This is a genomic window from Paraflavitalea sp., assembly GCF_059502485.1.
In genome coordinates this window covers 461374-922746 of the sequence record NZ_JCACET010000010.1, presented here as the reverse complement: position 1 = coordinate 922746, position 461373 = coordinate 461374, and the positions used below count along the sequence as shown (strand labels likewise).

The following is a 461373-nucleotide window of genomic DNA, read 5'->3' as shown; positions in this document are numbered from 1 at the left end:
GTAACAACGGCATTTCAATTCTCAAATTTTCAAATTCGCTAATTTTCAAATTAACTATATATGGCAAAAGCAGCTTCTAAAAACGCGAAAGTTAAGGATGCGAAGGCTTCAGCAGAAGCAAAGAACTGGACCAAAGTGATCCGTGCGGTTCGCAGTCCTAAAACAGGTGCCTACACTTTCAAGGAGCAGATCGTGCACAAAGAGAAAGTGAAAGAATTCCTGGCTCAGAAATAAGTGGGAAGTAAGTACAATATTAAAAGCTGTTCTGTACCGGAACAGCTTTTTGTATTTGCATCAGGCGTACAAAATGTATATTACAGATATTATTAAACCTTTACAGCAGTATGGGCCTGTTCAATAAATTATTCGGCAAGAAAGAGAAGGAAACCCTCGACCAGGGGCTGGAGAAAACCAAGAGTGGCTTTTTGTCCAAGCTCACCAAGGCTATTGCCGGCAAAAGCTCTGTAGATGATGAAGTGCTCGACAACCTGGAAGAAGCGCTCGTAAGTGCCGACGTAGGTATCGAAACGACTGTACAGATCATCGAGCGCATCGAGAAGCGGGTAGCAAAGGACAAATACCTAAACACCAGTGAGCTGAATAATATCCTGCAACAGGAGATGGAGAATATACTCGTCGACGCTCCTGAAGCAGATGCGTATACTTTTAGTTCCAACCTGCCGGCCAAGCCTTTTGTGATCCTCGTAGTTGGGGTAAACGGAGTAGGCAAAACTACTACCATCGGTAAGCTGGCTTATAACTTCAAGAAAGCCGGTAAGTCTGTATTGCTGGGTGCTGCCGATACTTTCCGTGCAGCGGCTGTGGATCAATTGACGATCTGGAGCGAGCGGGTAGGAGTTCCTATTGTAAAGCAAGGTATGGGTGCCGATCCGGCTTCTGTGGCTTTCGATACCGTTCAAAGCGGTGTGTCGAAGGGATCAGATGTAGTGATCATCGATACGGCTGGTCGTTTACACAATAAGGCCCACCTGATGGATGAATTAAGCAAGATCAAACGTGTGATTCAAAAGCATATTCCCGAAGCACCGCATGAAGTGCTGCTGGTGCTGGATGGTTCAACCGGACAGAATGCGCTGGAGCAAGCCAAGCAGTTTACGGCGGCTACCGATGTATCTGCACTGGCTATTACCAAGCTCGATGGTACTGCCAAGGGTGGTGTAGTGCTGGCTATTGCCAACCAGTTCAAGATTCCCGTTAAGTTTATTGGAATGGGAGAGAAGATGGAAGACTTACTGGTGTTTGACAAACATGAGTTTGTGGACAGCTTGTTTAGTCTGGAGAAAAGTTAGAAAAGGCAACAAGGCATAGAGGCAGTAAGGCAACGAGGTTTAATGCAGAGCCTTAATATATAAAACCAAAGGGCGTGTCAATGACACGCCCTTTGGTTTTGTATATCGGATTCTTACTGGTATAAGAAAAGGTTTAAGACTGCTTAGAAGGCAAACCGGAATGCAAAGCCTCCCCAGAAGTGGAAGTCTGTATCAGGTGCCAGCTGGAAGGTAGGGTTCACATCGAACGATACATTGATAGGTGCTCCGGTAAATTTGTAGTCGAGACCCAGGGTGCCGCGTAAGGCAAACCAGGTATCCAGATAATCCTTAGTAGGGAACAGCAGCATACCGCCACCGCCAACATACCATTTCAAGCCTGTTGCGCCGGCAATATCGCCATGCCAGTCGTACAGGCCTTCAATGCCTACATAGCCTCTGTCAAAAAGCAAAGACCCTTCCAGCGCACTATTGCTTTTCAGGAAATGCTTGATGTTGATACCGCCAAGGGTTCCATTACCAAAGTAAACTTTGGCGCCGAGGGCTGTTCTGTAGGTACTGCCGGTTGATTGGGAAGAGGCTGTTTGCGAAAGGGTCAGCAAACAGATCATAGCTACTGCAACAATGGTTACTTTCTTCATGCTTTGTTCATTTATGCCAAGCTTGTTATAAATATTGTGCCAATTGTTCCCCAACCAGGCGGGAGACCGGTAAAATACCCGTTCCCCGCCATTGTAAAGGCTTGTAAATAAGTGTTTAACATATGTGAGGAGTGGCTGATGGTCTATGCCGGGTCAATCGCGGAAATAGCCTGCTGCAGGGGCTCCCGCGTCAACTTAAATACAAAAATCCGCTAACTCCTCAGTACCTTTGCGGGCTTATATTATTATGAAAACGAGGTCGCTAAAAAAAGATAAGGTCAATATCATTACGCTGGGTTGCAGCAAGAATATGGTGGATAGTGAAGTGTTGAGTGGTCAGCTCAGGGCCAATGATATCGATGTTGTGCACGAGAATGCCCGCCTTGACCACAATATTGTGGTGGTGAATACCTGTGGCTTTATCGATAAAGCCAAAGAAGAGTCTATCAATACCATCCTCGACCAGGTAGACCTGAAGCGCAAGGGTAAGCTGGACAAAGTATATGTTACCGGCTGTTTGAGCGAACGTTACCGTAATAACCTCGAGCAGGAGATCCCGGAAGTGGATGCTTATTTCGGCACTATGGAGCTGCCGCTGATCCTGAAGCAATTTGAAGCTGATTATAAAGCAGAGTTATTGGGTGAGCGCCTGCTGGCCACGCCCAAGCATTATGCTTACCTCAAGATATCTGAAGGTTGCAACCGTACCTGTTCTTTTTGCGCTATTCCGCTCATGCGTGGAACGCACGTGAGCAGGCCCATCGAGCAACTGGTGCAGGAAGCTGAGAAGCTGGTAAAAATGGGTGTGAAAGAGATCATGCTTATTGCGCAGGAACTTACCTATTATGGCCTCGACATTTACAAGAAGCGTATGCTGCCCGAGTTGCTGCATAAACTTGCTGACGTAAAAGGTTTGCATTGGATAAGGTTGCATTATGCTTATCCTTCTAAATTCCCATTGGAGATCCTTGATGTGATGCGTGAACGCGATAACATCTGTAAATACCTCGATATGCCTTTGCAGCATGCCAGCGATCCGATGCTGAAGGCTATGCGTCGCCAGATCACTAAAGCCGAGATGGACGAGCTCATCGTTACCATCCGGGAGAAAGTGCCCGGTATTTGTTTGCGTACTACACTCATTACTGGTTTCCCCGGCGAAACACAACAGGATGTGGAAGACCTCAAAGATTTCCTTCGTCAACATCGTTTTGATCGCGTTGGCATCTTCACTTACTCACACGAAGAAAGTACCTCTGCTCACGCATTAGAAGATAATATTCCCCAGGAAGAGAAAGAAAGCCGCGCTCAGGAGATCATGGAAGTGCAGCAGGAGATCAGCTTTGAAAGGAACCAGGAGAAGATCGGTCAGACTTTCAAAGTGCTCATTGATAAAAAAGAATCAGGACGTTATTTAGGTCGTACAGAGTTTGATAGTGTTGAAGTGGATAATGAAGTGATCATTAACAGCACCAAACGGTTAACCCCCGGCGAATTTGTCAATGTGAAGATCACAAAAGCATACGATTACGACCTGGAAGGTGATGTGGTATAATTCATGGGTTTAGTATAGGAAGGCTACTGTACAGATATTGATTGGTTCTTAATGTGTATTGCCCGGGATAGCACAGGATAGGAGTGTTTTAAGGGGAAAACAACCGTTAGGAGAATATTGTACTAAAACTGATTAAATACCGCAAAATAAATCAATCTGTAGCGCCGTAGTTTTGTTATACCAAAATTTTATAAGCCCATGCATTTTGAATGGAAAGGAGTTTTTCCTGCACTAACGACTCAGTTCACAGCGGATGATGAATTGGATATTCCTCTCTTTGAAAAGAACGTGGCTTTCCAACTGGAAGCCGGCGTTGATGGAGTGATCCTCGGCGGTTCACTGGGCGAAGCCAGTGTACTGACCACTGCTGAAAAAGAGATACTCATTAAAACAGCTATACAGAAGACGGCCGGGCAGGTTCCTGTGCTGATCAACATTGCTGAGGGTTCAACCCGCGAAGCGATCCAGCAAGCTACCAACGCCGCTAAATGGGGCGCCCATGGTCTGATGCTGTTGCCTCCTATGCGTTACAAGAGCGACCACCGCGAAACTGTAGAGTTCCTGAAAACCGTAGCTAATTCGACCGATCTGCCGATCATGTTGTACAACAACCCGGTGGATTACAAGATCGAGATCACACTCGATATGTTCGAAGAGCTGGCCGAATGCCAAAACATCGGCGCGGTAAAAGAATCTACCCGCGACGTATCGAATGTAACCCGCATGTTCAACCGTTTCGGTAACCGTTACAAGATCCTGTGCGGTGTAGACCCACTGGCGATGGAAGAGCTGGTGATGGGCGCTGATGGCTGGGTTGCTGGCCTCGTGGATGCCTTCCCCCGCGAAACCGTAGCGATCTACCGCCTGGTAAAAGCTGGTCAACTGGAAGAGGCTGCTGCCATCTACCGTTGGTTCATGCCGCTGCTCGATCTCGATATTCATCCCAAACTGGTACAATACATCAAGCTGGCTGCTACGCAAGCCGGTATTGGTTCTGAATACGTAAGGGCTCCCCGTCTGCGCCTCATCGGCGAAGAGCGTGAGCGCGTGCTGGAGGTCATCAACGAAGGTATCCGCACAAGGCCTACGCTGCCCGACTACATGAACCTGGCCATGGCCAATACTTACCTGTAAAGTTTTTACATATTACTGAGAGGTGATGTCTTTGAAAAAAGGTATCACCTCTCAATGTATGGTAAAGTACCTTTGTGCCTTACCGATTAAAGCCATTTTATATGTTTAAAGACGCTACTGTAGCCGAGATCAATACTATTATGGAAAAGGCCTGGAAGGCCTTTCATGCATATCGCAAATTATCACTGAAGCAGCGCGCCGCTTTTATGCGCGCCATCGCTGCCGGGCTCGACAATGCCCCTGACGAACTGATCCCCACCGTGATGCGGGAGACCAACCTGCCCGAAGCACGTGTACGCAATGAAAAAGGACGTACCGTATTCCAGCTTACCAGCTATGCCGATGCCTGCGAAAGAGGTGAGTGGCTGGAAGCACGTATCGATACTGCCAATCCCGAGCGTACCCCGCTGCCCAAGCCCGACGTCCGCAAGATGCTCGTTCCCCTGGGGCCTGTAGTAGTTTATGGCGCCAGCAACTTTCCGTTTGCCTATTCTACTGCGGGTGGAGACACTGCCTGTGCACTGGCTGCCGGCTGCCCGGTGATCGTAAAAGCTCACCCTGCTCATCCGGAAACCTCTGATATCGTAGCTAAGATCATCCTGAAGGCTGCTGCCGAAACCGGCATGCCCGATGGCATCTTTGCCCACGTTCATGCTACTTCTTTTGAGATCGGGAAGGCGCTCGTGACCCACCCTTATACCAAGGCTGTTGGTTTCACTGGTTCTTATACTGGTGGCCGGGCTTTGTTCGACTGGGCCAACCAGCGCAAAGAACCCATCCCTGTATTCTCAGAAATGGGCAGCATCAATCCGGTTTTCCTGTTGCCAGGCAAGCTGGAACAATCTGCCGCTGACATTGCTAAAATGTATGCCGGTTCTATCACATTGGGCGTAGGTCAATTCTGCACCAATCCCGGCCTTATTATAGGTATTGAAGGTGCACCTCTGCAGGAGTTCATTACTGCTTTGGGTAATGAGATCAAGCAGATTGCCCCGGGTACTATGCTGCACCCCGGCATTGCTAAAACGTATGGCGAGAAGAAGGCTGCCGCTTTGACTCAGCAAGATGTAACTACTGTAGCTGAATCTGCTACGGCGCCTGCTGCTAACCAGGGCGTGCCTGCTATTGCTTCTGCTTCCGGTAAGGCATTCCTCAACAACCCGGTATTGCATCAGGAAGTGTTTGGTCCTTACTCGCTCGTGATCCGTTGCGCAGACGCGGCAGAATTGCTGAAAGTAACGCAGCACTTGGAAGGTCAGCTGACAGCTACGTTGATGGCTACCGAGCAGGATATGCTGGGGCATGATGAGCTGGTAGAAGCGGTAAAGAACATTTGCGGCCGGTTTATCCTCAACAGCGTGCCCACTGGCGTGGAAGTTTGTCTTGCCATGCACCACGGTGGTCCGTTCCCTGCCAGTACCGATTCCCGCTTTACTTCGGTAGGCGCTGATGGTATCAAGCGTTTTGCGCGGCCTGTTTCCTTCCAGGGCTGGCCCGATAGCCTGCTGCCGGAAGAGCTGAAGAACGACAATCCGCTGGGCATCTGGAGAACGGTGAATAACGAAGTAACCAAGAAGAGTATATAAGAATAAACCTGATAGGTTTTATGACTAATAATCCCATTACAAAAACTACGTCAACCCTGGCCAAGCCGCTGAACGGTTCCGTGTACCATTGTGTGGATGCACATACCTGCGGCAACCCCGTACGGTTGGTAGCTGGTGGTGGCCCTGCTTTGACGGGTGCCAACATGAGCGAGAAGCGCCAGCACTTTTTAAAGGAGTACGACTGGATCCGTAAAGGCCTGATGTTCGAGCCAAGGGGCCACGACATGATGAGTGGAAGCATTCTGTACCCACCACATGATCCAAAGAATGATGTAGCCGTGCTGTTCATTGAAACAAGTGGCTGTCTCCCTATGTGTGGTCATGGCACCATCGGTACCATTACCATTGCAGTGGAAGAAGGCCTGATCGTGCCCAAAACGCCTGGCATCATCCGGATGGAAGCGCCGGCAGGGTTGGTGATGATCGAATACAAACAGCAGGGAAATAAGGTAATAAGTGTTAAATTGACAAATGTTCCTGCGTATCTTGCAGCCACCGAATTAACGGTAGAATGTCCGGACCTTGGTGAGTTGGTGATCGATGTATCGTATGGTGGCAACTTCTACGCTATTGTCGATGTGCAGAAGAATTTCAAAGGACTGGAACATTATTCTGCTGATAAGCTCATTGCCTGGGCACGGGAAATGCGCAAGCGCATCAATGAAAAGTATACGTTTGTGCACCCGCAAGACCCCACCATCAATGGCTGTTCACACGTTTTGTGGACTGGCTCTGTACTGGATAAGACCTCTACAGCGCGTAATGCGGTGTTCTATGGCGATAAAGCTATCGATCGTTCGCCTTGTGGTACCGGTACTTCAGCCCGTATGGCGCAGTGGTATACCAAGGGAAAACTAAAAAAAGGCGACGAATTTATACATGAAAGCATTATAGGCTCTAAATTTATCGGCCGGATAGAGGAAGAGATATCGGATGCTTTCGGTACAGGTAAGCCTGCCATCAGGCCCAGCATTGAAGGATGGGCCAGGATCTATGGATATAACAGTATTTCCATTGATCCGGATGACGATCCATACGCGTATGGATTCCAGGTGTTGTAATACCCATGGCTGCTTGTTGGAAAGTGTTCGGTAATAAGATAGGCAAAACGTTCAAACATAAACCAGCTATATGAAATCAATGAAATGGATCTCAGGTTCTCTGTTTAGCATCGGCATGGCTACTGCTATGATCGGTTGCAATGATTCTGCCAGCACATCTACCGACACTAAAAACGATTCAACAACAACAGCTTCCAAAATGAGTATTACACAGGCGCCCTATGGAACTACAGATGGTAAAGAAGTTATTGAGTATACGCTTGCCAATGGAAATGGAGTAAGTGTAAAGATCCTGAACTACGGTGGCACGATCACCCACCTTACTACGCCCGACAAGAGCGGTACTGGTGGTGACGTGGTACTGGGTTACGATTCACTGAGCGGTTACCTGCAAAAGGGCAATCCTTACTTTGGTTCTTTGATCGGCCGTTATGGCAACCGTATCGCCAATGGCAAGTTCACCCTCGATGGTAAAACGTATACACTGGCCCAAAACAACAACGGCAACACATTGCACGGTGGTTTGAAGGGTTTTGATAAAGTGGTTTGGACTGGTGAAAAGCTCAACGACAGCAGCCTGAAGCTTACTTATCACAGTGCAGATGGTGAAGAGGGTTATCCCGGCAACCTGCATACTGAAGTGGTATACACGTTGACTGGCAACAATGAGTTGAAGATCGAGTACAAGGCTACTACTGATAAGGCTACTCCGCTCAACCTTACCAACCATGCTTATTGGAACCTGAGCGCTGGTGCTGATTCCACTGTGTTGGAGCATGAACTGATGCTGAAGGCTGATAAGTATACTGCAGTGAATGCTAAACTGATCCCTACTGGTCAATTGCCTGATGTGAAAGGAACGCCGATGGATTTTACCACTTCCAAAAAGATCGGTAATGACCTGGCTAAAGTGGACGGTGGTTTCGATCACAACTGGGTGCTGAACAAAGGTGCAGGCCTGGAGCTGATCGGTGCTTTGTATCACCCTGCCAGCGGCCGTTACATGGAAGTGTTCACTACTGAACCCGGTGTGCAGTTCTATTCCGGCAACTTCCTCGATGGAACGCTGACCAACACCAAGGGCGGTAAGAAGTATGTGAAGCATGCTGGTCTTTGCCTGGAAACACAACATTTCCCTGATTCTCCGAATCAGCCTTCTTTCCCGAACACTATTTTGAAACCGGGAGAGACGTATACACAGACAACGATCTATAAGTTCTCGACAAAATAAAAGCCGGAAGGCAGTAACATTCTTATTTAAAAAGAATAAAGCCGTCCGGGTAAGCGCTAATATAATTATTAGGCGTCCGGACGGCTTTTCTATTTCATCAACCTCAAAGGGAGTTCTGTATTATGAGCAAGCAAGTTGTTATCGTAGGCGGTGGTGTTATCGGTCTGAGCAGTGCTTATTACCTGCAACGGGCCGGTTACCAGGTTACTGTTATCGAAAAAGGTGATATTACGGATGGTGCTTCTTTCGGCAACGCCGGTTATGTATCGCCCAGCCACTTTATTCCATTGGCTACGCCGGGTATCGTTGCCCAGGGTATGCGATGGATGCTTAGCTCTACCAGCCCCTTTTACATCAAGCCCCGTTTCAGCTGGGACCTTTTGCGCTGGTTGCTGGCCTTCTACAAGAAAGCCAATGCCGCCAATGTGGAACATGGTGCGCCTCATTTGAACAACATTCTTCAAATGAGCCGTGAGTTGACGGTGGATATGCGCGATCACCTGGGCAATAGCTTCCGTATGCAGGAGGTGGGTTGCCTGATGTTGTACAAGAATGCCGACACAGAAAAGCATGAGCTGGAGCTGGCTGAAGAAGCTGCTCACTTCAAGGTTGATACCAAAGTGTTTACTGCACAGGAAATACAGGCCATGGAGCCGGACGTGGAGGTAAATGTGCGGGGTGGTATATTGTACCCGAGCGATTGTCACTTGCACCCAGGTGACTTTATGGCTACACTTAAAAAACATTTGGAGCAGGCTGGTGTGAAGTTGCAGTTAAACACGGCAGTAACTGGTTTTGAAAAGAATGGTGAAAAGGTAACCGCCGTCATTACCGATAAAGGAAAGTTCCCTTGTGAAGAACTGGTGCTGGCCAATGGTTCCTGGCTGCCATTGACTGCCAAACTGCTGGGAGTAGACCTGCTGTTGCAGGCAGGCAAAGGTTACAGTATGACTTATCAAAATGTAGCCCGCAATCTTCGTCATCCTTCCATCCTCGTAGATGACCGCGTTGCTATGACCCCGATGGGCAATGACCTGCGCATGGGTGGCACCATGGAGATCAGCGGACTGGACAGTCCTACGCTTGTTAAAAGAGCACAGGCCATCTTTAAAGCTGTTAAAACTTATTATCCCAATCTGCCGGTAGAGGCTCCCACTGAACAGAGAATATGGAGCGGATTACGTCCTTTAAGCCCTGATGGATTACCTTATATCGGCCGTCACAGCAAGTATGCTAATCTTACCATGGCTGGTGGCCACGCTATGCTCGGCGTAGCCCTGGCTGCCGCAACGGGTAAATTGGTGGAGGAGCTGGTAGGGCACAAAAAGCCTACCGTCGATGTATCGGCTTTTGATGTTGAGCGCTTTAAGTAACCTACAACCTTTTAGCTTAGACTTTGTTAAATATGACCGGCGGGCGGATTTGCCGCCCGCAAGTTGTACTTTTACGATCGTTTAAGCAATTATGAATTGTAACGCTACACAATTACCTTACATAGCTACTGGTTATTTCTCGAAGATCATCACCGATTACCTGCAGCAATCGCCTGCCCTGCGTCCGTTTTATCAGTACGAACCAACGGTGCAAGGCATCGAACAGGCTATCAATACCAGGAAGCAATCACCGTTTCACCGTTCTTTATTGGCCACTACCCTCAAGAAGCAATATGAGGGCGTTACTGCTACTGAAGCAGTGCAGCAGAACATTGAACGCCTTGCCCAGGATAATACCTTCACGGTCACTACGGCGCACCAGCCGGCTATTTTTACCGGTCACCTGTATTTCATTTATAAAATATTACACACCATCCGGCTTACTGAGCAGCTGAAAAAAGACCTGCCTCAGTATCAGTTTGTACCTGTGTTCTGGATCGGCAGTGAAGACGCCGACCTGGATGAACTGGGTAATATATGGCTCAGTGGCGACAAGCTGGTGTGGGACACCAAACAAACAGGGGCGGTAGGCCGTATGAACACCAAAGGGCTGGAAGCGATCGTGCAGCGCATCGAAGGTGAGCTGTCCGTGCAGCCGCATGGCAAGGAACTGGTGCAACTGTTGAAAGACTCATACCTCAATAGTCCCGATATCCAGACGGCTACTTTCAAGTTGCTGAATACGTTGTTTGGCGAATATGGTTTGATCGTGGTGCAGCCAGATCATGCAGAGCTGAAACGTATCATGCTTCCGGTGTTTGAAGACGATCTCTTCAATCAGACTGCTTCGGGTATTGTAGAGAAGACTATTGAACAACTTTCCGAACATTATAAAGTACAAGCGAATCCACGGGCTATCAACCTGTTTTATCTCGAAGGCAATATCCGTGAACGTATCGAGAAGCAAGGCGAGGAGTGGGTAGTGGTGGGCACCAATATCCGTTTCACTGCTGATGCTTTGAAGAAGGAATTACAGGAACATCCGGAACGCTTTAGTCCAAATGTGATCCTGCGGGGTATATACCAGGAAACTTTGCTGCCCAATATCGCCTTTATTGGTGGTGGTGGCGAAACTGCGTACTGGCTGGAGTTGAAAGACCTGTTGCAGCATTATAAGGTTTCTTATCCTGTATTGGTGTTGCGCAACTCATTCCTGATCGTGGAAGAGAAATGGGAGGATAAGATTGCTAAACTGGGTTTCAGTATTGGTGATTTCTTTCAAAGTGAACAGCAGCTTTTAACAGCACTGGTTGCCCGTCATTCCAATGGTCACCTGAAACTGGAAAATGAGTTACAGGCAGCAGAGCAGTTATATAAGCAACTGCGGGAGAAAGCGGGCCAGATCGACGAAACTTTATTGCCACATATTGAAGCGCTGGAAGTAAAGACACTGAAGCCGATCCAGGAACTGGAAAAGAAAATGCTGCGTGCAGAGAAGAAGAAGTATGAGAATGAGCAGCAGCAGATCAATGCTATTAAGGCTGCCTTGTTCCCGGCAGGTGGTTTACAGGAACGTATCGAGAACTTCATGCCTTATTATGCTCAGTGGGGCAAGGCTTTTATCGATTGTGTATATAAGAGTTCTCTCGCGTTGGAGCAGGAGTTTGTGATATTACAGCAGAAGTAGGAAGATAAGCTTTGAGCTCTTGAAAATATAAAAGGTGACACTTTCTTTTTGAAGGTGTCACCTTTAAATTTTATCTGCAAGCTGCATATTATTACTTCAATCGTACTTTAAACAGGCAACTTACGCCATCGTCATTGTCTGCGACAAGCTGTAGCTTCACCCGTCCATTCTTTTCGGATTGAACGCATGCTGATTCAATTTTGTAACCTTTTAGTGACTTCTCTGCTTCGCGGAGGTTGATAAACTCGTTTACCTTCATATCCTTCCGGCCAATTTTGCGGGAAGCGTTCTCGATAACACCGAGGTAGCTATCACCAATAGGACCATCGTCTACTGAATTGTTGGTATCTTCTGTAGAGGCTGTAAAGATCAGCCAGTCGTTAACGGGGGAGTAGGTGAGGCCTGAAATGCCTGCGTTCTTCAATTTGTTTTCTTTGCCGGGAAACTTGATGGGCAGTATATCCAGTTCAGCATCTGCCTGGTGTTTCCAGAAGCTGTTTTTGGTAATGATCAGGTGGTTGTCGGGGTTCTTTTTGTTGCCACGGTTGCCCATGATCACATGGCCTTCTGCGAGGGTTGCTGCCGATTCAATATTCAGATCGGTGATGCCGCCTGCCTTAATACGGTCAAAGAAAACAGTCATGTCAAATTCTTCTTTCCTGTACTCGTCGAGGTCGAGGAGGATTGCTTTATTGCGGTGTTCTTCCCGGGAGCCGGATCCCAGGATCAACAAACGGGGAATGCTGTTGACTACGATCACGGTGGTGGCTTCCAGGTCGGCCTTGACCTTTTTAGGGATGCGCTCTTCTGTAGACTCAAACAGTGGAATGCGTTGGAGCTCTTTCCAGCGCTTGTTCATGACCAGCACTTCTTTGGCGTCATCTCCTATAAGGAAAACCTTTTCATCATAATACTCAATGCCAGAACCGGAAGGGAAGGTACTGAGCTCTTTAAAATCTGTCAGCGTCAATTTCATATAATGTACTTTATACTACCTGCATAAGCATCTGTAGCAACGCTATTATTTAGGGGCTACAGGTTATTGATCGAACTGGTTTTGCCAGCCTTCTTTCTTCAGCTTATCAGCTTTTTTCAATACTTCGGCTTCGAGGTTCTTTTTATAAGCGGCTACTTTTTCACCCACAGCAGTATCAAAAGCGCCTATGATAGAGGCGGCCAGGATACCTGCATTCTTAGCTGCATTGAGGGCTACGGTAGCTACGGGAATACCATTGGGCATTTGGAGAATGGACAAGATGGAATCCCAGCCATCTATGGAATTGGATGATTTTACAGGGACACCGATTACGGGCAGGGGAGTGAGGGAGGCTACCATGCCGGGCAGATGGGCAGCGCCGCCAGCGCCGGCAATGATCACTTTAAGGTTTCTTTCCTTGGCTTTGGTGGCATATTCCACCATCCGCAGGGGGGTGCGGTGAGCAGAAACAACTGTTAGTTCGTATGTTACTCCTAATTCTTTCAACACATCGGCAGCAGCCTGCATCACGTTCAGATCACTATCGCTACCCATTATTATTCCTACCTGCGGATTCATGCAAGGATTGATTTGAACGGCAAAGAAAGGGAAAATTTATAAGTTACCATCATTAAGAAAATGGCCTTCTCATGTATTTATCCACGTGTTGCTGGTACCATTAGCGGATCAGGTCGCCTTTTAGCCTTAATAGTTCTGTTTCAGCTAATTTAGTATTATAACGGGCCGCTATAAGGCGGTTGTAGGCATCCTGCAGGCTGATCTGGGCTTCCCGCAGTTCAAGGAAGGTAGATACACCCTGGCGAAAACGCTCCAGTGCGATCATCACGTTTTCTTTGGCCAACTCGATGTTGTTTTGTTCCAGGTCCAGCAAGCGTTTTTGCAGCTCATAGTTTTTGAAGGAGTTACCCAGGCCCACTTCTATCAGCGAACGCTGGTTGTCGTAGGCCAGCTGTTGGTAGCGTACATCCAACTGGGCTTGCTTGATCAGTCGTTTTGTGTTGAACCCATTCAGGATGGGAATATTCAGGTTGAAGCCGTAGTTAAATCCTTTGTTCTGGTTATAGAAAGGCTGGTTGATGTTTACGGCTACGCTGTTGTCATTTTGCGTAAAGTTATAGGCTGAGTTCAATGATAAGGTAGGAAACAACTCTGCCTTGCGCTCTTTCACAACGATGCGGGCTATGTCGATGTTCTTTTTGGCAAACAGGAGAGCGGGATTGGTGTCTTCAAATTTCTGTGCCAGCTCTCCAAACTGTAAAGTAGTATTCAGCGGAATGCTGTCGCTCACCTGGTAGGAAGCACCCTGACGAAAACCGATCAACTGATTCAACTGATCGCGAAGCTGGGCAATGAGTGTTAACGCTTGTAGTTGAGCTGCTTTCTGCGCATTCAGGTCAACCCTCGCTTGCAACAATTCAGGCTTGCTGCCCAGGCCAACGGACAACTTTTTATCGGCCAGCTTCACACGTTCTTCATTGATGGATATCTGTTCTTCTACTGCCTTCAGTTGTTGTTTCTGGCGCACAATGTTGAAGTAGTTATTGATCACTGCCGCCACTGTGTTGGTCACTTGATTTTTTACACCCAGTTCACCCAGTGTTTCCAATTCTTCCAGCCTGTTGCGGGTCGCAAACATTTTAAGGCCATCAAACAGCGTCCAGTTGAGTGCCAGTGAATATTGGGTATTATGCGTTTTTACCGCATCGCGGGTCACCGTACTATCTCCGCCACCGGAGCGTTTGGTAAACTTTAGTCGCTGGTTGTTCCTGTTCCAGGTAGTACCTGCTGTTCCATTCAGCTGCGGCAGGAAGGCTGCCCATGAATAAGAGTTGTCGAGTGCATAAGACGATGAATCATTACGGGTAAGCTGAATATCATAGTTGTTCTTCAATGCAGCTTCGATAGCCTGTTCGAGGGTAAGGTAATCCTGTGCAGTAGCAGCAGGAACCAGTATGACGAATGAAATAACAAATACAAAGAAACTTCTCATAATGAAATGCATTTATGCATGGTGAACTTCTGGTTGTGGAGTCATTTTTTCCACCTCTTCCATCAGTTCCAGTTCGCTCTTTTTCTTTTTAAAGGACAGGATACTATACATCGCCGGGATGATATACAGGGTAAGAATGAGGGAGAACATGATGCCTCCTACAATTACAATACCCAGGGGGATACGACTCGTAGCAGCTGCTCCCAATGACAGGGCAATGGGGAGAGCGCCCAGCGCCATCGCCAGGCTCGTCATTAAGATCGGACGTAAACGGGCTTGTGCCGCTTCGGTAACCGCCTGCCGTTTCGATAGGCCTGCCAGTTGTTTCTGGTTGGCAAATTCCACGATGAGGATACCGTTCTTCGTCACCAGGCCGATCAACATGATCATACCGATCTGTGAGAAGATATTGAGTGTTTGATCGAATAACCACAGGGAGAATACGGCACCGGCTAATGCCAACGGCACTGTAATGAGGATGATGACAGGGTCGATAAAGCTTTCAAACTGCGCCGCCAATACGAGGAAGATCAATACCAGCGCGAGGATGAAGGCAAAGGCTGTGTTACCAGAGCTTTCTGCAAAGTCCCTGGAGGCGCCTGACAGCGATGTGGAATAAGTATCGTCCAATAAATTTTTAGCAATGTCCTGCATCGCCTGGATCGCTTCTCCGAGGGTTCGGCCATTGGCAGGGCTGCCGGAAATGGTCGCCGATTTATACCGGTTGAAGTGATACAATTGAGGCGGAGTTGTCTCTTCACGAATGCTTACGAGGTTATCCAGTGAAATGATCTCATTGCGGTTATTACGCACATAAATGTTCTTGAGATCGGTTGGGTCGTCACGGTCGTTACGGGCTACCTGACCTATTACCTGGTATTGTTTGCCTTCGCGGTAAAAATAACCCAGTCGTAGGTTACTCAATGCCAACTGAAGGGTTTGTGATACATCGGCAATGCTAACGCCCAGCTGGCTGGCCTTGATGCGGTCGATATCGATGTTAAGCTCAGGCTTGCTAAACTTAAGATCGACGTCGAGGTTCGTCATTACGCCGCTTTTATTGGCCGCTTCGAGAAACTTGGGCAATACTTCTTTCAGCTTGTCGAAGTTGTTGTTCTGGATCACAAACTGCACGGGCTGTCCACCACGGCGGTTTACAGAGATCGTTTGCTCTTGTACAGCAAAGGCGCGGCCTTCGGAATATTTACCAAGGTTGCGGTTGACCATGTTCACAATGTCTTCCTGTGAACGTGTACGGTCTTTAGGGTCTACCAGCGTTACCCGAACGTTACCGCTGTTCACAGAGCCAGCGCCGCTGAAGCCGGGTGCTGTAATCGTGAGTACGATACGGCGTTCTTCAGGTTTGATGGAATCCAGCATGAGTTGCCCCAGCCGGTCCATGTACTTGTCCATGTAATCATAAGAAGTGCCTTCGGGAGCCGTTACCTGCAGGCGGAACTGGCTACGGTCTTCCATGGGCGCCAATTCCGATTTGAGGTTGCCACCAATGAAGAAGATGACGGCAAAACACCCGATGATCATCAACCACGATATATGGCGTACACGCATAAATCCTTTGAGGGAGTTGAAATAGCCTGTTTCCATCCACACGAAGAAGGGTTCTGTTTTGCGGTAGAACCAGCCATGTTTATGCTCCTTACGGGTAAGTTTTACGTTGAGCACGGGTGTCAGTGTCAACGATACCAGGGCAGAGATCAATACCGCACCGGCTACCACGATACCAAACTCGCGGAACAGCCTGCCTACGAAACCTTGCAGGAAGATGATGGGTAAGAAGATAACGGCCAGCGTAATGGAGGTGGCGATTACTGCGAAGTAGATCTCTTTGGAACCTTCTTTGGCAGCCTGGTATTTGTTCATACCCTGCTCCATTTTCTTGAAGATGTTTTCCGTTACCACGATACCGTCATCCACCACCAGACCCGTGGCGAGTACGATACCTAACAGGGAAAGTACGTTGATGGTAAAGCCGCTGAGATACATGATGAAGAAGGCGCCTATCAGTGATACCGGGATATCGATCAACGGACGAACGGAGATGATCCAGTCGCGGAAGAATAGATAGATAATCAACACCACCAGTATAAGGGCGATGATGAGGGTTTCCTCAACTTCCGAAATAGATTGTTTGATGAACCTTGTTTGATCGAGGGCGATATTCAGTTTTACGTCAGCAGGAACTTCTTTCTTCAGTTGCTCGAAGCGTTTGTAGAACTCGTTGGAGATGGCTACATAGTTGGAGCCCGGTTGTGGCACCAGCGCCAGGCCGATCATGGGGATCAGGCTTTCTTTCAAAACGGTCTCTTCGTTCTCGGGTCCCAATACTGCTTCTGCTACATCTTTAAGGCGTATTTCATTACCGTTGACCGTTTTTATGATCACATTGTTGAAGTCATCTTCTGTGAACAGGCGGCCAAAAGTGCGGATCGATAGTTCGGTGCTATTGCCGGATATTTTACCGGAAGGAAGTTCTACGTTCTCACGGGCAAGTGCCGACTGCACATCGCCGGGTGTTAATCCATACGCGCTGAGCTTGGCAGGATTGAACCACACGCGCATAGCCCAGCGTTTTTCGCCCCATACCTGTATGGCGCTTACGCCAGGAATAGTTTGGAGTCTTTCTACCAGTACGTTGTTGGCGTATTCTGTCATCTCCAGCTGGTTGCGGGTATTGCTCTGTACCGTCATGGAGATGATGGCATCTGAGCTGGCGTCTGCTTTGGATACAACCGGAGGAGCAGGAAGGTCATCGGGCAGTGAACGGGAGGCTTGTGATACTTTATCACGTACGTCGTTGGCGGCCGCTTCGAGGTCGATGCTCAGTTCAAACTCTACGTTGATACGGCTGGTTCCCTGACTACTGGTGGAGGTGATATTTTTTACGCCGGCAATACCGTTGATGGCTTTTTCCAGCGGTTCGGTGATCTGTGATTCTACGATCTCTGCATTGGCGCCGGGGTAGGAGGTGCCTACACTCACGTTGGGTGGGTCGATGGCGGGATAATCGCGCACGCCCAGGAACGTAAAGCCGATGACCCCAAACAACACGATCACGATATTCAGCACGGTAGCCAGTACCGGGCGCCGTAAACTCAGCTCAGAAATATTCATGACAAGCGCTTATTGTACTTTAGATAATTTGATTTTGCTCTCGGGGCGGATGCTCAGCAGGCCCGTAGTGATGACGGTGTCGCCCAGTTTTAATCCATCAGTAACCTGTACATAAGAAGAGTCGCGGATGCCGGTAACCACCACTTTGTATTCAACTTTGCCATTGGAATAAACAGCCACCCGTTTGTTGCGGGCTTGTGGCATCACTGCCTGGGTAGGTATGATCAGTGCCTTGTCATTTTCGTCGAGCTTTAGTCCAACCTTGGCAAATGCGCCGGGTACCAGTGCCGGATCGCTTCCTTTTACTACTGTTCTCACACGCAGTGTACGGGTGTTGGCCTCAATCAATGATTCAGTGGCCAACACGGCAGCATTGAAGGTTTTGGTAGTGCCTGCAATGGTAAATGTTACCGGCCTTCCTTTACGCATCAGGTCGCTGTATTTCTCCGGTACAGAAAACTCCATCTTCAATTGCCCTACCTGGCTGATGGTGGTAATAAGGGTAGTGGGGGATATGTAAGCGCCATCGCTGATCGCCTTCAGGCCAATACGGCCATCGAAGGGGGCGTAGATCTCAGTTCTGCTGATGCTTACTTTTACTAAGTCAATATCTGCTTTGAGGTTATTCACCGCCAGTTCACTGAGGTCGTATTCCTGTTGGCTGATACCACCAATGGTCAACAGTTCTTTTTGCCGTTCGGCTGTTTTGGCATTGATCTGTAATTGCACCTGCAGTTTCTTCAACTGAGCCTGTAAGTCCTCGTCAAATAACTTCACCAATAAAGTGCCTTTCTTTACGAAACTTCCTTCGGGGATATTCAGCCTCACAACACGTCCGCTGATCTCGGGTCTGATCTCTGTTTGCTCGAATGGCATCAGGGTGCCGGGAACTTCGAGGTTTTCACTAAGGGCTTGTGTTTTTACGATGAAGGCTTCCACCTGCAGCGGGGGATTATTGCGCGGGCCGGCGGCGGCTGGTCCGTTTTCCTTCTTTTCTTCCTTGCAAGCAATAGCAAATGCGAATAATAATAGTACAGCTAACCGGCTTCTACCTTTCATGTTCGTTTGTTTGGCTTTCAATGACCATGTATTATCTCGCATCCTTGTACGGGAAAAAGTTGGCATGCTACGTCTCATGTGCTTAGGGCGCTTTTGGTTGGGTTTTATAGCGCGGCTAAGTTAGTGTTTTAACAATGCTCCAATGTTAAAAAGGTTATAAGTGGTATGCGTAGCAACCTTATGCAATGACTTTTAATACGTTTTTAATGCGATGAGCTTTATAGGTCAGGTCCGTTTTGTCCTTACTGACGATAGTTATGTGTCCCATCTTGCGGCCAGGTTTGGTTTGTTTTTTCCCATAGATGTGGACAAATACATTATCCATTTGCAATACATCCTGCAGGCCGTCGTATTTGGCCTCTCCGCTGTGTCCGTCGGCGCCCAATAAGTTGACAATTGCCGCGGATATAATATGGTCAGGATTGCCCAGGGGATAATCGAGCATGATGCGCCATAGCATATCGAACTGGGAGCTGTAGTTGGCTTCTATGGTGTGGTGGCCGCTGTTGTGTACGCGGGGGGCAGTTTCGTTGACAAATACATCACCTTGTTTATCTACAAACAACTCTACGGCAAAAAGGCCGGGGCTTTTCAGGCCTTTTACAACGGCCAGGGCCATCGCTTCCACTTTCCACAATGTTTTATCAGGGATGTCGGCAGGACTGATCTGATAATCGAGGAGATTGAGGGAGGGATCAAATACCATGTCGACGGCAGGATACAGGGCTGTTTCGCCTTTGGCATTGATGGCTACGATCATGGCAATCTCTTTGTGGATGAGTACCATTTTTTCCAGCACGGAGGGGGCATCAAAGCCTTTGTCCAGCTGATCTTTTGTTTTGATCACCTGTACGCCGCGTCCGTCATAACCACCTATGCCTACTTTGTGCACAGCGGGCAGGAAATCGGCCTGTGCCTGCAGGTCGGCTTTGTTTTGGGTAATGACGAAAGGAGCAGTGGGTATCTGCTGTTCTTTATAGAATTGTTTCTGCAGGATCTTGTTCTTGATGGTGCGCAGGGCTGAGGGCTTGGGATAGATCTTCACGCCTTCCTGTTCCAGTTTTTCGAGCGCATCTTCATTAACGGCCTCGATTTCGATAGTGAGGGCATCCAACCCCTTTCCAAAATTGTATACGTCGTCGAAGTTCTGGATATCGCCTTTGGTAAAATGATGACACAAATGGGCCGCAGGGCATGCGGGATCATTTTCCATTACATATGTTTCAACGGGATAATTAGCAGCTGCCTGTAATAACATTCTTCCTAACTGTCCGCCGCCGAGAATACCAACTTTTTGCATGCCTGTGGGTTGAGGCGCAAAGATAAGGGGTTGAAAGATTGACGGATTGAAAAGTTGAAAGGGCTAACGGCTCCTGTACCTGGCCAATTAGCAGGTTCTTCAAAAAAAATTATCTTTGTATTGATGCGTCCCGATTACGACCATAAATTATTCAACGACAAGCGAATGGGTTACTGCCTGCTGATGGAGGCGCTGGCCATGGGTTCGCTGTAAGTTTCTGCCCCCGTTTCCCGCTTTCTGTAGTCTTCTATTGACCGCCGATTTTATTTAATGAATTTAAAACCAAATTGATATGCCTACTCAAATGGCTACCAGTGCTACCATTGATACCAAGTCCGATTTTTTACCCCTTCAAGGGACCGATTACGTGGAATTTTATGTGGGTAATGCCAAGCAGGCCGCCCATTTTTATAAAACAGCCTTCGGCTTTCAGTCGCTGGCTTATGCCGGACCTGAAACCGGTGTAAAGGACCGCGCCAGCTATGCCGTGCGCCAGGAGAAACTGACTTTTGTATTTACTACCCCCTTGCGGGCGAATAACGCCATTGCCGATCATGTCTATAAACATGGTGATGGGGTGAAAATGCTGGCCCTTCGGGTGGATGATGCCACCAGCGCCTGGCAGGAAACCACCAAAAGGGGCGCTGAGAGCTACCTGGAGCCCATAAAAATGAGCGATAAAGAAGGTGAAGTGGTGATGAGCGGCATCCATACGTACGGCGAAACTGTGCACTTGTTTATCGAGCGTAAAAACTACAAAGGCACTTTTATGCCCGGGTTCCGTGCCTGGAAATCGGACTATAATCCTGCTCCTACAGGACTGCAATATGTAGATCATTGTGTGGGTAATGTGGGCTGGAACCAGATGAATAAATGGGTAGGCTTCTATGAAGAAGTGATGGGCTTCCGCAATATTCTCAGCTTCGACGATAAAGATATTTCTACCGAATATTCTGCGCTCATGAGTAAGGTAATGAGTAATGGAAATGGTTTTGTGAAGTTCCCCATCAATGAGCCTGCTGAAGGCAAAAAGAAATCGCAGGTAGAAGAGTACCTTGATTTTTATGATGGGGAAGGTTGTCAGCACGTAGCTCTTGCTACCAACAACATCGTTGAAACAGTAACGGCTTTGCGCGATCGTGGTGTGGAATTTCTGAAAGTACCTACTTCTTATTATGATGAATTGCAGGAGCGGGTAGGGAAGATCGATGAAGATATAGAGCCTTTGAAAGAATTGGGTATTCTTGTTGATCGTGATGATGAAGGATACCTGTTGCAGATATTCACCAAACCCGTAGAAGACAGGCCCACACTGTTTTTCGAGATCATACAACGCAAGGGCGCCAAGAGCTTTGGCAAGGGTAATTTCAAAGCCTTGTTTGAAGCGATCGAGCGTGAACAGGAATCGAGGGGCAATTTATAGTTCAGAGTCGAGAGTTCAGAGTCGGGAGTCAATACATTACTCTTGGCTCTGAACTCGCGGCTTATTACTCCTATTTCTACTCTGAACTCACGACTCCAGACGCTGAACTCATCTCTTCTGCATTTACGGTAGTTCTCACGTATTTACTACACGTGTTTCCACTTAGTTTTTCACATTGTTAACAATGTGGGCTGATTTTTGCACTGGCATTTGTGCTAATTTTAATGCCTGGTTTGACCGTTTTTCCGAAATAACCGGTCTTAAATTACGTTATCAATAAGTGGGATTCTACCGGATGAAATATGTACTGATAGTAGCAGTGTGCCTTCTTGCTGGAGGACATGTGCAGTCGCAAACGGCTGCCTCCAGTTTCAATTTCGTTGAATATCAAAAGACTTTTCCCCGTACAAATGATGCCTGGAAGCGCAAGGAAGATACCCTCATGAAGCAATTCATGGAGAAGGGGCTTGCCTGGCCATTCCGGTATATGTATCTCCGTTCCTTCAAATATGATAGTCAGCTGGAAGTGTGGGTGAAGTATGAGCAGAACGAACCTTTCAAATTATTCAAGACTTATAAGGTGTGTGCGCTGGCTGGTACTTTGGGACCCAAGCGTATGAAGGGTGATTTCCAGGTGCCGGAAGGGTTCTACTACATCAACGAGTTCAACCCCAGGAGTCAATATCACCTGTCGCTCGGTCTCAATTATCCCAACGCATCCGACCGCATACTCAGTGATTCACTGCAACCCGGCGGAGATATCTATATTCATGGCAGTTGTGTAACTACCGGCTGTATTCCTATTACCGATCAACAGATTGAAGAGATCTATATCCTGGCGGCTCATGCACGCAGCCAGGGACAGGATTTTATTCCTGTTCATATTTTTCCCATCCATTTTAAGAACCAGCGCAGCAGCGATTACCTGGCCAAGTATATGAAGGATTTTCCGGAATATGCACCCATGGCTGATGAGCTGAAGCATGCTTATACTTATTTTGAAAGGACGAAGTTACTGCCGGTGATCATGGTATCTAAAAAGGGTAGTTATGTAGTAGAAGGGGTTATTCCTCCACTGCCTGCCGAGCAACCCAAGGTAGTGAAGAAGAAACGGGACCCAAGACCCGTGAAGGAGTTTACCGGTGAGATTGTAGCTGTCGTGAATAAGCTACCTGTATTTCCCGGTGGTAATGCCGGGTTCCAGGCTTTTATTGATAAACTGAGCCATGATATGGCCCAATACCTGGATGAGGATCAGAAGAAGGCTTATGTAATGGTAGAGTTTATCGTGGATAAGGATGGTAAGCCTGGTTATGCCAAAGTGATCAAGGGGGGCAATGATGAGCTCAACTATCACCTCATGGATGCTTTTGATAAGATGCCCGACTGGGTGCCTGCTATACGCCTGGAGCAGAACGTGGCGGTGAAGCTGAAGCAATCCATCTACATCGAGCGCTTGGAAACGGGGACTACTGGTAATGGAACGGGACCTTCCGGCGGTAATACTGCCAATGATTAGTTTTCTTCTACAACCTATTCATAATGAGCCACCTTTTGGGTGGCTTTTGTTTTTGCAGGAAACAAAAAAGCCATCCTTGCGGGATGGCTTGCTATAATAAGTTCGAAAGATCTTAGATAATGTCGAGTGCCAGTACGAAATAAGTGCACACAAAAGGAATGATCAGGGTCAGGTATTCCCAACGATAAAAAATTGCCGCTGCCAAAGCTGCTGTAGAGAGCAGGAATAACAGCATGTATAAGCCTTTGGGTCTTTTATTAGCCATGGTACAAAAAGAATTTGCGCAAAAATAGGGTGAAAGCGTTAATTATGAAAGGATAAGCACGATTTTTTTAAGATGTTGGTAAACGCTGGCAATTGCAGGCATTTCGTGAGATTAGGCCTGATTTTCGCTGAAAGGCAGCGCTGGCAAACTTTAGCCGGTTTGCATATACCGCATTTCATTAACATGTTTGTAAAACGCAGCCAGCAGTGTAGCGTAATTCGTACACTTTGTAATAAATTCGCCCATCCTAACCAGCGTGGGAAGGGCTTCTGTTTGGAAAACACCTAATGATGACAATTCACTTTTATGTTCGCTTTCATACCCAATATGGCCAATTGCTGGCGGTTACCGGCAATATCGAGGCATTGGGTAATCATGATGTTGAAAAGGCGTTTACGCTCAATCACCTGAATAATGATTTCTGGCATGGTACCATCGAGACGGATCTACCGGCATCGGGCGCTATCCATTACAATTATATTTTAAAGAATGAAGACGGCTTCCGCGTGTTCGAATGGGGCGAGCGGGTGATCGAGACCGGTAAATCGCGTGGCCCTGCCCTGATACAGGTTGTAGATACCTGGAATCATGCAGGTGAATACGAGAACGTCTTTTATTCCGATCCTTTTCAACAGGTATTGCTCAATGACCATGCGCGTACCAAAGCAAAGGCTGTTAAGAAGTTTACACACCTCTTTAAAGTAAAAGCGCCGCTGCTCAATCGTAATGAAGTGGTTTGCCTGCTGGGCAGTACCACCGAAACGGGCAACTGGGATACAACAGCGCCTGTCCTGCTGAACCGTGAAAACGGCTCGTGGACGGTTAAGCTCACATTGCCGCGGGAAGACTTTCCCCTTACTTATAAGTACGGCGTATACGATACCAAAGAAGAAACTTTTGTACGCTACGAATCAGACGAGAACAGGGTATTGTATGGATTACCGGGCGATGAAGACAATGAGCAAGTGCTCACCATTTTGCACGATGGTTTTGTGCACCTGCCCAACAATACCTGGAAAGGCGCCGGTGTTTCTGTGCCGGTGTTTAGCCTGCGTAGTAAAAACTCTTTTGGTACCGGTGAGTTCACTGATCTTAAACTGCTGGCCGACTGGGCAAAGAAAACCGGTCTGAAGCTAATTCAGATATTACCGGTCAATGACACCATCGCTACGCATACCTGGGTGGATACGTATCCTTATGCTGCTATATCGGCTTTTGCGTTGCATCCGCTGTACCTGAACCTGGAAAAGGTGGCGGGTAAGGAGCATGCAGTGATTATAAAGCCCCTGAAGAAGAAGCAGAAAGAATTGAATGCCTTGCCTGACATGGATTATGAAGCCGTGATGAAGCTGAAGCTGGCGGCTATCCGCGAGTTGTATGCATTGCAAAAAGAAGAGCTGCTGAAGGATAAAGACTTTTACCTGTTCTTCGAGCATAATAAGCACTGGCTGGTTCCGTATGCGGCTTTTTGTTGTCTGCGCGACCGTTACAATACTTCCGATTTCAACCAGTGGAAAACGCATAATAAGTATAGCAAAGAGGCTATCGACAAGTTTGTGTCACCTAAAATGAAACATTATGATGAGATAGCGTTGCACTATTTCACACAATATCATCTGCACCTGCAATTGAAAGAGGCTGCAGAGTATGCCCATAAGAATGATGTTATCCTCAAAGGGGATATTCCTATTGGTGTATACCGCTATGGCTGTGATGCGTGGATGGAACCCGAGCTGTACCATATCGATGTACAATCCGGTGCGCCGCCTGATGACTTCGCTGTACGTGGACAGAACTGGGGCTTTCCTACCTACAATTGGGAGCGCATGGCTGAAGATGGTTTTGAATGGTGGCATCGTCGCTTTGTGCAGATGAGTAATTATTTCGATGCTTTCCGCATTGATCATATCCTTGGATTCTTCCGTATCTGGAGTATTCCGCTGCATGCAGTAGAAGGTATCATGGGACATTTTGTGCCTGCCATATCGGTAAAGCTACATGAGTTTGGCCAGCGTGGTATCTGGTTCGATCATTACCGCTATTGCAAGCCTTGCATCAACGATTCCATTTTGTGGGAGCTGTTTGGCCCCAACAATGAAAAATTCAAACCATTCCTGCATGCGATTGGGGACGGCACGTATGAGCTGAAGCCCGAGTATGCCACGCAGCGGCAGGTAGAACAATATTTCGCTACGCTGGAGCCTTCTGCTGACAACGGGCATATCAAACAGGGGTTGTATGACCTGATCTCCAATGTGATCCTGTTTGAGCAACCGGGCTCCAATGGGCAGGAGTTTCACTTCCGGTTTGGTATTGAAAGCACTACCAGTTTCCGCTACCTCGATGGGCACACGCAGTGGTTGTTGAAGGAGTTGTATGTTGATTACTTCTTCCGCCGCCAGGATGACTTCTGGATGAAGGAAGCGATGAAGAAACTGCCTGCGCTGAAACGCAGTACCAATATGCTGGTATGTGGTGAAGACCTTGGCCTGGTGCCGGGTTGTGTGCCGCATGTGATGAAGCAACTGGGTATCCTGAGCCTCGAGATCCAGCGTATGCCGAAAGATGCTCATCATGAATTCTTCAATCCGACGGCTGCGCCTTACCTGTCGGTAGTGACGCCTTCCACGCACGATATGAGCACCATCCGTGGCTGGTGGGAAGAGGACCGGGAGAAGATCCAACGTTTTTATAATAATGAGTTGCAGCAGTGGGGCGAAGCGCCTTTCTTCTGTGAGTCGTGGATCAATAAGGCCATCGTACTGCAGCACCTGCATTCACCGGCTATGTGGGCCATCTTCCAGTTGCAGGACATATTGGGTACCAGTGATGCTACCCGCCGCGAGAATCCGCAGGAAGAGCGCATCAACGTGCCTGCTACTTCGAAGCATTATTGGAAATACCGGATGCATATCCCGCTGGAACAGCTTATCAAGGAGAAGGAGTTCAATGAGGAGTTGAAAGAACAGGTTGTATCGAGTGGACGATAATTTAGAAAGTTTTAAAGCTATACTTACTACCAATGAAGGTTTCTTATAGGACTTATAATCTCCCTTTCCGTCATCCGTTTACCATTTCCAAGGGTACTAAAACACACCAGCCTTCGCTCGTTGTAGAAGTTGAACACCGTGGGATAGTAGGTTATGGTGAGGCTCCAGCCATTACGTATTACAATATCCCGGTGGAGAAGATGATAGAAGACCTGGAGCGTAAGAAGATGATGGTAGAGAAGTTTGCCTTCACAGAGCCTGAGCGTTACTGGCATTACCTGCACCACCTGTTTCCCCAGAATAACTTCCTGGTGTGTGCATTGGATATAGCGGTGTGGGATATGTGGGGTAAGGCGTACAAGAAGCCTTTATACCAATTGTGGAACCTGGATATCGAAAAAGCCCCGCTCACCGATTATACCATTGGTATCGACACTATCGACAAGATGGTAGAAAAGATGAAAGAAAAGCCCTGGCCCATTTACAAGATCAAATTGGGAACGGCCGAAGATATAGCCATCGTGACCGCTTTGCGCAAGCATACCGATGCCACCCTGCGCATCGATGCCAATGCCGGCTGGACGGTGGAAGAAGCGTTGGAAAAGATACCCCAACTTGCAGCGTTGGGCGTTGAGTTTATCGAGCAGCCGCTGGCAAAAGATAACTGGGAAGGGATGAAGATACTGTATGAAAAGTCTCCCTTGCCGCTGATTGCCGATGAAGCCTGTGTGGTGCAAGGCGATGTAGAAAAGTGCTACCAGCATTTTCATGGTATCAATATCAAGCTCACCAAGTGCAGTGGTATTACGCCCGCCCGCTTTATGATCGAAAAGGCCCGCTCCTTGGGCATGAAAGTGATGGTGGGTAGTATGAATGAAAGCTCCATCGGTACGGCTGCTATTGCGCATTTAACGCCGCTGCTGGATTATGTGGATATGGATGGCCCCTTGTTGTTGAAAGAAGATATTGCCAAAGGGTTGGAGTTCGACAATGGAAAAGCTATATTCTCCGGTTTGCCCGGGCTGGGCGTGGAGGTTACGGATGTGTACGAGAAGTAGGATATAGGTGGTAAGAAGTAAGAAGTAGGAAAGCCACTAAGATTTTAACTTCTTGTTTTGAGCCTTGAATCCTGCCTCTTACCTCTTACTTCAGGTTAATAAACGTATTCCGGTGGTTCTATTCCTTGTACACGTAAATGCAACACCGCCTGTCCGCGATGATGTGTAATATGATCGATCGTGGCATGGAAACCCTGCACTGCCTCTGCTGACAGTTTCCCTTCATTGACTGTTTGTTCCAGAGCATCGTATGCTTCGTTGAGGTAAGCGATCACCTCTTTCTTATTCTTTTTCGTGGTAGGAGGCGCCCAGTCGGTTTTGTCACCTTTAATATAATTCACTTCCCACCACTGTATGCCGTACGCAACATGGTGCATTTGTTCCCGGAAGTTCCACCCTGCGCCGGCAGGTTTGGAATCGTATGATTTGTCGGGCATGGCTTCCGCAACACTTAGCGTGTAACTCCTGGAGTTGGCTAATGTCTTTTTCAATTGTGCTTGCATAACATTTTGTTTCGGACAAAGCTAACTGACGCCCTTCCGGATGACTTAAGGAATCTTGCTATTTTCTTTGCTTGCTCTTACTGTATAGTAGTCGTTTGTGCGCGGTATTTCGTGGGTGGGTATTTATATTTCTGTTTGAAGGCCGCGATGAAGTGCTCGATGCTGTTAAAGCCGGAAGTAAAAGCAATATCAGCTACGGGTATGGAAGAATCTCTTAACTGCATCTCAGCATGTTTGAGGCGTATATTGAGCAGAAACTGGTGTGGAGAGCACTGGGTGAACGTTTTGAACAAACGGCTGAAATGAAAGGGGCTTACGTGGCAGTGAGTGGCTATTTCCTGCAGGGAAATGTCATCTGTATAATGTTCTGTGATGTAATGTTTTGCCAGTTCAATAGTCGTAAGGTGTTGCTGTTTGAGGCGTGTATGAATATTGGGATCGGGCGAATAATCGGTAATGCTGCCCAACACTTTGTGCATTACTTCCATCACCAGGTTATCGATCTGCAACTTGCTGCCGGTACGGGCGAGGACCAGGCGGGCAATATAATAATGCAGGAATTCCGTTTCGGGTGTTGTTTTATACAGGGTAGAATGGAGGTCATTGTCGGAAAAGAACTTCGTTTTACCGTACTGTTGTAAAATACCTTTATAAAACGGCTTGGTAAATTCAAAGATCGTACATTCATCAGGCACACTGTGGGCATGCGTTACCGTACGTTCGTAGCCCGGTTTGGTAATTAGCACGCAACCTGTATAAGAATCCAATGAGCGGCGGAAAACGTTGAACAGGAAATTACCTTTGCGCACAAAGCTGATGCAGAACGTTTCATTGTACTCTGGTTTGGATGTACGACAATCTACGCACCGGCATTTAAAATCCATAATGCGATAAAAGTCTGACTGGTATAAGGTATGAATGTCTGCATTCATGCTACTAATGTACAAAATAGGCTGGCGAAAAGTACGTTAATGGAGAATATGACCCCAAAAACGCTTACAATGAATAAATTGTTGATTGCCACTCTTGCCATCTTATTGGTATTGGGCGGGAGTGCTTGCTCTACTAACTGTCAAAAGAAGTCTTTACGTCCGGATCAGCGCGCGTGGGTCGATCCGTTTAAAGAGGGGACCGAATACCTTTATGTCAACTATAAAGGACAAATAGATACCCTTGGAGTGATGGAAGTACGTAATTATTATACTCCCTGCGATAAGGTAGAATTGTCGGATTTTCAGTTTGAAGAATATGATGCAGCCTTCGTGATTAAGTCTGCCAGCTTCTATAATAATAGTACAGCTTATATAGGTATCAGCGCATCTGGTGACAGCACACAGGCAGGGCCTGTTATTGTTTTTGGTAATGTAGGAACTTATACGGCAACGGCAAAAGAACCATCTGTGGCGCTGATCGATACCTTGCTCGAAGGGCGATACTTATCAAATGTATATTTTCATGCTGTTGTACCGGATACAGGGGTGCATGCTGAGAAGCAGTTCTTCAGGAATTTTTTCTGGAGCAAAGATTCCGGACTCGTAGCCTATACGACAATCAATGAAGTAGTCTTCCACAGGGCCATTGCACAAGAAGGGATAAAGATGGAAGTGACTGGGTATGCTGAAAATAGGAAAGGTGGGGGCGTGGTATTATCGGTCATTGATAGTGCCAGTTATTTTGTAGAAGGGATCGACTCCTGGGATGAAAAGATGGTTGGAAAGAAAATAAAAGTCACCGGAACATTGCACATACAACACTTTGATCCGCTAAAGCCAGGTGAAGAAGAAAGACAAATGATAGTGGGTACTGTGAGAACTTTGCTTAAGCCCAAGTGGGAGCTGGTAAAATAAAAGCTGCATAACTGATCACAACAAGTGTGGAGCTATGCAGCTTTTGTATGCGTGGCAGGAAGTACTTACCAAATTCTCACGCGCAGGCTATCGGGCCTATATAATTTATCGCCTGGCTGAATATTGAATGTTTGATAGAATGCATCTACATCAGCCATGGGGCCATTTACACGGTATTGTGCCGGTGAATGGACATCTGTCAATAATTGATTGGCCAGTGATTCCTTTCGGGTATGTCCCAGCCAGCCCAACGCATAACCAAAGAAGTAGCGCTGTGATGGCGTGTAACCAGCCAGTTTTTCTCCTTTCTTATATTGCTCTGTTTTTTGGAAAGCATCCCATCCCAGCAGGATTCCACCCAGATCGGCAATGTTTTCTCCAAGGGTAGCTTTACCATTAATGCGCAGCGTATCCACCACTACATATCCATTGAACTGATCGATCATTACCTGTGCTCTCTTCTTGAACTTCTCTTCATCTTCTTTCGTCCACCAGCTTACGAGGTTGCCGTTGGCATCGAACTGGCGGCCTTCATCGTCGAAGCCATGCGTGATCTCATGGCCGATGGTGGAAGCGGCTGCATAACCATATACTACGGCATCGTCCAGCTCTTCATCGCGGTAGCCCGGTACGGTAAAGATGCCTGCGGGCAATACGATCTCGTTGTTGGAGGGGTTATAATAAGCATTGTATTCCTGTGGGGCCATGTCCCAATCTGTACGGTCTACCGGTTTACCCAGTTTGTTTACATTGTACTGGTGCCACCAGGCGTTGGCTTGCTGCATGTTGAGTACATAAGCGCTGCGGCTGACCTGCATGCCGGAGAAGTCTTTCCATTTATCAGGGTAACCTACTTTCTTTTTCATGGTGGCCAGCTTGTGCAGGGCTTTCTGGCGCGTGCTGTCGCTCATCCAATCCAGCTTGTTGATGCGGTCTTTCAGGGCTGTGCGGATGGCTTCTACCATATCTGAGTACCGCTTTTTAGCTGTTTCGTTGAAGTACTCTTTTACAAACAACTGACCTACCAGTTCACCCATTACACCTTTCTGCGTGTCCAGCACTCTTTTCCAGCGGGGCCGTTGTTTCTTGACTCCTCTGATGGTTTTAGAGTAAAACTCAAAGTCCTGGTTGGCAAACGGTGTGCTCAGATACTGGGCTGATTCGTTTACCAGGTTCCAGCGCAGGTAAGTTTTCCAATCGTTCAGGGGAACGGTGGTGAGCACTGCCTGCAGCTCTTTGTAGAACTCCGGTTGTCCTACAATGACAGAATCCACTTTGCCAGCGCCGATATTGGTCATCCAGGCTTTCCAGTCTACCGCAGGTGTTAACTTTTTAAGGTCTGTAACGGCAAACTTGTTGTAGTTGGCATAGGGATCGCGCAGGGCTTCCAGTTTGCGGGAGACCTTTGCCAGCCTTGTTTCCAGCTTCATAACGGTAGTTGCATTGTTGGCGGCAGTGGTGGTATCATCGCCCAGCAACTGGAACATCTTTGCGAGGTGCTTTACATATTCAGTACGGATGTTGGTAGTCCTTGCATCAGTGTTGAAGTAATAATCACGGTTGGGCAGGCCGAGACCACCCTGGTAGAGGTAGAGCGCCATTTGCTCACTGTTCTTGGCATCCTGGAATATGAAAGCACTGAAAGCAGGGGAGATGCCTTTCACTTCCCAATCGGCAATCAGTTGCATGAGGGAAGGGATATCCTGGAGGGCGTTGATCTTATCCAGCTCTGGTTGCAGTGGTTTAATGCCGGTTTGTTCAATGAACGTGGTATCCATGGCGCTGAGCCAGAAATCGGACAGTTTTTTGGAATTGCCACCGGTAGCAGAATCAGCCACGGCTTTTTCATTGATGGTGAGCACCCGTTTGTACAATTCTTCATTCACCATATTGCCGATGCCCCAGCGGCTTTCTTCGTCAGGAATGGGATTGTTTTTGATCCATCCGCCATTGGTGTACAGGAAGAAGTCATCGCCGGGCTTTACGGTAGTGTCCATATTGGCCGCTACCACATCCGGTCGCGGTGGCTTGGTATCGTTGTTTTGACAAGCAGCGAGGCTGCCGAGCAAAGCAGCCGTAAGCAACACATGGATTTTCATATTTGACAGTTGTAGTTTTTGATGCTTCTAAAGGTACCGTTTACCCCAATAGGGTAAAAGGGTATAATAGATGAGTGAAAGGAATCCGGGATGAACAGTTGTACTTCATCTTTGAGAATTATTCTTTATTTTAAGCCCGGAAAACTGTCATCATGGACAAGCGAGGATTATTACTTATTGCTACAAATCTGCTTTTACTGGCAATTTTCATATACCGTATAAGAAGGAAAAAAAGAATCCCCAACCTGGTATTGATGATGGTGGTTATCTTTTTCTTCCTGTCCATTATCGAGTTTTCATACCGGTTATTTTTTAGTGGAGCAGCTTATGAAACAGGCGATTGCAGTAAAGATTTTTTCAGGTACGACAGCAGCCTGGGTTATGTGATGAATAAAACCGGTAGTTGTATCGCCCGTAAAATTACCAGGAAAGGGGATACTGTTTACCAGGCTACTTACACCATATTGCCGGGAGTCGATACTGGCAAACGACCTGTTAACCGCCGTATCAGTTTTATGGATACCGGGCATGCACGGAAAGTGGTATTTCTCGGTTGTAGTTTCACTTTTGGTCAGGGATTGGATGATAGCGCCAGTCTTCCCTGGCAACTGGGTAAAATGAATAATATGCATACTGTAAACCTGGGTACTACAGGATATGGTATTCACCAGGTATACCAGTTGTTCAAAGAACAATTTGATACTACCAGCAACCATCAGCAGATTTTTGTCTATTCTTTTTTATATGATCATATTTTACGGGCGAATGGCTTGTACGATTGGAACCTGCAGGGGCCCTTATTCAGGATGTCAGGAGATTCCCTGGTGAATACCGGACCAATGATCAATCAGGTCGATATTGCAAAGCAGCGGTATATTCATTACGCCTCGTTATTGGGCACTTTTAGCTTTCTGAAGGATATGCTGGGCAGGGTAGAAGTGAATGCACGGGTGCGTAAGTTGACTCAAGCTGATTACGACAAATGCTTTCAAATGATCCGAAAGATGGCGGAAGCCATTCGGCGTACTGGTGGGCAACTGATAGTGGTCAATTGGGACAATGATAACTGGGCCAACCTGGAAATAAAAGGGTTGCCTGTTGATATGATCAATAAGAAGTTAAACGATCTGGCTGCTGCGGATGTGCAATTGGTGAATGTATCTTCAATTCTTGACTATAATGATAGCCGTAATTTTATTGCCCGGGACGGACATCCTGCTGCTATAGCCAACATAGCTATCGCGCGGCATATCGCACGTATTATAAACCAGCAGCAGTGATCAATTCTGTGCGTCATGAAAAATGATCCCCAGCGTGTGGCGGCGGCCAGTATGTACTTCACTTACGCCATGTTTCATATTGACGCGGTAGTAACCTTTGCTGCCTTTCACAGGGCGAAAATTGGTAGTGAATACCAGGAAATCGCCTTTGCGCGGCTTTAATACAATGGCTTTGGATTGTGCCCGGGGCACTTGCTGGGTAAGCACAAACTCGCCACCGGTATAATCTTCTCCCGGTTCGTTCAGGAAAAGCACCAATTGAATGGGGAAGAACAGCTCCCCATATAAATCCTGGTGCAAGGTATTGTGTCCGCCTTTGCCATATTGGAGTATCAATACGGTAGGATGAATTTGTCCTTCCTTACGACAGAGCGCCTGCATAGCCGCATGGGTGGGCGGGTATTGACGATCGATACCCAGTGCTTTCATCCAGGTATTGGCTACGTTGACCAGTTTTGCGTAGACCGTTTGCCGGATATCCTGCAGCAGACCGGGGAGGGGATATTTGAAGTATTTGTATTCGCCCAGGCCAAAACGATACCGCTCCATGACGATCGTCTTACGGTAGTGGGTGGCTTCGTTGTATTGTTCAATGAGTTGATTGCATTCCGTTTCTTTCAATACGCCGGGCAGTAGGGCATAACCAGTATTGTGAAGTTGTTCTTCGGCTGCTGTCCAGTCCTGTGCATCGATCCTGTTGATAATGTTTTCCATGTTTGCAAAGCTATCAGCGGTCGATAGCCCGGCAAACCTGATTCTTGCGGAATCATCAGTTACATCTTATCAACCTATTAACCCATCAACTTTTTTTCTTTTTGGAAGCTTTGGCCGTTTTGTTGAAGCTCAGTGCCAGTTTTATCCACCAGCCGAGTTGCTTGTTGGTAGTCAATACATCCTTATCTACAAACACGTATCCTTTCATGACCTTGCCGGTAAAGTCCATCGGTGTACAGCCCTCTTTTTCAAGGGCTTCTTCGTACACATCGGGGCCAATGCGCAGCATAAGTCTTTCCTGCTCTACGCCCACGCACATTTTATCGTTGACCATAAAGCAGAGCCCGCCAAACATTTTCTTTTCTTCCACTTTTTTTTCAGTGGCGGCGATCATTTCCCGTACGCGGTCGGCCAGTAGTTCGTCGAATGCCATATGAGCGGATTAGCGTTTTAAGTAGATGGTTGAGACACTAAAAGTAAGTAATTAAGTGGACGGTAGGGGTAGCAGGGGTGTAGCAAAGGGCTATGTCTTTGATGTAGCGTTCATTGGAATTGTTTAACCATAACAGTTCCAGCGTTTGTGCCATCACTTTTCCATAATCCAACATTGTTTGCACGGTCAGTGGCTGTAAAAAATAATGTATTACCTATGACTTTAAACTGTCCAGGGTTTGAGCTTGCTCCGGCATTTGTGTTAATATCTTTGACCATAACCGTTCCTGCGTAAGTGCCATCGCTTTTCCATAATTCAGTGCCATTCCTTCCGTCATTGGCAGTAAAAAATAATGTATTCCCTACAAATGTAAATTGGCTGGGATTTGAGCTTGTTCCGGCAGTTGTATTAATATCTTTGACCATAACAGTTCCCTTGTAAGTGCCATCACTTTTCCATAGTTCAACTCCGTGTGTGCGATCTTCGGCTGTTAAGAAAAAGCTTTGTGAATTTGCAGTGCTAGTAAAAAGCATACTGCCCAATAAAAATAGTATTGTTTTCATTTTATTGCCGTCAGTGATTATAAGTGCTGACTCCGCACTGGTTTTGTTTGTCTACGTTGTGTTGAATTTTCTGCTTACTCCGGACTTGTTTTTGCAAGCTATCTTTCTTTGATAATCGGCGTCACCGTTTTTTCACCCATTCTGAAACATGCCCATAAACTATTGAAGTTTATAAGATGTAAATCTCCGGGCCCGGTAATAGCTGCGGTGGCAATTGTGAATAATCGTGTTTTCACGAAATATCGTGAAAGATTGCTGTGTCTTTGGGGCGGGTAGCGGTCTGCATATACGCGAAAACAGCTCCATATTAATTTCTTCAAACGCTTTACGGTAGTCATTTTTAAGGGAATAAGCTAATTCAAATCCCTGCATTCGCTGCGTTCCTTTTGGACTGGGTACACCTTTTGGACTACTCCTGGGCTATTATCAATCGCTTTTATCTATCAGGCCTGTAAAAGGCTGTAATTTTTAAACTCAGTATTATGAAAAAGGTTGTTTTTAGTCTCGTGTTATTGACTGCATTCGGATTTGGTACAAAAGCTCAACATCAGGAACATGCTGATAAGGAAGTCACAGCTCATCCTCCTAAAGTCCTTTTTACAAAGCAACTCCCTGCCAACCTCCGTAAAGATCAGGTCGAGGTAGTTTTCGTGCGGTATGCTCCGGGTGAAGTATCTAAGGCGCACAGACATCCGATGGCCACTGTTGGATACGTGCTGGAAGGCTCCATAGAGTCCACATTTGAGGGTGTAAAAAGGGTCTATAAACAGGGGGAAGTTTTCTGGGAAGAACCAGGAGGCCTTCACAATCAGACCAGGAATCTGAGCAAGACAAAGGAAGCGGTGTTGGTGGTTTTCTTCGTGGGAGCTACAGGAAGCCCTGTGCTCATTCCGGAGAAGGCCAAAGAGTAGATCCTGCAGGCTAACCTGTGATAACGCTTCTTAAGAAAGTACCTTAAATCAACCAACATGAAACGGCTTATAGGGGCGACGGCTGCCGCCTTATTTTTCTTCACGGGTTACGGCCAGTACGTTCCCGGGGGAAAGATCGTAGCCCCGGATAAGATATCCGGATTGCTCGACCGCTTGTCGTTGAATCTTTCCAGCAATGAGCGGGCGGCTACGTTACTGGACCTGGGTTATGGATACCTGTATAAGCGGGGGGAAACCCCAAACGATCTGGACAGCGGTATGGTATTTTCCACGCAACTGACCGAACTGGCTGCTCGTACAGGAAATACCTTCTATAAGCAGGAGGGGCTATTGCTGACGGTGCTGTTGCGCATGGAGCAGAAAGATTTTGCCGCTTCCGAAAAGCTACTGCTTGCTATGAATGATACTACCCGGCAAAGAGCGCTTCTTAGTCTGGCCGGCTTTTGTAGTTTAGCTGCTTCATTAGCCAATCCGGAAGAACGGGGTATGCTCGACACGGCAGCGCACTACGCAGAAGCTGCTTTATCGTTGGCGATAAAAACCAGGTATTATATAAAGTGGACAGTGGTCGCGGTGGAAATTATTGCTAACCACTACAGGGCCCGCCATCTTATTCCCATTGCAGAAAAATATTACCTGCTGACGCTACAATGCACCGATGTAAATGGCTACCCTTCTATAGCTCAGGTGTATAGCAGATTGAGTATCGTATATACCACAGAAGGCAACTTTTACAAAGCCATGGATTATGGTATACGGGCCGAAAAAGCGTTAACGCCGAAAAGTACAGACGCTGATGTGGCGCATGTTTATAATTGTTTGGGAGGTCTCAATGCGGTGCAGGAGCGGCCTGAAAAAGTGTTATTCTATTACGGCAAGCTATTGAAGGAGCCTTTGCGATACAGGGATTTGCTACAGTTTTACGGAGTGGTGGCCACGTACTGTGCGAATCTGCAGAAGCTTAACCGGTTGCATGAAGTGTTGCCGTATATGAGCAAGATGCAAGCCGTAGTTCCGCCGACAAGCAATATGGATCATTATTTTGCGAACCTTGCTTTGGGGCGTTGTTACCGGGAATTGAGGGACTTTGCCGCTTCGGAAAAATGTTTCCTGGAGGGCATAAAATACGCGGAAGCAGGCCGTATATCAACCGGCGCCATCAACTATCACCTGGGATTGCTATACTACCAGTTTGATCAATTTGAGAAAGCCGTTATCGTGTTTAAGGTGGCGGAAAAGAAAATGAGTGTTGAAAATAGTCCATTGATCGCTATGAATAGCCTGGCGCTGGCAAAGGCAGAAGCAGCGTTTGGTAATCATGAAAATGCCTACAGATCGCTACTGAATAGTAAAAGATTATCTGATTCGATTTTTACGGTGGGTAAGGCGCGGCTGACAGACGAACTGGAAACACAATACCAAACGAGTAAAAAAGAGGCAGAGCTCCGCTCAAAAGAGGAGAATATATTCGTGCTGAATAACAATGCCGAACGGATGGAACAGGAGGCGACAATCCGGGAAGCAAAGCTGAAAGAAGCATCGCTGATCGGTCAGCGGAATGAAATAGCCTTGCAACTGAAAGCGAAAGAGTTTGAGATACTTCAGAAAAATTCGTTGGAACAACAGGCAGCCATTGATCAGGCTAAAGCGAGGAAAAAGCTTACTTTTCTCATTATAGGGTTGCTATCGGCCATCGTGGCATTGTTGTGCTGGTTGTTCTGGTCCAAACTCAGGTCAAACAAAGTGATCTCCGATAAAAATAGTTTGCTGCAACAGCTCGTGAAAGACAAAAGCTGGCTATTGAAGGAGATGCACCACCGGGTGAAGAACAACCTGCATACGATCGTGAGCCTGCTCGAAACGCAATCCATCTATTTGCAGGATGATGCGCTGCAGGCGATCCAGCATTCGCAGTCGCGTATATTTTCCATGTCGCTGATCCATCAGCAACTTTACCAGTCGGATGATTGCAAGACGATCGATATGGCAACCTACGTGCCTGAGCTGGTCGGTTCCCTGAAAGAGAGCTTTAGCCTGTATAGGACTTTCCAAATGCAACTGGACATCGATTCTATGGCATTCAATGTAGATGAAGCCGTGTGTCTGGGGCTCATCATTAACGAAGCAGTGACCAATTCCATGAAATATGCTTTCGATGCTGGTCAACGGGGGGAGATCTATATCCGGCTCAAAGCAACCCGGTATGATGAGTTCGAGCTGGTATTGGCTGATAATGGGAGAGGGCTGCAAAAGGATTTCGACCATGAAAAAACTGGTTCACTGGGCTTCCAGCTCATCAGGGGATTGAGTGAACAATTGCAGGCTTCTCTCGCTATCGTCAATGATAATGGATTAAAGATCATCGTTTCCGGCATCTCCGCTTACCGAACCAATAGGGTAAAGGAGATGGAAAATGAGTTGAAGCAGCATTGGGCGATGTGACATTCAACAGATCATCAACAACCTGTTCTGTCCGGATTTTTCCTTTGGTGCACGGTGAAGGCAAGGAGGGACCTGGCTTTCAGGATGGTCAACCGCCAGCCTCCATAGGTGACCAAGGCCCAGACTTACTGGACGTGCATCAGGTTCAGCCTGATAGTGCAAATCAAAGAAATGTTCACTTAAGAAAGATTCAAAACCTTCATCTGCTCCACGATATAGTTTTTTGAGTTCCTCACGTATTTCCGGAATAAGTACTTTCTTTTTGCCTTTTGAATTGGGCAATATTTCACTCGAATCGCCATAGTAGGTGCATAAAAAGGTATCGGTTGGTATAGGAGATCGATCTACATGAAAAGAATAAACATCGGTTGGGAAAAACGGGTAGGTATCATCCTGGTCATAGTGTTTGATCACATTAAGGATTGGCGACGCGCCATGCGCTTCCAATAGCTTAAAGTCATTTAAAAGAATTTCACGGGCAAGTTGTCCTTGTTCACTCAACTGAAGTGCACAAAGCTCTTCTTTTTCAATGGTCGTTATATTTCCGCTTAGTTCTACCTTTTTAACGATCTCAGAAAAATCACCTGTTAGTCTACGCGTCCAACAAATGGCATTAACTATTCCATTAAATGATATAGAAACAAGGTCTTGAAAATTCGTGACACAGTGAATTTGATGCTCAGCATTCGATAGATCTATCATAACCGCTAATATAAGATCAAATATTGCCCGATTCCAGATTTGTTTTACAGATCTTCATCGCCTGTTCAAGCATGCCCTGAAAATCAGGCAACACATGTGCCTCGATAATTTGCTTTGCTTCTTCGTTCCTGGGCGTAATTACGTATTTCCAGCCAATCGTTACTTTCCCATCTTCAATGGGTATAAAGACCCAGGCTCCTTCTACTTTCTCTATCAGGTTGCTGAGACCTTCTGCCGTAAAGTTTTCTATTCTGTATGAGAAATAATTGGGATAATCAACATGCAGCATGCTTTCCAGGGCTGAATTGCCATCTGCAAATGTTACTGTACGGGAAAGACCTGCTTTGATCCAATACTCCTGTTCGTTTGTTTTTACAATCGACGGGATGTTGCTATATCCTGGGAAAATGGTTGGCAATGATACCGGTTGGATGTAATCAAACGCACTCTTGATGGGTACATGTATGGTTTCAATTACGCTGGCGGTTGGCATTGAGAGCTGACTTCTTTGAGATTGTTTATTTATGTTCATGATTGCTGATTATATAGTTATAAAAATTACCCTATTGGCAGATTCATAAGCTTTGAAAAGGTGATAGGATTTGCATACTCGAATATGCTTACTATACTCCTGTCTTCAATGTCAAACCTAAATACATAAACATTTTCATAGGGTGCATTGCCATCAGCCTTGATCAGGTTGCCATGTGTTTCCAAAAAAATGCGTTTACCATCTGCACTAACGGTGAAAACAGGTTCTTTCCACTTAATCTGGGAAAACAGGGCGCATGCTCCCTTAAAATATTCCGTTACTTTTTCTTTGCTATCAAATAAATACCATGGAGTGGGATCTCCTGTTGGTGACAAAGGAATTTTGACCTGGGTCTTATCATTAAATAATGCTGCAACGGCAGCAATGTCTCTTTGCTCAAGTGCGGCCAGGAACTTTTTTACGATGCTTAAACTTTCTTCCTGAAGACTTTTTTCCATTTCATTGTTTTTTATCTACTCCTTCATTAGAGTAGAATACAAAGTTGATGGATAGTATTTTCATATTATTTGCCATTTGGCAAAAAGTAAATTGGTATAAGAAATCTTCAGGAAAAGAGCCAGGAATGGAAGGGCGGTTCAGGATCACAGGTCTGGAGAATTTTGCCTATCTTTCAATATAGCAGCAAGTGCAAAGAATAATTGTGTGTTTTTTGCCAAATGGCAAATTTTAATAGCATTTTTTAAAAGACCTTGCAGCAATGAAAGAGTTAATAGACTATCTGCTTTTGTTCGGGCAGTTGAATCAGCAGCAAATTGAATTGATACAAAACAAGGCAAAAGAAGTTGAACTAAAAAAGAACGATTATTTTTCGGAGGCGGGAAAAATCGCTAAACAATGGGCTTTCATTGTTGAAGGTATTTTCAGGGTTTGCTATTACAATAACAAAGGGGAAGAAATTACAAGGTATTTTATTGATGAAAATAACTTTGCTGTTGACCTGAATAGCTATAATAATAAAATACCCTCTTCAGAATATGTTCAGGCAATTACAGACTGTAGACTGGTGATTTTTTCGGCAGAAGCCATGAACGAGCTTTCTTTGACAATTGTTGGCTGGGATAAAATAATTAACCAGATTACATCTAAGGCATTAATTGAAAAGGTCAACCGCATAAGTCCCATGATGGCGGAAGATGCAAAATCCCGTTATCTTGGTTTCCTTGAAAAGTTTCCACAGCTTGCCAACAGGATACCGCTGGCATTGCTTGCTTCTTATTTAGGTGTAACACAATCTTCATTAAGCAGGATCAGAAAAGATATCAGGTAATAACAATCATACAACCCTTCAGAACCAACGCTCCGAAAGGTTGTATATTATAATAATCACTACTTACGGGTTATTTCTACAGCGCCATATTGCCCTTTGTCGCCGTATTTTTTAGTGGCTTCTTTGCTATCTAAAGTGGCCAGTTTGTAATCGCTGTCAGCGAGTTTTACTTTTTGTCCTACGGTAATCTGTTGCCCATCCACAATGAGTAACTGTACTTTGCCCAGTAATGTGAAGGAGCCATTTCCGTGAAAACGCTGATCCTTGAAATTAACGCGGACTTGTCCTTCAAAATATACTTCTTTGTTTTTGTCCGACCAATTAAGGGAGGAAGCGCGAAAGGTGCCACTTGTTTGTCGAACGGTATGGGGTGCTTCTGTTACATTCGATGGGGGATTGACAACTGGGGTATCTGCCGAAGGCTTTGCCTCCACCTGACTGTATGTTTCAATGGGAGGTTTCATTGAATCGTTCGCAGTAACCTCGTTTGATAGGCCCACTGATAACAGTAATGCCAGGGCCAGGGAATCTAATGTCTTCATTGGCTTTTGTTTTAAGTTTGTTTGTACAATGACGCTATCTTCCCGGATGGTGGCAATTGCAGGTTGAAAAGGAGTAATATTTTTTTCAGCAGTGTCTGAGACGGTATTTTTTACTACCGGTGTCTTTTGTGCAAGCTTTTCTGTTTTATTGGCAACCAATGCAATGATGAGCATGATCGATAGGACGGACGATATAGCTATGATATTGGCGGTAGATCTTAAAAATGAATGGTGTCTAAATATAGGCTGATTACTGAATTGGATCGACTCCAGCGATAAGGGCTTTTGGGAATGAAGTGAAAAATCGCTAAAAGTATCGCGAAACATTGAGTCCATGTTTTCATTTGGACCACCAATCAGCAGGAGGATCAGGGCTTTTCTTTGCGCTGGTTCGTTAGGATCTTCCTTTATCTTTTGGGTAAGTAATTGTTGTAGCTTCCTGCGGGCTCTTGCAAGGTGTGACTTTGATGTACCCTCACTTATTCCGAGCGTTGATCCAATTTGTGCATGGGTCAATTCCTCAAACACATATAGGTTAAAAACCAATCGATGGTGTTCAGGCAATTGGTCAATAACCTCCATCAATTCGGCGGCAGTAAATCTTTCCGCTTTGATGGCGGGCATATTTTCTTCTATTGGATGCAGTGACATAAGATCTGGCATCACATCCACTACGTGTGGATCTTTTTTTCGATCTCTTAAATGTTGCAGCGTATGGTTTACAACGATACGCCGTAACCATGCTTCAAACTGGCCCTCGCCCTTAAATGTCCCCGACTTGTCTATAGCTTTCAGAAATGCATCATGTACCAGATCTTCCGAAAGCTGGTGGTTCCTGGTGTAGCGGTAGCAAATACCAATCAACCTGCCAATATTGCTTTGATAGGCCTTTTCCCAAAACTCTTTTGTTGATGCTGTCAATTTCTGTTTTGTTTTTACAATGAAGCAAAAGATCATATGATCTTACCAGCATATGACGCATTATGGGTAAATGGTGGCAGTTATTTAAAGATGAAATTTTAGATCATTTCTAAGTCCCTGAATATCATTTATAATCAGTTCCATACTTCTTCAGGTTTATTATTCCCCATATAGCAAGAACCAGCTCTAACACCAGCCCTGTTAGAAAATATTTGCCTGGAACGCCGTCTGAAGCCAGGCTAACTAACCTGCCAAGCGCCAGCCCTCCCATAAAAGTAATATTGGTAATGGTGGCCGTGGTCCATAACCGGGGTTTAACAATGCCCATAATCCAAACCGCGGACATGGTCAGGTATAAACCCATCATAGCCCTGAAAATATTTGCCAGGTTGATATTGTCTACTTTAAAGTCAAACAGCCAGGGCAGCATCCTTTGCGGGTATACACCATACGCCAGTGCAACGGGAATGATAACAAGTATGGAGACGGTCAAATGCAGGTTCTTTGAAGCGGGGCGTGTCAATGATTGTTCTTTTTGATATTAAAATAATGGAGAGATAATACAGTTATCCTGCGGTATTGTGTCCCAGTTTCTTCCGGGCAGTTTCAACTTTGATCTCCACCATCACCGAATCTGCTACGTACACACGCACCTTCCCCAATGTGCGGTACAAAGTATCTATAGTTACCTCATCGCCTGCCTTCACCGCCACCAGCAAACTATCGACCCGTCCGGCAATGACCCGGTATGCCCGGAATGATTCTGTTGCCTTTGTGTTCCAGCCGATATATTGTTTAACGGGCCGGATGTTTTTAACCTCAAACGTTTCCGTATCGATCTCTACCGGGTAGTCAAATTCCAGGTTTTCTACTACTTCATCACGGCCAGCTATATTACCCCTTAGTTTTGAATCTTCCCGATGAAGCTCAATGCCCTCTTCCCGGGTATCATCAATCGAAAAAAAATGCTGGAACTTGCCGTTCCGGAATCCAACAAACGAATTGGTGTAGTAGATATCTGTTGATGGCGTAACGATTTGTACAATGAGATCTTCTGACTGAAAGTGTTCAGTCATGTCCCGGAGAATGTATTTGCATCTTGAACAGCCTCCAAGGCTTTCAAGTTCAGCCTCGAGTGTATCAGATGTTCCAGTCTTTTCATTCACGTATATGAAATAATTCGAGGAAGCATGATATTGACATTCCTCATCTACCTTTCCATTCACTACAGCAAACCGGGAGGTCAGTAAGATTACCTGATCTTTTATTTTTAGCCGTGCGTGTTCGACGTATTTCACTGGATAGCCAGGCTCATCTACATAATTGGCTGTATCTTTTGAAGTAATTTTGGTCGTATCTTCCTGTGTCGTAACAGAAGTACTGTTTTTGCAAGAAAAAATGAGAAGGATAATAATAGGGAAAGCTAACTGGCAGGGTTTCATAGATTACCAAAGTACGATATGTTTCCAGAATTTCAAACAAGCATTAAGTGGGCGCTAACGAACCAACCATTACAAGACTGTCTATGCCTAAAATACTTCACTTTTTATATCTCTTTTATATTACGAGTAGTATTTATGCTTGTGCTACAGTGCGAGGTAATGTAAAGAATACAAGCGATGCAGACAAGTTTACCACTGCTGCGCCTCAGGTAGAAACCAGTCTGGTCGATGTAGATCTGCCAACGCCTCAGTTGATGACTATATACAGGGACTCCCTGTTGCTGGTGGTAAATAACCTGAACCGTAACCCACACCATGTACGGGTATTCGATATTGGTCAAAAAAAAGCAGTTAATAATATCCTGCCTGCAAGCCAAAGGAGAGGAGGGACCCTGGCATTTATGTCCTTTGGTATTTCCGACAGTTTGGTATGGGTATTCGATGTAGGCAAAAATGGCTTCATTGTAGCCAATATAGATACGGTATTAAAAGGTAATGCAGGTATAGACTACTATTCGGAATATCGTATCACTCCGCAGGTTTTTTATTATGATGCTATGCTTTTAAATCGAAACGAGGCATTGCTCAGTGGTAATTATGATACAGATGGAAAGCTCGTGTATATTAATTTTTTAGATAGTACACGTAATAAGCAACTCCTGTCTTACGAGCAGGATACCAATATTGGTTCGTCGAGGGTCAATAAAATGTCATATGAGAGCTTTATGCTGTTAAAGCCGGATAAGACAAAACTCTTGCTGGCTTGCCGGTATTCCGATCAATTAGAGCTGTTGGATATTGGCAATGGAAAGCATAAGAAGATCAAGGGACCGGTAGGTTTTTTGCCGAAACTCGCACCTTTCGAAAATAACGCAGGGGTAACGGAAGCCACACCAGGCCGGGAAACGCAGTACGGTTTCCTGAAGGGGCACGTTACCACCAACTATTTCTACTTGCTGTTTTCCGGTTATTCCTTTCAATCGTTCCACCGGTTTTACGGCAATAGAATATTCGTGTATGATTGGGAAGGGAATCCTGTCAAAGAAATTAACTTAAAGAATGACATCGTCGATTTTTCGGTTTCATCTGACGATAAGACCCTTTATACGCTAAACCCCCAGACAAAAGTGATCAGCTCTTCTGCATTGAAGTGGTGACCGCTTCTACAACTTTTGCTACAACCAGCCTGAAGGTTTACTTTCGCGCAGTATGGATATTTATACTACCCCCGGGGCTGTTACCATTACCTGTCATAAGCGAACGATGCCTTACCTCGAACAGGAGGTAAAGGAGCTTGGCTTTGACATCATAGAAACTTTTGTTACCGGCGTAAAGCTAAAAGCAACCGTCAATGAGTGTATCAGGCTCAACCTGAACCTCCGTTGCGCCAGCCAGGTGTTGTATAGTCTTCAATCATTTGAGGCCCGTAATGCTGACGAGGTCTACAAGACTTTGCTTCACTATCCCTGGGAAGACATCTTGCCCGATGGCGGTTATTTTTCCATTACCAGCAATGTCAGCAACGACAGCATCAATAATAACATGTATGCCAACCTGCGTGTAAAAGACGCCATCGTCGACAGGCTGCGCGACAAAAAAGGAATACGCCCCTCCACCGGCTCTGCTTTGACTGGCGCTGTGATACATTTATTTTGGAAAGAGGATAAGGCCGAAGTGTTTGTCGATACCTCGGGCGATTCACTGGCCCGTCATGGATACCGCAAAATACCCGGTCAGGCGCCAATGCTGGAATCGCTGGCAGCCTGCACCATTTATGCTACCCGTTGGGACAGGGTAAGCCCTTTCGTAAATCCTATGTGTGGTTCCGGTACTATTGCGATCGAAGCAGCCATGATCGCGACCAACCGCAGGCCGGGCCTGTTCAGGACCAACTATGCTTTTATGCACCTGCAGGGCTATGATGAGCAGGTATATTTTCAAGAGGATGCCCGGCTGGAAGAGCAGATCAAAGAAGTGCCCGGTCTTCGTATCATCGCTACCGATTACAGCGCCAGGGCCATCGAGAATGCCCGTAAGAATGCAGTGGCTGCCGGTGTTGCCAACCTGATAGAATTTGACGTTTGTGATTTTGCTGCCACAGAAGTGCCGCAAAATGTGCCCGGTATCTTTTATGTGAATCCTGAATACGGAGAGCGGCTGGGTGAAATAGCGGAGCTGGAAAAAACATACAGCCGTATTGGCGACTTCATGAAACAAAAATGTGGCGGTTATTTCGGCTATGTATTTACCGGAAACCTTGACCTTGCCAAGAAGATTGGCCTGAAAGCTACAAGGCGTATAGAGTTTTATACCAGTATTATCGACTGCCGCCTGTTAGAATATGAATTGTACAGCGGCACCCGCTCGGAATCAAAAGTAGTGACTTCTTAAGGGCGTTCACAACTTCCTATAGCCTCCCTTATATAATTGTTCCTTAGAAAGAGACCTTACAATTCGGCAGGGCTTGCCTGATCCGTTCCTGTTCCGCTGCACCAATACGATTGCCTGCCAATCCTAATTGTTTAAGATTTACCAGGTTGTCAATGTCGGCAGGCAGTACCTGCAGGTCACAGCCATATAAATACAGGTTTTCGAGGTTTACCAGTTTAGTGACAGGGTTCACATTCGTCAGCGCAGGATTGTCTGAAAGATCAAGTGTCTTCAGCTTCGACAGATAGGCCAGTTCCTGGGGAATGGTACGCAGGTCGTTGGCTTTTAGTTCCAGTAATTGTAGTTGTTGCAGATTCGATATTTCGGCAGGAATTTCACGGATCATCCAACAGTTGGCATTGTTATTTCCCGCACTGCGATTACAGCCACCGCCGTTCACGGTAAGCCTGCGTAGGGTGGGGATCTGGAAAATGCTGTCCGGGATCTTGTCGCTTTTGAGTTGCCTGGTAGAGGTCACGTAAGCCGTTGTAGATAGGGACGTTTCTTCGTTACTTACTTTACTGGCAGGATTACAGGCCGCTGCTATCAGTAATGCCGCCATCAAAAAATGCCGCATAGGTGTCGGAGTTTTCATTTGTATAATGCTGTTTGGGCTGCCAAATGTACCACTTGTATTTGTCAGGCTGTTATATATCTTTATGTCCGAATCCATATATATGAAAAACATCGCCTATCTGTCCCTGATACTATGCTCGCTGAAAAGTACTGCACAGTCTCCTATTTATCCCTATTCTGATGGTCATCGTTGGGGATTGACCAATGCCAATCTTGAAATAATTGCCAAACCGCAATTCGACACTACGGTGTTTTTTGACAAAGAATCTTATGGCATCGCCATTAAAGATAAAAGATATGGTGCCATTGGCCGCGATGGGAAGATCCTGACCAATTTTACATACGATAAATTGTATGCCTACCGGGAAGGGTTTGGCCAGGGATATGCAAAAAGCAATGGATTTACCAAAGAAGGGTACACCAAATTCGTTATACTCGATCTCAAGACCGGCAAGGTAATATCACAAGAACCCTATAACCAACTCTGGCATTATTGTGGCTGCCCTGAAAAGATATTCATTGTTCAAAAAGATACACAGACGATTTTCATTAGTGGCATTACCGGCAAACAAATAGGAAAAGGCATTTACCAGGGTATTGCCGAGTTTCTGCCGCAACAGTACGAAGGATACACGACCAAGGCAGTGGTAAAAACAAATGGCAAATTTGGCGTGCTCGACGCAAAAACCAACACCTGGGTCGTTCCTGCCCAATACGATGAGATCGTGCAAACCTTTCGCTACAATAAAATAGCTATTGCTTTAACGGCTAAGGGAGTAAAGACATATCTCGACTATAATGGCAAACCCATACCCCCACCAAAGGCCCAGGCAGGTAGTAAAGAACAAGCAGGAGCTGGTATCGCCAACGTAGAGGCGACAAATGACCGGGATCAGGGGTTGAATCCGAAAGACCTGTATGTGTATAACATGGGAGGTGGCAACTGGAAGCTGAGCATTGAGACCCGTGGTTCCGGAGGCACCAAAGTGCACCAGACTTTTGAAGTGAAAGGCTATGCAGACGTCGAAAAGGTATCGTTCTACGATGAGGTGAATAAGATACCCGCTCTTATAAAAGCGGTAAAAGATGGGAAGGCCGGTATCATTGGTCTTAAAGGAGAAGTGCTGGTCCCGTTTATATACGATAATATCGGAGAGTTAAATGTTCATTCCTTTTTCCTGGAAACAACGCTGAACAATAAGATAGGCGTTTTGCGAAGGGATCTTACAGAGCTCAGTAAGCCGGTACTGAAGCAGGTATTGGCCGAAGAGCAGCGTCTTAAAGCATGGTACGTAGAAATGCCCAATGGCTATCGTGGATATATGGACAAAGAAACGGGTAAGATCTTTATTCCCGGAGCCGAATAATTGTATTGGCGTTTTTATCTGGTTCCCGAAAAACAAGGCAGTACATCTTCTTTGAAATAGGGTTCCTGATCTACCCAAAACATATACTTTACCCTTAGAAAGTCTTTTGCAAACCCATGCAATAAGGGGACGATGTTTTTCCGTGATTTGCCTCCTTTGACGCCGTCTTCCTCGTAATCTGCGTCGGCGCCGGTTTTACCGATATAATTGCCGTCTTGTACGGCAATACCAATGGGAACGGTATAGCGTCCTTCATGCATCATAGCCAGCGCGTGGTTGAGTTGTGCCTTTCTTGTCACCATCAAGTCCGGGCCACCAAGCCCCACACCAATTTCTTCACCATATTGGTATATGCTGCGCAGGTATCCTTTGTCTTCCCAGGGAAGCCATTCTCCGGGTATAAAATTGGCGTATATCATAGTGGCAGAAGACGGAAAAGCCTTTTTCAGGGCAAGCATGTTTTCTTTTAATCCATTGAGGTAACCTTGTTCAGAAAAGCTCGCGTCTGTCTTAGGATTTACGCCAATGGCTGTTTCCTGCAGGTTGATGCCTTCTATTTTTCCATCAAATGCTGCCCCCAACGCCTGGAGCAACAAGGCAAATCGTTCTCTTACTTTTTTATTCCAACGTTTTGCTACCCATCCTTCGGCTTTTCCTTTATCGTTGTATTGTAATGTAGCGCCGCCATTATATTCATCCGTTAATAAATAGTCGGGTATTGCTTTGTATGTTGGATTGAAGGTGACGTCTTGTAACTGGATGAATATTCTTTTGCCGTATTTTTTAAGGTATTCGTAATCCTGCTTTAAAATGGAAAAGTCATATTCGCCTTTTTGTAGCTCAAAGTCTCTCCAGGAATACATGATCTGAGCACCTTTAAACATGGGATGCAAAAGCAATGGGTGATCAATGATCTTTTCTCTATCCCGTGAGAAATAAACAAAGTGTTGAATGCTGTCTTGGGGGATTGGGCAAGTAGCGCTTAGGTATTTTTTATAGGCGTCCGCGTATCTTTCACTTTTGTTTTGTGCTTTCTGTGCAGTGAGGGATGTCCATAATCCAATGAATAAAAAGATGACAATTGCTTCTTTAGTGGTGGTTGATTTTCGAAACATGTATATATTTATGTTTTCCTTTCAAAGAAAAGCGCTGGTAAGATAATCCTTATTTCTTGTGTAGCTCCTTCTTTCAACCAATAGATAATGAAGTTCACCCTGGCACTCTTTAATGTATAATTTTTTGTTTTCAAATCTTCAATTTGTGTAATGAATGATTTTGAAAATTTTAGAACCGGTTGCCCTTTCGAATTCAAGCATTCGTCTCCTTCCAAAATCAAGGTGTCCCCACTCGAAAGCTGAGTAATGAGATGCTGCTTGTTGATGAAGTAATCCAGCCAGACATCTCCATGACTTGGGTGCATCGCGATTTCGTTGGGTGGCTGATACAATTCCCAATCCTCCGTTCGATCCAGGTTTTCTACTGAGAACTCATCGAAATAGCCTGCATTTGAATGAATTGTCAAATTCTGTTTTGCTCTCGTCATGGCAACATATAAAAGACGCTTTTCTTCATCGGTAGCAGTATTGACATTTTCAAGCATTAGAAAGACATTGTCAAACTCTTTTCCTTTAGCTTTATGGATTGTTGAAACGAAAATAGTTTCTCCGTTCTCATTAAAAAAGTCTTCCAGCCTGGATTCACGGATGAAAACCTCTAAATCTGATTTGTATTTTTTCTTCGTATTGGTAGATTCAAAATCTCTGATCAGGTTCATGCAAATTTCTAAATTGGTGCTGGCCTGAAACCTGTTTATTAACGCTCGCTTTGCATTTTCCCAAACTTCATCACTGATTACAAAGACATCCTCGGCCCCGTTCAATAGGCTTAAAAAGTATCTGACTTCCAGTAGATTAAAGAGGCTGAATCCATCATTTGTTTGAATCAATTTTGCCTGGATACCATTTTTCAATAGAAGACCTGTAATGCGAAGAGCTTCTGTATTCGTCTTCGTGAGCACACAAGTTGTTCCGATAAGGTCGGTTGTGATAATGTCGTTCACCAATGGTGTAATAAGATTATTGCTTTGATAACGGACCAGCCTGATATATCCATTGCTTGTTTGATGGGAAATGATTGGGGTCTCTTTCAGCCGGTTGCTAATACGTGCTACAAACTGGTTGGTAAAATTAACGAGGTTGCTCTTGCTCCTGTAGTTTTCAACCAATTCATGTTTGGTAGCTTTGTTCGCTTGGATAAACTGTTCAAGGTATTTTGAGCTTGCTCCTCTGAATTCATAAATATTCTGATCATCATCTCCAACTGCAATCACTCTCATTTCCTCATTCTGTTCCATTAGCGCATTTATTAAGGCAAATTCATCTTCATCCATGTCCTGCGCCTCATCTATTACCAACACAGTTTTTGTGATCCGGCTTGCTTCCACCTCCTTGTTTTTAATCTTTTCTATTGTCTTTTTTAGTATTGCATCTGATTTGTCGATGCTTCCAACTTTCCCAAGCAAATCAAAGCAATAGGAGTGAAAAGTTTTTATCTCGATGTAGTTGGCGGCGTTCCCAATAAGCTTTAATAAGCGTTTCTTAAACTCTGTCGCTGCTGCTCTTGAAAAAGTGACCATGAGTAGTTGCTCATGTTTTACGTCTTCCATCAAGAGCAGTGAAGCGAGTTTGTGGACCAGTACCCTTGTTTTACCACTTCCAGGGCCTGCTGCAACCACGATGTATTTTGATTCGTTGTCTTTGATTATTTTTAGTTGTGTTGGAGAAAGTTCTCCGAAAAGTTGTCTGAACTTAGCGGGGGTCAGGTTTTGTTTTATCTCATTTTGGCGGGCCCCTTTGAAGTATTTGTTAAGAAATGATGTATAATTAAGTTGAAAGTAATCTTCAGCAAACTGCAACGCATCCTGGTAGTCTGTAATCATCTTTTTGGCGTACTCTCCGACAATGTGGATTTGCTGAACCTTATTTTCGTAGAATTGATTTAACTTTTGGTAATCTTCCACTTTGTACCGTTTCTTATTGTCCTGTTCGAGCCGTTCGATAGTCAGCCGGTTATAGGAAACAAGAAATCCCCCTTCAATTTTTATTGCTTCGATCCTCGATAAGTAAAATAGCGCATCTTCAATATCATCGATGCTTACGTTCGATTTGAATAGGTTTGGGCTCTGTTCATATGATTCTTTTAATTCGTGTACTGAAAACTCAACCAGGACTTCTTCTTTCGTGGCGTCGTTCTCAGAAGGGTTTGAATTACTCTTCTTGTAAAGAAGTTCGACTATAAACTTTGCCAACTCGTGTCGTCTTTCTAACCTTTTTTTCAGTATTTCTCTCGGATGCAGACAAATGACTGCGAGGTGGTTCTTAGAGTATTCCAGGTTCTGCCGTTTGATCCAGTTTTTTATAGACCAGAAGTTGATGGTGGTTTTAATCTTCTTAATATCTACCTCTTCGCAACCTTTAATTTCTGCGTCTTCGTTCAGCTCCTTGATGTGAAATGTTTTTTCCTGTTCTTCAAATATAGTAAGCAGGTAATTTTCAATCTTGCTGAAAATTTCAACGATATTAAGAGAACGGTTTTTGTTTTCTCCTTTTTTTATAAAGGCAGTAAGATCCTTGGCATCCGCAAGAATTTTTTCCTCACGCAGGAGGTTTACTATGTTTATCACTTCCCCTTTCACAATTCCTAAATGATCACTAATGTAATCGATCCTTGACTCAGCAGTCTCATCTTCTGACTGCTTCCTGCTTTTACTGGAAAAAAGTTTCTTAATGATCCTGATCCCTTTTTCTTTTTGCTTTTCTTCAAACCTTGACGAGGCATTTATTTTGTCAATAGCTTCCTGTGCATTTCTGGATAGAATGCTGTTTGCAAAAATGTTGGGCATGTTTTGTCCACGTCTCAAATATCCGGCTTCTTCTAAAGCTGCAATGGCTGTTGTTACTCTTGTTTCAATTTCTACCACATTGTCATCCCAGCCAGCCTTTCTCGCAATTTCCAAGGCTGAGTTCGAAACAGTTGAACGAAATCTTGTAATTTCTTTTATCGCTTTCCAAACCTGTTGAATTTCTTTGATGGAAAGCTTAGTTTGATTCAGTAATATGAAATGTTTGCTAAGATCTTCTTCGTTGAATAGTACAAAACAGTCAGCCATCATATTTTCATCTCGCCCGGCTCTGCCTGCTTCCTGAATATAGTTTTCGAGGGAATCTGATATCTCATAGTGGATCACCATCCCAATATCCTTTTTGTCAACTCCCATCCCAAAAGCAGAAGTGGCAACCATAATCGGAATTTCTCCTTTTATAAAAGCATTTTGGTTGGCAATTTTTTCTTTTGCCTCCATTTTTCCATGATATGGATTTGCTATAAAGCCATCTTTTGTTAACCTGTCTGCCAGCGAGAAGGCTTTTTTCGTTCTTGATACATAGATAATAGTCGGGCAATCTTTTTCTTCAATCAAGTCTCTTACTGCCTGATATTTTTCATCTTCATTTCCTTTTTCATAAACTTTATAGCGAAGGTTTGTTCTTGATGATTTTGAGGCCAATACTTCAAGGTCCAGCGATAATTTTTCCTTGAAATAGTCCCGGATATCTTCTATTACTTTTTGCTTTGCTGTTGCAGTAAAGCATGAGACTGGAATTCCATCTTCCAGATTTTTCTTTTTCTGGATCGATTTAATAAAATCGCCGATGTACAAATAATCGACCCTGAAATCCTGGCCCCAGGAGGAAAAACAGTGGGCCTCGTCGATTACGAAACGAGCGATTTTCCTTCCTAAGAGTAACCGTTCAATAGTTCTTGAGCGCAATGCTTCCGGCGAGATATAGAGAATGGTTGCCGATCCATCTTCCACCCTTTCAAAGGATTTGGCTCTTTCAATTGGATCAAGTAATCCATTTATGGTCACAGCTTCGGTGATCCCATTATTTTCAAGGTTGTCTACCTGGTCTTTCATCAATGATTGGAGTGGGGAGATGACTACCGTCAATGCTTTTGAGCTTTCGCCACTCATTAAAGCAGGCACCTGAAAAGTGATTGACTTACCACCACCTGTCGGAAAAACTGCGAGTATTGATTTATTGTGAACAGCGGCCCTAACTGCTTTTTCTTGCAGTGCTTCGGATCCATAAGTTCTGAATTTGTCGAATCCAAAAAAACGCTTCAATCCTTTGTGCACGTCCAACGCATCGTTGCAATATACACAGCCAGTTATACAAGGATTATTCCTCAGCCGGAACAGTATGCGTTCAACTTCAGGATAGTTTTTCAACACCCAGCGTGGAGTGATGGAATGTATTTTGTTGTGTTGGATAAAGGAATTAATGAGGGATAAACAATATGCCAATTCCACCGGTTGCTCCGTGATTATTTTCGAAATGTCGACTTGTTCACATATTTCATTTTTGAAGTTCGTTCGAATCAGGCTTTCAAGTTCAATGCTCTGTCCAGTGTATTCAATAAAACGAAAAAAGGCATTAAACTCCTTTTTGTTGTTTAATAACGAATAAAAAATTTGTTGAATCGTTTCATCTTGTTGTTTGAAAGCAGCTACTTCATCATAGAATAGATCCTTTGCCTTGATTGAATCATTCAATGGATTATTAGCTTCTTCTGATTGAAGTTTATCGTCCTTTAATAAAGCGTGATATGGCTTGGTGGGGAATAGGAGCGGGGAAAGAAATAACGTATCAATGATATTGGCAGAATCGATCCCTGCGTCATTAAATACCTTACCAATATACTTTATGTCGTGGTTGAAAATATTATGTCCGCAGATAAATTGCGTTCCATTAAGAAACTGAACAAATTCGATTAGTGAATTTTTGTGAAAAGAACTTCCACTATCCTTAACACTTCCAATGTCAAGAATCGTTCGGCTTTTTGGCTCAATCTCGGTATCAACAAAAGCAATCGAATTCATTTTTGAATAGCTGGCCGCCAATTCTCTAATATACACAAGTTGTTGAATACCAAAATGGTTTAATTAACAGGCTTCGTCATTGATAGAGTTTAAAGTGATATAAGTTGCTGATTTTCAATTAAATTACTTGATCGATGAGAAGCCATGTTCTTTGTTTTCACTTACTGGCTTCCGTTCAAATATACCCGAATCGGTTTACTGCTTTACTTCAGGCACTTTATAAGTTGCCATGGCATTGATGTCGGTAGGGCGGGTTGTTTTTAATTGTTTGAGAAATGCAGTACCGGCATCTCCGTAGGCTCGTTTGCTGTAGCTTATTAGCTGCACGCCTTTGGCGCCTGCTTTATCTTTCAATTTTACATAGCGGTATACGTTCCATTCCACAATGCCGACGGCTCCTGTGCCCTGGCTGATCACGAAGTCCAGCATGTACTCGCCTGTAGTAGGGTTTTGAATCACTGAATAGTTGGTGGTCTGATCTGTTTTCTTTCGCTGGTCCAGTTCTGCTGTTTTGGATTTGACGAGGTCGGCCAGGGTAAAGTCGCCGGTAGCCACTTCCAGTAAGATCATGCTGGTGTATTTATCACTTGTTTGGCCGGCCGGCAGGTATTCCTGCTTATAATAGGTGGCACTGGGATGTGAGCTCCAGGAAAGGCTATAAGAACCTTTGTTGAATGCGAGCGGACCGGGCACACTGAGATAATCTTTGACCTTTGGGCTATCGCCGGTTGTAAATGCTGCTAACAGAGTGATGGACATGGCACTGAAGAGAGTTAATGATTTCATGGTGATGCTATTGAGACTCAAAAGTGCATCAAATGATGCCTGTAGGCAAGAATGAGTTAGTAAATGGGAGGATTTATTGGGCGAATTGCGGGTTACTGCTTTTTTTCTACACTTTATTAGGTATTGTCTACCATTTACTATGTTTCATTATGCCGGCCGCTGTTTAGTTATCATATTTGTTTCCTCAATAACTATTTAAACCCTTGTATGAAAAAGACTATTATCCTTTTGCAGCAGAAAATAGCCGCCAAAGCCGGTAAACTGATCCTTGCTGTCTATAATCTTTACACTGCTGTGTTTGTCAGAAAAGATGATTTTGTGCCGCCTCACACACCGGTACAGCAACGGGAAATCATCCTGGTGAGGAAAACCGGTAAGGGATACAGGGCGCTGACCGATGCTGTTGTATTGAGCTAAGTCAAATAGTCCTTCTTTTTTACCTGTATACATCCTTTAAACTCCTCATCATTTATACAACTTTGTCAGGCCGGTTTTTTTGGTTAAATTTCATAAAACAATAGGTGAAGGTCAGGTTTTACACGCCCCATATGCTATTACAGGAATTTATTAACTGTATTATGATCGTGCATGTAGAAGCGGACAAGCATAGTGCTCCCATCCTTTGTCCTTATCCGCCAACACCGCAGAACTCTTTATTCTTTTATATCAATGACCCCATCAGTGTTCAAAAAGAAGGAGGCACTCACTTTTTATTGCAGCCACGGAGCGTCATTGTGGGGCCGCAACTGACCAAGGTTACCCTCGACATCAATAAAAACCATAAAGCCGTCCGGGTAGGCTTTCATCCGGGAGGTCTGTACCGGCTGTTGGGAATACCCATGATTGAAATGGTGGATGAAAGCTATGATGCAACCGATATTTTTGGTAATGAATTGAAGGAGGTAAATGACAGGTTGCAGGAAGCCCAATCTTTTGATGAAATTCATGGCGTCATTGAAACTTTCCTACTCCAAAAAATGAAGGTGTTGAAAAAGGCTTTGCCTTTCGATATGGCCATGCTGGAATTGTTACGCTTAGATGGCAATGTGGCGATTGAACGGATAGCTTCCATGGCCTGTCTTAGCCTCCGGCAATTTGAGCGGGTATGTAAAGACCGGATCGGCTTGCCGCCTAAATTGTATGCCCGGCTCACCCGTTTCTCAAAAGCCTACCGGTTACGGGAAAATCTTCCTGCTATCAGTTGGACCAGCATCGCTTATGAATGCGGTTATTTTGACCAGATGCATATGATCCGCGACTTTAAAACGTTTGCGGGCGTGGCGCCAGGTATTATTGAAAAAGAGCTGGAGAAAACGCCGGTCCGTTTTCAGGCCGATCTGCGTTTATAATGTCGTTTTTGTACTATTTGACTTTAGCATATGCGGCGAGCTTTGTGTTATAAATCAAAGCTATGCTAAAGTCGATTCTTCAACTGTTATTAATTGCCGGGAGCCTGATTCAACAGGCAAGGGCCCAGTCTTTCGAACAACTTCCCAACTTAAAAGATCATACTGCCAGGGTTTATTACAGCGCTGGCCATGAACAGCGCGCTAATTTTATTGCCCGGCATATAGATAAAGCGATGGCGTATTATACAGGAATGCTGGAGTTCAAACCTGTAGTGACAGTACTTATCTTAGATACCGCAGATTGGAGAAAGTATACCACTATGGGCGCAGTGTATGGCATGCCGCATTACAATAATGCCAGCAAAACACTGTTTGTGGCCAGTCAGGATAATCCATTCTGGAAAAGCTTCCTGCCTCCGTTGGACCAATTGCCGCAACCATTACGCGATAAAATCCAGGCAGTGTATAAAAACAGTAAAGGAGAGTTGAGCATGCAGCCTTTTTTCGACTTGCTGGCTGTTCATGAGCTGGGACATGCTTTTCATAATCAGGCTGGGATTATTATGCAGCGCCCATGGATGGGAGAGTTGTTTGTCAATCTATTATTGCATACCTACATCGCAGAAAATGAGCCGGCATTACTGCCTGCGCTAACCATTTTTCCGCAGATGGTTATAGCTGCCGGGGCCAGGGAATTTAAATATACCAGCTTGCGGGATATTGAAGAACGATATGAAGAGATTGCCCGGTTCCATCCCAAAAACTACGGGTGGTATCAATGTCGCTGGCATTCCGCTGCTGCTGATATCTATAATGCAGGAGGAAAGCAGGTGGGCGGCATTTTATGGAATGCGCTTAAAAGCAAGAAAGAAAAGCTTACCGATGAGGAATTTGCAACCTTTCTTTCTTCGTTGGCAGATAAAAGTGTGCTCGATATGATGAAAAACTGGGATAAGCGTACCATTAATCCTTAGGGTGTTTGTTTGTCAGCGGTTAAGTTCTAAATACTGCCTGGCACTATCCGAAGCGGCAATTAATCCACCTGCCAGCATGATCACATCTTTGATAACCAGTCTGCCGGACCCGGACAGGTAAGGAAATCCGTGGTTGGGGCCACCAAGGTTGGGTACGTACGTCTCGGGGGTAGTGATCAGGAAAGAGAGCGTCACCAAAGACATGATGGCAGTAAGCAATCCTCCTACCATACCAACGGAAGCAAACCATATTCCGGCGAGGGTCAATAGGCCTATTACAAAAATAACTGCTCCGAGGGCATAGGCAAACACATAAGTGCCATTATGTTTATGGTATTCAATATTAGCGGGTACCACTTCGCCTTCCTTATTCATATGCTTTTTATAATCTGCCGGGTCACGGTAGAAGAAACGCATCAAAGGGCTATTTGCCACAAAAGGGACGATGCCATCTGCTTCATATTGAAAAGCCTTCAACGCTCCGATCCAGGTCATCACAATAAAAATAGCGATGCGCAGGAAGTTCACCAGCGTTACTTCACTGCCTGCCAAAAACGCTGCAATAGGTTTCATAATTATGCTCCTTTATAAACTAACCGTGTAAAGAATTTACCATCGATCACGAATCCACCATACTTTGCATCATAAGGGGCTGTTGGTTTGGCCGCCAATACTTCCTCAAGCGATTTACCCTGCTTTTTTAAAGCTGCTATTGTAGCGTGTATTGCAGACAGCATTTCATGGAATTCAATCAGTTGCTGCCTGTTTCCGATCGGGCCGTGTCCCGGGATCACGATGGTTTCGTTCGTTGTACTGTCCATATTCATTTTTGCCGCCTTGATCATACCGGTGATGCTCCCGCCGGTTGAGTAGTCAATGAAAGGGTAGTATCCATTCCAGAATGTATCGGCTACGTGCAGGATATTCGCATGGGGGAAGAAGATGGAGCTGTCTCCGTCTGTGTGAGCAGGTGAGTAAGCTTTTACTGCAATCTTTTCTCCGTTGAAATAGTGTGTATGTTCAGTCTTGAAAAGGGTGGTGGGCAGCCCTCCTGCTGCAAGTGGCGGGAACGTATAGTTCCAATCATCCACTCTGGTGGTTGTTGAAAGGTGTTTGCGGGTAATGTCCTGGGCGATGATCTTTGCACCCGCCTTGTGCAGCCACTCGTTCCCGCTTGTATGGTCGAAATGCCAGTGACTGTTGATGAGGTATTTGACCGGCTCCTTACTTACACTGTTAAGTGCTTCCAATACGTTCGGCCTGGAGACGCCAATACCTGCATCGACCAGCAGTTTACCTTCAGCCCCGGTAAGAACGGCTATATTGCCTCCCGATCCTTCCAGCATGCTGATGTTGCCGCGCAGTTTGGTAACATTGATCCTGGCTGTCTTTGCAGCATTGGTGATGGTGATTACCGGGCTCTCCGCCTGTGCAAAGATCCGCTTTGGAGATACGCAGCACCCTGCAGCCAATATTCCCATAGAACTTATAAAACGACGACGGCTGATCTCGTTTGATTGTTGACCTTCCATAATTTACTACTTTTTTTGTCGTAGTAAATTTCAGGAAGGAGAGTGGGAAAGTAAAATCATCCAAATGATAACTGCTATTAGTATTCTTATTATGTAGATGACACCTTCAGAGAGCTTATCCGCCGTTTTCTATATTCTTTTAAAGAGGCTGACGATTTCCTTGAACCTGTCAAAGTTTTTTGGGTAAGTTGTGGTTGTGGCTGTAAAGTCAATCCAGATGTAAGCAGTACTTGTCTGCGTTATTATGTAGCAGCAGTCATAAATCTTGCCTCCTTTTAATAACTGGGTTTTATAGGATTTGCCCAGTTCTTTAAATGTTGTCAATTCTTTTTTCAGGAGCATTCTATGCTGGCTCTGATTGCTCCACTTGGGAGATTCACCTATACTATAATCTTTAATAACCCAGTTCTCAAAATCGTCTATGCTTTTGAATTCAGTTTTGTTGAAACATTTAAAGACCAATGCATTCTCAATTGAGTCTACGGGAGGGAACGTTCCGCCAAACAAATTAGGTGGTGTCTCTCTTATATGCCACCATTTGGGTATAGTTATTTGAAAGCCATACGTTGAATCTATGTGAACAATGGAGTCCCGGCCTGAGATCTGTTCCAATTCGATTAAATAAACTGGCAGATTTATATGCTTTGTTTTGTCTATGGGTTGGGTCTGTGCAAAACAGCAATGTGTTACTAAAAGAAGAGTTGCAAAGAATAAATGTCGCTTCATGATGAGGGCTTTGATAAGATGATGCAGTAAAACGAGGTTTTGCATAAGATTACATTCAATCTGCTTAAAATGTGTGAAAATTGCCATGCTTATACCATCCAAGTCTTGATTGTTCCATCATAGGAAGCACTGATTATTTTGCCGGCATCCAATTGCTCAATGGCTTGTACAAAGTTCTGATGTTCTAATTCGGCACGGAGTTGTCCGTCAAAACGCCAAAGCTTTACTTTGTTGTCTTCTCCACCAGTTGCTATGGTAGCAGCATCGATGAGTTTTATTGTTCTTATAATGCCACTATGCGCTCTAAAAGTTGCCAGGTGTTGCTGTTGATAATCCTGTCCCAATGTGCGTATGGCGATCTCGCCTTTCAAATTGCCACTGATCAGCCGTTTGTTAACAGGATCGAAGGCCAGGCTTATTACCGGATCGATATCCGTAAATGTGGCAAGCAACTGGCCACTTTCAATATTCCATATTTTAATAGAGCAGTCTTCAGAACAGGAAGCAAGTGTATGTTCATCCAGTTTTATCACTTGCCAAACCCAGTTGGTGTGTCCGGTAAGAGTTCGTAGAATGGTTCCTTCGAGGTTTGCAATGTGGATCATATTATCGCCGCTGCCTGATGCAAAAGCCTCGTCGGAAATGCGACACAAGGAAAGGACAATGGCCGTATGGATCTTTATTTTTCGTACTGCCTGGTAATGTTTCCAGACAATAATGTATTGATCTCTTGAGCCTGAAATAAAGGTGTCGTCAGCCATTTTCTCAATACAGAGAATGGAATTCTGATGGCCGCTAAGAGAATGCTTTTGTTCCCCTTTAGTGGTCCATGCTTTAATGCTGGTATCCCTGCCGCCGCTTAAGATGGTATCATCGTCAAATTTTAGTAATGACCATATATAGCCCAGATGGCCGGCAAAAGGCTCCTTGTTTCGCGGAATGCCGGAAATTCTTGCATACAGGATGTCGCTTCTCAATACAAATTTTTCACCTGCTGACAGTACTTCGCCTTCATGCCACACATTGTGATCGAAAACGATGAGATCGCCTTGTTGCGGGATATAAGTTGCCCATACCTCACTATCTTCTTTTGTTTTGTAAAAGAGTGTCCTGCCTCCCTTGAATTCCGAAGCGCCATTCAGGTAGATCATAAAGGTGAGCTTGGACTGTACGATATCACTCCGGTAATGAATGCCATCAAGATGCCGGTGGAAATACTGGTTAGCGGCATACTTGCAAAACCTGAGCCTGGTATTCAATGCTTGTAGCTGCCAGGTGCCGGTTTCGGACTGAATAGCGGAGTCGGTTTCAATCGTCTCTGGCAGGTAAGGTTTAACCTTTTGAAATAGTTGATCTGCCAATGCTTCATTATCGATCACGAGCCGGTCGTTATTTCTGTAATAGGTAGGGTAGTTCGAATTGGCTTTCTGAAATGAGTTTTTGATGTCGGGCCTTAATAAAGCTTCGCACTCCGCTTGTGTGAACAAGGAAGATATTACAAAGCAGGTAAAGGTCGAATCGGGCAGGATATGGTTTACGGATATTCCGGGGTTCATAACTGAGAATTTTGTTACACGCTAGTAAAGTTAACAGGTTGCAACAATTGCGCAAACTTCCTGTAATTGGTCGCATTTACCCCTTGTTCAGTTGATCTTATTATTCCATTTTCGCAATTATGAAGCTTCTTCTTACTGCCGCTGGCATCAGCAACACCAGCATTCACAACGCGCTGGTTGACCTCTTGGGAAAGCCGGTTTCCGAGGCGAGCGCTCTTTTTGTTCCTTCCGCGATTTACGGCATACCCAACGGCGCCAACATTATACGGGGAGTGATTGATGGCTCGTTAGGCGATCCTTTTTGTAAAATGGGTTGGAAATCGTTGGGGATACTCGAGCTCACCGCACTACCCAGCATTAAGCAGGAGCTATGGGTGCCCATGCTGCTGGAGACCGACGCCTTGCTCGTTGGAGGCGGCGACTGTCAGTATTTGACCTACTGGATGCAGCAATCCTCTCTGTCAGACATCTTGCCGTGGCTGGTAGACAAGATCGTGTACGTGGGTTTAAGTGCAGGCAGTATGGTTGTGACGAGTTTCGGAACAACCTACGGCAGGCATATGCTGCCAGTGGAAAGCGCTAAATCATTGGGCATTTTTAATTTTGCTATACATCCCCATTTAGATCACGAATGGTTTCCGGAGAATTCTATGGTCAACCTGGAAAAGCTGGCTGCTACATTACCCATGCCGTCCTACCTGATAGATGATCAGACTGCCATTAAATTAACCGACGACGGTATCGAGGTCATTTCCGAAGGAAACTGGAAGCTGATTATGCCTGATAACTCAGGAAGGTAGTATTGTAATTTGAAGAGTTTTTGATTGCTAAGAAGTAACTTCAGTCCTCATTAACGATCGAATATATGAAAAGAATTGGATGTCTAATGATAGCGTGTGCAATGGTGTGTAATAGCATAGCACAGCGGCAGAAGCCCAATATCATCGTTGTACTGGCAGATGATATGGCTTTTTCTGATATCGGCTCCTATGGCGGCGAAGTAGGTACGCCGAACCTGGATGCGCTGGCAAAAAATGGTATTCGTTATAAACAATTCTACAATGCGGCGCGCTGTTGTCCTACACGTGCATCGTTAATGACCGGTTTGTATCCCCACCAGGCCGGGATGGGTTGGATGGCGGCAGCCGATCTGGAAACCACGCCTGCGTACCAGGATAACCTCAACAATCAATGCGTTACCATTGCCGAGGTATTGAAAACGGCCGGGTACAGCACGTACATGACAGGAAAATGGCACCTTACCAATGAACGTAAGATCGATGGAGAGGTCATCGAAAGCTGGCCACGCCAACGTGGCTTCGATCGTTACTTTGGCATTATACCCGGCGGCGCCAATTACTATACCCCTGTACTCTACAGCAATAATGAAAGCTGGAAAGCACCCGATAACTTTTATCTCACCAACGCTATATCCGATACAAGCGTGCGTTATATAGAAGAGCACGTGAATAGCAGCAACAATCCTTTTTTCATGTATGTGGCCTATACAGCGCCGCATTGGCCATTACACGCTTTGCAAAAGGATATCGACAAGTATAAGGACAAATACAGGATCGGCTATGATAAACTGCGTCAGCAGCGTCTTGCCCGGCAAAAGCAGATCGGACTGTTTGCTCCCGGCGTGCCACTGTCGCCCCGCGACAGCACAGTGCCGGCGTGGGATGATCTGCCGCCTGCCAAACAACAAGAGATGGCCATGCGCATGGCCATTTATGCCGCGCAGATAGATGCCATGGATCAGGGCATCGGGAAGATCGTTGCCAAGCTGAAAGAGAAAAACCAATGGCAGAACACACTCATCTTCTTTATGAGCGATAACGGCGCCTGTGCCGAATTCATCAGTAGCGGCAAAAGCAAGGAAGTGGATGGCACGGAAGAAACGTTTGAAAGTTACCGTATTCACTGGGCCAATGCAGGCAGCACGCCTTTTCAGCAATACAAGCACTATACACACGAAGGAGGCATTGCCACACCGCTGATCGTACATTGGCCAGCCGGCATCAGCCGCTCGCTCAACAATACTTTTATAAGTGGGTACGGACATGTGTCGGATATCATGGCCACCTGTGTAGAGGTCGCCAATACCACTTATCCGGCAATCTATAAAGGCAATAAGATCGTGCCTTTGCAGGGCAAAAGCCTGGCGCCTCATTTTGCTGGCAAGTCAAACAACCGCGGCGCCATTTATTGGGAACACGAAGCCAATATCGCTATGCGAAATGGCCAATGGAAACTGGTGGCCAAAACGCCTGAGAATACGTCATTCAAAAAAGAAAGCCTCGAATTGTACGATATGCGGGCCGATCCGAATGAACAACGAAACCTGGCCACGCAATACCCCGGGCGTGTAGACAGCATGTATACTGCCTGGACAAAATGGGCTACAGACATACAGGCTTTTCCTTTGGACACCCGTGGTTATGGAATGCGCATGAGTGCATACAGGCGTACGGTGAATGGTAGCTTCGATGACAACCTGGGTGGCTGGAATATCAGGAAAGCCCCTGATATGAAAGGAACCATTACCATTGACACGACAAGCGCTGTTACCGGAAAGAGAGCTGCACGGGTCGATATTACCAGTCCCGGCGCCAGGCCGGCAACGCTATCGTTGAACTGGCCTTTCCAGGCAGTGAAAGGAGAGGAGTTTATCGTTAAGTTAAAAGCGCGGGCCAGCGGCCAGGCCTCCTTTATTGTGCGGCTGGAAAAAGCCGATGAAGGAGCTGACAAGGTGATCGACCAGGTGATGAATGTCTCTACACAGATAAATGAAGGGAATTACCAATCTTTGCAGATACCCGAAAATGGGACCTACCGCATTGCGCTGTACTTTGGAACAACGACTGCCAACACCCGTATATGGATAGATGATGTAGAACTGGTGGCAATGAAAAAATGAACAATCTCATCCCTCATTGCCCCCTATCATTTCAATTATAACGTTACAGATGAAGTACGCTTTTGCCGGATGCCTTGCGCTTCCAGCATTTCACCGATCCGGTTCACCATATAAATAGAAGCTTCGATCTCATCCTTCCTGATGGCAACACTTTCAACATTGAAACCAAAAGGAATAGACCGTGCAGAGCAAAATGCAATAAGTTCAGCAGCGATGTCCAGGCAAATGCCGACAGACCGTCCCAGCATATCCTCAGCCTTGGTCAGATCCTCCTTCACATAGTCGGGCAGATGAATGCCCAGCCAGTCCATAAAATCCATGGTCCTCGCCGAGCCGCAGGCAGTAAGCGTGAAAATGATCGTAGGCGTTGCAGCACCCTGCGCTTTACAGGTATCTTCCAGGTCCTCAATCATTTTCTTGGCATACGCCAAATTAAATACACATTGAGAAATGAAATAAGTAACGCCACAGCCCGCCTTTTCAAGTACCCGCTTATCTTCATCCTTCAGCACCGCATGCCTTTCCGGAATAGTAACGGCGCCCACGGCAGATGAATCCTTATGCTTGCTCCATAGCTCGTAAGCTTCCGTCAGCGTTGTTTTTACGGCAAATCCAGGTGTTGGAACGCCCACAAACACAGGGTAGAACCCATGCTTGTGAAGACCATCCAGCCAATCCGATAACTCATCCTTTGAAAACTTTCCCGCAGGACGGTAAATGATCTTGGGAATGCGCAGGTCCTGAAGATAACCGCTGGCAAAGGCAAAAGGGTCCATAGCAGACATATACGGGAATGGCCTTTCCACTGCAGTACGCGCAGATTCGTCCTGCACGTCATAAACGATAAGCGCATCGATGTCCAGCGGCATCAACCTGGCAATCGTCCTTCCTGCGATCTCCGCGATCCGCTGAGGGTCAGTTTCGGTTATCTTGGGCGGCGTAATGCCGTAAGTTAAAATACCGGATTGACCGGCCTTGATCTTGTGTAGGAACATATCTTATTGTACGAATTATCGGTATAACTGATTAACCTCCATTCACGGCCCACAAATGCCTCCGCCATCACAACCGCATGGCTTTTGCCTTAGTCGCGTGCTAAGATATTCGTTCGGGAGCGCTTCTCCAAACGCAACTTGCTGATAAAGAATGGCGGGCAAAGCCTTTGTTTCAGCCACTTATTAGGGAACAAATGTATATTTAAAGATTTATTTTCTTTAGTTAAGTTAATATTTGGGATAAAAAACGCTAAAAAGCTAATTTAGCAGCAAAATTTGCTGTTACAAGCACAAAATCGATACCTGCTAAGAAAATTATTCTATGGACACACCTTTAGACGATATAGACATGCGCCTGTTGAAAATGCTCGGCGAGAACTCCAACGTGACAATGAAGGAGTTGGCAGCAAGCGTAAACCTGTCTCAATCACCCATCTTCGAAAGAGTAAAAAGATTGGAAGCAGAGGGCTATATAAAAAAATACATTGCGCTGATAGATGCGGAGAAGTTGAACTATGGCCTCATCGTGTTTTGCAACATCAAGCTCAAACAGCACAATAAAAGCATTGGCCGTAATTTTGTAACAGATATCATGAAACTGAAAGAAGTGGTGGAATGCTATAACATATCAGGCGACTTCGACTTCCTGTTGAAAGTGCTTGCCAAAGACATGAGACACTACCAGGATTTTGTATTCAATAAATTAGGAATGGTAAAAAGCATCGGAAGCACACACAGCACATTTGTGATGAGCGAGAATAAACATTCCTATAATATAAATCTATAGGCCATCATACGCTTACGTTTCCATATACCTCCTTAACCGGCTCTTCTTCTCAAACGAAGGCTTACTTTGCTCTGCGAGGCTTGCAGCCTCGAAGTTTTATTTTGTGGCTTTCAGCCACCTCTTCTTACCTAACCACGCCTTAAGACTTCGCCCATCTGAAGCCCCGACAGCCCCTCGTAAAGGTGTTCCCATTGCATCCATAATGCCCACAATAAAGTCATCTGTTTCAGCCGGCACATCAACCATTATCTCATCAACAACACGATCCACATCATTCATTACAATTTCACGCACAACTCTTTCTTCCACCACTGCAATCGTAATGTCTCTTACTGTTTCAGACAACATCTCAGGCAATAAACAAGGAGCGCAAGTCCTCTTCTTCGCCACCACCAGCTGCACAATAGGTGTGTCGTCCTCAACACAAACAAGGGCGCAAGCCTGCTGCTTAACCTGTCGTACAGACATCCGTGCGCTATTCTTGTCAATACCGCTGATATTCCTTTTCTCAACAACACGCGAACCAGCCGCAACTCTCGTCACCTCCACAACCTTTAACACCCCGCCACGCAGCATACGTTCCTTCCCATCAACTACTTCGTAAAACACGATCCCTGCGGTGTGCAGCATCACTTCTCCCGGCTTACCAGCCAGCTGATGCTTCAGTTGAAAAGCGGCCATCTTCTTGCCCAGTGGCAGTAATTCACTCTCAGCTATATGAAACGAACAACGCTTCTTATCGAAGTTCACAGACCCGGCACACGACACGATCCGGAAATGCGTCGCCTCCTTGGGAAATACCCGCTTGTGCCGTACCATGCAACCCGGCACCGACAATTGCACCTGCCCGGTAGCCATATCTAACGCATGCGAAAGCTTCACCGGCAACGCAATATCCAGGCTCAAATTTTGATTGTAATCGAACCCTTCCAGCAACTGCAGATCACCTTTGTTCACACAACGTTCTCCCCAGCCACTTTCGGTATCCGACATCGCCACTTCGTGCAGCTGCTTGTTCATATAGCTTACCAGCTTCGAATGCTTCACAGCTTTGACCGTGTAGCCCAGCACCCGCCGCAGCAGGGTAGAGGCCGCCACCGCACCGCCAAATTCAGCCGCATTACGCCGTGTATTGATAAATTTTTTGTGCTTGAGTACCTGCTTCCGGGTGGGACCGGTTTTGCGTTGCAGGATATCACCATCTTCAGTCTTGCGCCCGCAGACATCATCGAGGAGGCCGCGAAATTTGATAGGTCCAAGTTGTTTTGGCATAGTATATGGATTTTATATAAACTTACGTCATTGTACAGCCCAAAACAACAGTGCCGGCAGAGCAGGGTACGATCCACCGCATAAAGTCTCATATCACGTCACAATTTTTTTAATTTCTTGACTTTAATCATGCACGCAATGGTGCAACATGGATCATCACAACAACTACCGCAAAGACACAAGCCACCTACATCGATGCGCAGGACAACCATATCCGGTGCATAACGGGGCCATCAGGTTCCCATAGAGCTCCTATGGTACAGCCATAGCTCAGGCATAGTACTCTCCCGGCAGAAGCATGGTAGAAGTATGGTAATCGTAGGCTGATAGTAGGGTAATAGTAGGCTAATAGTACGCGGAGAAGGCTCAAATGCAGGCTGGACGCGGGAAAATGCCCCAAAGGCCGGAAATGGCCGGTTGTGAAAGCAGGTATAATAGATTGAAAGACATTCCTTAATAAGACCAGATAACAAAGTAAAATGCTGCATGTCCGCAGGGAGAATAAGCTGTTTACTTCCTCGGCAGCGAATTGAAATACTCCATAGGCGACACATTGAAGTACTTCTGAAAATTACGGCTGAATAGGCTTTGAGAGCTGTAGCCCACCATTTTGGAGATCTCGAATAAGGAATATTCGTTCTCAGCGATCAGGCCGGCGGCTGTTTTCAGCCGGGTGATGTCGATCAACTCTTTGGGTGATAAGGAAGAGAGCGATTTTATTTTGCGGTAAAAGGTAGTACGGCTCATAAACATATGGTCCGCAAGCATGTCTACCTCGATATTGGGTTCTTTGATATTGGCCTTTATATACTCGTCGAGTTTGCGCAGAAAGGCCTCATCCGTTTTGGAATGCGCCATTACAGCCACATCGTCGAAAGGCGAACTGGCAAAATGTTCTTTTATTTTACGGCGGTTCTTCAGCAGGTTCACAATTTGCACCTGCAATAATTCCGTAGAGAAAGGTTTTTGAATGTAGGCATCTGCCCCAACTTCCAGCCCCTCTATATGTGCTTTATTGGTGTTCTTGGAGGTCAGCAGGATGATCGGAATATGGCAATACTCCACATTCGATTTGATCCGCCGGCACAGTTCAAACCCATCGATCCCCGGCATCATGATGTCCGAAATGATCAGGTTGATCACTTCGTTATCCAAAATGGTCTGGGCAATTTCCCCATTGGCGGCAAGATGCAGTTTATAAGTACTGCCCAAAACCACAGATAAGAAATCCAGGATATCTTCATTGTCGTCGATAATAAGGATACTGTCAGTCATACTACTCTATTTTTTTCCAGCTGCTTAATTGAAATTCAAATTGCTGATGCACCGGCATCCGCAGTTCGAAAATAATGGAATCCTTTTCTGCAGAAACCAGTTGCAGGGTCCCGCTATGCAGTTCAGTAAGCGATCGGGCCAGCGACAGGCCAATGCCGGTTCCAGGTTTGTTATTACCACGCACCCGCACGAACGGCTCGAACAATTGTTGCCTGTATTCTTCCGGAATAGCTTTCCCGTCATTGATAAAATGGATCGTAAAATATTCGTCGGAGCTTTCTACGGCAGGTATGCGTACCACAGCGCTGGAGGCCGCATATTTTACAGCATTCGATACCAGGTTGGTGCTGATCTTAATGAAAGCCTCCCGGTCCACAAAAGCAAAGAAAGGGTGGGCGGGCAATTCGGTTTCCAATGCAATACTATTGGCCGCAGCCTGTTCTTTAAAACCGGTCACGATGTCGCTGATGACGGCCACAATATCTGTTTTTACAAAGCTTAAACTAAACTGGCTCGCTTCAGTCTTCCTGAAATCCAGTAGCTGGTTCGTCAGCTCCACCAGCCGCCTCGTATTCTTTTCGGCGATCGTCAGGCTTTTATTCGTTTCTGCATCCTCCTTCCCCAGTTTCTTGCGCAGCCACTCTATAGGCCCCGCAATAAGCGTAACAGGCGTTTGTATCTCGTGGGTGATATTGGTGAAGAAATCGATCTTCGCCTGGTACATCTCCTTTTCCTTTTCGTATTCAAAAAGTTGTAGCTTCCGGAGGTTCTTTCTTTCCAGGGACTGACGATACAAACGGGTGGCAAAATAAACACCCGTAGCAAGTAGCAGCACATACAAAATATAGGCTGCGTCACTTTTCCAGAAAGGAGGATTAATGATGATCACCAGCTTTCGTTCCTGACCCACCCAGCTGCCAATATTGCTTTCAGCCTGCACGATGAATTCATAACTACCATGCGAAAGATCGGTGAAGTAGGCCTTGCGGTTCGTGTTGAGATAAGTCCAGGACCTGTCCAGCCCTTTCATTAAAAATTTATAGCGCGTCACTTCGGGCGAGGAAAAGTTGAGTGCCGCAAACTCGATACTGAAATTGTTTTGGTGGTAGTCCAGCACCATGGTATCCGTGTACAGGATAGAAGTGTTGAGCGGGCTGTTGGCGGCGCCGGGTGTCACTTCCTTATTGTTGATCTGGAAACCGGTAATGTAAGTGGGAGGGCTTGCTTCCTGCTGGTCGAAGGAAGCAGGATCGAACGCGATCATGCCTTTCACCGAACCAAAATACATTCTACCATCCTTGTGTTTATAAGCCGAGTTATAATTGAATTGATCGGTGATGAGTCCGTTTGCCTGTGTATATACTTTTATTTCATCAGTGGCGATATTCAGCCGTATAAGCCCCTGGAGCGAACTGATCCATAAATGTCCGGCATTGTCCTCCAGCATGCCATATAATACATTCGTGGGTAGTCCGTTTTTTGTAGTATACCGCGTCTTGTTTTTCCAGTCGGCACTTAATTTGATCAATCCGCCGCCGGTAGTGGCGAACCACAACGCGTGATGACTGTCTTCAAAAATATTATAGACAGCAAATTCATTGATGTATTGCTTGTTCACCGTATCTCCAAACCGGAAGCTGCCGTGCGCGCCCGTTTTGGGATTATAATAGAAGGCCCCCTTGTTCACGCTTCCTGTCCAGATATTACCTTTGGAGTCTTCGAATATGTCAAAAACATAAGAGTTGTAAGGTATCTCTGGAATAGGGCTGAATGTTTTGTGTTGTCGGTCATACTCCAATAAGCTCGAACCGTGATAAGCAGCGCCCACCAATAACCGGTCTTCTCTTGTACGGTAGATATTAATGACAAAATCACTGCTCTGATCATTCTTGTTGCCGATCAGCTTAAACCGGTCTGTAATGGCCCCGGTGCGCGTGTCCATGATTTCCATGCCATGAAAAAAGGGGCCAATGAATAGCTGATTGTCCCATGCCAGTAACCCGTGTATATTAGGATACGAGATAGCGCCCTTTTTGCCGGAAGCAGCATAATGGGTAAACTGACCGGTTGCCAGATTCAGCTTGTTCAGGCCGGCATCTTCTGTTCCGATCCAGAGATTATTGTTGCTGTCTGCACATATTTCCCGCACAGCCTCGCCGGAGATGGAGTTGACGCCCGGTATAGGATAGAATTTTTCAAATCGGGCATTTTCCCTGGAGCAATAGTTGATCCCGCCAAAAAAAGTGCCGGCCCACATACCACCACGATTATCCTTGCGAAGAATGTAAACAGCATTGTCTGTAATAGCGTAAGGAGTTCCATACTGTTTTTGAAAATTCTTGCTAACGTTATGCTCCAGATCGTAAATGTAGAGTCCGGATTCTGTAGCCACCCAGTAAAGCCCATCATTGTCTACAGCAATATCGCGAACGTAGATAGCACTCTTGTCAGCGCGAAGAGATAATGACCTCACTTCACCGGTTTTCGTGTCGTAACTTTTTAGCCCCTGCGTAAAGCAGCCTATCAGTAGCTTGTTGTTGTTGATCGGGTATATTTTAAAGATCGACCGGGCATTGACTGGAAGTTTTTTATCGACGATCGTGATCTTAGGGCCGTTTTCTTTTTTTTCGGAGTTGTATAGGCTGATGTTTCCATCATTATCTCCTACCCATATGTTCATTTCTGCATCAAAGGCAATGCAGGAGGCCGGCATGTTGAGGTTCTCGACCTTGTTTTGAGAAGGGGTATATTTGTAAAGCGTGAAATTGATCTGGAACCACAAATTGTTATTGCTGTCTATGAGCAGGTTGTTGGTAAATTCTTTAGGTACTGCTTCAATTTCAAAGACAAGTTCTTTATAAGGATCATATTTGAAAAGACCTTTGCCCGTTCCAATCCATATCATCCCGTTTTTATCCTCAGCAATGGTATTGATGATATTATTACCTATGCGACCAAATTGATCTTTGGAATAGGTACATGTCTTAAAAGTATATCCATCAAAACGGTTGAGGCCATTGCGTGTGCCGATCCACATCAGCCCCTTGCTATCCTGCAGGATAGCAGTTACGGCATTGTGCGTCAGTCCATCGCCCACCTGGTATTGTTTAAAATAATATTGGCCCAGGCAGGTCGATGCAGCAAGCAGCAGTAATAATCCGGCAGTGACGATTTTATACAACAAGCGCATATTCCTTCAGTCAAATATATATAAATCGTAGTTACGATACTTACCCGCAATTTTTGACACGATTCTGCTAAATATTGAACAACCGGTTTGAGACGGGTTTATTTATTTTGGCCTGTGTGGCTATACATGCTGCCACGGATGCTCAATACTAATAAAGTAACATGATACGATTGTTTTTGTCACTGACATTTTGCTTGCTTGTCTTCTGTAGTAATGCTCAGCAATTGATTCTTCCCGGAGATCACCCCGATCCATCGGCCGTTAAAATAGGCAATGAATACTGGGTGGCAGGTACCACCTCCAACTGGTTTCCCGCTTTTCCCTTATACCGCTCCAACGATCTTGTAAACTGGAAGCCGTCAGGCCATGTGTTTACAAAAATGCCCGACTGGGCCGATTATTACCTGTGGGCCCCCGAGATCACGTACGATAATGGTAAAGTATACCTCTATTATGCAGGACATAAAAAAGGCGGTAATCTTTGTATTGCAGCAGCTGTAGCAGATAAGCCCGAAGGCCCTTACACAGATCTTGGCCCGCTGATGTGCGAGGCGGCTGGTTCCATAGACGCTTTCCCCATGCGCGATGAGAAAGGAAAGCTATACATGATATGGAAAGAGGATGGCAATAGTGTGGGCAAGCCTACACCTATCTGGGCGATGGAAATGAAAGAAGACAGAACCGCGTTGATAGGAGAGAAGAAAGAGCTTTTCCGGGCTGATGCGGCCTGGGAAAATAACCTGGTAGAAGGCGTTTCGATCATAAAGCGAAACGATTATTTCTATGCGTTCTATGCGGCAGCCGCCTGCTGCGGTAAAAAATGTAATTACGGAACAGGTATTGCAAGAGCAAAAAGCCTGCTGGGCCCTTGGGAAAAATATCCGGGCAACCCGGTGTTGGCTGAAACTGCCGAGTGGAAATGCCCCGGCCACGGAACACCCGTTGAAAAGGACGGTAAGTTTTATTTCATTTATCATGCCTATAGCACCGGTAGTAGTGCCTACGGTGGAAGACAGGGCTTGCTCAACGAGTTTGAATTTACCAATGATGGATGGATCCGTTTCACCAACAACAGTAACTATGGTAAATCGAAAAAGGCCGGAAAAATAGTTGATCAGTTCACCAGTCCACAACTTGCCGGCGGCTGGCATTGGAGTGTTTTCCAGAACGTACAATACACGATCGCCAACAAAACCTTACAGCTACAGGCGCTTCCTTCCATTTCCGGCGCTTACCTCGGACAGTCTATTCTGGCAGAGAATTATTATGCGACCGTAACCGTACAAAAAAGCTCCACATCGCAGGCAGGACTTGCTTTGATTGGGGATGATAAGAACATTATATACGCCGCAGTTGATAGCTCCATCATTCGTTTAATACAGGTGAAAAAAGGAGAAGCATCCGTCATTGCGGAAGTGAAGATCGATAAACCTTCGAATGTGAGCATAAGAGCAGTTGTAAAAAACAATACCCAGGCCACGTTTGCATACAGTACAGATGGCAAACGGTTTATTGAACTCAATAGCAATGCTGCCGATATCTCTTACCTGCCACCATGGGACAGGGCCGTTCGTGTAGGACTGGTGTCAAAAGGCTCCGCAGAAAAAACAGCCATCTTCAAAAACTTCACCCTGGCCAATTGATGAGCTACCAAATAAACCTTGCATATGAAACGATTGCTTTACCTATCTATCCTGGGCGGTGCCTTGCTGAGCATTGCCTGCAAAAAAACGAAATCACCTGACGAAAAAAAAGAAGAGCCTGGCGAAAACCAGTCAGTCTTTATCATTGACAGCACCTTTACAAACCCGGTATTGACAGGCGGCGCCGATCCCTGGATCATACAAAAGAACGGCACCTATTACTGCACCTATACGCAAGGAAGCAAACTGGTGCTACTGGCTGCAAAGAACGTATCGGAACTCGCTTCTGCTACCCGCTACGAAGTGTGGACACCACCTGCCGGCACCATGTATTCAAAAAATGTTTGGGCGCCCGAGCTCCATGAAATAAACGGTAAATGGTATTTCTATTTCGCAGCCGATGATGGGCCCAATGCAAACCACCGGATGTATGTGGTGGAGAATACTTCATCAAATCCCACAGAAGGTACCTGGGAATTTAAAGGGCAGGTAGCAGATGCCACCAACCAGTGGGCTATTGATGGCACTATATTGAACTACAAGGGAAAGCTATACATGTTGTGGTCAGGCGCCCATACCGGAACAGCACCACAAAATATTTACATCGCCGAAATGAGCAACCCCTGGACCATTTCCAGTCAAAGGGTCATGATCGCTGCACCAACCTATGATTGGGAAAAGAAAGGCAATGCGATCAACGAAGGGCCGCAGGCGCTCCTCAATCCGCAGGGACGTTTATTTGTTATTTACTCCGGTAGTGGATTTTGGGAAGATGGATATTGTCTGGGCCAGCTTACGCTAAAAGAAAACGGTGATCCCATGAATGCGGCCGACTGGACAAAAAAAGCCACCCCTGTGTTTTCCATGAGGGCAGGAAGCAGCGCTTATGGTCCGGGCCACAACGGTTTCTTTAAATCGCCCGATGGCAAAGAAGATTGGATCATTTACCATGCCCGCGGTGTTCCCAATGGAGGAGATGCAGTGGCAAGGACGCCAAGGATACAGCGCTTCACCTGGAATGCAGATGGATCGCCCAATTTCGGCGAACCCGAACCCCTCGAACTGACACTAAGGCGGCCTTCCGGAGAACCCATTCGCCTCATCTATACGAAAACGAAATGGTCCATTCCCGGGTTCAGCTCAGAAGAGATCAACAACAGTCGCCTCGCCACCCGCCTGATCGATAATTCCCTGTCCACTTATTGGATCACCCGGTATTCAACCGATCCCACAGACTATCCCAGCCATTGGATCTCGGTAGATATGGACACCACGGCCAGCGTCGATGGATTCATCATTTCGCAGAAAGCAGGCGACCGCAAAATAAAAGAACTGGAAATACAGATCAGCACAAACAATAATACCTGGGAAAGTGTGGGCGTGTATACGCTCAATAATATCGATCTGTTGAAACAGTATGTCAGCCTGCCACAACAAAAACAATGCAGGTACTTTAAGCTTATTCCCGTTTCAGGTCATGATGCCCAAAAACAACCTGGTTTGGCAGAAGTATCGGCCTTCAGGTTTAAAAATTGATTGCCATGTATAAAAAGTTATTGATAGCGCTGTTATTGCTTCCTGCCCAGTTGTTGGTTGCTCAAAAGAACAGCCTCACTAAATTCCCTAAAGGTTATACGCCCGAAGAAGTCGGTAAGCGGATAGCTTACCGTTTTATAAATGCCAAACATGCGCTGCATGCCGGTAAATGGATCAGCTATCCCGAAACATTTTATTGGAGGGGTTCGCTGCAGTATGCAGCATTGACCAGCGATGCAGCATTGCTCGATTCGCTGGAGAAAAAGTTTCAGCCACTGTTCACAACAGAAAGCGCCTTGCTGCCCATTAAAAACCATGTGGACCTGAATATGTTTGGCAGCCTGCCGTTGCTGCTTCACCAGATAACGAAAGATAATAAATACCGGGAGCTGGGAATGCCCTATGCCGATACGCAGTGGGAAGTGCCTGAAAATGCGAAACCACAGGAAAAGGCATGGGCTGAAAAAGGCTACTCCTGGCAAACCCGTCTTTGGATCGATGACATGTACATGATCACCATTGTACAAACACAGGCATATAAAGTGACAGGCGATGTAAAATACATCGATCGTGCAGCTAAAGAAATGGTGTTATATTTAGATACCCTGCAACGTCCAAACGGCTTGTTCTACCATGCACCCGATGTGCCATTCTATTGGGGGCGTGGCAATGGCTGGATGGCTGCAGGCATGGCCGAATTATTGCGGTATTTGCCTGCCAATAATCAGTACCGCCCGCGAATCATGGAAGGCTACCAAAAGATGATGAAAAGTCTGAAAGATTTTCAGGCGCCGGGAGGCATATGGAATCAACTGATCGACGAAAAAGATAGCTGGGCAGAAACCTCTGGTTCTGCTATGTTTACCTACGCATTGATCACAGGTGTAAAACAAAAATGGCTCAAAGAGAAGGAATATGCGCCTGTAGCCCGCAAAGCCTGGATGGCATTGGTACCATATGTAGATGAAAAAGGCGCTGTTTCAGAAGTATGCGTAGGCACCAACAAAAAGAACGATAAACAATATTATTATGATCGGCCGCGCAGCAAAGGCGATTACCATGGGCAGGCAGCTTACACCTGGTGCATTGCAGCGCTACTGGAAAAATAAAATCGTATAGGGAATGGGGCATCTGAAAGACAGAAAATGGATCATTGTTGTTGCCTTGCTGCTATATAGCGTTGGGGCTGCCCCCGTTTTGTATGCACAGGAGAAGCCCAACATCATCATATTTCTGGCCGATGACCTAAATCAGCAGGATATAGGCGCGTATGGCAACAAACAGGTGAAAACGCCCAATATGGACCTGCTGGCTGCAGAGGGTATGCGTTTTACAAAAGCCTATGCCGCCTCACCCATGTGCACGCCTTCGCGCAGTGCCATGTTCACAGGTTTGTATCCTTTCCGTAACGGTGCACAGATGAACCACTTCACCGTCCATGCCGGCACTAAAAGTTTACCACATTATTTGCAGGCAGCAGGCTATCGCGTAGTGATCTCCGGCAAGATTCACATGGCGCCATTGGCTAACTTCCCCTTTGAGCACATCGGAAAAGAATTTGGTCAGTACGAACCCGTCGAAAACAGGCTCGACCGTAAAAAGGAAACCGTCAATGCTATCGAATCACATTTCAAATCAGCTGCTGCACAGCCACTTTGCCTCGTGGTAGCGCCTTGGGTGCCCCATGTACCCTGGTTTCCCAACAAAGACTTTGATCCTGCTAAACTGGACCTGCCGGAATACCTGGCCGATACCAAAGAAACCCGCCAGGCGTTGGCTGCCTATTACCAAAGTATTGGCGAGGCCGATAAAATGCTGGGAGAGGTAATGAACGCCGTAGACAGGTCCGGCAAAAAGAACAATACGGTGTTTATATTTCTCTCCGACCAGGGAGCACAGTTTCCCGGTGCCAAATGGACGGTCTATGATCAAGGCTTAAGAGTGCCTTTGATCGTGCGCTGGCCCGGCAAAACAAAACAAGGTTCAGTGTCCGATGCGTTGGTGTCGTTAGTGGATATTACCCCCACACTGATTGACATGGCAGGCGGCCCTAAAGTAGATAGCCTCGATGGCCGCTCTTTCAAGGGAGTATTATCAGGCAAAACGACAAAGCACAGCGACTATGTTTTTGCCGAGACGTCTATGGAGCCTCACTTCTGGTACAATTATGTTCCTGCCAGATCGGTGATCACGGCCGACGGATTCCATTACATTAAAAACTATCACCCGGGTCTGCGTTTCATTACCCATATCGACAAAGTAGAGTGCAATGAATTCTATTTCGACTCATGGGTGGAAAAGGCTACGGCTGACGCTAAAGCAAAGTTTTTGATCGATCGCTATAGTTATCGTCCTCCGTTGGAATTATATAACCTCAATACCGACAGGGTTTCGTTCAGGAACCTGGCGGATAGCCCTTCTTACCAAAGCAAGTTGAAAGCCATGCAAACATTGCTGGAAAAAGAACTGGCACGACAGGGTGAAACGCAGGCCAGTATATTGGAAGGAACCTTGCCAAAGTTCTCCTATAGGAGCTATACCATTGCTCAGTACGGCAGCGCTATGGACCTGTCGTTCAACAGAAAGATGTGGAATCCAGACACCTTGCACATTACAGGTTACCTGGAAAATATCAATGAAGGTGGTATTGTTTGCGACTACTTAAACAACTTCCGGTTGTTTGCCTATCATAATCGAATAGGTATCAGGCTGGCAGATGGAACGATAAAGGAAAGTGAACTTTTAAATACTACAGCAGGTCCTGTCTGGCTCACGCTTTCAGCCAGTGGGGATGTAACGCTACGGTTCAATAACAACATCATTTTAAATACAACCATCAAAGGTGATCTTACAAAGATCAAAGGTGGGTTCGTGACCTGTGGTAAACTACAGGGACAGGAACTTACCGGGCGCATGCAAACCTATCACGGCAAAATAAGTGACCTTAGGTTTAGCATGAATACACTACTGAATACTCCCTAAATGACTGGTTTTCTTACCGGTCTTTTTATTCTCCTCTTTCGAAAACGTTTTCGAAGCCGGCATGCTATGCCGCAATCCCAAACTTGGCACGAATCGACAAAAGGTTGAAAAGAATGTCTGATGGATGTTCTTTTCTTTTACAATCAGGAAAAAGTGTTCAAACGATTGCATCTGCATAGCCTGTGAAACTGAACTGGACTGACTGCTATTAATGATCCTTCCGTTTGCTACATCTCCTTATTTAATTTTCTTCTACCTATAACACTGCTATGCGAACATCTAAAAACGATTGACTATTATGAAGAGGAATCCCCAACAAATCAGGGAAGGCCACGCCTTTCCGTTGTACATGTCTCGAATGCTACCGAAACTATGTACGTTTCTTTTTTTAGCACTGCTTTCATTGGGCGTTAACGCACAGGAGAGAACCGTCACCGGAAAGATTACCGACTCGCTCGGTATCGGCGTGCCGGATGTTACCGTTGCCGTTAAGGGTTCAAAAACGACGGTAAGGACCGATGCACAAGGCGCCTTCAGTATAATGGCGTCTACAGGTGCTACTTTAGTCTTGTCACACGTGAGTTACGTTGGCAGGAATGTAGTAGTACTGAGCAACGATCCCCTGTCCATTACTATGCAGCAGGCTGCTACCGCTTACGATGATGTGGTGGTGGTAGGTTATGGCAGCATGAAGAAAAAGGATCTTACCGGCGCTATCACCCAGATCAAGCCTGATAAGATCGCCAACGAAAATCCCAAGACAGTACAGGACATCCTGCGTGGTACACCCGGTGTGCGCGTAGGCTTCGATCCTTCCGCCAAAGGTGGCGGTGGCATCGAGATCCGCGGACGCCGTTCTGTGTACAATGATGGCGGGCACAACAACCCCCTGATCGTATTGGATGGAATGCTTTTCTATGGAGAGCTTTCTGAGATCAACCCCGATGACATCGAGCAACTCGATATCTTAAAAGATGCCTCTGCCACGGCTGTTTACGGTTCTAAGGCCGCGAGTGGTGTGATCCTCATACAGACTAAAAAAGGAAAATCGGGCAAACCTGTCATTACCTCTACAATGAACTTTGGCGCTACGCAAAAAAGTATTATACGGGAACGCTTTACGCCCGATGAATATCTGCAACACCGCCAGGATTGGTTTACCAAAAATACCTACGGTGTTAACCCTACAACGGGTGCTTACGAAGCATACCAGTCTGGAGTATATACCAACAGACCAGGCTATTTTTCAAGGCCCGATCAGCTGAAAGGTGTTTCCATCGATCAGTGGCGTGGTTATACCACCAATACGGCCAATGAATCTGACCAGAGCATCTGGGCCCGCCGTTTGGGTTTTGCCGGCAACGTCTTGCAAAACCTGCTGGATGGAAAAACGACCGATTGGACTGATAAAACATTCCGTACCGGCCTCAATTACGACCTCAATACCAGCGTCAGTGGTGGTGGCGACAGAGTAAACTACTACTTCTCCATGGGCTACCTCAAAAATGAAGGCGCTGTAGTAAGTGACAATTACCGGGCCGTGCGCTCCAACTTTAAAATTGACGCCAAGGTCACCAAATGGTTTGAAGTAGGCGCCAACATCAACTTCCAGGACCGTTCCGATGGTAACATCGATATCGATATGGACCAGATGATGCGCAACAGTCCGTATGCCGATTATACAGATGCAATCGGTGGCCCTATACAATTTCCGCTGAGCGGCGAATTCAGCCAGCGTGGCTACAACTACGATTTCCAGAAAAAATACCTGGAGCTGGAAAAAGGATATACAGTACTGAATACGATCGTGAATGCCAAAATAAAACTGCCATTCAACATCACGTATTCATTCAACGCCTCTCCACGCCTGCAGTTCTTCTACGACCGTTACTTCATGTCGGCCGACCTGCCTGGTTCCGACCCCAAGACGAGGGGAGCCAACCGGGAGCAATCCAAACGCTTCAACTGGTCGCTCAACAATACCATCAATTGGGACCAGCACTTCGGCGATCACCACGTGATGGTCACCCTGGTACAGGAAGCAGAAGAACTTAAATCCTGGACCGACCGCATCGAGGCACGCAACATCCTGCCTTCTGATGCCCTCGGCTTCCACAATAGCAAAAACGGTAGTAAAGAGAACAGCTCTTATTCCAGCACCGATTCCCGCCAAACGGCTGATGGTATGCTGGCCAGATTGTTCTACTCATACGATAACCGCTACATGATCACCACCTCTTTCCGTCGTGATGGTTATTCAGCGTTCGGTACGTCCAACCCATACGCCTATTTCCCTTCTGCCGCGGTGGCTTGGACCTTTACCAACGAAAAGTTTTTCCCCCAGAGCAGTGTGCTGAGCATGGGTAAACTGCGTTTCTCTTATGGAGAGAACGGCAACCGGTCACTGGCCGATCCGTATGTAGCACTGTCTAACCTTAGCGAAGGCGCTGGCAAAATGCAGGGATATCTGAACGCAGCCGGTCAACAGCAATTATACCGCTACCTGTATGCCGACCGCCTGGCAAACCCCAACCTCCAGTGGGAAACCACCACGTCGTACAACATCGGTCTTGACTTCGGTCTCTTCAAAGATCGCGTCACCGGTAGCCTGGAGTACTACAACATGAAGACCAACGACATGATCATGCTGCAGCGTATCCTCAATGTTACCGGCTTCAAGGAAATTATCACCAACCTCGGTCAGGTCGATAACAGCGGGGTGGAACTGACGCTCAGCACCGTAAACATGCGTAAGAAAAATTTCCAGTGGAATACCACCCTGGGCATATCCTACAATAAGAACCAGATCACGCACCTATATTATGACCAGGAGAATGTACTGGACGCCAATGGCAACGTGATCGGCACCAAAGAAAGAGATGATATCAGCAATGGCTGGTTCATTGGTCAGTCCATCGGCGCCATCTGGAACTATCGCGTTACAGGCATCTGGCAGGCGAATGAAGTAGATGAGGCTAAGAAGTATGGTCAGGTACCTGGTGATCCCAAAGTTGCAAATAACTATACAGCCGATGATGTCAAGAATGCCAATGGTACCGTGACGCCGGTCTATAACGACAGAGATAAGGAATTCCTCGGTTCTACCATCGCACCCTGGCAGTGGTCTATGCGCAACGAATTCATCTTATGGAATAACCTGAATATATCCTTCAACATTTACTCCTACATGGGCCATAAGAGCCTCGCTGGTGAATACCTGAATAATGACGATGATGGTGGTCGTATGGCCTACGGCATGGCCAATCTGCCTGCCAAGACATACTGGACGCCGGAAAATCCGACCAACGAATTCGGACGTATCGAAGCCAAGGGGCCTACTGGAGCAGCAGGAGCCAATAAGCTCTATGACCGTTCCTTTATCCGCATGGATAATATTGCTGTAGGCTACACCCTGCCAGACCAATGGACCAAACGTTTTACCGTAAACAAAGTCAAAGTGTTTGCTACTGTGCGCAATGCCGCTGTGTGGGCCAGTGACTGGAAAAACTACGGTGATCCTGAAACAGGCGGATGGGCCTCAAGGGTATACAACCTCGGTGTCAACTTAATTTTTTAATGAATTAGCGTGAATGATATGCAACATATGAATAAAAAGCTGAAGCGTGCCTCCAAAGGCGTAACCCTGCTGCTGAGTGGAATGGTATTGTTGAGCGGGTGCTCCAAGAAATTTCTGCAACCTGATCCGTTATCGTTCTACGAACCAGGAACAACATTCAATACTGAAAATGGATTGGTAGCTGCCATGGCCATTTGCGACCGCCATTTGAAGGCCTACTGGGCCACTGACCACAACGAAATGTTGACCCTGGGAACGGAGTATCTCTTCTCCGAAATGATGGTAGCCGCTGCCACGGATAAGCGTAACATGTTGTGCGATGTAGCCAACATGCTGACGCCTACCAGCGAAACCGTTTACCAGAATCTCGACAGGACCAACAGCATCTGGTACCTCTGGGAAGAGACGTACAAAGGAGTTATGTACGCCAACACCATCCTGCAATATGTAGATGGTGTACAGAGCCTGAGCGAAGCCACCAAAAATGCGTACAAGGGCAGGGCTTATTTTCACCGCGCCTATCGTTATATGTGCCTCACGATGGAGTTTGGCGACATCCCGCTGGTGACCACGCTCGTGAGCGTACCCAAGCAAAACTACCGTGCCACCAAGAAAGATGCTATTCTCCAAATGCTCACCGCCGATATGGAGAAAGCTGTAGAATGGGTGCCCGATCAAAAAGACATGCCCCTTGTCGGTATGATCAACAAAGGCGCCTGCCGCATGTTGCTCGCTAAATGTTACCTGGCAACCGGTCAGTATCAAAAGGCAAAAGAGCAAATGGATATCCTGATCAACCAGTCAGGCTATTCCCTGATGCAAAACAACTTCGGCACCTTCAACACAGGTGGCGAAGCGAATACATGGACCATTACCCGTAACGTGATCTGGGACCTGCACCGTCCTGAGAACAAACTGATCGCTACCAACAAGGAAGTGATCCTCGGTATGCCCAACAGGGGCGCAGATGCGGAAGCGTTCATTCAAATGCTCACCATGCGTATCCTGTATCCATTTGTATTCGACACCCGGATACAGACCAGGGATGGCAAACAGGCCCTGTTGAACATTCGCCGCAATGATGCTGCCAACTACAACAATAAGTACGATTACATGCGTGCATTTGGACGGGGCATTGCTACTTTCCGTCCCTCCAGCTTCTCCACCAAAGACATGTGGGTTGTAAACGGAGTGATGGATGCGGACGACCTGCGCCATAGTTCAGCGACAGGCAACTGGATCCGCATGGAAGACTATAAGGTCAACAACAAAGCTTCCACAGAATTCGGCAAACCCCTCACCTTGTACAATCCTGGCAATGGTGCCTTGCTTTGCAGCGACACCATTCGCCGCTGGTTTGATGTGCCCCATTATAAGTTTTTTCTCAACGACCCCGTCAATGAAGCCAATATCGCGGGCTCTGATGGTTTGCGTGGCGCTACCAATGGCGGTAATGCTGATTGGTACTTATATCGCCTCGCAGAAGCTTATCTGCTGAGGGCCGAGGCCAAGTATTACCTCAACCCGGGCGATGGATCGATCAAGGATGACCTCAATGCCGTAAGACAAAGAGCGAAATGCGCCCAACTGTACCAGGGAGCTGTGACCATCGGCGATATCATGAACGAGCGCGGCCGTGAATTGTATTGGGAAGAATGGCGCAATGTCGAACTGAAACGTGTTTCACTTTGCCTGGCCCGTAGCGGCAAGCCTGATGAGTGGGGTAATACTTATTCACTGGAGAATTATGACAAGCAAGCTGGAACAGACAATGCAGGTGGTAGCTACTGGTACCAGCGTATCGTGCACTACAGCATGTACAACAAAGGCCCGATCCAGATCAATGCCACTGGTAATAGCAATCCCAACTATACCATGGATAAAAAGAACATGTACTGGCCCATCCCTTATGCCGCCATTACGGCTAACATCAAAGAGAAGTTGTGGCAAAACTTTGGCTATGATGGTTATGATGCCAGTGCTCCCAAATGGGATAAGTGGGAAGACGCCGTTGCAGATGAAAAAACAAAATAGTTAGAGTTAGCATAGCAAAACACCCTGGCAGGTGGGAGGGAGCACAGCAATGTGTTCCCTTTTTTATACAAATACTTTTAAGGGTGCCTCATAATGTTCTTTTTAAAAATTCTTACAGTTAATATTTTTCTTTCATGTAAGCTTCCATCTCTGCTGCTATTTGGATCATCTCTTCTTCTTCAAGTATCGTTTTGTCTACTATTTTTAGCGCTTCTACGATATTTCTCGCATAATGCATTTTGACAGAATCCAATAAAGGTTTCAAGTCATAATGGATAATTTTATAATTGTCTTTACTTGAAAAGTCTTTTTTATTATAGCTTACAAATATTGAGTTAGGGTATTGTGTAGGAAGGTCGAATATTTTTACACCGTTTGCCTTAACAAACTCTATAGCAGAGAACAGGATGCAGGCGTCTGCGGTATTGTTTCTGTTATTTATGAATGGAGCTCTGCCGGCCAACGACCAAGTTGTAACATTTTTACGCACATTGTCTGATATATCAAATTTTATTGCCTTGTTCAGCAGTTCCTCAACGTCCATTATGTGTTTTCGGTTTTCTTCAATCTCATCCTCTATTTTACTCTCGAGATTTGATTCCAAAGATGAGAGTTCTTGGATGTGCTCTTTGTCTAGATATTTAGACATTTCTTTGAGCTGCTTAACAAATTCATCTCTTTTTGCTCTTAATTTGTTTATATAACTGAATGCTACATCTTTATTGCGCTTCCATTCCGCATAAATGATGTGATTAGCCAATAAAATAATCTTATTCTTTTCGATAAGTTGATGCAACTTTTTTAGCAAAACAATATGCTGACTGTGAAATGTTTGGTTTTCGGGATCTTGGCTGTTTGCTAGATAAATCCATTGATTCGTGTCTAGTATCAAGATTGTCTTTTCAAATAGCATAGTATCAATTTTGTGCCTGACGATGCTGCTGCTACGGGTTAATGTTTAACTTGTCAAACAATACCTTATTTCTTTGTTTTGAATCTTTTATAATTTTTTTAAACGGGACTACTTCAATGTATGCTTTATAATTAGCAGTATCGTAAAAATTGAAGTGTCCGATTCCATCGGGTGTAGGTGTAAAGCGTTCTTCTTGGAGAATGTACAGTAATGTTGGTGTAATATCTGCTATAATATAGCAATAGAATGGTGTATTTATTTTCGCTTCAATAGTTCTTCCGCTCATTTTAGCATTCCCATCGATTACGTTTCGAATATATCTTCTTACTTGGTATATGGGATCCAATTTTTCGTCCCCATATTTATAGTCGTTTCTATTGGGCTTCTTAAATTCTATAATAGTAAAGGATTCGAATGGATATTTATTTTCTGAATACAATGTTGCATAGTCATAAACATCTTCCTTTTTGATTACTAGATCCATTCGATCGCTGGAGGAAGAATTTAGCTCCTTAATAGACTTGAATTGTTTGTCTGAAGCAAGGAATGTATTGAATGTTAACCTTTCATCCAATAGCCATAAATTCTGTTTCTCAAATTCAATAGTGTTCATTTTTTCTCTTACAGGGAAAAAAATACTATGTATGAGTTCTTCGTCCTCAAATTTTCCTTGTGTATTCAGTTCTATTAATTTATCAAGCAAGTCAATTATCGTTCTTCTGTGTACAATATACCTTGCAAGGTCTGATTTTCCGACATCGTTGAATTCTTCCATAAATTCTTCATATATCTTTTTGTATTGTGGGAGAGTCGTTGCATCTTTCTTTTTTTTCAGAATTTCAATGCCCTTTTTCTTGACATCTAGTTTCCATTCACTTTCAATTTCAAACAGCTTGAGATTAAGTTCCTCCTTGGGCAAGTTTGCGGGTAATCTTGATACTTTATCCCGATTATAATTTACAACAATGGAGTAATTAGGAAACTCTTGCTTGATAATCGGAATGTATTGTTGCATTTTTTCTGTTCTTAATACTGTCAAGAAATTGGATAATAATGCCTCTATTTTCACTAGACTTTCTCTCCTTATTTTGGCAAGTGTGATTTCTGAAAATTCAAGTTCAGAATCATCGTCATCCAGTGCAAAGTGAAATCCAGTTCGCTCTTCATTTACGGTCTTATTCAAATATTCGCTGACAACATACACTTGATAGTAGTAGGTTGATTGGTCTGAAGAGTCTTTGAATCCTATATTTAGGTCTGTTATGTATTGCGATAACCCCTCGTCCTTAACAACTCTTTCGTGAGCACAGTAAAGTATCTTATTGCTCTTGGCATTGTGTGACTTGGTGATATATACCTCGAATTGGCTGCTGCTCAATGTGAAGTTGGACGTTTCTACTTCTTTCTTAAACTCTCTTTCGTATAGACCAGTTAAGTCTATAATGTCTCCGTTTTGATTCATAATAGTAATTTCAGGCTGTCTTTTTTTTATAAAATACAGCTGAAAATGACTCACTATCTCTCGGGCAATTTCGATGATGGCGCGGGGGACTTTTTTACCATACTCATCATCATATTTATAAAGGGTTATTTTAGTTCCGGTGCTATTCTTGGGTTCGATCGCTTTTTCTTCATAGTTCTCGAATCCATCCTTTGTCTTCTTATATTCAAAGGATCGAAGCTTCCATTGATCCCCATTCCGATATACACTATTTATGTTAATGGAATGAAATGCTTTAAGGCATACCAATCTGCCAACTCCTTTACCTCCAATGTCCAGTTTGTATTCAGAATCAAATTCCTGGAATGATAGATAATTTTCTTCATTTAAACCGATTCCATTGTCGGTTATTTCAAATGAATGAATTGGATAGGAGTCGTTATCAGGGAGTTTTTTATAAGTTGCATCGTCACCATTTCGAATTATTCTTATCCTGATTATGCCGCTTCTTTTATCTTCACTGTAGTTCTTTCTTTCATTTATGGCATGTATTGCATTGCTTATTACTTCAAACAGAGGGAGTAATGGTTTCGTTTTCGGAAGAAAAAGTTTATTAACCCTGTTTCTTAGATTGGTTGATGAGTTGGGTGCAGCCTTCGAAGAGCTTTTTGCCATGTTAATTTATGTATTTAACTGTTTATGGCTGCTATACAAATAGCACGAAGCAGCAATTTCTATAAATATAGTGTTTTTAAATAAATTAACAGTCGTGTATCAGAGTATACGTTGAGCAGCATCAACACTTTATATAAATACCCTTATGTGGGATTAATCAAACTAATATTTATAGGATATTGGGTTTGCTTAACGATTTGTATTGGTCATAGCATGATTCACAGTATTGCTCTCCTTCACACCAATATTTACTTGAGGCTGATGGCGTTCATTAGAGAGAGTATCTCATATCTGATACATATGATGGATTTCAAAGGAATTCTTCAATAAGACGTTAGGATATGACAGAGTACTTCAGTAGTCAAAGCCTGTTCGTCTTTCGATGACAGCGTAATCGTAGTTGTATAAGGAGGTCTTAAATATATGCTGGTTGACCTATTTATCTTCTTTTGGATACAGTATTCTATTTTTCAGAAAGACATTTATCTATGAGGTCCTAATTCCATATCCCGTTCATGGCTGTCAGCACAATCGGTTTGTCGTCGGTGATCACGATCGTGTGTTCGTGTTGCGCCATAAAGCCCCCTTTATTGCCTACCATCGTCCAACCATCCGAAAGGGTAGTGGCAAGGGTAGAGGTGGTGGTAATGAAGGTTTCAATGGCTACTACAGAGTTCTTTTTGAATCGCCTCGTGTCAAACCGGTTTTTATAGTTAAGCAGATCGCCTGGTTCTTCGTGCAAACCTCTCCCTATGCCATGACCGCCGAGGTTTTTAATTACTTTAAAGCCCCTCTTTTTAGCTTCTGTTTCCATCAGGTAACCAATGTCAGCAATTCTCACTCCTCCACTGATGGTGTTAATAGCTTTCTGCAATATTTCCCTGGATGCATCCACCAGTTTTTGATGTTGACCGATGTCATTACCAAGCACAAATGAACCACCGTTATCAGCCCAAAAGCCGTCCAGCTCTGCCGAAACATCTATATTGATAAGGTCGCCTTCTTGAAGGACAGTTTTGTGCGAAGGGATACCGTGGCAAAACTCGTTGTTGACGCTGATGCATGTCCAGCCGGGAAATCCATATGTCAGGTAAGGGGCTGACTTCGCACCCAGTGAGTTCAATAGCTGTGCGCCATATTCATCCAGTTGTTTGGTCGTCATGCCAGGAGCAGCATACCGGGTCATCTCCTTCAGGGTGAGGGCAACGGCTTCGCTGGCTTTTTTCATACCGATCAGCTCAGATTCTTTATTGATAGACATAGGTGCGTTATTATTATAAATTATTCAAATAAGGGCAGGGCAAAGATACTACCTCATGCTGCACAGCACATCGAAAGTGCCATTGACCTGGGTCGTTTTTCCTACAATGAGCCAATTGTTGTCTTGCTGTCGCTCTACACAGGCCAGCGTGCCGCTAAATTGCCCTTTAACCCTTTTGGTCTTGAATGGATTGCCCGCCTGTTGTTCATCGGCTACAGATGTGATCACCAACATCAAGGGGGTAAGCCCAAGCTTAGGCGCATGATAGGCTGTCCGGGACAAGTTTATCGGTGGCATGGGGTCTTTAGGATAAGGCCCAAATAGCGCTATTTGGTTATTGTCAGGTACCTTGTCGTCACATTCAGCAGCTGAGGTGCATTCATATACCTGGTAAGTGCCGGGTTTCAGGTCCTGCATATAGGTAGATAGGGTAAATTGAATATCGTCTTTCTCACTCAGGTAGCCCAGCATGAAGTGAGCGCTTGAGAAAGCCGGTGAAATAAGCGGCGCCGGGTCGGTTGTTTTATTGTTACCATCGATCTCCAACGCCATCTTTTGAGCGGTGTCGCTACCGGATTGATCGGCCTTTGGAGTCGGTCCTGTACAACTAAACAATGATAAGGTTAATAACAGCAATAATGATTGGTTGAATAGCTTTTTCATGATGCCGGGAGAACGTTTTTTAAGGCCAATATATAACAATAACTGTTCCTGAATGGGGGCTTTGGGCGGGTTGAGGCTATGTATAACTTTGGTTATCAGGCAGGAGACCTGTTAATATCATGTCATTATTAGTTAAAATAGACTTATAGAGACACGCAGGTTCTTCATAGTTTTATTGATTAAATTGATAGATTTAAATATGAAAATGTACAAATTATCCCGTGCCATCCTCTTATTTGTCATTTTGACACGATTTGTTAACGCCACTCAGGCGCAGGACCAGATATTGGATGGGATCGGTGAAACGGGAATGATTGCTCGCTATGTGTTTAACGGAGACCTCAAAGATTGGTCCCGTAATACTTTGCACGCCAAATTCCAGGGCGGCGAAGCGCAGTTTGTCAACGACAACCGGTTTGGAAAGGTGCTGTCGCTTTCCGGCGAAAACAATGCTTTCCTTACGATTCCGGGAGAAGCCTTGACAGATCTGGAATCGCTCAGCATATCAGGATGGATATTCCTGCGCTCGGAGCAGCCTGGTCAGCGCCTTTTTGATTTTGGAAAGGATGCTTCCAAACATTTCTCCGCAGCCCCTGTAGGTACAGCTGCCCAGAAAGGCTACCTGGCTTCAATAACAGGGAGTAGCAACGGAGCAATTGCCCCGGCTATAGAAATGAACAAATGGGTCCACCTGGCCATCGTAATAGATATTCCTGCAAAAACCATGTTTACGTATGTTGATAGTAAACCTGCAGGAGAAGCGAAGGATATTCCAAAGGAATTGACAGAGGTGTTCGGTCAGCAACCAGGAGAAAAAGTGCTTTACATTGGAAAGTCATTGCAGTCCGGCGATCCTAACCTCAATGCCCTGCTCCGCGATTTCCGTATCTACCGTGTTCCTTTGAGCAGCACCCAGGTGGCCGGTATTTTTAACAATTCCCGCAGGGGTATCAACCAGGGTTCGGTAAATACAACAGGCAGACGCGCTGAAGATACCCTTCCCCGCTTTTCTCCCACCGAGGCGCAGCTGTATAATACTTACTTAGTGGGTGTATCTGATGTGAAGGTGGAAACAGCAGTAGGAGAGTTGCCACGTTTCCCAAGTTATGTAGATGGAAATTATCAGAATAAAAAAGGCCCTAAAGTGCGTGTGCTGTGGCCTGCTGCTATAGATAATACGACGGTACTTAAACCCGGAAGCTATACCGTTACGGGACGTGTTGCCGGTACAAGTTTTCAACCCAAGGCAACTGTCACGGTAAAAGATCCCAAAAAATCGATTACACCGGTGTTGAAGTTGCAGCCGTTCCAATTAAGCCAGGTTACCCTGAAGAACGATGCGCATGGCCACGAATCCAAGTTCGTACAGAACCGCGATAAGTTCGTATTGACATTGGCTAAGACCGATCCCAATTCCTTCCTTTATATGTTCCGCCATGCTTTTGGCCAGCCACAACCGGAAGGCGCAAAACCTTTAGGTACCTGGGACAGCAAGGACACCAAATTAAGAGGTCATGGTACAGGTCACTACCTGACGGCTATTGCACAAGCCTATGCCGGTACAGGATATGACAAGACGCTGCAGGCCAACTTCGCCCAGAAGATGGATGTGATGGTAAATACCCTCTACGAATTATCACAATTATCCGGAAAGGCAAAAACAGCAGGCGGCGCACATGTGACTGATCCTGCGGTAGTGCCATTTGGTCCCGGAAAAACAGGTTATGATTCAGACCTTAGTGATGCAGGCATCCGTACTGATTATGAGAACTGGGGAACAGGGTTCATCAGCGCTTACCCTCCCGATCAGTTTATCATGCTGGAAAAAGGAGCCAAGTATGGTGGACAGAAGAACCAGATCTGGGCACCCTATTACACCTTGCACAAGATCCTGGCTGGTTTGATGGATATATATGAAGTAAGTGGTAACAAAAAAGCCCTTGACATAGCTTCCGGTATGGGCGATTGGGTATATGCACGTTTGAGCAAGGTGCCAACAGACACGCTGATCAAAATGTGGAATACCTACATCGCCGGTGAGTTTGGTGGTATGAATGAGGCCATGGCCCGCATGTACCGTATCACCGGCAAACCAAATCACCTGAAAACAGCACAGCTGTTTGATAACATCAGGGTATTCTTTGGTGATACACAGCACTCACATGGACTGGCCAAGAATGTCGATCTTTTCCGTGGCCTGCATGCCAACCAGCATATACCGCAAGTGGTAGGAAGTGTTGAAACATACCGGGCTACCAATAATCCGGAGTATTACAAGATCGCCGATAACTTCTGGTATAAGATGGTCAATGATTATATGTATAGTATTGGTGGTGTTGCGGGCGCCCGTAATCCCAACAACGCGGAATGTTTTATCAGTGAGCCGGGAACCTTGTATGAGAACGGTTTCTCTTCTGGCGGACAGAACGAAACCTGCGCCACGTACAATATGCTGAAATTGACCACCGACCTGTTTATGTTCGATCAGCGTGGTGAGTTGATGGATTACTACGAGCGCGGGCTGTACAACCATATCCTGGCTTCTGTAGCCGAGAATACACCTGCCAATACTTATCACGTGCCGCTGAGGCCAGGCGCTACCAAGCAATTTGGTAACCCGAATATGACAGGCTTTACCTGCTGCAACGGTACAGCCATAGAAAGTAGCACCAAGCTGCAAAACTCTATTTACTTTAAAAGCAAGGACGACCAGGCGCTGTATGTAAACCTGTACGTTCCTTCTACATTGGAATGGACTGAAAAGAAAATAACGATAGAGCAGTCTACAAACTTCCCCAGCGAAGACAATACCCGCTTGACAATTAAGGGCAGCGGAAAATTTGATGTTAACGTGCGTGTGCCGGGCTGGGCTACCAAAGGATTCTTTGTAAAGATCAATGGCAAAGAACAAAAGGTTAAAGCTACACCAGGCAGCTACCTGAAAATAAGCCGCAGCTGGAAAGATGGTGATGTGATAGAATTGAAAATGCCTTTCCAGTTTCACCTGGACCCCGTTATGGACCAGCAGAACATAGCAAGCTTGTTCTACGGACCGATCTTGCTGGCAGCCCAGGAGCCGGAAGCAAGAAAAGAATGGCGTAAAGTAACCCTCGATGCTGAAGACATCAGCAAGTCGATCAAAGGTGATCCCCAGCAATTGCAATTCACCATTGACGATGTTGTCTTCAAACCATTTTATGAATCTTACGGCCGTCACTCCGTTTACCTGGATGTTAAGTTGAAATAAGCCTGCAATCGAATTAGCCCAACCGTCCCAATAAATCGCAAAACCCTTCAGTTCATTAGAGCTGAAGGGTTTTGCATTTTTGCTGATATCTTTCCTGGAGTTGGACATAGGACAAAGCTATGTCGGCCCTGCTTGGTTCTTTCCCAAAATGTGACGGCCTTCCCGGAAACCTGCCACGGACTAAGGCAAAACCTGGGACGGTTGGCACTTTGTTCCCGAAAATCGCCTGATTCCTGTGACGGACTGAGAAAAAGCCTGTGACGAACGGAGCAAAAACTTGTGATGGTTGGGACATTCTTCCCGGGTTCTCCTCATTGCTTCCTCTTTGCTTCCTCGGATTCTCCTCTTTGCCTCCTCGGAATCCGGGGAGCCAAAGAGAAGGAATCGAGATATCATCAGGAAGGAAGAGGTACGCTTGCGACTGATTTCTATAAATCGCCTGGACGTTTTTTTGCATGCTGCTGCCTCACGCGGCTGAGCGTTTCCCGCGATAAGCCGAGGAAAGAGGCCACCATGTGGAGCGGTATGCGCTCGTAGATCTGCGGGTATGTCTTGATAAAGTTGTCGTACTTTTCTTCTGCGGTCTCGCTGATATTGCTAAGTATCCTGTTTTGGTGGGCCTCGTAATTTTTAGCGGTTAGTTTCTCTATCAGCTTTTTGAAATGGGGGATCGTTTCTTTCAGGGCTTCAAACTTTTCCTTTCTGAGTATTAGCAATTCACCATCTTCCAACGCATCGATATTGTATTTGGAAGGAAGACCCGATTGAAAACTGTCGAAGTCACTGATCCACCAATTCTCGATGGCAAACCTCATGCTATACTCTTCGCCATTTTTACCTACGCCGTATAACCGAAAGCATCCTTTCACGACAAAGCCAATGTTATGGCTGACATCGCCTTCCTGCAACAAATACTGGCGCTTGCGAATTTTCTTCGGAACAGCCACTTCTTCAACCTGCCTTAGTTCGTCATCAGTCAGGCCGCCTTTTTCAACGAGGTACGTCGCTAAAGCAGAAAACATTTTAGATAATTTTCAATAAAGTTATCTAAAATGTTCTTTCGCCTGAATGGGCGAAGCCGAAACCACGCAACGCTCCAAATAGTCAGGCCGCTCAAAGCGGCCAGACTAAACAACGGGTAGACGACGTGAAACGGAACAGTTGACGTACACGAAGCCGAGGAAGTGAATTTCTTAGCCTTATTTCATTTGGATAATATTCGTCAACCCGCCATCGGCAAGTATTTCAGTGGCAAGTATGAAAGAGGAGTCGTCAGACGCCAGGAACACGGCAGCTTTCCCCATGTCAGACGGCAAACCCTGTCTTCCTGCAGGTGTCAGGCCTACCCAGATTTGCTTCACCTGATCTACCTGCTTCTCTGGTACTATTTTGCCAAATACAGGCGTATCCGTTGAGCCGGGAGAAAGGGCATTGACCCTGATCTTTCTGGCCAGCAGATCCAGCGATAGTCCTTTGGCTAAGGATACAACAGCGGCTTTGGCAGCACTATATACTGTCATGCCCGGTGCTGCACGGTGCGCGGCGCTCGATCCGATGAGGATAATGGAGGCGCCATCATTCAAATAGGGAAGTGCTTTTTGAACCGTAAAGTAGGCGCTCTTTAAATTCAGGTCCATGTACTGATCGTAGTTGCTTTCCGTGACCTCGGTGATGGCCGCCATCGGTTGGCCATCTACAATGCCGCCGGCATTGACTACCAGCGTATCGATGTGGCCAAATCGATCAAACGTATCTATGAATATGCGTTCCAGGTCACTCATGTTCGTTACATCGGCTTTGATGCCTATGAAGCCTGCTCCCAGCGCTTTAACCGATTGGTCGAGCGTTGCCTGGTTTCTGCCTGTGATAGTGCCGATAGCCCCTTCGTCTTTTAATGCTTCCGCGATGCCAAATCCTATGCCGCTGTTACCTCCGGTAACTACGGCTACCTTGTTTTTCAGTTTCATTTTTTATGATTGTATTACAAGGCAAAGGTGAGACACTGCAGGGGCTGGCAACAAGGAGATTTGACAGAAAATAGTAGTGATAAATGTCACATAGATACTTGGAGCTGTACTAACAATCGCTTAACTATTTTGAATAAATTGTTGTCGAAAGGAATAGAAGTATGCCGTTATTTTGTAGCAGGATCTATTTCCTTTCAGCTAATATGAACGATCGTCAACCCACCTTTCTCGAATTCTTTCCTGTCAGCCTGTTTGGGGCTGTTATGGGCTGCTGCGGCCTCTCATTCGCCTGGCGCTTTGCCGCCAAACTCTGGGGGCTTCCCACTGTCATTGGAGAAGTGATCGGTATCGTTGCCATCGTTCTATTCATAATATTGTCCGTAGCCTACCTGGTAAAGCTGAAGCGATATCCTCAGCTGGTCAAAGCGGATTTCAAACACCCTGTGCTGATCAGTTTCTTTGGCACTATTATCATCTCCCTGCTACTCCTCCCCGGTATTATATTACCGTATCATGCCTCCACGGCCATCGTCATCTGGAGCATCGGTACTGTATTGATATTGTTGTTTGCCTTGAAAGTACTGCGTAAGTGGCTCGACCACCAGCAGGAACCTGCCAGCGCTGTGCCTGCCTGGATCATACCGGTGGTAGGTACGCTGGATGTACCCATCATAGGTGCTCAGTTGCCCGTCGAAGGTATTAAAGAAGTGTGCCTTTTCTTCTTTGCGATCGGTATCCTTTTCGCCATCATCCTGATGACCATCATAATCGCTCGCCTGTTGTTTCAGCCAGCCTTACCGGAAGCTGCACAGCCTACGCTGCTGATCCTCGTTGGTCCCTTTGCGCTTGCGTTTTCAGGATATATACTTATTACGGGCGGGCAGGATACCATGTCCTCCGTATTCTTTTATTTCGACTTGTTTTTGTTGTTGCTTTTCGGTAGCAAGATTGCTTTGTTGCCCCGGTGCTGTCCTTTCCGGGTTAGCTGGTGGGCGGTGGGTTTCCCACTGGCAGCTATTACGATTGCATCATTACGGTTTGCCAGTAATAAGGATGGGATCATATTCAAGGGAATTGCTGCGGTATTGCTGGTCTTGACCAGCTTCGTTATTGTCTATCTGTTGGTGCAGTCACTATCCCGGTTGATTACCGGAAAGTTCAACCAATAGGTCAGCGACAACAAAGCTACGAGGTGCGCAGGATCTTCTCCATCTTCTTGCCCTTGGCCAGTTCGTCTATGAGCTTATCCAGGTACCTGGCCTTTTTTGTCAAAGGAGTCGTTATTTCCTCTATACGATAGCCACAGATCATGCCTGTGATGAGATGCGCATTGGGGTTTAGCTTGGCACGTTCGAAGAATTCTTCAAACGTCACTTTCTCTTTTATCAGCTCCTGCAGCTTTTTATTATTGAAACCAGTTAACCACTCTATCACCTGGTGTAATTCTTCTTTCGTCCTGCCTTTCGTCTCCACTTTTGTGACATAGTGCGGATACACCGATGCAAAAATCATTTTGGCAATACGTTGATCATGGGTGGCAGAAGTGCTCATGTCCTTAATATTTTAATGGTAAGTTACGTAGAAATTGCTTTCAGGATAGACCCATACGCCTGTTGACGATACATTACCTATATTTAGACTTTTAACAGTCCCATCGCTCAATGCCAATGAAAGTTTTAGCCGGCCTATTCTTTTCTACACTCATAGTTACGGTATCCTACGCTCAGGGTAAAAAAGCGCCATCCTTGCTCAGAGTCGATCTCTTACAAAATGCTGAATGGGTATACGATCAGGGCCAAAGAACCAATGTTTCATTAGAGCAAGCAGCCGCTGCTGATGCTAAATGGCAATTCAGTCGGGTAAACAGTCGGTTTCCGACATTCTCCTGGGTAGTTGCAGAGGGCCATCAGGCTGCCTTTCAGCTATTGGTAGCCAGCCGGAAAGAACTATTGATGAAAGATTCCGCAGATGTGTGGAACTCCGGGCGAAAGAATGACAACAACAGTATTGCTGCTTCATACAAAGGTGCTGCTTTGAAACCATCTACAATCTATTATTGGAAAGTGCGCACATGGGGTGCGGATGGCAAAGCCAGCAGCTATTCCGCTGTTCAGTCATTTTGCACGGGAAAAACGTTGGAAGACTTTAGCCTGCCTTCCTTTGTATTGATCAAAACGCCTCAATTGCCACAGCAGGTCCGCCAGCTTGACGCCAACAATAAACTATACGACTTTGGTAAAGATGGTTTCAGTCAGCTGAAATTGTCCGTGCATGCGCAACAGGCAAACGACACGCTGGTGATTCATCTTGGTGAAGCACTTGCAGCCGATGGACATGTCAATAGAAATCCCCCCGGCACGGTGCGCTATAAAATGATCAAGGTGTCTCTTACTCAGGGGCATCATTCCTATCAACCACTGATACCGCCTGACAAAAGGAATACTGGCAGCAATGCGGTATTGATGCCTGCGGATATAGGAGAAGTGCTTCCTTTCCGGTATGCTGAGATAACTGATGCATCAGGTCGATATAAGGTCGATAGTGTTTCCCGCTATCTGGTCACCAATATATTTGAGGATAACGCCACTACTTTTACCAGTTCTGATACAGGGTTGAATAAGATATGGGACTTGTGTAAATACACGATCAAAGCCACATCTTTCGCAGGCTATTATGTAGATGGAGACAGAGAACGTATTCCCTACGAGGCCGACGCGCTGATCAACCAGCTTTCCCATTATGCGACCGATGCAGAGTTCACCATGACGAAGAGAACACTCGATTACGTGATCTACCATCCCACATGGCCTACAGAATGGTCCTTGCAAAACGTGTTGATTGCCTGGAACGATTACCTGCATTCCGGCGACCTGCGGCAAGTGAAAAAGCTATATCCTGACCTGAAAGCAAAGTTGCTCACGAGCCTTGCCAGGGAAGATGGATTGATTAGCACACGTACCGGAAAGCAAACACCTGAATTTCTAAACACCATCCATTATAAAACATTTAATGCCAACACAGGCTTAAAAGATATTGTCGATTGGCCACCGGCAGGAGGCATAGGAGGCGGACAATCGGGCGTAATGGGCGAAACCGATGGTTTTGTGTTTACCGATTACAACGCCGTTGTCAACGCCTGGTATTATGCCGGGCTCGAAGCAATGGCTAAACTGTCGATAGCTGTAGGCAACAAAGCAGACGCAGATTACTACACACGTGAAGCACAAAAAGTGCGGGCATCCTTCCAACGTACATTTCTCGATGCGCAAACAAATATCGTACTGGACGGAGAGGGCACAAAGCACAGCTCTATACATGCCAATTTCTTTGCGTTGGCGTTTGGCTTAGTGCCCAAAGAAAAAATAGCACCGGTGGTCAGCTTTATCCATTCCCGTGGCATGGCCTGCAGTGTATACGGTGCCCAGTTCCTGCTGGATGGATTGTACAAGGTCAATGAACAGGAATATGCGTTACAACTCATGACCTCAACGGAAAAAAGAAGCTGGTTCAACATGCTGCGCGAAGGCGCTACCATGACGATGGAAGCATGGGGACAGGAGTACAAGCCTAATCAGGACTGGAACCATGCATGGGGCACAGCGCCGGCAAACGCTATGGTGAGATATGTGGCAGGTGTGCAGCCATTGACACCGGGCTATAGAGAAATACAAATTAAACCACAACCGGGCAGTGTTGAACAGATTGATTTGAAGCTCCGCACAATACGAGGTGATATAGAAGTGAGCTTTGAAAACAAAAAAGACAGGTTCAACCTGCAGGTGAGTTTACCGGGCAATACTACTGGCCGGGTATACCTGCCCTTCGCAAACAATAAAGCGATAGTAAAAATGAATGGAAAAGTGGTTAAAGCCACTTTTGCAGAAGGGTATTACCAGGTGCTAAACGTGAAGCCGGGAAAACACAATTTCGAAGTTTACGCCGGCAACCGTTAATAGACTGTAATGTCCTGATATTTTATTATCTTCCGAATAGATTGCTTGCTATCCAACCAAATCAGTCTGCATTATGCCGATACGGGTAGCAATTAACCACAGGACCACCTACAAGTACGACCGGGCAGTTTCACTGTCGCCCCATGTCTTCCGGCTGAGACCGGCAGTACATTCACGCACGCCCATCGAAGCTTATTCTTTCAAAATTTCCCCGCAGGACCATTTTATCAATTGGCAGCAGGACCCCTTTGGCAACTTTCAGGCGAGGGTAGTGTTTCCGGAAAAAACGACGGAACTGGATATCCAGGTTGAAGTGATTGCCGATATGGTGGTCATTAATCCCTTCGATTTTTTTGTCGAAGAGTACGCGCAACATTTCCCCTTTACCTATCAGCCCCACCTGGCGGCAGAATTGGCGCCTTACCTCGAAAAAGCAGAAAGCGGTCCCTTGCTGAAACAATGGTTAGAAGGTATTGATAAAGACCCCAAAGGCATCATCGACTTCCTGGTATACATCAATCAAAAATTGAACAAGGACATCGGGTATACCGTGCGACTGGAAACAGGCGTACAGACCTGTGAAGAAACATTGTCCAAAGCATTAGGATCATGTCGTGACTCGGGATGGCTGTTGGTACAAATCCTTCGGCACCTGGGGCTGGCGGCCCGGTTCGTTTCGGGATACCTGGTGCAATTGACTGCTGATATAGCCTCGCTGGATGGCCCTTCAGGCCCGGCCAACGACTTTACAGACCTGCACGCCTGGACAGAAGTATATATCCCCGGTGCAGGATGGGTAGGTATGGACCCCACGTCCGGATTATTTGCCAGCGAAGGCCATATACCGCTGGCCTGCGCACCCCACTATGTGAGCGCGGCCCCGGTAGTAGGCGCTACAGACAAATGCGAAACGGAGTTTTTCTTTGCCAATACGGTGACGCGAATCCATGAAGATCCCCGCGTCACGAAGCCCTATTCGGCTGAGCAATGGGCGGTCATCGATGCCACTGGCTACAAAGTAGATGAAGACCTGCTGGCTGGCGATGTGCGGCTGACGATGGGAGGAGAGCCCACCTTTGTTTCCATCGACGATATGGAATCGGCCCAATGGAACACGGAAGCTGATGGCAAACAGAAAAGAGTATTGGCCCACGACCTCATCTTCCGGCTGCGAGATCAATTCGGCCCTGAAGGAATGATCCATTATGGACAGGGAAAATGGTATCCCGGTGAGCCATTGCCGCGTTGGCAATACGGATTGTATTGGCGCAAGGACAAGGTACCGATGTGGAAGAACAGTCGGCTGATCGCACATGAAAAAACATCCGGAACATATACCACTGCCGATGCAGAGCGGTTTATGGCAACACTGTCCCGCCACCTCGGCGTAGGAGAAGAAAATGCGAGCGCTGTATATGAAGACCCCTTTTATCTTTTATGGACTGAAGGGAAGATGCCCGTCAATGTAGATCCTTCTAAATTGAATTGGAAAGACCCATTGGAACGCAGAACACTTTATCGCACGCTGGATGAAGGTGCAGGCGGTCCTGTTGGTTATACGCTGCCATTACAATGGGATTATTACAACAGCAAATGGAAGAGTTCGAAATGGATACTGGCGAGGGAATCTGTTTTCCTGATGCCCGGTAATTCACCGATAGGGTTGCGTCTTCCGTTGGAATCCTTGCCGCTTGTTGCTAAAGAACATGCACCGCAACAAGTAGAGCGCAGTCTGTTTGAAGAGCTGCCGCCATTGACCGACTACGCAACTACTGCAACCGCCCGCTTTGATATACCGTATGAACCTGCCGTGCAAAGAATCGCTGAGCAAAAGACCAATGAACCCGCAGCTTCATCAGAACAATTTTCATCAACCATCAAAACGGCATTGTGCGTAGAAGCGCGGGAAGGCATCATCTATATTTTCATGCCGCCCACGGATTACCTCGAGCATTACCTCGATGTGTTGGCAAGTATTGAAGCTACTGCCGAAAAACTGAATATCCCTGTGCGCATCGAAGGATATGAACCACCACGCGATTATCGGATCGAACGCTTGGTAGTTTCGCCCGACCCAGGTGTGATCGAGGTAAATATTCATCCTGCCAATAGCTGGAAGGATTTATCATCGACCATCGATACGTTGTACGAACAGGCATTCCTGTCGCGCCTGGGTACGGAGAAGTTCATGCTGGATGGCAGACATACCGGCACAGGTGGTGGCAATCATATCACCATCGGAGGCGCAAAGCCGGCTGATAGCCCCTTGTTAAGAAGGCCCGATCTGCTGAGAAGTTTCGTTACTTACTGGCAGCATCATCCCGGACTTTCCTATTTATTCTCCAGCGCTTTCATTGGCGCCACCAGCCAGGCGCCACGCTTGGATGAAGGGTTGCACGAGAAGCTATATGAAATGGAGATCGCATTTAGTCAGGTGCCGGAGAGTGGTTTCATTCCTTTCTATCTCGTAGACCGTATCTTCAGGCATCTACTGACCGATATAACAGGCAATACTCACCGCAGCGAATTTTGTATCGACAAACTCTATTCTCCCGACAGCTCATCCGGACGATTGGGCATTCTTGAGTTCCGTGCTTTTGATATGCCGCCCCACCGGCAGATGAGCCTGGTGCAAATGTTGCTCATACGCGCATTGATCGCCAAATTCTGGAAGAAGCCCTATAAGAAAACCCTGGTACGATGGGGTACAGAACTGCACGATAAATTCCTGTTGCCCCACTATGTGAAGGAAGATTTGCAGGAAGTAGTTAATGATCTTAATGAAGCCGGCTATCCTTTCCACATCAGTTGGTTTGATCCCTTCCTTGAGTTTCGTTTTCCCCGCTATGGAACCATTACACTACAGGGCATCGAAATGGAAATACGGATGGGCATCGAACCCTGGAATGTATTGGGAGAGGAGATGACGGGTTCCGGCACATCGCGTTATGTGGATTCTTCACTCGAGAAGTTGCAGGTAAAACTCTCAGGCTTGAATGGTGATCGCTATGCGCTCCTCTGCAATGGTCGCCGCATTCCGCTCACCGCCACAGGCGTTAAAGAAGAGTATGTATGCGGCGTTCGCTACCGTGCCTGGCAGCCTTACTCTGCCCTCCATCCAACAATAGGTATCGATGCACCGATCACTTTCGATATCATCGACACTTGGAATGGTCGTAGCATCGGTGGTTGCACCTACTATGTATCTCACCCCGGCGGCCGTAGCTACGATGTATTTCCGGTGAATAGTTATGAAGCGGAATCGAGAAGAGGCAATCGGTTTGCAGTCACAGCTTTCAATCAGGAGGTATTGCAGCCTACGCCCGATCTGCGGGGATTGAGTCGCTACATAAAACAAGACAGACTTCCTTTTATATGCGATCCACCTCCCGAAGAGATCAACAAAGAGTATCCTCATACGTTAGACCTCCGGCGCTTCCGCAAGAACCGTTGGTTAGGAGAATAGTGCTTTAGGCACGCAGGAGGGGCTGACAAAGCTTATGGATGAATTGTAGTTTTTCTATAGCAGGAGGAGAGATCACAAAGGGATAAAAGTCTGGATGCCCCATGCTGCGGTTGAGGCTGTTGACGGCGAAGCACAGTGGCAACCACCGGTTTACCAGTTTGTTGAAATCAGTAATACCATAAGGCTCTTTCAGGATGCTGGCCCGGATGCCCGAGGTTTTATCAAGCTCCACCGGATCGATCTTAATGCCAAAAGACCAGGCCGTTTCCAGTGTATCCATCATGTGCAGGTAGTGCGCCCAGGTTTCTGCCCAGTCTTCCCAAGGATGGGCGGTGGCGTAGGGACTAATAAAACGTTGGTTCCAATCGGCCGGCGCTCCATTTTCATAGTAGGTAGCCAGGGCTGCTGAATAATCCTGTCGCTCATCGCCAAACAGTTGCCGGTATTTTTTGAGGACGGGCTTATCCCTGATCAGCATATCCCAATAGAAATGGCCCGATTCATGGCGGAAATGCCCCAGTAGTGTCCGGTACCGTTCGCCAAGATCATACTTATTCTTTGCCCGCTCCGCTTCGTCGGCCTCGGCAACATTGATCGTGATGATGCCATTGTCGTGTCCGGTCATTACCTTGTCGCCGGTAGGGGTATCAGCCATAAAATGGAAGAGCAGTGATTCCGTTCTTTCTTCAGCTGCTATTTCAAAAGGAAGCTTCAGCCGCAGCAGAGAATAGATGAGGCGGTGCTTGGCCACCTCTGTGTTTTTCCACCTCAGTAGGTTAATGTCATTATCCAGGTCCGGGATCACCCGGTTCATGGCGCAAGCCACACAAAAGCTCGAAGCATCTTCCGCAGGCAGCAGCCAGTTGCAAACGCCATGCGCCGCATTGCTGCAATACTTATATACTTTGCTGTCGTCTGATGAATGGGTAAAGAGAGCAGGATCAGTGCCTTGCGGTTTCAACGTGATCATGGTCAACGTGACGGGGTCGAAGCCCACGGGGTGATCGCAATGGAGGCATTTCGAATTCTCGAAATACAAAGTGTTGCTACAATTGGTGCAGGTATATACTCTCATGATGGTTTGTGCGCATCGTGCATTGCAACAACCATACCACGGCCAACCGGTGTTGCGCTCAGCGGACCCGGCTCACATCTACCGACACCGACAACGTGTGCGTGCCGCTGCTGAGCAGGATGCCCCGCATAGGTGCGATGTCTGCATAGTCCCGTCCCCAGCCAATGGTAATGTGTTGATCTCCCGGCATGATGTTATTGGTAGGATCGAAATCGACCCAGCCCAGGTGGGGGATGTACACGCTGAACCACGCGTGTGAAGCATCTACGCCAAAGAGTTTTTCCACGCCGGGCGGAGGTACAGTTTCTATATAGCCACTCACATACCGTGCAGGCAGTCCTACCGACCGGATGCACGCAATAGCGAGGTGGGCAAAGTCCTGGCACACACCCTTGTGTTCACGCATCACTACTTCGAGGGGCGTACTCACCGTAGTAAAGCCGGGCGTAAACTTGAAATCAGTATAGATGCGTCGCATGAGATCGATGGTGGCTTCCAGCACTGCCCGGCCAGGTTGAAAGGATTGGCGTGCATAAGCAGCGATCTCCATATTGGAAGCCGTCATGGGCGTTTCGAAAATATATTGGCCGATGTCTGCTGCCTCCTGCTTGTTCTCCTGTAGCAGTTGTTTTACTTTCTCTATAGTGGCATTGCCATACAGACCGATCTCCCTGGCAGCCGCTACCCGTTTCTCGATCAACGAAGACACTTTTACCGACAGCTGCGCATGTTCCTTTTCAATAGAGAAATAAGTCACCTTATTGCCGAAAAAATCTTCATACTCCTGTATGTTGTCCGGCTCAGGATGAATTTTCACGACCACGGAGTTGCAGACCTGCGAATAGGTATGCCGCGGCGTGAGCCGGAGCACGTTGTAGCATAAGCTCACCGGCTCATTATAGGTATAGGTGGTATGATGGGTGATCTTGTATTTCATAGCACATCAAAACTCCGGGAAGTCGATTCGTGTTTAAAATAAGTTTTGGAGATCACGTCGGGTATGGTGGCCAGCAGTCCGTACATCCGGGTTAAGAACTCATCCAGTTGCGTATAAGTATCTTCTGTGCCCGGTGTCGACAGCGAATCCTTATCCGATAATTTCAGCAACGTGTCTGCTTCGAGGATCAATCTTTCATAGCCGGTTAATGAATGTCCTGCCTGATCTTTAGGCAGGTGTTTAAGATGAACAGTGAGCCGGTTGATCAGGTGTGTCAGCGACCGCGGGTTGTTGGGATCGAACAACATAAAATCCAGCACCAGTCGCTTGTCGATCGGCTGCCGGTATTTGTACCGGTAATTTACAAGACACTCATGGCTCATCAGCACACTTTGCTGGAGGTGATAATCCACCTGGTCGTTGGTTTTGTTGACGAGTGTGGTGCGCAGCATGGTAAGCAACAGCAGGCTTTGCTCGATTTTCCGGCCTGTATCGAGTACACGCCAGCCCTGTTCACGGGAAATACTTTCCCTGTTCAACCCGATGAAGGCGATGATAAAAGTGATGAGGTTATCGAGCGTATGCAACATGCGGATATGACCGTGGTGCGAAAGCGGAATATCCTGCGCCAGTTCCTCCTCCATCGTACGCAATACCCGCCAAGTGTCTGTAGACCAGTGATCCCTTACTTCATGAATGGCGCGTTGAAAATGCAGAAAATTATACTTGATGCCACCGGTTCTTTTGGCATTCAGTAGCACATCCTTCAATTCTTCCCAGGGTTGCGCTAATTGTTCTGCGCTATCTGGTCCTGTGAAGCCCGGATAGGTAAAGGTATTTTGCGTCAATGCTTCCAGCAGGTATTTCTCAGTGAGCTGCGTACTGTCGGTAGCCAGCTTATTGCCTTCTGCAAGGAACTGCATCACCGTGCGCAGAAAGCGGGCATTGCCGAGCACACGCTCCGTGTAGCGGCCCACCCAGAACAAATTCTCAGCAGCATGACTGGTGAGGTTGTCTTCTTCCGGAGCATTGTAGCCGGCCACTTCCTTCAGCACATTGAAATTGCGGGAAGCTTCCGGCGAAAGGATCCAGGCATCTTTACTGAATCCGCCCGATTGATTGGAGATGATGAAATTGCCCTGATCGGAAGAAGTGCGGCAGAGCCCGCCTTCCATGGCCACATAATTTTCTCCGCTGCTCACGAGGAAGCTGCGGAATAATACCTGCCGTGGTTCTATATGTCCGTCGATCAGCGATGGGGTAGTAGAGATAGCAACCTTCTCCTGGCCTACATAAAGCGCCGGATTGGCGAGGATACGCGCTTTCAATTGTTGCAATTGCGCAGCGCTGAGTGATGCGCCATCTATCGATGAGCTACCGCTGGGATGGCGATAGATAGTCTTAATGACGAGCGAGGGTAAATGATTCAGTACATACTTCAATTCTTTGGGTTGTCCGCACCACCAGGAGGCAATCGTGGGGATCAGCAGATCCTCCGACAAAAAGAAGCGCGCCATCGACTGAAGGAAAGGCATCAGTCCGGGGTTTTCCAGGATACTGCTGCCGATGGGATTGGCAATAGTCACATGGCCGCTCCGTACGGCCTGTAGCAGTCCGGGAACACCCAATTGCGAATCGGCTTTGAGTTCCAGCGGGTCACAATAGTTATCATCTACCCGGCGGAGAATAACATCTACACGTTCAAGGCCTCCCATGGTTTTCAACCACACGAAGTTGTCCTTTACAACGAGGTCATTGCCCTGCACAAGGGTAAAACCGAGGTAGGAAGAAAGATAAGCATGTTCAAAATAAGTCTCATTGCTGGAGCCCGGTGTCAAGATCACGATCCGCGGCGAAGAGGGTTGACGTAATCGGCCTCGTTGCTGCGGCGCCAGTTCAGTAAGACTCTGCTGCAGCGTATTGAAATAAGGAGAGAGGTGACGCACTTTCAATCCATCGAAAAGCTCAGGCACCACGCGCGTCATTGCTGTCCTGTTTTCCAGTGCATAGCCTGAACCGGAAGGCGCTTGTGTCCGGTCGTTTACCACCCACACACGTCCGTCCCTGCTTCGGGCAAGATCGGCGGAATACATGACGAGGTGATGGCGTCCGGGCAGCTTTATACCACAACATTGACGTAGAAAACCGGGATGATTATACAACAGTTCAAAAGGAAGTATGCCATGGCGGATCAGCTTTCTGTCGCCATAAATATCTTCAAGGATGGCGTTGAGCAGTTGAGCCCTTTGCTGCAGGCCGGCTTCGATAGACGTCCACTCTTCCTTGCTCATGAGAAAGGGGATCATATCCAGCTTCCAGGGACGGTTCAGGCCCGATGGATCACCATAAATATTATAGGTAACGCCATTCTCTCTCATCAGGCGTGTCAGGTCTTCATTGCGGGTCGCTATTTCATCATTGCCCAGCCGGGAGTAAGATTGGAAAAATGTTTCCCAATGCGGAGGCATTTTCTCTTCCACGCCAGTCGTACCGGGTAGCTTAGCTTGGTCGGCAGTTTGATCCATGGCCCTAAAAATAGCAATTTTAGAGTGACTGAATGGCCTGCATATTTAGTATATTCAGCTTTTTAGCCCAACCAGTACACTTATGAGACAACACCTTGCATTCCTTTTACTGCTGACCATCCATTTTTCGCTGAGTGCCCAGGTTGGTGAAAGAACTTCCCGCTACGATCCAAAGGATATTTTCCCGGCACTACCGTTCCTGCCAGCCGGCAATAGCTACCGTACAGCCAGCGGTGAGCCCGGTCCGGCCTACTGGCAAAACCGTTGCAGTTATACCATCGACGTGGCGTTGGATGATGAACGCAATACGATCCAGGGTACTGAGCTGATCACGTATACCAACAATAGCCCCCGTCCGCTGTCGTATCTGTGGCTGCAACTGGACCAGCAGGCATTCAAGGCGCATTCAAAAGGATTGGACGCAAAACTTTTCCTCGATAGCAATCAGGCAAAGCTGCAGAAAACTTTCGAAGGAGGCTTTGCCATCAGGTCCATTCAATTGATCACTAAAAAAGCGAATAAGACAGATACAGTAAAAGCCGACTACCTGATTGATGACACCCGTATGCAATTGCGTTTATCGCAACCCTTGGCTGCTGGCGCCACCATCAATATCAGGATCATTTACAGCTATCACATACCCCGGTTTTTCTATAACGCTGATTTCAATGTCAACAGAACGGACATTATGCCTACGGCAAACGGCAATATTTATTCCATGGCACAGTGGTATCCACGGTTGTGTGTGTTGGATGATGTGGAAGGATGGAATACCCTGCCTTACCTTGGTAATGGAGAGTTTTACCTCGAGTATGGTGACTTCAACGTGAATATTACCGTGCCATCCGCTTATATCGTATCGGCGTCCGGTGAATTAGTAAACCCGACAGAAGTATTGCCCCCGCTACAGTTGAAGCGGTGGCAGCAGGCGCAGAACAGCGATACCAAAGTCTTTATCCGCACACCGGAAGAAGTGACGGACAAGGCTTCAAGACCTGCCAAACCAAACTGTACCTGGAAATTCAGGATCAATAATGCCCGTGATTTTGCCTGGACAGCTTCGAAGTCGTTTGTATGGGAAGGCATCCGCATCAACCTGCCGGGCGGTAAAAAAGCATTCGGTATTTCCCTGTATCCGGTAGCTTCCAAATTGCCCCAAAGCTGGGACAGGTCAAGCGAATACATCAAATACTCCATCGAATACTTTTCGAAAAAATGGTACCCTTATCCCTACCCATGTGCGGTAAATGTAGCTTCCAACCTCGATGGTATGGAGTATCCCGGTATTGTATTTTGTTCGGCAAGAGATATTGGCAACGATTACTGGCGCGTGGTAAACCATGAACTGGGCCACACCTGGTTTCCCATGATCGTCGGAAACAACGAACGCAAATATGCCTGGATGGATGAAGGCCTGAATATGTTTATAGACTACCTCGCCTGTGAGGATTTTAACCAGGGAGAGTTCAAAGGATATGCACCTTTAGAGCCGCCAGCAGCTGCTTACTTTGCCGATAGCGCAGTGTCGATACTCACAAGGCCCGATGCGATCAAAGGAGATCAGGTATTGCCGTCACAATACTTAAAAGTAGCTTATCTGATGGGCTTGCTGCGCAACCATATTGTAGGGCCCGACCGGTTCGATTATGCGTTTCGTCATTACATCAGCCAATGGGCCTTTAAGCATCCAACGCCGTGGGACTTTTTCCGTTGTATGAACAGTGCAACCGGCGAAGACCTTACCTGGTTCTGGAAAGCCACATTTATAGAAAATTACAAACTCGATCAGGCAATAGCCACTGTAAATTATAGTGCTGCCAAAGGAGTAGAGGTGACCATTGACAACCTGGAGAAAGCCGCTATGCCATTGATCCTTGAAATTACCACCACCAGCGGTAAAAAAACGAAACATACTTTGCCGGTAGAGATTTGGCACTATGATCACCGCTATGTATTTAAAACAGGCATTATGGAACCTGTTGCCAGTGTGGTCATAGATCCTGACAATATATTCCCGGACATTAACAGAGGCAACAATGTCAAATAACGAAGGAGCATTTTTGCCATTACAGCTATGATCCAATAGCTTTACAGCGAATACATTCAACCAATTCCGAAAAATGCTACACGATCCGCTATTTGCATACATTGAATCTAAATCATCCTCGAAGCTGAACGATGAAGAAAGACAGCTTGTGCAGCAGGCGTTCAAAGCGAAGCATTTACGGAAGCGACAATATCTTTTGCAGGAAGGCGACGTATGTAAGTATATGGCTTTTGTGACAAAAGGAGCCGGAAGAATGTATTCTGTAAATGAAAGCGGACAGGAAATAATCATCCGTTTTGCCATTGAGTCGTGGTGGCTGGGAGATTATGAAAGCTACAACGTACACGCGCCTTCGCTGTACAATATTGACATGATCGAAGATGCAGACCTGCTCCTGATCAGCTACGAACAGCTGCAGCAGTTGCTGAAAACAGTTCCTGCTATCGATCTGATGATCAGAGAAATTGACCGCAAAGGAGCCATTGCCACACAAAAACGTATTCACTCCGCTATTAGCCTTGGTGCCGAAGAACGGTACAACCAGCTTGTGAAAACCTATCCGGAATTATTGCTGCGGTTTCCACAAGGTATGATCGCTTCCTACCTGGGCATCTCTCCCGAAACCCTGAGCCGGATCAGGAAAAATGCCATGCACAAGTAAGAACATTTATCTACTTATCACTTTTGCGGTGCATCTAAAAAAAGATGCAGTGACTTGATCTTATTGTCTTCAATAATAGCTATATCCATTCCTGTAGCCACAGGCGTTTGACCCGGTATACCAAGGTTCCAGGAAATATGCTGGATCTGGTGGTTTACTTTCGATGGTTGGTTCAATTCGAATTGAAATTCCAAAGGCCATTTCGATTGCAAGGCGGTGATCAACTCATTGATGGCCTGATAGCCTTGAATAGCAGGACCTTCGTTTGTTTCATAAAAAGCGATGTCCGCAGCGTAAATCGATTTCATGGCTTCCAGTCTCTTCTCCGCATTCCTGTCATTCCAGATAACCAATAAGCTGTCTTCCAATAATCTTGCCTTGTTTTCCATATACTTTGTTGTTTGATAGGTCAAAGCTATGGAGATGTAAAGCCTTTCATCTTGAGGTAGGTCAAAAAAAGGAAATGACAAATGTCAAGAGATCGTTACTGGCTAACCTTTCGATCTAAAAAGTCTCTTATGACTGCAACTATTTCATCCCCCTGACTTTCGAGCGCAAAGTGCCCCGCATCAAACAGGTGGTACTCGAGATTCTTGACATCTCTTTTATAAGCCTCGGCGCCACCCACCGGAAATATATAATCATTTTTTCCATACACGATCAGCATCTCGGGGTTATGATCACGAAAATACTGTTGCCAGGCAGGGTACTTAGGCGGGTTCGTTCCATAATCATAAAACATGTCCAATTGGATCTGGTCGTTTTCTGGTCGCTCCAAATGACGTAGATCGATTTCCCAGTTATCAGGGCTAACCACAGAAGTGTCAGGAACACCATGCGTATATTGCCACTTTAAACCATCAGGGTTGTGGAAGGTGCGTAAGGTATTTTCGGCCACCTTATCGTTCCGGTCTTTCCAGTAAGCCTTGATAGGATCCCAAAAAGTTTGCAGCCCCTCTTCGTAAGCACAGCCATTTTGCACAATTAAAGTCTCGATGTTTTCCGGCCGCTTCGAAGCAATCCGCCATCCAACCGGTGCGCCATAATCCATCAGGTAAAGACTGTACTTCGTAATATTCAACTTCGCAAGCAGAGTTTCAATAATAAGCGCATAATTGTCAAACGTGTAAGAAAATTCAGCTATGGGAGGTTGCTCGCTCCTGCCATATCCGGGATAATCGGCTGCGATCAGGCGATACTTGTCCGATAGATCATGCATCAGATTCCTGAACATGTAGGACGACGCAGGATATCCATGCAAAAGGACGAGCGTGGGTGCGTCTTTAGGCCCCGCTTCGCGGTAAAAAATGTTGACCCCATTGATGTCGATAAAGTGATAGGTAGTTTTATTTTTCATTTGTTCTGAGATTTAGTTGATGCATTCAAAAGTAGAATGGTTACACCGATTCTTACTATCAGAACAATGATAGCGGAGACCCAAAAAAATAATAAGGTGTATCAATATTGAAATTCCGGTCAGCTTCCATGTACAAAATATCTGCCAGCATCGGATTGCTTTGCTATATTGCACCTGTTCATGCAAGCAGTAAGCAATAAACGCCGTGGTTTACCCGTCCAGGAATTGCTGGATGGGCAGTTCGTTCGTGTCACCAGGCTGCATAAAGACCTCAATCATCTCTCCATAACGCCCCATCGCCATGATCACTACGAATTGTTGCTGATCACTGACGGCACAGGCTCCCACGCCATCAATTTCAAAGAATACGATATAAAACCTAAGCGCCTTTATTTCCTGCACCCCGGACAAGTACACCTCATCAAAGAGTTTGATCGCGACGGATGGCTGATCATGTTTGGGGAAGAACTGCTAAAGAGATATGTAAACATTCATCCACAGGAAGAGGGTAGAGGGTTGTTGGATGCATATGCCTCAAAGCCCTATATCGATCTGAACGACCAATTGCTGACGGTTACCCATTTTATCATCATGCAATTGCGTGCTGAACAGGTGGCACCGCAAACGAACGTCAACATGATACTGCACTATGTCTCGTTACTGTTGTTGCAATACAATCATGAGCACAACCTGCAGCATCCCCTGCAAAATACTAACCTGGCGCAGCGTGAATTGCTTCACCGCCTCAAACAACTGATCGAAAAATATTTCCGGCAGGAACACCAGGCCGCCTTTTATGCCCAAACACTGCGTACAGATATCAAAAAGCTGAACAATATTTGCCGCGCTTCCACAGGACTCACGGTTTTTGAACTGCTACAGGAACGGCTTATCACAGAAAGTAAGATATTGCTGCAAACAACCGTACAGTCGGTTAAAGAGATCAGTTACGATCTGGGATTCAACGACCCCGCTTTCTTCGGCCGCTTCTTTAAAAAACATACCGGCGTAACCCCCGCCGACTTCCGCCTTGCCCGTCCGATATAGGCCATAGATCACCCGAAATGTACCAGATCAGGGTTGGTCGCCTGTATAATTTTGCAGCATGTCAGAACAAAGAAAAGTCGTGAAGGCCATCATATGGGGAGTAATGGCATCGCTGTTTTTATCATCTACATTCATTATCAACAGCCTCATTACAGGTTCCGGAGGTCACTGGGCCTGGACCGCTGCATTGCGCAGTATCTTCCTCATTCCCATCCTTGGCATAGTAGTATTCCTGGCGGGACAATTAAAAACAACAATAGCAGCAATAAAACAGGCACCCCTTATTTTCATAAAGTGGGGGCTCATAGGGTTCGGATGCCTGTACACTTTGCTGTCCATCGCTTCGTTATGGTCGCCCGGCTGGATGGTAGCTGCAACATTCCAGGTCAATATCCTCGCAGGCATCCTGTTGGCGCCCCTCATTTATCCTGACCATCGCAAGATCATACCCAAAAAAGCATTGATCATTTCCGTGGTCATCCTGTCGGGCGTATTTATCATGCAATTGGAGAAACTTAGGGAGTTACAGTCCATAGGCTATACGATCCTGAGCTTTTGTCTGGTGATAGTCGGAGCAGTCGTTTGGCCACTGGGCAATCGCCGCCTGATGGTAGACCTCGAACAAAAAGGCCTTCAGCTGAACGCATTGCAACGTGTGTTGGGAATGAGCATTGGATGCCTGCCGTTATTGATCATATTGAGTGTGATCGGCTATATAAAAAGCGGCCCCCCAACAATGGTGCAGTTTGAGGCGTCTATTCTTTCAGCATTGTTTTCCGGTTTCCTCGGAGGAGTAGGCTTCTACCAGGCCACCCAGATCGTGAGTAAAAATACAGTAGCCCTTGCGGCTATAGAAGCCACACAAGCCTTTGAAATATTATTTACACTGATTGGTGAAATGATCCTGACAGGAGCGCAGTTCCCCGGCGTGTATGCACAGATTGGGTTCTGTGTGGTGTTGATTGGTATTAGTATTCATTTTTGGAATACCTGGCGGCATGCAGGGGCATCAGTTAAACGATTGCCTGAATTGTAAAGGAGAGATCTTCGCCTTTACCTTGAAAAACCGGCTAAAGGATTGCGAATGTTCAAAGCCAAGTTGATAAGCGACTTCCGAAATGGTTAGGCTGGTAGTAGACAATAGTTCCTTGGCTTTCTCGAAGAGTTTCTCATGAATAAATTGCTGGGCATTCTGTCCAACGAGTGAACGAAGCATATCGCTCAGGTAGCTGGGAGAAAGGTGCAATTGTTCCGACAGGTACTGAACAGTAGGTAGCCCCTGGTTGGAAGAAGAGTCATCATTAAAGTAGTTATCCAGCAATGCTTCCAGCTTTACCAGTAGATCGTTGTTTACTACTTTCCGGGTAATGAACTGACGCTTATAAAACCGGTTCGAATAATTGAGCAGTGACTCGATATGAGAGATCATTACATCCTGGCTGAAATCATCGATCCGGCTGTTCAACTCTTTTTCGATCATGCCGAAAATGGACATGATCGTTTCCTTTTCCTCTCCGGAAAGGTGCAATGCCTCGTCAGCCGAGTAAGAAAAGAAGCCATACTGTTTGATCTTTTTGGCCAAAGGGTAATGCAACAGAAAATCCGGGTGTATCAGTAAAGTATAGTGCGAACAATCGATGGTTTGATAATCGTTGTCATGGCTGCCAATAAGCTGGCCTGGAGCAGCAAACAATAACCCACCTTCGGAGAAATCATAATAGCGCTGACCATATTTTAGCTTCGCACTTTGTTTGGGCTTATACGATATCTTATAAAAACGCAGCACATGCGAGCCGGGAGGCATCGTAAGTTCGGTGCGAGCCCCGTTGAGGAGGCTGATCAACGGATGTTGGGGATTGGGTAGCCCCATAATCCGGTGAGCTTCAGACAGTGAGTCGAACTGGAGAGGTCCCTGTACTTCTTTTTTCATCTTCATCCTTATATAACATGATAACCGATAAAAAGATCGGTTATCATGCTGAATTGCTTATTTGGTTTCACCCTGAGCCGAGGCGGACACGGTGTCCCAGGCTTCCCAGGTAGCCAGTCGTTCTGCATACACCGCCCGTAAGCCAGGCAGATTGTTGCTGCCCAGGTTGAACCTAAGTGGGGGATTGTCAGCATCCACCATTTTGAAGAGCGCGCCTGGAGTAGCATTCGGGTCACCCCTTTCAAGCGTGCTCAACCCGCTAAAGAATTGTGTTTTGAAATCCGTGTAGATGTCCAGCCCCGCTGAAAACTTCAAAGACTCCTGGCTGCCAAACTCGGTAGCATAAGCGCCAGGCTCTACCAGCGTTACCTGGATACCGAATGGCTTAACCTCGGCCGCCAGACTTTCATGGAGTGCCTCGAACGCCCATTTGGAAGAACAATAATAGCCGATGACTGGGTACACGATATGCCCAACATTGCTTGAAACGCCAATGATATGCCCATACCCTTGCTTTCTCAGCAGCGGCAAGGCTGCCTGGATCACCGCCAGCGGACCGAAAATATTCGTCTCATAAAGCGCCCGTACATCATCAGCCTTGGTTTCTTCGATCGTGCCCACCAGGGCATACCCGGCATTGTTGAGTATAATATCCAGCTTTCCAAAATAAGCGTGTGCTTGTGCCACGGTGGCTTTCACTTGTTCCGGGTTCGTTACATCGAGCTCTAGCGTCAGCACGTTATCGCCATATTTTTCTTTGAGGTCTGCAATGCTCGACAGCTTGCGGGCAGTAGCCGCTACCTTGTCGCCCCGCTTAAGCGCGGCTTCAGCCCAAACACGTCCAAAGCCCCGCGAAGTTCCTGTCATAAACCAGATTTTGCCTGCCATATACTTGTGTTTTTAAGATTGAACACAAAGCTCGGCAGATGCTTTTCAACACTTGTAGCTTAATCGGGGGACTTTGTAACCAATCCCCTTTTTCTACCAACTTGGCTACAACTTACACCAGGATGGCAACATTTTCCTGCACTTTCATCGGCAGCTTTGTAGTACAATTAAAACACCGTTATGGACATCAAAGCATTTATACAGGATTGGTTGGCTACCGGCAATGCCTACGACACCGATAGCTACCTGAAGAAATACCATAAAGATGCTACACTCGATGATCCGTCTGTAGGCAGCAGCTTTGTCGGTCATGCAGGCATCCGGAGATATTTTGAAGACTACTTCATTGGCTATAAAACCCAAACCCGGCTGGTTAAACTGGACATCATCGATAAGAATTCGGCGCACATTGAAGTGGAGTTTACAGGTGAATTTCCGGGAAAAGTGCTCGGGGGGCTATTCGAGCTCACGTTCCGTGGCGAAAAGATTGCGTACGCAAAAGCTGAATTGATTTGATCCGCCCACTTCAATCTTTGATTTTCATAAGCCGGCCTTTGATTTTACTATACCGGTAATTCGGCTATCAAAGCAGCTTTGATTATGGCACCCGAAATACAACTATTCAGGAATTTGCAGGAAACCTTCCGGGCAATGGGGTTGGATGATACACTGCTGCCCGGCGCCGGTGATTTCACGATCATCGACCTCAAAAAGGCATTACCGCAGCTGCCTTTTAAATCCCCTGGCTTTCGTCCCAATTACTTCTCCTTTCTGTTTGTAAAAGATGCCCGCGCCACCTATAAGATGGATGAGAGCAGCTTCGACCTCGGACCCGGCACGGTATTCTTTACAAACCCCGGACATTTCCGCTCCTTTGAATGGTACTCGATAGAAGAAGTATACCTGGTAGCCTTTTCAGAAGCATTCCTGAAAAAGAATACCCATTCCGATGTATTTGTAGATTTCCCGTTCCTGATCTCCGAAACAGTCGATCCACAAACATTGACCCAGTCAGCCTTTGCTTCCTTTGAACTGCTGTACCGGCAACTGGAAGAAGAGTTTAAGGTCGAATCGAAATACAAATACAAGATAGTGGCTCACCTGCTGGTGGTGCTCTTACTAAAGATCAAAGAAGCATTTTGGAACGATTACAATCCGGTGCAGGAAGGCAACAAAAGTTCCCGTATTGTAAAACAGTTCAAATCCAACCTCGAAATACACTTCCGTGAATTGGTCAATGGAAAGGCAGACAGGCAAATGCGTATCCGTGATTATGCCGACCAATTGAACCTCCACGAGAGCTACCTGGCCGCAGTGATCAAGACCAAAACAGGCAAGCCGATCCGTCAATGGATATCGGAAAAGATGATCACGGAAGCCAAACTACTGCTGCAACATTCTGAATCCTCCGTCAAGGAAATAGCCTTTCAATTAGGATTTCTGGAAACCACCCATTTCAGCAATTACTTCAAGAAACATGCGGCCGTTTCCCCGGTCGACTTCCGCAAGACCAATACATAACCCAGGATTCTTGACTTTTTGTATCACCTCCTCGGGATTTTGTACGTCGGAAGGGGCGTTGGGATAGCAAATTTGTAGGGTCAGATCAACCTAACAAACTATCCCACAGATTATGCAAACCAACAACACACAAATACCACTGGTGAGCGATCGTCACACAACATGGCTGATAAAACTATATGTCGATGAACCCTACGACCCCGGGCAATACGACCGGCCCAATAGGCGCGACTATTACAAAATTATATTGGTTACGCAGGGGAGTGGTGTGCTGTTGGCAGGCCCGATGCAATACAACATCACAGCTCCTGCCGTAATCTGTCTGCATCCACGCGATATCATTTCATGGAAACTGTACGACGAAGAACCCATTGTTGCAAAGGCAGTCTATCTCAGACAGGAAGCCTTGCGAAACGTTTCGGTGAGGTCCACGATAGAGCAATGCAGGTTATTCGATCAATCAGTACAACGGGTAGGCGGGGTACCGTCATCAAATGATCTTACCGTTCTGATGCAATACCTTATACTGATGCAGGAAACCGCGAATAAAAAAGAGTACCCGGTTGAATTCATGTGCGGCTACCTGCAGCTACTGTTTATTGAGATCAGACAACGTTGCTTTGCTGCACCTGTTGCAAGTGTTGCCAGTTTACCGGCACAGGTAAAACAGTTTTTCGAATTGCTGGACAGCGAAACGGCACAGTTGAGCGGAGTCAATCCGCTACGGCTGAAAACAGCCACGGAATACGCCACGCAGCTCGCTGTGCATCCCAACTACCTCAATGCGATCATAAAAAAGCACACAGGGCAGAATGTAAGCACCCACATAAAGACCAGGCTGGTAGAAGAAGCTAAATCCCTGTTATTACAAACAGATTGGACGATCAAAGAGATCAGCTATTTAATAGGATTCTCCGATCCGCCCAACTTCAGCATGTTCTTTAAAAGTAATACAGGACAAACACCTGCCGATTTTCGTAGCCGCTCGCTCCATATTTGATTTTCATAAAAACAGCTTTACTACTGATAATAAGATGGCCCCTTTTGAGGGCCATCTTTGTTATGTCAATGAGGCAATAAAACACTAACAATAAAAACTTTGATCATGACAATCACCACGCAACAAGCAGTCGAAGCCATCAACAAAGCGATGGCTAAAGGCCAGGAAATAGGAGTGCCAGCCAACATCGTTGTGCTCGACACAGCCGGCTACCTCAAATCATTTCAACGTATGGACGATGCCTACCTCGGCTCTATCGACATCGCGATAGGTAAAGCTAAAACAGCCATGCTCTTCAGGATGAATTCAGAAGAAGTAGGCGCCTTCCTCGATCCTGCACAAAAAACATTCGGCATGGTAGCTACCAATGGCGGCCTGGTAGGATTCAAAGGAGGAATGCCCATTCGTAGCGGAAACGAAATACTGGCCTACATCGGCGTATCCGGCGGATCACCCGATCAGGATTTTGAAATAGCCACCGCAGGAAGCACACTCGCATAACTCGATCGAAAACTTAAAACATAAACATTAATTACTAAAAAACTCAATCATGAAAACAATTCTTATTACCGGTGCAGGTACCGGTTTCGGTGAAGGCACAGCAATCGGTCTGGCCAAACAAGGTTACAATATTATCGCAGGCGTACACATCTCTGCCCAGGTAACTCCATTGCGCGAAAAAGCCCAGGCACTTGGTCTGGAGAAAAACCTTCGTGTAGAAAAGCTGGACATCAACAGTCCCTACGATGTAAAGTATGCATTGACATGGGATATCGACGTGCTGTTTAGTAACGCAGGCATTGGCGAAGCTGGTCCCGTTTTTGAAATTCCAATGGACCTGGTACGCGAAAATTATCAAACCAATGTATTCGCACCCTTGTCCTTTGCACAACAGTGGATCGACAAATGGATCAGGGCCAAAAAGCCAGGTAAGATCGTATTCACATCTTCTATGGGCGGCCTGTTTACCCCTGCTGGTTTTGGTATCTATGTATCTACCAAGCATGCACTGGAAGCAATTGCCGAAGCATTGCAGCAGGAGCTGAAAGCCTATAACATCAAAATACAAACCATTAACCCCGGCCCATACCTCACAGGTTTCAACGAAACGATGGCCGAAACACCATTCCGTTGGTTGGATGACAGCAAGAACTTTACGAAAAAGGCGGATCTGCGCGCCACATTCGACAATATGTTAGGAAAGCCCGAAGGACGCCTCGATGCCAACGAAATGATCGACGCCATGATCAAAATAGTGCCGGCCGATACCGGTAAATTCAGGAATGTCGTGCCTAAGGCAATTGAAGACATGCTGAAAGAAAGCCAGCAGAAGGCATGGGAGAACACGATATAATAGTGCGGCGGAGCCTTCGAAAGAGCGGGACAATGTCCTGCTCTTTTTTTAGCCGTCATCTTTGAAATTCATAAGAGGTACTTTGATGCGCATAGGAATGATCCTGGCGGTTGACAGACCTTTACCCTGAAAAAGAGCGAACATGGAAAAGCAAAAGGTTTGGGTGGTATGTGGAGCAGGTGAGAGTATCGGGCCGGCCACCGTACAGTACTTGTTGCTGAGAGGACAAAAAGTAGTAGCCATACCATCGTCATATACAGATCGGGAGAAAGACTTGAAGATATACCAGGCAAAATTCCCAATGGCAGATATACGCCTCACGAATATTTTTCATTCACCGGATACAGAAAAAGCGGTCCGCCAGATAATAGAACAATACGGAAGAATCGACAGGCTGGTCAACATAGGCGACGGCGGACTGCTGAGTCTGTACGTATTATCGGCCATGCAAAAAGCCGGGAAAGGCCACATCATTCAATTCCTGGATAACGAAAGTGACAACAACGTCGGGTTGAAGCAACCCATTCTTAATCTGTCTCCCGTTAACGCAGAAACAGGAGGGGTACTCTACAGTGTTATCGAACCCGGCCTGTTTTTTCAATCCATGCTCTACCATCAATCAAATGACAAAACTTAAAAACGATCATGAAAAAGATATTCCACCAGCTATCGATGATAATAGTGGTATTTAGCACAACAATGACTTTAGTGCCTTTCGCAACGTCGGCGCAGCAGCCCACAACTGAAAATAATAAGAAAGTAATAAGAGAAGGATTCGACAAATGGGCCAGCGGAACAGGCAGTTTCTTCGATCTGCTGGCAGATGACATGCAATGGCAGATAACAGGTAGTACGGTATTATCTAAATCTTACACCGGCAAAAAGCAGTTTATAGAGGAAGTAATTGTCCCGTTGAATCAACGTCTTACAAAGAAGATTGTTCCCGCGGTAAAATACCTGTTTGCAGAAGGAGATTGGGTCGTTGCTTTATGGGATGGGCAGGCAACCGCTGCTGATGGAAAGCCGTACAACATGTCGTATGCCTGGTTTATGCAGCTGAAAGAAGGGAAGATCACGAATGTCATCGCCTTTTTGGATGGCATTAAGTTCGATGATATTCTCAGGCGCATTCCGCTGCAGTGATAGGGCAACCGGCCTGGGTTGAGCGGTTAAAGCAGTAATACCGGTTTGGGTAATAATTCTTATTTTTAAATAACGGTTAGAAAGCATGACAACGCTGGACAAAAAGAAGATCGATCACCTGCGCGATTTGCCGGAAATGATCCCGGTAATGCGGGATTTCTATGAACCCTGGGTGGTACGCGTGTTCGATCGTGAACAACATGAATGCCGCAATTACCTGTCTCCCAACCGGCGCGATTTTTTCAAGATATTGATAGTGACCAAAGGGATTGGTCTCTTCACCACCGGTCTCAACACATATTACATCGACAAGCCAACCATTCTGTTCATTCATCCGGCAGACATTATCACCTGGAAAAACCTCACGCCGGGCGAAGTGGGTGGCTATTATGTACTCTTCCGTAAAAAATTGGCCGATGAACAGGCACTGCTAAAAGCCGCTATTGATAAGTATGGTTTGTTCAGCGATAACAAGCGAAAAGTGATCCGCCTCACGGAAGAGCGCACCGCAACCATCTGCGCATTGTTCCAAAAAATGAAGGCCGAAGAATTGGCAGGGCAGCGATACAACGAAGATGCCATCCAGATGTATATACAGCTGTTGATGTTGGAGGCAAGCCGCGACGCTAGTTTTCCGGAGCCCGATTCCGTGAGTGAAGAATACCGCCACGTACATGCCTTTTTTAACCTGCTCGAACAGGAAACGGCCCAGATCAATTACGATCACCCCATCCGTTTGCGCACAGCCAAAGAATTTGCCTCCTCACTGGCCATCCATCCCAATCACCTCAATGCACTCCTTAAAAAACATACAGGTGAAAATGTAAGCACCCATATTAAGAACAGGCTGCTGGAAGAGTCGAAGGTGTTGCTCCTGCATACCGACTGGACATTGCAGGATGTTGCTATGAGCATTGGCTTTGCCGATCAACCCAACTTCAACCAGTTCTTTAAAAAGCATACTGGTCTCACGCCAAGCTCCTTCCGCAAAGGCTACCAGGAATAGTACTTACTATACTCTTCTCTATACATGCGCAGGCCCGCTTCCATCCAACGAAACGGGCCTGCGCTTTTTCTTTTTTACTGGCGCAAGTATGTATCAGGGTGGGTCGCCCTCCAAAGGGCGGCTCACCCTGATACAAGAACTGGCTGCGTCGTTACTGGCTCGTTACTGGCGCAAGTATGCAGCCAGGCCACTGCGCGTGGCGTACTTGTGCCCAAGCTGGAAGGCGTACTTGTACCAAACGAAGACACCTCCCTTTGATTTTAATAAAAACACGTTTGAATACACTATCGGCCTGGGCTCCTGTTTGAACCATCTTTGAGTTATCAAAATCAACAACAAAATAGTCAATTATGAAACAGATGATTAAAACAGCGATCGCCGCCATGGCGCTGATCCTGGTAGTAAACACTACAAATGCACAACACAAAGACGAATCAACCGGCTTCAATATGCCGAAACTGAACCCTTCCAGCCCATTGGCGGATGTATCTGGTAACCATGTAGGCCTTAGGGTGCCCGATTACGAAGCAGCCAAAAAATGGTGGACAGAGAAGCTGGATTTCCGCGTGATTCACGAATGGCCCTATGCCGATGAAAAGCTGGCTTACCTGGCGCCCGCTAATGACAACAGCTTTTGGGTAGAGATACTGGCAGGCGGAAAATTGAAGCCGCAACCCACCTATAAAGACCTTGCCGAGAGCCTCGAAACACCAGGCCTGCACCACATTTGTATCCACGTAAAGAATATCGAGAAAACAGTGGCCGAACTGAAGAAAAGAGGTGTAACAATGGTGGGTGATATTTTCTACCTGAAAGACATTACCCGTAAGCTGGCCTTTATTGCCGATCCCTGGGGCAATTTGATCGAACTGTCAGAGGTAGTACTGGAAAAACCTAAAGCTTCCGCTGCTACAGCACCCACCACGTCGAAAACAGACGTGGTGACGATGCTGGTGAAGGTAGCGGCGAAACCCGGCAGTATTGCCAATGCAACAAAAGCCCTGCAGGAAGATGTACAGGGCGCCTGGACCGAAGACGGTAATTATAAAATGGAATTGTACAGCGATAAAAAAGCACCGGCAGACTTCTACCTGTACGAACGCTGGCAAAATCGCGAACAGTTGGAAGCACACTTCGCCAAAGACTACACAAAAGCAGCCTTTGCTTTGGCAAACGGTGACCTTACAGCACCCATCCAGTTAAATTACTTAACCGAACTGTGGCCCGATAACAGGCAACAAATAAAAGAAGCACACCAGCCACTGGTAACACTGATCATACGCTTCCGCGTAAAACCAGGCAAAGAAGCTGCAATGATCAAATCCTTTGAGCCCTTTGTTTCACGCGTAAGAAAAGAGACAGGTAATATAGATTTTCACTTCCACACTGTTAACGACAATAAAAACGAGTTTGTATTGTACGAACGTTGGGAGAATCAGGCGGCCTTTGATGCACACAATGCACTGGCGTCCACCAAAGCAATGGTAAGCCAGCTAGGCAATATCCTCGAGGGCCCCATTCAAAACATGATTGTTTTTGCAAGCGATATCAGCAAGTAATTATAAAAAACAGGTTAAAACAAAATAAAATGAAAAAGAAAGTTTGGTTGATTACAGGATGCTCCACAGGCTTTGGCCGTTCCATCGCACTGACTGTTTTGAAGTCCGGCGCACGGGTAGGAGTGGGAGCGCGCAAGTATGAAGATGTAAAAGATATCGTCAGTGCTTTCCCGGAAACAGCAATGGCTTTGAAGCTCGATGTGACCAATGAAGCAGAAGTGAAGACAGCCGTGGCAGATCTGGTAGATCAGTTTGGCGCCATCGATGTATTGGTAAATAATGCGGGTATTGGATATTTCGGTTCCATTGAAGAAAGCGACGAAGCAGAAGTGCGTCGAATGTTCGAGATCAATTTCTGGGGACTTTCTAATGTAACACGTGAAGCGCTGCCCTGGATGCGCAAACAACAATCCGGACATATCATCAACATTGCATCGATCGGTGGTTTAACGTCTTTCCCCGCGTTGGGATATTACCATGCTACCAAATATGCAGTAGACGGATTTTCAGAAGCGCTGTTTAAAGAAGTATCCCCGCTGGGCATTCAGGTAACAATAGTGGCGCCCGGTGCATTTCGCACAGATTGGGCAGGCCGCTCAGCCAATGAAGCCCCGGCAAACATTGCAGCCTATGCAGCAACAGCAGGCGCCACGATGCAATGGTTACGCTCCATCAACGGAACACAGCCCGGCGATCCTAACCGCGCTGCAGAAGCAATATTGAAAGTAACAGAAACAGTTAACCCGCCATTACGGCTGCTCCTCGGACAGGATGCTGTAGATGCTGCCTATGAAAAACTGGAGCTGTTGAAAAACGACTTCGACACTTGGAAGGCGACAAGCCTTGATGTCAATTACGGCTTACGCTGAAGCCACTCAAACGACTTTCCATCCGCTTCCAGTACATCCTCTCCGCCCTTTACGGTCTTAAACTTCAAACCCACGACCGCCGTTGCCCGGGGAGCCACACGATCATCCGAATAGTGCGTATGTACTACGTAATACATACGTCCTTGTTTATCGGTATATACGTCACCATGGCCGGAACCATTGTGACCAACCGTTTGCCGGCTGATGATAGGGTTGCCGGTATATTTCTTCCAGGGGCCGATAGGAGAGGAAGAAGTAGCATAACCTACGGCGTAATCCTTATTCCGGAAATCGTTGGATGAATAGATGAGGTAGTAAACATTTTTATGTTTCAACACAGTGGGGCCTTCTGCTACCGGCCACTCGGATTTTGCCGTGTTTTCCCAGCCTTCGATACTGGCAATGCATTCCTTTTCAGTACCGGGGATGATGTCCGACAGATCAGGTTTCATTTCAGTCACAAAGATCCGGTTACCATTTTGCAGCTTCACATGATAGAGATAAACCTTGCCATTGTCGAAGAATATAAACGGGTCTATCTGTTTACCTGTCCCGCTTAAGGGAACAAGTGAGTCTTGTTTGAATGGGCCAGCAGGACTGGAAGCCCGGGCGATGGCTATCTGTTCATTGGCAGTATATGCCATATAGTAGTTGCCCTTATAAGTAAAAATTTGAGGTGCCCAAAAACCTTTGTTGCCAAATGCTTCACCACGCCTTAACGCAAAGCTGTCTTTTGGGTGTTGCCAGGTTTGCAGGTCGGCAGACTCATATACCAGGAACCCCTGGTTGCTGCTGGTACCATACAAATAGTATTTCCCTTTGTCTGCAAAGATGGTCGGATCAGCCAAAAATATAGAAGCTTGTTGAGCCACACTTGTTGTGCCCAATAATATGCTTGTTCCGGTAATAACTGCCTTGAGAATACCTTTTAAATCTCCCATGCGATAAATATAGAGAAATATCGCTTTGAAATTCATAAAAGAAGCTTTGATATCGCTCCGGCGAAAAGGAAGCACTTGAGCAAACTTTGTATTCAGTAAAAACGACACGAATCGTAAAAATAAAAACCATTATCAAAAAGCCGCCGCGCCTGTAGATGCCACTGCCTGATCCTGTTCTACAGCACCACCGGAGACACCAATGGCGCCAACGATTTTTCCCGAGCTGTCTTTGATCACCACACCGCCGGGAAAAGATACCAGTCCACCATTGGTCTCTTCGATATTATAAAGCGGTCCGCCCGGTTGCGATAATTTGCCCACCTCTCCGGAGTTCATATCGAAAAGACGGGCAGTCCTCGCTTTCTTGATGGCAATATCGGCAGAGCCTAAGAACGCATTATCCATTCGGATGAACAGCTTCATATTGGCCCCTTCGTCTACGATAGCGATGTTCATGGCAACGCCAATAGCGATGGCTTTTTCCCTGGCAGCCTCGGCAATTTGCTGCGCTTGAAGAAGAGTAATACTCATGGTAAAAAGTATAGAATGATTAAAACGTCTGAATCGTTGTCCTTAAGATGATCTCATTGATATCCACATCGGCTGGTTGCTCGATGGCAAAAGCAATGGCCCGTGCAATGGTGTCGGCAGGAATGGCCTGCTTATAAAACTCGGTGATATCCTGAGCACTTGCTGTGTGCGCTGTGCTGAACTTTAATTCACTATCCACAGCGCCGGGTTCTATTACAGTAGTACGGATATGCGGCTTCACTTCCTGCCGCAAGCCTTCACTGATGGCGCGCACAGCATACTTGGTGCCACTATACACGGTGCCGCCGGGGCTGAATACTTTAACACCGGCAACAGAACCTACATTGATAATGTGACCCGATTGCTGCTGCTGGAAAATAGGCAACGCAGCAGCAATGCCATACAGCACCCCTTTGATGTTGATGTCGATCATACTGTCCCATTCGTCTGTTCTTACTTCCGACATAGGAGCGATGGGCATGATGCCGGCGTTGTTGATCATAACGTCGATGCGCCCATAAGTAGCAACAGCTTTGTCAACCAATGCCTGTACCTCTTTTTTCTTCGTTACGTCCGTAACTTGGTAAATAGCTTTTCCTCCGGCTGTGGTGATAGAAGAAACGATTGCCTGTAGGTTATCTGCACGCCTGGCGCCCAACACAAGCAGCCCGCCCCTTGCTGCGAGATACTTGGCTGTAGCTGCTCCCAAACCACTGCTGGCGCCGGTAATAACGATCACCTTGTTGTTGATTAAATTTTCCATTGCATCATTTTTAGTCACCTCAAAGCTCAAATGAATACGCTGATATTTAAAATCATAAATATAAGAGCAGCTATTACTCAGCTTATTTGTGTGCGCTTGCATTACTCGTGAACTTTGTATACAACAACAAACACTTTTTATACGTAGAATATGCTCGTCAAAAAAACACTTTCCCTGCGATCGATATATGAATTCACTGGCTATCATCTGTGGTGGCTGGCAGGTTGGATGGCTTTGGTCACTTCCATCTATTATTTCACAGGTTGGAAGTTGATGACATTTCCCTGGCTGCCCCTTTCATTGATAGGCACAGCCGTAGCATTTTATGTAGGCTTTAAGAACAGCCATGCCTACGACAGATTGTGGGGAGCTATACAGATATGGAGCTCGATCACCAAAAACAGCAGGCAGTTGGCTACGATGGTCAGGAATTACCGGTCAGACGAAGCCCCCGCAGATGATGCTACAGCCATCAGGAGACAAATGATTTTCCGCCACATCGCATACCTCTACCAACTGCGCGAACAGTTGTTGGAGCCTATGCAATGGGAACATGTGAGCATAGAAAGATCATGGATAACAGGGCGCTGCAATCACCGAAGACGCGCTAAGATCAATAACCTGTATAAGACAGAGTTGGAGGAGGTGGCCAACAATAACTACCTCTCTGCAGAGGAACGCATCAGTTTGCAGGCATACCGCAACAAAGCGGCGCAGATACTGGACATCCAGGCACAAGTGATCCAACGGCTCTATGAAAGCAAAATCATCAATATGATCCAGCAAATAGAGATCCAGGGAGCTATCAATCGTATTAATGATGATCAGGCAAACGTTGAGCGGATAAAACAGATACCATTCCCGCGCAAATACGCCAGCTTCAGCTTTGTGTTCGTTTGCATCTTCGTTTTCCTCCTGCCATTTGGTATCATAGGTGAGTTTAGTAAGATAGGCGGTGCAGGCATTTGGTTGAGCATTCCGGTCGGCGCCATCGTTGGTTGGATATACGTAGCCATGGAAATGATTGGCGACTATTCAGAAAATCCATTCGAAGGATTGTTCAATGATGCACCGATGCTTTCCATGTGCAGAGCTATAGAGATCGATATGCTCCAGACGATCGGCGAAAAAAACATCCCCAGGCCCATACAGCCGAAAGGGCAGGTACTACTTTGATTTTAATAACAAATTTAAATACCAGCATTATGAGTATTGTCTCCATCAATCCCGCCAATGGCAAACAGCTCAATACCTACGACACGCTGAGCATGGATGAAGTAAGAGAAAAAATAGAACAGACGCAGCAAGCCTGGATGAATTGGAAAAAGTCTGATCATCAAACACGCAGTAAACTACTGGTGAATATGGCCGGCGTTTTAAGAAAGCGCAAACAGGAGCTGGCTACCCTTATGGCCAACGAAATGGGTAAGCCTGTTACACAAGGCATTGCAGAAGTGGAGAAATGCGCAGACTGCTGCGATTACTATGCCGCAAATGGAGCAGCACATCTGGCAGATCGGCCGATAGAGACCGAAGCTGCTAAGAGCTATGCCACCTTCCAGCCGCTGGGAGTGGTGCTTGCAGTGATGCCTTGGAACTTCCCGCTGTGGCAGGTATTCCGTTTCCTCGCGCCTGCACTGGCCGCCGGCAATTGCGGTGTACTCAAACATGCATCCAACGTACCCGGTTGCGCATTGGTCATTGAAGAGGTAGTAAGAGGAGCCGGCTTTCCGCCAAATGTGTTTCAAACATTATTGATAGGAAGCAGTATGGTGAGCAAAGTCATAGAACATCCCCACATCAAAGCAGTCACAATAACGGGCAGTAACAAAGCTGGAATAGAAGTAGCGACGAAGGCAGGTTCAGTTCTTAAGAAAGTCGTATTGGAGTTAGGGGGAAGCGATGCCTACGTGATTCTACCCGATGCAGACCTTGAATTGGCAGTAGAGGCATGTGTGAATAGCCGGCTGATCAACAGCGGGCAAAGCTGTATAGCAGCCAAAAGGTTTGTTGTGGTAGAATCCGTGGCACCGCAGTTCACAAAAGTATACCTAAGCAAGATGCAGGCGAAGACGATGGGCGATCCACTTGTACAATCTACGGATGTGGGACCACAGGCACGCAAAGACCTGCGGGATGAATTACATGCCCAGGTATTGAAGTCCATTGAGAAAGGAGCCACCTGTATATTGGGCGGAACAGTAACACCGGGAGATCATGCATACTACCCACCCACCATACTCACCAACGTAAAACCAGGCATGCCAGCTTATGATGAAGAACTGTTTGGGCCAGTTGCCGCCATTATAGTGGCAAAAGATGAAGCCGATGCCCTGCGTATTGCAAATGATAGTGAATTTGGATTAGGGTCAGCTGTCTTCACGAGCGATGTGGAAAAAGGAGAACACATAGCAAGATATGAATTGGAAGCAGGTTCCAGCTATGTAAATGCCAGGGTAATGTCGGATCCACGTCTGCCATTCGGCGGCACCAAACATTCAGGGTACGGTCGTGAACTGAGCTCCTTTGGTATCCTCGAATTCGTCAACATCAAAACCATATACATCAAATAATTCTGAGAGTATCTATTACTTAGGTTATTTGTTCTGGCACATTCTTCTCGTCAATTTTGATTGTCATACCAACACCAATTAATCACCTTAAATTTTTTAGTATGAAAAAGAAGATCCTCTTTATGGTCTCCAGTGCCGGTATCATCGGTCCCAAAAAACGCAAGACGGGCAACCTGCTCACTGAAGTAGCCCATCCCTACGAGATCTTTAAAAAAGAAGGGTACGACATCGACGTATACAGCGTAAAAGGCGGCGACGCGCCAATCGATATGGTCGAACTGGAAGATCCGATCAATATCCAATTTCTCAAAGGTGATGGACCGGGGAAGATGAAAAACTCCAAACCCATCGAAGAGGTGTCGGTAGATCAGTACGACGCCGTTTTTGTGCCAGGTGGGTTAGGCCCCGTTGTCGACATGCCGGAAAATCAGACTGTTCAAAAGATTCTCGCTGCCATGTATGAAAAAGGAAAAGTGGTGAGTGCGGTTTGCCATGGACCTGTATGCCTCATAAATGTTAAGTTGAAAGACGGTACATACCTGGTCGACGGCAAGAAAGTAACAGGCTTCAGCATTACCGAAGAATTTGACTATGCGAGAGAAGACGTCTCCTTTGAGCTGGAAAACGCTTTAACCGCACATGGAGCAATCTATAGCTCCACAACTAATTGGCAGCCTTACACCATCACCGATGGCAGATTGGTGACCGGTCAAAATCCGGCTTCAGCCAGTGGAGTAGCCCAAAGAGTCATCACCATTTTAGCGGCTGAAGCGTAACAGATTTCCTCACTTCGTCATTTCAAAGAGAACCCGCCCTCCTGTCATTTCAAACGGAGCTCACCCTTCTTTGTCATTTCGAAAGGAGCTTCCCATTTTTTGTCATTTCGAACGAAGCGATAGCGTAGTGAGAAATCTGCTTGCGAAGCAAAAGGCCGGTAGCTCACAACTCGAAGCAAACGGAGGTTTCTAACAACAATAATTTAAAGATCATGAAAGTAAACATATTAACATACATCGCGGCGGCAATAATGATAAGCCTTTCAGCTATTTCATTTACAAGCGCTCCGCAACAAACCATAACATCTATGCAAAAAGATAAACCGACAATCGTACTCGTTCACGGCGCTTTTGCCGATGGTTCTTCCTGGAACAAAGTAATCCCCATCTTGCAGAAAAAAGGATACCAGACGATCGCCGTGCAAAACCCACTTACTTCTCTCGACGACGATGTGAAATTTACAGAACGGGCCTTTAACGAAGTAGAGGGCGACATAATATTGGTAGGGCATTCCTGGGGAGGCGTGGTCATTACTCAGGCGGGCAATAATGATAAAGTAAAAGCACTGGTCTACGTTGCCGCATTCGCGCCCGACGAAGGACAAAGCATTGAAAGCATTAACAAAGATGCATTCGAAGTTAGAAAAATACCCAATACGCCGGGATTGGCAAATCCGATCATTACCGATGGATTTATCCGGATGAGAGAAGAAGACGTCATCAACCATTTCGCACAGGACCTTCCAAAAGAAGAAGCCAAACTAATCGCCGCAGGGCAGGGGCGCTTTCACACAAGCACCCTCACAGCTAAAGTGTCCAACCCGGCATGGAAAAACAAACCAAGCTATTTTATAGTATCCGATAATGACCACATCATTTCTCCGGTAATAGAAGCCGAGATGGCAAAGAATATTAAAGCCATTACTTACCATCTTCCCACAAGCCATGTGGCCATGCTGGCAAAACCGGAAATAGTAGCCGAAGTGATCCTTCGCGCAGCAGCAGAAAAATCAGAAGGAAAATAAAAAAGAAAGTTCATGGGGCCCCTGTAAAGGGTGAGGAGTTGTCGGTATGGGGAGGACGGAAGGTAACTACTTACCCCGTCCTCCATCCCTTTAGATGCAAAGCCTCTCTAAGCAAAGGGAATTGCCCGCTCTGCGAGGCTTGTAGCCTCGCAGCCTTATTCCAGGGCCTGTGGCCCTATCGAAGCAAAGGGGAATTGCCCGGCCCTTTAGGGCCGGGTTACAAGATCAAACATTATCTTGGGCTTTAGCCCAAAAAATACAAACACCATGTCAACGCCTATTCACGTATTTGCCCGCTGGAAAGTCAAAGAAGGCAACATGCCAGTTGTTTTAGAACTACTAAAAGTCGTAAAAACAAGGACCCGACTCGAAAAAGGCAACCTGTTCTATAAGATACACCAAAGCCTGGCAGACGCCAATACCTTGATCCTCTTCGAAGGGTACGAAGACGAAGCAGCACAGAAAGAACACATGAATGCAGAACATTTTAAGAAAGTAGTGGTAGAACAGATCGTTCCTTTATTGGCAGAAAGAGAAGTAACTTTGACCACACCTATATGATGCCGCCTGCCCGACGGATATTACTTATTGTACTATTACTGATGCTGCAATATGTAGTCTATGCACAGAAACGTACACCCACTGCTGCCTGGTGGTTTCCGGGCGTGAGTTGGCATGCGTCGAAAAATGTCCGGCTGCAGGCACAGTTGGGATACAATCACTACCTGAGGATGGGCATCCTTTATCCCCAGGTCTTCATCACGGTTCATAAAAACATCATACTGAACCCCGCTTATATTTATGCACTGCAAAAAAGAGACGATGCTCCTACAGTACAGGAACATTGGCTGTTTAACGCGATCATATTCCAGGTGGCACGTAAGCAATTACTGATAGACGATAGGAATATGCTTTGGAACAGGTTTACAGTGGATGCGCCCGCCCGGCATTATTACCGCAACCGCCTGCGGGTGGCGCAATCCTTCAAAGCCTGGGGAACCACCACCAGGCTATATGCATACGATGAGATCTTTTACCTGTTCAACGATAAAAAGCTGTCAAGGAATCGTGTCGCCTTGGGTGTCAGCAGTGAGCTTACTTCGCATACCTATGTAGACGTAACCTATATCCGCCAGTGGGACAGATACGCCGGCCACCTCAACCTGTTTTTCATTACCGGTACCTGGCAGTTGTAGCAACGTTACAGCGGAGCAAATTGAATAAGATGATGATAGCCCTTCTCAAAAGGAGGTTCTTTGATGGAAGTTTGCAGGAATTTCATTATCGGCTCAAGCGCAGGATCTTTCAAATGATATTGGAAAGTGTCCCAACTGCGGAATTGCTTGTACACGATGAATTTCGTTTTATGATCAACTACCTGACTAAATTGAAATGCCAGTACCCCTGGCTCGTGTTGCAGCGTAGCCATCACTTCATGGTTGAGCGATCTGAAAAGAGCTTCTGTACCATTCTTCACGTCTACCAGTAGCATCACGGTTATTGCATGGTGGTCAGGTTCTTTGGAAAGCATTTCCAGGTCATTCATAAAAATGACCTCTACCGGAGAGGCTAGCTCGGCTTTTGTTAAGGCGCCGATCTTTTTTGCTGTGGCGCTTTCCTGGTTATTTTTATAATAAGCATGGTTTTGCCATCGTTCGATCGTCCATAAGATGCAGGCATCCCCTTGCTCATAATACGCAGACGCCATGATGTTCCCGGGTGACCCCAATGAATCAATAATATACCCACTCAAAATGGCAAGGAATTTATCCTGAAAGGAAGCTTTTACATGATATTGCGTTAAAACAGCAGTAATAGAACTATGGGAGGGTAACCTCCATGGTAGGCGGATCTTCATGTTGACAGATATTTAGCAAGACAACCGGTTGCTCTCGCAAATTTGATAAGAAGCGAGGCAACCCAAAAATAAGCTGACTGATAGCTCCTCAAATTATTCTGATAGGTCCCCAAAGGAGCCTTGTGTTGCAGATTTTCGCTAACTTAAGCGCCTTATGGTCAGGGCAACTGCTGCTTATATACTATTGGGCCTGTTGATGCCCCTCGTCGGGCTATCGCAATCTCCTGCATCTTCCAATATTCCCACCTATTCATTCTATCCACCCCAACAGGACAAAGCATCTTGGCAAAGACTCTATATGTTGCAGGGCGCCACTTTTGTGGTGGTCGCCAAGGAAGGACAAGTCGATCTGGACAGTTGTACGATGGCCGCCAGCCGCTCCAGGGGATTAAGCCGGTTTTCGCTGTTGGCGGAAGGCATCGACGATCCGGGCTTGTTGGAACAATCGAAATGGATCGATGAGCAGGCGCCTGCAAAAGGCATTCGTTTGCTGTCACAAGCCACTGGTGTAAAACATGTACAGCAATTGCTGTTGCTGGGAGCGTATTATGCTTTTCAACCTGATAATTATAACAGGTATAGGGATAGCGTCGAATATTTTCTGACCAAAGCAATCGATGAAAGCAGATCATTGAAGGAAAATAAATTGAGCAGGCTGGCGCTTTGCCTCCTCGTAAAGTTATATGCCCGGGGCAATGACGATAAAGCCAATACAGTATGCCAAACGTTGATCGCGCAATGCAGGCAGGCGGGAGACAAAGAAACCGAAGCGAGGGCATTGGCCTGGAGAAGCAAGTACACGCCGCCCATGGCCACCACGTTGGAAAGAAAGATCAATGATGCACAGCAGGCTGCGTTGCTCTTCGACAGCGTGGGCAACGTAGAAGGTGAGATCGATGCATTGGTTGATCTCGGTTATTTGCAAATGATTATCGGGCAGATACAGCCAGCCTACGAAAACCACCTGAAGGCGCTCAGGTTGGCTGACACAATTCGTTTTCCTTACACCCAGTATATTACCCAGGCCCTCATTACAGTCACCCTTTTTCAGGGCAAATATGGCGAACCCTTGCGGTATGCATATCAAACAGTCAGGGTTGCCGAAGACACCCGCGATAGCCTTGCCTGGGGCTACCTGTATACCAACCTGGCCCATTTGTATTCGTGGGAGGGCAGGTCCAAAGAGAGCTTCGAATGGGCAAAAAGATCCGTCAATCGGTTCGTGGCAGAACGCAATACATCGGTATACCGTATGTTGGATCAGGTGGTGCTCTACATGGGTGATCAGGGACGCGCGCAGGAAGCGCTGGATCTTGCACTCGATATCTATAGCAAGGTAGGCATGCCCACTACTTTTTCAGATCAATTCGCCTGTCACTATGTGTTTTCCGACTGTTATATAAATCTCCGGTTGTTCGACAAGGCCGAATGGCATATCAAAAAACTGGATGAGCTGGAAACCCAGGCCGAGGCCATCAGGGGGGCGATGAGGAGGTCTGAGGTAGATGGCCAATATGCCTATTTTTATATGGCGCAGAAACAGTATAGAAAAGCGAGAGATTATTATAATAGACGATTCGCTGCTCCTGGAATTATGGACAACCAGTTGGCTGGTGTCCTCGAGACATACCGCCAGATGATCATTATAGATTCTGCGCTGGGGGACCATACCGCCTCAATAGCACATTATAAAAAATATATCCAATTGCGCGATTCCGGTTTTCAGGTAGCTAAAATAAGACAGGCAGAAGAACTTCAGGTAATCTACCAAATGCACGAGAAGGAGAACAAGATCACCTCCTTGACCCAGCAGGCAGCATTGGAAAAAGCCAACTCGGACAAAGCAGCCGTGGTAAGGAATTTGACAATAGCGGGCATTGTTGCCGTACTGATCATCGCGGCTTTACTATACCGGCAGAGCCGGTTAAGGAAGATGAATAATAAAGTGATCACCGGAAAGAACGAACAGCTGCAACAATTAGTGGCCGATAAAGAATGGCTGTTGAAGGAGGTACACCATCGTGTTAAGAACAACCTCCAGATCATCATGAGCCTGCTCGATTCGCAGTCGGAATATATTGATAATGATGCTGCCCTTGCTGCTATCGAAGATAATTTGCGGAGGGTGCATGCCATGGCGCTGATACACCAAAAATTGTATCAGTCCGACGATATTGCCACCATCTCCATGCCCGAGTATATCCATGAGTTGGTACGCTACGCCCACGATAGCTTTGATACCGGTGAGCAGATAAAATTTGAACAGGCTGTCGGGTCCCTGGACCTCGATGTATCACAGGCCATCCCCATGGGGCTCATCATCAATGAATGCATTGTCAATGCCATCAAATATGCATTTCCCAATGGGCGGAAGGGTATCGTACGCATCAGCTTTTGCCAGGAAGGGGCACACCATTTAGTGCTCAATATTTCCGATAATGGCGCCGGCCTGCCGGCAGGATTCAATATAAAGGGACATACTTCTCTGGGGTTCGATCTGATGCAGGGACTCGCTAAGCAATTGAATGGCACCTTTCATGTGGAGAACAATAACGGCTTTCACATTACAATAAGGTTTCCCATGCTTAGTAACTATCTTTCCCACAAACCTTTGGTCAACTCTTAAGTAACTTCGTGCTATGAAGAAAAAAGTGCTGATTGTGGAAGATGAATTTATTGTAGCCAATAACCTGCGGCAGGTATTGCAGCGCTTTGGCTATGAGGTAAGCGGTATTGCAGCCACCGCCGATGAAGCAGATGAACTCCTCCAAAAAAATAAACCGGATATGGCCCTGTTGGACATCCGGTTGCCGGGAGAGCGTTCCGGTATCGACATTGCCAGGAAATTAAAAGCAGAGAACATTGCCTTCATCTATTTGTCGGCCAATTCAAACCAAAAAGTACTGGAAGAAGCAAAGACCACAGAGCCATATGGTTTTCTGGTGAAGCCATTCAGGAAAAAAGACCTGATGGTCATGTTGGATATTGCATGGTATCGCCATATGCACTACCTCGAAACGAAACACAACCAGGAAAGCCTTTTACAACAGCAAATAACGGCCATAAGCCAGGAAAATACAGATAGTCGGCAACTGCTGCTGGAGATGACCAGGGTGATACAACCTTACCTGCCATTCGATCTCATCACGTCCGGGCTCAGGCCGCTCAATACAGCCCAATTCAACGACAAAGCCTATTTGCGCATCGGGTTCGATGAATACCAGTTTATCGGTGAAAAAGAACTGCTGACAATTACAAATATCAGGCGAACGGCCCTGCCTGTAATCCTTGCCAATAGCAATACGGATATCAATACCACCATCTACAATAATGAAACAACCAGCGAAAAATCAAATATTCCGTCACTGCAAAAAACATTGATCGAAACATTTCAGATACGATCATACCTGGTCTTCCCTGTAGTCCTAAGCAATGGACTTTCATTTCACTATTTTTTTTACAGCCGTCAGCAAAACACCTACACCAGTAACCACATTGCCTTATTAAACCGTTTAAAGGGATGCCTGACAGCGGCAGCTGAAAAAATGATCTACGGAGAAGGTGCGGCCGCTGCAGCGCCGGTACCGGAGGCGGCGCCCCGGAAGCTGCAGGGAGCAACGGATAGTCCCCCGGAATTCAGGAACATCATTGGCAACCACCCGCTGCTGTTGGCAGCGTTGGACCTTACCGCACAGGTTGCACCTTACAATACATCAGTGTTGATATTGGGAGAAAGCGGCACCGGTAAAGAAAAACTGGCGCAATCCATTCACTTATTGTCACCCAGGAAGAACGGGCCTTTTGTAAAAATAAATTGCGCGGCCATTCCTCCAACACTCATAGAGTCGGAATTGTTTGGCCATGAAAAAGGAGCCTTTACGGGCGCCACGGAAAAAAGAAAAGGTAAGTTTGAGCAGGCCGACGGAGGAACTGTTTTTTTAGATGAGATCGGTGAGCTGCCATTGGATATGCAGGTGAAAATGTTGCGCTTTCTGCAGGAAAAAGAAATACAATATGTAGGAGGTAGTTCAACACTTAAAGTAGATGTGCGTGTGGTCGCTGCCACCAACCGCAACCTCGAAAAAGAAGTAGCCGCAGGAAACTTCCGGCTCGATCTCTACTATCGCCTCAATGTTTTCCCCATTACTTTACCGGCCTTGCGTGAACGTAGAAGTGATATAGATGGATTGGTAACTTACTTTGCGGAGAAGTTCTGCCGGGAATTCAATAAACCCTTCACGGGTATTGCCATTGCCATGATGGATGAAATGATGGCCTATGATTGGCCGGGTAACATTCGTGAGCTGGAAAATATTCTGGAGCAGTCTGCTATTCTCAACGATGGAAAGTCGAGATTGGAATTGAAACGGAGCCTTGGCGGCAAAGCTACCGGATACGCCACCAGGGAGGCTAAAACCCTCGAAGATGTAAAACGCATCCACGAAGAAACAGAAAAGGAATACATCATTGCCATGCTCAAGAAAACCGAAGGCCGTATCCGTGGTGCGAATGGAGCAGCTGAACTATTAAAAATTAAGCCTACCACCCTCGAATCGAAAATGGCCAAACTCCACATCAGGCGCGAAGACTTTATCAATACCGCCGGAACCCAGTAGCCTGCTCCGAAAAATCGGAGCCCCGAAGCAATCAACTCCGATCTTTCGGAGTAGGGTGTTGTGTTTTTTGCAGCCGCTCCTCATGACCATATGAGCGAACTGCTTACGTCTCAAATTATTATGCATGACGATTTCATTGTTTGATCATTCAACAGCAAATGGCACCTAAATCGCTTGATGAGGATCATCAAAACGAATGCATATGTTGAACCTCGAATGGTTTAGGACCTTTAAGGCCATTTATGAGACAGGCAACCTGTCTTCAGCAGCACAGGTGCTCTTTATTTCCCAGCCAGGCGTTAGCCTTCACCTCAACTCGCTCGAAACCTATACAGGATACCGGCTGTTCGAACGCGAAACCAGAAAGATGATACCAACCGACAGAGGCATCATCCTCTACAATTGCATCATAGATTCTATGAATAAACTGGTAGAAGCAGAGCAATCCTTCTGCAGGAACTCCAAAGCAGAGAAGCCTACCGTCAGCATAGGAATGGGCTTTGAAGCCTTTGAGCACACCCTCGAAGAACACATTGCACAATTACCCTTCAACCTCATCCTGAGATTTGGGGAACATCCCCAGATGCTGCACGACCTCGATTCAGGAGCACTCGACCTCGTCGTCACATCGCAGAAAGGAAAGCAGCCCAATGTGGAATACACGCCCTTTACCAAAGAACGGATCGTACTGATCTGTGGCAGTGATACCAATACGGCGCCCTTTGATAAATGGGTCACAGACAATGATCGCACAGCCCTGAAGCAATGGCTTAAAGAACAGGTATGGTACACGACGGCCGCAGACATGGAGCACCTGAAGAATTTCTGGGTCACCAATTTCGAATGCCTGCCCGATTTTAAACCCAACTATGTGGTGCCCAATTTCAGTTCCATCCTGCGTTGTTTGCGCAATGGCAAAGGATTTGCCGTCATGCCTGATTTCCTGTGCAAAAAAGAGATCGCACAAAACACCGTCAGGCTCGCCTGGGAAGGAAGCCCCCATCTCGAGAATATGATTCATTTTGGCAAACGCAAAAAGTCGATCTACGCCAAAGAGATCCGGCAGTTGGAACAACTATTGACGAAGAACTGGCTTTGATATAACCGTTAAATTTCATGGGTATGGCTTCCTATAATTACAGGCAACAGGCATTTTTCAATATACAGCGGCTGAAAGAAGTAGCCGAAGCAGGCGCTGAAGATAGCTGCGGCGAAATAACCGAAATATTCCTCGTGATGAATGGCGCAGTAGCATTGGAAAGCAGGAGAGAGAACGTACTGCTCACCGGCAACAACCTGTATTTTACGGGTCGCGATGAGTACAACAATACAGCGATCAAAAAAGACACTGAAGGATATATTATACGCTTTAGCAAGACCTTGTTGTACTATGGCGACCAGGAATTCTATTGCTCCCACTTTGCCACCTTCCACACGTGGGTACTCAAAGGCGCAGTGGTAGAAGTGGCCCCTTCATTTTGGGAAGAAGGTAAAAAGCTGTGCGAGATGATATACCAGGAACTCGAAAGCAACAGCGAATACAAGATGCAGGTCTTAAGTGGCATGCTGGGTATACTGCTGCTACACTTGATGCGAAAGTCCAACGCCGGCGTAGGCAATGCCGGTAATGGCAGCAGGAATGTATTGGTACATCGATTCAATGCACTCATAGAACAAAAGTTCAGGACCAATAAGAAAGTATCCGAGTATGCAAACATGCTGTTGGTAACCCCCAACTATTTAAACGAGATCATTAAGCAGGTCACGGGCAAGTCTGCCGGCTTTCACATCAGGCAAAGAGTAGCCCTCGAAGCCATCCGCCAAGTCAAACTAACGGGAGCCAGTATGAAAGAAGTTGCCTGGCAACTGGGCTTCAACGACAATGCTCATTTCAGCAAATTCTTCAAGAAAGTGGCTGGCAGAAATTTTTCCGATATCGCTAAATGATAAACTACCCGCCAGCCACATAGTATACAACTATTTTTTATTGAATGCGTCGAAATTAGCCGGTTTGAATTTATCGAAACCATCAGTCCTGGCTGGCGATAACTGAAGCTGTTGGGCAGCAGTTTTTACACCACCCTTGGGCACATCGATGCCGGCTGTCCATACAATAGCGTTCAATACAAACCGTAGATAATTTTCATTCAGCAACGCAGCATGATAATCCATACCACCCCATAAAAGACCACGGGCATTGCCTTTTTCATAAGCCGATGCAATACCATTGGGTGCAATAACCCCCTGGTTCGTTTGAGGTGATTCGCCCGATAAAAGGTCCGTTCTGTAAGGATCACCTGGTTTCACCACTAAGTTGGAAAAGATTTCATCCTTATACATCCAGGGTTTCACACCACTTAAAACAGGGTGCTTTTGAGCGGCTGGTAGGGGAGTCACCGTCCAGTAACCTAAAGGATTCCGGGTGTAGCCGGATAGCGCCACTTGGCCAAACCACTTTAAGTAATGCGCCTGCACCGATGGAGCAGCGCCATCCGTGGCAATGCCCCAATGGATGATCATGATACCCATGCCCGCCTCCTGCAAACTATCTATCCTATTGAAATAAGCCAGCGTGTCCTTGCCATATTCTTTTTGACCAGGCGGCAGCGGTGGCAAAAGTGGATGCGTGCGTTTGGCGGAGCTGGTCACAGAACTACATTCAACAACAATAGCAGCCGCATCCTTCATATCATCCACACTGATGCCGTCCCTTTCATAAAGGAACTTCGTTTTTATTTTTATCCCTTTGATATTAGTAGCACTATCGATACAGCGCTGCAACACCAATAGATCGCGGCGCGTTTCATGCCGGCCGCTACCTTCACCACCAACATGGTCTTTAGGCCCCGCAAGAAAATAGATCACCTTCTCCTTTTCCTGAGCCAGCGAAGATGTACTCAGGCTGGCAACAAGGAGCAGCGATACAGCAAATTTGATCATGATGATATAAGTTAATGTTAGTTACTTTTTTTCGGAAGCGCAAAGATGAGGTAGCCTCTGGGCACATCTTCTTCTTTGAGATTTTTGTCGCGCAGCGGGCCACAGGAAACGACCACCAGATATTGACGGCCATCTTTTTCAAACATAGCAGGCACACCGTTAGGATTGTCACGTTGTAGATCATACACCCACAACTTGTTACCACTGTCCGCATCATAACAATACAAATGACCGTCACGGCTGGTGGCAAACAACAGCCCCGAAGCCGTTACGACCATGCCTTTGCCCGACGAACCTCCCGGATAACCCAGCCCATCGATACCCACTTTGGGATCGGTGCCATGGCCGATAGTCCATTTTAAAATGCCCTGGTTAAGGTCGTAACACGCTATGCCACACCAGGGCGGTGTAAGCAGGTTGGCAACGCTGATGCCGTTACCCTTCACTTCGGCATACGCTGCCCGCGGGCCGGTATAGCCGGCAGGATAATCTTTCATACCGGCAGTATAGTCCGTAGGTTTTATCGGTGCAGGACCATCAGCCACAACAGGACCGCTAACAGGGATCGGCGCAATATTCACATTGCTGCCACGCGTAGGAGGCGCCAGAAATGAATAAATAGCCGATATGGTAGCCTCATCCAGGTGCGGTTGCGCAGGCATGCGGCCCTTTCCTTGTGACACCAGCAGCTTAAACTCATTCGCGTTCACACGGCTGCCCAGGTTCAGTAGCGAAGGACCATTACCAGGCACACCGGCCTGGTCCGCGCCATGACAAGCCTGGCAACTGATCGCATAGTAATTCTTGCCCGCTGCTGCTTGCGCAGCCCGCGCGGCCATGCCATTACCACGTGCCGTATGATCTACTTTCTTTAATTGGTACACACAAGGCTCGTTGGAAAACAGTACATATACGATTCCCTTATCAGGGTTGGAAGCTGTATTCTCAAAATTGGCTCCGCCGAAAGCCCCCGGTATACTCACCGTCTCATATTGATCCGAAAGCGGTTGAAAAGGCGCTGACTTGGCAGCCGCCAAACGCTTGCCCCACGTTGCTTTTTCTTCCGGGGTAAAGTAAGGGTTGAGGTCAGATAGCAAAGCCACATGTTTGGTAAAAGGAGGAATAACCGTTGGTATGGGTTGTGTTGGCCATGCTTTCTCATTGGGCATATCACTGGCCGGTACGGGTGTTTCTACAATGGGCCAGATGGGTTTGCCGGTTTCGCGATCGAGCACATACAGATAGATCTCTTTGCCGGTAGCAGGATCGAGCGCCACCAGCGAATTGTTTTTGGCAAGCACATACATGATGCCATCCACAATAATCGGATTGAATTTATAATATTCTTTGTCGCCCGAAGCATACACATGATCAAGCTGCAGTTGCCCGATATTCTGTTTGTTGATCTGTGTAAGATCAACAAACTTCGATTGATCAGGCCCGCCACCATAGTCACTCCATTCGGTATGCGGCTTTTTCTTCGCAGGCCGCGGATCGATGATCGCGGCAGCAGAAACAATGCACGCAACCCCGGCTATAATGATAACCGCAATTTTACTGTTCATTGTTGTTTTACTTGTTTTTGGGTGAATCGATATCTGACCCGTATATCTTGCCTGCCTGCGCGTTGTTTTCACTAAACCCGGAGATGTAATAGTTATTCGTTAGCTCCATGGAAATATTGGCGGCATGCAGCTTCGCATACACATTATCACCGGTAGCTTCCCCGGCCATTTTCTGTGCGAAATAAGAAGAATACACATGCGCTTTGCCACCTCTGGTATCTATACCCGGAGCGCCGGAACGCTGGAAATTCGCCTGCTGAAAACGTACCGTACCATTATTGATAATAGCCCCGATGGTAGGGCTGCCCCAGAAGGCAGTATTATACAAAGTAAGCCGCGCATCAGGGTGCACCTTGGTGGTATTAGCCTCTCGGCCCATCAGCACATACGACCTCACAGGCTCCGCTGTGCGCGTACAAACCAGCTCGGAGTTGATCGCGATTATTTTGGTGTTTTGGTCGGCGTCCTCTACAAATAAAGAAAACGAACAGCCATCCGATCCATGACCTACCACCGTCATTTCGCCGGGATATTTCCCGGTGATGGCATCCTTCAGGAAATGCAAACCATAAAAAGATCCATACACGAAGTTGTTGAAGATCGTCTGGTTTTTAATGTCGGCGAATTTAAGCGCACTGCAATTCGATTGCAGGAAACGCGACAAACCTACATTCGGATAACCCTGGCCACCTTGTGGAAGGCGTGATCCGTAATGCGGATTAAGCTGCATATTCCGGATAAAGCCACCCTTGGCGCCGCCGCCAACCCAAATGCCGGCCCTGGCCAGCACACCGCCAAAATAGTCTACATAATGTCCGCTGCTGTTATACGAAGCAAGGTCCAGACCTTTATCACCGATTGATGTCACATTCACAATGTATACATTGGGGCCTTGTCCTTGCACCAGGAACGGCGTCTTCCTCGGGTTCGCAGCGCTGAAACCATCACTGGCTATGTTAAGCTGCGCAATAGTTACACCCCGGATGCCCGCGCCTTCCGCCAACTGTATCAGCGAAGCTCCTTTTTCTCCGGCCTGGCCACCGTCATAAGTGGTGAATATCCCGGCGCCGCCATTCTGCGTATGATGCTGCACATCCCACGTTCCCCGCAGTTCAACACCCGATGGAACTTTGATGGGACTGTTCACCAGGTATCTTCCACCCGGCAGGTACAGCGTTCCGCCGCCGGCAGCCTTCAGGTCGTTAAGCGCTTGTTGCAACAGAGCCGATACATCCGTGGTTGGTTGTTCATTATTAAAGCCGGTTGCCCGCGGCAGATCGGCTTTCAACACCTTGCCCGAAGTGGGGCGCGGGTGCACTTTGATATCCGTTACTACATTTTTAGGAATGGGAGTAAAAGCATAAGCTGTGCCATTGTTGATCGTTACTTTGGCAGATAGGCTGTTATTGCTAATGGCCAGTTTACCTTGGTAGCCTGAGTTCACCGATTTGATGGTATTCACGTCTGGTCCCAACACCACATGACCGGTAGGTTTTTTAAAGGTAGTCTGGCTGAGCAGCACATTGCCCTTGTTTATTTTGAGCGCATAATCGTCATAGTTGCTGAACGTACAGTTTTCAAACGATACAACCCCGTCACTGCCATCACTAACCACAGGTCCGGTAAAATCCACACCGTTGAACTGCACGGAAGTTTTAAAATCATTATAGAAGTATACAGCCTTGCCACCCTTGGCTGCTCCGAAGGTGGAGTTGGAGATCAGCAAACCATAAGGGTTCACAGCCTGCACATAGATGCCGGTATCGCAATTGGTGATATGGATTTCGTAAAACTGTGCATTGGGCGTATCGAAGAAACCCGGTTCCCTGCCCACCCACATGCCGGTCTTATAATCCGATACATACAGGTTGGAAACATATTCCCAATCCGAACGGTGCATATTGAACCCGGTGCCATGCGCTTTGGTATACGCGGCCACCTTCGCAAGAGTAGGGGAGCCCGGCAGCTCGGAATTGGCCCAATACTTCGGGTCTACTTTTACATTCTCGATGCGCCCTATATCTGTACAAATATGCACTTCGATGCCGGTATGAAGCGCAGTGATATAGCTGTTCAAAACATAATGCAGTTCACTGGGAGCAGAATAAAAACCATTGTAAGAGTTTACAAGCGTTACATGCTCCATAGTAGCGCAATCACCATTGGGCTGATACAACGTCCAGGGATAAGGCTTCACATCGTTGATGTCCTGTTCGGGATACCAGATAGACAGGTTGGTAACGCCGGTGCCCGGATTCATATTGATAAACCGGTCGGCGATGCTGGTATGCGTAGTGCGGAGAGCATTGGCAGCCTGCGCGTCGTTCCACCAGCTTTCAACAATGCCGTCATAATTAGGCGCGTTTTTACCAACACGCACTTCCAGGATGGTACCCAGCACCTTGCCCTGGTGTAAGGCAGGATCGGCCCAGTCGCCGCGCAGCTGCACGCTTGGTGGCAGGTTTAGCACATATTGATATTCGAAGTCTTTCGTTACTTCCTCAGTACCCTTGCGCACCCGCACACTTTTGGTGCCGGTTTGCGTACTGCGAAACTCATAATTGCCGGCCGGAACGTATACCACACCACCGCCATTGTTATAAGCAGCATCGACGGCAGCCTGGAAAGCCGCCCTGTTGTCGAAACCCGGTTTGGCTTTGGCGCCAAACTTTGGGTCAGTTACCACAAAGTCCGAGATAACCCAATCCTTCGTGGGATAAATAGTTTTGATACCTGGTTGGATCGTTGCCTGTCTGTTTGCCCCTGCCTGTGCAATAGCAGTGTTGGTAATAAACGTTACCATAATGGCCATCATAGACACGCTGAAATTTACCCTGTTCATAGTTATACGATTTAAACTGGTCCGCTATACGGTCGATAAAAGCAATAAAAGGGAGAAAGGGTGCCCCATAAACAGGGGACACCCTTTTATGTTACTTACAATGTCAATGCTTAAAACTTACGGTACTTTAACCTCTTTGATCTCTGAATAATTATACTTTCTGAAAGCGTCATTCACGTTAGCGCCTACACGTACATTATAAGTGTAACCCGACTTTACCGGCAAGGGCCCGATGGTATACAACTTGCTCGTCTCAACATCCCCGTTCTCAGCGATCCACGATTTATTGATCTGGATTCTCTTACTGTTATATTCATTGATGTTGATATAGTTCGACTCGCCAACAAATTCAGTGAGACTTAAGTAAGGTTTCACCTCTACGAGGTTGGGAAGTCCCGTACGCCTGGGAGCCTTCAACCGGCAGGTGATCGTAAGGTTTGTGCCCGATACGGAAGTCGTGAGGTCCACCACCTGCAAATAAGGAGTCACAGTGAAGTCCTGCTGCTTCTCGCCACTGAATGCTACATTTTTCGCTGTATCCGTTACGGGCCAGAAAGGACCGCCATACGGCAACATATCGTACGTGCCTGCAAACTGCTTGTTGTTGTTATAAGTCCCATCCTGTTTCACAGGCAGGTCCCTGGGCTGGGCAACAGATTCCTTCCACGACCTTTCCCAGTAACGGATCGACCAGTCGGCCTGAGAAGACAACAGCGGTTTTTGCGTGTAAAAATCAATGACATTACCGTAGATCCGCGCAGTAGGCTCGTCCCAGTTGTCCTTCTTATAACAGGATGAAAGCGCCAGGAGCGTCATCCCCAAAACGATATAAGTTATCTGCTTCATAATGTTAATACTGATTAATTAATACAGAGGATTATTAGGCAAAAGCTTGCTGTTCTTGCCGATTTCACCGCCAGGGATAGGTTCATAAAAACAAGTCTTGCTGGCGGTCCATGTTCTGTTAAGCCGGTTCGCCTCATCCAGGTAAATGTATTTTCCTTCGTTGGCAACATAATAAGCACAAAGCATCCTCGGACGGAACTGGTTCAACACCTGGTCGGCAACCCGCCACCGGCGAAGATCCCACCACCAATGATTCTCTCCGTACAACTCACGTGCACGTTCATCGCGGATAAATTGCAGAGACCTTTCGATCTGGTACGGATAATTTGCTTTGTTGATAGTGCCAATGTTAGTAGTTGACGCATCGATAGCAGGGTTGGTTACCTTACAGCCAGCACGGTCGCGAAGCTTTTCGATATACACGAACGCCTCATCCCTTTTGCCCAATTCATAAAGCGCCTCAGCGATATTCAGGTACACCTCACCCAGGCGAAATGCGATCCAGGGCGTACCGCTGTTCCATAACCTTACTTCAGCAGTCGGCATATTGGGATTGATATACTTGCGCACGAAGGCAGAGCCAAAGCAATTATTCTCTCCACCCTGGTCATCGAAATTCCCATGAGCCCCTGTAATATTCAGGGTAACACCGTTGATCGAAGTAGTCCAGCCCCTGCCACCTAAGATCCGGTTGCCACCACTGTTGATAGGAGCATTATTACTGCCAGCTTGTGCATCGGCGGCTGTGCCGGTATATGTCCGGTAAATACCCTTTTGAAGACTGAACGCTTTAGTCCTTAAGATATCACCATCAAAATACATGGTGCCCTTCATACGAGGCTCCATATCGGTCTTGATATCACTCCTGCTGTTAAACCTCACCGGCGTGCCATCGGGATTCACATAAGCTGTTATGTCATACAACTCCATAAAATCCAGCGAAGGAAAACTTTCAGCGCCTACGTCTACAGACATATCCGGCGCAGGACTCATCAGCGCATCATAGTTGTGTTGCAAACGTGTATTGCGCGGAGCGGTCAGGTCGAAGTCTTTAACAAAGATGTTCTCCGTTGAGCTGGCATCTAAAAAAATGTTGGCAAAGTTTAAAGCCTTATCAGGATAATTCTTCGTGTACAACTGATAAGGACCGGTCTCCACCAACTTGCCCGCATCCACCGCATATTGGAAAAATTCATTCGCTTTGCTCGGATCGATACCGGCCAAACCAGCCGTGTAAGCCTTCTCCGCACCATAATTTAAATACGTAGTATACTTGGCAATAGAACCTGCATACAACATCGTGCGCGACATCAGCGCAGCAGCTACATACTTATTCGCACGTCCAAACTCACTGCTGGTCGGCAAATTGTCCATCGCAAATTTGAGATCGGTATAAATAAACTTCCACGTGTCATACTCTGTATTGCGCGGAATTTGCAGCGAGTCCAAAGGTGCAAACGGGTTTTGCACAGTGGTTACGATAGGAACACCACCATAACGCTTGGCCAGTCCAAAATAAAAGTAAGCACGCAGGAAAGAAGCTTCAGCCAGCAAAGCATTATACGCCGTAGTCGAAAAATTAGACTGATAAGTAGGATAATCCCGGAAAAAAATGTTCAGGTCGCGGATGCGGTCATAAGGCCAGTAACCAAAGCCGCCATTGTTAACCCCTGCCCACGTATTGAAGAACTCTCCACTGGCATTACCCAGGCTGAACTTGCCCGCTTCCCAGTGCCCGTCCGGGCGGTAAGCATTATTACTGTTCGTACCATAATAATTGAAATCCTCGATCGGTAGATAGTTATAGATCGCGGTAAAGTATTTCTTTACCCCAAACTCGGTACCGAAAAGCTCAGGTTGACCCAATATGCCTTTCGGCTGCAGGTCCAGCTTTTGACAAGCAGAAAAGACCATTGACAAAAGCACCAGGTACATTAAAATAGATCGTTTCATAATATACTTGTTCATAACGTTATTAGAATTTAAGTCTCACACCGCCTGTATACGTCTTGGTGATCGGGTCGTTATAAAAATCAATGAAGTTGGTAGAAGAGCTACCGGCAGAGCCAGGACGCTCAGGATCTACATTTTTAAGCGGTGTAAAAGTCAGCAGATTATAGCCGCTCACGTATACCCTGAAGTCTTTGATGCCGGCTTTAGATAACAATCGCGAGTTGATCGTATAACCCAGCTCAGCAGTTTTCAAACGTATGTAAGAAGCATTCATAACCCCGTTGGTGCCTGTTCTCCGTCCATCGTGACCGGTAGCCGGATAATAACCAGACACCCACTTCGTGTTCGGGTTAAACAAGTCGGCATTCGGATCTTCCGGACGCCAGCGGTCCATAAACCACGACAACGTATTCTGTCCGCCAAAAGGCAATGCTTCAGTAAGCACTTCTGCATATTGAACATACACACCATGCGCACCCTGCCAATCCAGCGCCAGGTCAAAATTCCTCCAGCTGCCACCAATGGAAATACCGTAGTTGAATACAGGAAGACCCATCGTAGCGATCGGATGCTCGTCGCCCGAATTGATCACACCATCACCATTCCAGTCGGTCAGGTACCAGTCGCCGGGTAAGGCGCCCTGTCCCACAGGCACATAAGTAAAGTTTCGGATCTGATCATACGAAGTGAACATACCGCCCGACTCCTGACCCCACCAGATATTCTGGTAACGGCCGGCTGTGCGGTTCCTCCACTTGTCGAGTGAGTTATTGGCAGGCGTTTCAAGCCAGTTGGTCCGCATGTATTTGGTAGCAGAGATCTGCCCCATTACATAAAAATTGAGGTCTTGGTACCGGCTTCTGTAAGTAGCCGACAACTCATAACCGAAATTGCGGTCCCCGTTGAGGTTTTCCTGCGGCAGGTTGGCGCCCACTGTTCCTGGGATCACCGCAGAGCTCGTTGCCAATATGCCCGTACGGTCCCTTCTGAACACTTCAATAGTACCGGTGATCTTATTATTCAGGAAGCCGAAATCCAGCGCGGCATCATAATGCTTAACAGTATACCAGGTCAGGTTGGGGTTGGGAATGGCTGAAGCCGTAACGCCGCCATTCAACACAGGCGGATTGCCAAAATACCAACCCACGTTGTTGGGGTTGAGCGTATAACCTGGCACCGGGGGATAGTTACCCGCTGCACCATCATCACCCACTTCTCCATAAGAACCCCGCAGTTTCAATTCGGAAATGAAATCCAAATTGTCTTTGATGAAGTTTTCTTCACCTATACGCCAGCCAACGCCAACAGTCGGGAAGAAACCAAAACGCTTGCTATCCGGAAAGCGCGAAGAACCATCATAACGGAACTTGAAATCCAACAGGTATTTTTTGTCGAAATCATAAGTAAAAGAACCGATGATAGACCGGCTGGCACGGTCCGAAGGCGTTTGACCACTGGCACGCTGGCGCGCATCCTCACCGGCAAACAGATATTGAGAATTCACCAGGATCTCGCGATAAGCGCTGAAACCATCGAACTGGTTGTAAGTAGCTTCATAAACAACGGAGGCATTCACATTATGCCTGTCAAAAGCGTTGACATAATATACACCACCCTGCAAGGTCCTGTCATAATAGATAGTAGTCCCTTTCTCTACGGTCGATGGAGTGCCCCGTGCGATGTTGTTATAAGTATTGTTGTTCTGGTTATAGCTATACAAAGTATAAGCACGGTGATAATTATTATAGTCGGGAAGGCGCATGGCATAATCATACAACCCCTTTACTGAAAGACCTTTGATCCCGGGCACCTCATACTCCAGTCGCAGCGTTCCATTGTACCTTTTATCCCTGTCCACGTTCAGGCCAACATAATCGGCGTCGGTTTGGATGATCATATTGTTTCCGTCCGAGCCCAACTGATCAGTACTGCCATTGGGATACGCCGGATTATCATTCGCATAGAATTGTGCGTCCGGGCGCAGCAGCCAGGTAGCCTTATAAGTAGGCCAGCCTGTACCATTCGGTTCCTGTCTGGTCGTCAGCAAGGCGCCTACTTGGATTTTTGCTTTCAGCCTTTTGGAGATCTGCGCATCGAGGTTGCTCCGCAGTGCCCAACGCTCCGATTTCAGATCCCGGCTTTTATAAGAACCGACCTGCTTCTGGTAGTCCAGGTTAAAGTAATAACGGATCTTATCGCTGCCGCCGCTTACACTCAGGTTGCTGCTATACATCGGCGCATTTTTATCAAACACCGCATCCATCCAGTTGTACGACTGTTTGGTCCCGTTCTTATAAGGGTCTATTTGTGCATCTGTAAAAATGGGGTTCCGGCGAACCAGGTAATTACCATTGAAATCCTGCCAGTTCGCTTCATTCCGCAAAGTCATATACTCCTGCGTGTTCACACTTTGCGGCACATACAGGAATTGCTGCACGGAATAACTGGCGTTATAAGTAATATCCACTTTGCCACCTTGCGCTTTACCGGTTTTGGTAGTCACCAGCACTACGCCGTTACCGGCACGCAAACCATACACCGCGGCAGACCCATCCTTCAGAATAGTGACATTTTCAATTTCATCCGAGCTCATCCGCGCGAAGTAATCCTTATCGCGAACGATCCCGTCGATCACAAAAAGCGGTGGAGTCGGAGGGTTCCCGGCGCCCATCCCGCGAATATCGATCGTGGCATCATAAGCCCCCGGTCGCGCACTCTTCTGTACAACACGCACTCCGGGCACTTTACCTGTCAACATGTTGAGCGTGTTCTCATTGCGCGTCCGTTCCATATCCGCCCCCTTGATGGTCGAGATAGCCCCGGTAAGCGTTTCCTTCTTCTGAGAGGTGTAGCCCACCACCACTACATCTCCAAGATTTAGCGCACTTGGCGCCAGGTTAATATTAATAGTATTACGGCCATTGAGCAGTTCATCCACAGTGGCCATACCTGTGTGAGAAAAAACGATCCTTGTAGCAGTTGCAGTCGACTGAAGTGTGTACTCACCATTCTTATTGGTGATAGCCTCAGCAATTTTCCCATTCGTGTTCCTAAGTTCTACTGTAACACCGCTGAGAGGCGTTCCGGTAGCTGAGTCTCTTACGACACCGCGTACTTCGGTGGTTTGTGCGAAAAGACCCGGCGGCAGTAAGAAAAGTAAGAAAAGCAGATAGTTGATTTTATTCATATGTGTGTTTTTTGCAAGATCATCGTGAATTTGCAAGGTCAAAGCAGAAAGAATAATTACAATGGAGGAGGTTGGGCGCTCAGGGGGGATAGAAGCGGCGCCCAGACTTTTTTTCTGGCAGCATAATCGTTAGTTTAAGGAGTAAATAAGTTATTCAGGCATCACGGGCAATAGCAATAGGTAAGGTGGAAGTGATGCTACAAGCGAAGGTTGAAAATAGCCTTGGGAGATTAATTTTGTGCTTAAGATTGTACTAATTGGCGCATTAATTTTCTCATTTTCAAATATATTTTTCGAAAACGAGCCTAATCCTGCCTTTCTGCCTGCCCGGTCTGCGTGTCTGTCCCGCTCTGCGAGGCTTGCAGCCTCGCAGCTCTATTCCTGGGCCTTTGGCCCATACCTCCTCAACTGGCCTAGGCCAGGCTAAAAGGGAGTCATTAGGAAAGAAGTCCCCTCAACTGGCGCAAGTATGCAGCCCGGCATGGTGAGTTGGCGTACTTGTGCCTTTATGGATCACTATGTTATGTTCATATGCTCTTTCAGGAATTGATCTAAAAGCTCAAAGAAGTTATCAAAAGCAGCTTCTTCGTTTCCCTTACATTCCTTGAGCAACACATTTGTATATGGATTCCCTACACCTCGGGATTCTTTATCTCTGCTCAATATCAGGGATGCAAAATTATGGATATCGGGTTCTCCTGAATGGTAAATGTCATCGGCATATCCTAATAGCTGATACCCATTTAAAAAATTTTGAAGAGCTGTAATTGATTTTGAAGTCAGAAAAAGGTAAGGCTTTCTTCTTATGAGGTTTAAAATTTCATAGATCTTGCGGGCTGATATTATTTTTATTTCTCCTTCCATTTTTTATATCATAATAGATCTGAAGTCAATATTGGTATCAAGCCGCCTCCACGCGACGTAAAACATCATTAGTCTTAATCATAAACTCAAGCCAGCCTGTATGTTCCAGCAACGCAGGAACGTCAGGCATTTGTTCTTTAAATTCAATGCGTATTTCCTGGTGGATCTTAACGAAGTAGGCCAGTGCTTCTAATTGGTCCGTTGTCCAGATTTCTCTAAACCACGGCGTGCCAGTCAATCTTTCAATCTCGTCACTTTGAGCCAGCAATTCATATCCAATATGAACAAAAGGCACCTCTGCTTTATACCTGATCAGTGCTTCTTTAGATGCAATATATTGTAAGATCCGGATCGTATTGAACCTTGCATTCTCTTGTAAGGCTTGCATAGTGCTGGTGATAGATTAACGGTTTATGCCATGCCTGCAACAGCTCCCGACATCGAAGCTATAAAATAGTTGCAGGCATAAACGCCCAGTAAGACAAATAAAATATCCTGCGGCTTTTCGTCGTAGGAGATATGGTAGTTATAATTGAACTTGCTCCAGCTAAACTGCGGGTCAAATTGAAATAGCTTCTCTGCATCCTTGTTTTCAATGATGAACTTGTTGGAGAACGTACCCTTGGCTTTTAACACAAAAGCCTGCCCATCTTGAAATTCAAATACAATTTGCCCCCGCCAGTTCATCTTTAAATTGGCTATTGGTGCGCCATCCTTGGTTATGGTAATGCTCGTTCCGAAAATGCCAACAGGCTTAATGGCATAAAGAGCAGAATTGGCCAGCCTGATCTCAGCAGTAAGAAGAAATAAATTCTCATAGATCAGCTCACCCAACAGCTGACCGCCATCGGTAAGCTGAAAAGTCCTTTTATCGGTCGATTTGGCTTCCATTTTTTAGGCTATTTCCCCATAAGTTAGCCAAAATAAACAAGCCCCGCATAGAAATGCGGGGCTTCACTAATCAAAAAATTAACCATTAAACCTTATCCTATATAGTGATAACGATCAAACTACCCGTTTGTCCCGGTCTGTAAGGAGGTTTTTTAGAAAAATATCGCTTGATGGGTACTTATCCGGCGCTTTCCATCCCATCCTCGCCTCCTTACTCATCAACACCTCTTTACTATAAAACTGGTAAATATATTCTCTCAAAATGAACGGCTGATCCAGAAAAGCCGTTAATGCCTCCTCCGTCACAGCATGTACTCCATTTTTTATAATATATTCAGCCACCGCATTTACATAAAACAAGGTAATCGTCTCATGATAGCCGGAATCCTCCGTATTCTGTCCACCCACACTCACATTATAAGCCTTGATCCCAGCTCTGATTTTCTGCACCGCCTCCGGCAAAGGAAAATGCAGGCAGTACCACAGTGCCACAACAAAGTGATTCGTATGTGTCCACTCGCTTTTCGGCAGCGTACAACACTCGAATTGCTCGATCAGTTTCATATCAAAATGCTTTGGAATTAATTTCTTCTTTATAACTACTCAAAATAATGGTCGTGCTGGTCCTGGTCACTCCTTTAATTGTTTTTAGCTTATTCGCCAGCAATGCTTCCAGGGCTGCCGTATCGGCCACCAGTACCTTCAATAGTAGATCACAATCCCCGGCCACATGATGGCATTCCAGCACCTCATCCATGGCCGTTACCTGTTCCTTTACATTCGTGCTTTTAGTGTGATCGATCCATACACTAATAAAAGCCAGTAATCGCAGGGATAATTTTTCTCGGTTGATCCGGATAGTGTAACGATCGATGATGCCTGCCTTTCCAAGCTTCCGGAGCCGGTCTGTAACAGCTGGCAGGGAGAGGTTGAGCTTTCGTGCAATATCTGCACCGGTAACGCGTGAGTTTTCTATCAGCAACCGCAATATTTTGCTATCAAACTTGTCCATAATATGGCAAATTTAATAAGACCCCTTATTTAATTAATAAGGTCACATAAAAACAAAGCGAATATTAGGCAGTAAGTAGATAATTGTTAATTATTGCTTGTGACAAAAGAATTATACACACATCCTCCAACAGATGAGTAAAAAAATCTACATAAAAAGCAGGTGCTACAGCTTTTTTAGGTACGCTGGGTAAGGCCATGATTTTGAATACCTTCTTGTCTTACTCAACAATCGATCAATCAACAGTCTATGCAGAACGGAACAATGTTTCAATACTTTCATTGGTACATACCCAATGATGGCAGCCTGTGGAATACAATAGCCGCCGATGCGGAACACCTGGCCCAACTTGGCATTAACGCAGTATGGCTGCCCCCGGCCTACAAAGGCAAAGAAGGGCCCAATGCCAGCGGCTACGACGTCTATGACCTGTTCGACCTGGGCGAGTTCGACCAGAAAGGAGGTGTAAGAACGAAATATGGCACCAAAGAAGAATTACAGCAGGCAATCAAGGCCCTGCACGATAAAGGAATACAGGTCTATGCCGACATTGTGCTCAACCACAAAGGCGGAGCCGATGAAACGGAAAAAGTATGGGTAAGAAGAGTCGATCCCGACGACAGAACGAAATTTACAAGCGACCCCTTCGAGATCGAAGCCTTCACGAAGTTCACCTTTCCTGGCAGAAATGGTCAGTATTCCAACTTCGTCTGGGACCACACCTGCTTCACGGGCATCGACTATGCCCACGACTTGCAGGAGACAGCCATCTTTTCCATAATGAACGAATACGGCGAAGACTGGGAAGAAGTGATCGACACGGAAAAAGGCAACTACGATTACCTCATGTTTGCTGATATAGAGTTTCGCAACAAGGCCGTGCGCGAAGAATTGAAATATTGGGGCACCTGGTTGCTGGAACAAACAGGTATCGATGGCGTCCGCATTGATGCTGTCAAACATATTTCTCCCAATTTCTATAATGAATGGCTCGATCACGTGCGCAGCGTCAAGCCCGACCTTTTTGCAGTAGGCGAATATTGGGCGCCGGGCGAATTACCGTTACTCCTTCGTTACATCGATGCCACCAATGGCCGCATGACATTATTCGATGCCTCCCTGCACCACAACCTCTACCACGCTTCACTAAAAGGAAAAGATTTCGACCTCACAACCATCTTCAACGATAGCCTCGTATCGGCAAAGCCTGAATTGGCGGTTACCGTGGTCGACAACCACGATACCCAACCCCTGCAGGCATTGGAAGCACCCGTTGAGAACTGGTTCAAACCCCATGCATACGCATTGATCCTCCTGCGCGCAGGAGGATACCCCTGTATATTTTATCCCGACCTGTATGGAGCCCATTATGTCGACAAAGGAAAAGATGGCAACGACCATGAAATATTCCTCGACACCTGCAAACACCTCGAACAACTCCTCGATGCACGCAAGCGCTTTGCCTATGGACAACAACGCGACTACTTCGACCATCCCAACTGCATTGGGTGGACGCGCGAAGGCACCGACGAAAATGAAGGCTCAGGCTGTGCAGTCATCCTCTCCAACAGTGAAGACGGTTTTAAAGACATGGAAATAGGAGCCAGGCACAAAGGCAAAACCTTTATCGATATGCTCGGCGTCCACAAAGCCGAAGTCATCATCAATGACCAGGGTTGGGGACAGTTTCCGGTACCCGCAGGTTCTATTGCTGTATGGATTGAAAAGAAGTAAACACTCTATCAGCATGCGTGAATTCATCAGAAAAAACAGCCTTTCTATTACTTTTCTGGCGCTTTTTGTATGCAGTATGGCAGGACAATTCTTTACAGGCTATTCACATTATAACGAACAACGGGCAGAAGATGGTCAGCAGGCAGTAGGATATACCACCTATTTTCAATCCGGTCATTTTATTCAGGCCACTTTTGAAAACTGGGAAAGTGAGTTTTTGCAAATGGCACTCTTTGTCCTGCTCACCATTTGGTTACGCCAAAAAGGATCATCTGAATCAAAGAAATGTGATGGCCCCGAAGAGGTAGATCGTGAGCCGGATCCCAATAGGCCCGGCGCTCCCTGGCCCGTACGCAAAGGAGGATTAGTACTAAGGATTTATAAGCATTCCCTCACGATTGCATTACTCACGCTTTTTGTCGCCAGTATGATCGCCCATTTTTACGGCAGCCTTAAAGACACCAACGAGGAGCGTGTAAGAAAAGGAATGACACCAGTGAGCAGTAAGCAATATGTCGGCGAAAGCCGCTTCTGGTTTGAATCATTCCAGAACTGGCAAAGTGAGTTTTTGTCTGTCTTTGCAATCATTGCCCTTTCCATTTTTTTGCGTCAGCAGGGCTCTCCGCAATCAAAACCTGTGGATGCTCCTGATGATGAAACAGGAGAATAATTCGTATAAGAACAAATAAAAAACAGGCGAAACGAATAGTAACGCCTGTTTTTATTTGCTTTTAAATGAAGACCTGGCGCAAGTATGCAGCCCTGTATTTGTGCATTGGCGTACTTGTGCCCTTAAGATTTAGGCCGGTATCTCTTTCGAAGATTCTCTTTCCCAAAAACGATGTTCACCAATAGCCTGGATAAACTTGCTGGCAAGCCTTTTAGTGTTGGCTTCCACTACCACACCATCACTGTCACGTACATCTTCTGATGGGTTAACACGCAATACTTTCTTTCCAAAATAAGTGCTTTCCAGCACAGGCTGAGCAGCCGCATCAAAAGCAATAGCCTTACAATGACGATACGCTTCATTCAGGAAATGAATGGCATCCGGATTGTCTGCGATGGTTGCCACACTGTTGGTTCCTCCCGGCACATACACCGCATCGTACAATACTGAAGCAACCGTAAGTAAACTCTTGTCTGCTTTAATGGCTAAATCATTTTCAGCTATAAGACTGCCCAGTCGTGGTGCTATCACTTCTGGCACTGCACCCTGCGCCAGCAGCGCATTTTTTACAACGTTTAGCGAAGCCTCGTCTACACCGTCAGCCGCCAGTATAGCCACCTTGCGCGTCTTGATATTCCCTTTTACAGTGTTGGCCATGCTGAGGGCAGGGGAGCGCTCGATCGAACCCTCCACTTTCACAGGCTGGAATTTTTTGGGATTCCCATCCGCAGGAATACTATGATTCATGGGCTGTTCCGGTTTGCGCGGCACTTCAAGCCCAAGGTTATATGCCACTTCCGTTGCAAGACCTTTGTCCACCTGCGATAGTATACCCAGCATTCGTTCGCGGATAGCCACAGTTTCCACTTTCCCCAGTTCAAAACTAAACGCCTTTGCGATATGCGCTTTTTCAGCGTCTGACTGACTATTATAAAATAAGGTAGCCTGACTGAAGTGATCGAAAAAGCTGCGGCTCCTTTCCCTTACTTTCCTGGCGTCGATCTTTTCAGTATAAGAAGCAAAACCACCCTCGGCCATCTTCGCCTGGTAGGGACAGCCGCCACCGAGTGAGTTAGGATGATAACTCGTCTTACCTTGATTGATGGTTTGACGCATATAACCATCCCGTTGATTATTGTGCACTGGAACGACAGGCCTGTTGATAGGAACTTCCTGGAAGTTGGGACCACCAAGACGAATCAGCTGCGTATCGGTATACGAAAACAAACGACCCTGCAACAACGGATCATTGGTAAAGTCGATGCCCGGCACAACATGCCCCACATGGAAGGCAACCTGCTCGGTCTCCGCAAAGAAATTATCCGGATTACGGTTCAGTGTTAGTTTGCCGATGCGCATCACAGGCACCAACTCTTCCGGGATCAGCTTGGTAGGGTCCAGCAGATCGAAGTCAAAAGACATTTCATCCTTTTCCGCCACAATTTGTACCCCCAGTTCCCATTCAGGAAAATTACCGCTCTCGATCGCTTCCCACAAGTCACGCCGGTGAAAGTCAGGATCTTTACCCGATATCTTCTGCGCTTCATCCCACGCCACAGAATGAACACCCAACAAAGGTTTCCAGTGGAATTTCACAAAACACGCCTTGCCCTGATCATTCACGAACCGGAAAGTATGTACCCCGAAACCCTCCATCATGCGATAGCTTCGTGGAAGAGCACGGTCACTCATAGCCCACATGATCATGTGCGTAGACTCAGGCATCAGCGAAATGAAGTCCCAGAACGTATCATGCGCAGAAGCAGCCTGCGGTATCTCGTTATGTGGCTCAGGCTTCACAGCATGGATCAGATCAGGGAACTTTATAGCATCCTGGATAAAAAACACAGGCATATTATTACCCACCAGGTCGAAGTTACCCTCCTGCGTGTAAAATTTTACCGCAAACCCGCGTACATCCCTCGCCAGATCAGTTGATCCACGGGAGCCCGCTACCGTCGAAAAGCGCACGAATACAGGCGTTTCAAGCGAGGTGTCATTTAAGAAAGCAGCCCTGGTATACTTCGCCATAGGTTCATAAACTTTGAAAACACCATGAGCGGCAGCACCGCGCGCATGTACGATCCGTTCAGGAATACGCTCATGATCAAAGTGGGTCATTTTCTCCCGGAAAATAAAATCCTCCATCAAAGTGGGGCCCCTGTCACCGGCCTTCAGGGAGTTTTGATCATCATTCACTTTCACGCCGGTGTTGGTGGTCATGAATTGATCGGTGCTGTTGGAGGTATCAGGAGCAAGCTCATTGATCTTGTCATTAGTGGTGCCCGAAGCGGCAGCTTTATTCTTTTTGGAAGGCATGGTAATCGTTTTGGTTTGGTAAGGCAATGCAAACCACAATTCCTATGCCTGTCCACATTTACTACAGTCACCCTTTCCACAAGCCTGCGCCGTTTGTCAACAGGCACAGCCTTTGTGAAAAATAAAACATACCACCCTTAAGCACAGAAAGAACCCAAAATGCAAAACACCAAAGCAACAAAGCGCCAATGGCTGGCCGAAATTATACCCACGCAAAACACGGGTGCAGCAGCAGCCAGCAAAAGCCATATCAAATGCCGCAGCGGCCACGAAGCCCGGGAGAAATATGCGAAAGCTGCCGCACGGTTACTCGATATTAACCACTGGCACGACATAGCTGGTCCCGCCACTGCCACCTTCCGCCTCATAGACCAGCAGGGAGAGATATTGAACCGCGAAGCGAGAGAACACGATTACATCCGAATAGATATCCCCGGCCCAGGCAATCCCGATGGCAATGGAGATGATTGGGTACAGATACTCAAAGTGGGGAATAAAAGCCAGGACGAACTACAACTGACCTGGATCACGGTCAAAGTAACGACCGATCCTACCAATACAACAACAGCCACAGCCCACTTCTTCAGCCAACCGGCCACTTCCACCTTTGTTGTTTACCGGGATAAACTAACGGTCGGTGCAGAAGTACATGGAAGAAATGAAAAACCCAACCTCAAAACCGGTAATTGGTTTGCCCGTCTTAGGAACTGGATCATATACATAGGTGCCCGATTGCTCTTCTCAAATGCACAGTGGAAAAGCCTCACACGCGGATTGCTAAGATTTGAGTAACGATACATTCCACACATCCACACTTCCACAACCCTAAACCAATTACATCCCATGGCATATACTTTGAACACAACCCATATATAAATAACCATTCTAAAAATATTCATATGGCAAACACGAAAGCTCCCGCGCGGAAAGCTAAAAAAGCAGCCCCCGCGGCCCCTGCAAAAGGCAACACACAACTCGAAAAGTATTTCATCGATGCATTGAAAGACATCTACTGGGCAGAGAAGCACCTCACCAAAGCCCTGCCTAAAATGAAAAAAGCAGCCACTACCGAAGAGCTGCAACAAGCCATCGATCACCACATCGATCAAACAAAAGAACAGATAGCAAGGCTCGAAGAAGTATTCCAGCTGATGGGCAAAAAAGCACAGGCTAAGAAATGCGATGCCATGGAAGGACTGGTAAAAGAAGGCGAATCCATCATCGAAGAAACAGAAGATGGTAGCATGACCCGCGACGTAGGCATCATCATGGCCGCTCAAAAAGTAGAACACTATGAAATTGCTACCTATGGTGGTCTGGTGCAGCTGGCTATCACGATGGGCAACCAGGAAGTGGCCGACATCCTCAGCGAAACCCTCGAAGAAGAAAAACAAACCGACCTCGACCTCTCAGCCATTGCCGAAGAGAACATCAACTGGCAGGCCGAACAGGAAGGTGAGGAAGGCGAAGAAGAGGAAGAATAGAATACACTTGAGATCAAAATAACAGGGATCTGACAGGCAGTTAACAACCTTATTGGGTAACATCAGCTTTGATATCCCTGCCCAGAAGGGCCGGCCACAAGCCGGCCTTTTTGTTTTCAAGCCTCGCACACTTTTGTCATTTCGAACGAAGCCATCTGCAACTATAAAGACCAGGTCGTTACGGCGCAGTGAGAAATCTGCTTGCGAAGTAAAAGGCTCGAAGCAAACGGCTCGAAGCAAACGGCTCTTCGAGGCTTGTAGCCTCGAAGTACTATTCCAGGGCCTTTGGCCCTATCGAAGCAAGCGCCTCGTAGCTCGACGCTCGCAATTCGAAGCTTTCTCAACTGGCACAAAAATTATAAATATTTTTTTTAAAAAAAGGGAGCTATGCAGCAACAAGCCGTATGGATTATCGATAGCGATAATGATGATCAGTACATGGTAAGAGAGATATGGCGCGAACTGGAATTGACAAATGAATTGGTCTTCGTAAAGTCAGCAGAAGAAGCGATGACGATGTTAGCTGACATCAACATAACCCCATTCATTATCCTTTGCTCGGTCAACTTACCGGGCACAGACGGATTTGAATTGAGAGAAAAAATGCTGGCCACAGGATCACCCCAGTTCAGAAGCGTACCCTTTATATTTTGGTCCACGGCAGCATCCGAACAACAAATATTCAAGGCTTATGAACTATCCGTACATGGCTTCTTTATCAAAGACACCAGTTTCAGTGAGCTCAAAGCCACCTTCACGAATATTATTAACTACTGGAAGACAAGCAAAATGCCCTCCAAGCAAATGAGTTAACTACCAGTCACCAACGCAGCCGGAAACTTCCTGAACAATCCTTCCACCGGAAGCCGGTCGCTGATGGCAAACACTTCACCTGTCAATACATTACGACCGGTACCAGCTATACCATCCGGCAGCAATAAATACACATCCTTCCACAAAGATTGCGGAGAAGACAATACATCCCGGTGAAGCAGCGGCACAGCCACCAGCACCCACGAAGCAGAATACCAGCGCAGGAAGGCAACCACCGGCGCAGGTCGGCTGGGATAAACAGGTATATAGTCCCCATCCAGAAACAAAAATGGATTATTGCGCCTGAGCTGCAGCCCCTTCCAGGTAGCCAATAGCTTGCCGGCACCCGCAGCATCATGGTTATGTACCCATGGCAGCAGCACGTCGTTACCTTGCTGTTCAAGCGCTATCAGTTCATTCAGGTACTCCTTCCGCAAAGCGTAATCCACAGGCCGCCGGTTATCGGGATCCACATAGCTGAAGTCCCACAGCTCACAGCCCTGGTAAATGTCCGGAATGCCCGGCGCAGTGATCTTCAGCAAAGTTTGTACAACCGAATAAATAGGAAGATAAGCATCCACCCGCGACATAAAAGGCCGGAAACTCCGCAAAAATGATGACCCATCATCCAGCAGCCGGTGTATAAGATCGGTACACCGCTTTTCATACGCCTCATCAGGATCAATCCAGTTCGACCGCACCTTGGCCTCATGCAGCGCTTTCACCACATAATCGCACAACCGCTGCCGGTATTCATCAGTTACAACACCATCGATAGGAAACCCCGATACGAGCGATTGATAAATAAAATATTGATCATTGAGGTCAGGCGCATCATCACCGCCATACGTCACCCGCCAGCTGTCCACCAGCTCCTGCCACTCCGCAGCAAATAGACTGAGCAGGTTGAGCCGCAGCCGCCCGTCTTCACCCCGCTTGGTATCGTGTGTGCTGGTGCCGTTCAATGACAAAGGCGTCTTCAATAAACGCTCTCGCATCAACCCATGAAACCCTTCCGCATCCAGTACAGGCGCAGAAGGATCATCACCCACCTCGTTGTGCGAAAGCAAAGCATTGAACACATAAAACGTAGTATCCTCTACGCCCTTCGCCGTTAGCGGTCCGGTAAACTGCATCAGCCTTTGCAAACACGCAATGCGTTGCGAACCATTCGTCAGCAATCCCGGTTTATTATTCCATAAACCCTGTAAAAATTGTAAAGCCCCTGCCAGATCAGGATGCAGCTGCAAAGCTTTATCGAAAGTTGCATCGATGATACGCTGCTCATGATCCGGTAGGGTAGCACCATGCGGATAAAGCCGGTATACCGGAAGCAATACCATGAATACTCCGATGGCTTCCCGGAGCGCTCTCCGGCCCACATCATCCGGGCGGTCCGGCAAACCATAGAACAAGGCCGTAAGATTCTCCCATTCACCCTGCATATATTCTTCGAGGATCAGCCGCTTCTTTGCAGGCACCATCGAAGCATAACCAGGCGCCTCCGGCAACAACTGCGCATAATAGGTATGCAATGCCTTATAGCCAGCCTTATCCGTAAACAACCGGTTGGTAAAAGAAAGAAATTCATAACCACTGGTGCCGGCAAGTCCCCAATCATCCGGAAGCCCTTCACCCACTTCAAGGATTTTCTCGGCAATCAGGTAACAATCACTGCCCGCCATGCCGCGCAATCGTTGAATATAACCGGCAGGGTCACGCAACCCATCGATGTGGTCAATGCGCAAGCCCTGAACAAGGCCATGCAAATACAGGTCTGCAATAAAACGGTGATATTCATTAAAAACATCCCCATCCTCCATACGCAGACAGATCAGTTCGTTCACGGTAAAAAAGCGCCGGTAATTCATCCGCTCCGATGCCTCCCGGAAATATGCCAGCCGGTAATATTGCTCCTGCAGCAATGCAGTTAATAACGATGCATGATCATTAACCACATCACACACCACAGCTGGAACTTCTTCCCATCCATTTTCACGCAACAGCAATTCATAGCGCTCAGCCTTATACCGTTGCCAGTCGGCAATATCCTTATGAGAAGTAGACACATTAAGCAATGCCTGCAGGTAAGCCGCAACAGCCCGTCCTGCAGCAGCGTCATCCAACGATTGGATCAATAAAGCATAAGCACCAACAGATAAGGGAAACCACTGCTCCCCGTAAGCAAAGCCCGGCCCACGCTCAGAAAACACAAGCTTTATTTGTTGCTCTTTCACACAATCCTCCAACGGCATCCCCAGAAAGGGCACGATCACCTTTCCATGCAACGAAGGATCCGGGTGCTCCCAGTCGATATCGAAATACCGGTAATACAAAGAAGCAGCCCCACGTTCCAGCACATCCATGAGTCGCCCGTTGTTGGCATGAAACGACATATGATTAGGCACAATATCCTGCAGCCAGTTCATGCCCCTTTCCTTCAATTGTGCAGCGATTGACTCCAGTTCCTCGCGCGTACCGATTTCCGGATTCAGCACATGCGGGTCAGTCACATCATACCCATGCAGGCTGCCCGGCACAGCCTGAAATAGGGGAGAAGCATACACCGTCGAAACACCCAGCTGATGCAGGTAATCGATCAAACCTGCAAGGTCACCCAAAGTAAAACCCTGGTGCAGTTGCACACGATAGGTGCCAGTAATTATAGTAGGTAATGATGAAGTCATAAAGTAGAAATTTCATAAACAGCCACCGAATGCCCGGGCACCGTAACGATGCCGTTTGGCTCCGCAGTCACAGGCGAATCATCAACAGAAGAACAGAACAGTCGCTGCAGCGAAGAAGTCCCGGTATGATGCACATCGGCAACTTTATCATCGAAGTTGAACCACATGGCAAGCCGGTCACCATTACCCTGCCGCTCCACATACAACAATTTTTCACCGGCCACCTCAGCCCTGGTGCCGCCACGCTCATAATGCTGCATAGCCGGCCTCGTTTTACGAAAGTGGATAAGATGCTTATACCAGGCCAGTAGTGCAGCGCCTTGCTCGCTGTCCGTTTGCCAGCTCAGCATACTTTGTTCAAAAACTTCCTCCGATTGCGGATCAGGCACATCCCCTTCCCAGTTGAAATAAGAAAACTCTTTCTTGCGCCCTTCGCGCAACGAAGCGATCAGCTCAGGATCCGAATGATCCGTGAAAAATTGAAAAGAATTTGTTTCACCATATTCTTCGCCCATGAACAACAGGGGTATATGAGGAGACAACAAGACGGTGGCCGCCGCCAGTTTCAATTGATCGAAAGAAAGCGAAGCCGTAAGCCGGTCACCCGCCAGCCGGTTACCGATCTGGTCATGATTCTGTGCAAACACCACAAACCGATCATAACCATGCTCACCCGGCAAAGCTCCGAAATGCTTCTTGCGGTGAACAGAGTACTCACCGGTATATACATAGGAACTGTTGAATGATTTCGCAAGATGCGCCAGCTCCCCAAAATCCTCATAATAACCATTCACCTCACCGGTGATCACCGCATGCAACGCATGATGAAACTCATCGATCCACTGCATGTCCAAACCAAATCCCCCTTTATAGGGTGGGTCAATATATCTTGGATCATTATAATCAAGTTCAGCAATGAGGATCTTCCGTTTGCCGGTCCGCTTTTCCAGCTCCCGCACCGCATTCGACAACTGTCGCAAGAAAGGACGCGCACTCACATCCCAGATGGCATGCACGGCATCCAGCCTCAAACCATCCACATGAAACTCCTCCAGCCACATCAGCGCATTCTGCAGAAAAAAATGACGCACCCCGTCACACCACGCATCATCCATATTGATTGCCTTGCCCCACGGCGTCTTATACTTCTCGGAGAAATAAGGACCATAATCGGGAAAACAATTCCCTTCCGGCCCCAGGTGATTATACACCACATCCAGGATCACCGCAATGCCATGTGCATGCGCCGCATTCACCAGCTCTTTCAGATCATCGGCACTGCCATAACTGTTTTGCACGGCAAAAGGAAATACCCCATCATAGCCCCAGTTACGTTGGCCGGGAACCTGTGCCACCGGCATCAGCTCGATGGCCGTAAAGCCCAGTGATTGCAAATAAGGTAAGCGGGAAATAATACCTTGAAAATTACGCGTAGCAGAAAAAGTACCGGTATGAAGTTCATACAGGATCAGTTCCTTTGATTCAAGACCGGTCCAGATTTCATCGGTCCAGGCAAATTGCCGCCCGTCTACAACAGCTGAGGGGCCATGTACCCCCATGGGCTGACTCCGCGAAGCAGGGTCAGGGCGGACCAGCCCGGCTTCCGGCTCAAAATAATAGTAACAACCAGCATCGATATTAGGCAATCGGACGCTCCAGTAGCCGGCCTCATCCCGCTCCATCGCATGCCGCATTACATCGGTACCGGTAATTTGAAGGAAAACCTGTTCACGCAAAGGAGCCCACACAGTAAATACACAATCACCATTAGGTTGAAGCAAAGCGCCGGGAGTAGGGTAGATAGTATTCAAGATACCTTTTTAGAAGCAATGACTTTAAATCACATGCCAGCGCTCACCATTCAAAAAAAAATTAAGCAGGCGTTGCTACATTTTGGTATTTTTTTTAAAATTGCAGTAACCAAAATTACCATGAGCTTAAGTATACCATCCCGTATTCTTATTGCGGACGATGATGCCGATGACATAGAACTGATAGAGCAGGCAATCCATGATATAGATCCTGCTGCTGAGCTGCTCAAGTTCAGTAATGGACGTTTGGTACAGCAATATTTCGAGCGCGAAGAAACAGGCACCCTGCCCGGACTGGTGGTGCTCGATTACAATATGCCCGAATTGACCGGTGCCGAAGTACTCTTGTATATGAAGCAACAACACAGGTTACACACCATACCCCGGGTCGTTCTTAGCACTTCCAGTTCTCCCCTGAATATAAACGAGTGCCTGGCCAATGGCGCCGACGAATACATCGTCAAGCCCATCAGTTGGCCGGAGCTGCGCAACCTCGCCCAAAAATTGGTAAGCCTGAGTAAACAAGAACGCAACTAATAAGATAATTACACCGGAAGATACATAGTGAACGTAGCGCCAACACCCGGCATGCCTTCAGCCAGGATAGTACCCTTATGATTTTGCACGATCTTCTTACAGATCGCCAGGCCGATCCCGGAACCCGGTTGCGCTGCAGTAGACTTTAAACGGTGGAAAAGTTTGAAGATTTTGGAGGCATTGTCAGGCTCGAAGCCCATCCCGTTGTCCGCAACCTGGATCTTATGATAAAAGCCGGCAGCCACCTGGTCACCATCACCATGCACAAGCTCACTGTTTAGCTCGATGCGGCATTCCCGCTCAGGGTGCCTGTATTTGATGGCGTTGTGCACCAGGTTATGCAAAAGCTGTTTTATCTGGAAAGGAATGACTTCCACTACAGGCAGCGGATTTTTTACAAGCAGCACAACCTGGTGAGTGGCTGTTTCCTCGGTCAGCCCATGCATCACTTCGCCCAGCAGCACATTCATATCCACTTTGCTTAATACCTCCGCCTGCGAAGTATTCAAAGAATAGGTCAGCAGGTCATCGATCAGACGTTTCATACGCATGGCTGCATCTGACGAACGTTGGAAGTAAGTTTGCGATTTTTCGTCGAGCGCAGCAAGCGAGTGCTCAGCGATCATGGAATGATAAAAAAGGATTTTTCGCAAAGGCTCTTTGATATCATGCGAGCAGGCATAAACAAACTGCTCCAGCTCCTTATTCTGAAACTCCAGCTCACGCAGGTATTCCTGCAGCTTATCCTCGGAAAGCTTGCGTTCCGTAAGATCGCGGGTCACCTTCGAAAAGCCGATTACTTCCTGATGATCATTATGCAGGGCCGTCAGCAGCACGCTGCCCCAGAAAGCACTGCCATCACTACGCCGCCGCCAGCCCTCATGAGCTGCTTTGCCGGTGAGGCGTGCTTGTTCCAGCAGTTGTAGCGGAAGCCCGTTGGCACGGTCCTCTGGCAGGTAAAATTCCTGGAAACTCTTTCCCACAATATCCGCTTCCCGGTACCCCTTTATTTTTTCAGCGCCCCGGTTCCAGTTCCGGATAACGCCATCCCGGTTCAATAAGATGATGGCATAATCCTCTACCTCTTCTACCATCTTATAATACAACTCTTCAGTTTGCTTTAGTTGACCCGTGGTAGACTGAAGATCGAGCGATTGTTCAGAGAACAGTTTTTCCAGCCGCACAGTTTGGCTACGGTAGTCCGAAGCACGTTCCTGCAAAACATGCTTGGTATTCGTTGAATCACTGATGTCCTGGAAAATATTGATGGCGCCTACTACCTCCTTGTGCTCATTGAAGAGCGCGTTGATATTTACGCTGGCATAAAAAGTAGAACCATCAGGCCGCTCAACGACTGCTTCCACATTACGGAAAGACTGGCCCGTTTGCAACGCCATCGCCATCGGAGTTTGCTCCGGAACGATCAGGTTGCCATCCACGAAAACCTTATGACACGCACAATATTTCAACAGCGGGTTATTGATCGCCGGCCGGTATCCCCACAGTTCAACAGCCGCTTCATTAAAGAAAGTAATACGACCCGTTTGATCACACGCATAAGCAGCCAATGGCAAATTGGCCAGCAGCGATTGATAATACTTTTCACGTTCGAGAGCAATCGACAACAACTCCTGTGATACCATTCCACAATTTACTCGATCCCAAGCGTTGCACATATTAAAAAACGAGTGTAGAAATAAATGCACAGGCAGTTGTTTTATAAATACCCACCACGATGAATCAGCCAGACACAGACCTCCTGCTAAAAATAGACGCTTACTGGCGTGCAGCCAATTACCTGTCCGTAGGACAGATCTACCTGCGCGATAACCCCCTCATGAAAGAACCGCTGAAGATTGACCACATCAAGCAAATGCTGCTGGGCCATTGGGGCACCACACCCGGACAGAACTTTATCTATGCCCACCTCAACCGCGCCATCACGAAATATCACCTGGATATGCTATACATCTCAGGTCCGGGACACGGTGGCCCTGCCATGGTGGCAAACACGTACCTCGAAGGCACCTACACAGAAATATACCCCGACATCACCCGCGATGAAGAAGGCATGAAAAAACTGTTCAAACAGTTCTCCTTTCCCGGCGGCATCCCAAGCCATGTGTCCCCGGAATGCCCCGGTTCCATGCATGAGGGCGGCGAACTGGGATATTCATTAAGCCACGCCTTCGGTGCCGTCTTCGACAATCCCGGCCTCATCGCAGCCTGTGTGGTAGGAGATGGTGAAGCAGAAACAGGTCCCCTGGCCACCGCATGGCATTCCAATAAATTTCTCAACCCCGTAACAGATGGGGTAGTGTTGCCTATCCTTCACCTCAATGGATACAAGATTGCTAATCCCACCATATTTGCCCGCATTAGTGAGGATGAACTGACCAGTCTGTTTAAAGGTTACGGTTGGAAACCATACCTGCTGGCCGGAGACGATCCGATGACCATGCATGCAAAGATGATGCAGGTACTGGATGAAGTGATAGAAGAGATACAACACATCCGGGAGCAGGCAGCAAATGATAAACAGATGAAACGTCCTTCCTGGCCCATGATCATTTTAAAAACACCCAAAGGATGGACAGGCCCCAAAGAAGTAGACGGCCTGCCGGTAGAAGGCACCTTCCGCTCACACCAGGTACCGTTGAATGAACCAGGTAAAAAGCCGGAACACCTGCAGCAGCTCGAAGCCTGGCTGCGCAGCTATAAACCCGCAGAATTGTTTGATGACAACGGAGCCCTGTTGCCCGCACTAACAGCCCTCGCCCCGTCGGGTACAAAAAGAATGGGCGCCAATGTACATGCACACGGAGGTATCCTCCGCGAGCTGCGCATGCCCGATTTTAAAGAATACGCCCTCGAAGTGAAGAAACGCAGCCAACAAGGTCCAGGCGATACAAGGATACTGGGCACATTCATCCGCGATGTGATCAAACTCAATCAAGACCATCGCAACTTCCGGGTCTTTGGTCCAGACGAAACACTGTCCAACCGCCTCAACGCAGTATTTGAAGCCACCAACCGCCAATGGTGGGGCGAAACCATCGATACCGATGAGTTCCAGCAAAAAGATGGCCGCGTCCTCGAAATGCTGAGCGAGCACCAGTGCGAAGGCTGGTTGGAAGGATACTTACTTACTGGCCGTCATGGCTTGTTCAGTTGCTACGAAGCATTTATCCATATTGTAGACTCCATGTTCAACCAGCACGCAAAGTGGTTGAAGATGACAGCCCACCTCAACTGGCGCAGGAAACTACCTTCACTCAATATTTTATTGGCCTCCCACGTATGGCGGCAGGACCACAACGGATTCACCCACCAGGACCCTGGCTTCATTGACCATGTAGTAAACAAAAAAGCATCGGTCGTGCGCGTATACTTACCACCGGATGCCAACTGCCTGCTATCAGTCATGGATCATTGTCTCCAGAGCAGACATTATGTAAACGTAGTAGTGGCTGGTAAACACCCATCACCACAATGGCTGTCGATGGATGAAACCGTAGTGCATTGTACAAAAGGAATTGGTATCTGGACATGGGCCAGCAACGACGAGGACGCCGATCCCGATGTAGTAATGGTGTGCGCAGGTGATGTGCCCACCCTCGAAACCCTTGCAGCAGTATCCATCCTGAGAGAAGAGTTGCCCAACCTGAAAATACGTGTGGTAAATGTGGTAGACCTCATGAAGCTGCAGCCCGATACCGAACATCCACACGGCTTGAACGATAAAGACTTCGATACCCTGTTTACCAAAGACAAACCGGTCATCTTTGCTTTTCACGGTTATCCCTGGCTAATACACCGCCTTACCTATAAACGCACCAACCACGACAACATCCATGTACGTGGCTACAAAGAAGAAGGCACCATCACCACGCCATTTGATATGACGGTGTTGAACGACATGGACCGCTTCCATCTCGTGCAGGATGTCATCGACCGCCTGCCGCAATTGGGAAGCCACGCTTCCTACGTTAAGCAAGCCATGCAGGACAAACTCATACAACACCGCAACTACATCAACGCAAACGGAATGGATATGCCCGAAGTAAAAGACTGGACATGGAAATATTAATATACAACAAATGAAGGTCCTCGTCATCAACGCAGGCAGCAGCTCCCTGAAGTTCCGGCTATTCGATATGCCGGAAGAAAAAGTACTATGCTCAGGCATCGCCGAAAGGATCGGGGAAGAAAAAGCATCCATACAAGGAACGTATACGGTAAACGGTACAGAAAAGAAAATAGAACACCAGGGGGCTGTTGCCGATCATGCAGAAGCAGTGCGGCAGATAGTAAAGCTGTTGAGTAGCCCCGGACATGCGGTAATAAAAAACGTTGAAGAAGTGGAGATCATTGGGCATCGTGTGGTGCATGGCGGTGATTATGCAAAAGCCATGCAGATCACACCAGCCGTGAAGGAAAAGATCAAACAACTCATTCCGTTTGCACCATTACACAATCCGGTTAGTCTTCGATGCATCGAAGTAACCGCCGCCTTTTTTCCGGCCGCCCGCCAGGTAGCAGTTTTCGATACGGCCTTCCACCACGATTTGCCACAAACTGCTGCACAATATGCCTTACCCCATAACTATTTCCGCAACGATAAAATACGTGCATACGGCTTTCATGGCATCAGCCACAAGTACGTCACGGAACAGGCAAGAAACTATTTGAACAACCCCGATGCGCGCATGATCAGCCTGCACCTCGGCAACGGATGCAGTGCAGCAGCCGTTCAGGGAGCCCGCTCCCTCGATACGAGCATGGGCTTTAGCCCCGTGAGTGGATTGGTAATGGGCACCCGCAGTGGTGACATCGATCCTTCGGTAGTACTACACCTCATGACCCAACATGGCTTGAGCGTGGAGTATGTAAACAACTTATTGAACAAACAGGCAGGATTATTGGGCCTTACAGGCCATAGCGATATGCGCGATGTAGCCAAAGCAGCAAAGGAAGGAGATAATGCAGCTCGCTTTGCCCGTGAGCTTTACGCCTACCGCATTAAAAAATACATTGGGGCTTATACAGCCATATTGAACGGACTCGATGCATTGATCTTTACCGCCGGAGTAGGAGAGCACGACAGCGATATGCGTGCGATGATCACCAACGACCTTTCCTGGTTGCAGATCGCGATCGACTCATCACTGAACGAACAATCCACTACAACCCTTCGGGCTATACACGATCAAAAAATGAAAGTAAAAATATTGGTCATTCCAACCAATGAAGAATTGGAGATCGCACGCCAAAGCATGAATGCATAAAGCATTACTTTTTACCCGCATCCATTTTCTTGGGACCTTCCTGCTGATCACCGGCAATGTTGGCTTCCTCCTCCCCAAACGGCTTTTCACCCCGCAGCACACCATCATTGGTGATCTGCCGGTCTACAGGTAGGTCAGTATCCGCATCGTGCCCGATGAATTCATCCGGCGCAGTATCATTGTCTTTAACGGTAGTTTTCTTGAGGGTAACAGCATTGTCAGTATTGCCGGTCGTAGGTTCCTCCGGCTCTTGGCCCTTTAAAGGCTCCTCATCTTTGCTGTTCATAAAAAGGATTTAGTTTTTTTACACCACTTTGCTTTCTCCGCTTAAGAAGGCAACAATATTATTGAACTGGCGCAAGTATGCAGCCCGGCACTGGTGAGTTGGCGTACTTGTGCCCAGATGTTTCTTAAACTTCGTTACTTTCCCCACTTAAAAACGCAACAATATCCTTCCGGATCGGCCCTTTCGCCTGGATCGCCTGCTTGATCTCTTCATGACTTTTATTGGGAAATTGCCGGTGCAGGTATTCCACCTCATTGGGGTCATTACTGTCAACCCGGATATCATCTTGCTTGCCGGTATTTAGTTTATTATCTGCCATAACAATCGTTTTCAAAAATGCTGCAACACACATGCCCTCACTATTTGCATTACAATCTGTTGCCAATTGTGTAGGTACAAGAAAGCTAAACATGGTAGTAGACTAAAAAGTGTGGAAAAGCTTGCGCAGTTCTTGGTAGGATGATGAAATAAGGTGCGTTTTCTCGTAGATTTCCTATTGACATTTTAAACCATGACGAGTAGCTTTATAATCGTTGATACATGCTATCGTTCTGATTGCACCCACAGTCCAAAATGTCCAATGTCCCTTGAAAATGGCCCGTTAACTGATTCGTACCCTAACAGTACATACATGCTATCAACAGCTTAAAAATCCAAATCCGCATCCGGTATCCTGGAAAACCAGGTTAAGAGAACGTCCTGAACATTTTATTAGCCCCCGACTGGGGGCTTTTTTATGCAGAAACGATGGTATGGTTTTCGTGTCAGCGATCTTATGAAAAAGATTACCACCATTGGATGTATTGTGCTGCTTTTATATGCCTGCACTAATAATGATAGCAAACCTTCAGAACAAAACAATACTCAATCAGCACCTGTGAATACCGACTCCGGCACAACAAAAGGTGATACCGCTATGTACCAAAGGATGCCTAACAAGACAAATGATTCAATGCCTGAATAGTATGAAAACATCCATTCACCAAAAGACAATCGTAGTAACGGGAGCCAGCAGTGGAGTAGGCAAAGCCATTGCCCTTGAGCTGGCAGCTGCTGGTGCCACCCTTGTATTGGCAGCACGTCGCGAAGCCGCTTTACAAGAGACTGCGCAGGCCTGCCTGAAGGCTGGGGGAAAGGTATTGATCGTACCGACCAATATGCAAGACGTGGAAGAGATCAGGGTGCTGGCCGAAAAAGCGTACCAGTTTGGTGGTGCCATCGATGTATGGATCAATAACGCAGGCGTCCTGGCCGCCGGTCCTATTGAAGAGGTTCCCACAGACGTGAGCGAGGCAGTGATCAAAACTAACCTGTTGGGCTATCTCCACAGTGCACATGTAATAATTCCCTATTTCAAAAAACAAACACACGGCATACTGATCAATAATATTTCAGTAGGAGGATGGTTTCCTACACCTTATGCCACGGCATACACGGCCAGCAAGTTTGGTCTTCGGGGTTTCTCCGAAGCACTAAAAGGAGAGTTGATAGGGTGGAAAGATATCCATATATGCGATCTGTATCCGGGCTTCCTCGATACGCCGGGCATGCAGCACGCTGCCAATTACACAGGAAAGGCATTGAAGCCGGCCCCTCCAGTGTATGCTCCGCAAAAAGTAGCACGCGCCGTATTGCGGGTAGTTCAATCGCCGGTTGACAGTAAAACGATTGGTTTAGGAGCTGCACTCCTGCGGCTTGCCTGGAATTTCTTTCCGGCCATTAGCCGCCTGGCTACGGTAACACTAATGCGCACCTACCTGAAAAAAGCGCCGCAATTGCCGGTTACCAGCGGCAATGTAAAAGAACCGGTGCATTTTGGCACCAGCATCGACGGAGGCTGGCAACCCGGTCCGGCCACGAAGAAACGGGCCACGGTGATCGCGCTCGCCGGCATAGCCGGTATAATGGCTGGTTTGATTATTGCAAGAAGATCTTGATCGGTACCCATACAGATTCATATATCCCGTGCTATACGCCTTGCACGGGATATTTTTTTGTTGGCATTATACTGCCTGGAGAAAAAAGGCCCTGCAGGTGCGCAGGGCCTAAGCATGAAAAATCAACCAAAAACTATTTCCCCGAGTTCCTTTCAACAGGTTCCTGTTTTTTGCGAAGCGTGTTCGCCGCGGTGCTGTCAGACATCAAATTGCTCATGGCAACAGTCACCTTGTTCTTAAAACCAGATACCACCATATCCTTGCCCTCCATAAGCGCTTCGTAACCATCTTTCGCTACCTTGGTAGCATCATCCAGTTTTCCCTCCTGAACAACTTTGGAGGCATTCATGCCCGCCTTGTTGAAGAAGTCCGTATCGGTGGCGCCGGGCAATAGGGCAGTTACCGTTACGCCGGTTTCCCTTACCTCATTGTTAACTGCCTCTGTAAAAGATTGAACAAATGCCTTCGTGCCATGATACACAGATTGATAAGGCCCGGGAGCTTTACTGGCAATGGAAGATAAGTTCAGTATCTTGCCTTCCCCCCGTACAACCATATCCTTTATAAATTGCTTCGTCAGCACCACCAGGCTGGAAATATTGAGCTGAATGATAGCAAGCTCACGCTGAATATCGGTGTCCACAAATTCTCCATAAAGACCTTGACCAGCATCATTCACCAGTATGTCGATTTGAATACCACGAGCCTTCACCTCATCATACAATTCAAAGGCACTATTGGGCTCAAACAAGTCTTTGGCAATAGTGATTACCTCCACGCCACGTTGGCTGAGCTCGCTGGCCGTTAGTTGAAGGTCCGATTCATGACGCGCAACGATAACCAGGTTGAAGCCATCAGCAGCAAAAAGCTTGGCCAGCTCATAGCCAATCCCGCTGGTGGCCCCGGTTATCAACACAAAAGCCCCTGTATTTTCCATAATGATGTTTTATTGTGAATAAGGATAGAGGCAGCTATAATTATGCCTCGCTTATTATCAGTGACATGTCCCCACATCTCTACGTTAGTTGAAAAACAAGGCTGGTATAGTTTTTCTGCAACATAGTACATGAGAACAATACTACTCGCCACTTGCCTTAGCCTCACAGCCACAGCAGTTGCACAAAAAGGACATCCGGCCAAACAACCGGTCAGCGCCAACGTCAATACTTATTTTGCAGCCCACGAAGATTTTCAGCCATCATTCATCAGCCGCCTCAAAGTGCCGGCCGGCTTCAAAGTAACCATTGCTGCCAGCGGACTGGGAAAGCCACGGATGATGGCAGTGGGCGCAAACAACAACCTCTACATTACGCGCCGCGATGTAGGCGATGTACTCTTACTGCAAAACAGGGATGCCAATGGAAAATATACATCCCTCAAAACAATAGTAGCCCAGTTCAATGGCGTACACGGCATCACCATCCACGAAGGCTGGCTATACCTCTGCGCCACCAAAAAAATGGCCCGCGGAAAACTGAATGCCGACGGCACGGTAGGCAAGCTGGATACCCTCATCAACGACCTGCCCGACGGCGGACAACACGACAACCGTACCATCGCATTCGGACCGGATGGCAAACTGTACCTCACCGTTGGCTCCGACTGCAACGATTGCAAAGAAACCAATCCCGAACATGCCACCATGCTCCAGATGAACGCCGATGGCACAGAACGTAAAGTATACGCAAGAGGATTGCGCAACACATTAGGCTTCGATTGGCATCCACAAACAAAAGAATTATGGGGCATGGACCATGGCACCGACTGGCGCGGCGATGAAATACCGCCCGAAGAATTGAATAAGATCATCAAAGACGGCGATTACGGTTGGCCATTGGTGTATGGAAAACAAACACCCGACCCAACCCGCGAAGATCCGGTCGGCTCCACCAAAGAAGCCTACGCCAAAACAACACAGCCCGCAGTCATGATGTTTCCGGCCCATGCAGCACCCATCGATTTTAAATTTTTAGGCAAAGCCGACAAGGCCGACTTTCCCGCAGCCTACCATGAAGATGCTTTGGTCACCTGGCATGGCTCCTGGAACCGCCAGGATCCGCAAGGCTTCAAAGTGCAACGCATCCGTTTTGTCAATGGACAACCAACAGAAGCGATCGATTTTCTCACTGGCTTTTACAATCCAGCCGCTAAAACCCGCTTTGGCCGTCCGGCAGGATTAGCGATCGCCTCCGACGGCACCATCTTTATTTCCGATGATGCAGGCGGCGCCATCTATGCCGTACAACCAGCCACCTCCACTGCCAAAAATTAATACCATGAAGTACTTCTTGATATTACTCACAGCCATCACCACAGCCACCTTTGCGCAAACACCACGTATTAATTTCAAAGCACCCAAGTTTTATCCCGAAGGCGTTGCCTGGGATGAAACAGGCAAACACTTCTTCGTTGGCTCCGTCAAAACCGGTACGATAGCTACGGTGAATGAGGCAGGGGTATTCAAACCCTTCTACGAAGACAGCACCCTCAAATCAAGCTTTGGCATGAAGGTCGATCCGAAGAAAAACAAATTGTGGATATGCACCGGCGATCCCACCTACAGCAAGTACAAAGATTCAACAACCCATAAGAAAATGATCCGGCTCATTGCGCTGGACCTGAAGACCGCCAGCAAAACAGATGACATTGACCTGTCCGCCGTTATTCCCGGAAAGCATTTTGCCAACGACCTGGCGATAGATGCCACCGGAACAGTCTACATCACCGACAGCTATTCACCGGTCATTTACCGTGTAGCAGGAGGGAAGCCTTCAGTGTTGGCCCAAACGCCTTTATTCGCAGGAACAGATGTAGGGCTCAACGGCATTGTCTGGCACAAAGAAGGATATTTACTGGTGGTCAACAGCAGCCAGGGACAATTGTACAAGATCGATCTCAGCAATCCTGCAAACATTACCAAAGTACAACAACCTGCTTTCTTTCCGGGAGGCGATGGCCTCCTGTGGGATGAACAGGGCAACCTCGTACTCGTACAAAACGAAGGTTCCCATAAAATATTCAGGCTGCGCTCGGCCAACAACTGGCAGTCCTGCGAACTGGTAGCAGCCACTTCATTCGAAGACCGCTTTTCACAACCATCCACAGCCACGCTGAAAGGAAATACCGTCTTTGTGCTCAATTCAAAACTCAATGAATTAACCGATCCCATGGCCAAACCATCAGAAGAGTTCTCCCTTCAGCAGGCAATATTCCGGTCGGTGAAATAATGCTTCAAAATGGATATTTTCAATAAACAGGATCTTCAAAAGATCGGAAAGCATTTACTGGCAAAGAAGCAGACCATCGCTGTGGCAGAAAGCGTAACATCCGGGCTGTTACAATACGCCTTTGCCAATATACCGGATGCAGCAGGCTTCTATCAGGGAGGCTTGACCGCCTACAACATAGCGCAGAAGTTCAGGCATTTAAAAGTAGAACCAATACATGCATCAGCCGTTAACTGCGTTTCAGAAAAAGTGGCCCGCGAAATGGCCTTGAACGTTTGCAACGCCTTTGGCAGTCACTGGGGAATAGGGATCACAGGCTATGCAACAGCTACACCGGAAGCCGGAGGAAAGATATTTGCCTTTTATGCAATTACTGGCGCAGGTAAGCTGAAGGCAGCTGGCAGATTGAAGCCGCCGGGCACAGAACCGTCGGCGATCCAGCTTTATTATGCCAATGCAGTCCTTCATAAGTTAGCGCAACTGCTATGATAAGTAGTAGGTCAATAGTCAAGAACAAATTGATCCCTGCTGGGTTGAAAAGCTTCCTGCTCCCAGTCGATCGACAGCACCCGCTCAATAGCATTCTTTAATTTCGGAAAGCTGTCCGGCTTGCGCATGTAGTAATTGGCGCCACCTTCAAACACACGGTTGATATGTTCCTGATGAGAAGTAGTAGAGAAGATCACAACGGGAATATCCTTCAGCTTGTTGGTTTTCCTGATTTCGGATAGACAAACAAACCCATTCTTCAGCGGCATATTTAAGTCCAGGAAGATCACTTCAGGAGGTGGGGGCACAGTAAGCTCCAGTATGTTCATCAATTCTTTACCATTATGGGCCATCACAAGCTGCGCCTCATCGGTTACCTCCTTGAACGCCGTCTCAAAAAGAAAACGGTCATCCTCGTCATCGTCGGCCAGGAATACGGAAGGAAGAGTGTGTCGTTGGTTCATAATGTGTTGGGGTGCGCAAAGATATACCGAAGACGGATATCAATAAGAGCTGGTTGCACGAATTAACCGGAAAAATGTACTGAGCTAAGTGGTTGTTACTATGAATTGCTTTCAAATCGAAAAAAATCTTAAAAAGAGGAACAAAAAATTGGATTATTGAACACTGTTCATTAATTTTACATCATTCAATTATGAGCATAGCAGAAAGAAAGGCAAAAGAAAAAGAGGAATTGCGCGACCTGATCCTGCAGGCAGCCAAAGCGCTTTTCGTGGAAAAGGGTGTCGAGAAAACGACCATACGCAACATTGCCGATAAGATCAATTACAGTATCGGCACGGTGTACGTCTATTTCCGCGATAAAAATGAGATACTGCATGCCCTGCACTCTATGGGATTTAAGCAATACTCGGAGACCCAGCTAAACTTGCAACACATTGCAGATCCGATGGAAAGGTTAATAGCACGGGGGAGGGCATATATCCTGTTCGCTATGCAGAATCCGGACATGTATGATTTGATGTACAACCTGAAGGCGCCTATCGATTTCCTCAATGAGAACGATTCCGAATGGATTGAAGGAAAGACGGTCATTAAGAGATTGAAAACGACTGTTGATGAATGCATTGAGCTGGGCTATTTCAGTGGTATGGACCGCGATTCGGTCAGTTACCTGGTCTGGTCCACGGCACATGGCCTTTGCTCCCTGTACCTCAATGGCCGGGTGAAGGCGGTGGATTTTGCCGACCCCGACAACCTGCTGCTGAAAGGCTTTGAGGATTTCGCAAAGTTCCTGCGCAGCAGCAAGACCTCCGCCAGGTAAGGCATTAATCCGTGAATGTTATCTATCGACGTATCAATACGTCGTTTTTTCGGCCCAAATAATGAACATTGTTCAATATTATAACTTAGTTCATAATATACATCACCAAGCTAAATTTTAATGAAATGAAAAAGACAATCTTAATTACAGGAGCCAGCAGTGGTATCGGCAGAGCTGCGGCGATGCTGTTCCACCAAAAAGGCTGGAACGTAGTAGCCACCATGCGCAATCCGGCAGCGGAATCGGAGCTGATGGACTTTCCCAATGCACTGGTTACCCGGCTGGATGTAACCGATTCGCTGTCGATCCGTACAGCAGTCGCTACCGCCATTGACAAGTTTGGCAGGATCGACGTATTGCTCAACAATGCAGGCTATGGTGCCTATGGCCCGCTCGAAGCCACCACCGTTGAGAAGATAGAACGGCAGTTCGACACCAACGTTATTGGACTGCTGCAAACCACCAAAGCAGTGATCCCCCATTTCCGCGAGCGTAAAGAGGGTATGATCATCAACATCTCATCGATGGGTGGCCAGATTACCTTTCCACTCGGCACCCTGTATCACGGGACAAAGTTTGCGGTCGAAGGCATTTCAGAAGCCCTGAGTTATGAGATGCACGCCATCGGTGTACGCGTGAAGATCATTCAACCTGGTATGGTAGCCACGGACTTTGGCGGTCGCTCTTTTGATTTCAGCAATGATGAACGCCTGGCTGCATACCAGGGCTTGGTGCAGAGTGTATTTGTAGGTTTTGGGGCTGCAGAGCAAAATGCCTCCACTGCAAATGATATCGCCGCGGTCATTTACCGCGCTGCTACCGATGGCAGCCAGCAACTGCGTTACCCCGCTGGTGCCGATGCGGAGTCTTTATTGCACATGCGGAAAGTTGAAGACGACGCAACCTTCCTGAACAGTATACAACAGCAGTTCAAACCACAACCTGCACTGGCCTGATAGCCCGCAGGCTTTTTATTCATCACTTTAAAATAGTACCATGTCAAAAAGATTTAATGATCGCACCGTCATCATTACGGGTGCGGTAGGCGCGCTTGGCGAAACGCTCGTCAAACAATTTGCTGCCGAAGGCGCCAACGTAGTGATCGCCGCCCGAAGAAAAAAAGAAGGCGCTCAGTTGGCAGAAGAGACAGGAGAGAAAGCCCTCTTCGTTACACTGGATGTAACAGACGAAGTCAGTTGGTCAGCGGCAATTGCTGCCACCGAAGCACGCTTTGGGGCAGTATCCGTCCTGATCAATAACGCCGCATACCTCGCGGTAGGTTCGGTAGAACAAGTGCCGTTGGAGGAGTGGAAGAAGGTAATAGATACCAACCTCACCGGATCACTGCTCGGCATACGGGCCGTTGCGCCCTCTATGCGTAAAGCAGGCGGTGGCTCCATCGTTAATGTTTCCTCCATCGCAGGCTTGCATGCCACCCCACACCTTGCTGCCTATGGCGCCAGCAAATGGGCCCTCCGGGGATTGACGAAAACAGCCGCTTATGAACTCGCACATGACAGGATCCGCGTAAATGCGGTGCATCCGGGAATCATTGAAACCCCATTGGCATATGATCCGGTGTCAGGACAGGCATTGGTGCCAGTCGACAAATTTGCGATCCCCAGGAACGCATCCACAGAAGAAATTGCGAAGTACATCCTATTCGTAGCCTCCGAAGATGCAGCCTTCTCCACCGCATCCGAATTTGTGGCAGACGGTGGATTTGCATTGGGACCGATCGCAGTATAGATGTCAAAACTCACTTATTAAATCAAAAAACAAGCACAATGAAAACAACAATTATTATTTCAGGTTTAGTTACATTATTCGCAACTACCTGGCACAGGCAAACAGAACCTGTTACAGCAACAATCAGTGATGTTTCAACAACGGTTCAACACAACACATCCGAAGAGCCCATCGAAACCATCAATCGCTGGTTTGCGAGATTTAAGGCGGGAGCTTCAGCCGAAGAATTGGCAGGATTCTACGCCGAAGATGCCGTGATGACGATCCCCGGTGATGTCAAAAATATCCCATGGATAGGCATCAGAACAGGAAGAAAAGAAATTGCAGACCACTACAAATTGTTACGGAAAGACATCAGGTCCGAAAAGCTCACGATAACCGACATGCTCACGAAGGGCAACAGGGTCGTCGTGCTGGGTAAACTCGAATCACGCTACCTCGTAAACAATCAGCTCATGAAATCAGACTTCTGTATGGATATCATCGTTGAGAACGGTCAGATCAAAAGCTACAACTTTCTGGAAGACTCCTGGGAGGTCGCCCAAAAAGTGAAGGGGAAGACGCCGGTAAGGTAAAAACAGAACCATGATTACAAAAAAGCTTCACTCATCAGGGTGAAGTTTTTGGCTTGATAACAAAAGCCTTTAAAGCTGCCATTTTTCCCTCATGAAACCGCCAGACGTCGCAATAAGCGTGATCAGCCGCTTGCCCGTTTTCATCCTCCAGGGTAATAGTGCCCACCGCTGTAACAAAATCCCCCTCGGCAATCAGGTATTCAACGACAAATACGGGAGGTTTTTGATAAGCCGTTTTCATCCATTGACGAACAGCCTCCTTCCCGCGCAGCGTTCTTTCACCTACAAATTCCCATTCCGTGTCCTCCGTGCACAACGCCAGGAATCCCTCATGGTCGCCGCCAGTGATAGCAGCATTAGCCCTTTTCAATACTTCTTTATTATTGTCAGACATAAATGAATTTTACTACTTAAAAAATTCAAGCAGCACAGGCCCGCCTGCATCCGCAGAAAGGTTGTGCGTTTGGCCTTTGATGGTTTTACGCTGGGCGCCGGGAATAGTTTTTCCAACAGTGTCTGCAGTAGCATGCATAAAAGGAAAGCTTTTCTCACCATCCATCACCAGCGTAGGAATAGCTATACGCTTTGCAACGTCGAAGGGTACTGTTCCATCTCCTAAAATGGCAAGATCATACATAAGGGTAGGAGCCATACTTACCATGTCCTTCCATTCCGGAGATTGCTTCATGGCTTCCATTTTATCGGAAGGTATACCCCTTTTTTCCAGAAAGAAGGTGACGGCTTCAGCTGGCTCATCATCACTTAAAAATTTGTTCACTGCACGCTTTTCACTTGCAACGGCCTCTTTCGAAGCTGATCCGTAAGGAGGTTCATAAAGCGCCAGTTTCGTTATTTTGGTGGGCCCAAGCTTTTCAGCAGTAAGCAGCGCCAGAGCCGCACCACTGGAAGTGCCATACAAATACACGCTGCCACCGGCCTTATCGATGAGCGCTTCGATATCTTCGATTTCCCTATCCACAGCATAAGGTTTTGTATCCTTGCTTTCACCCCGGCCACGTCTGTCGTAAGAAATAACAGTAAAATGGCTGGCAAGCTTGGCTGAAAGCTCCCGGGTATAGGCATTCCGGTGAGACAATGCGCCGCCCACCACGATGAGGCTGGGGCCTTGACCATTCTTTTCGTAAGCGATGACGGTGCCATCTTTTGAAAGGGCTGTTGCGGCAGCGGTAGCCGTAGTAGTATCAGTAACCGCGTCTTTTACCTCATCTTTCATAACAGGCTGTTGTTGATCGTTATTACATCCAATTGCAACAAAAAGCAGGAGTGCAATAGGTATATAGATAATGTTTCTCATGACGTCTTTATAGAAAAACGAACAAAACCATGCCATCCAGCCTGCACAGCAGTTTCCACAAGAACACCAGCCTGGCATGAGTATTTTAACCAATTGGGCAAAAAAGGGAGTATGGACAACATGCGATTTAAAATATTGGCAGTCGATGATGACGGCGACGACCGCTTCCTGTTAGACCAGGCATTTATACAAATAGGATATGAAGCAGAACTTAAAAAGTTCATCGATGCAGAATATTTGATGGCCTATCTGAGCAAGATTGAAAAAGCACAATACCCTTCCCTGATAGTGCTGGACAATTCGCTTCCAAAAAAAAGCGCTACGGAGGTTCTTATTGAGTTGAAAGAAAATAACAACACCAGACATATTCCCGTAATTATCTTATCTACAATGATCTCTCCACAAAAGAAGAAGGATTTGATAGCACTGGGTGCTTTGGCCTGTGTTCAGAAAGGAACTGCCATGAGTGAACTGGTAGAAATAGCCAGCGTATTCAAAGCCATAGCAGAAGGTAACTTACCGGATAATGAATTGATAAAACTAACCGCATGACAAAAGGACCAATAATAATTATCGAAGATGATAAAGATGACCGGGATATCTATGCGGAAATCATAACTGACTTACAGATTCCAAACCCCTTGAGATTTTTCCCCAACGGACTCGATGCACTGAACTATTTGTTGATGACACCCGAACAACCCTTTATTATTCTATGCGACATCAATATGCCGATCATGAATGGTCTTGAACTAAAAGAAAAGATACAGGCCGATGATTTTCTGAAGCAAAAAGGCATCCCGTTTGTTTTTATCTCAACCAATGCTACGCCGGCCGCAGTACGAAAAGCCCATTTATTAAGCGTACAGGGATACTTTGCGAAGCCAAACTCCTACAGCGCAGTCCAGGCAATGCTTACCAAAATTTTTGATTACTGGGAACTCTGCAAACATATTAACAACATAGGATAGCCATGATCAGGATAGTTTCTCTTACCCTTCACATCCGTCCTGCACCCGCACTGTATCGGTACCCGTGATCACCGTATGTTGAATGTTGATGCTACCTTCTATGGCAATACCCTTCACCTGCAGGCCCGTCCGCTCATTAGCTTCCACCGGCAATGAAATAAAGTAAGGCAGGGTAGGTTTCTCTACAGTCACAGGACCGTCGCCGGTGTGATAGATAAGTGTTTGTAAGTAGGCCGATCCGGTAATATGCACCTCAAAAGTGACGATGCCGGCTGCTGGCGAAGTTTGATAACCGGTAGTCAGCTCGCAGGATTTTGTATAAGAACCTTTCATGCACGAAAAACAAAGAACAAGAAGAGAAAGTACCAGTAAACGTAATTTTATCATGTTGGCGGGTTATAAAATAAAATGTACATATTTCATGCCCGGCGCGCATTATAGCCTTAATGCCCCCACATCTCTACGTAAAAGATACAAAAGGCCTGGTATATTTTTTCCTGCTGCACATCACCTATGGCCCTCATTAAATTATCCATCAATCAGAAACTATATGAGTTGGAGATACTTCCCTGGGTGTCCCTGCTCGATATGCTGCGGGAGCGCTTGCAACTCACCGGCACCAGGAAAGGCTGCGACCATGGCCAATGCGGTGCCTGCACCATTTTGTGTGATGGTAAACGTATCCTCAGTTGCATGACATTGGCCGTCATGAAGGATGGTGCGGAGATTACAACCATTGAGGGTATTGCCAATGGCGAAGACCTGCACCCGCTCCAGCAGGCATTCATTGACCACGATGCTTTTCAATGCGGCTATTGTACTCCCGGACAAATTTGCAGCGCCATCGGCATGCTCAAAGAAGGAAAAGCCCACACACGTGCCGAAGTAAAAGAGGGGATGAGCGGAAACCTCTGCCGCTGTGGAGCCAATACTGGTATCATCGATGCCATCATGCAGGTAAAAGATCAAAGCCCCTATGAATAATTTTGAATACATACAACCCCTCACTACAGACGATGCCACAAACGCCATAAATAACCGGAAAGAAGCGATGTATATTGCCGGTGGCACCAACCTCCTGGACCTCTGGAAATATGATCTGCTGCATCCAACGCTGCTGGTCGACATCAACAATTTAACCGCGCTAAAAAGAATTGAAGAAAAAGAAGAGGGTGGACTGCGGCTCGGCGCATTGGTCACCAATGCCGACACGGCCTACCATCCGCTCATTGAAGAACGCTACCCCTTATTATCAAAAGCAATCCTCGCAGGCGCCTCCGCGCAGATAAGAAATATGGCTACCAATGGTGGCAACCTGTTGCAACGCACCCGTTGCTATTATTTCTATGATGCCCATGTTCCGTGCAACAAACGCAACCCGGGCTCAGGGTGTTCGGCCATCGATGGCTACAACCGCATGCACGCCATCCTCGGAGCCAGCCAGCAATGCATCGCCGTTTTTCCCTCCGACATGAGTGTAGCCCTGGCTGCACTGGACGCCGTTATCAATGTCACCGGCAGTCACGGGGAACGGACGATACCCTTTGCGGATTTCCACCGGCTGCCGGGCAACACACCGCAGCAGGACAACAACCTGCAGCCCGGAGAGTTGATCACTTCGATCGACCTGCCTGCAACAGGTTTTGCAAAAAACTACTCCTACCTCAAACTACGCGATCGCCATTCCTATGCCTTCGCATTGGTGTCAGTAGCTACCGCATTCGAGCTGGAGGGTGACACCATCACCAATGCCCGCATGGCATTGGGAGGTGTAGCCCACAAGCCCTGGCGTTTACCGGCAGCTGAAGAAATGATGAAAGGGAAACCGGCCAACGAAGAAACCTTTGCTGCTGCGGCAGATATACTGTTGCAGGGCGCACAGGGATTTAAGTACAACAACTTTAAAATAACACTCGCCAGACAGGCGATCATACGCAATGGCATGATGGCATTGCACCCGGAAACACAATTGCCCGGTGCCCAGCCTTCAGCATAACAATAGGAACACATGCAAAAAGCAACAGTAGGCCAACCCCTCAACAGGTTGGAAGGAAAACTGAAAGTGACAGGAGCCGCCCAATACGCCGCAGATTACCAGGTCCCGGATCTGCTCTATGCCTATGTGGTCAACAGCACCATTACCAAAGGAAAGATAACCCACATCGACCTGTCGGCAGCAAAGGCATTGCCGGGCGTGATAGAAATATTTACCCATGAGAACAGGCCACGGCTTGCCTGGTTTGATCTCCAGCACGCCGACATGGATGCGCCGCCAGGCATCGTGTTCAAGCCTTTGCATGACGCCGAAATAAAATACAATGGACAGCCGGTAGCATTGGTCGTGGCCAATGATTTTGAAACAGCCCGTTACGCCGCCTCATTGGTCAATATCCAATATGAATACGCGCCATTTGATACCTGCCTCAACGATAACCTCGGCCATGCACACAAACCTAAAAAAGGAATGGCCTCTTTGATGAAACCACCACCGCCTAAACCCACAGGCGATTTTGAAAAAGCTTTGAAGGAGGCGGCGGCAAAAGTAGAAGCAGTGTTCAGGCACAGTACCGAACACCACAACCCGATGGAACTCTTTGCCACTACTACCATTTACGAAGGCGATGGCAAACTCACCATTTACGATAAAACGCAGGGCACGATCAACAATCAGTTGTACGTCGCCAATGTGTTTGGCCTGCACTATAAAGATGTGCGCGTCCTGGCGCCCTTTGTCGGCGGGGCATTTGGAGCCGGCCTCCGGCCACAGTACCAGCTTTTTCTATGCGTATTGGCAGCTTTGCAGCTGAAACGCAACGTCCGTCTTACGCTCGACCGCCAACAGATGTTTTCCTTTGGCCATAGGCCGCAGAATGTACAATGGCTGCGCTTCGGAGCAGATACGAACGGCAAACTGACCGCCGCCAGCCACCTCGCCATTTCCGAAACATCCCGGTTCGAAGATTATACCGAGATCGTGTCCGATTGGAGTCACAAACTATATCCCATTCCCAATACCTTCTTCGATTATAAACTGGTTTCCCTCGACCTCTATACGCCCCTCGACATGCGGGCCCCCGGAGGCAGCACCGCCCTGCATGCCATCGAGTGCACCATGGATGAACTGGCTTATAAACTCGATATCGACCCCCTGGAATTTCGGTTGCGTAACTACGCGGAAACCGACCCGTCGACAGGCAAGCCATTTACCAGCAAAGCATTGAGAGAATGCTATCTGCAGGCCGCCCAAAAATTTGGATGGAGCGATCGAAACCCGCAGCCAGCCAGCATGAAGCGCGGCAACAAGCTCGTAGGTTATGGCATGGCCAGCGGCATCTGGGATGCATACCAGTTTCCTGCGCGCGTCGAAGCCATCATCACCGCAGAAGGAAAACTCATCATCAGCAATGCCGTCACCGATATCGGCACCGGCACCCTCACCGTCATGACGCAGATTGCTGCCGATGAACTGGGACTGCCCATCGAAGATGTTACTTTCCAGTACGGCGACAGCAAAAATCCTTTTTCCATGTTCCAGGGAGGTTCGGCCAGCACGGCTTCCACAGGTTCTGCGATTGTGATGGCTGCCAAAGAGCTGAAGAAAAAATTATGGAAGAAGGCAAAAAGCATGAAAAACTCACCCTTGGCCCATGCAGCCGAAGAAGATATCCTGTTCAGCAAGGGAAACATATGTTTAAAGAATGACCCCGAAGTAGCTGTTTCCATGGCGGCCATTGTTGCTGCAAACAAAGGTCGTCCTATCAAAGTCAACAAAATGGGTAGGCCGCATTTGCTGAAACTGAGAAAATATGCCAAAGCTACCCACAGCGCTGCCTTCGTGGAAGTGGAAGTAGATGAGCAATTGAAAACGATCACCGTCACCCGCGCTGTCACAGCCGTGGCAGCCGGTACGATCATCAATCCCAAAACAGCACGCAGCCAGATCACCGGCTCCATGGTATGGGGCATTAGCAAAGCCTTGCACGAAGAAACAATACTCGATGAAACCTTGGGTAAATACATCAATACCAACCTGGCAGAATACCATATACCTGTCCATGCAGACATCAACGAGCTGGAGGTCATCTTTGCAAACGAGCCCGACAAGCTCATCAATGAATTGGGTGTAAAAGGAGTAGGAGAGATAGGATTAGTGGCGATGCCTGCTGCCATTGCAAATGCAGTCTTTCATGCCACCGGTAAACGCATCTATAAACTACCCATCCACTTTGATGAACTTTTATAGACATTCATGACCTATGATAAACAAGAAACGTAATTAAGATTGCTGTACAGGAAGAGTGATAATAATGACAGCCCCTTCATTTTCCACCCCATTGGCCTCGATGAACCCTTTATGCCTTTCAACGATTTGCTTGGACAGGGAAAGCCCTAAGCCAGTACCTTCATATTTACTTTTAGCATTAAGGCGCGTAAAAGTGTCGAATATTTTATCCTTGTAAGCCGCAGGAAACCCAATCCCATTATCCGATACCTTGATGGCTAAATAAGCTGTTTCATGAATCAAAACGGGGGTGGAGCTTATGGTAATGACAGGCGGCTCAGATGCCTTGGAGAACTTAAGAGAATTATTGATCACATTATAAAATAGCTGGTGAATCAGAACCTGGTCTCCTTCAATGACCGGCAATTGATCACAGTGAATAATGGCGCCCTTATCCTCGATCAGCACTTCCAGGTCATGCTTGATATCAGACAAAATTTTAGTTAGGTCTAATAGCTCCATTTTCTGCTCGATGCCGTTCAGCGAGGAATAATTCAAAACACCATCGATCATGGTCGACATCCGGCTGGCCGATTCTAAGATCTTTTCAGTAAATAACCTGGAATTATCATTTAAAGTATCGCTTAACTCATTTTTCAACCGGAGCCCAAAAGTCCTGATCTTTCTCACGGGTTCTTTCAGATCGTGACTGGCAACATGTGCAAACTGTTGAAGGTCTTCATTGGAGCGCTTAAGTTCTTTCGTCCTTTCCTCAACCATCGTTTCAAGTTGCAGTAAAAGCGCATTTTTTTCTTCTTCACTTGCTCTCAACGCTTCAGCATTGTTGGTGCGTTCGATAAGATCGGCTGCCTGGCGTGAAAGGATATCCAGTAGATCAAGGTGACGTTGAGGTGGATCATAAGGGTGATTCCAATGGGTCGATATCATGCCGAGGAGTTGCCCCGTTCTCGAATAAAGCGGCGTACTTTGAGCCGCCAATATCCCACCTTCCAGGAAAACAGCCAATGTGGGATGGCCCTGCATAAATGCACAGGTCCGGTAATCCGGAATTACTTCGCGTTTACCCGTTCTTAATACCTCTCCGCACGAGCTGCCTGTATAAGCATATACCCATTCCCAGTACTTTTCGGCTTCCGGCGTAAACCCGCTACAGGCAAGTATACGAAGCTTGCCGATGCTTCCCTTTTCAGGATAAAGCATCTGGATAGTGGCATATTGCGAACGCATGATGGCCACAGCGGCTTCTACAATTTTTTTATACAACCCCGCTATTCCATCTTCCTGGATCAGCTCGATACTTAGCCTGTGTAAAAGCCGGGCATCGGCCAGTTCTATTTCCAGTTGTTCTTTGCTCGTAGATGACGTGCTATCAACTTCCTCCACATAGTGAGCAGCTTGGGTGATACCTAAGACGGCTGTTTCATTCATAATGCACAATTTTATAGCTAAACCTTTACCACATGCTTAAACCCTTTAAGTTGGCTTAAAAGGGAATCTGGCGGGCTGGTGGCCACGATCTCAAGAATATTGGATAACTCTCTGATGTCTTCAGGTTTTGTCAGGAACAGGTGCGCACCTAAATGGTAGGCCATATCGATGTCCTTCCTGGCTGCAGACGTTGAGTACATAATAACGGGAATACTGGCATATTCAGTACTGTTCTTTAAGTTTTTCAGGCAATGCCAGCCATCTATCATAGGCATATTGATATCCAGAAAAATGACGTCCGAGCTGTTGATATGATGCGTTGATAATAAGTCGAATAACTCCAACCCATTTTCGATGGTGATACATTCAACCCATGCTATTTGCTTCATTGCTTCGCAAAAGATATAGGCATCATCCGTATCATCATCTACCAGTACAAATCTTTTAGTCAAAAGGGGCAATATTAGTAATCTGCATTAAATGTAGGTAATTTATGCATTTTACTGACATTAAAGTAATTAGAGCGCTAAACTGGCTATTTCACCGGCAAAGGAGGCCCAACCACTTTCATTTCATTGTCGGCAAAAATTTTTGCCACCTCTTCAGGCGTGGGCTCATGATCCATGTTGGCCATGGTAACAAAGAAGTTTTCCAGCTTACCGGCTGGCTGAAGCATCACCAGCATTTTACCGGTAGGTGATACCTGCGTCCAGGCATGCGGTACGGCGCGGGGTAGGAATATAGTTTCGCCAACCGTAAGATCAAACAATTCTTCACCTACTTTGAAGCGGTAACTACCTTCCAGCACATAGAAGATCTCATCCTGCGAAGGGTGCACATGAAAGGGAGTTCCCCGTCCCTGTGAAAGCGAAGTTTGCTCAAATACAGCCAGGGCGCCTTCTGTGTCAGACCCTGACACTTTCACATCCAGTACGTTGGAGTTCACACCCTTTAGCTTTAAATGGCCATGCAATCTGCCCTCTCCGGCTTTTGCTTTAAAAACCTTGCCTTTCGCAGGTAGTAAATGCCGAAAGTGGGCGGAGGACTTTTTGGGAAAGCTTATTACAGCCAGCAGAGAGGCGAGGAAGGTGCTTCGTTTCATATTGGTTGATTTATAGGTAAATTACCAAACCAGCCATTACCGGATTATGATGCTGAGTAATCGGTATAGATTATTGAGCAGATGCAAGTTTAAAGCTGCCTAAGGGCGTCAGAAAATGTACGCACATGATACCAGTTAGGGTGTGCGGCCAGGTAGGCAAGAAAAGCCCGGTGGGTGGCAGCGTCCACCCTGAAAAACTCAGCCCCGATGCCGTGGAACTGATAAACCGCAAGCCCGCCCGCCGCCCTCGCTTTCTCGGCAAATCGGATCAGCTGCTCCAGCGTGGTTCCCTCTTCTACCAACCAGCTGGGCACTTTCATCAGTGGAACTTTTTTGATATCGGTAACCACACTATTACTGTCGCCGCCTGCCCGTGCAAAGCGGAAGAGCTTTCGTTGCTGCAATACAGCAGCATAGTCCTTACCAGCCACCACCGTATTATTGCAGGGATAGGCATAAGAACGCTGCTTGCGCGTCGTATCGAAGGCGCGAAGCAAGGCATTTTGCGTAGTGATTTCCTGGATAAGCTGATCAAGAGAGTAACGTTCGATCGATAACGCTGGCGCCCAACCCAATTGCTCCGGGCAGGGATGAAAAAGCGTATGATTAGCCAGCTCGTGGCCATGGAGAGCTGCATTTCGCCAACCGGTAAGCACAGGAGAAGCTTCTCCGATCTGGGTAGAGGCACCGGTAAAGGAAGGAAGAAAAAAGGTGGCTTTGAAGTTAAAAGAGTCAAGCTGTGGGATCACCGTCGTTTGGTGAGAGGGGAGACCATCGTCATACGTCAGGCAGATGGTAGCTGTTTGCGTGAACACGGACACGGCAGGAAAAAAGGACAGGAAAAAAAGCCATACTGATTTCGAAAAGATCATAATGAGCGTTTCTCTGAAGATAAATACCTGCCTGCAAAACCAACATTAAGTTTTAGCGAGTCGTTGTATTCAGATGACTGACTGCTTGGTTTTTGAGCAGATATCTCTACAGAACGGTTGCTTTGGCTGGTATAATTTTTCTGCTCATCGGTAAATATGGATACCACACAAGTTATAGGCATTGCAGCCAGCGTTGGCACAGGCCTGGCGCTGCTGCCCCAGCTAATTAAACTGATAAACGAGAAAAAGGCAGAAAATGTCTCCACAGCCATGATGTTGGTGTTACTCACTGGCTTGGTATTGTGGGTCATTTATGGCATCCGCAAAGAAGATTGGATCATCATCATCTCCAATGGCTTTTCCATCCTGTTAAATGTAACCATCCTTATACTTAGCCGTATTTATAAAAACAAGGCTTAAACATAAACATAATTAAGAGGCCGCCTCTGATTAGAGACGGCCTCCTCATGATAAAAGAACCATTGAAAAACACCTATGTAACCTATAAAAATGGTAATGATGTCATTTATTCATCATTCAGCCTTTTTTCCAGAATAGCAATATATTGTTTGGCGTCCTGGTAGGCCTTGTACGCTTCGTTTCCATTCGAAAGCCTGCGATAAGCATTGCCACGCATAATGTTGAGATCAGCCCTGCCTGCTCTATCATGGCGCCTTCCGCCAGCAATAGATGGCCATAAGCAACTTTATACCACGCATTTTGCTTCACCGGTTCCGGCGCAAGCAATAAACTATCTTTGATAGCTGCTGTTTCATGCGATCCCAGATAGGCTTGTATCAACTGATTATACACATAGCTATATGCGGTTAATAAATTGATTTCTTTTGAATGCCTTAAAATTACACCCGTGCTATTAGCAGCCTGTTAGCCTCATATTAGAATTACATTAGAGCTGGCTTTAACATATTTTTGGCACGGCTTTCTCTGATTGTTGTACAATCGATAACAATTATTTTAGATTATGGAAGAGCGAAAAGTTTTGATTGTAGAAGATGAACACAAGATCGCGGATACATTGAAAACTGGTCTCATGGAACATGGATACCATGTAGAAGTAGCTTATGATGGAAAGATCGGTGAGCGATTATATTTTGCACATTCGTTTAACCTGGTTGTTTTGGACATCAACCTGCCAGGTATCAATGGCTATGAGCTTTGTCGCATTATCCGCAATCACAATGCCCAAATGCCGGTCATTATGCTAACAGCACTGGGCAGACTCAATGATAAAATAGAAGGATACGATTCAGGAGCAGATGATTACCTCGTAAAACCTTTTGAATTTCAGGAACTGTTAGTAAAGATCAGGGTATTGCTGAAGCGCACCATGTCTCAGCACCTGCCGGTAGGCAATCTCTTGCAGGCTGATGACCTTATCATGAACCTCGATACCAAAGAAGTAAGAAGGGGTGACGATAGTATTACGCTCACAGTTAAAGAATTTCAGTTGCTGGAATTTCTTATTCGTAACCGCAACAGGGTCGTATCGCGGGCCGATATTGCGGTCAATGTCTGGGATATTGACTTCGATACCAATTCTAATGTCATTGATGTGTACATTAATTACCTTCGCAATAAGGTTGATAAGAAGTATGAAAAAAAACTGATCCTCACACAAACCGGTATGGGATATATGTTGAAAGCTACATGAAATTAGGAATTAAACAGAAGGCTATATGAAAGATCAAAGCATCAATAAGGAACGACCCAAACTGATCTTGCTCGATGTGTATGAGACTTTGTTGGATATGGGCGAAGTACAAAAAAAGATAAATGCCATATACAACAACAGGCATGCCTATACCATCTGGATGGGCCAGTTTATGCAATACTGCTTTGTCGACAACTGCATAGAACAATTCAATGACTTTCCGGCCATTGCCGCAGCCACGATGCGCATGACAGGACAAATACTCTCAAAAGATGTTACAGCAGCTGATATCAATAGGATTTTGGAGCTGCTGAAACACTTACCCCTTAACCAGGGTGTACAGGAAGGGCTTTCTGTACTCAATGATGAAGGGTTTTTAATGGCCGCACTCACCAATTCACCACAAAAAACGGTGGTTGACCGCATGGAGCGCACCGGGTTGATCTCCTATTTCAGCAAAGTAATGAGTGCAGAACACGTTGGTAAATACAAACCCTATATGGGTGTATATACCTGGGCACTCGAACAAATGAAGGTCCGTCCGGAAGAAACACTCCTCGTCTCAGCACATGGATGGGACATTGCAGGTGCAGTAAACGCTGGAATGCAAACAGCGTATCTTCTTCAGTCCGAACAAATTCTATATCCGTTAGCGCCCAAGCCGGATTACACCTGTGGTAATCTGTTAGAGCTCGCCAACATTTTTTCTACATCCAAAAAAACGTGGATGGACTGATATGTTAATGTAGTAACCCAAAATTGTAGCTATACCAATATTATTAACCACAGTCCAGGCTACTTTCTAATCTCATTCTAATACAACTCTAATTCACTCCTATGATCGCGGGCGTAGTTTGTGAACATGGAGAAACGATTATTCATTGTATCCAACCGGTTGCCCGTAATTATCGATGAAGAAAAAGGCATCCGGCCAGTGTCAGGTGGATTGGTGAGTTCCCTGGGCAATTGCGTGCAAAACGTAAAAGATAGCACCTATAAAGAAGTATATTGGGCGGGTGTGCCGGGCTGTCAGGTCAATACATGGTTTGCACACAGTAAACAACTTACTCCGGGTTCCTTTACCTATTTGCCTGTTTTTGTCCCCCCCGTTGAGTACGAAGATTATTACAGTGGTCTTTCAAATGCTGTCATCTGGCCCTTGTTTCATTATTTTCCGTCCTTCGCAGAATACAATGCAGAGTCTTATTCGGCCTATGAGCAGGTCAATCAACGGTTTGCAGAAACACTGATCAAGCATTTGAGGCCGGGCGACAAAGTATGGATACATGATTACCATCTGTTGCCCCTGGCCGGTATGCTGCGCAGCGCCATACCGGAACTCACAATCGGGTTCTTTTTACATATACCTTTCCCTTCCTTTGAATTGTTCCGTTTGCTACCCAGGAAATGGCAGGCAGACCTGTTAAAAGGTATGCTCGGTGCAGACTTGATCGGGTTCCACACCATTGACTATGCATCCCATTTCCTGCAAAGCATCCTCACCGTACTGGGCCTCGATCACGAGCGGCATATCATTAACTATGAGAACAGGCTCGTCAAAGTAGATGTATTCCCCATCGGCATCGATTATACAAAATACAACAAAGCATACCAGGATGTTGGCATTGCTGCCCACCGCGATAGGTTGCTGGAGCAAATGAACAACCGTAAAATTATTTTTTCAGTAGACCGGCTCGATTATACCAAAGGCGTGCACAACCGCCTGAGAGCATTCGAATATTTTCTTCAGCGATATCCTGAGTACCACAACAAAGTAGTCTTTATACTGGTTATTGTCCCTTCCAGAGATAACATACCCAAATATATAGAGCGGAAAAGATTGATTGATGAGCTCATCAGCAATATCAACAGCAAAACAGGAAACATCAATTGGATTCCTGTCATTTATCAGTACAATCACCTGGAGTTTGAAGAAATGATGGCTCTCTACAGCGCTTGCGACCTTGCTTTGATCACACCCCTGCGCGATGGAATGAACCTCGTAGCCAAAGAATTTGTGGCCAGCCGGCAGGATAAAAGAGGCGTGCTGGTACTGAGCGAAATGGCAGGTGCTGCACGTGAGCTGACAGATGCACTCCTTATCAATCCTAATGACGTGGTGGAAATAGCCGTAAAGATTAAGGAAGGACTTGAAATGCCGGTGCGGGAACAGGCCATGCGCATAGAAACGATGCAAAAGCGTATCGCCACGTATGATATACACGCCTGGGCAGAAGATTTTATGAATGAACTGGAGCACATCAGGCAAAAACAACAATCCTTCCAGATAAAGTTTATGGATGAGTACACGCGGCGGGACATGTACGATAGTTACAGACATGCCAGTAGCAGGCTGTTGCTCCTCGACTATGATGGCACGCTTGCTCCCTTTACAGCCAACCCCGATGATGCCATTCCCAATCCCGGCCTGCTGGGATTGTTACAGTCACTGGCAGAAACCCCTGGTACAACAGTTTGCATCATCAGTGGACGAAGCAGCGCCTGGCTCGAAAAACATTTGGGCATGATTGACGTAAACCTCGTAGCAGAACATGGCGCCCGTTATAAACGAAACGGCGAATGGATCACGGAAGTGCAAACAAACCAGGATTGGAAAGAACGCGTGCAGCACATCATGGAAATGTACGAGCGGAGGTGCGCCAACACATTTATTGAAGAAAAAGACTTCTCGATGGTTTGGCACTACAGGAATGCCAATATTGACCAGGGAAAGCTGAAAGCATCCGAATTAGCCAACGACCTCAACGACTATATTCACCACCGCAACCTGCAGGTACTGATGGGCAATAAGATCGTCGAGGTTAGACAGAGCGGTTTCAACAAAGGCAGCTTTATAAAAAACATCCTTCATCAAAACGCATATGATTTTGTTTTAACGATCGGTGATGATAAAACCGATGAAGATATGTTCAAAGTGTTAGTGAACCGTAAAGGAAGCTTTACCATAAAAGTGGGCATGGATGCATCCTATGCACAGTATAACCTCCACACGCCACAGATGGTTATATCAATGTTGGAAGGAATGAGCTATCTGCCTGCCAATACCGCTATTCAATAACCATTTTAACAGTATCCGCTTTGATACGTTCCTTCACCCATTGTTGAAGCTTGAGCCGGTTACTGGCTGATAACCTGTTTTTAAACCGGGCCACCAGCAGGGTAACCGTATCGGCTTTAGCAGAATCTGCTTGTAAAAAAATCGAAGGTCCAATGGAATAACTGATCAGATCCGGGTATAGCGCTTTTAATTCCGTACGCAGATCAGGTAACGCAACGTTTTTGCTTCGGGAGTCAAGACTGTCATTGCCCTTGGCTTGCTGGTTGTTGATGACATCCTGTAAGATGCTCGCTCTGATTTGTGCAAAATCGATATCCTGCCGGTCATTAAGCCCCTGGTGAACGATGAGGCGCGCATCATTCAAGCCATAATAAGGCATTTTACATTGCAGAGAATCGATCGTATCAGCTTCCAGTTCTTCCCCCAGCAATAACACTTCTATCCGGTTGGGACTGCCCAAAATAAAGTTCCTGTTGATCACTTGCGTGCGGGTAAAATGAAATTCTTGTTGGATGAATTGTTTGGCATTACTTTCAAAAATACTACGTTGAACAATACGATAAGCAAGCCAGATGCTGGGAACAGTAGTAAGTATCACGGTTATCCATATATAACGGATCACTTTCTTTTCCAGTTCCTTCGTCGTAAATTCCTTCTTCCGGAACTTAAGATGTTTTACAATTAAAAAAGTAGCCAGGCAAATGAAAGAACTATTGATGAAGAACAGGTAAAGCGCACCAAGCAGATACATCCATTGTCCGGTTGCCAGCCCAAACCCCGCTGTACAAAGCGGTGGCATTAAAGCAGTAGCAATAGCAACGCCGGGAATCACATTACTTTTCTGCCTCCTGGTGCCAGCCACGATACCAGCCAGCCCACCAAAAAATGCAATGAAAACATCCCATAGCGATGGGTTGGTCCTTGCCAGCAACTCAGAGTTGGCATCATGCAAGGGAGTAACGGTAAAATAAATGAACGAAGTTATGATGCTCATGACAGCAGCAATAGCAAGATTCTTCATGCCCTTTTTCATCAACTCGAAATCATTGGTGGCTATCCCCAGGCCAATCCCCATGATGGGGCCCATGATAGGGGAGATGAGCATCGCGCCAATGATCACAGCAGTTGAATTGACATTGAGTCCGATAGACGCGATCAGGATAGCAAAGATCAGTGTCCACAAGTTGGTGCCCTTGAAGTTTACCTCCTTTTGAATGGACTCGACAATTGCTTCCTCTTCAGCTTTGTCTTCATTGAGATTGAACCTGTCTTTGAAAAATGCCCGTAACGCTGCCAGTACTTCTTTCATATATTGGAAAATAGTAATAAAGATAAGCCAATAAAAAAAACGGGGAACGATAATTCCCCGGTTACAATCTTGTTTCTCTATTGTTATGTTAAGCGGCAGTGGCAGCCATCTGACGGCATTCTTCCGCACATTGATGACATATGCGGGCGCATTCCTGACAGTGTTCGGTATGATGCTTCTTACATTCGTCACCGCAGGCCTGACAAATATCAGCACAAATGAGACACACATCTGCGGCCTTCGCACTACCCAGACTCATCAACTGGGCTGCGGCATAACAGATAGCAGCGCATTCCATATCCAGTTGAATACAACGCGCCATCATTTTCACATCAGCTTCCTGGGTGCACGACGAAGCACAATGATTACAAATGGACGCACAACTCAAACACGCATCTATACAGCTTTGATAGTCATGATAATTGTTCATAATAAAAGTTTAGTAAAAAGGCAGCAATTATCCTGCCTGCTCAGCAAACCATAATTGTCATTGAGGAACAATGCACTCAAGAGGTAGGAGGTGGTGCTTCGGTTGTATTATGGCGGTTTAAGAACAACAACCAACAGCATCCGGCAATCGCGGAAGTTGCAGAAGCGACCAATACGGCAAACTTCGCATTGGAACGGATACTTTCATCTGAAAAGGACAATAAAGCAATGAAGATCGACATGGTAAAGCCGATCCCGCCCAGCAAACCGATGCCCCCGATATGTTCCCATCTCGCTTTGGAAGGAAGCTTGGCCAGTTTTAATTGCACAACCAGCCAGGATGAAAACAATATACCTATAGGTTTGCCTATAATTAGGCCCGCTAATATACCCAGGCCCAACGGCTTCACCAGGCCAGCTTCAATGTTTGGTCCAAAATAAACATTGGTATTGGCAAGCGCAAACAAAGGCATGATTAAAAAATTGACAGGATGCGACAGGAAATGCTCCAGCTTCTCCAGCGGAGATACGCTCGAATCGGGAGTCGTAGGTATAGTGAACGCCGTTAATACGCCGGCTATCGTTGCATGAATGCCCGAATGATGTACGAAATACCACAAAGGAAGAGCAGGTAATAGATAAGCATAAAGTTGCTTTACACCAAGGCGGTTCATCAATACCATAACACCCCATATTCCACCGGCGTATAATAAGTTGGTTAGATGAAGTTGCGGAGAATAAAAGATCGCAATAACTATAATGGCAATAAGATCATCGGCGATGGCCAGCGCAGCCAGAAATATACGCAGTGAGGCCGGAACCCTGTTGCCAAGCAGCGACAGAATGCCAATGGCAAAAGCTATATCAGTGGCCATGGGAATGCCCCATCCGTTGGAAGTGATTGTACCGGCGTTGATCAGAGAATAAATGATGGCCGGGATCACAGCCCCGCCGATAGCAGCAACAACGGGCAGTGTTGCCCGCTTGGGAGAAGAAAGCTCCCCTTCGATCAATGAACGCTTGATCTCAAGGCCCACCAGCAGAAAGAATATGGCCATCAGTCCGTCATTGATCCAGGAAAGCAAAGACATGCGCAAATGAAGCGAATCCCACCCCAACTCTTTTCCAAGGAAGGCATTAAAGCCAGCTCCGGCCGCTGAATTCGCAATCGCCAGAGATACAATAACACTCAGAAGCAAAAAAATACCACCAATTGATCCGGATTGGATGAACCTTTTAAAAAAGGCAGGATTTATTCTCAACATCATTCATTATACATTACTACCTGAAATATACTACTGTTGAATACAGTAATGTAGATTGTTGCAAAAATGGGCTATTTTAGCAAACATCCAAAACAACTTAGCCGCAAAAGTGCTATCACCCTTAAAACTTGTTCCCCTGTATGATTATTGATCTCATCATATTTGTAATTGCGCTGGCTGTACTCATCCTTGCTGCCAGGTTTTTCACCAATGCTGCGGAACAGATCGGTAAATGGCTTTCCCTTCCTTCATTTGTAATTGGCATCTTCATTGTAGGCATTGGCACTTCATTACCCGAACTGATCTCCGGCATCTTGTCGGTTCAACAGGGAGCCACGGAGATCGTTCCTGGAAACATCATTGGTGCCAACATTTCAAACCTGTTGCTGGTTACTGGCTTTGCTGTAGCAATGGGCAGAAAACCCATAGCCCTCGGCAGCACGTACATATTTATCGATTTGAATTTCCTCATCGGAAGTGTACTGATGTTTTACATCATTGCTTATGATGGCACCATCCATGCCGGTGAAGCTTTTCCGGCAGTGATGGTCTTTATTATTTACAGTATCTATTTGATCAAAAGCGGTACGCCGGCGTCGGAGGGTCAGCCTGTAGCCAAACCACCTTTTCCGGTAAAAGCATTGTTGATCCTTATCATTGCAGCCGTTGGCATTTATTATGGAGCAGCTTATACAGTTGAGTCTATTCAAAACCTGGCAAGGGCCATGAGCATCCCCGAATCCATTATTGCACTTACGGCATTGTCTCTTGGTACTACGCTGCCCGAGCTGGCCGTAAACGTCACGGCCATAAAACAGGGTAAAGCTGAAATGGCCATCGGAAATGTGCTGGGCTCCTGCATATTCAATACACTGGTTATACCTGGTGTTGCATCGGCATTGGGACCTATCCACGTCCCGGGCGATCTGCTTACCTTTTCATTGCCCGTAATGGCAGGCACAGCAGTACTATTCTATTTACTCGCGCAGGATAAAAGAATTTCAGTGTATGAAGGATTGTTGTTTGTAGTAATATACCTGCTGTTCATCCTGAAGATTGCCGGTATTTGATTACATAGACCAAACAATGAATGCCAATGGATAGAAAAATTGATACTTCAATTAGCAAGAGAAAAAAGAAAAAACTAATAATGATTATCGTTATTAGTTTCATATCTTTTATATTGATATTTCTGTCTTTTATTTTTATAAATAGACCCAATTCTTATCATTCAGAAGAAGTAAAATTTATCAACTCCACCGACCATTTATCATTGGCTGGCACACTGACATTGCCTGCGAAAAAAGGAGTATTCCCGGTAGTGATTTTGATTTCCGGTAGCGGTCCGCAAACCCGCGATGGAGAATTCGCCGGCCATAAACTTTTCCTGGTGTTGGCAGATTATTTAACAAGACAAGGCATTGGAGTTTTGAGATATGATGACCGGGGATTTGGTCAGTCAACTGGAAATTTTTCGACTGGCACTTCTCTCGATTTTTCTTACGATGTCCAAAGCGCTATTGAATATCTCAAGACACGCAAAGATGTTGATAAAACAAAAATCGGTCTTATCGGCCACAGCGATGGAGCTATGATAGCGCCAATGGTAGCCGCCCGGTCCAGCGACGTAAGTTTTATCGTCCTATTGGCTGGCCCTGGTGTTCCTGGAGATAAGTTATTATTGGATCGGCAGGAATTGATTGAAAAAAAGGTGGGATTGGCTGATTCATTAATAAAAAAGTCCCGGAACCATTCAGAACAAGTTTTTAAAATAATTATCAATGCCAGCAACACAGAAACGGCCAAAGCTGATTTAATGAAATTTAGTCGGGAGCATTACAATGATATTCCCGGTTATGCAATTCCCCACGGAGTTTCAAAAGATGAGTTTATCGCCAGGCAAATTGAAATGTTTTCATCTCCCTGGTTTAAATACCTGCTGGCATACGATCCGGCGCCGGTATTACAAAAAGTTACATGTCCCGTCTTGGCATTAAATGGAGATAAAGACGTTCAGGTGCTAGCCAAAGCAAATCTGGAAGGAATAAAAAAGGCTTTGGAAGCTGGCGGAAATACCAAAACAACCATTAAAGAATTAATCGGTATGAATCATGCTTTCCAGGAGTGTGAAACAGGTATGCCCGATGAGTACAGCAAAATAAGCCAGACTTTATCAACAAAAGCCATGTTGGAAATGCAACAATGGATTTCCATACAGTGCAATCGTTAGTATATAATGATGAAACCCAAAAGTTGCATGCTATTGCTTGGCAGGAAGTATAATCGTAAGGACAGCTCGCCCTGTATCACTACCCTCGGCAGTAATAATGCCACCATGAATGGTTACGATCTTGCGACACATCGCAAGGCCGATGCCGGTACCTTCATAATCCGTCCTTTGGTGCAGCCTTTGAAAGATTAGAAAGATCCTCTCAGCAAACCTCGGTTCGATGCCGATGCCATTGTCGGTAATGGTGATACGCAGGTATTCCTTGTCGGCAGATAGACCATGTTTCACCAATTCTTCAGGAGATGTATCATGACAGGTGATACGGATAACAGGATTTTCATGTTGCTTTCTGAATTTCAGGGCATTTCCAATGAGATTGAGAAAAAGTTGATACATCTGCAACGGAATGGCTTCGATCACAGGCAGTTTGTCCGCAAGTACGGTACCGCCGGTTTGTTCGATCAAAAGATCATAGTTCGTAAGCACATCGTGCAACGTTGCATCGAGGTCTACCCCTTCAAACACTTCCTCGTCATTGGCAAGCTTTGAAAAATCGAGCACGTCACGGATTAGCTTTAGCATTCGGTTGCCCGAGCTTTGAATCCTGTCGAGGTAATTTTTGCTGGTAGCGCTGATCTCAGGTCCCAAAGATCGGGTGAGTAATTCCAGGAAAGTGGTGATCTTGCGCAAAGGTTCCTGCAGATCGTGCGAAGCGATATAGGCAAACTGCGCCAGGTCCGCGTTCGACCTTTGAAGATCGATATTCAGTAGATCGAGTTCACGGGTGCGTTCAGCCACCAGCTCTTCTATACGCTTTAGTTGATTCACCTGGTCCGTAATATCTAATACCGATCCGATAAAACGGATAGGTTTATCGGCAGCATCAAAATACACTTTACCCTTCGCCTTCACCCAACGCACACGCTTATCGTCAAAACCCACCGTACGGTATTCTACATCATAATTACCATCGGTTTTCGATTTGATAAAAACATCGTCTATAATGCGCAGGATTCTTTGCCGGTCATCAGCATGCAATCCCATGGTAAAGTCATGCTCATAAGTAACAGGATTATCATGACCAATACCAAACAATATCCTGCACCGTTTATCCCAGATCAAAGTGCCGGCTTCAAGGTCCATATCGAAAGTACCAAGATCCGCCGCTTCCTTCGACAGCCGCACCTGTTCCAGGGCACGCTCCAGTTCGGCGCTGGCTCTTTCAGTTTCAGTTTCGATGCGCTTGCGGTCGGTAATATCCACACAGGCGCTGATATACCCGGCAAAACTGCTGTCCCGGTTGAAACGTGGAGCCACATGAGCCAGGAGCCACCGGTATTCACCACTACCATTAAGCACCCTGAATTCCCCGGAAAAAGCTTTGCGCTCCCCGAATGCGGCCAGATACTTGTTTACATACGGCTCCCTTTCAGCAGGATGCAACAAGTTGGCCCAATCGAAAGACAGCATTTCATCCATCGTTTTACCACTCAGTTCACACCAGGCCTTGTTGAAATAGACAGCGCCGCCTGAAGCATCCGCCACAGCTATGTAGATAGGACTGCTTTCTGCCATCGCACGAAACCTTTCTTCACTTTCCTGTAAGATTGTTTCTATATTCTTGCGCCCTGTTATTTCCTGCGAAATACCCAGTAATTCCAGCGGTTGTCCATCCTCATCACGTCGCAGCCGGCCGCGGATATTGACCCAGTGAATAGATTGATCCGGCCAGATTACCCGGTATTCGATATTATAATCAATACCCTTTTCTATAACCTGTTGTACGGCCGATTGCATACGCGCCCGATCATCCGGATAAACACAAGAGAGAAGATCCTGATAGGTAAAAGATTGGTTGATAGGCTGCCCAAAGTTTTGTTTACAGATGGAGGAGGCTACCAGTGTCAGTGTGGGGATATGTAATGTCCAGGAGCCAAGATTACCGGCAGTCAAAGAAAAACGCAGGCTTTCTTCATTCTTTTTGAGGTTAGCCGCCGTAACCACCTTGTCCGTAGTTTCGGTACAGGTCACCAGCACACCTGCAGCACGTGAATGTTCATCACTCACCCGGCTGTAACAGAAAGTCCAGTATACATTTTCCATCCGCCCATTCCGGAAAATAGGCACAAGCTGATCTTCAAACCAAACCGCCTCTTCGCCGGCAAGTACCTGATCGATGAGCGGTTTGATAAAGTCCCAGATTTCTGGCCAGGCATCCACAGCCTTCATACCCAGTATCTGCGGATGCTTTCCATCCATGCCCAGACTGGGCCTGTAAGCGTCATTATAGAAACAAATCAGTTCAGGCCCCCACCACAAAAACATCGGAAAACGGGCATTTAAGATAATGCTGATCGTAGTACGCAAACTCTGTGGCCATGTTGCAGGATCACCCAAATGCGTCGTTGACCAATTGAACCCCCTCGTTATTTCACCCATCTCACCACCCCCTTCGAGGAAATGCAAACTGGTAGCAGTATTGTTCGCTGATCTCAACATATCCACTTACAGGTTAATTAATGCGGTTTTAATGTCAAATGTAAAGAAATAATCGGGTGGAGATGTCAACTTGTCCGCTTTGCGCGAAGTAGGTTCGTAGTTTTCCTATTGTTTTTGTAAATTGTAAGTCATAGCTTTAGAGTAGTTGATACAAGCGGCTAATTATGATTGCACCTTTAGCCCTAAAGCGTCCAATATCCACGAAAAGCGATCCATTTTAATCCGTATCCTGTCAATACAAGGTATTGACCGCTTAAAATCCAGATCCGATCCAATGTCCCCGAAAACCAGGTTAAGAGAGCTCGTCCGAAAATTTTGAAGGCCCCCGGTTGGGGGCCTTTGTGCATAATGAACTTTTATTTAAAAGCTATTGCTGTAGAAAGTTCCCCTGCTGTTACATCAGCTTCAGTCCTTGTTCAATGGTGATGAATGTCTTGTAACCAAGCTCTTGCCTTGCTCTGATGTCGTTCGTGATAAACTCCAAACCCAATGTATTGACAAGCCCTTTGTAAAGAGGTGGGTGTCCCCTTAATCTGAACGTTTTCCAAACAAACTCCATTACTGATGCCACTCTTTTGGCCATAGCCAATGAAACTGCTTTGTCGGGAACAGTTACCCCTTGTGTGGCTACATATCTTTTGATGAAGTCTTTGAAAACAGGCGTTTCGCCATCTGTTAAAAAATAAGCTTTTCCGTTTTGAGCTGCCTGGTCTGCCAAAATTAAAGCGTGGCAAACATTGGTAACGTGGCAGGTTACAAAACGATGTTTGCCACCCTCAATGAATTGCATACGCCCTTTTTTTACCGCGTCAATGATGGCAGGCAAGGTGTTGGGATCGCCTTTTCCCCAAATTAAGGGCGGTCTCAACGAAACAGTTTGAAAGCTATTACTGTTGGCGCCCAAAACCAATTGCTCAGCCTGAAGTTTGGTCCTTGAATAGCCGTCAATAATATGGTCGGAAACAAATGTTTCGTCTGCATGCGCAATAGGCTTTCCGTTCATTATGACCGAAGCAGCTCCGAGATATACAAACTTATGGACGTTGGCATTTTTGGCAATGGTCAAAAGCAGTTTCGTTGCATCAACGTGCAGTGCTTTCAATGCCTTTTCAGATGCAAAAAAATCCACTGAGGCGGCCAAATGAAATAAAGTGCCACAATCTTTAACACCTGATGCTAAAGCCCGTTCGTCATTCAAATCACCTTTTATGGCAGTTGCTCCTAATTTTTCCACTTTTTGAATAGCTTGTGCAGAGCGTGCCAATGCTTTTACCTGGTAGCCTTGCCCTATGAGCATCGGGATTAAGTTTTGACCCACAAAACCAGACCCCCCTGTTACAAATACTTGTTTCATTGGTTTGATTTGTTGTAGTTAATTGACTTTTGTCCAGATATTCGTTTGGCCCAATAAGGAGATGCCCCAATAACCCCTTACTTTCAGCGTTTTGTCTGCCTGTAATTTTAGGTAACAGGAATAGGTCTTACCACTTCGGGCATCATAGAGGGTGCCATCTTCCCAGGTTGATTTACCGTCAAAGGCAAAATCTTTCAACATCACCAACCCTATAATCGGGTCATTATGCCTTGCTTTATCGGGATTTTTATTGTCGGTTTTGGGTTTACCGTTTTCGGTAGGTTCTTTGAGCCAAATGATTTTGCCGGAAAATTTTTCTCCCTGTTGGTAAATTTCAATTTTGGCAGCTTTTTCCTGGTTGAGCCAGGTGCCAACAATAGCGGTCTTGGTAGTTTGAGCAAAACTTGTCAGACTCAGCAGTAGTAAGCCTGTGAGGAGTGTGGTGAGCTTGCCTGTATTCGGGCTGCTACACCTTGAAATAAGGTGATCCATACTTTGAATTGTTTAAAAATTACAAGGCAAAGTTGGATGTGGAAGCAGGTAAAAAACGTTTACAAAAGACAAGAAACGCTATGCCTTCTCAAAAATTCTTTTTCTGATGCGGCTTAATGAAGTGGCGGTAATACCCAAATAGGTAGCAAGCATATGTTGAGGCACACGTTGCAGGATTTCAGGATGTTGAGTGAGTAACCTGGTATATCGTTCTTCGGGATTATCCAAGATAAATGATGCCAAAGCATGTTGAAACTGAATCAGGGTCTGCTCTAAGATCTTTCTTACAAATTCATTCATCAGGGGAATTTTTTTGTACAGTTGGTCCAGGTCTGCCCTTTTCAATGTGAGCAACTCGCAAGGTTCAAGACATTCAATAGTTTCTTTACTTTTTGCACCTGTAATGAAACTGTCCATCGCCCCGATGAAATTATTCTCAGTCATTATATAAATAGTGATTTGCTCACCGTCTTTCGTATAGTATTTTCTGATGCAGCCTTTGAGCAAAAAAAATAATTCATCTGTTCGCTTGTCATAGGATACCAATTCTGTTTTGGCGGCCACTTTTTTAAAAGTCAATACAGAACCAAGCAGGTCCCTGTCTGCGGGTGAGAAATTTACAAACCTGTCAGTATAGGTGAAAAATGCTGTTGTCATTGTTGAGCACGTGTTTTTGATTAATATTTCATGCAATACCTGTTTTTATACTCCAGAGGTAAAATTGTCGTAATTTTTTTAAATGCAGTTCTGAAGGCATTCGCATTCACATAACCCACATCATACATTACATCATTGACATTCTTATCTCTACTTTCCAGGCCCTTCTTTGCTGCCTCTATCCGTACCCGCTGAATATATTCAAGTATCGAGTTATGAGTGGCAGTTCGGAATCTTCTTTCCAAATTCCTTCTGCCAACCTTAAATTGACTGGCCAGTTCATCAATGATAAGGCGCCCGGCATAGTTGCTCTCGATATATTCTTGCACTTTAAGTACAATACTGTCAGAATGGTTTTTCTGGCCATTGAAAATCGAAAAAGGCGATTGACTGGTCCTTTTGACGTCCAGGGCGAAATATTTAGATACCCAGACTGCTGTTTCTTTGTCGGTATACTTTTCAACCAAATGTAATAGCAGATTCCAGTAGGAAGTAGCACCTCCGCTTGTGTAAAGCCCGTTTCGTTCTGTAATTACCCTGTCATCGACCATTTGTATATCACCGAAAAAGTTCCTGAATTCATTGGCATAGTGCCAGTGCGTTGAACAGATGCTGTTTTTTAACAACCCCGTGGTAGCGAGCATAAAAGATCCGGTACAAAGACTTGCGATCTCGGTTCCTTGATTGTAAAAGCGAACCAAATATTGATTAAAGTTAAGATTTAGCGATAAAGGCGTGATCATATCACCGTTAAGCGAAGGGATAATGATCAGATCCGGCGCAGAAATGTTGCTAATGATATCATCCACCACTATAGCATAAAGACCGTTTTCCAGGCGCACTGAGGGAGTTAGCCCAACCAACTTTATATTGAATACGCTAAAGTTGCCTCTTGACTTCAAATGTTCGTTGACTTTTACAAACATATAGCGGGCATCCTCAACAGAAGACATGGACGCTTTATGTGGTACCAGTACTACTATATTCTTCATGTTCTAAATCTAACCCATTTGTCGCAAAACTGCGTAAAGTTGACGTTAGTGCATATCATCAAGCGTTACGCACCTGATTATCTTTGGCTTATAAAATGAAACACCATGACGAAAATTAATGTGTACCTGAATTTTATGGGCTTTACAGAAGAAGCCATGAACTTTTATAAGTCAGTCTTTGGCGGTAATTACAGCAATTTTCAGCGATTCAGGGACATCCCGGGCGGCGAGAAAATGGAAGAGGAGGAGCAGGAAAAAATCATGAATGCAGCGCTTCAGATCGGTCACGACACACTAATGGCCTCCGATGCATTGAAATCAATGGGGCAGACCCTGACTGTCGGTAATAACTTCTATCTAAGCGCCAGCCCCTCTTCCATGACCGAAGCAGATCGCCTCTTCGGAGCGCTATCCAGTGGAGGACAGGTCATCATGGCCATGAATAAAGCGTTCTGGGGAGCCTACTTCGGGATGCTGACAGACAAATTCGGAATTCAATGGATGATTAATTACCAACCAAAATAACAGTCAGTATGAATATTACAAATACTCCTCGGATAGTGTCCGGGCTGACGCTGCTTTGTCTGCTGATTACTCAGCTAACGCTTGCCCAAAAAAGTATTAAACACACAAGCAAATTTGCATCACTTAAAACTGCTGGAATCGCACCTGTCAATGGCCTTAAGATGTATTACGAAGTGCATGGCGCAGGCGCTCCGGTCGTCTTGCTCCACGGCAGCTACATGACTATTGATTTGAATTGGGCAGAACTAATTCCGGAATTGGCAAAAAAACACCAGGTAATCGCTATTGAAATGCAAGGACATGGGCGCACGTCCGATATTGCACGCAAACCCTCTTATACAAATCTTGCCAATGATCTGTTCGAACTACTCAAATATTTAAAAATAGATAAAGCCAGTCTTATCGGATACAGCATGGGTGGTACAGTCGCTATGCAGTTTGCTATTTTGCATCCCGCGCAACTGGATAAATTGATAATACTGTCAACAGTATCAAAGCATAACGGGTGGAGCAAGGCTACGCGCGACGTGCTGGCATCTATGAAACCCGAATTCCTGCATGAAACGCCCCTTAAGACAGAATATGATCGGCTGGCGCCCAGGGCCGCGGACTGGGACCAAACTGTTAGAAAGTATATTGCATTTGACAACGAAAATTTTGACCTCGGAAACGATAACATACGCGGTATTCATGCACCGGTGCTGTTGATCATGGGTGATAATGATGGAGTAACCTTAGCCCATAAAATGGAGCTATATAAATTACTCGGTGGCGACGTCTTTGCTGATATCGCACCCATGCCCCGATCCCTGTTGGCCATTTTTCCGGGATCGGGTCACGTGGGATTGATGATGCAGACTGAGAAAATACTGAATACAATGCTGCCGTTTCTCAGCAACCAGCCTTTTATACCAGCTTCTGATCACTAATACATCTCACACCTCAAAATTGAAATGATTATGAAAGCTCCCACCATTCGGATCAATCTTTTAGAAAAAGGACAGAGCGCCTTAAAACCACTTTTTGGATTGGGCAACTATATTCATAAAGCATCTATTGATAAGCAACTGCAGGAGTTGATTAGCTTCCGCATCTCCCAATTAAACGGCTGTGCTTTCTGTATTGACATGCATACAAAGGAGCTCAGGGACCTTGGTGAAACTGAACAACGACTTTTCGGCCTTAGCTGCTGGCATGAGACGCCCTACTATTCAGATAAGGAAAGAGCAGCATTAGCTTGGGCGGACGGAGTAAATGGTTGCAAAGTTACCGATGAGCTATTCGGTCAGGCTAAGCAATATTTTTCTGAGCAGGAACTTGTAGATCTGACCTTATTAATTGCAACCACAAATACCTGGAACCGCCTTAACATTGCCTTTGCTACTCCAGCCGGTGGTTATGTGGTCGGCCAGATGGGATGACTAATTCCTTGCTTGCGGCTTTTTCTTTAATTTAGCCTTGCATGCAATAAAATACTCACCCATATGCTTGAAGAGCTAAGAAATATCACATCTACAGAGCCATACAGATCTAACGGTTGAATGAGCATTATTCCGCCCACGGGTCAAGCACTACTTTCACGCAATTGTCTTCTTTCTTCTTGAACATAGAATAGCCATCTGCAATCTTGGAAAGCGGAAGCCGGTGCGTGATGATATCATCCAGCACAACCTTTCCGGCTACCACATATTCCAATAACTTATCGATATGCTTTTGCGCAGGAGCCTGTCCACCTTTGATGGTAATACCCTTATCAAAAAATTGTCCTATCGGAAAATTGTCATACGTGGTCGGATAAACCCCCAGCACAGAAACAATGCCGCCCCGCCTCACCGCACTCATGCAGGCTTCCAGCACCTTCACACTTCCCTTTTCCAGGTTGACCACCGACTTGGCCCGGTCCAGCAGGTTCCTGTCAGGTTCAAACCCCACTGCGTCGATGCAGGCATCAGCACCCCGGCCACCGGTCATAGCTCTTATCTGCTCGATTACATCCTTACCATTCCCTTCCCACAGGATGGTCTCGCAGCTGGCCACCTGGGCAGCTTTATCCAAACGGTAACGAAGCGTATCTATGATGATCACCCGGCCCGCGCCCCGCAACCACGCACTCTTGGCACTCATGATCCCGACAGGACCCGCGCCAAAAATGGCCACAGTTTCCCCGCCTTGGATGGCTGCCCAATCGATGCCACTGTATCCGGTAGGAAAAATATCAGTGAGAAAAAGTACTTGCTCATCGGTAAGATGGCCAGGTACCTCGCGCGGACCAATATCTGCATAAGGCACCCGCACGTACTGCGCCTGACCGCCATCATAACCGCCATATAGATCGGTATAGCCAAACAATGCGCCGCCCTTTTCTGTGAGCAGTCCACCTTCCGGACCATAATGTTCCGGATTGCTGTTTTCGCAATGCCCCGGCAGGTGATGTTCACAGAAAAAACAATGACCACACGCTATGGGAAAAGGAACAACAACACGGTCACCCTTTTTCAGGTGCTTTATACCTCGTCCCGTTTCTTCTACAATACCCATGAATTCATGACCCAGTACCATGGGCCTGGGCTGGGGGATACCCCCTGAGTAAATATGAAGATCCGAGCCACAGATAGCCGTGGCAGTTACTTTAAGAATAATATCCCGCTCATCTTTAATGATCGGGTCATCCACCGTATCGCAGGTGATCTTGCCCGGTCCATGAATTACTGCCGCTTTCATAAATAATATTTAAAAGGTGAAACGATTCGGTAAAAAGGCCCTGCAATTGCGCAGGGCCTAAGCATAAAAAATCAACCATTACACATGAATACTTATAAGCAGCGATTATTATGCCGCTCGACTTGACCCATTTAATCTACATCATGTAAAACCAATACAACCATGGCATTCAATATGCTGTTAGTTGGGAAATACATAAGTTATACTTTGTCAATAAGTGAAATAAATGCAGACCGGAAAAGATCAGGATTATGGCAACAATAGCTTATCACTGTTCGCATGAACAATTCTCACCTGCCCATTTGATACAACTGGCCATCAGCGCCGAACACGCAGGCTTTGGAGCAATACATTCTTCGGAACATTTTTATCCCTGGAGCAAACGGCAGGGACAAAGTGGGTTTACTTTCAGTTGGATAGGCGCAGCTATGCAGGCAACAAAGATTCCATTTAGTATGGTATGCGCCCCTGGCCAACGGTACCATCCCGCAATAGTGGCGCAGGCCATTGCTACCCTCGCAGAAATGTTCCCAGGCAGGTTTGGTATCGAGTTGGGAAGTGGGGAAGCCCTCAATGAGGCGATTACAGGACATAATTGGCCGGCCAAACGGGAGCGTAATGAACGGTTGTTGGAATGCGCTCATATTATTCGTGAACTCCTCGCAGGGCGCGAAGTTACCTTTTCCGGTCACGTTCATGTTCGGGAAGCTCAGCTCTATACGTTACCTGCCGTCAAGCCACTCCTGTTTGGTTGTGCCCTCAGTAATAATACAGCCCGGTGGTTGGGCGATTGGGCCGATGGGCTCCTGACTACTGTTGGCGATATGACAGGCACCGAGATCCGGGTTGAGCAATTTCGCTCACACGGAGGAAGCGGTAAACCGGTTTACCTGCAGTTTTCGTTTTCCTATGCCAGAAATTTTGATGAAGCCGTTATGAGTGCCTGGGATCAGTGGCGCTCCAATCTGGTGTCGCCTCAGCAATTGGCAGATTTCCGGAAGCCGGAACAGTTTGATGCAGCTACCCATAATATTAGCCCGGATGAAGTCGCAGCCAAAGTACCGATCTATACTTCCATCAGACAATTGCAGGAAAAGATTAGGGAATTGGAAAATAGAATTGGCCCGGATCGCATCATCCTGCACAATGTAAACCGCTCGCAGGAAATATTTATTGAAGATTTTTATAAGCAATAAAATTGGATCATCTCCAATGCAAAAGCTGGACGACCTTGTACATGTTCAATTTGATACTTTAAAAAAGTAAAAACAATTCAACATAAACAGCAAGTTTACACACTCGGATTAACTTACAGACAACCAACCTTATTCTGATAAAAATCGTATTAAAAGTAAAATTGGTTATGGCGATGGTTCAGGGGCAGCTCCAGCCGGTGCACAACATTTTGTTGGTAGATGACGACAAAGACGAATTACTCATATTCGACCTGGCGATTAAAGAGGCAGGTGTACAGGCTGCTATAAAACAAGTTACGGATGGAGTACAGATGTTGAAACAATTAGAGCAGGAACTGCCGGATGTCATCTTTCTGGATGTACGACTCCCGGCAGATGACGGCATTACCTGGCTGCAGCAATTACGTCAGCATACAACCTTCAGTAAAATTCCTATAATTATTTATTCGTCATTACTCACGCCGGAAGAAGTAGAGATGGCTTTTCAGTCCGGGGCAAGCTATTGCCTGCCTAAATGCACAGCTATAGGCGAATTGGCCGCCCACCTCCAAAAGATCTTCTTGAACGGTGCAATAAAAACGGATTACGAAGCAGGTAGCCGGATGATGAATTGAGCACCTTCACCTTCCTTGCCAATGGCAGAGATCGATCCATGATGCATATCGATAATTTTTTTAACGATGGCCAGTCCAATACCGGTGCCCTCATATTTTTCCTTGCTATGCAGCCTTTCAAAAACCTTGAAGATCTTATCCGCATATTCAGGCCGGAAACCAATGCCATTGTCTTCGTACACAATTACAAACTGTTCCTCCTCCCGTTCAGCTTTAATAGTAATACGCAAAGGTCTTCCGGGAAAGGAAAACTTCAGGGAGTTGTGGAGCAGGTTTTGGAATACCTGTTGTAGCTGATGAGCAACACCCTGCACATGCGGCAGCCTTTCTACCTCGATGGTTGCCTGCTTTTCTTCAATGGCCAGTTCCAGGTCATCGGTAATTTGATGGATGCAACCGTTCAGATCAACGGACGAAGTGTTGACAGCAGCATGCGACAACCTTGAAAATTCCAGCAGTTCATCGATAAGCCGCACGATTCGTTGCGATGAATGTATGATATTGTCGAGATACTGATTAAAGACGGCGTCATCCACAAGACCCATTTCTTTAAGCCGGCTGCTGAAAATGGATACCTTACGCACCGGTTCTTTGAGGTCATGACTGGCTATAGAAGTAAACTGCAGCAATTCATCATTCATAGTCTCCAGTTCAGCGGTACGCTCCTTTACCTTTTCCTCCAGGTAAGCCATAGCTTTCTCCTGCTGCACTTGGACTTCCTGTTGCAACCGCTTTTCCTCCGTAATGTCGCGGCTTTCCAGTAAGGTGCCTGTCACAATACCATTCCTGGTGATAGGACTGGCAATAAATGCCACAGGGAAGAAATCTCCGTTTTTTCTGATAAATACACCTTCACCCTTGATCTGCTTTTGAGTAACAAAAGCACTGTCGATATCCGATTCTTCTATCGGAAAATGCCTGCCATCCGGATAGGTATGTCGTATATAGTAATGTAGCGGTTTTTCACGCAATGACGCCAGGCTATAACCAGTCATCACCTCGGCAGCTGGATTTATATAAGTACAATACTGACGTTCATCTAAAAGGAAGATAGCCTGCTGTGTATTGTTGGTGATCGTGTTGACAAGCGCGTTTTGGCTGGCAAGGGCTTCTTCTGCCTGCTTTCTTTCCGTAATATCTGTTAACGAACCCGCAAATCCACCAAAACTGCTGTCCGGTGAAAAATAAGGGGTTCCATAAGTCGAACACCAGCGTACTTCGCCCGTTCTGCGGATGATCCTGAAGTCCTGGGTAAACACTTTCCTCTTCTCAAAAGTATCCTGAAAACGCGCAACAACCAAGCTGCGGTCCTCTGGGTGTACGGCCTGTAACCAACCGTCTCCGGTATGGTCTGCCAGCGTACCACCTATCCAATCCAGCCAGGTTTGGTTCACATAAATGTTTTGCCCGGTTGCATCAGTCATCCAAAGAGCTGTAGGCGAAACAGTTGTCATCAGCTGGGCAAATTCTTCACTACGCTTCAAGGCATCCTCCATTTGCAAGGAACTTTTTTCCCTGACCATGGATAATACATGCGGTTTTCCCCGATAGATAAATTGGTAACCTAAGAAATGAGCAGTAAAAACAGTGCCGTCCTTTTTTATTCTTTCGTTGGTACCTTGATACTGTCGGCCCGAAAACGCTATTTCTTTAAGCACGGTAAAGTCTTCCGGGTTCTTAAAGAGCATGCCGGCATGCATCCGCAATAATTCTTCATGGCTATATCCATGTATGGTGGAAGCCGCCGGATTAGCCTCTTGAATATATCCGTTTTCGTCGTAGATGATAATAGAATCTGAAGCAGCCCGGAAAATACTTTCATACTGCTCGGACAACTCTTTTTGGCGGGCTTCTGCTACCTTCTTTTCTTCAAACAATTTCGCATTGCCCATAGCGATGGCCGCCTGCGCAGCAATACCTTCCAGCAATCGCTCACTTCTTTCAGTAAAAACGCCCACTTCCGGATGCCCGAAAAATAAACCGCCGATAACTTCCCCGGTACCGGGTGCAACAACGGGGGCAGCCAGGTAAGAACGGACTGGTAAGTGTCCTTTAGGCATCCCGTGATAGGGGGCACTTTGGCCATAATGAGGTTGACTGGTTACATCATCGTACCGCACGGTACCGTGGCCCTGAAAAGTGGGATCGAATATTTTGGTATTCCTGGGCATCGGGAATTTGGAAAAAGCTTCCCGCGGAACACCGGAGATAGTATAAAGAACATACTTTTCGCCGGAACTATTTACCACATTGTAAAAAAAAGCGCCAAATTTAGCACCGGTGATCTCGGTAGCAATGTCAGTGATCTTTTGTACAAGATTTTCAAGGTCGATCTCCGACGCAATTGCCTTGCCGCTTTCCAGCAGCACTTCGAATATGTTGGTTCGATCAATGGAAGTACCATTATTTTCCACGTAGCAAGGTTTAATCGTTTAGTTTTTTATATAGGTCAACAGCTTTTGAACACTTTGCTTCAGTTCCCCGAAAGTTAAAGGCTTGGTATGCATATCCACGCCATACAGGGCACATTCCTGGCGGTCTGAAGTGCTGCCGGAGGTGGTAAATACAACAGTTGGTACATCGGCCAGACGCGTATCTGTTTTTAGCGATCGAATCAGTTCCAGGCCGCCCATGCCGGGCATGTTGAGGTCCACGATAAGCAGAGAGGGGAGGGTAGCGCCTGAGTTCTTGAGCACGCTCAGCGCATCCATGCCGTCCGATGCCATTTGAAGCCGGTATTCGCCATCGATTGCTTTCACTGCGTCGGCAAATAACATCCGGTCCTCTGCATCGTCATCCACGTACATTACCGTTGAAAGTGTGGCCATAGCTATTGGTATACCTTTGCAAAGCTAAAATAGTACCATTTAAAATCCTCTGTGGAATATTTTGTACACAGATAGTGAAATTTCGTATTGCATTCGTAAATATCCTATTGTTTTTTAATACTCCAATAAGTAGCTTTAGAAAAGTGATACTGGTTATAGCGCTCGCAACATCCATATCCTGAAGAACTACCAATATCCCTGAAGGCCCGTTAAGATCCGTATCCGGTGCAGCCTATACTTGCTATCGCAATTAAAATCCAGATCCGCATCCAATGTCCATGAAACCAGGTTAAGAGAACTCGTCCGAAAATTGTTGAGCCCCCGTCTTCGGGGGCTCTTTTTATGCCTTGAAATGATCTACCAGTGATGCTGCTGCGCTTTTATACTTTACGCTACTTACAGGTATGATTTTTATGCAGTAATCCATAGCTAAAAGGTCGATATGAAGATAACTACACGTCCGGGTAAACCGTATCCGTTAGGAGCAGCATGGGATGGAACAGGGACCAACTTTACATTTTACGCAACAAATGCTTCAGCGGTCGAGCTTTGCTTGTTCGATTCCGCAGAAGCCGAAGCAGAGTCCGTGTGTATCAGCATACCCGATCGCTTCGATGGCGTCTGGCATATTTACCTCGAAGGCATTAAGGCTGGACAATTATACGGTTTCCGCGTACATGGAGAATACAATCCGGAAAAAGGCCATCGCCACAATCCTGCCAAGCTCCTCATCGATCCATACGCACGCGCCATCGCCGGCAGCTTCAATTGGCACAACGACCTCTTTGGATATGAAATAGGGCATGAGAATGGCGATCTGCAGCTTTCAGAAACCGATAGCGCACCCTACATACCCAAATCCGTCGTCATAGATGCATCATTCAACTGGGGCAGGGATAAACAACTTAACATACCCTATCACAAATCCGTTATCTATGAGTTGCATGTAAAAGGCTTTACCCATTTACATCCTGAATTGCCGGAAGAGATCCGCGGTACCTATGCCGCCCTTGCACACCCGGTAATCATTAAATACCTTAAACAATTAGGCGTTACGGCCGTTGAGCTGATGCCCGTCCATCATTTTGTGGCAGACAGGCATTTGATTGAGCGCGGCCTTACCAACTATTGGGGTTACAATACCATTGGCTTCTTTGCACCCGATGTACGTTATTCATCCGGTGGCGTAAATGGAGAACAAGTAAAAGAGTTCAAGACGATGGTCAAACAACTCCACAAAGCGGGCATAGAAGTCATCCTTGATGTAGTCTATAACCACACGGCCGAGGGCAATCACCATGGACCTACACTATCTTTCCGTGGAGCAGATAACCTGTCATACTATCGGCTCACAGAAGAAAACAAAAGATACTACGATGACTACACAGGTACAGGCAATACATTCAACGCCGGAAACCCCAATGTACTGCGGTTGATCATGGACAGCCTGCGCTACTGGATCACCGAAATGCACGTCGATGGATTCCGGTTCGATCTGGCCCCTGCACTCGTACGCGAGCTGCGCGATGCTGACAGGCTCAATGCCTTTTTCGACATCATCCACCAGGACCCCGTTATCTCCCAGGTAAAACTCATTGCTGAGCCTTGGGATATTACCCAAACAGGATACCTGCTGGGCAAGTTCCCGCCCGAATGGGCAGAATGGAACGACAAATACCGCGACTGCATGCGCGATTACTGGCGCGGCGCCGATAGTAAGCTCGGTGAATTTGCCGCCCGCTTTGCCGGCAGCGCCGATCTCTACGAAAACACCAACCGCCAGCCTACCTCCAGCATCAACTTCATCACGGCACACGATGGGTTCACCCTGCGCGACCTCGTTTCTTATAATGAAAAACACAACGAAGCCAATGGTGACAATAACAAAGACGGCAATGAGGAGAATCGTTCCTGGAACTGTGGCGCCGAAGGACCAACAGACGATCCCGGCATCAATGAACTACGTAGCAGGCAGCAACGCAATTTCTTTGCGACTTTATTATTATCACAAGGCGTTCCAATGATTTCGGCAGGAGATGAATTAGGACGCACACAGCAAGGCAACAACAACGCCTATTGCCAGGATAATGAAATATCCTGGCTCAATTGGCAGGAGGGCGATTCCAACCTGATGCAATTTGTTCGATATTTGATCCGGCTGCGCAAACAACACCCGGCCTTCAGCCGCAAACGCTGGTTCCGCGGCCATCCGCTTACAGGAGGTGGTATGGAAGAAATTGCCTGGTTCCTCCCCGAAGGCGAATCCATGAAAGAAGAACATTGGAAAACAGGCTATGCAAAAAGCCTGGGCGTATACCTGCAGGAACTGGAAAGCCAGAACAACGATCCCCTCGATGAAATGGTGACCCGGGAAAACTTCTACTGCATCTTCAATGCACACCATGAGGAAGTGCCATTCAAACTGCCCGGTCAGCAATACGGACAACTTTGGAAAAAACTGATCGATACCGCAGTTGGTGTAATAAAGCAGGATAATAAACGCTATCATTCCGGCGAAGCCATCATGGCCGCCGGCCGGTCCATGATATTATTAATGAGTACCGAAAAAAGAATGCTGGCAAAAAGTGTATAAGCCCTTCAACGAATAGCAAATAACAACGCCTGCCACGGCAGTAACACCACTGTGTTGCCCTCCAGTTGCAGCGAAGTCTCATTATTCATCAAAGGCTCCGCCTGTTTCAATGGAAGGCCTCGTTAAAGAAGGAGAATCCATCATTGAAGAAACAGAAAATGGTTCCATGACCAGGGATGTAGGCATCATCATGGCGGCTCAGAAAGTAGAACACTATGAGATCGCAACTTATGGTGGCTTGGTACAGTTCGCCATTACGATGGGCAACGAAGAGATTGCAGACATATTGAACATGACATTGGACGAAGAGAAACAAACAGATGTAGACCTGACGACCATTGCAGAAAACGATATTAATTGGCAAGCAGAACAGGAAGAAGGAGAACAAAAAGAAGAAACCGAAGAATAGGTTATAGGTTGTAAGCATAGGGGAGCTTGGGTACGCTCTGGCTCCTCTTTCTTTTCTGTACCCCTTATCCATGACCTTTACCGCATTAAAGCAACAGTCGATTGCGGCTCATCTTCAAAAGCAAAACTTCATACATCAGGATTGCTCATGATTCAAACGCAACAGGCAACATTACAGTAAATAATGCGCCTTCGCCCAAACGGCTTTCTGCAGTTATTTTTCCATGATGACGTTCAACGATTCGCTTGCATAACGCAAGCCCCAGGCCGGTGCCTTCATATTCACTTGTCTTGTGAAGCCGGGTATAATTTTCAAATATTTTGTCGGCATACTTTTGGTCGAAACCGATACCATTATCTTTAAAGCAAAGACGAATATACGCATGGCCGGCCAGCAAATGTTGTTCATCAACTTCTGCAATTTCCATAACCGAAGAGGATATTTCGATAGCCGGTGAATTGCCATTTTTCGAAAATTTAAGGGCATTCCCGATCAGGTTATACAACAGTTGATGAAATAGGGTAGCAGACCCCTCTATAGTTGGTAATTCATTCTTGATAACCACCATCGCCTGCTTCTGCAAAATTACCATTTCGAGGTCTGCAAGCACGCCCTCCAACGTTTTATTGAGATTTACTTGGCTCTTACTGTGTTCTTCATTATTAACAGTCGACAACCTGAGAATACCTTCAATTAAATTGGTCATGCGCAAGGTAGCTTCTTCTATCTTTGACAGATAAGCAGGCACATTATCATTAGCATTTGTTCCTAATTCATCATTGATCCGGCTGAGGTAAAGGCGAACTTTGCGCAGGGGTTCTTTCAGATCGTGACTGGCCACATGGGCAAATTGAGCCAATTGCTCATTGGACTTTTGCAGTGACTTATTGCTTTCATCAAGCTCGCTCGTCCTTATTTTCACTTGTTGTTCCAGCAGCTCAGCCGAATTCTTTTGCTCATCGATATCTGTCAATGTCCCTATCCATTCCAGTATATTCCCCTGTTTGTCCAGGATGGGCGTCGCCCGCGACAGAAACCATTTATACAGGCCATCCTTCCCCCGCATCGGATGCGTCACTTCGAATGGCTCATTTTTAAGCCAGGCTTCTTTCACAAACTCCGTCAACCTGTCGATATGGTCGGGGTGGTGAAGTTTCGACCAACCCCAGCCAGTCATCTCCTCCATCGTTAGCCCACTATATTCCATCCAACGGTCATTATACCAGTAAACATCGCCATTGGCATGCGCCATCCACGCCATGTTAGGGATCGTATTGGCCAGCGTTTTGAACCGCTGTTCACTGATCAGCTCAAGTTTGGCTTCCTTCTCTTTGGCCGATCGCTCGGCTATTTTATATTGCGTAATATCTTTAGTTAAGGCAAACTGTACACATTCACCGGTTGATAGCACCAGCGGAGTCGCATAAGTTTCCAGGTACCGCCGCGTGCCCTTTTGTCCCACTACTTCATATTGCCACACCATCGGTTTGCCGGAACAAACCACCGCATGATTGCTTTTCCAGCTGTCCTGGTATTCAAGGGGTATGAAGTCAAAGACGGATGCTCCAACCACAATGTCAACAGTTGGTACCTCGATGAGATCCAGGCCGGCACGATTAATATATTCTACTGTTCCTTGCGAATTGATAATTTTTACGCACTCTGGCGACGCATCCATCACGGAGTAAGCCGAAAGATCGGCTACCTGAACCTTGCTCATAGATTTGGATCAATTTGTGTTGAGTAATACTGCGTTGCTATAATTACATAGGAAAGGTGTGGAAATGAATACCCACTTACGAATGAAACGAATAGGTAAGTACAGGAGGAGGGTTACAACTTACACATATTTGAGTAATCGTGGGCATACAATCAGGGTTTATAAACAGATTTATAGAAGAAGTAGCTACGTTTAATAAATATGATGCCAGGATTAAACATTGGCCACCTACTGAAAGCCAAAAAACTGCTTTCACAACTAAGTAAATCTACTTAGTCATCCTGCATTTAAGCAGTTTATAATCACTTAAAATGTTGAGTTGTAGTTTAACCCGTAGCGCAACCTTACATTTGCGCCGATGATGAAACCTTGCACACTGCTTGTTGTCGACGACGACGTGGATGATCATGAATTGATCAGTCAGGTCGTTGCGACCATTCACACGAACTGTAGAATAATTTTTGCGATCAACGGATTACAGGCGTTGTCCTTATTGGCCGACAAAACCATAGCCATAGATATCATTCTGCTCGATTTGAATATGCCCGTCATGAATGGGGTGGAGTTTCTGCAAATACGAAAAGAGCAGGCCCTGCAGCAACAATTACCGGTTTTCGTTCATTCCACCACCATCGATCCATTTATGGAAAGCATGTTGAAAGACCTCGGTGTGTGTGAAATACTGTCCAAAGGAATTTCCATTGAAGAGCTCAAAGCAAATCTCCAAAAGGTATTTGACGCCTGCGTACAGCAAAGTTAAGCTGTCATTCGACCCCGGAAGAGTGTAACGCAGAAGCGGGGCCAGAAACCTGCCCTATAAGTATTTCAATAGATCATGCGGAGACTGCAACAAATGAGTAGCGGGATCATAATGCAATGAAGAGGTAACGTCAGTACTGCCGGCAACCAGTAATGGGAAGTCGCGGGCAAGCCCCATGGCACTCCGGATGTGAAGTAGATTATCCTCTCCCGGACGGGCAATGAAAAACAACAACACATGAGAGATATCCGTTTTCCCCAGCACGGCAGCCACCTGCTCATAAGGCACATTCTGGCCAAGATAGATCGTCTCGATATCTTTGGAACGGATAATATAATTGGCAAAAAGCAAACCGATCTCATGCCATTCGCCGGGAGGCAGCATCAGCAGGAATTTCTTGCGGCGCTTCCTTTTGAGCACCAGTGAATCGGTGGCGGCGATCAACTTGCGGCGTACCACTGCCGACGCAAAATGTTCCTGCACCGGCATGGCGTCATCTGTAGACCACATGATGCCGATCTTTTCCATCAATGGGTAAAACACTTGTAACATCGCATCGAAAACGCCATAGCGCATTACCGCCGCAGCATAAGTTTTTTCAAAGTTTACCTCATCGAAAGCAAGCATGGCCACCACCAGGTCATTGATATAAGCCACAGCCACGTCATCCCCTTCATGCGTATTGCCTTGCAAGCCCAGCACCATGGCATGCATATCATCCTCGTCCAGTGCGGCGATCTTCGATATTTTATACCCGTTCGACAACAAAGTAGCCACGTTCAACAGCTTGCGCACCTGCCGGTCGTCATACATACGGATATTGGTATCCGTCCGCCCCGGCTCGATGAGGTTATACCGCCGTTCCCACACACGGATCGTCGGAGCTTTAATGCCCGAAAGTTGTTCCAGCTCGGATATATGATATAGCTTCATACGCACCACAAAGTTAATAAACAGTTGTCATGCTCACATAACGCAGGAACTCTTCTTTTACAGCGCTATGGCCAAACTTGCCCCCGTAAAAAGAGGTCACTGTGGCGGAATGCGTATCCCGGATACCCCGCGAAGCTACACAAAGATGCTTCGCATCGATCACAACCGCCACATTCTCCGTATCCAGCACCTGTTGCAAAGCATGCCCGATCTGCATGGTCAGCCGCTCCTGCACCTGCGGACGACGCGCATAATAGTCCACCAGCCGGTTCAGCTTCGAAAGACCGATCACTTTACCAGATGAAATATACCCCACATGCGCCTTGCCATATATAGGTACAAAGTGATGCTCGCAATGACTATAAACAGTAATATCCTTTTCCACCAGCATCTGGTTATAATGATACTTGTTGTCAAACAAAGTGATAGCCGGCTTATGCTCTGGGTCCAGGCCGCGGAACGTTTCTTCTACATACATCTTCGCCACACGCAGCGGCGTGCCACGCAAGCTGTCATCATTCAGATCGAGCCCCAGCGTTTCCATTACCTGCCTGAATAAACCTTCTATCTTCTTTACCTTCTCTTCGCTGCTCATATCGAATGCATCGGGCCGCAAAGGCGTATCATCCGATGTGCACAAATGATTGTCGCCCATTTCCAGTACCAGTTCGTTTAATGTAAATCCATTCACCGCACAAAGCCCGGTCGCTTTTTTGCCATTTTGCATGAGATTAATTTTTATTAACAACATAAAGATAGCGGATATTTTGTTCAACTTTTCATTAAATTTGTTGAACAAAATAAAATTCATCATTTCACCCTTACATATATATAAATGAAAAAGGTACGGCTCATACTGGGTGATCAGCTCAATTACCGGCACAGCTGGTACAAGACTGTTGATGACAACACCACGTACCTGATCATGGAAATGAAGCAGGAGACAGGCTATGTATTGCACCATGCGCAAAAACTCATAGCTTTCTTTGCCGCCATGTACAACTTTGCCACCTGGCTGCGCCGCAAAGGCCACCGCGTCATCCACTTCAAGATCAACGATCCCGAAAACCGGCAAAGCCTGGCAGAGAACATAACTTATGTAATCAACGTTTGCGGCGCCACACAGTTCGAATACCAGTTGCCCGATGAATACAGGCTCGATCAACAATTGTTACAATGGTGTAAGCACAATGCCATTGATTATAAAGTCTACGATACAGAACATTTCTTAAGCAGGCGCGAACAGCTGGCCGATTTCTTTGGCAAACGGCAGCCCCTCATGGAAACCTTTTACCGTGATCTGCGTCGCCGCTATGGTATCCTTATGGCAGGCGATCAGCCCGAAGAAGGCCGCTGGAATTTCGATACAGAGAATCGTGCTGCCTGGAAAGAACAGCAACCCGTGCCACCCGCATTGCAGCAGCGCCACGACTACCGGACCATTTGGCGGGAAATAGAAAACGCAGGAATAAAAAGCTTTGGAGAAAACAAGGCAGCCGATTTTCCCTGGCCCACCGGCAGACGGCAATCCTTGATCGTCCTCGACTATTTTATACAAAAGCTCCTGCCTGCCTTTGGCAAATACCAGGATGCCATGCACACACAGCAACGATATTTCTTCCATAGCAGGCTCTCCTTTGCGCTAAACACGAAAATGCTGTCGCCGATGGAAGTCATACAAAAAGCAGAACAGGCATATCGCACAGGCAAAGCGCCGGTTACATCAGTAGAAGGCTTCATAAGACAAATACTCGGATGGCGTGAATACATGCGTGGCCTCTATTGGGCTCACATGCCAGGCTTCAGCCAAAAGAACTTTTTCAGCCACGCCAATCCACTGCCCGGCTGGTATTGGACCGGACAAACACGCATGAACTGCCTGCACCATTGCATCACGCAAAGCCTTGAAGATGCCTATGCACACCACATACAGCGCCTCATGATCACGGGCAACTTCGCACTCCTCGCAGGAATAGACCCTGCAGCAGTAGATGCCTGGTACCTCGGTATATACATCGATGCCATAGAGTGGGTGGAGATCACCAATACACGCGGCATGAGCCAGTATGCAGATGGTGGCATCACGGGGACCAAGCCCTATGTATCATCGGCAGCCTACATACACCGCATGAGCAACTACTGCAGCAAATGCCATTACAACTATAAACTCAAAACAGGTAAACAAGCCTGCCCGTTCAACAGCTTGTACTGGGATTTTTTTGATCGCCACCGTCCCTTGCTGGAAAACAATCCACGCATTGGCATGGTATATAAAACATGGGATAAGATGCAACCCGCAGCAAAAGCAGCACTGCTGCAGCAGGCAGCAACTTATCAGGAACAGATAGAAGAACTATAACAGTGACAGGGATACGGTGACAGCTTTACACAATACCTGTCAAACTGTAGACAACGATAAACAAAATGACAGCTCTTTATTTAGGGATTTACTGACAAAAAATAAACGATGAACACAATCGACGGTTCGCTCCCGATTTGTGATGATTCACTCCGGCACACGATCTGTCGGCAAGGTTTAAGCTACAATAACAACGGTATACACCGTTAAAACACGCTTAAAAAAAACATGTATGAAATCTCCACGTTTATTCAGCAAACTTTTATTGGTAACACTATCGGCAGGTACATTGGCTATGACAGGATGCGACAAAGATGATGACGACAAACCCGTTCAAAGGAACATCACCGAAACAGTTGTAAACGATCCCCAGCTAACACTGCTGGAAGCAGCTGTGGTAAAAGCCGGACTTGCCAACACGTTGGCAACAACAGCTAATCTCACCGTGTTTGCACCCGATGATGCTGCCTTCAAAATGGTAGACCTCAATGGCGACGGTACGCCCGACCTGGATACCGAAGCGAAGATCAATGCCCTCGACGCCAATGGCGTGGCATTACTGACAACAGTACTGCAATACCATGTATTAGGTTCTAAAGTAATGGCAGCAGATGTACCCGCTGGTCCCAATGCAGCCATCGCCACACTGGGTGGCAAACAGGCATTCGCCACCCGCAACAGTGCAGGCGTATTCATCAATGGCGTGAAAGTGAAGAAAGCAGATGTTAGTGCAACCAATGGCGTCATACACATTATAGACCGCGTATTGATGCCGCCATCAGGCAACATCGTACAAACAGCAGCCGCCAATCCCAATTTCACCTACCTCGTAGCTGCCGTACAGCGCGCAGGTACTGATATTGTCAATGCATTGACAGCTGCAGGGCCGCTAACTGTATTTGCGCCCACCAACCAGGCATTTATCAATGCAGGCTTTCCGACGATTGCTTCTATCCAGGCAGCAGATCCAAATACGCTGAAACCGATACTTCTGTACCATGTAGTAGGAGCCCGCGTATTTTCATCTGACCTTACCGAAGGAGCGCAGCCCACCACCGCAGGTGGCGGCAAAGTGACAATAACCCTGAGTGGAGGAGCTAAAGTAAAAGGAAATGGCAATCCGTCCGCATCCAATATCGTAGCAACAGACATTGTCACCACCAATGGAGTGATCCATGTCATTGACAGGGTTTTGTTGCCCTAAGACAATGAATAATCCCTATAGTTAAAAACCAGGGAGGCAACTACCCACACGGTAGTTGTCTCCCCTTTGTACAATACCAATTGGAAGACAGCATGTTTACACATCCATACAGGTACCTGTTTATAGTATTATTGTCGGCCTACGCCTACATGAATACCGTTCTGTGCGAAGTGTACCGCTACTTCAATATCCAGGTGGCATGGTACCACGCCCTGCTGACCATTATATTGATCACATGGCTTACCTGGGAAGGCAACCGCCTCATAGAAAAGGCAGTAATGAAACGCTTTCCCCCACAGCAAAAACGCATACCTTACCTCGTAGTATTTTTTATAGCAGGCATCGGAATAGCTTGCACAGTAGCCACGCTGGTAGTTTATGCAATGGGAGCCCTCGTATACACCTATTCCTTCGAACAATATGAAATGCCCCTGAAGTTGAACCTGATCTACGCAGGCCTTATCAACCTCTTCTTCCACCTTCTCAACACGATCCTGTTCTTCTTCAAAGAATACCGGATCAAATACACCGAAGCCGAAGAATTAAAACGCGTCAGCACACAGGCTCAGCTACAGGCCATCAAAAGCCAGGTCAACCCTCATTTCCTATTCAATAACCTGAACGTACTCTCGGGTATGGTCATCAAAGACAACCCCCGGGCCAACAGGTTTATAGAAGAGTTTTCAAAAGTATATCGCTACATACTCAACAGCCAGGATAAAGAACTCGTAGAGCTGGAAATAGAACTGGCATTCATCAAGCCCTATGTTTACCTGTTGCAACAGCGCTATCCGGATGGACTGAAAGTGGACATTGGCATTTCCGAGCAGTATTACAACCGTTACATCATACCCGTAGCCCTGCAAATGCTAATAGAGAATGCCATCAAACACAATGTCATCTCCCGCAGCAGCCCCCTGCACATAGAAGTGATGGCAAATGGCGCAGGAACACTCACGGTGCGCAACAACCGGCAGCCACGGCGCTCCGTTGAGCACTCCAATAGGATTGGACTCAACAACATCGCCAAAAGATATGAACTGGTATGTGGCAGACAAATAGAGATACACACAACGCAGGAAGTATTTGAAGTGCAATTGCCCTTGCTCCAATTAAATTGACTATATGAAAGTACTCATTGTAGAAGACGAATTGCTGGCCGCCAAACGCCTGCACCTGATGATCGGGCAATACGACCCGGCTATCACTGACGTACAATATACCGAAAGCGTGGGAGAAACGATTGCCTGGCTTGAAAACAACCCGGCGCCAGACCTCATCTTGTCCGACATACAGTTGTCCGATGGCCACAGCTTCGAAATATTCCGCCGCGTGGCCTACAAAGGCCCTGTCGTATTCACGACCGCTTACGACCAGTACGCCATGGAGGCATTCCGGCTGTTCAGCATCGATTATATCCTCAAACCGGTAACCGCAGAAGCATTGGCCAAAGCGTTCGACAAATACAAACAGATCGTCACAACCTATATAGACTATCAGCAGGTATTGCCAAGAGTACAGCAGGTGGTGGGAGATCGGTATAAGACCCGTTTCCTGGGCCGTATCGGGCAAAGGCTTCAGTTTGTGAATGCAGAAGATGTCTCATTCTTCCAGGCAGATAATAAGATCGTTTACCTCACCGACAAGCAAGGTGTACGCTTCCTGATCGATTACACACTCGAAAAGCTGGAACAGATGCTCAACCCGCAGTTGTTCTTCCGGCTTAATCGCCGGTACATAGTACGATACTCTGCCATTGAATACATAAAGCCCCACCTGAATAGCCGCCTCAAGCTCATGATAAAAGGCGCTGGATCACAGGATGAATTTATCATTAGCCGTGAACGTGTAGCCGAGTTCAGGGCATGGGCAGAAGCATAATATAAACAACCCCATTATGCACACAAATAAAATTGCCCTCGTCACTGGCGTAAGCCGCGAAACAGGGTTGGGACTCGAAACCGCCCGGCAATTGGAAAAGCAGGGATACTTAGTCATCATTACCAGCCGTAACCTCGAGACAGTGGTGCAGCTGGCTGAGAACAGCTCATTGCTGCCCATGGACCTCGATATTACCAGCGAGCCAGGCATGCAATTGGTTGCAGACACGATCGGGAAAGTTTACGGCAGGCTCGACGTATTGATCAACAACGCTGCCGGCTATTTCGATCAACAGGGTGCGCTCTTGTCCACAGAAATACGCTACATGCAGGAGGCATTCAACACCAATGTACTGGGAGCCATGCGAACCATAAAGACATTCATGCCCTTGTTGATGAAAAGCCCGCAAGGCCGCATCGTCAATGTGAGCAGCAGCGCAGGATCGTTCTCCGATCCGGTATTCGGTATGCCCCATCACCCTGCCAATGTACCGGTTTACAGCATCACCAAGCTGGCCCTCAATGGGCTCACGGTAGAACTGGCAGGAGAACTGAAAGAAACAAACATCAAGATCAATGCCGTGTGTCCTGGCTTTGTGGCCACCTGGCCCGGCACGGCCCAACTCGGTGCAAGGCCGGTGAGCGAAGGAGCAAAAGGGATCGTATGGGCAGCTACCCTTGGTCCCGATGGGCCAAGCGGAGGCTTTTTCCGGGATGGACAACCAATACCTTGGTAAACCGGCATACATAAAACGCAGCGTAGGGAACAATAAAATAAAATGAAGAGAAAAATAGCAATAATAGGAGCAGGGCTATCTGGATTATCAGCTGCAGCATATGCGGCTAAGGCAGGCAATGAAGTACACGTGTTTGAAAAGAACAGTACGCCCGGCGGCCGCGCCAGGCAGTTTAAAACAAACAACGGATATATCTTCGACATGGGGCCAAGCTGGTATTGGATGCCCGATATCATTGAAGACTTCTTTAAGGATTTTGGATATCAGACAAAAGACTTTTACAAATTAGTACAGCTCGACCCCCAGTTTGAAATGATATTTGCCGATGGCAAACTAACCATCCCCAAAGACTACCTCGAACTGAAAAAGCTCTTCGAACAAACAGAGCCCGGCGCGGGAACAAAGCTCGACGCATTCATGAAAGCAGCCCGCTATAAATACGAAGTGGGCATGCAGCAATTCGTACACAAGCCCTGCCACTCCTGGTGGGAATTCGTTACGCCCAAAATAGCCGCCAGCGCATTCAAATTAGACCTGCTGTCAAATTTTCGCAGCTATGTAAAGAAATACTTTACCCATCCCCAACTGGTAGCCCTGATGGAGTTTCCGGTAATATTCCTGGGCGCTGCTCCGCAGAAGATTCCTGCCCTCTATAGCCTTATGAACTATGGGGGATATGCCTTGGGCACCGCCTATCCAATGGGCGGCTTTTATGAGTTGGTGCTGGCAATGAAAAAAATAGGAGAGGAGCAGGGCGTACGCTTCCATTTCAACCAGCCGGTAGAACAGATTTGTGCGGAAGGCGGTAAAGCCAGCTCCCTGATCGTCAATGGAGAAGAACTGTATTTCGATGCCATCATCGCATCGTCCGACTACCACCATACTGAAACGCTGTTGGATATACCCAACCGCAATTACAATGAAAGCTATTGGCAAACCAGGACCTTCGCGCCGTCCTCACTCATCTATTACCTCGGCTTCAAAGAGCGCATACCCAACCTCCAGCACCATACCCTGTTCTTTGAACATGACCTCGACGGTCACATCGATGATATCTACAAAGACAAACGATGGCCACTGCAACCACTCTTCTACGCCTGCTGCCCTTCAAAAACAGACACCGGTGTAGCGCCCGTAGGCCATGAGAATGTATTCCTCCTGATGCCACTTGCCACAGGGCTCGAAGACCAGGATGCGGTCCGCGAACAATACTTCCGGCAAATGATCACCAGAATGGAGAAGGCTACAGGCGTAAAAGACCTCATAGAAAAGATCGACTATAAACTGAGCTATTGTGTACGCGATTTTATAAAAGACTACAATGCCTGGCAGGGCAATGCCTACGGCCTTGCCAATACTTTATCCCAAACAGCTGTTCTTAAACCAGCCATCAGAAATAAAAAACTCGTGAATCTCTTTTACGCCGGGCAACTCACAGTTCCCGGACCTGGCGTTCCGCCATCGATCATTTCAGGAAAAATTGCTGCAAAAGAAGTCAATAACCTTAAAAGTTTTCGGTTTGAAAGCGCTATTTGATGAATTGTCCAGGCAGGTTAGCAAAGCCGTTACCCAAAAGTACAGCACCAGCTTTTCTCTTGGAATATTGGCATTGAGTACCTCTATTAGGCCAGCCATTTATGCAATATATGGATATGTAAGGCTTGCAGATGAAATCGTGGATAGTTTTCACGGTTACAACAAGCAGCTATTGCTGGAAAGATTAAAAGAACAAACCTGGCAGGCACTCGATGAAGGCATTTCACTCAATCCGGTCCTCCAATCTTTTCAGGAAACCGTTAACCAGTTTAAAATCGAAAAAAGCCTGATTGAAAGGTTCCTCCATAGTATGCAAATGGACCTTATGCCGATCGAGTACAATACAGAAAGCTACCAGGAGTACATCCTTGGCTCGGCAGAAGTTGTAGGTCTCATGTGTTTGAGGGTATTTGTTGAGGGAGATGCACAGACTTATGAAATGTTGAAGCCCTACGCCATGAAGTTAGGATCGGCTTTCCAGAAAGTGAATTTCCTGCGGGATATCAAAGATGATTACCAAATACTTGGTCGTACCTATTTCCCCAATATAGAAATGAGCGTGTTCGACAATCGTATCAAAATGTCTATTGAAGAAGACATAGAAAGCGAATTCGAAGAAGCCCTGATAGGAATTAAGAAACTGCCTGCTTGTTCAAAGTTCGGTGTATACCTCGCTTACAAGTACTACCTGTCCTTATTTAAAAAGATCAAACGAACCCCGGCACAGTGCATTATGAAAGAGCGCATCAGAATACCCAATAGCAAAAAATTATCCCTCATGATGAGCAGTTACGTGCAGTATAAAATAGCAGCCCTATGAACGCACTGATCACCATTACTACATTTATATTGATGGAAGCAGTAACCTGGTGCATCCACAAATTCGTCATGCATGGCTTTCTTTGGGCACTCCACAAAGACCACCACGACCACAGTCACGGAGGAGAATTTGAACGCAATGATCTGTTCTTTGTCATCTTTGCGTTGCCTACAATCGTATTATTCTACATAGGCGCAAAACAAGGCTTTAACTACCTTTTTTACATTGGTCTCGGCATATTGCTTTACGGCCTTGCCTATTTCTTTGTACATGACATTTTCATCCACCAGCGGGTCAGCTTTTTACGCAATACCAAAAATCCCTACCTCCTCGCCATCCGCAGGGCACACAAGCAGCATCATAAGCATGTAAAGAAAGAACACGGAGAATGCTTCGGGTTTCTCTTTGTGCCCATTAAATTCTTCAAAATGTATTTTAGAAGAAAACAACCTCGTGCTTTTCCTGATTCAGAGACGTCCAAATTGTAGTTTCATTAGTCGCCAATAATGCAAGCGATATTCTATTTTTATGGATAATAACAACCCATGCAAAGGCCCTGGAATATTCCCAATCTACCGGTATACAGTTTAGCTACCTACAACGACGATAGCGTCAATATGAATATCTGCACCTATGTATCTGCAGTAAGCATGCAACCAAAACTGTATATGGTGGCAGTATATGAAAATACCCGTACACTCGAAAATATCACTGCCGGACAAATAGCCGTCCTGCAATTATTGCACAAAAGTCAGCATTCATTGATCAGGAAATTAGGACAAACATCCGGCTGGAGCTACAACAAACAAGGGTACCTCCAAAAAAAATCATTGCTCGAAATATGGCAGGGATATAACGTTTTGAAAGGAACCAGCGCACTCATGCTATTGCAAAAACAATGGACCAGGCCGGCAGGTGACCACCACATCTTTGTATTTAGCGTTGTAAAAAGCACCGCCCGCAATAACGACTGCCTCACCTTGCAAACACTGCGCGACAGAAAGTTGATCAGGGGATAAAAAGGCAACAGAAAAGCGAAGGGCAAACAAGATCAATCCTTTTTTAAGGAACTGAATACAAGATGCTGTAAAAACTGGACCACACCCGTATCATCCTTATCAGTTGCAAAATCAGTCAACGACGGCAGGTTTTTTTTGAAAAAGAACTGGTAATGCGCCATTTCGAGTAGTGTGCTCGAAAGCGACCTTGGAAATTTATAAGAAGCATTATATTCCTTGAAGATGTCGGCGATCCTGCCACAAAGATCTTTATAGGGTTTGAAAAAACGGTCCTTGTTATCTTGCGTCACATGCTTCGTTAGATATGACTTGCTGCCCTCGGTAATAGCGATCTGATACAGCTGATTCCGGTCGATATGATTGAAGGTAAACTGGTCCGCCAGTTGAAAGGTCAGCAATTTGATCACCACCATGATTTTCTCCTTCGGCGATTTCACATTATTGGTATGATACAAAAGTTGGTACTCCAGCCAGGTCCACAGCCAGGAAATGATATAAGTCAGCAACTTGTGCTTATTCTCGAAATAACGGTAAATACTCGCTTCGGTCGTCCCGATATCCGCAGCCAGCTTTTTGAAAGTAAAATCCTCAAATCCGATCTTATAGATCATCCGGATGCTATGCTGGATAATGTTGCGGCCAAGCGGAGATTGCTCCGGGTCACGCAAATACAGCTTGGGGTTCATTTTGATCTGCAACTGGAATTCCATACGGCAAAAGTAAAATTCTAATCGAAATCTAATGTTGGGTACAGTATATTTTTACAATCTTTTATGATAGTATTACTATCATATATAAAAGTGATGTATTTATATTTGCGCAAAATATACGCTCAGTCTTAACCCCATCGGCAATGGCAGAAAAACCGCTTTCATTAGTACAATCCGTGTTGAAACTCAACAGGATACTCATGCTCGAACGAAAAGATTTCGCGGCAGCATGCGTATTCGCCCTGCTGGCAGGGTTGGTTCAGCTATCCCTTCCCCTCGGTATCCAGTCCATTATCAGCTTTGTGTTGGCAGGCACCATTTCCACCTCTATTATTGTACTCATTGGCATGGTGGTTTTCGGCGTATTCATCAATGGCTTCCTACAGGTAAGACAGTTGCAGATCATCGAAAAAGTAAAGCAGAAACTCTTCGTCAGGTATTCCCTCGAATACAGCGACCGCCTGCCCAAACTCAATATTGAAAAACTTGACCACGAATACCTGCCCGAAGTGGTCAACAGGTATTTCGACAGCGTTTCATTGCAAAAAGGCATCGACAAGCTCATGATAGACCTCCCCGCAGCAGTGATACAGGTAGTGCTTGGATTACTCCTCCTTTCTTTCTATCATCCCATCTTTATCGCTTTCGGATTGGTGCTTATCACAATTGTGTTCACCATCATACGGTTTACTTCTACCAAAGGCCTTCACACAGCCTACAGGGCAAGCACCTATAAATATGCAGTAGCTGCCTGGCTCCAGGAAATCGCCCGCTCCATCAAATCCTTTAAGTACACCAAAGGTACTTCCCTCCACATGAACAAAACAGATGCATTGGTCAGCGATTACCTCGCCTCACGGACCAGCTATTTCAGCATCCTCCTTACCCAGTTCTGGAGCCTGATCTCTTTCAAAGTACTCATCACCGCAGCCATGCTCATCATTGGCGCCTATCTTCTGGTAGATCAACAGATCAACGTAGGGCAGTTCATTGCTGCAGACATCGTGATCATAGCCATCATAGCTTCCATCGAAAAATTGATCATCAACCTCGATACCGTCTACGACTCCATCGTTTCAGTCGAAAAATTGAGCGCCATTACTGACGCAGAGACCGAAAAAAGCGGCCACCTCGAATTACCGGTAATCGATGAAGGCGTATCGATAGAATTCGACCACGTAACCTTTGCGTATGCCAACAAAAAACCAGTGTTGAAGAACATAACCTTTTCCATCGGTGCAGGGAAAATGGTGCAGATCAAAGGCATTTCCGGAGCAGGCAAATCCACCGTACTCAGGCTGCTCACCGGCGCCTTTAAAAATTACACAGGCAATATTTTGCTCAACAATGCCCCCGTAGGCAACTACCAGGTAGCCAATCTTCGCAGGAACACGGGTATCCTGCTCGGCAGCCAGGATATCTTCCAGGGTAGCCTGTGGGAAAACCTGACGATGGGCAATGATGCAATTACTATTCAACAGGTAAATGAGCTCTGCCAGATATCAGGACTTACCCACTTTGTAAAATCCTTGCCCCATGGCTACGATACACACATGTTGCCTGTCGGCAATAAACTCGCTGAAAATGTGCGCAGGAACATCCTCCTCATAAGAGCCATTCTTGCCGAACACAGGTTGATGCTCCTCGAAGATCCCTTTGCCCATTTGCCACCGGAAAACAAAAGCAATATGATCAGCTATATCAGGAAAAATACGGCATCCACCATATTGATAGCCTCGCATGATGAAACACTTGGCCGGTACTGCGACCAGGTAATTGAACTGAGCCCCGATGGAGAGGTGTTGACAATAAAAAACAACGCATAAGATGAATACGTATTTACAATCCGATATACATACCATTGCTGCGAAAAGCAACCTCCGTTCCTTTTCAAACATCTACCTGTTTTACAGGAGCAGCCGCATGAAAAAATGGTTATGGGGAATGTTCATACTGCTGGTAGCCGTACTCTTTTTGCCCTGGACACAAAACATCAGGGCAAGAGGTACTGTCACAACCCTGCGGCAGGAACAACGCCCCCAACAGGTAAACACGCTGATCGCCGGCAGCATCGTCAAATGGCATATCAAAGAAGGCGATGTTGTAAACGCAGGCGATACCCTCTTGCAATTAGGCGAAGTAAAAGTCGAGTATTTCGACCCCCAATTGCTCAAAAGAACTCAGGAACAGATCACAGCCAAACAACAAACCATGGAAAGCTACCGCAACAAAGCGGCAGCCACCACCGTGCAGTCGCAGGCCCTCCAACAAAGCCGGGAACTGAAATTACAATCCCTCGACAACAAGATTGCACAGCAGCAATTGAAGATAAAGACCGATGAAGCAGACCTCACCGCAGCAACCAACGAGCTCGAAGCATACAAAAGACAAATAGAGGCAGCACGCATCATGCTCGACAGCGGCGCGATATCGCTGACGGATTTCGAAAAAAGAAAGATCAACTACCAGAACGGGCTTGCCAAATGGAACAGCGCAGGCAATAAACTCCAGCAGAGCAAACAGGAATTGACCAATCTCCGTATCGAGCAACAGGCCACCCTGCAGGATTACACCGATAAAATCGCAAAAGTGAGTGGCGACAGGTTCTCCTCCCTGTCCGACGCAGCCAGTACGGAGGCCGAACTCCTCAAGCTCCAAAACCAATTGGCCAACTATGATGCACGCAGCAAACTATACTACATCATAGCGCCCCAAAGTGGACAGATCACCAAAGCCAGAAAAGCAGGCATAGGAGAGTTCCTCAAAGAAGGCGATATGATCGTGGAGATCGTTCCCGACAAAATACAATATGCGATAGAGCTTTTTGTAAAACCGATGGATCTCCCACTCGTCAACAGAGAACAAAAAGTACGGTTTGTATTCGATGGTTTCCCCGCAATAGTTTTCAGTGGTTGGCCCGGTGGCAGTTACGGTACGTTTGGAGGCAAGGTTATCGCCGTAGAGAACTCCGTCAGTGCAAATGGAAAATTCCGGGTGCTGGTCGTGGAGGATAGTACCGATAGGAAATGGCCCGCGCAACTGCGCATAGGCGGGGGGGCAGAAGGCATTATGCTCTTGAAAGATGTACCGGTTTATTACGAATTGTGGAGAAACATTAATGGCTTTCCACCCGAATATTACCAGGCAGAAACATCAGCGCCAAAAGAGAAGAAACTATGATACGTATCCTGTTTAAAAACATATCAGTTACGCTCCTCGCATTATGCACCTGTCGTAGCCTTGCCTCCGCACAGGATAAACTGACATTGACAGAAGAAACATTTGTTCAACAGGTAAAACAATACCACCCCGTAGTAAAACAGGCAGACCTGCTCACACAAAAAGCGGAAGCCGATTTGCTCACTGCGCGCGGCGCCTTTGATCCGGTATTCGATGCAACTACCAGCGCTAAAACACTCGATGGCGTCAACTATTACCAATATACAAACCCGGAACTTAAAATTCCCACAGGCACCCCTGTCAACCTGAAAGCGGGATATGAAAAAACCGATGGACAATACATCAATCCAGAACGCACCAAAGGAGTAGCCAGCTACCTTGGCATCGAAATACCGTTGCTGAATGGTTTGCTTACCGATAAAAAGAGAACTACCCTGCGCCAGGCAGGAATATATAGACAGCTCAACACACAGGAGCGCCTCTTGATGATCAACGACCTCCTGTTCGATGCAAGGTCTGCCTATTGGGAATGGGCAGGCGCCTGGTACCTATACCGGGTTTATACCAATTATATAGAAGTCGCTGACAAAAGGACCAGGCTTATCAGTTTGTCATTCAAAAATGGTGACCGCGCCATGGCCGATACTATGGAAGCATGGGCGCAGCTTCAAAACGTCAAACTCATGCAGGCAGGCGCACTGGCCGAGTTGAATAAAAAAATAGTGGACCTGTCGGCCTTCCTCTGGACGGCAGACGAAACCCCTTATCTGCTACCGGAATCATTTGTACCGGATACTGTGGCATTGGCGGCACTACAGCCACTGCCCGATACAGCGTTCCTGGTAGCCCGTGTCGGCAACACCCACCCGGCTTTACAGGCAGCCCGTTATAAACTCGGCATCCTCGAAGCAGAACGCAGACTGAAGCGCCAAAACTTTCTGCCGGTCATAAACCTGCAGGCCAACCTGCTTAGCAAAGACTACTATCAATACAAAAATGTTTCCTGGCCCTACCTCGAAAACAACTATAAGATTGGCTTCAACGTAAAATTACCACTGTTATGGCGCCAGGAACGGGGCGAATACAAAAATGTGCTGATTAAGATTAGAGACAACAACATAGAATTACAAAAGAAACAATGGGACCTGCAGAATAAAATAAGAAAATATTACAACGAAACAGTTCAATTGCAACAACAGCTGCAGGCCGCCCGCGAAATGAACAGAACATATACCTTCCTGCTGAAAAATGAAGAACTCAAATTCTCACAAGGAGAAAGTTCACTTTTCCTGATCAATGCCAGAGAGAATAAAATACTGGAAACACAACAGAAAGTAATAGAGCTTCAGGTAAAGTATCGCAAAGCATCATACGCTATACAATGGGCAGCAGGATCGCTGGCAGCACAATAAATCTATTGAAAGCTGCCAACGATTCCCGGCCGGATGACAAAATACGACAACGGTCAACTGCGTAATTCACGTCGCATAAACCAATAATATGTAAGCGCAAAACAAACAGCTATCGCTGCAACAAGACCACAAACCTGTGGCCACACGATCAGCAGGCTTTCCCGAAAGGGGAGAGGCTTCGGAATAGCGCCGGACATTTGCTCAACCGTTAGCGGTCCCAGGCTGCGTACCGATGGCATCAGCAAAGTGGTGGTAGCATCAGTATACAACTGGCTCGGAGCAAGACGCAGCAGGTCCAGCAACAGGTTATTGTACCACAGCACATCCGCTTCTGAAAGATAGACCGGGTCTGGGAAAAAACCTTTCACCACCATACTGATAACAATCCGGTAAAAGATCGTAAAGAACAACCAAACCCCGATGGCCGTCAGCGCGGAAGTAGTCGCCTGCCGGAACTTCACGGAAAACAGGATCGATAGTGCAAGCCAGAAACCGACATACAGCACACTAAGCAACACAAAACTCATGATCCGGAAAAATTCCTCCGGCTCAAGTGGCACGCCGGTCATCAGCAGCCCGGCCCCGATCATCAGCAGCGCCAAAGACAGAAACAAAACAAACACGATCGCAAGGGCTCCCAGGAACTTGCTCAACAGCAAATGGTCCCGGTAAACAGGTTGCGCCATAAGCCGGGTCAACGTACCATTATTCTGCTCTGCATTGATAGCATCAAAACCAAGACTGATGCCCAGCAGCGCACCCAGAAAGCTGACGAAAATATGGAACGTCGGTAATGAGCCATCTGAAGTGGTAAGCAATTTAAGATAGAGATATAAACGGTCTGGATCGTTTTCATTAGCCACAGCAGCTTGCAGGTTTGTCAGCGACACATACATCGTCGCTACGAAGGTTAGCAGCAGCAATACCAATAGTACGATAAAACGCCAACTACGGATATGATCTGCTATTTCCTTCCGCACCATAATGCCAAGCGCGCTTGGCCGCTTGGCGGCTGCATTAACAATACTTTTAAGCCAGCCGCTATTGTTTAACCTTCCGGAAAAAAGTCCGTTGAAATAAACCGCTGGATTTGCCATCCTTTTCATATTCGGTTATATTATTGTCAAAATAACGTTGATAGATTTCTTCGAGACCATATTCCTTTTTGTGCACACCCATGATATCCATTTCTTTGCCCACAAAAAAGCGCACAAGGTCCGGTGTCATATTGCGCGAGCAGCTTACCTCGATGGTACGACCATCGACGGCAACTTCTTTTACGCCTGCTATAGATTGCAGCGCAGACAGCACATCCCACTCTGCAGGTGGCGATGCTGCCAGTGTGATACTGGTAACAAAGTGATCACCCGAAAACAGCTGCCCCGAGAGCGTGGCTACATCGCCGTCCGCCAGCAATTTGCCGCCAACAAAGATGCCAACCCGGTCACACACCTGTTGCACCTGGTAGAGATGGTGCGAAGACAATAGAACGGTAATCCCCTGCTCACGGCTAAGTTGCCTGATAAGCCCGAGGAAATCCTTTACCCCGCTTGGATCGATCCCCAGCGTTGGCTCGTCCAGTATAATGACGGCAGGTTGCCGGATCAATACATCCGCCAGGCCAAGCCGTTGTTTCATACCACGCGAATAAGCCCCGGTTTTTTTGTGCATCACATCACCAAGCCCTACCAGCTCCATCATATCCCGGGTACGGTTCTTCACTTCGCCTTCAGGCAAACCACTAAGCCGTGCGATGTATTGCAGGTTGTCGATAGCCGTCATGCTGTCATAAAAGCCAACATTGTCGGGCATATAACCAACTTTACGCTTCACAGCGATCGGATGGGTAGTAGCATTGATGCCACATACCTTGGCAACACCTGCAGTAGGTTCCGTAAGACCGAGCATCATCAGGATGGTGGTAGTCTTACCGGCCCCGTTTGGTCCAAGCAGGCCATAGATCTCGCCCGGCCTGATCTGCAGGTCAAGCTGATCCACAGCCTTCAATGAACCGTAGCATTTTGTCAATCCTGCCAGTTCAATGATAGGTTGTTCCATAAATTGAGGTAAATTATCTTCTTCCGTATTTTCTGATCAATGTATAAATAACACCCACAGCTGCCAGAATAACCAGTACGCCCATCCAGCCGGCCAGCCATGAAGTCGTTACGGTCGTGCGAAATAAAGCCGTAGCATTGATATTGTTGTTGCGCGCCGAAAAAGTCGTGGCATAATCACCGGCAATCGTTTTGTCCGGCACCTTCAGGTGGGCAACAACATCGATGCTTTTGCCCGGCTCGAGTCTTTCTACCCTGGCAGGTTCGAAAATTGCGTCCCATTTGGCTGGCGCCTGCGCAGCAAGCTCCAACCCTTCAAGCGGAAGCGTACCCGTGTTCTTTAGCGTTAGATGAATGGATTCACGGTTTCCCTCGGTGATCTCCCCGCTCAGTAAACCGGTAGGAGTGGTTAGCTCCATACCATAAGCCCCCTTTACCACCGCTTCCAGTTTCAGCGAAAGCGTATCCCATTCGGCACTCGCCGTCACAGGAATCGTGTACGTCCCCGGTTTAGCATCCGGTGTCGGCGTCAGTTCGATCGAAACGTCCTGCGTTCGGCCCGAATCCGCCCTGAAAGAAGTGACTGGCATTCCGTCAACACGGAATGCAACATTCCACCCGGCAGGAATATCAGCGCGGAACGAGTAAATGATAGCCCGCGCAGTAGCATTGTGCAGCGAGGCGTTGAACCGGAATGTCTCTTTCGCGGTTCCCTCCAGGTTGATTAACCGGGCCGTCAAGGTTGATGGATTACTGGATGAGATCTTGCCACGCGATGGCGGAATGAATGAAAAAAGAGAAAAAAGAATGACCGGAACAAGCAAGGAGCGTACATGCTGGCGGCCTTGCATTCGTTTTGGTGTAGGATGAAGCGCTAACATAAAAATTAATAAATAGAGGTTAAGTATTCATTAATGATGATAAAAGCTACTTTCACAAAAAAGCGCAGTAAAATTAATGAGTGCATTTTTTTTCACCAAATCCTGCCATAATTTTTTTTACTTCAACAAGCCGCACGCTGTGAAAAAATGACAACCCGTCTGCGTTCATTTCGCTGCCAAAATTTCTTACTTCTGCCATTTTTTTACATAAAAAAACGACGCTTTCAATTGGCACACCCGTTGATGGCGCTATTATAAAGCCATAAAAGCCGCTATAAGTCCAGACATGCATGGCTTTGTTTTAAACAATTCAAAATCATCAATTATGGCAAACAATTTAAAGGCAGTTCCATTACACGACCGCGTTATCATTAAACCTGCCAAAGCAGAAGACAAAACAGCAGGTGGCATTATCATTCCCGACACAGCGAAAGAAAAACCCCTCACAGGCATTGTACTCGCTGCAGGCCCGGGCAAAAAAGATGAACCCGTAACCGTGAAAGCAGGCGACCGCGTGCTCTTCGGTAAGTATGCAGGAACAGAGTTCCGCTATGAGAACGAAGAACTGCTGATCATGCGGGAAAGTGATATTCTTGCAATTGTATAAACACATTTTTTTCCAATTGACTCAAATTAAAGTGTATGGCAAAACAACTTTTCTTTGACCTCAACGCCCGCAACAAAATGAAAAATGGCGTTGACATTTTGGCGAATGCAGTAAAAGTAACGTTAGGACCCAAAGGCCGCAACGTAGTTCTCGGCAAAAAATTCGGCGCACCCGCTGTCACCAAAGATGGTGTGAGTGTCGCAAAAGAGATCGAACTCGAAGACCCCATCGAGAACATGGGCGCACAAATGGTAAAAGAAGTAGCGTCCAAAACGGCCGACATAGCCGGTGACGGAACAACCACCGCCACCGTATTAGCCCAATCTATCATTGCAGAGGGGCTAAAGAATGTTGCCGCAGGCGCCAACCCGATGGATTTGAAAAGAGGGATCGACAAAGCAGTGGCAGCAGTAGTGGAAAACCTGCGCCGGCAGTCGCAGACCATCGGCAATGACAATGCAAGGATCAGGCAGGTAGCGACCATTTCTGCCAACAACGATGAAACAATAGGTACACTCATTGCCGAAGCATTCGGCAAGGTGGGCAATGAAGGCGTGATCACTGTCGAAGAAGCAAAAGGTACCGATACTACCGTAGAAGTAGTCGAAGGTATGCAGTTCGATCGCGGTTATATATCACCCTACTTTGTCACCAATACAGAAAAAATGCAGGCTGTCCTCGAAAATCCATATATCCTGCTATCCGATCGTAAAATATCCTCCATGAAAGACTTACTGCCTGTGTTGGAAAAAACAGCCCAGTCAGGCCGGCCGCTGCTCATTGTGGCCGAAGATCTGGAAGGTGAAGCATTGGCCACCCTGGTCGTAAACAAGATACGCGGCACGTTGAAAATAGCGGCTGTCAAAGCCCCCGGCTTCGGCGATCGCCGCAAAGAAATGCTGCAGGACATTGCCATCCTCACAGGCGGCACAGTACTGAGCGAAGAACAGGGATACAAACTCGACACTGCCGATCTCAACCTCCTCGGTGCCGCCGAATCGATCACGGTCGATAAGGACAATACGGTGATTGTCGGAGGCAAAGGTGACAAGGAAGCTATCCAGGCACGGATCAAACAGATCAAAGCACAGATAGCAAACACCACATCTGAATACGATCGCGAAAAACTACAGGAAAGATTAGCTAAGCTTAGCGGGGGAGTGGCAGTACTCTACGTCGGCGCGGCTACGGAAGTAGAAATGAAAGAGAAAAAAGACCGCGTAGACGATGCCCTGCACGCAACCCGGGCCGCGATACAGGAAGGCATTGTGCCGGGAGGTGGTACAGCCTATATAAGGGCAATAACATCGCTCACCTCCTTGAAAGCAACCAGCGAGGATGAACAAACGGGCGTTGCCATCATAAAAAGGGCACTGGAAGAACCATTGCGCCAGATTGTACAAAATAGCGGGCAGGAAGGCAGCATCGTAGTGCAAAAAGTAAAAGAAGGAGAGAAAGATTTCGGCTTCAATGCCCGCACTGGCATTTATGAACCCCTGCTGCAGGCCGGCGTAATTGATCCCACTAAAGTATCCCGGATAGCAATAGAAAACGCAGCATCCATCGCCGCATTGTTACTCACTACAGAATGTGTAGTTTCCGACAAGCCCAAAAAAGAAGTGGCGGCAAGCCCCGCTTCAGGAATGATGGACATGGACTATTAGAAAAGTAAACAAAGTCTAATACCGTCACATGGCCTGTACCAATGCAATGGTACAGGCCACTTTGTTAAAAGACACCGGCGTTCTGACCAACTCAACTAAGTAAATGATCGATTGGAATGGTTTCGAGGTACGGGTTCAACAGCGTGATATGGTCGAAAGCCCGGTACTCTTCAATAGCCTTGTTGGCAGGATTGCAATAAGCCTCCACATAATAATTTCCCAGCCGGAAAAGGAACACCATGAAGTCTTCATTAGTTCGCTTCGCAACAAGTACCCCTTCGTGAAGTACAGTACTTTTCTTTTCGTCCGCGTTCAATAAGATAAAATCTGATAGCTGCATAGTTAAAAATTTTAAACACTTGATGTTTTAAAAAATTTCTAATAACCTTAAGCTGAACAGATAACGTTGTCCTGGCCTTTAATATATCAGCCAGCAGAAAAAATGAGATGAAACTTTGACTTGAACTACAACAGCTGAAAAAATACAAGAGACAGTATATACGCCGTAGTAGTTATTGCGAGGCTTAATAAAGATAGAGATAAAAATCTTCCGGTTATCATGCCAGCAAAGTATTTGTTCTAATAGTTGGTCGTTGACTATAAATACGGTATATTTGATATCAATTTGAGTCTTGCATCAGTAATCGTTAATTATCTGCTAAGTAACCTGCATTCTTAATTAGTTATTTACTCCTTGCTCCCTCAGTTTTTTTTTAACTTAAATCATTTTTAGTAATGAACATCTATGTTTCAAACTTAAGCTTCAACGTACAAGATGAAGACTTACAGGAATTTTTTGCTCCTTATGGAGAAATTACTTCGGCTAAAATCATCAATGACAGGGAAACTGGCAAGTCCCGTGGTTTTGGATTCGTGGAAATGGCTGATGACTCGGCAGCAAAAAAAGCTATTGCAGAACTGGACGGAGCTACGGTAGAAGGTAGAACCATTAAAGTGACAGAAGCCAAGCCAAAAGAAGACAGGCCCCGTGGCGGCGGCTCTTTCCGCAACAACAGTGGCGGCGATGGCGGTTTCAACAACAGCAGAAGCTACAATAAGAACAGGTATTAATATATTTGTCTTTTGAGAAACGCGAAGCCGGCCCGAAAGAGCCGGCTTCTTTTATTATTGCCTTTGATTCCAGACCTATTTTTACTTTTGAAATCGCTATCGGTTCGCTGAAAAAGGATGGTGGCACAATTTTTTATCCATGCATTTGGTCAGTAACACTAATTATCATAAACATGAAATGGATCGGTAACCGGGAAAGCTCAAATGTTGAAGACCGCCGTAGCGCTACAGGCGGACGCATTGCCGTCGGGGGAGGCCTGGCAGGCGTTATCATTTACCTGCTTTATATGTTTTTGGGTGGAAGTAACGCTGATCCTTCGCAAGGGGATCAACCATTGCCCGGCCAACCTGGGCAGGTGGCCCAATCGACGCCTGAGCAGCAGGCCGCCGATAATGAGCGGGCAAAGTTCGTGAAAGTGGTATTAGCAGAAACAGAAGATGTGTGGAACAAGCTATTCCAACAGCAAGGGCTAAAATATGAAGAGCCGGTGTTGATCTTGTATCGTGACGAGGTAGCATCTGCCTGCGGCTTTGCCAGTGCGGCTTCCGGACCATTCTATTGCCCCGGCGATTCGAAATTATATATCGACCTGTCTTTTTACGAAGACCTTCAAAACAAGTTGAACGCGCCGGGAGATTTCCCAATGGCCTATGTGGTGGCTCATGAGATCGGGCATCACATTCAAAAGTTAAATGGAAAAGCCGCCGAGCTAACCCGACTCCGTAAGCGCCTCAGTGAAGCAGAGTATAACCGATATTCAGTTATGATGGAATTGCAGGCGGATTTTTTAGCCGGGGTTTGGGCACATCATGCTCAAAAGACAAAACGTATATTAGAGCCAGGCGATATTGAAGAAGCTTTAACAGCAGCCAATGCTATTGGTGATGACAGGTTGCAAAAACAAGCAACTGGTCGGGTGGTGCCGGATGCTTTCACACATGGTACTTCACAACAAAGGATGTATTGGTTTAAAAAAGGCTACGAATCGGGAGACCTCAAACAGGGAGATACATTTAGTGACCCTTCGTTGAATTAATAGCCATCGCCATGGTTCAATAGAAAGAAGCATGTATCAAAAGAGCTCATAAAGCCTGCAAATTCCTGGTTTGCAGGCTTTATTGTTTCTGTGACAATATACGGTAATAAGACTATACAACTCCCCAAATGCTGCATGGTAGCGCGATGGAAAAAGTATTGCTGATAGTTAAGAAGCAACAACCTGCCAGTCTGTCCCGATCTTCTCAACATCCATATAGCGTTTGTGGCGCTCACGTGTAATGCTACTTTCATAATATCGGACAGTTCCGATGTCCATTAAATTAACGCTAACACTGCTATTATGAATGATGCTCTTTTCCCTTTCCGGCAGCACAAAGGCCGGTTTCATCGCTTGCGCTTGCAAAAGCTTGCTGTTCCCATATTATTACTATTAAGTTTGTTATCAACCCTGCCCACCCCGGCGCAAAACACCCTGCAGATCACGGGGCGCGTTACCGGCGAAAACGGGCAACCTCTCGCAAGAGCCTCCGTAGGCGTGCGCGGCTCCACAGGCGGTGTCACCGCCGACGATAATGGAAGGTACACCATTACTGCGCCACCCAATGGCGTTCTCGTAGTGTCTGCAGTCGGTCATGCCAGCCTGGACATCAACATCAACAACAGGTCCACTATCGATATCGTACTCGTATCCGTCAACAGGATGGAAAATGAGGTCGTGGTCATCGGTTACGGCGCGCAACGGAAAAAAGACGTTACGGGCTCCACGGTGTCCGTAAAAGGAGAAACCCTCAGCGAGATCAAAGCTCCCAATATACTCAACCAATTGCAGGGACGCGCAGCAGGCGTTGACATTGTCAACAACAGCTCCCAGATCGGTACAGGCGGACAGATCCGCATCCGCGGCAACCGCTCCATTACAGGTAATAACGATCCCCTCATCGTGGTAGATGGAATGGCCTACGGCGGAAGTTTGAACGATATTACGTCCGACAACATCGCCAGCCTCGATGTGTTGAAAGATGCCTCCGCCACCGCCATCTACGGTTCCCGAGGGGCTAATGGCGTTATTATCATCACCACCAAGCGCGGCACTGCCCAAAAGGCTGTCACAACCCTCAACAGTTATGTGGGCATTTCAAAGGCCATTGACACCTACAGACTTTTCAATGGACAGGAATACGCACAGTTCAAAGCCGATGCAGCAGTCGGTAACTCCAACAGTGCCAACACCAATCTCTATGCCCTTACCAATACAGAAAAAACAAACCTGCAGCAAGGCGTCAGCACCGATTGGCAGTCCCCGTTGCTCACTACTGGTATCAGGACCGGCCACGACCTCGGCGTAAGAGGAGGCAATGAACGCACACAATATGCTTTCGGAATCGGCTATTACAGGGAAACCGGCATCATCACCGACCAGGAGCTCGATCGTTATTCATTCAATGTGAACATCGATCACAAAATGTCGGAGCGCATTAAAGTAGGCTTTACCAGTTTTAATACCATGATCCGCTCCAACAGGCTTGGCACCAACGCCTACGGGTCTGCCACAAGATTGAGCCCGCTGTTCAAAGCCTACAATGACGACGGCACCATCAACTTCAAACCCGCGGCCGATCAGGGCGTTGACGCACAACAGATCAATCCCCTCACTTCCATAGGCAACGATGATCTTATAAAAGCTTTCCAGAGAAGGTACCAGTTCCAGCACAACTTCTATGCAGAGCTGAAGATCCTGCAAGACCTTAAATTCAAGACCACATTTGGCTATGGCTGGTCACAAACCTTCAACAGCAACTATACGGGTCCCAACACAGTATTCAATTCCAATCCCACCACCGCTGGGTCAAGTCTCAACCAGTCCAATGCCGAAGGCTGGCAATACACCATCAACAACTCGTTGGAATACAACAAAACCTTTAACACAAAACACAGGTTGCAGGTACAGGCCTTGCAGGAAATACAAAAAAATCACTTCCAGTCACAAAGAGTAAATGGCGTGGGCGTACCGGCAGATTTCATACAGGATTACAACCTCAACCTGGCCTATACGCTGGTAGCCGAATCCAATTCTGCCGGTTACAGCGAATCGGCACTCATTGGTTATATGGGACGAGCCATTTATTCCTTCGACGATAAATATTTACTCACAGCCACGGTGAGGACCGATGGCGCATCTGTATTGGCCCCCGGCAAGCAATGGGTTACCTATCCGGCCGTTTCCGCCGGTTGGAATCTTGATAGGGAAAATTTTCTGGCCAATTCCCAATTCATCAACAGCCTGAAGCTGCGTGCAGGATGGGGCATCAGTTCCAACGCAGGTATCGGACCTTACTCTACCCTGGGAAGCCTGGGTAGCAACTTCTATAACTTTGGCGCCGGCACGGTCGTGGGGACAAACTTCGTAAACGGTTACCTCATCAATACCAGCCCCAACCCCGAGCTCACCTGGGAAAAAACACGCGGATGGAACGTGGGTGTTGATTTCGCCTTATTCCAAAACCGCCTTTCCGGCTCCGTGGAATATTACAACACCAAAACCAGCGACATCCTGTTGCAGAGAAACCTGCCCCGCAGTAATGGCACCAACTCTATCTTGACCAATGTGGGCAAAACAGCTTCCTACGGAATGGAACTCTCACTTAGCAGTGTAAACGTTAAAACTACTGGCGGGTTTACCTGGCGCACCGATGTCAATGCCTTCTTCAACCGCGAAAAAATAACGGCCTTGCAGCTTGGTTTGCAAAAAGATGTCAACAACGGATGGTTTGTCGGTTCTCCCATCACCACCATCTATGATGTCAAAAAGATTGGTATCTGGCAAACGGACGAAGCTACACAGGCCGCCGTATACGGTGTCAAACCCGGCGATATCAAATTGGAAGACCTCAGCAAGAACAATGCGATCGGCCAGGAAGACCGCCAGGTCGTCGGCAATTTCCAACCCGATTTCGTAGCAGGTATGACCAATCATTTCGAATACAAAAACTTCGACTTGAACATTGTGCTGTTTGGACGGTTCGGGCAAACCGTGGTCGTCAACTACCTCGCAGCGGATGGGGGAGGGGCAGGCTATCCCTTTTTCCTCAACAGCCGCGTAAACCAACTCAAAGTAGACTACTGGACGCCCACCAACCCTACCAATGAATTTCCACAACCCGATGCAGGCGTCGATGGTTTGCGGTTCACCTCTACATTGACCTACCGCGATGGTTCCTTTATTAAGATCAGGGCCATCGACCTTGGCTACAATATTCCTTCTAAAATATTTGGCAACAGCGGCATTCAATCCATAAGAGCCTACGTATCCGCACAGAATCCCTTCATTCTGTGGTCACCGCTCGTGAGAGATGGTTTGGGTATCGATCCCGAAGGAAACGGCACCGGCAATTCAGTCGGCACCACAGCAGGAGGGGGCGCGCCTGTACAAGGCCGCGCTATCACAGTTGGCATGGGAGTTCCGCCAACCCGTCAATTTATTGTAGGCATAAACATGAAGTTCTAATAATTAAAAGATTGATTTTATGAATCGATATACATCCAGGTTTACCATTTTATTGGCATTACTGCTCGTGATGGCGGCAGGATGCACAAAACTGCTGGAAGAACAACCCAGGCTGGGTTTTGCGCCCACCTTCTTTACCACGTCCGATGGCATACAGGGAGGCATTGCAGGCATCTATTCCAGCTTCAGGAGCCAATGGGGTACCCAGATCTTTACCCAGTTGTATAACTCCGGCACCGATGAAAGCATCAGGGGCGCCGCAGCCGATGTACAACATTGGTTCACCTACAATCAGCCATTGATCAAAAGCAGTTCAGGCGATTACGAAGGCTTTTGGAACACGCTGTTCATCGATATCAATACCGCCAACGGCGTGCTCCAATATGGAGCCAACGTAGATATACCAGCTACCACCAAAACGCAGCTCCTCGCACAGGCCAAATTCCTGCGCGGCTTCTGCTACTTCTATTTGGTCACCACCTTTGGACAGGTACCCCTGCACACTACTTTCAATACTTCACCCTCGGCGGCAGATGCGCCGGCCCCGTTGGCAGAGCTCTATGCACAGATCATTAAAGACCTTACCGAGTCCGCTGCCGACCTTCCCAATACACCAGCCTCCGGCACAGGCAAGCCGGCCACCAGGCCAACCGCCTTGTACCTACTGGCCAAAACCTACCTGTGGAGAGGATGGTCTGCAGCCGCACAGTCATCCGATTTTCAACAGGCCTTCACCATTGCCAAAAGCATCATCGACAACAAAGCCACCTATGGCCTCGACCTCCTTCCTTTCTTCAACAACGTCTTTAGAGAAGGCAATGAATACAGTTCAGAAATACTGATGGTCGTTGATCATACCAAAGACCTGAAATTCGGGCAAAACAACCAGCCCGGCACCGGAGGCGGTGGCGCAGGCGCCAACCAGTCCAACTTCTTCTGGCGCGCAGGGTACGACCTCATCAAATCCGACTACCCCGGCTCCAGCGGCGTAAACGTGGTAGGAAGAGATGTCCAAAATGGACGGCCCTACCGCCGCATCAGGCCCAATATGAAATACGTATTGGAAACAGCTTTTGCCAACCGCGCCACTGATCAACGCTACGATGGCACATTCCAAACCATCTGGCTGTCCAATGGCGGTCCTTACCCGTCAGGGGCCACCACCACAACACCCGGCTCCAATGGCGCAACCGTCAACGGAAAAGTCCTGATCAATAAAGTCGATACCGCCATCTGGCTGCGCGACAGGGTAGTGACACCAGCCGAAAGAGCCGCCTTCAAAGGCATCATATTCGAACCCGACTTTTTGCCCGGGGCCACCATTAAGTTCACCGACCAGATGTTCCCCACAGTAAGGAAATTCGATGATTCCACCAGAGGCGATCAAAACGACTATTCCGACAGACCCTACATTTTGTTCCGCTTTTCCGACGTATACCTCATCGCAGCAGAAGCAGCCATTAAAGGCGGCGCCACTTTGCAGGATGCTGCCAACCTCATCAATGTATTGAGAACACGCGCCGCATTGAAACCCAATCAATCACCGGCCGAATACGCCGCCGCAGTCGCCGCCCAGCAAATTACATCCGCCCAGGTTACACTCGATTTCCTCCTCGAAGAGCGTAGCCGGGAACTGTTTGCTGAAGATACCCGCTGGTGGGACCTTGCACGCACCAGGAAACTGGTAGACCGCGTCAAGTTGTTCAACCCCGAAGCCGGACCAACAGTGCAGACCTTCAATATGCTCAGACCCATTCCCCAGGCCCAGATAGACTTGGTCACCGAAGGACCAAAATATCCACAAAACCCTGGTTACGAATAGACACCATAAAGTCAGAAGGCGGTTATCACAACCGCCTTTTGACATTTGTGCCAGTGATTTTGACACCTGTCACCCGTCCACCTGCCGGGGTGCTGGTAGCTTTGCGTGTAGATAATCTAACGAATACCAAAAGCTACCTGCCATGCAGTTTACTATTCTGATAATATCCCCGACTAAAGAAGCCCACCACGCATTATCCGGTAAATTGAGTCCTGACTATCAGGTATACGCTGCCAGTGAATCGACCACAGCCTTTGTCCTCATTGACAGGCGACCCATACAGTTGATCATCTGCATCGCCGGCATCAGCCCCACACCGGCATTATTATGTTGCCGCCAGCTCAAGTCCAACCCGGTAACCGCCCACATACCCGTCATACTGCTCACGGAACAGGAAAACCTGCAGGTACGGATAAAGTCCCTCGAAGCAGGCGCCGATGTCCACATAGGCGGCGTCATATTTCGTGAACACCTCGACGTCCAGATCCGCAGCCTCATCGGCAACAGGAATAAAGTCCGTAAGTACCTCACAAAGAAAACAGTTGACGCAGATGCACAGCCCGGTCTCACAAAAGACCAGATAATCACCCAATTGAGCAATTGCCTCTTTAGCCTCGGCGCCAACGACAATCCCGGCATCGACCAGCTGGCCAGGATGATGCACATGAGCAAGCCCACCCTCTACCGCAAAATGAAACTCATCACCAACCTCACCCCCAACGAGCTCATCAATGAAGCACGCCTGCGTAAAGCAGCTGAATTATTGGCAGCCGGAGAACACAGGGTTGCCGAAGTAGCCCGGTTGGTAGGATATGGCTCGCCAAGCAGTTTCGGCAAATCCTTTCTGAAGCAGTTTAAAGTCACCCCGGCCACCTACCAGCGCATGAGAAAGATTATGGACGCAGCATGATACACCATTGAAAATGGTCAACGAAAACGATTCCGGTTTCTCTTGCACATCATGCCCCTATATATCGTAGATTAGTGATGTTGCTTCCGTTAAAATGCATGCTTTGCCAATGATTGCCTGTCGTTTAATAATCCTTCTCCACTTCACCGTTGCAGCCTGTATCCTACAAGCGCAATCCGGTCAATTGCACTTTATCAACTTCAACAGCAACGATGGCCTTTCCTCCAATACCATCAATGTCATCCTGAAAGACCGCCTGGGGTACATGTGGTTTGGCTCCGAAGAAGGCCTCAGCAAATTCGATGGCAGCCGTTTCACCGTTTACAACCACAATGCTGCCGATACCGCCACCATCCGCTCCAACTATGTGATGGCAATTTATGAAGACCGGCAGGGACGGCTTTGGATAGGCACCAACAAAGGCCTTTCCCTGTACGACAGGGACCGCGGCACTTTCCGCAATATCGATGCTACCTTGGGCAATGCTGCACGCTCCCTATGCGCCGACCATCATGGCAACCTCTGGATAGGCAGCTATTCCGGTTTATACTGCTACGATCCCGCCACAGGCACATCCACCCATTATGCCAAAGACGAAAGCAGGAAAAACCACCTCGCGTCCAACATGATCATCAGCATATTTGAAGACAGCCGGCAACGCCTGTGGATTGGTTCCACAGCCGGCTTGCACCTGTACCAGCCCGCTACCGGTGATTTCCTTCTGTTCAATGGTAACAGTCCCGACTCCACGATCAGCGATCTGTCCATCAAAACCATGTATGAAGATCCCACCGGCAACCTCTGGGTAGGGACCTCAGATGGCGGGCTCAACAAATTGCCCCGCGGTGGCAAGGGATTCCATGCCTACCGGCAAGGCCCGCAGAGCCAGCATACGTTGAGCAGCAACCGTGTTTACTCCATTGCCGGGGAAGAGAATGGGAAATTATGGGTCGGCACCGAAAAAGGACTCAATATACTGGACCCCCAAACCGGCAAAGTCCAGGTAGTTTCCACCAACGAGCGCGACAAATACAGCCTGAAAGGAAGTTCTATCAGGAGCATTTACATTGACTGCAAAGGCATTTACTGGATAGGCACCTATCACAACGGCGTTAATAAATACGATAAAAACCTTTCCTCCTTCCACCTCGTCCAAAGCAACCCCTACGACCCAAAAGGATTGAGCGCGCCCAAAGTGACCTCCTTTGCAGCAGCGGCCGGCAACAGCCTCTATGTAGGTACCGATGGTGGTGGATTGAACCTCTATCATCCTGCTACCGGTTTGTTCGACCGCGTTCCCGTAGGCCGCCAGCCGATGACCATACTCGCTTTGGAAAGGGCAGGAGACGAGTTGTGGATCGGCACCTTTCTACAGGGTATCTATGTAAAGAACCTGTCCACCGGCGCCATCAGGCATTACTATAAAGACGATGGCGTGTCAGGACTACTTAGTGACGAGATATTTTGCCTGCGCAGGGACAGGCGTGGCAACATCTGGGTAGGCACCAATGGCAAAGGCGTCCAGGTCTTTACACCCAAAGGAAACACCTTTCAGAAAATGGAAGATTTCGTGGCCGGCGCTTCCGGCGATAAAGTACCCTCACTAGGATTTATCAGGTCCATCGAAGAAGATAAAAATGGAACAATATGGATTGCAGCACCGGGCCGTGGCATCGATATGTATGATCCCGTCGCCAAAAGCTTCCGCGTGTATGGGCGTGCATTCACGGGAGTACCTGTAGATGAAATAGTGACACTATTGGTCGGCAGCGATAATACAATGTGGGGAGGCACCGGCGGCAGAGGTTTTTACCACCTCGACTTTTACCACACAGATTTTAAAAGCTACAGCTCGGCCGGGGGATTGGCCAATGATGTCATCTGGAAAATGCTCGAAGACAGTACAGGCAATCTCTGGCTCGCTACCAGTAAAGGCATCAGCTGCTTTAATCCCACCACCCGAACATTCAAAAACTTCAGCCATGAAAACGGATTACAGCGCAGCGCATTCTCCCTCGGCGCAGGACTCAAACTGCCAAATGGAGAAATGTATTTCGGAGGGCTCGAAGGCTTCAACCATTTCGTGCCCCACGAGCTGCATTACAATAAAAACATTCCGCAGATAATATTCACAGCGCTCACGGTCAACAACACAGAAGTCATGCCGGGTAAGGAAGCAGCCATCGACAAACAGATCTCCCTGGCCCGCGAAATAAAGCTCGATTACAAACAGAACTTCTCACTACAGTTCGGCATGCTCGATTTCACCAGCCCCCATGAATGCCGGTACATGTACAAGCTGGAAGGCTTCGACAAAACATGGAACAGCATTGGAAAAGCCAATTCAGCCGTGTTCACCAACCTCGATCCCGGACATTATACATTACAGGTAAAAGCCCATAATCCCAATAGCGGCTGGACCACACCCGCTGCTTCCATAAGCATCTACATAAAACCACCATTCTGGCGAACGGGCTATGCCTACGCGTGCTATGTTCTCCTCGTCGCATTCATCCTGTGGGGTGTCCGTTACCGGGGTATCCGCCGGCTCAAACAGAAGTTTGCAGCAGAGCAGGAAAAACTCCAGATCAGGCAGCTCATCGAAGAAGAAAGAAAAGAAGCCGAGCGCCAACGCGCCTTCGATGAAGTAAAAATAAAATTCCTTACCAATTTGAGCCATGAATTCAGGACACCCATCTCCCTCATTGCTGGTCCTGTACAGTCCTTGCTCGAAGTGGAAGCAGACCAGGAGAAAAAAGTACAGCTCTCCATGGTCAAGCGCAATACACGACGCCTCCTCAACCTCGTCAACCAGTTGCTCGACTTCCGCAAACTCGAAGAACAGGAACTGCGCATGAATCCATCGCCCGGTGATTTTATCACCTTTGTACGCGAAGTGGCAGAGTCGTTTAAAGACCTGGCCGACCGGCGCCACATACAATTCCTTTTCCACAGCACCCTCAATAACTATTACACCGATTTTGATAAAGATAAGATCGAAAGAGTCCTGTTCAACCTGTTGAGCAACGCCTTCAAATTTACCGGCCGCGATGGACAGGTTTCCCTCGAAGTACGCAAACAGCTGGATTCCGGCGATATTGTCATCCTGGTAGCCGACAATGGTATTGGTATGTCACAGGATGAACAGGCACACATCTTCGATCGCTTCTTCCAGGGCAAAACACATCCCGACGTCATGAACCAGGGCAGCGGCATTGGCCTGTCCATAGCCAGGGAATTCGTCAGGCTGCATGGCGGCGCCATAGCAGTCAACAGCCACTATGGCAAAGGCAGCACCTTCACCATCAGGCTGCCACTCGAAGAGCTTCGTAACCCTGCCGTTGCGGAACTGCAGCACGATGATGATAAGGCCACGCTACAAGATGAACAGCATAATGATCCGGAAAATAGTAGCCTCACAGTGCTGCTTATTGAAGACAATGACGATTTCAGGACCTATCTCAGGAACCAGCTCAAACCCATGTACAAAGTAATAGAAGCTGTGGACGGCAAAGAAGGCTGGCAAAAAGCACTGTCGGCGCATCCCCATGTCATCGTGAGCGACATCAGCATGCCCCACATGGATGGCATCACCCTCAGTAAAAAGTTGAAAGCCGATAAACGCACCGCCCATATTCCGGTGATATTACTCACCGCCCTCACCAGCGATGCCTGGCAGCTCAACGGACTGAGAACAGGCGCCAGCGATTACCTCACCAAGCCCTTTAGCGCAGAAATACTGAAAATAAAGATCGGGAACCTCGCTTCACTCAACCAAACACTGAAGACAACATACACCAGGCGGTTCGAGGTAGTTACTCAGCAACCGGCAGTGACCTCCGAAAATGAAAAACTGCTGCTAAGCATCACCCGGTTTATCGAAGACAATATAGACGATGAAAGACTCTCTGTAGAGCAACTGGCAAAACACCTGTACATGAGTCGTGCTACTTTATACAATAAGCTCATAGACCTTACCGGGGAAACACCCGTGGAGTTTATCCGTTCCGTAAGGCTCAATAAAGCAGCCGAACTACTGGAAACAAGCACCCTGCGCATGAGCGAGATCGGCTATGCCGTTGGCTTTCTCACACCCAACTATTTTGCACGCGCCTTCAAAGCCAAATTCAACATGTCACCCTCCGAATACGCAGTCGCGAAAAAAAGATCAACTGGGTGAAGGCAGAGAAGGACACCATAGCCGCCAACTAAACACCCCCTGCTATTTTAAATACCGCAGCTATTTCCGTTGGCTTGGTTGCAGGAGCCTTGATCAGCAGGCCGTGGTCGCTATTACTGAATTCAAGCGCACCCGCATGCCCCAGCAGCTCCACCCGGGTCACCGGCTTGCCCTTCAACGTCCTGATCAGCACCTCCGTGCCCGGCACCCCCATAGTCGTAGCATACAACATATTGCCCTTTTGCGTAAAACGAATGTCTTCAGGCGTAAAAGGCTTGCCCTTGCCTTCATTGAAGCCTTGAGCGGTAAGCGCAGGCGTGTCCAGCATAGCAGGCCCTTCCCCATACACCACATAAGGCCGCGTATCGTAAATAGATTCACTGTTCACCTTCATCCAGGCGGTAATGCCTTGTACAATTTCCCGTTCATCAGCATCGATCGTACCATTACCCTTTACCGGAATACTCAACAATAAATTCCCGTTCTTACTCACCACGTCCACCAGCGTGTGAACAACAGTTTTGGCACTCTTATAGCGATGACGTTCAAATACACGCTGGTCATAATGCCAGTTGCCTATACACGTATCCGTTTGCCAATAGTAGGGGAGGATCTCATGACTCTGCCCCCGTTCGATATCCCACACCATACATTTTCGCTGCTGCTCATCCAGTATTTTACCATTCAAAACAGCCTGTAGCGAGCCATGCCGTTTGATATTGCTGTTGTAGAAATGCGCCGCGATCCGTAACCCCGCATCACTCACCGGCCACAGCGGCAAAGCCGTATCATCAAAATAAAGCAGGTCAGGATGATATTTGTCGATCAGTTCAATAGTTCGCTTATAAAACAGCTCACAATATTTTTTAGAAGGAGCAGTCACCCCATTGCTCCAGTTCCATTGCTGGTGGATCATGCCATTGTCCGCACTGTTTTGACTCAGCGGATGATTTTGAGCATACAGGTCCTGCGGATCGTATCCATTCCACCACGTGTTCTTACCATCCGCTTTACTCAGCTTACCGTCATACGGAATGCCGGCCAGCGTCCCTTTGAGGTCATGCCGTTGCGCCACTTCCAGCCAGCTCCACGCATGAGCAGCGTGAACACTCACTCCAAAATGTAAACCATTCGCTTTAGCCGCTTTAGCCCAACCCGCCATCAGGTCCTTTTTAGGTCCAAGCCTTACCGAATTCCAGCGCTGGTGCGAACTGTCATACAGATCAAAATTGTCGTGGTGGTTCGCAAGCGCCACAAAATACCTGGCGCCTGCTTCCTTATACAGCCCAACCAGCTCGTCAGGGTTCCATTGATCAGCCTTCCATTCGTTGATCACATCTTTGAAACCAAATTTCGAAGGGTGACCATACTTCTTTACATGATAATTGTATTGATCACTGCCCTCCTGGTACATGCCACGCGCATACCAGTCGCCATACTCGGGTTCACATTGAGGGCCCCAGTGCGCCCATATACCAAACTTGGCATTCTTGTACCACGCAGGCGTTTGATACTGCTCCAGCGAGCCCCAGTCGGCACGGAAAGGGCCCTTGGCAATAACAGGCCCGTCAAAAGCAAGGCTGGCCAATGGGGAGTTCACCAGATAAGCAGCCGGCGCAAGGCTAAGCATATTTTTTAAAAGCGATCTTCTATCCATGATTCATTCGGTATGTGGTAGTTAAGGTGTAAGCAGCAATGACCGCAGAAAAACCTAAAGTTATTCATTTACTTGTTTTTCGCAGGCAGAATTGTATCCTTAGCTCCTTTTTGATAGCCGCGTGGCAAAATGGCAACAAAAAAGGGGAGGCAAAACCTCCCCGTAGTAAAACCATCCATATACAACACAACTAAGCTATCTGGATAGTTTTGGAAATGTCAGACATGCTATCCTCCTTTGTTAATTGGTTAACAATGAGAATTAAAATATAGCGTACGGATGATTAAAAATGTCATCATTATTGTTGTCCTTTCGGTTGCGTTTACTCAGGGCGCCCCTCCACTTTTTCAAAGGCGCCCAAACACGGGAATAGATAGCTCGCAGTATATTCATAAGTCCCTCCTTTGGTTTAAAATAGATCGGTGCTATATTTTCAGCCCATCAAGGCATATGCCAATTGGAAAACAGGCAGTTCAATCTTACAGTATGTCATTATCAATTGAAAAATTGACAGCAGTTCTCAGTCCGGATGACAAATTTTCAATTCCTTCCAAATCTGGCGGATGACATGCTAACCCCTCTTGAAAAACTTTCAGCATAGTTAAATTGGCATTCCGATTGATTAGCTGTTTTAAAAAAGATGAACACTACATTCTATATACTGCTGAGCATTAAGACAGCCGAAGGTGTGGAAAATTATGGCAGTTTTCACATAGGCAACGATCGTCGGAAACGATCAACAATCTGCCAGCCAATATAAAAATGAAAAGTTGTAACCTGCAGGAATTAGGAGACAACTGCGCTATTATTACTAAAGAAGTGTTTAAATCAAGCTGCGATCATTACCACCACCAGCGAGCAGGAAATCCGTAAATAGAGTAACCCTCCTTGTTAAGGGAGGGTTAATTGCATAGGTAATATCTTTAGCTTAGTGAGAACGGCGCTTATGGGTGATTGTACCACCACCTTCAGCATCGAGATTGACATCAAAGAAAGCGAGTTCGCTTAGGTTATCATCAGCCTCATACTCTTCGTTTAATGTTTCAGTCAACAGATGCTCGACTTCCGATAACCCCAATTGCATAGCAAATGCACGCGCAGTACCATATCCGCAAATTTCATAGTGCTCAATCTTTTGGGCCGCGGCAATGATGGCAGCATCCTTCACCTCGGGTGCCATTTCTTGTTTCATGATATGTTCGCCTTCCTTGATCAAACCTTCGGTTCCCTTGCATTTCGTACTGCCGAATATTCTTTCCAGGAAACCCGGTTCTTTTTTCTCAGTGCCGTCAGAAAGGATTTTTTTAACCTTTTCCAGCCTGTCTTTTTGTTTCCGGGTTACGGCAAGGTGGTCTGTCAATGCTGCTTTTAAACGTGGATTTGCCGCTTTTTCTATCATCTTCGGCAATGCATCAATTATTTGTTCTTCTGCCGAATACAGGTCATCAACCTCATGCTGCAATAGATCATGTAAATTAAGTAGCTGCTCCATAGTAAAAGGGTTTTGCAGGAGCTATTTAAAAAAGCATGCCATCAAAATTAGGCTCGACCTATATACTGCCCGCGAGTTTCTTTCGTCGGCAGGGCAATAAAAAAGGGGAGGCAAAACCTCCCCGTCTTCCAGTATGTCATCATCAAATTGAAAAATTGGCAGCAGCTGTCAGTCTGGGTGACAAATTTTCTATCCTTCATTAGCCAGTATCATAAAAAAAGCCCGGAAATATTTCCGGGCCTGTAGATAGGCGCAATGCTAAAACACAAAATCGTTTAAAGCCCCACATAGAAATGCGGGGCGACACTAATCAAATTCGTTAACCATTAAACCTTATCCTTTTTATTATAACAGATAAAATGCCCTCTTGTACTAAACAAATCAAAAATTTATTTATGGTGATCAACATAGATAAGCAAAGATGGCTTTTCAGCATTCAAACCTCCTTTCTAAAACGATACTTGCCTTTAAAAGGTCAAATTGGCATTTAGCTTGATTAGCACAATTAAAAAAAACATGAATACTACATTCTATATTTTGTTGAGCTTAAAAACAACAGAAGGGTTGGAAAACTATGGACGTTTTTTCATAGGCAATGATCGCCAGGCAGCGTATGATCTATTTGGAAAACTGAAGGGCAATGATGAGGTCAGTGAGAGCAATATGCTCTACCTCGAATTGATGGAAACTGTCAATAACTTACCTGTTAATATGAAATTAAAAAGCTGTAGCCTACGGGAGTTAGGCGAAAATTGCGCCATAATTACCAAGGAAGTGTTTAAATCAAGGATACAGGTAATATAACAACCGTATGGTGCACACAGTAGCCACCTCCTCAAACTGGCGCATGTATGCGGCTCTGGCACTTGTGAGTGGTGTACTTGTGCCACTTAGGGGTTACCTAATGATCTATTCAGAATTGCCTTGCGACCCTCAATTTTATCCGGTTACTTTTAAAGAATCGATGAGATCGTACTTCAGTACCATTAAATAGTCGGTACCGTTCCGCCGTCGATGACGAAATTTGTTCCTGTTAAGTAATTGGCTCTTGGTGAAACTAAAAAGCCAACCAATTCGGCTACTTCTTCCGGTTCGGCGGGTCTGCCGTAAGGTATTCCACCCAATGCATCCATGACACCTTGCTGCGCTTCTTCTACAGTACTATTTGAATTTCTTGCAATCTCGCCCAACCAGGCTATCGATGCAGTTGTATTTATCCAGCCTGGCGAAACAGTCAGCACACGGACACCCTTTGGCGTAACTTCATTTGATAAACTTTTACTGTAATTGATTAATCCGGCTTTTGAAGCAGCATACGGCAAGGTAGAATCGTATAGCGGCAATTTGCCCTGGATGGAAGCGATGTGAATAATAACACCGCTTTTCCGATCGATCATTTGCGGCAAAAATCCCCTGTCAAGCCTCACAGGAGCAAGTAAATTAGCTTGTAGGGTTGATATCCAATCCTCATCATTCAATGCTGAAAAACCACCGGCGGGTGTTGATGAAGCACCAAGGTTGTTTACGAGAATATCCAGCCTGCCATAAGTTGACAGAACTTCGCTTATTACTTTTTGCGCATCATCTCCCTTGCTAAGGTCAGCAGGAATAAAATAAAGGTCTGCAGCTGGCTGTTCGGATTTGTTCCTCGCGGTAATGACTACTGTTGCACCAGCGGCCTTTAAGCGTTCTGCGATTGCTTTTCCCGCACCCTTTGTGCCTCCTGTTACTAAAGCTATCTTACCGGATAATTCGTTGCTGTAATTGAATGGCTGTTCCATATTTTTTGTTTGTAGCACAAATCTCGATAGTACGCGGATAGCAAACAATTACGGGCTTACGAATCAAATAGGGATAAATTTATCCCTATTGATCCTTTATTGGGTTTGCCTTATATTCGTATTTATGTACATAAAAAAGACTACTCCGACGCTCAATTGTGGGCTTGACCTTGTTGGTGAAGTATTGTATGGTAAATGGAAGATCCGTATTCTTTGGTTCATTCATATAGGCAACTTGCGGCCAAGTGAACTTCAGCGGAAAATTCCGGATGTTACGAGACGGGTACTGAATGTGCAACTGAAGGAACTTGAAGATCATGAATTGATTACTAAAACGATCTTTCCGGTATTGCCTCCAAAGGTGGAATACCGTCTTACAGGCTTCGGTGAATCGCTCATCCCCTTGATTCAATCCATTGGCCTTTGGGGCGATGAGCACCAGGAGCAGCTACGCAGGGTTATTTTGAAGCACAATGGGCAATCATCAGCTGAACTTGATAACGCTTGTGAGGAAGATACGCCGGTTCGCGTGGCTTTGTCTCGTTAACAAGCTAATATGACCTCTCATGCATATGAAAGATGTCAGTCGTATGTCCTAATATCTCCCTTCATGAATTGATCAAAAAACCAACTTAAAACAAGGGAATTAAATACTGTAATTTATTCCTGCTTAAATAATTAATTATCATACCAATAACTTGGCCATTATATTTATTTTCTTTGAATCAACCTTCCGAAATTCTGGCAAGAATAGTCGAAAACATATTTCTCGGACTCAGAGTGAACAAAACGGTTTTTATTGGCGTCATTATCCAGATTGAAAATCTCCACAATATTGTGGCTATAAATTAGTGCATCGTTGCTTAAGGGTATTTCGTATTCATATTTTCGTAATATTGATTTATAATTTAGTTCGTAAGAAAATATAATTTTAATCTTGGTAACTTCCTTTGCTAATTGCTCTGTATTGTACTTTCTTTCTAAAACAAGCCTTCCGGGAATATAGTTAGCATCTAAAGTGTCAGACATTGAAACCCTGTAAAGAACAAGCTTGCAATCAATAGGTTTGCTGATAACAGAGTCGTCAATTGAAATAATTAAATTAACTGAATGATTTGATTGACACAATGCAATGTTAGATCGTGAAATAAACAAGAATACAAATAATGTCAATGTTCTCATTTTAGGAATTTTAATACTCTTTTTTTAGATTTTACGACGTTTAGCTAACCTGGCACCGCCAGGGTACCGATAATTAAAAACATACTTATCCTGTTTAGCATGAGCAAAGTTTAACCGATAGTATTTGCCGTCAAGATTATAAATTTCAACGATATTAAATTCATTATACAAGGCTTCGCCAGGCAATCGCAATTGGTACGTATACTTCTTGAAACTTCTGTCCGCATTGCGTACATTGTAATCATCATAGTAAAATTTAAGAACAATAAAATCGAGATCATTTTTGGTTTTTTGTAAATCAACTTCTTCCTGCACAATCTCTAATCGTCCGGGCTGATAAATTGCTTTTAATGTATCCATAGAACCCTTACGTGTTTGACGAATTATTTTGCAATCTTGAAGATGATGTACAAAGCTTTCGTTTATAGTAACAATCAGATACATCTGCGGCTTCTTCTGTGCAACGGATGTCTTTTGCTGAAAATGAAATAAAACAAAAAGTATTAGTAAAAACCTCATTTTAAAATTCTTTTTAGTGCTTTTTCAGTTAAGATTATGGGCGCATCATTTTTAACACCCATATAGATGACTATTCCATTATCTTCTGGGTATTTTCTTTCCATTTTGCCAGTCTGTACATTCCTGCTTTCAGTAACTGAACCTAATGGACCTACGATAATGTTTATCGAAAATTGAGCAAAGGTTTGTATATCAAGAGGAGTAGGTAAGAGTGCATCATGAAAATAGACCTTTCCATTTTCTTCTAAAGTCCCAGTAACATGAGAATGTATGCTAACCTCTACATCTGCTACAGTTTTTCCTTTAGGAATATCAGGTAATGTTTCATCTGCTTGAAATGCATCTTGGGCATTTATAAAGGCTTTCGCTCCTGGTGCACCTCTTATAACTGTACCATTCCTCATAACAAGAGACGATTCTCCATGATATCCTCCATCAGGATCAGATTCAGTAGTTGCTTGCGTTCGATCCAGTACATTGATTGATTCTTTCAAAGCTGCATCACTTGGCAACAACACGGCAGAAGTTAATTCGTCAACTTGGGTTGTCCCTTTCTTTTTGTTCTTCTCCTTTACTTTCTTCGCCTCCTCTGAATTTTTAACTATATATTTCTTCTTGTCATCATTGCCATCATTACCGAGATAATTACCATTTTCATCATAAAAATCACCCGGCCACATGCCGAATAAATCAATAAACCGAATCGGATTATCAAATGCATAATTATACGGGCTCCACCTTGTCATTTCACTGGTCATCGGATCGATCACATGCCATCTCCCAATCTGCGCATCATACATCCTCGCTCCATAATCAATCCAATCCAGTCCGGCGCCATCGCCGAACTCCTGCCGCTGTTCCTCCTTACCATTGTATTTATACCGATTTTGTAGCTTATTAGCTGCATGTGAGCTAATACCAGTCATTGTGAGGCCAAAAGGATAATAGTGAGTTTCTTCGAGCAGTGCGCTGGGGGAATGCGACACCGTTAGGTTATCGAAGTAAACAGGGAAATTACTTTCATTACTTACGTAAATGAATATATAACCAGATTTACTAATATTGACAGGATTTGAAATAAAATAGTTGTGCAATCGGTACCCACCGCCAGGAGCTACCGGATCGGCACCACCGCCAAGATACTTTAATTGTTCATCAAACACTAAATAATTCAAAAACGATTTTGCATTGTTCGCACCCGGGTCATTGTTAGTAATAAAATTGCCAATAGCAGCATTGTTATTACCAATCCCGCTAATATCTCCCGTAGCTAACAACCCTTTGTTAGCGATGATCGCACTGCTTCCTGTCATGGCAGTTAATAACTCAGTCAGGCCCAGCGTAAGCGGTGATCCCGCGCCTCCACCAGGCATCGTATAAAACGATTCGGCCATGAACCGTACCTGATCACCCGCCATCACTTTTAAAACGATACCCATTCCCGTCTTCTCGTTCGTCAGCCCGCCATGTACCCGGTAAAGTTTATCTTCAAAACTGCTTTGCGTAGCCCCGGTAGTAGCCTTACTCACACGACGCCCATTATCGATCACATAAAAATCATCCTCCGCCTGGTAGCGACTGTCCTCCACAGAAGCAGCAGGGTAGCAGATAGTATCCTTCTGCTCGGTCAGCACAGAGCGCACACTACCTAAATGGTCTTTGAGAAAATAATCATACAAAAAACGGTTAGGTTTCACAGTACAGGCAGCGCTGTCCGCCCCCACAAAACGAATTCTGCCTTCTTCATGACCAATAAATTGAAGCGTATCATTTTTATACACTCCACCACCGAGGTATAGCGTGGTAGTGGTATCCACACCGGGCTCGTATACCGTCTTCTTAAGCTTACTGCCAACCCCATCATACACATACTCGATAAAGCCCCTGTTGCTGCTGCCATCCTTTTTCAATGTCACCTTCACAGGCAGGTTCAGGTAATTGTATTCCACACCATCACCACCGGAAGAAGTCACCAGGTCTTTATTCAGGTCCTTCACCATATTGCCATTACCATCATATACATAATCCACCGTGCTGCCGTTCTTGCTTTCCCCATAAGGATGCAGGCTCGATGTCCGGAAGTCTCCCAACGTTGTCTGCGCATTATTTTGTCCGTCAATCACGTTCAGCAGCTTATTGCTGTTCGCGATATAATGATAGGAGAGGCTATCGATAGTGGCAGAGCCGCTCAACTTCCAGCCACGTACCTTTTGAGTGAGGATATTACCATTGGCGTCATAGGAGAGGCCACTCACACTGAAATCCATACCGGCGCTCTTGTTAAAAACGGCACTGCCGCCGCTGCCACTGGCATACTGGTTAAAGTCGGCCCCCGTAAGGCGGTTCACCGCATCATAACTAAAGTCATATTTACGCCGTTGCTGATCTCCTTCACTCTTCCACAATACCCCGCTGATATTACCAGTATACTGAGCGGTAAAAGCACCGAGGCTGGCATTTTTATCATATCCCAGCTCCAGGGCAAAGTATTGATCACTGTTGGCATTACTGGTATACCCCTTATTGATACCCAGCAGCCAGCCACGGATATTGTAGTCGAAGTCCAGTTTGGCCAGCTCAGTACCCACGCCCGGTTTGGTGCCCAGTTTCTTTTTCGTCAACTGCCCAAGTGCGTTATACGACATGGCTGCCACCGGCTTGTAGCTGCTCATGGCATTACTGTTCACATGCGTATTACTCAGCTTCTTGTCGATGCTCGCTATCCTGCCCAGGCTGTCATAAGTCAGTTTAGACACCATGACTGTTGTCTGCGCATGAGTACCAGCTTTTTCTGTTTTATGGATCTGTACCAGGGGCAAACCGGTAAAACTATATTGAATCGTAGCAATGTCAGTTCCGTTGGTATGGTTGCGGCTCTTCACCTGGATCACGTGCCCTTTATCATCATAGATATTCAGGGAAGCCATAAAATCTTCCATACCCATGATCCGGGTCAGACTGCCAGTCGGTAGCCCTTTCACCTTGGTAGATTGAGTCACAGCTTGCGCATAAGGCCAGGTACTGCCGGAGGGGCTCGATAACTCACCGTCCCACGTAGTGACGCGATTGCTATCTGGCACAGATACATATTGCGTCCAGCCATAGTCATCATAAAAAGTAATAGCACACACGCTGTGCCATCCCTGGTAAGGGTACGATTGATCGAGTGTGTAGCCGATGGCCGAACCATTACGCGATTCATAACGGATCTGCCAGCTCTCATTACCAGCCACATTGGTGATGATGGAATCCAAAGTAGTACTGTAAGGATCGTGATGAAGACCGGAGATCACCGGCCGGTTCAGTACATCATATTTGGTATATACCCAAAAATGACCAATGCGCAGGTTCGCGTCCTGCCGCAGCACCAACCGGTCCCAGCGGTCATACACCAGGTATTCCACACCGGCCCCCGGCACTTTCTTCATTTGCAATAAGCGCCGGCCATTGTATTCATACCGGAAACATTGCTCGTTGAGGATCACACTGCTGTTCCACGTAATGTTCCAGCTATTGGCTTGCAGCAGTTCTACCCCTTTGGGCTGCACCACACAACGCAACAGCCCATACACATCATAGATATAGTAGGTGCAAAGCCAGCCATAATGCCCCTTGCCCGTTCCCGTATCATTGGCAGCAGTAAGCTGTACTTTTTTAAGCACCGTTTTCCCTTCCCGGTCCATGAACTCGATCACCTGCTTATTGTTTTCATCGATCGTCACTTTTTTATTGAGCTCCCCCGGCTTATACAGACTGTCACAGCTGTAACTGGCAAACACACCGACCGTACCACTGTTCGTCACCTTCCAGATGCGTACACTGTCCGTGGAAATGTTCACCCAATATTTATAACCGATGCCCCGGCCATCATGCACCCAGCTATTGCCCGCCGCATATACACGCGCCGGGCGGTGTAAAGGAGAAGCCTCGAACTCCGTTTTGCCATAATAATAAGTTTCCCCCTGGTTATAGATAGGGCTGGCGGAGTTACTATTGCTGTAAAACCAATTTTGCTGTGCAAATGGATTTACCTTAAAGCCACCATCATGGATAGAAGTATTGCCCCCGTTATTGTTGGCCGCAAAAGGAAGATATTGTCGCTGGATTCTGCCATAGTCATCGTAAACAGTGCTGCTCACGAGGTCTGCCGCAGCGCCGCCGGTAGGGTAGGCCCCCTGTTTCACCACCGTTTGCACAAGCCGCCCCAGGCCATCAAAATACTGGGTGGTCATGCGGGAATGTAGCAAAGGACTGCTGCTGGTAAAGTTGGCATTCGTGGTATCAGGCTTCACAGCATCCCAGCTGCGGATATAATTATGCAAGGTAGTGGGGTAGCTGGCAGGCGTCACCACAGAAGCGTCTTGCCCTTTTCCGGCATGCCAGGCAATAATCATTATAGACAATAAGAATAGCTTTCCCATCGGAAGCAGTTTTAGCAATGAGGTAATATTATGGACGCACGGTAGCAGTGTCAGGGCGGTTCTTGCCCACCTGCTGCGCTTTGATTTTTTCCAGCTTTTCACGCTGCAGCATTTCTTTAAAGAACCTGAACTTTTGTTCTCCCAATACTGCTTCATAAGCTGAATCTTTCACAAAGACAGCTTTCTTCATCTCCTGCAGAAAAGCTTTCGTTTTCCAGTATCGTTTAAATACCATTCGTTTGGCTTCTTCAGATCGGATTCCGGCCGACAGTAGCGTAGAGGTCTGTTCTGCGGATAAAGAAAACTGTTGCTGTGCCTTTTGAGCATGGCTGAAAGCCACGGCAGAATCTTTCGCCGAATAGTGCGTTCGCTGCCCCGCTGCGTTTAGATGCAGCAAGCTGTAAAGCGCCAGCAACAGAAAAATTTTTATAGACATAAATTGCTTTTAGGGGTTATGAACCTTATAATCATACTTCTTGATGATGTTCCCATCCTGGTCCCGCAAACGGACCAGCCGGCCCATAGCATCATATTCATAGAAGATAATTTTGCCCGATGGATCGGTAATGGAAGTAACTCCTTTGCCAGGAGCATAAGTGTAGGTAGTTACCTGTGCCTGGCTGCTGGTTAATGCGGTACGTAGGTTATTGAGTTCTGTACGCAGCGCGGCATCGGTCGATGGGTTTTGCAACACAGCATTATTGACCAGCCCCGATACAGTTGCATAACTGCTGCCGGTTACCCTGGCCACCACATACGCGCCATTGTATCCCCACAGCACCACTTCATACACGCCATTGTTGTTGTATTGTTCAGTAATGTTGCCATAGCTATCGTAGCGGGAGAAATAGAGACTGGATGAATCGGCCGGAGTAGTAAAATACCTGACCTCGGAAGGATATTTTTTATTCCCATTATACGAGCCGAAGATCCTTTTCTGGCCGCTGGTGAATACCGAGTCATTCCCACGCTTAATATAAGTCCTTACCTCCAGCGGCAACAGGTAATTCAGCGCCAGCAAAGAATCCTTCATCAGCAATTGTGCAGCGTTTAATCCCAGCTTAAAATCACCCGCCGCATTAAATGCATACACATAATGTGTTTCTCTTTTGGTAAAACTGTTCAAGTGTATCGATTGCTTTTTAAGCAATGGCCGGCCGGCGCTGGTATAATAGCTGTTTTCAGTGAGCGTTTCATTGTTGCCGCCGTTAGTTGAATAAACAGTTTCTTTGGCCGCCTTGATGGCAGGAAAATGTGACTCGAAAAGCACCTCACCCCAGCATACGCCACAGGGAGGCAGTTCAGGATAAGCCGTAGCGTCGCAATAATAAGTCTTCCAGTAGCCGATAGATTTAAACCCCTGTTGAGAATGCGCCATCAGGTGAACGGCATCGGCCCAGGGATCAGTAGGCGTCCATTCTGCATTGTGAAACCCAAAACCAAGCGCAGATGTTTTGTGCAAAAGCTGCCCACCGTTATTGTATTGTTTTTCAAGCAATAGTTTATTCCGCTTCCATCCCTTGTCAGGCCAGGGCACTGTCGGAAAATCACTGGTAGAAACAGCCGTAGTAACCCCGTCGAAGTCAAAACTATATTCCCGGTCATTGTATCCGTTATCCGTCTCGTAAGTGCGCACTTCAGGATAAGCTACAAAAGAGCTGGCTTCGGTAGACAGCGGGTAATGACTGCCCGTACTGAGCTTTTGGACCTGGCAGGCCCGTATTTCATAATTACAAATACCCGCGTGCGACACGATCACGGGACTAATGAGCAACCCACTCGTAAGCGTGGGATCATCAAAAAGCTGGTATTTATAGTGCGTAATACTGGTTGTAGCTGTCAGCGGGTCATAATCCCTTACCTCTTTTACACGGATGCCACCGGCAGGATTGTTGCTACCGTAAAAAGAATGACCATAGCGTGATACGGTCGATGTCCAGTCGAAAGACTGCTCCTCCCACCACGCATAAAAAGAGGTGAACTCCACATCGATAGGGTCATACTCGATTTCAATACGGTAGTTGCCATTCACCAGGTCAAACTGGCCACCTACATCATCGTAAAAAGTAAAGACGGTATAAGAAGGATAACCGCCCGACATCCTGATCAGTTTTACCGTGAAAGAGCCATAGATATAATTCCAGTCGAGCCCAAAGTTGAAAGCAGCCCCGCCACTGGTGCTATTGACAGCAAAGTCCTGCCTGCATTGCGGCTCCCAGGGATCGGTAGTATTAAATTCGCTGGCATCGAATGTTTGAAGACCATAGAAAGAAGCATCAGGAAGCACCTGTGTTTGAGCATCCAGCAATACGGAATGACTTTCATAAACAAATTCACGGTATCCGCCGGTAGGCCAGTTGATCTTCTTAAGCGTATTGGCCTGCGCGTAGTAAGCATTGGCCCGCCGGTCGGCCATATCACTTACAAAAAGCGTATCATTGCCCGGATCGAGGCTAAACATATTACGGTAAGTGCCATTGGGAAAAAGGATCCAGTTGTAATCCTGGCCATTGTAATACCCCCAATAATCGATACCCCTGGAGAATCGGGAAGGTAAATTGACATCCTCGATGTAGTCGAATCGGAAGGAAGTACTATCGTTGCCACTACTGCCAAACTCACTGACATTTTTTAGTTTCAATCGCCAGTAATAAGCAGTAGGAGAGCCGCTGCCAAAATAACTGTAATTAAGATGAAGCCGGTTGATCAGTCCCTTTCCATTACGGGCATAACGCCGGATGGAATCCAGCTTCACACCACCCAGGTAATCCCACCTTCCCGATGAGTAGAAAATAAGCGAGTCGATGCCCGTTTCTATTTTTTTCAGGTACTTTTCATTCGCTTCAACAGTGGCCATTTGAATATCCGAGTAAATTTCCGCAGGCTGGCAATCAAAATTATTCCAGGTACTTAAAGCTTTACCACCAGACGATAAAGTTGAAAACTCAGTATACGATTGGTCATAAGTAAGCCGCACTGCAGATAAGCCATTCATATCCGTTATTTCCACCAGGTGCCAGGTAAGCGTATAGAAAGAAGAAGGAGGAGGAGTCGCATGATCGTTGCTATAGCTCACAGTAGAATAATCTACAGCAGTGCTTCCAAGGCTTTGATCTACCCCAAAGTAATAGCGTTCTCCGTTTTGCGTGCGCAATACCCAGCCAATGATATGATACCCCTCACTGATGTCACTCCCCCATATAGCTTCAATTTTTATAGGAGCTTGTTCCACCAGCCTGATATTGTTTTGCTCATCGAAGTAAAACTTACCACTTACGCTGCCGCAATTGAAAAAAAACATATCAGGCTCAGCATCCTTCCGGCCCCGCAAAATCTGATTCACATTTTGTACGCCCGCCAAAGCACTCGAAGGCCAGTCGGGAGCCGGAAATTGCGACGGCTTGATGGTCATATGAATATAGCCGGAGTCGCCGCCTATACGGCGATCATCAGCTATTCCATTCATCACACGCGTAATACGCCCGCCCGCCGATAAATTCCAGCCAAGCCCAACACTGCTGGCTATTTCTTCAACCCGTATGCCTCCGTTATGATAACTTAAACCTACCGGCACGGTAATATTTCCCGAACCCAGCGCATACAAAGGAATATTGATAGGAGTGGTTCCGGTGAAGCTGCCTACGGGCCGCTCCATTACTTTAAACAAAGCAGCTGAATTGGGAGTCACCGGGGCCAGCTTGGGAAGCGTTCCGGTATAAGGTTCCTGCCCCACAGAAGGCATACACAGCACAAGCAGGACCGAAATAGCGAACAGGCGCATAATAAACAGTTTTATACGGTTTACGATTAAGGCTTTCTAAAAACAGTTGGTAGATCATAACCTACCCTGAATACAATAGGCTGTGAACGGGGTATTTGTTGGTAGCTGAGAAAATCCCATAACAATTGAGCTTTTCCGGTAAACTTTTTACCAGCCTGGTATTTTTTGCTGACACCAACGAGGCCACTTTGTTGCCACACGGTATGGGTACTTGTGTTTCGGTTGTTCAGCACAGCCCGGTAGTTCATTTCAAAGCCGCCGCTGCACCAAAAACTATTTTTTATCTTCCAGTCGATAAAACTCCTGATGCCGGCCCCTTGATGAGTGATCTTTATATCATTCCATCCTTGACCGAGGCCAATTTTATAAGAAGCGCCAACGCCTGCTATAGATTGGTCATTGAGTTTATAGCCAAGAGAAAAACCGATATCTGTTGTTACGGGGAAATAGTGGGAAGCCTTTTGCGATTGCAGGTTGGTACCCAGCTCCAGTCGCTGTTTGAAGCTTTTTGTCTTTTGATGGTTGGGCGCAAAGCTGGGCATATCATCCGCCTGGCCCCCTCCGGTGGAAGAGGAGCGAAGCAGTTTATCCTGCAGCTTGCCCAGTTCCGCTTGTGCCGTTTGCAATTGTTGCCGAAACTGTTGTTGCGCATTAGGGCCACTGGCGGCAAGTTGCTGTTGTAGGATACCTTTCACTTGCTCACGTGTTTGTAAACTGGCGTAACCAACGCCGGAAAACGCATGTTCATCATTACCGGGCAGCCGGAATAACCCAGCGAGCTGGCTATGGCGGCGCATAAACGCCTGAAAAACGGTCGACTTGCTTAACAGGTTGATGGCCTTTCGTTCAATGTTTCCTGGGTGCTTCAGCAGATCTTTATATTCATTGACCTGTTGACGATAATAATATACTTGCCTGTTGAGCCTGTTGAGTGCTTTGGTAAATCCAAAACCCTGAAGTTGATCCCGTAAGTACTGCTCTCGTTCACGAAGCAGTTGATGGATCGCATCGGCCCTTTGCAATCGATCTTCCAACGCTTGTAAATGTGCAATGCCTGCTGCTGCTTGCGAGGCCGTTGCGGGAGCATTGGAGAATAACGCAGGATATTGTTGGAGAAATTGCAGGCTGCTACGCAGTGTGTCCAGGTAAGGTATATAAGGTGTATTCCCCTGCACATCATTCACTATTGAGTCTATTGGCCACATGTGCAAAGATGCTTCGCTAAACAGGCGCCTGGCAGCGGCTGAATCTTTCTTCATCAGGCGGCGTTTGAGCTGTTGCTCTCCCCGCACTATTTTATTGATATACCGGGCACGCTGCCGTTCCAGTTGCAGTTGCATGGCAACCGAAGTCTTATGGATCTGTCCGAATAGTTGATCCGGTAGTGAGATCACACAATCAGTGCAGGGCTGCTGAGCAAAGGCAGCAGCAGGCAGCACCATTATGCAGACGATAATGGCATAGGAGTGTCGCATAAGCAACAGGCTTAAAAAGTGAAAAAGATAATAATAGGGGTGATACAGCGGCTATCGCTGCTACTAATCAGTTGGATACAGTAATAATGCTTTTCTTTTGAAGCGCACTAACGTGCTGGCAGGTACAAAAAAGTTGGTATGCAAAACTGCAATAGCAGCATTTGGCAATACTACAAAGTTGTACAAGAGGTACCAAAATAAACTTGTACCAGTACATTAGGCAATCAAAAGTGATAATCAAAACGTACGGAGTTGAAGTACTAAATCATTGCGGGATTTATAAAGAAGAATAATCGCAATACAACGTTACGATAGTTTTATGATAACAGTCAGGCATAGCAGATTAAAATTGCGACCAGACATAACGTTTCTGATTAAAGTCAAAATGATGTTCCTATTTATGATTCAATCAGTGCAACTTATTTGATCATTATCCAAGCAGGCGCATGATCACTGGCCTTCGGCCATCCGCGCACATGCTTGTCTACACCACCTCGTTGCAGGCGCCCGGCCAGTTGATCATTCAATAAAAAATGATCCAGCCGCAAACCGGCATCCCGTTCCCAGGCATGGCGCAGGTAATCCCAAAAAGTATAGATCCGTTTATCAGGATGCAAATGGCGTAAGGCATCAGTCCAGCCCTGTCCCAGCAACCGCTGATAGGCTGCCCGCACTTCCTTACGAAATAAAGCATTGTCAAAATACTTCTCAGGCTTATATACATCCAGTTCCGTAGGCATCACGTTAAAGTCGCCCACCAGCATCACGGGCACTTCATGCGCCAGCAATGTCCTGGCATGAGTAGCCAATCGCCGGAACCATTTTAGTTTATAGTCAAACTTTACACCAGGATAAGGATTGCCATTCGGAAGGTATATACAGGCAATCACCATCTTACCTACGATCGCCTCAAGATACCGGCTATGATCATCATGCTTGTCACCGGGAAGTGCACGCCGTAGTTCCTGTATCGGCAGCTTACGCGAAAGGATGGCCACGCCGTTCCAGCCCTTTTGACCATGCCACAGCGCCTGGTAGCCTGCCTCCTGAATAGCTGTTAAAGGAAATCGGTTATCAGGCGCCTTAAGCTCCTGCAGGCATACCACATCGGGTTTTGCTTCCTTAAGCCATTGCAGCAACAAAGGCAGTCGCCCATTAATACCATTGATATTGTAAGTAGCTATCTTCATCACCCAATCTTACATCAAAAATTGCACCTTCCTTAAGACCTGCTGTCTAAGCAATCACCAAACAAAAAACCATCCTCGTGGATGGCTTTTGATTGTACTCCCCAATCAATGGTCTTTCAGGATTTTAATAAGAAGGAAAGGTCTAATGGAGCAAAACGTTTAAATATGTTGAATGACTGCTTTATTTTTTTCCAGGTCAGCACTTTTTTGAGCAAGAAATTGTTGCTTGATGATCTTGTACATTAAATCCATATCCACATCGAATTCTCTGCTGAAGGCAAATACTTCATCGAAATTAATTAGGTTGGGCATTCTTTGTATCCTTGACAGATGTCTGGTACTGGTTTTAAGATCAGCCGCTACGATCTTCTTTTTAAAATGTTTAAAGATCTGGCTGAACTCTGTAATCTCCCCGGACTCGATCAAAAACTTTAACTCTTTATAATTTTCATCCATAGGCATAAGTAGAGCAAAGTAAAGTATTGTTTCATCGGTTTAGGGTGACAGACCGTCCTATTTAGGAGTCAGTGCGTCACTTTAATAATACAGTCTGTCATTCTGAATAGACACACTGTACTTTTTAGAGGTCAGGCTGTCACTTTAATACTTTAGATCGTCACTATAGAAGTACATAGTGTATTACGGGTATTGCTTTCCATAATAATTATAATTACGGGTCATTACTGTAAAAGGATAATACATAATTATTGGAGCGATAGGGCGTAACGTGGAAAGTGATAAACTGTACTATTATAATGATGAAACATAATGAAGAAAAGTTATAAAGCATTCATTCATACTACATTTTATCATTTCAAGACTGCTAATAGAAAATAGCATAGTAACATAGTTGTAGCCTTGCCTCATTACTGCACGTAGCGGTCCCGACGCATATGCTAAAAATATTAGTAGGTTTGTGTTGTCAAATAATCAATCAACATTTCGGCAAAATAAAGGGCTGGTAGCCATCCTTAAACGGCTACAGGCACCGTATTGCCCGGACTGAAAGAGATAACACGAACTACGCACATGTACCTCAACTGCAAAACATATTTCAGTCTTAAGTACGGCACTTATAGTGCAGAAGGATTAGTGAAGGAAGCTGCAGAAAAGAAAGTGTCGGCACTCGCGCTCACCAATATCAACAGCACAGCCGATGCCTGGCCATTCTATAAAGCATGTACGGAAGCCAATATAAAACCTATCCTGGGCGCAGAGATACGCAATGGAGATACACTGTTATACATCTTGCTGGCCGCTAACAGCAGAGGCTTTGAATGGATCAATACATTTATATCCGTTCATCTGCGGGAGAATAAACCATTTCCAACGCCTGCGCCGATCACTTCATTTTTTAAAGAGGCAAACGATGGATACATAATCTATCCGTTAGGCGCTAAACTGCCCGATGCGCTACAGCAAAATGAATTGATCGGGATACAACCGGTCGAAGTAAATAAGATATTCTGTATTCCGGTTGCGCACCGCGACAAACTGGTGATCCGGCAGCCGGTCACGGTTCAAAACAACGATTACTATTATGTCCACAAGCTGCTCCGGTCAGTTGAGCACAATGTAGTTGAATCCAAACTACCACCGGATGCCGTCTGTGGAGCAAATGAACGCTTGCTGTCACCGGATGAAATAGCCCGTACGTTCATTGATCACCCGGCTATCATCGACAATACGTTGAAGGTGCTCGACAGTTGCAGCATAAAAATGGATATAAAAGCGCCAAAGAACCGGAAATACTATACCACGTGCAAAGAAGACGATATACAATTGTTGCGCAAGCTGACGCTCGACGGCTTACAGGAACGATATGGCAAAAACAATGAGGCTGCAAAGCGCGTGAATAATGAGTTGGAAGTGATAGACAGGTTAGGCTTTACGGCTTACTTTCTGATAACCTGGGATATTATTCGTTATGCCAAAAGCCGGGGATTCTACCACGTAGGGCGGGGGAGTGGCGCCAATAGTATAGTGGCTTACTGCCTTAAAATAACAGAAGTAGATCCTTTGGAGCTTAATCTTTATTTCGAACGTTTCCTCAATCCCGAACGCACTTCTCCGCCTGATTTCGATATTGATTTCTCCTGGCTCGATCGGGATGATGTTATTGAATACGTGTTCCGGCGCTATGGAGAAAAGTATGTAGCCCTCATGGGTGCCTATGTCACCTTTCAGCCGCGTGCTGTTGTCAGGGAGTTAGCGAAGGTGTTTGGCTTACCTGCCCCTGAAATAGAAGGATTGGCTAAGATGCCATTCGTTTCACGGCAGGCATGGAATGCGCGAAAGAAACTCCTCGCAAAGCCGGCCAGCATGGATGATTATCAGAAAGGCGTCGCATACTACCATGCAAAAAAAGAAGCTGTTGACTATGCGGCCATCATAAAAAGGCTAAGCTTGAAATACCAGCTGGAACAAGAGGAAGGAGCAGCTTTATTACAATCTCCTTTTATGTACGGCGTAATAGATGAGATCACATGGAAAATACTTTATTATAGCAAATACTTACACAACTTCCCCAATCACATCAGCATCCATGCAGGCGGCATGCTGATAGCGGAAGAACCAATACATACATATACAGCTACTTTTTTTCCGCCCAAAGGTTTTCCTACTACGCAAATTGATATGCACATAGCGGAGGATATTGGGTTGGACAAATTGGATATACTCAGTCAGCGTGGCCTGGGTCATATCAAGGAAGCAGTAAACCTCATCTATGAGAACCAGGGAATCCGGGTAAATATTGATAATGTAGAAGCATTCAAAAAAGATCCGCGTGTAAGAGAGCAGCTAAAGCAGGTAAATACTATCGGATGTTTTTACATCGAAAGCCCGGCCATGCGGCAGCTGCTGAGCAAAATGCGTTGCGACACCTTCCCGGCATTGGTCGTAGCCAGTTCCATTATACGTCCGGGCGTCGCCAGTAGTGGCATGATGCGGGAATACATCACACGCTTTCGCAATCCTGAAAAAACAGTCTACCTGCATCCTGTAATGGAAGAGATATTGGGCGAGACTTTCGGCGTAATGGTATTCCAGGAAGATGTCATGAAAGTCGGTCACCACTTTGGTGGCCTTTCGCTTGCCCAGGCCGATAGACTGCGCCGGGCCATGAGCGGCAAATCCCGCGGGGCAAATCATTTTGCCCTGCTGAAAGACGAGTTCTTCCGCAACTGCGCCGAAAAAGGATACACGCCCGAACTAACGACCGAAGTATGGCGGCAGATGGAGTCCTTCGCGGGCTACAGCTTTTGTAAAGCGCATTCAGCTTCCTTCGCCGTCGAAAGTTTCGAAGACCTCTACCTCAAAACCTATTTCCCTATTGAGTTTATGGTAGGTGTCATCAACAACTTTGGTGGTTTCTATAGCACAGAGCTTTACTTCATGGAGCTGTGCAAAGCTGGCGGTATACCACATTTGCCTTGTGTCAATACGAGCCACTGCAAAACGACCATAAAAGGTAAAGATGTATACACGGGTTTCGTACATGTTTATGGTCTTGAAGCAAAAATGCAGCAGCTGATCCCGGAAGAGCGTGAAAGAAACGGCCCTTACCTGGATATGACTGACTTCATAAAACGGACAGGTATACAGCCAGAACAACTCAATATCCTTATATCCGCAGGCGCCTTTCGCTTTACCGGCAAAAGCAAGAAGTCCTTGCTGTGGGAAGCCAACCTGCTCCAAAAGCGACGAAAAGCGCTCGTACCAGCTTATTCCCTTTTCGTCGCAGAAAAGCCGGTAGAGTATAAACTGCCTGAACTGAAAGATCATCCCATCGATGATATGTATGATGAACTTGAAAGCCTAAACTTCCGGCTCGGCAACCCGTTCGACCTGATGCAGGAGCAGAAGATAAGCAGGGTTAAAGCCGCCGAACTTCCCCAATACCTGGGTAAGCAGATAAACATGATTCTTTATTTCATAGATCATAAAGTGGTGCCTACTGTCAATGATAACCACATGTCTTTCGGCGCTTTCTTAGACGAGAACATGGATTGGGTAGACAGTGTGCACTTCCCCCCGGCCTTCAACAAATACCCGCTGAAAGGAAGAGGCTTTTACCACATCCGTGGAAAGGTAGTCGAGGATTTTGGCTTCCACAGTGTGGAAGTAGCCAGCCTGGAAAAAATAGGGTACAAAGAACGAACCTACGCAAACCTGTAATCAATATGATACTCACTAATCAAAGACATATAGCCCATTTCGACCTCGATACCTTTTTTGTATCGGTAGAATGCCTGAAAGACGACCGCCTCAAAGGAAAGCCGGTGATCATTGGTGGCAGCAGCGATCGGGGAGTAGTGGCCTCCTGTAGCTATGAAGCGCGGCGCTTTGGTATCCATTCCGCCATGCCCATGAAGCTGGCCCGCCAGCTCTGCCCACAGGTGATCATTCGCCAGGGCGATATGGAAGAGTATAGTAAATACTCCCGGCTGGTGACAGATGTTATTTCCGATACGGTACCGCTTTTTGAGAAAGCGTCCATTGATGAGTTCTATGTTGATCTGACCGGTATGGACAAATACTTCGGCAGTCAGCTCTTTACGGCCAATCTTACAAAGAAAGTAACAAAAGAAAGCGGGCTACCTATATCCTATGCACTGGCAGGCAATAAACTCATCAGCAAGGTAGCTACCAACGAAGGGAAGCCCAATGCACAAATGCAGGTGCCGTTAGGCCGGGAAAAAGACTTCCTGGCGCCACTCAGCATCGCCAAAATGCCAGGCGTCGGCAAGGAAACAGCTTTCCTGCTCCTGAAGATGGGCGTGGAAACCATCAAAGTCCTCAGTGAAATACCCATGGAAATGCTGGGCAACCTGCTGGGCAAAAACGGGCTATCACTTTGGCGTAAAGCCCAGGGCATTGATGAAACGCCGGTGATCCCGTACCATGAACAGAAATCCATATCCACCGAAAACACCTTCCAGCAGGATACCATCGATATCGATTTCCTGCACAGCGAGCTGGCCCGGATGACGGAACAGATCGCCTTCCAGCTGCGGTCAGAGAACAAGCTGACCGGGTGCGTTACCGTAAAGCTCAGGTACAGCAACTTCGATACAGTCACGAAGCAAAAGACCATTGCCTTTACCGCTGCCGACCACAAGCTGCAGAAGGTAGTAAAAGAACTGTTCAATAAACTGTTCGAGCGCCGCATGTTGGTGCGCCTCGTCGGTGTACGCTTCTCTCATTTGGTCCCCGGCAATGATCAGATCAACATGTTCGAAGACACCCAGCACATGATCCAGCTCTACCAGGCGGTCGATAGCATCAAAAAGCAATTCGGAGAAGACATGCTCATGCGCGGAAGCAGCCTGAAAAGTATAAGGATGTGCGAAAGTGTACTTTAAAAATGATGACACAAATCAATATGTACCCCAAATGGGTATAAAACATACCCTTAAAGGGTACAAAAAATACCCACTGGGGGTATAAAAAATGGACACTATGGGAGACAATACCAATAACGCATATCCTAATTTTAACCCGATGAAGAATCAGGACGGAAGGTATGCTGCCGTTAAATTATTTGTGGAAAATGGCACAATAAAAACATTCGAAGAAATATTCCCAACTCATTTTCCCAAAACAAAATTCGCCAACGAATTAGGAAAGCATCCGGATCGAATGGAAGCATTTGTTGAGCGGGTGGATATAATAAAGGTGGAAACGATCGATAAGATTGCTGACATGTTTGGCCTTGATCCTGGATTGGTATTTAAGATCATTTATACGCAGTATGTTCAAAAAATAAAGAACGCAACGCAGGCATCCACTAAAACGCACAAGGCTGCCAGGCGAAAAAAATAAAAAATCAATAAAACATTGCTTCATGTTCCATTAGCCTATCCTGTAAAATTAAAATCCGCGTCTGAAAGTTTCTGGGGAGAGAAAACTTTTCTTAAATGGGTTTTAAGAATTTCACTAATCGAAAGCCACCTGTAAGGGTGGTTTTTTATTGCCCTGGCTTATCCACCTCCTTCATGATCGCTTCATAGATCTTTCCCAAAACATAAGGACTTAAATTATGCGACTCCACCGCCTTCCAGATCGGCGGCTTGCGCTTAAGTCCTCTGTTGCGCAACATAGGCCGGTTCGATTCAACAATCACATGCCCATTCCTGGCCTGCACCTTATACCGTTCTACCTGCTTATCAATAAAGACCTGCTCTACCACAAATCGCAATGATTTGCCATCATGCCCTATCGAAATCGGAAACGCCATGCCCGCAAAATTAGATCAAAGTTCAAATACCATCTATTTGCGACATATTATTGCCCAATGGTATGTGCTGATTTTTTTGTGATAAAGAACAGCATATTGTTTAATAAAATCCATGAATTCATTCGAATTCAGTTTGAATTTGTTTATGGAGAGATCATACGTTATATCATCAAAATCTTCCTGTGATTTTAAATCAAAATCTTCATTTGGAATACAAAAAGCGATTAGGCCATGATAATTCAATATTTTATCAAAATCGGAAATCAGAAATCGGGCTTTTTCTTTAGTAAACAAACTTAAAATGCAAAAACAAACAATTAAATCATACTTTTCAGTAGTAGAACTTACAAAATTTTCAATCTTTGTTTTTTCAAAAAAAGCAAAGTCGACTGGGCAAGCGTCTTGGTTTTCCTTGAGTTGTTTCAAAAATTCAATGAAATTATTTTCTAAAAATATATTTTGTTCAGATTCAATATCAACACCGGTCCATTTTTTAATTTTGAATTTTAAATAAACTGACTTCCAATAATTCGCTGCTCCACATCCAATATCTAATATTGAAATACACTTAGTTTCGCCAATTGATTCGATAATTTTACATACTTCATTTAATATATTGCTCTGGCTCATTAATCAAGAAAGTTAACCAAACGGGGACATAAGTCAATATGTCTTTTGTAAACTTAAATAGGGCAACAAAAAGAATAGTAATTTCTTTACTTTAATTGATTTTCAATACCGGATAAATAATCATCTACAAGTTTTCGATCATCTAGAATGTTAGCAATAGATGCAGCATTGAAGTCGAATAAGAATGTTGCATCCTTAAATTTTGCATAAAAGTAATTGAAACATTTTTTAGAGAACTCACGCAGTTCTTTTACATCTTCAAGAGCTTCGGGTTCAACAGTTTTCGTAGAGTCATGATGCGCATAGAACGCGTGCCGTCTTTCTATGAATTTACTTATTAGTCCCCATTTTTCTTTAATTAAATTATCTAATTCTACCGCCAATGCTTTAAACTCACTCTTATTTTTAATAAAATTTTCATTCTCCTCTTTGGTCGAATTTATTTTTAAAAAATTAGTCAATTCATTATCGTATGAAAAGTTATTGATCTTATTAATTAACTTCTGAAAGCTTCTTTTCTCATCTTTATGGAATATTTTAAATGCATTTATCGCACAGTGAGAATAACATAAGTAAACATAATGTCCCAGGAATCCTTTAATCGGAAATAGATTTATGCCTTGATTTTGCATATCCAAAATTTGTTCAATATTGTCCGAACATATTTGAATATCATAAATAAAAGCTATTAAAAGTTTCTCAAAATCCTCAATTTCTCTCAAAGTTAAAATTTCACGCATGATCCTTAATTTAAATTATAGCTACACTAAACTAATAAACTGTGGAAGTGTTTTAAGTTCCAAGCGACAGTTGAGGGTGCAAATCAATGATGTACAGATTAATCTCCAATCTTTTCGAGTTCTCTGAATGCAGTAATATCGTTTTCAAAATGAAATTTGTCTGAAACGAAGGCAATAAAATGTACAACTGAGTTCTTATTTCTCTAAGTCGAACCAGTCCCTATAAGTTTTAATAATTGCTTTGTAGTTAGATGTTATTGGGTCAAAATATCGAAATTTTAAGTTTTTGTTTTCAACTAACTGTCTTAATTCATTGCTGTAATCTTTCCTAAATCTTTCTTTATCAATTTTCGCGTCCCAATATAGGCCACAAGCTTTTTCATATGCATTTAGGTTATCTTCAACGGCAGAATACCAAGCGTTTTCTCTTAGAGTGAAATCCTGGTGAGGGTTGGTAATTTTAAAATCATGTAAATTAATTGCAGCTTGAACTGAAGTCACTTTCGTAGCCCCTATGATTTCTCTTAGACTTAGCTCCAAGCTTCCCTGAGCAATCATATTTGAATCTTTCGAAATCTTATTTGCTTCATCAGCAGAACGCTTCGCATCGGATGATTTTCGATTTGCAATACCCGCATAAATAGCACTAGCAATGGCGGCAATTGCTGCAACACCGGCAATTATGTTTGCAGTTAAATCACTCATAATTTCTATTTTTCTAGCTGCGCAAAAATATAATCAATGATGTCAAGATAGCCTCTTATCTCTGCCTTTGTAATTAGGTCTTGATTACTTCTGAGTTGTTGCAGAGTTGCCTTGCGCTCGTAATCACTTTGGGATTTTTTTACAAAATTGATAATTTCGCTTGCTACTTCGCGCTTATTATCAGAATAATGAAGTTTATCAAAAAGACTTTGTAGTTTTTGATCCATATTATATATTTTATAATTTCCAAAATATTAAAGAATAATGCGGTATTACTCTGTGATCTTTCTTCCTACTGCTGTCACTAATTTATTATTCTGTCATTCTTCGATAATCGTCTCCCTAAATTGAAATCGATTGCCCAAAAGCGGATAGTAATTTTGCCCTCCCCGACTTGGCGCAAGTATGCAACTTAGCTCTTCAGCCTGGCGTACTTGCGCCACTTAGCATCTAATGACGCTTGATCATTCCCTTAAGTTACTCAAAACAAACAAGCCCCGCATAAAAATGCAGGGCTTCACTAATCAAAAATTTAACCATTAAACCTTATCCTTTGCAGTGATAACGATCAAATCGAAAATTGTCCCGGTCTGTTTTGAAAATTTTCCGAAGAAAATTATATTCTTTGATTTTTATCAATCCGTTCATGGACTAAGGGTACCCGATAGCCCCACCCAACCGGAAGACCCACCCCAGACAGCCCTCTCAACTCCAAAAGCGGCCGAAAGCCAACAAACCCCGCCACCCCTCAGCCTCCAGTTACAATCAACCGCAGCAACAATACTTCATACTAAAAAAAACAGCAAATCGCTGCTCCTCAAAGATATGGCAGCATGCCAGCCCACCCAGCGCACAAGCGAATTAATCTACTATTGAATATATTGTTATCGAAGCGAGGCATTGCCGATAGAAGACTAATGACCTTCATCCCTCGTCCAAAATGCCGCCAAAAGGTTCGGCCGAAAGCAGTAGTGCTAATTTTCATCTTCAATACCCGCACCAGCACCATCAAACAATTGATCAGAAGCAATCCGCGCATTTGCGGCCGCGTTCCTTTTGGCCTTGCGCGAATGCCGCCATACCGCTGTACCGCAGCGTTTTTGCTGTCATTTATATTTTTTAGTATGAAGTTTTGTCTTGTTGCTCGTTCCGCTTGTTGCCTGGTAGGCATTGAGCAGTGCCGCGGTTTTATCGTTGGCCCTTTCTTCCGCGCCGCTTTTGAAAAGGAGTTCGCGGGCCGCGTGCTCCTGGTGTCTGAGGAGCGCTTCTCGTTTCCCGGTGTTTCTTTCGTCATCTATCAGGGGGCTTCTTAGCCCCTTTTCTTCTATAGTAAATGATTGACCAGTCACCAGTATAAAAGCCGGAATTATTCCGGGCTTGTAGATAGACGCAATGCTAAAACACAAATCACGCAAAAAATATCCAGGGTCGTTTTAATCAATACATCAGCCCTGCGCCATCATTAAAAGAAGGATTGAGCCACTTTCAATTCAACTTGTATAAACCCTACTAACCAGTGAAATGCAGAAAAATCAAAAAAAGTATAACTACTGATCGAATTAATATCTTTTTTTTAAATTTGATTATCTGCATAAATTATTAATTATAACCTTATACCAAACCTATTATGCCACTTATTGTAAAAGTTTATATATCTGCCTTATTGAATCTGTTTATCATATGATACTGTTTTAGAATTGTATGATTTATAAGTTATTGTGAGTTCTCCTGCTATTAAAATTTTCCTCAACACAGAATTATTCTGTCATTCGGTATGACTAAAAGAATCCCCCATTTCTTCTGGATATTGTTTTTGATAAGCTTTTCATTGCTCTTTTTCCAGAACTCAGCTTTCAGCCAATCTTCGAATGGTGTAATCATAGGAAAAGTACAGGATTCAACCACTAAAAAGAATATTCCGTTCGCGACGATTACAGTTTTCAACGCTATTGATACAGCTATAATAACTTATAGGATAAGCGAGCCCTCTGGGGTGTTTAGAATTCCAGGCTTACCGATAAATACCCAATTGCGGGTTTTGATTTCTCATACAGGATATCGTGTAGAAAGATTTGACATCAAACTTGATGAAAGTAAACCAGAATTAAACATGGGGACTTTAAAGCTGCTGTATGATTCGAAAAATCTGGATGAAGTGCTGGTATTGGCCGAACGACCACCTGTTATAGTTAGAAATGATACGATAGAATTCAATGCCAGTTCCTTTAAAACTCTACCGAACGCATTGGTCGAAGACTTGCTAAAAAAACTTCCGGGTGTCCATGTTGACCGTAACGGTAATATCACCTATAATGGTGTAATTGTCAATCGTATTCAGGTTGATGGGAAAAGCTTTTTCGGAAACGATCCCAAGATAGCAAGCCGCAATCTTCCGGCAAATATAATTGACAAAGTACAAGTTGTCGATGACGCTGAACAGCTGGAGAAAAATGTGTTCCTTGATAGAGCAAGGATAGGAAAAGTAATCAACCTGAAGCTTAAAAAGTGGGTTAAAAAAGGTTCATTCGGAAAGCTCTATGCGGGAATTGGCACTGATGATCGATATGAAGGTGGGGGTATTTACAATGTCTTTAGAGATACTTTACAAGTTAGCCTTATCGGGTTTTCCAATAATATTAATAGGGCAGGTTTTGGTATAGATGATGTCAGGAGTATTGGTGGGTTTGCACGCGGCGGCTATTCAAGTTCTATGATGATGGAAAATGGCAGCTTCGAACTCGATGGTATTTCATTTGGTGCGACATCGGAAGGTGTGCAAAAATCCACCGGTGCGGGGATCAATATCAATACCGAATTTGGCAAAAAGGTAAGCGTAAACTGGCGATACTTTTTTAGCCAGTTAGATGCTAATTATGAACAACTTAGTAACTCGCTGCAATACCTTAATGATTCAATTATTGCAAGTAAAAGCAACAGTGTTCAGGATTCACGGCAAATCAATCACTCGATTGGAGGAACACTTAAATATCAAATAAACAAGTCCTCCTATTTTACTGTTAAGCCATCTGTGGGTTTTATTGATAAGCGTTCTTCTTTAAACTCGTTTGCAGTATCTGAGCATAATGAAAAAGGATTATTGAACGAAAGCAAAAGGGGGCAGAATGACAAGAGTGACATAAATTCAGTACGAAATGATATAAGCTACTACAAAAACTTTAGCAAGCGCGGGCGTTCACTGTCATTGTCCAATTCTATTTCCTTTACAAGAAATGTTAGGAATCAAATTACCGAAGCCGATAATGTATTTTATAATAACCCGCCATTAGAAACCAGCCTTTCTCAACTCCGGATAAACAGCACCCCGGCATTTCGGTTGTCACTTTCTGGCGGTTTCTCTGAGCCGTTAAGCTCTGCCGTTTCCTTAAGAATTATTAACAATGCCTATATAGCAAGGCATGAGAATGACATTCGAACTTTTGATAAAAACACAACCTCTTCCGGATTTACCATTCCTAACGAAGGTCTGACAGATGGTATAAGACGTTGGGTATACTCAAACTTAAGCACAGTAGACGTTAATTGGCGAATAAAGAAACTGACGATATATCCTGGATTGTCATTTCGTATGCTCGCATTCACGAATACACTCCTTAAAGGCCAACCACAAAAGAAATCATACGATTATATCTTGCCTTCGTTTGGCTTAAGTATGCCTAATCTATATCTCAGCTACTCTTCAGATGTAATGGAACCTAATATTCTCGACATGCAACCAGTTGTCGATAATACTAACCCGCTCTATATATATTCAGGCAACCCTTATTTGTTACCTACAAGGAACCACTCAATTTATGCAACGTTTGATAAATACAATTCTCCGAAGCTGATGAGTTACCGTTTATTATTCAATTCTATAATTGAAAAAGACGGTGCTATAATAGAGAGAACACTTGACGCTGCAGGAGTTCAAAGAAGTAAGCCGGTAAATACATCAGGACTTTGGAGTTTTAGAGTTAATGGAAGTGTAACGAAAAATTTTAAGAAGATGAACAAATGGAATATATCACTTACCGGAGGTATCTATGCAGATTATAAAAAGAGGAAAGTTTTATTGAACAAAAATATCAGCAACACATATACTTGGAATTTTAAGCCCTCTTTTAGTGCGAATTTCAACTTAAATGATAAGTTTGAATTGAACCAGGAATTTTCGATGCAATACTCTCGAAGTATTTATGATAACTCCTTTTTTAGAAATATAAATATTCTGGTATATAATACAAGTTCCGAAGTTGTGATTAGGCCCGCAAAACGCTTTATAATCGAAGGCTCATTAGATTATTATTATAATCCAGATATCGATTTGAGTATTGCAAGTAATGCTGTATTGCTAAATGCTGCACTAACGATGTTGTTTCTAAAAAATGACCAGGCAAGCCTGAAATTGTCTTCGTTCGACTTATTGGATCAGAATAGAAATATTACACAAACCATTAGCGAAAATTATAAAGCTGATATTAGAAGAACAACACTACAACGTTTTTTTATGTTAAGCCTGATCTATAATATCAGAAATTTTAAGCCAATAAAGGTTGGAGGAAGAGAAAAGCTGTTTTTTTTCTAAGGTTTAAGTTATTCCGATTTTGGAATGCAACAATAAAATCAAAACAAATGAAAAAAAATGTTCTAAAACATGCGCTCATTTTTACCATTTTATTGAATGGGCTTTTCTTGGGTATCACTAATTTGGCTTTTTCTCAACCTGATCCGGGAGATGGTGGCGATGGTTACGGAGTAATAAATAGCACTATTTGCTGTAGAGGTGGGGTCAAAACAGGTAATTCAAATGATTGTGGACAGGGAGAGGGTAATTGTGTAAACCATCACTGCGCTTCAGGTGAAACAGAAACACAAAATTTACTTTGTCCTTAATCTATGCCCGGGCATTTTGCCCGGGTATTTAATTGTTTATGAGATACACAACTAGCAACATCATTATTCTCATTATCTTCCTCGGAACAATTGGTTGTAACGACCAAATGCCCATTTTGACTGAGACTACAAATCCTCAAATTAAAAATATTAATAGCCAGGCTGTAAATGATACCACACAAAAGGCAAACAACCTGGTGTCAAGAAGAAAAATCATTCCTGTAAGATCCAACGATAGCATTTTTATCTCCGGAAAAAATAAGATTATTTTATTGGATGATAATATTCTGTTTGGTGACTGTAAAATTGGATTACTTCTACTGCTTGATAAAAATGGAAAAGAAATGGCAACGGTTGGAAGGCTCGGAAGCGGTGCCGGGCAATATCATTCCATTGAAGGATTCAATGTCGACAATTATCATAAGCAAATAATAGTTTACTCAAATGAAACTATGTCTTTGCTGAAATTCGATTTCGAAGGTAAATTTATAAATAAAAGAAAATTGCCTTTTTATGGTTGGGATTTCGCGGTTCTTGATTCTAGTCATTTAGTCTTCTTTCTTAATCAGAATACGAACAGGAAATCAGGGATGTATAATTTGCTTGTGACAGATCATGAGGGCCAAATTGAGCAAAAGCTTTTCCCTATTGAAAGCCTGCCTCATATGGTATTTACATATACTGGCTTTATTCGTCAGGGACAAAGTTCAATACTATTCTCAGAACCATTCTCTGATTCAATCTATGTAATTAAGGACGGGACTTATACGCCAGAGTATACTATTGATTTTGGAAATAAGAAATTCCCGGCTGCATTGAAGAATAATAGTCAAACATTACTTGAAAATAATTTGAACTATGATTGGGTAGAAAACGGGGTATATGAATCTAATTCTTTTCTGGTAGTAAAGTATAATGAAGACCGTAAGAATAATTATCTGATTTATAATAAAAAAAATGGTAAAGTTATACTGTCTCGCTCGATAAAAGATGACTTCATGGATATCTTGATCCAAAGTATCGCCGGTGTACAAGGCGATACATTTTATTCAATTATTGACCCTATTCTTTTTCGGGTTGCATTGCAGAAGCACGCCGCCATGCAGCAGTCCGTAGAAAGCTTTGATCCGGAATTATTGTCCCTTATAACGACAAACCCTTATGGAAACCCTATTATATATTCTTTTGATTTTAAATTTTAGATAATTGCCTTATGAAATCATCCATAAAATATATCAATCTACTGTATGCCCTTTTAGTGTTGGCAACTCTTGTTGTTTGGGGGGTATACTTTTTAAATAAACCTGAAACTAAATCCGTTCAGTCAATTGCTCTAACAAAAGTTTCGATTCAAAAGAATATTATAAATGTTGGAGAAATACCACATCACAAAAGTGTTGAAGTAATATTTGAGATAATAAATGAAGGCTACCACCCACTGATTATTAAAGATGTAAAGACAGATTGTAATTGTACTTCGCCAGATTGGCAAAAAGAACCAATTCCGCCAAAAGGGGTAACAAAGATTAAGATTCTATATAATTCTCATACACCAGGATATTTTCAGAAAAAAGCGCTAGTCACTTGTAATGTTGATGAAAGCCCAATTGTCTTAGTGATGCGCGGTATTGTTATTACATAGTCGTATTGCCAGGCTACGCCAATTGTATCTTTAACCTTTTTTGATCGACTGGTAACTTGCTAAAACTCATTATGGCAGCGGAGCAGCAATTTTATACCCTCTCTCATTACGACACCGCAAACTTTATTTTTGATCATCAATAACAATGATCAATTCTTCCAATTAATGCTGCACAAAACAAAGCCCCTCCCGGTACGGGTGAGGCATACATGTTTAAACCCAGAAACAAATCCTATATCAATAAATGAATGTAGTAAGCCAACCAATGGATTTATTGCTTCAACAAGGGCTTCACCATCCGCCATCCTCCGCCGCTCAGCTCCAGTTGGTACACACCGCGTACCTGCCTGCCCAGCGGGATCGTCAGCGTATGTACCCCCGCGGCAAGCGACCACTGGCGCCTCAGCACAACCTTCCCGGAGTTGTCCAGCACCCTGCATTGCACCATCGTCGCAGTGCGCAGTGTCAGCGACACCTGCACATCGCGCACAACCGGGTTTGGATACACCCGCGTGATCGACCGGTCTTTGTCGAGCGGCAAAATTACCGTTGGCGAATAATCAACATCGCCATCTATATCGGTTTGCCGCAGCCGGTAGTACACCTCATTCGCGGAAAGCTTATTCACATGTGCATCCGTAAAGTAATATACATGCGAGCCAGTCACATTCTTAGCCGTCACCTGGCCGATAGGTTGGTAGCTGCGTCCGTCCACGCTGCGCTCTATTATAAAGTAGCCAGTATTCTCTTCGTTCGCCGTGCGCCACTCCAGCAAAGCATCTTCACCGATCAGCCGGCCTTTGAACGATAGCAGGCGCAGCGGCAGGCTCAAAGCGCTTGTGCGCATATATAGTTGCGTCTCAAGGCCAGAATTCGCCGCAATAACATATAAATTTCCGCCTATCAGTTTAAGGCTGTTGGGATTGCCATTGAATATTCCCGCATTGAAATCCTGCACCAGCACGGTGCCCGCAGCTGTTCCATCGGTGCGCCACAGTTCGGTGCCGTTCGTGCCATCATAGGCGCGGAAAAAGATCGTATCATTGATGTTCACTAGGTTCGCGGGGTTGCTGTTCCCGGCGGCAATGTCGCGCACAAGTACCGTACCCGCGTCTGTACCATCCGATTTCCACAGCTCGATACCATAACCTGTAGCATTGGCGCTGAAGTAGACAGTGTTGCCAACTGCAGCGAAATTTGCTGGGCTGCTGCTCCCGGAGCCTGCTTCGATATCCTTGACAAGCACCGTGCCTGCATCCGTGCCATCGCTCTTCCACAACTCCGCGCCGGCACTCGTGGTGGCCTGGAAATACAGTAAGTTGTTGATCACAGTAAGTTGGGCAGGTACACTGTTCGAGGTACCTGGGTTGATGTCTTTCACCAGCACCGTACCCGCCGCCGTGCCATCGCTTTTCCAAAGCTCATTGCCATTGGTGGCATCCATAGCCCGGAAATACAGCATACCATTCATCACCGTCAGGTGGAAAGGAGAAGAGCCCGCGCTGCCGGAACGGATGTCCTTCACCAGCACCGTGCCTGCTGAAGTACCATCACTTTTCCAGAGTTCCACACCATTGACGCCATCATTGGCCGTAAAGAACAACTGGCCGTTATAGGCCACCCCATTGCTGATGCTGCTGCTGTTGAGGCCGGGGTAAATATCTTTCACCAGCACCGTACCCGGCGTCGTGCCGTCGCTCTTCCAAAGCTCACTGCCATTCACGCCATCGTTGGCAGCAAAGAATAAAGTGTTGCCTACAGCCACCAATGATCCGGGGAAACTGCCGGTGCTTCCGGGATAGATGTCTTTCACCAGTACGGTGCCCGTCGCCGTGCCGTCGCTTTTCCAAAGCTCCGTGCCGTCAGTAGTATTGTTGGCGCTCAGGAATAAGGTGCCGTTTACCGCCGTGCCATTGCTACATTGACAGGAATAAGGACCAGCATTGATGTCTTTGATCAGGGCTGTACCAGCCGCCGTACCATCGGTTTTATAAAGTTCGTAGCCACCATTCGTGGGATCGTTCGCAAAGAAATAAAGCGTGCCATTTACATCAGTTAAACCGCCAAGGCTGCTGCCAGCCGGAATCGTCGCAATGTCTTTTACCAGTACAGTGCCCCCACTGGTGCCGTCACTGGCCCATAGTTCATTGCCGGTGCTGGCATCGGTTGCCATAAACATTACCGAACTCCCTAAGCTTACCAACTCATACGGGGAGGAAGCCATAATGCCCGCATATATATCTTTTACCTGCACCGTGCCCGCCACCGTGCCATCTGTTTTCCAGAGTTCTGTACCGGTGGTGCCGTCGTCTGCTTTGAAATAAAGCGTGTTGCCCACACTGGCAAACGGCCAGTTGGCGGCAGCGAAAATATCACCGGCAGGATGGATGTTTTTCAACAGGCTGGTACCTGCCGCCGTACCGTCGGTTTTCCAGAGCTCCACGCCGTTCACTCCGTCGTTGGCCGAAAAGTAGACCACACTGCCCGCCTGGTAAAATCCCGTGGAGGACACAGAGCCTGCGCTGGTGCCATTGATGTCCTTCAACAGGTTCGTGCCAACGGGCGTACCGTCGCTGGTCCACACCTCCTTTCCGTTCGCGGCGGTTACCGCTACAAAATAAAGCGTATTACCGATCGCTGTCAGGTCTGCCGGGGAGGCAGAACCGCCGCCCCCTTCAATATCTTTTACGAGCAAGGTGCCGGCTGCGGTGCCGTCGCTTTTCCATAGCTCCTGCCCGTTCGTATCGTCCGTTGCCGAAAAGAAAAGGGTGTTGTTGACGTTGGTGAGCGCCATAGGCTGTGAAGGCGTACTGCCGGCGTAAATATCTTTCACCAGCACAGTGCCGGCTGCCGTACCGTCGCTCTTCCACAATTCAGTGCCATTCGTGCCGTCATCGGCCGTGAAATACAGCGAGCCGTTCATGGCTGTCAGGTACATCGGGTCACTCCCCAGGCCACCGGGGTTGATGTCTTTTACCAGCACGGTGCCCGCAGCAGTGCCATCACTTTTCCAAAGCTCCAGGCCCTGGCCGTTATCGCTGGCTGCAAAATATATAGTCCCGTTCACTGCCGTGAGGTACATCAGATAGTAGCCATCTGTATTCGCAAACTGCTTCACCAACACGGTGCCGGCCGCGGTTCCATCGCTTTTCCACAGCTCGTCCGTACTGCCAGTGCCACGTGCCCGGAAGAAGAGCGTACCATTCACGTTCACCAGGTTGGAAGGAATACTGCCCGCGTAGCCCGGCTCGATGTCTTTGACCAGCATCGTACCGGCATTCGTCCCGTTCGTCTTCCAGAGTTCAATACCGTTCACTTTATCATTGGCGGTAAAGAACACCGTGGTGCCCACCAGGGTCAGCGACGATGGATCGGAAGACGCTGTTCCGGGATTGATAGGTTTGAGAACAGAAAAGGTTTGTGCAGAAGCAGAGAAGGCTGTGCTAAGCAGCAGGGTATAGGCACAGAGTAGCAATTTGTTCATGTACGGTTGGGTTGTAGATTTTCTGGGATGCTGGCTATAAGAGCCCTAATATAATAGAGAAATCTGTAAAATAAAAGCCCTGCGTAAGAATTTGACGCACAGCGGAAGGTCTGCCCGGAAAGAACTAACACATTCCAGACTGCTGCTTTTGTTTTCCTGCTAAATAAAGAAAAGGCCCGGATATATCCGGGCCTGTTTAAACCCCTAAGCCTGAGTGAAAATGCAGGTTGCCCTGCTTGCTGCGATGCATAGCTGAAAAACCACAAGTACTATGGAACTAACCGACGTAACCGAAACAATATCAAAGACTCAATCACTATAATGGCATGTTATACATAAATTCCCTTAGGCTACATGGTATACAGGCGCAAATAGGCTCCAGGGCGCTTAGGCGTTGGCATACCATGCCGCATATAAATAAAATGTATGTCGTGTCAAAACAGTAATGAGAGCGGAGCTACTAATGCAGATAAAACTGTTGAGTCAGTAAAGTTAAAATGAAAAAATATTTGAACAAAAAAAATTGTCTCAATGATTTTAATTATTTAATGAGGGAACAATTTTGTAGAAAAGCAACCACAGAGTGCCGTTATAATGTCTAAAAAATTTAGAATTCGTTTAGAATTGATTCAGATTCGTGAATATCAATAAAACAGCCCTCCTGTTTAGGAGGGCTGATTGCTGTTTCATATACCTATACCTTACTCAAAAGAATTTCAACGGTTCGGGCGGGTTGGAGTTAACCCTTTTCACTTATAGTGAGCCGGACGTTTTTCACGTAGGACATGGACAGCTTTCATTGGGTACGGATCATTTTTTTCTTAGGTATTGGACGGTATCATATCGGACGGTCTGGTTGCAGCTTTATGGCTTGCCTGCGTTGCTCATGTAAAATTGCTACGCAAAGTCGGTTGCTCCAAACAATTCCACCGGCAATCTGCGCTTTCCGGTACTTTACCCTAAACCAGGTAATACATACCACTTAATACATTATTACTCCCGGCATGGCCAATGGAACTCTCGTTATATACTTACCGTATGCGCACATGGCTGTGGGTGTTCTCTCTTTATCTCACTTCATATTATTCGACATCGACAGATGTATCTTCAAGGGACATAAAAAAGCCCGGAATTCCTTCCAGGCGTATATCGAAAACGCAATGATGAATTAACAGTTTAAAAGCCCCGCATAGAAATGCAGCGCGATGCTAATCAAATTCGTTAACCATTAAACCTTATCCTTTTTATTATAACAGATAAAACGTCCTCCTGTACCAAACAAATCCAAAATTTATTTGTGGTGATCAACACAGATACTCATTAATGCCCCGTACCCGTCCACAAATAAACTTTCCTCCCAATCCATAAAATCAAAGAAATCCCGGTTCAGACAAATAATCCTCCCGAACATTATTACACATCCGGGAGGCGGTTTTACAGGACATTGGTTATCGCATGCACTACATTTCCTGGTTAGGCTCAGTCACGGCTTGGCTCACAGCGCTGGCCACACCGGCAGCTACCGCTAAATAACCCGCAACTTTTACCACAATAGCTGGTAGCGCGATCGGAGTGGTAAGCACTGCACCGCTCACGGCGGCCAGTATCAAACTCCAGTTACGCAACTTCGCAAAAAAGGGTGGAGTAGGACTGCTCATTCTTTCCTGTATACTCATAAAAGATCAAAATTTAAAAGTTAAAAAATGGTTTACACGCCAGGTCATCGGAAAAGCAGTAGGACAAAACCCGGGTTTCATCCATCCCGCCTTTCCGTCTTCCCGGCCAATCGTCTTCCGGACTTTGCTGTCCTTCCGACTTTCGGTCTTCTTCCCAACCGGCAACGGAGTTCCTGCTGAAACGATAACCCCGGCAAAGCCTTCCACTAAGACAGCAGGAAGCGTCCTGAGTGGCTGGTGGCTGGCGTTCACCAAAACCCATAAGGTCAGGGAAGAACGTTTGCCGGGGTGAGAGCGAGGGAGCAGTGTACTGCCGTTGCCGGAGCTGCTGGTCATCGCTAAGAGAAGAAGGCCAGGTTTTTTAAACTGGCGCAAGTAGGCAGCCTGGCCTTTAGCTTGGCGTACTTATGCCCACATTGGCTAATTGTTGACGGCCGTTGGCAACAATTGGTCCGTGTGCACTACGCGCAGTGCAAGCGGTCCGCCACCATACATCAGAAGATATTGATCATTTACCTTCTTATAGAATTCAATACCCAGTAGCAACACAATAGGCTGTGCCTGTTGGGCCGGCAGCTGCACGCGCAGCGCCAACGCCAGATGTTTGCCCTGGGTAAAGTATTCACTCGTTTGTATATCCGTGAAGTAGATTTCCTTTTCAAAATCCAAAGCCCCGCCTGCCAGTGTCAGCCGGCAATAACATTTCCCTTTCGGAAACTTGATATTCGCTTCAGGTAAAAACGAAGGAAATGTCAGCGTGCAACAACCGGTTGTCCTGTCCACAGCTGCGGCATACGAGGCAAAGCATATTTTACGCACTTCCTTGCGTTTATTGAATTCAAAGCCTTCCAGCATACCCAGTCCGCCGGTGTTGGCAGATTTTTTTCCGAAATCGTTCACTTGGTCCGTTTGCACCACTTTAAGCATGGTCGAAGTCAAACGTCCTGTGGTTTGCGTATCTACGATATTGAATAGCAGCCGCGCAAATGCGGTACGAAGGAGCTTCCCTGCTTTTGTTGCCTTTGAAAAATGAGCGCGGGTACAATCCACAATACTCATCTTTTTCTTTCTGGATGTTTTTGTTGTAGGCATATAAAAAGTTTAGTTGAATTAATGAAGGTGGGTTGGTCATGACTAACAGCGCAAAGCAAACGTACTACTTGCCGATACCCGTTTCCAAATTTATTTATCCTGGTTTCGGATAGAATGGGATGGAATGGGATAAAGTGATTCCTATTTTATCCCATTCTATCCGAAAGTCTCCCAAACTGCGCCAAAAAAATTTGGAAACCCCTGCGCAGATATAGTACGTTTGTCAGGTGCTGTTGGCGTAAAAGAAAATGGATTCAAAAAAGATTGTGAAGAATTGGAAAGAGAGATAGACTATGGATAGTATATGGATGGTACATAGATAGTACATAGATCAGCCGTAGATAGTACATACTAATAGCACGAAACCCAAAAACAGGTGCCTTATGCAAAAAAGGGCAGGGTAGCTGGCGCCCCTGTCTCAAAACAGAAGCACAGGTATAAAGTTGCACCGCGGGCAACACAGACAACAAACAATTCTCTAACTAAAAAAGACAAAGTATGGCTCAACAGATAAGTCCCATAGTAAAATTGAAGGGTAAAATAGACGACCTGAGTTTTTACAAAAGCCAGGACGGATTTATGGCCCGCACAAAAGGAGGCGTAAGCGCCGAACGGTTGAGAACAGATCCGAAGTTCGATCAAACACGCCGCGCACAAAGTGAATTCGCCGCCGGAGGCAAAGCAGGTAAACTATTCCGGCAGGGCTGGAATAATGAGCTGGCCAAAGCTTCGGATAACCGCGTCGCAAGCCGCGTTACACGGACTATGGTCAGTGTCCTCAAAACTGATACCGTTAGCGACTTTGGTTTCAGGCGTGTAGAGGGTGGCAACCTCAAACTCCTCGAAGGATTTGAGTTCAACAACAAAGTGCCATTCTCCGCCACAGTCAAAGTTCCCTTCGCGTCCACCATCACAAGGGCTACCGGTGCCGTGTCGATAGACCTTGTATCGCACATTCCAAAGCGCGACATTGCGGCGCCCGAAAATGCAACACACTACGTGTTCTTTGCAGCAGCGGCTGTTGTCAATTTTGTTACCGGTGAAATGACGGTGGTACGGCAGGTAGCTACGCCGATCCTGTGGGATACTACGGCCTCCGACCCCGACGCAATAGCATTGTCATTGCCAGCCGCCAGTACGTTACCCATTTTCGTATTGCTCGGCGTGGAGTTTGTTTCCCTCATCAACGGCAAGCAATATCCCGTCAGTAAAGGCTTGAGCAGTCTGTCTGTATTAAAGGTAGACCAGCCACCAGCTGAGGAGATTTAGCAAAACCCAAAGAAACCGGGCATCGCCCGGTTTCTTTTCTCATTTTAAAAGGAGCCCAACCTTCTTTGTCATTTCGAACGGAGCCATTCGCAACTACAAAATGTAAGTTGTGACGGCGAAGTGAGAAATCTGCTATCGAAGCAAAAGGCTCGAAACAAAAAAATAACTCATGCTATATAAAACCAAAAAATCACGCTCTGCAATTCCGGGCTACACGCTCATTCCCGAAGGTGACCATTATAAAGTAAGGAAAATAAGCCTCACCGGCGAGCGGGTTAAAACAGATCCCGCCTTTAAGCTGACGCGACTCAACAACGAAGCTTTTAAAAAAGCAGCCAGCCTCGGTAGCACCTTACGCTTTTACCTGATAAGGGGAACAGGTATCAAAAATAAAACTGCACCTTTAACAGCTGCCTTGATAAAAGCACTGACCGCTAATAATGCACCGATGCACGAACGCAGTTTTACAGCGGCTGATTTTACCACCATGGACAACTTCAACCTCAACGAAGAAGCGCCATGGAATGATTACGCCAACCTGAATATCGATACGTTGTATACGCCAATCTACAAAAGGGTCACCGTTTTTCTGCCAGGCTTCCAGCCCTCCCAGGCATTTAAAGCGCCGGAAGGAATCACCCATGCCCGGCTCATCACACGTGTACTCTTTATAAACTTGGAGGAAGAATTGAGGTCATCACATGAAGAAAAAACAACCATTTTACCATTGAAAGATGTAAAGGTGAGGGCCCAAACCATTGTAGCCAAAGCAGAAGAGAAGGATGTCGGCATTTGGGTGGTGGCCATGAGCATTGAATGGTATTTGCCAGCTAAAAAGAATGGTCAACTAACGGTTAGTAAAACACGGGGTCCATTGATTATAGTCAAGATGGGGAGTGTTTAAAGCAAATTTTCGAATAAAAAGTTGTTTTAATATAAAATCTTTATTAACTTAGGCTTCGTGTAATTGTTCCCCCTGAACCACATCCTTTTCGTTGCATTATTAGAATACGTTTGCGAATCCCTGCTTTTTTCCTGCACATGTAATTTTTATAAGTGATTATAACTTATGCGAAGCCGTCTTTGCATTAGGATCGCTTTATACTTATACGAAACCATCAATAAAAGAAAAAATATGAACAATCCTTCTCGTATGATAGGAGGGTGGCCGCACGCCCCGCCTCGTCTCGTCTCGTCTTTCAATTCCACTCTTCTCCTCTCCTCAATACAGTGTTTTAATGGTATGGTTCGTATTCCCTACAAAGAACACAATACACTTACCAATCATATCATTATGCCATCGAAATACCATTTTAAAAAAGTCACAAATGCCGATATTCAAAAGATTTTTAAGGTAAATGCAAAACAGGCAACTTACATGCTCAATAAGATTAGGGATGCTGTTGGAAAAACAAGTGACGAGTATGTACGGATGTTTGAATTGTGTAGTCACCAAAAGCTTGATATAAATGATGTCTGTTTGATACTGGAATTAAAGGAGTAACGCAATACCTGATTATCAGTAAAGGCAAGTCAATATACAAGCTGGCAATTTTTGAATAGCAGGTAAAAGGTGAAAAAAGGCCCCGCGTTTCCGGGGCCTTTTGTTATATATCCCAGGTAAAAGGGCGCGTCACAATCCTCTTACCAGATGCAAAAGTTATTAGCCAGGTTTTCAGAACGGCTCGTAGGTTGCTGCTGTCCGCCCGTGATCTCCTTTACCGTCATTTGAAGATATTCCTGCAATTCCGATAGATAGATCTTGCCGTCTTTGTCCATGTCAGCCTTCTTATCCTTGAGCCCCGACAGCAAAGTATAAGTAAATACACCGTTGGTCCATTGTTCACCCTCCACGGCATATTCGGTGGCGCCGGCTGCCGAGATCACCGAGGCGCCCGACGAACGCCGCAGGTCGGGAAACAGCGAACGCATCAGTTGAAAAGAATTCGCAAGCCCCACAGAGACCTCCTTGTAAGAACGGATACCGTCATTGCGAAACACCTTGGTCCCCACCGTGGTCCGTGCCTGCGTGTTTTCTGCCACCAGCTCTTTATCCACTTCCCCGCTATGACAGGCGTCGATCAGCAACAATTTATTACGCGCAGGGATTGAGTCCAGCAGGTCTTCCAGTTCTTCATACCCGATGCCCAGCTTCGAAGGATTGGCAAAATCCATATTATAAGTACCCAGATAATAATTCAGCTGTTGGTCCAGTACCCCATGCCCTGCATAAAACAATACCACAACATCGTTGGGCTTCGACTTACGCAACTGATCCTTCAACTTCAGCACGGCCGTCCGCGTCACCTTCTCGTTCACCAGCGATTGCTGAACAACAGCGCCAAACTCACTGCGCCGCTCCGCGAAAAGACGTTGAATATCCGCAGCATCTTTGGCGGCATACTTCAGGTTCTTGTTCTTCTCCATGTAAGTGGCCGCACCAATAGACACCAGGTATAGATCAGGCTTGTAAGCCTCTTCCTTGCGCGTGATCGTGATGAACTCCCGTATACTCTCTATACCCTGGCTATTGGCTACTGAAACCGACAGTTGATTCTTACCATACGAGAGCGGCACCTTCACGGGCAGCGTAATAGAGCCCGGACTGCTTTGTTTGATGGCCAGCCCCTTCATGCCATACAAAGGCACGCCATTCACCGACACATGCAGGCGGCTCAGCGCAAGCTGTTTGTCCGATCCTGTTACCGAAAAAGACAGGTCCGCCGCTGTGGTCACATTACTTTGAGCAGGCATGCCTTTCACACTGATCTCTGGTACCGATATAGCGTTGCTGCCTTCTGCCTGCGCCAAAGTATAGCCCATTTTCTTGATCCGCTTTTCATACGCCTTGCGGTAATACCCGATCTGATCAGCAGGCACATAACCCAGTTGCTCCAGCACCTTGTCTGGCCGGTTCAGCCGCACATCGAATTGAGAAAAGTCATAAGCCCGCCCGTTATACAGGAAGTTGAAGTTGCTCGTCGACTTTTTATTTGCCATGTAATAACCGTCCTTCGTTAGCAGTGCATAATTTTCGAAATTGAAAGCCGAGAACGTCAGGTCCAGTTGCCCGGTCTCGAGATTGATGAACCGGATATTCTTGGTAATATCGGCTCCCGCCAGGTAGTGTTTGTCTGGCGATACTGTCAGCCCATATAGCATCAGCCCATGCGGCAGTGGCAAAACCCGTTCTGGCTTTTCGTTATTCACCGACCATAAAATGACCTTGAAATCATTGCCTGCCGTCACGAAATGATCGTTGTCGATAAAGCAAGCAGATAAAGCATAGAAATTGAAGTGCCTGCCCGAAATATCCATTGACCATTTTTCCCCATGAGCCATCGTTCGGATCATTTTCATCCCTTTGATGTCAAACAACCCTATCAGCCCATCCTGCAGGCAGAATAACAAACGGTTGCCGTCCGGCGATATTTGAGATTCGTACACGTAGGTCTGAAACTCCGATTCGCTTTTCTTACGCGCGTGCCGCACCGATTTCAACAACTTGCCATCCAGCGAAAATTGCGCAAAGATCAGGTCTGGCTCTCCTGGTTTAGTCCGCGTGCTCATGATCGAAAAGATCGACTGTTGAGAAGGCAGGTATACCGGGTTCGTGGCAAAAAAAGTATCCTTTTTATTGATGATCTTCAACTCGGTGATCACCGGTGCCCCGCCACGACTGAAGTCCACCAGCTTGTAATTCACCAGGAATTTCTTGTCTTCACCAGCTATCATATTTAGGTGATAAGTGAACTCCCTGTCAGGATATTTATAGTCGCCTATCTTGGCCAGCGTTTCCGAATGATATACTTCAATGGTTTTATTGTCGCCCGTTTCACACAGGCTATTGGGCATGAATTGGCTGATCGCCATTTTCTTGTCGGCAGCAGATGCGGTGGCGCTTTGCAGGCCGATAGCAGCAGTATTGTCGTAATTGAAATAAACATTCGCCCCGTTGCGTGCTGTATCCTGGCAATCGATCGTACGTTTTAGTCTGTCTATATTACCATTTTGGAAGTTCAGTACAAACCCATCATTATAACTTTTTGGAATAAACACCCGGTGGTTGTCCAGGAATACAGGCTGGTTCAGCTTCAGTTGCCCACGGATACCGGAAAACAGACCTTTGATCGACTTGGCCGCAAGATCATGGATAACGATCTCCCGGCTGTTTTCCGCTACCAGCATTCCGTCACGTGAAATGGCCACAATAAGCCCTCCATTAATGGCCGCAGGCTGATAATCCGTTTTTGTATACCAGAACATGGGCGCTGCAGACGGCATCGAGAAATAAGTTTGCCCCGAATTTACCGACCGGGCCGTCAGTTGCGCCTTCCCCGCAGCATCTTTGTCTGTATCGAGATAAATAGTGCCGGTGCTGTTGAGCGTAACCGCCTTGCTGGTAAGGCCGTTCGAGCGCTGCTCATCCGTCATGGCTGGATAGCGGCCGGTGATCGTATTTTTCAGTCGCATCGACATACGGTCAAAAATGAACAACGTATCTATAAAAAGGTCGCCCCCTTGTTGGCGTAGCCGGAATTGTTCCCTTTTCGCCAGCAGGTCGTTACCGCTTACATACAGCTTATCGAGAGTAGGCATGCCCGGTAATTTCACTTCCTTAAGATTTTTATCCGACAGCGTACTGTTATTGGCAGCATTGCTGAGGTTCAGATGATAAAGCTTCTGCGCAGGCGTAAAGAAATAAACATCTTCCAGGTTGGGTGAAACTGCGGTAGCGAATATTTTCGGCGCTTTATTGAGCATACGCATGGCCTTCCCCACGATCAGCTTTGTGAGCACCTTTACCCCAAGCCCATAATCATCCAATACCCCCGGAAGCGTTATTTGACATGTTTTCCGGAGTGTACCGTCGATCGAAAAGATCTTAAAGACCGAAGGTGTATTCTTGCCAGGCGTATGAGAGATCAGCAGGATGGATTGACCATCTGCTGCAAACTTCCCGTGAGTATACCGTTCCCCGTTATCGATATTGGGTGGTGTGAATGTATATACTACCGAATCGAGCAACACATTATAAAGGAAATAATTACCCTGTGGCATGTCCTGGATCAATACATATTGTTCATCCTCCGAAAAATCGAAATCCGGCAGGTAAAATAATTCCGGATTTTCTGTTTGCTTGGGAAAAATGTGCTTGATCTCCCGCGAAGAGCGGATGTCCCAAAGCAACAGCTCGGCATTGTCATTGAAGCCGATCAGGTAATTGTTCTTGGGAGAAAATTCGAAACTGCTCTCGAATACCGGGTTGGAAAAACCTGTTTGGAAAGCCGCTTTAGGCCTGCCGGATTGGGCAACTGATATACTGGTCCAAAAGAGGCATACGGAGAATGCCAATAACTGCACGTATCTCATAAAAGTTGAGAATGGGTTTAAGAATGAAGACCGTGATACTGAGGTAAAGAAAAGTTAGGTTTGACCAGGAGGTTAGGTTCGTAAATATAGAGAATAAATTAATTTATGATCAAAATAGTTTTACTATTTTAGCCCACAACTACAAACCAATTCTAAACCCTGCCGCTTTGCAGCCTGCTACTGTTAAATCCCCGCGACTTTGGCCCCGAAGATTATTTTTATGTTTCCTCCATGCCATAGCACTACTCTGCCTGTGCTGGTGGTGGCAAGGCACCGGTTACACCCTCGGGATAGAGACCAGTCTGGCCGAAAAATCCATACTCCTCAAACGAAAATGGATCAAACAGCAGGAAGATACCACTGCCCGTTTCCTTTTCCTGGATGTAAGTGGTGTTAAAAAATTAGTCCCTCGCGAAGGAAGGACCGGCCAGCAAATGATCACCGACAGGCAGAAGATAGCCGACCTGCTCAAAATAATAGCAAAAGTTTCAAACGATCAATACCAGTACATTATCTGTGATGTACTGTTCGATAAACCCGGAGCAGACGATGCCTCCTTGCGCGAAGCCCTTGCAGTCACCAATAAAGTGATCATTCCTTATACAATTGAGGACGGCGAATTGAAGCCACCCGTATTTTCAGGTATCCCTGCCGGATATGTAGGATACCAGGAATCAGCAGGATTGTATGCCAGCGACGTATTGATCAAACAGGCGCTCATCACCGCCGATGGGCAGAAAAGTCTGCCAACCCTGGTGTTTGAGAAGACACAAAACAAAACAGTGGAACAATTCTTGGGCCTTGCGGCCGTGGATGAAGCGTTGACCTTCAATAACCGCATCATCGACTTTCCCCTCCGCCAGCGACACCTCATCGACTCCATCGGCAACAACAAAGTCATCCCCCTCGATGATATGCTCAACCTCCTTAAGGTCAAAGCAAAAGACACATTTTTCTTTCAACGGTTCATGGCCGGTAAACTCATAGTGATCGGCGACTTCGAACACGATGTGCATAAAACAGTGGTGGGGCCAATGCCTGGATCCCTCATCCTCGCCAATCAATACCTGTCTTTGGTTACAGATAAACAATACATTACCTGGTATTTCGTCGCCTACCTGTTGATCATGCTGACCATATTATCCTGGTTGTTGATCTATCCCCCGAAGTTTGTTAAAACCTTTCATGAATGGTGCGACAATTACCAGGTAGGTTTGATCCTAGGCGATCTCATTGCCTATAGTCTGCTGCTATGGATCATCGTATTCGTAGCATTCCTGTTTTCTGATATACTTGTCAATGCAGGTATTGTATCCTGTTATATAGTCATACTCACTGGCGTCAGGTCCTTCCTCCAGCATAAAAAACATTCAAAACAACCTGCATGAAATATGTACTATTGATCTGTTTATGGTGGCCGGCATCCCTGATGGCCGAAGACGTGTATTATATTTCCCACATACAGGGAGTGGTGAAGAAGAAAGGCCAGAAAAAAGCCCTGCAGGTAGGAGAGGAAGTGTACCTCAACGATTCCCTGTCCTACGATAAACCCGACAGCTATTTGTCAGTTTGTAGCCCCGAAAAAGGCAATTTCATTCTGAAGCGCGATAAAACAGCGCCTGCTTCGAAGAAAAATGAATTCCTCGTAGCAGTGAAAGACATACTCGTACCCGCTACCAAAACGGGTACCCTTGGAGTGCGCGGTGGTCTGCTCAACAACCTCTTCGATCTTGAAAACTACCTGCGTACCTTTTCCCCACAGGCACCCATGCTGGTATGCGATGTGCGCAGAATAGCGTTGAATAACACCTCGTTTGTCAACCCGGCAGATCGGTTCTTTTACATTACGTACAGGTACAAACAGCAGGACATCGACAAAAAGTTATCCTTTAGCAAACCCGTTTCCTCAAAAGATACACTGTTCCTGCTGCTCGATAACACCCTATACCAGGTGGATGGAAAACCAATTGATCCGGCAGAACCAGATTCATTGAATTTGTATTATCGCATCCATACCGAAAATAAGAATAGCCTTGTGTCTCAGGTATATATTCGCTATTGTACCAGTGTAGAACTATTGCCCGAACTGAAAGTGCTATACAATGTATGGGAGAAAGCCTTTACGGGTAAGCCTGATAAAGAACAGTTGATAACCCGTGAACTGCGCGACCACCTCGTTGCCCATTGGGGCAGGTTGGACGAAGATACCTTCCGGAAATTATATGGGCAGGTACTGCGCAAATAAGCAGCTGATGTAATTAGAACTGTAGAGGTGAAACGGCAAGAGGTCCCTTCGGCTGAAATCGCACTTGTACCGAAGCACCCTGGTGCGAAACGATCACCACCTCGCCGCCCATATTTTCCGCCAGCCCTTTCACCAGGTTCAACCCCTGTCCAAAATGGCTTTCATCGGCGTTGGCAAAGCCCACCCCGTTGTCTTCGACCATAAGATGAGCCACACCCTCCACAATAGTAAACCTGATGGTGATGGATGGACGCACGATCGTTGCATCGAAAGCATATTTGAAGCAATTCGTGATGAGCTCATTCACCATCAGGCCCACAGGCACTCCTTGCGACACATCGAGCTCAACAGCTTCCACATGCAGCTCCATAGCCACACGGGCAGCGCCGCTGAGCGCATCCTCCAGGTGCTCCACAAGCTCCGTGAGATACACCTTCATATTTACACTCGATACATTATCTGTCCGGTAAAGCTTCTGGTAAAGCAGTGAAGTCGCATAGATCCGGTTTTGGCTCGTTTGCAGCGCCGCCTGCGCATCATCACTCAGCGAGTCCGACTGCATTTCAAGCAGACTCACCACCGTCTGCAGGTTGTTCTTCACCCGGTGGTTCACCTCCTGCAGCAACCACTCTTTTTCGTTAACGAGATGTTCCAGGCGTTCGTTTTTAACCGCCATCAGTTGATTGTTCTGCAGCTTCAATTGGTATTGCCGGTACAGCAGGCCCAGCACGGCCAGCGCCAGCACAATGCCGGCAATGGTAATGTTGCGGATAAGGTTCGCCTGACGAAGGTTGGCAGTCTGCAGACGATCCTTTTGCGTCAGCAAAGAAATGGAGTCCGCTTTCTTGGAAGTTTCATACTCCACATCCAACTGCTGCAATTGCCGCCTGTTTACTTCTCCCGACAAAGAATCGGCAAACCACTTGTAAATACGTAGATCATTAAAGGCCGCCGGGTAATTCCCTTCAGCAGAATCGATCCGGTAGATCATTTCGAGACGTGGCCTGTACAGCGAGGTGGAAGGCGACAAAGGAATGGCCAGGCTCTGGTTGATATAAAAACGCGCTTTATCGATAGCGTGCGTTTCCAGGTGATACCAGGCCAGCCACACGTAAACCACAATAACAAAATCAGGATCCGCCTCCAGCCGTTCAAGCAGCCTTTCAAGCATCAACGAATAAGTGTAAGCATTCCTGAATTGCTTATCCATAAAATAGCTGCGCATATACAACATCCCCAGCCGGGCATTGATGATCACATTGGAAGTGTCTGGCAGGCCGGGAGGAAGCCCCTTCAGTACGTCCAGCGCTTTGCGCGGTTCGTTCATGTCGAGGTAATTCTGGCACAGCGAATAAGCCATCAGCACGGCATTCCCGCGATCCTTATGCCGCACCGCGATGGCCAGCCCCTCTGCGAAATGCCCGGTGCTGGGTTCCAGCCGGCCGGCTTTGCGGTAGAGCGTGCCAAGCTGTAGATCCACCGTCACCAGTTGCATGCTCGAATCGTGCGTAGCGTGCGCAGCCTTGAGCGCCAGTAAAGCATACTCAAACGAACACCGGTAGTCATGCTGGCTATAACAATTCCTGCCAAGCAGCTCATACACACCCTGCAGCTTTGGATACCCGATTGAAGTATACAGCGCCAGCGCCCGTTCCAGATAGCCATTCGATGTGGCATATTCATTCAAAATACAGTGCAGGTCACCCTGCATGGTCAGCGCTTGCCCTTCCAGCAGGTTGTCCCCGGCTTCATGAAAAGCCTTCACCGCGAGGTCGGTCATCGATATGCGTTTCCGGCATTGCGCCGTGTCCCAATAATCATAATAACCCTGCAGCTCGAAATAAGCCATGCCCAGCACGCGCTGGCTGTTGCTTCTTTGCAGCAAAGGGATCGATTGCTCCACGGCAACCTTGCCTTCCTTAAGATTACCCTTTTCTTTGAGCAAAAAACCTTTCATGAGCAGGTGATGACCTGCCAGTGCAGTCGATTGTAATGTGTTGTTCAGCTGCTCGGCGCCTGTGAGATAGGCGGCGGCGCTGTCGAGGTCACTTTTAATTTCACCGGTCTTCCGGATATGATATTCCGCAAGGTATAGAAGCGTCTCGGCCCGTGTACGGCCGTCAGTAGTTGTAGCCAGCACCTGTTTGAGCGAATCTGCCTGCCGCTGGTCGAACGATTGGGCAGAAGCTGGAACAGCCAAAGAGAAGATAACAAAAAGCAACAGGAGCCGCATCAATAGCAAGTTAAGCAATACCTACGATGCCACCACCTGCTGCATGTCCGATACAAGCGCACCCTTCGGGTGGAATTGTATTTCCACAGAAGACCCCATGGAGGAAACGATCATCACCTTGCCCCCGATATTTTCTGCCAGCCCTTTCACCAGCCGCAGCCCATGCCCAAAGCTGTTATCATCCGGCCCGGCAAAGCCCACCCCGTTGTCTTTGATCACAAGATGAGCCACATCATCCACCACAGTAAAGCGCACAACGATTTCCGGGCGTGCGATCGTTTCATTAAAAGCATATTTGAAGCAATTGGTGATCAGTTCATTCACCATCAGGCCCACAGGCACGCCCTGCGTCACGTCCAGCTCAACGGGCTCCACATGCTGCACGATAGCCACAGCTGCAGAACTTCCCAACGCATCCTGCAGATGCTCCACAAGTTCCGAGAGATACACCTTCATATTCACGCTCGACACGTTGTCGTTCCGGTAAAGCTTTTGATAAAGCAGCGAAGTAGCATACACACGGTTTTGGCTCGTTTGCAGCGCAAGCTGCGCATCTTCACTCAGCGAGTCCGACTGCAATTCGAGCAGGCTCACCACCGTCTGCAGATTATTCTTCACCCGGTGATTCACCTCCTGCAGCAGCCATTCCTTTTCATTCACCAGATGCTCCAGCCGGTCATTCTTCACAGCCATCGCCCGGTTGTTGTGCAGCTTCACCATGTATTGCCGGTACAGCAGGCCAAGCACGGCAAGCGCCAGCACGATGCCCGCAATCGTAATATTGCCGATAAGATTGGCCTGGTGAAGATTGGCAGTCTGTAGAAGATCCTTTTGCGTCAGCAGGGAAATGGAATCCGCTTTTTTGGAAGTTTCATACTCGATGTCCAGCTGCTGAAATTGCCGCGTTTTTGTTTCCGTAAATAAAGAATCGATGTAGGTTTTGTAAGTAAGCAAATGATAGAAGGCAGCTTTATAATCCCTTTCCGCAGAGTCGATCTTGTAATTGATTTCAAGGCGCGAGCCGAATCCGCCGCCGCCGCCCGGAGGTAAAGGCAGGTGCAGGCTTTTGTTCAGATACAAGCGTGCTTTCTCAGTCACATGCACTTCCAGGTAATACCGTGCGAGTTCAGTATACACGATATGGATCCAGTCGTCGGTCAGCGTCTTTTGTTCAGGTAGCCTTTCAAGGATCACCGCATGGGTATAGGCATCGTTCAACTGCTGATCCATTAAATGACAGCGCAGGCGCACAATGCTGAAGATGGCGGTGGCATAGCCTTGGGAAGTGTTGGCATAGCCCGGAGGAAGACGATCCAATACGCTGAGCGCCTCGTGAGGTTGTTTGATGAAGAGATAGCTCCAGCACAACATATAAGTCAGTATAAGCGCATTGGAAGTATCGTTGTTGCGTAAGCAAACGGTCAGCCCGGCCTTGTACTGCTCGATGGCGAGCTCCGTTCGGCCGGCCCGGCGGTAATGGATCCCAAGCAAGTTGTGGATAGGAGCAAGCTGAGTACTCGAATCGTTCGTGGCCCTGGCGGTTTTTAGCGCCAGCAATGCATACTGAAACGAACAATGATAGTCGCTGGCTATAAAGCAATTTCTCCCAAGCAGCTCATACACTGCTTGCAACCGCTGATAACCGATGGCACGATACACGGCCAGTGCCTGATGAAGACAGGCATTCGAAGCCGCAAATTCATCCAGCAAACCATGCAGATCGCCTTGCATCTTGAGCGCATTCCCTTCCAGCAGGTTGTCCCCGGCTGCGTGGAAAGCCTTCACGGCAAGCGCCGTGAGCAATATGCGTTTGCGGCATTGCGCCGTGTCGTTACAATCATAATACCACTGCAGCTCAAAATAAGCCTGGCCCAGTAGCCGCTGGTCATTGTTTTTTTGTAGCAAAGAAATAGATTGCTCCGCGGCTGCCTGGCCCGCCTGCCATTTGCCATCCTTTCGGAGCATATAAGCTTTCATGAGCAGGAGGTGGCCGGCCAGAACCGTCGATCCCACTGTTTTATTCAGTTGCTCGGCGGCAGCGAGGCATACACCGCCACTGTCCCGATTGGGTTCAAGTTCATCACCCTTCAGAATATGATAGTCTGCAAGATGTACCAACGTTTCAACCCGTGTGCGGTCATCAGGATGCTTGGCCAGCACCTGCCTGAGAGAATCCGCTTGTCGCCGGTCGAATCGTTGGGCAGAAACAGGAATAACCGCAAGGATAGCAATAACAGACAATAGGGAACGCATGAAAGGTCGTTTAAGGGGGAGGAAGGTAATGCCGTTTCCCGCGCAGTTACTATCAGAAAAATGATACCAGCTATCAGAAGAATTATACGGCCATACCTTTCCCCGTTTCAATCAATGGCAACAACCGGTTCTCCAGGTAAGCAGCCCACGAAGGCGCGCAGGAATCATAACATTCTACTTCCGGCGTCAACCCTTCATGCGTAAACACAAGCTGCGTTTTGCCACCCTTCGTAGAGATGTCGAAGATCACCTTCGTGCCTGTCCACTCGTCCGGCTGGTCAAGAAAACTAAGATTACTCTCCGTAACCAGCCACACCACTTTTTGATCTGGTATTACTTCTATTAATTTTTGTTTGGTCACATGAATGCCATCCGCCGCGCTGAAGAGAAACTCATCATGGAGCTTTTCCGTACCACCCTTGATAATCTCTGCATGATATCCCGTCCACCAGCCGCGAACATTGGTCACAGCCTTAAATACGACCTGCGGCGTCTTGTTGGTCGTTAACGTAAACGAAAAATTTTCTGTTTTCATGATTATAAAATATTTACGTAAAAGTAGGAGGGCCGCCCCGCTTGCGCAGGGTGTAAAATAGACATTGTAACGTGCCGGTTTGGACAAAAAGAACGATAATCATATGGGCAGGGCGACACACAAATAACAAGTGTAAAACAAACACTTGTTAGGCTTATTAGTGACCAACTTGTGCAAAAAGGGGCCACAAGTATCGAAAGAATGGGATATTTTTAGAGCTATGATCTCACTAACCATTGCTTTTAAAGCCCGGCACCCCAAAGCATTACTGTTTATTATTGGTTGTACAACCCTGCTCTTCTCCTGTAAGCAGGAACCGGCAGCACCCGTCGATAAACGCATCAAAAAATTGGAGCCCGCAGTCGCTGCCCGCATGGCCGCCTCGGTAGATTCTGTATTCAAACCGATCATTACAGATACCAACCTAACCCTGAAACTCTGGGGAGTCGATTCATTGGTCATCTCACCCATAGCCATCGACATCGATGATGATGGCAGCCTCTATTATACCACCACCAACCGCCAGAAGAACTCCGAGTTCGACATTCGCGGCCACCAGGATTGGGAAATACCCTCTATACAATTACAAACCATTGAGGAAAAACGTGCCTTCCTCCACAAATACCTCGCACCCGAAAACAGCAAACAGAACACCTGGCTCGCCGATATGAACGGCGATAGCTCCCACGACTGGCGCGATATGACAATAGAAAAAGACAACGTATACCACCTGAAAGATACCGATGGCGATGGCGTAGCCGATCAGTCACAACTGGTCGTAGATGATTTTAACGACGAAGTAACCGATGTGGCAGGAGGTGTATTGAAAACACCCGATGCACTTTACGTAGCAATAGGCCCGGATATGTGGAGAATGAAAGACAAGAACGGTGATGGCATTGCCGATGAAAAGACTTCCATCTCTCATGGATACGGCATTCACATTGGCTTCAGCGGTCACGGCATGTCAGGCGTTGAAATGGGCCCCGATGGACGTATCTACTGGCAGATTGGTGATATCGGTTTCAATGGTGTAGACCAGACAGGCAAGAAATGGGAATATCCCAACTGCGGCGTCATCGCCAGGAGCAATCCCGACGGCAGCGACTTCGAAATATTTGCCCATGGCCTCCGCAACACCCACGAGTTTGTATTTGATGACTACGGCAACCTCATCAGCGAAGACAACGACGGCGACCATGCCGGCGAAGAAGAAAGACTGGTCTATGTGGTCAACGGATCAGATGCAGGCTGGAGAGCCAACTGGCAATACGGCAAATACCGCGATCCCCTCAACAATACCTACAAAGTATGGATGGACGAGAAGATGTGGAAGCCCCGCTACGAAGGACAGGCAGCCTACATCGTTCCCTGCATTGCCAACTATGTAAGCGGCCCTTCAGGCATGGTCTACAATCCCGGTACGGCATTGAGCCCTGCTTATAAGAACACCTTCTTCATTGGCAAGTTCGTAGGCAACCCGGCACAGTCAGGCGTATATGGTTTTAAACTCAATCCCAAAGGCGCCGGCTTTTCACTGGGAGATGACACGCTGGTAATAGGCGGCCTGTTACCCACCGGCCTCGACTTTGGTCCCGATGGCGCCCTCTACATTGCCGATTGGATCGATGGATGGGGCACCCACAACTATGGACGCATCTGGAAGCTGGACGATAAGCGCGGTGCAAACCTGGCAGAACGTCAACAAACCAAAACCCTGTTGACCGCCGACTTCTCAGAGAAGAAAACCGACGAACTGGAAGCCCTGCTCAAAAATGCCGACCAGCAGGTAAGACGCAAAGCTCAATTTGAATTGGTGAGCCGTGGTAGTGCTGGCGAACAGGCATTTAAAAAAGCACTCGGGCAAACAGAAAACCAACTGGCACGTATACATGCAATTTGGGGCCTCAGCCAGCTGGCAAGAAAAGATAAAAAATACGCACAGACACTGCTGCCCCTCTTGCAGGACAAAGACCCCGAAATAAGAGCACAGGCAGCAAGATGGCTGGGCGATATGAAATACAAAGAAGCAGCTGATAAACTGCTGCCCTTATTAAAAGATACCTACAGCCGTGCACGCTTCTTTGCAGCAGAAGCGCTGGGAAGAATAGTGTATGAACCGGCCATCAATCCGGTCATTGAACTGTTGCGCAGCAACAACGACGAAGATGTATACATCCGTCACGCAGCCAGCCTCGCATTGGCACGCATAGGCAAAGCGGATCCGGTAATCAACCTGTCGAAAGACACTTCACGTGCCGTAAGAATTGCAGCCGTAGTAGCCTTGCGCAGAATGGAACATCCGGGTATCGCCGTTTTCCTGAACGATGCCGATGAGTTTATCGTCACAGAAGCAGCACGCGCCATCAACGACGACCTGTCCATTAAAGACGCATTGCCAGCCCTGGGCAACATACTCACCACCACCAAATTCACCAACGAAGCACTCCTGAGGCGCAGCATCAATGCCAACCTGCGCGTAGGTTCGCCACAGGCAATGCAATTGCTGGTAGACTTCGCAGGCAAAGAAGAGGCACCGGCTAAAATGCGCGCAGAAGCCATCGATGCACTGGGCACTTGGGTGAAGCCTTCAGTAGTAGACAGGGTAGATGGAAGATACCGCGGCGTAATAGAAAGAGACCCCAACGAAGCAAGAAACAAAACAGGAGAAGCACTCACGAAGCTGTTGAACAATAAAGAAGTCATGGTAAGATTGAGTGCCGGAAATGCCATAAGCAGATTGGGAATTGCCCAGGCTGCACCGGTATTGATGACCCTCTTGAAAAGCGATAAAGAAGCACCGGTACGAGTGCAGGCCCTCAAAGCATTGGCGGCATTGGAATATCCACAAATAGGAGAGGCCATTAAAGTAGCCATTGCCGACAAAGAGAAAAATGTGCGCGTAGCCGGCATCGACCTCATCGCCAAAATGAATATGTCGAAAGAGCTGATGGTGGCATTACTCACAGAAGTGATCAATACCAAAACGACCGAAGAACAACAGGCGGCTTTGCTCACCCTGGGCAACCTGCCGGTGCAATATGCGCAAAAGCCACTCGATGACCTGCTGCAGAAAATGGCGGCAGGCAAGCTGTCCCCCAATGTTTACCTCGAACTATCAGAAGCCATCGACAGCAGCCGGTCCACAGAACTGGCCGCCAAATACAAGAAGATCAGCATGGCGTCCACAACCGACACCCTCAAAGCCGCTTACGCAGGCAGCTTGAACGGTGGTGATCCCAACAAAGGCAGAAGGATATTCTACTCCAACCAGTCGGCACAATGTATCCGTTGCCATTCATACGATGATTACGGCGGCAATGCAGGCCCCCGCTTGAATGGCGTGGCCGACAGGCTCACAAGAGAACAACTCCTCGAAGCATTGGTAAAACCAAGCGCAAGACTGGCGCCGGGCTTCGGAACAGTCATATTGAAAATGAAAGACGGAAAGACAATATCCGGTATCCTGAACGGCGAGAACAGCACAAGCATCACCCTGAAGATCGGCGACAAACCCAACGAAGTCATAAAGAAAGCAGACGTGGCCAGCCGCACAGATGCCCCCTCCAGCATGCCCGAAATGCGCTACATCCTCACCAAAAAAGAGATCAGAGATGTAGTCAGCTTCCTGGCAGAACTAAAGGGGGATAAGTAATATCAGGTTTTTCCTTTTCAACCTATCAACATTTCAACTTATCAACTAAAAAACGTCACTGCATAGAATGTAAACCAAAAGTATTTCCCTCCGAATCGAGGCAGATAGCGCAAAATCCAAATTCACCGATGGGAAACTTGGGCTTATGCAACGTGCCACCGGCGGCTTCTACACGGCTGGCTTCCACACTGCAATCTTCACAGGGGAAGTAGACCATGGTAGAGGTGGAAGGAACACCTTTGCCCCGCGCGCCTTCCATGTGTACAAGCGCACCGCCCACACGCATCGCTGCTGGATCGGGATCGCAAGGGAAGAAAGACATTTGGAGATCGTTCGATCCATCGGGCGCAGGCACATCCTGGAAAGAGATACCCAATACGGTACTATAGAATTGCTTGGCCCTGGCAAGATCATCCACATAGATCTCAAACCAGGCAATAGCGTTGGGATAAGTAGACACAGTAGGTAGTTTTTGTTATTAATGATTTGAAAGATCAAAACTATGCTGACCTTCCCGGATCGACGAAGGCAGATTGCGTCAATAAAAGGGTGGTTTACGACAAGCCCCTATCCGCGAAAGAGGCGATATTTTGAGATGATTTGAACATAAAATGAACTGAACAGGGGCTATGCCGGAAGAGCAATGATCTATCTTGAGGCGCAAACCACCTTACACGCAACAAGAAGGCTGCCAACACCGGCAGCGCTATACAATTGAAAACAGTTCCGTGAGGTTAAAAACAAATAAGCGAACAATGAAACGACACTTGCCAGTGAAAAAAGCGATAGCAATATCGCTCCTGACCATTTGGATGACAACCGGCGTATACGCCCAACAGGAAAAATGGACCGCAGAAAAAGCCAACCAGTGGTACGCAAAACAAGGTTGGCTGCGGGGCAGCAATTTTCAACCTTCAACAGCCATCAACCAGTTGGAAATGTTCCAGGCAGAAAGCTTCGATGCTGCAACCATTGATAAAGAATTAGGTTGGGCCGAAGAACTGGGCTTCAACGTCATGAGAGTATACCTGCACCACCTCCTCTGGGTGGCCGACAAAGAAGGTTTCAAAAAAAGACTCGATACTTACCTCGCCATCTCAACAAAGCACAAGATCAAAACCCTGTTCGTTTTCTTCGACGACTGCTGGAACGATACAGCCTGGATCGGCAAACAACCGGCGCCTAAAACAGGCGTTCACAATTCGGGCTGGGTACGCGACCCCGGCACTATGGTATACAACCACCAGGACACCCTCCGCACATTGGAAGCATATGTAAAAGATGTGATGACCACCTTCAAGAACGACCAGCGCATATTGTTATGGGACCTGTACAATGAGCCCGGCAACAACGGACAGTTTATGAAGAGCATGCCCCTGCTGCAAAAAGTGTTTCAATGGGCAAGAGCTGTCAATCCATCACAACCCATTAGCGCAGGCGTATGGTCAGATGGTCGCAACTTCAAAGAGTTGAACAAGTTTCAACTGGAAAACTCTGACGTCATCACTTACCACAACTATTCATACATCGACAATCACCGCAACGCGATCGATACCCTGCGCAAATACGGCCGTCCCCTCATTTGTACCGAATACATGGCAAGGCGCAACGGCAGCCTGTTCCAGCTCATCATGCCCTTGTTGAAACAGGAAAATGTCGGAGCCATCAACTGGGGATTCGTAAGCGGTAAGACCAATACCATTTATGCCTGGGATACACCTATGAGAGATGGAAAAGAACCACCCCTCTGGTTCCACGATATCTATCGCACAGACAAATCACCCTTCAGCAAATACGAAGTGGAGTTTATTAAAAAGATAACTGGTTCGGCTAAATAGGTTATCTGTAAGCAGATAAAAGCCGTTGAACACATTTCATGTGCTGAACATGCCATAAATCGGTATGTTCAGTATATGAAACCTATCCAGCTTTGGCCAATCCGGCATGGCTTTTTGCTACTGGCCCTTTTTGCGGCCCTTACCGCACAATCACAGGGACTCTTCAACGATTACCAACAGTTCAATACAGCTTATAATGAAAAAAAGTATGAACAGTGCGCGCAGTTAGGCGTACCGCTGGCAAAAGCAACCAACCATCCGGGTATTCAATACAAATTGGCAGAGTGTTATTGCCAGGCGGGCCAGCTTCCCCAAAGCCTGGCACTATTGGGCATACTGGCCGAAAGAGGACTGCCTTACCCGGTAGAAGAAAATAGCAACTTTTCCAAGCTATACAATGATACGCAGTTTGTTGAATACACAGCGGCCTTCAGGAAAAACCGTACAGTAATAGACAAAAGTAAGGTCTCCTTTGTGATCGAAGATTCCCTGTTGATACCCGAAGGGATTGCCGCTCATAGCCAGCACCAAACCTTCTATGTAGGCAGCTTGGCAAAACATAAAGTGTTGAAGTGCGCTGGTAATGGAAACTGCTCAGACTTTGCAGTAGGAAGTCAGCACGGTTTCTGGATGGCGCTGGGCATGAAAGTAAGCCCTGATTTGAAGAGCTTATGGTTATGTAGCGCTGCAGAACATGATACGTTAAATGGTTATTCCGGCCTGCTACAATTTGATATCGCTTCAGGAAAACTGCTTCGCAAGATCATAATGGATAATAAACAAGGCCCGCATTTATTCAATGACCTTGTTATAACCGCCAGTGGAGATGTTTTCTTCACAGATAGTAAAGCAGGGAAACTGTGGAGGTATACTCCGGGAAGTGATAGACTGATAGAATTTGCTACGGACTTTGTTTATCCGAATGGCATTGCAATGGATGAAAAGAATAAAGTATTATTCGTAGCTGATTTTATGGGGCTGCATGTAATTGATATGACAACCGGAAAACATACACAGCTCGATCACCAAAACAAGACTTACCTCAACGGCATCGACGGCCTCTATTATTACAAAGGAACATTACTGGGCATACAGGATTCCGGCAACCAGGACGATAGAATTGTCAGATTTTACTACGACCTGAAAACAAATACGATCACAAAAACAGAAATCCTGCAAACCTTCCGCAAAGACTTTATCATTCCCACTACAGGCACTATTGTAAACGGCGAGTTCCACTACATTGCCAACGCCCAGCTACGAAGCCTGCAGCCCGATGGCACCATCACCAACCCCGAAAAATTAGTGAAGCCAGTAATTCTTAAGCTAAAGATTGAATAACAGGCCAGGCTGATCCTACCAGAATTTCCACCATGGTTTAGCCTGCAGCTGAGCTTGAGTACTGGCTCTTTTCTGTGATGCATGCCAGGGATTGGTAAGTTGTACAGCTTTTGTTACCAACTGTCTGAATTCAGTGGGTACGCCCGTTGAATGCTCACCATATATGAATTCGATCCCGGTTTCAATGCTATCAGTTTTGAAGCCAATTTTGAGACTACAGGTCCGGCCTTTTTTCTCTGATGCATCATAAGTCCCATGGAGAAAGGTGATCATCTCCGGGCTGATAGATGCTTTGAGTTCCTCTATGATAGGAGCAGTGTCTGTTCGTCCGATATACAGATCATGGTCTTTGCAATCCGGACTGCCATCGCCCTTTCTGTTGATGGTCCCATCCGAAGCCAGCAGGATAAACAGCACTTGGTTGTTGGCAACCTGCAACATGATAAAGATATCTTTGATCTCATGGGCAGCTATCGATATGGGTTGTTGGGACATGCAAAATGTATAAGAGAGTCTCAATATAAGTTATAACCTCCGTCTTTCAATCATACTTTTTTTCCGAAACTGGCGCAAGCATGCAGGGCAGATCAGATCAGTGAGGCGGGGTGCTTGTGCCTCACACGCTTGTGCCACCAATGATAGCTTTGCCTAAAACCATTTTTCACTTACCTTGGAAGAGTGAAAAAACATCTTTATTTAGTCGTAATCTATGTAATACTGCTACAGAGCCTACCGCGCCAGAATGCCGTCGGGCAAGCAAAAGTAGCAACACCCTCTATCCAATGGGATTCTACCTCCCTCACAAGAGTCTCAGCGCCCGGCGCCCGCTACAGCGGCTATGCCCGCATGATCCAGCTCCACGATCGTTCCCTGTTCACCATTTACGAACAGGACGGTGCTACAGTAGGAGTCACCAGCAATGATCTGGGTAAAACCTGGTCGGCGCCCATCGTCATTGCTCCGAGAGAGCAAGGCATCAACATGGCGGTGCCCGACATGCTGCAACTGAAAGACCATACCTTGCTGGCTTTCTACAATCCCCGTCCTTTCCAAAAAGATACAGCCCGCCGGTTTGCGATCCGTGTAAAAAGAAGCACAGACCACGGCAAGACCTGGAGTAACGAACAAACTCTCTACCGTGCTGGCCACGAATTCGAGAACGGTTGCTGGGAGCCTGCAGCGATACAATTACCTTCCGGAGAAATACAACTCTTCTTTGCCAACGAAGGACCATATACCCACAGCAACGAACAAAACATTTCCCTCCTGCGCTCTCGCGACAATGGCCACACCTGGACCAAAGAGCCGGAAATTGTCAGCTTCCGCCCACGCAGTCGTGATGGCATGCCGGTACCATTGCTGCTCAACAATGGAAAGGATGTGGTGTTTGCGATAGAAGACAATGGTATAGTAAACTTCAAGCCCTACATCATCACCAATGCACTAAAAGAAAACTGGAGCCAGACGGTTGATGCAGATGATAACCACCGCCAATACGCCCTGAAAGAAAAGATTGCAGACAGCATTTATGCCGGCGCCCCCTTCATCCGTCAATTAAAGAGCGGCGAAACCATCTTGTCATACCAGGGCGCTGAAGGACGAACCAACAGCATGGAAAGATTTGCAGAAATGAAAGTAGTGATAGGAGATAAGCAAGCCAGGAACTTCACCAGCAAGTCGGTTCCCTTTACCATCCCTGCCAACAAACGGGGACTTTGGAACAGCCTGTGCATTCTTGATGATGATACCATCATAGCACTTACGAGTACCAACGCTTATGGTAACAGTACAGAAGTCTGGATGATAAAAGGTAAACTGCGCCGCAAATAACCCATCATTTTGATACGATCTGTATAATTATTGAGAAAATGTGCGGACAGTAAAGCAACCTGGAGGCCTACATTTACAGTGGTCGCATCTTGCTCGGACCACAAACGAATTGTTGAACCAGCCATTTGAAATAAAATAACGAATGAGACAGCTTTTTATAAAAATTATTGCCGTGTTGCTGTTGGGCGCCGCTACATCAGCTACCGCACAATTACGGCAAAATCCTTACCATGAATTACCACTCGGAGCTATTAAGCCACAAGGCTGGCTCCGGGAAATGCTCCTCCGACAGGCTGCTGGCGCCACTGGCAATCTCGACCAGCTATATCCCCTCGTGATGGGGCCGCGCAATGGTTGGTTGGGTGGAGATGGCGACCAGTGGGAGCGTGGACCCTACTGGATCGACGGTCTGCTGCCCCTGGCCTATATCCTGCAAGACAAAGCCCTCATCGCAAAAGTAAAACCCTGGGTAGAATGGGCCATCAACAGCCAAACACCCGACGGGCACTTTGGTCCCACAAAAGATTATCCCGGCGAACGCGGCGTTCAGCGCGACAATGCCCGCGATTGGTGGCCAAAGATGGTCATGCTAAAAATTCTCAAACAGTATTACTCCGCCACCGGCGACAAACGCGTCATAAAACTCATGACGAATTATTTCCAATACCAGCTGAAAGAGTTGCCACAAAGGAAGCTGGATCATTGGACCTTCTGGGCGCGCTACCGCGGCGGCGACAACCTCCAGATGGTGTATTGGTTGTACAACATTACGGGCGATAACTTCCTGCTCGAACTGGGCGACTTATTACACAAACAAACCTTCGACTTCACCAACGGATTTCTGCAAACCGATATGTTGAGCCGCATGAACAGCATTCATACGGTCAACCTCGCACAAGGGATGAAAGAACCGGTCATATATTACCAGCATCACCCCGAACAACAATACCTCGATGCGATGAAGAAAGGCTTTGCCGACCTACGCAAGTACAACGGCATGGCCCATGGCCTCTATGGTGGCGACGAAGCCCTGCATGGCAATAATCCTACACAAGGATCGGAACTCTGCACAGCGGTTGAAATGATGTACACCCTCGAAGCGGCGCTGGAGATCACCGGCGATGTGGATTATGCAGATAAGTTAGAGAAGATCGCCTTCAATGCCCTGCCAACACAGATATCTGATGATTTCCAAACCCACCAATACTTCCAGCAGGCAAACCAGGTAATGCTCACCCGGCAGATGCGCAACTTCGGCGACAACCACGGAGGCACAGACCTTTGCTTTGGCCTGCTCACAGGCTATCCCTGCTGCACATCCAATATGCACCAGGGGTGGCCCAAGTTCACCCAGAACCTGTGGTATACCACTGCCGACAAAGGCATCGCTGCGTTGGTATATGCACCCAGCGAAGTCACGACAAAAGTGGCCGGCGATGTACAGGTCACCTGGAAAGAGGAAACTGGTTATCCTTTCGGCGAAAGCATCCGGTTCACGTTACAGAGCGGTAAAAAGGCTTCTTATCCCTTTCACCTGCGCATCCCCGAATGGTGCACCAAAGCAACGATTAAGATCAATGGACAACTGCACCAGGAAGCCAATGGCAATCGTGTTATAGCAATCGTCAGAGAATGGAAACCGGGCGATGTGATAGAGCTGAGCCTGCCCATGCACTTGTACAGGAATAAATGGTACGAAAATTCTGTTTCAATAGAGCGTGGACCAATTACATATGCCTTGAAAATAGGGGAGGATTTCAGGAAGATCACCAATGAGAAAGATCCTAAAGAATTCGGCGACTACTATTACGAAGTACATCCCACCACACCCTGGAATTATGGCCTCTTTGATATGCCCAACGAGAAACTGGCTCAGCATTTCAAAGTAGAGATCACCGGCAAGGAAACCAACTATCCCTGGAACCTTGAAAACGCACCCATTCAGATAAGGACAATAGGCAGGAAAATACCCTCCTGGCAATTGTACAATCAAATGGCCGGACCTATCCCTTACAGCCATATATACGGCCTCGAATCCGAGCGAACAGAAGAAGAAATAATACTGGTGCCCTATGGCTGTACCACACTGCGTATTGCCCAGTTCCCAATGGTAGGCAGGAAATAATTACGCAGGCTTGCGTAGGTAATTAGTAGTCCTTTCTTGAGATCTCTTTACCCTGCGCATATAGAATCTCTGATTTGAGCTGGCCGTTATCATCATATGTCCTCGTAACACCATGTTCCTTGTCGTTTTCCATTTCCTGGTAAATGGTGAGAACACCATTCGAATAAGTAAGCTGTTTGCCGTGTCTTTTATAGTCTTTGTACTCCTGTTCATAGTGAGTCAGATGTCCTGGCCAACCGCTATAATCGAAAACATATAAACCGGTGCCGTCTTTGAGCGTTTGCACACCCTGTTCGTCCCAGCAATTATGGATGAGGAAATCTCCATTGACGAATTCCGCTTCAAATTTTTTACTCCCATCCCTGTGGTATTTTAACCACCATCCTTCTCTTTCTATCTTGGATATGAATACGGCGGTTTCTGCAAGCTGCCCATTGTCGTGATAAGATGAATGCCTGAAGCCGTTGGGGTTTGCCTCCTTTTGAATAGAAAGTTTCATATGACCATTCTCGTAGTATTCTTCCCGCTCTCCGGTCTGTTTACCATTTAGATAATATATTACCTCTTTGGGATTCCCATTTTCATAGAAGGTCTTGAAAGGACCACTTTTAATACCCTTTTCAATATTGAATTCCCGGCCTTCTTCATCCACGCAAAACTCTGCAGGATGTTTACGGATATAGTTTTCTAAGTTCTCCATGGTTTCCTCGTGGAGCTTGTAATACTCGTCGTCAAGCTCCTCAAAGCCTTCCAATTGATCATACAAGCCACTTAAACCTTCAAGCCCTGCTGCTCTTGCCTGCTTCAATTTCTTAGTGTCCCTTAAATAAAGCTCATACGAACGGTTCACAAGCTCAGCCATGGTAAGGTCTCCAATATGTTTCAGGGACTTTATGATAGTCGGTGTATACTTTCCGTAGTCGTTGAAATAATATTGGATAAACCCGCCATTGGTTACCTGCATATCAAGGAGAAACCAATAAAAAGCAGCTTTTTGACCATAGGAAAACGCCTTGCAGCGCTCTTTTTCATATTTTATTTCCCCAATGTATTCAGCCAATGGATCAAAAATAAACGAGCCAAAATCAAACCCGGTAAACTTATAGAAATCATCTTTGTTCAGAGAAGGGCGATAATGGTTAGCTTTATCAAATTCCCAATAAGGATCGTTTTCGGGATTGGATGACCTGAATAAATTGAATATACCCATTGAAAGCAAGCGTTTTAGAATGATTATACAGGGAAATTAAGCATAACATTTTACAATCACCACAGTCTGGATTAATACCTTCACATGAATATGTGATAAAAGAAGATGCAACATAGAGGTAAGTTTGCTGTCGTTATGCTATGATCCGTAAAAGCTTATCCCTAAAGGCTGATAACTAAACTATTTACACTAATTCACTTGAAATGAACCGGGTCCAAACACTGCTGTTCCTACTGCTTTTGTCAATCGCTGGCAGGTCACAGGATTTCAAACTATTTGTACACCTCGATACTGCGGCCAAACAACCCCTCACAGGCCGCTTATATGTATTTTCGGCCACAGATACCAGCAAGAGCGTTCAGGACCCCGATCCCTTTGAGCCAACCCCCACCTTTTATAAAGATGTACGTAACTGGCAGAGTGGCACTACCCAGCTATTCGATGCCAACGCTAAAGCTTACCCCATAGCCTTTAGCCAGCTCAAGCCCGGCTTCTACAAGTTTGCCGCTGTACTGGATGTCGACACGATCGAACGCGTCAATACACATACGCCCGGCAACTGGTATTCCCGCGACGTAAAAGTAGAAGTGAAACCAGGCAACGAAGCCCATATTTACCTGATAAGGAAGTTCAATGCCCGTCCCTTTGCAGAGCGGGATTCCATTAAACTACTGTCTTTAAAAAGCACGATGCTGTCACGCTTCCATAAAATGGATGTCTTCGTGAAGGCGGGCGTCATATTGCCCGCTAATTATGGAAAAGACACCAGCATTCGCTACCCGCTGGTGTTTATCATCCCGGGTTGGGGAGGCGTTCACTATGATGCGTTAGGCGCTGGGCCAGCCACACGTTATGGAACAAGAACCGGAAAAGATAAAATATATGTATACCTCAACCCCGAAACACAAACCCGCTACGGCCTCCACGCCTTTGTCGATTCACGGGTCAACGGCCCTTGGGGTAAATCATTGGTGGAAGAAGTAGTACCCTACCTCTGCAGTCAATACCGTGCAAATCCAGACCCCGGTCAGCACTTTGTAATGGGGCAAAGCTCCGGTGGGTATGGTGCCTTGTGGCTGCAGCTCAACTATCCAAAAGCCTTCGGCGGCTGTTGGGCAGTCTCGCCCGATCCGGTAGACTTCAGCGATTTCACCAGCGCCAATATCTACGATAAAGACGCCAACCTGTATTATGATAAAGCCGGGCAGCTGCGCCCTTTCTTCCTGATGGATGGCAAATACATGTCAAGCATCAAACGATTTGCAGAAGTGGAAGACTTTTTGGGAGATGGTGGGCAGATGCAATCCTTCGAAGCAGAGTTCGGACAGCCGGATAAACAGGGGAGGCCCCGTATATTGTTTGACCGCGTAACCGGGCGCATCGACCCCAAAGTGGCTTTGTCCTGGAAACCTTACGATCTTGGTAATTTGTTATTGACGAACTATAAAAAGCTGGCAAAAGACATCGACCAGAAGGTACATGTGTACGCCGGTGCTGAAGATAATTTTTACCTCGACCGATCGGTGAAACTATTCAAGGAAAAAGCAACACAGGTTAAAGCAAATATTACGGTAGAGCTCATTCCCAAAGCCAATCACTGGTCTATCTGGAACGAGGCATTTACACAGCGCATACAGCGGGAACTGGACGAGCGCATTAGATAGACAATTGCTTTATTGCTTCTTCATAGATGCAGCAATGTCGACGAAAGGAGCCACCCATACCTGCGACTCATTTTGCTTCAGGAACTGAAGTAGTTCCCTATGCGCTTCTGCGGATACATTAATGGAGTGATCACCACCTACACCATGGAAGACAAAAATAACGAGGGCATTGCTCTCCATCGCCCTTTTAACGGCGTCTATTAGTTGGGCGCCTGTATGGTTGGAGGGCGACATCCACTGAATCGTCCTGCGGCCAAAACCATTCACTTCATCGGCATCAGGAGTGCCATCACGCATGGCTACAAAATCATCCTTTACTTTATAAAGAAAAGAAGAGTCTGCAACTTTCGAATCACCACAGGGACAGGCCAGTGTTCTTCTCTTTTTGCCATCAGTGGCCTCCAGTAGCGCACTATTCATCTTTATCTCATTGACAGCACGCAGCATCGTATAATTATTCAGGTCATAATCCGGTCGTACCCATTCGCGGCCGGGCCGTTTGCCGTAGCAGGGATGAAACAGCGTATGATTACCCAGCTCATGCCCGTTGGCGGCTGCCTTTCTCCATTCAGGAATACGTTTCGTAAAAGCGTCGGAAGAGCCGATCAGGTAGAAGGTGGCTTTAAACCCCATGGAATCGAGGGCAGGTATCACTTTGTCGAGGTGGATATTCAGGGCATCGTCATAGGTGAGGGCAACCGCGCACTTCTTATTATTCCAGTTGGAGCGGTTTTGTGCACAACCCACAATACCATGGAGCAATAACAGTAAGGCTAAACAGGCTTTGGCAATCTGCATACAGGGGATGGTTAAGGTTAAACCAAATATAAGTTTTTCCTCACTCAACCCTTGGGCTATTAGACGAACGACCTGAAAAACGAGACAACCGCTACAAATGGTCTATCCGTATCCACTGCATACCCGCAGCTTCAGCTGCTTTCACGCCGGGCACGCCGTCCTCAAAAACAAGACACCTGGTGGGGGCCACGCTGAGCTGTTTGGCGGCCAGCAAAAAAGGATCGGGGAAGGGCTTGCCATTGGGCGTTTCGCCCGCGCATACGAGTACTTCTACAAGCTGGCTGATGCCGAGCAGCCGGAGCGTTTTGGACACGGAGGCACGGGTACCACCGGATACTACACCGATACGAACCTTACCGGCATGCGCCTTTAAGTGTTCTACCACAAATTCGATAGGTTTGGTCTCGGTGATATAAGAACTTTCGTACAGGATATTCTTTTGTTGTGCAAAAACTACCGGATCGAAATTCGCGTGGTACCGCTTCCTGATCTCATCAGCCACTTGTATAATAGGCCAGCCAGCCAGTTCATCGATAATGGCATCATCCAGTTCAAAACCATACATGTTGGCTACAGCACGGTAAGAGGCCTTATGAGCGCCCATGTTATCGGCCAACGTACCGTCACAATCATACAGAAAGGCGTCGAAGTTTCCGTTACTTAACCGCGTAAGGATCGCTTGTTTGTCAGGTGAAAGGGAAGTACCGCTCATAATTACTTAACCAATTTTATATAAATAAGAATTGTAGAATCTCGAAAACCATCCCGGCCGGGAAACGCCCCGTTCCACCAGGAAAATACCTGTCGCCGCACAACAAATACCCGCCAGCACATCCAATATATAATGATGACTGGTGTATACAGCCGCCCACCAGATGCCCCCCATGATCACGGCAAAAACAATACTGCCATATCGGAAACGTCCTTTAATACCATAAAACAACACGATCACGGGATAAGAAGAATGCAAAGAAGGCATAGCCGCAAATACATTAGAGCCCTTGGCATACAGCGATTGAAAGATGGTAACACCCAACAAGTCATCAAACCGCTTCAGGCCGGCAGTATTGCCAGGCGTGCCGGCAATAAGATCAAACCCATGCTCCTGCACATACCACGGTGGTGCCGCCGGGTAAATATAATACACCACAAACCCCAGCATATTGACCACGAAGAAGGCAAGCAAAAAGCGCAGGAATAAAGCCCTGTTCCTGAAAAACAGAAAAGCGGCAAACAGTAAAGGGACTGGCACCCAGCATAAATAAAACAACCCACTCAAAAAGTCGCCAGCCGTAGTATGATGTTGTAGGAAATATTCATTGGGCGTAACCACGCCTGCCACAGTACTAATGCCAAATACGCTCTTTTCGGCATTGTACAGTTCCCCGATATGCACGTCGTTGAATGCATAATTGGGAAAAGCCTTCATGTAATCGTAAATGATCCAGTAAACGATAAAGATGGAAAACCCGGTAATGAATTTCCGTGTAATGCCGGAGCCATAATACAGCCCATTAAAAATAGCAATCAGCACCAGTTGATCCGTTTTGAACCCCACGAGCCATATCGAAAGCAGCAGGTACAAAGCAGAAATAAGCGTTGTGATCACAACCGTTCGCGGAGCAAAAAAAACAGCGGGAGCGGATTTCAGCATATTACTTTTTCTTCTTGGGAAAACCTGATCGTAAAATAACATCCCACAGCGAGGAACTTACGCCATACCCCTTGGTGGGGTCGGAGTAATGATGCAACATATGATGTTGCTTCACCCGCTTCATCAGTTCACTTTTGAAATTATAATGGTGCATGGCATAATGCATCATGTCATAGACGAGGTAACCCGCAATAAAACCGGCATAAAAAGGATACAGATAAACCTTATTGGAGAAGAACAGGGAAAACAAAAAGTAAAAACCGATAGCCAAAGGAATACTGGCAGATGGAGGCATCACGAGACGTTTGGCATCCTTGGGATAATCATGATGAACACCATGAAAGATAAAATGGATACGCTTGCCCCATTCGGAAGAAGGTTCAAAATGGAATACGAAACGGTGCAATACATATTCTGTGGCTGTCCAAACAGCGACGCCTGCAACCAGGAATAAAAAATAATAGCCTATAGCAATGCCTTTATCAAAGGCCAGCCAGGTCATTACCCCGATCACCGGAATATAAATAAACAACGGTATGGAGAAGTGCACTTTGGAAAGCGCTTCCATCCAGTTGGTCTTGAACATCCTCACCGATTCTGTGGAGTTGGATATATACAACTTTTTCATCGCACGAATATTTTAGATCGATCACTCTTTAATCTCGCTGGCCAATACTTTTCTTCGTTCAACAACAGGTTTGCCGGTAGCCGGGTCTGTTCCGCTTAACTCGAAGTACTCGATATCCGGCGACCACATAGATCCACCGGTAATCTTCACAAAAATACGGTTGAGTAGCATCATTTGTCCGTTGATGGGCGCGTACAGCCTGTGCTTCCCGTCTGCTCCTTTTCTCAAATACATGGAATACCCTGCATAAGAAACCAGCCTTATCCGGTAGCTGCCATCTTGCTGCTGTTTCACCTTCACCCCATAGGCAAACGTACGCTGGATCCAGCTTAGCTCGGCCCGTTGACTTTGCTCGGTATACCTTATCCAAAATGGGTGAACAGGGCTGCGTGTATCGAGTGCCCCATCTTTATAATTCAGTTCGTATACGATCGTGTTGGTATTGGAAGTCCGCTGTAGGTAAAACAACTGCTTGGCATCAGCCGGCGGAACCGGGAACCCCTCTTGTGCTGTTCCATGCAAAACAGCTAAGCAACCCACCAATACAAGAAATAAAATACGTTTCATAATCTATTAGTCGAGCGCCTTTTTAGCGTCCATTAATCTTTTAATTGCAGTAACGTTGGTCAATACAGCCATCACGGTAATAGGGATGGTAAACACCGACATGGTTTCAAACACATGGAAAGGAATACCTGGTATCGACAACTTATAATTGCCACCGATCACAGAAGCCGTAATGCCACAGGCAATGGCCGATACGGCAGTGAGCACCACTCGTTCTGGCCGCTGCATCAAACCACCTTTATTCTGAATGCCCAGTCCTTCACTGCGCGCACGTGTATAACTCACCATCATAGAACCGATCAGCGCGATGAACGCAAACAGGGAACTCAGAAAATAGTGATGCGCCACGAGGTAATAACAAATACCGAGGAACATAAACAGCTCACTGTACCTGTCCAGCACTGAATCATACAACGCTCCAAAGCGTGAACTCATATTACCCACCCGTGCCACCTGACCATCCAGCATATCAAACAAGCCGGCAAACAGGATCAGCCCGCCTGCCCAGCCCACATAAGAAAAGTCACCCCGGTTGCCCTCTTCAGCACCCAGGATAAATACAATGGCCACACCGATATTCAGCACCAGGCCAGTGGTGGTAATGAAATTAGGCGTCACACCTATCTTCACCAATCCACGCACCACAGGATCTATTATACTGTAAATGCCCTTTTGTAAACGGTCACGCATTGCGATCTGGCTCATAACAGAATAGTTTAAAAATCAAACTTTACCCTGGCACGTATGCCCCAGTTAGGCGCATCCGGATTTTCCAGGTATGTAAGACGCTTCACGAGATCTACACGCAACACTTTGAATATATTACCGATGCCCACATTGGCCTCCATATATGGCTTGTTCCCCAGCGAAAAAGTAGTGGTGGTACCATCCTCATCCGTAGGGAATAAAAAGGTATTCTTATTGTAGGCAGGATTGTTTTCCTTGCGCACACCGCCATACAGTAGCTTAAAGCCGGCCACCTCACGCAGCTTCAGCTTTTTAATAAGCGGCAGCTTATTAAAGATGAAACCATTGAAATAATAGTCTGTGCTTACCGATACATAATGATCACTGACAAACTCCATAAAGTTCATCATGTTGAAAGAGTTCAATTGGTAAGCATACGATTGGTTGGCCCGGTGAATGGTGAGCAAGGGGTAGGGGAGTTGCCCGAAAGTATAACCACCTTCAGTCACCACGTCCGCGTAACCGAACTGCGATAAATAGAACCGTTTGAAAATATTCAGCGTCAGCTGCTGATAATCATAATCACCCTTCACTAATCCTTTGAAGCCTTGCGCATAGCGAAGGCGGAAAATAGGATACTTATTATAGATGGGAATACGGTAGGCTTTACCCTGATAAAATTGCTCATTGGGGGCCCAACGCAATTCAGCCGAAAGCTCAGTAGTGGTAATGTCAGGAATAGTCGTTATGTCGCTGCCATTGGGCTTTTGATAAATGATACTGCCGGCTGCCTGTTGCTTCCAGTTCTTGAAGCCGAAAGTATAGCGGAAGTTCTTGCCAAACTCCCGTACATACTCGGCAGTAAAAATGTCGTTATACAACCACCTGTTATTGTCGCCCCGTTTGAAAGACAGCAGGAAGTTGTCTTCCTGTACAAACTGCAGTTCCTGTCCAGGTATCTTTGTGTCATGCTGGAAACCCAGCCGTATAAAGTTGAGCGGATACGAATAAATTGATTTGCCATTGAAAGAGTAAGCGCCGGATAAAAAGTACTTCACCTTTTCATCCTTGAAGCCATACGCTACATAGTTTTCAAAATACAGCCGTTTGCTGAACTTAGGCGTAGTACGTCCGCCAAAGCGTAACCGGAAACCTTCCACAGGGTTGAAACTATAAAAAGCATTCACAGGACCTATCTCATAAGGGCCGGCAGCTTTATAACCTGCCAGCAGGAACGTAGCCCAGTCCATCAGCCTGCGATACGACTTCATATTTTGCAAACTGTCCATATTGGTATAAGCCTTGGCTTCCGTAGAGGAAAGAGCGGTATGCCGGTTGGCTGTCCAAAAACTATCAGTGGTAGAAGCTGGTGCTTCAACGATCACTTCCGGTTTGCCTGCATATACGGAATCAGGCCCCGGCTGATTCACCACGTAATCCTTGTAGGAGACAGATCGTTCACCCACCAAACCGCCGGAAGCATTTTTAGACAAAGCAAACTCTGAAAGGATGTCGCTCATGATCACATGATACCGCCCATCGGTACCGCGTTCGAAATCCTGTTTAATGCGCAGTTGCCTTGTCCAGTTGAGGTTGGCATGCTTTGTCAGCTCCATTTGTATCTTCTGCACGGCATAGTTACTGTCGAGCGTTACGTACATCATACCCCTGAACAAAAGATCATTGGGGTTGCGGGGAGCAAAATTCAAACGCACCAGCTTGATACCGTCTAACTCAATAGTATCCCGCAGGTAAAACCGGTAAAAAGTAGGAGCGAGGTCCGAGATGGGACTTAACAATTGATTCGACAGCAAAGTAATATTAGGCTCGTAAATATCGATAGGCATATACATGCTGTTGAGATAGCGTGTAATGCCGTCATTGTCTACAAACTCACCAAGATTTACTTTCTTCTTGGCCAGCACGTAAGTCTTTTCTTTACGGGGATCTTTACGATAATACTTGTTGGAGATAGTTTCTTCAATGTAAACAGGCACAAGGCTCTTGCCTTCGATCTTCGAAGTATCCTGGTTCTCTACTAAGAACTTGTAATTCTTCAAAAGCCTGCTGTTCATCAGCTTTTCCGGTTTGTTCGTAAGAGAAAGCTCCATTTTCTCATACTGCTGATATTGGAGATAATCAGCAGCACTCATTCTGTTACGGTCCCTGTTATCGACTACTTTCCTGATCAGGTCTACTGCCGGATTATTCTTGTTGCTGTATTTGGTCCTTCTTCTCTTATTTACTACCACAGCCTCCATCTCTTCCAGCTCCATCGCCACATCGAGGTCTTGCGTAGTGCCGGCAACGATCGTTTTCGACAATACCTTGTAGCCGGCAAAGGAAAACTGCAACGTCACATTCTTGGGGTTGACGGTGGATATGGAATACCTGCCATCTTCGTCGCTCACGACGCCTTTGTTGCCTTTGAAATAAACACTCACAAACGCAAGAGGCTGGCGGGTTTGGGCGTCTCTTATAACACCCCTCACCACAGTTTGTCCCTGCGCAAATACAAAAGAGCAGGCTACTAAGAAGAATAAGGCCAGTCCTTTCTTGATGTCAATCAAACTAATCATCATCTACCAATTATTGCTAAACACGAAATTCTTTTGCAAGGGATAATTATACAGGAAAGCAACCAGTAGAGAAGTAACCACTTTCGATACCACATAATGGACCCCGGCACACGAAGCAAGCAGGTATACACCGCCTGTATTCAACAACAAATTGCCGGTCCATACCAGCGCATATTTCCAAAGTTGCCTTACTGCCCTTTCATCACCTGCCCGGAAAACCCAATGCCTGCCTATTAAAAAATTAACAATACCACCCGTTATCGTTCCTGCCACTGCTGCCAGCACCACATCCGCCCTGCACAATTGCACCAACAGTACAGTCATCAAAAAATCACTCAGCGAAGCCACCAGCGATGCCATATTGGCCTTCAGAAAAGTGATCATGATCAAAAGAGTTTAGCCGCCACAATTGCCCGCAGGATCAATTGCGAATAAATACCCGCCAGTACATCATCCGCCATCACACCCATCCCACGCGGCAGCAATTCTGCCCGCCCGATGCCCAGCGGCTTTACAATGTCGAAAAACCGGAACAGCACACAGCCAATCAGAATATACACAACGTCATGAGGCAGAAAGGCTAAAGTGATCATCATGCCTGCCACCTCGTCAATAACAATTTTGTTGCTGTCATGTTCCCAAACAGTCTCCATTTTTGTTGCACTCCAGGTTCCCACGGCCAGCAGAATGACCAGCAGTAAAGCCTGGTAAACGTATCCCATTGGAAAACAATACCATACAATGCAAAAAGCAACTGCGGCGGCAGTGCCTCCTCCCTTCCGGAGAAAACCTATACCGCCCGCAGTTGCAATAATGCTGGCAACGCCCATCATATAGCTGGTTCTGTTTCTTTTGTCAGGTCCAGCGCAGGCAGTTCCTGCGTATCCTGTTGCTTGATGGTACGCAATACCTGCTTCAGCGTATTCAGTTGTTTGAAAACATCATTCTCAGCCTGCTCGCCATTTTGCGTTTGCGGCGATTTAAGGTAAAATGACAGCCACTCTTGTACACCATACATGCCCGAACGTTGAGCCAGGTCGGCAAACAATGCCAGGTCAAGTACGATAGGAGCGGCCAGGATAGAATCACGGCACAGGAAGTTGATCTTGATCTGCATGGGATAGTTCAGCCATCCGAAGATGTCGATATTGTCCCAACTCTCCTTATTATCACCATGAGGAGGATAATAGTTGATACGGATCTTATGATACAGATCTCCGTAAAGATCAGGATGCAGGTCTGGGCGCAGAATATCTTCCAGCACACCCAGCTTGGATACTTCCTTCGTTTTAAAGTTCTCTTCGTCATCCAGCACCAGGCCATCACGGTTGCCCAGGATGTTGGTAGAGTACCAGCCGGTCACACCCAGTGAACGGGCGGCCAAGCCAGGCGCTACGATCGTTTTCATCAACGTTTGACCCGTTTTGAAATCCTTACCGCCAATAGGCGTTTTGGTTTTGCGGGCCAGTTGCACGATCGCAGGAATATCAGTAGTTAAGTTAGGAGCACCATTGATGAAAGGAATGCCTTGGCTCACGGCTGCATACGCATACACCATGCTGGGAGCAATATTCACATCATTGTTCTTCAGTCCGGCTTCGAAAGTAGCGATCGTTTCGTGTACAGCTGATTGCTCGAGGTACTTCTCGGTAGAACCAGTCCACACGATCACTACGCGGCTTACATTATTAGCTTTCTTGAACGTCTCGATATCTTTGATCAGTTCCTGGGCAGCATCCCACTTCGTAGCAGATTGCTTGATGAACTTGCCATCCAGGTTCCTTACATAGTCCCTGTCGAAAACTGCCTTCATCGGCTTGATCACTTCCAGCTCGGGCCTGATGGAATCCAGCAAGCGCTGGTCGAGCACCCGTGCATGCGTAGCTGCCTGGTATATATTGTCCTCATAAATGTCCCATCCACCAAACACTACATCCTCCAACGCAGCCAATGGCACATAATCCTTAATAAGGGCATAACTGTCTCTGCTTCCTTCTTCCAGCTCGATATGGCCGGTTTGGGTAAGTGATCCGATCGGTTTGGACAAGCCCTTCCTGGTGGCAATAACACCCGCGATCATAGTCGAGGCCACTGCGCCCAAACCTGGGAGCAGGATGCCTAATTTTCCTTCTGCCGGCAATATTTGTTCTTGCATAATCCTTATTTTTTTCTTGTATAAATTATAACCACTTATTTTGATGATACCAGTGCAACGTCTCTTTCAGTCCTTGTTCCAGTGAATACTGCGGACAAAAGCCCAGTTGCGTTTTAGCCTTCTCGATACTACACTGCCAGTTTACAGCTGTCAGCTCATGCAGCTTCTCCCGGTTCAGCACAGGCGCTTTGCCACGCCATCCATACAGCCGCTCCATGGCAAAAGCAAGTCCTTTGATCATTCCGTAAGGCAGGTGCAATCGTACTGTTTTCCGGTGTAGCAATTGTTTCGACAGATTGGCCAGTTCATATTGACCATAACTCCTGCCATCTGAAATATTGAACACTTCATTCGATAGCCCGGAGAACAGGGAGTTGATGATCACCGAAGCCAGATCCTTTACATATATAAAGCTCAATTGTTGTTCAATCCGTCCTATGTATGCTTCAATGCCACGATTGATGGAGCGAAGCATGATGAAAATATCCCGTTCACGTGGGCCATACACTGCCGTAGGACGCAATACTACCAGCGGAAGCGATGGCAAAGCCTGCAGCTTTTGTTCTCCCAGCAACTTACTCCTGCCGTAAGCAGTTACAGGCGCTGGTTTTACGGCCTCTGTGATCACTGCGTCATTACTGTTCAAAGGTCCCATAGCTGCCAGACTGCTCACATACACAAACTTGTTGAGTCGATCGCCAAGGCTTGTTAAAGCAGCATTGGCCAGGTTAACACCATAGTCTGCGTTGATCTTGTCATACGCCTGCTGAGTCACTGCCCGGGTTGCGCCGGCTGCGTGCACGATATAGTTACATCCTGTAGCGGCCAGTTGTTTCGTCAGCAGTTCCGGGTTGGTATAATCCAGCTCACAATACCCGATATCATAACCCTTCAGGTGGCTTACATCACTGCCAGCCCGTATGCCGGCATATACCGAAAGCCCATTACGCAGGGCCGCTTCGATAAGATGAAAGCCAATGAACCCGCTGGCGCCCGTTATCAGTACCCTTTCCTTCATAACGGTTTTTCGTAAATGCGATAGCGTTTATATACTTTGCCGTTGATGTTCTCCAGGCCCTTATTCATGAGCTCATTGTGCTCCAATATCCACGATGCCTCGCCACCTTTCATCCGGCGGGCGCCGGCCCGGCGGATAATAGCAGCATAAAAGCAGGCCTCGATACCCAGCTTACGGTATTCTTTCTTCACGCCCAGCGCCAACACACGCAGGCGATTCACTTTCTTCATGCCTAAGAGCAACTTGAAGATGCCGGTAGGCAATAACCTGCCGCGCCTCACTTTGATCAGTATCTGGTTGATGTCCGGTATTGCCAGTGCAAAACCGATCTGTTTGCCATTGTGCTCAGCGATCAGGCACAACTGTTCATCCAGTACCATCTTCAGGTCCTTCGCCAGGTAGTTGAATTCATTAGTGGTCATGGGCACAAATCCAAGATTCTCATCCCATGCATCATTGTATATTTCCAAAACCTTTTTCGCTTCATTCGCCAGGTCCTTCTTCTTCACCGTGCGGATCGTGATCTGCTTTTGTTTAAGCCGGGTTAGTAAGCGTTCTTCCAGCAATACTGGGCGGTCGCCAACTGCCTCGATAGGCAAATCATAAGCCAACAGATCTACCTTTTTGTGCAGTGACACCTGCTCCATCAATGACGTATAATAAGGCTTATTATAAGTCATCATGGCAAGCGGCGGCTGATCGAAGCCATCGATCAGCAGACCACAAGGTTCATTGGTCGATGGGTTCACCGGGCCAATGATCGTAGTGGCGCCTTGCTCTTGCAACCACTGCTCTGCAGAGTCGAATAAGGCAAGGGCTATTGTTGGGTCATTGACACATTCAAAAAAGCCAAAGAACCCATCAGTAGTTTTATTAAAACGATTGTGATTATTATTCAGGATGGCGGCAATCCTTCCGCTGATCACATTATCCTTATAGTACAGAAATAGCTGCACTTTCGAATGCTCATGGAAAGGATGTTTACCAGGCGTTAGCAGATCGCGTTGAGCAATAAAAAGCTCAGGCACATAATTCGCATCCCCTGCATACAGATCATGGGGGAAGTCGATGAAAGCCTTCAACTGCTTCGCAGAATGTACAATTACAATACCGGTCATGCACTTTCTTTTTTCAGTTCCAGACCAATACCCAGCATAAGGGCAGTTTCTTTCATTTTCTCTACAGCCTCTTCGATCTGGCTGAAAGAGTGAGTGGCCATTAGAGATAACCGTATCAGCGATGATTCAGAAGGTACGGCAGGTGATACCACCGGGTTCACAAAAATGCCTTTATCCTGCAGGGCCTTGGTGAATAAGAAAGTCTTATGATTATCACCAATGCGCACAGGGATGATGGGGCTTTGCGTTTCGCCGGTGTTGAAACCTTGTTCTTTCAACAATAGCAGCATGTGGTTGGTATTATCCCACAGCTTATTGATACGTTCAGGTTCTTCTTCGATAATGTCCAATGCTGCAATTACACTGGCAGTAGAAGCAGGCGTCATACTGGCGCTGAAAATAAGCGCCCGCGCTTTATGCTTTAGGTAATCGATCACAGCCCTGTCACCAGCCACAAAACCTCCCAGCGAAGCCAGCGACTTGCTGAAAGTGCCCATGATCAGGTCCGTTTCATTGGTAAGGTTGAAGTGAGAAGCTGTGCCTGCACCATTCACACCAATAACGCCCAGTGCATGAGCGTCATCTACCAACACGGCTGCACCATACCTTTCAGCCAGCGTGGTAATTGCAGGCAGGTGGGCTATATCGCCTTCCATACTAAAAATGCCATCTGTAACGATCAGCTTGAATGCATCAGCAGGCAGGTTCTTCAGCCGCTGCTCAAGATCGGTCATATCATTGTGCCGATACTTGATTACCCTCGAAAACGAAAGCCTGCTGCCATCGATGATGGAAGCATGATCGTATTCGTCCAGCAACAACACATCGGCGCGGCCAGCCAGTGCCGACAGCACACCCAGGTTGGCCTGGAAACCTGTACTGAAAAGAATAGCATCCTCCTTGCCGGTGTAAGCGGCCAGTCTGCTTTCGAGCTCTACATGTAGATCCAGTGTGCCATTCAAAAAGCGGGAACCCGCACAGCCACTGCCATATTTTGAAATAGCGGCGCTGGCAGCTTCTGCTATCCTCGGGTGGTTCGTCAGGCCGAGATAAGAATTAGAGCCAAACATCAACACACGCTTGCCGTTGAGCACCACTTCGGTCTCCTGCCCCGATTCAATCACCCGGAAATAAGGATACATATTTTGCTCTCTGATCAAATCCGCGTCTCTGAATGCAGAGACTTTTTGCTGTAGTATATTTCGCATGAATCAACTTTCCAACTTATAGATATTCCGGTCAACGATTGCAAAGTTGGAGAGCGGCTGACATAGCTGCAATGTCAAAAAGTCTCCGGTATATGTCTAAAATTCTCCTCCTTTCAATGTCCACCTCCGTGTTGAAAAATAGACATATTATGCGTGAACAATCCCGCCACAAGGCTTGTTTTGCGATTGTATAACGATCACCTATAGACACGAAAATAGGCATGCCTGCAGGGCAGTTGCACCGGTGAGTCTGAACATGACAATAATATTAGGCGCTTCTACGGTAACTGGAAGGGGTAATGCCAGTATAACGTTTAAAAAACTTGCTGAAGAAAAACTGATCACTGAAGTCAAGACGGTCTGCTACCTGGGCAATACTCAACGTATGATCACGGAGCAGATTCTTGGCCTCCACGATCACCTGATCATCGATATACTTTCCCGCTGTTTTGCCCGATAACTTCTTCACTGTTTGCGTTAGGTACTTCGGGGTCACATAAAGCCTGTTGGCATAGAATTGCAAGCCACGTTCCGTCTTTACATGTTCTGGTAGTAAGGCCAGGAAACGCCACAACAGTTCCTCTTTTCGGTCATGCACGGCTTTCTTCTGGTTCGTATACCTATAGAAAATACCCGCCAGTTCAAACTGGAACACGTTAAAGAAGTTGCGCACCACTTCGGCGGCAAAAGGATTGTCGTCTCCGGCAACGTTCTTTTCCTGCAATAACTTGATCACCGTCATTAACTGAGAGGCGTCATGCTGGGTCAGGTGAAGATGCGTGCAGGGACTGGTAGATAAGTACTCGAATGAGTCTATATGTCTTTGGGAAAGGCCGGTATCCAACAGGAAAAAGGGCGTAAAAGCTACACAGGCTATATTACTGCAGTCTTCGGCCCCGCCTGAATAACGTATGGCGTAAGGGGGAATGATCATAAGGTCATTCTCACGGACCACGTACTCCTCTTCGTTCAGTTGTAACGTTAGAGAACCATGCGTAACCAGTATAACCCAATAAGAATCAGAGCGAAAGGGGTGCTGAAAGGAAGGCTTTTTACGCTCAGTTTTACTGAGCATGATCTGAAGATCGTCCGGATACCAGGAATGTCCGGCATAGTCGGTCAGGTCCCTGATTGTATGGAGGCGTACAGGATTTTCCCTCATACAAAAAGATTTAAATTGTATGAAGAACCCCAATATCGTCCCCCCGGTATATTGTATAATATACGACAGATCAGCTTCAAAATCATAGCAGTATAATTTCCCGCTGCCTCTCGGCTTGGTTTAACAAAGTTGAGAAGTCAGGGCTAATGTTGAGGGAAAAACATACAAACTGTATGGATTGTTCGACGAAGCTGGAAAAAAATTATAGAAAAATTAATCTGTCACCCTGGATCGCTGTCATCTTGAGCCTGTCGAAGGGTTGGTCGCCTTGCAGCACTGCCCATGTTGTGTGGCAAGGCGGCTCACCCTGATCTAAAGGAATTTGTCGAAGGGGTGTTTTAGAGCTTTTAAGGTAACCAACATCTTTATAGATTTTCCCGCTTCCAGTCAGCAAAGCGCTGGTCGAGCACCTGCTTCAGCTTGTCATAATTCTCCCAGGTGTCGGCAACATGATAAATTGAGGGGAGGCCCTGACCAAGGGTCATTTCATAGTCGGCCAGATATTGGCCCTTTTCGAAATCAAAGTAGGCCGAAGCAAACCGGTTGCCCGGCTCATTAATGTCCTCGTCCAACAACGTGCCATCGCAGCAGCGTTGAAAGATTTGCGTGCCGGTAACTTCTTTTTTCCTGAACTCGGCTATTTCATCTTCAAGATCACTCTTGAAATCATCACTCATCAGATCATTGTCGAGCAGCCATCCTACGAACATACCTGTATGAACATATGCCTGATAGCTGTCCAGTCCTTCAGGGAAATCACCTTCATAATGCCATTTTGCCTTGTCGTATACCATAAGGTCCTAAGTTCGGATTTTCTGCTATCTTACCGCCATGAATTGCTCGAAAGTTGGCCAGTTTTACGGAACCACCAATGAAACCATCCACCTCGATGGTGTTACGCTCACGGACACAGTGTATTCACTGGGCAGGGTGCCCTGGCATTTTCATGAATACAATTACTTCACGTTTATCCTTGAAGGAGGAATGACAGAAGGCAATAAAAAGCATGTGTACGAGTGCTGCACGGGCGACCTGTTGTTTCACAACTGGCAGGATGCACATTACAACATTGCATCAGGCAGGTTTACCCGGGGCGTTCATGTGGAGGTCAGTTCCCAATGGTTCGATTGCTTTGATAAAGTCAACAGCATAACAGAAGGGAGCATCCGTATTACCGATCCCCGCGTAAAAATGTTGATGTACCAAATTGTTAAAGAGATGAAGCTGGCGGGCAATGCCGGCCAGTTGAGTATCGATACCTTGGTATTGGAAATATTCGGACTGCTCACGAATACAGCACTTGTTGCTGGAGAAAGAAAGCCACAATGGGTAAGCAAAGTAAGAGAGATACTCCATGAATCTGAAGACGACTGGAAGCTGGCCGACCTGGCAAGGTCGGTAAATATTCACCCGGTCCATTTATCCCGCCATTTCTCTAAACACTTCGGCATGTCACTCGGTGACTATGTAAGAGCGATCAAGGTACAGCGGGCACTGACCTTGCTGCCCAATGATGAACTCTCCCTCACTGATATTTCTTTCGAATGCGGTTTCGCCGACCAGAGCCATTTCATCCGCTCCTTCAAATCCTTTTACCAGGTTACGCCGCTGCACTACCGGAAGTTCCTGTTAAAAAAGTAAGGCGTTACTTTTTAAAGTAGGTGAAGGTCTTTCCATCATAACGATGCACCCCATTCTGAAGACCTGCAGCTCCATACCAGATACTTCCATCGTTAGCTTCCAATATCCCCAAAAACTCCATTCTTCCTCCTGACTTGATTTCCGTTACAGTGGGTGTTTTATCGTACAGCGACTTGGCTTCATAACGTGAAAGAGCCCAGACTTCCTGATTCACTTCACCAGTAGTCCAGATGTTTCCTTTTTTATCCTGGATTATTGCAAAAGCCCCCCGCTGCGATACCTTGGTAAAGGTGCTGCCGTCATAGCGCCAAAGACCACGGTTAGCAGGGTCATGGCCTTGGCCATAGCCATTGTCGCCAAACCAGATGTTTCCTTTTTGATCTTCGATAATCGACCAAACGTTGTTAAACGCTTTGCCATCTTCGTTTTTTAAAACGGTAAACGTTTTTCCATCATAAACAAACATATTTTCTCCTTGTGCACCAAACCAAAGCTTGCCGCTTTTGTCTTCAAGAAGCAAACGGATACTGTTACTGGGAAATCCATCTTTTGTAGTAAAATTTCGAAAAGATGTCCCATCATAACGGCTTGCTCCGAACCAGAGATTACCGGCTCTGTCTTCATAAATATGCATAACACCATTGCTGGCAAGCCCATCCTTTGTTGTAAAATGCTGAAAGGATTTCCCGTCGTAACAATAAACACCCGAATCCCTAGTGCCGAACCAAAGATTTCCTTTTCGATCTTCCAGCACATCCCAGAAGCTGGAGAACCTGGGCGAAATTACTTTGCCTGTCAGATTGGTAAAAGATGTTCCATCGTATCGAAACACGCCTAAGTAAGAAGCAACCAAAATGTCTCCGTTCCTGGCATGCCTTACATGCCGCGTCATACCCATAGGAAACCTGGTGGTTTCCGCCTCTTTGAGTTGAGCCTCAGTGTATCCTACGCTGGTATTGTCTTTTGGTGCTTTTGTTTGGGTTTGTCCACAGGAGGTCTGAAAAACAAACACCAGGAACAAAGCATATACATGTGTGTATTTCATGTTTTATTTTAATTGGTGGTGAGGCCTCAATTGCTGATTCTCTTTTGTTCTAAAATCCGTGAGGGTCTTCCCATCATAACGATGTACCCCACCTCCGGATCCAAACCAAAGACTTCCATCGTTAGCTTCCAGTATTCCCAAAAAATCCATTGTTTCCCCTGAAATGATTTCTTTTACAGTGGGCACTTTATTGTATAGGGACTTGGCATCATAACGGGAAAGCGCCCAGCCCTGGCCAACGGAAGGATTTACGTCACCGGTAGTCCAGATGTTTCCTTTTTTATCCTGGATGATCGCATAAGCGCCTCTCTCCGATACCTTGGTGAAGGTGCTGCCGTCATAACGCCAAAAACCATCAGCGTCACCAAACCAAATGCTTCCCTTTTTATCTTCCATTATTGACCAAACGTTTTTAAACGAGCTGCCATCTTTGTTTTTTAAAATGGTAAATGTTTTTCCGTCATAAACACACGGCCCGTCCCCGGTGGCAAACCATAATTTCCCGGTTTTGTCTTCCATGATACTGTTACCGCCATTATTGGTAAAATTTTGAAAAGATTTCCCATCGTAACGGCTTACTCCACCTCCGGTGCCGAACCAAATATTGCCGGCTCTATCTTCATAAATAGAAAAAACCACATTATTGACAAGCCCCTCCTTAGTTGTGAAATGCTTAAATGTTTTCCCATTGTAATGATAAACGCCGGAATCAGTAGAAGCGAACCAAAGGTTTCCATGGCGATCTTCCAGCACATTCCAGTATCTGCGCGAACCTATTTTGCTGGCGATATTGGTAAACGATTTGCCATCGTATCGGAAAACCCCACCCCATGATGCAGCAAACAAAATGTTTCCGTTTCTATCTTGCCTAACATGCCGGACCATTGTGTTAGGCCCGTAGGAAGTAACTGTGTCTTTGATATTGTAATTGATATTATCTTGATGTGGTTCAGTTGGCTTTTGTCCACAGGCGGTGTGAGAAACAAATAGTAAGAACAAAATATAGATGAGCCCGTATTTCATGTTTTTCTATTTACAGCGAAACTACTTTGATCCTTTCAGCTTCAAGGGGCAGGATTGTAAATTAAAGTGTAAACTGTGTAAATTATTGCAAATAGTCCCTCCCCGCAGAGCTTGCCCCGCTTGCGGAGAGGGGCCCTTTAAAGGAGGTGTTAATATCGTTCTATTTTAAGAACGTACCCTGCTATAGTTTTGGCCTATGAACCAACCCAATAAGTATAGCTATTTACGCCTGTCGATCCTCTCTTTTTTATTATCAGGCAGCCTCATCGCTACAGCCCAGGAGGTGGTAAAAGACCAGGGTATTACATCAGCCTTGCACAAAGCCAATACCGGCAGGATCATCTTTACCGGTAAACAGATCGCCGCAGCCAGCCTTACACCCGGTGATATGTTGCAGAGCTATGAGCTCACGAATAAAAGCAACCTGTTCATCACGGCATTTATGGCCCGTTCTCTCACCAATTATATGCACCAGCTGGCGCCCGGGCTTGCTGCAGACAGCCTCCATAAACTAAGCGGTTATCGTTTCTCTTTACTGATCGACGATCGCCTCATCTACCAAAGCGATATCCAGGGGGCGCCACTGCCACCGGTTCGCGATACGGAGACGGTCATCAGTAAGCCCCTTATTGACAATGAGCACGAAGGCGCCTGGTGGAGCCAATACTTCTGGAACCGTTTCATGTACAATGGCGGCGACAGCGCCTTGACGGAAGGCCAACACCTGTTGAGGATGGAGATCCGCCCCCATGTGCTGGAAACAGCTGGGGACATTATTGCCGCCGGCGAACTGAGCCTGGTGGTAAAAAGAAAGCCGGTCATCGACCTTTCGAAAGTGCAATTAAGTCCCGTTAAACCATATACTGATTTCGCCGTTTCTACCGAAACATTCGACCGTAATAAGATAAAGGAACTGAAAGGCAGGATCGAGGCAGCAGAGTTTAAGAAGATCAATGGTGTTGTAGTGATAAAGAATGGCAAAATATTGATAGAGGAATACTTCAATGGAGAAAACAGAAACTCCCTGCACGATACAAGGTCAGTAGGCAAATCATTTGCGTCCACCATGGCAGGCATTGCTATAGGTGATGGCTATTTAAAAGGTGAAGACCAGACGCTCAGTGAGTTTTATCCGTTACAAACATTTGCGAATTACTCGCCCGATAAGGATCGTGTTACGTTGAAAGACCTGCTTACGATGCGTTCGGCTTTCGATGGGAATGATGAAGATGGCAACTCGCCGGGAAATGAAGAGAATATGTACCCCACGGATAACTGGGTAAAGTGGGCGCTCGACTTACCTGTAAGCGCAACCAGGCCCCGTGAGCAATGGCATTATTTCACAGCTGGGGTGGTATTGCTGGGAGACGTACTCAATAAAACAGTACCCGGCGGACTGAAACAATATGCCGGTAAAAAACTGTTTGCCCCGTTGGGCCTCAAATACGAGTGGCAGTATACACCACAGCACGTGCCCAATACGGCGGGCGGCATCCGCCTCAATGCACTGGACCTTGCCAAATATGGTCAGTTGTATAAGAATGGCGGCACCTGGAAAGGCAAACAGGTATTGCCGGCATCGTGGGTGGCCAAAAGCTTCAGCAGGCAATTACCTATCCATGGCAGGCCGGGTGAGTATTATGGCTACCTGTTCTGGAATAAGGAGTACAAAGTGGGAGGAAAGAGTTATGAAACATACTATTGTTCGGGCAATGGCGGCAACAAGATATTTGTATTCAAAGACCAGCCCCTGGTGATCGTAATAACGGCGAGCGCTTATGGACAAGGCTACGCCCACAGGCAGGTAGACCGTATAATGACTGATTTTATTTTACCAGCTGTGCTGTCCAAATAGAGCCCTATTCTGATCGCAGGCGCTTCACCGGATTGGCCGAAATGGCTTTTACGGTATGGAAACCCACTGTTAACAATGTTATGAGGACGGCCATACCACCTGCTGCGGACAATATCCACCAGCCAGCCTGAATACGATAAGCAAAACCTTCCAGCCAGGCATGCATAGCCCACCAGGCTATGGGAAATGCGACTATGGCCGCTATGAGGATGAGCAGCAAAAACTCTTTTGACAACAAGGTAAATAAGGAGCCCGCCGATGCGCCCAGTACCTTTCGGATACTCACTTCTTTGCCACGTGCTTCTGTAGTAAAGACAGATAACCCGAATAATCCCAACGCCGCTATAAGAATAGCGAGCACGGTTACCGAAGAGAAAAGATTTTTAAAACGTACATCATATTGATATTGCCTGGCAAACTGCTCATCGAGGAAAGAGAAATTGAAAGGCTTGTCAGGGTTGTAATGCGTCCATGCTTGCTGAACAGCGGCGATATCTTTTGAAAGGTCTTGCGAGCGAAGTTTTATAAAAAACGTGCTTCCACTATCTTCCGATAAAAAGCCAAAAGGCTTGATGGGCTCATGCAGCGAAGTAAAGTGAAAATCTTTGGTAATACCTACGATGGTAACAGTATGCGTCTTCCCGGGTGCATCATCCCACTCGAGCTGTTGACCCACGTAAGGCTTTTTCAGCCCCAGTTGTGCTGCTGCTTTTTCATTTAAGATGATAGACGTACTGTCGCTTCTTGAATGGAAGAAATTCCTCCCTGCTACCAATTCAAGCTGCAGTGCGGGCAGAAAAGAATGGTCGATGCGTATGAAGTTGAGCGATATATTATTCCCGGTTGCACCGGAGCTCACACCGTTCACGGCATTCATACCTCCCAAAACACCATTGGCCCTCGCCACGTCCGTTACAGCAGGTAGACGCTTCAGTTCATCCAGCCAGGAACCTTTGGCGCCAGCTGCTTCCCGGCCTGTAGCACTTACATTGGGTACCAGCAATACATTGTCTTTATTGAATCCCGGGTCCTTTTGAGTGATATAATCAACCTGGCGGTAGATGGTGATAAAGCCGGCTATAAGCACGATGGATATGGTGAATTGAAAAACTACCATACTCTTACGGAAGTAAACCCCACGCAGCGAAGTAATAAATTTTCCCTTGAGCGCTTTCACGGGTTCGAAGGCTGCATAGTAAAGCGCCGGATATAAACCAGCTACCAGGCCAATGGCCAGTGCGATGCCCGTTAATGCCAGCCATAGTTGCCAGTTGCCCGACAGGATCAGCGACAAGTCGCTGTTCATAAGCTGGTTCAGGAAGGGCAATAACAGGAAGAAGGCCACCAGCGCAATGATGAACGAGATCAGCGCAGTACTCACTGCTTCAACAAGGAATTGCATCACAAGCAGTCGTTTTGAAGCCCCCACTATTTTACGGATGCCTGCCTCTTTGGCTCTTTTTAGCGATTGCGCAGTGATCAGGTTCACATAATTGATGCCGGCTATGATGATCACCAGTATGGCGATGACAGTCAATATCCTGATATAAGAAAGATCGCCATTAGCGCCCAGTTCCCATTTCAGGTTCGATCGCAGGTGAATGTCTGTAAGCGATTGAGCATAATATACATTCTTGCTTTTAGGTTGGTATTTATTGAACAGCGGTTGCAGCTTTTCTTTAAAAGAAGCAGCATTGGCATTCGGCTTCAGCAATACATACGTATAAAACCTATAACCATTCCAGTCTGCATTGGTGGCAGAGTCACGCCCGGCGGTAAAAGGTATTAAAAAATCGAAAGTGAAGTGAGAGCTTTTAGGTACGTCCTTTACAATACCTGTTACTATATAGTCCTGGCCGTTGTTGATATTGATCCTGACTGTTTTGCCGATAGGGTCTTGATTGTTAAAGTATTTCCGGGCCGATGATTGTGTCAGTACAATTGACCGGACGGTCTGGAAGGTATTGGCTTTGTTGCCGTGTGTAAAAGGGAAGTCGAATACATCGAAGAAGTTGCTGTCGATGCGGAGCAGGTTGTTTTCATAAAAACCTTTGTCCTGGTAGAGAATGAGGAACTGTCGTCCCCATGCAGGAAACACACGGGTAGCGGTGGCCACTTCGGGTAGATCGTTGCGCAAGGCATTGGCCAGGGCAGATGGGGTAGTGGCATCAGGAATGCGAGTCCCATCATCATTCCTGAAGTCTTTTACCACCCGGTAGATATGAGCTGCGTTTTTATGATAACTGTCGAAACCAAGCTCGGTCTTTACATACAGCAGGATAACTATAAAACACAATAGGCCGGTGCTAAGCCCCACAATATTGACAAAAGAAGAAACCCTCGTTTTCCAAAGATTTCTCCAGGCAATCAGAAAATAACTTTTGAGCATACTGAGGAGTTTTGGTGTGACGGGACGGCTCCGGAAGGTGACACCTTTCGCTCACGTAGCAAAAGAAGGTGTTACCTTCCGGAACTTTACTCACCATAAAGATGCCATTTTGTTATTTTATTGAATGCCAAACAAGTATTACAGCTGCAACTTGCTGAAGGTGTACGCTTTTGGCACAACGTGCGTCCGTTAATAACCTCAAATAGTCTTGTCTATAACAAGGCCGGTTAATCTATTATTAAGCCTTCATTAATCCCCCGACTCTACATTTAGCCCCTAACGTTTGCATTCTTCCATTTAAACAAAGTCATATGAAAAAACAATTCATTCAAAAAGCTGCTTTTATTGTGCTGACAGGTGCCATCGCTTTAATGCCCCACTGCTCCAAACCAATAGTGGCAGATGGTAAAACGCCACCACAACCCGATGCCATTACCGACCTCGCATCGCCACCCGGCGATGTAGTAGGTAAACTCACAGTCGGCTACCAGGGCTGGTTTGCCGCCGCAGGCGATGGATCGCCCTACAACAGCTGGCAACACCAGAACCTGGAAATGTGGCCCGACTGCTCGGAGTACACGAATGGCTATGCAGGCATGCCCTTCCTGCAGGATGGCATCGCACAGCCTCCTTATAATGGTAACCTGGGCAATGGCCAGCCGGCCAAAATGTTCTCTTCCTACGATCAGCAGGTAGCCAACGTACATTGTAAATGGATGCAGCAAAGCGGCATCGATTGCATCGCCCTCCAAAGATTTGGCAGCGCCATCGTGGTAGGAAGTGTAAAGAAGGCGCAGTTTGATGGCATTGCCACCATGATGAAAAATGGCGCACAAACGTATGGCCGCAAGTTCTACATCATGTACGATTGCAGCGCTACCGATCCGATCGACGTAGACTGGACCAACACGATCACGGGCACCCTGAACCTGACAGCTTCTTCCGCTTATGCAATGCAGAACGGCAAGCCGGTAGTATGCCTTTGGGGAGTAGGCAAATCGGGCCGTGGCACTACAGCCGACTGGTTAACGAAGATCAACTGGTTCAAAGCACAAGGCTGTTATGTGATCGGGGCGCCGCTGGCCAACTTTGCTACCGATACGCCCAACCAACCCGCCTACAATGCCTGCCACATGATCATGCCCTGGTGGGTAGGCAAGCAGTCCAACTTTCAAACATCCTACACTAGCGACCTTGCTTATTGCAACGCCAACGGACTCGATTACCAGGGTTGCTCTTATCCCGGTACGGCCTTCGCCAATACAAATGGTCAGGCCACCTCACCGCGCAATCAGATCAAACGTATGTATGGCAACTTCATATGGTCGCAGTTTGCAGGCATGCGCAACGCTGGCGTACAAAGCATGTACGTGGCCATGTTCGATGAAGCGCAGGAAGCCACTTCCATTTTTAAATGTGCGGAAAATGCTTCCCAGATACCGGCCGGCAAGTACTTCCTCACGCTCGATGCAGATGGGGTAGTGTGCTCCAAAGACTTTTACCTGCGCCTCGTAAACAACGGCCAGAAGATGGTGAAAGGCTTGATCCCTTATCAGGCTACACATACCACCCCTTATACAAACTACCTCGATGTTTGTGATGCCAGTACGGGCTGGGCGGGTGGCAATCCTTTGTCGGTGAATACGACGGATAAGCAGGAAGGCACAGGCAGCCTGCAATCCGTTGGCAGCGGTACCGATGAGTTTAAGAAAATATTTACCCCTTTCAATTCCGGCGCTACTGCTGCCAGCGGCACCATCCGGTTTTGGTACTATGTGTCAGACATTACGAAGTTGGGACCTGCCAACCAGATCGAAATAGGCAGTGGCGGCGCTGCTGACGTAAGCGAATACAACTGGAACATCGGTACGCTGGTCAATGGCTGGAACCTGATCACCAAGTCATTTAGTACAGCCGGCACCACAGGTGGCACGCCCAACCTCAGCGCCATCAACTGGTTCAGGATCTACCATGCCAAGACAGGCAGCGTCACCACAAGGGTCGATGGCATTCAGATATTTCCTTAGCATTTAGCATCGCATTTTATACGGCCTGCTGTCTAAGATGACAGCAGGTCTCACTTTTTATTCATTCCTCAAACTGGTTGTAGGATTAGCCAATGCAGCTTTAATGGTGAGCCACGCCGTGGTAAGCAAGGCGATCAATACCAGCACAGCCACCGGCAACGCAAACTGCCACCACGTGAGCGGTGCCCTGAATGCATAACCATCGAGCCATTGCGTGGTGAGGAATAAAGCAATAGGTATGGCCACGACACTGCACCAGAGTATTAGCTTCACGGTATTCCAGCTAAGCAGCGCAACGATGTGTTGCACGGAAGCGCCTACTACTTTGCGTATACCGATCTCTTTGGTGCGTCGTGTTGTTGAGTAAGCAGTCAGGCCAAACAAGCCCATGCAGGCAATGAAGATGGCCACCAGCGAGAATACGATGAAGTTGTTGCCAAACTGTATATCCTGTTGATACTGGCGATGGTAAAAGTCATCGAGGAAGAAGTAATCGAAAGACGATTCCGGGAAGAACTCCTGCCACACCTTCTGCAAATGCGCTACACTGCCAGTCATGTCTTTGGCAGCCACCTTCACGGAGAAATAATCGGCCGGTATCCATCTGAGTGCCCGGTCCATAAACAAGATCACCGGAGTGTAGGCTTCGTGTAATGATTGTTGGTGATAGTTTTTGATCACACCAATGATCTTGTTGGGCTTTTGCGTAAGCGTCTCTATCCAGATCTGCTGGTTGAGCGCTGCTTCCGGAGAAGCAAATCCGAATTGCCGGATGGCCGCTTCATTCATCACAAGGCCGGTAGAATCGTCAGGACGGTTTTTATCGAATGCCCTGCCTGCTATCACTTCAAGGCCATAGGCATGTATAAAATCATGGTCTACGCTCAACATTTCATACAACCGTTCTTCTGTTGTGGAAGCACCATAAGGCCTGTTGGCGAGGAACTTGCCAACCTTCTTGCCGGGTACGGCGCCCGATGCTGTTGTCTGAGTCACGCCAGGTACAGCTTTGAAAGCGCTCTTTATACTCTGTATTTTCTGTGCATAGTCTTTCGTCTTTGACGGTGCCTTGATCACAATAGTCTGGTCAATGCTGGTGCCAATTTTTTGTGTGTACATGAAATGCAGCTGGCGATAAACGGCAATAGTACCAGCTATGAGCAGGAGAGAGGCGGTAAACTGAAAAGCTACCATCGATTTGCGCAAGAGCGTGCCACCGGGCGAAAAAGTGAACCGTCCTTTCAACATGGTAATCGGTTTCAGCCTCACCAATATCATGGCTGGGTAAATGCCGGATACGATCATGCCTGTTAGTAACACGATCGCTGTGCGCGTATACAAAGCCGCGTTGAACAGCAGACCATGAGCCCCTATATTATTCAGGAATCCAGGCAGCCACTGCGATGCAGTCGTCACCAATATAATGGCCAGCACCAGCGCAGCCAGGTTAATAATAAAAGATTCCAGCAGGAATTGAAAGATGAGCTGAGGCGCCCTTGCACCGTTTATTTTACGGATACCCACTTCACGTGCTCGGTCAAGCGATTTGGTGGTGGTAAGATTGATGTAATTGATAAAAGCAATGATCAGGATCACAAATGCCATGATGTTTAGCAATTGCACAGCCTGCCGGCTACCCTTTACTTCCAGTTCATATTGCTTGGCGGCGTTGAGGTGGATGTCTTGCAAGGGTACCAGTTGTATGCCCCATTTCTGGTCTTTCATAGATGGCCCTGTTTTATACTTTTCAGCAAGAGCAGGGAATTGCGCTTCGATACTGGCGGGAGCAACGCCGGGCCGCAGCTTTACAAACGTATAGCTTTCGTGCATGTACCAGAAGTCCCTCACCCGGGGGTGCGTAGTAGCCCAGGATATGAGCATGCTGAGCTGCAACGATGAGTTGGCAGGCAGGTCTTTGAATACACCGGTCACCATACAATGCAGTTCGTTATTCTGCGTGCTCATATCGAGAAACTTACCTACGGGGTTCTCTTTGCCAAAATATCTTTGCGCCGCGCTTTCGGATATCACTACCGTGTTGGCTTCTTTCAATACGGTGAGCGGATCGCCACTCAGTAGCGGATAGGAAAAGAAAGTGAAGAAATTGCTATCCACAAGACAGGCATGCTCTTCCCGGTACTTGATATCATTGTAACGTACCATGCGCTCTGCCTGGTGCCAGTTGATACGGACATAAGTTTCAATGCCGGGCAGGTTGTCGTGCATAGCACGGGCATAGCCATTGGTGCTGGTGGCCCAGTCGTCGGTAAGGTCTTCACCTTTGTAAAACTGGCTTTCCACGCGATAGATGCGTTCTCCACCGGCATGTATCCGGTCGTAGCTATTTTCGAAGTTGTTATAAGCGTTGATGAGTAAGAAGGCTGCCATTCCAAGCGCAAGGCCAACGATGTTGATGATGGTGTACACTTTGTTCCTGGTAAGGTTGCGCCAGGTCACCAGCAGTATGTTTCGTATCATACCCAATAATATTGAAAAATAGTGGGAATTGAGTATGTTTGGGCATGAAGAAATACTGCGTTTATTTGCTGGTATTATGCCTCGTCCAGGCTTGTTCCAAGAAGGGTGAAAAGGGTACAGCTACCGAAGCCATTTTGATCCCGTCAAGCTGGCAGACCTATAAGTATTTTCTCAACGGTGTGGAAGACCCCAACATGGAAAACCGGGTACCCATCTTTACTTTCCGCAAGGATAGCTTATATATGCGGTTGATCAATCCACTCCAACTGGATACATTCCTGACCGATTTCCGTAACGAGCAAAACCTGCAGCTCAAACCGGTGAATAACCCTTTTCAGCGGCCGCTTAATTTAAAGATTGATTCGCTGGAGGGTGGGCATTTCAATTTTACGCTCACCGATGGCGTCACCGGCAGTCATTTATATAAGACGGTAAAGTTGTAAATTTAATTTTATATCTCTCCAATATGGTATTGAATTATCTATGGATCTCTTTTTTCCTGATCGCTTTTGTGGTGGCTGCAATCAAGCTGATTTTCCTCGGTGATGTAGTAGTATTTAAAGCTATTGTCGACGGAGTGTTCGAGACAGCGAAGACTGGGGTAGATATTTCCCTGGGGTTGATCGGCGTGATGGCGCTATTCCTTGGTTTTATGACGATCGGGGAAAGGGCAGGGGCCATCAATGTATTATCCCGGATCGTGGGGCCATTCTTTAGTAAACTGTTCCCCGGCGTACCCCGCAACCACCCGGCGATGGGGCATATGATGATGAACTTTTCGGCCAACCTGCTCCAGCTCGACAATGCAGCCACCCCCTTTGGCTTAAAGGCTATGGAAAGCCTGCAGGAGTTAAACAAGGATAAAGAAACAGCCTCCGATGCACAGGTAATGTTTATGGTGCTGCATGCTTCCGGCTTAAGCATTATCCCGGTAAGCGTCATTGCACAGCGGGTGATCGTAGGCTCGAAGAATGCGACAGATATTTTCATTCCCTGTGTCATCTGCACCTTTGTGGCTACCATGGTCGCCATGATCATTACGGCCTTCAAACAGCGCTTCAGCAGCCGGCAGTGGGTAGCTATCCTCATCTTCAGCCTGGTAGGTTCGGCCTGTTTGGCCGGACTGGCGGTATTCTTGCGGCACCTGACGCCCACCAATGCCAGTATCTTTTCCAATGTGCTGAGTACGGGATTAATCATGCTCCTTTTTGTGGTGTTTATTCTTGGCGGTATGTATAAAAAGATCGCTGTATATGATGCCTTCATCGATGGCGCTAAACAAGGTTTCGAGGTAGCAGTAAAGATCATTCCTTACCTGGTAGGGATGTTGGTCGCCATCAGCGTATTGCGTAACAGTGGCGTGTTTGATTACATTATAAAAGGAGCCCAATGGTTTTTCTCACAATTGGGATTCAATACCGATTTCGTGCCCGCTTTGCCCACTGCTTTGATGCGCCCCTTCAGTGGCAGCGCTTCAAGAGCTATGATGATCGATGCCATGACCAATCCGGCATATGGAGGCCCTGATTCGTTCGTGGGGCGTCTGAGCTGCATGTTCCAGGGATCATCAGATACTACTTTTTATGTAGTGGCTTTGTATTTTGGCTCTGTAGGCATCAAGCGCACACGCTATGCCATCCCGGTTTCACTGCTGGCCGACCTGGCGGGTATTACTACAGCCATCATTGTGGCCTACAACTGGCCTTGGACAGGACCGGTCCTCGAAGTAGCAGTTCCTAAGTAAAACAACTATCATACAACGTAAAGAGGTGACATCTTTTCGAAAGGTGTCACCTCTTTACGTTTGAGACTAAACAATGTCTTGTCACCCTGAGCCTGTCGAAGGGTGGGTCGCCCTCAAAACTTGTCCCGCTTTGCGGGAGGGCGGCTCACCCTGGTCTAAAGGAGCCTGTCGAAGGGCTGTCCAGGGATCCAAATCCCCTAAAATACATTACTCCAATATCTGCTCCTGATAAATAAAACGACCGTCAGCATCTAAACCCTGTATCAGCACTTTCACCTTGGTAGACTTATCGTTGTTGAAGAATTTAATATTGGCCTTGCCATCTTTGTTAGTCACTATGCGTGGGCTCCACAACAATGTGATCCTGTTGTCGGGCATGCTTTGCAGCGCGGGGTTGAGGCTGTAATCGGGTGTAAAGTATTCACGTACCGGTGAGTAGCCACCCAATTGTGATTTGGCAAAGGTTTTATCATAAATGCTCTTGCCCACTGTAACACCTTTGTGCGTATATACGAGGATAGCCCCATTGAAAGGCCCTACTGCAAAGGTCTCTGCACCCACATAGGTTTTTACGAAAGCCACATCCGTCATCACAAGGTTGTCCAGCACTTCCCGGCTCACAGGCACTTCATTCAGGTAAAAGGCGATACCATTCTGCACATAATCAGGAGCACTGGCCACAGGGCCTGAACCTTCGCCATCCGTGAAAGTAACGCCGCCGGTGGCAGGGCCGTTATCGCTGAATACATTTAAACCTGCTGTACGGGAAAGCGTAACGGTAGGGCTTTTCATATCCCCCTCCACCACAAAGCCCGGTACGGTACGGATCATTTGCCATAAACTGAAATAACCCTGTTTGCCCGGCGCCAGTTTGCGGCCGCCAAACATGTATTGACCGGTAGTATAAGCATTGTTGAGAGAATCGGTGGGAGATAACTTGCGGCCCGTAACAGTTACACTCTTCAGGTATTCGGGACCCTTCATAAAAGTATCTACGGTATGCACCTGAGCCAACAGGCTTTCATTCAGCTTATCGTTGCCCTTTACCGGATCGTAGTCGAAAATACCTGCAGAGGCCAGTGCCTTTTTCACGGTATCATAATAATTGGGGTAGAGCGTAACATCGATGACCATGGCCTGTCTTTTATCATTCGTTGCCTGGTAGGAAACGGTAGCATCTCCTCTGAACTCCAGATTGTCTACTATAAATTCTCCTTTATCGGTCAATTTCGCTTCCGACAGTAGCTTTGTGGAATCCGCAGCTTTCAGCATAAGATTCACACGTCCCTCCTTAATGATATTGTTGGTGCCGGGCCGGGTAGCTTTTCCTTTGATGGCAATAGATGACTCGACCGGGAATTTGAGTTCGGGATATTTGCTGGCCAGCACATCCTTCCATACAAACCTGCGCCATCCATGCGTCATCATCAGCACATCGAGGTGTTTGTTCGTGCTGGTATCATTGGCGGCAAAATAATAGTTGGGGTTGTTGATGTTCCCTTTCAGATCTGAGGCAAGCAGAGAAGAAGCGATGATGTTTACCGGCGATGAGAGATTGTCGGTAGATACATCGGTAATACATACAGATATGTTGGGACGCTTGATATCCTTCAGGTTCAGGCTGAGCGTATTCTTAGCCTTGCGTGTCAGGGAAATAGTTTCTTTTACCAGTTCAGGTGTCAGCGCATTCGTGTTTTTGATGAATGCGAGACGTTCAGCGAGCGGATTGCCAAGACTGTCGAAAACCGTTACCTGGATGATACCAGGCGGTAAAGCCTTTTTAGGAATAGATGCTGCCGAGGCGCCTTCTGCAAAGTTCACTTCACCCTGGAATACGGTAGTATTGTGCATCTGCGCTACAATGAGCAGCCTGTTGAATTGCGATTCCTGCGCTGCTTTCCTTTGCAGGATCACGGTGAGGCGGGCTGCCGCGTTGTTGTTGATCCGCATCACAATCCCTTCTGCTTTGGCGGCTGGCAGTTGTACTTTGGTGCTGCGGCCATTAGCGGTGGTAATGTTGGCGGTGTAGCTTTTGCCCGCTGCCGGGGTAAGCCTGAAAGAACCCATACCATCATGATCACTTTTGAAAGAAGCAACAGTGGCTCCTGCTGCATCGGTAACCGTGCCGGTAATATCCAGCGCAGTGCCATATTGATCATACGCTTTATAAGCCACTACCGATTCGAGATCGTTTACAAGGTCACCACCTTCGGGGAAGAAGTTGACGTTTACCTGCGGGGTTATTTTGGATGCATTAGTCACCTTCCTGTCCATCCCCAATATGTATATTTCAGAATTGAAAATATAATCCCGGAAATTGAGCATCCACAATGTGTAGGCCCTTAGTGTATAGTTTCCTGTGATGAGGTCGGGCTTCAACTGCAGCTCGCAGGCAGTGGAGCCGGCGCTGTCCAGCTGGTACATCTTTTTATGCACTACCTGTCCGTCGCTATTGATGAGGTCTACATACACGATGCGGCTCAGATAAGTTGGTTTACCATCCAATGTGGCCCAGGCTTTCATCCAGATCGTTTCGCCTACGGCATAGTAGTTCCTGTCTGTTTGCAGGAACACTTTTTCCTGTGGATAGCTTTCGTGGAATTTTGACAACCCCTGCTCTGTTTTTGCAGTGAGGTCAGCAAGTGCAGCGACTTGCGCATGCGCTGCGGGAATGAAAAAAAATAGTAATACAAGGGGGCTAAAGTATTTGTTTTTCATGGCAGTAATTTAATAAAAAAACACCTTGCGGATACAAGGTGTTTTTTTAATTAACTATAGTTTTTAACTATTTATTAAAGATGAGGGAGATGCTCGGTCCCCAGATACCTGTTTTTCCGACGTGGCCGCGGGCTACAACGGTAAAACAGCGTTTATTGGTAACGGAACTGGTGCCATAAGTGGTGCCAAGCGTAGCGGTGGTACCATTCTTCCTTAATTTAAAGGTATTGGTACCTGTTACCAGCGGTATCGTAATAAAACCGGAAGACTCTTTGTACTGAATATTAGAAGCCAGTACAATATCCGTTCTGGAAGTGTTGGTCACCAGGAAGTCTACCCCGCCGCCTACATTGGGGATCGCATTGGTAAAGTTCAGGCGAACAAAACCGGAGTCGGCATAGGTAGTGTTATCGTCCAGCACGTAGGAAGTTACGTTGGGGAATGAATCGGTCACCATCAGCGTATTATATTTACCGCGGCCAATTTGCATGGTCGTGGAATATACCTTCAGCGAGTCTTCATTGGTACCCACTTTAGGGATCGACAATTCAATCTGGAGGTTGGTGGTATCTACAGCAAGATAATCGTTCTTGTTATTGCCACCTGTATTGAGGCCGCCGCCAGGGAAAGGCATCACATACTGGGTAGTAGAGGTAAACCGGAATCCCAGCTGGTTACTCACCCGCTGACCATTTATTTTCAGTTGAACACCTTGCGTATTCATGCCCGGACTCACCCAACCCAGCTTGAAGTAGCCGCCGTTGGAGGGGTCAATGTTATCACTGAGACTTAATTTATTCTTTTCACAACCCATCAGCAGCACGCTTCCGCAGATGATGGCTGAGCAAAGCTTAATGATATTGTTATATTTCATGATCTCTGATTATTAAGGTTATAAAAAACTATCAGGGCTCGCTGAACCACATAGGTTTGGTATGATAGTTATTGGAAAGAGCGCCGATGCGCAGCAGTTCCGATATGTTCCAAACGTACTCTGAGTTGAAACGGGGGCGTACACGCTGTACAGGCAATCCGCCGTTGGTAGTAGAGAAGCTGGCCGGGAAGATGAAATTCTTGTATACCGGCAGGCCTGTTGCTGCATCGAGGTCCACATTGTAGTGGAAACGACGCAGGTCACACCAGGTTTCAACAAATCCCCATCCCCACAGCGCGATGTATTTCTGGAGCATGATATCAGTCATGTTAAGCGTTGCAGTGGTTGTTTTCACTGCGCCAGACGTGTTCATGTAATAGTTTATTTCAGCATCAGTGATCTTGGTGCCGTTGAACAGCGCTACGTTCTGCAGCGGATATACGTCGCGGTTGATCATGCGCATGTGCCCGGTTACACCATTGCGGTAAGCTTGCAGCGCGATGGTCTTGTCGCCTTTTCTGAAGGCTGCTTCCGCTTTGATAAACTGGATCTCGGAGTAAGTCATTACCGGGTGAACCACTTTATCCCTGAACAGGAACTTACCTACGTTGGTAGTGAAGTTGCCTGAGCTGGGGTTGGCATACGTGCTATCGCCCCAGAGGCTGGCGATACGTCTGCGGGCTGCTGCACCGGTAGTGCTGCCCGAGTTGGGATCACCTACGCCGGGGTCGGCACCGCGATAACCACCATTGCCGGTCACGGTATCCGCAGAAGCGCTCAACATATGGCGTAAACGTGGGTCACGGGAAGTGCCAAGCGTGTTGCCCAGGAAAGTAGTGCCATCCAGCAGCTTCACGATGAAGTTACTCTGGCGCATGGGGTGTGCCACCGAAGAAACAGTTTCGGTCATATTGTTCCGGTAAGTACCGAAGAAGTTCGCGTCGTCGTTCTTGCTGGCGGTGAAAGGGATCACGAAGTCATCGAGACCAGCCTGGTCAGCCAAAGACAGGTCGCAGAACTTGATTACTGAATCTGCATTATAGCTGGCTTTGTTGCTGAGGTGGCTATAGTTGCGGGCAAGTACACCATAAGCCATCTTTTTCCACTTAACTACATCACCGCTGTAAACAAAGTCACCACGTGAAAGAGCAGGCTTGCCAGTTGCTTCCAGGTTGCGGCTCAGGTAGTCGATCGCTTTGCGGCAAATAGAATCTACGCCTTTGTACACGGTATCTTGACTGGTGTATTTATAAAACACCTTGTCGTCCTGGAACAGGCCATAGAAACCAATATCACCATGATAGTCGGTAGTCATTTGGAACATCAGCGCTTGCAAAGCAAGACCTGCACCTGCTACATCCCAGCGTTGATCCTTTTCACTTTCCTCGATGATGTATACAAGGTTTTTACCCAGGCCATAATAACATTGGCGCCAGATATCACCAGCTGCATCCGATCCGGAAGCGTATCCGTGTTGGTCCCAGGTGTTGAGGTTGGCGTTGTTGCCGGTCAGCCAGTTTTGGATATAGCGTGACAGGTAGCGGGCATCATATTGCGTACCGCGTGGAATACCCGCCAGCTGCGTAGGAAATACGCTGGTAGGATCCGGGTTTTGAGGCGTATCCTCATCCGTATTGATATCCAGGTATTTTTTACAACTGATGGCAGAAGCCAACGCTGTAAAAAGAACTGTATATAAAAATATCTTTTTCATAATTCGCTAAGTTTTTAAAATGGTTAGAGTTGGAAACGGACTCCAAAGTTGAACCTGCGTGGATTTGACAACGCTCCGTAGTCGATACCCGCTCCACCAAAACCACGGCTGGAGGAGTTAAGACTGTTTACGTTGGGATCGGCGCCGGTGTAATTGGTGATCATAAACAAGTCCTGTGCAGATGCAGTGATCTGGAATGACTTGAATATGCGCATCCTTTTCAACATATTAGCAGGTAAACGGTAGGACAGCGTGATGTCACGCATTCTTAACCAGTTTACATCTTCTATAAAGTCTGCTTCAGATGTGGAAGCATTATAGAAACCTTGCGTATAGTAAGGAATTACTGCGATGTTGTTAGGCGTTGGATTGGCAGTGTTTTCCAGTCCGTCTTTCAGGATGCCCTTGATCACGCGCGGTTGTTCGCGGTCCAGTGTCCTTTTGCTCAAACCATTTACATAGAGATACATTTCGTTGGCGTTGAATACGTCACCACCTTTACGAATATCTATGTTGAAGTTGAGGTTGAAACCCTTGTAAGAGAAGTTATTGATGATACCGAGTTTGAAATCAGGCTGACGGTCAGCGATGTTCTCGAAAGTGTTCTGGTTGATCGGATAGCCGGTAGCAGGATCGATCAGCAGTTCACCCTTGTCACTCTTTTGGAAAGTGTAACCAGCGAGGTTACCCGTGAACGCGCCTTTGTAAGCCTGTGAACGTACGTTGCCATACAGCCAGGTATCAGAATCATAATAGAAAGGCAGGTCTTTCGGCATTTCCTTGATCTCACCCACGTTGCGGTCGAAGTTGAGCGTGATATCCCAGTTGAAATCCTTGGTCTGGATAGGTGTACCGGTCAATTGTATTTCCAGACCGCTGTTCTGTACCAGACCCCCGTTGATGAACTTGAGGATGTACCCGGTGAGGTAGCTACTTCTTGCAGACAGGATCTGATCACTACTTCTGAGCGTGTAATAAGTGAAGTCGATACCCAGCCTGTTTTTCAGGAACTTCATTTCCAGACCCATATCCTGTTGTTTGGTCAGCTCAGGACGCAGGTTTTGGTTACCACCCGTTACGCCCAGTGCATAACCACCGCCAGAGGAGATCTGTGATACGAAAGCGTAGTCGATAGCGTATGCAGTATACACACTCTTACCGGTGGTAGCGTAGTTGTAACGCAGTTTTGCGAAACTCAGCCAGGGCAAGGCATCTGCCACTGCCGGGATATCGGTAGGTACTAAGCTAACACCCACAGAACCGTAGTTGAACCAGGGATCTTTATCGGGATAGAACTTGGAAGTGAGTTTGGAATCACCCTCACGTGTTCCACCCAAAGACAGGTTGGCAAATTTATAATTCAGGTTATAGCTCGCATAGAAACGTACGTTGCGGGAACGGAACAGACCTGTGCGGGCATCCCTTGTTTCGGGCTTGGTATTGTTGATGTTGAGGAAGTCCTGCTCGAAGAACTGCTCCCCCTTGAAGGCGTCGATCTTCGTTCTGTAGTCGTCGATATTCACACCAGTTACGAGGGTATTGTTGAAATCGCCCCATTTTTTGCGGAAAGTGGCGCGGCCCTGGTAGTTCAGGTTGGTAGTGATCTGGTCATACAGAGACACGAAACCATTGGTATAAGAGCCATATACCGATTGCGGGTGAGAAGCGAAGATACCTTCCGTGCTGTAACCATCATAACCGGCGATACCGTTGATGGTAAGCCATTTTACAGGCTCATAAGAAAGGTTAACGCTACCCTGCAACCTGTTTACTTTATCTTCTCCATTATTCTTGTTCACATCCCAGAAAGGGTTGTCTGATTCGCTGGTATAGCTACCGCCACGCAGTGTTTTACGTGATCCGTTGGGCAGCAGGTAATCCTGTACATCGCTGTCCTTGGGCCAGTACATCAGCGTCACGAAATAACTGCCGGCTCCTTTCGATACCTTATCCGTCAATGAACCGGTATAAGTTCCGGAAGCTTGTACGTTCAGCTTATTAGAGATCTTGGTATTGCTCGACAACCGCACGGTAGTACGCTGGAAAGATGAAGAAGGTACCACACCCTGGTTCTTGAGATAGCTGCCCGACAAGCGGAAAGTCGTCGACTGATTGCCACCTTCAAAACTGAGCGAGTGTTGTTGTTGGAGACCGGTACGGAAGAAAGCGTCGAAGTTGTCGTAGAACTTGGTTCCTTCAGGATACCTTTCGCCGAAGAAAGTACCTACGTTGTTGTCCTTAACACCATTCGTACCACGTCCATAAGTAGTTTGCACTTCGGGGAAGCGGTACAGCTTGGCAAAACCAAAGTTATTATCGTAAGTGATGCTTCCGGTACCTGCTTTACCACGTTTGGTAGTGATCAACACCACACCGGCAGCACCCTGTGAGCCATAAAGCGCTGTTGCTTCAGGTCCTTTCAGGATGGTCACTGTTTCAATATCTTCGGGGTTGATATCCATGGCGCGGTTGCCGTAGTCACCGTTACGGTTGGCAAATCCGATACCGCTGGGGTTGGAAGCAGCTATGAGGTTCTCCTGGTTCAGCGTCTGGTTGTCGTAAGGCACACCATCCACCACAAACAGAGGCTGGTTGTTACCCCCAATAGAGGTAGCACCACGCAACACGATGGTAGAGGAGGCTCCGGGCAATCCTGACGTTGAAGTGATGGTAGCACCGGGAACACGACCTGCAAGCGCATTGAGGAAGTTGTCCCTTCTTGTTTGTGCGATCTCTTCACCGGCTACTTCCGTAACAGAGTAGGGGAGTTGTTTTCTTTCACGCTTCACACCATAAGCAGTAACCACCACGTCCTGCATGGTTCCTTTGGCCGCTTTCAGTTTTACTGAAATAGTGCTCGCGTCGCCCACAGTTTCCTGCGCTTTGTTGTAGCCTACATAAGTAAATACGATCACATCGCCTTTTTGAGCCAGCAGTATGAACGTTCCGTTGGCTCCTGTAGTAATTTGTTTTTTGGTACGTTGGTTGGCCACAGTAACGCCTTCCAGGGGTGAGTCGTCATCATCGGCAAGGACGGTGCCGGAGATGTTCTTTTCCTGAGCCAATAGCCACGTGCTTTGAAGTAGCAACAGGCCTGCCAGGAGCAGTCGAAGCGTCTTTCTCATAAGCTGATTTTGTTTTTAGCTTTTAAGTTATAAACAGTCGTTATAAACAGGATTCACTCAAGGATAAGGTGTCTGGTATAATGAAACTGTTTTTCAAAGGGGACCTTAGGATCTTGCTACTGTTTACAAAACCTCAATTCCTGCATCCCGGTAGGGTTTGAGCATCGGATCGTCCGGTGGCAGTTCAGTGATCAGCGTATGGATTTTATTGACTTCAGAGATATGGATAGGTTGTAGAGAATTGATCTTTTCGGCAATGGACAGACACACAACTTTGCGGGATGATTCGATCATAGCTTTCTTGAGATGTACTACATCCCAATCACTATCGGTAATACCATCTTTGATGCTGATGGCATTGACACCGAGGAAACACACATCGGCCCGGATACGTTTGATCTGTGCAATCGCTTCACTGCCTACTGTTATTTTGGAGTTCTTCGATACTTTGTCGCCAATGAGGATCACCTCGATGGTAGGGTGATACATATATTCCAGCACGGCTGGTATACTGCCCGAAATGAACGTAGCCCTCAACTGAGGAGGTAAGGCGCGGGCCAGTTCAATAATAGTGGTGCCGCCGGTAGTGAGCACAAACATGCCGTCTTCTACCAGGGAGGCAGCCTTTTGCGCAATAATCTTTTTATGATCGAGTGAATAGACGTTGTTGGAGGGATAATAAACCTGGTTGAAGGAATGAGACAGGGCGCCGCCATGTACTTTGATGATCTTGCCCTCATCGGCGAGCTCCTGCAGGTCGCGCCGGATGGTATCTTCTGATACGCTAATTTCCTGACTAAGGCTGGAGGACAACACTTTATTGTGAAGGTTGACCTGGTGCAGTATGTATGCCTGACGTTCCTTCTTAAGCATCGGTTGTTAGTGGTTACCCGCACAAATTAGGTAAATTCCGGCATAAAGTCGCAGCATGCGGAAATTAAATTCGCAGAATTTTGTAGAAATTCCCGCACAAAAGTGATATTAGGGGCCTTTGTTATGTAAGCTGCAACAAATTTGCAGGATTGTGCAGGATGTGAGGTGGTGAATTTGCAGAACGAACGAGTAACAACTTATTTACACGCGAATGTGATGGATGAAGGAGAGAAATAAGAGAAGGAGAGAAGGGTATAAAATAATTACTCGCTCGCCTTCCCGCTAATTGTGGGATGAGGCTCTCTTCACTCGCTCGCCTCCGGCGAGCGAGGCTATTGTGGGGCCTCTGGCCCCATCGAAGCAAACGGGTTTTCGCTATGCGAGGCTTGCAGCCTCGCATCACTATTCCAGGGCCTTCGGCCCTTCGCACCAACAAAGCAGGAACTGCTTTGTCTCCCTGCTCCAAAACTTTTTCTCTCTCTGAATTGCCCGGCCCTTTAGGGCCGGGGTAAAAATTACGATCACCCTCTTGGGCTTTAGCCCAATGTTCAACACAGCCCTGCGCCACACGCAGCTTTTCTTCCGCCAGTAGCTGCTCTTCCGCCAATCTCCGATACTTCTCCATCGTCCGTTCGTAGCACGCCCTATTCATCGCTTTGTGTTGCCGTTTTCTTTCCTCTTCTTCGAAGTCTATGTACCTGGGCCTGCCATGCTTGTCTTTTCGCTTCAGTAAACGTTTAATAGATTCCTCACTGTACTTCCTCCGCTTCCTGATCTTTTTAGGCTTGGGTTGGAAGATTAAATTATCAGGATCAATGAGCTTACGTTGTTCCCAGTACTCGACATAACATTGCCACAACAATTGTTTTACTTCCTCATCCGTATACGGATTGTCTTGTAGTAAGATAAATGCTTCACCCGTGAAAGAACGGTACATCCAGAATTGCCGCCAGCCGGGTGGGAGAGCATTGTAGACGGCTGCACCAATCTTTGAAGCACGCTTCAAGAGGTCGGCATGGACCATAGTTCGCCTGAATTCGGGGCTTGTTTTGACACGCTCGCTGGAGAGTGTACTTTTCTTACGGGCGTAATATTCGTCGCCCAATTTGTAGAAAACGAGGTCGTCGATAGTCTTGACGAGCGGATAACAGAGACCGCCAATTTGTTTCATCGGATTTGGATTTTTATCTACCTGAATTTACGAAAAGCCTGGATCAGAAAAAAAAGATTCTATTAGACATAAGTCAATACTGGCGCGGTTTGGCTCGTTTGGCGCATATTGGCCTGTACGACAGTCAGGCCGCTCAAAGCGGCCAGACCAGCAACAACGCTGGCAAGCAATCCCACTTGTTCAAAAGGGGGGTACTTGGGATAATTCAAAAAGAGGGATACTCCCGGGATGCTAAATGGATGATGTAGGGATACTCCATACCAACCCCATCCTAAAGGCGCACTTTACTAAAACATAAATCGTCGGCCATTTGACCAAAATCAACCGACCTGATTAGTCAGTTGTTCAACACGGTCAGGCTGCCGAATTAATAATACCATTCCGATCAGTGCTGCGGCGCCTAAGATTGCAAATGCTATGGCGCCTCCCGGTGCTGCATAGTTTGCCTGGTAGGGAGCAACTATTGGTTGTTGATAAGAGCTGGTGCTTACTTCTCCGAATGAATTTTTGCTCTTTTCGTAGACAGTTATTTCAATTTCTTTATTGTAAGTATAGAGCCCCTTGTTGGAATAGATAATAGATAAGGTAGTGAAAACGATAAATAAAATCCCTAAGGTGATTTTCCAGTTCATGGGTTGGTTTTGAGTTGTTTGGTATATGGCCCTTTGTTTGAATGGCTTTAATGAATGTTGACAGCATAGCCAAATAGCTCCCAGGGCAGTTTCGCCATAGGGTGATTGAGATTGGTAACAATTTCCTTTTCGATGATTTTATAAGCTACAATACTATCTTTTAAATTGAAAATGAAATAATGATCAAAGTCGTATGAGCCATCTCGTCCAGGTGGATTAAGCGGTCCGGCTGTCCTGATGCTAAGCAATTCCTGTAAGCTTACATATTTATCTATCGAATCCTTTTCCGTTTTTGTAAGGGCGAACCCTTCCTCATAGTGATCCTGCATGGGCGTGTAAGTTGCTCTGTATACTACGGTATGATTGGCGTTTTCCTTTCTCCACCATACGACCAGCGATTTACTCCCGTAGTTGTTAAACAAGTAGGTGAATATCGTATCAGATTGATTGTCGAGTGCAAAATTGAGACTGTCGATTAGTTTCCTCACCGTCGAATCTTTCGTGTCGAAAGTGCTGGCAGTCGTAGCCGCAAACCGTTGCTGACGGATGCGGGAATGCTGTTGCTGGCACGCCATGGCATGACAGCCGATAATAGCACAGAAGATCAATAATTGTTTAGTCATCTTTGTTCAACCCTGTTGAGGTGCCCCAAATAAGGTATAAGTTGCCAAATAAGCAAGTTCAAACCGATAAACGTGCAGATTTGCCCCGAAAGCGTGCAACAAAAAAGGGATGCCGTCTCCGACATCCCTTCCGGTACAATTAATTCCGTTTTATTAATGTTCCGATGGAGTGTGCATGTTATTGCTCCCAGCCTGGGTTCTGCTTCAGCATGCCTGCAGGGTAGAGCGATATTTGTCCCGTAGGTATGGCAGTGAGGTAATGGCGGGGATCGATGAAAGGCCTGTTGGTAGCGGCTGTATAAGTCATGATATAACCAGCTCCATTACGCAGCACCTTGCCATTGTCGGGCACTTTAGCACCAAGGAAGATGTCAGGATTCTTTACATTATCCATATACGTGCCTTTCTTCCAACGCATGAGGTCCTGGTAGCGGAAGCCATCCATCATCAGTTCTACACGCCTTTCGCGGCGTATCTCCCAGATGAGCGGGGTAACGTCTGCATCCTTCTTGGTATCTACAAAAGTGTTTCCATTCACAGCCACATTCTGTCCACCGGTAGTTTGCAACCTGGCGATACCGGCGCGGTCCCGCAACAGGTTCACCGATTTATTCAGGTCGGCATTCGTCACAGTGTATTTGCCAAGCTGGTCCAGCTCCACAACCGCTTCTGCATAGTTCAGCAATATTTCACCGAGGTAGAAGAGCGGCGCATCAGTCTCATTGTTAGGCGCCAGCTGGTTCGAAGCCGGGTTCAGGAACTTGGAAGGCCGGTAGCCGGTGCTGGAACTGAGACCGCCAACGAGCGTACCATTATAAGCCAGAAAAGTATCTACAGTTTGCAGCAGGCGTTTATCGCGGTTGGTGCGTAAGGTCTTCAGATCTGCATCTCCCTGGTACAGCGGCGATAGGCTGATAGGAAGACCATCAGTTGCTGCATACGACTCCACAGCCGATTTGGTAAGGCCGCTCATCTGCGTAGTACTGTTGGTGTAGCCAATCACCGAGTGCGTCATACCCCCCGCCACATACACCTTATACAGAATGACCTCTTTATTGCCGGTAAGGCTCATCGAGCTATAGATGTCTTTGTAGTTAGCACCAAGCACATAGCCTGCCGCCATCACCTTTTCAGAAGCGTCCTTGCAAGCCGCCAGCCACACATCGGCATCGCTGAGGCCCACCTCTGTATGGTATTTGCGATAGGTGCCTTCAAATAAACAAACCCTTGATTTGAACGCGAGCGCCACGTTTTTAGTCACTGTATTATCGAGATCAGTAGCACGCAGGTTGTCGATGGCAAAGTTGATATCAGCCAGCACACTATCCATCACCAGCTTCCTGGGATCACGCGGTTTGTAGATGGCAGCCGTATCGCTGATGTCGAGTGGCGTACCAATCCAGGGCACATCACCAAACAGCTTCACTTTACCGAAATAATCGAAAGCCCGGAAGAAACGCGCCACAGCTGTCCAGTGCTTCTTAGCCTCGTCGCTCATAGGCACAGTTTCCACCCGCTTGATCATGATATTGGCTTTGCGGATCAGCGTCCAGTCCCAGTTACCATTCGTGGCAGCTGCCGAAGCGGGATACACGCTCAGGCCGGTAGTTGCCTGGTCATCGGAAAAAGTAGAGAAATAAAAGTCGCCCGAAGTGCCGGTGCCAAATCCGGTAAATAAATTGTAGAACTCCCAGTTGTAGGCCCTCACGTTGGCTTCACTGCTCCAGTACACGTCATCCGTAAACCGGTCGGGCGTTTTTGTTTCAAGGTATTTTGAACATCCTGCCAGCGACAGTGCCGCAGCGGATAGAACGTATAAACTATGTTTCAGTTTCATTTTTTCAAGTTTTAATGCTGCACAAATCGGTTAAAGAGTTACCTGCAATCCAAAGGAGAAATTCCGCTCGAAAGGGAAAGTCCGTCCCAGGAAGTTGAAGTCGCCACCATCCGTGATCTCCGGATCGAGGGGCAGACCAACATTCGATATCTCTGCCAGGTTTTGACCGCTTACATAGATGCGCAGTTTTTGAACTTTATATTTTGAAGTCAGCGCTGCTGGTAAGGTATAACCCAGTGTCACGTTCTTCAACCGGCAATAAGCCAGGTTTTGCAGGTACTTCGTCTGCGGGTAAAAGTTGTTACCGCTGGTGGGCAGGCCGGCCAGTTTGGTGGCATTGTTGCCAATATAAGGACGCGGATACTCAGCATTCGTATTAGTAGGTGTCCAGTAATCCAACTGGTGGGCATACAGGATATCTGCACCCTGATATAATGGTATTGCGATGTTGCCCGTTCCCCAGTAATCGCGTTTGCCTACGCCCTGCAGGAAGATATCGAGGTCGAAACCCTTGTAGGTGCCGCCCATCCTGAAGCTGTATTGGTAGCGCGGTGTGCTGTTGCCGATCACTTTCAGGTCACCGGAATTATTGGCGCTCATGCCGCCGCCATTGATGAGATTGTTGCCATCCTGGTCCTTGTATTTCACATCGCCCACACCATACACGAAGTTGCCATTGGCCATCGCCACCTGGCTGGCATGCTTGGTTACGTCTTCCGCTGAAGTAAAATAACCTTCCGTTTCAAAGCCCCAGATCTCGCCCCACACTTTACCTTGGTAGTTTTGGCTGATGAGCTTGGAGGGATTGTCCCATTTGGTGATCACAGCTTTGTTATCAGCCAGCGTGAACAAGCCATACAGGTTGAGGTCTTTGGTTACATTGATATTTCCGTCGATGCTCAGTTCCCATCCACGGTTACGCATCGAGCCGCCGTTCACGCGGGGACCTGTGGCGCCGAATGTAGCAGGTACAGCGGTATTGATGAGCATACCTTCTGTAGTGCGCTCATAATAGTCGAAAGTGATGCCCAGCTTATTGTCGAGTAATTTGATATCCGTTCCGAAGTCGAGCGTTTTCACGGTTTCCCAGGTGAGCGATTGTGCTACGGCAATAGGAGCGCCGATCGTTTGCACGCGGGTAGCGGCGCCAGGTACGATCCAGCTGGCAGCTGAGTTACTCATAGTAGGTAGGTAATAATTGCCGCCCACATCCTGGTTGCCCACTGAACCATACGACACCCTGAATTTCATATCAGACAGTAGGGGCTTGAGTGGGTCCATGAACTTCTCTTCGCTGATACGGTAGCCGGCAGAGAAAGAAGAGAACCATGCCCAGCGGTCCTGCTGCGAAAATTGTGATGATCCGTCGTAGCGGCCATTCAGCTCCAGCAGGTATTTGCCCATGTAGTCGTAGTTCACACGGCCAAAGTAGCCTGCGTAAGAATTCTTCGCATGTGAGCCTGTTGCAAACTGGTCGCCGGTAGCGAGGCCCAGTTCACCTTTATCGGGATCGAGCAGCGCCCTGCGCTCAGCAGTGAAGTTGAGGTTTTCGTTCTGCTCTGCATTGGCGCCTACAGTTACTTTCAGGTTATGGTCGTTGAAGAAAGTCTTGTTGTAAGTAGCATACGCGTTGAGCGTATTCACCAGGTACCTGCCGCTGCCATAAGTTGCTCTGTCTTGTGCAACCGTAGCCACGTTCACGAGTTTGGGATAACCTGCCGACCAGAAGTCGAGCACGTTTACAGGACCACCTACTTCGTGACGCATCACGTTGTCGCGGCCAATGGTGTAGTCTACACGCACGTTCAGGTTTTTAGCCAGCTTGAAAGTGGCGCCCAGATCGATACGGTTATAGTTATCCACTACATCGTTGGTGTTGGCCTGTGCAAGATACGCAGGCGTATGGCGGAAGTAGTTGCCATTCGAAGTACCATAAGGGAAGTAAGAACCCCAACGCCAGAAATAATACCAGTAGTCATAATACTGGAAGGGATATTCATATTTAAAGTTGCGGTACAGCATTTTTACATCAGCATCCATCCAGGGAGTAACAGCTGCACTCACAGAAGCAGTGATGTTGTACTTCTTTACATCATCTGGATTCATTTTCAGGATACCATCCTCATGGCTATAACCGAATGACATGTAGTAACCAATTTTATCACTGCCGCCCTGTATGCGGATGTTCTGTTGCTGCTCATGCGTATAGTCTTTCAGCATCATGCCCTTGGCATCCCACACGCGGTAGAAATACATGCGGTTTTCGGTAGGGTCGAATTCAAAGTCTTCGCCATCCACCATTTCATTGCCTTTCCGGTTATTCGCATACTTCTGCTGCCAGTTGGCGATGCCGTCGCGCAGTTTAGCCAGGCGCATACCAAAGAGTTCCGGGTTGGTAACGTTGGAACGCTGAGATGCTTCCTGCAAGGCTGTCAACTCAGGTACAGGATTGGAGAAATCAGGAAGGGTAGTGGGCTTATTCCAGGAAAAGTTGTTGGAGTAAACGATGGAGCTTTTCTGATTCTTCCTGCCTGATTTTGTTTTGATCAGGATCACACCAAAGGCTGCGCGCGCTCCATAGATCGAGGTAGAGGCCGCGTCTTTCAATACAGACACACTTTCGATATCGTTGGGGTTGATGATAGAAAGGTCGGGCGTTTCCACGTTATCAACCATAATGAGCGGACGGCTGGAGCCGCTTACAGAACCGATACCACGAATATTGATGCCGGGACCTGCGGTCAGGCCGCCATTGCTGTAAGTGATTGTTAAGCCAGGCACCACGCCCTGCAAGGCTTTGGCAGGATCATTGACGGGACGGCTTTGCATAGTTTTCGATACATCTACGGTGGTCACGGCGCCGGTAAGGTTGCCTTTTTTCTGCGATCCGTAAGCTACCACCACCACCTGGTCAAGCGAAGAGTTGGAAGCTTCCAGTTCGATAATATAATTGAGCGCTGAAGTAATGCCGATTGTTTGCGTGGTGTATCCTACATAAGATACTTCAAGACTCTTGTCGCCACTGAGTTCAAGGGTAAACTTTCCATTAAGATCTGATACAGCTGATTTTTTGCTTTTGTTACCAGTGATCGTAGCCGCTGATATCGGCGAGCGGGTCGATTTGTCAATGATCTCCCCGGTAATCGTTTGCCCATACGCAATGCCGGTGAGGCAAAGCAATACAAGCAGGATTAGTGGTTTTGTAATTCTCATAATTGTTTATTTAAAGTGTATGGAGCCAGTTGATGGTAGGGGACTGGGAAAAAGGGGGTACGGATATGATAGCTGCTTATATGTGAACGTCCTTGCTTAAAGCACTTCAATGCCTGCGTTGGTGTAGTGTTGCAGAGCTGGGTCGCCAGGTGGCAATTCGGTAATGAGTGTATGTATACTGCCAACGGGACAAACGTGAACGGGCTTGATGGTGCTGGTCTTTTCGGCGATGCTGAGACACACCACTTTTTGCGATGATTCGATCATCGCCTTTTTGAGTTGTACTACGTCCCAGTCGCTATCACTTACACCATGATGCACATGGATGGCATCCACGCCCAGGAAGCAGAGGTCGGCACGGATATGGCCGATCTTGGAAATGGCGTCACCTCCTACGGTGATGCGGCTGTTCTTGGAGATCTTATCACCAATCACGATGACCTCGATGTTGGGATGCTGGAGATACTCTACTATAGCAGGCAGGCTGCCCGACACGAAAGTGGCTTTCAGGTCGGGAGGCAGCATCCTCGCCAATTCCAGGATAGTAGTGCCACCACTCGTGAGCACATACATGCCATCCTCGATAAGAGAAGCAGCTTTCGCAGCTATGATCTTCTTATGATCATGCAGGTAAATATTGCTCAATGGATTGTAGAGATCGTGAAAAGAGTGGGAAAGTGCGCCCCCGTGTACCTTGATGATCCTGCCATCTTCTGCCAGTTCATGCAGGTCTCTGCGAATTGTATCCTCAGATACATTGATTTCGTTGCTCAGACTGGAAGACAACACTTTGTTATGCAGGTTTACCTGCCGGAGTATGTAAGCTTGTCGTTCTTTTTTAAGCATTGTTAGCCGGTTAATGCTCCAAATTAGGGAGATTCTTGCATAAATTGGCAAAAAGTGGATGAAATGTGGGTGAAATCTTGTTAATGGGTCGTAAAAGCCGCATAAATCGACACATATCTGCAATTGCAATCGTTTGACTAAAGGTTGATAAGTTGACTGGTTAACAAGTTGATAGGAGGGGGACCAGTCAGGCCGCTCAAAGCGGCCAGACCTATGCAAGGATATACTAACGTATCGAGGTGACACCTTTTCAAAAGGTGTCACCTCGATACGTTTAGAAAGCTGCAATAAATAAAAAAGGTTAAAAAGGAGGCACAGTCCCTCCTTTTCAACCTTTCAACATATTAACTTATCAACTACCTGATCACCTCAACGTAAATCGAACCGACAAAGCAAAAGCATCAGGAACAAAATTGATATCAGGAATAATGTCGAGTTCAGGTTTCCAGTCGAGCGACAGGTTAACGGGCGCATTGGCAAATTTGTAGTCGAGGCCCAGAATGCCGGTTGGACCAAGATAGGTCTCTTTGTCCTGCCAGCCTACATAGGCGCCTGCACCGTAAAACCAGCGCAGTCCGGGCGCCGATGCAAAAGGCTGATGTATCTCCAGTAAAGCACCCACTCCAAAGCGGCTGCCAAAAGACACCAGGCCTTCTACTGCACTGCGATCGGTGATAAAGTATTTTCCACTGAATGAACTGTTGAGCGTTGGTGTGGAGTTGCTGAGACGTACACCAAGGCCAAGGCGGTAATCAGGAGCTGCATCCTGTGCAGATGCCTGCTGTGTAATAATAGTAATGAGTAGTGTTAAGGTAAAGAGCTGTGTGATGCGTTTCATAATCCGTCCGGTTTGTTTGTTAAGAACGAAAAATGATGCCGGAGTAATAGGAGGGTGCTGTTAACGTTAAGGTAAAGAAGCTGCACATCCTCCTTTGTCATTTCGAACGGAGCCATCAGGGACTGTAAAACTTTACCAGCAGTGGCGGAGTGAGAAATCTGCTATCGAAGCAAGCGCTCGTAGCTAAAGCCTCGAAGCTTAGTTCCCAAAGAGCTCGAACTTAGTCTTAGGCCTGCGTGCCTCAAGCCATTTGAAGTTGCGAAGCACCTTATCTTGTTCGGTAGCTTGACTGGCAGGGAACATGGTGCCGGATGGTTCGCTGATGATCACTACTTTATTGAGCTCTTTATTTACAAACCGAAGGTCAATGATATCACCCTGTGCTTTATTGATACCAACCAATGCACTGTCTTCATCCATCACATAAAATACGCTCTCTGCATTCCCCTTGGAGCGCATGTAGTCTATATTGCCATCTATGAAATAGCCATTCATGCGATTACCCCGAAGCTGGTTAAACATATCCTTGCCCGCTTTATTGATAGCAAAACTGTTCTCAAACACATACAGCCTTTCCGGCTTCTTATTTTTCGTGTAGAGATACATGGTATCCCCCGATATCTGGCTGTTGTTGGCCCAGGCTATCGGGTCTTTATACAACCGGAATATGGAGTCGATGCCGGAGTAGAACATACTGTCTGCTACGGCCTGCAATGAATCGGAAAATATACGCACATGGTGATAGCCCTGGAAATACCGGTCGGCACTATCATTCTTGGGTTTCTCTTTCGCATCGATAGTGAGAGCGCCCCTGATAGTATCAGTTTTGCCTGTTGAATCCGTTCTGGTAAGTATGAGCCTGCTTAATCTGCCGGAGAAGAGCGTATCCGCCGTTACATAAATAGAATCATTCTCCTGCTTGATGATCATGAGTGGGCTCTGCGTGGCAAAGAGCGTTTCCTCTTTCTTATTAGTGATGATCTTGTTGGCCAGTAGTGATACCCCCTGTGCACTATCTATATGTACTGCCCGGCCGGTAAGCGTTGTAATACCTGTGCTGTCGTCAGTATCTATGATGTCGGCGATCGTCTTTGTTCTTGCCTTGGTATCTTCAATGATGGGACGCTTGCCAAAGCTGGCTACTCGATTCTTCAGATCATAAAAACCTTCTTTCGTCGTGATCTTCCGCTTGGCGCTGTCCTCGATGATCGTTGTGGTAATGAACGTGGTTATTTCCGTTTGTGTATTATAGAGTAGCGAGTCGGATTTCAGGTTGTAGGAGGGATCGACAAGCACTACATCTCTTTTGAAGTATACGTCCTTCAATTCCCCGTAATAGGTGGCCTCCTTACTGGTGAGTACCGTTTTATTATTGAGTACGCGGCCGCCATTATAGTATTCACCTATTTTCTGGTTCACATCGTAGCGTAGTTCATTGGTGGTCAGGGTAGACTTACCGTCCGTGAGCTTCGCATTGTTCTTCAGCGTAGCCAGCTTGGTGCTCATGTAATAGATGAGGTAATCACTATAGGTATGTATGCTGTCGGCATCGTTGATGTGCACGTGCCCGAATGCCTCTACGATCTTGGTGAATTTATTGATGATGGCGCTGTCGCAGTAGAACTGTGTTTTACCTTGTATAAGATGCACCTTTCCCGCCAGTATCTGTATCTCAGTGACCGAATCTTTTTGTTCTGTACGTACACGGTCAGCATATACCAGCTGCACCACACGCCCTGAATCTTCTGATGGACGTTGTGTAACGGTAACCTGTGCAGTAGCTCCTGTAAAAGCCAATGCAAGAATAGCTACCAGGCTAAAGAACCGTAACATTTTACTAAGGTTTCTGTGTAGATGTGGAGTCATATATAGGCGACATCAGCGGACCTTTTTTGTCTTTTCTGCCAAACACAGATATGTTAACATATCGTTTGGGGTGCATCCGCAAGTCGTCGAGCAAGGTAGTCAAACTGCGATTCGTTTGTAATATCTGATCATACAATTTGCGATCATTTAACAGCGCGCCCAGTGAGCTTTGGCTGCTGTTGATCTTATCGACTGCGCTTTCCAGTTTGGTCAATGTACCCTGCAAACTGTTGACTGCTTCATCGAATTTTGCATTGGCCAGTTTGCTCGTAGCCTTCTCAAGATTGTCAACAGTTGCGTTGATCTTATCATTGTTCTTGGCCAGGTTGCCGGTGATGGATTCTGTATTGCCAAGCGTTTTAGCCAGCATACCTGTTTGTGCATCCAACAACTTTTCCAGTGATTTGGAAGAAGTGGTAAGATTGCCAATGATGGTTTGCAGATTGTTTTTTGTGTTGGGGTCCAGTACGCTGTTCAGGTTTTGTAATACCAGATCAAGCGAAGCCAGTGTTTTGTTGACGCTCGCAAGGGTAGGGTCGAGGCTGCTTTGCAGTTTATCGGCCAGACCCAGCGTTTTGGCAGTTGTCAAGGTATCGCCATCTTTCACGAATTCCGGACTATTGCCCAGCCTGATCTTGATGGAAGAGGTACCCAGCAGTTCACTACCGATAGTAGCAACAGAGTTGTTGGGAATATTGATGTCTTTGTTGAGACTGATGGTAACGATGACGGCCGTGAGGTTCTTATCCTTTTCCTGCATCTGGTAAACCTTACCTACCTGCAGGCCATTAATGAATACAGGGTTTGAAACCTGCAGCCCCTCCACGGTGGGGAATTGCGCAAAGATCTTATCACTCCGGTCGGCCAGGTTTTTTCCTTTCAAAAAATTAAAGCCCAATATTAATATGACGATTGCTATTGCAGTCAGTGCTCCTACCTTGGTTTCATTCGAAATTTTCATTTACCGGCGCTGTTTGGTGGAAAATGATACTTTTTTCAGGTAGCCCGTTGCAATTTACCTGCCCGGCCCTTAAAAAATATATTATCAACAAAAATAGGAAGGAGAATCCAGAATCCAGTATATAGAATCCAGAATCTCGGCTTCTAAACCGTTGATAAATGATTGATTGCGTGCTTTTGAGGCTTCTGTATACTGGATTCTGAATGCTGTATACTGTTTTTTCCCCTCAGAACCCTTGTTTGGCGTCGGAGCTGCCTTCTGTGGTTGCTTTGTAGCGCTTGATGGCATTCAACACATGGGAGGCTATTTCTTCCTGCCCTTTATTACTGTTGAGGTAGTCCTCGTCGGGCCGGTGCGTAATGAACCCGGTTTCTACCAGGATGCTGGGCATAGCTGTAGCCTGCAGCACCCAGATGCCTTTTTCATTCCGTTGTTTTACACCCCGGCTTACCCTGCCGCCATTCACAAACTCTTCCTCAACCATAGTGGCCAGTGCAAGGCTTTTGTCGAAGAAGCGCTTGGTCCAGAGCAGTGATTTGGCCTTGAACTCGGGATCGTTGATATCAGGCGCATATTCGGTAGAGTCATTCACTTCTTCCGTCATACGCTCCGATACAAATTCACCTTTGGCATCTGCGCGGTCTGCCGCCCAGATATACGTCTCGGTACCATTAGAGGGATTGTCGGTATAATAAACATTGTATTTAGGCACACGGCGGGTGCGCTTTTTACGGCTTTTGCCCTTGCCGGTATAGTAAGTCTCGTTCCTGTAGCCTGCGAAAGTGGAGTGCTTGATTTTAGGGCCTGCGTTCACGTGTATCGACACGAACAGGTCGCCTTTATTGGCATTGGCAAAGTCGGCCCTTGCTTTAATAGAAGGATATTGATCCTTGGTCCGTGTATATAATATCTTGATTTCGGGGAATTCCTGCTCCAGTTTCTTACCCAGTTTGAGCGCTACACCAAGACAGATGTCTTTTTCAAACGAGTAATCACCCCGGGCGCCATTGTCGGAGCCGCCATGCCCTGCATCTATGATTATCGTCTTGATCACGGGCTTTTGAGGCACCACGGTCGGTTCTGTGTAGAAGGCCGTGATGGCTATAAAAGCCGTAAGGATCAACCCGTAACAAGCTATTTTCTTCATCATATTCGCTAAAAGATGCAAAAATAACGGATGTAGATGCTTATTAATACGTTAAATGTGTCTGAACCAGGATTTTTTGGATTTGAAGGATTGGAGGAAATTGAAGGCGGAGGTTACAAGATACAGGTTGCAGGGCCTTGTAACTTGCAACCTGTAACCTGAAACAGGTTACTCAAGCGCAGCCTTGTATTTTTTTAGGGCGGTGATAATAGCGGCAACAACATCATTCTGGCCCTTTTCGCTGTTGAGGTATTTTTCTTCTTCCGTATTTGACAGGAATCCGCTTTCTACCAATATGCTGGGCATCCCTGTGGCCTGCAGTACCCAAATGCCTTCTTCATTGCGTTGCTTAACACCATAGCTCCTACGGCCCCCTTTCTCAAGCGCTTCTTCCACGTAATTGGCCAGTGTAAGACTTTTGGCAAAGTACTTCTTGGCATACAATTGAGCCCTGATGCGGGCTTCGGGTGAGTTCATGTCGAAACTGATGGCGCTGTCTGTTTTCTCTCCACTTTCTTCCTGCCGCTGGTTGATCGCATCACCTTTGGCTTCTACGCGGTCTGCCGCCCACACGTAGGTCTCTGTTCCTTTGTGGGTATTTTTTACGTAGTAGGATTTATAGACAGGCACCTTCTTTGTTTTTTTCTTTTTACCCTTGCCCGTAGTGACATTCTTATAGGATACCACCTTTTTTTCGTACCAGCCCCCCGGCTTTTTGCCAATAGCATTGCAATGAATACTGATGAAGAGATCACCATTGGACTGATTGGCGAAGTCGGACCTATAATAGTATGACTCTTTCAGCGTTCTTACGTTTCCCGGTAAAATGTCGGTGGTGCGCGTATACAAGACCTTGGTTTCGGGGAAGGCTGCTTTGATAGCTTTGCCCAGTTTGAGTGAGATGGCGAGTGCGACCCTTGATTCACGGGAGTAGGAGCCAAGTGTACCAGGGTCCATGCCACCATGACCGGGGTCGATGATGATGATGCCGAGGACTGGCTTCTGTTTATGCACAACCGGTTTTTTACCGGTAAATGCAATGAGCATGATCAGAGAAGTTGCTATACTTATTGTTCCTATAATCCTTTTCAACATATTTTGTTATGATTTTTGGGCCCCTTGAATCTTCACATAATCTTAATGCATTTCTGACTATTTTTGCCCACCACTGCATATGAACGGACGCAAAAATAGCCTAAAACAACCTTCGTTGCCGATAATACTCGTAGCATTGTTTTTATTAACGATGAATGTGCTGGGTAATTATTCTGCTACTACTGGTTTTGACAATACATTAACGGCTTTACAGGATACCACGCCTGTAAAGAAAGATACCATCCCCACTGTACGTGGTACAGACTCTTTAAAGAAAGGAGATTCTGCTATCGTTAAAAATGACACGTTCGATATAAAGCTGTCCAAAGATTCCCTGGATGCACCTGTTCAGTACAAGGCTTCCGACTCCATCGTGATGGAAGTGACCACCAAAAAGATCATCCTCTATAGCAAAGGCAATATCAAGTATAAGGACATGGACCTTACGGCCGACAGTATAGAAATGGACAATCAGAAGAATGAGGTCATCGCTACTTTCCGGCGCGATTCGGCGGGCAATATGATTGGCCGGCCCGTGATGTTGCAGGCCGATACGAAGATGGAGTCCAATTTCATGCGCTTCAATACGAAGACACAGAAAGGTATTACCCAGTCCACCATCACTGCACAGGGTGAGATGTATGTACAGGGATTAAAGATCAAAAAGATATCGCCTACTGAATATTTTGCTGCACGTGGTATCATTACTACGTGTAACCTCGATACACCCCACTTCGATTTCCGTACGCCCAGGATGAAGATGGTGAGCCAGAAGTTGGCTGTCACCGGGCCTATCCACCCGGAGTTTGAAGGCGTTCCTGTACCTGTTTATCTTCCCTTTGGCTTCTTCCCCCTTTCGCAAGGCCGCCATTCGGGCCTGCTGCCACCACAGTTTACGGCCAGCGACCAGTTTGGTCTTGGGTTGGAAGGATTGGGTTATTATAAAGTGTTGAACGATTATTTCGATGTGACGCTGCGCACCAATATCTATTCTTATGGCGGCTGGGCTGCTTTTGTAACGCCTACTTACCGCAAGCGTTATCGTTACAGCGGCTCCATGAACCTGTCATACCAAAGCACCCGCCTGCTGAGTGAAAGCGCCAAAGAAGAGTTTACCACAGCACAAACTTTCAATATCGCGTGGAGCCATACGGTTGACAGCCGCGCACGGCCGGGACAAACATTCTCGGCCAACGTGAATGCCGGTTCATCCAAGTACAACCAGTATGTGACCAACAACCCCATGCGTAATTTCCAGAACAACCTGAACTCGTCTATTACGTATTCCAAAACCTGGGGCACCCGTTTCAACCTTACAGCCAGCGCCAACCACAACCAGAACAATACCACCGAGCTGATCAACCTGAACCTGCCCAACGTGGCGTTTACGGTAAATACCTTTTATCCCTTTCAGCGTAAAGAGCTGATCGGAGAATCCAAATGGTACGAGAAACTGGGTATCGGTTTGAATACCAACCTGGCCAACCAGATCAGTATTTATGAAAAAGATTTCAGCTTCAGCAAACTGATCGATACGATGCAGTGGGGCGCTCAACACAATATTCCCATTCAGCTTTCTCTGCCTCCATTAGGACCTTTACAAATATCTCCGGGTATCAGCTATTCAGAGAAATGGTATTCCCGCAGGTTTGAGCGTTACTGGGATACTGCGGGTATGGATGTTGATACAATTACACATAGAGGCTTTTTTACTTCACGCGATATCTCGTTCAGTCTGGGTCTTAGCACTGCCTTGTTTGGAACGTTTACCAACTTTGGTAAGAACAGTCCGATCACGGCACTCCGCCACGTAGTGCGGCCTACGTTCTCTATCAGCTACAAGCCCAACCTGGCTAAAAAGGATTATTATCAGACAAGAGTTGATTCTGCTGGTAATGAGTACCGGTTCTCTTATTATGATGGAACCACGTTTGGTCCTTTTGGCGAAGGAGAGTTTGGTGGTATCAGCTTTGGTATCGATAATAACCTCGAAGCAAAAGCACGTAACAGGAAAGATACCTCCGGTGCTGAAGGGGGCATTAAAAAGATCCGCCTGATCGATGGTTTTGGTTTCAATGGTGGCTACAACTTCCTGGCTGATTCTTTCAAGCTGTCCAACATCAGCCTGTACTTCCGCAGTACGTTGTTTGAAAAGATCAATATCACTGCCGGCGCCAACCTCGACCCGTATAAGGTAAATGAAAGAGGCTATCGCGTCAATGAATATGCCTGGAAGGGTGGTCGGTTCTCATTAGGCCGCATCACCAGTGGTAATATCGCCATCTCTACTTCTTTCCAGAGCAAGCCCAAGGATGATAAAAAGGCACCGAAAGAAGACGACCAGTTCAGCAATCCCAACCTGCCGCCTATGACACCCGAAGAGCAGATGGAACAACTGGCCTTTGCACGGCAGAACCCTGCCGAGTTTGCCGACTTCAATATTCCCTGGTCATTGAATACATCGTTCTCCTTTAGCTTCTCCCGTAATTTCAAAGCCGATTACTCCGGTTGGGAAACGAGGACGAATGCCAACCTCAGCCTCAATGGCGATTTCAACCTTACGCCCAAGTGGAAGATGGGCATGAATACCTATTATGATTTCCAGTCTTCTTCTATCCAAACACTGACGATGTTTATTTCGCGTGAGATGCACTGCTGGCAGCTTTCAATCAACGTAACGCCGGTTGGGCCTATCCGCACATTCAACATCACCATCAACCCCAAATCAGGCATCCTGCGCGATCTGCGCATCAACCGTACACGGTATTTCTATGGACAATAATTGAGTGTAGAACTTATTTCTTGTGAGCTTCGTAGTATGCGGACATTACTTCGTGCGTTCTGTTCTTTAAGCTTTCAACCGTGTCATTAGCTTCCACTGGTATGGGCGCAAGAAAATGCATATCCAGCGGGCGCGGCATAAGATAGAAAGGCTTGCTGGCGGGTAATACTTTGCGCGTATTGAAAATAACAGCCGGCACAATGGCCTTGCGTGTATCTATTGCCAGCCGGAAAGCGCCATCATGAAACGATTTGAGCGGCTGGTCTGTTTTATTGCGGGTGCCTTCGGGATAGATACACATATGCAACCCCATACCAAGCACTTTCTTCATACTGGTGAAGCTATCCTTACGGCTCTTCTCACTCTTTCTGTCCACCAATACACTTCCCGTTTTATAGATCATACCAAACAAAGGTATTTTGGCCATCTCTATCTTGGCGATGGTCTTGTTGCCACCGGGAATAAAAGGCGTAGAGATGGGTACGTCCATCAGGGAGTTGTGGTTGCACACTACGATGTAGTTCTGCGCCGGATCAAAATGCCCTTTGCCCCGCACCCTGATCGGGCATCCGATCAGCGGCAGGAAGACGCTCATCCATATTCGGGAAGCTACATTGAAGCGGTGTGATTTCTTTGGATCAACCAGAAAATAAACAAACAGCAGAAAGGGCACCATGAACAACAACAGCGTAATAATGAATACGATGATGGCCCAAACAGCAAAGAGACGACCCAATATTTCTTTGATGAACTTCATAAGGAGGCAAAATAATGAATTACAGCGACCAATCGATAGGATCGAGGCCCTCCTTCATGAGGTACTCATTCGTCTTGGAGAAATGCTTACAGCCAAAGAAACCCGCATCTGCGGAATAAGGAGAAGGGTGGGCTGCCTTTAGTACGCGGTGTTTGGTTTCGTCTACCAGCTCCTGTTTGGCCTGCGCAAACTTGCCCCAGAGCAGGAATACCACGCCTTTCTTTTGCTCCGATACTTTGCGGATGACCGAATCGGTGAAGTCGGCCCAGCCGATCTTCGCATGGCTCATGGGCTCTCCCTGGCGTACGGTGAGCGATGCGTTGAGCATTAGCACACCCTGCTGCGCCCAGCGGGTAAGGTTACCATGCTTAGGAATAGGCAGGCCTATATCCGTATGTATTTCTTTGTAGATGTTGACGAGTGAAGGCGGTGGCTTGATGCCATCCTGTACGGAGAAGCAAAGACCATGCGCCTGGTTGGGACCATGATAAGGGTCCTGTCCGAGCAACACTACTTTTACATTATCGAAAGGGGTAAGGTTGAATGCATTGAAGATGAGTCCACCGGGCGGATAGATGGTTTTGCCGGCAGCCCTTTCCATTTTGAGAAATCCAACGATCTCTCCAAAATACGGCTTGCTGAATTCATCTTTGAGTACGGCCTTCCAGCTATCGTCTATTTTAACATCCATGCCTTTTTTTGGCGGTAAATGTAGGGAAAAGAGGCGAGCATAAAGCGCAAGAGGTGGCTCCTTTTCGAAAGGAGCCACCTCTTGCGCCTGAGTGTGTCTATTTTGCACTTGACTTTGTTAGAACCCTTTTTTGCCGTCATCGCCACCTGTTTTGGCAAGTTCGATCATGGCGGTGATCTCATCCACCACACCTTCAGCCGTGCCGCCAAAGCCTACTTTCTTGAAACGCACCATACTGTTCTTGTCGATGATGAACTTAGTGGGGATACCATCTACTTTATACTGTTCGATCACTTTACTGTCATAGTCCATCAGTACATGGAATGGATAAGCGTTCTTTTCTATCAGCGCGGTCACATCTTTCTTTATCTTTTCACGGTCGCCCGATTCGCGGGTATCGATGAATACGAATTTCACATCGGGGTCATTCTTGTACTTTTCTACGGCCATCTTCATGCCCGGGAAGGAAGCGAGGCAGGGACCACACCAGGTAGCCCAGAAGTCGACGATAACTATCTTACCTTTCAGCGATGCAAGGGAGATATCATTACCGGTAAGGTCTTTCAGCGCAAAAGCAGGCGCTGGATCATTCAGCATTTCTTTGGCCAGTTTGGCGCGGTCTTTTGCCTTGAACTCTTTTTCCAATCCTTCCACATAGGCCATCCATTGATTCTCTGTATTGCTGCCTGCGAGGTATAGCCTTTTGAATTGTTCTTTCATTTTAGGCGTGGCTTTACCTGCTTTTACGAAGCTTTCCAGCTCTTTCTGTGCGGCAGCCGGTCCTTTTACTTTTTCTGTATACAAAGCAAATGCCTCATTCATGGATACATCGTTACGCTTATTGCCGGCTACTGCTTTTTCCTGGTAGGCATACGCGTTTTTATAATCACCGAGGTGATACAGCAGCAAAGCATAGGTGTCGGCAAACATGTCGTGGGTGCGCTGCAGCTGTTCTTTAAACTGGCTGTTGGTATAATAAACAGGCTTATTCCCGGGGTTCTTCATCTCTTCCTGCATCAATTGCAAGCTCATAGCAGAGAATTCCTTGCCTGTTTTAGCATCTAAGGGTTTTGCATATACGCTTTCGCCAGACAGCTTCCAGGCAACAGAATTATATATATTGGCCCGCATACTCTTAATGCCGATCATGGCGGCAAATTGTTTTACTTTATCATAGTTCTCTTCACGCAAGTATACACTGGCTACCCCGGCTGCATAGTTGGAGAAAGCTGCCGAATCTTCTTTGGTAACGGGCGGATAATCAGCTTTCAGCTTGTTAAACATTTCTTCTTTTTGTGCACCCTGACTAATGGGATAGAAAGCCATGATCTTCTCATTCTTCACCCAGGCGCCCTGGGGGTATCTTGCTTTGATCAATGAGTCGGCGCGGCCAACTTTGGCATTATCCTTTAACCGGGTGTATAGGCTTTTTGCTGCCTGAAGATCTGATTCTTTAGCATCTGCCTGGGCCAGTATTTTGTCCAATGTTTCCAGCAGCAAAGCTTTGTCGGCTTCGTCTTTTGATCGTGCCAGTGTACTTAAATAATCAAGTTTGTCTTTCTCTATGAGTGCGGGATGTAAGGTATAATCTTCCCTCGTCAGTTTCGTCAGGGTGGGTATGTCTACATTCAGTCCCCACAGGCCGCCATACGATAAACCTATTTGACCAATGGCTTTACGGGCGCCGGGTACTGGCTTGCCATCGGCAGTATACAGATAGGAATAATAGCCCAATTCTTTTGTGTTGTCTTTGGTGCCATCTTTATCGAAGCTGAGGAAAAAAGCAACAGTGGTATCAGTAGTGCTGATCTCGCCTTTGTATGAGGAGCCTGTTTTGGTGAGCTTGATCTCCTGTACTACCGGAATGGGACCTTGCAACAAATAAGCGAAAGCTTTGATGCCCTCTTTGCCTGCCAATGCTGTAGTGGCCGGATCGTAGGTGAAGCTGATCGTTGAGCCTGGCTTTGGCTTTTCCGGCGTGAAAGTTACAGGTGATTGTGCTGACAGGTTATTGGTAAACAGGCAGGCCACAATTAGCAGCCCCATGAATAAGGTCCTCATAACGCGGGAATTGTTGGTTAGGTAATTGGTGTACTCCCTGAATTTACAACTTTTGAGAGGTATAACCTGCGCCTATGACCCTTACCGAATGTATTTAAGATATTTTTATATTTATTTGACTACTATTACTTTTTCCCGGAACGGCTCACCGGGGCCAAAAGCATCGGGTATGCTCACAATGTAGGTGTCGGCGCTCAATCCGTACACATTGACTGGTGTGTTTTCGTAAATGGATAACTGCTGTACCGTTTTTCCATTCATATCGGTAATGAAAGCAGGTAATCGTTTGGTATTGCCATCTATACGAATGCTGAATTGCCCTTTGTTGGGATTGGGCCACATCAGTACGGTGACGCCGGCTTCGCCTGTTCCTTTTACCGCTTTGATAAGCGTGTAGCTGCTCCTGTTATCGAGGTCTGTTTGCTTCAGGCGATAGTAAGTAATTCCTGCATAGTTGTTGGCATCGCTGTAACGATAACGGAGCGGTTGCGTACTATTGCCGCCTGCTGCCAGCGAGGCAACAAATCCTATAGCCCGGAATTGAACTTCCGATTGCCATCTTCTTTCCACATCAAAACCTTTGTTGTTTTGCTCGGAGGCTGTTTCCCAGTCAAGTTGCACCATCGCGGTGCTGAGCCGCAATGCGCGGAAGTCGGTCAGGGTAACCGGTAGTGCTGCCAAGGTGAGGCCAATACCAAACTGACCCAGCGTGGTGATGCCATACCGCGCGGCGTATCCGCCGGCCACTGTTTTGCCCGCTGTGTTATTGGCGGGTAAGGTACTGCCTGCCGGGCGTGCCCATGCTGCGCCATTGGTGTTGCCCACGGGGCGTTGTAATATGCCAAATGAATTATCGGTGAGTCCTGAAATGCCATTGATGTAGAGTTGCAGATCGTATTTGCCGCCCGTTGGCGCTGCATTGGCAGAAAGGTTCCATACTGCTTCAGGCGCTACGCTTACATAGGTAGTGCCTTCTTCTGCAACCAGTAAACCTGCATCACTACCAACTTTGGGTGTGCTGTTGATGTCGATATAGATAAGCCCGGTAAGCGGTGCTGCCGTGAGGTTGTTCAATACAGCTACGCGCGATTGTGTGGCAGAGCCTACCGGGAATTGATAGCTGTTCACAGTTGCCGTTGTAATGCGTCTACGCAAGGTACCATTGATCCAGCCCTGGCTGAAGTTGGGATTGGCGGCATCGGCTTCAACGGACGATGCCGCGCCATCGGTGGCAATGGCTAAAAAAGAACTCGTGGTTACAGTTCCTTTTTGCAGGTACCATTTCTGTGCGAGGATATTACTTTGCAGTTCGAGGTTATTACCATTCACTTCCAGCCGGGAGAATAGCTGTGGTGACTTAATAGTTTGTGCACCAGTCCCATTAAATATGAACCTGCCACTACCGTAACTGCCACCCCCTGTAGCTGAAAGATCTGCGAAGTTGCCGGGCGCACCATTGCCAATATAAACCATGCCCTGGTTGGCGAGCGTACTGCCGTTTTCCAAGGTTAGGTTTCCTTTCACAGTGATCACTGCTCCGCTCTGTACGGTGATGGTTGCCCCGTTTTTGAGCACGAGCGCATCTTGTGAACTGGCGGCTATGCACAGGAGCAAGAGGCTATTGAGTATGATGATGCGTTTCATATAATGCTGGTATTCGGTTAGACCTTCAGATCTGTTTTATTGCACTTTGGCGCAGATGGCATATATACGTATCGCCCTGGAACTACCGGAAGTGTTTTGGAGCATCACCCGCCAGACATTCAGGTTCTCGGAATGTGGCCCCGAATAAGCTATTTCAATATCTCTTACAGCACCGTTCCAATCACGGTGACCACCTCCGCCGCCAATCAGTTTTGTTCCAGCCGGGCAGCCACAGTTGTAATCACCAATAGTATTGCCGCCAACGCTTAGATCTTTGCTTACGTATTGTACGCCCATCATTAAGTTGCCGGAATAGGTAATGTTTCCATTTACATCCAGCGCCTGCGTGGGTTGTACTTTTTGAATGCCAATTTTGCCGAATTGGTCAATAGCTAAGGCTGGGGTGCTGGAACCGCTGGTATGGAAGCGGAATCCATTGAGAAACCGCATCATCATCTGGTTGGTGTTAGTGTTTTCGAATGGCCCATTATAAGTGCCATCTCCAAAAATAAAGGCGCCGCCCTGTTGATTAGTGCTTACATTGGAACCTATTGCCACTGATCTGTTCGCCGAAGCTGTTGCTGAAGCGCCGAGCGCAATGCTTGCATCTCCGGATGCCATGGTATTTATTCCCATAGCGATCGAATAGCGTCCAAGGTATGTATCATTCCACAGTTCATCGTTTATGAAACCTGCGCGGAAAGCTGCTTTGTGGGGTGCCCAGATCATGTGAGAGCCTGCTGGGAATTTTCTATACATGTTGGAGTTGCCCGTGAAGGTGCCGGTCCCCGACAGCAATCCATCATATTGTACCTGAATGCCGGCATTGGAACCATCGCCGGAAATGTATTTCCCATTGGTGTTGATGTTTTGTTGCAGCGTATAGGCACTCAGGTTAAGCCAGTTGGGTGCAGCCGGTGTACCTGCATTGTAATAGAAACCAGCTGTGCCATCGGTTTGTATCACCAGCAGCCCGGTGGCGGGGTTGGTGATAGCTGCCCGTTGCGCAGCCGTCATTTGCGGAATCAATAATCCTTTGTTGTTAGACGTAATGTCCACAGCCGCACTGGGATCGGGGGTTTGTGTACCGATGCCTACCTGGGCACGGCTCACCGGCACGAGGACCGCCAACAAGCAGGCGGTAATTATTAATCTTCTCATAACAGCGTCCTGATTTTACATCAAAAGTATTGACGGGCTGTGCGCAGCCGGAGGACGTTGTATGTGAACGACGGGAGTTTGTATGTGAATACTATTCCGTTCGCAGACTTTTTACCGGGTTGGCGGTGGCTGCCCGGATGGCCTGGAAACTAACGGTGATCAGTGCAATCGCTATAGTAACTATTGCTGCGGCCACAAATATCCATACGCCGATCGTGGTGCGATAAGCAAAGTCCTGCAACCATTGATGCATGAAATACCAGGCTATCGGTGATGCAATAAGGAAAGCAATGGCCACAAGTTTTATAAAGTCTTTCGAAAGCAATAGTACTACGCCTTGTACACTGGCGCCTAATACTTTCCTGATCCCCACTTCTTTTCTTCTTCGCTCTGCACTGTAAGCAGCGAGGCCAAACAAACCCAGGCAACCTACAAAAAGCGCCACAGCTGTAAAGAGCGTAATGAGGATCTTCAATTTGTCTTCTGCGATGTACATCTGTTCAAAGCTATCGTCGAGGAACCTGTATTCGATGGGCATATCGGGCGTGAACCTGTTCCACACCTGTTGTACACCGGATATAGTATTATCAATGCCGGCCGTTTTCATTTTTATGGCTACTTTCCATACGGCGCCGGGGAATATTTGCAATATGGCGATCTCTAATGGGTCGTACAGGCTTTTGTAGTGAAAGTCTTTTACCACGCCGATGATCTTTCCTCTCTTCAGCGAATCCGGTTTGGCGCCCCAGGGATTCCAGGCGAGCGGCTGTCCCAATGCTTGTTGGGGTGTTCCGAAGCCTAACTCTTTTACTGCTTTTTCATTGATGATAAATGCTTCATCCACATCTGTACGCATCTCTTTGGAGAAATCTCTTCCTGCCACCAGTTGCAGGCCCAGGGTTTTGATGTAGTCTTCATCTACCATAAGCTGGGTGGCAGGATAGGTTTTGGGTTCACCATTGCGTGGCACGATCACTTCGTCGCCTGCTACCGCATCACCCGGAAATCCGTACCCGATGGAGACGGATTCGATACCGGGTACTTGTTGCAGCTGTTGTTTGAAGGAGGTGTAGTTTTTCGTCATGTTATCACCCCGCATAGGAAAGAACATGATCTGCTCCTTGTTGAATCCAAGGTCTTTGTTGTGCATGAAGCTTACCTGTTTATGCACGATGGCGGCGCTGATGATGAGCAGTACGGAAAGGGAAAACTGCAACACTACAAGGCCATGCCGTAACCATTGCACGTTGCCCGACACTGCATTTTGCGGCAATATGCCTTTCAATACTTTTACCGGCCTGAAACCTGATATGACAAAGGCAGGGTAGAAGCCTGCCAGTATTCCCACCACCAATGCCAGTACAAGCAGTAGTGATAACATCACGGGATTGATGAACAGGCTGTAACTGATGTGCTTATTGGTAAAGTCGTTGAGCCAGGGCAGGCACAGGCAGGTAAGCCCCACTGCTATCAATACACTGATCAATGCCAGCAATACAGTTTCGCCGATGAACTGGAAGAAGAGGTCTTTGCGTTCTGCTCCGATGGCTTTGCGTACGCCTACTTCTTTGGCCCTGCGTAATGACCTTGCTGTTGCAAGGTTCACAAAATTGAAACAGGCAATGAGGATAATGAATGCGGCGATGATGGTTAAAACTTTCACATAGGTACTATTACCTCTTTGCGCCTTGTCGAATTTGAAGTTGGCTGAATAGAGGTGTATATCCTGTAAAGATTGCAGATGTGGCGTGTATTTGTATTCTTTTTCGTCAGGAGTAGGGGTAGCTATTTTTTGTACGGCTTGACGGAATTTCGCGTCAAGTGCTGTAGCCTCTGTACCAGCTTTCAGTTTGGCATACGTATAGAATTGCTGCCAGCCCCAGCTCTCCATACGTTTTTCGGGTAACCACAGGGCTGCTACCGGTACCAGGAAATTGAATTGCAGGTGAAACTTCGGGTCTTGCTTAAATACGGCTTTTACGAGGTAGGGGCCTTTGTTCATGATCAGTTCCTTGCCCACTGGATTTTCCCGGCCAAAGAACCGGGCAGCCATCGTCTCCGATATAACGATCGAGTTCCGGCCATCGAGTGCATTTTTCCAGGAGCCTTGCTTAAGTTCCAAAGGAAAGACCTCAGGGAAGGTCGAGTCTACAAAAAATCCCTGTTCTTCATAAAGTTTTACTGCTCCATTTTCAAACAGGTGTTTGTAGTCTGATGTCATCATCACCCTGGTTGCCTGTTCTACTTCCGGAAAATCCTTTTTAAGTGTCGTGGCGTACATGGGAGCGGTGACTGCCATGTTCTGATTTCCGTTCTTATTCTTGTGCTCGTTATAAACGCGGTAAACATTTTCTCCTCCCGGCACCTGCTTATCATATTGTTTTTCATCCCATACGAATAGCCCTATCAGCAGGCAGGCAGTGAGCCCTAAGGTGAGTCCGGCAATATTGATAATGGTAAAGCCTTTATACCTGGCGAGGCCCCTGAAGGCTACCTTGAGAAAGTTCCGTATCATATCCAGTGTTTTGGTGGGTGATGGTAACTGTTCTCTATGAATGTACGAAAATATTCGTTTATTTGGTGGGTAAATACTTGACGACCCTGTTTGGAATGGAGTCAGGAAAAGTTTATTAAATGATCTCCATCTTTTGCATGAGGAAAGAGGCATTCCTGTTCTTTGCTACACCACGCTGTAAAGTGTAGTCGAAGATCAGCTCGCCATCACGGATAATGCTCTCAAAACAATAGTTATTGAGCTGGCCCGGCAATTCTTTTTCCAACACACTCAGTGACAAGTCGTGGGTAGCGAACATAGTGAGGCTGTTATACTGCAACAGTTTCTTGATGAACATTTCAGAGCCATGTGTTTTATCCTCCGAGTTGGTACCGCGCAGGATCTCATCGATGAGCACCAGTGAGGGCGTTTCATGCTGCTGTATATGCCGGATGATCTGTTTGAGGCGTTTGAGCTCGGCCATGAAGTAGGAGGTGTGCTCCTGCAGTGAATCACTCACCCTTATAGACGAAAGAATATTCATGGGCGTAAACGTAAAGCTGGCAGCGCATACGGGGGCGCCGCATTGCGCGAGTAATAGGTTCACACCAACTGTGCGTAAGAAAGTGGTTTTGCCACTCATGTTGGAGCCGGTCACCAGTACCAGGCGCTCTTCCGCACCCATGGTAAAATCGTTGGCCACGCATTCCTTTGATGGGATCAGCGGATGGGCCAGGCTTTTACCAGAGATGGATACGCCGGTTGTTTGCAGCACAGGCCAGTAATAGGAAGGATTGTTGTAGGCAAACGTAGCGAAGGAGTTGAGCGTTTCAATGGCCCCCACACAGTCGATCCATTTGGCAAACCGGTCTTTGTTGGTAGCCTTCCATTTTTCCAGGCTATACATACATTGCAGGTCGTACAGGAAATAGCCATTGAGGAACAGCAGCACCAACATATTGATACGCTGATCAAAAAGACCCGACAGGCGGCTCAGTTTCTTGATGGCCTGATGAGCTTCGGTGGCTGTGGCTTGTTCACGCTGTAGTAATGCTGAGTTGCCTTTGTCTACCTGCGTAAAAAGCTTCAGGATCGTAGCATACTGATCGAGGATAGATTGCTTTTTGCCCAGCATAGCATGCTGCTTATTGATCTGTTTGGCAAAAGCACCAATAACACACCAGCCAATGAAATAGCCAAGCAACATCAGCAGGTAGTTGCCTGTCGCGATGTAGAAGATGATGGCGCCGATGTTGAACGCTGGCACCAGCAGTCGCAATAGGTTAGGGCCTTTCTTACCGAGTAAAACAGGAGGCCATTGCAACCAGGCAGATACATCGTGCAGGTTACCTTCTTTTTCTTCATGCAGCAGTCCATGCGCGGTAATGAGCTGGCGCAATTCTTTTTGGCTGCTCAGGGTTTTCACTGCCTGTTGTTGCTCTTCGATGGCTTGCGGTTTCAACAGCGATTGCCGCAGTAAACCTGCCAACGCTTGTGTGCCGTGATGCGTGGTCGTTCTGTTCAATAAATGAAATACCGAGTTGGGGCCAAAGATGTCGAGGTCACCGGTGTAATCATCATTGCCGGTAAAAGAGACGCCATTGTTGAACTGGCTGGGTTTGTATTTGAGTATGTCGAGCTCATTGCTGCACAGGTATACCAGTTTCTCAGCAAGTTTTTTCTTATCACTTAAAGTAAGTGCAATACGGATGAACACGATAAAGAGCACGGCAAAGCCGGCCGTAAAGATGGGGTAGAGGGTGCCACCCTGTTGTATCCACTGCCAGGTGCTCCATGCCAGGGCTACAAAGCTGGCAAGACGGGCAATGGATACCAGCAGACTGCGGTCTTTCAGTTTCTCCAGCTCGGTACTGTATTTCTTAAGGTTCTCTTCGTAAAAGGCGGTTGGTGTTTGCATGGCTTTAGACAGTGGGTAACATTAATACCTGAACGGTTTCGGGCGATTGCTGACGCAGCTCGATGCTGTGGCCGGCAATCATTTTTTGCAGGATGTCTTCATTGTAATGGCGGATGGTAAGCAGCGTGAGCCCTTTCTCTACCTGTACTTCAAAGAACTCCGATGCTGCCAGCGCCAGCTTTTCTATTTTGTCGGGCCGGTCGTCAAGGCACACCTGTATCGACACGGCACCTGTTTGCATGAGGTTGGGCTTTACCCTGATATCTGCCAGCAGTTCATATAGATCAGCCATCGGCTTTTCACCCACGAAAGAGAAGTCTTTCGAATGCAGGTGGATCAGCGCTTGTCCGGACTTTACTACAATAATGGGCGGCAGGCCCTTTACCGGCTTTTTGTGTATCTCCGTTCCCGGCAGGGTTTTATCGAGGAAGCATTTCACGAGTAGTGGTATGCCTTTATTCTGTAAGGGCTTGATGGTTTTAGGATGGATGACTTGTGCCCCATAATATGCCATCTCGATCACCTCATCATAATTGAGGATGTCGATGAGCTTTGCATCAGGAAAAGCTTTGGGGTCGGCATTCATCACCCCTTCCACATCTTTCCAGATGGTTTGGCTATCGGCATCGAGCATATTGGCAAATACGGCGGCGGTATAATCACTGCCTTCGCGGCCGAGCGTAGTGCTTTCATTATCGTCCGTAGCACCAATGAACCCTTGCGTAATGACCAGGTTGGTGTCTTCAAACATTGGTAGTATTTCACTGGTCACTTTTTGCTGGGTGAATGCCCAGTCGATATTGGCATCGCGGAAGTTATTATCGGTACGCACAATATCACGCACATCTATCCATTGATTGGCAATACCCACCTCATTGAGGTAGGCGCTTACGATGCCAGTGGAAAGCAATTCGCCCGAGCACACGATCTGATCATAGTAATAATCGTATTCACGCACAGGCTTGTCGTGCAGCAGCCATTCCACTTCAGTAAAGAAGTTGACCAGTTGCTCCAACGCCTCATTATAATGGGTTACCAACAGGTATTTGGCAGTAGTAAGGTGACTTTGCTTGACGGCTTCAAAGAGTTGCAGGGCTTCCTCCTGCTGGTTGTTGAAAAAGGCGGTGGCTACCTTTTCCAGGGCATTGGTGGTTTTGCCCATGGCTGAGATCACGACCAGTATCTTTTCATTGGGATAGCTCCGCAGGATATCGGCTACCATTTGTATCCTTTCTATGCTCTGTACACTGGCGCCCCCGAATTTGAAAACCTTCATTGGTAAGTTGATATGTTTGATAGGCAGCAAAAGTCGTTAAAATAATGATAGCTTGATAGTTAGTTGGTTGGCGAGTTGAAAAGCCGGGGAATAAAAAAAATATACTGTTTTTGTCTCAAGCTATACCGTTTTTGCACGTCGGGCGCGGGTTTGGGAACGTTGCCATGCTTTGACTTTCAGGGCTTTCACCTTACTTTTGGCTCACTTTAACAAAAATCTTAAAACGAGCTACATGAGTACGATCAACCGGCAAGTAATGACCCTGGACGAGTTCACCATCCAACAGCTACGGGATTTTCCCCATGCTACGGGTGAGCTGAGCGGTCTGCTGCGGGATATGGGGCGGGCGGCCAAAAGGGTCAACGTGGAAGTGAACAAAGCCGGGCTGGTTGATATTCTTGGTGATGCCGGGGCAGTGAATGTGCAAGGGGAGGACGTAAAGAAACTGGACATTTTTGCCAATAACCAGTTTACCGGTGTGTTGCAGCACGGTATGAGCTGTGCGGGCATTGCCAGTGAAGAGCTGGACGACTTTTTAGCTTTCGATGATGCAGTCAGCTGCAATTCCAAATACGTGTGTTTGTTTGACCCGCTGGACGGGAGTGGTAATATCGACGTGAATATTTCTATCGGTACGATCTTTAGTGTGTACCGCCGCATTAGCCCGATCGGTACGCCGGTGGTGCTGGAAGACTTTCTGCAGCCCGGCCGCAAGCAGGTAGCAGCAGGCTATATGGTATACGGATCTTCCACCATGCTGGTGTATGGCACCCGTCGTGGCGTGAATGGTTTTACACTCGACCCTTCTATTGGTGAATTCTGCCTGAGCCATCCCAATATACAATGCCCTGAGTTTGGTAAAATATACTCCGTGAACCACGGCAATTTCTTTCAGTATGCGCCTGGCGTGCAGAAGTACATCGATTTGTGTCAGAAGAAAAACAAAAATAACGGCGGCCCTTATACTCAGCGTTATATCGGTAGCATGGTGGCCGACGTACACCGCAACCTGATCAAGGGCGGCATCTTCATGTATCCCGGTACTACGGACAAACCTAAAGGCAAACTGCGTTTATTATACGAGTGTAATCCTTTTGCATTCATTGCTGAAGTAGCGGGTGGCAAGGCTACTAATGGCACACAACGTGTACTGGACGTAGAGCCTACGGAACTGCACCAGCGTTCTCCCTTCTTTATTGGCAGCAAGGGTATGATGGCTGAGTTGGAGAGCTGTATGTAATTAACATCATCAGTTATTAGCTTTCTCTGTAAATGCCGCCAGATTTTGCAAGCTGGAAGCAATCCCTTGCTCATGATCTTCGGCTTTTATACCGGTAGGCACGTCTTCGCAGGTAAAAGTGACTTTAGTACCTGCTGCTACCGGCTCCAGACTGGTTATAACCCGCATGGTACCTGCGAAAGCGGGATCGTCTGATTCAAATTCTACTTCCTCCACGATGCGTACGTTGGGTGTCAGTTCGCGAAAATGCCCTTCAAATACATCTTCGTTGCCGGTAGTTTTACCTGCATTGTTCGTATCTGTGTAACTGAACGACATACGAAACACACCTCCTTCCCAGGGTTCGAATTTAAATATTTGTGCTTTCATGCCTGCAGGTGGGCGCCACGATGCTACCGCTTCAGGATCGAGGAACGCCTGGTAAATGGATTGTGGCGATGCTTTGATGACCCGTGACCCGCTGTCGGTTCTTTTACTGTTACTATTGGTTTTATTAGTCATGGTAGATTCCGCTTAATGGTATAAATTTACATTTCCAACATTTTCAGGACTCCATTCTCTTTTATAACACAACTCTCATGCCCTGATTGGGTGATCTTTTGTACCTGTCAGGTTGTTAATTTTACGCCCCCAAATTTGTTCACACACAAACAATAGCCATGATAACAATCAAATTGTATGAGGACAAGTATGCCGCCGACTTCAGGCGGATAAACCTGGAATGGTTGGACAAGTACAACCTTACCGAATCGCACGACCTGATGGTATTGGATGACCCGCGAGGCACCATCATCGACCGTGGTGGTATTATTTACCTCGCTTTAGCGGGTGATGAAGTGGTAGGCTCGGCAGCGCTGATGAAAGAGGAGGAAGGCGTGTATGAGTTTGCCAAGATGACCGTGACGCCTGCCTGGCAGGGCAAAGGTATCAGCCGGTTGCTGATCGATGCCTGTATGCAAACCGCCCGGGACTGGAAAGCAAAGAAATTAACCCTATTTTCGAACAGCCAGCTTACCACCGCCATCAGTCTGTACCAGAAGTACGGTTTTCAGCATGTGAAAGTGGAGCATTCGCCGTTTGCCACGGCAGATGTGAAAATGGAGATGAGTCTGGAGTAGAGATTCGTGAGTTCAGAGTCGGATTCCTGACTCAAGCCTCAGAACTCGCGACTCTGAACTGATTTCTCACTTCCTTCACTAAAGCTGGTATAAAATTAGTATGCGGGTATAGTTAAATTTTGAGATTCATGCATAGAGGTATTTCGTACACAGTTGTATTGTATATCAGCACGTTCATCATTGCCATTTCTTCCTGTTCCAGCAGCAAGAAGGCTCCCTCTTCATCCAAATCGGCCAGCGGCAGCACGACTGCCTCCAAACCGGCCTTGCCCAAGCCTTCTTCGGCCACCCTGGCGCCCGGTCTGGAAGACCAGATATTGGCGTTGATCAACCAGCACCGCAAGTCCAAAGGATTGGCAGCCCTGGAGAATAACCCGGTGATTGAAGCGGAAGCCCGGCGGCATACGGTGGCCATGGCTTCGCACAGATCGCCTTTTGGCCATGATGGTTTCTCCTACCGCAGCAAGGTGATCACTTCTAAGGTCCAGGGCATTACTGCTACCGCTGAAAATGTAGCATATGGTAGTCAAACTGCGCAGGAAGTAGTGGAAGGCTGGCTTAAGAGCCCCGGTCACAAGAAGAATATTGAAGGCAAGTTCCGCCTCACCGGTATCGGCGTAGCGCGTGATGAAAAGAGCGTACTATACTTCACGCAGATATTTGCGAATTAGGATACAGATTAAATAATAAGAAAAACAGGCTACTTCGGGAGATGTAGCCTGTTTTTTAATTTTGACTTCTCCTCCTGATTATGCTGTTGCTTTATACTTAGTTTAGTAATTTTAAAGGATGCCTAATCTATACATAATTGCAGGATGCAACGGCGCAGGAAAGACGACGGCCAGTTACAAAATTTTACCCAAAATATTCGACTGTAAAGAGTTTGTAAATGCTGATAGTATTGCTGCAGGGCTTTCGCCTCTCAATGCGGAAAATGTAGCTATAGAGGCCGGGAGAATAATGCTACACCGAATTAATCAACTAATGGAGGAAAAAGTAGATTTCGCTTTCGAAACTACCCTGTCTACCAGAAGTTATGTATCGTTAGTCAAAAAGGCGCAGGAGTCAGGCTATCAGATAACTTTGCTTTACTTCTGGTTGCCTTCTCCGCAAATGGCAATAGAAAGAGTTGCCAAAAGAGTAAGTCAGGGCGGTCACAATATACCTGAAGAAGTAGTTATTCGAAGATACTACCGGGGACTTCAAAATCTCATGAACCTGTATATCAATATTTGTAATGTTTGGATGGTCATTAACAACGTGAATGCATTTCCCGATATGGTAGCTGAGGGTGGGTTAGAGGTTGATACTATCATAGAAAACACCGATATTTGGGATGTTATTTTAATACAAAGCAGAGAATATGGCAAATAAGCCTACATACAATAGAGAGTTGACTAAAAAGGTATTGCAAGGTATCAGGGATGCTGTGCGAGAGCTTGTAGAAAAAAGTGCAGCTAATAATGAGTCTCTGGTTATTGGGGATAATGATGGAACTATAAAAATTGTTCCTGCTAAAGAACTATTAGAGTCTCTCAAAGAAAAAGTAAATCAGTAGTATATTTTAAATATTACCTTCTAAAAGCAAGAGGCGACATTTTATGTCGCCTCTTGCTTTTAGAAATGAAGATATTAAGTCTTTTTAGGTTTGGCTCTCATTATGATCAATTTGCTATATTGCTCTCCTTATGAAAAGGCGAAGCAGGTGCTTTTAATTTCGCACGTACCAGTTTGGCTACTGCTCCTGTGATGATGATCTCTGCATTGTACTCGCTGAGGGCGCCGGCAATGTGGTTGGCATTGGTGAGGTACTCCATATCATTCATAACTTCTTCTACAGCCTCGTCCAACTGGCGGGCAGTAGGCGTTTCGGTTTTCAGGTTGATGCCTGCTTTGAAATAACCTACCCGCGCACATATTTCAGATTTGCCTTCATGCACACCTGCCACTACCAGTGGCACACCTACACTCAAACTTTGTAACACGCCGCCATAGCCTCCATTGGTGATAAATACTTTGCAATAGGGCAACACATCTTTGAAAGGAATATAGTCTTCTATGATAATGTTGTCATACAGGTACTTTCTGCGCAGTTCCTGTGTTTGTACACCACCGGTTGTTACGATCAATAATATGTCCGTATTCTTGAATGCTTCGAGGGTAGGGACCAGTAGCTTGGTGACATCTTTCTCTACAGTTCCCTGTGTTACCAATACGATCTTCCTGTACACTTTTAGCTTGGGGTGTGTCCAGGCCGGTTGATTGCTTTGCCTTGCCAGCGGACGTAAGGCGCCGATGAAAGTAATGTTCTTGCCAATCCTGCTGCGCTTATATTCAAATTCCTGCACACCTATTTGCATCACTGCATCCGCACGTCTGATAAGCGTATCTACCAGGTCCGACTTTGTGCCGTGCAGCCCATTGCTGATGAGTATTTTGTCAAAGGCGGTGATGCTCTTCTTCAATAATATATTACGGGCTGCAAAATGCATGAAGTGGCGTTTTACCGTGTCTATGATCCCACTGCCCGGAGGCATGCCCAGTCCATAAGGATATACATTTGTTGAAGCTTCTCCCAACGGGATAACGCCAATAGCGATAACCGGGATATTCAGCCGCTCTTTCACGAACGGGATCGCGGTAAACATGCTGTCGCAGATCATGATGTGAAAAGGGAAATCCTGCGCAATGTCCCTGATATCATGGTAGTATTCCACGGAACGGGCAGCAAAACCTTCGATCATATCGAAGTTCAGCCGGGCTATCTTTCCTTTGATGTTCTTTCTTTCGGGTATTACCTCATCAACATTTTGGGCATTGATGTCTTTGGCTTTTACAAATGGCCAATGCCTGATCTGCAAGGCTTTGAGCTTGTCGGCGAAGATGTTGGAAGTGTACCATTGTACTTCGGCGCCCTGGTTCTGCAGGTATTTGGCAAGAGGGAGTAAGGGATTGAAATGTCCATCGGCCGGAACATTGGCCATAAGGATCTTGATGCCGGTGAGTGCCCGGCCACTGTATTCGTTCATGGCTATTTACTTTTTAAAGCGTGACTTATGTTGCTATCCTTACAAAAGTCATTGTTGTGACAATGGCGTACAATCACCATATTCGGGGGGAAGGGGTAGTGGTGAGTCGTGAATACTGAGTTGTGAGTGCGTTTGCTTCGCGGTTAGGTACTTCAAGCGTTTGAATAATAAGTTGTTGTAGATGTTTGAGCCTTTTGCCGGCCTTGCTCCATCCTTGTGCGAGCCATGCATGAAGTGCGCTTTAACTTGCAAGGATGACACATGGTTGAAGCATCCCTGCTTGTTCTGAGAACGAAATCCTCCACAGAAAGTAGCGGATCTCCAGGTATTTAAACTTGATGAGGTGTTTTAGCTCAACAGGTTGTTGGCTTCGTTGTCTTTGAGGGATACGCCGGAGAGTTGCAACCTGAACGATTCGCGGATGAGATAGAACAGTTTGGTAGCAGCAGCCTGGTAGCTCAGACCTTCCGGGCGGATGTTGGAGATGCAGTTGCGGGCTTCATCAGTAAGGCCCGGTTGAGGGCGGTAAGTGAGGTACACGCCGAGGCTGTCAGGTGAGCTTAGTCCCGGCCGCTCTCCAATCAATACTACTACCAGCTCTGCCTTGAGCAGACTGCCGATCTCATCACCAATGGCCACGCGTGCCTGCTGTACAATACTTAAAGGAGCGAGTGGGATAGTGGCCTGCTGGAGCATGGGTAATAATAGTTCCAGCAAGGGGAGGGCGTTGTTGTTGATGGCAGTGGCACTCAGACCATCCGCCAGTACAATGGAAACTGATTGTTGTATAGGGCTGTCAGCTAATGAAGTGAGTAAGCCGATTGAATCGGTATGGAGTTTTCTTCCTTTATCTGGTCTTTGCAGGTATTCGTACCTGTCAGCTGCCTGGCTGTGCAGCAGGTTTACCGGTAGTTGCAGGCTTTGCAATTGTGCAATGAGTGTATCTGTATTCAATAGGGAATACACCGCATCGCGCGCATGGGCATGCGCCATGCGGAATTGTAATACCTCCTGCAAGGGAATAGCCGTGCCTGTTCTTCCCAAAGCAATACGTGCGGGTGTGAAGGCTTTCAATGATGCCCATGGATCGGGCTGAATTACTGTATGTCGGATGCTCTTATCGTTCATGCTTATATTCGAATGCAGGTGACTTTTGAATGGTGAGCCGTGAGTAAAACGGACTTGGCACTCACTACTGACCACTCACCACTGACTTTGTATTAACTTATGTGATCCACTTACTTTCAACAGATTCCCCGCTTCATTCATAATGCCTTGTTTCACCAGCCACTGCTCAAACTCTGGTGCGGGACGCAGGCCCAGCACTTTACGCACGTATAATGCATCATGGAAAGAGGTGGACTGATAATTAAGCATGATATCATCCGCGCCGGGAATGCCCATGATGTAATTGCAGCCCGCCACGCCCAGCAGCGTGAGCAGGTTGTCCATATCATCCTGGTCGGCCTCGGCATGGTTGGTATAGCAAACATCTACGCCCATGGGCAGACCCAGTATCTTGCCACAGAAATGATCTTCCAGCGCTGCACGGATGATCTGTTTACCATCGTATAAATATTCAGGGCCAATAAAACCGACCACCGTATTTACCAGCAGTGGGTTGAACTTGCGTGCCACTGCATAAGCACGTGCTTCACAGGTTTGCTGATCTACACCGCCATGCGCGTTCGCTGATAAGGAGCTGCCTTGTCCCGTTTCGAAGTACATGACATTGTTGCCAATAGTGCCGCGTTGTAAAGAAAAGGCTGCTTCGTATGCTTCCTGCAGAATGGAAAGGTTGACGCCAAAACTGCTATTGGTTTGTTCCGTACCACCAATGGATTGGAATACGAGGTCTACCGGTGCCTGCGGCATGATGGTGAGTGCTGTGGTAACATGGCACAATACGCACGACTGTGTAGGTATATCGTATTGCTGGCGCAACTCGTCGATCAGTTGTAACAACTGCACGGTGGTGGCCGGACTGTCAGTTGCCGGGTTGATGCCGATCACCGCATCACCACTGCCATAGAGCAATCCGTCGACGATACTCGCTGCAATGCCTTTGGGATCATCGGTGGTATGGTTGGGTTGCAACCGTACCGCTAAATGTCCTTTGAGGCCGAGGGTATTTCTGAATTTGGTGATCACTTCACATTTGCGCGCCACGCTGATGAGGTCCTGGTTGCGCATGAGCTTGGACACGGCGGCTACCATTTCAGGGGTAAGGCCGGGCGCCAGGCTTTGAAGGGTGGGTGTGTCGGCTGCATCACTCAGCAACCAGTCGCGCAACTGGCCTACAGTGAAATGACTAACCGGTGCGAAAGCCTGGGCATCGTGGGTGTCGATGATGAGCCTTGTTATCTCGTCACTTTCATAGGGAATGATGGCCTGCTGCAGAAAATCCTTGAGTGGAATATCCGCCAAGGCCATTTGTGCTGCCACCCGTTCTTCATAACTTCCTGCTGTAAGCCCTGCCAATGCATCGCCGGAGCGATAAGGAGAAGCTTTGGCCAATACGGTTTTGAGGTCGTCAAACCGGTATGTATGATTTCCTATGGTTGTTTTATAAGGCATGGAAGGCGACGCAGGTGAATTTTTTATATATCAATCCCGGGTATAAATCTAAGCCTGTTTTGTTACATTTATCAGATGAAAAATCGTGCATTTTCACTCATCGGACTGCTTTGTATGGGCGTGCTGCTATTGCAGGCGCAGGATATTACGCTTAACAAAAAAGTAAAGCAGGTACTGCAGCAGGTAGATTCCAATAATATCAAAAGAGATATTACTTACCTGGCCGATGACCGGTTGAAAGGCCGCCAACCCGGCCAGCCCGGTTACCAGACTGCGGTTGATTATGTTACCGAACAGTTTAAGCAAGCAGGTGTGGCGCCAGGTGGCGATAACAGCACCTATCTGCAAAAGCTGGTATTGCGCAGGGCGAGTACAGATGCTAAATCGGTCATCGCTGTTTTGAAAGATGGTGCCGGTAATTTTGATAGCCTCGTCAGCGGAAAAGATATTGCGGTGCTCCCGCATGGCACAGAAGCGGCTGTTAGCGCCGAAGGTTCACTGGTGTTTGTTGGTTATGGGCTGGATATTCCCGGAAAGTATTCCGATTACCAGGGACTGGATGTAAAAGGTAAGATCGTCGTGATGCTGATGAGTGCGCCTGCTTCGCTCAACCTGCCTTCTACGCTGAGTGCGCACTTTGCCAACCCCGGTTCTAAAATAGCCATCGCTCTTGCAAAAGGCGCTAAAGGTGTCATTATGGTACAGCCATCTTTGCCGGCAAGTAATCCCAGCATAACAATGGCGATGGACCCTGCCAAAACAACGGCTTACAGCCGCACGACTTATAAAAAATTACTGGTGATGGCCCGCATATCGCAATCTGTACTGCAGCGCTTGTTTATGCAGTCGGGTAAAAACCTGAAGCAGGTGCTGACCAGTCTTGAACAGGGCAAGCCTGCTTCGGTGGTATTGCCGCTCAGTGCTTCTTTTCAATACAAGAGCATCTACAACGATATTGAAAGTTATAATGTAATAGGTAAAATAGAAGGCAGCGATGCGCAATTGAAAAATGAGTATGTGGTGCACACGGCCCACCTGGATCACGTGGGCATTGGCACACCGGTGAAAGGTGACTCTATTTATAACGGAGCGCATGACAATGCATCTGGTGTGGCTTCACTGCTGGAGATTGCCCGTACGTATAAGCGCCTGCCTGCCAAACCGCGCCGGTCGATATTGATCGTGATGGTAACAGCGGAAGAAATGGGCCTGTTGGGATCGGCTTACTTTGCGGCGAATCCTACTGTTCCGAAAACGCAAATTGTAGCCGACGTAAACACTGATATGCCTACGCTGATTGCGCCACTGCTATCGGTAGCGCCACTGGGGGCTGAGCATTCGAGCCTGGAAAAGAATGTAGCTTTCGCCTGTAAAGAATTGGGTGTCGAAATGCAAAAAGACCCGATGCCAGAGGAAGTACGTTTCGTTCGCAGTGATCAATACAGCTTCGTATGGCAGGGCATTCCTGCACTCCATATCAAATATGGTATCAAGACCGCCGATCCTGCTTTCGATCTGGTGAAGTTTACGAAAGAGTGGCGCGATGCTAATTACCACAAACCTTCTGACGAGATCACCAATGGATTTGACTTCACTGCCGGACGTAAGTATGTACAGCTGAATTTCCTCATCAGTTATTCAATAGCACAGACTACTGCGAGGCCGACCTGGAACAAAGGAGATTTCTTTGAGAAGAGCGTGCAGTAAGAATCCGGCGGCGAGCGAGTAGATACTTTACGCAGTAGCTTCCATCTGTTTGTGCTTGCCCATGGCAACAAAGATGAGCATCACGATGGCCAGTCCGCCAAAGAACAGGAGGCTGAGCCAGCGGTTGTAGTACATGATCGCTATTAATGCCACTACTGATAATACCAGCGCGATGGCCGGGAACCAGGGGTAGAGCGGTACTTTAAAAGGCCGCTGTAGCTGTGGTTCTTTTTTGCGCAGTACAAAAAAGCTGATCATGCTCATGATGTACATAACTACGGCGCCAAGCACAGAAAGAATAACCAGCTGATCAGTTTTACCCAGTGCCAATGCCACAACGCCAAACAAGCCGCCTGCAATAAGCGACCAGTGTGGCGTCTGGAATTTTTTATTCACCCCTGATAATATACCGGGCAGGTAGCCGCTACGGGCTAATGCGAACATCTGGCGCGAATAACCAATGATGATACTGTGGAAGGAAGCGATAAGTCCGAACAAACCGATGCCGGCAAACAACCTTGTGATGCTGTTGTCTTTTCCCAACACGATGCCAATGGATTCCGGCAGCGGATAATCGATAGCTGTCAGCCGTTGCCAGTCGGTAATACCACCAGTGAATACCATCACGGCGATGGCCAATAACATCAGGGTGAGAATGCCGGTGATGTATCCGATAGGTATGGTGCGCGCCGGATCTTTTACTTCTTCGGCCACCATTGCCACACCTTCGATGCACACGTATAACCACATGGCGAAAGGCAGTGCCGCAAATACGCCACCCCATCCGGCAGGCATGCTATTATGGAAAAAGTTGCTGGCGCTGAACGAAGGGGCTACGATGCCTATGTAGATCAGCAATTCTCCAACTGCCAGTAATGTTACAATGAGTGTAAATACTGCCGACTCTTTAATGCCCAGCAGATTGATGGCAGTGAATATTACATAACAGCCGACGGCTGTCCACAATACCGGCAGCGAAGGATAAAGAAAATGTATATAGTTGCCCAGCGCAAAAGCAATAGCCGGTGTTGCCAGCAGAAACTCAGCGAGTGTAGCATATCCGGCGACAAGCGCACCCAGTGGTCCGAATGCTTTGTAGGAATAGGCAAAGGGGCCGCCTGCATGCGGTATGGAAGTAGTGAGTTCGGTAAAGCTGAAAATAAAAGTGATGTACAGTACAGTGATGATGAGAGTGGCAAGCAGAAACCCAACCGTTCCGGCTACGCCCCATCCATAGTTCCAGCCGAAGTATTCACCCGAGATCACGAGGCCTACGGCGATGGCCCAAAGATGGATAGGACGTATGACTTTTTTCAGTCCGGTAGCGGATTGACTCATAAGCTGCTTGGTTTCCCTAAAAATAAGCTAATATGGCTTATCTGCGCGTAACTGTAACTTTTAAGAAAGTAGCCGGGATGAATGTCGTGCCGTTGCCACTTTTATTTTGTTTGTTGAACAAGTCTTCCAACTCCCGCTGCAGCTCTGCTGCCTTACCATTTTTTTCAGCTGCTTCGAATGCATTCATCGTGGGGCCATAATATTGCTTGAATGTTCCCAGCAATACGGAGGGCGCACCAGGAATTTCGAAACTGAAAGTGTCCCTGACAAATGATATGTCTTCTTTGGCTACCCCGGCAGCAGCAAAGCGTTCGGTAACATGATCTTCCTTGCCCCACAACATTGGACTGATAAAACCTTCGGGTGGTGGCGGTGTGTAAGAGGAGCTTATTTTTAATATCTGTGCCACGAGGGTGGGGTCTCCCGGGATCCAGTTGCCCATTACGATCCTTCCGCCAGGACGGGTAACCCGCACCAGTTCTTTGGCTACATCCATCGGCTTTGGTGCGAACATGGCGCCAAACATGGTAACCAGGAGGTCGAAGCGTTGATCGCCCAATTCATGCAGATCAGTTGCATCTCCTTCCTGGAAGGTGCAATTCGTAAGTCCTTCTGACTGTGCTCTGCGATTGCCTGCTATGACGAGATTGCTGGCTATGTCGACGCCCAGCACATGGGCTCCCAGCTTGGCCGCGGGAATAGCAGTGGTGCCGTCTCCGCAACCAAGGTCCAATACTTCCATTCCTTTTGTAATGCCCAGCTGGGCAACGAGTGCGGTACCGCTATTCCGCATACTGTCTGCGATCTTCGTGAAATCACCCTTCTCCCACAATGCTTTGTTAGGATTCATTGCTTAATATTTTTATTGTTATATAATTTATGCAATGATAGCTGTTTAATGCAGCCAGGGCATGCTCTACGAATTCAATAGTATGACTTTAAAGTCCAACTGTTCTTAGTCCAATTAGTGCTTCCCAACATTTTTAACAAATGGTTGTTAGTCTAACATAGAAACGCAGTAGTTGATCATTCATCGCAAGCCGTTCTAAGTAAAATAGGCGTTGGAATATTGTATCATTAAATAAACCTATTTCTATGGTAAGTAAAACCATTACCTGCTTATTGGTGATTGCTGTTTTGGGTAGCCATATTGGTTATTCGCAGTCTACGAAAGTAACTCTTACAACTACAGGAGATAAAAGCCCTGCTATCATTGCCCGAAAAGCCCACGTTAATTATGGTATCAATGCACCTGTCATAAAAAAACTTCTCTCTTTATTCGATAATAAAAAAATGTCACCCAAATCGATCAATGATTCGATTGCAGGGTTGATTCGTAGCTATTTAAAGAATAAGGAAAGTTTTACCTGCGACGATTACCAGATAAGAAGCGCACTCACCTGGATAAACATCCAAACAACGGGAGATAATAGCCCGGCTGTATTTTCTTACGGGGATGTGGGGATTGAGTACGGAATACCGTATGGCCTGTTTAAGGAAATATGCACAATGCTGATGAAGTATGAAAGCAATGAAAGGATTATGCGTGAAGAAGTTAAATGGAAGTCCAGTCAGCTTTCGGGTGCTTTAAAGGAGCTTTACGCCCACACTAAGATATCAAAAGCAGCTTCCATTGTTTGGGAGGGTATCATGAAAAATGGGGCTGGTATTGACGAATATGTAACGGTAATGAAGGAGGAATACGGCAAAAGAAAAGAATTGCAGGCCTCTTATGCTTATATATTAGGTGTGTTTTACGAGTTGTCTTTTAATTATGCTGAAGCGGCGCAGTATTTTAAGGATGCTGCCTATAATGGGGCAACGAACTGTACTTATCAGTTGGCCTATGCCGAAAATCTCAGGAAGCGGGGTAAACTCGATGATTGTCTTTACTACTATGGAGAGGTGAAAAGGTTGTGTGTTGCGCCGGGTAAGATGTTGCCTGATACTTTGTTCTACGCGTATATCGGTACAGGAAAAACCTACCAGCGAATAGGTCGGTTTAATGATGCGCTCAGGAATTTTGATTCTGCACGTTGGTGTATGCAATATAGCAAACAGTATACTTCAATCAGTGCCAGTTACTTTTTTGACGCAGTGACGAATTATCGTATAGAATTGGGGCAGTTTGGCAAAGCTCATCAGGAGGCGCAAAAGCTTGCAGACCTGATCAATAAAGATTCTGTTTCCCTGCTATTGCCTTCGGCCAACGTACCTATAACGTTGGGATCATTATATCATACTAAAGGAATGTATGAATCTTCTCTAAACTTTTTTAGGCTTGGTTTGCCAAAAGGAAAGAATCCTGCAGGTTTAAATAATCCCTTAACTGCCGAAGCTTATAGTGGTATTGCCAGTAATCATTTAGCATTGAAAAAGTTTGATTCTGCTATTTATTTTTTTAAAATGGCTCACCAGATCAATGCCGGTATTTTCGATGCCCAAAGCGTAACAATTGCTTCTGGCTTTATTAACCTGGGTGTAGCCTTCGTTCGGAAGGGAGATGATAGTCTGGTGCAGGAGTATTACGATTCTGCTGAAGTGTATTATGTAAAAGCCTGGAAAATAGATAGTGCTATTTTCAGCGATGGTATGCATGCAGAACTGGCCATCATATTGGGTAATCTTGGCGAACTACATACAAAGAAAAAAGAGTTTATGCAAGCTATTGCTTGTCATGAGCGGGCAAGGAATATTTATAAAGAGTATTATAAAAATGATCATGTCCTGATGGCTTTGGCATTGAATAACCTTGGATCGGCCCGGTTGGAGTGGTTCAAGGATTGCTTTAATAATTCCCAGCAACCACAACATGTTGATTCATTGGAGATATGTTTGAGGTTATTAAGACAATCCGGGACAATGATGCTTACCTTTTTTGATAGCTCGCATAATACTTCCAAGGTGGTCTTTAACAATATTGCTACTGCCTTATTGTACAAAGGTCTTAATTGGGGAAAGCCTGCCAATGTTAATGATGTTTTGAGTATATACAGGGAAAGTATCAGCTATGCGCTTGCTGGTACTGACACTACTACTGCACTTTTTACCTATGGAAGAATCGGTATTTTATGTAAGGAACGTCAACAATGGGATACTGCACTTTTTTATTTGAAACAAAGTATAAGATTAATTGCTCCACAGGAACTTCCGATAAATGTAGATAGTATCAGTAAAATACTGATTGAATTAAAGGATGACTTACGCGCCAGTATACTTGCTCATAATTATCGCAATATGGGAAAGTGCCTTACCAGCACTGGTAATTCAGCAGGCGAACAGGAAATTATAAAAGCACTGAAGGCGTATGCTTTGAAAAGGAATGATCCTGATATGCTTGAATTGCTGCGTAAAGATGGACTTATTAATTAACTACCTCAAAATTAACTGCTATGGACTTGTATACATTTATTTCTTCTTACTATAAAGTTGAGACAGTAATTGGTTTGCTGGCATTTGTTGCAGCACTCGTGTTTGCATATTTTTCGAACCAGACTAAGACAAAGCGAAAGAACATCGGTCAGATTATATCCCAGGCCGATACGTCCGGCAAAGCAGCTCTGGCAGCAGCGCTGGCTGAAGTATTTCCTCCTTATAAAATACCGGACCTGACTTCCAGGCAAGGTTTTCAGCTTGTTAAGATGCATCTGACGCAGAAAGCTGAGGAGTTTAAAATCCGCGCCAGGTTATTCGGTATTGGTATAGGTTTATTCTGTTTGATTGTTTTTGGGGTACTGGTCAATGGATATATTAAATTATCTAAAGTAAAAGAAGGAATAAGGTTGGAAACACATGGAGACAAAAGCCCGGCTATCCATGCCAATGAGGCCACTGTGAACTATTGACAAAAGCCCGGCACAAAGGCCGGGCTCAGAAAGGTTTGATGGTAATGGTTACTATTTTTTATCGAGATAGATCAATTGTCCCAGGTGATAAGACTGGTGATTGGTCCTGTTGATCAGGATATTCAGTTTGTTCCTGTGTGGTTCTTTGGCAAAGTCTTCGGGTGAAATAGAGTTGTGGCGGGTGAACCATTCTTCAGCAGGCAGCTCTGTAAAATATTGGGTGAGCTTTGCATTGAGCTGCGCCCAGTTTTCTTTCAGCGTAGCGATAGGAGGTGTTTCTACGCCAGGTTTATTGGCTTCTCCCACAAAAGGCGCTTCCAGCTCTGGAAACAGTTTTTCTCCCAATCCCAGCAATGGTATCATACCATCATTTACTGCTATCAGGTGGCCCAGTACCCAAACGCCATTGTTTCTTCCGGGCGCTGTGGGTGTAGCCAATTCTTCGTCTGTCAGTTTGTTGATGAGTTTAGTTACACGGGCATTCTGCAATTCCCAGTTGGAAATGACCATTTTAATGAAGAGTTCTTTTTCTGCAGTCGGTTTCGTTGATGTTTGTGCTTCCATAATTGAATGTTTTACAAAACAGTAAAGGATAACATCCCGGGGAGCCGGATTGTTTACGTATTTTTAGATCTGTAAACTTTAACCTTATCTGATTATGAAACCTCCACAGAAAAGCCGCTGGTCAAAGGCTGGTCGGGCGGGATGGGTTATCTTTTTATTATTAATTATTGCTTTCGGGTACATACGCCTGCGTTCTATTTATACGGTCGCTACGCCACCTCCCTCTCCCAAAAGCTCCCCAATGCCTGCGTTGGGGGATAAGTCTATTCATGATTTTCTGAGTGGTGTCAGTTTACAAACTGCCACCGGTAATGTAACCGATCCCTTTCCTGTTGGTAAAATATATCTGCTGGAGTTTTATTTCTATCGCTGCCCTCCTTGCCGGGCGAAGCATCCTGCTTTGCAGGAAATCGATGCCATGATGAAAGACAGTGATGTGGAGATCATTTATATCGATAATGGGAAGATAGATGATGTCGCTGATTTTCATTACCGGGTTTCCAAAACGGAAAAGCAATATTATGATAGCGCAGCCCTGCTGATTAAGCAGCTACAGATAAAGAGTTTTCCTTTTGAAATGATCATTGATAAAAAAGGAATGATCAGGTATGTATCGAAGGGCTATAATAAGGATAAAAAAGAGGAGTATATCCGCAAAACAATTGCCAGGATCACATCTTTACAATAAAGATACCCGGGTTGAACAGGGGCGTATCCCTGCCACCCGGGCATCATGGTTTTCATGGCTATTACCGCGCTGCCAGGTACTGTTTTAACCCCTTCGACTGGAGGAATGCCATTAAGCCTACCCATCCAGCTACAGCCCCGATCAGCAAGTATCCCATGAAAGACAGTCCAAATAATTGTGGTACTACGATGATGAGGCTTTCAATGACCCATACGATATCCAGCGCAATAATGAATTTAACCCATCCTTTCTGAGGCACCTGTTTACGGCTTTGTAAAAATACCAGTGCTGCAAAGGCAACCAGGAAAATACCGGCTACCATAAAGGGCCATGCTTCGGTAGCTCCACAGAGGTTGGCCATCATACCCGGAAAAATAGCAAGCAGCATTCCTGTAGCGCCTGAAGTAAGTGCGTTGATGAACAATACATTTTTTAGCATATTAATTGTTTTAATTGTTTTGTATGACACAAATGTAGATTGGCCAACCGGCGGGGAATTGATAAATTGCGACAAAATGAACGTTCTCGCTTTACATCTCTATCACTTTATGGATTATGCCCGGGTAAGGGGCATTGCCTGGTCTGCGATGGCAGAGTTGATTGGAGGCAATGAGGCATTGAGGCAGCAAGGCAACGAGGGCGAATTGAGTAAATGGGCGGCAGGCAGTTCACTGGACGAAACGGCTGTAGTGAACGTGGAAGATATGTATGGGGTGCTCGCGTTCATCGATAACCACTTCAAGGATAAAGCCTGGGGCATTCAGTGTGGCCAGTTTATTTCCATGAAGTTGCTGGGACTTATTTTCAGACTTTCTTTACAAGCCACTACTATACAGGAGGCGCTGCATTACCTTCAATCTTACCTGGCGGCTGCCATGCCGCTGATCAAAGCGGAGATAGCTATTACGGATGATCATGTAACGATCACGTTTTCTATCGACAAGAAAGAGGATGCTATCAACCGCATCCTATTGGAATATACATTGGCTGTAGTAGGGCGGGAGGTGAAGATGATGGCCGGTGATGATGTTGCTCTTTGGATAAAATCTCCGTTTTACGATGAAAATTATCCTGCCGACTGGCAATCGGGTGATTCATTTATGGTGCGGTTTGAACCGGTAATACTGAAAGCTGCTTTGCGCAATAAAAGTCACCTGCATGTTGATGTGCTGGTGCCTGAATACCTGAAGCAGATAGAACAATTAAAAACAGATGACAGCTTTGCAGCTAAAGTAAAGGAAACACTGCTGTCCATGTCAGACCCGCAGTTGCCAGATATTCAAGCTGTGTCCGGTGCGTTGCACCTTACTCCCCGCACGTTACAAAGGCGGCTGGGTGCTGAAGGGGTTACTTTCCGGGAGTTACTGGAAGATATCAAGAAACAACTATGCTCTTTCCTCCTGCGTCACGACCGGTATACCATTGCAGGCATTGCCGATATCTTAGGCTATGCCGAGCCGGCTTCTTTTATTCATTCTTTCCGGAAGTGGTATGGCGATTCGCCTGAGCGGATGCGGAAACTGTTGTAAACTTCTGTATACGATTCTTGAGAATATCACACGCATAAATATTCCCTTCTTTGTCGATGGCTATATCATGAAGCCGGGTAACAGGTCCGGTGTAATGGCCGCTTCTGCCAAACTGCTGCAGGCGGTTGCCGGTCGAATCAATTAATATAATATCTGATCCCTTTGGCGTGACATAATTGGTGATGTAGTCGGCTGCTATCAGCTGTTCATTGATTTTGTCCACCGTTACCGAATATACTTTCCCGCCTTTGTGGTTATCATATTGTACAATGAACTTGCCGGTACTATCGAAGACCTGCACGCGGCTGTTCTCCCTGTCTGCTACATATACATGGCCCTTGTTGTCGAGATCGATGGCATGAGGAATATCAAACTCTCCCGGGCCATTGCCTGCTTTGCCCCATTCAAAGAGGTATTGCCCGGCTGCATTGAATTTTACCACGCGGCTGTTGCGATAGCCGTCACTCACGTAGAAGGAGCCATCCGGCGCTACGGCTATATCCGTAGGCCGGTTAAAGTGCAGGGAGTCATTGCCGGGCCTTTGGGCAATACCCAGTTTCAGGAGTAGCTGGCCTTCATGAGTGAACTTGAATACCTGGTGCAGCCCTACGTCGGTAACCCAAATGTTGTTTTGATGATCTACCGTCAGTCCATGTGGCATGATGAAAAGACTGTCGCCCCAACTGTGCAATAATTTACCGGTTTGCTTATCCAGTACGATAATGGTTTTCTTAGTAATGAAGGAGGTTGGCATTGATCCCAGCAACGGCCATTCTCTGTCTGCGCGGTGAAAGACAACTATGTTTTGTGCAGTGTCGATGCCAATGCCAACAGGGTTACCCAGAATGTAGTCTGCAGGGAGGGAAGGCCATGCCTGTACAAGCTGATAACTGTTTGTGGATGAAGCGACGGAAATCATTTCTCCCTGTTGTGTGCCTTTGCAGGCATACAGACAGATGATCAATATGGTTATCAGGCTATTCGGGTGCTTCATGGGGAACAGTCATTTCTCCTTTTAGCAAGGTAACTGTTTTTCCTCCCAGTTCTACTGTAGAATCGAATACTGTAAGGAATACTTCTCCACCACGTTCAGAGCATTGGTAAGCGGTTAGTTGCTGTTTGTGCAGTTTCTGTTGCCAGAATGGGGCGAGTGCTGAATGTACGGAGCCGGTAACCGGGTCTTCATCAATGCCGATCCAGGGGCAAAAGGAGCGAAGTAAGAAATCGTATTTGTCAGTGTCTGAAACCGATGTGGTCACCACTTCTTTTATATCCGGTGCGCTTGCTACCATTTGTGCATAATCGGGCTGTATGCTTCTTAATACTTCCGGGCTTTCCAGTTCAATGAACAGCGTGTCCAATTCTTTACAGAAACCTGCTGATAGAATGTTAGTGATCGATAAGCTGCTTAGCAATGCGCTATTTACGGAAACTGCTTCTAATTGATACCGTGGATAAGCCATGATGATGGCATCTTCTTCGAGGCGTGCGTTAACCTTGATCTCTCTGGAGAGATAAAAAGTGACATCGTTTTTTTCAAACATATCAAAAAGGAGCCTCGCTGCGGCCAGGGTAGCGTGGCCACAGGTATCTATTTTTGTGACCGGTGTATAATAACTGATGGCAAATTCACTGGCAGAGTTGACTGCTCCCATAAAGGCGGTCACGGGAAAGTTTAATTCCCGGGCCACAGATTGCATAGTCGCTGGAGTTATCCATCCATGGCACCAGCATACGGCTGTAGGGCTGCCACGGAAAGGCAACGTAGTAAATGTGTCGATGATATGAACCGTTATCTGCATACAGAGATTGTGCCGGATGAAGATAACGTTTTTGAATAATTGTCGGGCATCCCCACAAGCGGTGAGTGATGCAGACGATCAGTCTGTCGGTTTTATTTTACTGAGTATTTTCCGGTCGATGTAAAAAGTGCCAAAGGGAATCATGCAGGCTACCAACACTTTCCAGGTAGTTGTTTTGAATTGCCAGCGTTGTTCAACACCCACGCTTAGTGCGTTGAATATAAATAGCAGGAACAGTAGTCCATGTATTGGTCCTATTGTCTTTACCCATGCGGGATTGTTATACAGGTACTTTGCGGGTACGGCAATTCCTATCAATACTAATAGCGAAATTCCTTCGAGGAGGCCAAGGATGCGCAGGCGTCCTGTTTTTGTATTTAATAATTGTTTCATGGCTATAGTGTTCTGATATATGGCCTTCCCGAAAATGGCGAGAAGGGCCACGGTATGGCGAGGAAAATGAGTAACAGGGCTAACGAATAATACCGGAGGATAGTGAGGAACTTTTCCCGGTCGGTTGCTTTCCGTTTGGCCATGGCCGACCCGATGGTGATGATCACAATAGCTACGAGCATCAGTGCTATATGAGCAATGCCAAAGAAGGCCATTTCGGGATGACGCACACCTCCTTTAAAGCGGGCAAACAGGCTTTTGATCAATGGACTCTTGAGGTATAGCGTAAAGCCAATCATCAATTGGATATGGGCAATGGTAGCTGTCCAATGCCTGAAGGCGTTGTCGGATTTTGTAAAAGGTTTATTGTTTCTGTAACCTGTCCAGGCCCGGTACAATGTATAGAGCAATGTGATGAGTACCAGCCAGCGGAAAAGAGAATGTAAGAAAAGGAGAACGGAATACATGCTGTTTTACTTTGTGTTTCGGGAAGCAAAGTTCTTCAGCAGTGGTGAGGAGGATTAGGACGTAAGATGGTGTTTTTAGGACTTTTCAATCTTTTTACGAAATACCAGTGGGGTGATATGTTCGTACTTTTTAAAGAGGCGTGTGAAATAGGATTGGTCATCGAAGCCCAGTTCGGCAGCTATCTGGTTAACGGAGAGGTCGCTTTGATACAGCAGTACTTTAGCCTCCAGTACAATGGTTTCATCGATCCATTTGCCGGGCGATTTGCCGGTGATGGCCTTCACTGATTTATTGAGGTGGTTGGGCGTAATGTTCAGACGAGCCGCATAATCCGATACGAGGTGGATGGTCTTTATATGCGTGTAGAGCTGCTGCTTAAATTGTTTGGTGATGATGGCGGCATTGCTGGCTGCATTATCTGTAGTGGGTTGACTGGCTTTATTCAGCTCACTCAGCAGGGCAATGAAATAGGGTTGTATAATATCTGGATTGCTGAGGCCATTGGTGGTATAATCGAGTAGCAGCCTTTTAAAGAGTGTGGTTACAAAGCCTGCTGTTTGTTTATCCAGCGCAATGCGTGGATTGCTCCATACGTGCAGGAAGTCGAAGTCTTTGAGTAATTCCGGTCTGCCGAATTTGCTACTGATCATATCGTTCTGGAAATGGCAGAGAAATCCTTTGTTGATATCGAGGTTGGTGAAAGAGTAGACCTGTCCGGCAGGTACGATGAGGCATTCGTTTTTGTAGATGGTATAGGTCTCACTGCCAATCGTCATGATGGCTTCGCCTGCTGTAAGATAAAGGATGGAGTGTCCGGTGGCGCGGGTAGGTGGCACGGGCAGTTTGATCTGGCGGATCATGTCTTCTACGGGTGCGATGAAGAACTTGCCAAAGCCCGGCTTTAGTAGTTGGTCCAATTGCTTTCCGGGATACATATATTTCTCCCGGAAAGCAATGGTATTGTGTGTCTTTATAGTGCTTTTTGCCACTGTCAGGTATCGTCTTTATAGCTCCTTCCTGTTTGGACGGAAGATAAAGCGCATGCCCACATCCCTGGTAAACCAAACAAAGGCCCAGTTGAAGAATGTCTTCACCTTGTTGCGGTAGTTGATCAATGACCAGATGTGGATGAAACCCCAGATGAGCGCGGCAATAATGCCTTTGAAATGCAGTTTGCCAATATCGGCCACGGCTTTTGTTTTTCCGATAATGGCCATGGTGCCTTTATCCCAATATTTAAAAGGCTTCAATGGTTTATTGTCGGCCATATTCCGCAGGTTCTTAGCCAGGTTTTGTCCTTGCTGTATGGCCGGCTGTGCCAGCTGCGGATGTCCATTGGGGAAGGCCGGGTCGGTGGTCATGATGCAGCTATCACCCAAGGCGTATACGTTATCGAGGCCCTGTACTTTATTGTAGGCATCAACCATCACCCTGCGACCGCGTGTAATGCTTTCTTTAGGCAGGCCAGGTAATTCTGTTGCGATAACGCCTGCTGTCCAGATAAGGGTATCTGTCGGTATCTTCTCTCCATCGGCCAGTACTACACTGCCATCGACATAATCCTTCACTTGTTTATTCAACAGCACTTTGATGCCCAATTCCTGCAGGGCATTGTAGGTATAGTCCTGTGATTTTTGGCTCATGGGTGCTAATACCTTGGCGTTGGAATCGATCAGGTAGATGGCGCCGGGCTGACCTATCAGTTCCGGGTAGTCTTTTTTGTAGATGCCGTTTTTCATTTCGGCCAGGATGCCGGATATCTCTACACCACTGGGACCGGCGCCGGTCACTACGATGGTGAGTAGCTTTTTACGCTCCTCCGGATCGGTGGTGATGGTCGCTTTCTCGACGGTTTGTAAGATGTAGTTGCGTAGTTCTATGGCATCGTTGATGGTCTTCATGGGCACTGCCTTCTTTTGCACGTTCTCGAGGCCAAAGAAGTTACTTTGTGTGCCGGTGGCAAAGACGAGATAGTCGTAGTCTAATTCTCCGGTAGACAGCACCACCTTATTTTGCTCGGGGATCACCTTTATAAACTCCGCCATGCGGAAGTTGATATTCTTTTTGTGGTGGTATAGTTTTCGGAAGGGATAGCTGATATTGGAAGGTTCAAGAAAGCCTGCGGATACCTGGTAGATAAGTGGAGGAAAGAAGTTGTAGTTGTTCCTGTCTACCAGTGTAATAAAGAAACGATTGTCTTTAGCTAACTGTTGTATCAGGTGGACGCCGGCGAAGCCTCCGCCGATGACTACCACCTTTTTTTGATGTCCGTCCATAAAATAATGCCGTTTTGAAGGTCAAAATTAAACCTATTTGCAAAAAGCGGGCCCCTGGACTATTTGCGAAATGCGGTATTCTGTTGTATAACGCATGGCGATTCTTTTTTGTTTACAGTTCAAGCAGTAAATCTGTCACTGCATACCCAACACACGTCAATACAAGGCCGTTTTGTATGTCTTTTTCTGTCAATACTTCGTTGAGGTTCATTTTTACGGTGCCGCTGAGGCAACGGGCTGTACAGGCAGAACAACGTCCGCCCCGGCAGCTGTAAGGCAGTTTGATGTGTTGGTTGAGGGCTGCCTGTAAAATAGTATTAGGGTAGGAGACGGTGAACTCGTGGTAGCGTTCTCCCTGCTTTACCCGCACCGTGCGTGGTGCTGTGTCAATACTGAAAGCTGGCGGCGGTACGGTATCGACCGTAAAATTTTCTTTACGGATCTGGTCTTCTGCTATGCCCATCACCCGCAGGGTGAACTGTACCATGCGCATGAATGAGGGTGGGCCGCAGGTATAGAAGAGGGTATTGGTGTGATGTTGTTGATAGTGTTTGTTGATGATGATCTCGAACAGGCCATTGTTAAGGCGGTGATGAGGAAGCTCCTGTAGTATGGGCGAGCTGAGCAGATCGATGCGGGTGAAGCGATCTGTATAATGCTCTTTCAGTTGTTGTATGGCTCCGTTGTAAATAATGTTGTTCTCATCGTGGTTTTGATATAGCAGGATGGCCTTGCTGCGGGGTTCATCACGTAGCAACTTTTTGAGCAATGCAAACACTGGGGTGATGCCACTGCCGGCGGCTATGAAGAATACCTGTCTGCTGTTGGCGGGATCGGTAGCAAGGGTAAACCGGCCACTGGGTGGCAGGCTGTTGACGATGGTGCCCTCAGACCAATGTTCCAGTATATGGCGGGAGACAGCACCATTCTCTTTTTTCTTTACTGTGATAAATACCTGTGGGTCGATGCCGGGTGTGGAACCAAGGGAATAAGAGCGCCTTATTTCCTGCCCGTGGTAATCGACGAGAAAGGTGAGGAATTGCCCAGCTTCATATTGTACTGGCTGCCCACTCATCGTTTCCAGTACATAACTAATGGTGTGTTGGGCTTCAGGAATTACCCTGACCACTTTCCATTGCAACAGGTCCATATTATTTCTCCGCAATTTTTACCACGATCCTGCCCATGATCTTTCCTTGCAGGATGGAGTCGATATACGTGAGGTTGAGCTCGTCGAGCGTTACTTCTTTAACAACAGCGTTGAGTTTATCCTTGATGTTCCATACATCTTTCAGCTTGTCCCACACCAGCAGGCGCGTGGACATAGGTGTTTCTGCAGAACCTACACCCAGCAGGCTAACGCCGTTGAGAATAAACGGATATACAGTAGCATCGAGTTTGGGTGAGGATACCAGGCCGGTGCTGACTACCGATCCTTCGGGTTTGCAACCTTTCAACAAGGTGAGCAGGGTGTTGCCGCCCACCGTATCGATAGCGCCTGCCCATTGAGGGCGCAGCAACGCTTTGCCGGAGGTGTCGTTGACAAAATCGCGGCTTTCTACTTTATGAGCGCCGAGATGTACGAGATAATCATGCGCGTGGCTTTTACCCGTTACGGCAATGACCTCATAGCCGGCTTTGCCTAATAAGGATACAGCTACGCTGCCCACGCCACCCGTAGAGCCAGTTACTACGATGGGACCTTGTGATGGGGTAAGGCCCAGCAGTTCCATTTTATGGAGGCCCAGGGCGGCGGTGATGCCGGCTGTTCCTAATATCATACATTCTCTGAGGGTATATCCTTCGGGCCTGCGTATTACCCAGGAGGCAGGCACACGGATGAACTCTCCATAGCCGCCGGCGGTGTTCATGCCCAGGTCGTGACCGGTAATGATCACTTCGTCGCCGGTAGCAAATTGCTCATTGCGGCTGATCTCTACAATGCCGGCTGCGTCGATACCAGGCGTATGCGGATATTTACGGGTAATGCCCTTATTGCCGGTGGCAGAGAGGGCATCTTTATAATTGAGGGAAGAATACAAAACCCTGATCACTACCTCGCCAGGAGGCAGGTCGTCAATAACCCTTTCTACGATGTTGCGTTCAAATTTCCCGTCGGCGGTTTCTGTAACCCAGAGTGCTTTAAATGGCATGATTGGCTTTCTCTTTTGGTGCTATTATGATTGTAAAATACGTCAAGTTGATTATATGATCTGTCTGTTATGATTTTTGCAATAATTGTTCATAAAGCCGGTAATTCTCTTCATCAAAACAAACGAAGGTGATCGTTTCCACTTTACCGGGGTGAGCTGCAATGAATTCCTGCACAGTAGCAACCGCCACTGCAGCCGCTGCTGCTTTGGGAAACCGGTATATGCCGGTACTGATGTTGGGAAAGGCCAGGGTTTTGATGCCATACTCGATTGCGATAGTTAATGTGTTCCGGTAGCAGTTTGATAGCAATTCTCGTTCCCGGTTGTTGCCGCCCTGCCAGACAGGGCCTACGGTATGGATCACATAGCGGGCAGGCAGGTTGCCGCCGGTGGTAATAACTGCTTCCCCGGTAGGACAGCTTCCCTGTCTGTTCCTGATCTTGACACAGTCTTCGAGAATGGCAGGACCGCCGGCGCGGTGAATAGCGCCGTCTACGCCGCCACCGCCCAAGAGGGAGCTATTGGCTGCATTGACAATGGCGTCGGCCTGTACCTTGGTAATGTCACCCTGAAGGAGAGCAAGTTTTGTCATTGAGCAATTGGATTTGAACCAGTATTAAAAGTAGGTTCAAAAAGGATGGCATCCAATGCTGCAGCTCAAAATTAATGCAATATGGCTTCCGGGGTCCGGAAAAAGCGCAGCTGGTGGTTGATAGTGCCGGTTGCCGCCTCATGGATTAGTAAACTTCCAATGACATGGCTGAAGATGGCTGCACCCTGGTTGTTGAGGTGAACACCGTCGATGGTTAGTTGCAGGTTTCTTTGCTTGCTCAATAGGCGTGGGCCGCACGCTAATTTGGATACCAGTCGGTCGATAATGGTCACCGCAAATAAGCTCTCGATAAAATAAGACCGTTGTGGGCTTCTTTGTAGGCGTATGTCGAAAAGCTTACCGCAGTCTGCCAGCAGGAGAGATTCTTTGTGGGCTATTTCACGAATGCAGTTATTATATGTTGACCGTTGTTCGTTGAGCGGAGAAGACAGCGACTCGCTAATACATCCCATCGTTACCAAAATGATCTTTGCGGCGCTTTGTGCTTTGACTATTTGGATGGTTTGCTTCAGGTGCGTAGCGAAGTGCTGTGCGTCTGTGAGCGGGATGATTCCTTTCTTCAACTGGATACGATGAGCAAGCCGGAACAACCGGTTGCCTTGTTGAAAGTGGGGCAGGATGATATCGTTATAACCTCCCTGCAGGATGATGTAATCGTAGTTGCTGTTTACTTTGAGTGCTGCGAGCAAACGATGGGTAATTAACTGGATGGTCTCGCCATTGGTTGCCAGGTTGGTAATACGCAAGTGAGGAAACAACTTCTTAAGCGGCGCAATATAGCTTGCGCCGATGTTTCCTCTCGTAATGCTGTCGCCCACAACTAATATGTTCATATACCCTGGTATTTCAAGGCAAAATTAACTGTCAGCTTTTGGGTAGTATTGAATATTTACGACAATCTTAAAAGAGGGTCTGTACACCGTGCGCCACTTTGTTCTCATGGTTGAGCAGCCATTTTTTGCGGGGCAGTCCGCCGCCATATCCAACCAGTTCGCCTTTGGCGCCTATTACCCGGTGGCAGGGTACAATAATGGCAAGGTTGTTTTTTCCGTTGGCCGAGCTGGCAGCGCGGATGGCCTTGGGGTCACCCAGGCGGCGGGAAAGCTCGATGTAGCTGATGGTTTTACCAAAAGGTATGTTCATGAGTTCATTCCACACTTTTTCCTGGAATTCGGTCCCTTTCTGATAAAGGGGCAGTTCAAATACCCGGCGGTCGCCATGAAAGTATTGTATCAGCTGTTCGGTGACCTGTATGGCGAGGGGAGGAAGGTTAGGTGAAGATGGGGGAGCGGTAGCTACTTCTTCCGATTTCATAAAATGCACTTCACTCACGTATTGATCAGTGCCGGAAATACGTAGTAATCCTACGGGCGAATGATAGTATGTGGTGAATGTAGTTGACATGAGCTTTACCCAATTTTCCAGCCATTCTCCACTTTTCGTTCGGGTTGCAATAAAACTACGTCTTTTTTATCAGTATACACGCCCAGCACCAGGCATTCGCTGAAGAAATTGGCAATCTGTTTGGGCGGAAAATTTACGATGGCTACAACCTGTTTGCCGATTAATTCATCTTTGCTGTACATAGCAGTGATCTGTGCTGATGATTTTTTAACCCCCGACTCACCGAAATCGATAGTAATTTGGTATGCAGGCTTTTTAGCTTTTGGAAAATCGGTAACTTCCAGAATTGTTCCGACGCGAATGTCGATCTTTTCGAAGTCGTCCCAGGTAATCGTCATGTATTAAAAGTGTTTAATCAAAAATAACAAATAAGCTATCTAATTCATCCAACCAAACCATTCCATTGCAATATGAAAAAGAACCAATCATCGTCCCGCCGAAAATTTATCCGTAACACTTCTTTAGCTGCTGCCGGTTTTTTCATTGTGCCCCGCCATGTATTGGGCAGAGGGTACAAGGCCCCGAGTGACAAACTGAACATTGCTGCTGTTGGGGCAGGAGGCAAGGGCATTGTAAACATTGAGCTGGCTTATAATAAAGGTGCGGAAAACATTGTAGCGTTGTGCGACGTAGATGATCGTCAGGCCGCAGATTCCCGCAAGAAGCATCCTCAGGCTACTTATTACCGCGATTTCAGGGAGATGCTGGACAAGCAAGGCAAATCCATTGATGCGGTGATGGTAAGCACACCCGATCACATGCATGCAGTGATTGCATTGCCTTGTATGCAATTGGGTAAGCACGTATATGTAGAGAAACCACTTACACATGATATTTATGAAGCCCGCATTTTAACGCAGGCCGCAGAGAAATACAAGGTCGTTACCCAAATGGGCAACCAGGGCAGTAGCAGTGATGGTACACGCAATGTAGAATCGTGGGTGCAAAATGGTGTCATTGGTGATGTGCACACGGTGCATGTATGGACCAACAGGCCTACCTGGCCACAAGGTATCGCTACGCCTAAAGGCCAATTTGCCGTGCCTGCTGAAGTAGATTGGGAACTCTGGCTGGGTACTGCTCCCTATCGCGATTTCAATCCTTCTTATATCCCGGCTATCTGGCGCGGATGGGTTGATTTTGGAACCGGTTCATTGGGTGATATGGGTTGCCATTTCATCGATGTTCCTTACCGTGCCCTAAAGCTGCGTTATCCCATTTCTGTGGAATCAAGTGTAACAAGAGTATGGAGTGGCTTCTTCCAGGAAGTATTTAATACAGATAGTTATCCGCCTTCTTCCAAATCGCATATCATGTTCCCGGCCAGGGGTAAAATGGTGCCGGTGGAAATGATCTGGTACGATGGTGGCATCATGCCCCGCCGTCCGGAGGAATTATCGGCCGATGAAGCCTTTGGCGAAGACAGTGGCGGTATCCTCTTCGAAGGAACCAAGGGCAAGATCCTCGCCGGCATCTTTGGTGAAAATGCCCGGTTGCTGCCAGACAATAAGTTCAAGGGCGCTAAGTTGCCCAAGCCTGACCGTCCTTATGTGGTGCGTGGCCCTGAAGGACACCAGACGCAATGGACGGATGCCTGCAAAAAAGGTCATGGAGCCTACACCAGCTCACCTTTTGAGATGGCAGGCCCGCTTACAGAAACGGTGTTGATGGGCAATCTGGGTATACGTAGCTTCTATTACAGTGAAACCGACAGCAAAGGCAATAAGAAATTTACCGGCCGCAAAAAACTGCTCTGGGATGGTGCAAATATGAAGGTCACCAACTTTGAGCCGGCCAACCAGTTTATCAAACGTCAATACCGGGGTAGCTGGAAACTGGAGCTCTAATTTTTATTTCGGGGAATGGAAGGAAGGGCGTAAATTGGCTGCTAAATCGTTATATCACTGCTCTTGTTTAACTTATAAAACTAAAACCAAGTTTGTCGTTATGAAAAAGAAGCAAACGACCCAACCCACGCGCCGCGCTTTTATCCGTAACTCTTCGCTGGCGGCTGCTGGTTTCTTCATCGTTCCACGTCACGTATTAGGTAAAGGCTTTATCGCGCCCAGTGATAAGCTGAATATTGCCGGTATTGGCGCTGGTGGTAAAGGCGAAAGCGATCTGGCTGAGTTTGCAAAAAGCCCCAATGCCAACATTGTAGCATTGGTGGATGTAGACGATACCCGGGCAAAGAAATCACGCGAACGTTTCCCCAAGGCTACTTATTACAGGGACTTCCGGGAAATGCTGGCAAAAGAAGGTAAGAACATAGATGCGGTTTCTGTATCTACACCTGATAACACCCACGCAGTGGCTGCACTGGCTGCCATGCAAATGGGTAAGCACGTGTATTGCCAGAAACCCATGACGCATGATATTTACGAAGCACGTATCCTCACGGAGGCTGCCAAGAAATACAAAGTAGTTACCCAGATGGGTAACCAGGGTGGTTCCGGCGACGGTGTTCGTAAGATGAAAGAAATGGTTGACGCCGGTATGATCGGTGAAGTGCATACTGTTCAGTGCTGGACCAATCGTCCGGTATGGCCACAAGGTGTACCTACACCATCAGGTCAGTTTGAAGTTCCTTCTACACTGGATTGGGACCTCTGGCTCGGCCCTGCCAAGAAAATCGATTACAACCCTGCCTACCTGCCTTTCAACTGGCGCGGATGGTGGAATTTCGGTACCGGTTCCCTCGGTGATATGGCGTGCCACATCATGGACCCTGTATACCGCATTCTGCCGATCGACTATCCTTCCAGCGTAGAAGCCAGCGTAGCTACTATCTGGAAAGAAATGTGGAACGATACGACTAATCCTGAAAGCTGTCCTCCTTCTTCTATTGTACACCTGGTATACCCCCGTAAAGACGGTAAAGGAAACATCCGCGTGTCCTGGCATGATGGTGGCTTGCTGCCTGAGCGTCCGGAAGAACTCGGACCAGATGAGCCAATGGGCAACTGGGACGGTGGTACTATCTTCATCGGAACAAAAGGTAAGATCATGTGCGATTGTTATGGTGCCAAACCTCGTTTGCTGCCTACGCGCCTGATGCAGGAAAAGACCATGCCGAAGGAAACGATCAAGCGTGTTCCCGAAGGTCACTACGTACAGTGGGTGAACGCCTGTATCGCAGGTTATGGTAAAGGCGAAACCAGCTCACCATTCTCATTTGCTGGTCCGTTCACTGAAAGTATCCTGATCTCTAACCTTGCTATCCGCAGCTACCTGCTGAGGAATCCGAAAGGCAAAGGTTGGGACGACAAATACCTCGGCCGTAAGAAGCTGTTGTGGGATGCAAAGAACATGAAGATTACCAACTTCGACGAAGCCAACCAGTTTGTAAAGCGCGAATACCGCGACGGCTGGAGCTTGTCTTTGTAATCATATTCAAGCTAAATGAAAAAGGAGATGCTGACGGGGCATCTCCTTTTTTATTATTTCAATGTCAGGTTGAGCTTGTCGAAACCTCATTTGGTGACTCTTCGACAAGCTCAGGGTGACATGTACTTACTTCAGATATGAACGCAGCATCCAGGCCATTTTTTCGTGTTTTTCCATCAGGCCGGTGAGGAAGTCGGCAGTGCCGGCGTCCTTCAATTTGTCCTGCATGATGTCTACCTGCTGGCGCAACTGGCGGATCACTGTTTCATGGTCATCGAGCAGGTTGCGCACCTGCTTTTGCTGATCGGGGGTAGGCGCTGGTTCTTCCAGGTCGGTGAGCTTCAGGTATTCCTTCAACCGGCCTTCGGCAAAATGACCGATCATGCGGATACGCTCTGCTACCTCATCAATCATTTCAGCCAGTTCTTCATACTGCCCTTCGTAAAACTTGTGCATCTCCATGAAGTTGTCGCCTATATAATTCCAATGGTAATTGTGCGTCTTGGCATACAGAATGTGCTCATTGGCCAGAATTTTATTCAGGGTGGCTGCTATCTGCTGCGCGTTCTTGTCTGTAAGTCCAATATTGGCTTTCATACACTATGATTTGGTTTGTTAAATACGTAATGATTATATGCTAAATAAATATAGGATGATTTTAGCTACCGGATGCAGCACTGCAAACCAGATGCCCGCGAAAAGCGGGTTGCTACAAATGAATCCATGATTTGTACAAGCGATTGAATGAAGCACAATGCTTACCGAAGGTCGTGTAAATCACACTGCATTGTCAGGGATAACAAGTAAATAACAAAAGCGTAAGGAGTATGTTTATTCTGCAGGAGGCGGCGGTGTCTCTTCGCCGGGTTGTTCATCGGGCTCGTCCACGATCATTTCTGAAAGGGTGATCAGCTCCTGTTGCTTGTAACGGGTTTTGTCCGTGTCGAAACATTTACTGAACTCTTCCAGCAGCGATTGTATGATGCGCTTGTTGGAGAGTGGCTTGAAGTAGGAGGGAACCGGCGGAACGTTGATGCGTTTGAAATAGTTCTCTACGTCCTTATGGGTAAAGACCTGCCCACTCATGGGGTCAATGAAAAACTCTGCTTTATACAGGAAGTCGGCAGTATGACGGTTGAAGTCGTAATCCGACTTGAAATAAGCTAATACAAACTGACGGGGTATGTTGATGGCACGTACGGGTACGTCCAGCAGTTCGCTCAGGATGAGATATAGAATACCGTTGGCGATGGCATTGCCGCGCTTGGTTTCCAGTTGTTTGTTGATCAGGAATTCTTCCGGATGCTGATAACCAACTTCAGCGCCACGCAGGCTGTAATAGTTATACAGGATGCTGGTGAGCACGTTCACCTGTTCCAATGGAGTGAGGTAGTTGTTTAGCTCCAGCCAGATGTTGCGGCGTAGCTTTTCGATCTCCTGGTATACCTGAGCGGTAGCGAGATCGGGATATTGAAAACGCGATACCAGCAATGCGCCGGTGAGAAGGTCCTGGTGTGTATTTTTGTTCCAGGCCACTACTTCTTCAGACAGATCACGGAGGTGAAGACGATGTATCAGCACTTCTATCTTTTCCTGTATCTCTTCGCTGATGGTGTTCTCCCACAGATTCTCCAGGTTGGGTATAATGCCTTTGCCGTAGTCGATAATGCGCGTCGACACTGCGTCATATACCTCTGCATCGGGGTCGTCCAACAAATGAAACAGGGCTGATATTTCTTTATTTTCTTCCATGGTTTACAGCTTCACAACTATCACACTTTCAATATGAAGGTCAAGTTCGGGCAAACTGGTTTATAAAAAATGAAAATGTTTTCCACAAATCCACAAATAGCAGCTATACAAAATTAATCCTCTCCACTGAACTCAGAGGTCAGTGACAGGTGCTGGTTCAATAACCGCTCCAGCTCCTTTTTTTCTTCGGCATTGCGAACGGCCCGCTTGGGTATAACGATGGCATGATGGGAGTTCGTATATAAGTAGTAACAGAAAGGTGTTTCTGCTTTGCGCACGATGGCGTCCCAGTTGTATTTGGTTTCGGAGGCTTCGTCTTTGTCGATGATCCCGGTGTCCATCAGGATCACTTCTGCTTCGCTCAATACGTGCTGGTTCTCGGGTTGTTTCAGGATATCTTTTACCCGCCGGCCGATCGATCTTTTGATGAGCCAGGGAACCAGCAGGAAGTAAACAATAGCAATAGCGCCAAAGATGATGAAGTCAACTACCTTTTGCCGGCTATGGCTGCCCAGGATGAAGAGGACGGCCACTGCTGCATACAGCAGGAATACCCGCAGGTAATAGCGGATGCGATAGCCTTTCTTCTCCGGTGCAGACCAGGCTGTGTAGTAATTGTAATCGAAGTATTCTTCTTCGGTAAGATGGTATTTGAGTACCAGCATCCGTAATTATTTCTTCTTGGGAGCCGCCTTTTTAGTGGCTGTTTTCTTGGCAGCTGCTTTTTTGGCTGGTGCCTTCGTCTTTTTAGCAAAGGCATTAGGCACCTGGGCTTCGATCATTTTCTTTATGTCGTCCAGGCTTACCTGCGCCATCTCTTCAGCCGTGTATTTGGAGTCGTCGGCCTTCCTGCCCAGCTTCAGCATTTTCTTGCCAAAGCGGATGAAGGGACCCCAGCGGCCATTTTCAACGGCGATCTTCTCTTCCGGCCAGTGTTGGATATAGCGGTTGGCCTCTTTGCTGATCTTGGCTTCGATCAGTTCTTTGATATCGGAAGCGCTGAGGGCGTCGAAGTTATAACGGCGGGGTACATTGATAAACATTTCGTTCCATTTGATAAAGGGACCGAAGCGGCCTTTACCCTTGGTAACGGGCTTGTTATCATAAGTGCTAATTGGAGCATCTGCGGTTTGTTTTTCCTTGATGAGCTCGATAGCGCGGTCCAGCGTTACTTCCATAGGGTCTTCACCACGCGGAATGGAGATGAACTGCTCACCCAGCTTTACATAAGGACCAAAACGACCTATATTTACTATCACTTCCTGCCCTTCGAATTCACCCACCGTACGGGGCAGCTGAAACAGTTTCATGGCCTCTTCGAGCGTAATAGTCTCGATGCTCTGGTCTTTCCTGAGCGCGGCAAAGCGTGGTTTGTTTTCGTCACTTGCATCATCACCAACGTTGGCTTCGCCTATCTGTACCATGGGGCCATAACGTCCCATGCGGGCCACGATCTTCTTGCCGGATTCAGGATCAACACCCAGCTCACGTTCACCTTTGATGCGTTCAGCATTTACGATCGTATTCTCTACATCTTTTTTGAAGGGCACGTAAAACTCGTCGATCATGCGGTTCCACTTCAGCTTGCCGGCAGCCACATCGTCAAACTCTTCTTCCACGCGGGCAGTGAATCCATAATCCATGATATCATCGAAGTACTGCTTCAGAAAGTCGGTCACCACCAACCCAAGATCGGTAGGGAATAGCTTCGATTTCTCGGCGCCGGTATTTTCCTGCTCCACCACCTTGCTAATCGAATTATCTGCAAGGCGCAACACGCGGAAGTCACGTTTTACTCCGTCTTTATCTCTTTTCTCTACATAGGTCCTTTTCTGGATCGTAGAAATGGTAGGCGCGTAAGTAGAGGGGCGCCCGATACCGAGTTCTTCCAGTTTCTTTACCAGCGATGCTTCCGTATAGCGGGGCAGTGGCCTGGTAAAACGCTCGATGGCTTTCATTTCCTTTAAAGGCAGTTGTTGTTGCACACTCAAAGGAGGCAGCATGCCTTCGGCCTGCTCATCTTCCGTTATGTCTTCATCGTCGCGGTCTTCGCGGTATACTTTGAGGAACCCTTCGAATTTCAGCACCTCTCCGCTGGACGTCAACTCTTCCTTATTGGTTGATACCTGTATTTTGGCGATGGTCTTTTCCAGCTCTGCATCGGCCATCTGGCTGGCCATGGTGCGCTTCCAGATCAGCTCGTACAGGCGCTTGGTATCCGGATCATCTACTGTGGAGTTCTCCATATAAGTAGGGCGGATCGCTTCGTGCGCTTCCTGGGCCGATTCATTTTTGTTCTTGTATTTGCGGGGCTGGTAGTAGCGTTCACCATACTGGCCGGTCACCTGCTTGCGGATGCCATCCATAGCGGTATCACTCAGGCTCACACTGTCGGTACGCATATAAGTGATATTACCGCTTTCATACAGCGTCTGAGCCAGCCGCATCGTGCGGCTTACGGAGTAGCCAAACTTACGGGAGGCTTCCTGCTGTAACGTAGAAGTAGTGAAAGGGGCAGAAGGTGATTTCTTGGCCGGTTTTACCTGAATGTCGGTCACGACATAATTGGCGCCAATACAGCTTTGGAGAAACTTTTCGGCATCCTCGGCCTGACTGATCTTCTTGCCTTCAGCGCTAAAGGTCACCTGTTTACCGGTCGTATCTTTTGCAGTGAACTGTGCTTCTATTTTAAAGGAACTGACGGGCGTAAAAGCATTGATCTCCCTTTCACGCTCGGCAATAAGGCGTACCGCCACACTCTGTACCCGGCCCGCGCTCAGGTTGTTCTTCATGCTCATTTTGCGCCAGAGCACGGGGCTCAGTTCAAAACCCACGATGCGGTCCAATACCCGGCGTGCCTGCTGGGCATTCACGAGGTTCATGTTCACGGTGCGTGGAGCATCTACTGCCTTTACGATAGCAGGTTTCGTAATTTCATGAAATACAATGCGTTTGGTGGTAGAGGGGTCCAATCCCAATACCTCACATAAATGCCAGCTGATAGCTTCCCCTTCGCGGTCCTCATCCGTTGCCAGCCATACTTCTTCAGATTTCTTGGCCAGTGTACGTAACTCCTTTACTACCTTCTCTTTATCTTCTGATATGGTATAACGCGGTTGGTAACCGTTCTTAATATCAATACCCATCTCGTCCTTCTCCAGATCACGGATATGGCCATAACAGCTCTTTACCTCGAAATCTTTGCCCAGGAACTTCTCAATAGTCTTCGCTTTTGCAGGGGACTCTACGATCAATAAATTCTTCGCCATACGTTATTTGAACGGTTTAAAATAGGCCTGTTGGCGTGCAAGTTTAGTGTATAAGCATGAAAGCAACAAATTGATGCCACCCCTTGGACGCCTAAAAAAAGGAAAGCCAGTGCCCTGAATACCTTTTTTGATTTGCCTGGTACCGGCTGCACTATCTATTATAAGAATCAATATCTTTAGTGGGTAAGGATATCCCTGCGCCTGTCATTGAACCAATTGCCCGTCATATTTTCAGTGGGTGATGGGGCCGCCACCATCGACCTGGGTAACCACCTCAGCGAATCGCTGAATGGCAAAGTACTGGCCATGCACCAATGGCTGCAGCAGCATCCCTTCGACGGCCTGAAAGACATTATTACCGCTTACTCCTCGCTTACCATTTTATATGATACCGCATTTATCAGGAACTACTACCAGCCTTCCGCTCCGGTGTTCGAATGGATCAAACAAAGGCTGATCACCGCTTACCAGCAGTCTGGCGACTTTGCCGATGGCGACCCCATCAGGCACCGCATCCCTGTTCATTACGGCGGGGAGAACGGTATGGACCTCGATGCCCTGGCCCGCCAGAAGCAGCTTACCCCCCAGGAAGTAATACGTATCCACACGTCAAAGGTTTACCGGGTGTATATGATTGGTTTCCTGCCCGGGTTTTCTTACATGGCGGCCGTGGATGATCAGATTGCCCAGCCACGAAAAGATAAGCCGGTGACCGTGCCAGCCGGCAGCATAGGCATAGCAGGCTCACAAACAGGCATTTACCCTTTTAATGGCCCGGGAGGATGGAACATTATCGGCCGTACGCCCGTGCAATTGTTCAACGCTCAGGCCGAAAATCCCGTACTATTAAAAGCTGGAGACGAAGTGGTATTTTATGAAGCGTAAGTAGCGAAAGCAGCCCCTGTGAACCCAACAAACCCAACAGATCCGGGAATTACCTGACCTGGTCGATTCCCGATTGTGAACTCAAAACCGAAAGGCTCCTATGTCTTTAACAATCATCAAGCCCGGCTTGCTGGATACGATCCAGGACCTGGGCCGGTTTGGCTACAGCAGCTGGGGTATCAATCCCGGGGGAGTGATGGATAGTTATGCGGCCCGCATTGCCAATATGCTGGTGGGCAATGAGCCCGGAGAGGCTGTGATGGAGATCCATTTTCCCGGGGCGCAGATCTTGTTCGAGCAGAATGCCCTCATCAGTATTACCGGGGCTGATTTTACGCCCACCCTCAATGATGATGAGCGGGTAAGTACCTGGCGGCCCATCGTGGTACGAAGAAATACACTCCTGCATTTTCCCAAATGGCAATACGGCAGCCGTTGCTACCTCGCGGTGCATGGCGGCTTTTGTGTACCGCGCTGGCTCAACAGCTACAGCACCAACCTGAAAGCAGGCGCCGGCGGCTTCGAAGGGCGCAAACTGGATAAAGGCGATGAATTACCTTTTAAAGAGAACTCCATCTACTTTGCCGGGCTGCTGAAAGATAGCCGGGAATACCAGCCGCTCAACTGGCGGGTAGATACCGGCAAGACCTATCAGCTACCCCATGAAATATTATTCACCATCGGTCATGAGTGGAGCCAGTTGACACATACCTCCCAACAGGATATGATGGAGAACAACTTTACGATCCATCCCTTCTCCGACAGGATGGGGTACCAGTTGCGTGGCGTGCCTTTGAAACGTCAGCAAACAACAGAGCTGGTATCTTCCGGCGTCAGCTTCGGCACCATCCAATTGTTGCCCGATGGCCAGTTGATCCTGCTGATGGCCGATCACCAGACTACCGGTGGTTATCCCCGCATCGGTCATGTAATATCCTCCCAGCTACCCAAGCTGGCGCAGTTGCGACCCAGCGATAGCATACATTTTAGTATGGTTGACATTCCTACTGCCGAGGAATTACTATTTTCACAGGAGCATGAGCTGAGTATTATTCAGCGGGCATGTTATGATCACCTGAACCAACTTGTATGTTAGCAATAGATATTAACTGTGATATGGGGGAGAGTACCCACCTTTGGCCTTATGATATTGAAAAAGACATTGCTTTATTTCCTTACCTCAGCTCCATCAATATAGCTTGTGGTTTCCATGCCGGTGATCCATTCACCATGCATGAACTGGTAGCAGCTGCCTCGGAGGCAGAGATCGCTATTGGGGCGCATGTTTCTTTTATGGACCGGGAAAACTTTGGCCGCACCAATATAAATCTGTCTCCTGAGCAGGTATATGACCTGGTCGTGTACCAGATAGGCGCTTTGCAGGCTTTCCTGAAATTATATGATGTAACCCTGCACCATGTAAAACCACATGGAGCTTTGTACAACATGGCTGCAACTGATCCTGCTCTGGCAAATACTATTTGCCGGGCGATAAAGAATACAGACAACAATATGATCCTGTATGGCCTTGCCGGCAGTGAACTGGTCAAACAGGCACATGCTGCAAAGCTCATAACATACAGTGAAGTATTTGCCGATAGAACTTACCGCGATGACGGAAGTCTTACTCCACGTTCCGAACCCAATGCATTGATCGAGGATGAAGCTGTTTGCGTCAGGCACGTATTGCAGATGGTAAAGGACGATGTTGTAACTACTACCAGCGGGAAAAAGATACCACTTGATGCCGAAACGGTTTGTATTCACAGCGACGGCCCGCATGCACTGACATTTGCACAACGTATTCACCAGGCATTAAAAAAACAAGGTATTGAAATTACAGCTGTTTAAAAGATCCCGCACTTCTTCCAATAGTAAACGTGTTGTATTTGGTGGCGGTGGCGCTGTATTGGGCGCTGCCTTCCTGATGGCCAACTCTTCTATCGGTCCTGGTTTTCTGACCCAAACGACTGTCTTCACAAGGGAATTACTGGCTGGCATGGGCTTCGTGATCCTGGTGTCGGTATTGCTCGACATTGGTGCGCAGCTGAACACCTGGCGTGTATTAACGGTGAGTGAGCTGCGTGCACAAGATGTAGCCAATCAACTGTTGCCGGGGCTGGGATATTTTCTCGCTGTATTGGTGATCCTCGGTGGCTTTGCTTTTAACATCGGCAATATTGCAGGTTGTGGCCTGGGTATGAACGTGCTTACGGGTATGTCGTTTGAAAAAGGAGCTATCATCAGTTGTATAGTGGCATTGGCGTTATTCTGGCTCAGCGAGATCGGTAAGATGCTGGATGGCTTCACGAAAACCCTGGGCGTAGTCAAGATACTGCTTACTTTATTTATTGCGTTTAGCGCACATCCGCCGTTGGGAGAAGCGCTGCGGCAGACCATCATGCCGGAAAAGATAAGCTCAGTAGCCATCGTGGCGTTGGTAGGAGGGACGGTAGGCGGCTACATCACATTCTCTGGCGCGCACCGCCTGCTGGATGCCGGTATAAAAGGCCGGGAGCATTTGGCCCAGGTAGATCGCAGCGCTATGAGCGGCATCGTTATCTCCAGCATCATGCGTTATGTACTGTTTCTGGCGGTGCTTGGCGTGGTGGTGCAGGGTGTGGTATTGGATATAAATAACCCGCCTGCGAGCGTGTTTAAACATGCAGCAGGAGAAATAGGCTTCCGCATCTTTGGTGTCGTATTGTGGAGCGCGGCTATCTCGTCAGTAGTAGGTGCAGCTTATACTTCTGTTTCTTTCTTCAAAACCTTTCATCCCGTGTTTGCCCGCTATGAACGATTGTGTATTTCAATATTCATCATACTTTCTACGATCATCTTTGTATGGATTGGTAAGCCTACACAATTGCTGATTGCTGCTGGTGTAGTCAATGGATTGATCCTGCCGATTGGGCTGGCCATCATCCTGATTGCTGCTATGAACACGAAGCTGATGAAAGGATATCGTCACCCATTATGGATGCAACTGGCCGGCTGGGCCGTGGTAGCGGTAATGGGCTATATGAGTGTAGCAGCTGTGGTAAGTGACCTGCCGAAACTGTGGAAGTAGACAGTTTATGTAATTCCTCTCTTCCCTGCATCCTGTAGGAAAGACTTACACGATGAGGTACTTAAAATTAGCGGTACTGGTAGTTTTGTTTTCGTGGGCAGGTAAAGCCAGCGCCTGCAAATGTGCGGGTAACTCCGATAAAATAGATAAACCAACAGACCTTAAGCCATACGAGTTTATAGCATTGGTCAAGGTGGGAAAACTTGATACACTGACATCAGGTAATGGCGGACATAGTACAATGAAGTGGAATTTCAACATCATTGAGAAGTTTAAGGGGCAGGATATAACGGCTATTGTCGATAGACCGTACTTTACTTCTTGTAATATAGGATTGCAAACAGGAGATGAGTGGCTTATTTTCGGAAAGATAGTGGACGGCCAGCTCAGTATTGTCGCCTGCGACCGGAATACTCCCTATAAGCGTGTAAATAGGGCATATCATTGGCGGGCAGAATATGGTGAGTCTATGCTCGACCGCCTGCGGAGTTTATATCCTCCTGAAAAGGCAACCTTGCCACCTCCACGCCGGGAGCGTAAAAATTCAGCACTGGTAGATACTGTAGCTGTCATGGACGATCGACCGGGGAAGCATAAGTGATTTTTATACCTGGCAGGACTTTGATTATGAAAACCGGCAAATTGGTTATAATTTGTAGCCCTATATAACCCTAACCAATCCATGAAGAAGTTCGAGGCTATCAAAACCCAATACCTGAGCCAGGGTGTAAAGGAAGATAACATACTTTATGCCATGGATGCCGTAAAAGAAGGCACACCACGAGAGCACGTCTTAGAAAACCTCACGGCCGATTACCGCGGCATGGACTACATAGAAGCCACGCAAATGCTGGAGGAACTCTATACTGCCAACGGCGGCGAGTTCAAAAAAGAAAACAGGTACGGATACCTGTATGGTGCTTTTTTCCTGCTAATGGGGTTCGCAGCTGCTTTTTACATTTTCTATGTCTACACGTATGGTGGTATTCTGTACAGGCCCATACTGGTATGGGCGGTTGCCATCTTCGGAATATTTGGCGGTCTCGGTTACGTCATTAAATCCATGTCCGGCAAATTCCGCGAAACCGATGAACCTTTTAAAGACTAAGCACCTATGAAAAAGTATGTAGTACCTGCCCTGCTTATGTTGATATTGGCAGGGTGTGGCAATAAGCCTGAAAATGGAACAACCCCTCCCAAAGATTCTACAACTACTGTGTCGTCCAATGACTCATTGAAGCCCGGCACTGCTGTTAGTGAAGACCAATCAACAAAAACTCCGATTGTTGCCACGGTAAGGCAGGTACTTACCCATATTCCCGATGGCTACTTCATTATCGACACCTGCAGTGGCGACCTGAACCTTGATAATGACGTTGATTTCCTGATATTACTCGGAAAGAAAGGCGAGGATTCATTATCAAGCTTGGGCGACGAACCGGTAAAAAGACGTTTACTGATATTGACCGGTGAGAATGGGGAACATTATAACCTGGCTGCTCAAAGTGATAACGCCGTATACTGTTATTCCTGTGGTGGTGTATTGGGCGATCCTTATCAAAAGTTGGCGATCAAAAACGGCTACTTTTCCGTTGAGCATTATGGCGGCAGCAGGCATCGCTGGACACGCATCGTGACGTTCAAATATTCACCGGCCGACAGCACCTGGCTGCTGCACAAGGATGGGCACGAGACCGAGGATACGATGGGGGAGGAAAAGCCCACTAAAAAGACTTACACTACAAAGGACTTCGGAAAGGTGATTTTTGCTGATTTTGATATTTACAAAGACTAATACTGTTGCCGGTTAACCGGTAATCCCTCCATACTACACCGATTAATTGATGCAACTGGCCTGATTCGTGCTCCGTTTTCACTTTTCATTTGCAATTAATCCGTTTATTTGCCGTTGTATTCTCGTTCCACTTCAACCGCTATCGCTTAATTATTACACTTCAACTATTAAAGCATTCTTATGGCTGCCAAAGAACCTGTGCAGGGCAATGACCTGTACGCGTATGACTCCTTTAGCGGAGATAGTGGTAAACGTTCCGACAACAACTTCCTGTGGTGGTGCTCCGGCGCCCACCAGCAATTGCTGAAACAATTCCCTTCCGAGCACAGTAAATACAGCGGTCTGGGTGGTGTGATCCTGGCTACATTCGTGCTGGCCGCCATCTCATCGGGCTATGCTATTTACAGCATATTCAATAACATAGGATGGACGCTGCTGTTTGCCGTCATCTGGGGGCTGATCATTTTCAATTTCGACCGGTTCCTGGTATCCACCATGCGCAAGTATGGCGTAAGCAAGCGTAAACAGCTTTGGATGGCGGTGCCGCGCCTTGCGCTGGCCCTGCTGATCGGTGTTACCATCGCCCGGCCATTGGAACTCAAGATCTTTGAAAAGGAGATCGACACAAAAGTGGTGGAGAATATCCACAAGAAAATTCAACTCAACGACAGCCTGCTGCAGGCAGAGAATACGGCCCTGATGCAAACCACGGAAGCAGAACGCAACCGCCTGATGGGCCGCAAACTGTCTATTGAAGATACCCTGCACCGCTTGCAGCAATCTTATGTGCAGGAAGCCGATGGCACCGGTGGCTCAGGACAACGGGGTGTGCAGGAGCTGACAAGGCTGAAGATGAATGCTTTTAGCGCTGCCCGTGAACAATATGGTCCTGAGTTATTACAGTTGCAAACTGATATCGCCCGGCAGGACAGCATTCTGGCAGGGGCTAAGACATCCTTGCAAGACAAGCGCAAACAATACGAGGCTGCTGCCAAAGCCAATGTAGGTTTTCTCGAACGCAATAAGGCCCTCACTGATCTGGCGGGTGAAGAAAGTAGTGTGTTCTGGACAAGTCTGTTGCTATCCATGCTGATCATTCTGATAGAAGTGGGCCCTATTTTGTCCAAACTCATTATGCCTGTTGGCCCATATGATATTGCATTGGCTAAAGAAGAATTGACTCTGATGGCTGCTTCTGAAAACGATATGCGGAAGGACAAGGAACTAACCTCCGAAAAGAAGAAGGCCTTTTACCGCAAGCAGAAAGAAGTGTCGGACCAGTTGGCCGATAAACTCACTGCTTTGCAACAAAAGCATATTGATGAGGAGCTGGACAAGTGGGAGCGGGGAGAGTGGAATCCCAAAGACCACCGCGCTTCCATGGATGAGGTGATGCGCAAGATCAAAGAGCGCTACCAGATAGACGAAGGCGACTTATTGTAAGAAAAAATAGAGTACAGCCAGGATCAATATCAACACAAGAGTGGGTAAGTAAGTGCGCTTGCCCACTTTGTATTTTAGCCGGGCTGATGGCAGCAGTAAAAAGATCAGCGCCAGCAACAGCAGGAAAACTACTGCACCTCCTGATATTTTACTAACCGTATCTGCAATTGAATAACCGGCTACCATGATGCCTGAAGCAATGATCAGTAGCAGGAATAAAAGCGCTACGCCGATCACCCAGCCAGCCCTTTTCCTGTTTAAAAGCAGGAGACCGCCGGTAAGGGCAAGTATGATGGAAATAATGGACCGTATATGATTGAAGAGTTCACTCTTATTGATATTGAGGCTGCCATCGTTCACTGCATAAGCGCCGGATTTGGAAGACAGAAAATCAATTACCTGCCATGCGAGGTACACGAGACCAATGAATAATACCAGGATGCCGGCATACTTCTCTCTCCAGCTTAATTTAAGGACAGGGGGCTGTTGTGCTATCGGAGAATTTGATGGTTGTTGCGTTTCCATGAGGCCGCAATTTAACAGGAAATGCGTAAAATGGCAATAACTGCCTTCCCCTTTCAACTTCTCAACTTATTAACATATCAACCCTTCTTCACTGCATTCGCCAGCTTCTCCGCCCAGCGGCTATATTCCTTGCCGGAAGGGTGCAGATGGTCTGTAGTAACGAGTGAGGCATCAGTGGCCGCTTCCCGCGTGCCGGGTGTAATATCGATATAATGCACGCCATATTTTTGGGTAATGGCTTTGTTGATGGCATTGTATTCATCGATCTCCCGGGCTATCTGCGCGCGGTCCCTGCCTTCTGCAAAAGGCGTAGCACCCCAGTCGGGGATAGACAATACAAACACATGTTGAGGTTGCTGGCCGGCGAAACCGATAGCCTGTTGTAGCAACGATTCAAACTCTTCGGCATATTCCGTACTGCTGCGGCCACGGTACTGGTTGTTGACACCAATGAGCAGCGACACCATATCATAATGGTTGCCGGGGCCGGCCTTGGTAATGGCCTGTTGCAGCTCATCCGTCGTCCATCCTGTTTTGGCAATGATGGTAGGATCACCAAACGGATAGCCTGTCTGGTTCAACAATTGTACTGCCTGGTGAGGGAAGTTGGCGGTGTCGGGAACACCTTCGCCAATAGTGTAAGAGTCGCCTAAGGCGAGATACGATCGTTTGGTTGGGTTCATATCCTGTGCTGTTAAAGGGGATAGCATATACAGGCAAAGGTATATGAACAATGACATTTTGTTCATAATCAGAAGCCTTTGATATCATATACGTAAATAATATCCTTTTGTATTTAGGCAGCAGGGATAATACAGAAATAACATGCTATACTTCTCATTGCCAATACCTTTGCGGCTTCATTTTATTGGTTAATCTTCCCGAATCTTTACTTATATGAAAAAGCTGGTTCTTTTTACGCTCTTGTTAGTAGCTGTAAGCCGTGTTATTGCCCAAACTGCCGAACACGTGGTCGTGGTGACCATAGATGGCTTCCGCCCCGATTTCTACCTGCAACCCTCCTGGAACACGCCCAACCTTCGTCAGCTGATGCAGCAGGGCACACATGCCAAAGGCGTGAACAGTGTGTTTCCTTCCATGACCTATCCTTCACATACGACCATCGTAACAGGCGTATGGCCCGCAAAGCATGGAGTTTATTATAATGGCATGTTCGAACCCACGGGCTCCACTGGCAAAAGCTATTGGAACAATGACAGCTCTATCAAAGTGCCCACACTCTGGAAAGCGGCACAGGAAAAAGGAATGATCACTGCCGCGCTGTGCTGGCCTGTATCTGCCGATGCACCGGTGAAATACAATATTCCCGACATTGGCGGCATGGGCGAAGCTATTCGTGAAAAATATTCAAAACCCGAAGGCTTCATTGCCGATCTGAAGAAAAACGTGTTCAATGATGCTACTAAGATCGAATATGGCAAAGATCATAACGTAGCTGCCATTGCCGCCTACGTGATCAAAAAAGACAAGCCCGGTCTGATGACGATCCACTTCTTCTCAGTAGACCACTACGAGCATGAGCAAGGCCGTCAGGGCAACCTGGTAGAGGCTGCCGTAGCTGATGCAGATAGCAGCGTAGGTATTATTATAGGTGCTTTGAAGGAGGCTGGCATCTGGGAAAAGACTGTGTTGATCGTAACAGGTGATCATGGTTTTATGGATGTGAAGAAGAACGTACACCCCAATATATGGCTGGCAAAAGCGGGCATCATCACCGACATCAAAAAAGATGAATGGAAAGCGCAGTTTTATTCAACAGGTGGCTCCAGCTATTTATACCTCAAAGACCCTAACGACAAGCAAACACTGGCACAGGTAAAAGAGATATTGGCCAACCTGCCTGCTGAAGAAAAGAAACTGTTCCGCATTATCGACCGCAGACAACTGGATAAAGTAGGTGGTAATCCTGAAGTGGCTTTTGCGCTCAGTGGCGAAGACGGCACTACTTTCGGTAATACAGTAACCGGTGAACCCATCCGGAATGGCAAGGGTGGTGCGCATGGGTTCTTTCCCGATTTCCAGGAAATACGCACCGGCTTTGTAGCTGCCGGCCCTGGTATCAAAAAAGGCAGCGAGATCAAAGAAATGAACCTGCGTGATATAGCTCCACTTATTGCTAAGTTGTTAAACATTCCTTTCCCGACAACAGAAGGGAAGATACCCGGTGGATTGCTGGCGAAGTAATGGTGTAAGTAATTTTATTTACGTGCGTTATGGCATTCAGGTGATTAGTATAAAACGAAATTAAATAATATGCCATTGGTCTCGTTAATGGAGTGAATAACGCCGGTATGACCAGTAGCTTCCAAATCATTAATCAGAATGGGAGAGGGATGACGCCAGATTCCTCCCCATTCTTTTTTTATACCATAGTTAAGAAAGAGCACTTGCGATGAAGACAACCTGCTAAGAAGATCTTTGTCGGCATTATGCCTTGAGCCATGATGAGGTATCTGAAAAAGCCAGTATTTGTCCCAGTAATTTTGATACCTTTTATAAAATGCTTCGACGTCTGCTTTGGCTAACAGGAACGAATCGGAAGTTAATAGCGCATTAGGAATACTATAAGTATGAGGTCTGTTGTAGTAATCAACTTTATCTATGTTATTCTTATTGTATGCTCTTTTTATTCTGGTTTTTGAGCAACCATCGAATTGCTGAATAGTATCTGTGAATGATAAAACTCCAGTATCTTTTTGTTCTTTTTTAATATGATAAACAAATGAAGGTAGGTTATAATGCAATAGACATAAGGCTGTAGTATTCATATTGATGATATCGTCTTCTGGTAAATCGATACCCTTTACTTCTTTTAGTGCTTTGGCGAAAAACTTTTTTATAATGGTAGCAGAAGCTATATTCCTTACAGCTTTAATGATTTCATCCATTGTTGGTGCTGAAGGGATAGTAAATTGATCCTCAAATTTTTTTATAAAAAGCTCATACACTATTTTGAAAAACTCGTTATCGTCATCCCCAATGCTTTTTCGATAGAAAAGGAATTCCATTACCTGTCTTTGCCACTTTAATAAATAACCTTTGCTGGAGTCCTTGGCCACTTTAGTTTTTGAGAAATCGGTTGATTTAAATGCGTCGTCTTGCAGGGCCATCAGTGGAAAAAGTGGCTCAATACTAAAAGCGAGATTGTCGTTCCCTTCAGTAGGTTCGTCCTGTTCCCGGGACAGGTCTCCTTCTCCGGGCGGCAGAAATGGTGGGTTCTCTGGATCGCTATCGATCAAAATAAATTGACCATCATTATTGTCCAGGTAAGGCGATAAAGTTCCTGCAGGATCTAAGATCAGAGAAATGGTGAAAGAATCATCAGGATCATTGGGGTTTACCAGTTTTTGTTCTATCGCCTGGAGTAGGAGGAACAGCCGTTCTGTAAAGTTCAGAAAAGGTGCTACGATCGTTTTAACTTTTTTGTCCTTTAATAAACTGCCAATATAATTGACATGATCGGCGTCGAAGTGAGAAATGATCAGGAGATCAATGATGTTTTTTTTCCCCGGCGGTGTTTCCCTGTACAGGGTAACTTCATCTTTGATGTTGTTTCTATTGAGGCTACCGCAATCCATCACAAAATGGAAATGTGCTTCTGTTTTATAAAGAGCGTCAACATACACTTCTCCGGAATAAAAAAGACCCTGGCCAACAGGATGTAGAATAAATTGCTGCCATAGATTATGAGCCATTATGATCTGGTATTTAAGATGTAAAGTATCTATAAAAGCCCTGTCGAAAAGACCGTGTTTTTCACGTATTTATTGTTCCCCGATTAATACAACTTACAGGATCACATTACTCAATGTAAGTTTATGCCTCCTACTAATAAAAAGCCCCCATTCCGCAAGCTTAGGGGTTATGCATTTGACCCTTCATTGTCGCTTAAAGTTGATACCGCTGTTATCAATAATATAGTTTATAAAATTCCCTGGGAGGTCAAGCTACAAGCTGGCCCCGTGGGAGAGTACCTCGAAGTCGTTGACTTCGACCCCACTACCGGCAAGTATTACTCGCCGGTATGGTTGGATGATCCTGACCTGCTGGCACAGGATGGACTGGAGCCGGCAGAGACGAATCCCCAATTCCACCAGCAGATGGTGTATGCTGTTGCTATGACTACCATTCAGCATTTTGAGCAGGCGTTGGGTAGGAAAGTGATCTGGGCATCGCGGCGGGTAAGTGATCCTAAAGTTTTTGAAACGTATGTGCCAAAGCTGCGAATCTATCCCCATGCATTGCGGGATGCCAACGCCTACTACAGCCCCCAGAAAAAGGCCCTGCTGTTTGGTTATTTCGAATCCACCCCGGCCAACAGCACCCTGCACATGCCCAATTCATATGTCTTTACCTGCTTAAGTCATGATATCATTGCCCATGAACTAACACATGCTATACTGGACGGTATGTACCCGGCTTACGCGGAGGCCTCCAACCCCGATGTGCTGGCATTTCACGAAGCTTTTGCCGATATCGTGGCCCTGTTCCAGCACTTTACTTTCCCGGATGTATTGAAGCACCAGATTGCCCAAACAAGAGGCGACCTTGCTGCCCAGAATCTCCTGGGGCAACTGGCGCAGGAGTTTGGAAGTGCCATTGGCAGTTACGGCGCCTTGCGCGATGCCCTTGGCAAAACAGATCCCGTTACCAAAGAATGGGTACCCACTAAGCCTACGGGTGAAGAGTATGGTCAGGTGATGGAACCGCATAAACGGGGAAGCATCCTCGTATCGGCTGTGTTCGAAGCTTTTATTACCATTTATAAAAACCGGGTCAAAGACCTGTTGCGCCTGGCAACCGGCGGAACAGGCGTGCTGCCGCAGGGAGAATTGCATCCCGACCTCGTCAATCGTCTGGCATCGGAAGCCTCCAAGGCGGCCGGGCATGTATTGAGCATGTGTATAAGGGCACTGGATTATTGCCCACCGGTGGATATTACGTTTGGCGATTATCTCCGGGCGATCATTACTGCAGATACAGACCTGGTAAAAGATGATAGCAGAGATTACCGCCTGGCCTTCATCGAGTCATTCAGGCGAAGGGGTATTTACCCGCAGGGCTTGAAATCGTTAAGCGTGGACAGCCTGGGCTTAAGGCGCGGTGAGTCCGTTTCTCCCGAAACGAGAGAGCTATTTAAGATCATTGTTAAGTTTCTGCGCGAATACCGGAGAGAGATAACTTATGAAACGGACCGGAAAAAAATATATGATATCGCTAAGAAATATATCGGAGGGGCCGCTCATGATTCACAGGTAAAGATCCAGGGATTGCATAACCGCATTTTGTCAGACTTTGACAACAAACAGGAGTTTGAAGAACTGACGGGGCTTGTATTCAATGGTAATTGGAAAGCGTATGGGATCCGAACCTCCAATCAATACAAGGACGGGGAAGGGCCTTCTTTCCAGATCCAGAACCTGCGGATGGTTTCCCGGGTAGGGCCACAGGGCAACCTGGTGAGCCAGATCGTTTTTTCTTTGGTACAACGTAGTGGCATAAGGATGGAGAATGGCGTCTTTAAAGAACATTTCGATCCTTCGTCAGTAAAAGAGCGAAGCAGTAATGAATTTCTGCTGTTCGGTGGCTGTACCATGATCTTCGACCTGGATACACTGGAGTTGAAATATATAGTTTCCAAACCATTGCTGGATATACCAAAACTAAGTGCCGGGATACACGAAATAGACCAGGAAAGGATACAAAAGCAGTACGACTATCAGCAGGATGAAGGCATGATGCACATGAGTGAGTACAGCTTGTACTTCGGTAATGGGCTACACAATAACATCAATGAACCATTTGCTTTTTTACACCATTAATTTATTCTATGCCAGCTAATACATCAGCCGATAAGATCACCCACGCAACGGTACGCATGTACTGTATGGGTACAGGCGATTGCTTTATTATTAAATTCTTCGCCAAAAAGGAAGAACGCTTCAAGATGATGATTGATTGCGGTGTGTGGAGTGGAAGCAAAGAGCATTTAAAAGAATATATCACCGACTTGAAAGCGTATGTTAAAAATAGCGTAGACCTTCTGGTGATAACCCATGAACATACGGACCATGTATCCGTTTTCGAGAAATGTGCCGACCTGTTCACAGATGATTTTGAAGTAAAGCAGATATGGATGGGGTGGTCGGAAAATGACAGCCTTTCCAAAATAAAGCGTTGGAAAACGGAACATGGCGAAAAGAAGAAGGCGCTTGCCATGGCTGCTGAAAAAATAGATGCAGCGATGAAAGACCCTGCTACGAAAGCAACTATGCAAAAGGATGCGAATGGGTTGGCCATCTTAGGGGCCAAGCAGGTCTTTGCTGCTGCGCTGCAAAACTTTGCCGACCTGCATTTGGACGGCAAGCCTGGTCAGTACAAAGGGTTTCTTGAAGGTATGCGCATTGTAAAAAAAGAGATCGCACAGGATAATATCGAATACCTGTATCCCGGAGATATTAAAGAAGATCTGCCCGGCCTGGAAGGAGTGAAATTCTATGTATTGGGACCACCTGAAAAGTGGGCCGAAGTGGAAACGGAAGGCGGTGGAGAAGGGGAGAGCTACACGCATAATAAAAAGCTAAAAGGTACAGATGCTTTTGCAGCAGCGATATTGAGTGCGGGAACTTCTGTACACCTTGAAAATATACTGCCTTTTGAAAAGGTATATGAAGAAGCAGGATCTTCAACGCAAAAGTTGTACGAAAGTGAAGGAAAGAAGGAGGAGGATAAAGAAGATTGGCGTAAGATCGATAACGACTGGTTGTTCAGTGCGGGAAGCCTTGCGTTGCGCATCAATAGCCTGACCAATAACCTTAGCCTTGCATTGGCCATTGAATTTGAAGATAGCAAGCGGGTGATGCTTTTTCCGGGAGATGCGGAGTATGGAAGCTGGTCGAGCTGGCATAGGATCAATTGGCAGGGAGTAGAGCCCGAAAAAGAAGGACTGCATTTTACGCAAGACCTGTTGCGCAGGACTGTTTTTTACAAGATAGCCCACCACATGAGCCATAATGGAACTGCCCAGCGACTGGGGCTCAATATGATGGAGCATAAAGACCTGGCAGCAATGGCTACCCTGGATTACGATGTCATATCGGATGGGTGGAAAAGTACCATGCCCAACCGCGAAATGCTACAGGAGCTGCTGTTGAAAACGAAAGGCCGGCTGATGATCATGAATGAAAAAGACCTGTTTTACGACTTCAATAAACAGACACCACTGGCTACAAAAATCAAGCAGGCACAGAAAAAGATGACAGCCAAAGAGGCGGCGGAATTCACAAAAGCTTTCTTCCGGGAGCCGGATAAAAATTTATACGTTGACTTTACGGTCAAAGCTGGCTAATCTTTACTGCAACAATTAGTTCTTAGCGCTTGCTGTCCTCGTATCGGGATAATAGTTTTCTTTCAGCACTTGCCTGATGTCATTTTGCAATTTGAGATAGTCGATCTTCTTATTGTATGTATAAGCATAGAAAGTGCCGCTTACTTCGTTGCTGGCTTTTTCCAGCCGCTTGGTGAGCACATAATCGAATTTGGTACTATTATCTGTCTTATGAAGCTTCAGCACGTGCAGGCGGTAGAGCTGGTCTTTATCGCTGCCATCGGCATTGGTGCTGTATACATAGTAAACGATCTTGGAGAAGCTGCCCTGCGTTTCAGGATCGCCTAATTCGGGGTACCACTCATAGCCCCATACGTTTTTGCCCTTCCAGGTAAAGAATGTGAAGTTGTAATATTGATCAATCCCTTCAGGAAGCTTTTTGCCTTTATAAGCTTTGTACAGTAAGTCCTGGTATTTCTGTGCCTGCTCGTGCTTTCCAAGACCGAAAGAGGCTACAATCAAATTCTTATACATCCAGTATCGACGGTCGCCAAAAGTGGAGTCGTAATAAGGAGCGCTCTTGTCGATAAGTCTTAATGCCTCCTGTCCATAGTATAAAGAACTGTCGAATCTTTCCTTTAGCCGGTAATGCATTTCCAGTCTCGAAGTTACACCCGTATAACTCCAGAGGATATAGCGGTAAAGCGTATCCTTTTGATCACACACGGGTTCTATCTCTTTCAGGATATGCCAGGCTTCATTAAGTTTGCTGAGGTGTAATAAACTGTCGGCAGTGCGGTATTTTTTCACCAGGGAAGTTTGTCCATAAGAAATTGAACTAATGGACAGGATAAGGATAACGGATATTGGTTTCATGACGCGATGCTTGATTGGTCATAATCAAAATATAAAAAAATGGCGGAATTTAAAAGCCGCATCGCTGATCTTTGTTCCTATATTCCTAAAAAGGCTTATTTGAGGAAAACTTGTCCCTATTTGAACAGAAAGAAACTTGCTACAAGGATGATGATGATCAATATGATCCAATTGATCATACTTCTTCTGGAATCGTGGGCTTTTTTTGACTGATAGTAAATACTGTTTACGGTATCATCGAAGAGATAGCCCGATCTGGCCTTTTCTGCAGCTTTCAGGGCGAGACTATATTTCTTGTGCTTGAATAATACCTGGGCGTTTTTCTTGTGCTCGTGGAAAGCATGACCAACATCGGCAATGGCAGCAGCCTGCTTTTCCTGAAGCAATGCAGTCGCCTGTTGTTGCTCGTATTCTTTTTTCTGAGCAGGCGTCATGGCTTCAAACTGAATAAGTTTTACCTCCCTGTCGTAATTGGTTGTCCATAATTGATAAGTAAGAAAATATCTTTTTTCTCCATATTGCCGGTGAAACCGGTCCATGCCTTTCTTTAATGCTTCCAGTAAATTAAACGCAGCTTTCGCTTTAAACACATTCGTTTGTGCTACCTGCCTGAATTGCTGAATGGCTTTTGCAGCCTCCTGGTCGGCCTGGGCTCTCATGATATCATCATAAACAGTGCTGCCCTTATCCCGGTTGCCCCAGTTTTGTGACACCAGGTTCCATACAGCCTGTGTATTGGCGTTGTTCTCATTTTGATAATAACCCTTGATGTTCGTGACAATAAAATCACTCAGGTTGTTGACGGTTTGTTCGGTGTAGTTGTATACTTCACGCACATGATCTTTCGGGGTACCCACATCAGCGCAGCCAGCCATTTTTTCAAAATAATCAAACGTTGCATTGATCAGTGAAGCATGCTTTTCGGGCAGGTGCAGTTTATTGGCGATAACGTCATCAAGACAACATACTGCCAGTCCCCAGTAAGCACTGCTGCTTTCCTGGCTATTCAGTATGCTGATATAAAGTTGTGCAGCAGCATCGTAATTGCCCTTCTGCTGTTCGATCCTGGCAAGGTTGAGCGTGGTAGTGAGATTCTGGTGCATGCTTTGCGTGCTTATCTCGTAATTTTGGTAGCCGTAAAACTTTCGTTAGTAACGATGTCTCTAAAATAGAAGGTTTTACTTTTATAATAACAGACCCGCAATGATATTTCCCGTACCGTGTCAGGAGTTGGAGTTTTGATATATATCATACTGCCTTCGTTCGACCAGGTACCGTGCTGCTCATTTGCACCATGATATTTGACCAATACGGAATCGTTGGCAAGGAAAGTATAAAAGCCATTGGATGTTTCCCATTTCCCAACGAAATCTTCTTTGTTGACGTCATGCGCACCCTCGCATTCCCTGATGGTTTTTGTTATACGCTTATCATTAAAATACCAGAAAATCCCACCACCAATGGCTAAGACCGCGATAATGACCCCCATGATCACCCCTTTTATGAACCTTTTGCTTTCATCTTGTTCACCTCTGAAGAAAATGTAGCTTAATAAATAACAAAGCCCGAGGAAGACTAATCCAATAATTATTAAGTAGACCATAAGCGGTTTTGATGGTTGTGGGGGATCGGTTATACCTTAAATATACTAAAACTTTCAAATTGACTCTTTTCCCGGAATCAATTAAAGGAGCTGATCGCTCAACTCCTGCGCCTGTCCTGGTCATAAAAATGAAAAGGGGGCGATGAATCGCCCCCTCTTTTGTATACGTAGGGAAAATAGAGACAGGTTGATTATTGACCCATGCCTTGCATACCGTTCTGCATACCCTCAGATTCACCCTTCATGTTCTTGCGTTTGAACAAGCCCACATCGAACTTACCAAAGCGGTAGCTGAAGTTAACACGTACCACTTGCGGATCTCTTCTTCTCCAATCGGTTTGAGCAAAACCATTTGATTCAGAGAAAGCAAAGTAACGGCGTGTACGGAAGATGTCATTCCAGTTCACAGAAATGGTAGCTGTATTCTTTTTGATCAGGAACTCTTTGCGCAAGCCCAGATCAGCTCCATAGTTGGCATTGATATAACCTTGCACAGAAGAAGGTGTAGCCATCATGAAGCCACCGCCTCCACCGCCGCCGCCACGGCCACCACCACCGCCTGCACCACCACTGCTGGTGCTCACAGGCAAGGCGCTCTTCGAAATATAATCACCGCTCAGCTGAATGCTCCAGCCTTTACCAAACTTGAACGTGTTGTTGATCTTGGCCGACCAGCTGGTGCGTTCATTGGTGAGTTGCTGTGTCAGCGTGCTGCCTTCGATCTTAGAGTAGTACACGTTGGTGCTGAAGTTCATATCCCACCACTTGGTCCAGTTGTTGCGAAACACCAGTTCCACACCGGCAGCATACGCATTGGAAGCGTTGATCCAGGATGATACGAAAGAAGAGTCGGTGTTATTGAACTTCTGCCAGTATTGGTAACGGGAGATCAGGTCGGTAGTGTATTTACCAAACAAGGTCGCCAGGAAGGTGTTGTTCTTCTGACCATACGTCTTTTGGTAAGACAACTCCAGTGAGTGCGTGAAGTCTGGCTTCAGGTTCGGGTTACCGGTAGAGTAGCTCAACTGGTTCGAGATATCGAAGTTGGGCATCAACTGGAAGAAGTTGGGCCTGTTCACACGACGTGAATAGTTGATCTGGATATCTTGCTTGCTTTCAAAAGAGCGGGTGATGAACACGCTGGGGAATAAGCTGATGGGGAAACTGTTGGAGTATTCACCCTTGCCCACTTGCTTGCCATCATAATTGGAGCTTTCTGCGCGCAAGCCCAGTTGGTAGCTCCATTTGTCCTTTATCTTCTGAGAGAAAGTAGCATAACCGGCATACACATAATCAGTGTAATCGAAGTTGTTGCTGAATTCTGGATTCATTACACCATTCAACGCAATGTTCTGTAAGCTTTCAGACTTGCGGATCTGTGCACGCAAACCAGCTTCCCATTTCATAGTCTCTGTAATGGGGTTGGTAAAGTCTGTCTGCGCTACGATGAAAGTATTCTTACCCTCGCCCATAGACTGTTGCAAAGACTCGTTGGTCTTGGGATTGTTCTGATTGGCATCAGAGAAGTAGCGTGAATAGATATTACTGTTGTTGTCGTTCTTGCTCAGGTTGTAGTTTACGTCTGCAGTCCACTCTTTGCCCGCTTTGGCAAACAGGTGCTTAAAGCTCAGCTGTGTACCATAGTTGCGGAACTCGAATTCACCAAGGCTATTGCGGTACTGCGTTTCGAAGAAATTACCGGCAGTATCCCTGAAATAGTTTTCCCGGTTGTCATTCTTGAAAGTACCACGAACGATAGACTGGGAAATAGAGAGCGTATTGCGGTTGTCCATGAAATAATCCAGACCGAAGCGGCCGAAAGCAAAAGAGCCACGGTTCACCTGGTCATTATCCTGGTGCGTAAGGATGCTGGGATCAGTTACTGTATTCAACTGATCGGTATAACCCCAGCCTTTCGATTTACGTTGGTTGTACATGGCGTTGGCAAACACGTTCAGTTTACCCTGGCGCACGTTGAGGTCGCCACCGGCATTGATACGGGCGCGGGAGTCGATACCAGCGCGGATGCTACCATTATAACCAGCCTTACGGTTCTTCTTTAAAACGATGTTGAGGATACCTGCCTGACCACCACTTGCGTCAAATTTGGCGGAAGGGTTGGTGATCATCTCGATGCTTTGGATGGCATCAGCAGGGATCTGGTCGAGCGTGAGGGTAGTGGGGCGACCATCTACAAATATCTGCGGAGCAGCATTGCGCAGCGTCACGTTGCCATCTATGTCAACATTTAAAGAAGGCACATTGCGCATTACGTCTACGGCAGTACCACCAGCAGAAGTAATGTTCTTTTCTACGTTGAATATTTTACGGTCGATACCCATTTCAACGAGCGGCTTGGAACCGGTTACAGTAACGGCATCCATCACCTGAGCGTCCTGCTCCAGTTTGAAGTTGCCCAGGTCTTTATCCACGGCATTCATTGCCTGGGTCATATCACCCTGACCGAATTTCAGTTCAAAAGCAACTTTCTGCTCGATGGTCTTATAACCGATAGCTGTGATCTTCAGACGGAATTGGCCAAACAGCGGCAAACCTTCCAGGCTGAAGTCGCCATTGCCACGGGTGAGCATACCAGACAACACGGTGTCTTTAGGTTTCTTGGTTACATTGTCCATCTTGGTTTGGACCAACTGCACAGACGCAGCTTCGACGCCTTTATTGGTCTTACCATCGAGGATGCGGCCGTAAAAGTGGCCGATGTTCTGCATTCCTCCTCCAGCTCCGGCGGGCCTTGCGCCCCCGCCTCCGGGAAATTGAGCCATACTTTGGCTACACAAAACAGCACATAAAACAAATAGTAGGAAACTTCTCATACCAGCTTGATTAAAAATTGTACGGGTTTAGACGCAAAAGTCCTGTAGAACTTGTGACGTGATTATGACATTATGATGAATGGCAAATGCAGGCACTTTGTGGTTTGGAACTTGTTGCTAATGTTTGAAACTCAGTTTGTTGTATTGTTAAAGGAGCGATGGTTATAATACGCCGGTGGTGGATAACACGATGAACAGTTCGATTATTCCGACCAAAAGCCCAAATAACCCGGCCAACAACGCCGCCTTGTTCACGGGGCTGCCGATGGCCTGGTAGGCCGCAGCCTGGATCCTTGCCGTTGGGATGGCATTTACCTTATCCACCACCATTTGCTCCAGGTTGAGATCCTGCTGCAGGTTTTTCACATACCCTTGCATCACCTGCGGGAAAATGGTCTCCAGCTCCTTCATGAATATCTCTTTGAGCTGACCGATGGTACGCTCACCGATAAAACTGCTGATGATGGGGAAAGCCTTGGGAAGTCCCTGGCGCATGAAATCGTCGATATGTATCTCCAGTTGGGGCCTCAGTTTCTCGAAGCTTTCAGGATTGGCCACCTTTTGTTCCAGTATATCCGAAGAAAACAGTTCAGTGCTCACTATTTTGGCCAGTTGAGCTGTCCATTGAGCACGTTGCCGGGGCAGCACGCGGCCAAGGAAGAGCTTTACACCCCATTGTACTGTTAACCAACCCGTCAGGGCCGAAAGAATAGGGATCATTAACCACCAGGGGCTCATTTGCAAAACAGTTGAATGAGGGCGCAAGTTACGGTTATTTTACGGCCCGTTTTGTGTCACGCAACATTGTTTTATCCATGTGTCAGGGTTGCTTCAACCATGTGTCAAATGGGGGTGTTTACCAATGGGAGACACATCTTTCACACATGGTTGACACATGCTTTGAGAGAAGTTGGCTAATTGTTCACTGTTTTGAAAATATTTTTCTGTGTCGAAATAACCTGCTAATTAAAAGTGACCACCCTGGCTTCCAGACTGCCTACGAGTGCTTTCAGTTCGTTTAGAAAGGGCGGCGTAGGCCGGGGAGCATAAGTGGCTTTTACTTTGTGCGATTTGTCGAGCAGCAGGTAGCGCGGAATGAACTCATGGTTGAGAAAGGTGAACAAAGAGGCGGTGGTATTGGACACAAATGCATACTGCCTGGTGGTGATACTATCCTGCAGCGCAGCCTTCTTCCAGGCGGCAACATCCTTGTCTGTAGAAAAATACAGGTATTGCACGTTCTTTTCTGTAAGGTATTGTTTGGCTGCGGCAGATTTGGCAATATCCTCACGGCAGGGAATACACCAGCTGGCCCACAGGTCAATATATACAGGCTTACCCTGATACAGTGCCAGCACATCTTTTAAAGACAGCTTTTTACCCGAGGCGTAATCCAGCAGGTAAGTACTATTCAATATAGAATCCGGCAGTGGTTTGTCCAGCACCCTTAATTTAAGTTCTGCTTCATTCAGGTACGCCACATAGATGCTGTCCCGCACTTTCTCTTTGGCAGCCGCAAAAAGCCTGGTTAGCGGGGCCTGACTTTCAGGTGTCTGCTTTTGCGCATACAGGCCGATAAGGTTAGTAAGCACATGATCACGTGTTTTCCCTTGCAACACCTTGGTCACATTAGCAGCGATCTTTTCATTGTTCCAGGAGGAGTCTTGCCGGTAGCGGAAAACATATTTACCCATAGCAGCATCCCGGTAGGCATCGAGCAAAAGGAATTCATGCCGGTTAAAAGGATACATGTCAGCTTCGCGTGTATACTCATTGGCATTAAGGCCGGCAGGGCGGGCGGGCAATACTGAATAGATGAGTCGCACATACGCATAATTGACCCAGGCTTGCGCCAGGTCTGCTGCCCAGGATTTTACGGGGTGCTTTAATACAGCAAGCACGATCGAGTCATGCAACGCCTTTCGCCAGGCTGTCACGGTTGTTTTGAAGGCGGCCGGGTCACTGTTCTGCCCATAGCGCGGCGTCAGTTTACTGCTCGTCAGGTCCGATAGCTGGGCAAAAAGCTGATGATCGGCAGCTTCCTCCCCTTCAAAAGTGATACTGGTAGCCGGTCCGGAACCCGACAACCGGAAAACGATGCTGTCGCCCGGTTGCACATACACAGCCCAGGCCTTACCCAGTATGGTCAGGTATACAAAACCCGGTTGAGCTTGCATGAATGCAAGATGAAACCGCCCATCCTGTTGGCTGCTCTCCGCAAGCAGCTCAGGACGCATTTGTGTATAGAATAGTATTGATTGGACGATAGCGGCGTTCTTGATCCCGGGGTTATCGGTGTAGCCGGTCATCGTTACCGGTTTTGCTGCTAATGCAGATCGATTCAATTGATTGGCAGATGCTTGTGTATACAGGCCGGCAACAAAAAGGCATAAGAATACCACAGCTTTCATGGGGCGTAAGTTTGTTTGCAGGCAGCAAAACTAAGTTTTTAGTTATAATTATAACTAAAAACTTAGTTCTATTTTGTAGGATTCTTTTCACCTGTTCTCCTCATTGCCTCCTCTTTGCTTCCTCTTTGGGTCCTCAATGCTTCCTCGGATCCTCCTTGCGCGGCCTCGGATTTCGGGAAGGCAATGAGGAAGCAAAGAGAAGGAATCGGCTTGCTACGGGGCAACTAACAATAAAAAAGAGGCAGTGTACCTGCCTCTTTTTTCGGGTGGATGACCGGGTTCGAACCGGCGACCCTCAGAACCACAATCTGATGCTCTAACCAACTGAGCTACAACCACCGTATTGGGGATGCAAAATTAAGGTAAATTGGTTTCCTGCCAAAAAAACACCCTTCATTTTTTTCACAATTACCACATTTTCTACGAATAACCTCGTCTGCTATCAACTTGTTAACCAGTCAACAACCACGCAAACCGATTGTTAATATTCATTTTGGATCGCAACAACCCATCTTTTTTATCGTTATTTTTGGAAGCAATGACTAAAGTATTAAGTTATATGGTTAAAAGAAAGAATCTACCCGTTGTGCTGTTAATCCTGGGCGCTGGTTTGTTTCTTGCATTCCGTACCCTCGGATGGGGAGGAGGCGATAAACCACCCGCTACGAAGTATGAAAAGATACTCAAGAACGTAGGGGAAATGCTCACTGAAATTCACTACAGTCCGAAGAAAATAGATGATAATTTCTCCAAAGAAGTATTTAAAAAGTTCCTCGTTAACCGCTATGTGGACGAGAACAAGAACATCCTGCTGCAGTCGGACATACAGCAGCTGAAGAAATACGAAACAAAGATCGACAATGAAATACTGGGCGAGCCTGTACAGTTTGTGCCTGCCGTTTCCGAGATCGTGAAAAAGCGTATCCTCGAAACCGAGCAGATCTACAAAGAGATACTGAGCAAGCCATTCGACTACAGCAAGGATGAGAGCGGCAACTTCAATGTCGACAAGATCGATTTCCCCAAAAACGAAGCAGAACGCAAAGAGGTATGGCGCAAGAGACTGAAATCACTGGCGCTGGACCGCTATGCCGACCTGCTCGATGCCCGCGAGAAAAACAAAGGGAAGGACAGCGTGAAGGTGAAAACCGACGCTGAACTGGAAAAAGAAGCCCGTGAGCGCGTGAGCAAGATCATGGACAGGATCTATGACCGTCTGAAGTTGAAGGTGAACGACGACGACCGCTTCAATGAATACGTAAAGACGATTACGGAGTCTATGGACCCCCATACCACTTTCTTCCCGCCGATCGACAAACGTTATTTCGACGAGCAGATGAGTGGCAGCTTCTTTGGTATCGGCGCTTCCCTGCGGGAAGATGAAGGCGGTATCAAGATCGCTACCCTGGTAACCGGCAGCCCGGCCTGGAAATCCGGCGAAGTAGCAGTAGGCGATATGATCCTGAAAGTAGGGCAGGGCGCTGCTGAACCGGTAGACCTCGGCGGTTACTTCGTAGAAGATGCCGTAAAGGTGATCCGTGGAAAGCAAGGCACTGAAGTGCGCCTCACCCTCAAGAAAACAGACGGTTCTATCAAGGTGGTAACACTCATTCGCGATAAGATCGTGCAGGATGAAACCTTTGCCCGCAGCGCTATCGTGAACACGGCCAGCGGTAAGATCGGGTTCATATACCTGCCTGAGTTTTATGCAGACTTCGACAATCCGAAAGGACCTCGTTGCTCTGAAGATGTGCGTAAGGAGATCATCAAGCTGAAAGAGCAGAAAGTAGATGGCATCGTGATGGACCTGCGCAACAATGGCGGTGGTTCCCTCTACGATGTGGTGCAAATGGTTGGCCTGTTCATCGAAGGTGGCCCTGTAGTACAGGTAAAAGACCGCGATGGCAAACCAACAGTATATTCCGATAATGACAAAGCTGCGTTGTACGATGGACCGCTCGCTGTAATGGTGAACGAGTTCAGCGCTTCCGCTTCTGAAATATTTGCCGCTGCCATCCAGGACTACGATCGTGGTGTGATCATCGGCAGTACCTCTACCTATGGTAAAGGAACAGTACAACGTAATATCGGCCTCGACAAAAACCTGGGCATGTTGAACCCCAACAGCGACCTCGGTACTGTTAAGGTTACCCTGCAGAAGTTCTACCGCATCAATGGCGGTTCTACCCAGCTGCGCGGCGTAAGCTCCGATATCGCCCTGCCTGATCTGGCCGAGTTCTCCAAACTCCGCGAAAAGGACAATCCTGATGCATTGCCCTGGGATGAGATCCAGAAAGCCGATTACCGTCGTTGGAAGTTCGGTCTTGACCTGGCGCCCATCAAGAAGGCCAGCGACGATCGCCTGAAAAGCAATGCTGCTTTCACGCAAATAAAGGCCGATGCCGAGTGGCTGTCAAAGCAAAATGATAATGTATCTCCACTTAGCCTGAAGAAATACCAGGAAGAGCAAAAGCAAATGAAAGCAGTGGCCAAACAGATCGATTCCCTGAGCAAATCGGCCAAGGAACTGAATGTAGAAGCCATGGCAGAAGACCTGAAGAAGTTTGAATACGATGCAGGCAAACTGGAGCGCTTCAAACAATGGATCAAATCACTCCGCAACAACGATATTTATCTGGGCGAAGCAGTGAATGTGATCAATGATATGATCGTTCAGAAGAACGTGGTATACAATACTCCTAAGAATTAAGGCATATTAATAATTATACAGAACGCTGAATGGTACTGCACCATTCAGCGTTCTTTTTTATGTATTCCCTATTTTTGCTCCCTACTAACCTTTTGCCATGAGTATATTAGACCAGTTTAAGCAGATCACCACTTTTGTATTCGATATGGATGGCGTATTGACCGATGGTACCGTATATGTGCTGGATGGCGGTCAATACCGGCGTATGAACATCAAAGATGGATTTGCCTTGCAGCTGGCCGTGAAGAAAGGGTACCGCGTGGCGGTGATCTCCGGCAGCAACAGCGATCCTGCGGTGGCGCGGTTGCATAAGCTGGGGATACAAGATGTGTTTATGGACGTGAAGGATAAAAAAGGCCGCCTGCAGGAATATATGCGGCAGCATAACCTGCAAAAGGGCGAGGTGTTGATGATGGGGGATGATGTGCCGGACTATGAGGTGATGAAAATGGCCGGACTGGCCTGTGCTCCGGCCGATGCGGTGGTGGAGATAAAGGAAATAGCACACTACATATCCCTTTCGCCCGGCGGTATGGGCTGCGTTCGGGATGTGGTGGAAAAAGTGCTGAGGTTGAACGATCACTGGGACTTACACACGAATACGGCAAGTCTTTAATATATTAGCGCAGGTCAAAACTATTAACCACAAACTTTTGTGATTATATTAGCGCATTGATGAAACTACTGGTAGCATTTTTACGGTTGGTGCGAGCGTTGAACCTGGTGTTTATTGCATTCACCCAGCTATTGTTCCTGTACTGCGTAGTGATCCCTGTATTCCAACAGGCCAATATGCCCCTGGCCATCCCGGTATCCCAGTTTGTACTGCTGGTTGTTGCTTCTGTATTGATCGCCGCAGGTGGCTATATAATCAATGATTATTTTGACCTGAATATAGACCAGGTAAACAAACCCGGCCGGCTGGTGGTGGAAAAGATCATCAAGCGGCGCTGGGCCATCGTGTGGCACCTGGTATTGTCCCTGTTGGGTATCCTGCTGAGCACCTATGTAGCGTGGAAAACAAGGGTATGGTGGCTGGCCCCGGCCAATATGTGCTGCGTCATTGCCCTGTGGTTCTATTCCACCACATTCAAACGCAGATTACTGAGTGGAAACATCATCATCTCCCTGCTCACCGCCTGGACGGTGATGGTAGTGGGCTTTATTATTCACTATAAGATCATCAAAACACCCGGCCTGAGCGGCGTGGTGCAAGCCTCGAAGATCATGCGGATCACCTTCCTGTATGCAGGTTTCGCATTTATCATCTCGCTCGTAAGGGAAGTGATCAAGGATATGGAAGACATGGCTGGCGATGCCAAATATGGATGCCGCACCATGCCCATCGTGTGGGGCGTCAATGTATCCAAAGTCTTTGTGGCTACCTGGCTCATCGTGCTGATCGCGGCGCTGGTGATCGTACAGGCCTATGTACTGACTTTTAACTGGTGGTGGTCAACATTGTACTGCTTACCCCTTATTATTATTCCGCTTATATATATATTGCGTAAGTTATACAAGGCCCAATCCAGCAGTGAGTTCCATCACCTGAGTACCTGGGTAAAATTGGTGATGCTCACAGGCATTGTGTCGATGATCTTCTTTAAAATCTATTTTGCGAAATGGCTCTTCAACGTGTAGTATTGGCATCTCAAAGTCCCCGGCGGAAACAATTGCTGGAGTGGGCTGAAATTCCTTTTGACATTATAGTACGCAATACCGACGAAAGCTACCCGTCCGACCTTCCCACTGAAGTTATTCCCATACATATAGCCCGCCAGAAAGCGCTTGCCGTAAAAGAGTGCAGCGAGTACAAAATGTACAAAGCGAATGCTACGATTGTGGCAGCCGATACGGTAGTAGTGCTGGATAATACGATCATAGGCAAGCCCAAAGACCGTGAAGACGCGATTGATATTCTCAGCTCTTTGTCTGGCAAAAAACACCTCGTGATCACCGGCGTGGTCATCCTCCATGAGGGAGAAAATGAGACCGCTTTTGCCGATATCACGGAAGTGTGGTTCCATCCTGTTACTACCAGTGAGATTGCTTATTATGTAGACAAGTACCGTCCCTTCGATAAGGCCGGCGCTTATGCCATACAGGAATACATAGGCGTAACCGGTATCAAGCGCATCAATGGCGATTTTTACAATGTGATGGGCCTGCCGGTGAGCAGGGTATTACAGGCATTGAAGAAATTGGAAGGCTAATACCTGATTACTTTTCCCCTTAAACCCTTATATCTTTTATGACCCTTTCTTACCAGTTGAATGAAAATGATTTCCTGCAACACCAGCTGTTCGTAGCTTCTCAAAGTGAATCACTTAAAAAGAGGCGGAAAAGTTCCCTGTTCGTCCTGATCTTTTGTTTCGTGATCCTGAGCTTGCTTTTTTACCTAATTGACGAAAACCTGTTAGCCATTCTAATGCTCTTATGCGCGCCGGTTACTTTTTTCTTCTTCCCTGTGTTCCAGGGGAAGCAATTGCACAAAGCATACAAGCGGTCCATTCTTGAAAACTATAAGAACAGGTTTGGTAAGCAGGTGCAGGTTGGTTTTACAGACGATGCGATCGTGTACCATGATTCCAACAGTGAATCCAGGATATTACTCACTACCATCAGTAAGGTCATTGAACTACAAGATATCTTCATTATACAAATGAGTACAGGCGGTGGCCTGATCATGCCTAAGCAACAACTGGAAAATGTTGCCAATGTAAGGCAACTATTGCAGGACGTAAGCCAAAAACTATCAGTGCCTTTTGTGCAGGAGTCTAATTGGAAGTGGAAATAAGCGACGGGGCGATGGATTAAAAATGGCGGTTATAAATACGTCTGTTTGGAAATTTCGTATATGCTCCAAATAGTAACGTAACCATGACCGAACGATTGCTCCAGTTTATCTGGCAATTCCAATATTTTAATAAAAGCCATCTTCAACTACCCGGCGGCGAAACCTTCGAGATCATCCATCCAGGCGCCTTAAATACCAATCAGGGGCCCGATTTCCTGGCAGCAAGCATAAGAATCGGGAAAGCCACCATTATAGGGCCGGTAGAATTACACATCAAAACTTCCGGCTGGTATAAACACGCCCATCAACACGACCATAATTATGACAAAGTAATCCTGCATGTAGTGTGGGAAGATGACCTCGACAGTTCAGCAAGTCCTATACCAGTGCTGTCGTTGCACGACCGTGTATCGAAACTATTACTGCAGCAATATACCGACTGGATGAACAGCCGCTGGTTCATTGCCTGTGAAAAGCAGATCACACAGGTGAGCAACATCACATGGCTATCGTGGAATGAACGGTTGCTGGTAGAGCGGCTGCAACGCAAATCAAAAGTGGCATTCGATTATCTGCAGCAGAACAACCAACATTGGGAAGAAACCTTTTGGTGGTTGCTGGCCCGCAATTTTGGCATCCGGGTCAATGCAGAAACCTTCGAGGCGGTGGCGCGTAGCCTGTCGTTGTCAATATTGGGTAAACACAGAAATCAGCTGGTGCAATTGGAAGCCCTGTTGATAGGCCAGGCAGGATTACTGGCAAAGGAGTTTACAGATGACTATGCATTGCTGTTAAAAGATACTTATCGCTTCTATAAGAGCAAATATAACCTCAAACAAAATTTCCAGGCAGCCGTATTTCTCCGAATGAGACCGGCTTCTTTTCCTACGATAAGGTTGGCGCAGCTTGGGGCCCTGGTGCATCAGTCAGGTCATTTGTTCTCAAAAATTAAAGAAATTAATTCAATACAAGATGTTAAAGCACTGCTCGACGTGACTGCCAGCGGATATTGGGACAACCATTATATTCTCGACCAGCCTTCGTTGGAGCGGCCCAAGCGAACAGGCGATATGATGGTCAACAATATCATCATCAACACCATTGTGCCCACGCTGTTTGCATACGGCCATCAACGGCAGGAGCAGGAGTATAAAGACAAAGCGCTTCGATGGCTCGAAGCGCTGGAAACAGAAGACAATACGATTACAAGAGGTTTTGCCGGATGCGGTATCACCAGCCGGAGTGCTTTTCAATCACAGGCACTTATTGAGCTCAAGAGCCAATATTGCGATCACAAACGTTGCCTGGATTGCGCTGTAGGCAATTCGCTACTTAAACTTTCAAATCAATCACGGCAGGCTTCCAGTTGAACGTAACGTTCACCTTGATATCCGGGTGAATACTGTACATCACCGGGCAGGTGTGCGCTGCACGCTCCAGGATGATCTTTTGCTTCTCATCGGCATACAGGGTATCCGGGAAATGAAACGTTAAATTTATACCGGCAATACGGCGCGGGTCGGCAGCCATGATCTTTTCGACTTCGATTTTGGTATCGGTAAGGTTTACCTCCATATCACGGGCTTTTTGACCCATAATGGTCAACATACACGACCCAAGCGCTGTGGCCACCAGGTCGGTGGGGGAGAAGCGCTCTCCTTTACCCTGGTTATCGGTGGGCGCGTCAGTTTCTATCTGACTGCCTGATTTTAAATGTAAACAAACCGTTCTCAGGTTTCCTTCGTAAACAACAGTAGAGGTCATTATGTGTAATTTTGCCTTAAATTTACGTTGAATAATTAAATCACAGCCGGTGAAGAAACTTGTTTTGTCAATCGTCGTAGTTCTAATAGCATGTACAGTTGTGGCCCAGGACAATCCTACTCCGAAATCTCCCACTGCCAGAAAGGATAAAAAGGCAGCTAAAAAGGAAGAAGTAGCCAGGCTCCTGAAACTGGAAGAAGAAGGAGAGATCATATTCAACAAACAAAGCATTTTCGGCCTGAAACTCGCAACAGACGGTTATGGTCTGTCGTACGAATGGGGCCGGTTCAAAAGCAACCGGGTAGCCACCATTTTCCAGATCGAGCTCAACGAGAAAAAACATCCCAAAGAAAAAAGGACATCCTACGCCGTAGGCGCGTTCAACGTGAACAGCGTGATCTATGGTAAAACCAATAACTTCTATCAGCTGAAAATGAGCGTAGGCCAGCAACGCATTATTGGCGGTAAAGGCAATAAGAATGGAGTGGGCGTAATGGCTGTCTATACTGGTGGTCTTTCCGTAGGATTTGAGAAGCCCTACTACGTAGATGTAGTTAACAAAGCTGACGAGCGCATCCGCTCTACCTATCCTACCATTATTGACAGCCAGTACGTAGAGATCGGTGCTGCCGGTTTCACGGTAGGTTGGGGTGATGTGAAGATCCGTCCCGGCGCCAATGCCAAGGCTGGATTACGGTTCGATTTTGGCCGTTTCAATGAGACCATTACCGCCGTGGAAGTAGGCGTTTCAGCCGAATTCTACGCCCAGAAGATATCCCAAATGGCCTACAACAAGGATAAACAGTTTTTCTTCAACGGTTATGTAACCCTCCTGCTGGGTAAGAGAAAGTGACGGGAAAGTAATGTATTTTTGCCTCGCCCACTGTCCTGATGGCTATCAGGAGGCGAAGGTGGGCCGCCGAACAACTTGGTCTCCTAAGTTGTTGATACCTATCACTGAATGACAAATTATGCAGGAATTACCTATTATTAATACTGTACCCGAAACCGCTAAAGTCAAGAAACCCAACTGGCTGCGGGTGAAGCTGCCTACCGGCGAAAATTACAAGCATGTACGTGGCCTGGTAGATACCCACAAATTACACACCATTTGCGAGAGCGGTAACTGTCCCAATATGGGAGAGTGCTGGGGAGAAGGCACTGCCACCTTCATGATCCTGGGCAATGTATGTACCCGCAGCTGCGGCTTTTGTGCGGTAGCCACCGGCAGACCGGAAGCGGTTGATTGGGACGAGCCACAACGCGTGGCCGAAGCTATTTACCTCATGCAGGTAAAACATGCCGTGGTAACCTCTGTCGACAGAGACGAGCTGAAAGACGGCGGCAGCATTATCTGGTACAATACCATCAAGGCTATTAAATCCCTCAATCCCGATACGACACTCGAAACACTGGTGCCCGACTTCAAAGGACAAAAGGAAAACATCGAACGTGTCATTGAAGCAGCTCCCGAAGTAGTGTCCCATAATATTGAAACGGTAGAACGCCTTACCCGCCAGGTGCGGATACAGGCCAAATACCGCCGCAGCATGGATGTGCTGAAAGTACTGAAAGAAGGCGGCATGCGCACCAAGAGCGGCATCATGCTGGGCTTGGGCGAAGAGAAAGAAGAAGTGCTGCAAACCATGCGTGACCTCCGCAACAGCGGCGTGGATGTGATCACCATTGGCCAGTACCTGCAGCCTACCCGCAAGCACCTGCCGGTGGTTAGGTTTGTGCACCCCGATGAGTTTGCTGCTTTCCGTGAAGCTGGCTACGAAATGGGCTTCGACTATGTTGAAAGCGGCCCGCTGGTACGTTCATCTTACCACAGCGATAAACACGTGATACCAGGGTTTGGTATTTCCAAGTGGAAGCTGGAAAAAGGATTGGTGAATAACTAATAAACGACCTTTGAAAAAGAAGATATGCTTAGGGAGTATACTCATGTTGGTGTATACTCCTTTTTTATTTGCACAACTCGATTGGAGAAGAGTAGACTCAGCCTTTGGCAACCTGCCATCTTCTGTGCAGGTATACAAAACAACCGACTCCCTCAATGGACATCCTTTCATCGCTTATCTGGTAGTAGCCAGCCTTAAAGACCGTAAACTGGAATTCACCACACAGGTAAGCGAAGGCAAGCGCTTTACACCTACACAATTCTATGAGCAGGAAGGAAAGCCGCTGCTGGTGATGAATGGCACATTCTTCTCCTTTGCCACCAATCAGAACCTGAACCTGGTGATGCGCAACGATAGCATGGTAGCCTACAACCAGCCATCCCTGCAGCAAAAGAATACAGACTCCTTTTATTACCCCACGCGCAGTGCTATCGGTATCACCAAAAGCCGCAGAGCCGATGTGGCGTGGATCTTTACAGACACTGCTCAACGTTGGCCCTATGCTTTCCAGGAAAGTCCTATACTGGCCAAAGGTACTAATCCCGATCCTTCTTTTGCCGATCTCAAAACACTGGAACAATGGAAGTGGTGGAAAATGCGTACCGCTATTGGCGGAGGCCCTGTGCTGGTGAAAGACGGGGTCATCAACGTGACCAATGAACAGGAGCAGATGTTTGTGAAAGGAGAGAACGACAGGCACCCACGCACGGCCATGGGATACACACGCAAACGTCAACTCCTCATCCTCGTTATACAGGGACGCTTTCCCGGTATTGCAGATGGTGCTACACTGGCAGAAGAAGCAAAAATACTTACCGATCTGGGTTGTGTGGAAGCCCTGAACCTCGATGGCGGTGGCAGTAGCTGTGTACTGGTGAATGGAAAAGAAACCATACAGGTTTCCGACAAAACAGGACAACGTCCTGTGCCGGGTGTATTTATCATTCGCGAGAAAAAACGGAAATAATACTATTGCTTTGTGAATACCATCGTTTCACCACTGACCAGCTTGGTAGGTCTTGGTGTTCCTGGTTCTGGCAAAGCAATTTTCATACGGCCATCTTTCAGGTACACGAATAACCCTTTGATCCGGTCTTGCTCTACCTGCTTCTTGTTAATGATTTTAATTTTGATGAGGTCAAGGGTATAAAAGCCCGGTATCTTCCCTACTTTGTACGCGATAAATGTTTTGCCTTCCGCATCGCCGGTAGGAGGGCCGCCCATTCTGTTATTGCCTTCCAGGGCATATGCCCAGCCATCTTTGGTAAAAGTAAACCCGGGTTTCTTTTTGTCGATCATCCAACGCCAGGTACCAGTAATGTCTGTACTGTCCTTTTGAGCAAAGGAGCTAACTGATGCAAGCATCAGTATCACAAGGGGCAAGGCTTTTATCATACAGTCAAGGTTTATCCCTTCATTTCCCACACCAGTGCGCTGGCGCCTAAGATGGCAGCATCTGCTTCTTTCAGTTCAGAGAACAGCAGCTTGATCTTGTTCTGGAAGATAGGCAGCATGTTCTTCTCCATGTGCTCACGTGTGGGCTTCAGAATGAGGTCGCCGGCCTTGGTCATACCTCCAAAGAGGATGATGGCTTCGGGAGAAGAGAACATCACGAAATTGGCCAGCGCCAGGCCGAGCACCTTACCGGTAAACTCATATACTTCCTGCGCCAGTTTATCGCCCTGTATAGCGCAGTCGTAAACGATGCGGCTATCGATCTCTTCCTTAGCGTAGTTGCGCAAGAGGCTATCGCGGTGTGGATCTTTTTCGAGAAACTCTATAGCGGTAAGGGCTACACCGGTAGCAGAAGCGTACGCTTCGAGCGAACCGTGCAGGCCGGTGCCTTTGTGTTTACGTCCGTCGGGGATGATGGTGGTATGACCCAGCTCACCGGCAAAGCCGTCGTGACCGTAGATCAGCTGGCCATTGGCAACTATGCCGCTGCCCACACCAGTGCCCAGGGTGATCATGATGAAATCCTTCATGCCACGGGCCACGCCATACATCATTTCACCTACAGCCGCCGCATTGGCGTCGTTGGTGAGCGAGCAGGGCACCATGAACTTGCCAGTCATCAGTTGCACTAAAGGAATAACACCTTTCCAGGGAAGGTTAGGGGCGTACTCGATGGTGCCGTTATAGTAATTGCCATTGGGAGCGCCAATGCCGATACCTTTTATAGCGCCAATGCCGCCCACTTCTTCAATGGCCGGTTGCAATGCCTCATACAGTTCATTGATGTAATCGGTAACATTATTGTGCTTCCTGGTGGAAATAGCGCCGCGGTATGAGATATCACCACGATGATCAACGATGCCAAATACAGTATTGGTACCACCAATGTCTATCCCTATTGCAAGCTCTTGACGCTGACTGATTGCCATGATTAGTTATTATATAAAAATACCCCCGCTGGAGCGGGGGCGAAATTACAAATTATTTTCGTTGAATTAATGAGCACCTGCTACCTGTGCGTCGATATCCAGACCCTGATTTTTCAACACACCTTTGGTCTTGATGGCGTGCCATGCAAGATATGCAAAGCAAACCAGCGGCAGGATATAAGAAAGATGCGTGAAATTAGCACCTCCTGCACCCTGTGTCAGTCTGGCCTGATCGAGGTCGATGATAGCACCTTGTGCAGGCGGAATGATAGCGCCACCAAGGATCATCATGATCAGGAAGGCAGAACCCTGACTGGTATATTTACCCAAACCAGTAATGGCCAATGCGAAAATACAAGGCCACATTACTGAGCAGCAAAGACCGCAGCTGATGATTGCAAAATTTGCAATCATACCGGTAGTTGTAAGCGCAATGATGATGGCTATGCAGGCCAGTACCGATACCGTTAACAACAGCTTAACGGGTTTTTCTTCGGCAAACAGGAAGGCAAACGCTGCAATAGCGATAGGAATGAGGTAAGGAAGGAACTCCTCCGCTACATTATCACCCTTCAGCCAGTTTACCAACAGGATGAGACCAAAGGCCACGATGGGAACCACGAGGCCCAATATTTTTTTAGTATTCTTAGGCAGATTAAACACACTCACGGCGCCAGTCCAACGGCCGATCATCAAGCTACCCCAATACAGTGATACGAGGTGAGCAATCTCTGATTCGTCATACCCACCAAATTCAGGCAGTTTCAATAGCGCGGCAAAGTTGTTATCGATAGTTACTTCCACACCAACATATACGAAGATGGCTATCATGCCCAACACCAGTTGAGGATAAGCCATCGCGCCCCATCCTTCCTTGTTTTTCGCAGACAGGAACATGCTCGAAAAGAGGATGAGCAGGATAATGATCAGTGAACCTACCACAATAGCTGTTTTACTGATGCCGGTTTGCTCCTTTACATAGTCGGCAAACAGTACCGGTAAGAAAATAAGACCTATAATTAATAAGGTCGTTAAAGCTTTGGGGCTTTTTTCCAGCTTCTCATTCGAAGTGGTTTTGGGCAGCTTGGCAAAAGCAAAGATGGCCGCTGCTACCAGGAACAAGCCGGACAGGAAGAAATACAGTGTCTGGATATTGGTAATAGAAGCCTCTTTCTTAGCTGCAACACTACCAAACAGCACCACGCTAACTACCAGTGGTCCGAGCAAGGTGCCGAAAGAGTTTACGCTGCCACCCATGTTCAGGCGGTGAGCACCTGTTTCAGGGCTACCCAACGCGATGGCGAAAGGCTGCGCAGAAGTTTGCTGCAGCGAAAACCCCAGCGCTATGATGAAGAAGGACAATAATACGAGCGGGAAAGTAGCATTGCCGGAGCCGCTGATGAATGCCAGCGCCAGCGCACCTACCACAGAGATCAACAAACCATAAATGATACCTTTTTTATATCCGATCTTGTTCAGCAGGTCGGTACCGCCGATCACAGACATTAAATACAGGATAAGAGAGCCGTAGAAGTAAGCGCCATAAAAGGCAGAACCTACCAGTTGTGACTGGATCTGATCGAGGTTGAAAAACTTTTTACAAAAAGGGATAAAGATACTGTTGGATGCCGCTACAAAGCCCCAGAAAAAGAATACTATAATAAGTACGCCGAACTGGGACCATTTTGTTTGTTGACTCATGCAGAACCGTTTTAGCAGTTGTTAGTAAAAATTTTTTAAAAGTAGTTGTTTTTTGCCTTCACCGCTATGAGGAGGCTAAAATTTATAAGTTATGCAAGGAATAGTGCCGCAAATGTAGGTTTTGTAATGATACTTCAAATATGGGCTGCCCGACGCATATCAATTCTTTCATCTTTTTTATTACCTGTGCAACAATGAATCAAAATCCTTCCTAAATTGACAGGGATTTATGCACACCAATTGTTAGAACAGCATGGAGATCTTACACGTTAGCGCAGAATGTTATCCAGTGGCCAAGGCAGGTGGATTGGGCGATGTAGTGGGTGCTTTACCTAAATACCTTAATGAAGCAGGGCATATCGCCAAAGTAGTGATGCCCATGTACCGTACAAAATTCCTGTACGCCAACCAATGGGAAGTAGTCCACAAGGGCAATACCAACCTGGGTAACTATTGGTTCGACTTCACCATTATCAAAGAAGCGACCAACAAGCTGGGCTTCGATCTGTACCTCGTAGATATCAATGGCCTGCTCGACAGGGAAAAGGTATACGGGTATAGTGACGATACCGAGCGCTTTACTGCCTTCCAGATCGCTGTCCTGGACTGGATCAATGCCTGGCAGCATACGCCAGACATTATCCATGTGCACGATCACCATACAGCATTGATCCCCTTCATGCTGAAATACTGTCACAAATACCAGCCAATATCCGGCATACGTACTGTACTCACCATCCATAATGCCGAATACCAGGGATGGATGGGATGGAACCGGGGCACTTTTATACCTTCTTATGATACCTGGCGCTGGGGCTTGCTGGAGTGGAACAAGACCATCAACCCATTGGCCAGCGGTATCAAGTGCGCCGATAAAGTAACAACCGTAAGCCCCAGCTACATGAACGAGCTCAGGTACATGAGCAATGGGCTCGAAGCGCTCTTCGAATACGAAAAAGGAAAGTGTTCTGGCATACTGAACGGCATCGACGTAAAAGTGTGGGACCCGCAGGTCGACGAGTACCTGGTACACCGGTATTCGCTGGAGGATATGGAAGCCGGCAAGGCCAAGAATAAAATGCAGTTGTGCGACCAGTTTTCCCTCGACTTCGATAAGCCACTCATCGGGTTTATCGGCAGGCTGGTAGGAGAGAAGGGAGCCGATTTGTTACCACAGGCCATCCGGGATTCCTTCAACCACATTGGCCGTCGCATGAACTTCCTGATGCTGGGCAGTGGATTCCCCGAAGTGGAAGCCGGTCTGCAGGCTATCCAGCCAATGTCGCAATACGATTATAATGTCTTTATAGGATACAATGAAGGACTGAGCCATACCATGTATGCCGGCATGGATTTTCTGCTGATGCCCTCGCGGGTAGAGCCTTGCGGGCTCAACCAGATGTATTCCATGCGCTATGGTACAATACCCATGGTAAGGCGTACCGGTGGCCTGAAAGATACGGTCATCGATTATGGTGAACCGGGTGGGTATGGTATCTGCTATAACAACACCAGTGTAGGCGATATTACCCATGCTGTGTACCGGGCAACAGAATTGTATCACCAGAAAGACACCTTAAAACAGATCCGCCGGCAGATGATGCAGCTCGATTTCAGCTGGGAAACCAGTGTTCAGCAGTATATAGATGTATACCATGCTGCCTTAGGATAAACTATTATAGAAAGTCGTTGTTATGATGCTTTGGGAAATCCAATTGCTGATTCACGACTGCCGATTGCCGAATAACGCACTGATCAAATATAAAACCCACAGTTATGAGTAAACAAGTGATTGCTGTCATTCTGGGTGGAGGAGCCGGGACAAGGTTATACCCCCTTACAGCGAGTCGTTCAAAGCCTGCTGTACCAATTGCCGGGAAATACCGCCTGGTGGATATTCCTATTTCCAATTGTATCAACTCAGGTATCAACCGGATGTTTGTGCTTACACAGTTCAACTCCGCATCGTTGAACAAGCACATCAAGAACACCTACCACTTTAGTATTTTCAGCAGTGCATTTGTCGATATATTGGCGGCAGAGCAAACTCCTGATAACCCTTCCTGGTACCAGGGTACTGCGGATGCGGTGCGCCAGTCACTCCGCCACCTCAACCAGCACGAGTGCGAGTATGTGCTCATTCTGTCGGGCGACCAGCTTTACCAGATGGACTTTCAGAAGATGCTGCAAAACCACAAGGATTCAGGCGCTGATATCTCTATCGCCACCATCCCGGTTGCAGCAAGAGAAGCTTCCGACTTCGGTATCCTGAAAACAGACAACAACAATCTCATCACGTCATTTATAGAGAAACCCAAGAAAGAGTTGTTGCCCGACTGGTCGAGCGATACCGGCCCTGAAATGCATGGTCAGGGAAGAGACTACCTCGCTTCTATGGGTATCTACATCTTCAACCGCAAGTTGCTCAACGACCTGTTGATGGATATCTATAAAGATTGCACCGACTTCGGTAAAGAGATCCTTCCCAAGTCATTGGAGAACTACAAAGTGGCCAGCTATCAATATGATGGTTACTGGACCGATATCGGTCATATCTACTCATTCTTTGAGGCCAACCTGGCGCTCACAGATGAAATACCGCCTTTCAACCTGTTTGATAATTCCAATGCAGTATATACACGCGCGCGCATGCTACCGCCGGCAAAGATCAGTGGTACTACCCTGGAGAAAGCAATTATCTCCGAAGGCTGTATCATCAATGCCAGCCGCATCGAGCACAGTGTGATTGGTATACGCAGCCGCATTGGTTACGGCACTACAATTGTAAGCAGCTACCTGATGGGAACAGACTATTATGAAACAATTCCGGAGATGTCCCATGCACAGGAACGTGGATTGCCTACGCTGGGCATTGGTGATCGTTGTTACATCAAGAATGCCATCATCGATAAGAACTGCCGCATCGGCAACGATGTACGCATCAACGGCAGCGAACACCTTGAGAATACTGATCACTCTTTATATACCATTAAAGACGGTATCGTAGTCGTTAAAAAAGGCGCGATACTGCCTGATGGATTTGTGATATAATTGAAGATAAGTTTAAAGAAAAGGGTGAGCCGCTCTTCAAGAGCGGCTCACCCTTTTTCATTTTAGATATTACTATTCCAAATGGTGCCGCCCCGCTTGTTTTAGCACGCATTTTAGCATAAGCATGTAAGTGTTTTCCCATAGATTACTAACGGTATAGATAATCTGTTGACTTCCATCATTGATTTAAAGCAATAAAAAATATAAATTAAATCTTATTATCATAAACGGATCATCACCCTCGTTATAAAGGAGCAACTCACCTGTATATCCTTTTTGTTTGGTTAATGCCTGCTGATTAGTATGGGCTCTCCTACACAGCCCGCCATTACATGTCGTAGAACCTTATCCTTTCACCGGCAAACATTCTTGTCATCCTTGCAAGGAACCTTCGTGGATTTCCAACAAAATTTTCGTTGGCATATCTGCTTACCCGGAACACTTGATGTTCACCGGACAGACATCTATTGATTAATCCTTAAACCCAAAGTATGAAAAGACCATCCTTTTCACTGGCATTACTATGTCTTGTATTTTTCAACAAAGAATCAACTGCACAATGTGTTCCGGCAGGGCCATTCGGTGTTAGCACCTCTTCCAATAACACATCAATAGGAACAGCTGTCTGGAACACATTAAGCGATGTGCTCCTGACAGATAATAACTATGCAATATCTACACAAGCACTTGGCATACTGGCAACCGCCAATACCAACTATATACAGGTAGGTGGATTGGGGTTTTCGATACCGGCAGGCTCTACCATTTGTGGCATTACAGTGTCAGTTGAACGAAGCGCAGGAGGCCTTGGCGTGGGATGCGTAGTGCAGGATGCCGATGTGCGCATTGTTAAAAATGGTGTGCTAACGGGAACGAACCATGCCAGTGGCGTCAACTGGGGTAGTGGCGATGCCACGGCTACTTATGGAGGCGCTGCGGATATGTGGGGCACTACCTGGATGCCCGCCGACATCAATTCGGCAGGGTTCGGTGTGGCGATCGCTGCTTCTATGCAAACGGGTTTGGTTGCCCTGGCATTGTCGGCACGTATAGATTACATCAGCGTCACCGTACACTATGCGAGCCCGACCACACTTCCTTTGCGCCCGCGTGAGTCTACTGTGCAGACGACTGCTCCCGTTCGCAATATTGGATTTTATCCCAACCCGGCTGGTAACGCCATCTACATAACTGGCCGTCGTAAGACGGCAAACATTACGATCAAAGACCTCGAAGGCAGGGTAGTGAAGCGTGTGAGCATCGATCCCGACATACGGCTGCCGCAGGTTTCCCTGGTCGATGTCAATCCCGGTCTGTACCTGTTGGAAATAGACAACACGGTTTTCAGACTCAACGTAGCGCGATAGGCAACGCGATATATAGGTTTCTTGTAGGTACCGCCTGGTTCTCCAGGCGGTTTTGTTATTTTTTATCTACCTTGTCAATCATGGATCAGGAACTCACTTGTACGATCATATTGGAAAAGCCCGTACCGGGCGTCAAGACCGGCCTGCAGAAGGGGAGTGGTAATAAGCACGAAATCCTGCAGATACAACAATCATCCGGCAACGATCTCACCTATACATTCCCTATAAAAGTAAAAACAGGAAAAGATGAACAGCCTGACTTTGCCGGCCCCTTTGTACATGGCCCTGTAGGCGAGCGATTCATTTATCTGAGCATTGGCACTATGGCCGGCCAACCGGATTCTCCCTGGACGCGCAGGTTGAAAGTTCCTTTGCGCGGCATCACCTGGGCCATGGTGCAAAAAGCTGCCAGTGCTGGCCATGTACTGCAAACCACCGTGCCGGGAAAAGGAAAAGACGGCACACCCAGTTGCGCTACCGTAAAGCCTTTCGATGGGTGGCGGGTAGGATAAGCCATTTATGGAAAAACTTTCGATTGGCATCTAAGCGTAGTAATGATAAGAATACTACTTATAGCACTTGTAACAATATATTGTTGCCAGTCATTACCTGTTTATGCGCAAAAAGGTCATGTTTTAACCATCTCCGGACGTATCGATACTGAGAAAGCAAAGGTGCGTGATATAGATATTTGGGTGATAGATGTGGATGGGAATAAAACAGATACCATCAAAAAGCTAAAACCTATTGTTGGGAAACATTATTCTCAGGGAAAGTATACACTTCATTTAAAGCCGAACAGGAATTATAAAATAGTTTTCCTGGGTGATACAGTTTTTCAGGACATATGTTATTTCAATGTACATGCAAAAACAAGCTCCCCCTTGGTTAATCGAAGCTATTCCATTGAAGGACCTTATGTAGACGTTTGGCTTTTAACCAATCGTAATATAAAGGTGGCTGATATTGTGTACGATGATAATATCAACCGGTTTAAAGTAATAAAAGCTACTGAATAGCTGCTTCCCACAATTTTCCCACCACTTCGTATTACATTTGAGAATAAACGCAGTGTATTAACATGCAGCCCGTAGAAACAACCGTATTATACAGACCTGTTGGTCCTAAGGAATTGGCATTGATTGAAGAAAGCGGCTGGACTAAATTTCCTCCAAGACTGCTTCAACAACCCATTTTTTATCCCGTAATGAATGAGGAATATGCCATTCAAATTGCCAGGGACTGGAATGTGCCTGCCTCCGGATCGGGTTTCGTTACAAAGTTCCATGTGCGAACCGACTACGTTAAAAAGTTTGAAGTACAGAATGTAGGTGGAGAGATCCACAACGAGTTGTGGGTGCCGGCAGAAGAACTGGAAGAGTTTAACAGCAACATCATAGGTTTGATTGAAATAACCCAAAGATTCAGTTAGTATCTCAAATTATATGTATCTCATTATTCTTGTTGCGTCTGTTGTAGCTATAGTTACTATAGCAAGAAATGTACGTAGAGGGTCCGGCAAGCGATCTGCTGATGAAGAAGAGCCGATATATGCTGGTTATCCGCAAAGGAATTTCTCTTCCTGGAACGAGCCTGCCAATATCGACAAAGACGTGTTTTACCTCAATCTCAAAAAGACGATTCATTGGACCGATAAGATTGTAGGCAACATTGAAAATATAGCCACTATTGATTATTCCAGGGTACTTCGTACTGTCAATCCTGTATCTAAGGGGAGACCCCTTTATTCCTGGTATTCACCCGATGAGCCATGGATTGCTACCCCTCTTATATTTAACTATCCTGATATATTGGATCAGGTAATGAATCTCCGCAACGATACAAGTAGTATTGAGTCTCCGCTTGCGAAAGGAAAAATACTGGCTTTTGAAATTGACATCACAACCCATGACGGAGCCCCGGTTGCCGCAACCAGTGGCTTTGTAGATGAATCCGATATTCCTCCTATCGACACCTGGTTTTTTGTTACTGACAAGTACCTGTACTGTTGGATACCAGCTCTCTTTATTGGAATAATGCAGGATGCTATCGAAGTGGAGATATTTGGTAGCTATAACTGGCTGGAAGATGTCAAGCCGGATTTGAATGCGCTGATCTCCGATAAACTAAAATAAGAGCGCTACACCACATTCCACCACGGCTTGTCATCATCATTTTTAGGAGGTTCCTTATCATTGCCGGATTTAGCAGGAGGTGTATCATTATTCGTGCCGGTGGGCGGCGTTTCTTTCACTACATATTGCAGCCGGCCTGTTTGGAATAATTGATCGATCTGTTTGGCAAAGACGGCACCGAGCGCTGGTTTTACCTGTCTTACAAAGTTGGCGTAACCAATGACTACATTGGCCGGACTTTCCGCACCCGGTAGTAATACAGCAGCATCTTTTGTTTGCAGTTGGTGCAGCAATGCGCGGAACTTGCGCAGCTTGTTGCGGTCTATGCCCGGTTTCTCATTTACTACAATACCGGTCACTTCCTGACGCGCGCCCTGATGCATGACGCGTATCTTATCGGGGTGTACGGTGAACCCTTCATCACTTAATATCTTTTTGACACGCCATACCATTTGCTGCGCGTTGATGTCGTTGCTGTTCCAGCTAAACGTCACATCGTCGGCATAGCGCGTATACTGGCATTGGTGTTTGGTCGCCAGCCCCTGCAGGCGCAGATCGAGCTTATAACAGAGAATATTGGTAATGGCCGGACTGGTAGGTGCACCTTGCGGCAACACACGGTTTCCCTTCTGTACAAAATAGTTTTTACCATCGATCTCTACCTCTTCTGTCACCGCTTCTGTACACAGCAGCGATAAGATGGTGGCTATCTTTTCGGAGTAACCCAATTGTTGCAGCAAGCCCTTTACCCTTTTATAATGGATGGAAGGAAAGAAGTCTTTTACGTCTATGTTCAATACTACCTTTTTGCCAACATGGGGCAATGCATTACTGAGGATAGAGCGGTTGAGCGTAAAGCCATGTACCGAAGTGTGTACAGCCACCTTATTCAGTATGTTTTCCAGTATCCAGTACTGAGCTTTTTTTAGCCTCGGCATGGGAGCAGAGATCAACCTTTTGCCGCCCGATTTCTTAGGCAGGTAAAATTTCCGGTAGTGGGAGATATTTGACAC

General features: G+C 46.8%; 384 protein-coding genes and 1 tRNA gene (1 of these 385 only partly in view). 181 read left to right on the top strand and 204 right to left on the bottom strand.

Going from position 1 to position 461373, the window contains the following annotated elements; translation table 11 throughout:
- Positions 1-60: 60 nt before the first annotated feature.
- Entirely contained in the window at positions 61-234 is a 174-nt protein-coding gene (locus AC5JBY_RS21050; RefSeq protein WP_275834017.1) for a DUF4295 domain-containing protein, read from the top strand.
- A 110-nt stretch (positions 235-344) separates the two neighbouring features.
- Positions 345-1310, top strand: a complete 966-nt coding sequence (ftsY, locus tag AC5JBY_RS21045; RefSeq protein ID WP_495906625.1) for a signal recognition particle-docking protein FtsY — start codon at positions 345-347, stop codon at positions 1308-1310.
- A gap of 143 nt (positions 1311-1453) precedes the next feature.
- Here ftsY and AC5JBY_RS21040 read toward each other — a convergent pair whose 3' ends face one another.
- A complete protein-coding gene (locus tag AC5JBY_RS21040; RefSeq protein ID WP_495906624.1) occupies positions 1454-1930 on the bottom strand; it encodes a hypothetical protein in 477 nt (158 codons plus the stop codon).
- Between the two features lie 247 nt (positions 1931-2177).
- Here AC5JBY_RS21040 and rimO point away from each other — a divergent pair, with 247 nt between their 5' ends.
- The 7 genes from rimO (at position 2178) to bshC (ending at position 11578) form a co-directional block, all read left to right on the top strand.
- A complete protein-coding gene (gene rimO, locus AC5JBY_RS21035) occupies positions 2178-3485 on the top strand; it encodes a 30S ribosomal protein S12 methylthiotransferase RimO (RefSeq protein ID WP_495906623.1) in 1308 nt (435 codons plus the stop codon).
- A 198-nt stretch (positions 3486-3683) separates the two neighbouring features.
- Complete coding sequence (locus AC5JBY_RS21030) at positions 3684-4619, top strand: dihydrodipicolinate synthase family protein (protein WP_495906622.1); 936 nt, start codon at positions 3684-3686, stop codon at positions 4617-4619.
- A 74-nt stretch (positions 4620-4693) separates the two neighbouring features.
- On the top strand, positions 4694-6205 hold the full coding sequence (locus tag AC5JBY_RS21025; protein ID WP_495906621.1) for an aldehyde dehydrogenase (NADP(+)): 1512 nt from the start codon (positions 4694-4696) through the stop codon (positions 6203-6205).
- Between the two features lie 20 nt (positions 6206-6225).
- Entirely contained in the window at positions 6226-7287 is a 1062-nt protein-coding gene (locus AC5JBY_RS21020; RefSeq protein WP_495906620.1) for a 4-hydroxyproline epimerase, read from the top strand.
- Positions 7288-7357: 70 nt separating this feature from the next.
- Complete coding sequence (locus AC5JBY_RS21015; protein ID WP_495906619.1) at positions 7358-8518, top strand: aldose epimerase family protein; 1161 nt, start codon at positions 7358-7360, stop codon at positions 8516-8518.
- A 122-nt stretch (positions 8519-8640) separates the two neighbouring features.
- Positions 8641-9891 carry an NAD(P)/FAD-dependent oxidoreductase gene (locus tag AC5JBY_RS21010; RefSeq protein ID WP_495906618.1) on the top strand — a complete coding sequence of 417 codons (1251 nt, stop codon included), beginning with the start codon at positions 8641-8643 and terminating at the stop codon, positions 9889-9891.
- A gap of 91 nt (positions 9892-9982) precedes the next feature.
- Positions 9983-11578: a bacillithiol biosynthesis cysteine-adding enzyme BshC gene (bshC, locus tag AC5JBY_RS21005; RefSeq protein WP_495906617.1), complete on the top strand. Its 1596-nt coding sequence runs from the start codon at positions 9983-9985 to the stop codon at positions 11576-11578.
- Positions 11579-11669: 91 nt separating this feature from the next.
- Here bshC and AC5JBY_RS21000 read toward each other — a convergent pair whose 3' ends face one another.
- From AC5JBY_RS21000 to AC5JBY_RS20975, 6 genes are all read right to left on the bottom strand, one after another.
- Positions 11670-12554, bottom strand: a complete 885-nt coding sequence (locus tag AC5JBY_RS21000; RefSeq protein WP_495906616.1) for a DUF6929 family protein — start codon at positions 12552-12554, stop codon at positions 11670-11672.
- Between the two features lie 63 nt (positions 12555-12617).
- Positions 12618-13133 (bottom strand): 5-(carboxyamino)imidazole ribonucleotide mutase, encoded by a 516-nt coding sequence (gene purE, locus AC5JBY_RS20995; RefSeq protein WP_495906615.1) that lies wholly within the window; start codon positions 13131-13133, stop codon positions 12618-12620.
- A gap of 100 nt (positions 13134-13233) precedes the next feature.
- Entirely contained in the window at positions 13234-14565 is a 1332-nt protein-coding gene (locus tag AC5JBY_RS20990) for a TolC family protein (RefSeq protein ID WP_495906614.1), read from the bottom strand.
- A 12-nt stretch (positions 14566-14577) separates the two neighbouring features.
- Complete coding sequence (locus tag AC5JBY_RS20985; RefSeq protein ID WP_495906613.1) at positions 14578-17697, bottom strand: efflux RND transporter permease subunit; 3120 nt, start codon at positions 17695-17697, stop codon at positions 14578-14580.
- 9 nt (positions 17698-17706) lie between these two features.
- The gene (locus tag AC5JBY_RS20980) at positions 17707-18756 is read right to left on the bottom strand and encodes an efflux RND transporter periplasmic adaptor subunit (protein WP_495906612.1); all 1050 of its coding nucleotides are present in this window, start codon (positions 18754-18756) and stop codon (positions 17707-17709) included.
- Between the two features lie 178 nt (positions 18757-18934).
- Positions 18935-20056 carry a 5-(carboxyamino)imidazole ribonucleotide synthase gene (locus AC5JBY_RS20975; protein ID WP_495906611.1) on the bottom strand — a complete coding sequence of 374 codons (1122 nt, stop codon included), beginning with the start codon at positions 20054-20056 and terminating at the stop codon, positions 18935-18937.
- Between the two features lie 292 nt (positions 20057-20348).
- On the opposite strand from AC5JBY_RS20975, the gene hppD reads away from it, so the two are divergent.
- Both hppD and AC5JBY_RS20965 read left to right on the top strand, forming a co-directional pair.
- Entirely contained in the window at positions 20349-21479 is a 1131-nt protein-coding gene (gene hppD, locus AC5JBY_RS20970; protein ID WP_495906610.1) for a 4-hydroxyphenylpyruvate dioxygenase, read from the top strand.
- A gap of 295 nt (positions 21480-21774) precedes the next feature.
- Positions 21775-22998 carry a L,D-transpeptidase family protein gene (locus AC5JBY_RS20965; protein ID WP_495906609.1) on the top strand — a complete coding sequence of 408 codons (1224 nt, stop codon included), beginning with the start codon at positions 21775-21777 and terminating at the stop codon, positions 22996-22998.
- A 112-nt stretch (positions 22999-23110) separates the two neighbouring features.
- On the opposite strand, the gene AC5JBY_RS20960 is transcribed toward AC5JBY_RS20965, so the two are convergent.
- A complete protein-coding gene (locus AC5JBY_RS20960) occupies positions 23111-23263 on the bottom strand; it encodes a hypothetical protein (RefSeq protein WP_495906608.1) in 153 nt (50 codons plus the stop codon).
- A 290-nt stretch (positions 23264-23553) separates the two neighbouring features.
- Here AC5JBY_RS20960 and AC5JBY_RS20955 point away from each other — a divergent pair, with 290 nt between their 5' ends.
- Together AC5JBY_RS20955 and AC5JBY_RS20950 are read left to right on the top strand one after the other, a co-directional pair.
- Entirely contained in the window at positions 23554-26253 is a 2700-nt protein-coding gene (locus AC5JBY_RS20955) for a 4-alpha-glucanotransferase (protein WP_495906607.1), read from the top strand.
- Positions 26254-26285: 32 nt separating this feature from the next.
- On the top strand, positions 26286-27311 hold the full coding sequence (locus tag AC5JBY_RS20950) for a dipeptide epimerase (RefSeq protein WP_495906606.1): 1026 nt from the start codon (positions 26286-26288) through the stop codon (positions 27309-27311).
- Positions 27312-27406: 95 nt separating this feature from the next.
- Here AC5JBY_RS20950 and AC5JBY_RS20945 read toward each other — a convergent pair whose 3' ends face one another.
- Positions 27407-27814: a DinB family protein gene (locus AC5JBY_RS20945; protein ID WP_495906605.1), complete on the bottom strand. Its 408-nt coding sequence runs from the start codon at positions 27812-27814 to the stop codon at positions 27407-27409.
- A gap of 77 nt (positions 27815-27891) precedes the next feature.
- Entirely contained in the window at positions 27892-28746 is an 855-nt protein-coding gene (locus AC5JBY_RS20940; RefSeq protein WP_495906604.1) for a helix-turn-helix domain-containing protein, read from the bottom strand.
- Positions 28747-28815: 69 nt separating this feature from the next.
- On the opposite strand from AC5JBY_RS20940, the gene AC5JBY_RS20935 reads away from it, so the two are divergent.
- Positions 28816-29661 (top strand): hypothetical protein, encoded by an 846-nt coding sequence (locus AC5JBY_RS20935; protein ID WP_495906603.1) that lies wholly within the window; start codon positions 28816-28818, stop codon positions 29659-29661.
- Positions 29662-29726: 65 nt separating this feature from the next.
- On the opposite strand, the gene AC5JBY_RS20930 is transcribed toward AC5JBY_RS20935, so the two are convergent.
- A complete protein-coding gene (locus AC5JBY_RS20930) occupies positions 29727-31760 on the bottom strand; it encodes a M13 family metallopeptidase (protein ID WP_495906602.1) in 2034 nt (677 codons plus the stop codon).
- Positions 31761-31912: 152 nt separating this feature from the next.
- On the opposite strand from AC5JBY_RS20930, the gene AC5JBY_RS20925 reads away from it, so the two are divergent.
- Positions 31913-33040, top strand: a complete 1128-nt coding sequence (locus AC5JBY_RS20925) for a hypothetical protein (protein ID WP_495906601.1) — start codon at positions 31913-31915, stop codon at positions 33038-33040.
- Here the strand turns inward: AC5JBY_RS20925 and AC5JBY_RS20920 are convergent, their stop codons facing one another.
- The 3 genes from AC5JBY_RS20920 to AC5JBY_RS20910 all read right to left on the bottom strand — a co-directional run bounded on the left by AC5JBY_RS20920 (position 33041) and on the right by AC5JBY_RS20910 (position 34750).
- The gene (locus AC5JBY_RS20920) at positions 33041-33754 is read right to left on the bottom strand and encodes a 2OG-Fe(II) oxygenase (protein ID WP_495906600.1); all 714 of its coding nucleotides are present in this window, start codon (positions 33752-33754) and stop codon (positions 33041-33043) included. It lies immediately after the preceding gene.
- 85 nt (positions 33755-33839) lie between these two features.
- Positions 33840-34187 (bottom strand): TfoX/Sxy family protein, encoded by a 348-nt coding sequence (locus AC5JBY_RS20915; RefSeq protein ID WP_495906599.1) that lies wholly within the window; start codon positions 34185-34187, stop codon positions 33840-33842.
- A gap of 110 nt (positions 34188-34297) precedes the next feature.
- Entirely contained in the window at positions 34298-34750 is a 453-nt protein-coding gene (locus AC5JBY_RS20910; RefSeq protein ID WP_495906598.1) for an ELWxxDGT repeat protein, read from the bottom strand.
- A gap of 482 nt (positions 34751-35232) precedes the next feature.
- On the opposite strand from AC5JBY_RS20910, the gene AC5JBY_RS20905 reads away from it, so the two are divergent.
- The gene (locus tag AC5JBY_RS20905; RefSeq protein ID WP_495906597.1) at positions 35233-35661 is read left to right on the top strand and encodes a cupin domain-containing protein; all 429 of its coding nucleotides are present in this window, start codon (positions 35233-35235) and stop codon (positions 35659-35661) included.
- Positions 35662-35718: 57 nt separating this feature from the next.
- A complete protein-coding gene (locus AC5JBY_RS20900; protein WP_495906596.1) occupies positions 35719-38124 on the top strand; it encodes a histidine kinase dimerization/phosphoacceptor domain -containing protein in 2406 nt (801 codons plus the stop codon).
- Between the two features lie 3 nt (positions 38125-38127).
- Here AC5JBY_RS20900 and AC5JBY_RS20895 read toward each other — a convergent pair whose 3' ends face one another.
- Genes AC5JBY_RS20895 through AC5JBY_RS20885 form a run of 3 tightly spaced genes read right to left on the bottom strand, consistent with a single transcriptional unit; the run spans position 38128 to position 39816 of the window.
- Positions 38128-38826 carry a hypothetical protein gene (locus AC5JBY_RS20895; protein ID WP_495906595.1) on the bottom strand — a complete coding sequence of 233 codons (699 nt, stop codon included), beginning with the start codon at positions 38824-38826 and terminating at the stop codon, positions 38128-38130.
- Between the two features lie 16 nt (positions 38827-38842).
- A complete protein-coding gene (locus tag AC5JBY_RS20890) occupies positions 38843-39358 on the bottom strand; it encodes an SRPBCC family protein (protein WP_495906594.1) in 516 nt (171 codons plus the stop codon).
- 26 nt (positions 39359-39384) lie between these two features.
- Positions 39385-39816, bottom strand: coding sequence for a nuclear transport factor 2 family protein (locus AC5JBY_RS20885; protein ID WP_495906593.1), 432 nt, complete (start codon positions 39814-39816; stop codon positions 39385-39387).
- 260 nt (positions 39817-40076) lie between these two features.
- On the opposite strand from AC5JBY_RS20885, the gene AC5JBY_RS20880 reads away from it, so the two are divergent.
- On the top strand, positions 40077-40646 hold the full coding sequence (locus AC5JBY_RS20880) for a Crp/Fnr family transcriptional regulator (protein WP_495906592.1): 570 nt from the start codon (positions 40077-40079) through the stop codon (positions 40644-40646).
- A 59-nt stretch (positions 40647-40705) separates the two neighbouring features.
- Here AC5JBY_RS20880 and AC5JBY_RS20875 read toward each other — a convergent pair whose 3' ends face one another.
- The 3 genes from AC5JBY_RS20875 to AC5JBY_RS20865 all read right to left on the bottom strand — a co-directional run bounded on the left by AC5JBY_RS20875 (position 40706) and on the right by AC5JBY_RS20865 (position 43551).
- Positions 40706-42109: an RNA polymerase sigma factor gene (locus tag AC5JBY_RS20875; RefSeq protein ID WP_495906591.1), complete on the bottom strand. Its 1404-nt coding sequence runs from the start codon at positions 42107-42109 to the stop codon at positions 40706-40708.
- A 124-nt stretch (positions 42110-42233) separates the two neighbouring features.
- A complete protein-coding gene (locus tag AC5JBY_RS20870; RefSeq protein WP_495907970.1) occupies positions 42234-42602 on the bottom strand; it encodes a DUF4345 domain-containing protein in 369 nt (122 codons plus the stop codon).
- A gap of 73 nt (positions 42603-42675) precedes the next feature.
- Entirely contained in the window at positions 42676-43551 is an 876-nt protein-coding gene (locus AC5JBY_RS20865; protein ID WP_495906590.1) for a hypothetical protein, read from the bottom strand.
- Positions 43552-43634: 83 nt separating this feature from the next.
- Between AC5JBY_RS20865 and AC5JBY_RS20860 the strand changes: the two genes are divergently transcribed.
- On the top strand, positions 43635-44708 hold the full coding sequence (locus tag AC5JBY_RS20860) for a BF3164 family lipoprotein (RefSeq protein WP_495906589.1): 1074 nt from the start codon (positions 43635-43637) through the stop codon (positions 44706-44708).
- Positions 44709-44760: 52 nt separating this feature from the next.
- Positions 44761-45942, top strand: a complete 1182-nt coding sequence (locus AC5JBY_RS20855) for a THUMP domain-containing class I SAM-dependent RNA methyltransferase (RefSeq protein WP_495906588.1) — start codon at positions 44761-44763, stop codon at positions 45940-45942.
- A gap of 43 nt (positions 45943-45985) precedes the next feature.
- Here the strand turns inward: AC5JBY_RS20855 and AC5JBY_RS20850 are convergent, their stop codons facing one another.
- Positions 45986-46558, bottom strand: a complete 573-nt coding sequence (locus AC5JBY_RS20850; RefSeq protein ID WP_495906587.1) for a leucine-rich repeat domain-containing protein — start codon at positions 46556-46558, stop codon at positions 45986-45988.
- Positions 46559-46658: 100 nt separating this feature from the next.
- On the opposite strand from AC5JBY_RS20850, the gene AC5JBY_RS20845 reads away from it, so the two are divergent.
- On the top strand, positions 46659-47924 hold the full coding sequence (locus tag AC5JBY_RS20845) for a WG repeat-containing protein (RefSeq protein WP_495906586.1): 1266 nt from the start codon (positions 46659-46661) through the stop codon (positions 47922-47924).
- Positions 47925-47938: 14 nt separating this feature from the next.
- Here AC5JBY_RS20845 and AC5JBY_RS20840 read toward each other — a convergent pair whose 3' ends face one another.
- From AC5JBY_RS20840 to AC5JBY_RS20830, 3 genes are all read right to left on the bottom strand, one after another.
- Positions 47939-49039, bottom strand: a complete 1101-nt coding sequence (locus tag AC5JBY_RS20840) for a hypothetical protein (protein WP_495906585.1) — start codon at positions 49037-49039, stop codon at positions 47939-47941.
- An 8-nt stretch (positions 49040-49047) separates the two neighbouring features.
- The gene (locus AC5JBY_RS20835) at positions 49048-53901 is read right to left on the bottom strand and encodes a RecQ family ATP-dependent DNA helicase (RefSeq protein WP_495906584.1); all 4854 of its coding nucleotides are present in this window, start codon (positions 53899-53901) and stop codon (positions 49048-49050) included.
- A gap of 159 nt (positions 53902-54060) precedes the next feature.
- Positions 54061-54651: an HI_0983 family protein gene (locus AC5JBY_RS20830; RefSeq protein ID WP_495906583.1), complete on the bottom strand. Its 591-nt coding sequence runs from the start codon at positions 54649-54651 to the stop codon at positions 54061-54063.
- A gap of 207 nt (positions 54652-54858) precedes the next feature.
- Here AC5JBY_RS20830 and AC5JBY_RS20825 point away from each other — a divergent pair, with 207 nt between their 5' ends.
- The 3 genes from AC5JBY_RS20825 to AC5JBY_RS20815 all read left to right on the top strand — a co-directional run bounded on the left by AC5JBY_RS20825 (position 54859) and on the right by AC5JBY_RS20815 (position 56974).
- Positions 54859-55068, top strand: coding sequence for a hypothetical protein (locus tag AC5JBY_RS20825; protein ID WP_495906582.1), 210 nt, complete (start codon positions 54859-54861; stop codon positions 55066-55068).
- A gap of 104 nt (positions 55069-55172) precedes the next feature.
- The gene (locus tag AC5JBY_RS20820) at positions 55173-56000 is read left to right on the top strand and encodes a helix-turn-helix domain-containing protein (protein WP_495906581.1); all 828 of its coding nucleotides are present in this window, start codon (positions 55173-55175) and stop codon (positions 55998-56000) included.
- A 62-nt stretch (positions 56001-56062) separates the two neighbouring features.
- Positions 56063-56974, top strand: a complete 912-nt coding sequence (locus AC5JBY_RS20815) for a hypothetical protein (protein WP_495906580.1) — start codon at positions 56063-56065, stop codon at positions 56972-56974.
- 12 nt (positions 56975-56986) lie between these two features.
- Here the strand turns inward: AC5JBY_RS20815 and AC5JBY_RS20810 are convergent, their stop codons facing one another.
- From AC5JBY_RS20810 to AC5JBY_RS20795, 4 genes are all read right to left on the bottom strand, one after another.
- Positions 56987-57547 (bottom strand): DUF417 family protein, encoded by a 561-nt coding sequence (locus AC5JBY_RS20810; RefSeq protein ID WP_495906579.1) that lies wholly within the window; start codon positions 57545-57547, stop codon positions 56987-56989.
- 2 nt (positions 57548-57549) lie between these two features.
- Positions 57550-58506, bottom strand: coding sequence for an MBL fold metallo-hydrolase (locus AC5JBY_RS20805; protein WP_495906578.1), 957 nt, complete (start codon positions 58504-58506; stop codon positions 57550-57552).
- 129 nt (positions 58507-58635) lie between these two features.
- A complete protein-coding gene (locus tag AC5JBY_RS20800) occupies positions 58636-59232 on the bottom strand; it encodes a hypothetical protein (protein ID WP_495906577.1) in 597 nt (198 codons plus the stop codon).
- An 89-nt stretch (positions 59233-59321) separates the two neighbouring features.
- The gene (locus AC5JBY_RS20795; protein WP_495906576.1) at positions 59322-60788 is read right to left on the bottom strand and encodes a 2OG-Fe(II) oxygenase; all 1467 of its coding nucleotides are present in this window, start codon (positions 60786-60788) and stop codon (positions 59322-59324) included.
- Positions 60789-60907: 119 nt separating this feature from the next.
- Between AC5JBY_RS20795 and AC5JBY_RS20790 the strand changes: the two genes are divergently transcribed.
- Positions 60908-61588, top strand: coding sequence for a Type 1 glutamine amidotransferase-like domain-containing protein (locus AC5JBY_RS20790; RefSeq protein ID WP_495906575.1), 681 nt, complete (start codon positions 60908-60910; stop codon positions 61586-61588).
- Between the two features lie 65 nt (positions 61589-61653).
- Positions 61654-63708, top strand: a complete 2055-nt coding sequence (locus tag AC5JBY_RS20785) for an arylsulfatase (protein WP_495906574.1) — start codon at positions 61654-61656, stop codon at positions 63706-63708.
- A gap of 35 nt (positions 63709-63743) precedes the next feature.
- Here the strand turns inward: AC5JBY_RS20785 and AC5JBY_RS20780 are convergent, their stop codons facing one another.
- The gene (locus AC5JBY_RS20780) at positions 63744-64703 is read right to left on the bottom strand and encodes a methylenetetrahydrofolate reductase (protein WP_495906573.1); all 960 of its coding nucleotides are present in this window, start codon (positions 64701-64703) and stop codon (positions 63744-63746) included.
- A 322-nt stretch (positions 64704-65025) separates the two neighbouring features.
- Between AC5JBY_RS20780 and AC5JBY_RS20775 the strand changes: the two genes are divergently transcribed.
- Complete coding sequence (locus AC5JBY_RS20775) at positions 65026-65490, top strand: Lrp/AsnC family transcriptional regulator (RefSeq protein ID WP_495906572.1); 465 nt, start codon at positions 65026-65028, stop codon at positions 65488-65490.
- Positions 65491-65586: 96 nt separating this feature from the next.
- On the opposite strand, the gene AC5JBY_RS20770 is transcribed toward AC5JBY_RS20775, so the two are convergent.
- The 3 genes from AC5JBY_RS20770 to AC5JBY_RS20760 form a co-directional block, all read right to left on the bottom strand.
- The gene (locus AC5JBY_RS20770) at positions 65587-66762 is read right to left on the bottom strand and encodes a hypothetical protein (RefSeq protein ID WP_495906571.1); all 1176 of its coding nucleotides are present in this window, start codon (positions 66760-66762) and stop codon (positions 65587-65589) included.
- Positions 66763-67272: 510 nt separating this feature from the next.
- On the bottom strand, positions 67273-68037 hold the full coding sequence (locus AC5JBY_RS20765; protein ID WP_495906570.1) for a response regulator transcription factor: 765 nt from the start codon (positions 68035-68037) through the stop codon (positions 67273-67275).
- 1 nt (position 68038) lies between these two features.
- Complete coding sequence (locus AC5JBY_RS20760) at positions 68039-71227, bottom strand: ligand-binding sensor domain-containing protein (protein WP_495906569.1); 3189 nt, start codon at positions 71225-71227, stop codon at positions 68039-68041.
- Between the two features lie 161 nt (positions 71228-71388).
- Between AC5JBY_RS20760 and AC5JBY_RS20755 the strand changes: the two genes are divergently transcribed.
- The 6 genes from AC5JBY_RS20755 to AC5JBY_RS20730 all read left to right on the top strand — a co-directional run bounded on the left by AC5JBY_RS20755 (position 71389) and on the right by AC5JBY_RS20730 (position 82999).
- Positions 71389-72870: a family 43 glycosylhydrolase gene (locus AC5JBY_RS20755; protein WP_495906568.1), complete on the top strand. Its 1482-nt coding sequence runs from the start codon at positions 71389-71391 to the stop codon at positions 72868-72870.
- Positions 72871-72894: 24 nt separating this feature from the next.
- Positions 72895-74406 (top strand): family 43 glycosylhydrolase, encoded by a 1512-nt coding sequence (locus AC5JBY_RS20750; protein WP_495906567.1) that lies wholly within the window; start codon positions 72895-72897, stop codon positions 74404-74406.
- 5 nt (positions 74407-74411) lie between these two features.
- On the top strand, positions 74412-75515 hold the full coding sequence (locus AC5JBY_RS20745) for a glycoside hydrolase family 88/105 protein (RefSeq protein ID WP_495906566.1): 1104 nt from the start codon (positions 74412-74414) through the stop codon (positions 75513-75515).
- Between the two features lie 13 nt (positions 75516-75528).
- On the top strand, positions 75529-77388 hold the full coding sequence (locus AC5JBY_RS20740; RefSeq protein ID WP_495906565.1) for a sulfatase family protein: 1860 nt from the start codon (positions 75529-75531) through the stop codon (positions 77386-77388).
- A 358-nt stretch (positions 77389-77746) separates the two neighbouring features.
- Complete coding sequence (locus AC5JBY_RS20735) at positions 77747-80965, top strand: SusC/RagA family TonB-linked outer membrane protein (protein WP_495906564.1); 3219 nt, start codon at positions 77747-77749, stop codon at positions 80963-80965.
- Positions 80966-80992: 27 nt separating this feature from the next.
- The gene (locus AC5JBY_RS20730; protein ID WP_495906563.1) at positions 80993-82999 is read left to right on the top strand and encodes a RagB/SusD family nutrient uptake outer membrane protein; all 2007 of its coding nucleotides are present in this window, start codon (positions 80993-80995) and stop codon (positions 82997-82999) included.
- A 118-nt stretch (positions 83000-83117) separates the two neighbouring features.
- Here AC5JBY_RS20730 and AC5JBY_RS20725 read toward each other — a convergent pair whose 3' ends face one another.
- The 4 genes from AC5JBY_RS20725 to AC5JBY_RS20710 all read right to left on the bottom strand — a co-directional run bounded on the left by AC5JBY_RS20725 (position 83118) and on the right by AC5JBY_RS20710 (position 87952).
- Positions 83118-83912, bottom strand: coding sequence for a PIN domain-containing protein (locus AC5JBY_RS20725; RefSeq protein ID WP_495906562.1), 795 nt, complete (start codon positions 83910-83912; stop codon positions 83118-83120).
- 31 nt (positions 83913-83943) lie between these two features.
- Positions 83944-86028 carry a hypothetical protein gene (locus AC5JBY_RS20720; RefSeq protein ID WP_495906561.1) on the bottom strand — a complete coding sequence of 695 codons (2085 nt, stop codon included), beginning with the start codon at positions 86026-86028 and terminating at the stop codon, positions 83944-83946.
- Positions 86029-86524: 496 nt separating this feature from the next.
- Positions 86525-87289, bottom strand: coding sequence for a type I methionyl aminopeptidase (gene map / locus AC5JBY_RS20715; protein WP_495906560.1), 765 nt, complete (start codon positions 87287-87289; stop codon positions 86525-86527).
- 48 nt (positions 87290-87337) lie between these two features.
- Positions 87338-87952, bottom strand: coding sequence for a hypothetical protein (locus AC5JBY_RS20710; protein WP_495906559.1), 615 nt, complete (start codon positions 87950-87952; stop codon positions 87338-87340).
- Between the two features lie 199 nt (positions 87953-88151).
- Here AC5JBY_RS20710 and AC5JBY_RS20705 point away from each other — a divergent pair, with 199 nt between their 5' ends.
- Entirely contained in the window at positions 88152-91199 is a 3048-nt protein-coding gene (locus AC5JBY_RS20705; protein ID WP_495906558.1) for a beta-L-arabinofuranosidase domain-containing protein, read from the top strand.
- 428 nt (positions 91200-91627) lie between these two features.
- Here the strand turns inward: AC5JBY_RS20705 and AC5JBY_RS20700 are convergent, their stop codons facing one another.
- Both AC5JBY_RS20700 and AC5JBY_RS20695 read right to left on the bottom strand, forming a co-directional pair.
- Positions 91628-92221, bottom strand: a complete 594-nt coding sequence (locus AC5JBY_RS20700; protein WP_495906557.1) for a Crp/Fnr family transcriptional regulator — start codon at positions 92219-92221, stop codon at positions 91628-91630.
- A gap of 177 nt (positions 92222-92398) precedes the next feature.
- On the bottom strand, positions 92399-93166 hold the full coding sequence (locus tag AC5JBY_RS20695) for an SDR family oxidoreductase (RefSeq protein ID WP_495906556.1): 768 nt from the start codon (positions 93164-93166) through the stop codon (positions 92399-92401).
- A gap of 203 nt (positions 93167-93369) precedes the next feature.
- On the opposite strand from AC5JBY_RS20695, the gene AC5JBY_RS20690 reads away from it, so the two are divergent.
- Entirely contained in the window at positions 93370-94335 is a 966-nt protein-coding gene (locus AC5JBY_RS20690; protein WP_495906555.1) for an SLAC1 anion channel family protein, read from the top strand.
- Positions 94336-94351: 16 nt separating this feature from the next.
- Here the strand turns inward: AC5JBY_RS20690 and AC5JBY_RS20685 are convergent, their stop codons facing one another.
- A complete protein-coding gene (locus AC5JBY_RS20685; RefSeq protein WP_495906554.1) occupies positions 94352-94717 on the bottom strand; it encodes a DUF2200 domain-containing protein in 366 nt (121 codons plus the stop codon).
- Positions 94718-94827: 110 nt separating this feature from the next.
- Between AC5JBY_RS20685 and AC5JBY_RS20680 the strand changes: the two genes are divergently transcribed.
- Both AC5JBY_RS20680 and AC5JBY_RS20675 read left to right on the top strand, forming a co-directional pair.
- The gene (locus tag AC5JBY_RS20680; protein WP_495906553.1) at positions 94828-97119 is read left to right on the top strand and encodes an alpha-L-rhamnosidase-related protein; all 2292 of its coding nucleotides are present in this window, start codon (positions 94828-94830) and stop codon (positions 97117-97119) included.
- A 73-nt stretch (positions 97120-97192) separates the two neighbouring features.
- Positions 97193-100585 carry a transglutaminase family protein gene (locus AC5JBY_RS20675; protein WP_495906552.1) on the top strand — a complete coding sequence of 1131 codons (3393 nt, stop codon included), beginning with the start codon at positions 97193-97195 and terminating at the stop codon, positions 100583-100585.
- Between the two features lie 4 nt (positions 100586-100589).
- Here AC5JBY_RS20675 and AC5JBY_RS20670 read toward each other — a convergent pair whose 3' ends face one another.
- The 3 genes from AC5JBY_RS20670 to AC5JBY_RS20660 are packed head-to-tail and all read right to left on the bottom strand — an operon-like array spanning position 100590 to position 105122.
- A complete protein-coding gene (locus AC5JBY_RS20670) occupies positions 100590-101660 on the bottom strand; it encodes a zinc-binding metallopeptidase family protein (protein WP_495906551.1) in 1071 nt (356 codons plus the stop codon).
- A 58-nt stretch (positions 101661-101718) separates the two neighbouring features.
- Positions 101719-102597: a transglutaminase family protein gene (locus AC5JBY_RS20665; protein WP_495906550.1), complete on the bottom strand. Its 879-nt coding sequence runs from the start codon at positions 102595-102597 to the stop codon at positions 101719-101721.
- Positions 102594-105122: a circularly permuted type 2 ATP-grasp protein gene (locus tag AC5JBY_RS20660; protein WP_495906549.1), complete on the bottom strand. Its 2529-nt coding sequence runs from the start codon at positions 105120-105122 to the stop codon at positions 102594-102596. The genes AC5JBY_RS20665 and AC5JBY_RS20660 overlap by 4 nt, the downstream gene beginning before the upstream one ends.
- An 82-nt stretch (positions 105123-105204) precedes the next feature.
- Between AC5JBY_RS20660 and AC5JBY_RS20655 the strand changes: the two genes are divergently transcribed.
- Entirely contained in the window at positions 105205-107169 is a 1965-nt protein-coding gene (locus AC5JBY_RS20655; protein WP_495906548.1) for a M1 family metallopeptidase, read from the top strand.
- A gap of 73 nt (positions 107170-107242) precedes the next feature.
- Positions 107243-107830 carry a Crp/Fnr family transcriptional regulator gene (locus tag AC5JBY_RS20650; RefSeq protein WP_495906547.1) on the top strand — a complete coding sequence of 196 codons (588 nt, stop codon included), beginning with the start codon at positions 107243-107245 and terminating at the stop codon, positions 107828-107830.
- Positions 107831-107847: 17 nt separating this feature from the next.
- Here AC5JBY_RS20650 and AC5JBY_RS20645 read toward each other — a convergent pair whose 3' ends face one another.
- Positions 107848-108219, bottom strand: coding sequence for a hypothetical protein (locus tag AC5JBY_RS20645; protein ID WP_495906546.1), 372 nt, complete (start codon positions 108217-108219; stop codon positions 107848-107850).
- 95 nt (positions 108220-108314) lie between these two features.
- Positions 108315-109187 (bottom strand): alpha/beta fold hydrolase, encoded by an 873-nt coding sequence (locus AC5JBY_RS20640; RefSeq protein ID WP_495906545.1) that lies wholly within the window; start codon positions 109185-109187, stop codon positions 108315-108317.
- 180 nt (positions 109188-109367) lie between these two features.
- Between AC5JBY_RS20640 and AC5JBY_RS20635 the strand changes: the two genes are divergently transcribed.
- Both AC5JBY_RS20635 and AC5JBY_RS20630 read left to right on the top strand, forming a co-directional pair.
- Positions 109368-110234 carry a helix-turn-helix domain-containing protein gene (locus tag AC5JBY_RS20635; protein ID WP_495906544.1) on the top strand — a complete coding sequence of 289 codons (867 nt, stop codon included), beginning with the start codon at positions 109368-109370 and terminating at the stop codon, positions 110232-110234.
- 58 nt (positions 110235-110292) lie between these two features.
- Positions 110293-111270 carry a DMT family transporter gene (locus tag AC5JBY_RS20630; protein WP_495906543.1) on the top strand — a complete coding sequence of 326 codons (978 nt, stop codon included), beginning with the start codon at positions 110293-110295 and terminating at the stop codon, positions 111268-111270.
- Here the strand turns inward: AC5JBY_RS20630 and AC5JBY_RS20625 are convergent.
- Positions 111244-112164 carry a helix-turn-helix domain-containing protein gene (locus tag AC5JBY_RS20625; protein ID WP_495906542.1) on the bottom strand — a complete coding sequence of 307 codons (921 nt, stop codon included), beginning with the start codon at positions 112162-112164 and terminating at the stop codon, positions 111244-111246. The genes AC5JBY_RS20630 and AC5JBY_RS20625 overlap by 27 nt on opposite strands.
- Before the next feature lie 57 nt (positions 112165-112221).
- Complete coding sequence (locus tag AC5JBY_RS20620; RefSeq protein ID WP_495906541.1) at positions 112222-113052, bottom strand: SDR family NAD(P)-dependent oxidoreductase; 831 nt, start codon at positions 113050-113052, stop codon at positions 112222-112224.
- A gap of 180 nt (positions 113053-113232) precedes the next feature.
- On the opposite strand from AC5JBY_RS20620, the gene AC5JBY_RS20615 reads away from it, so the two are divergent.
- The 10 genes from AC5JBY_RS20615 to AC5JBY_RS20570 all read left to right on the top strand — a co-directional run bounded on the left by AC5JBY_RS20615 (position 113233) and on the right by AC5JBY_RS20570 (position 121504).
- Complete coding sequence (locus tag AC5JBY_RS20615; protein WP_495906540.1) at positions 113233-113568, top strand: nuclear transport factor 2 family protein; 336 nt, start codon at positions 113233-113235, stop codon at positions 113566-113568.
- An 84-nt stretch (positions 113569-113652) separates the two neighbouring features.
- The gene (locus AC5JBY_RS20610) at positions 113653-114573 is read left to right on the top strand and encodes a helix-turn-helix domain-containing protein (RefSeq protein ID WP_495906539.1); all 921 of its coding nucleotides are present in this window, start codon (positions 113653-113655) and stop codon (positions 114571-114573) included.
- 112 nt (positions 114574-114685) lie between these two features.
- Positions 114686-115573 carry an AraC family transcriptional regulator gene (locus AC5JBY_RS20605; protein ID WP_495906538.1) on the top strand — a complete coding sequence of 296 codons (888 nt, stop codon included), beginning with the start codon at positions 114686-114688 and terminating at the stop codon, positions 115571-115573.
- 105 nt (positions 115574-115678) lie between these two features.
- On the top strand, positions 115679-116074 hold the full coding sequence (locus AC5JBY_RS20600) for a GlcG/HbpS family heme-binding protein (RefSeq protein ID WP_495906537.1): 396 nt from the start codon (positions 115679-115681) through the stop codon (positions 116072-116074).
- A gap of 49 nt (positions 116075-116123) precedes the next feature.
- Positions 116124-116927: an SDR family oxidoreductase gene (locus AC5JBY_RS20595; RefSeq protein WP_495906536.1), complete on the top strand. Its 804-nt coding sequence runs from the start codon at positions 116124-116126 to the stop codon at positions 116925-116927.
- A gap of 142 nt (positions 116928-117069) precedes the next feature.
- The gene (locus AC5JBY_RS20590; protein ID WP_495906535.1) at positions 117070-117564 is read left to right on the top strand and encodes an SDR family NAD(P)-dependent oxidoreductase; all 495 of its coding nucleotides are present in this window, start codon (positions 117070-117072) and stop codon (positions 117562-117564) included.
- Positions 117565-117572: 8 nt separating this feature from the next.
- The gene (locus AC5JBY_RS20585) at positions 117573-118070 is read left to right on the top strand and encodes a nuclear transport factor 2 family protein (protein ID WP_495906534.1); all 498 of its coding nucleotides are present in this window, start codon (positions 117573-117575) and stop codon (positions 118068-118070) included.
- Positions 118071-118155: 85 nt separating this feature from the next.
- Positions 118156-119076, top strand: a complete 921-nt coding sequence (locus AC5JBY_RS20580; RefSeq protein ID WP_495906533.1) for an AraC family transcriptional regulator — start codon at positions 118156-118158, stop codon at positions 119074-119076.
- 350 nt (positions 119077-119426) lie between these two features.
- The gene (locus AC5JBY_RS20575; protein ID WP_495906532.1) at positions 119427-120635 is read left to right on the top strand and encodes an antibiotic biosynthesis monooxygenase; all 1209 of its coding nucleotides are present in this window, start codon (positions 119427-119429) and stop codon (positions 120633-120635) included.
- A 29-nt stretch (positions 120636-120664) separates the two neighbouring features.
- Entirely contained in the window at positions 120665-121504 is an 840-nt protein-coding gene (locus AC5JBY_RS20570; protein ID WP_495906531.1) for an oxidoreductase, read from the top strand.
- Here the strand turns inward: AC5JBY_RS20570 and AC5JBY_RS20565 are convergent.
- The 3 genes from AC5JBY_RS20565 to AC5JBY_RS20555 all read right to left on the bottom strand — a co-directional run bounded on the left by AC5JBY_RS20565 (position 121489) and on the right by AC5JBY_RS20555 (position 123739).
- Positions 121489-122481, bottom strand: coding sequence for a glycoside hydrolase family 43 protein (locus AC5JBY_RS20565; protein ID WP_495906530.1), 993 nt, complete (start codon positions 122479-122481; stop codon positions 121489-121491). The genes AC5JBY_RS20570 and AC5JBY_RS20565 overlap by 16 nt on opposite strands.
- Positions 122482-122577: 96 nt before the next feature.
- Positions 122578-122976 (bottom strand): GlcG/HbpS family heme-binding protein, encoded by a 399-nt coding sequence (locus tag AC5JBY_RS20560; RefSeq protein WP_495906529.1) that lies wholly within the window; start codon positions 122974-122976, stop codon positions 122578-122580.
- Positions 122977-122995: 19 nt separating this feature from the next.
- The gene (locus tag AC5JBY_RS20555) at positions 122996-123739 is read right to left on the bottom strand and encodes an SDR family oxidoreductase (protein ID WP_495906528.1); all 744 of its coding nucleotides are present in this window, start codon (positions 123737-123739) and stop codon (positions 122996-122998) included.
- Positions 123740-123889: 150 nt separating this feature from the next.
- Between AC5JBY_RS20555 and AC5JBY_RS20550 the strand changes: the two genes are divergently transcribed.
- The 6 genes from AC5JBY_RS20550 to AC5JBY_RS20525 all read left to right on the top strand — a co-directional run bounded on the left by AC5JBY_RS20550 (position 123890) and on the right by AC5JBY_RS20525 (position 129309).
- Positions 123890-124915 (top strand): bestrophin family protein, encoded by a 1026-nt coding sequence (locus AC5JBY_RS20550; RefSeq protein ID WP_495906527.1) that lies wholly within the window; start codon positions 123890-123892, stop codon positions 124913-124915.
- Between the two features lie 29 nt (positions 124916-124944).
- Positions 124945-126312, top strand: a complete 1368-nt coding sequence (locus AC5JBY_RS20545; protein WP_495906526.1) for an NAD-dependent succinate-semialdehyde dehydrogenase — start codon at positions 124945-124947, stop codon at positions 126310-126312.
- Positions 126313-126413: 101 nt separating this feature from the next.
- Entirely contained in the window at positions 126414-127088 is a 675-nt protein-coding gene (locus tag AC5JBY_RS20540; protein ID WP_495906525.1) for a type 1 glutamine amidotransferase domain-containing protein, read from the top strand.
- 308 nt (positions 127089-127396) lie between these two features.
- Positions 127397-128113, top strand: coding sequence for an alpha/beta fold hydrolase (locus tag AC5JBY_RS20535; RefSeq protein WP_495906524.1), 717 nt, complete (start codon positions 127397-127399; stop codon positions 128111-128113).
- A gap of 267 nt (positions 128114-128380) precedes the next feature.
- Positions 128381-128674, top strand: coding sequence for a putative quinol monooxygenase (locus AC5JBY_RS20530; protein WP_495906523.1), 294 nt, complete (start codon positions 128381-128383; stop codon positions 128672-128674).
- Positions 128671-129309, top strand: coding sequence for a DUF2490 domain-containing protein (locus AC5JBY_RS20525; RefSeq protein ID WP_495906522.1), 639 nt, complete (start codon positions 128671-128673; stop codon positions 129307-129309). The genes AC5JBY_RS20530 and AC5JBY_RS20525 overlap by 4 nt, the downstream gene beginning before the upstream one ends.
- 5 nt (positions 129310-129314) lie before the next feature.
- Here the strand turns inward: AC5JBY_RS20525 and AC5JBY_RS20520 are convergent, their stop codons facing one another.
- Positions 129315-129971: a putative quinol monooxygenase gene (locus tag AC5JBY_RS20520; protein WP_495906521.1), complete on the bottom strand. Its 657-nt coding sequence runs from the start codon at positions 129969-129971 to the stop codon at positions 129315-129317.
- 154 nt (positions 129972-130125) lie between these two features.
- Between AC5JBY_RS20520 and AC5JBY_RS20515 the strand changes: the two genes are divergently transcribed.
- From AC5JBY_RS20515 to AC5JBY_RS20500, 4 genes are all read left to right on the top strand, one after another.
- Complete coding sequence (locus AC5JBY_RS20515; RefSeq protein ID WP_495906520.1) at positions 130126-132597, top strand: histidine kinase dimerization/phosphoacceptor domain -containing protein; 2472 nt, start codon at positions 130126-130128, stop codon at positions 132595-132597.
- Between the two features lie 13 nt (positions 132598-132610).
- Positions 132611-134587, top strand: a complete 1977-nt coding sequence (locus AC5JBY_RS20510; RefSeq protein WP_495906519.1) for a sigma 54-interacting transcriptional regulator — start codon at positions 132611-132613, stop codon at positions 134585-134587.
- A 202-nt stretch (positions 134588-134789) separates the two neighbouring features.
- Positions 134790-135686 (top strand): LysR family transcriptional regulator, encoded by an 897-nt coding sequence (locus AC5JBY_RS20505; RefSeq protein WP_495906518.1) that lies wholly within the window; start codon positions 134790-134792, stop codon positions 135684-135686.
- A gap of 23 nt (positions 135687-135709) precedes the next feature.
- Positions 135710-136534 (top strand): helix-turn-helix domain-containing protein, encoded by an 825-nt coding sequence (locus AC5JBY_RS20500; RefSeq protein ID WP_495906517.1) that lies wholly within the window; start codon positions 135710-135712, stop codon positions 136532-136534.
- Positions 136535-136564: 30 nt separating this feature from the next.
- Here the strand turns inward: AC5JBY_RS20500 and AC5JBY_RS20495 are convergent, their stop codons facing one another.
- The 11 genes from AC5JBY_RS20495 to AC5JBY_RS20445 all read right to left on the bottom strand — a co-directional run bounded on the left by AC5JBY_RS20495 (position 136565) and on the right by AC5JBY_RS20445 (position 150687).
- A complete protein-coding gene (locus tag AC5JBY_RS20495) occupies positions 136565-137527 on the bottom strand; it encodes a hypothetical protein (RefSeq protein ID WP_495906516.1) in 963 nt (320 codons plus the stop codon).
- Positions 137528-137544: 17 nt separating this feature from the next.
- Positions 137545-139092 (bottom strand): c-type cytochrome, encoded by a 1548-nt coding sequence (locus tag AC5JBY_RS20490; RefSeq protein ID WP_495906515.1) that lies wholly within the window; start codon positions 139090-139092, stop codon positions 137545-137547.
- Between the two features lie 7 nt (positions 139093-139099).
- Positions 139100-141934 (bottom strand): glycosyl hydrolase family 28-related protein, encoded by a 2835-nt coding sequence (locus AC5JBY_RS20485; RefSeq protein ID WP_495906514.1) that lies wholly within the window; start codon positions 141932-141934, stop codon positions 139100-139102.
- Between the two features lie 117 nt (positions 141935-142051).
- On the bottom strand, positions 142052-142780 hold the full coding sequence (locus AC5JBY_RS20480) for a DUF3823 domain-containing protein (RefSeq protein WP_495906513.1): 729 nt from the start codon (positions 142778-142780) through the stop codon (positions 142052-142054).
- Between the two features lie 18 nt (positions 142781-142798).
- On the bottom strand, positions 142799-144733 hold the full coding sequence (locus AC5JBY_RS20475) for a RagB/SusD family nutrient uptake outer membrane protein (protein WP_495906512.1): 1935 nt from the start codon (positions 144731-144733) through the stop codon (positions 142799-142801).
- A gap of 22 nt (positions 144734-144755) precedes the next feature.
- Complete coding sequence (locus AC5JBY_RS20470) at positions 144756-147920, bottom strand: SusC/RagA family TonB-linked outer membrane protein (RefSeq protein WP_495906511.1); 3165 nt, start codon at positions 147918-147920, stop codon at positions 144756-144758.
- Between the two features lie 516 nt (positions 147921-148436).
- Positions 148437-148784, bottom strand: a complete 348-nt coding sequence (locus AC5JBY_RS20465; protein WP_495906510.1) for a hypothetical protein — start codon at positions 148782-148784, stop codon at positions 148437-148439.
- 37 nt (positions 148785-148821) lie between these two features.
- On the bottom strand, positions 148822-149172 hold the full coding sequence (locus AC5JBY_RS20460; RefSeq protein ID WP_495906509.1) for a hypothetical protein: 351 nt from the start codon (positions 149170-149172) through the stop codon (positions 148822-148824).
- 23 nt (positions 149173-149195) lie between these two features.
- Positions 149196-149675: a hypothetical protein gene (locus AC5JBY_RS20455; RefSeq protein WP_495906508.1), complete on the bottom strand. Its 480-nt coding sequence runs from the start codon at positions 149673-149675 to the stop codon at positions 149196-149198.
- 114 nt (positions 149676-149789) lie between these two features.
- Positions 149790-150239 (bottom strand): hypothetical protein, encoded by a 450-nt coding sequence (locus AC5JBY_RS20450; protein ID WP_495906507.1) that lies wholly within the window; start codon positions 150237-150239, stop codon positions 149790-149792.
- 1 nt (position 150240) lies between these two features.
- A complete protein-coding gene (locus AC5JBY_RS20445; RefSeq protein WP_495906506.1) occupies positions 150241-150687 on the bottom strand; it encodes an Lrp/AsnC family transcriptional regulator in 447 nt (148 codons plus the stop codon).
- Between the two features lie 249 nt (positions 150688-150936).
- Between AC5JBY_RS20445 and AC5JBY_RS20440 the strand changes: the two genes are divergently transcribed.
- Together AC5JBY_RS20440 and AC5JBY_RS20435 are read left to right on the top strand one after the other, a co-directional pair.
- A complete protein-coding gene (locus AC5JBY_RS20440; RefSeq protein ID WP_495906505.1) occupies positions 150937-152421 on the top strand; it encodes an alpha-amylase in 1485 nt (494 codons plus the stop codon).
- Positions 152422-152434: 13 nt separating this feature from the next.
- Positions 152435-153091, top strand: coding sequence for a DUF6766 family protein (locus AC5JBY_RS20435; RefSeq protein ID WP_495906504.1), 657 nt, complete (start codon positions 152435-152437; stop codon positions 153089-153091).
- 129 nt (positions 153092-153220) lie between these two features.
- Here AC5JBY_RS20435 and AC5JBY_RS20430 read toward each other — a convergent pair whose 3' ends face one another.
- A complete protein-coding gene (locus tag AC5JBY_RS20430) occupies positions 153221-155410 on the bottom strand; it encodes a catalase (RefSeq protein WP_495906503.1) in 2190 nt (729 codons plus the stop codon).
- A gap of 159 nt (positions 155411-155569) precedes the next feature.
- Here AC5JBY_RS20430 and AC5JBY_RS20425 point away from each other — a divergent pair, with 159 nt between their 5' ends.
- The 3 genes from AC5JBY_RS20425 to AC5JBY_RS20415 all read left to right on the top strand — a co-directional run bounded on the left by AC5JBY_RS20425 (position 155570) and on the right by AC5JBY_RS20415 (position 157707).
- On the top strand, positions 155570-156202 hold the full coding sequence (locus AC5JBY_RS20425; protein WP_495906502.1) for a hypothetical protein: 633 nt from the start codon (positions 155570-155572) through the stop codon (positions 156200-156202).
- A 107-nt stretch (positions 156203-156309) separates the two neighbouring features.
- The gene (locus AC5JBY_RS20420; RefSeq protein ID WP_495906501.1) at positions 156310-156894 is read left to right on the top strand and encodes a YciE/YciF ferroxidase family protein; all 585 of its coding nucleotides are present in this window, start codon (positions 156310-156312) and stop codon (positions 156892-156894) included.
- Positions 156895-157281: 387 nt separating this feature from the next.
- Positions 157282-157707: a response regulator gene (locus tag AC5JBY_RS20415; RefSeq protein ID WP_495906500.1), complete on the top strand. Its 426-nt coding sequence runs from the start codon at positions 157282-157284 to the stop codon at positions 157705-157707.
- Here AC5JBY_RS20415 and treY read toward each other — a convergent pair.
- Both treY and treZ read right to left on the bottom strand, forming a co-directional pair.
- Positions 157704-160394, bottom strand: a complete 2691-nt coding sequence (treY, locus tag AC5JBY_RS20410; protein ID WP_495906499.1) for a malto-oligosyltrehalose synthase — start codon at positions 160392-160394, stop codon at positions 157704-157706. The two genes, AC5JBY_RS20415 and treY, sit on opposite strands and share 4 nt — an antisense overlap.
- Positions 160391-162205, bottom strand: coding sequence for a malto-oligosyltrehalose trehalohydrolase (treZ, locus tag AC5JBY_RS20405; RefSeq protein WP_495906498.1), 1815 nt, complete (start codon positions 162203-162205; stop codon positions 160391-160393). The genes treY and treZ overlap by 4 nt, the downstream gene beginning before the upstream one ends.
- 120 nt (positions 162206-162325) lie before the next feature.
- Here treZ and AC5JBY_RS20400 point away from each other — a divergent pair, with 120 nt between their 5' ends.
- Positions 162326-162742 carry a response regulator gene (locus AC5JBY_RS20400; RefSeq protein ID WP_495906497.1) on the top strand — a complete coding sequence of 139 codons (417 nt, stop codon included), beginning with the start codon at positions 162326-162328 and terminating at the stop codon, positions 162740-162742.
- A gap of 8 nt (positions 162743-162750) precedes the next feature.
- Here AC5JBY_RS20400 and AC5JBY_RS20395 read toward each other — a convergent pair whose 3' ends face one another.
- Entirely contained in the window at positions 162751-164385 is a 1635-nt protein-coding gene (locus AC5JBY_RS20395; RefSeq protein WP_495906496.1) for a PAS domain S-box protein, read from the bottom strand.
- A 92-nt stretch (positions 164386-164477) separates the two neighbouring features.
- On the opposite strand from AC5JBY_RS20395, the gene AC5JBY_RS20390 reads away from it, so the two are divergent.
- Both AC5JBY_RS20390 and AC5JBY_RS20385 read left to right on the top strand, forming a co-directional pair.
- Positions 164478-166832 (top strand): phosphoketolase family protein, encoded by a 2355-nt coding sequence (locus AC5JBY_RS20390; RefSeq protein WP_495906495.1) that lies wholly within the window; start codon positions 164478-164480, stop codon positions 166830-166832.
- A gap of 10 nt (positions 166833-166842) precedes the next feature.
- Positions 166843-168030 (top strand): acetate/propionate family kinase, encoded by a 1188-nt coding sequence (locus AC5JBY_RS20385; protein ID WP_495906494.1) that lies wholly within the window; start codon positions 166843-166845, stop codon positions 168028-168030.
- Positions 168031-168034: 4 nt separating this feature from the next.
- Here AC5JBY_RS20385 and AC5JBY_RS20380 read toward each other — a convergent pair whose 3' ends face one another.
- Together AC5JBY_RS20380 and AC5JBY_RS20375 are read right to left on the bottom strand one after the other, a co-directional pair.
- Positions 168035-168316, bottom strand: coding sequence for a hypothetical protein (locus tag AC5JBY_RS20380; RefSeq protein WP_495906493.1), 282 nt, complete (start codon positions 168314-168316; stop codon positions 168035-168037).
- Positions 168317-168440: 124 nt separating this feature from the next.
- Positions 168441-168635: a DUF3606 domain-containing protein gene (locus AC5JBY_RS20375; RefSeq protein WP_495906492.1), complete on the bottom strand. Its 195-nt coding sequence runs from the start codon at positions 168633-168635 to the stop codon at positions 168441-168443.
- 646 nt (positions 168636-169281) lie between these two features.
- Between AC5JBY_RS20375 and AC5JBY_RS20370 the strand changes: the two genes are divergently transcribed.
- Positions 169282-170253 carry an SDR family oxidoreductase gene (locus AC5JBY_RS20370; protein WP_495906491.1) on the top strand — a complete coding sequence of 324 codons (972 nt, stop codon included), beginning with the start codon at positions 169282-169284 and terminating at the stop codon, positions 170251-170253.
- Positions 170254-170386: 133 nt separating this feature from the next.
- Here the strand turns inward: AC5JBY_RS20370 and AC5JBY_RS20365 are convergent, their stop codons facing one another.
- Positions 170387-171190 carry an SDR family NAD(P)-dependent oxidoreductase gene (locus tag AC5JBY_RS20365; RefSeq protein WP_495906490.1) on the bottom strand — a complete coding sequence of 268 codons (804 nt, stop codon included), beginning with the start codon at positions 171188-171190 and terminating at the stop codon, positions 170387-170389.
- 129 nt (positions 171191-171319) lie between these two features.
- On the opposite strand from AC5JBY_RS20365, the gene AC5JBY_RS20360 reads away from it, so the two are divergent.
- Genes AC5JBY_RS20360 through AC5JBY_RS20350 form a run of 3 tightly spaced genes read left to right on the top strand, consistent with a single transcriptional unit; the run spans position 171320 to position 173969 of the window.
- Positions 171320-172525: a PQQ-dependent sugar dehydrogenase gene (locus AC5JBY_RS20360; RefSeq protein WP_495906489.1), complete on the top strand. Its 1206-nt coding sequence runs from the start codon at positions 171320-171322 to the stop codon at positions 172523-172525.
- A 4-nt stretch (positions 172526-172529) separates the two neighbouring features.
- Positions 172530-173480, top strand: a complete 951-nt coding sequence (locus AC5JBY_RS20355; protein WP_495906488.1) for a hypothetical protein — start codon at positions 172530-172532, stop codon at positions 173478-173480.
- Positions 173481-173489: 9 nt separating this feature from the next.
- Positions 173490-173969 (top strand): CinA family protein, encoded by a 480-nt coding sequence (locus AC5JBY_RS20350; RefSeq protein WP_495906487.1) that lies wholly within the window; start codon positions 173490-173492, stop codon positions 173967-173969.
- A gap of 11 nt (positions 173970-173980) precedes the next feature.
- Here the strand turns inward: AC5JBY_RS20350 and AC5JBY_RS20345 are convergent, their stop codons facing one another.
- Positions 173981-174433 (bottom strand): response regulator, encoded by a 453-nt coding sequence (locus AC5JBY_RS20345; RefSeq protein WP_495906486.1) that lies wholly within the window; start codon positions 174431-174433, stop codon positions 173981-173983.
- Positions 174434-174624: 191 nt separating this feature from the next.
- Here AC5JBY_RS20345 and AC5JBY_RS20340 point away from each other — a divergent pair, with 191 nt between their 5' ends.
- From AC5JBY_RS20340 to AC5JBY_RS20325, 4 genes are all read left to right on the top strand, one after another.
- Positions 174625-175254, top strand: a complete 630-nt coding sequence (locus AC5JBY_RS20340) for a TetR/AcrR family transcriptional regulator (protein WP_495906485.1) — start codon at positions 174625-174627, stop codon at positions 175252-175254.
- Between the two features lie 125 nt (positions 175255-175379).
- Positions 175380-176210 (top strand): SDR family oxidoreductase, encoded by an 831-nt coding sequence (locus tag AC5JBY_RS20335; RefSeq protein ID WP_495906484.1) that lies wholly within the window; start codon positions 175380-175382, stop codon positions 176208-176210.
- Positions 176211-176250: 40 nt separating this feature from the next.
- The gene (locus AC5JBY_RS20330) at positions 176251-177003 is read left to right on the top strand and encodes an SDR family oxidoreductase (protein WP_495906483.1); all 753 of its coding nucleotides are present in this window, start codon (positions 176251-176253) and stop codon (positions 177001-177003) included.
- 38 nt (positions 177004-177041) lie between these two features.
- Positions 177042-177578 carry a nuclear transport factor 2 family protein gene (locus tag AC5JBY_RS20325; RefSeq protein WP_495906482.1) on the top strand — a complete coding sequence of 179 codons (537 nt, stop codon included), beginning with the start codon at positions 177042-177044 and terminating at the stop codon, positions 177576-177578.
- A 34-nt stretch (positions 177579-177612) separates the two neighbouring features.
- Here AC5JBY_RS20325 and AC5JBY_RS20320 read toward each other — a convergent pair whose 3' ends face one another.
- Together AC5JBY_RS20320 and AC5JBY_RS20315 are read right to left on the bottom strand one after the other, a co-directional pair.
- Positions 177613-177972 carry a nuclear transport factor 2 family protein gene (locus AC5JBY_RS20320; RefSeq protein WP_495906481.1) on the bottom strand — a complete coding sequence of 120 codons (360 nt, stop codon included), beginning with the start codon at positions 177970-177972 and terminating at the stop codon, positions 177613-177615.
- Positions 177973-177984: 12 nt separating this feature from the next.
- Complete coding sequence (locus AC5JBY_RS20315; protein ID WP_495906480.1) at positions 177985-178893, bottom strand: alpha/beta fold hydrolase; 909 nt, start codon at positions 178891-178893, stop codon at positions 177985-177987.
- Positions 178894-179004: 111 nt separating this feature from the next.
- Here AC5JBY_RS20315 and AC5JBY_RS20310 point away from each other — a divergent pair, with 111 nt between their 5' ends.
- Together AC5JBY_RS20310 and AC5JBY_RS20305 are read left to right on the top strand one after the other, a co-directional pair.
- A complete protein-coding gene (locus AC5JBY_RS20310; RefSeq protein WP_495906479.1) occupies positions 179005-179445 on the top strand; it encodes a response regulator in 441 nt (146 codons plus the stop codon).
- Positions 179442-179864, top strand: a complete 423-nt coding sequence (locus AC5JBY_RS20305) for a response regulator (protein WP_495906478.1) — start codon at positions 179442-179444, stop codon at positions 179862-179864. Before AC5JBY_RS20310 ends, AC5JBY_RS20305 begins: the two co-directional genes overlap by 4 nt.
- A gap of 21 nt (positions 179865-179885) precedes the next feature.
- On the opposite strand, the gene AC5JBY_RS20300 is transcribed toward AC5JBY_RS20305, so the two are convergent.
- Complete coding sequence (locus AC5JBY_RS20300) at positions 179886-180251, bottom strand: hypothetical protein (protein WP_495906477.1); 366 nt, start codon at positions 180249-180251, stop codon at positions 179886-179888.
- 126 nt (positions 180252-180377) lie between these two features.
- Here AC5JBY_RS20300 and AC5JBY_RS20295 point away from each other — a divergent pair, with 126 nt between their 5' ends.
- The 3 genes from AC5JBY_RS20295 to AC5JBY_RS20285 are packed head-to-tail and all read left to right on the top strand — an operon-like array spanning position 180378 to position 184107.
- Complete coding sequence (locus AC5JBY_RS20295) at positions 180378-180848, top strand: (2Fe-2S)-binding protein (protein WP_495906476.1); 471 nt, start codon at positions 180378-180380, stop codon at positions 180846-180848.
- Positions 180841-181860, top strand: coding sequence for an FAD binding domain-containing protein (locus tag AC5JBY_RS20290; protein ID WP_495906475.1), 1020 nt, complete (start codon positions 180841-180843; stop codon positions 181858-181860). Before AC5JBY_RS20295 ends, AC5JBY_RS20290 begins: the two co-directional genes overlap by 8 nt.
- A 12-nt stretch (positions 181861-181872) precedes the next feature.
- A complete protein-coding gene (locus AC5JBY_RS20285; RefSeq protein ID WP_495906474.1) occupies positions 181873-184107 on the top strand; it encodes a xanthine dehydrogenase family protein molybdopterin-binding subunit in 2235 nt (744 codons plus the stop codon).
- Between the two features lie 33 nt (positions 184108-184140).
- On the opposite strand, the gene AC5JBY_RS20280 is transcribed toward AC5JBY_RS20285, so the two are convergent.
- The 4 genes from AC5JBY_RS20280 to AC5JBY_RS20265 all read right to left on the bottom strand — a co-directional run bounded on the left by AC5JBY_RS20280 (position 184141) and on the right by AC5JBY_RS20265 (position 187509).
- Positions 184141-185535 carry a GAF domain-containing sensor histidine kinase gene (locus tag AC5JBY_RS20280; protein WP_495906473.1) on the bottom strand — a complete coding sequence of 465 codons (1395 nt, stop codon included), beginning with the start codon at positions 185533-185535 and terminating at the stop codon, positions 184141-184143.
- 17 nt (positions 185536-185552) lie between these two features.
- Positions 185553-185987 (bottom strand): response regulator, encoded by a 435-nt coding sequence (locus AC5JBY_RS20275; RefSeq protein WP_495906472.1) that lies wholly within the window; start codon positions 185985-185987, stop codon positions 185553-185555.
- Positions 185988-186070: 83 nt separating this feature from the next.
- On the bottom strand, positions 186071-186637 hold the full coding sequence (locus AC5JBY_RS20270) for a cupin domain-containing protein (RefSeq protein ID WP_495906471.1): 567 nt from the start codon (positions 186635-186637) through the stop codon (positions 186071-186073).
- Positions 186638-186726: 89 nt separating this feature from the next.
- Entirely contained in the window at positions 186727-187509 is a 783-nt protein-coding gene (locus AC5JBY_RS20265; protein ID WP_495906470.1) for a polysaccharide deacetylase family protein, read from the bottom strand.
- A gap of 156 nt (positions 187510-187665) precedes the next feature.
- On the opposite strand from AC5JBY_RS20265, the gene AC5JBY_RS20260 reads away from it, so the two are divergent.
- Positions 187666-187929 carry a SemiSWEET family sugar transporter gene (locus AC5JBY_RS20260; RefSeq protein WP_495906469.1) on the top strand — a complete coding sequence of 88 codons (264 nt, stop codon included), beginning with the start codon at positions 187666-187668 and terminating at the stop codon, positions 187927-187929.
- Positions 187930-188046: 117 nt separating this feature from the next.
- On the opposite strand, the gene AC5JBY_RS20255 is transcribed toward AC5JBY_RS20260, so the two are convergent.
- Positions 188047-188322, bottom strand: a complete 276-nt coding sequence (locus AC5JBY_RS20255) for a hypothetical protein (protein WP_495906468.1) — start codon at positions 188320-188322, stop codon at positions 188047-188049.
- A 169-nt stretch (positions 188323-188491) separates the two neighbouring features.
- On the opposite strand from AC5JBY_RS20255, the gene AC5JBY_RS20250 reads away from it, so the two are divergent.
- The 3 genes from AC5JBY_RS20250 (at position 188492) to AC5JBY_RS20240 (ending at position 192260) form a co-directional block, all read left to right on the top strand.
- Positions 188492-189181: a response regulator transcription factor gene (locus AC5JBY_RS20250; protein ID WP_495906467.1), complete on the top strand. Its 690-nt coding sequence runs from the start codon at positions 188492-188494 to the stop codon at positions 189179-189181.
- Positions 189182-189206: 25 nt separating this feature from the next.
- Entirely contained in the window at positions 189207-189917 is a 711-nt protein-coding gene (locus AC5JBY_RS20245; RefSeq protein WP_495906466.1) for a haloacid dehalogenase type II, read from the top strand.
- A 126-nt stretch (positions 189918-190043) separates the two neighbouring features.
- The gene (locus AC5JBY_RS20240) at positions 190044-192260 is read left to right on the top strand and encodes a bifunctional alpha,alpha-trehalose-phosphate synthase (UDP-forming)/trehalose-phosphatase (RefSeq protein ID WP_495906465.1); all 2217 of its coding nucleotides are present in this window, start codon (positions 190044-190046) and stop codon (positions 192258-192260) included.
- Here the strand turns inward: AC5JBY_RS20240 and AC5JBY_RS20235 are convergent.
- The 3 genes from AC5JBY_RS20235 to nhaA all read right to left on the bottom strand — a co-directional run bounded on the left by AC5JBY_RS20235 (position 192250) and on the right by nhaA (position 195263).
- Positions 192250-193569, bottom strand: a complete 1320-nt coding sequence (locus tag AC5JBY_RS20235) for a TIGR00341 family protein (RefSeq protein WP_495906464.1) — start codon at positions 193567-193569, stop codon at positions 192250-192252. The genes AC5JBY_RS20240 and AC5JBY_RS20235 overlap by 11 nt on opposite strands.
- A gap of 88 nt (positions 193570-193657) precedes the next feature.
- Entirely contained in the window at positions 193658-193999 is a 342-nt protein-coding gene (locus AC5JBY_RS20230) for a four-helix bundle copper-binding protein (protein ID WP_495906463.1), read from the bottom strand.
- A 76-nt stretch (positions 194000-194075) separates the two neighbouring features.
- Positions 194076-195263 (bottom strand): Na+/H+ antiporter NhaA, encoded by a 1188-nt coding sequence (gene nhaA, locus AC5JBY_RS20225; protein WP_495907969.1) that lies wholly within the window; start codon positions 195261-195263, stop codon positions 194076-194078.
- A 140-nt stretch (positions 195264-195403) separates the two neighbouring features.
- Here nhaA and AC5JBY_RS20220 point away from each other — a divergent pair, with 140 nt between their 5' ends.
- The gene (locus AC5JBY_RS20220) at positions 195404-196333 is read left to right on the top strand and encodes a sodium:calcium antiporter (RefSeq protein WP_495906462.1); all 930 of its coding nucleotides are present in this window, start codon (positions 195404-195406) and stop codon (positions 196331-196333) included.
- A 26-nt stretch (positions 196334-196359) separates the two neighbouring features.
- Positions 196360-197493: an alpha/beta hydrolase gene (locus tag AC5JBY_RS20215; protein ID WP_495906461.1), complete on the top strand. Its 1134-nt coding sequence runs from the start codon at positions 196360-196362 to the stop codon at positions 197491-197493.
- 30 nt (positions 197494-197523) lie between these two features.
- Here AC5JBY_RS20215 and AC5JBY_RS20210 read toward each other — a convergent pair whose 3' ends face one another.
- The 5 genes from AC5JBY_RS20210 to AC5JBY_RS20190 all read right to left on the bottom strand — a co-directional run bounded on the left by AC5JBY_RS20210 (position 197524) and on the right by AC5JBY_RS20190 (position 203487).
- Entirely contained in the window at positions 197524-199992 is a 2469-nt protein-coding gene (locus AC5JBY_RS20210; protein WP_495906460.1) for a PAS domain-containing protein, read from the bottom strand.
- A 394-nt stretch (positions 199993-200386) separates the two neighbouring features.
- A complete protein-coding gene (locus AC5JBY_RS20205) occupies positions 200387-201346 on the bottom strand; it encodes an NAD-dependent epimerase/dehydratase family protein (protein WP_495906459.1) in 960 nt (319 codons plus the stop codon).
- A gap of 18 nt (positions 201347-201364) precedes the next feature.
- Positions 201365-201838, bottom strand: a complete 474-nt coding sequence (locus tag AC5JBY_RS20200; protein WP_495906458.1) for a DUF2147 domain-containing protein — start codon at positions 201836-201838, stop codon at positions 201365-201367.
- A 78-nt stretch (positions 201839-201916) separates the two neighbouring features.
- On the bottom strand, positions 201917-202495 hold the full coding sequence (locus tag AC5JBY_RS20195; protein WP_495906457.1) for a Crp/Fnr family transcriptional regulator: 579 nt from the start codon (positions 202493-202495) through the stop codon (positions 201917-201919).
- Between the two features lie 20 nt (positions 202496-202515).
- Positions 202516-203487 (bottom strand): GlxA family transcriptional regulator, encoded by a 972-nt coding sequence (locus AC5JBY_RS20190; protein WP_495906456.1) that lies wholly within the window; start codon positions 203485-203487, stop codon positions 202516-202518.
- A 105-nt stretch (positions 203488-203592) separates the two neighbouring features.
- Here AC5JBY_RS20190 and AC5JBY_RS20185 point away from each other — a divergent pair, with 105 nt between their 5' ends.
- The 3 genes from AC5JBY_RS20185 to AC5JBY_RS20175 are packed head-to-tail and all read left to right on the top strand — an operon-like array spanning position 203593 to position 205433.
- The gene (locus AC5JBY_RS20185; protein WP_495906455.1) at positions 203593-204012 is read left to right on the top strand and encodes a VOC family protein; all 420 of its coding nucleotides are present in this window, start codon (positions 203593-203595) and stop codon (positions 204010-204012) included.
- 8 nt (positions 204013-204020) lie between these two features.
- Entirely contained in the window at positions 204021-204941 is a 921-nt protein-coding gene (locus tag AC5JBY_RS20180) for an alpha/beta fold hydrolase (protein WP_495906454.1), read from the top strand.
- Positions 204942-204971: 30 nt separating this feature from the next.
- Positions 204972-205433: a carboxymuconolactone decarboxylase family protein gene (locus AC5JBY_RS20175; protein WP_495906453.1), complete on the top strand. Its 462-nt coding sequence runs from the start codon at positions 204972-204974 to the stop codon at positions 205431-205433.
- A 127-nt stretch (positions 205434-205560) separates the two neighbouring features.
- On the opposite strand, the gene AC5JBY_RS20170 is transcribed toward AC5JBY_RS20175, so the two are convergent.
- On the bottom strand, positions 205561-206733 hold the full coding sequence (locus tag AC5JBY_RS20170) for a zinc-dependent alcohol dehydrogenase (RefSeq protein ID WP_495906452.1): 1173 nt from the start codon (positions 206731-206733) through the stop codon (positions 205561-205563).
- A gap of 251 nt (positions 206734-206984) precedes the next feature.
- Here AC5JBY_RS20170 and AC5JBY_RS20165 point away from each other — a divergent pair, with 251 nt between their 5' ends.
- Both AC5JBY_RS20165 and AC5JBY_RS20160 read left to right on the top strand, forming a co-directional pair.
- Positions 206985-207929, top strand: a complete 945-nt coding sequence (locus tag AC5JBY_RS20165) for a TIGR03885 family FMN-dependent LLM class oxidoreductase (protein ID WP_495906451.1) — start codon at positions 206985-206987, stop codon at positions 207927-207929.
- Between the two features lie 167 nt (positions 207930-208096).
- Positions 208097-208543 carry a response regulator gene (locus AC5JBY_RS20160; RefSeq protein ID WP_495906450.1) on the top strand — a complete coding sequence of 149 codons (447 nt, stop codon included), beginning with the start codon at positions 208097-208099 and terminating at the stop codon, positions 208541-208543.
- On the opposite strand, the gene AC5JBY_RS20155 is transcribed toward AC5JBY_RS20160, so the two are convergent.
- Both AC5JBY_RS20155 and AC5JBY_RS20150 read right to left on the bottom strand, forming a co-directional pair.
- The gene (locus AC5JBY_RS20155; protein WP_495906449.1) at positions 208513-210957 is read right to left on the bottom strand and encodes a PAS domain S-box protein; all 2445 of its coding nucleotides are present in this window, start codon (positions 210955-210957) and stop codon (positions 208513-208515) included. The two genes, AC5JBY_RS20160 and AC5JBY_RS20155, sit on opposite strands and share 31 nt — an antisense overlap.
- A gap of 18 nt (positions 210958-210975) precedes the next feature.
- The gene (locus tag AC5JBY_RS20150; protein ID WP_495906448.1) at positions 210976-211371 is read right to left on the bottom strand and encodes a response regulator; all 396 of its coding nucleotides are present in this window, start codon (positions 211369-211371) and stop codon (positions 210976-210978) included.
- Between the two features lie 442 nt (positions 211372-211813).
- Between AC5JBY_RS20150 and glgX the strand changes: the two genes are divergently transcribed.
- Together glgX and AC5JBY_RS20140 are read left to right on the top strand one after the other, a co-directional pair.
- Positions 211814-213964: a glycogen debranching protein GlgX gene (gene glgX, locus AC5JBY_RS20145; protein ID WP_495906447.1), complete on the top strand. Its 2151-nt coding sequence runs from the start codon at positions 211814-211816 to the stop codon at positions 213962-213964.
- A 109-nt stretch (positions 213965-214073) separates the two neighbouring features.
- A complete protein-coding gene (locus AC5JBY_RS20140) occupies positions 214074-214373 on the top strand; it encodes a DUF892 family protein (protein WP_495906446.1) in 300 nt (99 codons plus the stop codon).
- 145 nt (positions 214374-214518) lie between these two features.
- Here the strand turns inward: AC5JBY_RS20140 and AC5JBY_RS20135 are convergent, their stop codons facing one another.
- On the bottom strand, positions 214519-216093 hold the full coding sequence (locus AC5JBY_RS20135; protein WP_495906445.1) for a PAS domain-containing sensor histidine kinase: 1575 nt from the start codon (positions 216091-216093) through the stop codon (positions 214519-214521).
- Positions 216094-216451: 358 nt separating this feature from the next.
- On the opposite strand from AC5JBY_RS20135, the gene AC5JBY_RS20130 reads away from it, so the two are divergent.
- Positions 216452-216853: a response regulator gene (locus AC5JBY_RS20130; RefSeq protein ID WP_495906444.1), complete on the top strand. Its 402-nt coding sequence runs from the start codon at positions 216452-216454 to the stop codon at positions 216851-216853.
- Between the two features lie 54 nt (positions 216854-216907).
- Here the strand turns inward: AC5JBY_RS20130 and AC5JBY_RS20125 are convergent, their stop codons facing one another.
- Together AC5JBY_RS20125 and folE are read right to left on the bottom strand one after the other, a co-directional pair.
- Positions 216908-217786: a MerR family transcriptional regulator gene (locus tag AC5JBY_RS20125; protein ID WP_495906443.1), complete on the bottom strand. Its 879-nt coding sequence runs from the start codon at positions 217784-217786 to the stop codon at positions 216908-216910.
- A gap of 13 nt (positions 217787-217799) precedes the next feature.
- Complete coding sequence (folE, locus tag AC5JBY_RS20120; RefSeq protein ID WP_495906442.1) at positions 217800-218513, bottom strand: GTP cyclohydrolase I FolE; 714 nt, start codon at positions 218511-218513, stop codon at positions 217800-217802.
- 108 nt (positions 218514-218621) lie between these two features.
- On the opposite strand from folE, the gene AC5JBY_RS20115 reads away from it, so the two are divergent.
- From AC5JBY_RS20115 to AC5JBY_RS20075, 9 genes are all read left to right on the top strand, one after another.
- Positions 218622-220145 (top strand): cryptochrome/photolyase family protein, encoded by a 1524-nt coding sequence (locus tag AC5JBY_RS20115; protein WP_495906441.1) that lies wholly within the window; start codon positions 218622-218624, stop codon positions 220143-220145.
- 232 nt (positions 220146-220377) lie between these two features.
- Positions 220378-221349 (top strand): fasciclin domain-containing protein, encoded by a 972-nt coding sequence (locus AC5JBY_RS20110; protein WP_495906440.1) that lies wholly within the window; start codon positions 220378-220380, stop codon positions 221347-221349.
- A gap of 92 nt (positions 221350-221441) precedes the next feature.
- A complete protein-coding gene (locus AC5JBY_RS20105) occupies positions 221442-222470 on the top strand; it encodes a sensor histidine kinase (protein WP_495906439.1) in 1029 nt (342 codons plus the stop codon).
- 4 nt (positions 222471-222474) lie between these two features.
- Positions 222475-223230 (top strand): LytR/AlgR family response regulator transcription factor, encoded by a 756-nt coding sequence (locus tag AC5JBY_RS20100; protein ID WP_495906438.1) that lies wholly within the window; start codon positions 222475-222477, stop codon positions 223228-223230.
- Positions 223231-223246: 16 nt separating this feature from the next.
- A complete protein-coding gene (locus tag AC5JBY_RS20095; RefSeq protein WP_495906437.1) occupies positions 223247-223966 on the top strand; it encodes an SDR family NAD(P)-dependent oxidoreductase in 720 nt (239 codons plus the stop codon).
- A 42-nt stretch (positions 223967-224008) separates the two neighbouring features.
- Positions 224009-225502, top strand: a complete 1494-nt coding sequence (crtID, locus tag AC5JBY_RS20090; protein ID WP_495906436.1) for a bifunctional phytoene desaturase/3,4-desaturase — start codon at positions 224009-224011, stop codon at positions 225500-225502.
- Entirely contained in the window at positions 225486-226322 is an 837-nt protein-coding gene (locus AC5JBY_RS20085) for a phytoene/squalene synthase family protein (protein WP_495906435.1), read from the top strand. The genes crtID and AC5JBY_RS20085 overlap by 17 nt, the downstream gene beginning before the upstream one ends.
- Positions 226319-226810: a sterol desaturase family protein gene (locus tag AC5JBY_RS20080; protein WP_495906434.1), complete on the top strand. Its 492-nt coding sequence runs from the start codon at positions 226319-226321 to the stop codon at positions 226808-226810. Before AC5JBY_RS20085 ends, AC5JBY_RS20080 begins: the two co-directional genes overlap by 4 nt.
- Positions 226811-226867: 57 nt before the next feature.
- Positions 226868-227341 (top strand): flavin reductase, encoded by a 474-nt coding sequence (locus AC5JBY_RS20075; protein ID WP_495906433.1) that lies wholly within the window; start codon positions 226868-226870, stop codon positions 227339-227341.
- A 32-nt stretch (positions 227342-227373) separates the two neighbouring features.
- Here the strand turns inward: AC5JBY_RS20075 and AC5JBY_RS20070 are convergent, their stop codons facing one another.
- Positions 227374-228051 (bottom strand): TetR/AcrR family transcriptional regulator, encoded by a 678-nt coding sequence (locus AC5JBY_RS20070; RefSeq protein WP_495906432.1) that lies wholly within the window; start codon positions 228049-228051, stop codon positions 227374-227376.
- 143 nt (positions 228052-228194) lie between these two features.
- Here AC5JBY_RS20070 and AC5JBY_RS20065 point away from each other — a divergent pair, with 143 nt between their 5' ends.
- Genes AC5JBY_RS20065 through AC5JBY_RS20055 form a run of 3 tightly spaced genes read left to right on the top strand, consistent with a single transcriptional unit; the run spans position 228195 to position 232643 of the window.
- Positions 228195-229877 carry a peptidase domain-containing ABC transporter gene (locus AC5JBY_RS20065; RefSeq protein WP_495906431.1) on the top strand — a complete coding sequence of 561 codons (1683 nt, stop codon included), beginning with the start codon at positions 228195-228197 and terminating at the stop codon, positions 229875-229877.
- A 1-nt stretch (position 229878) separates the two neighbouring features.
- Positions 229879-231231: an HlyD family secretion protein gene (locus AC5JBY_RS20060; RefSeq protein ID WP_495906430.1), complete on the top strand. Its 1353-nt coding sequence runs from the start codon at positions 229879-229881 to the stop codon at positions 231229-231231.
- Positions 231228-232643, top strand: a complete 1416-nt coding sequence (locus AC5JBY_RS20055; protein ID WP_495906429.1) for a TolC family protein — start codon at positions 231228-231230, stop codon at positions 232641-232643. The genes AC5JBY_RS20060 and AC5JBY_RS20055 overlap by 4 nt, the downstream gene beginning before the upstream one ends.
- A 53-nt stretch (positions 232644-232696) precedes the next feature.
- Here AC5JBY_RS20055 and AC5JBY_RS20050 read toward each other — a convergent pair whose 3' ends face one another.
- The 4 genes from AC5JBY_RS20050 to AC5JBY_RS20035 all read right to left on the bottom strand — a co-directional run bounded on the left by AC5JBY_RS20050 (position 232697) and on the right by AC5JBY_RS20035 (position 235873).
- Entirely contained in the window at positions 232697-233749 is a 1053-nt protein-coding gene (locus tag AC5JBY_RS20050; protein WP_495906428.1) for an ABC transporter permease, read from the bottom strand.
- The gene (locus tag AC5JBY_RS20045; RefSeq protein WP_495906427.1) at positions 233685-234701 is read right to left on the bottom strand and encodes an ABC transporter ATP-binding protein; all 1017 of its coding nucleotides are present in this window, start codon (positions 234699-234701) and stop codon (positions 233685-233687) included. The genes AC5JBY_RS20050 and AC5JBY_RS20045 overlap by 65 nt, the downstream gene beginning before the upstream one ends.
- A 13-nt stretch (positions 234702-234714) precedes the next feature.
- A complete protein-coding gene (locus AC5JBY_RS20040; protein WP_495906426.1) occupies positions 234715-235440 on the bottom strand; it encodes a COG1470 family protein in 726 nt (241 codons plus the stop codon).
- 214 nt (positions 235441-235654) lie between these two features.
- Positions 235655-235873 (bottom strand): hypothetical protein, encoded by a 219-nt coding sequence (locus tag AC5JBY_RS20035; RefSeq protein WP_495906425.1) that lies wholly within the window; start codon positions 235871-235873, stop codon positions 235655-235657.
- Between the two features lie 33 nt (positions 235874-235906).
- Here AC5JBY_RS20035 and AC5JBY_RS20030 point away from each other — a divergent pair, with 33 nt between their 5' ends.
- Both AC5JBY_RS20030 and groL read left to right on the top strand, forming a co-directional pair.
- On the top strand, positions 235907-236188 hold the full coding sequence (locus AC5JBY_RS20030; protein ID WP_495906424.1) for a co-chaperone GroES: 282 nt from the start codon (positions 235907-235909) through the stop codon (positions 236186-236188).
- Between the two features lie 35 nt (positions 236189-236223).
- Positions 236224-237852 carry a chaperonin GroEL gene (gene groL / locus AC5JBY_RS20025; RefSeq protein ID WP_495906423.1) on the top strand — a complete coding sequence of 543 codons (1629 nt, stop codon included), beginning with the start codon at positions 236224-236226 and terminating at the stop codon, positions 237850-237852.
- Positions 237853-237943: 91 nt separating this feature from the next.
- Here the strand turns inward: groL and AC5JBY_RS20020 are convergent, their stop codons facing one another.
- Complete coding sequence (locus AC5JBY_RS20020; RefSeq protein WP_495906422.1) at positions 237944-238192, bottom strand: hypothetical protein; 249 nt, start codon at positions 238190-238192, stop codon at positions 237944-237946.
- Positions 238193-238587: 395 nt separating this feature from the next.
- Here AC5JBY_RS20020 and rbp point away from each other — a divergent pair, with 395 nt between their 5' ends.
- The 6 genes from rbp to AC5JBY_RS19990 all read left to right on the top strand — a co-directional run bounded on the left by rbp (position 238588) and on the right by AC5JBY_RS19990 (position 250340).
- Positions 238588-238923: an RNA-binding regulator gene (rbp, locus tag AC5JBY_RS20015; protein WP_495906421.1), complete on the top strand. Its 336-nt coding sequence runs from the start codon at positions 238588-238590 to the stop codon at positions 238921-238923.
- A 173-nt stretch (positions 238924-239096) separates the two neighbouring features.
- Positions 239097-239960 (top strand): KPN_02809 family neutral zinc metallopeptidase, encoded by an 864-nt coding sequence (ypfJ, locus tag AC5JBY_RS20010; RefSeq protein ID WP_495906420.1) that lies wholly within the window; start codon positions 239097-239099, stop codon positions 239958-239960.
- A gap of 303 nt (positions 239961-240263) precedes the next feature.
- Positions 240264-243428, top strand: coding sequence for a SusC/RagA family TonB-linked outer membrane protein (locus tag AC5JBY_RS20005; RefSeq protein WP_495906419.1), 3165 nt, complete (start codon positions 240264-240266; stop codon positions 243426-243428).
- Positions 243429-243447: 19 nt separating this feature from the next.
- The gene (locus AC5JBY_RS20000; RefSeq protein ID WP_495906418.1) at positions 243448-245250 is read left to right on the top strand and encodes a RagB/SusD family nutrient uptake outer membrane protein; all 1803 of its coding nucleotides are present in this window, start codon (positions 243448-243450) and stop codon (positions 245248-245250) included.
- Between the two features lie 142 nt (positions 245251-245392).
- The gene (locus AC5JBY_RS19995; protein WP_495906417.1) at positions 245393-246160 is read left to right on the top strand and encodes a helix-turn-helix domain-containing protein; all 768 of its coding nucleotides are present in this window, start codon (positions 245393-245395) and stop codon (positions 246158-246160) included.
- Positions 246161-246269: 109 nt separating this feature from the next.
- The gene (locus AC5JBY_RS19990; RefSeq protein WP_495906416.1) at positions 246270-250340 is read left to right on the top strand and encodes a hybrid sensor histidine kinase/response regulator transcription factor; all 4071 of its coding nucleotides are present in this window, start codon (positions 246270-246272) and stop codon (positions 250338-250340) included.
- Positions 250341-250368: 28 nt separating this feature from the next.
- Here the strand turns inward: AC5JBY_RS19990 and AC5JBY_RS19985 are convergent, their stop codons facing one another.
- A complete protein-coding gene (locus AC5JBY_RS19985) occupies positions 250369-251970 on the bottom strand; it encodes an alpha-L-fucosidase (RefSeq protein ID WP_495906415.1) in 1602 nt (533 codons plus the stop codon).
- A 955-nt stretch (positions 251971-252925) separates the two neighbouring features.
- Positions 252926-253489 carry a DUF892 family protein gene (locus AC5JBY_RS19980; RefSeq protein ID WP_495906414.1) on the bottom strand — a complete coding sequence of 188 codons (564 nt, stop codon included), beginning with the start codon at positions 253487-253489 and terminating at the stop codon, positions 252926-252928.
- 516 nt (positions 253490-254005) lie between these two features.
- On the opposite strand from AC5JBY_RS19980, the gene AC5JBY_RS19975 reads away from it, so the two are divergent.
- Positions 254006-254293 (top strand): hypothetical protein, encoded by a 288-nt coding sequence (locus tag AC5JBY_RS19975; RefSeq protein WP_495906413.1) that lies wholly within the window; start codon positions 254006-254008, stop codon positions 254291-254293.
- Between the two features lie 182 nt (positions 254294-254475).
- Here AC5JBY_RS19975 and AC5JBY_RS19970 read toward each other — a convergent pair whose 3' ends face one another.
- Positions 254476-255270 (bottom strand): SDR family oxidoreductase, encoded by a 795-nt coding sequence (locus AC5JBY_RS19970; RefSeq protein ID WP_495906412.1) that lies wholly within the window; start codon positions 255268-255270, stop codon positions 254476-254478.
- 124 nt (positions 255271-255394) lie between these two features.
- On the opposite strand from AC5JBY_RS19970, the gene AC5JBY_RS19965 reads away from it, so the two are divergent.
- Complete coding sequence (locus AC5JBY_RS19965; protein ID WP_495906411.1) at positions 255395-255817, top strand: winged helix-turn-helix transcriptional regulator; 423 nt, start codon at positions 255395-255397, stop codon at positions 255815-255817.
- A gap of 659 nt (positions 255818-256476) precedes the next feature.
- On the opposite strand, the gene AC5JBY_RS19960 is transcribed toward AC5JBY_RS19965, so the two are convergent.
- From AC5JBY_RS19960 to AC5JBY_RS19930, 7 genes are all read right to left on the bottom strand, one after another.
- Positions 256477-256812, bottom strand: a complete 336-nt coding sequence (locus AC5JBY_RS19960; RefSeq protein ID WP_495906410.1) for a hypothetical protein — start codon at positions 256810-256812, stop codon at positions 256477-256479.
- 155 nt (positions 256813-256967) lie between these two features.
- A complete protein-coding gene (locus AC5JBY_RS19955; RefSeq protein WP_495906409.1) occupies positions 256968-261392 on the bottom strand; it encodes a DUF6443 domain-containing protein in 4425 nt (1474 codons plus the stop codon).
- A 28-nt stretch (positions 261393-261420) separates the two neighbouring features.
- Positions 261421-261828, bottom strand: coding sequence for a hypothetical protein (locus AC5JBY_RS19950; RefSeq protein WP_495906408.1), 408 nt, complete (start codon positions 261826-261828; stop codon positions 261421-261423).
- 9 nt (positions 261829-261837) lie between these two features.
- Positions 261838-265173 carry a hypothetical protein gene (locus AC5JBY_RS19945; protein WP_495906407.1) on the bottom strand — a complete coding sequence of 1112 codons (3336 nt, stop codon included), beginning with the start codon at positions 265171-265173 and terminating at the stop codon, positions 261838-261840.
- Positions 265174-265199: 26 nt separating this feature from the next.
- Positions 265200-266648 (bottom strand): hypothetical protein, encoded by a 1449-nt coding sequence (locus AC5JBY_RS19940; RefSeq protein WP_495906406.1) that lies wholly within the window; start codon positions 266646-266648, stop codon positions 265200-265202.
- A 419-nt stretch (positions 266649-267067) separates the two neighbouring features.
- On the bottom strand, positions 267068-267838 hold the full coding sequence (gene xth, locus AC5JBY_RS19935) for an exodeoxyribonuclease III (RefSeq protein WP_495906405.1): 771 nt from the start codon (positions 267836-267838) through the stop codon (positions 267068-267070).
- Positions 267839-267997: 159 nt separating this feature from the next.
- On the bottom strand, positions 267998-268294 hold the full coding sequence (locus AC5JBY_RS19930; protein WP_495906404.1) for a hypothetical protein: 297 nt from the start codon (positions 268292-268294) through the stop codon (positions 267998-268000).
- Positions 268295-268867: 573 nt separating this feature from the next.
- On the opposite strand from AC5JBY_RS19930, the gene AC5JBY_RS19925 reads away from it, so the two are divergent.
- The 3 genes from AC5JBY_RS19925 (at position 268868) to AC5JBY_RS19915 (ending at position 273664) form a co-directional block, all read left to right on the top strand.
- Entirely contained in the window at positions 268868-272017 is a 3150-nt protein-coding gene (locus tag AC5JBY_RS19925) for a DNA polymerase III subunit alpha (RefSeq protein WP_495906403.1), read from the top strand.
- Positions 272018-272022: 5 nt separating this feature from the next.
- A complete protein-coding gene (gene dinB / locus AC5JBY_RS19920) occupies positions 272023-273204 on the top strand; it encodes a DNA polymerase IV (protein ID WP_495906402.1) in 1182 nt (393 codons plus the stop codon).
- 139 nt (positions 273205-273343) lie between these two features.
- Positions 273344-273664, top strand: a complete 321-nt coding sequence (locus AC5JBY_RS19915) for a hypothetical protein (RefSeq protein ID WP_495906401.1) — start codon at positions 273344-273346, stop codon at positions 273662-273664.
- A 145-nt stretch (positions 273665-273809) separates the two neighbouring features.
- Here the strand turns inward: AC5JBY_RS19915 and AC5JBY_RS19910 are convergent, their stop codons facing one another.
- From AC5JBY_RS19910 to AC5JBY_RS19890, 5 genes are all read right to left on the bottom strand, one after another.
- On the bottom strand, positions 273810-274079 hold the full coding sequence (locus AC5JBY_RS19910) for a hypothetical protein (RefSeq protein WP_495906400.1): 270 nt from the start codon (positions 274077-274079) through the stop codon (positions 273810-273812).
- Between the two features lie 33 nt (positions 274080-274112).
- Positions 274113-274709 (bottom strand): class I SAM-dependent methyltransferase, encoded by a 597-nt coding sequence (locus AC5JBY_RS19905; protein WP_495906399.1) that lies wholly within the window; start codon positions 274707-274709, stop codon positions 274113-274115.
- Positions 274710-274795: 86 nt separating this feature from the next.
- Positions 274796-275449, bottom strand: coding sequence for a hypothetical protein (locus tag AC5JBY_RS19900; RefSeq protein WP_495906398.1), 654 nt, complete (start codon positions 275447-275449; stop codon positions 274796-274798).
- A 195-nt stretch (positions 275450-275644) separates the two neighbouring features.
- A complete protein-coding gene (locus tag AC5JBY_RS19895) occupies positions 275645-276154 on the bottom strand; it encodes a hypothetical protein (protein ID WP_495906397.1) in 510 nt (169 codons plus the stop codon).
- A gap of 5 nt (positions 276155-276159) precedes the next feature.
- Positions 276160-276381, bottom strand: coding sequence for a hypothetical protein (locus AC5JBY_RS19890; RefSeq protein WP_495906396.1), 222 nt, complete (start codon positions 276379-276381; stop codon positions 276160-276162).
- Positions 276382-276987: 606 nt separating this feature from the next.
- Here AC5JBY_RS19890 and AC5JBY_RS19885 point away from each other — a divergent pair.
- The 5 genes from AC5JBY_RS19885 to AC5JBY_RS19865 all read left to right on the top strand — a co-directional run bounded on the left by AC5JBY_RS19885 (position 276988) and on the right by AC5JBY_RS19865 (position 282689).
- Positions 276988-277467 (top strand): NADH dehydrogenase subunit 3, encoded by a 480-nt coding sequence (locus tag AC5JBY_RS19885; protein WP_495906395.1) that lies wholly within the window; start codon positions 276988-276990, stop codon positions 277465-277467.
- A gap of 461 nt (positions 277468-277928) precedes the next feature.
- Entirely contained in the window at positions 277929-280739 is a 2811-nt protein-coding gene (locus AC5JBY_RS19880; protein ID WP_495906394.1) for an outer membrane beta-barrel protein, read from the top strand.
- Positions 280740-280786: 47 nt separating this feature from the next.
- The gene (locus AC5JBY_RS19875) at positions 280787-281047 is read left to right on the top strand and encodes a hypothetical protein (protein ID WP_495906393.1); all 261 of its coding nucleotides are present in this window, start codon (positions 280787-280789) and stop codon (positions 281045-281047) included.
- A gap of 38 nt (positions 281048-281085) precedes the next feature.
- Entirely contained in the window at positions 281086-282249 is a 1164-nt protein-coding gene (locus tag AC5JBY_RS19870; RefSeq protein ID WP_495906392.1) for a DUF4934 domain-containing protein, read from the top strand.
- 11 nt (positions 282250-282260) lie between these two features.
- Entirely contained in the window at positions 282261-282689 is a 429-nt protein-coding gene (locus tag AC5JBY_RS19865) for a DUF1573 domain-containing protein (RefSeq protein ID WP_495906391.1), read from the top strand.
- A gap of 271 nt (positions 282690-282960) precedes the next feature.
- On the opposite strand, the gene AC5JBY_RS19860 is transcribed toward AC5JBY_RS19865, so the two are convergent.
- The 3 genes from AC5JBY_RS19860 to AC5JBY_RS19850 all read right to left on the bottom strand — a co-directional run bounded on the left by AC5JBY_RS19860 (position 282961) and on the right by AC5JBY_RS19850 (position 288941).
- A complete protein-coding gene (locus AC5JBY_RS19860; RefSeq protein WP_495906390.1) occupies positions 282961-286173 on the bottom strand; it encodes an ELWxxDGT repeat protein in 3213 nt (1070 codons plus the stop codon).
- A gap of 1460 nt (positions 286174-287633) precedes the next feature.
- Complete coding sequence (locus AC5JBY_RS19855) at positions 287634-287849, bottom strand: hypothetical protein (protein ID WP_495906389.1); 216 nt, start codon at positions 287847-287849, stop codon at positions 287634-287636.
- A gap of 420 nt (positions 287850-288269) precedes the next feature.
- Positions 288270-288941, bottom strand: coding sequence for a hypothetical protein (locus AC5JBY_RS19850; RefSeq protein WP_495906388.1), 672 nt, complete (start codon positions 288939-288941; stop codon positions 288270-288272).
- Between the two features lie 498 nt (positions 288942-289439).
- Here AC5JBY_RS19850 and AC5JBY_RS19845 point away from each other — a divergent pair, with 498 nt between their 5' ends.
- Both AC5JBY_RS19845 and AC5JBY_RS19840 read left to right on the top strand, forming a co-directional pair.
- Positions 289440-290210: a hypothetical protein gene (locus tag AC5JBY_RS19845; protein WP_495906387.1), complete on the top strand. Its 771-nt coding sequence runs from the start codon at positions 289440-289442 to the stop codon at positions 290208-290210.
- A 169-nt stretch (positions 290211-290379) separates the two neighbouring features.
- Positions 290380-291114, top strand: a complete 735-nt coding sequence (locus AC5JBY_RS19840) for a hypothetical protein (protein ID WP_495906386.1) — start codon at positions 290380-290382, stop codon at positions 291112-291114.
- A gap of 740 nt (positions 291115-291854) precedes the next feature.
- Here AC5JBY_RS19840 and AC5JBY_RS19835 read toward each other — a convergent pair.
- Positions 291855-295583: a caspase family protein gene (locus tag AC5JBY_RS19835; protein WP_495906385.1), complete on the bottom strand. Its 3729-nt coding sequence runs from the start codon at positions 295581-295583 to the stop codon at positions 291855-291857.
- Positions 295584-295750: 167 nt separating this feature from the next.
- Between AC5JBY_RS19835 and AC5JBY_RS19830 the strand changes: the two genes are divergently transcribed.
- Positions 295751-296971: a CHASE2 domain-containing protein gene (locus AC5JBY_RS19830; RefSeq protein WP_495906384.1), complete on the top strand. Its 1221-nt coding sequence runs from the start codon at positions 295751-295753 to the stop codon at positions 296969-296971.
- Entirely contained in the window at positions 296968-297828 is an 861-nt protein-coding gene (locus AC5JBY_RS19825; protein WP_495906383.1) for a hypothetical protein, read from the top strand. Before AC5JBY_RS19830 ends, AC5JBY_RS19825 begins: the two co-directional genes overlap by 4 nt.
- A 13-nt stretch (positions 297829-297841) precedes the next feature.
- On the opposite strand, the gene AC5JBY_RS19820 is transcribed toward AC5JBY_RS19825, so the two are convergent.
- From AC5JBY_RS19820 to AC5JBY_RS19810, 3 genes are all read right to left on the bottom strand, one after another.
- Positions 297842-300061, bottom strand: coding sequence for a sensor histidine kinase (locus tag AC5JBY_RS19820; protein WP_495906382.1), 2220 nt, complete (start codon positions 300059-300061; stop codon positions 297842-297844).
- A gap of 21 nt (positions 300062-300082) precedes the next feature.
- On the bottom strand, positions 300083-302314 hold the full coding sequence (locus AC5JBY_RS19815) for a sensor histidine kinase (protein ID WP_495906381.1): 2232 nt from the start codon (positions 302312-302314) through the stop codon (positions 300083-300085).
- An 82-nt stretch (positions 302315-302396) separates the two neighbouring features.
- Positions 302397-302849 carry an SRPBCC family protein gene (locus tag AC5JBY_RS19810; protein ID WP_495906380.1) on the bottom strand — a complete coding sequence of 151 codons (453 nt, stop codon included), beginning with the start codon at positions 302847-302849 and terminating at the stop codon, positions 302397-302399.
- 220 nt (positions 302850-303069) lie between these two features.
- Between AC5JBY_RS19810 and AC5JBY_RS19805 the strand changes: the two genes are divergently transcribed.
- On the top strand, positions 303070-306504 hold the full coding sequence (locus tag AC5JBY_RS19805) for a HEAT repeat domain-containing protein (RefSeq protein ID WP_495906379.1): 3435 nt from the start codon (positions 303070-303072) through the stop codon (positions 306502-306504).
- Positions 306505-306559: 55 nt separating this feature from the next.
- Here AC5JBY_RS19805 and AC5JBY_RS19800 read toward each other — a convergent pair whose 3' ends face one another.
- A complete protein-coding gene (locus AC5JBY_RS19800; protein WP_495906378.1) occupies positions 306560-306964 on the bottom strand; it encodes a VOC family protein in 405 nt (134 codons plus the stop codon).
- 295 nt (positions 306965-307259) lie between these two features.
- Here AC5JBY_RS19800 and AC5JBY_RS19795 point away from each other — a divergent pair, with 295 nt between their 5' ends.
- On the top strand, positions 307260-308342 hold the full coding sequence (locus AC5JBY_RS19795) for a cellulase family glycosylhydrolase (protein ID WP_495906377.1): 1083 nt from the start codon (positions 307260-307262) through the stop codon (positions 308340-308342).
- A gap of 75 nt (positions 308343-308417) precedes the next feature.
- A complete protein-coding gene (locus AC5JBY_RS19790; RefSeq protein ID WP_495906376.1) occupies positions 308418-309683 on the top strand; it encodes an SMP-30/gluconolactonase/LRE family protein in 1266 nt (421 codons plus the stop codon).
- A gap of 15 nt (positions 309684-309698) precedes the next feature.
- Here the strand turns inward: AC5JBY_RS19790 and AC5JBY_RS19785 are convergent, their stop codons facing one another.
- Positions 309699-310178 carry a hypothetical protein gene (locus AC5JBY_RS19785; protein WP_495906375.1) on the bottom strand — a complete coding sequence of 160 codons (480 nt, stop codon included), beginning with the start codon at positions 310176-310178 and terminating at the stop codon, positions 309699-309701.
- Between the two features lie 183 nt (positions 310179-310361).
- Between AC5JBY_RS19785 and AC5JBY_RS19780 the strand changes: the two genes are divergently transcribed.
- Complete coding sequence (locus AC5JBY_RS19780) at positions 310362-311513, top strand: sialidase family protein (protein ID WP_495906374.1); 1152 nt, start codon at positions 310362-310364, stop codon at positions 311511-311513.
- Positions 311514-311655: 142 nt separating this feature from the next.
- Complete coding sequence (locus AC5JBY_RS19775; protein ID WP_495906373.1) at positions 311656-313638, top strand: beta-L-arabinofuranosidase domain-containing protein; 1983 nt, start codon at positions 311656-311658, stop codon at positions 313636-313638.
- Positions 313639-313660: 22 nt separating this feature from the next.
- Here the strand turns inward: AC5JBY_RS19775 and AC5JBY_RS19770 are convergent, their stop codons facing one another.
- The gene (locus tag AC5JBY_RS19770; RefSeq protein ID WP_495906372.1) at positions 313661-314848 is read right to left on the bottom strand and encodes a DMP19 family protein; all 1188 of its coding nucleotides are present in this window, start codon (positions 314846-314848) and stop codon (positions 313661-313663) included.
- Between the two features lie 203 nt (positions 314849-315051).
- On the opposite strand from AC5JBY_RS19770, the gene AC5JBY_RS19765 reads away from it, so the two are divergent.
- Positions 315052-316512, top strand: a complete 1461-nt coding sequence (locus tag AC5JBY_RS19765; protein WP_495906371.1) for an alpha/beta hydrolase-fold protein — start codon at positions 315052-315054, stop codon at positions 316510-316512.
- Positions 316513-316521: 9 nt separating this feature from the next.
- On the opposite strand, the gene AC5JBY_RS19760 is transcribed toward AC5JBY_RS19765, so the two are convergent.
- From AC5JBY_RS19760 to AC5JBY_RS19690, 15 genes are all read right to left on the bottom strand, one after another.
- Positions 316522-317310: a polysaccharide deacetylase family protein gene (locus AC5JBY_RS19760; protein WP_495906370.1), complete on the bottom strand. Its 789-nt coding sequence runs from the start codon at positions 317308-317310 to the stop codon at positions 316522-316524.
- 91 nt (positions 317311-317401) lie between these two features.
- On the bottom strand, positions 317402-318022 hold the full coding sequence (locus tag AC5JBY_RS19755; RefSeq protein ID WP_495906369.1) for an HAD family hydrolase: 621 nt from the start codon (positions 318020-318022) through the stop codon (positions 317402-317404).
- Positions 318023-318028: 6 nt separating this feature from the next.
- A complete protein-coding gene (locus AC5JBY_RS19750) occupies positions 318029-318964 on the bottom strand; it encodes a phosphatase PAP2 family protein (protein ID WP_495906368.1) in 936 nt (311 codons plus the stop codon).
- Between the two features lies 1 nt (position 318965).
- Positions 318966-319592 carry a sterol desaturase family protein gene (locus AC5JBY_RS19745; RefSeq protein ID WP_495906367.1) on the bottom strand — a complete coding sequence of 209 codons (627 nt, stop codon included), beginning with the start codon at positions 319590-319592 and terminating at the stop codon, positions 318966-318968.
- Positions 319593-319613: 21 nt separating this feature from the next.
- Positions 319614-320159: a DUF4833 domain-containing protein gene (locus tag AC5JBY_RS19740; RefSeq protein WP_495906366.1), complete on the bottom strand. Its 546-nt coding sequence runs from the start codon at positions 320157-320159 to the stop codon at positions 319614-319616.
- Positions 320160-320165: 6 nt separating this feature from the next.
- Positions 320166-320864: a CDP-alcohol phosphatidyltransferase family protein gene (locus AC5JBY_RS19735; RefSeq protein ID WP_495906365.1), complete on the bottom strand. Its 699-nt coding sequence runs from the start codon at positions 320862-320864 to the stop codon at positions 320166-320168.
- Between the two features lie 11 nt (positions 320865-320875).
- Positions 320876-323428: a DUF5686 and carboxypeptidase-like regulatory domain-containing protein gene (locus AC5JBY_RS19730; RefSeq protein WP_495906364.1), complete on the bottom strand. Its 2553-nt coding sequence runs from the start codon at positions 323426-323428 to the stop codon at positions 320876-320878.
- Entirely contained in the window at positions 323429-323809 is a 381-nt protein-coding gene (locus AC5JBY_RS19725; protein WP_495906363.1) for a GtrA family protein, read from the bottom strand.
- Between the two features lie 2 nt (positions 323810-323811).
- Entirely contained in the window at positions 323812-324258 is a 447-nt protein-coding gene (locus AC5JBY_RS19720; RefSeq protein WP_495906362.1) for a phosphatidylglycerophosphatase A family protein, read from the bottom strand.
- The gene (locus AC5JBY_RS19715) at positions 324255-325580 is read right to left on the bottom strand and encodes an inositol-3-phosphate synthase (protein WP_495906361.1); all 1326 of its coding nucleotides are present in this window, start codon (positions 325578-325580) and stop codon (positions 324255-324257) included. The genes AC5JBY_RS19720 and AC5JBY_RS19715 overlap by 4 nt, the downstream gene beginning before the upstream one ends.
- Positions 325581-325605: 25 nt before the next feature.
- Entirely contained in the window at positions 325606-326598 is a 993-nt protein-coding gene (locus tag AC5JBY_RS19710; RefSeq protein ID WP_495906360.1) for an NAD-dependent epimerase/dehydratase family protein, read from the bottom strand.
- A complete protein-coding gene (locus AC5JBY_RS19705; protein WP_495906359.1) occupies positions 326595-327716 on the bottom strand; it encodes a GNAT family N-acetyltransferase in 1122 nt (373 codons plus the stop codon). The genes AC5JBY_RS19710 and AC5JBY_RS19705 overlap by 4 nt, the downstream gene beginning before the upstream one ends.
- Positions 327713-328924, bottom strand: coding sequence for a serine palmitoyltransferase (gene spt / locus AC5JBY_RS19700; RefSeq protein WP_495906358.1), 1212 nt, complete (start codon positions 328922-328924; stop codon positions 327713-327715). The genes AC5JBY_RS19705 and spt overlap by 4 nt, the downstream gene beginning before the upstream one ends.
- A gap of 268 nt (positions 328925-329192) precedes the next feature.
- Positions 329193-330086 (bottom strand): AraC family transcriptional regulator, encoded by an 894-nt coding sequence (locus AC5JBY_RS19695; protein WP_495906357.1) that lies wholly within the window; start codon positions 330084-330086, stop codon positions 329193-329195.
- 365 nt (positions 330087-330451) lie between these two features.
- Positions 330452-330880 carry a DUF7832 domain-containing protein gene (locus tag AC5JBY_RS19690; RefSeq protein ID WP_495906356.1) on the bottom strand — a complete coding sequence of 143 codons (429 nt, stop codon included), beginning with the start codon at positions 330878-330880 and terminating at the stop codon, positions 330452-330454.
- Positions 330881-330917: 37 nt separating this feature from the next.
- Here AC5JBY_RS19690 and AC5JBY_RS19685 point away from each other — a divergent pair, with 37 nt between their 5' ends.
- Entirely contained in the window at positions 330918-331727 is an 810-nt protein-coding gene (locus AC5JBY_RS19685; RefSeq protein WP_495906355.1) for a helix-turn-helix transcriptional regulator, read from the top strand.
- A 4-nt stretch (positions 331728-331731) separates the two neighbouring features.
- Here the strand turns inward: AC5JBY_RS19685 and AC5JBY_RS19680 are convergent, their stop codons facing one another.
- On the bottom strand, positions 331732-332772 hold the full coding sequence (locus tag AC5JBY_RS19680; protein WP_495906354.1) for a ligand-binding sensor domain-containing protein: 1041 nt from the start codon (positions 332770-332772) through the stop codon (positions 331732-331734).
- 3 nt (positions 332773-332775) lie between these two features.
- Entirely contained in the window at positions 332776-333795 is a 1020-nt protein-coding gene (locus AC5JBY_RS19675) for a ligand-binding sensor domain-containing protein (protein ID WP_495906353.1), read from the bottom strand.
- Positions 333796-333991: 196 nt separating this feature from the next.
- Between AC5JBY_RS19675 and AC5JBY_RS19670 the strand changes: the two genes are divergently transcribed.
- Positions 333992-335650 (top strand): serine hydrolase domain-containing protein, encoded by a 1659-nt coding sequence (locus tag AC5JBY_RS19670; RefSeq protein ID WP_495906352.1) that lies wholly within the window; start codon positions 333992-333994, stop codon positions 335648-335650.
- Between the two features lie 4 nt (positions 335651-335654).
- On the opposite strand, the gene AC5JBY_RS19665 is transcribed toward AC5JBY_RS19670, so the two are convergent.
- The gene (locus tag AC5JBY_RS19665) at positions 335655-338039 is read right to left on the bottom strand and encodes an ABC transporter permease (RefSeq protein ID WP_495906351.1); all 2385 of its coding nucleotides are present in this window, start codon (positions 338037-338039) and stop codon (positions 335655-335657) included.
- A gap of 311 nt (positions 338040-338350) precedes the next feature.
- Between AC5JBY_RS19665 and AC5JBY_RS19660 the strand changes: the two genes are divergently transcribed.
- Positions 338351-340066: a glycoside hydrolase family 99 protein gene (locus AC5JBY_RS19660; protein ID WP_495906350.1), complete on the top strand. Its 1716-nt coding sequence runs from the start codon at positions 338351-338353 to the stop codon at positions 340064-340066.
- Positions 340067-340123: 57 nt separating this feature from the next.
- On the opposite strand, the gene AC5JBY_RS19655 is transcribed toward AC5JBY_RS19660, so the two are convergent.
- Positions 340124-342544, bottom strand: a complete 2421-nt coding sequence (locus tag AC5JBY_RS19655) for an ABC transporter permease (RefSeq protein ID WP_495906349.1) — start codon at positions 342542-342544, stop codon at positions 340124-340126.
- A 44-nt stretch (positions 342545-342588) separates the two neighbouring features.
- Here AC5JBY_RS19655 and AC5JBY_RS19650 point away from each other — a divergent pair, with 44 nt between their 5' ends.
- Positions 342589-342987 (top strand): hypothetical protein, encoded by a 399-nt coding sequence (locus tag AC5JBY_RS19650; RefSeq protein WP_495906348.1) that lies wholly within the window; start codon positions 342589-342591, stop codon positions 342985-342987.
- A 23-nt stretch (positions 342988-343010) separates the two neighbouring features.
- Complete coding sequence (locus AC5JBY_RS19645) at positions 343011-344288, top strand: nucleoside recognition domain-containing protein (RefSeq protein ID WP_495906347.1); 1278 nt, start codon at positions 343011-343013, stop codon at positions 344286-344288.
- A gap of 207 nt (positions 344289-344495) precedes the next feature.
- Here the strand turns inward: AC5JBY_RS19645 and AC5JBY_RS19640 are convergent, their stop codons facing one another.
- The 16 genes from AC5JBY_RS19640 to AC5JBY_RS19565 form a co-directional block, all read right to left on the bottom strand.
- On the bottom strand, positions 344496-347006 hold the full coding sequence (locus tag AC5JBY_RS19640) for an MG2 domain-containing protein (RefSeq protein ID WP_495906346.1): 2511 nt from the start codon (positions 347004-347006) through the stop codon (positions 344496-344498).
- Positions 347007-347073: 67 nt separating this feature from the next.
- A complete protein-coding gene (locus AC5JBY_RS19635) occupies positions 347074-347880 on the bottom strand; it encodes a hypothetical protein (RefSeq protein WP_495906345.1) in 807 nt (268 codons plus the stop codon).
- Between the two features lie 31 nt (positions 347881-347911).
- Positions 347912-349594, bottom strand: a complete 1683-nt coding sequence (locus AC5JBY_RS19630; RefSeq protein ID WP_495906344.1) for a SusD/RagB family nutrient-binding outer membrane lipoprotein — start codon at positions 349592-349594, stop codon at positions 347912-347914.
- Positions 349595-349617: 23 nt separating this feature from the next.
- On the bottom strand, positions 349618-352719 hold the full coding sequence (locus AC5JBY_RS19625) for a SusC/RagA family TonB-linked outer membrane protein (RefSeq protein WP_495906343.1): 3102 nt from the start codon (positions 352717-352719) through the stop codon (positions 349618-349620).
- 123 nt (positions 352720-352842) lie between these two features.
- On the bottom strand, positions 352843-353592 hold the full coding sequence (locus AC5JBY_RS19620; RefSeq protein WP_495906342.1) for a DeoR/GlpR family DNA-binding transcription regulator: 750 nt from the start codon (positions 353590-353592) through the stop codon (positions 352843-352845).
- A 121-nt stretch (positions 353593-353713) separates the two neighbouring features.
- Complete coding sequence (locus AC5JBY_RS19615) at positions 353714-354763, bottom strand: hypothetical protein (RefSeq protein WP_495906341.1); 1050 nt, start codon at positions 354761-354763, stop codon at positions 353714-353716.
- A gap of 320 nt (positions 354764-355083) precedes the next feature.
- Positions 355084-355395, bottom strand: a complete 312-nt coding sequence (locus AC5JBY_RS19610; protein WP_495906340.1) for a hypothetical protein — start codon at positions 355393-355395, stop codon at positions 355084-355086.
- Positions 355396-355442: 47 nt separating this feature from the next.
- A complete protein-coding gene (locus tag AC5JBY_RS19605) occupies positions 355443-356018 on the bottom strand; it encodes a hypothetical protein (RefSeq protein WP_495906339.1) in 576 nt (191 codons plus the stop codon).
- Positions 356019-356196: 178 nt separating this feature from the next.
- Positions 356197-357855 carry a RagB/SusD family nutrient uptake outer membrane protein gene (locus tag AC5JBY_RS19600; RefSeq protein ID WP_495906338.1) on the bottom strand — a complete coding sequence of 553 codons (1659 nt, stop codon included), beginning with the start codon at positions 357853-357855 and terminating at the stop codon, positions 356197-356199.
- A gap of 30 nt (positions 357856-357885) precedes the next feature.
- Entirely contained in the window at positions 357886-361068 is a 3183-nt protein-coding gene (locus AC5JBY_RS19595; RefSeq protein ID WP_495906337.1) for a SusC/RagA family TonB-linked outer membrane protein, read from the bottom strand.
- 96 nt (positions 361069-361164) lie between these two features.
- Complete coding sequence (locus tag AC5JBY_RS19590) at positions 361165-361914, bottom strand: DeoR/GlpR family DNA-binding transcription regulator (protein ID WP_495906336.1); 750 nt, start codon at positions 361912-361914, stop codon at positions 361165-361167.
- A 364-nt stretch (positions 361915-362278) separates the two neighbouring features.
- Positions 362279-362752, bottom strand: coding sequence for a hypothetical protein (locus AC5JBY_RS19585; protein WP_495906335.1), 474 nt, complete (start codon positions 362750-362752; stop codon positions 362279-362281).
- Positions 362753-362950: 198 nt separating this feature from the next.
- Entirely contained in the window at positions 362951-364585 is a 1635-nt protein-coding gene (locus tag AC5JBY_RS19580) for an OstA-like protein (protein WP_495906334.1), read from the bottom strand.
- Positions 364586-364589: 4 nt separating this feature from the next.
- Positions 364590-365579, bottom strand: a complete 990-nt coding sequence (locus AC5JBY_RS19575; protein ID WP_495906333.1) for an MlaD family protein — start codon at positions 365577-365579, stop codon at positions 364590-364592.
- A 226-nt stretch (positions 365580-365805) separates the two neighbouring features.
- Positions 365806-366729 (bottom strand): N-acetylmuramoyl-L-alanine amidase family protein, encoded by a 924-nt coding sequence (locus AC5JBY_RS19570; RefSeq protein WP_495906332.1) that lies wholly within the window; start codon positions 366727-366729, stop codon positions 365806-365808.
- 165 nt (positions 366730-366894) lie between these two features.
- The gene (locus tag AC5JBY_RS19565) at positions 366895-367821 is read right to left on the bottom strand and encodes an N-acetylmuramoyl-L-alanine amidase family protein (RefSeq protein ID WP_495906331.1); all 927 of its coding nucleotides are present in this window, start codon (positions 367819-367821) and stop codon (positions 366895-366897) included.
- A gap of 115 nt (positions 367822-367936) precedes the next feature.
- Between AC5JBY_RS19565 and AC5JBY_RS19560 the strand changes: the two genes are divergently transcribed.
- Complete coding sequence (locus AC5JBY_RS19560) at positions 367937-370603, top strand: putative LPS assembly protein LptD (RefSeq protein ID WP_495906330.1); 2667 nt, start codon at positions 367937-367939, stop codon at positions 370601-370603.
- A gap of 13 nt (positions 370604-370616) precedes the next feature.
- Here AC5JBY_RS19560 and AC5JBY_RS19555 read toward each other — a convergent pair whose 3' ends face one another.
- The 8 genes from AC5JBY_RS19555 to AC5JBY_RS19520 form a co-directional block, all read right to left on the bottom strand.
- Entirely contained in the window at positions 370617-371360 is a 744-nt protein-coding gene (locus tag AC5JBY_RS19555; RefSeq protein WP_495906329.1) for a lysophospholipid acyltransferase family protein, read from the bottom strand.
- 19 nt (positions 371361-371379) lie between these two features.
- Positions 371380-372051, bottom strand: coding sequence for a uracil-DNA glycosylase (ung, locus tag AC5JBY_RS19550; protein ID WP_495906328.1), 672 nt, complete (start codon positions 372049-372051; stop codon positions 371380-371382).
- 117 nt (positions 372052-372168) lie between these two features.
- Positions 372169-374112, bottom strand: coding sequence for a TlpA family protein disulfide reductase (locus AC5JBY_RS19545; RefSeq protein WP_495906327.1), 1944 nt, complete (start codon positions 374110-374112; stop codon positions 372169-372171).
- Between the two features lie 111 nt (positions 374113-374223).
- The gene (locus tag AC5JBY_RS19540) at positions 374224-375756 is read right to left on the bottom strand and encodes a T9SS type A sorting domain-containing protein (protein ID WP_495906326.1); all 1533 of its coding nucleotides are present in this window, start codon (positions 375754-375756) and stop codon (positions 374224-374226) included.
- A gap of 36 nt (positions 375757-375792) precedes the next feature.
- Complete coding sequence (locus AC5JBY_RS19535) at positions 375793-376917, bottom strand: phage tail-like protein (RefSeq protein ID WP_495906325.1); 1125 nt, start codon at positions 376915-376917, stop codon at positions 375793-375795.
- 91 nt (positions 376918-377008) lie between these two features.
- Positions 377009-379432 (bottom strand): ABC transporter permease, encoded by a 2424-nt coding sequence (locus AC5JBY_RS19530; RefSeq protein WP_495906324.1) that lies wholly within the window; start codon positions 379430-379432, stop codon positions 377009-377011.
- A 115-nt stretch (positions 379433-379547) separates the two neighbouring features.
- On the bottom strand, positions 379548-381329 hold the full coding sequence (locus AC5JBY_RS19525; protein WP_495906323.1) for a MutS-related protein: 1782 nt from the start codon (positions 381327-381329) through the stop codon (positions 379548-379550).
- Positions 381330-381333: 4 nt separating this feature from the next.
- Positions 381334-382605, bottom strand: a complete 1272-nt coding sequence (locus AC5JBY_RS19520; RefSeq protein WP_495906322.1) for an aspartate kinase — start codon at positions 382603-382605, stop codon at positions 381334-381336.
- A 232-nt stretch (positions 382606-382837) separates the two neighbouring features.
- On the opposite strand from AC5JBY_RS19520, the gene fbp reads away from it, so the two are divergent.
- A complete protein-coding gene (fbp, locus tag AC5JBY_RS19515) occupies positions 382838-383845 on the top strand; it encodes a class 1 fructose-bisphosphatase (RefSeq protein ID WP_495906321.1) in 1008 nt (335 codons plus the stop codon).
- Between the two features lie 9 nt (positions 383846-383854).
- Here the strand turns inward: fbp and AC5JBY_RS19510 are convergent, their stop codons facing one another.
- A complete protein-coding gene (locus AC5JBY_RS19510) occupies positions 383855-384346 on the bottom strand; it encodes an SRPBCC family protein (RefSeq protein WP_495906320.1) in 492 nt (163 codons plus the stop codon).
- A 158-nt stretch (positions 384347-384504) separates the two neighbouring features.
- Between AC5JBY_RS19510 and AC5JBY_RS19505 the strand changes: the two genes are divergently transcribed.
- The 4 genes from AC5JBY_RS19505 to AC5JBY_RS19490 all read left to right on the top strand — a co-directional run bounded on the left by AC5JBY_RS19505 (position 384505) and on the right by AC5JBY_RS19490 (position 386521).
- Entirely contained in the window at positions 384505-384963 is a 459-nt protein-coding gene (locus AC5JBY_RS19505; protein WP_495906319.1) for a GNAT family N-acetyltransferase, read from the top strand.
- Between the two features lie 128 nt (positions 384964-385091).
- The gene (locus tag AC5JBY_RS19500; RefSeq protein ID WP_495906318.1) at positions 385092-385634 is read left to right on the top strand and encodes a CAP domain-containing protein; all 543 of its coding nucleotides are present in this window, start codon (positions 385092-385094) and stop codon (positions 385632-385634) included.
- Positions 385635-385752: 118 nt separating this feature from the next.
- Positions 385753-386337 carry an ATPase gene (locus tag AC5JBY_RS19495; protein WP_495906317.1) on the top strand — a complete coding sequence of 195 codons (585 nt, stop codon included), beginning with the start codon at positions 385753-385755 and terminating at the stop codon, positions 386335-386337.
- Complete coding sequence (locus tag AC5JBY_RS19490) at positions 386327-386521, top strand: DUF8506 family protein (RefSeq protein WP_495906316.1); 195 nt, start codon at positions 386327-386329, stop codon at positions 386519-386521. The genes AC5JBY_RS19495 and AC5JBY_RS19490 overlap by 11 nt, the downstream gene beginning before the upstream one ends.
- 106 nt (positions 386522-386627) lie before the next feature.
- On the opposite strand, the gene AC5JBY_RS19485 is transcribed toward AC5JBY_RS19490, so the two are convergent.
- The 3 genes from AC5JBY_RS19485 to AC5JBY_RS19475 form a co-directional block, all read right to left on the bottom strand.
- The gene (locus AC5JBY_RS19485) at positions 386628-387992 is read right to left on the bottom strand and encodes a glycosyltransferase (protein ID WP_495906315.1); all 1365 of its coding nucleotides are present in this window, start codon (positions 387990-387992) and stop codon (positions 386628-386630) included.
- Positions 387993-388340: 348 nt separating this feature from the next.
- Positions 388341-389120, bottom strand: coding sequence for an ethanolamine ammonia-lyase subunit EutC (gene eutC / locus AC5JBY_RS19480; protein ID WP_495906314.1), 780 nt, complete (start codon positions 389118-389120; stop codon positions 388341-388343).
- 75 nt (positions 389121-389195) lie between these two features.
- Entirely contained in the window at positions 389196-390569 is a 1374-nt protein-coding gene (locus AC5JBY_RS19475; protein ID WP_495906313.1) for an ethanolamine ammonia-lyase subunit EutB, read from the bottom strand.
- Positions 390570-390644: 75 nt separating this feature from the next.
- On the opposite strand from AC5JBY_RS19475, the gene AC5JBY_RS19470 reads away from it, so the two are divergent.
- Positions 390645-392276 (top strand): M28 family peptidase, encoded by a 1632-nt coding sequence (locus AC5JBY_RS19470; RefSeq protein ID WP_495906312.1) that lies wholly within the window; start codon positions 390645-390647, stop codon positions 392274-392276.
- Positions 392277-392303: 27 nt separating this feature from the next.
- Here the strand turns inward: AC5JBY_RS19470 and eat are convergent, their stop codons facing one another.
- Positions 392304-393614 carry an ethanolamine permease gene (gene eat / locus AC5JBY_RS19465; protein ID WP_495906311.1) on the bottom strand — a complete coding sequence of 437 codons (1311 nt, stop codon included), beginning with the start codon at positions 393612-393614 and terminating at the stop codon, positions 392304-392306.
- A gap of 37 nt (positions 393615-393651) precedes the next feature.
- On the bottom strand, positions 393652-394464 hold the full coding sequence (locus AC5JBY_RS19460; protein WP_495906310.1) for a class I SAM-dependent methyltransferase: 813 nt from the start codon (positions 394462-394464) through the stop codon (positions 393652-393654).
- 245 nt (positions 394465-394709) lie between these two features.
- Here AC5JBY_RS19460 and AC5JBY_RS19455 point away from each other — a divergent pair, with 245 nt between their 5' ends.
- Positions 394710-396986, top strand: coding sequence for a tetratricopeptide repeat protein (locus tag AC5JBY_RS19455; protein ID WP_495906309.1), 2277 nt, complete (start codon positions 394710-394712; stop codon positions 396984-396986).
- Between the two features lie 26 nt (positions 396987-397012).
- Entirely contained in the window at positions 397013-397459 is a 447-nt protein-coding gene (locus AC5JBY_RS19450; protein ID WP_495906308.1) for a hypothetical protein, read from the top strand.
- Between the two features lie 51 nt (positions 397460-397510).
- Here the strand turns inward: AC5JBY_RS19450 and AC5JBY_RS19445 are convergent, their stop codons facing one another.
- The gene (locus AC5JBY_RS19445; RefSeq protein WP_495906307.1) at positions 397511-398023 is read right to left on the bottom strand and encodes a DinB family protein; all 513 of its coding nucleotides are present in this window, start codon (positions 398021-398023) and stop codon (positions 397511-397513) included.
- A 94-nt stretch (positions 398024-398117) separates the two neighbouring features.
- Here AC5JBY_RS19445 and AC5JBY_RS19440 point away from each other — a divergent pair, with 94 nt between their 5' ends.
- Entirely contained in the window at positions 398118-398711 is a 594-nt protein-coding gene (locus AC5JBY_RS19440; RefSeq protein ID WP_495906306.1) for a TlpA family protein disulfide reductase, read from the top strand.
- A gap of 61 nt (positions 398712-398772) precedes the next feature.
- Here the strand turns inward: AC5JBY_RS19440 and AC5JBY_RS19435 are convergent, their stop codons facing one another.
- Complete coding sequence (locus AC5JBY_RS19435; RefSeq protein ID WP_495906305.1) at positions 398773-399150, bottom strand: hypothetical protein; 378 nt, start codon at positions 399148-399150, stop codon at positions 398773-398775.
- A 76-nt stretch (positions 399151-399226) separates the two neighbouring features.
- On the opposite strand from AC5JBY_RS19435, the gene AC5JBY_RS19430 reads away from it, so the two are divergent.
- Positions 399227-400240 carry a helix-turn-helix transcriptional regulator gene (locus tag AC5JBY_RS19430; RefSeq protein ID WP_495906304.1) on the top strand — a complete coding sequence of 338 codons (1014 nt, stop codon included), beginning with the start codon at positions 399227-399229 and terminating at the stop codon, positions 400238-400240.
- Here the strand turns inward: AC5JBY_RS19430 and AC5JBY_RS19425 are convergent.
- The 12 genes from AC5JBY_RS19425 to AC5JBY_RS19370 form a co-directional block, all read right to left on the bottom strand.
- Positions 400179-401234 (bottom strand): peptidyl-alpha-hydroxyglycine alpha-amidating lyase family protein, encoded by a 1056-nt coding sequence (locus AC5JBY_RS19425; RefSeq protein ID WP_495906303.1) that lies wholly within the window; start codon positions 401232-401234, stop codon positions 400179-400181. The genes AC5JBY_RS19430 and AC5JBY_RS19425 overlap by 62 nt on opposite strands.
- Positions 401218-402042 (bottom strand): PhzF family phenazine biosynthesis protein, encoded by an 825-nt coding sequence (locus AC5JBY_RS19420; RefSeq protein WP_495906302.1) that lies wholly within the window; start codon positions 402040-402042, stop codon positions 401218-401220. The genes AC5JBY_RS19425 and AC5JBY_RS19420 overlap by 17 nt, the downstream gene beginning before the upstream one ends.
- Positions 402043-402120: 78 nt before the next feature.
- Complete coding sequence (locus tag AC5JBY_RS19415) at positions 402121-402435, bottom strand: DUF3817 domain-containing protein (protein ID WP_495906301.1); 315 nt, start codon at positions 402433-402435, stop codon at positions 402121-402123.
- A 2-nt stretch (positions 402436-402437) separates the two neighbouring features.
- Positions 402438-402902, bottom strand: coding sequence for a hypothetical protein (locus AC5JBY_RS19410; protein WP_495906300.1), 465 nt, complete (start codon positions 402900-402902; stop codon positions 402438-402440).
- Between the two features lie 75 nt (positions 402903-402977).
- Positions 402978-403892: a helix-turn-helix domain-containing protein gene (locus tag AC5JBY_RS19405; protein ID WP_495906299.1), complete on the bottom strand. Its 915-nt coding sequence runs from the start codon at positions 403890-403892 to the stop codon at positions 402978-402980.
- 15 nt (positions 403893-403907) lie between these two features.
- Positions 403908-405179 (bottom strand): NAD(P)/FAD-dependent oxidoreductase, encoded by a 1272-nt coding sequence (locus tag AC5JBY_RS19400; RefSeq protein ID WP_495906298.1) that lies wholly within the window; start codon positions 405177-405179, stop codon positions 403908-403910.
- A 112-nt stretch (positions 405180-405291) separates the two neighbouring features.
- Positions 405292-406329, bottom strand: a complete 1038-nt coding sequence (locus AC5JBY_RS19395; protein ID WP_495906297.1) for a flavin reductase family protein — start codon at positions 406327-406329, stop codon at positions 405292-405294.
- A gap of 1 nt (position 406330) precedes the next feature.
- Positions 406331-407332, bottom strand: coding sequence for a YhdH/YhfP family quinone oxidoreductase (locus tag AC5JBY_RS19390; RefSeq protein WP_495906296.1), 1002 nt, complete (start codon positions 407330-407332; stop codon positions 406331-406333).
- 67 nt (positions 407333-407399) lie between these two features.
- Positions 407400-407924 carry an O-acetyl-ADP-ribose deacetylase gene (locus AC5JBY_RS19385; RefSeq protein ID WP_495906295.1) on the bottom strand — a complete coding sequence of 175 codons (525 nt, stop codon included), beginning with the start codon at positions 407922-407924 and terminating at the stop codon, positions 407400-407402.
- A 71-nt stretch (positions 407925-407995) separates the two neighbouring features.
- Positions 407996-408778, bottom strand: a complete 783-nt coding sequence (locus tag AC5JBY_RS19380; RefSeq protein ID WP_495906294.1) for an SGNH/GDSL hydrolase family protein — start codon at positions 408776-408778, stop codon at positions 407996-407998.
- 67 nt (positions 408779-408845) lie between these two features.
- Positions 408846-409349, bottom strand: a complete 504-nt coding sequence (locus tag AC5JBY_RS19375; RefSeq protein WP_495906293.1) for a methylated-DNA--[protein]-cysteine S-methyltransferase — start codon at positions 409347-409349, stop codon at positions 408846-408848.
- Between the two features lie 5 nt (positions 409350-409354).
- Positions 409355-409687 (bottom strand): tRNA-binding protein, encoded by a 333-nt coding sequence (locus AC5JBY_RS19370; protein ID WP_495906292.1) that lies wholly within the window; start codon positions 409685-409687, stop codon positions 409355-409357.
- Positions 409688-409759: 72 nt separating this feature from the next.
- Between AC5JBY_RS19370 and AC5JBY_RS19365 the strand changes: the two genes are divergently transcribed.
- Complete coding sequence (locus AC5JBY_RS19365) at positions 409760-411196, top strand: Gfo/Idh/MocA family protein (RefSeq protein WP_495906291.1); 1437 nt, start codon at positions 409760-409762, stop codon at positions 411194-411196.
- 100 nt (positions 411197-411296) lie between these two features.
- Positions 411297-412736, top strand: a complete 1440-nt coding sequence (locus AC5JBY_RS19360) for a Gfo/Idh/MocA family protein (RefSeq protein WP_495906290.1) — start codon at positions 411297-411299, stop codon at positions 412734-412736.
- Between the two features lie 126 nt (positions 412737-412862).
- On the opposite strand, the gene AC5JBY_RS19355 is transcribed toward AC5JBY_RS19360, so the two are convergent.
- From AC5JBY_RS19355 to topA, 4 genes are all read right to left on the bottom strand, one after another.
- Positions 412863-413333: a Dps family protein gene (locus AC5JBY_RS19355; protein ID WP_495906289.1), complete on the bottom strand. Its 471-nt coding sequence runs from the start codon at positions 413331-413333 to the stop codon at positions 412863-412865.
- 234 nt (positions 413334-413567) lie between these two features.
- On the bottom strand, positions 413568-414488 hold the full coding sequence (locus AC5JBY_RS19350) for a transglutaminase family protein (RefSeq protein ID WP_495906288.1): 921 nt from the start codon (positions 414486-414488) through the stop codon (positions 413568-413570).
- Between the two features lie 113 nt (positions 414489-414601).
- Positions 414602-415153 (bottom strand): YcxB family protein, encoded by a 552-nt coding sequence (locus AC5JBY_RS19345; protein WP_495906287.1) that lies wholly within the window; start codon positions 415151-415153, stop codon positions 414602-414604.
- A gap of 6 nt (positions 415154-415159) precedes the next feature.
- Positions 415160-417757, bottom strand: a complete 2598-nt coding sequence (gene topA / locus AC5JBY_RS19340; RefSeq protein WP_495906286.1) for a type I DNA topoisomerase — start codon at positions 417755-417757, stop codon at positions 415160-415162.
- A gap of 207 nt (positions 417758-417964) precedes the next feature.
- Between topA and pxpB the strand changes: the two genes are divergently transcribed.
- The 8 genes from pxpB (at position 417965) to AC5JBY_RS19300 (ending at position 424950) form a co-directional block, all read left to right on the top strand.
- On the top strand, positions 417965-418642 hold the full coding sequence (gene pxpB / locus AC5JBY_RS19335; protein ID WP_495906285.1) for a 5-oxoprolinase subunit PxpB: 678 nt from the start codon (positions 417965-417967) through the stop codon (positions 418640-418642).
- A 100-nt stretch (positions 418643-418742) separates the two neighbouring features.
- Positions 418743-419738 (top strand): 5-oxoprolinase subunit C family protein, encoded by a 996-nt coding sequence (locus tag AC5JBY_RS19330; protein WP_495906284.1) that lies wholly within the window; start codon positions 418743-418745, stop codon positions 419736-419738.
- On the top strand, positions 419732-420493 hold the full coding sequence (locus tag AC5JBY_RS19325; RefSeq protein WP_495906283.1) for a LamB/YcsF family protein: 762 nt from the start codon (positions 419732-419734) through the stop codon (positions 420491-420493). The genes AC5JBY_RS19330 and AC5JBY_RS19325 overlap by 7 nt, the downstream gene beginning before the upstream one ends.
- Entirely contained in the window at positions 420474-421712 is a 1239-nt protein-coding gene (locus tag AC5JBY_RS19320) for an NRAMP family divalent metal transporter (protein WP_495906282.1), read from the top strand. Before AC5JBY_RS19325 ends, AC5JBY_RS19320 begins: the two co-directional genes overlap by 20 nt.
- 52 nt (positions 421713-421764) lie before the next feature.
- Positions 421765-422313, top strand: a complete 549-nt coding sequence (locus AC5JBY_RS19315; protein WP_495906281.1) for a hypothetical protein — start codon at positions 421765-421767, stop codon at positions 422311-422313.
- A gap of 81 nt (positions 422314-422394) precedes the next feature.
- Complete coding sequence (locus AC5JBY_RS19310) at positions 422395-422820, top strand: hypothetical protein (RefSeq protein ID WP_495906280.1); 426 nt, start codon at positions 422395-422397, stop codon at positions 422818-422820.
- Between the two features lie 6 nt (positions 422821-422826).
- Positions 422827-423507, top strand: coding sequence for a putative periplasmic lipoprotein (locus AC5JBY_RS19305; protein WP_495906279.1), 681 nt, complete (start codon positions 422827-422829; stop codon positions 423505-423507).
- Positions 423508-423687: 180 nt separating this feature from the next.
- A complete protein-coding gene (locus AC5JBY_RS19300; RefSeq protein ID WP_495906278.1) occupies positions 423688-424950 on the top strand; it encodes a DUF4407 domain-containing protein in 1263 nt (420 codons plus the stop codon).
- Here the strand turns inward: AC5JBY_RS19300 and AC5JBY_RS19295 are convergent.
- Both AC5JBY_RS19295 and AC5JBY_RS19290 read right to left on the bottom strand, forming a co-directional pair.
- Positions 424942-425475, bottom strand: coding sequence for a hypothetical protein (locus tag AC5JBY_RS19295; RefSeq protein ID WP_495906277.1), 534 nt, complete (start codon positions 425473-425475; stop codon positions 424942-424944). The two genes, AC5JBY_RS19300 and AC5JBY_RS19295, sit on opposite strands and share 9 nt — an antisense overlap.
- 77 nt (positions 425476-425552) lie before the next feature.
- Complete coding sequence (locus AC5JBY_RS19290; protein WP_495906276.1) at positions 425553-426158, bottom strand: SGNH/GDSL hydrolase family protein; 606 nt, start codon at positions 426156-426158, stop codon at positions 425553-425555.
- A gap of 214 nt (positions 426159-426372) precedes the next feature.
- On the opposite strand from AC5JBY_RS19290, the gene AC5JBY_RS19285 reads away from it, so the two are divergent.
- Entirely contained in the window at positions 426373-427680 is a 1308-nt protein-coding gene (locus AC5JBY_RS19285) for an alkaline phosphatase family protein (protein ID WP_495906275.1), read from the top strand.
- Between the two features lie 44 nt (positions 427681-427724).
- Here AC5JBY_RS19285 and AC5JBY_RS19280 read toward each other — a convergent pair whose 3' ends face one another.
- On the bottom strand, positions 427725-429191 hold the full coding sequence (locus AC5JBY_RS19280) for a ComEC/Rec2 family competence protein (protein ID WP_495906274.1): 1467 nt from the start codon (positions 429189-429191) through the stop codon (positions 427725-427727).
- 123 nt (positions 429192-429314) lie between these two features.
- Between AC5JBY_RS19280 and AC5JBY_RS19275 the strand changes: the two genes are divergently transcribed.
- Positions 429315-431318 (top strand): hypothetical protein, encoded by a 2004-nt coding sequence (locus AC5JBY_RS19275; RefSeq protein ID WP_495906273.1) that lies wholly within the window; start codon positions 429315-429317, stop codon positions 431316-431318.
- Between the two features lie 8 nt (positions 431319-431326).
- Entirely contained in the window at positions 431327-432844 is a 1518-nt protein-coding gene (locus AC5JBY_RS19270) for a hypothetical protein (RefSeq protein WP_495906272.1), read from the top strand.
- 15 nt (positions 432845-432859) lie between these two features.
- On the opposite strand, the gene AC5JBY_RS19265 is transcribed toward AC5JBY_RS19270, so the two are convergent.
- From AC5JBY_RS19265 to AC5JBY_RS19235, 7 genes are all read right to left on the bottom strand, one after another.
- The gene (locus AC5JBY_RS19265; RefSeq protein WP_495906271.1) at positions 432860-433699 is read right to left on the bottom strand and encodes a hypothetical protein; all 840 of its coding nucleotides are present in this window, start codon (positions 433697-433699) and stop codon (positions 432860-432862) included.
- A 116-nt stretch (positions 433700-433815) separates the two neighbouring features.
- Positions 433816-434802: a hypothetical protein gene (locus tag AC5JBY_RS19260; RefSeq protein WP_495906270.1), complete on the bottom strand. Its 987-nt coding sequence runs from the start codon at positions 434800-434802 to the stop codon at positions 433816-433818.
- Positions 434803-434813: 11 nt separating this feature from the next.
- Entirely contained in the window at positions 434814-435302 is a 489-nt protein-coding gene (locus AC5JBY_RS19255) for a hypothetical protein (RefSeq protein WP_495906269.1), read from the bottom strand.
- Positions 435303-435493: 191 nt separating this feature from the next.
- A complete protein-coding gene (locus tag AC5JBY_RS19250; protein ID WP_495906268.1) occupies positions 435494-438085 on the bottom strand; it encodes a TonB-dependent receptor in 2592 nt (863 codons plus the stop codon).
- A gap of 213 nt (positions 438086-438298) precedes the next feature.
- Positions 438299-438901 (bottom strand): DUF445 domain-containing protein, encoded by a 603-nt coding sequence (locus AC5JBY_RS19245; RefSeq protein ID WP_495906267.1) that lies wholly within the window; start codon positions 438899-438901, stop codon positions 438299-438301.
- 197 nt (positions 438902-439098) lie between these two features.
- Positions 439099-440547 (bottom strand): TlpA family protein disulfide reductase, encoded by a 1449-nt coding sequence (locus AC5JBY_RS19240; RefSeq protein ID WP_495906266.1) that lies wholly within the window; start codon positions 440545-440547, stop codon positions 439099-439101.
- A gap of 265 nt (positions 440548-440812) precedes the next feature.
- Positions 440813-440886 (bottom strand) — tRNA-His (locus tag AC5JBY_RS19235).
- A 220-nt stretch (positions 440887-441106) separates the two neighbouring features.
- On the opposite strand from AC5JBY_RS19235, the gene AC5JBY_RS19230 reads away from it, so the two are divergent.
- The 6 genes from AC5JBY_RS19230 (at position 441107) to AC5JBY_RS19205 (ending at position 447424) form a co-directional block, all read left to right on the top strand.
- On the top strand, positions 441107-443257 hold the full coding sequence (locus tag AC5JBY_RS19230; RefSeq protein WP_495906265.1) for a carboxy terminal-processing peptidase: 2151 nt from the start codon (positions 441107-441109) through the stop codon (positions 443255-443257).
- A gap of 97 nt (positions 443258-443354) precedes the next feature.
- Positions 443355-443873: a KdsC family phosphatase gene (locus AC5JBY_RS19225; protein WP_495906264.1), complete on the top strand. Its 519-nt coding sequence runs from the start codon at positions 443355-443357 to the stop codon at positions 443871-443873.
- A 59-nt stretch (positions 443874-443932) separates the two neighbouring features.
- Positions 443933-444898, top strand: a complete 966-nt coding sequence (locus AC5JBY_RS19220) for a geranylgeranylglycerol-phosphate geranylgeranyltransferase (protein ID WP_495906263.1) — start codon at positions 443933-443935, stop codon at positions 444896-444898.
- Positions 444880-445470 carry a Maf family protein gene (locus AC5JBY_RS19215; protein ID WP_495906262.1) on the top strand — a complete coding sequence of 197 codons (591 nt, stop codon included), beginning with the start codon at positions 444880-444882 and terminating at the stop codon, positions 445468-445470. The genes AC5JBY_RS19220 and AC5JBY_RS19215 overlap by 19 nt, the downstream gene beginning before the upstream one ends.
- 38 nt (positions 445471-445508) lie before the next feature.
- Positions 445509-446054, top strand: a complete 546-nt coding sequence (locus AC5JBY_RS19210; protein ID WP_495906261.1) for a YcxB family protein — start codon at positions 445509-445511, stop codon at positions 446052-446054.
- A gap of 83 nt (positions 446055-446137) precedes the next feature.
- Positions 446138-447424, top strand: coding sequence for a DUF2851 family protein (locus AC5JBY_RS19205; protein ID WP_495906260.1), 1287 nt, complete (start codon positions 446138-446140; stop codon positions 447422-447424).
- Here AC5JBY_RS19205 and AC5JBY_RS19200 read toward each other — a convergent pair.
- Entirely contained in the window at positions 447387-447818 is a 432-nt protein-coding gene (locus AC5JBY_RS19200) for an OsmC family protein (protein WP_495906259.1), read from the bottom strand. The two genes, AC5JBY_RS19205 and AC5JBY_RS19200, sit on opposite strands and share 38 nt — an antisense overlap.
- A gap of 49 nt (positions 447819-447867) precedes the next feature.
- On the opposite strand from AC5JBY_RS19200, the gene AC5JBY_RS19195 reads away from it, so the two are divergent.
- The 3 genes from AC5JBY_RS19195 (at position 447868) to AC5JBY_RS19185 (ending at position 450689) form a co-directional block, all read left to right on the top strand.
- The gene (locus AC5JBY_RS19195) at positions 447868-448671 is read left to right on the top strand and encodes a hypothetical protein (protein WP_495906258.1); all 804 of its coding nucleotides are present in this window, start codon (positions 447868-447870) and stop codon (positions 448669-448671) included.
- A 118-nt stretch (positions 448672-448789) separates the two neighbouring features.
- Positions 448790-449722 carry a lipoyl synthase gene (lipA, locus tag AC5JBY_RS19190; RefSeq protein ID WP_495906257.1) on the top strand — a complete coding sequence of 311 codons (933 nt, stop codon included), beginning with the start codon at positions 448790-448792 and terminating at the stop codon, positions 449720-449722.
- A gap of 10 nt (positions 449723-449732) precedes the next feature.
- Positions 449733-450689, top strand: coding sequence for a phosphodiester glycosidase family protein (locus AC5JBY_RS19185; RefSeq protein ID WP_495906256.1), 957 nt, complete (start codon positions 449733-449735; stop codon positions 450687-450689).
- A gap of 2 nt (positions 450690-450691) precedes the next feature.
- On the opposite strand, the gene AC5JBY_RS19180 is transcribed toward AC5JBY_RS19185, so the two are convergent.
- The 3 genes from AC5JBY_RS19180 to AC5JBY_RS19170 all read right to left on the bottom strand — a co-directional run bounded on the left by AC5JBY_RS19180 (position 450692) and on the right by AC5JBY_RS19170 (position 453807).
- Positions 450692-451117, bottom strand: coding sequence for a hypothetical protein (locus tag AC5JBY_RS19180; protein ID WP_495906255.1), 426 nt, complete (start codon positions 451115-451117; stop codon positions 450692-450694).
- Between the two features lie 11 nt (positions 451118-451128).
- Positions 451129-452106 carry an ROK family protein gene (locus AC5JBY_RS19175; protein WP_495906254.1) on the bottom strand — a complete coding sequence of 326 codons (978 nt, stop codon included), beginning with the start codon at positions 452104-452106 and terminating at the stop codon, positions 451129-451131.
- Between the two features lie 66 nt (positions 452107-452172).
- A complete protein-coding gene (locus AC5JBY_RS19170; protein ID WP_495906253.1) occupies positions 452173-453807 on the bottom strand; it encodes an MFS transporter in 1635 nt (544 codons plus the stop codon).
- Positions 453808-454060: 253 nt separating this feature from the next.
- On the opposite strand from AC5JBY_RS19170, the gene AC5JBY_RS19165 reads away from it, so the two are divergent.
- The 7 genes from AC5JBY_RS19165 to AC5JBY_RS19135 all read left to right on the top strand — a co-directional run bounded on the left by AC5JBY_RS19165 (position 454061) and on the right by AC5JBY_RS19135 (position 460360).
- Positions 454061-455479 carry a glycogen synthase gene (locus AC5JBY_RS19165; RefSeq protein ID WP_495906252.1) on the top strand — a complete coding sequence of 473 codons (1419 nt, stop codon included), beginning with the start codon at positions 454061-454063 and terminating at the stop codon, positions 455477-455479.
- 104 nt (positions 455480-455583) lie between these two features.
- Positions 455584-456858, top strand: a complete 1275-nt coding sequence (locus AC5JBY_RS19160; protein WP_495906251.1) for a glucose-1-phosphate adenylyltransferase — start codon at positions 455584-455586, stop codon at positions 456856-456858.
- Positions 456859-457349: 491 nt separating this feature from the next.
- Positions 457350-458225, top strand: a complete 876-nt coding sequence (locus tag AC5JBY_RS19155) for a T9SS type A sorting domain-containing protein (protein ID WP_495906250.1) — start codon at positions 457350-457352, stop codon at positions 458223-458225.
- A gap of 80 nt (positions 458226-458305) precedes the next feature.
- On the top strand, positions 458306-458737 hold the full coding sequence (locus AC5JBY_RS19150; RefSeq protein WP_495906249.1) for a DUF5990 family protein: 432 nt from the start codon (positions 458306-458308) through the stop codon (positions 458735-458737).
- A gap of 42 nt (positions 458738-458779) precedes the next feature.
- Complete coding sequence (locus AC5JBY_RS19145; RefSeq protein WP_495906248.1) at positions 458780-459244, top strand: hypothetical protein; 465 nt, start codon at positions 458780-458782, stop codon at positions 459242-459244.
- Positions 459245-459306: 62 nt separating this feature from the next.
- Positions 459307-459657, top strand: a complete 351-nt coding sequence (locus AC5JBY_RS19140) for an ADP-ribosylation/crystallin J1 (protein WP_495906247.1) — start codon at positions 459307-459309, stop codon at positions 459655-459657.
- Positions 459658-459670: 13 nt separating this feature from the next.
- Positions 459671-460360, top strand: a complete 690-nt coding sequence (locus AC5JBY_RS19135; protein ID WP_495906246.1) for a hypothetical protein — start codon at positions 459671-459673, stop codon at positions 460358-460360.
- Between the two features lie 5 nt (positions 460361-460365).
- Here AC5JBY_RS19135 and AC5JBY_RS19130 read toward each other — a convergent pair whose 3' ends face one another.
- Positions 460366-461373, bottom strand: partial view of a reverse transcriptase family protein gene (locus AC5JBY_RS19130; RefSeq protein ID WP_495906245.1) — the 3' portion only. Its footprint extends 531 nt past the window's final position; only the last 1008 of its 1539 coding nucleotides appear in the window; its start codon lies beyond the right edge, outside the window; it ends in the stop codon at positions 460366-460368.

What these genes read in the sequence shown, in the direction of transcription:
- AC5JBY_RS19955 (WP_495906409.1), bottom strand. Translation starts at nt 261,392, where the DNA reads ATGGGAAAGCTATTCTTATTGTCTATAATGATTATTGCCTGGCATGCC.
- AC5JBY_RS20670 (WP_495906551.1), bottom strand. Translation starts at nt 101,660, where the DNA reads ATGAGAGTATATACCTGCACCAATTGTAGCAACACTTTGTATTTCGAG.
- AC5JBY_RS20335 (WP_495906484.1), top strand. Translation starts at nt 175,380, where the DNA reads ATGAAAAAGACAATCTTAATTACAGGAGCCAGCAGTGGTATCGGCAGA.
- AC5JBY_RS20690 (WP_495906555.1), top strand. Translation starts at nt 93,370, where the DNA reads ATGAACGATCGTCAACCCACCTTTCTCGAATTCTTTCCTGTCAGCCTG.
- AC5JBY_RS19805 (WP_495906379.1), top strand. Translation starts at nt 303,070, where the DNA reads ATGATCTCACTAACCATTGCTTTTAAAGCCCGGCACCCCAAAGCATTA.
- AC5JBY_RS20695 (WP_495906556.1), bottom strand. Translation starts at nt 93,166, where the DNA reads ATGAAACTGAAAAACAAGGTAGCCGTAGTTACCGGAGGTAACAGCGGC.
- AC5JBY_RS20195 (WP_495906457.1), bottom strand. Translation starts at nt 202,495, where the DNA reads ATGACAACAGCATTTTTCACCTATACTGACAGGTTTGTAAATTTCTCA.
- AC5JBY_RS20095 (WP_495906437.1), top strand. Translation starts at nt 223,247, where the DNA reads ATGCACACAAATAAAATTGCCCTCGTCACTGGCGTAAGCCGCGAAACA.
- AC5JBY_RS19140 (WP_495906247.1), top strand. Translation starts at nt 459,307, where the DNA reads ATGCAGCCCGTAGAAACAACCGTATTATACAGACCTGTTGGTCCTAAG.
- AC5JBY_RS19205 (WP_495906260.1), top strand. Translation starts at nt 446,138, where the DNA reads ATGACCGAACGATTGCTCCAGTTTATCTGGCAATTCCAATATTTTAAT.
- AC5JBY_RS19570 (WP_495906332.1), bottom strand. Translation starts at nt 366,729, where the DNA reads ATGATGAAGAAAATAGCTTGTTACGGGTTGATCCTTACGGCTTTTATA.
- AC5JBY_RS19785 (WP_495906375.1), bottom strand. Translation starts at nt 310,178, where the DNA reads ATGTCCCAACAACCCATATCGATAGCTGCCCATGAGATCAAAGATATC.
- AC5JBY_RS20745 (WP_495906566.1), top strand. Translation starts at nt 74,412, where the DNA reads ATGTATAAAAAGTTATTGATAGCGCTGTTATTGCTTCCTGCCCAGTTG.
- AC5JBY_RS20625 (WP_495906542.1), bottom strand. Translation starts at nt 112,164, where the DNA reads ATGAAAAAAGAAGTACAGGGACCTCTCCAGTTCGACTCACTGTCTGAA.
- AC5JBY_RS19860 (WP_495906390.1), bottom strand. Translation starts at nt 286,173, where the DNA reads ATGAACAAATTGCTACTCTGTGCCTATACCCTGCTGCTTAGCACAGCC.
- AC5JBY_RS20630 (WP_495906543.1), top strand. Translation starts at nt 110,293, where the DNA reads ATGTCAGAACAAAGAAAAGTCGTGAAGGCCATCATATGGGGAGTAATG.
- AC5JBY_RS20340 (WP_495906485.1), top strand. Translation starts at nt 174,625, where the DNA reads ATGAGCATAGCAGAAAGAAAGGCAAAAGAAAAAGAGGAATTGCGCGAC.
- bshC (WP_495906617.1), top strand. Translation starts at nt 9,983, where the DNA reads ATGAATTGTAACGCTACACAATTACCTTACATAGCTACTGGTTATTTC.
- AC5JBY_RS20450 (WP_495906507.1), bottom strand. Translation starts at nt 150,239, where the DNA reads ATGAAACTGATCGAGCAATTCGAGTGTTGTACGCTGCCGAAAAGCGAG.
- AC5JBY_RS20945 (WP_495906605.1), bottom strand. Translation starts at nt 27,814, where the DNA reads ATGCAAGCACAATTGAAAAAGACATTAGCCAACTCCAGGAGTTACACG.
- AC5JBY_RS19815 (WP_495906381.1), bottom strand. Translation starts at nt 302,314, where the DNA reads ATGCGTTCCCTATTGTCTGTTATTGCTATCCTTGCGGTTATTCCTGTT.
- AC5JBY_RS20600 (WP_495906537.1), top strand. Translation starts at nt 115,679, where the DNA reads ATGACAATCACCACGCAACAAGCAGTCGAAGCCATCAACAAAGCGATG.
- AC5JBY_RS19675 (WP_495906353.1), bottom strand. Translation starts at nt 333,795, where the DNA reads ATGAAATACGGGCTCATCTATATTTTGTTCTTACTATTTGTTTCTCAC.
- AC5JBY_RS20170 (WP_495906452.1), bottom strand. Translation starts at nt 206,733, where the DNA reads ATGAAAGCGGCAGTAATTCATGGACCGGGCAAGATCACCTGCGATACG.
- AC5JBY_RS21040 (WP_495906624.1), bottom strand. Translation starts at nt 1,930, where the DNA reads ATGAAGAAAGTAACCATTGTTGCAGTAGCTATGATCTGTTTGCTGACC.
- AC5JBY_RS20775 (WP_495906572.1), top strand. Translation starts at nt 65,026, where the DNA reads ATGGACACACCTTTAGACGATATAGACATGCGCCTGTTGAAAATGCTC.
- AC5JBY_RS19220 (WP_495906263.1), top strand. Translation starts at nt 443,933, where the DNA reads ATGAAACTACTGGTAGCATTTTTACGGTTGGTGCGAGCGTTGAACCTG.
- AC5JBY_RS20960 (WP_495906608.1), bottom strand. Translation starts at nt 23,263, where the DNA reads ATGGCTAATAAAAGACCCAAAGGCTTATACATGCTGTTATTCCTGCTC.
- AC5JBY_RS20555 (WP_495906528.1), bottom strand. Translation starts at nt 123,739, where the DNA reads ATGGAAAATTTAATCAACAACAAGGTGATCGTTATTACCGGCGCCAGC.
- AC5JBY_RS20305 (WP_495906478.1), top strand. Translation starts at nt 179,442, where the DNA reads ATGACAAAAGGACCAATAATAATTATCGAAGATGATAAAGATGACCGG.
- AC5JBY_RS20180 (WP_495906454.1), top strand. Translation starts at nt 204,021, where the DNA reads ATGAATATTACAAATACTCCTCGGATAGTGTCCGGGCTGACGCTGCTT.
- AC5JBY_RS20565 (WP_495906530.1), bottom strand. Translation starts at nt 122,481, where the DNA reads ATGAATTTCAAAGCGATATTTCTCTATATTTATCGCATGGGAGATTTA.
- AC5JBY_RS20890 (WP_495906594.1), bottom strand. Translation starts at nt 39,358, where the DNA reads ATGAACATAAATAAACAATCTCAAAGAAGTCAGCTCTCAATGCCAACC.
- AC5JBY_RS20765 (WP_495906570.1), bottom strand. Translation starts at nt 68,037, where the DNA reads ATGACTGACAGTATCCTTATTATCGACGACAATGAAGATATCCTGGAT.
- AC5JBY_RS19735 (WP_495906365.1), bottom strand. Translation starts at nt 320,864, where the DNA reads ATGAGCCAGATCGCAATGCGTGACCGTTTACAAAAGGGCATTTACAGT.
- ung (WP_495906328.1), bottom strand. Translation starts at nt 372,051, where the DNA reads ATGGATGTTAAAATAGACGATAGCTGGAAGGCCGTACTCAAAGATGAA.
- AC5JBY_RS20515 (WP_495906520.1), top strand. Translation starts at nt 130,126, where the DNA reads ATGGTCAGGGCAACTGCTGCTTATATACTATTGGGCCTGTTGATGCCC.
- AC5JBY_RS20140 (WP_495906446.1), top strand. Translation starts at nt 214,074, where the DNA reads ATGGAAGGCCTCGTTAAAGAAGGAGAATCCATCATTGAAGAAACAGAA.
- AC5JBY_RS20585 (WP_495906534.1), top strand. Translation starts at nt 117,573, where the DNA reads ATGAAAAAGATATTCCACCAGCTATCGATGATAATAGTGGTATTTAGC.
- AC5JBY_RS20860 (WP_495906589.1), top strand. Translation starts at nt 43,635, where the DNA reads ATGCCTAAAATACTTCACTTTTTATATCTCTTTTATATTACGAGTAGT.
- AC5JBY_RS20435 (WP_495906504.1), top strand. Translation starts at nt 152,435, where the DNA reads ATGCGTGAATTCATCAGAAAAAACAGCCTTTCTATTACTTTTCTGGCG.
- AC5JBY_RS19295 (WP_495906277.1), bottom strand. Translation starts at nt 425,475, where the DNA reads ATGGAAACGCAACAACCATCAAATTCTCCGATAGCACAACAGCCCCCT.
- fbp (WP_495906321.1), top strand. Translation starts at nt 382,838, where the DNA reads ATGAGTACGATCAACCGGCAAGTAATGACCCTGGACGAGTTCACCATC.
- AC5JBY_RS20055 (WP_495906429.1), top strand. Translation starts at nt 231,228, where the DNA reads ATGATACGTATCCTGTTTAAAAACATATCAGTTACGCTCCTCGCATTA.
- AC5JBY_RS19945 (WP_495906407.1), bottom strand. Translation starts at nt 265,173, where the DNA reads ATGCGCCTGTTCGCTATTTCGGTCCTGCTTGTGCTGTGTATGCCTTCT.
- AC5JBY_RS20545 (WP_495906526.1), top strand. Translation starts at nt 124,945, where the DNA reads ATGAGTATTGTCTCCATCAATCCCGCCAATGGCAAACAGCTCAATACC.
- AC5JBY_RS21050 (WP_275834017.1), top strand. Translation starts at nt 61, where the DNA reads ATGGCAAAAGCAGCTTCTAAAAACGCGAAAGTTAAGGATGCGAAGGCT.
- AC5JBY_RS19705 (WP_495906359.1), bottom strand. Translation starts at nt 327,716, where the DNA reads ATGACCGGTATTGTAATTGTACATTCTGCGAAGCAGTTGAAGGCTTTC.
- AC5JBY_RS19545 (WP_495906327.1), bottom strand. Translation starts at nt 374,112, where the DNA reads ATGAGGACCTTATTCATGGGGCTGCTAATTGTGGCCTGCCTGTTTACC.
- AC5JBY_RS19455 (WP_495906309.1), top strand. Translation starts at nt 394,710, where the DNA reads ATGGTAAGTAAAACCATTACCTGCTTATTGGTGATTGCTGTTTTGGGT.
- AC5JBY_RS20050 (WP_495906428.1), bottom strand. Translation starts at nt 233,749, where the DNA reads ATGAAAAGGATGGCAAATCCAGCGGTTTATTTCAACGGACTTTTTTCC.
- AC5JBY_RS19290 (WP_495906276.1), bottom strand. Translation starts at nt 426,158, where the DNA reads ATGAACCCAACCAAACGATCGTATCTCGCCTTAGGCGACTCTTACACT.
- AC5JBY_RS20060 (WP_495906430.1), top strand. Translation starts at nt 229,879, where the DNA reads ATGAATACGTATTTACAATCCGATATACATACCATTGCTGCGAAAAGC.
- AC5JBY_RS19325 (WP_495906283.1), top strand. Translation starts at nt 419,732, where the DNA reads ATGTTAGCAATAGATATTAACTGTGATATGGGGGAGAGTACCCACCTT.
- AC5JBY_RS20425 (WP_495906502.1), top strand. Translation starts at nt 155,570, where the DNA reads ATGCAAAACACCAAAGCAACAAAGCGCCAATGGCTGGCCGAAATTATA.
- AC5JBY_RS20950 (WP_495906606.1), top strand. Translation starts at nt 26,286, where the DNA reads ATGAAGGTTTCTTATAGGACTTATAATCTCCCTTTCCGTCATCCGTTT.
- AC5JBY_RS20905 (WP_495906597.1), top strand. Translation starts at nt 35,233, where the DNA reads ATGAAAAAGGTTGTTTTTAGTCTCGTGTTATTGACTGCATTCGGATTT.
- AC5JBY_RS20730 (WP_495906563.1), top strand. Translation starts at nt 80,993, where the DNA reads ATGAATAAAAAGCTGAAGCGTGCCTCCAAAGGCGTAACCCTGCTGCTG.
- AC5JBY_RS19845 (WP_495906387.1), top strand. Translation starts at nt 289,440, where the DNA reads ATGGCTCAACAGATAAGTCCCATAGTAAAATTGAAGGGTAAAATAGAC.
- AC5JBY_RS19255 (WP_495906269.1), bottom strand. Translation starts at nt 435,302, where the DNA reads ATGGTCTACTTAATAATTATTGGATTAGTCTTCCTCGGGCTTTGTTAT.
- purE (WP_495906615.1), bottom strand. Translation starts at nt 13,133, where the DNA reads ATGAATCCGCAGGTAGGAATAATAATGGGTAGCGATAGTGATCTGAAC.
- AC5JBY_RS20430 (WP_495906503.1), bottom strand. Translation starts at nt 155,410, where the DNA reads ATGCCTTCCAAAAAGAATAAAGCTGCCGCTTCGGGCACCACTAATGAC.
- AC5JBY_RS19905 (WP_495906399.1), bottom strand. Translation starts at nt 274,709, where the DNA reads ATGAGCCAGAGCAATATATTAAATGAAGTATGTAAAATTATCGAATCA.
- AC5JBY_RS19950 (WP_495906408.1), bottom strand. Translation starts at nt 261,828, where the DNA reads ATGTCTATAAAAATTTTTCTGTTGCTGGCGCTTTACAGCTTGCTGCAT.
- xth (WP_495906405.1), bottom strand. Translation starts at nt 267,838, where the DNA reads ATGAAGATAGCTACTTACAATATCAATGGTATTAATGGGCGACTGCCT.
- AC5JBY_RS20075 (WP_495906433.1), top strand. Translation starts at nt 226,868, where the DNA reads ATGCAAAGGCCCTGGAATATTCCCAATCTACCGGTATACAGTTTAGCT.
- folE (WP_495906442.1), bottom strand. Translation starts at nt 218,513, where the DNA reads ATGCAAAATGGCAAAAAAGCGACCGGGCTTTGTGCGGTGAATGGATTT.
- AC5JBY_RS20780 (WP_495906573.1), bottom strand. Translation starts at nt 64,703, where the DNA reads ATGTTCCTACACAAGATCAAGGCCGGTCAATCCGGTATTTTAACTTAC.
- AC5JBY_RS20525 (WP_495906522.1), top strand. Translation starts at nt 128,671, where the DNA reads ATGATGCCGCCTGCCCGACGGATATTACTTATTGTACTATTACTGATG.
- AC5JBY_RS20750 (WP_495906567.1), top strand. Translation starts at nt 72,895, where the DNA reads ATGAAACGATTGCTTTACCTATCTATCCTGGGCGGTGCCTTGCTGAGC.
- AC5JBY_RS20940 (WP_495906604.1), bottom strand. Translation starts at nt 28,746, where the DNA reads ATGAATGCAGACATTCATACCTTATACCAGTCAGACTTTTATCGCATT.
- AC5JBY_RS19820 (WP_495906382.1), bottom strand. Translation starts at nt 300,061, where the DNA reads ATGCGGCTCCTGTTGCTTTTTGTTATCTTCTCTTTGGCTGTTCCAGCT.
- spt (WP_495906358.1), bottom strand. Translation starts at nt 328,924, where the DNA reads ATGCGAAATATACTACAGCAAAAAGTCTCTGCATTCAGAGACGCGGAT.
- AC5JBY_RS19635 (WP_495906345.1), bottom strand. Translation starts at nt 347,880, where the DNA reads ATGAAATATAACAATATCATTAAGCTTTGCTCAGCCATCATCTGCGGA.
- AC5JBY_RS19620 (WP_495906342.1), bottom strand. Translation starts at nt 353,592, where the DNA reads ATGCTTAAGAAGGAACGTCAGGCATACATACTGCACCAGGTCAACCTT.
- AC5JBY_RS20850 (WP_495906587.1), bottom strand. Translation starts at nt 46,558, where the DNA reads ATGCGGCATTTTTTGATGGCGGCATTACTGATAGCAGCGGCCTGTAAT.
- AC5JBY_RS19155 (WP_495906250.1), top strand. Translation starts at nt 457,350, where the DNA reads ATGAAAAGACCATCCTTTTCACTGGCATTACTATGTCTTGTATTTTTC.
- AC5JBY_RS20635 (WP_495906544.1), top strand. Translation starts at nt 109,368, where the DNA reads ATGCAAGCAGTAAGCAATAAACGCCGTGGTTTACCCGTCCAGGAATTG.
- AC5JBY_RS19615 (WP_495906341.1), bottom strand. Translation starts at nt 354,763, where the DNA reads ATGAAACAAATTGGCGGTCTCTGTTATCCGCTCGTCAAGACTATCGAC.
- AC5JBY_RS19855 (WP_495906389.1), bottom strand. Translation starts at nt 287,849, where the DNA reads ATGAGTATACAGGAAAGAATGAGCAGTCCTACTCCACCCTTTTTTGCG.
- AC5JBY_RS19215 (WP_495906262.1), top strand. Translation starts at nt 444,880, where the DNA reads ATGGCTCTTCAACGTGTAGTATTGGCATCTCAAAGTCCCCGGCGGAAA.
- AC5JBY_RS20640 (WP_495906545.1), bottom strand. Translation starts at nt 109,187, where the DNA reads ATGAAAAATAAAACTACCTATCACTTTATCGACATCAATGGGGTCAAC.
- AC5JBY_RS20840 (WP_495906585.1), bottom strand. Translation starts at nt 49,039, where the DNA reads ATGTTTCGAAAATCAACCACCACTAAAGAAGCAATTGTCATCTTTTTA.
- AC5JBY_RS21020 (WP_495906620.1), top strand. Translation starts at nt 6,226, where the DNA reads ATGACTAATAATCCCATTACAAAAACTACGTCAACCCTGGCCAAGCCG.
- AC5JBY_RS19305 (WP_495906279.1), top strand. Translation starts at nt 422,827, where the DNA reads ATGAAAAAGTATGTAGTACCTGCCCTGCTTATGTTGATATTGGCAGGG.
- AC5JBY_RS20190 (WP_495906456.1), bottom strand. Translation starts at nt 203,487, where the DNA reads ATGAAGAATATAGTAGTACTGGTACCACATAAAGCGTCCATGTCTTCT.
- AC5JBY_RS19775 (WP_495906373.1), top strand. Translation starts at nt 311,656, where the DNA reads ATGAGACAGCTTTTTATAAAAATTATTGCCGTGTTGCTGTTGGGCGCC.
- map (WP_495906560.1), bottom strand. Translation starts at nt 87,289, where the DNA reads ATGTCTATCAATAAAGAATCTGAGCTGATCGGTATGAAAAAAGCCAGC.
- rbp (WP_495906421.1), top strand. Translation starts at nt 238,588, where the DNA reads ATGAACATCTATGTTTCAAACTTAAGCTTCAACGTACAAGATGAAGAC.
- AC5JBY_RS19525 (WP_495906323.1), bottom strand. Translation starts at nt 381,329, where the DNA reads ATGCAAACACCAACCGCCTTTTACGAAGAGAACCTTAAGAAATACAGT.
- AC5JBY_RS20230 (WP_495906463.1), bottom strand. Translation starts at nt 193,999, where the DNA reads ATGAACAATTATCATGACTATCAAAGCTGTATAGATGCGTGTTTGAGT.
- AC5JBY_RS20475 (WP_495906512.1), bottom strand. Translation starts at nt 144,733, where the DNA reads ATGAAACGATCTATTTTAATGTACCTGGTGCTTTTGTCAATGGTCTTT.
- AC5JBY_RS20610 (WP_495906539.1), top strand. Translation starts at nt 113,653, where the DNA reads ATGGCACCCGAAATACAACTATTCAGGAATTTGCAGGAAACCTTCCGG.
- AC5JBY_RS20310 (WP_495906479.1), top strand. Translation starts at nt 179,005, where the DNA reads ATGGACAACATGCGATTTAAAATATTGGCAGTCGATGATGACGGCGAC.
- AC5JBY_RS19345 (WP_495906287.1), bottom strand. Translation starts at nt 415,153, where the DNA reads ATGCTGGTACTCAAATACCATCTTACCGAAGAAGAATACTTCGATTAC.
- AC5JBY_RS20595 (WP_495906536.1), top strand. Translation starts at nt 116,124, where the DNA reads ATGAAAACAATTCTTATTACCGGTGCAGGTACCGGTTTCGGTGAAGGC.
- AC5JBY_RS20265 (WP_495906470.1), bottom strand. Translation starts at nt 187,509, where the DNA reads ATGATCTTTTCGAAATCAGTATGGCTTTTTTTCCTGTCCTTTTTTCCT.
- AC5JBY_RS19915 (WP_495906401.1), top strand. Translation starts at nt 273,344, where the DNA reads ATGAAGAATCAGGACGGAAGGTATGCTGCCGTTAAATTATTTGTGGAA.
- AC5JBY_RS20035 (WP_495906425.1), bottom strand. Translation starts at nt 235,873, where the DNA reads ATGCATGTCTGGACTTATAGCGGCTTTTATGGCTTTATAATAGCGCCA.
- AC5JBY_RS20215 (WP_495906461.1), top strand. Translation starts at nt 196,360, where the DNA reads ATGGATAGAAAAATTGATACTTCAATTAGCAAGAGAAAAAAGAAAAAA.
- AC5JBY_RS19315 (WP_495906281.1), top strand. Translation starts at nt 421,765, where the DNA reads ATGAGGTACTTAAAATTAGCGGTACTGGTAGTTTTGTTTTCGTGGGCA.
- AC5JBY_RS19965 (WP_495906411.1), top strand. Translation starts at nt 255,395, where the DNA reads ATGTACATAAAAAAGACTACTCCGACGCTCAATTGTGGGCTTGACCTT.
- AC5JBY_RS19310 (WP_495906280.1), top strand. Translation starts at nt 422,395, where the DNA reads ATGAAGAAGTTCGAGGCTATCAAAACCCAATACCTGAGCCAGGGTGTA.
- AC5JBY_RS19770 (WP_495906372.1), bottom strand. Translation starts at nt 314,848, where the DNA reads ATGGGTATATTCAATTTATTCAGGTCATCCAATCCCGAAAACGATCCT.
- AC5JBY_RS19645 (WP_495906347.1), top strand. Translation starts at nt 343,011, where the DNA reads ATGGTATTGAATTATCTATGGATCTCTTTTTTCCTGATCGCTTTTGTG.
- AC5JBY_RS20395 (WP_495906496.1), bottom strand. Translation starts at nt 164,385, where the DNA reads ATGGTATCACAGGAGTTGTTGTCGATTGCTCTCGAACGTGAAAAGTAT.
- AC5JBY_RS19145 (WP_495906248.1), top strand. Translation starts at nt 458,780, where the DNA reads ATGATAAGAATACTACTTATAGCACTTGTAACAATATATTGTTGCCAG.
- AC5JBY_RS19505 (WP_495906319.1), top strand. Translation starts at nt 384,505, where the DNA reads ATGATAACAATCAAATTGTATGAGGACAAGTATGCCGCCGACTTCAGG.
- AC5JBY_RS19460 (WP_495906310.1), bottom strand. Translation starts at nt 394,464, where the DNA reads ATGAATCCTAACAAAGCATTGTGGGAGAAGGGTGATTTCACGAAGATC.
- AC5JBY_RS19835 (WP_495906385.1), bottom strand. Translation starts at nt 295,583, where the DNA reads ATGAGATACGTGCAGTTATTGGCATTCTCCGTATGCCTCTTTTGGACC.
- AC5JBY_RS19975 (WP_495906413.1), top strand. Translation starts at nt 254,006, where the DNA reads ATGAATACTACATTCTATATTTTGTTGAGCTTAAAAACAACAGAAGGG.
- AC5JBY_RS19685 (WP_495906355.1), top strand. Translation starts at nt 330,918, where the DNA reads ATGAATTGCTCGAAAGTTGGCCAGTTTTACGGAACCACCAATGAAACC.
- AC5JBY_RS20355 (WP_495906488.1), top strand. Translation starts at nt 172,530, where the DNA reads ATGAAGTACTTCTTGATATTACTCACAGCCATCACCACAGCCACCTTT.
- AC5JBY_RS19265 (WP_495906271.1), bottom strand. Translation starts at nt 433,699, where the DNA reads ATGAAACCAATATCCGTTATCCTTATCCTGTCCATTAGTTCAATTTCT.
- AC5JBY_RS20105 (WP_495906439.1), top strand. Translation starts at nt 221,442, where the DNA reads ATGTTTACACATCCATACAGGTACCTGTTTATAGTATTATTGTCGGCC.
- AC5JBY_RS19740 (WP_495906366.1), bottom strand. Translation starts at nt 320,159, where the DNA reads ATGAAACGTATTTTATTTCTTGTATTGGTGGGTTGCTTAGCTGTTTTG.
- AC5JBY_RS19900 (WP_495906398.1), bottom strand. Translation starts at nt 275,449, where the DNA reads ATGCGTGAAATTTTAACTTTGAGAGAAATTGAGGATTTTGAGAAACTT.
- AC5JBY_RS19150 (WP_495906249.1), top strand. Translation starts at nt 458,306, where the DNA reads ATGGATCAGGAACTCACTTGTACGATCATATTGGAAAAGCCCGTACCG.
- AC5JBY_RS20365 (WP_495906490.1), bottom strand. Translation starts at nt 171,190, where the DNA reads ATGGAAAATACAGGGGCTTTTGTGTTGATAACCGGGGCCACCAGCGGG.
- AC5JBY_RS19695 (WP_495906357.1), bottom strand. Translation starts at nt 330,086, where the DNA reads ATGAGGGAAAATCCTGTACGCCTCCATACAATCAGGGACCTGACCGAC.
- AC5JBY_RS19180 (WP_495906255.1), bottom strand. Translation starts at nt 451,117, where the DNA reads ATGATAAAAGCCTTGCCCCTTGTGATACTGATGCTTGCATCAGTTAGC.
- AC5JBY_RS20465 (WP_495906510.1), bottom strand. Translation starts at nt 148,784, where the DNA reads ATGGAAGGAGAAATAAAAATAATATCAGCCCGCAAGATCTATGAAATT.
- AC5JBY_RS19595 (WP_495906337.1), bottom strand. Translation starts at nt 361,068, where the DNA reads ATGAGAATTACAAAACCACTAATCCTGCTTGTATTGCTTTGCCTCACC.
- AC5JBY_RS19660 (WP_495906350.1), top strand. Translation starts at nt 338,351, where the DNA reads ATGAAAAAACAATTCATTCAAAAAGCTGCTTTTATTGTGCTGACAGGT.
- AC5JBY_RS19865 (WP_495906391.1), top strand. Translation starts at nt 282,261, where the DNA reads ATGAAATCATCCATAAAATATATCAATCTACTGTATGCCCTTTTAGTG.
- AC5JBY_RS20020 (WP_495906422.1), bottom strand. Translation starts at nt 238,192, where the DNA reads ATGCAGCTATCAGATTTTATCTTATTGAACGCGGACGAAAAGAAAAGT.
- AC5JBY_RS20660 (WP_495906549.1), bottom strand. Translation starts at nt 105,122, where the DNA reads ATGGATCAAACTGCCGACCAAGCTAAGCTACCCGGTACGACTGGCGTG.
- AC5JBY_RS19565 (WP_495906331.1), bottom strand. Translation starts at nt 367,821, where the DNA reads ATGTTGAAAAGGATTATAGGAACAATAAGTATAGCAACTTCTCTGATC.
- eutC (WP_495906314.1), bottom strand. Translation starts at nt 389,120, where the DNA reads ATGAACGATAAGAGCATCCGACATACAGTAATTCAGCCCGATCCATGG.
- AC5JBY_RS20360 (WP_495906489.1), top strand. Translation starts at nt 171,320, where the DNA reads ATGAGAACAATACTACTCGCCACTTGCCTTAGCCTCACAGCCACAGCA.
- AC5JBY_RS19160 (WP_495906251.1), top strand. Translation starts at nt 455,584, where the DNA reads ATGAGTAAACAAGTGATTGCTGTCATTCTGGGTGGAGGAGCCGGGACA.
- AC5JBY_RS21030 (WP_495906622.1), top strand. Translation starts at nt 3,684, where the DNA reads ATGCATTTTGAATGGAAAGGAGTTTTTCCTGCACTAACGACTCAGTTC.
- AC5JBY_RS19535 (WP_495906325.1), bottom strand. Translation starts at nt 376,917, where the DNA reads ATGAGAAGATTAATAATTACCGCCTGCTTGTTGGCGGTCCTCGTGCCG.
- AC5JBY_RS19680 (WP_495906354.1), bottom strand. Translation starts at nt 332,772, where the DNA reads ATGAAATACACACATGTATATGCTTTGTTCCTGGTGTTTGTTTTTCAG.
- AC5JBY_RS20815 (WP_495906580.1), top strand. Translation starts at nt 56,063, where the DNA reads ATGCTAAAGTCGATTCTTCAACTGTTATTAATTGCCGGGAGCCTGATT.
- AC5JBY_RS20370 (WP_495906491.1), top strand. Translation starts at nt 169,282, where the DNA reads ATGAAAACATCCATTCACCAAAAGACAATCGTAGTAACGGGAGCCAGC.
- AC5JBY_RS20285 (WP_495906474.1), top strand. Translation starts at nt 181,873, where the DNA reads ATGCAAAAAGCAACAGTAGGCCAACCCCTCAACAGGTTGGAAGGAAAA.
- AC5JBY_RS19280 (WP_495906274.1), bottom strand. Translation starts at nt 429,191, where the DNA reads ATGGCTCATAATCTATGGCAGCAATTTATTCTACATCCTGTTGGCCAG.
- AC5JBY_RS20385 (WP_495906494.1), top strand. Translation starts at nt 166,843, where the DNA reads ATGAAGGTCCTCGTCATCAACGCAGGCAGCAGCTCCCTGAAGTTCCGG.
- AC5JBY_RS19760 (WP_495906370.1), bottom strand. Translation starts at nt 317,310, where the DNA reads ATGCAGATTGCCAAAGCCTGTTTAGCCTTACTGTTATTGCTCCATGGT.
- AC5JBY_RS19330 (WP_495906284.1), top strand. Translation starts at nt 418,743, where the DNA reads ATGTCTTTAACAATCATCAAGCCCGGCTTGCTGGATACGATCCAGGAC.
- AC5JBY_RS20790 (WP_495906575.1), top strand. Translation starts at nt 60,908, where the DNA reads ATGAAGCTTCTTCTTACTGCCGCTGGCATCAGCAACACCAGCATTCAC.
- AC5JBY_RS19580 (WP_495906334.1), bottom strand. Translation starts at nt 364,585, where the DNA reads ATGTTACGGTTCTTTAGCCTGGTAGCTATTCTTGCATTGGCTTTTACA.
- AC5JBY_RS20460 (WP_495906509.1), bottom strand. Translation starts at nt 149,172, where the DNA reads ATGCAAGCCTTACAAGAGAATGCAAGGTTCAATACGATCCGGATCTTA.
- AC5JBY_RS19540 (WP_495906326.1), bottom strand. Translation starts at nt 375,756, where the DNA reads ATGAAACGCATCATCATACTCAATAGCCTCTTGCTCCTGTGCATAGCC.
- AC5JBY_RS20800 (WP_495906577.1), bottom strand. Translation starts at nt 59,232, where the DNA reads ATGAAGCGACATTTATTCTTTGCAACTCTTCTTTTAGTAACACATTGC.
- AC5JBY_RS20005 (WP_495906419.1), top strand. Translation starts at nt 240,264, where the DNA reads ATGAATGATGCTCTTTTCCCTTTCCGGCAGCACAAAGGCCGGTTTCAT.
- AC5JBY_RS19650 (WP_495906348.1), top strand. Translation starts at nt 342,589, where the DNA reads ATGAAGAAATACTGCGTTTATTTGCTGGTATTATGCCTCGTCCAGGCT.
- AC5JBY_RS19470 (WP_495906312.1), top strand. Translation starts at nt 390,645, where the DNA reads ATGAAAAATCGTGCATTTTCACTCATCGGACTGCTTTGTATGGGCGTG.
- AC5JBY_RS19275 (WP_495906273.1), top strand. Translation starts at nt 429,315, where the DNA reads ATGCCTCCTACTAATAAAAAGCCCCCATTCCGCAAGCTTAGGGGTTAT.
- AC5JBY_RS19930 (WP_495906404.1), bottom strand. Translation starts at nt 268,294, where the DNA reads ATGGATGAAAATTATAAAGAGTTAAAGTTTTTGATCGAGTCCGGGGAG.
- AC5JBY_RS20710 (WP_495906559.1), bottom strand. Translation starts at nt 87,952, where the DNA reads ATGAAAAAGCTATTCAACCAATCATTATTGCTGTTATTAACCTTATCA.
- AC5JBY_RS19840 (WP_495906386.1), top strand. Translation starts at nt 290,380, where the DNA reads ATGCTATATAAAACCAAAAAATCACGCTCTGCAATTCCGGGCTACACG.
- AC5JBY_RS20675 (WP_495906552.1), top strand. Translation starts at nt 97,193, where the DNA reads ATGCCGATACGGGTAGCAATTAACCACAGGACCACCTACAAGTACGAC.
- AC5JBY_RS19200 (WP_495906259.1), bottom strand. Translation starts at nt 447,818, where the DNA reads ATGACCTCTACTGTTGTTTACGAAGGAAACCTGAGAACGGTTTGTTTA.
- AC5JBY_RS20865 (WP_495906590.1), bottom strand. Translation starts at nt 43,551, where the DNA reads ATGAAACCCTGCCAGTTAGCTTTCCCTATTATTATCCTTCTCATTTTT.
- AC5JBY_RS19395 (WP_495906297.1), bottom strand. Translation starts at nt 406,329, where the DNA reads ATGGACCTGTTGCAATGGAAAGTGGTCAGGGTAATTCCTGAAGCCCAA.
- AC5JBY_RS19710 (WP_495906360.1), bottom strand. Translation starts at nt 326,598, where the DNA reads ATGAAGGAAAGGGTACTGATAACGGGCGCCAGCGGGTTCATTGGCTTT.
- AC5JBY_RS19875 (WP_495906393.1), top strand. Translation starts at nt 280,787, where the DNA reads ATGAAAAAAAATGTTCTAAAACATGCGCTCATTTTTACCATTTTATTG.
- AC5JBY_RS19135 (WP_495906246.1), top strand. Translation starts at nt 459,671, where the DNA reads ATGTATCTCATTATTCTTGTTGCGTCTGTTGTAGCTATAGTTACTATA.
- AC5JBY_RS20680 (WP_495906553.1), top strand. Translation starts at nt 94,828, where the DNA reads ATGCCAATGAAAGTTTTAGCCGGCCTATTCTTTTCTACACTCATAGTT.
- AC5JBY_RS19590 (WP_495906336.1), bottom strand. Translation starts at nt 361,914, where the DNA reads ATGCTTAAAAAAGAACGACAAGCTTACATACTCCGGCAGGTAAACCTG.
- AC5JBY_RS20650 (WP_495906547.1), top strand. Translation starts at nt 107,243, where the DNA reads ATGCTACACGATCCGCTATTTGCATACATTGAATCTAAATCATCCTCG.
- AC5JBY_RS19350 (WP_495906288.1), bottom strand. Translation starts at nt 414,488, where the DNA reads ATGGAAGAAAATAAAGAAATATCAGCCCTGTTTCATTTGTTGGACGAC.
- AC5JBY_RS20900 (WP_495906596.1), top strand. Translation starts at nt 35,719, where the DNA reads ATGAAACGGCTTATAGGGGCGACGGCTGCCGCCTTATTTTTCTTCACG.
- AC5JBY_RS20110 (WP_495906440.1), top strand. Translation starts at nt 220,378, where the DNA reads ATGAAATCTCCACGTTTATTCAGCAAACTTTTATTGGTAACACTATCG.
- AC5JBY_RS19430 (WP_495906304.1), top strand. Translation starts at nt 399,227, where the DNA reads ATGAACGTTCTCGCTTTACATCTCTATCACTTTATGGATTATGCCCGG.
- hppD (WP_495906610.1), top strand. Translation starts at nt 20,349, where the DNA reads ATGCCTACTCAAATGGCTACCAGTGCTACCATTGATACCAAGTCCGAT.
- AC5JBY_RS20795 (WP_495906576.1), bottom strand. Translation starts at nt 60,788, where the DNA reads ATGAACCCCGGAATATCCGTAAACCATATCCTGCCCGATTCGACCTTT.
- AC5JBY_RS19435 (WP_495906305.1), bottom strand. Translation starts at nt 399,150, where the DNA reads ATGCTAAAAAATGTATTGTTCATCAACGCACTTACTTCAGGCGCTACA.
- AC5JBY_RS20855 (WP_495906588.1), top strand. Translation starts at nt 44,761, where the DNA reads ATGGATATTTATACTACCCCCGGGGCTGTTACCATTACCTGTCATAAG.
- AC5JBY_RS20805 (WP_495906578.1), bottom strand. Translation starts at nt 58,506, where the DNA reads ATGGAAGGTCAACAATCAAACGAGATCAGCCGTCGTCGTTTTATAAGT.
- AC5JBY_RS20260 (WP_495906469.1), top strand. Translation starts at nt 187,666, where the DNA reads ATGGATACCACACAAGTTATAGGCATTGCAGCCAGCGTTGGCACAGGC.
- AC5JBY_RS20990 (WP_495906614.1), bottom strand. Translation starts at nt 14,565, where the DNA reads ATGAGAAGTTTCTTTGTATTTGTTATTTCATTCGTCATACTGGTTCCT.
- AC5JBY_RS20760 (WP_495906569.1), bottom strand. Translation starts at nt 71,227, where the DNA reads ATGCGCTTGTTGTATAAAATCGTCACTGCCGGATTATTACTGCTGCTT.
- AC5JBY_RS20030 (WP_495906424.1), top strand. Translation starts at nt 235,907, where the DNA reads ATGGCAAACAATTTAAAGGCAGTTCCATTACACGACCGCGTTATCATT.
- AC5JBY_RS19360 (WP_495906290.1), top strand. Translation starts at nt 411,297, where the DNA reads ATGAAAAAGAAGCAAACGACCCAACCCACGCGCCGCGCTTTTATCCGT.
- AC5JBY_RS20325 (WP_495906482.1), top strand. Translation starts at nt 177,042, where the DNA reads ATGAAAACAACAATTATTATTTCAGGTTTAGTTACATTATTCGCAACT.
- AC5JBY_RS19585 (WP_495906335.1), bottom strand. Translation starts at nt 362,752, where the DNA reads ATGAAACGCATCACACAGCTCTTTACCTTAACACTACTCATTACTATT.
- AC5JBY_RS20735 (WP_495906564.1), top strand. Translation starts at nt 77,747, where the DNA reads ATGCTACCGAAACTATGTACGTTTCTTTTTTTAGCACTGCTTTCATTG.
- AC5JBY_RS19810 (WP_495906380.1), bottom strand. Translation starts at nt 302,849, where the DNA reads ATGAAAACAGAAAATTTTTCGTTTACGTTAACGACCAACAAGACGCCG.
- AC5JBY_RS20920 (WP_495906600.1), bottom strand. Translation starts at nt 33,754, where the DNA reads ATGGAAAACATTATCAACAGGATCGATGCACAGGACTGGACAGCAGCC.
- AC5JBY_RS19910 (WP_495906400.1), bottom strand. Translation starts at nt 274,079, where the DNA reads ATGGCGTTTCCGATTTCGATAGGGCATGATGGCAAATCATTGCGATTT.
- treY (WP_495906499.1), bottom strand. Translation starts at nt 160,394, where the DNA reads ATGACTTCATCATTACCTACTATAATTACTGGCACCTATCGTGTGCAA.
- AC5JBY_RS20445 (WP_495906506.1), bottom strand. Translation starts at nt 150,687, where the DNA reads ATGGACAAGTTTGATAGCAAAATATTGCGGTTGCTGATAGAAAACTCA.
- AC5JBY_RS20330 (WP_495906483.1), top strand. Translation starts at nt 176,251, where the DNA reads ATGTCAAAAAGATTTAATGATCGCACCGTCATCATTACGGGTGCGGTA.
- AC5JBY_RS20575 (WP_495906532.1), top strand. Translation starts at nt 119,427, where the DNA reads ATGAAACAGATGATTAAAACAGCGATCGCCGCCATGGCGCTGATCCTG.
- AC5JBY_RS20300 (WP_495906477.1), bottom strand. Translation starts at nt 180,251, where the DNA reads ATGATAAAATTACGTTTACTGGTACTTTCTCTTCTTGTTCTTTGTTTT.
- AC5JBY_RS19825 (WP_495906383.1), top strand. Translation starts at nt 296,968, where the DNA reads ATGAAATATGTACTATTGATCTGTTTATGGTGGCCGGCATCCCTGATG.
- AC5JBY_RS20375 (WP_495906492.1), bottom strand. Translation starts at nt 168,635, where the DNA reads ATGGCAGATAATAAACTAAATACCGGCAAGCAAGATGATATCCGGGTT.
- AC5JBY_RS19270 (WP_495906272.1), top strand. Translation starts at nt 431,327, where the DNA reads ATGCCAGCTAATACATCAGCCGATAAGATCACCCACGCAACGGTACGC.
- AC5JBY_RS20490 (WP_495906515.1), bottom strand. Translation starts at nt 139,092, where the DNA reads ATGAACAGTAAAATTGCGGTTATCATTATAGCCGGGGTTGCGTGCATT.
- crtID (WP_495906436.1), top strand. Translation starts at nt 224,009, where the DNA reads ATGAAGAGAAAAATAGCAATAATAGGAGCAGGGCTATCTGGATTATCA.
- AC5JBY_RS19385 (WP_495906295.1), bottom strand. Translation starts at nt 407,924, where the DNA reads ATGACAAAACTTGCTCTCCTTCAGGGTGACATTACCAAGGTACAGGCC.
- AC5JBY_RS20505 (WP_495906518.1), top strand. Translation starts at nt 134,790, where the DNA reads ATGTTGAACCTCGAATGGTTTAGGACCTTTAAGGCCATTTATGAGACA.
- AC5JBY_RS20500 (WP_495906517.1), top strand. Translation starts at nt 135,710, where the DNA reads ATGGCTTCCTATAATTACAGGCAACAGGCATTTTTCAATATACAGCGG.
- AC5JBY_RS19375 (WP_495906293.1), bottom strand. Translation starts at nt 409,349, where the DNA reads ATGTCAACTACATTCACCACATACTATCATTCGCCCGTAGGATTACTA.
- AC5JBY_RS20350 (WP_495906487.1), top strand. Translation starts at nt 173,490, where the DNA reads ATGGATATTTTCAATAAACAGGATCTTCAAAAGATCGGAAAGCATTTA.
- AC5JBY_RS20935 (WP_495906603.1), top strand. Translation starts at nt 28,816, where the DNA reads ATGAATAAATTGTTGATTGCCACTCTTGCCATCTTATTGGTATTGGGC.
- AC5JBY_RS19755 (WP_495906369.1), bottom strand. Translation starts at nt 318,022, where the DNA reads ATGAGCGGTACTTCCCTTTCACCTGACAAACAAGCGATCCTTACGCGG.
- AC5JBY_RS19225 (WP_495906264.1), top strand. Translation starts at nt 443,355, where the DNA reads ATGAGTATATTAGACCAGTTTAAGCAGATCACCACTTTTGTATTCGAT.
- AC5JBY_RS19500 (WP_495906318.1), top strand. Translation starts at nt 385,092, where the DNA reads ATGCATAGAGGTATTTCGTACACAGTTGTATTGTATATCAGCACGTTC.
- AC5JBY_RS20825 (WP_495906582.1), top strand. Translation starts at nt 54,859, where the DNA reads ATGAAAAAGACTATTATCCTTTTGCAGCAGAAAATAGCCGCCAAAGCC.
- AC5JBY_RS20620 (WP_495906541.1), bottom strand. Translation starts at nt 113,052, where the DNA reads ATGGCAGGCAAAATCTGGTTTATGACAGGAACTTCGCGGGGCTTTGGA.
- AC5JBY_RS20925 (WP_495906601.1), top strand. Translation starts at nt 31,913, where the DNA reads ATGGACAAGCGAGGATTATTACTTATTGCTACAAATCTGCTTTTACTG.
- AC5JBY_RS20210 (WP_495906460.1), bottom strand. Translation starts at nt 199,992, where the DNA reads ATGTTGAGATCAGCGAACAATACTGCTACCAGTTTGCATTTCCTCGAA.
- AC5JBY_RS20540 (WP_495906525.1), top strand. Translation starts at nt 126,414, where the DNA reads ATGAAAAAGAAGATCCTCTTTATGGTCTCCAGTGCCGGTATCATCGGT.
- AC5JBY_RS20280 (WP_495906473.1), bottom strand. Translation starts at nt 185,535, where the DNA reads ATGAATGAAACAGCCGTCTTAGGTATCACCCAAGCTGCTCACTATGTG.
- AC5JBY_RS20480 (WP_495906513.1), bottom strand. Translation starts at nt 142,780, where the DNA reads ATGAAGCAGATAACTTATATCGTTTTGGGGATGACGCTCCTGGCGCTT.
- AC5JBY_RS20550 (WP_495906527.1), top strand. Translation starts at nt 123,890, where the DNA reads ATGCTCGTCAAAAAAACACTTTCCCTGCGATCGATATATGAATTCACT.
- AC5JBY_RS19925 (WP_495906403.1), top strand. Translation starts at nt 268,868, where the DNA reads ATGTACCTCAACTGCAAAACATATTTCAGTCTTAAGTACGGCACTTAT.
- AC5JBY_RS20980 (WP_495906612.1), bottom strand. Translation starts at nt 18,756, where the DNA reads ATGAAAGGTAGAAGCCGGTTAGCTGTACTATTATTATTCGCATTTGCT.
- dinB (WP_495906402.1), top strand. Translation starts at nt 272,023, where the DNA reads ATGATACTCACTAATCAAAGACATATAGCCCATTTCGACCTCGATACC.
- AC5JBY_RS20320 (WP_495906481.1), bottom strand. Translation starts at nt 177,972, where the DNA reads ATGTCTGACAATAATAAAGAAGTATTGAAAAGGGCTAATGCTGCTATC.
- AC5JBY_RS19605 (WP_495906339.1), bottom strand. Translation starts at nt 356,018, where the DNA reads ATGACTAAACAATTATTGATCTTCTGTGCTATTATCGGCTGTCATGCC.
- AC5JBY_RS20165 (WP_495906451.1), top strand. Translation starts at nt 206,985, where the DNA reads ATGGCAACAATAGCTTATCACTGTTCGCATGAACAATTCTCACCTGCC.
- AC5JBY_RS19285 (WP_495906275.1), top strand. Translation starts at nt 426,373, where the DNA reads ATGAAAAAGCTGGTTCTTTTTACGCTCTTGTTAGTAGCTGTAAGCCGT.
- AC5JBY_RS19880 (WP_495906394.1), top strand. Translation starts at nt 277,929, where the DNA reads ATGACTAAAAGAATCCCCCATTTCTTCTGGATATTGTTTTTGATAAGC.
- AC5JBY_RS19730 (WP_495906364.1), bottom strand. Translation starts at nt 323,428, where the DNA reads ATGATGATTAGTTTGATTGACATCAAGAAAGGACTGGCCTTATTCTTC.
- AC5JBY_RS20415 (WP_495906500.1), top strand. Translation starts at nt 157,282, where the DNA reads ATGCAGCAACAAGCCGTATGGATTATCGATAGCGATAATGATGATCAG.
- AC5JBY_RS20845 (WP_495906586.1), top strand. Translation starts at nt 46,659, where the DNA reads ATGAAAAACATCGCCTATCTGTCCCTGATACTATGCTCGCTGAAAAGT.
- AC5JBY_RS19670 (WP_495906352.1), top strand. Translation starts at nt 333,992, where the DNA reads ATGAACCAACCCAATAAGTATAGCTATTTACGCCTGTCGATCCTCTCT.
- AC5JBY_RS20530 (WP_495906523.1), top strand. Translation starts at nt 128,381, where the DNA reads ATGTCAACGCCTATTCACGTATTTGCCCGCTGGAAAGTCAAAGAAGGC.
- AC5JBY_RS20560 (WP_495906529.1), bottom strand. Translation starts at nt 122,976, where the DNA reads ATGAGTATTACTCTTCTTCAAGCGCAGCAAATTGCCGAGGCTGCCAGG.
- AC5JBY_RS20245 (WP_495906466.1), top strand. Translation starts at nt 189,207, where the DNA reads ATGAAAGATCAAAGCATCAATAAGGAACGACCCAAACTGATCTTGCTC.
- AC5JBY_RS19790 (WP_495906376.1), top strand. Translation starts at nt 308,418, where the DNA reads ATGAAACCTATCCAGCTTTGGCCAATCCGGCATGGCTTTTTGCTACTG.
- AC5JBY_RS19640 (WP_495906346.1), bottom strand. Translation starts at nt 347,006, where the DNA reads ATGAAAAACAAATACTTTAGCCCCCTTGTATTACTATTTTTTTTCATT.
- AC5JBY_RS20615 (WP_495906540.1), top strand. Translation starts at nt 113,233, where the DNA reads ATGGACATCAAAGCATTTATACAGGATTGGTTGGCTACCGGCAATGCC.
- AC5JBY_RS19795 (WP_495906377.1), top strand. Translation starts at nt 307,260, where the DNA reads ATGAAACGACACTTGCCAGTGAAAAAAGCGATAGCAATATCGCTCCTG.
- ftsY (WP_495906625.1), top strand. Translation starts at nt 345, where the DNA reads ATGGGCCTGTTCAATAAATTATTCGGCAAGAAAGAGAAGGAAACCCTC.
- AC5JBY_RS19400 (WP_495906298.1), bottom strand. Translation starts at nt 405,179, where the DNA reads ATGGACGGACATCAAAAAAAGGTGGTAGTCATCGGCGGAGGCTTCGCC.
- AC5JBY_RS20830 (WP_495906583.1), bottom strand. Translation starts at nt 54,651, where the DNA reads ATGAAATCATTAACTCTCTTCAGTGCCATGTCCATCACTCTGTTAGCA.
- AC5JBY_RS20510 (WP_495906519.1), top strand. Translation starts at nt 132,611, where the DNA reads ATGAAGAAAAAAGTGCTGATTGTGGAAGATGAATTTATTGTAGCCAAT.
- AC5JBY_RS20915 (WP_495906599.1), bottom strand. Translation starts at nt 34,187, where the DNA reads ATGGCATTCGACGAACTACTGGCCGACCGCGTACGGGAAATGATCGCC.
- AC5JBY_RS19475 (WP_495906313.1), bottom strand. Translation starts at nt 390,569, where the DNA reads ATGCCTTATAAAACAACCATAGGAAATCATACATACCGGTTTGACGAC.
- AC5JBY_RS19555 (WP_495906329.1), bottom strand. Translation starts at nt 371,360, where the DNA reads ATGAAGTTCATCAAAGAAATATTGGGTCGTCTCTTTGCTGTTTGGGCC.
- AC5JBY_RS19960 (WP_495906410.1), bottom strand. Translation starts at nt 256,812, where the DNA reads ATGGATACATTAAAAGCAATTTATCAGCCCGGACGATTAGAGATTGTG.
- AC5JBY_RS19690 (WP_495906356.1), bottom strand. Translation starts at nt 330,880, where the DNA reads ATGGTATACGACAAGGCAAAATGGCATTATGAAGGTGATTTCCCTGAA.
- AC5JBY_RS20580 (WP_495906533.1), top strand. Translation starts at nt 118,156, where the DNA reads ATGACAACGCTGGACAAAAAGAAGATCGATCACCTGCGCGATTTGCCG.
- AC5JBY_RS20220 (WP_495906462.1), top strand. Translation starts at nt 195,404, where the DNA reads ATGATTATTGATCTCATCATATTTGTAATTGCGCTGGCTGTACTCATC.
- lipA (WP_495906257.1), top strand. Translation starts at nt 448,790, where the DNA reads ATGCAGGAATTACCTATTATTAATACTGTACCCGAAACCGCTAAAGTC.
- AC5JBY_RS20810 (WP_495906579.1), bottom strand. Translation starts at nt 57,547, where the DNA reads ATGAAACCTATTGCAGCGTTTTTGGCAGGCAGTGAAGTAACGCTGGTG.
- AC5JBY_RS20495 (WP_495906516.1), bottom strand. Translation starts at nt 137,527, where the DNA reads ATGATCAAATTTGCTGTATCGCTGCTCCTTGTTGCCAGCCTGAGTACA.
- AC5JBY_RS20390 (WP_495906495.1), top strand. Translation starts at nt 164,478, where the DNA reads ATGAATCAGCCAGACACAGACCTCCTGCTAAAAATAGACGCTTACTGG.
- AC5JBY_RS21015 (WP_495906619.1), top strand. Translation starts at nt 7,358, where the DNA reads ATGAAATCAATGAAATGGATCTCAGGTTCTCTGTTTAGCATCGGCATG.
- AC5JBY_RS21000 (WP_495906616.1), bottom strand. Translation starts at nt 12,554, where the DNA reads ATGAAATTGACGCTGACAGATTTTAAAGAGCTCAGTACCTTCCCTTCC.
- AC5JBY_RS19490 (WP_495906316.1), top strand. Translation starts at nt 386,327, where the DNA reads ATGGCAAATAAGCCTACATACAATAGAGAGTTGACTAAAAAGGTATTG.
- AC5JBY_RS20655 (WP_495906548.1), top strand. Translation starts at nt 105,205, where the DNA reads ATGAGACAACACCTTGCATTCCTTTTACTGCTGACCATCCATTTTTCG.
- AC5JBY_RS19720 (WP_495906362.1), bottom strand. Translation starts at nt 324,258, where the DNA reads ATGATGGGCGTTGCCAGCATTATTGCAACTGCGGGCGGTATAGGTTTT.
- AC5JBY_RS20895 (WP_495906595.1), bottom strand. Translation starts at nt 38,826, where the DNA reads ATGATAGATCTATCGAATGCTGAGCATCAAATTCACTGTGTCACGAAT.
- AC5JBY_RS20290 (WP_495906475.1), top strand. Translation starts at nt 180,841, where the DNA reads ATGAATAATTTTGAATACATACAACCCCTCACTACAGACGATGCCACA.
- AC5JBY_RS20065 (WP_495906431.1), top strand. Translation starts at nt 228,195, where the DNA reads ATGGCAGAAAAACCGCTTTCATTAGTACAATCCGTGTTGAAACTCAAC.
- AC5JBY_RS19250 (WP_495906268.1), bottom strand. Translation starts at nt 438,085, where the DNA reads ATGGCTCAATTTCCCGGAGGCGGGGGCGCAAGGCCCGCCGGAGCTGGA.
- AC5JBY_RS19985 (WP_495906415.1), bottom strand. Translation starts at nt 251,970, where the DNA reads ATGCTTAGCCTTGCGCCGGCTGCTTATCTGGTGAACTCCCCATTGGCC.
- AC5JBY_RS20175 (WP_495906453.1), top strand. Translation starts at nt 204,972, where the DNA reads ATGAAAGCTCCCACCATTCGGATCAATCTTTTAGAAAAAGGACAGAGC.
- AC5JBY_RS19170 (WP_495906253.1), bottom strand. Translation starts at nt 453,807, where the DNA reads ATGAGTCAACAAACAAAATGGTCCCAGTTCGGCGTACTTATTATAGTA.
- groL (WP_495906423.1), top strand. Translation starts at nt 236,224, where the DNA reads ATGGCAAAACAACTTTTCTTTGACCTCAACGCCCGCAACAAAATGAAA.
- AC5JBY_RS20070 (WP_495906432.1), bottom strand. Translation starts at nt 228,051, where the DNA reads ATGGAATTCCAGTTGCAGATCAAAATGAACCCCAAGCTGTATTTGCGT.
- nhaA (WP_495907969.1), bottom strand. Translation starts at nt 195,263, where the DNA reads ATGTTGAGAATAAATCCTGCCTTTTTTAAAAGGTTCATCCAATCCGGA.
- AC5JBY_RS20270 (WP_495906471.1), bottom strand. Translation starts at nt 186,637, where the DNA reads ATGAAACGAAGCACCTTCCTCGCCTCTCTGCTGGCTGTAATAAGCTTT.
- AC5JBY_RS20965 (WP_495906609.1), top strand. Translation starts at nt 21,775, where the DNA reads ATGAAATATGTACTGATAGTAGCAGTGTGCCTTCTTGCTGGAGGACAT.
- AC5JBY_RS19485 (WP_495906315.1), bottom strand. Translation starts at nt 387,992, where the DNA reads ATGAACGAATACAGTGGCCGGGCACTCACCGGCATCAAGATCCTTATG.
- AC5JBY_RS20590 (WP_495906535.1), top strand. Translation starts at nt 117,070, where the DNA reads ATGGAAAAGCAAAAGGTTTGGGTGGTATGTGGAGCAGGTGAGAGTATC.
- AC5JBY_RS19625 (WP_495906343.1), bottom strand. Translation starts at nt 352,719, where the DNA reads ATGAGAAAGACGCTTCGACTGCTCCTGGCAGGCCTGTTGCTACTTCAA.
- AC5JBY_RS20535 (WP_495906524.1), top strand. Translation starts at nt 127,397, where the DNA reads ATGCAAAAAGATAAACCGACAATCGTACTCGTTCACGGCGCTTTTGCC.
- AC5JBY_RS19990 (WP_495906416.1), top strand. Translation starts at nt 246,270, where the DNA reads ATGATTGCCTGTCGTTTAATAATCCTTCTCCACTTCACCGTTGCAGCC.
- AC5JBY_RS19175 (WP_495906254.1), bottom strand. Translation starts at nt 452,106, where the DNA reads ATGGCAATCAGTCAGCGTCAAGAGCTTGCAATAGGGATAGACATTGGT.
- AC5JBY_RS19230 (WP_495906265.1), top strand. Translation starts at nt 441,107, where the DNA reads ATGGTTAAAAGAAAGAATCTACCCGTTGTGCTGTTAATCCTGGGCGCT.
- AC5JBY_RS19370 (WP_495906292.1), bottom strand. Translation starts at nt 409,687, where the DNA reads ATGACGATTACCTGGGACGACTTCGAAAAGATCGACATTCGCGTCGGA.
- ypfJ (WP_495906420.1), top strand. Translation starts at nt 239,097, where the DNA reads ATGAAATGGATCGGTAACCGGGAAAGCTCAAATGTTGAAGACCGCCGT.
- AC5JBY_RS19355 (WP_495906289.1), bottom strand. Translation starts at nt 413,333, where the DNA reads ATGAAAGCCAATATTGGACTTACAGACAAGAACGCGCAGCAGATAGCA.
- AC5JBY_RS20975 (WP_495906611.1), bottom strand. Translation starts at nt 20,056, where the DNA reads ATGCAAAAAGTTGGTATTCTCGGCGGCGGACAGTTAGGAAGAATGTTA.
- AC5JBY_RS20200 (WP_495906458.1), bottom strand. Translation starts at nt 201,838, where the DNA reads ATGGATCACCTTATTTCAAGGTGTAGCAGCCCGAATACAGGCAAGCTC.
- AC5JBY_RS19520 (WP_495906322.1), bottom strand. Translation starts at nt 382,605, where the DNA reads ATGAAGGTTTTCAAATTCGGGGGCGCCAGTGTACAGAGCATAGAAAGG.
- AC5JBY_RS20440 (WP_495906505.1), top strand. Translation starts at nt 150,937, where the DNA reads ATGCAGAACGGAACAATGTTTCAATACTTTCATTGGTACATACCCAAT.
- AC5JBY_RS20470 (WP_495906511.1), bottom strand. Translation starts at nt 147,920, where the DNA reads ATGAATAAAATCAACTATCTGCTTTTCTTACTTTTCTTACTGCCGCCG.
- rimO (WP_495906623.1), top strand. Translation starts at nt 2,178, where the DNA reads ATGAAAACGAGGTCGCTAAAAAAAGATAAGGTCAATATCATTACGCTG.
- glgX (WP_495906447.1), top strand. Translation starts at nt 211,814, where the DNA reads ATGAAGATAACTACACGTCCGGGTAAACCGTATCCGTTAGGAGCAGCA.
- AC5JBY_RS19300 (WP_495906278.1), top strand. Translation starts at nt 423,688, where the DNA reads ATGGCTGCCAAAGAACCTGTGCAGGGCAATGACCTGTACGCGTATGAC.
- AC5JBY_RS19715 (WP_495906361.1), bottom strand. Translation starts at nt 325,580, where the DNA reads ATGCAAGAACAAATATTGCCGGCAGAAGGAAAATTAGGCATCCTGCTC.
- AC5JBY_RS19495 (WP_495906317.1), top strand. Translation starts at nt 385,753, where the DNA reads ATGCCTAATCTATACATAATTGCAGGATGCAACGGCGCAGGAAAGACG.
- AC5JBY_RS20885 (WP_495906593.1), bottom strand. Translation starts at nt 39,816, where the DNA reads ATGGAAAAAAGTCTTCAGGAAGAAAGTTTAAGCATCGTAAAAAAGTTC.
- AC5JBY_RS20125 (WP_495906443.1), bottom strand. Translation starts at nt 217,786, where the DNA reads ATGAAGCTATATCATATATCCGAGCTGGAACAACTTTCGGGCATTAAA.
- AC5JBY_RS20520 (WP_495906521.1), bottom strand. Translation starts at nt 129,971, where the DNA reads ATGAAGATCCGCCTACCATGGAGGTTACCCTCCCATAGTTCTATTACT.
- AC5JBY_RS19380 (WP_495906294.1), bottom strand. Translation starts at nt 408,778, where the DNA reads ATGAACATATTAGTTGTGGGCGACAGCATTACGAGAGGAAACATCGGC.
- AC5JBY_RS19575 (WP_495906333.1), bottom strand. Translation starts at nt 365,579, where the DNA reads ATGAAAATTTCGAATGAAACCAAGGTAGGAGCACTGACTGCAATAGCA.
- AC5JBY_RS20150 (WP_495906448.1), bottom strand. Translation starts at nt 211,371, where the DNA reads ATGGCCACACTTTCAACGGTAATGTACGTGGATGACGATGCAGAGGAC.
- AC5JBY_RS20295 (WP_495906476.1), top strand. Translation starts at nt 180,378, where the DNA reads ATGGCCCTCATTAAATTATCCATCAATCAGAAACTATATGAGTTGGAG.
- AC5JBY_RS20045 (WP_495906427.1), bottom strand. Translation starts at nt 234,701, where the DNA reads ATGGAACAACCTATCATTGAACTGGCAGGATTGACAAAATGCTACGGT.
- AC5JBY_RS20725 (WP_495906562.1), bottom strand. Translation starts at nt 83,912, where the DNA reads ATGCTATTTGAAAAGACAATCTTGATACTAGACACGAATCAATGGATT.
- AC5JBY_RS19665 (WP_495906351.1), bottom strand. Translation starts at nt 338,039, where the DNA reads ATGCTCAAAAGTTATTTTCTGATTGCCTGGAGAAATCTTTGGAAAACG.
- AC5JBY_RS21010 (WP_495906618.1), top strand. Translation starts at nt 8,641, where the DNA reads ATGAGCAAGCAAGTTGTTATCGTAGGCGGTGGTGTTATCGGTCTGAGC.
- AC5JBY_RS20455 (WP_495906508.1), bottom strand. Translation starts at nt 149,675, where the DNA reads ATGGAAGCCAAATCGACCGATAAAAGGACTTTTCAGCTTACCGATGGC.
- AC5JBY_RS20240 (WP_495906465.1), top strand. Translation starts at nt 190,044, where the DNA reads ATGGAGAAACGATTATTCATTGTATCCAACCGGTTGCCCGTAATTATC.
- AC5JBY_RS20400 (WP_495906497.1), top strand. Translation starts at nt 162,326, where the DNA reads ATGAGCTTAAGTATACCATCCCGTATTCTTATTGCGGACGATGATGCC.
- AC5JBY_RS19260 (WP_495906270.1), bottom strand. Translation starts at nt 434,802, where the DNA reads ATGCACCAGAATCTCACTACCACGCTCAACCTTGCCAGGATCGAACAG.
- AC5JBY_RS20130 (WP_495906444.1), top strand. Translation starts at nt 216,452, where the DNA reads ATGATGAAACCTTGCACACTGCTTGTTGTCGACGACGACGTGGATGAT.
- AC5JBY_RS20420 (WP_495906501.1), top strand. Translation starts at nt 156,310, where the DNA reads ATGGCAAACACGAAAGCTCCCGCGCGGAAAGCTAAAAAAGCAGCCCCC.
- AC5JBY_RS20605 (WP_495906538.1), top strand. Translation starts at nt 114,686, where the DNA reads ATGCAAACCAACAACACACAAATACCACTGGTGAGCGATCGTCACACA.
- AC5JBY_RS20785 (WP_495906574.1), top strand. Translation starts at nt 61,654, where the DNA reads ATGAAAAGAATTGGATGTCTAATGATAGCGTGTGCAATGGTGTGTAAT.
- AC5JBY_RS19240 (WP_495906266.1), bottom strand. Translation starts at nt 440,547, where the DNA reads ATGAAAGCTGTGGTATTCTTATGCCTTTTTGTTGCCGGCCTGTATACA.
- AC5JBY_RS19610 (WP_495906340.1), bottom strand. Translation starts at nt 355,395, where the DNA reads ATGAACTGGAAAATCACCTTAGGGATTTTATTTATCGTTTTCACTACC.
- topA (WP_495906286.1), bottom strand. Translation starts at nt 417,757, where the DNA reads ATGGCGAAGAATTTATTGATCGTAGAGTCCCCTGCAAAAGCGAAGACT.
- AC5JBY_RS20315 (WP_495906480.1), bottom strand. Translation starts at nt 178,893, where the DNA reads ATGAGAAACATTATCTATATACCTATTGCACTCCTGCTTTTTGTTGCA.
- AC5JBY_RS19995 (WP_495906417.1), top strand. Translation starts at nt 245,393, where the DNA reads ATGCAGTTTACTATTCTGATAATATCCCCGACTAAAGAAGCCCACCAC.
- AC5JBY_RS20740 (WP_495906565.1), top strand. Translation starts at nt 75,529, where the DNA reads ATGGGGCATCTGAAAGACAGAAAATGGATCATTGTTGTTGCCTTGCTG.
- AC5JBY_RS19765 (WP_495906371.1), top strand. Translation starts at nt 315,052, where the DNA reads ATGAACCGGGTCCAAACACTGCTGTTCCTACTGCTTTTGTCAATCGCT.
- AC5JBY_RS19415 (WP_495906301.1), bottom strand. Translation starts at nt 402,435, where the DNA reads ATGAAACAATTATTAAATACAAAAACAGGACGCCTGCGCATCCTTGGC.
- AC5JBY_RS20485 (WP_495906514.1), bottom strand. Translation starts at nt 141,934, where the DNA reads ATGAACAGGGTAAATTTCAGCGTGTCTATGATGGCCATTATGGTAACG.
- AC5JBY_RS19970 (WP_495906412.1), bottom strand. Translation starts at nt 255,270, where the DNA reads ATGGAACAGCCATTCAATTACAGCAACGAATTATCCGGTAAGATAGCT.
- AC5JBY_RS19980 (WP_495906414.1), bottom strand. Translation starts at nt 253,489, where the DNA reads ATGGAGCAGCTACTTAATTTACATGATCTATTGCAGCATGAGGTTGAT.
- AC5JBY_RS20345 (WP_495906486.1), bottom strand. Translation starts at nt 174,433, where the DNA reads ATGAACCAACGACACACTCTTCCTTCCGTATTCCTGGCCGACGATGAC.
- AC5JBY_RS19210 (WP_495906261.1), top strand. Translation starts at nt 445,509, where the DNA reads ATGACCCTTTCTTACCAGTTGAATGAAAATGATTTCCTGCAACACCAG.
- AC5JBY_RS20880 (WP_495906592.1), top strand. Translation starts at nt 40,077, where the DNA reads ATGAAAGAGTTAATAGACTATCTGCTTTTGTTCGGGCAGTTGAATCAG.
- AC5JBY_RS19410 (WP_495906300.1), bottom strand. Translation starts at nt 402,902, where the DNA reads ATGTATTCCGTTCTCCTTTTCTTACATTCTCTTTTCCGCTGGCTGGTA.
- AC5JBY_RS20665 (WP_495906550.1), bottom strand. Translation starts at nt 102,597, where the DNA reads ATGAAATACAAGATCACCCATCATACCACCTATACCTATAATGAGCCG.
- AC5JBY_RS19890 (WP_495906396.1), bottom strand. Translation starts at nt 276,381, where the DNA reads ATGGATCAAAAACTACAAAGTCTTTTTGATAAACTTCATTATTCTGAT.
- AC5JBY_RS20910 (WP_495906598.1), bottom strand. Translation starts at nt 34,750, where the DNA reads ATGAAAACAATACTATTTTTATTGGGCAGTATGCTTTTTACTAGCACT.
- AC5JBY_RS20930 (WP_495906602.1), bottom strand. Translation starts at nt 31,760, where the DNA reads ATGAAAATCCATGTGTTGCTTACGGCTGCTTTGCTCGGCAGCCTCGCT.
- AC5JBY_RS19745 (WP_495906367.1), bottom strand. Translation starts at nt 319,592, where the DNA reads ATGAAAAAGTTGTATATATCCAACTCCACAGAATCGGTGAGGATGTTC.
- AC5JBY_RS20205 (WP_495906459.1), bottom strand. Translation starts at nt 201,346, where the DNA reads ATGAAACAAGTATTTGTAACAGGGGGGTCTGGTTTTGTGGGTCAAAAC.
- AC5JBY_RS20235 (WP_495906464.1), bottom strand. Translation starts at nt 193,569, where the DNA reads ATGAAAGAAGTACTGGCAGCGTTACGGGCATTTTTCAAAGACAGGTTC.
- AC5JBY_RS19850 (WP_495906388.1), bottom strand. Translation starts at nt 288,941, where the DNA reads ATGCCTACAACAAAAACATCCAGAAAGAAAAAGATGAGTATTGTGGAT.
- AC5JBY_RS19425 (WP_495906303.1), bottom strand. Translation starts at nt 401,234, where the DNA reads ATGAAGCACCCGAATAGCCTGATAACCATATTGATCATCTGTCTGTAT.
- eat (WP_495906311.1), bottom strand. Translation starts at nt 393,614, where the DNA reads ATGAGTCAATCCGCTACCGGACTGAAAAAAGTCATACGTCCTATCCAT.
- AC5JBY_RS20160 (WP_495906450.1), top strand. Translation starts at nt 208,097, where the DNA reads ATGGCGATGGTTCAGGGGCAGCTCCAGCCGGTGCACAACATTTTGTTG.
- AC5JBY_RS19655 (WP_495906349.1), bottom strand. Translation starts at nt 342,544, where the DNA reads ATGATACGAAACATACTGCTGGTGACCTGGCGCAACCTTACCAGGAAC.
- AC5JBY_RS19895 (WP_495906397.1), bottom strand. Translation starts at nt 276,154, where the DNA reads ATGAGTGATTTAACTGCAAACATAATTGCCGGTGTTGCAGCAATTGCC.
- AC5JBY_RS19530 (WP_495906324.1), bottom strand. Translation starts at nt 379,432, where the DNA reads ATGATACGGAACTTTCTCAAGGTAGCCTTCAGGGGCCTCGCCAGGTAT.
- AC5JBY_RS20250 (WP_495906467.1), top strand. Translation starts at nt 188,492, where the DNA reads ATGGAAGAGCGAAAAGTTTTGATTGTAGAAGATGAACACAAGATCGCG.
- AC5JBY_RS20985 (WP_495906613.1), bottom strand. Translation starts at nt 17,697, where the DNA reads ATGAATATTTCTGAGCTGAGTTTACGGCGCCCGGTACTGGCTACCGTG.
- AC5JBY_RS20380 (WP_495906493.1), bottom strand. Translation starts at nt 168,316, where the DNA reads ATGAACAGCAAAGATGAGGAGCCTTTAAAGGGCCAAGAGCCGGAGGAA.
- AC5JBY_RS19365 (WP_495906291.1), top strand. Translation starts at nt 409,760, where the DNA reads ATGAAAAAGAACCAATCATCGTCCCGCCGAAAATTTATCCGTAACACT.
- AC5JBY_RS20185 (WP_495906455.1), top strand. Translation starts at nt 203,593, where the DNA reads ATGACGAAAATTAATGTGTACCTGAATTTTATGGGCTTTACAGAAGAA.
- AC5JBY_RS20080 (WP_495906434.1), top strand. Translation starts at nt 226,319, where the DNA reads ATGAACGCACTGATCACCATTACTACATTTATATTGATGGAAGCAGTA.
- AC5JBY_RS20755 (WP_495906568.1), top strand. Translation starts at nt 71,389, where the DNA reads ATGATACGATTGTTTTTGTCACTGACATTTTGCTTGCTTGTCTTCTGT.
- AC5JBY_RS19420 (WP_495906302.1), bottom strand. Translation starts at nt 402,042, where the DNA reads ATGCAGATAACGGTTCATATCATCGACACATTTACTACGTTGCCTTTC.
- AC5JBY_RS19885 (WP_495906395.1), top strand. Translation starts at nt 276,988, where the DNA reads ATGCCAGCCCACCCAGCGCACAAGCGAATTAATCTACTATTGAATATA.
- AC5JBY_RS20645 (WP_495906546.1), bottom strand. Translation starts at nt 108,219, where the DNA reads ATGGAAAACAAGGCAAGATTATTGGAAGACAGCTTATTGGTTATCTGG.
- AC5JBY_RS19725 (WP_495906363.1), bottom strand. Translation starts at nt 323,809, where the DNA reads ATGATCACTTTTCTGAAGGCCAATATGGCATCGCTGGTGGCTTCGCTG.
- AC5JBY_RS20685 (WP_495906554.1), bottom strand. Translation starts at nt 94,717, where the DNA reads ATGAGCACTTCTGCCACCCATGATCAACGTATTGCCAAAATGATTTTT.
- AC5JBY_RS20720 (WP_495906561.1), bottom strand. Translation starts at nt 86,028, where the DNA reads ATGGCAAAAAGCTCTTCGAAGGCTGCACCCAACTCATCAACCAATCTA.
- AC5JBY_RS19600 (WP_495906338.1), bottom strand. Translation starts at nt 357,855, where the DNA reads ATGAAACTGAAACATAGTTTATACGTTCTATCCGCTGCGGCACTGTCG.
- AC5JBY_RS20570 (WP_495906531.1), top strand. Translation starts at nt 120,665, where the DNA reads ATGAAAAAGAAAGTTTGGTTGATTACAGGATGCTCCACAGGCTTTGGC.
- AC5JBY_RS20000 (WP_495906418.1), top strand. Translation starts at nt 243,448, where the DNA reads ATGAATCGATATACATCCAGGTTTACCATTTTATTGGCATTACTGCTC.
- AC5JBY_RS20700 (WP_495906557.1), bottom strand. Translation starts at nt 92,221, where the DNA reads ATGTTTTCTGCTTTAGCGACGTACCTCGTTGAAAAAGGCGGCCTGACT.
- AC5JBY_RS19390 (WP_495906296.1), bottom strand. Translation starts at nt 407,332, where the DNA reads ATGCCATTTAAAGCACTCTGGGTTACAGAAACCGCCGACGGGAAATTT.
- AC5JBY_RS19630 (WP_495906344.1), bottom strand. Translation starts at nt 349,594, where the DNA reads ATGAAAAAGATATTTTTATATACAGTTCTTTTTACAGCGTTGGCTTCT.
- AC5JBY_RS20770 (WP_495906571.1), bottom strand. Translation starts at nt 66,762, where the DNA reads ATGCCAAAACAACTTGGACCTATCAAATTTCGCGGCCTCCTCGATGAT.
- AC5JBY_RS20115 (WP_495906441.1), top strand. Translation starts at nt 218,622, where the DNA reads ATGAAAAAGGTACGGCTCATACTGGGTGATCAGCTCAATTACCGGCAC.
- AC5JBY_RS20705 (WP_495906558.1), top strand. Translation starts at nt 88,152, where the DNA reads ATGAAAATGTACAAATTATCCCGTGCCATCCTCTTATTTGTCATTTTG.
- AC5JBY_RS19510 (WP_495906320.1), bottom strand. Translation starts at nt 384,346, where the DNA reads ATGACTAATAAAACCAATAGTAACAGTAAAAGAACCGACAGCGGGTCA.
- AC5JBY_RS19445 (WP_495906307.1), bottom strand. Translation starts at nt 398,023, where the DNA reads ATGGAAGCACAAACATCAACGAAACCGACTGCAGAAAAAGAACTCTTC.
- AC5JBY_RS19940 (WP_495906406.1), bottom strand. Translation starts at nt 266,648, where the DNA reads ATGCGACACTCCTATGCCATTATCGTCTGCATAATGGTGCTGCCTGCT.
- AC5JBY_RS19870 (WP_495906392.1), top strand. Translation starts at nt 281,086, where the DNA reads ATGAGATACACAACTAGCAACATCATTATTCTCATTATCTTCCTCGGA.
- AC5JBY_RS20955 (WP_495906607.1), top strand. Translation starts at nt 23,554, where the DNA reads ATGACAATTCACTTTTATGTTCGCTTTCATACCCAATATGGCCAATTG.
- AC5JBY_RS19440 (WP_495906306.1), top strand. Translation starts at nt 398,118, where the DNA reads ATGAAACCTCCACAGAAAAGCCGCTGGTCAAAGGCTGGTCGGGCGGGA.
- AC5JBY_RS19750 (WP_495906368.1), bottom strand. Translation starts at nt 318,964, where the DNA reads ATGCTGAAATCCGCTCCCGCTGTTTTTTTTGCTCCGCGAACGGTTGTG.
- AC5JBY_RS20135 (WP_495906445.1), bottom strand. Translation starts at nt 216,093, where the DNA reads ATGAGCAAGGTTCAGGTAGCCGATCTTTCGGCTTACTCCGTGATGGAT.
- AC5JBY_RS19165 (WP_495906252.1), top strand. Translation starts at nt 454,061, where the DNA reads ATGGAGATCTTACACGTTAGCGCAGAATGTTATCCAGTGGCCAAGGCA.
- AC5JBY_RS20100 (WP_495906438.1), top strand. Translation starts at nt 222,475, where the DNA reads ATGAAAGTACTCATTGTAGAAGACGAATTGCTGGCCGCCAAACGCCTG.